Origin of the sequence: Acidithiobacillus ferrivorans, from assembly GCF_016250455.1 — a bacterium.
Lineage (GTDB): Bacteria > Pseudomonadota > Gammaproteobacteria > Acidithiobacillales > Acidithiobacillaceae > Acidithiobacillus > Acidithiobacillus ferrivorans.
Genome location: NZ_CP059488.1, coordinates 1,461,498 through 1,922,870, shown reverse-complemented (window position 1 = coordinate 1,922,870; position 461,373 = coordinate 1,461,498). Strand labels below are relative to the sequence as shown.

Annotated in this window: 447 protein-coding genes, 11 tRNA genes, 1 other RNA gene, 5 pseudogenes, 1 CRISPR repeat array and 1 riboswitch (2 of these 466 running past the window's edge); of the genes and pseudogenes, 266 read left to right on the top strand and 198 right to left on the bottom strand. The window is 56.2% G+C overall.

Annotated elements, in window-relative coordinates:
- The 3 genes in view from dnaE to tilS are tightly spaced (at most 34 nt apart) and all read left to right on the top strand, a layout consistent with a single transcriptional unit that may run on beyond the window.
- On the top strand, nt 1-2,342 hold the 3' portion of the coding sequence (gene dnaE, locus H2515_RS09560) for a DNA polymerase III subunit alpha (protein WP_198659959.1). It extends 1,159 nt beyond the left edge of the window; only the last 2,342 of its 3,501 coding nucleotides appear in the window; its start codon lies off the left edge, out of view; the stop codon is at nt 2,340-2,342.
- 34 nt (nt 2,343-2,376) lie between these two features.
- Nucleotides 2,377-3,327 (top strand): acetyl-CoA carboxylase carboxyltransferase subunit alpha, encoded by a 951-nt coding sequence (locus H2515_RS09555; RefSeq protein ID WP_065414382.1) that lies wholly within the window; start codon nt 2,377-2,379, stop codon nt 3,325-3,327.
- Nucleotides 3,305-4,699 (top strand): tRNA lysidine(34) synthetase TilS, encoded by a 1,395-nt coding sequence (tilS, locus tag H2515_RS09550; RefSeq protein ID WP_065414381.1) that lies wholly within the window; start codon nt 3,305-3,307, stop codon nt 4,697-4,699. The genes H2515_RS09555 and tilS overlap by 23 nt, the downstream gene beginning before the upstream one ends.
- Here the strand turns inward: tilS and H2515_RS09545 are convergent.
- Together H2515_RS09545 and dksA are read right to left on the bottom strand one after the other, a co-directional pair.
- On the bottom strand, nt 4,663-5,994 hold the full coding sequence (locus H2515_RS09545; protein ID WP_198659958.1) for a dihydroorotase: 1,332 nt from the start codon (nt 5,992-5,994) through the stop codon (nt 4,663-4,665). The genes tilS and H2515_RS09545 overlap by 37 nt on opposite strands.
- Before the next feature lie 4 nt (nt 5,995-5,998).
- Nucleotides 5,999-6,463 carry an RNA polymerase-binding protein DksA gene (dksA, locus tag H2515_RS09540; protein ID WP_014028729.1) on the bottom strand — a complete coding sequence of 155 codons (465 nt, stop codon included), beginning with the start codon at nt 6,461-6,463 and terminating at the stop codon, nt 5,999-6,001.
- 169 nt (nt 6,464-6,632) lie between these two features.
- On the opposite strand from dksA, the gene H2515_RS09535 reads away from it, so the two are divergent.
- The gene (locus H2515_RS09535; RefSeq protein WP_198659957.1) at nt 6,633-7,397 is read left to right on the top strand and encodes an HAD-IA family hydrolase; all 765 of its coding nucleotides are present in this window, start codon (nt 6,633-6,635) and stop codon (nt 7,395-7,397) included.
- A 121-nt stretch (nt 7,398-7,518) separates the two neighbouring features.
- On the opposite strand, the gene bcsZ (H2515_RS09530) is transcribed toward H2515_RS09535, so the two are convergent.
- From bcsZ (H2515_RS09530) to galU, 6 genes are read right to left on the bottom strand one after another with little or no spacing between them, the layout of a single operon-like run.
- Nucleotides 7,519-8,760 (bottom strand): cellulose synthase complex periplasmic endoglucanase BcsZ, encoded by a 1,242-nt coding sequence (gene bcsZ, locus H2515_RS09530; RefSeq protein ID WP_198659956.1) that lies wholly within the window; start codon nt 8,758-8,760, stop codon nt 7,519-7,521.
- Between the two features lie 29 nt (nt 8,761-8,789).
- On the bottom strand, nt 8,790-11,396 hold the full coding sequence (locus H2515_RS09525) for a cellulose synthase subunit BcsC-related outer membrane protein (RefSeq protein ID WP_198659955.1): 2,607 nt from the start codon (nt 11,394-11,396) through the stop codon (nt 8,790-8,792).
- Entirely contained in the window at nt 11,354-11,632 is a 279-nt protein-coding gene (locus H2515_RS09520; protein ID WP_198659954.1) for a hypothetical protein, read from the bottom strand. Before H2515_RS09520 ends, H2515_RS09525 begins: the two co-directional genes overlap by 43 nt.
- A complete protein-coding gene (locus H2515_RS09515) occupies nt 11,629-13,716 on the bottom strand; it encodes a cellulose biosynthesis cyclic di-GMP-binding regulatory protein BcsB (protein WP_198659953.1) in 2,088 nt (695 codons plus the stop codon). The genes H2515_RS09520 and H2515_RS09515 overlap by 4 nt, the downstream gene beginning before the upstream one ends.
- Nucleotides 13,717-13,739: 23 nt before the next feature.
- Nucleotides 13,740-16,022: a UDP-forming cellulose synthase catalytic subunit gene (bcsA, locus tag H2515_RS09510; RefSeq protein WP_198659952.1), complete on the bottom strand. Its 2,283-nt coding sequence runs from the start codon at nt 16,020-16,022 to the stop codon at nt 13,740-13,742.
- Between the two features lie 41 nt (nt 16,023-16,063).
- A complete protein-coding gene (gene galU / locus H2515_RS09505) occupies nt 16,064-17,041 on the bottom strand; it encodes a UTP--glucose-1-phosphate uridylyltransferase GalU (RefSeq protein WP_081919211.1) in 978 nt (325 codons plus the stop codon).
- 971 nt (nt 17,042-18,012) lie between these two features.
- On the opposite strand from galU, the gene H2515_RS09500 reads away from it, so the two are divergent.
- From H2515_RS09500 to H2515_RS09480, 5 genes are all read left to right on the top strand, one after another.
- Nucleotides 18,013-18,360: a hypothetical protein gene (locus H2515_RS09500; RefSeq protein ID WP_081919219.1), complete on the top strand. Its 348-nt coding sequence runs from the start codon at nt 18,013-18,015 to the stop codon at nt 18,358-18,360.
- 587 nt (nt 18,361-18,947) lie between these two features.
- A complete protein-coding gene (locus tag H2515_RS09495; protein ID WP_198659951.1) occupies nt 18,948-19,355 on the top strand; it encodes a hypothetical protein in 408 nt (135 codons plus the stop codon).
- The gene (locus H2515_RS09490) at nt 19,345-20,106 is read left to right on the top strand and encodes an RAD55 family ATPase (RefSeq protein WP_232821322.1); all 762 of its coding nucleotides are present in this window, start codon (nt 19,345-19,347) and stop codon (nt 20,104-20,106) included. Before H2515_RS09495 ends, H2515_RS09490 begins: the two co-directional genes overlap by 11 nt.
- Complete coding sequence (locus H2515_RS09485; protein ID WP_198659950.1) at nt 20,103-21,815, top strand: putative bifunctional diguanylate cyclase/phosphodiesterase; 1,713 nt, start codon at nt 20,103-20,105, stop codon at nt 21,813-21,815. Before H2515_RS09490 ends, H2515_RS09485 begins: the two co-directional genes overlap by 4 nt.
- A gap of 244 nt (nt 21,816-22,059) precedes the next feature.
- Nucleotides 22,060-22,674, top strand: a complete 615-nt coding sequence (locus tag H2515_RS09480) for an undecaprenyl diphosphate synthase family protein (protein ID WP_065413297.1) — start codon at nt 22,060-22,062, stop codon at nt 22,672-22,674.
- A gap of 114 nt (nt 22,675-22,788) precedes the next feature.
- Here H2515_RS09480 and H2515_RS09475 read toward each other — a convergent pair whose 3' ends face one another.
- The 3 genes from H2515_RS09475 to H2515_RS09465 form a co-directional block, all read right to left on the bottom strand.
- Complete coding sequence (locus H2515_RS09475) at nt 22,789-24,282, bottom strand: ATPase domain-containing protein (protein WP_065413298.1); 1,494 nt, start codon at nt 24,280-24,282, stop codon at nt 22,789-22,791.
- A gap of 2 nt (nt 24,283-24,284) precedes the next feature.
- Nucleotides 24,285-24,680 carry a hypothetical protein gene (locus tag H2515_RS09470; protein WP_232821320.1) on the bottom strand — a complete coding sequence of 132 codons (396 nt, stop codon included), beginning with the start codon at nt 24,678-24,680 and terminating at the stop codon, nt 24,285-24,287.
- Nucleotides 24,681-24,796: 116 nt separating this feature from the next.
- Nucleotides 24,797-25,519: a Crp/Fnr family transcriptional regulator gene (locus tag H2515_RS09465; protein ID WP_035191141.1), complete on the bottom strand. Its 723-nt coding sequence runs from the start codon at nt 25,517-25,519 to the stop codon at nt 24,797-24,799.
- 717 nt (nt 25,520-26,236) lie between these two features.
- Between H2515_RS09465 and H2515_RS09460 the strand changes: the two genes are divergently transcribed.
- The gene (locus H2515_RS09460) at nt 26,237-30,193 is read left to right on the top strand and encodes an autotransporter outer membrane beta-barrel domain-containing protein (RefSeq protein WP_198659948.1); all 3,957 of its coding nucleotides are present in this window, start codon (nt 26,237-26,239) and stop codon (nt 30,191-30,193) included.
- A 72-nt stretch (nt 30,194-30,265) separates the two neighbouring features.
- Here H2515_RS09460 and H2515_RS09455 read toward each other — a convergent pair whose 3' ends face one another.
- Complete coding sequence (locus tag H2515_RS09455; RefSeq protein ID WP_065413301.1) at nt 30,266-30,577, bottom strand: ArsR/SmtB family transcription factor; 312 nt, start codon at nt 30,575-30,577, stop codon at nt 30,266-30,268.
- A 532-nt stretch (nt 30,578-31,109) separates the two neighbouring features.
- On the opposite strand from H2515_RS09455, the gene H2515_RS09450 reads away from it, so the two are divergent.
- Complete coding sequence (locus H2515_RS09450; protein ID WP_065413302.1) at nt 31,110-31,844, top strand: Crp/Fnr family transcriptional regulator; 735 nt, start codon at nt 31,110-31,112, stop codon at nt 31,842-31,844.
- A gap of 34 nt (nt 31,845-31,878) precedes the next feature.
- Here the strand turns inward: H2515_RS09450 and H2515_RS09445 are convergent, their stop codons facing one another.
- Both H2515_RS09445 and H2515_RS09440 read right to left on the bottom strand, forming a co-directional pair.
- Nucleotides 31,879-33,822 carry a GGDEF/EAL domain-containing response regulator gene (locus H2515_RS09445; protein ID WP_198659947.1) on the bottom strand — a complete coding sequence of 648 codons (1,944 nt, stop codon included), beginning with the start codon at nt 33,820-33,822 and terminating at the stop codon, nt 31,879-31,881.
- Nucleotides 33,823-33,824: 2 nt separating this feature from the next.
- Nucleotides 33,825-35,921, bottom strand: a complete 2,097-nt coding sequence (locus H2515_RS09440) for a hybrid sensor histidine kinase/response regulator (protein ID WP_035191151.1) — start codon at nt 35,919-35,921, stop codon at nt 33,825-33,827.
- Between the two features lie 324 nt (nt 35,922-36,245).
- Here H2515_RS09440 and H2515_RS09435 point away from each other — a divergent pair, with 324 nt between their 5' ends.
- From H2515_RS09435 to H2515_RS09410, 6 genes are all read left to right on the top strand, one after another.
- Entirely contained in the window at nt 36,246-36,887 is a 642-nt protein-coding gene (locus H2515_RS09435) for a class I SAM-dependent methyltransferase (protein WP_198659946.1), read from the top strand.
- A 95-nt stretch (nt 36,888-36,982) separates the two neighbouring features.
- Nucleotides 36,983-37,960 carry a cation diffusion facilitator family transporter gene (locus tag H2515_RS09430; protein WP_198659945.1) on the top strand — a complete coding sequence of 326 codons (978 nt, stop codon included), beginning with the start codon at nt 36,983-36,985 and terminating at the stop codon, nt 37,958-37,960.
- Nucleotides 37,961-38,138: 178 nt separating this feature from the next.
- The gene (locus H2515_RS09425; RefSeq protein WP_065413304.1) at nt 38,139-38,879 is read left to right on the top strand and encodes an MBL fold metallo-hydrolase; all 741 of its coding nucleotides are present in this window, start codon (nt 38,139-38,141) and stop codon (nt 38,877-38,879) included.
- Complete coding sequence (locus H2515_RS09420) at nt 38,876-39,232, top strand: ArsR/SmtB family transcription factor (protein ID WP_065413305.1); 357 nt, start codon at nt 38,876-38,878, stop codon at nt 39,230-39,232. The genes H2515_RS09425 and H2515_RS09420 overlap by 4 nt, the downstream gene beginning before the upstream one ends.
- Nucleotides 39,229-40,503 (top strand): MFS transporter, encoded by a 1,275-nt coding sequence (locus H2515_RS09415; protein WP_198659944.1) that lies wholly within the window; start codon nt 39,229-39,231, stop codon nt 40,501-40,503. Before H2515_RS09420 ends, H2515_RS09415 begins: the two co-directional genes overlap by 4 nt.
- A gap of 132 nt (nt 40,504-40,635) precedes the next feature.
- Nucleotides 40,636-40,863, top strand: a complete 228-nt coding sequence (locus H2515_RS09410; protein WP_198659943.1) for an acetamidase/formamidase family protein — start codon at nt 40,636-40,638, stop codon at nt 40,861-40,863.
- A 70-nt stretch (nt 40,864-40,933) separates the two neighbouring features.
- Here the strand turns inward: H2515_RS09410 and H2515_RS09405 are convergent, their stop codons facing one another.
- The 7 genes from H2515_RS09405 to H2515_RS09375 all read right to left on the bottom strand — a co-directional run bounded on the left by H2515_RS09405 (nt 40,934) and on the right by H2515_RS09375 (nt 45,203).
- A complete protein-coding gene (locus tag H2515_RS09405; RefSeq protein ID WP_198659942.1) occupies nt 40,934-42,742 on the bottom strand; it encodes a cation:proton antiporter in 1,809 nt (602 codons plus the stop codon).
- Nucleotides 42,743-42,761: 19 nt separating this feature from the next.
- A complete protein-coding gene (locus H2515_RS09400; RefSeq protein ID WP_232821319.1) occupies nt 42,762-43,052 on the bottom strand; it encodes a hypothetical protein in 291 nt (96 codons plus the stop codon).
- 27 nt (nt 43,053-43,079) lie between these two features.
- Nucleotides 43,080-43,748, bottom strand: a complete 669-nt coding sequence (locus H2515_RS09395) for an ABC transporter substrate-binding protein (protein WP_198659941.1) — start codon at nt 43,746-43,748, stop codon at nt 43,080-43,082.
- Nucleotides 43,749-43,784: 36 nt separating this feature from the next.
- Nucleotides 43,785-43,946 (bottom strand): DUF1328 domain-containing protein, encoded by a 162-nt coding sequence (locus tag H2515_RS09390; RefSeq protein ID WP_083091479.1) that lies wholly within the window; start codon nt 43,944-43,946, stop codon nt 43,785-43,787.
- Between the two features lie 61 nt (nt 43,947-44,007).
- Nucleotides 44,008-44,178 carry a CsbD family protein gene (locus H2515_RS09385; protein WP_035191171.1) on the bottom strand — a complete coding sequence of 57 codons (171 nt, stop codon included), beginning with the start codon at nt 44,176-44,178 and terminating at the stop codon, nt 44,008-44,010.
- Between the two features lie 489 nt (nt 44,179-44,667).
- Nucleotides 44,668-44,898 carry a hypothetical protein gene (locus H2515_RS09380; RefSeq protein ID WP_065413309.1) on the bottom strand — a complete coding sequence of 77 codons (231 nt, stop codon included), beginning with the start codon at nt 44,896-44,898 and terminating at the stop codon, nt 44,668-44,670.
- Nucleotides 44,899-44,942: 44 nt separating this feature from the next.
- Nucleotides 44,943-45,203 carry an EexN family lipoprotein gene (locus tag H2515_RS09375; RefSeq protein WP_065413310.1) on the bottom strand — a complete coding sequence of 87 codons (261 nt, stop codon included), beginning with the start codon at nt 45,201-45,203 and terminating at the stop codon, nt 44,943-44,945.
- Between the two features lie 554 nt (nt 45,204-45,757).
- Between H2515_RS09375 and H2515_RS09370 the strand changes: the two genes are divergently transcribed.
- The 4 genes from H2515_RS09370 (at nt 45,758) to H2515_RS09360 (ending at nt 47,236) form a co-directional block, all read left to right on the top strand.
- Complete coding sequence (locus H2515_RS09370; RefSeq protein WP_141672355.1) at nt 45,758-46,021, top strand: hypothetical protein; 264 nt, start codon at nt 45,758-45,760, stop codon at nt 46,019-46,021.
- A gap of 18 nt (nt 46,022-46,039) precedes the next feature.
- The gene (locus H2515_RS16625) at nt 46,040-46,183 is read left to right on the top strand and encodes a hypothetical protein (RefSeq protein ID WP_206385638.1); all 144 of its coding nucleotides are present in this window, start codon (nt 46,040-46,042) and stop codon (nt 46,181-46,183) included.
- A 335-nt stretch (nt 46,184-46,518) separates the two neighbouring features.
- Entirely contained in the window at nt 46,519-46,869 is a 351-nt protein-coding gene (locus tag H2515_RS09365; protein WP_065413312.1) for a hypothetical protein, read from the top strand.
- A gap of 4 nt (nt 46,870-46,873) precedes the next feature.
- Entirely contained in the window at nt 46,874-47,236 is a 363-nt protein-coding gene (locus tag H2515_RS09360) for a hypothetical protein (protein WP_035191178.1), read from the top strand.
- A 271-nt stretch (nt 47,237-47,507) separates the two neighbouring features.
- On the opposite strand, the gene H2515_RS09355 is transcribed toward H2515_RS09360, so the two are convergent.
- Nucleotides 47,508-47,584, bottom strand: a tRNA-Arg gene (locus H2515_RS09355).
- A gap of 133 nt (nt 47,585-47,717) precedes the next feature.
- Between H2515_RS09355 and uvrB the strand changes: the two genes are divergently transcribed.
- From uvrB to H2515_RS09325, 6 genes are all read left to right on the top strand, one after another.
- Entirely contained in the window at nt 47,718-49,745 is a 2,028-nt protein-coding gene (uvrB, locus tag H2515_RS09350) for an excinuclease ABC subunit UvrB (protein ID WP_198659940.1), read from the top strand.
- A gap of 107 nt (nt 49,746-49,852) precedes the next feature.
- Nucleotides 49,853-50,902 carry an NAD(P)-dependent alcohol dehydrogenase gene (locus tag H2515_RS09345; RefSeq protein WP_269802040.1) on the top strand — a complete coding sequence of 350 codons (1,050 nt, stop codon included), beginning with the start codon at nt 49,853-49,855 and terminating at the stop codon, nt 50,900-50,902.
- A 217-nt stretch (nt 50,903-51,119) separates the two neighbouring features.
- Nucleotides 51,120-52,760 carry a CTP synthase gene (locus H2515_RS09340; protein ID WP_198659939.1) on the top strand — a complete coding sequence of 547 codons (1,641 nt, stop codon included), beginning with the start codon at nt 51,120-51,122 and terminating at the stop codon, nt 52,758-52,760.
- Nucleotides 52,757-53,602 carry a 3-deoxy-8-phosphooctulonate synthase gene (kdsA, locus tag H2515_RS09335; protein WP_198659938.1) on the top strand — a complete coding sequence of 282 codons (846 nt, stop codon included), beginning with the start codon at nt 52,757-52,759 and terminating at the stop codon, nt 53,600-53,602. Before H2515_RS09340 ends, kdsA begins: the two co-directional genes overlap by 4 nt.
- Nucleotides 53,599-54,879 (top strand): phosphopyruvate hydratase, encoded by a 1,281-nt coding sequence (gene eno, locus H2515_RS09330; RefSeq protein WP_014028767.1) that lies wholly within the window; start codon nt 53,599-53,601, stop codon nt 54,877-54,879. The genes kdsA and eno overlap by 4 nt, the downstream gene beginning before the upstream one ends.
- 54 nt (nt 54,880-54,933) lie before the next feature.
- Nucleotides 54,934-55,299 carry an FtsB family cell division protein gene (locus H2515_RS09325; protein ID WP_198659937.1) on the top strand — a complete coding sequence of 122 codons (366 nt, stop codon included), beginning with the start codon at nt 54,934-54,936 and terminating at the stop codon, nt 55,297-55,299.
- Nucleotides 55,300-55,348: 49 nt separating this feature from the next.
- Here H2515_RS09325 and efp read toward each other — a convergent pair whose 3' ends face one another.
- Nucleotides 55,349-55,909 carry an elongation factor P gene (gene efp, locus H2515_RS09320; RefSeq protein ID WP_014028769.1) on the bottom strand — a complete coding sequence of 187 codons (561 nt, stop codon included), beginning with the start codon at nt 55,907-55,909 and terminating at the stop codon, nt 55,349-55,351.
- Between the two features lie 89 nt (nt 55,910-55,998).
- Here efp and H2515_RS09315 point away from each other — a divergent pair, with 89 nt between their 5' ends.
- From H2515_RS09315 to dusA, 6 genes are all read left to right on the top strand, one after another.
- A complete protein-coding gene (locus tag H2515_RS09315; protein WP_198659936.1) occupies nt 55,999-56,301 on the top strand; it encodes a gamma-butyrobetaine hydroxylase-like domain-containing protein in 303 nt (100 codons plus the stop codon).
- Nucleotides 56,302-56,335: 34 nt separating this feature from the next.
- Nucleotides 56,336-58,207 carry an excinuclease ABC subunit UvrC gene (uvrC, locus tag H2515_RS09310; protein ID WP_065413432.1) on the top strand — a complete coding sequence of 624 codons (1,872 nt, stop codon included), beginning with the start codon at nt 56,336-56,338 and terminating at the stop codon, nt 58,205-58,207.
- Nucleotides 58,208-58,209: 2 nt separating this feature from the next.
- Complete coding sequence (gene pgsA / locus H2515_RS09305) at nt 58,210-58,797, top strand: CDP-diacylglycerol--glycerol-3-phosphate 3-phosphatidyltransferase (RefSeq protein WP_035191197.1); 588 nt, start codon at nt 58,210-58,212, stop codon at nt 58,795-58,797.
- Between the two features lie 22 nt (nt 58,798-58,819).
- Nucleotides 58,820-58,894, top strand: a tRNA-Gly gene (locus H2515_RS09300).
- Nucleotides 58,895-58,934: 40 nt separating this feature from the next.
- Nucleotides 58,935-59,008 (top strand) — tRNA-Cys (locus H2515_RS09295).
- 78 nt (nt 59,009-59,086) lie between these two features.
- Entirely contained in the window at nt 59,087-60,166 is a 1,080-nt protein-coding gene (gene dusA / locus H2515_RS09290) for a tRNA dihydrouridine(20/20a) synthase DusA (RefSeq protein WP_232821318.1), read from the top strand.
- Here dusA and H2515_RS09285 read toward each other — a convergent pair.
- The 3 genes from H2515_RS09285 to gnd form a co-directional block, all read right to left on the bottom strand.
- Nucleotides 60,068-60,361, bottom strand: a complete 294-nt coding sequence (locus H2515_RS09285) for an ArsR/SmtB family transcription factor (RefSeq protein ID WP_064218825.1) — start codon at nt 60,359-60,361, stop codon at nt 60,068-60,070. The genes dusA and H2515_RS09285 overlap by 99 nt on opposite strands.
- Before the next feature lie 269 nt (nt 60,362-60,630).
- Entirely contained in the window at nt 60,631-62,094 is a 1,464-nt protein-coding gene (zwf, locus tag H2515_RS09280) for a glucose-6-phosphate dehydrogenase (protein WP_065413433.1), read from the bottom strand.
- Nucleotides 62,095-63,015 carry a phosphogluconate dehydrogenase (NAD(+)-dependent, decarboxylating) gene (gene gnd, locus H2515_RS09275; protein ID WP_198659935.1) on the bottom strand — a complete coding sequence of 307 codons (921 nt, stop codon included), beginning with the start codon at nt 63,013-63,015 and terminating at the stop codon, nt 62,095-62,097. It abuts the gene before it with no gap.
- Between the two features lie 125 nt (nt 63,016-63,140).
- On the opposite strand from gnd, the gene purT reads away from it, so the two are divergent.
- Complete coding sequence (purT, locus tag H2515_RS09270) at nt 63,141-64,325, top strand: formate-dependent phosphoribosylglycinamide formyltransferase (protein ID WP_035192552.1); 1,185 nt, start codon at nt 63,141-63,143, stop codon at nt 64,323-64,325.
- Nucleotides 64,326-64,370: 45 nt separating this feature from the next.
- Here the strand turns inward: purT and H2515_RS09265 are convergent, their stop codons facing one another.
- Nucleotides 64,371-65,558: a pyridoxal phosphate-dependent aminotransferase gene (locus H2515_RS09265; RefSeq protein WP_241162429.1), complete on the bottom strand. Its 1,188-nt coding sequence runs from the start codon at nt 65,556-65,558 to the stop codon at nt 64,371-64,373.
- 396 nt (nt 65,559-65,954) lie between these two features.
- Between H2515_RS09265 and H2515_RS09260 the strand changes: the two genes are divergently transcribed.
- The 7 genes from H2515_RS09260 to H2515_RS09230 all read left to right on the top strand — a co-directional run bounded on the left by H2515_RS09260 (nt 65,955) and on the right by H2515_RS09230 (nt 71,723).
- On the top strand, nt 65,955-67,796 hold the full coding sequence (locus H2515_RS09260; protein ID WP_065413434.1) for an ABC transporter ATP-binding protein: 1,842 nt from the start codon (nt 65,955-65,957) through the stop codon (nt 67,794-67,796).
- Nucleotides 67,797-67,920: 124 nt separating this feature from the next.
- Nucleotides 67,921-68,301, top strand: a complete 381-nt coding sequence (locus tag H2515_RS09255) for a hypothetical protein (protein WP_065413435.1) — start codon at nt 67,921-67,923, stop codon at nt 68,299-68,301.
- Between the two features lie 15 nt (nt 68,302-68,316).
- Nucleotides 68,317-69,294 (top strand): heavy metal-binding domain-containing protein, encoded by a 978-nt coding sequence (locus tag H2515_RS09250; protein ID WP_014028782.1) that lies wholly within the window; start codon nt 68,317-68,319, stop codon nt 69,292-69,294.
- Nucleotides 69,291-70,115, top strand: a complete 825-nt coding sequence (locus H2515_RS09245; protein WP_014028783.1) for a heavy metal-binding domain-containing protein — start codon at nt 69,291-69,293, stop codon at nt 70,113-70,115. The genes H2515_RS09250 and H2515_RS09245 overlap by 4 nt, the downstream gene beginning before the upstream one ends.
- 39 nt (nt 70,116-70,154) lie before the next feature.
- Nucleotides 70,155-70,889 carry a PspA/IM30 family protein gene (locus H2515_RS09240; protein ID WP_198659934.1) on the top strand — a complete coding sequence of 245 codons (735 nt, stop codon included), beginning with the start codon at nt 70,155-70,157 and terminating at the stop codon, nt 70,887-70,889.
- Nucleotides 70,890-70,957: 68 nt separating this feature from the next.
- Nucleotides 70,958-71,034 (top strand) — tRNA-Arg (locus H2515_RS09235).
- 116 nt (nt 71,035-71,150) lie between these two features.
- A complete protein-coding gene (locus H2515_RS09230) occupies nt 71,151-71,723 on the top strand; it encodes a DUF1643 domain-containing protein (protein WP_014028785.1) in 573 nt (190 codons plus the stop codon).
- 12 nt (nt 71,724-71,735) lie between these two features.
- On the opposite strand, the gene H2515_RS09225 is transcribed toward H2515_RS09230, so the two are convergent.
- The gene (locus H2515_RS09225) at nt 71,736-72,389 is read right to left on the bottom strand and encodes a YidH family protein (protein WP_035192503.1); all 654 of its coding nucleotides are present in this window, start codon (nt 72,387-72,389) and stop codon (nt 71,736-71,738) included.
- Nucleotides 72,390-72,551: 162 nt separating this feature from the next.
- Here H2515_RS09225 and H2515_RS09220 point away from each other — a divergent pair.
- Nucleotides 72,552-72,626: transfer RNA gene (locus H2515_RS09220), tRNA-Val, on the top strand.
- A 19-nt stretch (nt 72,627-72,645) separates the two neighbouring features.
- On the opposite strand, the gene H2515_RS09215 is transcribed toward H2515_RS09220, so the two are convergent.
- From H2515_RS09215 to H2515_RS16535, 4 genes and pseudogenes are all read right to left on the bottom strand, one after another.
- On the bottom strand, nt 72,646-73,641 hold the full coding sequence (locus H2515_RS09215) for a tyrosine-type recombinase/integrase (protein WP_198659933.1): 996 nt from the start codon (nt 73,639-73,641) through the stop codon (nt 72,646-72,648).
- A 144-nt stretch (nt 73,642-73,785) separates the two neighbouring features.
- A complete protein-coding gene (locus H2515_RS09210) occupies nt 73,786-74,040 on the bottom strand; it encodes a hypothetical protein (RefSeq protein WP_198659932.1) in 255 nt (84 codons plus the stop codon).
- 743 nt (nt 74,041-74,783) lie between these two features.
- Entirely contained in the window at nt 74,784-75,308 is a 525-nt protein-coding gene (locus H2515_RS09200; protein ID WP_232821317.1) for a S24 family peptidase, read from the bottom strand.
- Nucleotides 75,309-75,329: 21 nt separating this feature from the next.
- Nucleotides 75,330-75,557 (bottom strand): annotated as a pseudogene (locus tag H2515_RS16535) (helix-turn-helix domain-containing protein); the annotation flags it as partial.
- 80 nt (nt 75,558-75,637) lie between these two features.
- On the opposite strand from H2515_RS16535, the gene H2515_RS09195 reads away from it, so the two are divergent.
- From H2515_RS09195 to dcm, 8 genes are all read left to right on the top strand, one after another.
- Entirely contained in the window at nt 75,638-75,862 is a 225-nt protein-coding gene (locus H2515_RS09195; RefSeq protein WP_198659929.1) for a transcriptional regulator, read from the top strand.
- 114 nt (nt 75,863-75,976) lie between these two features.
- Nucleotides 75,977-76,132 carry a hypothetical protein gene (locus tag H2515_RS09190; RefSeq protein ID WP_198659928.1) on the top strand — a complete coding sequence of 52 codons (156 nt, stop codon included), beginning with the start codon at nt 75,977-75,979 and terminating at the stop codon, nt 76,130-76,132.
- A gap of 131 nt (nt 76,133-76,263) precedes the next feature.
- Nucleotides 76,264-77,166 carry a YdaU family protein gene (locus H2515_RS09185; RefSeq protein WP_232821316.1) on the top strand — a complete coding sequence of 301 codons (903 nt, stop codon included), beginning with the start codon at nt 76,264-76,266 and terminating at the stop codon, nt 77,164-77,166.
- A 10-nt stretch (nt 77,167-77,176) separates the two neighbouring features.
- Nucleotides 77,177-78,037 carry an ATP-binding protein gene (locus H2515_RS09180; RefSeq protein ID WP_198659926.1) on the top strand — a complete coding sequence of 287 codons (861 nt, stop codon included), beginning with the start codon at nt 77,177-77,179 and terminating at the stop codon, nt 78,035-78,037.
- A complete protein-coding gene (locus H2515_RS09175) occupies nt 78,034-79,233 on the top strand; it encodes a hypothetical protein (protein ID WP_198659925.1) in 1,200 nt (399 codons plus the stop codon). The genes H2515_RS09180 and H2515_RS09175 overlap by 4 nt, the downstream gene beginning before the upstream one ends.
- Nucleotides 79,230-80,120 carry a DNA adenine methylase gene (locus tag H2515_RS09170; protein WP_198659924.1) on the top strand — a complete coding sequence of 297 codons (891 nt, stop codon included), beginning with the start codon at nt 79,230-79,232 and terminating at the stop codon, nt 80,118-80,120. Before H2515_RS09175 ends, H2515_RS09170 begins: the two co-directional genes overlap by 4 nt.
- A 61-nt stretch (nt 80,121-80,181) precedes the next feature.
- The gene (locus H2515_RS09165; RefSeq protein WP_198659923.1) at nt 80,182-80,631 is read left to right on the top strand and encodes a single-stranded DNA-binding protein; all 450 of its coding nucleotides are present in this window, start codon (nt 80,182-80,184) and stop codon (nt 80,629-80,631) included.
- A 501-nt stretch (nt 80,632-81,132) separates the two neighbouring features.
- On the top strand, nt 81,133-82,377 hold the full coding sequence (gene dcm, locus H2515_RS09160) for a DNA (cytosine-5-)-methyltransferase (protein WP_198659922.1): 1,245 nt from the start codon (nt 81,133-81,135) through the stop codon (nt 82,375-82,377).
- Here dcm and H2515_RS09155 read toward each other — a convergent pair.
- The 3 genes from H2515_RS09155 to H2515_RS09145 form a co-directional block, all read right to left on the bottom strand.
- Nucleotides 82,281-83,459 (bottom strand): HNH endonuclease, encoded by a 1,179-nt coding sequence (locus H2515_RS09155; RefSeq protein ID WP_232821315.1) that lies wholly within the window; start codon nt 83,457-83,459, stop codon nt 82,281-82,283. The genes dcm and H2515_RS09155 overlap by 97 nt on opposite strands.
- A 442-nt stretch (nt 83,460-83,901) precedes the next feature.
- The gene (locus H2515_RS09150; protein WP_198659920.1) at nt 83,902-84,102 is read right to left on the bottom strand and encodes a type II toxin-antitoxin system YafQ family toxin; all 201 of its coding nucleotides are present in this window, start codon (nt 84,100-84,102) and stop codon (nt 83,902-83,904) included.
- 60 nt (nt 84,103-84,162) lie between these two features.
- Nucleotides 84,163-84,432, bottom strand: coding sequence for a type II toxin-antitoxin system RelB/DinJ family antitoxin (locus tag H2515_RS09145; protein WP_198659919.1), 270 nt, complete (start codon nt 84,430-84,432; stop codon nt 84,163-84,165).
- Between the two features lie 172 nt (nt 84,433-84,604).
- Between H2515_RS09145 and H2515_RS09140 the strand changes: the two genes are divergently transcribed.
- Entirely contained in the window at nt 84,605-85,045 is a 441-nt protein-coding gene (locus H2515_RS09140) for a 1-acyl-sn-glycerol-3-phosphate acyltransferase (protein ID WP_198659918.1), read from the top strand.
- Between the two features lie 72 nt (nt 85,046-85,117).
- On the opposite strand, the gene tnpA is transcribed toward H2515_RS09140, so the two are convergent.
- The 4 genes and pseudogenes from tnpA to H2515_RS16525 all read right to left on the bottom strand — a co-directional run.
- Nucleotides 85,118-85,276, bottom strand: coding sequence for an IS66 family insertion sequence element accessory protein TnpA (gene tnpA / locus H2515_RS16530; RefSeq protein WP_198659917.1), 159 nt, complete (start codon nt 85,274-85,276; stop codon nt 85,118-85,120).
- A gap of 123 nt (nt 85,277-85,399) precedes the next feature.
- A complete protein-coding gene (locus H2515_RS09130; protein WP_198659916.1) occupies nt 85,400-85,972 on the bottom strand; it encodes a PIN domain-containing protein in 573 nt (190 codons plus the stop codon).
- A complete protein-coding gene (locus tag H2515_RS09125; RefSeq protein WP_012535904.1) occupies nt 85,973-86,437 on the bottom strand; it encodes a helix-turn-helix domain-containing protein in 465 nt (154 codons plus the stop codon).
- Nucleotides 86,434-86,724 (bottom strand): annotated as a pseudogene (locus H2515_RS16525) (TIR domain-containing protein); the annotation flags it as partial. The gene H2515_RS09125 and the pseudogene H2515_RS16525, both read right to left, overlap by 4 nt.
- 147 nt (nt 86,725-86,871) lie before the next feature.
- On the opposite strand from H2515_RS16525, the gene H2515_RS09115 reads away from it, so the two are divergent.
- The 10 genes from H2515_RS09115 (at nt 86,872) to H2515_RS09070 (ending at nt 99,097) form a co-directional block, all read left to right on the top strand.
- Nucleotides 86,872-91,740, top strand: a complete 4,869-nt coding sequence (locus H2515_RS09115) for a DUF3560 domain-containing protein (protein WP_198659914.1) — start codon at nt 86,872-86,874, stop codon at nt 91,738-91,740.
- 59 nt (nt 91,741-91,799) lie between these two features.
- On the top strand, nt 91,800-92,993 hold the full coding sequence (locus H2515_RS09110; protein ID WP_198659913.1) for a hypothetical protein: 1,194 nt from the start codon (nt 91,800-91,802) through the stop codon (nt 92,991-92,993).
- A complete protein-coding gene (locus H2515_RS09105; RefSeq protein ID WP_198659912.1) occupies nt 92,990-93,268 on the top strand; it encodes a hypothetical protein in 279 nt (92 codons plus the stop codon). Before H2515_RS09110 ends, H2515_RS09105 begins: the two co-directional genes overlap by 4 nt.
- Nucleotides 93,269-93,277: 9 nt before the next feature.
- Nucleotides 93,278-93,652 (top strand): hypothetical protein, encoded by a 375-nt coding sequence (locus tag H2515_RS09100; RefSeq protein WP_198659911.1) that lies wholly within the window; start codon nt 93,278-93,280, stop codon nt 93,650-93,652.
- A gap of 111 nt (nt 93,653-93,763) precedes the next feature.
- Nucleotides 93,764-94,711: an LPD7 domain-containing protein gene (locus H2515_RS09095; protein WP_198659910.1), complete on the top strand. Its 948-nt coding sequence runs from the start codon at nt 93,764-93,766 to the stop codon at nt 94,709-94,711.
- 64 nt (nt 94,712-94,775) lie between these two features.
- Complete coding sequence (locus tag H2515_RS09090) at nt 94,776-95,648, top strand: hypothetical protein (protein WP_198659909.1); 873 nt, start codon at nt 94,776-94,778, stop codon at nt 95,646-95,648.
- Nucleotides 95,645-97,195 (top strand): DUF3363 domain-containing protein, encoded by a 1,551-nt coding sequence (locus H2515_RS09085; protein ID WP_198659908.1) that lies wholly within the window; start codon nt 95,645-95,647, stop codon nt 97,193-97,195. Before H2515_RS09090 ends, H2515_RS09085 begins: the two co-directional genes overlap by 4 nt.
- Nucleotides 97,196-97,270: 75 nt before the next feature.
- Entirely contained in the window at nt 97,271-97,723 is a 453-nt protein-coding gene (locus H2515_RS09080; RefSeq protein ID WP_198659907.1) for a hypothetical protein, read from the top strand.
- The gene (gene trbB / locus H2515_RS09075; protein WP_198659906.1) at nt 97,720-98,691 is read left to right on the top strand and encodes a P-type conjugative transfer ATPase TrbB; all 972 of its coding nucleotides are present in this window, start codon (nt 97,720-97,722) and stop codon (nt 98,689-98,691) included. Before H2515_RS09080 ends, trbB begins: the two co-directional genes overlap by 4 nt.
- Nucleotides 98,692-98,701: 10 nt before the next feature.
- The gene (locus H2515_RS09070; protein WP_198659905.1) at nt 98,702-99,097 is read left to right on the top strand and encodes a hypothetical protein; all 396 of its coding nucleotides are present in this window, start codon (nt 98,702-98,704) and stop codon (nt 99,095-99,097) included.
- Here the strand turns inward: H2515_RS09070 and H2515_RS09065 are convergent.
- Entirely contained in the window at nt 99,066-100,034 is a 969-nt protein-coding gene (locus tag H2515_RS09065; RefSeq protein ID WP_198659904.1) for a hypothetical protein, read from the bottom strand. The genes H2515_RS09070 and H2515_RS09065 overlap by 32 nt on opposite strands.
- Nucleotides 100,035-100,137: 103 nt before the next feature.
- On the opposite strand from H2515_RS09065, the gene H2515_RS09060 reads away from it, so the two are divergent.
- From H2515_RS09060 to H2515_RS09030, 7 genes are all read left to right on the top strand, one after another.
- Nucleotides 100,138-100,524, top strand: a complete 387-nt coding sequence (locus tag H2515_RS09060) for a TrbC/VirB2 family protein (protein ID WP_198659903.1) — start codon at nt 100,138-100,140, stop codon at nt 100,522-100,524.
- A gap of 3 nt (nt 100,525-100,527) precedes the next feature.
- Nucleotides 100,528-100,905, top strand: coding sequence for a VirB3 family type IV secretion system protein (locus tag H2515_RS09055; RefSeq protein ID WP_198659902.1), 378 nt, complete (start codon nt 100,528-100,530; stop codon nt 100,903-100,905).
- Nucleotides 100,905-103,496 carry a VirB4 family type IV secretion/conjugal transfer ATPase gene (locus H2515_RS09050; RefSeq protein WP_232821314.1) on the top strand — a complete coding sequence of 864 codons (2,592 nt, stop codon included), beginning with the start codon at nt 100,905-100,907 and terminating at the stop codon, nt 103,494-103,496. The genes H2515_RS09055 and H2515_RS09050 overlap by 1 nt, the downstream gene beginning before the upstream one ends.
- Nucleotides 103,493-104,233 carry a P-type conjugative transfer protein TrbJ gene (gene trbJ / locus H2515_RS09045; protein ID WP_198659901.1) on the top strand — a complete coding sequence of 247 codons (741 nt, stop codon included), beginning with the start codon at nt 103,493-103,495 and terminating at the stop codon, nt 104,231-104,233. The genes H2515_RS09050 and trbJ overlap by 4 nt, the downstream gene beginning before the upstream one ends.
- A gap of 18 nt (nt 104,234-104,251) precedes the next feature.
- Nucleotides 104,252-104,512 carry an EexN family lipoprotein gene (locus tag H2515_RS09040; RefSeq protein ID WP_198659900.1) on the top strand — a complete coding sequence of 87 codons (261 nt, stop codon included), beginning with the start codon at nt 104,252-104,254 and terminating at the stop codon, nt 104,510-104,512.
- Between the two features lie 14 nt (nt 104,513-104,526).
- Nucleotides 104,527-106,296 carry a P-type conjugative transfer protein TrbL gene (gene trbL / locus H2515_RS09035; RefSeq protein ID WP_232821313.1) on the top strand — a complete coding sequence of 590 codons (1,770 nt, stop codon included), beginning with the start codon at nt 104,527-104,529 and terminating at the stop codon, nt 106,294-106,296.
- Between the two features lie 85 nt (nt 106,297-106,381).
- Nucleotides 106,382-106,765: a hypothetical protein gene (locus H2515_RS09030; RefSeq protein WP_075324073.1), complete on the top strand. Its 384-nt coding sequence runs from the start codon at nt 106,382-106,384 to the stop codon at nt 106,763-106,765.
- A 53-nt stretch (nt 106,766-106,818) separates the two neighbouring features.
- On the opposite strand, the gene H2515_RS09025 is transcribed toward H2515_RS09030, so the two are convergent.
- Both H2515_RS09025 and H2515_RS09020 read right to left on the bottom strand, forming a co-directional pair.
- Complete coding sequence (locus H2515_RS09025) at nt 106,819-107,136, bottom strand: addiction module antidote protein (protein ID WP_198659899.1); 318 nt, start codon at nt 107,134-107,136, stop codon at nt 106,819-106,821.
- Nucleotides 107,137-107,141: 5 nt separating this feature from the next.
- Nucleotides 107,142-107,351 carry a type II toxin-antitoxin system RelE/ParE family toxin gene (locus tag H2515_RS09020; protein ID WP_232821312.1) on the bottom strand — a complete coding sequence of 70 codons (210 nt, stop codon included), beginning with the start codon at nt 107,349-107,351 and terminating at the stop codon, nt 107,142-107,144.
- Between the two features lie 213 nt (nt 107,352-107,564).
- Here H2515_RS09020 and H2515_RS09015 point away from each other — a divergent pair, with 213 nt between their 5' ends.
- The 7 genes from H2515_RS09015 (at nt 107,565) to H2515_RS08985 (ending at nt 115,094) form a co-directional block, all read left to right on the top strand.
- A complete protein-coding gene (locus H2515_RS09015) occupies nt 107,565-108,233 on the top strand; it encodes a type IV secretion system protein (protein ID WP_198659898.1) in 669 nt (222 codons plus the stop codon).
- Nucleotides 108,234-108,245: 12 nt separating this feature from the next.
- Nucleotides 108,246-109,307 carry a TrbG/VirB9 family P-type conjugative transfer protein gene (locus tag H2515_RS09010; protein ID WP_198659897.1) on the top strand — a complete coding sequence of 354 codons (1,062 nt, stop codon included), beginning with the start codon at nt 108,246-108,248 and terminating at the stop codon, nt 109,305-109,307.
- A 1-nt stretch (nt 109,308) separates the two neighbouring features.
- Complete coding sequence (locus H2515_RS09005; protein ID WP_198659896.1) at nt 109,309-110,325, top strand: TrbG/VirB9 family P-type conjugative transfer protein; 1,017 nt, start codon at nt 109,309-109,311, stop codon at nt 110,323-110,325.
- Between the two features lie 2 nt (nt 110,326-110,327).
- Nucleotides 110,328-111,635, top strand: coding sequence for a TrbI/VirB10 family protein (locus H2515_RS09000; RefSeq protein WP_198659895.1), 1,308 nt, complete (start codon nt 110,328-110,330; stop codon nt 111,633-111,635).
- 11 nt (nt 111,636-111,646) lie between these two features.
- Nucleotides 111,647-111,922, top strand: a complete 276-nt coding sequence (locus H2515_RS08995) for a hypothetical protein (RefSeq protein ID WP_198659894.1) — start codon at nt 111,647-111,649, stop codon at nt 111,920-111,922.
- 147 nt (nt 111,923-112,069) lie between these two features.
- Complete coding sequence (locus tag H2515_RS08990) at nt 112,070-112,687, top strand: lytic transglycosylase domain-containing protein (RefSeq protein ID WP_198659893.1); 618 nt, start codon at nt 112,070-112,072, stop codon at nt 112,685-112,687.
- A gap of 10 nt (nt 112,688-112,697) precedes the next feature.
- Nucleotides 112,698-115,094, top strand: a complete 2,397-nt coding sequence (locus H2515_RS08985; protein WP_198659892.1) for a type IV secretory system conjugative DNA transfer family protein — start codon at nt 112,698-112,700, stop codon at nt 115,092-115,094.
- Nucleotides 115,095-115,901: 807 nt separating this feature from the next.
- Here the strand turns inward: H2515_RS08985 and H2515_RS08975 are convergent.
- From H2515_RS08975 to H2515_RS16070, 3 genes are all read right to left on the bottom strand, one after another.
- Nucleotides 115,902-116,165: a superinfection immunity protein gene (locus H2515_RS08975; RefSeq protein WP_198659890.1), complete on the bottom strand. Its 264-nt coding sequence runs from the start codon at nt 116,163-116,165 to the stop codon at nt 115,902-115,904.
- A 106-nt stretch (nt 116,166-116,271) separates the two neighbouring features.
- Nucleotides 116,272-116,397: a hypothetical protein gene (locus tag H2515_RS16345; protein ID WP_269802039.1), complete on the bottom strand. Its 126-nt coding sequence runs from the start codon at nt 116,395-116,397 to the stop codon at nt 116,272-116,274.
- 1 nt (nt 116,398) lies between these two features.
- A complete protein-coding gene (locus tag H2515_RS16070) occupies nt 116,399-116,542 on the bottom strand; it encodes a DUF167 domain-containing protein (RefSeq protein ID WP_232821311.1) in 144 nt (47 codons plus the stop codon).
- A gap of 139 nt (nt 116,543-116,681) precedes the next feature.
- Between H2515_RS16070 and H2515_RS08965 the strand changes: the two genes are divergently transcribed.
- The 14 genes from H2515_RS08965 to H2515_RS16515 all read left to right on the top strand — a co-directional run bounded on the left by H2515_RS08965 (nt 116,682) and on the right by H2515_RS16515 (nt 132,215).
- Nucleotides 116,682-116,966 carry an integration host factor subunit alpha gene (locus H2515_RS08965; RefSeq protein WP_198659889.1) on the top strand — a complete coding sequence of 95 codons (285 nt, stop codon included), beginning with the start codon at nt 116,682-116,684 and terminating at the stop codon, nt 116,964-116,966.
- Nucleotides 116,926-117,267: a hypothetical protein gene (locus H2515_RS08960; protein ID WP_232821309.1), complete on the top strand. Its 342-nt coding sequence runs from the start codon at nt 116,926-116,928 to the stop codon at nt 117,265-117,267. Before H2515_RS08965 ends, H2515_RS08960 begins: the two co-directional genes overlap by 41 nt.
- Before the next feature lie 15 nt (nt 117,268-117,282).
- Nucleotides 117,283-117,804 carry a hypothetical protein gene (locus H2515_RS08955; protein WP_198659887.1) on the top strand — a complete coding sequence of 174 codons (522 nt, stop codon included), beginning with the start codon at nt 117,283-117,285 and terminating at the stop codon, nt 117,802-117,804.
- Between the two features lie 100 nt (nt 117,805-117,904).
- Nucleotides 117,905-118,867, top strand: a complete 963-nt coding sequence (locus H2515_RS08950; RefSeq protein WP_198659886.1) for a phospholipase D-like domain-containing protein — start codon at nt 117,905-117,907, stop codon at nt 118,865-118,867.
- Nucleotides 118,868-119,071: 204 nt separating this feature from the next.
- Nucleotides 119,072-120,298 (top strand): DUF6361 family protein, encoded by a 1,227-nt coding sequence (locus H2515_RS08945; RefSeq protein WP_198659885.1) that lies wholly within the window; start codon nt 119,072-119,074, stop codon nt 120,296-120,298.
- Nucleotides 120,298-122,151 (top strand): phospholipase D family protein, encoded by a 1,854-nt coding sequence (locus H2515_RS08940; RefSeq protein WP_198659884.1) that lies wholly within the window; start codon nt 120,298-120,300, stop codon nt 122,149-122,151. The genes H2515_RS08945 and H2515_RS08940 overlap by 1 nt, the downstream gene beginning before the upstream one ends.
- Nucleotides 122,148-125,297, top strand: coding sequence for a helicase-related protein (locus H2515_RS08935; RefSeq protein ID WP_198659883.1), 3,150 nt, complete (start codon nt 122,148-122,150; stop codon nt 125,295-125,297). Before H2515_RS08940 ends, H2515_RS08935 begins: the two co-directional genes overlap by 4 nt.
- Before the next feature lie 499 nt (nt 125,298-125,796).
- Nucleotides 125,797-127,059, top strand: coding sequence for an IS256 family transposase (locus H2515_RS08930; RefSeq protein WP_198659882.1), 1,263 nt, complete (start codon nt 125,797-125,799; stop codon nt 127,057-127,059).
- A 57-nt stretch (nt 127,060-127,116) separates the two neighbouring features.
- Complete coding sequence (locus H2515_RS08925) at nt 127,117-127,599, top strand: transposase (protein WP_198659881.1); 483 nt, start codon at nt 127,117-127,119, stop codon at nt 127,597-127,599.
- A gap of 299 nt (nt 127,600-127,898) precedes the next feature.
- Entirely contained in the window at nt 127,899-128,093 is a 195-nt protein-coding gene (gene yhhA, locus H2515_RS16520) for a YhhA family cyclophane-containing RiPP (RefSeq protein ID WP_408626786.1), read from the top strand.
- Nucleotides 128,093-130,243, top strand: a complete 2,151-nt coding sequence (yhhB, locus tag H2515_RS08920) for a cyclophane-forming radical SAM/SPASM peptide maturase YhhB (RefSeq protein ID WP_198659880.1) — start codon at nt 128,093-128,095, stop codon at nt 130,241-130,243. Before yhhA ends, yhhB begins: the two co-directional genes overlap by 1 nt.
- A gap of 3 nt (nt 130,244-130,246) precedes the next feature.
- Nucleotides 130,247-131,224, top strand: a complete 978-nt coding sequence (locus H2515_RS08915) for a hypothetical protein (RefSeq protein ID WP_198659879.1) — start codon at nt 130,247-130,249, stop codon at nt 131,222-131,224.
- Nucleotides 131,221-131,700 carry a GNAT family N-acetyltransferase gene (locus tag H2515_RS08910; RefSeq protein WP_198659878.1) on the top strand — a complete coding sequence of 160 codons (480 nt, stop codon included), beginning with the start codon at nt 131,221-131,223 and terminating at the stop codon, nt 131,698-131,700. Before H2515_RS08915 ends, H2515_RS08910 begins: the two co-directional genes overlap by 4 nt.
- Before the next feature lie 11 nt (nt 131,701-131,711).
- Nucleotides 131,712-132,215, top strand: coding sequence for a glycosyltransferase family 2 protein (locus H2515_RS16515; protein WP_198659877.1), 504 nt, complete (start codon nt 131,712-131,714; stop codon nt 132,213-132,215).
- Nucleotides 132,216-132,697: 482 nt separating this feature from the next.
- Here the strand turns inward: H2515_RS16515 and H2515_RS08900 are convergent, their stop codons facing one another.
- The 8 genes from H2515_RS08900 to H2515_RS08865 all read right to left on the bottom strand — a co-directional run bounded on the left by H2515_RS08900 (nt 132,698) and on the right by H2515_RS08865 (nt 138,854).
- The gene (locus tag H2515_RS08900) at nt 132,698-133,261 is read right to left on the bottom strand and encodes a hypothetical protein (RefSeq protein ID WP_232821645.1); all 564 of its coding nucleotides are present in this window, start codon (nt 133,259-133,261) and stop codon (nt 132,698-132,700) included.
- Nucleotides 133,262-133,609: 348 nt separating this feature from the next.
- A complete protein-coding gene (locus H2515_RS08895) occupies nt 133,610-134,857 on the bottom strand; it encodes a ParB/RepB/Spo0J family partition protein (RefSeq protein WP_198659876.1) in 1,248 nt (415 codons plus the stop codon).
- Nucleotide 134,858: 1 nt separating this feature from the next.
- Entirely contained in the window at nt 134,859-135,629 is a 771-nt protein-coding gene (locus H2515_RS08890; RefSeq protein ID WP_198659875.1) for a ParA family protein, read from the bottom strand.
- Nucleotides 135,630-135,631: 2 nt separating this feature from the next.
- On the bottom strand, nt 135,632-136,027 hold the full coding sequence (locus H2515_RS08885; protein ID WP_198659874.1) for a hypothetical protein: 396 nt from the start codon (nt 136,025-136,027) through the stop codon (nt 135,632-135,634).
- Between the two features lie 80 nt (nt 136,028-136,107).
- Nucleotides 136,108-136,713 (bottom strand): S26 family signal peptidase, encoded by a 606-nt coding sequence (locus H2515_RS08880; RefSeq protein WP_198659873.1) that lies wholly within the window; start codon nt 136,711-136,713, stop codon nt 136,108-136,110.
- Nucleotides 136,685-136,900 carry a hypothetical protein gene (locus H2515_RS08875; protein ID WP_198659872.1) on the bottom strand — a complete coding sequence of 72 codons (216 nt, stop codon included), beginning with the start codon at nt 136,898-136,900 and terminating at the stop codon, nt 136,685-136,687. The genes H2515_RS08880 and H2515_RS08875 overlap by 29 nt, the downstream gene beginning before the upstream one ends.
- Nucleotides 136,900-138,264: a conjugal transfer protein TraB gene (locus tag H2515_RS08870; RefSeq protein ID WP_198659871.1), complete on the bottom strand. Its 1,365-nt coding sequence runs from the start codon at nt 138,262-138,264 to the stop codon at nt 136,900-136,902. The genes H2515_RS08875 and H2515_RS08870 overlap by 1 nt, the downstream gene beginning before the upstream one ends.
- A complete protein-coding gene (locus H2515_RS08865) occupies nt 138,261-138,854 on the bottom strand; it encodes an HAD family hydrolase (RefSeq protein ID WP_198659870.1) in 594 nt (197 codons plus the stop codon). Before H2515_RS08865 ends, H2515_RS08870 begins: the two co-directional genes overlap by 4 nt.
- Nucleotides 138,855-139,012: 158 nt before the next feature.
- Here H2515_RS08865 and H2515_RS08860 point away from each other — a divergent pair, with 158 nt between their 5' ends.
- Nucleotides 139,013-139,330, top strand: coding sequence for a type II toxin-antitoxin system RelE/ParE family toxin (locus tag H2515_RS08860; protein ID WP_232821308.1), 318 nt, complete (start codon nt 139,013-139,015; stop codon nt 139,328-139,330).
- 2 nt (nt 139,331-139,332) lie between these two features.
- Nucleotides 139,333-139,629, top strand: coding sequence for an addiction module antidote protein (locus H2515_RS08855; RefSeq protein ID WP_012535948.1), 297 nt, complete (start codon nt 139,333-139,335; stop codon nt 139,627-139,629).
- Between the two features lie 711 nt (nt 139,630-140,340).
- On the opposite strand, the gene H2515_RS08850 is transcribed toward H2515_RS08855, so the two are convergent.
- Both H2515_RS08850 and H2515_RS08845 read right to left on the bottom strand, forming a co-directional pair.
- Entirely contained in the window at nt 140,341-140,589 is a 249-nt protein-coding gene (locus tag H2515_RS08850; RefSeq protein WP_054608944.1) for a hypothetical protein, read from the bottom strand.
- On the bottom strand, nt 140,586-142,640 hold the full coding sequence (locus H2515_RS08845; RefSeq protein WP_198661446.1) for a DNA topoisomerase 3: 2,055 nt from the start codon (nt 142,638-142,640) through the stop codon (nt 140,586-140,588). Before H2515_RS08845 ends, H2515_RS08850 begins: the two co-directional genes overlap by 4 nt.
- Nucleotides 142,641-143,024: 384 nt before the next feature.
- Nucleotides 143,025-143,121, top strand: a riboswitch (guanidine-I (ykkC/yxkD leader).
- Nucleotides 143,122-143,166: 45 nt separating this feature from the next.
- On the opposite strand from H2515_RS08845, the gene H2515_RS08840 reads away from it, so the two are divergent.
- The 11 genes from H2515_RS08840 (at nt 143,167) to H2515_RS08790 (ending at nt 160,870) form a co-directional block, all read left to right on the top strand.
- Nucleotides 143,167-144,156 carry an ABC transporter substrate-binding protein gene (locus H2515_RS08840; protein WP_198659869.1) on the top strand — a complete coding sequence of 330 codons (990 nt, stop codon included), beginning with the start codon at nt 143,167-143,169 and terminating at the stop codon, nt 144,154-144,156.
- 93 nt (nt 144,157-144,249) lie between these two features.
- Nucleotides 144,250-145,032, top strand: coding sequence for an ABC transporter permease (locus H2515_RS08835; RefSeq protein ID WP_198659868.1), 783 nt, complete (start codon nt 144,250-144,252; stop codon nt 145,030-145,032).
- Complete coding sequence (locus H2515_RS08830) at nt 145,029-145,877, top strand: ABC transporter ATP-binding protein (protein WP_198659867.1); 849 nt, start codon at nt 145,029-145,031, stop codon at nt 145,875-145,877. Before H2515_RS08835 ends, H2515_RS08830 begins: the two co-directional genes overlap by 4 nt.
- A gap of 92 nt (nt 145,878-145,969) precedes the next feature.
- Complete coding sequence (locus H2515_RS08825; RefSeq protein WP_198659866.1) at nt 145,970-146,683, top strand: urea amidolyase associated protein UAAP1; 714 nt, start codon at nt 145,970-145,972, stop codon at nt 146,681-146,683.
- 14 nt (nt 146,684-146,697) lie between these two features.
- On the top strand, nt 146,698-147,333 hold the full coding sequence (locus H2515_RS08820) for an urea amidolyase associated protein UAAP2 (RefSeq protein ID WP_198659865.1): 636 nt from the start codon (nt 146,698-146,700) through the stop codon (nt 147,331-147,333).
- Between the two features lie 69 nt (nt 147,334-147,402).
- A complete protein-coding gene (uca, locus tag H2515_RS08815; protein ID WP_198659864.1) occupies nt 147,403-151,002 on the top strand; it encodes an urea carboxylase in 3,600 nt (1,199 codons plus the stop codon).
- A gap of 472 nt (nt 151,003-151,474) precedes the next feature.
- Nucleotides 151,475-153,286, top strand: a complete 1,812-nt coding sequence (gene atzF, locus H2515_RS08810; RefSeq protein ID WP_198659863.1) for an allophanate hydrolase — start codon at nt 151,475-151,477, stop codon at nt 153,284-153,286.
- Entirely contained in the window at nt 153,279-156,881 is a 3,603-nt protein-coding gene (gene uca, locus H2515_RS08805) for an urea carboxylase (RefSeq protein ID WP_198659862.1), read from the top strand. The genes atzF and uca (H2515_RS08805) overlap by 8 nt, the downstream gene beginning before the upstream one ends.
- 7 nt (nt 156,882-156,888) lie before the next feature.
- Nucleotides 156,889-157,593, top strand: a complete 705-nt coding sequence (locus H2515_RS08800; RefSeq protein ID WP_198659861.1) for a GntR family transcriptional regulator — start codon at nt 156,889-156,891, stop codon at nt 157,591-157,593.
- A 169-nt stretch (nt 157,594-157,762) separates the two neighbouring features.
- Nucleotides 157,763-159,421 carry a purine-cytosine permease family protein gene (locus tag H2515_RS08795; protein WP_198659860.1) on the top strand — a complete coding sequence of 553 codons (1,659 nt, stop codon included), beginning with the start codon at nt 157,763-157,765 and terminating at the stop codon, nt 159,419-159,421.
- Nucleotides 159,422-159,706: 285 nt separating this feature from the next.
- On the top strand, nt 159,707-160,870 hold the full coding sequence (locus tag H2515_RS08790) for an outer membrane beta-barrel protein (RefSeq protein ID WP_198659859.1): 1,164 nt from the start codon (nt 159,707-159,709) through the stop codon (nt 160,868-160,870).
- 398 nt (nt 160,871-161,268) lie between these two features.
- On the opposite strand, the gene H2515_RS08785 is transcribed toward H2515_RS08790, so the two are convergent.
- Entirely contained in the window at nt 161,269-161,574 is a 306-nt protein-coding gene (locus H2515_RS08785; protein WP_198659858.1) for a hypothetical protein, read from the bottom strand.
- 246 nt (nt 161,575-161,820) lie between these two features.
- Here H2515_RS08785 and H2515_RS08780 point away from each other — a divergent pair, with 246 nt between their 5' ends.
- The 7 genes from H2515_RS08780 to H2515_RS08750 all read left to right on the top strand — a co-directional run bounded on the left by H2515_RS08780 (nt 161,821) and on the right by H2515_RS08750 (nt 168,346).
- Entirely contained in the window at nt 161,821-161,991 is a 171-nt protein-coding gene (locus H2515_RS08780; protein ID WP_198659857.1) for a hypothetical protein, read from the top strand.
- On the top strand, nt 161,981-162,508 hold the full coding sequence (locus H2515_RS08775; RefSeq protein ID WP_232821307.1) for a hypothetical protein: 528 nt from the start codon (nt 161,981-161,983) through the stop codon (nt 162,506-162,508). The genes H2515_RS08780 and H2515_RS08775 overlap by 11 nt, the downstream gene beginning before the upstream one ends.
- A gap of 921 nt (nt 162,509-163,429) precedes the next feature.
- Nucleotides 163,430-164,776 (top strand): porin, encoded by a 1,347-nt coding sequence (locus H2515_RS08770; RefSeq protein WP_198659856.1) that lies wholly within the window; start codon nt 163,430-163,432, stop codon nt 164,774-164,776.
- A 47-nt stretch (nt 164,777-164,823) separates the two neighbouring features.
- The gene (locus H2515_RS08765) at nt 164,824-165,321 is read left to right on the top strand and encodes a DsrE family protein (RefSeq protein WP_035192497.1); all 498 of its coding nucleotides are present in this window, start codon (nt 164,824-164,826) and stop codon (nt 165,319-165,321) included.
- An 86-nt stretch (nt 165,322-165,407) separates the two neighbouring features.
- Nucleotides 165,408-165,926, top strand: coding sequence for a DUF302 domain-containing protein (locus tag H2515_RS08760; protein ID WP_198659855.1), 519 nt, complete (start codon nt 165,408-165,410; stop codon nt 165,924-165,926).
- Between the two features lie 307 nt (nt 165,927-166,233).
- Nucleotides 166,234-167,247: a substrate-binding domain-containing protein gene (locus tag H2515_RS08755; protein ID WP_014028790.1), complete on the top strand. Its 1,014-nt coding sequence runs from the start codon at nt 166,234-166,236 to the stop codon at nt 167,245-167,247.
- Nucleotides 167,248-167,257: 10 nt separating this feature from the next.
- Nucleotides 167,258-168,346 carry a TQO small subunit DoxD gene (locus H2515_RS08750; RefSeq protein WP_035192491.1) on the top strand — a complete coding sequence of 363 codons (1,089 nt, stop codon included), beginning with the start codon at nt 167,258-167,260 and terminating at the stop codon, nt 168,344-168,346.
- Between the two features lie 101 nt (nt 168,347-168,447).
- On the opposite strand, the gene H2515_RS08745 is transcribed toward H2515_RS08750, so the two are convergent.
- Nucleotides 168,448-168,523 (bottom strand) — tRNA-Thr (locus tag H2515_RS08745).
- Between the two features lie 58 nt (nt 168,524-168,581).
- Nucleotides 168,582-169,805, bottom strand: a complete 1,224-nt coding sequence (locus H2515_RS08740) for a class I SAM-dependent rRNA methyltransferase (protein WP_198659854.1) — start codon at nt 169,803-169,805, stop codon at nt 168,582-168,584.
- A gap of 154 nt (nt 169,806-169,959) precedes the next feature.
- Here H2515_RS08740 and mtnA point away from each other — a divergent pair, with 154 nt between their 5' ends.
- From mtnA to H2515_RS08630, 22 genes are all read left to right on the top strand, one after another.
- The gene (gene mtnA / locus H2515_RS08735) at nt 169,960-171,012 is read left to right on the top strand and encodes an S-methyl-5-thioribose-1-phosphate isomerase (RefSeq protein WP_014028793.1); all 1,053 of its coding nucleotides are present in this window, start codon (nt 169,960-169,962) and stop codon (nt 171,010-171,012) included.
- Nucleotides 171,013-171,068: 56 nt separating this feature from the next.
- Nucleotides 171,069-173,606 carry a DNA gyrase subunit A gene (gyrA, locus tag H2515_RS08730; protein ID WP_198659853.1) on the top strand — a complete coding sequence of 846 codons (2,538 nt, stop codon included), beginning with the start codon at nt 171,069-171,071 and terminating at the stop codon, nt 173,604-173,606.
- A gap of 6 nt (nt 173,607-173,612) precedes the next feature.
- On the top strand, nt 173,613-174,701 hold the full coding sequence (gene serC, locus H2515_RS08725) for a 3-phosphoserine/phosphohydroxythreonine transaminase (protein WP_065413540.1): 1,089 nt from the start codon (nt 173,613-173,615) through the stop codon (nt 174,699-174,701).
- 16 nt (nt 174,702-174,717) lie between these two features.
- Nucleotides 174,718-175,794 (top strand): prephenate dehydratase, encoded by a 1,077-nt coding sequence (pheA, locus tag H2515_RS08720; RefSeq protein ID WP_014028796.1) that lies wholly within the window; start codon nt 174,718-174,720, stop codon nt 175,792-175,794.
- Nucleotides 175,794-176,891, top strand: coding sequence for a histidinol-phosphate transaminase (hisC, locus tag H2515_RS08715; RefSeq protein WP_065413539.1), 1,098 nt, complete (start codon nt 175,794-175,796; stop codon nt 176,889-176,891). Before pheA ends, hisC begins: the two co-directional genes overlap by 1 nt.
- A 4-nt stretch (nt 176,892-176,895) precedes the next feature.
- Nucleotides 176,896-177,912 carry a 3-deoxy-7-phosphoheptulonate synthase gene (aroF, locus tag H2515_RS08710; RefSeq protein ID WP_014028798.1) on the top strand — a complete coding sequence of 339 codons (1,017 nt, stop codon included), beginning with the start codon at nt 176,896-176,898 and terminating at the stop codon, nt 177,910-177,912.
- A 1-nt stretch (nt 177,913) separates the two neighbouring features.
- Nucleotides 177,914-178,789: a prephenate dehydrogenase gene (locus H2515_RS08705; RefSeq protein ID WP_083091514.1), complete on the top strand. Its 876-nt coding sequence runs from the start codon at nt 177,914-177,916 to the stop codon at nt 178,787-178,789.
- A gap of 3 nt (nt 178,790-178,792) precedes the next feature.
- Nucleotides 178,793-180,094 (top strand): 3-phosphoshikimate 1-carboxyvinyltransferase, encoded by a 1,302-nt coding sequence (gene aroA / locus H2515_RS08700; RefSeq protein WP_065413538.1) that lies wholly within the window; start codon nt 178,793-178,795, stop codon nt 180,092-180,094.
- Nucleotides 180,091-180,771 (top strand): (d)CMP kinase, encoded by a 681-nt coding sequence (cmk, locus tag H2515_RS08695; RefSeq protein WP_065413537.1) that lies wholly within the window; start codon nt 180,091-180,093, stop codon nt 180,769-180,771. The genes aroA and cmk overlap by 4 nt, the downstream gene beginning before the upstream one ends.
- Nucleotides 180,772-180,849: 78 nt before the next feature.
- Complete coding sequence (gene rpsA / locus H2515_RS08690; protein ID WP_014028802.1) at nt 180,850-182,556, top strand: 30S ribosomal protein S1; 1,707 nt, start codon at nt 180,850-180,852, stop codon at nt 182,554-182,556.
- Nucleotides 182,557-182,718: 162 nt separating this feature from the next.
- Nucleotides 182,719-183,024 carry an integration host factor subunit beta gene (locus H2515_RS08685; protein WP_065413536.1) on the top strand — a complete coding sequence of 102 codons (306 nt, stop codon included), beginning with the start codon at nt 182,719-182,721 and terminating at the stop codon, nt 183,022-183,024.
- On the top strand, nt 183,025-184,194 hold the full coding sequence (locus H2515_RS08680; RefSeq protein ID WP_051984776.1) for a tetratricopeptide repeat protein: 1,170 nt from the start codon (nt 183,025-183,027) through the stop codon (nt 184,192-184,194).
- A complete protein-coding gene (gene pyrF / locus H2515_RS08675; RefSeq protein WP_198659852.1) occupies nt 184,191-184,907 on the top strand; it encodes an orotidine-5'-phosphate decarboxylase in 717 nt (238 codons plus the stop codon). Before H2515_RS08680 ends, pyrF begins: the two co-directional genes overlap by 4 nt.
- Nucleotides 184,908-184,972: 65 nt before the next feature.
- Nucleotides 184,973-185,560, top strand: coding sequence for an orotate phosphoribosyltransferase (gene pyrE / locus H2515_RS08670; RefSeq protein ID WP_198659851.1), 588 nt, complete (start codon nt 184,973-184,975; stop codon nt 185,558-185,560).
- Nucleotides 185,561-185,633: 73 nt separating this feature from the next.
- A complete protein-coding gene (gene tig / locus H2515_RS08665) occupies nt 185,634-186,920 on the top strand; it encodes a trigger factor (RefSeq protein ID WP_232821306.1) in 1,287 nt (428 codons plus the stop codon).
- Nucleotides 186,921-186,965: 45 nt separating this feature from the next.
- Complete coding sequence (gene clpP / locus H2515_RS08660) at nt 186,966-187,610, top strand: ATP-dependent Clp endopeptidase proteolytic subunit ClpP (RefSeq protein ID WP_198659849.1); 645 nt, start codon at nt 186,966-186,968, stop codon at nt 187,608-187,610.
- Between the two features lie 18 nt (nt 187,611-187,628).
- Entirely contained in the window at nt 187,629-188,900 is a 1,272-nt protein-coding gene (gene clpX / locus H2515_RS08655; protein ID WP_198659848.1) for an ATP-dependent Clp protease ATP-binding subunit ClpX, read from the top strand.
- A gap of 87 nt (nt 188,901-188,987) precedes the next feature.
- A complete protein-coding gene (gene lon, locus H2515_RS08650; RefSeq protein WP_035192463.1) occupies nt 188,988-191,420 on the top strand; it encodes an endopeptidase La in 2,433 nt (810 codons plus the stop codon).
- 243 nt (nt 191,421-191,663) lie between these two features.
- Nucleotides 191,664-191,936, top strand: a complete 273-nt coding sequence (locus H2515_RS08645; RefSeq protein WP_014028811.1) for an HU family DNA-binding protein — start codon at nt 191,664-191,666, stop codon at nt 191,934-191,936.
- A gap of 12 nt (nt 191,937-191,948) precedes the next feature.
- Nucleotides 191,949-192,024: transfer RNA gene (locus H2515_RS08640), tRNA-Val, on the top strand.
- An 11-nt stretch (nt 192,025-192,035) separates the two neighbouring features.
- A tRNA-Asp gene (locus tag H2515_RS08635) sits at nt 192,036-192,112 on the top strand.
- Between the two features lie 162 nt (nt 192,113-192,274).
- Entirely contained in the window at nt 192,275-193,843 is a 1,569-nt protein-coding gene (locus H2515_RS08630) for a SurA N-terminal domain-containing protein (protein WP_198659847.1), read from the top strand.
- 57 nt (nt 193,844-193,900) lie between these two features.
- Here H2515_RS08630 and H2515_RS08625 read toward each other — a convergent pair whose 3' ends face one another.
- Nucleotides 193,901-194,344, bottom strand: coding sequence for a DUF2147 domain-containing protein (locus H2515_RS08625; RefSeq protein ID WP_035192459.1), 444 nt, complete (start codon nt 194,342-194,344; stop codon nt 193,901-193,903).
- Nucleotides 194,345-194,670: 326 nt separating this feature from the next.
- Here H2515_RS08625 and lexA point away from each other — a divergent pair, with 326 nt between their 5' ends.
- The 4 genes from lexA to H2515_RS08605 all read left to right on the top strand — a co-directional run bounded on the left by lexA (nt 194,671) and on the right by H2515_RS08605 (nt 199,336).
- The gene (lexA, locus tag H2515_RS08620; protein ID WP_035192457.1) at nt 194,671-195,291 is read left to right on the top strand and encodes a transcriptional repressor LexA; all 621 of its coding nucleotides are present in this window, start codon (nt 194,671-194,673) and stop codon (nt 195,289-195,291) included.
- Nucleotides 195,292-195,487: 196 nt separating this feature from the next.
- Entirely contained in the window at nt 195,488-196,339 is an 852-nt protein-coding gene (dsbG, locus tag H2515_RS08615; RefSeq protein WP_198659846.1) for a thiol:disulfide interchange protein DsbG, read from the top strand.
- Between the two features lie 2 nt (nt 196,340-196,341).
- A complete protein-coding gene (gene pepN, locus H2515_RS08610) occupies nt 196,342-198,963 on the top strand; it encodes an aminopeptidase N (protein WP_232821305.1) in 2,622 nt (873 codons plus the stop codon).
- Between the two features lie 31 nt (nt 198,964-198,994).
- On the top strand, nt 198,995-199,336 hold the full coding sequence (locus H2515_RS08605) for a hypothetical protein (RefSeq protein WP_035192455.1): 342 nt from the start codon (nt 198,995-198,997) through the stop codon (nt 199,334-199,336).
- Between the two features lie 12 nt (nt 199,337-199,348).
- Here H2515_RS08605 and H2515_RS08600 read toward each other — a convergent pair whose 3' ends face one another.
- The 7 genes from H2515_RS08600 to H2515_RS08570 all read right to left on the bottom strand — a co-directional run bounded on the left by H2515_RS08600 (nt 199,349) and on the right by H2515_RS08570 (nt 210,391).
- The gene (locus tag H2515_RS08600; protein ID WP_198659845.1) at nt 199,349-200,818 is read right to left on the bottom strand and encodes a CYTH and CHAD domain-containing protein; all 1,470 of its coding nucleotides are present in this window, start codon (nt 200,816-200,818) and stop codon (nt 199,349-199,351) included.
- Complete coding sequence (locus H2515_RS08595) at nt 200,802-201,440, bottom strand: ParA family protein (RefSeq protein WP_065413530.1); 639 nt, start codon at nt 201,438-201,440, stop codon at nt 200,802-200,804. Before H2515_RS08595 ends, H2515_RS08600 begins: the two co-directional genes overlap by 17 nt.
- 12 nt (nt 201,441-201,452) lie before the next feature.
- On the bottom strand, nt 201,453-203,558 hold the full coding sequence (gene ppk1, locus H2515_RS08590; RefSeq protein ID WP_065413529.1) for a polyphosphate kinase 1: 2,106 nt from the start codon (nt 203,556-203,558) through the stop codon (nt 201,453-201,455).
- Nucleotides 203,555-204,418 (bottom strand): bifunctional methylenetetrahydrofolate dehydrogenase/methenyltetrahydrofolate cyclohydrolase FolD, encoded by an 864-nt coding sequence (gene folD, locus H2515_RS08585; RefSeq protein ID WP_065413528.1) that lies wholly within the window; start codon nt 204,416-204,418, stop codon nt 203,555-203,557. The genes ppk1 and folD overlap by 4 nt, the downstream gene beginning before the upstream one ends.
- A 202-nt stretch (nt 204,419-204,620) precedes the next feature.
- Nucleotides 204,621-207,701 (bottom strand): efflux RND transporter permease subunit, encoded by a 3,081-nt coding sequence (locus H2515_RS08580; RefSeq protein ID WP_065413527.1) that lies wholly within the window; start codon nt 207,699-207,701, stop codon nt 204,621-204,623.
- A gap of 10 nt (nt 207,702-207,711) precedes the next feature.
- Complete coding sequence (locus tag H2515_RS08575; RefSeq protein ID WP_198659844.1) at nt 207,712-208,803, bottom strand: efflux RND transporter periplasmic adaptor subunit; 1,092 nt, start codon at nt 208,801-208,803, stop codon at nt 207,712-207,714.
- Between the two features lie 43 nt (nt 208,804-208,846).
- Nucleotides 208,847-210,391 carry an efflux transporter outer membrane subunit gene (locus tag H2515_RS08570; protein WP_065413525.1) on the bottom strand — a complete coding sequence of 515 codons (1,545 nt, stop codon included), beginning with the start codon at nt 210,389-210,391 and terminating at the stop codon, nt 208,847-208,849.
- A 218-nt stretch (nt 210,392-210,609) separates the two neighbouring features.
- Here H2515_RS08570 and H2515_RS08565 point away from each other — a divergent pair, with 218 nt between their 5' ends.
- A complete protein-coding gene (locus H2515_RS08565; protein ID WP_198659843.1) occupies nt 210,610-211,395 on the top strand; it encodes a tetratricopeptide repeat protein in 786 nt (261 codons plus the stop codon).
- A 66-nt stretch (nt 211,396-211,461) separates the two neighbouring features.
- Here the strand turns inward: H2515_RS08565 and H2515_RS08560 are convergent, their stop codons facing one another.
- Nucleotides 211,462-212,040, bottom strand: coding sequence for a Maf family protein (locus H2515_RS08560; RefSeq protein ID WP_232821304.1), 579 nt, complete (start codon nt 212,038-212,040; stop codon nt 211,462-211,464).
- 12 nt (nt 212,041-212,052) lie between these two features.
- Nucleotides 212,053-214,842 carry a phosphoenolpyruvate carboxylase gene (gene ppc, locus H2515_RS08555; protein ID WP_035192435.1) on the bottom strand — a complete coding sequence of 930 codons (2,790 nt, stop codon included), beginning with the start codon at nt 214,840-214,842 and terminating at the stop codon, nt 212,053-212,055.
- A 375-nt stretch (nt 214,843-215,217) separates the two neighbouring features.
- Between ppc and hfq the strand changes: the two genes are divergently transcribed.
- From hfq to iro, 7 genes are all read left to right on the top strand, one after another.
- Nucleotides 215,218-215,484 (top strand): RNA chaperone Hfq, encoded by a 267-nt coding sequence (gene hfq / locus H2515_RS08550; protein WP_014028828.1) that lies wholly within the window; start codon nt 215,218-215,220, stop codon nt 215,482-215,484.
- A gap of 47 nt (nt 215,485-215,531) precedes the next feature.
- Nucleotides 215,532-216,806, top strand: coding sequence for a ribosome rescue GTPase HflX (gene hflX, locus H2515_RS08545; protein WP_231551133.1), 1,275 nt, complete (start codon nt 215,532-215,534; stop codon nt 216,804-216,806).
- Nucleotides 216,807-216,820: 14 nt separating this feature from the next.
- Nucleotides 216,821-218,017, top strand: a complete 1,197-nt coding sequence (gene hflK / locus H2515_RS08540; RefSeq protein ID WP_198659842.1) for an FtsH protease activity modulator HflK — start codon at nt 216,821-216,823, stop codon at nt 218,015-218,017.
- The gene (gene hflC / locus H2515_RS08535; protein WP_198659841.1) at nt 218,014-218,886 is read left to right on the top strand and encodes a protease modulator HflC; all 873 of its coding nucleotides are present in this window, start codon (nt 218,014-218,016) and stop codon (nt 218,884-218,886) included. The genes hflK and hflC overlap by 4 nt, the downstream gene beginning before the upstream one ends.
- Entirely contained in the window at nt 218,883-220,085 is a 1,203-nt protein-coding gene (locus tag H2515_RS08530; RefSeq protein WP_198659840.1) for an ATP phosphoribosyltransferase regulatory subunit, read from the top strand. The genes hflC and H2515_RS08530 overlap by 4 nt, the downstream gene beginning before the upstream one ends.
- Before the next feature lie 43 nt (nt 220,086-220,128).
- Nucleotides 220,129-221,418 carry an adenylosuccinate synthase gene (locus H2515_RS08525; RefSeq protein ID WP_014028833.1) on the top strand — a complete coding sequence of 430 codons (1,290 nt, stop codon included), beginning with the start codon at nt 220,129-220,131 and terminating at the stop codon, nt 221,416-221,418.
- Nucleotides 221,419-221,521: 103 nt separating this feature from the next.
- Nucleotides 221,522-221,794 (top strand): iron oxidase, encoded by a 273-nt coding sequence (iro, locus tag H2515_RS08520; protein ID WP_035192424.1) that lies wholly within the window; start codon nt 221,522-221,524, stop codon nt 221,792-221,794.
- Here iro and H2515_RS08515 read toward each other — a convergent pair.
- Both H2515_RS08515 and H2515_RS08510 read right to left on the bottom strand, forming a co-directional pair.
- Nucleotides 221,781-221,933: a hypothetical protein gene (locus tag H2515_RS08515; RefSeq protein WP_198659839.1), complete on the bottom strand. Its 153-nt coding sequence runs from the start codon at nt 221,931-221,933 to the stop codon at nt 221,781-221,783. The genes iro and H2515_RS08515 overlap by 14 nt on opposite strands.
- A gap of 185 nt (nt 221,934-222,118) precedes the next feature.
- Nucleotides 222,119-222,205 (bottom strand) — tRNA-Leu (locus tag H2515_RS08510).
- A gap of 37 nt (nt 222,206-222,242) precedes the next feature.
- Between H2515_RS08510 and rnr the strand changes: the two genes are divergently transcribed.
- The gene (gene rnr / locus H2515_RS08505) at nt 222,243-224,483 is read left to right on the top strand and encodes a ribonuclease R (RefSeq protein WP_198659838.1); all 2,241 of its coding nucleotides are present in this window, start codon (nt 222,243-222,245) and stop codon (nt 224,481-224,483) included.
- 54 nt (nt 224,484-224,537) lie between these two features.
- Here rnr and ppk2 read toward each other — a convergent pair whose 3' ends face one another.
- The 6 genes from ppk2 to H2515_RS08475 form a co-directional block, all read right to left on the bottom strand.
- Nucleotides 224,538-225,323, bottom strand: coding sequence for a polyphosphate kinase 2 (gene ppk2 / locus H2515_RS08500; protein WP_198661442.1), 786 nt, complete (start codon nt 225,321-225,323; stop codon nt 224,538-224,540).
- Between the two features lie 34 nt (nt 225,324-225,357).
- Nucleotides 225,358-226,746: a dihydrolipoyl dehydrogenase gene (locus tag H2515_RS08495; protein WP_198659837.1), complete on the bottom strand. Its 1,389-nt coding sequence runs from the start codon at nt 226,744-226,746 to the stop codon at nt 225,358-225,360.
- Between the two features lie 102 nt (nt 226,747-226,848).
- Nucleotides 226,849-227,586 (bottom strand): competence/damage-inducible protein A, encoded by a 738-nt coding sequence (locus tag H2515_RS08490; RefSeq protein WP_065414289.1) that lies wholly within the window; start codon nt 227,584-227,586, stop codon nt 226,849-226,851.
- Nucleotides 227,583-228,248 (bottom strand): phosphoribosylglycinamide formyltransferase, encoded by a 666-nt coding sequence (purN, locus tag H2515_RS08485; RefSeq protein ID WP_198659836.1) that lies wholly within the window; start codon nt 228,246-228,248, stop codon nt 227,583-227,585. The genes H2515_RS08490 and purN overlap by 4 nt, the downstream gene beginning before the upstream one ends.
- The gene (gene purM / locus H2515_RS08480; RefSeq protein ID WP_198659835.1) at nt 228,241-229,278 is read right to left on the bottom strand and encodes a phosphoribosylformylglycinamidine cyclo-ligase; all 1,038 of its coding nucleotides are present in this window, start codon (nt 229,276-229,278) and stop codon (nt 228,241-228,243) included. The genes purN and purM overlap by 8 nt, the downstream gene beginning before the upstream one ends.
- 145 nt (nt 229,279-229,423) lie before the next feature.
- On the bottom strand, nt 229,424-230,041 hold the full coding sequence (locus H2515_RS08475; protein WP_035192407.1) for a superoxide dismutase: 618 nt from the start codon (nt 230,039-230,041) through the stop codon (nt 229,424-229,426).
- A gap of 158 nt (nt 230,042-230,199) precedes the next feature.
- On the opposite strand from H2515_RS08475, the gene H2515_RS08470 reads away from it, so the two are divergent.
- From H2515_RS08470 to pstA, 43 genes are all read left to right on the top strand, one after another.
- Nucleotides 230,200-230,748, top strand: coding sequence for a CDP-alcohol phosphatidyltransferase family protein (locus H2515_RS08470; protein WP_065414292.1), 549 nt, complete (start codon nt 230,200-230,202; stop codon nt 230,746-230,748).
- Nucleotides 230,745-231,461 carry a DnaA regulatory inactivator Hda gene (hda, locus tag H2515_RS08465; RefSeq protein WP_035192404.1) on the top strand — a complete coding sequence of 239 codons (717 nt, stop codon included), beginning with the start codon at nt 230,745-230,747 and terminating at the stop codon, nt 231,459-231,461. Before H2515_RS08470 ends, hda begins: the two co-directional genes overlap by 4 nt.
- Nucleotides 231,458-232,339 carry a YihY/virulence factor BrkB family protein gene (locus tag H2515_RS08460; protein ID WP_198659834.1) on the top strand — a complete coding sequence of 294 codons (882 nt, stop codon included), beginning with the start codon at nt 231,458-231,460 and terminating at the stop codon, nt 232,337-232,339. Before hda ends, H2515_RS08460 begins: the two co-directional genes overlap by 4 nt.
- A 96-nt stretch (nt 232,340-232,435) precedes the next feature.
- Nucleotides 232,436-232,897, top strand: a complete 462-nt coding sequence (locus tag H2515_RS08455; RefSeq protein ID WP_035192604.1) for a YceD family protein — start codon at nt 232,436-232,438, stop codon at nt 232,895-232,897.
- A gap of 40 nt (nt 232,898-232,937) precedes the next feature.
- On the top strand, nt 232,938-233,123 hold the full coding sequence (gene rpmF, locus H2515_RS08450) for a 50S ribosomal protein L32 (RefSeq protein ID WP_014028846.1): 186 nt from the start codon (nt 232,938-232,940) through the stop codon (nt 233,121-233,123).
- 37 nt (nt 233,124-233,160) lie between these two features.
- Nucleotides 233,161-234,186 carry a phosphate acyltransferase PlsX gene (plsX, locus tag H2515_RS08445; protein ID WP_198659833.1) on the top strand — a complete coding sequence of 342 codons (1,026 nt, stop codon included), beginning with the start codon at nt 233,161-233,163 and terminating at the stop codon, nt 234,184-234,186.
- Nucleotides 234,183-235,127 (top strand): beta-ketoacyl-ACP synthase III, encoded by a 945-nt coding sequence (locus H2515_RS08440; RefSeq protein WP_269802038.1) that lies wholly within the window; start codon nt 234,183-234,185, stop codon nt 235,125-235,127. Before plsX ends, H2515_RS08440 begins: the two co-directional genes overlap by 4 nt.
- Nucleotides 235,128-235,165: 38 nt before the next feature.
- The gene (gene fabD / locus H2515_RS08435) at nt 235,166-236,101 is read left to right on the top strand and encodes an ACP S-malonyltransferase (protein ID WP_198659832.1); all 936 of its coding nucleotides are present in this window, start codon (nt 235,166-235,168) and stop codon (nt 236,099-236,101) included.
- Nucleotides 236,101-236,850, top strand: a complete 750-nt coding sequence (fabG, locus tag H2515_RS08430; RefSeq protein ID WP_198659831.1) for a 3-oxoacyl-ACP reductase FabG — start codon at nt 236,101-236,103, stop codon at nt 236,848-236,850. Before fabD ends, fabG begins: the two co-directional genes overlap by 1 nt.
- An 85-nt stretch (nt 236,851-236,935) precedes the next feature.
- A complete protein-coding gene (gene acpP, locus H2515_RS08425; protein WP_035192391.1) occupies nt 236,936-237,184 on the top strand; it encodes an acyl carrier protein in 249 nt (82 codons plus the stop codon).
- A gap of 35 nt (nt 237,185-237,219) precedes the next feature.
- On the top strand, nt 237,220-238,461 hold the full coding sequence (fabF, locus tag H2515_RS08420; RefSeq protein WP_198659830.1) for a beta-ketoacyl-ACP synthase II: 1,242 nt from the start codon (nt 237,220-237,222) through the stop codon (nt 238,459-238,461).
- An 8-nt stretch (nt 238,462-238,469) separates the two neighbouring features.
- The gene (pabC, locus tag H2515_RS08415; RefSeq protein ID WP_176712646.1) at nt 238,470-239,324 is read left to right on the top strand and encodes an aminodeoxychorismate lyase; all 855 of its coding nucleotides are present in this window, start codon (nt 238,470-238,472) and stop codon (nt 239,322-239,324) included.
- The gene (mltG, locus tag H2515_RS08410; RefSeq protein WP_065414299.1) at nt 239,321-240,334 is read left to right on the top strand and encodes an endolytic transglycosylase MltG; all 1,014 of its coding nucleotides are present in this window, start codon (nt 239,321-239,323) and stop codon (nt 240,332-240,334) included. The genes pabC and mltG overlap by 4 nt, the downstream gene beginning before the upstream one ends.
- A complete protein-coding gene (gene tmk / locus H2515_RS08405) occupies nt 240,331-240,981 on the top strand; it encodes a dTMP kinase (protein WP_065414300.1) in 651 nt (216 codons plus the stop codon). Before mltG ends, tmk begins: the two co-directional genes overlap by 4 nt.
- Complete coding sequence (locus H2515_RS08400; protein WP_065414301.1) at nt 240,978-241,979, top strand: DNA polymerase III subunit delta' C-terminal domain-containing protein; 1,002 nt, start codon at nt 240,978-240,980, stop codon at nt 241,977-241,979. Before tmk ends, H2515_RS08400 begins: the two co-directional genes overlap by 4 nt.
- Complete coding sequence (locus tag H2515_RS08395; protein ID WP_065414302.1) at nt 241,963-242,319, top strand: PilZ domain-containing protein; 357 nt, start codon at nt 241,963-241,965, stop codon at nt 242,317-242,319. The genes H2515_RS08400 and H2515_RS08395 overlap by 17 nt, the downstream gene beginning before the upstream one ends.
- Nucleotides 242,320-242,395: 76 nt before the next feature.
- Nucleotides 242,396-242,486, top strand: a tRNA-Ser gene (locus H2515_RS08390).
- Nucleotides 242,487-242,533: 47 nt separating this feature from the next.
- Nucleotides 242,534-242,630, top strand: an RNA gene (gene ffs / locus H2515_RS08385) — signal recognition particle sRNA small type.
- A gap of 26 nt (nt 242,631-242,656) precedes the next feature.
- A complete protein-coding gene (gene dnaX / locus H2515_RS08380; RefSeq protein WP_198659829.1) occupies nt 242,657-244,354 on the top strand; it encodes a DNA polymerase III subunit gamma/tau in 1,698 nt (565 codons plus the stop codon).
- Between the two features lie 25 nt (nt 244,355-244,379).
- A complete protein-coding gene (locus H2515_RS08375) occupies nt 244,380-244,703 on the top strand; it encodes a YbaB/EbfC family nucleoid-associated protein (protein ID WP_014028901.1) in 324 nt (107 codons plus the stop codon).
- A 6-nt stretch (nt 244,704-244,709) separates the two neighbouring features.
- Nucleotides 244,710-245,309: a recombination mediator RecR gene (gene recR, locus H2515_RS08370; protein WP_014028902.1), complete on the top strand. Its 600-nt coding sequence runs from the start codon at nt 244,710-244,712 to the stop codon at nt 245,307-245,309.
- Nucleotides 245,310-245,369: 60 nt separating this feature from the next.
- Complete coding sequence (locus tag H2515_RS08365; protein ID WP_198659828.1) at nt 245,370-246,587, top strand: ammonium transporter; 1,218 nt, start codon at nt 245,370-245,372, stop codon at nt 246,585-246,587.
- Nucleotides 246,588-246,589: 2 nt separating this feature from the next.
- Nucleotides 246,590-247,441, top strand: a complete 852-nt coding sequence (locus tag H2515_RS08360; protein WP_198659827.1) for an NAD(P)H-hydrate dehydratase — start codon at nt 246,590-246,592, stop codon at nt 247,439-247,441.
- On the top strand, nt 247,428-248,777 hold the full coding sequence (gene bioA, locus H2515_RS08355; protein ID WP_198659826.1) for an adenosylmethionine--8-amino-7-oxononanoate transaminase: 1,350 nt from the start codon (nt 247,428-247,430) through the stop codon (nt 248,775-248,777). The genes H2515_RS08360 and bioA overlap by 14 nt, the downstream gene beginning before the upstream one ends.
- Nucleotides 248,777-249,232 carry a CBS domain-containing protein gene (locus H2515_RS08350; protein ID WP_198659825.1) on the top strand — a complete coding sequence of 152 codons (456 nt, stop codon included), beginning with the start codon at nt 248,777-248,779 and terminating at the stop codon, nt 249,230-249,232. Before bioA ends, H2515_RS08350 begins: the two co-directional genes overlap by 1 nt.
- Nucleotides 249,233-249,244: 12 nt before the next feature.
- On the top strand, nt 249,245-249,733 hold the full coding sequence (gene tsaE / locus H2515_RS08345; protein WP_198659824.1) for a tRNA (adenosine(37)-N6)-threonylcarbamoyltransferase complex ATPase subunit type 1 TsaE: 489 nt from the start codon (nt 249,245-249,247) through the stop codon (nt 249,731-249,733).
- Nucleotides 249,723-251,516 carry a DNA mismatch repair endonuclease MutL gene (mutL, locus tag H2515_RS08340; protein WP_198659823.1) on the top strand — a complete coding sequence of 598 codons (1,794 nt, stop codon included), beginning with the start codon at nt 249,723-249,725 and terminating at the stop codon, nt 251,514-251,516. Before tsaE ends, mutL begins: the two co-directional genes overlap by 11 nt.
- On the top strand, nt 251,513-252,439 hold the full coding sequence (miaA, locus tag H2515_RS08335) for a tRNA (adenosine(37)-N6)-dimethylallyltransferase MiaA (RefSeq protein WP_065414311.1): 927 nt from the start codon (nt 251,513-251,515) through the stop codon (nt 252,437-252,439). Before mutL ends, miaA begins: the two co-directional genes overlap by 4 nt.
- 123 nt (nt 252,440-252,562) lie before the next feature.
- Nucleotides 252,563-252,988, top strand: a complete 426-nt coding sequence (ndk, locus tag H2515_RS08330) for a nucleoside-diphosphate kinase (protein WP_035192594.1) — start codon at nt 252,563-252,565, stop codon at nt 252,986-252,988.
- Nucleotides 252,989-254,080: a 23S rRNA (adenine(2503)-C(2))-methyltransferase RlmN gene (rlmN, locus tag H2515_RS08325; RefSeq protein ID WP_051984773.1), complete on the top strand. Its 1,092-nt coding sequence runs from the start codon at nt 252,989-252,991 to the stop codon at nt 254,078-254,080.
- Nucleotides 254,077-254,922: a type IV pilus biogenesis/stability protein PilW gene (gene pilW / locus H2515_RS08320; RefSeq protein ID WP_198659822.1), complete on the top strand. Its 846-nt coding sequence runs from the start codon at nt 254,077-254,079 to the stop codon at nt 254,920-254,922. The genes rlmN and pilW overlap by 4 nt, the downstream gene beginning before the upstream one ends.
- 12 nt (nt 254,923-254,934) lie before the next feature.
- Nucleotides 254,935-255,921: a RodZ domain-containing protein gene (locus tag H2515_RS08315; RefSeq protein WP_198659821.1), complete on the top strand. Its 987-nt coding sequence runs from the start codon at nt 254,935-254,937 to the stop codon at nt 255,919-255,921.
- Nucleotides 255,911-257,011 carry a flavodoxin-dependent (E)-4-hydroxy-3-methylbut-2-enyl-diphosphate synthase gene (ispG, locus tag H2515_RS08310; protein WP_035192360.1) on the top strand — a complete coding sequence of 367 codons (1,101 nt, stop codon included), beginning with the start codon at nt 255,911-255,913 and terminating at the stop codon, nt 257,009-257,011. The genes H2515_RS08315 and ispG overlap by 11 nt, the downstream gene beginning before the upstream one ends.
- Nucleotides 257,012-257,043: 32 nt before the next feature.
- Complete coding sequence (hisS, locus tag H2515_RS08305; RefSeq protein ID WP_198659820.1) at nt 257,044-258,363, top strand: histidine--tRNA ligase; 1,320 nt, start codon at nt 257,044-257,046, stop codon at nt 258,361-258,363.
- Nucleotides 258,360-258,971 carry a YfgM family protein gene (locus tag H2515_RS08300; RefSeq protein WP_198659819.1) on the top strand — a complete coding sequence of 204 codons (612 nt, stop codon included), beginning with the start codon at nt 258,360-258,362 and terminating at the stop codon, nt 258,969-258,971. Before hisS ends, H2515_RS08300 begins: the two co-directional genes overlap by 4 nt.
- A complete protein-coding gene (gene bamB, locus H2515_RS08295) occupies nt 258,968-260,155 on the top strand; it encodes an outer membrane protein assembly factor BamB (protein WP_035192354.1) in 1,188 nt (395 codons plus the stop codon). The genes H2515_RS08300 and bamB overlap by 4 nt, the downstream gene beginning before the upstream one ends.
- A gap of 10 nt (nt 260,156-260,165) precedes the next feature.
- Nucleotides 260,166-261,512, top strand: a complete 1,347-nt coding sequence (gene der, locus H2515_RS08290; RefSeq protein ID WP_198659818.1) for a ribosome biogenesis GTPase Der — start codon at nt 260,166-260,168, stop codon at nt 261,510-261,512.
- A gap of 3 nt (nt 261,513-261,515) precedes the next feature.
- On the top strand, nt 261,516-261,929 hold the full coding sequence (locus tag H2515_RS08285; protein ID WP_232821623.1) for a hypothetical protein: 414 nt from the start codon (nt 261,516-261,518) through the stop codon (nt 261,927-261,929).
- On the top strand, nt 261,901-262,410 hold the full coding sequence (locus H2515_RS08280) for a SixA phosphatase family protein (protein ID WP_198659816.1): 510 nt from the start codon (nt 261,901-261,903) through the stop codon (nt 262,408-262,410). The genes H2515_RS08285 and H2515_RS08280 overlap by 29 nt, the downstream gene beginning before the upstream one ends.
- 72 nt (nt 262,411-262,482) lie before the next feature.
- Entirely contained in the window at nt 262,483-262,854 is a 372-nt protein-coding gene (locus H2515_RS08275) for a DsrE family protein (RefSeq protein ID WP_014028921.1), read from the top strand.
- Between the two features lie 266 nt (nt 262,855-263,120).
- The gene (gene pstS / locus H2515_RS08270) at nt 263,121-264,209 is read left to right on the top strand and encodes a phosphate ABC transporter substrate-binding protein PstS (protein ID WP_035192346.1); all 1,089 of its coding nucleotides are present in this window, start codon (nt 263,121-263,123) and stop codon (nt 264,207-264,209) included.
- A gap of 123 nt (nt 264,210-264,332) precedes the next feature.
- Nucleotides 264,333-265,289, top strand: a complete 957-nt coding sequence (gene pstC, locus H2515_RS08265; RefSeq protein ID WP_035192345.1) for a phosphate ABC transporter permease subunit PstC — start codon at nt 264,333-264,335, stop codon at nt 265,287-265,289.
- Nucleotides 265,290-265,369: 80 nt separating this feature from the next.
- Nucleotides 265,370-266,200: a phosphate ABC transporter permease PstA gene (gene pstA, locus H2515_RS08260; protein ID WP_232821303.1), complete on the top strand. Its 831-nt coding sequence runs from the start codon at nt 265,370-265,372 to the stop codon at nt 266,198-266,200.
- 21 nt (nt 266,201-266,221) lie between these two features.
- Here the strand turns inward: pstA and H2515_RS08255 are convergent, their stop codons facing one another.
- The 3 genes from H2515_RS08255 to H2515_RS08245 form a co-directional block, all read right to left on the bottom strand.
- Nucleotides 266,222-266,989 carry a hemerythrin domain-containing protein gene (locus H2515_RS08255; RefSeq protein ID WP_198659815.1) on the bottom strand — a complete coding sequence of 256 codons (768 nt, stop codon included), beginning with the start codon at nt 266,987-266,989 and terminating at the stop codon, nt 266,222-266,224.
- A gap of 197 nt (nt 266,990-267,186) precedes the next feature.
- On the bottom strand, nt 267,187-267,876 hold the full coding sequence (locus H2515_RS08250) for a hypothetical protein (protein WP_198659814.1): 690 nt from the start codon (nt 267,874-267,876) through the stop codon (nt 267,187-267,189).
- Between the two features lie 8 nt (nt 267,877-267,884).
- A complete protein-coding gene (locus H2515_RS08245) occupies nt 267,885-268,601 on the bottom strand; it encodes a cytochrome b/b6 domain-containing protein (protein WP_198659813.1) in 717 nt (238 codons plus the stop codon).
- Nucleotides 268,602-268,867: 266 nt separating this feature from the next.
- On the opposite strand from H2515_RS08245, the gene H2515_RS08240 reads away from it, so the two are divergent.
- Nucleotides 268,868-269,998 (top strand): carbohydrate porin, encoded by a 1,131-nt coding sequence (locus H2515_RS08240; RefSeq protein ID WP_198659812.1) that lies wholly within the window; start codon nt 268,868-268,870, stop codon nt 269,996-269,998.
- A 229-nt stretch (nt 269,999-270,227) separates the two neighbouring features.
- On the top strand, nt 270,228-270,920 hold the full coding sequence (locus H2515_RS08235) for an MIP/aquaporin family protein (RefSeq protein ID WP_198659811.1): 693 nt from the start codon (nt 270,228-270,230) through the stop codon (nt 270,918-270,920).
- A gap of 118 nt (nt 270,921-271,038) precedes the next feature.
- Here H2515_RS08235 and arsA read toward each other — a convergent pair whose 3' ends face one another.
- The 8 genes from arsA to H2515_RS08195 all read right to left on the bottom strand — a co-directional run bounded on the left by arsA (nt 271,039) and on the right by H2515_RS08195 (nt 275,773).
- A complete protein-coding gene (gene arsA, locus H2515_RS08230; protein WP_456298300.1) occupies nt 271,039-272,862 on the bottom strand; it encodes an arsenical pump-driving ATPase in 1,824 nt (607 codons plus the stop codon).
- Nucleotides 272,843-273,205 carry an arsenite efflux transporter metallochaperone ArsD gene (arsD, locus tag H2515_RS08225; RefSeq protein WP_198659810.1) on the bottom strand — a complete coding sequence of 121 codons (363 nt, stop codon included), beginning with the start codon at nt 273,203-273,205 and terminating at the stop codon, nt 272,843-272,845. Before arsD ends, arsA begins: the two co-directional genes overlap by 20 nt.
- 38 nt (nt 273,206-273,243) lie before the next feature.
- A complete protein-coding gene (locus H2515_RS08220; RefSeq protein WP_198659809.1) occupies nt 273,244-273,729 on the bottom strand; it encodes an arsenate reductase ArsC in 486 nt (161 codons plus the stop codon).
- Nucleotides 273,729-274,091, bottom strand: coding sequence for an ArsR/SmtB family transcription factor (locus H2515_RS08215; protein WP_083091626.1), 363 nt, complete (start codon nt 274,089-274,091; stop codon nt 273,729-273,731). The genes H2515_RS08220 and H2515_RS08215 overlap by 1 nt, the downstream gene beginning before the upstream one ends.
- 140 nt (nt 274,092-274,231) lie before the next feature.
- The gene (locus H2515_RS08210; protein WP_198659808.1) at nt 274,232-274,510 is read right to left on the bottom strand and encodes a hypothetical protein; all 279 of its coding nucleotides are present in this window, start codon (nt 274,508-274,510) and stop codon (nt 274,232-274,234) included.
- Between the two features lie 61 nt (nt 274,511-274,571).
- Nucleotides 274,572-274,793 carry a globin family protein gene (locus tag H2515_RS08205; RefSeq protein WP_198659807.1) on the bottom strand — a complete coding sequence of 74 codons (222 nt, stop codon included), beginning with the start codon at nt 274,791-274,793 and terminating at the stop codon, nt 274,572-274,574.
- Nucleotides 274,794-275,157: 364 nt separating this feature from the next.
- Nucleotides 275,158-275,571, bottom strand: coding sequence for a type II toxin-antitoxin system VapC family toxin (gene vapC, locus H2515_RS08200; RefSeq protein WP_198659806.1), 414 nt, complete (start codon nt 275,569-275,571; stop codon nt 275,158-275,160).
- Nucleotides 275,558-275,773 carry a type II toxin-antitoxin system VapB family antitoxin gene (locus H2515_RS08195; RefSeq protein ID WP_014028935.1) on the bottom strand — a complete coding sequence of 72 codons (216 nt, stop codon included), beginning with the start codon at nt 275,771-275,773 and terminating at the stop codon, nt 275,558-275,560. The genes vapC and H2515_RS08195 overlap by 14 nt, the downstream gene beginning before the upstream one ends.
- Before the next feature lie 338 nt (nt 275,774-276,111).
- On the opposite strand from H2515_RS08195, the gene H2515_RS08190 reads away from it, so the two are divergent.
- Genes H2515_RS08190 through H2515_RS16340 form a run of 3 tightly spaced genes read left to right on the top strand, consistent with a single transcriptional unit; the run spans nt 276,112 to nt 276,955 of the window.
- Nucleotides 276,112-276,456: a type II toxin-antitoxin system RelE/ParE family toxin gene (locus tag H2515_RS08190; protein WP_232821301.1), complete on the top strand. Its 345-nt coding sequence runs from the start codon at nt 276,112-276,114 to the stop codon at nt 276,454-276,456.
- Nucleotides 276,437-276,772: a helix-turn-helix domain-containing protein gene (locus H2515_RS08185; RefSeq protein ID WP_198659805.1), complete on the top strand. Its 336-nt coding sequence runs from the start codon at nt 276,437-276,439 to the stop codon at nt 276,770-276,772. The genes H2515_RS08190 and H2515_RS08185 overlap by 20 nt, the downstream gene beginning before the upstream one ends.
- Before the next feature lie 48 nt (nt 276,773-276,820).
- On the top strand, nt 276,821-276,955 hold the full coding sequence (locus H2515_RS16340) for a hypothetical protein (RefSeq protein WP_269802076.1): 135 nt from the start codon (nt 276,821-276,823) through the stop codon (nt 276,953-276,955).
- Nucleotides 276,956-277,107: 152 nt separating this feature from the next.
- Here the strand turns inward: H2515_RS16340 and H2515_RS08180 are convergent, their stop codons facing one another.
- The 15 genes from H2515_RS08180 to H2515_RS16395 all read right to left on the bottom strand — a co-directional run bounded on the left by H2515_RS08180 (nt 277,108) and on the right by H2515_RS16395 (nt 288,795).
- The gene (locus tag H2515_RS08180; protein WP_014028939.1) at nt 277,108-277,434 is read right to left on the bottom strand and encodes a type II toxin-antitoxin system PemK/MazF family toxin; all 327 of its coding nucleotides are present in this window, start codon (nt 277,432-277,434) and stop codon (nt 277,108-277,110) included.
- On the bottom strand, nt 277,431-277,688 hold the full coding sequence (locus H2515_RS08175) for an AbrB/MazE/SpoVT family DNA-binding domain-containing protein (protein WP_014028940.1): 258 nt from the start codon (nt 277,686-277,688) through the stop codon (nt 277,431-277,433). Before H2515_RS08175 ends, H2515_RS08180 begins: the two co-directional genes overlap by 4 nt.
- Before the next feature lie 220 nt (nt 277,689-277,908).
- Nucleotides 277,909-278,172: a type II toxin-antitoxin system RelE family toxin gene (locus tag H2515_RS08170; RefSeq protein WP_198661438.1), complete on the bottom strand. Its 264-nt coding sequence runs from the start codon at nt 278,170-278,172 to the stop codon at nt 277,909-277,911.
- Entirely contained in the window at nt 278,165-278,389 is a 225-nt protein-coding gene (gene relB, locus H2515_RS08165) for a type II toxin-antitoxin system RelB family antitoxin (protein WP_014028942.1), read from the bottom strand. The genes H2515_RS08170 and relB overlap by 8 nt, the downstream gene beginning before the upstream one ends.
- Nucleotides 278,390-278,891: 502 nt before the next feature.
- The gene (locus tag H2515_RS08160) at nt 278,892-279,056 is read right to left on the bottom strand and encodes a DUF2283 domain-containing protein (RefSeq protein WP_198659804.1); all 165 of its coding nucleotides are present in this window, start codon (nt 279,054-279,056) and stop codon (nt 278,892-278,894) included.
- Entirely contained in the window at nt 279,053-279,259 is a 207-nt protein-coding gene (locus H2515_RS08155; RefSeq protein ID WP_198659803.1) for a hypothetical protein, read from the bottom strand. The genes H2515_RS08160 and H2515_RS08155 overlap by 4 nt, the downstream gene beginning before the upstream one ends.
- Before the next feature lie 477 nt (nt 279,260-279,736).
- Nucleotides 279,737-283,174: a pilus assembly protein gene (locus H2515_RS08150; RefSeq protein ID WP_198659802.1), complete on the bottom strand. Its 3,438-nt coding sequence runs from the start codon at nt 283,172-283,174 to the stop codon at nt 279,737-279,739.
- A complete protein-coding gene (locus H2515_RS08145) occupies nt 283,171-283,755 on the bottom strand; it encodes a hypothetical protein (RefSeq protein WP_198659801.1) in 585 nt (194 codons plus the stop codon). Before H2515_RS08145 ends, H2515_RS08150 begins: the two co-directional genes overlap by 4 nt.
- The gene (locus tag H2515_RS08140; protein ID WP_198659800.1) at nt 283,752-284,912 is read right to left on the bottom strand and encodes a PilW family protein; all 1,161 of its coding nucleotides are present in this window, start codon (nt 284,910-284,912) and stop codon (nt 283,752-283,754) included. Before H2515_RS08140 ends, H2515_RS08145 begins: the two co-directional genes overlap by 4 nt.
- A 2-nt stretch (nt 284,913-284,914) precedes the next feature.
- A complete protein-coding gene (locus H2515_RS08135) occupies nt 284,915-285,391 on the bottom strand; it encodes a prepilin-type N-terminal cleavage/methylation domain-containing protein (RefSeq protein WP_198659799.1) in 477 nt (158 codons plus the stop codon).
- A gap of 11 nt (nt 285,392-285,402) precedes the next feature.
- A complete protein-coding gene (locus tag H2515_RS08130; RefSeq protein WP_198659798.1) occupies nt 285,403-285,987 on the bottom strand; it encodes a GspH/FimT family pseudopilin in 585 nt (194 codons plus the stop codon).
- Nucleotides 285,977-287,236 carry a type II secretion system F family protein gene (locus H2515_RS08125; RefSeq protein ID WP_198659797.1) on the bottom strand — a complete coding sequence of 420 codons (1,260 nt, stop codon included), beginning with the start codon at nt 287,234-287,236 and terminating at the stop codon, nt 285,977-285,979. Before H2515_RS08125 ends, H2515_RS08130 begins: the two co-directional genes overlap by 11 nt.
- A gap of 80 nt (nt 287,237-287,316) precedes the next feature.
- Nucleotides 287,317-287,529, bottom strand: a complete 213-nt coding sequence (locus H2515_RS08120) for a hypothetical protein (RefSeq protein WP_035191500.1) — start codon at nt 287,527-287,529, stop codon at nt 287,317-287,319.
- A 20-nt stretch (nt 287,530-287,549) separates the two neighbouring features.
- Nucleotides 287,550-288,041, bottom strand: coding sequence for a hypothetical protein (locus H2515_RS08115; RefSeq protein ID WP_198659796.1), 492 nt, complete (start codon nt 288,039-288,041; stop codon nt 287,550-287,552).
- Nucleotides 288,042-288,264: 223 nt separating this feature from the next.
- A complete protein-coding gene (locus tag H2515_RS16395; RefSeq protein ID WP_198659795.1) occupies nt 288,265-288,795 on the bottom strand; it encodes a prepilin-type N-terminal cleavage/methylation domain-containing protein in 531 nt (176 codons plus the stop codon).
- Between the two features lie 378 nt (nt 288,796-289,173).
- Here H2515_RS16395 and H2515_RS08105 point away from each other — a divergent pair, with 378 nt between their 5' ends.
- Nucleotides 289,174-289,668 (top strand): tetratricopeptide repeat protein, encoded by a 495-nt coding sequence (locus tag H2515_RS08105; RefSeq protein ID WP_198659794.1) that lies wholly within the window; start codon nt 289,174-289,176, stop codon nt 289,666-289,668.
- Here the strand turns inward: H2515_RS08105 and H2515_RS16620 are convergent.
- Nucleotides 289,550-289,921 (bottom strand): type II toxin-antitoxin system YhaV family toxin, encoded by a 372-nt coding sequence (locus H2515_RS16620; protein ID WP_456298299.1) that lies wholly within the window; start codon nt 289,919-289,921, stop codon nt 289,550-289,552. The two genes, H2515_RS08105 and H2515_RS16620, sit on opposite strands and share 119 nt — an antisense overlap.
- A 45-nt stretch (nt 289,922-289,966) precedes the next feature.
- Between H2515_RS16620 and H2515_RS08095 the strand changes: the two genes are divergently transcribed.
- The 3 genes from H2515_RS08095 (at nt 289,967) to H2515_RS08085 (ending at nt 291,022) form a co-directional block, all read left to right on the top strand.
- Nucleotides 289,967-290,248, top strand: a complete 282-nt coding sequence (locus H2515_RS08095) for a ribbon-helix-helix domain-containing protein (RefSeq protein ID WP_198659793.1) — start codon at nt 289,967-289,969, stop codon at nt 290,246-290,248.
- Between the two features lie 124 nt (nt 290,249-290,372).
- The gene (locus H2515_RS08090) at nt 290,373-290,624 is read left to right on the top strand and encodes an AbrB/MazE/SpoVT family DNA-binding domain-containing protein (protein WP_014028964.1); all 252 of its coding nucleotides are present in this window, start codon (nt 290,373-290,375) and stop codon (nt 290,622-290,624) included.
- Nucleotides 290,621-291,022 carry a type II toxin-antitoxin system VapC family toxin gene (locus tag H2515_RS08085; protein WP_198659792.1) on the top strand — a complete coding sequence of 134 codons (402 nt, stop codon included), beginning with the start codon at nt 290,621-290,623 and terminating at the stop codon, nt 291,020-291,022. Before H2515_RS08090 ends, H2515_RS08085 begins: the two co-directional genes overlap by 4 nt.
- A 22-nt stretch (nt 291,023-291,044) precedes the next feature.
- On the opposite strand, the gene H2515_RS08080 is transcribed toward H2515_RS08085, so the two are convergent.
- Nucleotides 291,045-291,371, bottom strand: coding sequence for a type II toxin-antitoxin system PemK/MazF family toxin (locus H2515_RS08080; protein WP_198659791.1), 327 nt, complete (start codon nt 291,369-291,371; stop codon nt 291,045-291,047).
- Nucleotides 291,368-291,625, bottom strand: coding sequence for an AbrB/MazE/SpoVT family DNA-binding domain-containing protein (locus H2515_RS08075; protein WP_035191490.1), 258 nt, complete (start codon nt 291,623-291,625; stop codon nt 291,368-291,370). Before H2515_RS08075 ends, H2515_RS08080 begins: the two co-directional genes overlap by 4 nt.
- A gap of 179 nt (nt 291,626-291,804) precedes the next feature.
- On the opposite strand from H2515_RS08075, the gene htpG reads away from it, so the two are divergent.
- Both htpG and H2515_RS08065 read left to right on the top strand, forming a co-directional pair.
- Nucleotides 291,805-293,694, top strand: a complete 1,890-nt coding sequence (gene htpG / locus H2515_RS08070) for a molecular chaperone HtpG (RefSeq protein ID WP_198659790.1) — start codon at nt 291,805-291,807, stop codon at nt 293,692-293,694.
- Nucleotides 293,695-294,166: 472 nt separating this feature from the next.
- Entirely contained in the window at nt 294,167-294,394 is a 228-nt protein-coding gene (locus tag H2515_RS08065; RefSeq protein WP_198659789.1) for a type II toxin-antitoxin system Phd/YefM family antitoxin, read from the top strand.
- Nucleotides 294,395-294,448: 54 nt separating this feature from the next.
- Here the strand turns inward: H2515_RS08065 and H2515_RS08060 are convergent, their stop codons facing one another.
- Together H2515_RS08060 and H2515_RS08055 are read right to left on the bottom strand one after the other, a co-directional pair.
- Nucleotides 294,449-294,799 (bottom strand): Rieske (2Fe-2S) protein, encoded by a 351-nt coding sequence (locus tag H2515_RS08060; protein ID WP_035191717.1) that lies wholly within the window; start codon nt 294,797-294,799, stop codon nt 294,449-294,451.
- A 37-nt stretch (nt 294,800-294,836) separates the two neighbouring features.
- Complete coding sequence (locus tag H2515_RS08055; RefSeq protein WP_198659788.1) at nt 294,837-295,358, bottom strand: AAA family ATPase; 522 nt, start codon at nt 295,356-295,358, stop codon at nt 294,837-294,839.
- A gap of 891 nt (nt 295,359-296,249) precedes the next feature.
- On the opposite strand from H2515_RS08055, the pseudogene H2515_RS08050 reads away from it, so the two are divergent.
- Nucleotides 296,250-297,287: pseudogene (locus H2515_RS08050) on the top strand (IS5 family transposase).
- Between the two features lie 459 nt (nt 297,288-297,746).
- Nucleotides 297,747-300,536: a bifunctional diguanylate cyclase/phosphodiesterase gene (locus tag H2515_RS08035; protein ID WP_232821299.1), complete on the top strand. Its 2,790-nt coding sequence runs from the start codon at nt 297,747-297,749 to the stop codon at nt 300,534-300,536.
- A gap of 117 nt (nt 300,537-300,653) precedes the next feature.
- On the opposite strand, the pseudogene H2515_RS08025 reads toward H2515_RS08035, so the two are convergent.
- Nucleotides 300,654-301,693 (bottom strand): annotated as a pseudogene (locus tag H2515_RS08025) (IS5 family transposase).
- Nucleotides 301,694-301,926: 233 nt separating this feature from the next.
- Here H2515_RS08025 and H2515_RS08020 point away from each other — a divergent pair.
- The 6 genes from H2515_RS08020 to H2515_RS07995 all read left to right on the top strand — a co-directional run bounded on the left by H2515_RS08020 (nt 301,927) and on the right by H2515_RS07995 (nt 313,897).
- Nucleotides 301,927-303,042 carry a ParA family protein gene (locus H2515_RS08020; protein ID WP_198659784.1) on the top strand — a complete coding sequence of 372 codons (1,116 nt, stop codon included), beginning with the start codon at nt 301,927-301,929 and terminating at the stop codon, nt 303,040-303,042.
- Nucleotides 303,043-303,052: 10 nt separating this feature from the next.
- Complete coding sequence (bcsA, locus tag H2515_RS08015; protein WP_198659783.1) at nt 303,053-307,492, top strand: UDP-forming cellulose synthase catalytic subunit; 4,440 nt, start codon at nt 303,053-303,055, stop codon at nt 307,490-307,492.
- Nucleotides 307,493-307,509: 17 nt separating this feature from the next.
- Nucleotides 307,510-308,667, top strand: a complete 1,158-nt coding sequence (gene bcsZ, locus H2515_RS08010) for a cellulose synthase complex periplasmic endoglucanase BcsZ (protein WP_232821297.1) — start codon at nt 307,510-307,512, stop codon at nt 308,665-308,667.
- Nucleotides 308,646-311,024 (top strand): tetratricopeptide repeat protein, encoded by a 2,379-nt coding sequence (locus H2515_RS08005; protein WP_198659782.1) that lies wholly within the window; start codon nt 308,646-308,648, stop codon nt 311,022-311,024. The genes bcsZ (H2515_RS08010) and H2515_RS08005 overlap by 22 nt, the downstream gene beginning before the upstream one ends.
- A gap of 2 nt (nt 311,025-311,026) precedes the next feature.
- Nucleotides 311,027-312,646, top strand: coding sequence for a cellulose synthase subunit BcsC-related outer membrane protein (locus H2515_RS08000; RefSeq protein WP_198659781.1), 1,620 nt, complete (start codon nt 311,027-311,029; stop codon nt 312,644-312,646).
- Nucleotides 312,647-313,021: 375 nt separating this feature from the next.
- Nucleotides 313,022-313,897 (top strand): crotonase/enoyl-CoA hydratase family protein, encoded by an 876-nt coding sequence (locus H2515_RS07995; RefSeq protein WP_198659780.1) that lies wholly within the window; start codon nt 313,022-313,024, stop codon nt 313,895-313,897.
- A gap of 30 nt (nt 313,898-313,927) precedes the next feature.
- Here the strand turns inward: H2515_RS07995 and H2515_RS07990 are convergent, their stop codons facing one another.
- Both H2515_RS07990 and H2515_RS07985 read right to left on the bottom strand, forming a co-directional pair.
- Nucleotides 313,928-316,504, bottom strand: a complete 2,577-nt coding sequence (locus H2515_RS07990) for an ATP-binding protein (RefSeq protein ID WP_198659779.1) — start codon at nt 316,502-316,504, stop codon at nt 313,928-313,930.
- A gap of 41 nt (nt 316,505-316,545) precedes the next feature.
- Nucleotides 316,546-317,715 carry an HD domain-containing phosphohydrolase gene (locus tag H2515_RS07985; protein WP_198659778.1) on the bottom strand — a complete coding sequence of 390 codons (1,170 nt, stop codon included), beginning with the start codon at nt 317,713-317,715 and terminating at the stop codon, nt 316,546-316,548.
- Between the two features lie 758 nt (nt 317,716-318,473).
- Here H2515_RS07985 and bcsA (H2515_RS07980) point away from each other — a divergent pair.
- The 6 genes from bcsA (H2515_RS07980) to H2515_RS07960 are packed head-to-tail and all read left to right on the top strand — an operon-like array spanning nt 318,474 to nt 328,343.
- Entirely contained in the window at nt 318,474-320,762 is a 2,289-nt protein-coding gene (gene bcsA, locus H2515_RS07980; RefSeq protein ID WP_198659777.1) for a UDP-forming cellulose synthase catalytic subunit, read from the top strand.
- A 21-nt stretch (nt 320,763-320,783) separates the two neighbouring features.
- A complete protein-coding gene (locus H2515_RS07975; protein WP_198659776.1) occupies nt 320,784-322,868 on the top strand; it encodes a cellulose biosynthesis cyclic di-GMP-binding regulatory protein BcsB in 2,085 nt (694 codons plus the stop codon).
- Nucleotides 322,865-325,711 carry a cellulose synthase subunit BcsC-related outer membrane protein gene (locus tag H2515_RS07970; RefSeq protein WP_232821296.1) on the top strand — a complete coding sequence of 949 codons (2,847 nt, stop codon included), beginning with the start codon at nt 322,865-322,867 and terminating at the stop codon, nt 325,709-325,711. The genes H2515_RS07975 and H2515_RS07970 overlap by 4 nt, the downstream gene beginning before the upstream one ends.
- Before the next feature lie 29 nt (nt 325,712-325,740).
- The gene (locus H2515_RS16335; RefSeq protein ID WP_269802037.1) at nt 325,741-326,535 is read left to right on the top strand and encodes a glycosyl hydrolase family 8; all 795 of its coding nucleotides are present in this window, start codon (nt 325,741-325,743) and stop codon (nt 326,533-326,535) included.
- Between the two features lie 26 nt (nt 326,536-326,561).
- Nucleotides 326,562-326,993 carry a glycosyl hydrolase family 8 gene (locus tag H2515_RS16330; RefSeq protein ID WP_269802036.1) on the top strand — a complete coding sequence of 144 codons (432 nt, stop codon included), beginning with the start codon at nt 326,562-326,564 and terminating at the stop codon, nt 326,991-326,993.
- A gap of 45 nt (nt 326,994-327,038) precedes the next feature.
- A complete protein-coding gene (locus H2515_RS07960; protein WP_198659775.1) occupies nt 327,039-328,343 on the top strand; it encodes a GGDEF domain-containing protein in 1,305 nt (434 codons plus the stop codon).
- Between the two features lie 4 nt (nt 328,344-328,347).
- On the opposite strand, the pseudogene H2515_RS07955 reads toward H2515_RS07960, so the two are convergent.
- Both H2515_RS07955 and H2515_RS07950 read right to left on the bottom strand, forming a co-directional pair.
- Nucleotides 328,348-328,506: pseudogene (locus tag H2515_RS07955) on the bottom strand (transposase domain-containing protein); the annotation flags it as partial.
- 187 nt (nt 328,507-328,693) lie between these two features.
- A tRNA-Leu gene (locus H2515_RS07950) sits at nt 328,694-328,778 on the bottom strand.
- A gap of 363 nt (nt 328,779-329,141) precedes the next feature.
- Here H2515_RS07950 and H2515_RS07945 point away from each other — a divergent pair.
- A complete protein-coding gene (locus tag H2515_RS07945; RefSeq protein WP_035192644.1) occupies nt 329,142-329,915 on the top strand; it encodes a DUF481 domain-containing protein in 774 nt (257 codons plus the stop codon).
- 43 nt (nt 329,916-329,958) lie between these two features.
- On the opposite strand, the gene queF is transcribed toward H2515_RS07945, so the two are convergent.
- Nucleotides 329,959-330,384: a preQ(1) synthase gene (queF, locus tag H2515_RS07940; RefSeq protein WP_198659774.1), complete on the bottom strand. Its 426-nt coding sequence runs from the start codon at nt 330,382-330,384 to the stop codon at nt 329,959-329,961.
- A 61-nt stretch (nt 330,385-330,445) separates the two neighbouring features.
- On the opposite strand from queF, the gene smc reads away from it, so the two are divergent.
- Nucleotides 330,446-333,898 (top strand): chromosome segregation protein SMC, encoded by a 3,453-nt coding sequence (gene smc / locus H2515_RS07935; RefSeq protein WP_198659773.1) that lies wholly within the window; start codon nt 330,446-330,448, stop codon nt 333,896-333,898.
- Nucleotides 333,899-333,912: 14 nt separating this feature from the next.
- Here the strand turns inward: smc and H2515_RS07930 are convergent, their stop codons facing one another.
- Nucleotides 333,913-334,605, bottom strand: a complete 693-nt coding sequence (locus H2515_RS07930; RefSeq protein WP_035192650.1) for a histidinol-phosphatase — start codon at nt 334,603-334,605, stop codon at nt 333,913-333,915.
- Between the two features lie 137 nt (nt 334,606-334,742).
- Here H2515_RS07930 and ligA point away from each other — a divergent pair, with 137 nt between their 5' ends.
- Both ligA and atpC read left to right on the top strand, forming a co-directional pair.
- A complete protein-coding gene (gene ligA, locus H2515_RS07925) occupies nt 334,743-336,761 on the top strand; it encodes an NAD-dependent DNA ligase LigA (protein WP_241162223.1) in 2,019 nt (672 codons plus the stop codon).
- Between the two features lie 2 nt (nt 336,762-336,763).
- On the top strand, nt 336,764-337,279 hold the full coding sequence (atpC, locus tag H2515_RS07920; RefSeq protein WP_035192654.1) for an ATP synthase F1 subunit epsilon: 516 nt from the start codon (nt 336,764-336,766) through the stop codon (nt 337,277-337,279).
- A gap of 15 nt (nt 337,280-337,294) precedes the next feature.
- On the opposite strand, the gene H2515_RS07915 is transcribed toward atpC, so the two are convergent.
- The 3 genes from H2515_RS07915 to H2515_RS07905 form a co-directional block, all read right to left on the bottom strand.
- On the bottom strand, nt 337,295-337,660 hold the full coding sequence (locus tag H2515_RS07915) for a DUF202 domain-containing protein (RefSeq protein ID WP_051984785.1): 366 nt from the start codon (nt 337,658-337,660) through the stop codon (nt 337,295-337,297).
- Entirely contained in the window at nt 337,660-337,974 is a 315-nt protein-coding gene (locus H2515_RS07910) for a DUF202 domain-containing protein (RefSeq protein ID WP_198659772.1), read from the bottom strand. Before H2515_RS07910 ends, H2515_RS07915 begins: the two co-directional genes overlap by 1 nt.
- A gap of 132 nt (nt 337,975-338,106) precedes the next feature.
- A complete protein-coding gene (locus H2515_RS07905; protein ID WP_035192658.1) occupies nt 338,107-338,592 on the bottom strand; it encodes a Fur family transcriptional regulator in 486 nt (161 codons plus the stop codon).
- Nucleotides 338,593-338,709: 117 nt separating this feature from the next.
- On the opposite strand from H2515_RS07905, the gene H2515_RS07900 reads away from it, so the two are divergent.
- The 3 genes from H2515_RS07900 to speA all read left to right on the top strand — a co-directional run bounded on the left by H2515_RS07900 (nt 338,710) and on the right by speA (nt 342,572).
- Entirely contained in the window at nt 338,710-339,189 is a 480-nt protein-coding gene (locus H2515_RS07900) for a peroxiredoxin (RefSeq protein WP_014028999.1), read from the top strand.
- Complete coding sequence (locus tag H2515_RS07895; protein WP_035192660.1) at nt 339,186-340,595, top strand: PhoH family protein; 1,410 nt, start codon at nt 339,186-339,188, stop codon at nt 340,593-340,595. Before H2515_RS07900 ends, H2515_RS07895 begins: the two co-directional genes overlap by 4 nt.
- Before the next feature lie 63 nt (nt 340,596-340,658).
- Nucleotides 340,659-342,572 (top strand): biosynthetic arginine decarboxylase, encoded by a 1,914-nt coding sequence (gene speA, locus H2515_RS07890; protein WP_198661371.1) that lies wholly within the window; start codon nt 340,659-340,661, stop codon nt 342,570-342,572.
- On the opposite strand, the gene H2515_RS07885 is transcribed toward speA, so the two are convergent.
- The 10 genes from H2515_RS07885 to H2515_RS07840 all read right to left on the bottom strand — a co-directional run bounded on the left by H2515_RS07885 (nt 342,537) and on the right by H2515_RS07840 (nt 351,201).
- Nucleotides 342,537-342,965 carry a hypothetical protein gene (locus H2515_RS07885; protein ID WP_198661370.1) on the bottom strand — a complete coding sequence of 143 codons (429 nt, stop codon included), beginning with the start codon at nt 342,963-342,965 and terminating at the stop codon, nt 342,537-342,539. The genes speA and H2515_RS07885 overlap by 36 nt on opposite strands.
- Before the next feature lie 35 nt (nt 342,966-343,000).
- Entirely contained in the window at nt 343,001-343,684 is a 684-nt protein-coding gene (locus H2515_RS07880; RefSeq protein ID WP_198661369.1) for a fumarylacetoacetate hydrolase family protein, read from the bottom strand.
- Complete coding sequence (locus H2515_RS07875) at nt 343,681-344,100, bottom strand: ribonuclease HepT family protein (protein WP_226837217.1); 420 nt, start codon at nt 344,098-344,100, stop codon at nt 343,681-343,683. Before H2515_RS07875 ends, H2515_RS07880 begins: the two co-directional genes overlap by 4 nt.
- A gap of 5 nt (nt 344,101-344,105) precedes the next feature.
- Nucleotides 344,106-344,600 (bottom strand): hypothetical protein, encoded by a 495-nt coding sequence (locus tag H2515_RS07870; RefSeq protein WP_198661368.1) that lies wholly within the window; start codon nt 344,598-344,600, stop codon nt 344,106-344,108.
- A gap of 18 nt (nt 344,601-344,618) precedes the next feature.
- Complete coding sequence (locus H2515_RS07865) at nt 344,619-344,906, bottom strand: ferredoxin family protein (protein WP_014029007.1); 288 nt, start codon at nt 344,904-344,906, stop codon at nt 344,619-344,621.
- Nucleotides 344,903-346,201, bottom strand: coding sequence for an FAD-dependent monooxygenase (locus H2515_RS07860; protein ID WP_198661367.1), 1,299 nt, complete (start codon nt 346,199-346,201; stop codon nt 344,903-344,905). Before H2515_RS07860 ends, H2515_RS07865 begins: the two co-directional genes overlap by 4 nt.
- A 16-nt stretch (nt 346,202-346,217) precedes the next feature.
- A complete protein-coding gene (locus tag H2515_RS07855; protein WP_198661366.1) occupies nt 346,218-347,312 on the bottom strand; it encodes an electron transfer flavoprotein subunit alpha/FixB family protein in 1,095 nt (364 codons plus the stop codon).
- Nucleotides 347,313-347,331: 19 nt separating this feature from the next.
- On the bottom strand, nt 347,332-348,174 hold the full coding sequence (locus H2515_RS07850; protein ID WP_014029010.1) for an electron transfer flavoprotein subunit beta/FixA family protein: 843 nt from the start codon (nt 348,172-348,174) through the stop codon (nt 347,332-347,334).
- A gap of 190 nt (nt 348,175-348,364) precedes the next feature.
- On the bottom strand, nt 348,365-349,963 hold the full coding sequence (locus tag H2515_RS07845) for a flavin monoamine oxidase family protein (RefSeq protein WP_198661365.1): 1,599 nt from the start codon (nt 349,961-349,963) through the stop codon (nt 348,365-348,367).
- A gap of 314 nt (nt 349,964-350,277) precedes the next feature.
- Entirely contained in the window at nt 350,278-351,201 is a 924-nt protein-coding gene (locus H2515_RS07840; protein ID WP_198661364.1) for an extracellular solute-binding protein, read from the bottom strand.
- A 208-nt stretch (nt 351,202-351,409) separates the two neighbouring features.
- On the opposite strand from H2515_RS07840, the gene H2515_RS07835 reads away from it, so the two are divergent.
- Genes H2515_RS07835 through H2515_RS07825 form a run of 3 tightly spaced genes read left to right on the top strand, consistent with a single transcriptional unit; the run spans nt 351,410 to nt 353,832 of the window.
- Nucleotides 351,410-353,107, top strand: a complete 1,698-nt coding sequence (locus H2515_RS07835; RefSeq protein ID WP_014029014.1) for an AAA family ATPase — start codon at nt 351,410-351,412, stop codon at nt 353,105-353,107.
- Between the two features lie 37 nt (nt 353,108-353,144).
- Nucleotides 353,145-353,465 (top strand): hypothetical protein, encoded by a 321-nt coding sequence (locus H2515_RS07830; protein WP_143217853.1) that lies wholly within the window; start codon nt 353,145-353,147, stop codon nt 353,463-353,465.
- Between the two features lie 37 nt (nt 353,466-353,502).
- A complete protein-coding gene (locus H2515_RS07825; RefSeq protein ID WP_014029016.1) occupies nt 353,503-353,832 on the top strand; it encodes a Rieske 2Fe-2S domain-containing protein in 330 nt (109 codons plus the stop codon).
- Nucleotides 353,833-353,858: 26 nt separating this feature from the next.
- On the opposite strand, the gene H2515_RS07820 is transcribed toward H2515_RS07825, so the two are convergent.
- The 23 genes from H2515_RS07820 to nifH form a co-directional block, all read right to left on the bottom strand.
- Nucleotides 353,859-354,092, bottom strand: coding sequence for a hypothetical protein (locus tag H2515_RS07820; protein WP_014029017.1), 234 nt, complete (start codon nt 354,090-354,092; stop codon nt 353,859-353,861).
- A gap of 59 nt (nt 354,093-354,151) precedes the next feature.
- Entirely contained in the window at nt 354,152-354,382 is a 231-nt protein-coding gene (locus H2515_RS07815; RefSeq protein WP_014029018.1) for an FmdB family zinc ribbon protein, read from the bottom strand.
- A 68-nt stretch (nt 354,383-354,450) separates the two neighbouring features.
- Nucleotides 354,451-355,233 (bottom strand): ankyrin repeat domain-containing protein, encoded by a 783-nt coding sequence (locus tag H2515_RS07810; RefSeq protein WP_198661363.1) that lies wholly within the window; start codon nt 355,231-355,233, stop codon nt 354,451-354,453.
- Entirely contained in the window at nt 355,205-356,845 is a 1,641-nt protein-coding gene (locus H2515_RS07805; protein WP_198661362.1) for a nitroreductase family protein, read from the bottom strand. The genes H2515_RS07810 and H2515_RS07805 overlap by 29 nt, the downstream gene beginning before the upstream one ends.
- A gap of 64 nt (nt 356,846-356,909) precedes the next feature.
- On the bottom strand, nt 356,910-357,242 hold the full coding sequence (gene nifW / locus H2515_RS07800) for a nitrogenase-stabilizing/protective protein NifW (protein WP_014029021.1): 333 nt from the start codon (nt 357,240-357,242) through the stop codon (nt 356,910-356,912).
- Between the two features lie 4 nt (nt 357,243-357,246).
- Nucleotides 357,247-358,056: a serine O-acetyltransferase gene (cysE, locus tag H2515_RS07795; RefSeq protein ID WP_198661361.1), complete on the bottom strand. Its 810-nt coding sequence runs from the start codon at nt 358,054-358,056 to the stop codon at nt 357,247-357,249.
- Between the two features lie 15 nt (nt 358,057-358,071).
- Complete coding sequence (gene nifV / locus H2515_RS07790; protein ID WP_198661360.1) at nt 358,072-359,232, bottom strand: homocitrate synthase; 1,161 nt, start codon at nt 359,230-359,232, stop codon at nt 358,072-358,074.
- On the bottom strand, nt 359,225-360,433 hold the full coding sequence (nifS, locus tag H2515_RS07785; protein WP_014029024.1) for a cysteine desulfurase NifS: 1,209 nt from the start codon (nt 360,431-360,433) through the stop codon (nt 359,225-359,227). Before nifS ends, nifV begins: the two co-directional genes overlap by 8 nt.
- 2 nt (nt 360,434-360,435) lie before the next feature.
- Entirely contained in the window at nt 360,436-361,311 is an 876-nt protein-coding gene (nifU, locus tag H2515_RS07780) for a Fe-S cluster assembly protein NifU (RefSeq protein WP_198661359.1), read from the bottom strand.
- Nucleotides 361,312-361,315: 4 nt separating this feature from the next.
- Nucleotides 361,316-361,684 carry a HesB/IscA family protein gene (locus H2515_RS07775; protein ID WP_014029026.1) on the bottom strand — a complete coding sequence of 123 codons (369 nt, stop codon included), beginning with the start codon at nt 361,682-361,684 and terminating at the stop codon, nt 361,316-361,318.
- A 257-nt stretch (nt 361,685-361,941) separates the two neighbouring features.
- Nucleotides 361,942-362,535, bottom strand: a complete 594-nt coding sequence (locus H2515_RS07770; protein WP_014029027.1) for a hypothetical protein — start codon at nt 362,533-362,535, stop codon at nt 361,942-361,944.
- Between the two features lie 30 nt (nt 362,536-362,565).
- On the bottom strand, nt 362,566-363,222 hold the full coding sequence (locus H2515_RS07765; protein ID WP_232821614.1) for a nitrogen fixation protein NifQ: 657 nt from the start codon (nt 363,220-363,222) through the stop codon (nt 362,566-362,568).
- A 27-nt stretch (nt 363,223-363,249) separates the two neighbouring features.
- Complete coding sequence (gene fdxB / locus H2515_RS07760) at nt 363,250-363,558, bottom strand: ferredoxin III, nif-specific (RefSeq protein WP_014029029.1); 309 nt, start codon at nt 363,556-363,558, stop codon at nt 363,250-363,252.
- Between the two features lie 4 nt (nt 363,559-363,562).
- Nucleotides 363,563-363,826, bottom strand: coding sequence for a CCE_0567 family metalloprotein (locus tag H2515_RS07755; RefSeq protein ID WP_014029030.1), 264 nt, complete (start codon nt 363,824-363,826; stop codon nt 363,563-363,565).
- Between the two features lie 57 nt (nt 363,827-363,883).
- Nucleotides 363,884-364,348 carry a NifX-associated nitrogen fixation protein gene (locus H2515_RS07750; RefSeq protein WP_014029031.1) on the bottom strand — a complete coding sequence of 155 codons (465 nt, stop codon included), beginning with the start codon at nt 364,346-364,348 and terminating at the stop codon, nt 363,884-363,886.
- A complete protein-coding gene (nifX, locus tag H2515_RS07745) occupies nt 364,341-364,757 on the bottom strand; it encodes a nitrogen fixation protein NifX (protein ID WP_014029032.1) in 417 nt (138 codons plus the stop codon). Before nifX ends, H2515_RS07750 begins: the two co-directional genes overlap by 8 nt.
- A gap of 52 nt (nt 364,758-364,809) precedes the next feature.
- A complete protein-coding gene (nifN, locus tag H2515_RS07740; protein ID WP_198661358.1) occupies nt 364,810-366,171 on the bottom strand; it encodes a nitrogenase iron-molybdenum cofactor biosynthesis protein NifN in 1,362 nt (453 codons plus the stop codon).
- Nucleotides 366,168-367,559: a nitrogenase iron-molybdenum cofactor biosynthesis protein NifE gene (nifE, locus tag H2515_RS07735; RefSeq protein WP_198661357.1), complete on the bottom strand. Its 1,392-nt coding sequence runs from the start codon at nt 367,557-367,559 to the stop codon at nt 366,168-366,170. Before nifE ends, nifN begins: the two co-directional genes overlap by 4 nt.
- 18 nt (nt 367,560-367,577) lie before the next feature.
- Nucleotides 367,578-367,922, bottom strand: a complete 345-nt coding sequence (locus tag H2515_RS07730) for a 2Fe-2S iron-sulfur cluster binding domain-containing protein (RefSeq protein ID WP_198661356.1) — start codon at nt 367,920-367,922, stop codon at nt 367,578-367,580.
- Nucleotides 367,923-367,946: 24 nt separating this feature from the next.
- Nucleotides 367,947-368,291, bottom strand: coding sequence for a 2Fe-2S iron-sulfur cluster-binding protein (locus H2515_RS07725; protein WP_198661355.1), 345 nt, complete (start codon nt 368,289-368,291; stop codon nt 367,947-367,949).
- A gap of 67 nt (nt 368,292-368,358) precedes the next feature.
- Complete coding sequence (nifK, locus tag H2515_RS07720; protein ID WP_014029037.1) at nt 368,359-369,918, bottom strand: nitrogenase molybdenum-iron protein subunit beta; 1,560 nt, start codon at nt 369,916-369,918, stop codon at nt 368,359-368,361.
- Nucleotides 369,919-369,996: 78 nt separating this feature from the next.
- Nucleotides 369,997-371,475, bottom strand: coding sequence for a nitrogenase molybdenum-iron protein alpha chain (gene nifD / locus H2515_RS07715; RefSeq protein ID WP_223306811.1), 1,479 nt, complete (start codon nt 371,473-371,475; stop codon nt 369,997-369,999).
- A gap of 61 nt (nt 371,476-371,536) precedes the next feature.
- Nucleotides 371,537-372,424: a nitrogenase iron protein gene (gene nifH, locus H2515_RS07710; RefSeq protein WP_014029039.1), complete on the bottom strand. Its 888-nt coding sequence runs from the start codon at nt 372,422-372,424 to the stop codon at nt 371,537-371,539.
- Nucleotides 372,425-372,884: 460 nt separating this feature from the next.
- Here nifH and H2515_RS07705 point away from each other — a divergent pair, with 460 nt between their 5' ends.
- The 20 genes from H2515_RS07705 to H2515_RS07610 all read left to right on the top strand — a co-directional run bounded on the left by H2515_RS07705 (nt 372,885) and on the right by H2515_RS07610 (nt 386,435).
- On the top strand, nt 372,885-373,271 hold the full coding sequence (locus tag H2515_RS07705) for a DNA-binding transcriptional response regulator (protein ID WP_014029040.1): 387 nt from the start codon (nt 372,885-372,887) through the stop codon (nt 373,269-373,271).
- Between the two features lie 20 nt (nt 373,272-373,291).
- Nucleotides 373,292-374,116 (top strand): NAD(+)--dinitrogen-reductase ADP-D-ribosyltransferase, encoded by an 825-nt coding sequence (locus H2515_RS07700; protein ID WP_049786845.1) that lies wholly within the window; start codon nt 373,292-373,294, stop codon nt 374,114-374,116.
- 9 nt (nt 374,117-374,125) lie between these two features.
- Entirely contained in the window at nt 374,126-375,514 is a 1,389-nt protein-coding gene (gene draG, locus H2515_RS07695) for an ADP-ribosyl-[dinitrogen reductase] hydrolase (RefSeq protein WP_198661354.1), read from the top strand.
- A 25-nt stretch (nt 375,515-375,539) separates the two neighbouring features.
- Nucleotides 375,540-377,177, top strand: a complete 1,638-nt coding sequence (nifA, locus tag H2515_RS07690) for a nif-specific transcriptional activator NifA (RefSeq protein ID WP_198661353.1) — start codon at nt 375,540-375,542, stop codon at nt 377,175-377,177.
- A gap of 263 nt (nt 377,178-377,440) precedes the next feature.
- Entirely contained in the window at nt 377,441-379,009 is a 1,569-nt protein-coding gene (nifB, locus tag H2515_RS07685; RefSeq protein ID WP_014029044.1) for a nitrogenase cofactor biosynthesis protein NifB, read from the top strand.
- A 50-nt stretch (nt 379,010-379,059) separates the two neighbouring features.
- Nucleotides 379,060-379,278, top strand: coding sequence for a 4Fe-4S binding protein (locus H2515_RS07680; protein ID WP_009563004.1), 219 nt, complete (start codon nt 379,060-379,062; stop codon nt 379,276-379,278).
- Nucleotides 379,279-379,287: 9 nt separating this feature from the next.
- Nucleotides 379,288-379,623, top strand: a complete 336-nt coding sequence (locus H2515_RS07675; RefSeq protein WP_014029045.1) for a HesB/IscA family protein — start codon at nt 379,288-379,290, stop codon at nt 379,621-379,623.
- Nucleotides 379,624-379,663: 40 nt separating this feature from the next.
- Nucleotides 379,664-379,894, top strand: a complete 231-nt coding sequence (locus tag H2515_RS07670; protein ID WP_081919384.1) for a hypothetical protein — start codon at nt 379,664-379,666, stop codon at nt 379,892-379,894.
- Nucleotides 379,891-380,403, top strand: coding sequence for a hypothetical protein (locus tag H2515_RS07665; protein WP_198661352.1), 513 nt, complete (start codon nt 379,891-379,893; stop codon nt 380,401-380,403). The genes H2515_RS07670 and H2515_RS07665 overlap by 4 nt, the downstream gene beginning before the upstream one ends.
- Nucleotides 380,396-381,187, top strand: a complete 792-nt coding sequence (locus H2515_RS07660; RefSeq protein WP_014029048.1) for a 4Fe4S-binding leucine-rich repeat protein — start codon at nt 380,396-380,398, stop codon at nt 381,185-381,187. The genes H2515_RS07665 and H2515_RS07660 overlap by 8 nt, the downstream gene beginning before the upstream one ends.
- Nucleotides 381,175-381,477 (top strand): nitrogen fixation protein NifZ, encoded by a 303-nt coding sequence (locus H2515_RS07655; protein ID WP_014029049.1) that lies wholly within the window; start codon nt 381,175-381,177, stop codon nt 381,475-381,477. Before H2515_RS07660 ends, H2515_RS07655 begins: the two co-directional genes overlap by 13 nt.
- Nucleotides 381,474-381,728, top strand: coding sequence for a nitrogen fixation protein NifZ (locus H2515_RS07650; RefSeq protein WP_014029050.1), 255 nt, complete (start codon nt 381,474-381,476; stop codon nt 381,726-381,728). Before H2515_RS07655 ends, H2515_RS07650 begins: the two co-directional genes overlap by 4 nt.
- Entirely contained in the window at nt 381,725-382,909 is a 1,185-nt protein-coding gene (locus tag H2515_RS07645) for a cysteine desulfurase family protein (protein WP_014029051.1), read from the top strand. The genes H2515_RS07650 and H2515_RS07645 overlap by 4 nt, the downstream gene beginning before the upstream one ends.
- A 12-nt stretch (nt 382,910-382,921) precedes the next feature.
- Entirely contained in the window at nt 382,922-383,131 is a 210-nt protein-coding gene (gene nifT / locus H2515_RS07640) for a putative nitrogen fixation protein NifT (protein WP_198661351.1), read from the top strand.
- A 4-nt stretch (nt 383,132-383,135) separates the two neighbouring features.
- Nucleotides 383,136-383,408, top strand: coding sequence for a hypothetical protein (locus H2515_RS07635; protein WP_198661350.1), 273 nt, complete (start codon nt 383,136-383,138; stop codon nt 383,406-383,408).
- Nucleotides 383,405-384,547 carry a DegT/DnrJ/EryC1/StrS family aminotransferase gene (locus H2515_RS07630; RefSeq protein WP_198661349.1) on the top strand — a complete coding sequence of 381 codons (1,143 nt, stop codon included), beginning with the start codon at nt 383,405-383,407 and terminating at the stop codon, nt 384,545-384,547. The genes H2515_RS07635 and H2515_RS07630 overlap by 4 nt, the downstream gene beginning before the upstream one ends.
- A 41-nt stretch (nt 384,548-384,588) precedes the next feature.
- Nucleotides 384,589-384,894 carry a 2Fe-2S iron-sulfur cluster-binding protein gene (locus H2515_RS07625; protein WP_014029055.1) on the top strand — a complete coding sequence of 102 codons (306 nt, stop codon included), beginning with the start codon at nt 384,589-384,591 and terminating at the stop codon, nt 384,892-384,894.
- A 10-nt stretch (nt 384,895-384,904) separates the two neighbouring features.
- Nucleotides 384,905-385,129 (top strand): hypothetical protein, encoded by a 225-nt coding sequence (locus H2515_RS07620; RefSeq protein WP_198661348.1) that lies wholly within the window; start codon nt 384,905-384,907, stop codon nt 385,127-385,129.
- A gap of 12 nt (nt 385,130-385,141) precedes the next feature.
- Nucleotides 385,142-385,969, top strand: a complete 828-nt coding sequence (locus H2515_RS07615; protein ID WP_014029057.1) for an SIR2 family NAD-dependent protein deacylase — start codon at nt 385,142-385,144, stop codon at nt 385,967-385,969.
- 16 nt (nt 385,970-385,985) lie between these two features.
- Nucleotides 385,986-386,435, top strand: a complete 450-nt coding sequence (locus H2515_RS07610) for an RrF2 family transcriptional regulator (RefSeq protein WP_198661347.1) — start codon at nt 385,986-385,988, stop codon at nt 386,433-386,435.
- Between the two features lie 52 nt (nt 386,436-386,487).
- Here H2515_RS07610 and modD read toward each other — a convergent pair whose 3' ends face one another.
- Together modD and H2515_RS07600 are read right to left on the bottom strand one after the other, a co-directional pair.
- On the bottom strand, nt 386,488-387,342 hold the full coding sequence (gene modD, locus H2515_RS07605; RefSeq protein WP_035192766.1) for a ModD protein: 855 nt from the start codon (nt 387,340-387,342) through the stop codon (nt 386,488-386,490).
- 65 nt (nt 387,343-387,407) lie between these two features.
- Complete coding sequence (locus H2515_RS07600; RefSeq protein WP_198661346.1) at nt 387,408-388,877, bottom strand: NAD-dependent succinate-semialdehyde dehydrogenase; 1,470 nt, start codon at nt 388,875-388,877, stop codon at nt 387,408-387,410.
- A 190-nt stretch (nt 388,878-389,067) separates the two neighbouring features.
- Here H2515_RS07600 and H2515_RS07595 point away from each other — a divergent pair, with 190 nt between their 5' ends.
- The gene (locus H2515_RS07595; RefSeq protein WP_035192769.1) at nt 389,068-389,457 is read left to right on the top strand and encodes a group II truncated hemoglobin; all 390 of its coding nucleotides are present in this window, start codon (nt 389,068-389,070) and stop codon (nt 389,455-389,457) included.
- On the opposite strand, the gene H2515_RS07590 is transcribed toward H2515_RS07595, so the two are convergent.
- Nucleotides 389,454-390,875 (bottom strand): MFS transporter, encoded by a 1,422-nt coding sequence (locus H2515_RS07590; protein WP_035192772.1) that lies wholly within the window; start codon nt 390,873-390,875, stop codon nt 389,454-389,456. The genes H2515_RS07595 and H2515_RS07590 overlap by 4 nt on opposite strands.
- Before the next feature lie 217 nt (nt 390,876-391,092).
- Here H2515_RS07590 and H2515_RS07585 point away from each other — a divergent pair, with 217 nt between their 5' ends.
- The 4 genes from H2515_RS07585 to H2515_RS07570 are packed head-to-tail and all read left to right on the top strand — an operon-like array spanning nt 391,093 to nt 397,081.
- Nucleotides 391,093-391,662: a mechanosensitive ion channel family protein gene (locus H2515_RS07585; RefSeq protein WP_198661345.1), complete on the top strand. Its 570-nt coding sequence runs from the start codon at nt 391,093-391,095 to the stop codon at nt 391,660-391,662.
- Nucleotides 391,659-392,561, top strand: a complete 903-nt coding sequence (locus H2515_RS07580) for a PfkB family carbohydrate kinase (RefSeq protein WP_198661344.1) — start codon at nt 391,659-391,661, stop codon at nt 392,559-392,561. Before H2515_RS07585 ends, H2515_RS07580 begins: the two co-directional genes overlap by 4 nt.
- A gap of 1 nt (nt 392,562) precedes the next feature.
- Nucleotides 392,563-394,695: an HAD-IIB family hydrolase gene (locus H2515_RS07575; protein ID WP_065413784.1), complete on the top strand. Its 2,133-nt coding sequence runs from the start codon at nt 392,563-392,565 to the stop codon at nt 394,693-394,695.
- Between the two features lie 4 nt (nt 394,696-394,699).
- Nucleotides 394,700-397,081 (top strand): sucrose synthase, encoded by a 2,382-nt coding sequence (locus tag H2515_RS07570; protein ID WP_198661343.1) that lies wholly within the window; start codon nt 394,700-394,702, stop codon nt 397,079-397,081.
- Here H2515_RS07570 and H2515_RS07565 read toward each other — a convergent pair.
- Entirely contained in the window at nt 397,076-397,582 is a 507-nt protein-coding gene (locus H2515_RS07565) for an RES family NAD+ phosphorylase (protein ID WP_198661342.1), read from the bottom strand. The genes H2515_RS07570 and H2515_RS07565 overlap by 6 nt on opposite strands.
- Entirely contained in the window at nt 397,546-397,986 is a 441-nt protein-coding gene (parS, locus tag H2515_RS07560) for a type II RES/Xre toxin-antitoxin system antitoxin (protein WP_014029068.1), read from the bottom strand. Before parS ends, H2515_RS07565 begins: the two co-directional genes overlap by 37 nt.
- Nucleotides 397,987-398,148: 162 nt before the next feature.
- On the opposite strand from parS, the gene H2515_RS07555 reads away from it, so the two are divergent.
- Nucleotides 398,149-399,618, top strand: a complete 1,470-nt coding sequence (locus H2515_RS07555; protein ID WP_198661341.1) for an AlkA N-terminal domain-containing protein — start codon at nt 398,149-398,151, stop codon at nt 399,616-399,618.
- Here H2515_RS07555 and H2515_RS07550 read toward each other — a convergent pair.
- Nucleotides 399,615-400,139, bottom strand: a complete 525-nt coding sequence (locus H2515_RS07550; protein WP_198661340.1) for a methylated-DNA--[protein]-cysteine S-methyltransferase — start codon at nt 400,137-400,139, stop codon at nt 399,615-399,617. The genes H2515_RS07555 and H2515_RS07550 overlap by 4 nt on opposite strands.
- Before the next feature lie 268 nt (nt 400,140-400,407).
- Between H2515_RS07550 and H2515_RS07545 the strand changes: the two genes are divergently transcribed.
- Together H2515_RS07545 and H2515_RS07540 are read left to right on the top strand one after the other, a co-directional pair.
- Entirely contained in the window at nt 400,408-400,641 is a 234-nt protein-coding gene (locus tag H2515_RS07545) for a hypothetical protein (RefSeq protein ID WP_035192793.1), read from the top strand.
- A complete protein-coding gene (locus H2515_RS07540) occupies nt 400,641-401,069 on the top strand; it encodes a TA system VapC family ribonuclease toxin (RefSeq protein WP_198661339.1) in 429 nt (142 codons plus the stop codon). The genes H2515_RS07545 and H2515_RS07540 overlap by 1 nt, the downstream gene beginning before the upstream one ends.
- Nucleotides 401,070-401,213: 144 nt before the next feature.
- Here H2515_RS07540 and H2515_RS07535 read toward each other — a convergent pair whose 3' ends face one another.
- The 5 genes from H2515_RS07535 to H2515_RS07515 all read right to left on the bottom strand — a co-directional run bounded on the left by H2515_RS07535 (nt 401,214) and on the right by H2515_RS07515 (nt 406,636).
- Nucleotides 401,214-401,684, bottom strand: a complete 471-nt coding sequence (locus H2515_RS07535) for a VOC family protein (RefSeq protein WP_198661338.1) — start codon at nt 401,682-401,684, stop codon at nt 401,214-401,216.
- Between the two features lie 31 nt (nt 401,685-401,715).
- Nucleotides 401,716-402,594 carry a hypothetical protein gene (locus tag H2515_RS07530; RefSeq protein ID WP_198661337.1) on the bottom strand — a complete coding sequence of 293 codons (879 nt, stop codon included), beginning with the start codon at nt 402,592-402,594 and terminating at the stop codon, nt 401,716-401,718.
- A 60-nt stretch (nt 402,595-402,654) separates the two neighbouring features.
- Nucleotides 402,655-403,299 carry a YceI family protein gene (locus H2515_RS07525; protein WP_198661038.1) on the bottom strand — a complete coding sequence of 215 codons (645 nt, stop codon included), beginning with the start codon at nt 403,297-403,299 and terminating at the stop codon, nt 402,655-402,657.
- 33 nt (nt 403,300-403,332) lie between these two features.
- Complete coding sequence (locus H2515_RS07520) at nt 403,333-403,539, bottom strand: CDGSH iron-sulfur domain-containing protein (RefSeq protein ID WP_198661431.1); 207 nt, start codon at nt 403,537-403,539, stop codon at nt 403,333-403,335.
- A gap of 61 nt (nt 403,540-403,600) precedes the next feature.
- Entirely contained in the window at nt 403,601-406,636 is a 3,036-nt protein-coding gene (locus tag H2515_RS07515) for a Tn3 family transposase (protein WP_198661336.1), read from the bottom strand.
- A gap of 128 nt (nt 406,637-406,764) precedes the next feature.
- Here H2515_RS07515 and H2515_RS07510 point away from each other — a divergent pair, with 128 nt between their 5' ends.
- On the top strand, nt 406,765-407,358 hold the full coding sequence (locus H2515_RS07510; protein ID WP_198661335.1) for a tyrosine-type recombinase/integrase: 594 nt from the start codon (nt 406,765-406,767) through the stop codon (nt 407,356-407,358).
- A gap of 123 nt (nt 407,359-407,481) precedes the next feature.
- On the opposite strand, the gene H2515_RS07505 is transcribed toward H2515_RS07510, so the two are convergent.
- The 19 genes from H2515_RS07505 to H2515_RS07410 form a co-directional block, all read right to left on the bottom strand.
- Complete coding sequence (locus tag H2515_RS07505; protein WP_198661334.1) at nt 407,482-407,940, bottom strand: hypothetical protein; 459 nt, start codon at nt 407,938-407,940, stop codon at nt 407,482-407,484.
- Nucleotides 407,941-408,049: 109 nt separating this feature from the next.
- Nucleotides 408,050-408,682 (bottom strand): 4'-phosphopantetheinyl transferase family protein, encoded by a 633-nt coding sequence (locus tag H2515_RS07500; RefSeq protein WP_198661333.1) that lies wholly within the window; start codon nt 408,680-408,682, stop codon nt 408,050-408,052.
- A gap of 34 nt (nt 408,683-408,716) precedes the next feature.
- Complete coding sequence (locus tag H2515_RS07495) at nt 408,717-409,433, bottom strand: SDR family oxidoreductase (protein WP_198661332.1); 717 nt, start codon at nt 409,431-409,433, stop codon at nt 408,717-408,719.
- Nucleotides 409,430-410,074 (bottom strand): antibiotic biosynthesis monooxygenase family protein, encoded by a 645-nt coding sequence (locus H2515_RS07490; protein WP_198661331.1) that lies wholly within the window; start codon nt 410,072-410,074, stop codon nt 409,430-409,432. The genes H2515_RS07495 and H2515_RS07490 overlap by 4 nt, the downstream gene beginning before the upstream one ends.
- Before the next feature lies 1 nt (nt 410,075).
- Nucleotides 410,076-410,750, bottom strand: a complete 675-nt coding sequence (locus H2515_RS07485; RefSeq protein WP_198661330.1) for an antibiotic biosynthesis monooxygenase — start codon at nt 410,748-410,750, stop codon at nt 410,076-410,078.
- A gap of 15 nt (nt 410,751-410,765) precedes the next feature.
- Entirely contained in the window at nt 410,766-411,398 is a 633-nt protein-coding gene (locus H2515_RS07480) for an antibiotic biosynthesis monooxygenase family protein (protein ID WP_198661329.1), read from the bottom strand.
- Nucleotides 411,398-411,781, bottom strand: coding sequence for an antibiotic biosynthesis monooxygenase family protein (locus H2515_RS07475; protein ID WP_232821613.1), 384 nt, complete (start codon nt 411,779-411,781; stop codon nt 411,398-411,400). Before H2515_RS07475 ends, H2515_RS07480 begins: the two co-directional genes overlap by 1 nt.
- A gap of 329 nt (nt 411,782-412,110) precedes the next feature.
- A complete protein-coding gene (locus H2515_RS07470; protein ID WP_198661327.1) occupies nt 412,111-412,368 on the bottom strand; it encodes an acyl carrier protein in 258 nt (85 codons plus the stop codon).
- A gap of 4 nt (nt 412,369-412,372) precedes the next feature.
- Entirely contained in the window at nt 412,373-413,533 is a 1,161-nt protein-coding gene (locus H2515_RS07465) for a beta-ketoacyl synthase N-terminal-like domain-containing protein (RefSeq protein ID WP_198661326.1), read from the bottom strand.
- Nucleotides 413,530-414,834, bottom strand: a complete 1,305-nt coding sequence (locus H2515_RS07460; protein ID WP_198661325.1) for a beta-ketoacyl-[acyl-carrier-protein] synthase family protein — start codon at nt 414,832-414,834, stop codon at nt 413,530-413,532. Before H2515_RS07460 ends, H2515_RS07465 begins: the two co-directional genes overlap by 4 nt.
- A gap of 14 nt (nt 414,835-414,848) precedes the next feature.
- On the bottom strand, nt 414,849-415,625 hold the full coding sequence (locus H2515_RS07455; RefSeq protein ID WP_198661324.1) for an SDR family NAD(P)-dependent oxidoreductase: 777 nt from the start codon (nt 415,623-415,625) through the stop codon (nt 414,849-414,851).
- On the bottom strand, nt 415,612-416,544 hold the full coding sequence (locus H2515_RS07450; protein ID WP_198661323.1) for an aromatase/cyclase: 933 nt from the start codon (nt 416,542-416,544) through the stop codon (nt 415,612-415,614). Before H2515_RS07450 ends, H2515_RS07455 begins: the two co-directional genes overlap by 14 nt.
- A 266-nt stretch (nt 416,545-416,810) precedes the next feature.
- Complete coding sequence (locus H2515_RS07445) at nt 416,811-417,260, bottom strand: MarR family winged helix-turn-helix transcriptional regulator (RefSeq protein WP_198661322.1); 450 nt, start codon at nt 417,258-417,260, stop codon at nt 416,811-416,813.
- A 564-nt stretch (nt 417,261-417,824) separates the two neighbouring features.
- Nucleotides 417,825-418,313, bottom strand: coding sequence for a MarR family winged helix-turn-helix transcriptional regulator (locus H2515_RS07440; protein WP_198661321.1), 489 nt, complete (start codon nt 418,311-418,313; stop codon nt 417,825-417,827).
- Between the two features lie 331 nt (nt 418,314-418,644).
- Entirely contained in the window at nt 418,645-418,797 is a 153-nt protein-coding gene (locus H2515_RS07430; protein WP_198661319.1) for a hypothetical protein, read from the bottom strand.
- A 16-nt stretch (nt 418,798-418,813) separates the two neighbouring features.
- Nucleotides 418,814-419,152: an MFS transporter gene (locus tag H2515_RS07425; RefSeq protein ID WP_198661318.1), complete on the bottom strand. Its 339-nt coding sequence runs from the start codon at nt 419,150-419,152 to the stop codon at nt 418,814-418,816.
- On the bottom strand, nt 419,152-419,838 hold the full coding sequence (locus H2515_RS07420; RefSeq protein WP_198661317.1) for an MFS transporter: 687 nt from the start codon (nt 419,836-419,838) through the stop codon (nt 419,152-419,154). The genes H2515_RS07425 and H2515_RS07420 overlap by 1 nt, the downstream gene beginning before the upstream one ends.
- Nucleotides 419,835-420,386, bottom strand: a complete 552-nt coding sequence (locus H2515_RS07415; RefSeq protein ID WP_198661316.1) for a MarR family winged helix-turn-helix transcriptional regulator — start codon at nt 420,384-420,386, stop codon at nt 419,835-419,837. The genes H2515_RS07420 and H2515_RS07415 overlap by 4 nt, the downstream gene beginning before the upstream one ends.
- Nucleotides 420,387-420,509: 123 nt before the next feature.
- Nucleotides 420,510-420,989, bottom strand: coding sequence for a carboxymuconolactone decarboxylase family protein (locus H2515_RS07410; protein ID WP_198661315.1), 480 nt, complete (start codon nt 420,987-420,989; stop codon nt 420,510-420,512).
- Nucleotides 420,990-421,056: 67 nt separating this feature from the next.
- Between H2515_RS07410 and H2515_RS07405 the strand changes: the two genes are divergently transcribed.
- Nucleotides 421,057-421,524 (top strand): MarR family winged helix-turn-helix transcriptional regulator, encoded by a 468-nt coding sequence (locus H2515_RS07405; protein WP_198661314.1) that lies wholly within the window; start codon nt 421,057-421,059, stop codon nt 421,522-421,524.
- A 251-nt stretch (nt 421,525-421,775) separates the two neighbouring features.
- On the opposite strand, the gene H2515_RS07400 is transcribed toward H2515_RS07405, so the two are convergent.
- Nucleotides 421,776-422,261: an Lrp/AsnC family transcriptional regulator gene (locus tag H2515_RS07400; protein WP_198661313.1), complete on the bottom strand. Its 486-nt coding sequence runs from the start codon at nt 422,259-422,261 to the stop codon at nt 421,776-421,778.
- 141 nt (nt 422,262-422,402) lie between these two features.
- Here H2515_RS07400 and H2515_RS07395 point away from each other — a divergent pair, with 141 nt between their 5' ends.
- Nucleotides 422,403-424,106 carry a 2-isopropylmalate synthase gene (locus H2515_RS07395; RefSeq protein ID WP_198661312.1) on the top strand — a complete coding sequence of 568 codons (1,704 nt, stop codon included), beginning with the start codon at nt 422,403-422,405 and terminating at the stop codon, nt 424,104-424,106.
- Between the two features lie 3 nt (nt 424,107-424,109).
- Here H2515_RS07395 and H2515_RS07390 read toward each other — a convergent pair whose 3' ends face one another.
- From H2515_RS07390 to H2515_RS07360, 7 genes are all read right to left on the bottom strand, one after another.
- A complete protein-coding gene (locus H2515_RS07390; protein ID WP_198661311.1) occupies nt 424,110-424,931 on the bottom strand; it encodes a hypothetical protein in 822 nt (273 codons plus the stop codon).
- A gap of 227 nt (nt 424,932-425,158) precedes the next feature.
- On the bottom strand, nt 425,159-425,986 hold the full coding sequence (locus H2515_RS07385; RefSeq protein WP_198661310.1) for a hypothetical protein: 828 nt from the start codon (nt 425,984-425,986) through the stop codon (nt 425,159-425,161).
- A 7-nt stretch (nt 425,987-425,993) separates the two neighbouring features.
- A complete protein-coding gene (locus H2515_RS07380) occupies nt 425,994-426,194 on the bottom strand; it encodes a hypothetical protein (protein ID WP_198661309.1) in 201 nt (66 codons plus the stop codon).
- A gap of 70 nt (nt 426,195-426,264) precedes the next feature.
- Nucleotides 426,265-428,748, bottom strand: coding sequence for a cation-translocating P-type ATPase (locus tag H2515_RS07375; RefSeq protein ID WP_198661308.1), 2,484 nt, complete (start codon nt 428,746-428,748; stop codon nt 426,265-426,267).
- Nucleotides 428,749-428,779: 31 nt separating this feature from the next.
- Nucleotides 428,780-429,547 (bottom strand): UDP-2,3-diacylglucosamine diphosphatase, encoded by a 768-nt coding sequence (locus H2515_RS07370; protein ID WP_198661307.1) that lies wholly within the window; start codon nt 429,545-429,547, stop codon nt 428,780-428,782.
- A gap of 10 nt (nt 429,548-429,557) precedes the next feature.
- A complete protein-coding gene (locus H2515_RS07365; RefSeq protein ID WP_198661306.1) occupies nt 429,558-430,070 on the bottom strand; it encodes a peptidylprolyl isomerase in 513 nt (170 codons plus the stop codon).
- A gap of 187 nt (nt 430,071-430,257) precedes the next feature.
- Nucleotides 430,258-431,877: an APC family permease gene (locus H2515_RS07360; RefSeq protein WP_198661305.1), complete on the bottom strand. Its 1,620-nt coding sequence runs from the start codon at nt 431,875-431,877 to the stop codon at nt 430,258-430,260.
- Between the two features lie 701 nt (nt 431,878-432,578).
- Between H2515_RS07360 and H2515_RS07355 the strand changes: the two genes are divergently transcribed.
- Complete coding sequence (locus H2515_RS07355; protein ID WP_035192814.1) at nt 432,579-433,034, top strand: DUF4168 domain-containing protein; 456 nt, start codon at nt 432,579-432,581, stop codon at nt 433,032-433,034.
- A 126-nt stretch (nt 433,035-433,160) separates the two neighbouring features.
- Here H2515_RS07355 and xseA read toward each other — a convergent pair whose 3' ends face one another.
- Complete coding sequence (gene xseA / locus H2515_RS07350) at nt 433,161-434,501, bottom strand: exodeoxyribonuclease VII large subunit (protein WP_198661304.1); 1,341 nt, start codon at nt 434,499-434,501, stop codon at nt 433,161-433,163.
- 157 nt (nt 434,502-434,658) lie between these two features.
- On the opposite strand from xseA, the gene trxA reads away from it, so the two are divergent.
- Nucleotides 434,659-435,033, top strand: a complete 375-nt coding sequence (gene trxA, locus H2515_RS07345; protein WP_035192818.1) for a thioredoxin — start codon at nt 434,659-434,661, stop codon at nt 435,031-435,033.
- Between the two features lie 87 nt (nt 435,034-435,120).
- On the opposite strand, the gene H2515_RS07340 is transcribed toward trxA, so the two are convergent.
- Entirely contained in the window at nt 435,121-435,951 is an 831-nt protein-coding gene (locus H2515_RS07340) for an energy transducer TonB (RefSeq protein WP_198661303.1), read from the bottom strand.
- Nucleotides 435,952-436,065: 114 nt separating this feature from the next.
- The gene (locus H2515_RS07335) at nt 436,066-437,283 is read right to left on the bottom strand and encodes an MFS transporter (protein ID WP_198661302.1); all 1,218 of its coding nucleotides are present in this window, start codon (nt 437,281-437,283) and stop codon (nt 436,066-436,068) included.
- A gap of 130 nt (nt 437,284-437,413) precedes the next feature.
- On the opposite strand from H2515_RS07335, the gene xseB reads away from it, so the two are divergent.
- Genes xseB through clpB form a run of 7 tightly spaced genes read left to right on the top strand, consistent with a single transcriptional unit; the run spans nt 437,414 to nt 446,190 of the window.
- A complete protein-coding gene (xseB, locus tag H2515_RS07330) occupies nt 437,414-437,662 on the top strand; it encodes an exodeoxyribonuclease VII small subunit (protein ID WP_065413568.1) in 249 nt (82 codons plus the stop codon).
- Nucleotides 437,659-438,579: a farnesyl diphosphate synthase gene (locus H2515_RS07325; RefSeq protein WP_014029088.1), complete on the top strand. Its 921-nt coding sequence runs from the start codon at nt 437,659-437,661 to the stop codon at nt 438,577-438,579. Before xseB ends, H2515_RS07325 begins: the two co-directional genes overlap by 4 nt.
- The gene (gene dxs / locus H2515_RS07320) at nt 438,576-440,450 is read left to right on the top strand and encodes a 1-deoxy-D-xylulose-5-phosphate synthase (protein WP_198661301.1); all 1,875 of its coding nucleotides are present in this window, start codon (nt 438,576-438,578) and stop codon (nt 440,448-440,450) included. Before H2515_RS07325 ends, dxs begins: the two co-directional genes overlap by 4 nt.
- Before the next feature lie 3 nt (nt 440,451-440,453).
- The gene (gene folE2, locus H2515_RS07315; protein WP_232821612.1) at nt 440,454-441,287 is read left to right on the top strand and encodes a GTP cyclohydrolase FolE2; all 834 of its coding nucleotides are present in this window, start codon (nt 440,454-440,456) and stop codon (nt 441,285-441,287) included.
- Between the two features lie 3 nt (nt 441,288-441,290).
- Nucleotides 441,291-442,382, top strand: a complete 1,092-nt coding sequence (aroC, locus tag H2515_RS07310) for a chorismate synthase (protein WP_198661300.1) — start codon at nt 441,291-441,293, stop codon at nt 442,380-442,382.
- 3 nt (nt 442,383-442,385) lie between these two features.
- Entirely contained in the window at nt 442,386-443,549 is a 1,164-nt protein-coding gene (locus H2515_RS07305; RefSeq protein WP_065413572.1) for an MFS transporter, read from the top strand.
- 40 nt (nt 443,550-443,589) lie between these two features.
- Nucleotides 443,590-446,190 (top strand): ATP-dependent chaperone ClpB, encoded by a 2,601-nt coding sequence (clpB, locus tag H2515_RS07300; protein ID WP_198661299.1) that lies wholly within the window; start codon nt 443,590-443,592, stop codon nt 446,188-446,190.
- Here the strand turns inward: clpB and H2515_RS07295 are convergent.
- The 3 genes from H2515_RS07295 to H2515_RS07285 all read right to left on the bottom strand — a co-directional run bounded on the left by H2515_RS07295 (nt 446,162) and on the right by H2515_RS07285 (nt 451,546).
- Nucleotides 446,162-447,379 (bottom strand): glycosyltransferase, encoded by a 1,218-nt coding sequence (locus tag H2515_RS07295; RefSeq protein ID WP_065413574.1) that lies wholly within the window; start codon nt 447,377-447,379, stop codon nt 446,162-446,164. The genes clpB and H2515_RS07295 overlap by 29 nt on opposite strands.
- Before the next feature lie 116 nt (nt 447,380-447,495).
- Complete coding sequence (gene acs, locus H2515_RS07290) at nt 447,496-449,463, bottom strand: acetate--CoA ligase (RefSeq protein ID WP_198661298.1); 1,968 nt, start codon at nt 449,461-449,463, stop codon at nt 447,496-447,498.
- A gap of 97 nt (nt 449,464-449,560) precedes the next feature.
- The gene (locus tag H2515_RS07285; RefSeq protein WP_065413576.1) at nt 449,561-451,546 is read right to left on the bottom strand and encodes a cation:proton antiporter domain-containing protein; all 1,986 of its coding nucleotides are present in this window, start codon (nt 451,544-451,546) and stop codon (nt 449,561-449,563) included.
- A 157-nt stretch (nt 451,547-451,703) separates the two neighbouring features.
- Between H2515_RS07285 and rfaD the strand changes: the two genes are divergently transcribed.
- From rfaD to H2515_RS07270, 3 genes are read left to right on the top strand one after another with little or no spacing between them, the layout of a single operon-like run.
- Complete coding sequence (rfaD, locus tag H2515_RS07280; RefSeq protein WP_035192839.1) at nt 451,704-452,693, top strand: ADP-glyceromanno-heptose 6-epimerase; 990 nt, start codon at nt 451,704-451,706, stop codon at nt 452,691-452,693.
- Nucleotides 452,693-453,694 (top strand): NAD-dependent epimerase, encoded by a 1,002-nt coding sequence (locus tag H2515_RS07275; protein WP_198661429.1) that lies wholly within the window; start codon nt 452,693-452,695, stop codon nt 453,692-453,694. Before rfaD ends, H2515_RS07275 begins: the two co-directional genes overlap by 1 nt.
- Nucleotides 453,695-453,710: 16 nt before the next feature.
- A complete protein-coding gene (locus H2515_RS07270) occupies nt 453,711-454,106 on the top strand; it encodes a hypothetical protein (protein ID WP_223306812.1) in 396 nt (131 codons plus the stop codon).
- An 8-nt stretch (nt 454,107-454,114) separates the two neighbouring features.
- Here the strand turns inward: H2515_RS07270 and H2515_RS07265 are convergent, their stop codons facing one another.
- The 3 genes from H2515_RS07265 to H2515_RS07255 form a co-directional block, all read right to left on the bottom strand.
- On the bottom strand, nt 454,115-455,236 hold the full coding sequence (locus H2515_RS07265; protein ID WP_198661297.1) for a fatty acid desaturase: 1,122 nt from the start codon (nt 455,234-455,236) through the stop codon (nt 454,115-454,117).
- Nucleotides 455,237-455,346: 110 nt separating this feature from the next.
- Nucleotides 455,347-456,063, bottom strand: coding sequence for a VIT1/CCC1 transporter family protein (locus tag H2515_RS07260; RefSeq protein ID WP_065413577.1), 717 nt, complete (start codon nt 456,061-456,063; stop codon nt 455,347-455,349).
- Between the two features lie 16 nt (nt 456,064-456,079).
- Nucleotides 456,080-456,700, bottom strand: coding sequence for a thioredoxin fold domain-containing protein (locus H2515_RS07255; RefSeq protein ID WP_035192847.1), 621 nt, complete (start codon nt 456,698-456,700; stop codon nt 456,080-456,082).
- Between the two features lie 458 nt (nt 456,701-457,158).
- Between H2515_RS07255 and H2515_RS07250 the strand changes: the two genes are divergently transcribed.
- Nucleotides 457,159-457,404: a hypothetical protein gene (locus tag H2515_RS07250; protein WP_065413578.1), complete on the top strand. Its 246-nt coding sequence runs from the start codon at nt 457,159-457,161 to the stop codon at nt 457,402-457,404.
- Nucleotides 457,405-457,590: 186 nt separating this feature from the next.
- Here the strand turns inward: H2515_RS07250 and H2515_RS07245 are convergent, their stop codons facing one another.
- Nucleotides 457,591-460,446 (bottom strand): bifunctional diguanylate cyclase/phosphodiesterase, encoded by a 2,856-nt coding sequence (locus H2515_RS07245; RefSeq protein ID WP_198661296.1) that lies wholly within the window; start codon nt 460,444-460,446, stop codon nt 457,591-457,593.
- Between the two features lie 212 nt (nt 460,447-460,658).
- A CRISPR array of direct repeats spans nt 460,659-461,373; the repeat unit is 28 nt; unit sequence CTTCTCAATCGCCTACGCGGCGATAAAC (it continues 1,953 nt past the right edge of the window).

Sequence of the window (461,373 nt, the reverse complement as noted above, 5' to 3'; positions counted from 1 at the left end):
TTCTCAACCCCGAGCGCGTTTCCATGCCCGATTTCGACGTGGATTTCTGCATGGATCAGCGCGACCGCGTGATTCAGTATGTGGCTGACAAATACGGTCGCGATCGGGTCGGTCAGATCATTACCTTCGGAACGATGAAGGCGCGGGCGGTGGTACGTGATGTCGGTCGGGTGCTGGGTTTGCCTTACGGCTTTGTCGACCAGTTGGCTAAACTGGTGCCGAGCGACTTGGGCATGACCTTGGCCAGGGCCCTGGAAGAATCCGAGGAACTGCGCCGCCGCCAGACCGAGGAGGATGACGTCCGCGATCTGCTGGATATCGCTCTGCGTCTGGAGGGCTTGCCACGCCACGCTTCGACCCATGCGGGCGGTGTGGTGATCTCCCCGGAACCGCTGGCCGACCGCATGCCGCTGTTCACCGATGGCTCCGAAGGCGGGGGTAATGTCACCCAACTCGACAAAGATGATGTGGAGAAGATGGGGCTGGTAAAGTTCGATTTCCTCGGGTTGCGTACCCTGACCATCATTGATATGGCGGTCAAACTCATCAATGCCGATGCGGCAGTGGCGGGGCGCGTGCCAGTGAATATTCAGCAGTTGCCGTTAGACGATACAGCGACTTTTGCCTTGCTCAAATCCACCGAGACGGCGGCGGTCTTCCAACTGGAATCGTCGGGCATGCGCGATCTGGTGCGGCGTCTGCAGCCGGACACCTTTGAAGATATTGTTGCCCTCGTCGCCCTATTCCGGCCCGGGCCGCTACAGTCAGGCATGGTCGATGACTTCATTGCCCGTAAACATGGCAAAGCGCAGGTAACTTTTCTGCATCCCGACCTAGCGCCGATTCTCGATGAAACCTATGGGGTGATTGTTTATCAAGAGCAGGTCATGCAATCCGCACAGGTGCTGGCGGGTTATTCCCTCGGCAGCGCTGATTTGCTGCGGCGGGCCATGGGCAAGAAAAAACCGGAGGAAATGGCCAAGCAGCGCGCCATCTTCCTGGAGGGTGCCCATAAAAATGGTCTGGTAGCGGATCAGGCCGGGGCGATCTTCGACCTCATGGAAAAGTTTGCCGAGTACGGTTTCAACAAATCGCACTCGGCAGCCTATGCCCTGGTGTCCTATCAGACCGCTTACCTGAAGGCGCACTATCCACAATTTTTTATGGCGGCCGTGCTGACCGCCGATATGGACCATACCGACAAGGTTGTGGCGATGCTTGCCGAGTGTACCCGTATGGGGCTACGGATTGCTCCGCCGAGCGTTCAGCAGGGGGTGCTGGAGTTCCGGCCGGAGGGGGATGGTGATATCCGCTTTGGCCTGGGAGCCATTAAAGGTTTGGGGCGAGCGGCCATTCAGGCGATTCTCGATGCTCGTAGAGAGGGACCCTTCTTGAATCTTTTCGACCTGCTTTGCCGGGTGGATACCCAGAAAATCAATCGTCGTGCCCTGGAAGCGTTGATTCGCGCTGGCGCTATGGATGACTGGGGTGTGTCGCGGGCCAGCCTGATTGCTTCCGTGGACAGTTGTATTGAAGCAGCGGCGCAGTTTCAGAGCAGTCGGGCAAGTCAGCAGGAATCGTTGTTTAGCGGACAGGAGGCGTTGCCGGTGGCACCACCGCCGGTGCTGGCGGAAGCGTGGAGCCTCACCGAAACCCTGCGTCAGGAACGGGAGACCCTGGGTTTTTATCTCAGCGGTCATCCTATGGCTAGTTTGCGGGATGAGCTGGCGGCACTGGGAACGGTGCCTCTTGGCGATATCCGCAGCGGCACCACGGTGCTGGTGGCTGGCTTGGTGGTAGCACGGCGCAGCACCCGGACCAAGCGCGGCGATCGGATTTATTTTCTGACCCTGGACGACGGTCGGGGGCGGCTGGAGGTCGTCATTTTTGCCGAAGTCTGGGCGCAGGCTGGTAAAGTCGGGGAGGGTGAGGAGCCGGTGCTGGTTCTGGGTGAGGTGGGCGAGGACAGCTATTCTGGTGGCCTGCGGCTCAATGCCCTGCGCGTGCTGGGTATGGCGCGGGCGCGTGAGGAACTGGCTACGCAACTGACCCTGGAGCTGGACATTGCTGCAGAATTGGCTCCCCAAGACCTGCTTGCCGTGCTCCGTAAATACCCCGGCCAAACGGCTTTGCGTCTGCGTTTGCGCGTCGGTGACGATATTGTCGCGCAATTACGGGTGGCGGAGGGCCTGAGCTTCGCGGCGGGTTCCGCTGCTATCGCCGCCTTGACGGCGCTCGCACCCAGCGCGCGCTGGCACTGGGACTATCGGTCGGCGACACTTCTCGTCAATAATGTCATCCCCTTGGAGCGTGCCCGATATGGGGCACGACGCCCGGCCTGAGCGTCGGCCCTGTTCGGAATGGTAAGGAGTGAACATGAAAATCAGTTATCTGGACTTTGAACAGTCGGTAGCGGAGCTGGATGCCAAGGTGGAAGAACTGCGCGCCCTGAATCAGCCGGGTATTGCCGATGACATCAGCCGTCTGGAGGTCAAGGCGCGCAAAGAATTGCAGCGTATTTACAGCAAGCTTGGTGCCTGGCAGACGGTACAGGTGGCCCGGCATCCACAGCGGCCTTACACCCTGGATTATGTGCAGGCACTGTTCACGGAAGTGCAGATATTGGCAGGGGACCGTGCCTTTGCCGATGACCAGGCGATTATTGGCGGCCTGGCCCGCTTCAGTGGGCAGCCTATCGTCTGGATAGGGCATCAGAAGGGGCGCGACACCAAGGAAAAGATTCAGCGCAACTTTGGGATGCCGCGACCGGAAGGTTATCGTAAGGCTTTGCGTCTGCTCCGTCTTGCCGAGCGTTTTTTCTTGCCGGTATTTACTTTCATTGATACGCCGGGTGCCTATCCGGGTATTGGTGCCGAGGAGCGCGGCCAGAGTGAGGCTATCGCCCGCAATCTCGCGGTGATGTCCGACTTGGCAGTGCCTATTATCTGCACCGTGATTGGCGAAGGCGGCTCCGGTGGGGCGCTGGCGATCGGCGTGGGTGATCGGATGCTGATGCTGGAGTACGGGGTGTACTCCGTCATTTCGCCGGAGGGCTGTGCCTCAATCCTCTGGAAGAACGCCGCCATGGCAGCCGAAGCAGCAGAAACACTGGGTATCACTGCACGTCGTCTGCACGGAATGGGTCTGGTCGATGAGGTGCTGGCAGAGCCCCTTGGTGGCGCGCATCGTGATCCGGAAGCGGTCTTTGCACTGACCCGCGAGCGCTTCGCCCATCACCTGCAGGAGCTGCAGGCGATGGATACCAGCAAGTTGCTGACTACCCGTTACGAACGCCTGATGCACTATGGAGTCGTCGGCGCCGCCTGAGCTGGAGCGGCGTCTCCAGACGCGTCTACAGGGGAGTTTGCGCCCCCCGGAAGGGCGTATATTGTATATGGCTTACAGTGGCGGTGGTGATTCTACGGCCCTGCTCGCGGCACTGGTTTCTTTAGGGTACACCGTTCACGCCTTGCATGTGGATCACGGCTGGCATCCGGACAGCGCTCAGTGGGCACAGTCCTGCCAGCAGCAGGCGGCGGCGCTGGGGGTAGCCTTCACCCTGCTGCACCTACCCCCAGACACCCCGGGCGAAGGGCCGGAGGATCAGGCCCGGCGTGCCCGCTATGCCCTCATGGCGGCGCAGTTGGGTCAGGGTGACTGGCTACTCACCGCACAGCATCTGGAGGATCAGGCCGAGACCCTGCTTTTGCAGCTGTTGCGCGGTGCTGGCGTAGCCGGGCTGGCGGCCATGCCCTGGCAGCGCCCACTGGGTGCCGGGCTGCTGATCCGTCCACTACTGGATGTACCCCAACAGGTGCTGCGGGATTATCTGGAACAGTGGCACTTACCTTTTCTGAATGACCCGGCTAATGCCGATATGCGTTATGACCGGGTACGAGTGCGCAATATCCTGCTCCCGCAACTGCGCGATATGGGCTGGCCGCATGCGGCGCCAAATATCGCTCGTGCTGCGGATAATCTCGCCGATATGCGAGAAATTGCGGCGGACTGGTTTACTTTGCGTTGGCAGCAGTATCGGGCAGATTACCCGGAACTCTCTGCAGAGCAGCTTGCCCTGGAGTATTTGCAGTCCCTCTCTGCTGCCGCACAGCGGGTTTTTCTACGCGGATGGCTGCAGCAGCGGCAGATTCCCGTGCCGAGCCGGGAGCGTCTGGAGGCTCTGCGGGACGCGGTAATGCAGAGACGCGGGGGCGCGAGGATTCAGTGGGAAGGGGGACAAGCCTGGCTGCAGGGCGGACTGCTGCGCGCTTGGCCGCAACCGCGCATGATGGCGGAAAAGGAATGGGAAGAAGGCCCCTGGTGTGCTGCTCAGGGAGACCCTCTGCCGATCCCTGGCTGGCAGTATGCTCTCCGGGATACGCCCCCGGAGGGCTTTCATCATGCGCTGGCTGAGCGTTTTGCGGAGACCGTCGTGTACTGGCGCCGCCGCCGCGAGGGGGAGCTCACCCTGACTGGACAGGGCCAACATCGTCCGCTGAAGAAATTGCTGCTGGAGGCGGGTGTCCCACCAGATCGGCGTGCGGGTGTGCCCTTACTCTGGGACGAAGCGGGGCATTTGCTGCTTATTCTGGGTTATTACACGGCACCCTGGGCGTGTGCCTCTTATAAGAGCAGGGTCCTCTGCCTCTGGAATGCCGGTGTTCAGTCTTCTGCCAGCAGCGGCGTTGGCTCCACATAGTGCAATGCCTGTCCGTGCGCATTGGGGAGAATCTCACCTTTGTCGAAGACCACCCGGCCGCCGACAATGGTGGTAATAGGCCAACCCGTCAGGACCCAGCCATTGAAGGGGCTCCAGCCTACCTTGGTGAACATTTCTTCATTGCGAACGGGCTTTTCTTGGACCATGTCGACCAAGGTCAGATCCGCATCCCAACCAATGGCAATGCGCCCTTTGTTCACCACGCCATAGAGGCGCGCCGGGTTGGAGCACATCCAGCGCTGCAACTCGGCCAGACTGCAATGGCCGTCGCGCATGGCAGTAAGCATCAGGGGCAGGCTGGTTTCCACACCGGGCATGCCGGAGGGTGCGCGCGGGCACCCTAAGGCCTTGTCTGTCAGCAGGTGCGGGGCGTGATCTGTAGCAATACAATCGATGACACCGCTGCGCAAACCCTCCCAGAGGGTCTGCCGATCGTGCTCACTGCGGATGGGAGGGTTCATCTGCGCCAGAGAACCCATTTTAGCGTAGGCATCGGTGGTCAGGAAAAGATGGTTGGGAATTGCCTCACAACTGATATAACTTGTTTTTTGCTGCCGTAAAAACTCGACCTCGATGGCCGTGGAGAGATGCAGAACATGCAGACGGCGCTGATATTTTTTCGAGAGTCGAACGGCTCGCTGGGTGGCAATCAGTGCCGATTGTTCATCGCGGATACGGGAATGATCGGCGGGATCACAGCTGCCGACAAACTGGGCGCGTCGTTCACGAATGCGGGCCTCGTCTTCGGCGTGGACCGCTATCAGTTTGCGGCCATGCGCGAAAATGCGATCCAGGTCTTCTTCCTTGTCCACCAGTAAATTGCCGGTACTGGCACCCATGAAAATCTTGATGCCGCAGGCGGCATCGGCGGCCAGCAGATTGTCGAGATTGTCGGGGGTGGCCCCGATAAAAAATCCGTAGTTGACCACGGATTTTTCGGCACCGCGCGCCAGCTTGTCCGCCAGAGCAGCGGGGCTGGTGGTGGACGGATTGGTGTTGGGCATTTCCAGAAAACTGGTGACGCCACCTTTGGCCGCGGCCCGCGAGCCGCTGGAAATGTCTTCCTTCTGCTCATTGCCGGGTTCGCGGAAATGCACCTGCGGGTCCATAACGCCGGGCATCAGCATATGACCTTCGGCGTCAATCACCGTATCGGCGGCGCGGTCTATATCCCGATCGATGGCGACAATGCGACCATCTTCGGCAAAAAGATCCCCATGATACAGTTCACCGGAGGGTAGGGCGATGCGCGCGTTACGGATCAGCAGGCGCATGGTATCAATCCTGCGCCATCTGCTTCTCGCGTTTTTCTTCCAGCGTTTTGCAATCGATACACAGGGTGGCGGTAGGGCGGGCTTCGAGACGGCGCAGGCCGATCTCCACGCCACAACTTTCGCAGTAGCCATACTCGCCGGTCTTGATGCGGTCGAGAGCCTGGGTAATCTTACGGATCAGTTTGCGTTCCCGGTCACGGGCGCGCAGTTCCAGGCCCATGTCCGTCTCCAGACTGGCCCGGTCATTGGGGTCGGAATAGTTGACGTTTTCCATCTGCATGTGTTGTACGGTACGGTCGACTTCCGCCATCAGTTCGCCGCGCCAATCTTCCAGAATTTGCTGGAAATGGGCAATCTGCGCGGGGCTCATGTACTCTTCGCTGGGCGCGGGCGCGTAGGGGGTGAAGGCGGTGAACTGCTGGGCTGCGCCGGGCGTTTTTTTTGCGGGCTGGGGCGTGTTTTTGTCCATGGGGGCTTCCTGTCCTGGTGATAATAATGGGCTTACGTTTAACAGAGAATGGCTGTTTTGGCAATCTAATGCGTGCTGGTTACAATGCCCCAACCAGACCGTTGGGGTGCTGGCGGTTCTGCTGGGCGGTTATGACACTTTTTACCATAAATTCAGGAGATATTGATTCATGTCTTTGCGCGCGCTGATCTTTGATGTGGACGGTACCCTTGCCGATACCGAACGGGATGCCCACCGGGTTGCTTTCAATCAGGCTTTTGCCGAAGCTGGCCTTCCTTTTAGTTGGGATGTAGCGACCTATGGCTACTATCTGAAGGTTACCGGCGGCAAAGAACGCCTCAGGGCTTTCCTGAATGAACATCCAGAGTTGCCGCAACTGAGCGATGCTGATATTGCTTCTATTCACCGTCAAAAGACCGGGTATTATGTGGAGATGATGAATGCCGGACTATTGCCGCTACGCCCCGGTGTGGAGCGTTTGCTGAATGCGGCACGGGATCACGATCTGCTGCTGGCCATTGCCACGACCACCACGCCAGCCAATGTCGAGTCCTTGCTGAAGAGCACCCTGGGTGCGGAGGCGCCGCAGCGCTTTCATGCGATCGGCGCCGGGGATATTGTCTCCCACAAAAAGCCGGCAGCGGACATTTATACCTATGTGCTGGGTCAATTAGGTTTACCTGCGGCAGACTGCCTCGCTATTGAAGACTCGGCGAATGGGCTGCAGTCCGCCCGTGGGGCGGGGCTCGCGACCATCATTACCCAGACGGAATATACCGAAGGACAAGACTTTAGCGCAGCGCTGCGGGTTCTCGATCATTTGGGAGAAACGGCATCCCCTGCGCACATATTGCAGGGCCCGGCCGCTGGGGAACAGGTGGTCGTGGATATTTCCACCCTGCAGGGGTGGTGGGCGGATCTCCGTGAAGTTTGAGTGTTTGGGAACGTTGCCAGCGGGCGTTATAACGACGACATGCCGACGACAATTTCGTGGCCATCTATGTCCACGGGACCAGTTCTCTATGCTTGCCAACTGCATTCTGGTCTGCCCGTAATTAATGCCACGCTGTTTTCAGTTCGCCATTACGGTCAAATTGTATGGTGTGGTATACCCATCCCAAGGCGAAGAGGGCGAGGTTTTGATCATAGTAATGGGCTGTTTTGCCGTAGAGGCCATCTGCACGATCATAGTCGGCATTGAGTCTGAGCCACTGGTTGTGCACCGCCGGATTCATGTTTTTCTGCATCAGGTAGGGAATCAAGGCGGCGGAAAAGCCCGTTGGGCCTGTTCCCGAGGTCGCGCCAGTCTGCCAGTTTTCACTGACCGGTGGCAGCAGATGCGATTGCAGGTAATGCGCCATACCCGAAACGCTGTCCAGAATCCGTTGGGCACCCGGGGTATCGGGATTGCTCATGCCGGCCCAGAGATACACGCGAATGGCGTTATAGCTGCCATCGGCTCCCTGGGGGGCCATGTGGTACCCCTCTTGCGGGGAATAGGCTACCCAGTCTGGCGCGAAGCCATGGGGGCTGACCGCCTTGATGAAGCCGGGCAGATGCGCCGCCATAGCGCGCCAGGGGCCATGTGGCAAGGCGTGCGCCAATCCTTCAACAACCGGCAGAGGCAGATAACTGGGGTTGAAGACGTAGGTATGCGGGGCGATGTGAAATCCCGCATTTCCGGGTATAAGCATCGTTCCGATACCCGGTAGGGTGACAACCTCTTTCTGGGCGATGTGTTTGGCCAGCAGCGTACCCATTGCCGTGTAGCTATTGCGGTCCCACAGGCGCCCTGCCTGAATCAAGGTGTAGGCGATCCACAAGTCCGCGTCCGCTGCCGAGTTGGTATCGAGTACGCCCCAGGTTTTATTGGGACGCTCGCCCCAGCGCCAAGCGGGCAAGTGCGCGGCAAGGCTGCCTTGCGCCAGGTTATCCTGGGTCCAGGTCAGAATGTTCTGGAACAGTTTGGGATTGTTCGCCACCAGTGCAAAAAACAAGGCGTAGGACTGCCCCTCTGACGTGGTGATGCCGCCATCGTTCCAGTCGATGACCCGCCCTTGCGGGTCGATGAATCGGGCCTGATAGCTGGACCAAAATTGGTACCAGGGTGCGGGATTGGGCGCTGAATCGCCGGCGCTTGGCAGCATCGCGCAGCCTTCCACCGCGAACAGCATGGCCAGCGACCCTAATCCCAGCCACCGGGCCCGCGACCGTAACCAACAGCGCAGATTCCGGCGGCGCGTTGCGGAAGAGGACGCACGCCCGGCAGGATCCGATTGCAGGTTCCATTCACGCATGGCGGTGCTCCCTATAGGTGTCGCGACCCTTATTCATAGCGCCCCATCCCCGCCACATACTGCGCGGGTATAAAGGTGCGGGCATGGTTTTCACCAAAGACATAGCGGATATCGAGCCCTGCCTGGGCCTGCTGAAAAGCGGGGTTAGCCTGATAGGAAGCGCCGGCATCGAGATACCAGTGGGTACTGATCCGCTGTGTCAGCACCACATTGACCGATCCCGCGATATTACTGCCACTGGAGGCCGTGTAGGGAGACAGGGACAGGCCCTGTGCGCTCAGTTGCGGGGTTATCTGATGGCGCAGCGGGCTAAAGCCCAGGTACGGCCCGCCGCCCTGATGCAGCCATTGATAACCGATGGCGGCACTCATGTTGATGCCCCCGCCCTGCCACCAATGGCTGGCACTCGCACTGAGGGAGGGTTGTGCCATCATTTGCGGGCTGAAGTAACCACCATAACCGGGAGACGTAAAACTGGCATTCCGGGCGTAGGTTTCCGCATAGAGGGATGGCCCCACGGTGACCCACCAACCGGGACCGGTATAGACGGGGTGCATCACGGCCAGATAGGTGCTGGCGCCATAATTGGTCTGAATGTTCTGGCCGGTAATGGCATTGAGATGCAGGGTGCCGATATAAGACCAGCCGTGTTTGCCGCCACTCAGATAACCGCTGGCACCGACCTGGTTACGCATGGCCGCGCCCCAGGTGTAGGGAATATTCAGGGATTGGCCGTGGTTGGCGGTGGCATGAATGTGCTCTTGCACGCCGTTGTAGGACAAGAGGGTTTGCCGCACGCTGTTACGCAAGAGATGGACACTCCAGTTGCTGCCGCTGTGCGATGGGATGACGGTGTAGCGCAACAAGCCTTGCACCGTCCCGCCCCCGATACCCGAAGGCGAGGTCCAACCCAGTGCGGCGCGCCAGTGATGGTGCGGTTCACGATTGTCGACGCCGAGTAAAAACTGGGGGGTCTGCCAGACGTGTCCGGTAGCACTCCCCGTGGCGCTAGAGGCGACATTAAAGGCCGGAAGCTGCCCGCTGGTCGGCTGGCCACCATACAGGTCAGGCGATGACAACTGGGCAAAAGCCGCCATATGCCAATTGATCCCCCACTGCGCCTGCAGGGAAGGCAGGTATTCGTGCATTTGGGTCATCCCGCTGTTATTGCCACCGCGCTCCTCCCAGGAGCCGCCAAGGCCAGGTAGCTTGCGCGGGCAAGGGGGCACAACCTGATCGGGCGGCATGAAGCGCCAGGGAATCGTGTTGATATCGGCCCGATGGTCGCGCATGGTGGTCATCGGTAAATGCGACGCCAGAGGGCCCTTGGTCGTGGCCGCCAGTTGATAGGTGTGGGCCAGGTTATGGGTTTGCTGATCGGCGATCAATACCCCGACGGCATTGCCCGAAGAAGGATCCTGCCGGTAGAGCGTCGTGAACAAGGCACTGGCGGCTGCATAGTCTTTCGTATGCACCAAAGACCAGGCTTTGATGGTCTCCATGCCCGGAGACAAAGGACCAAACTGTTGCGCGGCCTGCAGGTGTTGCAGGGTGCCCTTATAATCACGGTTTTTGTAATCGCGCAGGGCCGCCATGATGGCATTATGCCGGCGAAAATGCTCCGATGCCGGGGTGCCTGCCGGCAGATGGGCCATCGCCTCGCGCGCGACGGGCACATCATTGTCGGCCATGGCGAGGTTGCCCACCGTCTGCCAGTCGGCGGCTTTGCCCGACCATTGCGCGGCCTTTACCCACCACTGCAAGGCTTCATGCGATTGATGATGGGCACCCAATATAGCGCCCATCAGACGCGCATCAGACGCCCTATGTAACTGGTTAATGGCCTCGGACTCGGGGGCTACCAGGGCGGCTGCTTCGGCGTTTTGATGTGCACTGTGCGCGCGTGCAGCCATCATCAGCACATACTGTAGGTGCTGTGTCTGCAAGGTCTGCCGAGCGTTCGGGAACTGGGCCTGCGCCCGGGTATAGAGCACCTGCATCTCCTGCGGCGGCAAGCGATTGGCGGCCTGATTCAAAATACCCTGCGCCTGTGCCGCATGCTGACTGTGCTGCAGCAGGGAAATATAGACGAGGGTGGCCTGATGCGGATGACCGGTCGCCGCCAGGGCCTCTGCCCAGGCCTGCCGGTTGCCTGCATAAGCGAGGGTGAACACGCTGGGGGTCTGCGCGTGTAGGGCGACAATCTGGGGCCACGCTTTTTGGCGCTCCAGTGTGCCGACGGCGCGACCGGCCAGCCCCTGATGCATCATCGCCAGCATTTTCTGTGGCGGCTGATAACTGGGGTCTTCACTCTGGATTTGCTGTATGGCGGACTGCAAGGCCTGCAGATGACCTTCACCCAGGAGCTGCCAGAGTCGGTTCTCTTCCAGCACATTCCGCATGGAAACGAGAGAGACATGGGTCTTGTCAGCGAGGGCACCCTGTCCGTAACGGGTCTGCAATTGCTGCATATGCATCCGCGCCAGCCCGCCCTGACCCACCCGGATTTCCGCCCAGATCGTTTTTTCCAGGAGCACAAAACCCATGGTCGCTTGCGGTTGCCAGCCGGGATATTGCGTCGTGGTCCGCTGTATCAGCGCCTGCGCCGTACGCAAGTGGTTACGGTTGATGGCCACCCATATTTTTTGTTCAGCCGTGTTGATCGCTGCGAGCGAGTGGTTCTTTGGGTGTAGATGTTGCTGATCACATTGTTGGGCTGGCTTTGCTGAGACTGCAGCACATCGCTGGCACCCCGGGTCTGACCCGCCACCGGTGCAGCATAGGCACTGGCCGCATAGAGGGGGACGCCACCGGCAACCATGAGGGTGACCCAGGAGCGGATACTGGACGTTTTGCGGTTATTTTTTTTCATAGTGCCTCCTCGGCGCGCCATTGCGCTTTTTTACGCAGGGTAAATATCCATACAGCCAAAGTCGCAAACAAGACCGCGGCCAAACCCGCCAGTACCCAAAGCCAGGGCCTGACCGAGAACAGAAAGATCCAGAACCAGCCACTGTGCCGATTGCCGTACATGAAATGCGAACCGACCATGGTGGACTGATAGATCCCCTGACTATTCTGCCGGGCGAAATCCCCCTGTAGTTTGTTCCAGTTGGGCGCGGTTACCAGATTCCAGGCCGCCGCCTGCAGATTCTGGGTGTTGGTTGCGAGAAAAGTGACCGTAACGTGATCCTTATAGGGCGTGTGTGCCTCCACCAGATAGGCGGTGGCTGGCAACTGAGTGGCTCCCATCCATGGCTTTTCCGTGCCATGGCGGTTCGCCAACTGCCACTGGATACCATTCTGCAGCAGGCGCACGGGGCTGGCAGAAAGCCAAGATGCCGGGATAGAGGCTGGCGTCCCGATGGCCAGAACGTTACCCGTAACGGGCCTCGAAAAGGTGGCCTGCGCGCCGGGCAGGGGTGAATGTGCGGACTGGACCAGCCGTCCGAACAAGGTCAGGCCCGCCGACCAGTTCGCCAGGGTTCTTTCGCTATACCATACGGAAAGATGGCGTCCCGCCCCATGGACCACCAGGGGAAAGCCGGTGTGCTGAAAGAGGGCGAGATCAGGCAATACCGTATAACGGTGCGTGGTGGGCAACTGCAGGGTGGAACTTGGGAAGATGGATACCTTCCCACCGGCAATCTGAAAGGTGATGTGATTTTCTCCCCCGACCAGCGCCGAGAACGGGATAGTGGTCTGGTAATTGGCGACCCCCGGGGTGAGTTTCCACTCGGATATCCAGTGGTGATTGGCCATGACGGTGATGATGGGCTGGGTGGCGGGTTGCGTCAGCGGCTCCGTAGCCATGGTTAATTTCATCTTTAAATTGCTCTGCCGCGAGGCAAAGAGGCCACCCGGCATCCAGAAACCAATATCCGCAGTACCGTGGGGCGTGTTTAAGGTGGAGTTGCCGCCGTGAAGATCGTGCAGACTCACTACCTGCCCCGGATACACGGCATTCTGGGGACCAAAATTCATGGCCATCACCTGCGCACTACCGATGACACTCCAGCGATGACCGAGCGGTAGCATGTTACGGTTCACCGCAAAGGCGCGGGCGGCGGCGAGCACCTGGGCATCGTCGGTGCCGGTGAAAATCAGGATAACGCCCGGTGGATTGTCAGGATTGCGTACCAGGAGCACCGTCGGACCCGTAATGGGCGTGTGTGGCTGCATCGCAGCGGGCAAATCGGCAACTGGGGCGAGGAGGGCAGAGATGTCCGGATTGCCGGATACCGTGGGAGAGATCACGCCCGGACCCATCATTTGCGCCTTTACATGAAGGACTGCGGCTGAGCGCAGTGCCAGGCCTGCCACCGCCTCTTGCGCAGCCGTGAGCAGGGTGGGGTTGGGGGTCCCATAAAACTGGATCGGTAAGCGTAAAACGCCTTGTGCCGCAGACTCACTCAATATCATGGGCAAATGCGCAAAGTCTAAATGCTGCCACGGTAAACGTTGAGGCGTGTAGGTAAGTTGTGAGGCACTGTAGTCAATCTGAGTCCATGCCCCCGGCGAGACGGTTTTTGTGTGCGGTGCAGCGGGCCCGGGGATGGCCTGTATTTGCAGTGGGTAGCTGCCCGCAGAAAAAGCCTGATGGCCGAGCAAAACCGTGAAGCTTCCCCGTGGCAGTTTGGGGTTCAGGGAGACTGCACCGATAATTTTATGATCCATGGAGACCACCAGTTGGGACCCCGCCGTAGTATCCGGACTAGTCAGATAGTGTACCTGAAGTGTTGCGTTTTGGGCCGTGTAATGGGGTTGCACCTTCCAGGTCATCTGCGCGGTGTCATGACCGGAACGAAGCACTACCACTTTTTTACCCTGCGTCAGCATTGTTAGTGGGATATTGACAGCCGTGCTGGCGGGCGTTTGTGCCAGTGCGGATTCCACGCCCCATGAGCTCCAGGCAAGGCCTGCCGTTACTATGGCCGCTATGTATTTGTGTTTCATTGTTATTAATCCTTTTGGCTGTATCAGCGGTCAGAACGGCCAGAAAAAACCAATGTCCACCAGTGACGAGTGCGCACTATGAACAGTTTATGGGTATTTTCCATGAGACTGCGTAAACTTTGAACGGCGATAAAACTAACATTGTTTCCGAGGCCGGCAGCTGATTTTCTGGCAATATAAAGATAGGCGGCGAAAAAAGTGATGCGCTTGCGACGCCGTTCAAGACGCGCTTCAAGATGCTGACTGTCGCCGTAAATCAGGTCGACTATCTCCGCCTTCTGCTGCATATCACGGTACTGGAATTGCACGCCTACACGACCGGATTCGATGTTGAGCACCGTTGCGGGAATGCTGACAAGCAGATTCTTATGCAGTGAACTCTTAAACAAAAAGGTGAGCGGTTCTGTGCTCACTAACTGCTCCGTGGAAAACTGTTTATCCATAACTATCAAACGTGCCCCATTGGCTGAAAGATCGATAAACTCAACCATAATCTTTTTTGTACCAGTCATCATGGCAGCAGGTATGGGTTTTACCGGAATGATACGAAATTCTTCCCGCCGCTGTTTGCGCTCTAGCGTTACGCCTACGGCTGCCGCCACAATCATGAAATTTATAATTTCCCATAACATGGTAAATATAAGTTGTGGACGTTGCCCTGGGTGCTCAAACCAGCGCCAGCCACCGGTAATCAATGACACTGAAACAATTAACAGGAGAGTGTATTGTACCCAAACTGTCGGGGTCAAAAAATCCTTATCCATTTGCTCGCCTTTGGGTGTCACACGAAAAGTGGGTTTTCGAGGCCGGAGTAAGGTTGCCGCTAAGGCGGGGGCTGCTAATGGCGTTTGTACCATCTCGTAGACGTCAGAAATAAGTGGCCAGCGAATCTTGCCATATATAAAGTCAGAGAAAATTATACTCGAGAGAAAGTATGGGGCGCCATATATCACATATTGTTCCGTTGTGGCATCGTATACCATGACTCCGAAAAATAGAAACATGGAGGGTGCTAGTATGGTTACTATCCGTGAAAATGGAAAAAACCAATAAGAAAAGCTGGCTAAATATGCGATGCGCTGGGTTAGCTTTAATCCGGGAAGCGTTAGTGGATTTTTAAAGTAAAGTAACTGCAGCGCACCCTGTGCCCAACGCACTCGCTGGGCGATGAAACTCATCACTGTTTCCGGTTGTAAACCGATGCTGAGTGATTCATTCAGGAAAACACTGTGATATCCCTTGGCATGCAGAATCATCGCAGTTTCAGCATCCTCCGTGATGGTGTCACCTTGAATACCCCCTACTTCCAAGAGCATGCTCCGGCGCATGACCGCAGCAGATCCACAAAAGAAAGACGCATTCCAGCCATCGAGGCCGGTTTGAATGACGTTATGAAAAAGCTCTGTTTCAGGTGGTGAATCGTGAAATATGCCCAGATTTTTCTCAATGGGATCAGCATTGATAAAGCTGTGAGGAGTCTGTACCAGAAAGCATTTTTTATCCTGAAGGAAAAATCCTACCGTTTTAGTCAGAAAATCTCTGGTAGGTACATGATCTGCGTCCAGAATAACCATGAGCTCACCACTAAGATTATTAAGGGCGGCATTGATATTGCCTGCTTTCGCATGATCATTATGTACACGGGTGTGATAGGCTATGCCCAATTTAAGGCATAATTCCTGCAATACATGGCGGCGGGCCAGGGACTGTTCAGCAATGAGAGGTTTGTTGCATCTATCATTTGTACCTCCATCATCGAGCAGATGGAGGTGCACTTTGTCCTTAGGATAAGTGATGTTCAATGCGCCAAGCAGTGTGACTTCAAGAAGCTCAGCGGGCTCATTATATGTCGGCACAACAATATCCACAGATGGAAGCAAGGATTCGTCAGCAGGTAATGGCACTGGTGTCCGATGGCGCGGATACACGTTCACAAAATAGCCCAGAAAGGCAAATCCCATTGAGTATACTTCAGCAGCAAAAAGCATCAGACCAGCAATCAGACTGATAAGTCCAAATCCACCAATGGTAAATTCCACACGCCACACCAAATAACGCGCGGTCAGGAAGATGGCGAGAAAGATGCTGACGATGCGCAATGGAGTAACCCAAGGTTCGCGGAACTTCAGCTTACGACCAATAAGCAGTATGCTGATCATGACGGCAAGCATAGAGCCGCCAATGTATGCTTCAGCCATTGTCGAAACGGGGCTGGCTGCCAACAACCACACGATTATTAAAGCAACAGCAATAGTGATTGTTATCATGGAATTTGATAAATTCTTTAAAACGTTATGGGTCGACATGATTTACTCCTTCTTCATCTGTTACGGATAGGGAGAGATTATCACGCCACTCGCGATTTACTTTTGCGTGTCGGGGGCAGAACCTGATCATCAGCAACGTAGGAGCATATTCCATCTGTTGCGAGTTGGTGCAGATACTCCGCAAATGGTTTGCCAACACCTGCATGACGCAAGCCGAACTCGACCGTGGCCTGCAGATATCCGAGTTTGTCACCACAATCAAAGCGGCGACCTTCAAATTCGTAGCCAAGAACCTGACGTTCACGTAACAGGGCGGCAATCCCATCGGTGAGTTGAATCTCGCCGCCACTTCCTGCAGGTAAATCCTCCAGGTATTCGAATATTTTGGCAGGTAAAACATATCTGCCGACTACTCCAAGATCAGAAGGGGCCTCATTAGGGTGGGGTTTTTCTATGATACCTGACACCTGTTGGATTTTATTTTCCCACGGCCAGCACTGAATAATACCGTACTTATTGGTCTCTTCGTGAGGTACCCGTTGAATGGCCAGTATTGCCGCATGATAGCGATCATACTGTGCTATCATTTGCGCAAGGACGGGTTTTTTGGATAATATCAAATCATCCGCAAGCAGTACGGCAAAGGGATGATCACCGACAACATCGCGGGCCATCAGGACCGCATCGCCTAATCCCAATGGGTGTGGTTGTCGAAGAAAAACGGTGCTGACTCCGCGCGGTACAATATTTCTTACTTCGTCGAGAAGTTCCTGTTTCCCGCGACGTTCTAGCTCATGCTCCAGTTCAAAGGCAACATCGAAGTGGTCTGCAATCGCACGTTTGCCGCGGCCACTGATGAAAACCAACCTGTCACATCCAGCCTCTAACGCTTCCTCTACAGCATATTGAATGAGTGGTTTATCTACAATTGGCATCATTTCTTTGGCAGTTGCTTTTGTTGCAGGAAGGAATCTTGTCCCCATTCCTGCAACAGGGAAAACGGCCGTACGAACTGATTCAGGGGTGTTTTTAGACAAATGGCGTGATGCGATTTTCATGGTGTATTCCTAAGTAAAAAGTTTTTAAAAAGCTGCATCATCTTAAAAAGTACCAATACATGGAATCTGATAATTTTTTAATGGTCTAAATTTGGTGTTATATTTTTTAGAATTTCAACTTTCCTCCAAACTACAATGGCTACGTCAGACGTCGATTATTTTGATAGGTCCGATCTATGGTCCATCATAAGATGCTTATGGTGGACCGTCTGTTCGGTAGGGCACATATACTACAGCCGTTGATTCAGAGAAAATCGGAGGTATGGCAACGAAGAGTGCGTGTGGCCAAATGATGTGACAGTCGTTCAGGCCGCCTGACTCGCCGTCTATTGCGCATTGTGGCGCAGCGGATGCCCATTCTGGGTGCTTTGCAGGGCATTGGCTTTGGCCACAGTGCCTTATTCGCCGTTATCTGGGCCACCTTGGCACTGGCTTGTTTGGCACTACCAAAGAAAGTACAGAATGTAGGATGTTAGCAGTTGATCCGGCTAGGCCGATGATACTAAAGAATTTCTGCATATCTGCCACCAAGTCGATAAAAAAACGATGACCTAAGTACAGAATGACATCCTTTTCTCTCGCACGTGTTATGACGCCGCCAGATTTGGTATCATTGCTTCGTAGGCCTGTGGCCTACGCAATACGCTTCCGATCCGCGCTTGGACAGTAAGGCCCAAAGTTTTCCCCGTCTGTTCGTTGGGTCACATATGGGACGCATAATATTTTCAATATGCCGCAAATATGAATCGCTCGACGGCCTGATGTGTTGCATTTTCAGGTGGAGTGTCGTCAGCCAAGGATGCATAGTGGTGTAATTACTGATTTACTTCATCGGCTTAGCGAAAACTTCGATACAGACAACTCTCATCCCCTGAAGCCATCCAGTTGCAAATTATGTGATGCAAAGCACAGAAGACATACCGCGCCTCGTCTAACATTCAGCATGGTTCCTAAGTGAGGTAATTTATATTATGTCCCATATTCAAGATGCACAGCAGTACCCTCAGCTGCTGCCTGATGTTGCTCAGCGCGCTCATGCTCCTGTTCCGTCTTCCGTTACCATGGAGTTCACTACAGCCTCTGGCAAGCCTTTGACGGTTCGAATTCCTCACAGTGTATTTGATCAGTTATGCCTCCACCTTGGAAATGCCCATAAAGCTGGATGTTGGATTACCGTTCGTTGTTGTGAGGTGGAAACATTATCCACAGAGACGATTGCGCGCTATGTGAATATGATGGCAAAAACAAAATTGCACCGTGTGGGAGGCATGCCACAAATGTTACCCATTGCGATTTTCTCATCGATCTTGAGTAACTAGATCGCGCTGTCAAACGCGCTTAATTTTATCTGCGAATGCCCGATTGCTCATTTTACAGGCGGTTTGAACGTGTGCGTGGGTGGAACGGTCGACTGGTAGGGTAACGAAGCCAAGCGGGTCATGTCTGCCCACCAAGGCGACACAGCTTCTGGACAAGGGATTTATAAAACACCGTGCCCCTTTCTGCAGCACATCTTAAAACTTTACCGGGAGATGCATAAGGGCTGATCCGTACATAAAAAAGTCTATAATCTCTACTTCGCCGGGTAGTTTACGTGGAGTCGCTCATGCCTTACGCGTAAAAGCCTCGTCAGCAGTGATGCTTGCGGCACTGCCGTCAGATAGGGGGTGGTTCTTCCCCCAACTGCAATGGATTGCACTCGGGATGGACAGTAGTCTGCGAATCAGGCAGATCCATGCAATATGCCTAGGTCTGCCCCGCATGCGACATTTTTCAGGCCATTGTCACGATTTTTGAGAATCAATGACGAACGCCATGTTACGTTTTTATAGGTTGCATTCATAACACGATAGCGGAGGCTTGTGGTTTCAATATATAAAAATATTACGGAGGGCCTGGAGCCTTGTTGGAACCGCAAAAAATAAAAATATTTCTGGAGATATGTCCAGATGAAAAAACCGCAGAAATAGCCTTTTCTCTGGTGGAGAAGGTGGCCGCAGTTGTTGTTAAGATTATCGGTAAAGATGGCTTCAATGCCCTCTATGCGAGAAGTTTATCCCTCACCGTGCCAACGTTCCCTTGGTTGGCAGTCAGTGTGATGACACTTCAGGATGACGATATGCTCGTACTATTAAAAAACTCGTTTGTAGCACAGCCACCCGCAGCGATCAGGGTGGCAAGCAGCTTATTGCTGATTACTTTTTCAGATATCCTGTGCCAGTTGGTGGGTGATCAGTTAACGGCGCGCATTTTACATGATGCTTTTGGTGGAGAAATTGTGGAAGCCGTGCTGGGAGAGCGCCGTGAATCATAAAATCCGCATACGGAAGCTTCCGAGTGGGGTGCCTGGACTGGATGACCTGCTGGGCGGTGGCCTGCCGACGGGCTACGCCTTACTCGTGGTGGGACCCTCTGGATCTGGAAAAACCATATTGTCCACGGAGATCCTGGCCGAAGGCGTGCGCCGGGGGAAACCCGGCGTCATCGCCGCGTTTGAAAAGCATCCCAGCCAACTCCTCAACAAGGCCCTATATACGCTGGTTACGGCGGATGAGGTGAAGATGATCTACGTGCACTCCTTAAGCTTGTCGATAGATGAAACTTTGCATGAGCTGATCAAAGCGATTGAACGCCTGCAGGCCAAGCGGGTGGTTATTGATTCCTTGTCTGGTTTTGAACTCGTGCTGGCACCGGAATTTCGTGAAGACTTTCGTAGCGCGCTCTATAGAATGGTCGCAGTGCTTACGGGCATGGGTGTCACGGTGTTGATGACCTCCGAACTGGAAGATCGCTATACCGATTTGCGTTTTAGTTCGTTTGGCAGCGCTTTTCTCGCTGATGCTATTATTGTGCAGCGCTACGTCGAAATGGAAGGAAGCTTTAAACGGGTGCTTTCCGTTGCCAAGGTGCGGGGCAGTGGGCACAGCAAGGAAATCAGATTGTTTGAAATCACCGATGACGGTATCGTCATCGGTCAGCCGTTGAAGCACTATTCTGGAATTTTGTCTGGACATCCGGGATTTGACAGCCAAGCCGGGTATTCCGATGTGAGCGAGCAAAGATGACCCGTCATAACCCGGGTGATATTGCGGATGGGATTGCTCCCGCGCAAGCTAATGCATCGGGTCTGGACGGTACATCGACTCATGAAGAAACGGTTATTCAAGGCCGCGAAAACGTGGTCACGGCGCGGGAAGCGACAGTTTACCACCGTGAAGACGTTGCTCAGCGGCGCGAGGAGGTGGTAAGCAAACGCGAGGAGGTGATCCTTGCTCGCGAGCGCTCGGTTACCACGCGCGAACAGGATAGCCGCACCAAAGAATCTCTCAAAACGGCAACGGACGAGCACTTGACGCTCCTGCAGAAAGCCAACGCGCACTTGGTCATCGCCACCCTGGAAGCCCACGAACTGACCGAACAAGTCCAAACCGCACGCGAACAGATGAAATACGCTGCCTATCACGATGGGCTCACCGGGCTGCCCAACCGGATGCTGCTGCAAGATCGGCTTGATCAGGCGATTGAGTCAGCGCGGCGCCAAGCGCGACCGCTCGCCGTAATGTTTTTGGATCTGGATCGATTTAAATACATCAACGACTCCCTCGGGCATGGTGTAGGCGATCAGCTGCTGCAGTCGGTGGCACAACGGTTGCAAAATTCTCTACGGCACTCCGATACCATTAGCCGCCAGGGCGGTGATGAATTCGTGGTGCTGCTTCCCAATGTTGAGCATGCAAAGGACGCCGCGATTTCCGCGGAAAAGATATTGGCAGCGCAGATACTGCCGCATCATATCGGGTCACACAAACTCCACATTAGCGTGAGTATTGGTATCGGCGTTTATCCCGACGACGGTCAGGATGCAGAAACGCTGATCAAATCCGCAGACATCGCCATGTACCATGCCAAGGAAAGGGGCCGTAATAAGTATGAATTCTACAAGCATGAGATGAACAAGCGGGTCGTCGAGCGACAATCCATTGAAGCCGAGCTGCGTCTGGCATTGGAACGGCAGGAATTTGTCCTCTACTACCAGCCCATCATTCACCTTCTCACCGGCAAGATCGTCGGTGTCGAGGCCCTTATTCGCTGGCAACATCCCAAACGTGGGCTCCTGCCACCAGAGCAATTCGTGTCGGTCGCCGAAGACTGTGGCTTGATTCTGCCGATGGGCCGCTGGGTACTGCACGAGGCCTGCAGACAAGCCCAAGCGTGGAACCAAGTGGGCTTGTCACCGGTTACCATCGCCATCAATACCTCCGCACACGAGTTTCGTGCCAAGGATTTCATTGAAAACATCTGTGAAACGCTCGCGGAAACAGGCTTGCCACCGCACTTGCTGGAACTCGAAATGACCGAAACCGTCCTTATGCGTGACACGGAGGATACAAATTCTGTGTTACGTGCACTGGTGGAAATGGGGGTCAAGCTTGCCATCGATGACTTTGGCACTGGCTTTTCCAGCCTCAGTTATCTGAAACAGTATCCCACCGATGCGCTGAAGATTGATCAGTCGTTTGTGAGCCAGATGATCAACAATAAGGACAGTGCTGCCATCGTCAGTGCCGTGATCAGTCTGGGTATAAACCTCAGGAAGCGCACCATTGCGGAGGGTGTCGAGACAGCAGAGCAGCATGCTTTACTGCTGGCACTCCATTGCGATGAAGGGCAAGGCTACTATTTCTCGCACCCGGTGGCGGCCGGTGAGTTTGCCACGTTATTGGCTTCAGGAATCACATCCATGAGTCAGGCGCCTGCAGATATGAATTATTAATGATGATCCACCAAGCAATATGTGCGTCTCTGCACAGACTGCGGGGCCTCAGGTTGGTAGCCCACAAAATGAGGTTACCATTTACTTGTTTTTTGTTCATTATTGTCTCCATTTGTTACTGTTCACAGAGGCGTCGTACCATCGAATGTTTGTATTTCTGAAGGTGACGCGAACAGAGAGCGGCCAATGCTGTGTGGATGATAGTTTTGGATTGAATGTGATACAGATACGTAAGGTGTGCTTTATGACAAAAAGAATTTTTCCAAAACATGTGGGGTTCATACCAGACGGAAACCGCCGCTGGGCGACAAGTCATGGGCTACAGAAAGAATCCGGATATGCGCGCGGCATAAATCCTGGATTATTGCTGTTTGATAAATGTAAGGAGTATGGAATAAACGAGATATCTATCTATGGGTTTACCAAGGACAACACTAAGCGGGCTGCGGTTCAGACGGTAGCTTTTAGGCGGGCTTGTGTTGCATTTGCCTTTGAGGTTGTACAGCGCGGCGCAGCATTACTTGTTGTTGGCGATGAAACTTCGTTGCAATTTCCTGCTGAACTAAAGAAATTCCGGCAACGCCATGGTTCGGGGATGAAAGTGAATCTCCTGGTTAATTATGGTTGGGAATGGGATCTGGCAGGCCTTAGCTGTGCTGCGCTGCGCTCAAGTGATATTTCACGTATGGATTTAATAGTGCGTTGGGGAGGTAGAAGAAGGCTAAGTGGTTTTCTTCCTGTTCAGTCTGTTTATGCAGATTTCTATATTAGAGATGAATATTGGCCTGATTTTGAAATAGAACATTTTGATCATGCGCTTGATTGGTACAAAAAACAGGATAGGACGCTTGGCGGTTAAGCAGTTTTGTTGCTATTGATGCTGTTTGGCATTTTCCTGGTCTGGCTACATAGCAGCGGCTTGGTACATGATCTCAGTGCGTAGCCCTAATCGTATTAATAGTAATTCTGATCTTCATATTCGCCCGTCTTTCCCTGATGTGCAGGGCAAGGCATCGAGCATCGGACGGCCTGACAAAATGCCGGAATACCCCGATAACGGCGCACCGAGAACAATGCCCTCATCGGTAATGTCAAAGAACCTAATCTCTTTGCTGTGCGCGCTGCCGCGCACTTTGGCGACCGACAACACCCGCTTAAAACTGCCCGCAATTTCAATATAACGTTGCACGATAATGGCATCTGCAAGAAAGGCGCTGCCAAACGAACTAAAGCGCAAGTCGGTATAGCGATCCTCCAGTTCGGAGGTCATCAGCACGGTGACCCCCATGCCGGTAAGCACGGCGATCATCCGATATAAGGATTGCCGGAAATTCTCGTGAAACTCGGGTGCCAGAACCAATTCAAAACCAGACAAAGAGTCAATAACGACTCGTTTCGCCTGTAGGCGCTCAATGGCGGTAAGCAGGTTATGTAATGTTTCGTCCATCGACAAGCTGAGAGAACGGGCGTCAATGACCCCAACACCCCCGGCTTTGATGAGCATGTACAGCTTTTTGCTCAACAACTGGCTGGGACTTTTTTCAAATGCCGCAATCACGCCAGGCTCGCCTCTGCGTACGCCTTCGGCGAGAAACTCCATAGCCATTATGGTTTTGCCGGACCCTGTTGGCCCTACCACGAGTAGCGTATGACTCGCTGGCAATCCCCCGCCGAGCATGGCATCCAGTCCGGGTATGCCCATCGTGATACGTTTTATTCTGCTGGATGCTTCTGCCTCTGTTGCAGTAGTATCACTATCGTTGGCTATTGCGCGCGGGAAAATATGCAGCCCATCATTTTGAATGCGGTAAGTATGAAATCCGCTTTGCTGTGCTTGTCCGCGCATTTTTATGACCTGAATCTTGCGCACCATGGTATCGCGATATACATTTTGGGTAAGCCAGATAATCCCATCGGCCACGGTGAATATCGGGCTAGAGTCTGCGGCGGGCACGGTATACTCCCCGATAAGAAAGGTGGTGGCCTGCCAACTCGTCATTTCCATGCCGAGCTGCTGCAAGAATCGCTGCATATCTGACAGCCCATGCGGACCCAGTTTGCCTAATTGCGCCATCGATCGGAATGAATCCACGAACACCAGGCTGGGGGTAAAGGCTTTTACTTCTTTAATAATGCGGGTTAATACCTTGTCAAAGTTTCCTTGCAACAGGTCTTGAGATAAATTGACATAGCGGATGGATGCGTTCACTTTGCTGATGTCAAAAAAGGTGAACTGTTGTTGATAGCGCAGCATCTTTAGTGCCGGTTCACCCAGCACGGTAAAGAATAGTGCCCGACTGGTCGAGTTGGCTAGGCTAAACATGATTTGATGTGCCAACGTTGTTTTCCCGCCGCCAGGCACTCCGGCAATCAGGTTAAAAGAAAATTCCGGCAGCCCGCCACCCAATAAATCATCCAGCCCGGGCACGCCAGTTGGCAACTGGCGTATATTTACTTTATCGATCACATTTAACCCCTAACCTGATTGATCACGGTACCTTCCCATGCTACCTCTAAAATACGAGATGTTAGCTGGTCACCGATCAACGAAGACAAGATATCCGAAAAGGTAGTCAGTAACAAACAATTGATGCTTCTGATTTGTGTTGGTGTCTGCGTTCCATCTGAGTGTTTTAATAATGTAATTATATCGTAGCTCTGCATTTCTTTGGTGTCACTTTCCTGCCATGGAGACTTGGCCTCCGCGAGGATTACACTTCTTTGATAGAGCGCATTAAATCCATCCAGTCCGATGATTGTGACAATTTCTACGGACATTTTTACCCATAATTGCATAGCGACTTCAACGACTTTCTCGTCTGGATATTGCTCCATGTATTTGTTTATTTCTCGATGGTTTATCAAGCTGCTTCATCTCCGTGACGATTTGCCTTCAGATCGCACCTCAAATGACCAGCATCTGAAGGACAGAGCAGATACTGTTGAGACAGATATTATGTACGGAATCCGGCGATATCCTGCTACGGAAGGCATATATCAGAAAGCAGGCGGTCGGTCTCTTTTTTCACCACAGCGTAGCACTCGCAGGCTCGCTCCTCGAGTCCCAGGCGATCGATTACGGTTATGCGGCCCCGCCTGTAGTCGATTAAGCCCGTTTCTTGTAGCTTGCCAGCAACTACGGAGACGCTCTCACGGCGCACTCCGAGCATATTTGCGATCAGTTGCTGAGTCATTACCAAGCGATTAAATGGCAGGCGGTCAAGGCTCAGCAGCAGCCAGCGGCAAAATTGCTGATCCAGGGCATGATGCCGGTTACACACGGCGGTCTGCGCCATCTGCGTGAACAAAGCCTGAGTGTACCGCAGCAGCAGTCGCTGTATTGGACCACCCTGTACAAACTCATCCCTGAGTACTTGTCCGCGTAACCGATAGCCGTAACCAGCGCTGTGCACGACGGCTTGGTTAATCGTGGACTCGCCTCCAAGGAAGAGCGGGATGCCAGTGACCCCTTCGTTGCCAATCACGGCCACTTCCGCCGATCCGCCATCCTCGGTGAGGTAAAGCAGGGAGACGATGGAGGTGGTCGGGAAGTATGCGTGCGTCGGCGGGCGTCCCGGTTCGTGAAGGACCATGCCCAGCGGCATCGGGATTCTTTCCAGTTGGGGAAAAAGCCCTGCCGCGCGCTCATCTGCCGGTAGTGCAGCAAGCAGATAGTTCTGGCGAGGGTCATGCGCGTATGACATTCAGCCCTCCTGTGCCGAAACCTACCCCGAAATTTTGGCGTATTTTTATGGCGATATCAAGCGGCGGCTTCTGTGTTATGGTAACAATTTGATTAAATTATATTTCGCGTTAAAACTAGTGGCCAATTTGCATTGTCTGTCAGGGCACAAGGCCAAGTTGGCCATCACTGCCCATTGAGCGGCGCTGGATGCGCATCATGGCCATCTTTCTCATCCTGTAAGCCAATCCTGTAGATGCCGGGGTTAATGATTCGGTGATTTTTAATGGTTGGTGCTTATTGGCGGTGCGCAACCGTACATGTAAATGCTTATTTAGTGTTCGATACAGAACAGATTTTACCAATTATATTTTTAATATATATCATAAAGATGCTTGTTATTGTGATGTAATATGCTGATGCATGATCCATATGTCAATGCTTTCAGAGGTTGAGGGTGGCCAAAAATAAATCGAAATAATTATTGACTATGCTGTGTATGGTGCATAACATAGCGCATCAATGGCGCGGCTATAGTGCTTATTATATGATTGAATTGTGACATGATGATATCTATTTAAATCAGCATGATGCTGTATTTTATGGCAATCCAAAGCAAGGGCTTTCTAATATGCCATCAACAAACAAATACTTGCCCGACTGCACACCAGGTCGGCCCGTAACATTTAATCTGGCACACGCCATACGGTTAATCGTATGCAGTCAGCTGATACTCCCATTGTTGGATTTTCCATGTGTCGCCACGGCCACGCCACAGTTCATCAGTGGTGGTGGTACGGTCACGGATAGTGCAGGCAACACCACTAATGCGGAGGTCGTGGTCAACGCCTCTACGCTGGATATTGCCGCAGGCTCCGCGCTGGGCAGCGGGTTGCTTGACCTGCAAAATGGCGCGTTGCGCACTTCCAGAAGCTTGACGAGCGATAACAATATTGTACTGGATCAGGGAGCCCCACCAGTAGCTACGCCATCTCTTTGTGGGGGTGCTTACTGCTTTGGGGTTGGTGACAGTATGACCTTGAATACGGTTGGTAATACTTATGTGAGTACACCTTCCATTATGCAACAAGTACATCTCCCAAGTAACAACAAAGCGCTGGGCATGTGGCTTAGCAAAAGTTGGCAGCCCGACTGGCTAGATGGCCTACAAACGTCAATGCAACAGGGCTATGCTCCCGTTATATTTGATTATTACTTGGGTGACCTGGGTTCTATGGGTTCCGGTGCGTGGGGTTATGTGCAGAAAAATGCCCAAGCGTGGCTGGCAAACACCCAACGACTCGCTAATTATCTGGCCACTCTGCACGGTACAGTATCCGTAGTGATTCAGCCTGAGTTCAATGTCCAAGGGGTGGGTAGTCAGGCGCAATTCGGGGCTTGGATGGCCCAAGTTGCACAGATACTTCATAAAGCTCAGCATCCTGGTCTGACTATTCTTACCAGTGCTGGCGTCGGAGACTTCGGTGTCTATAGCGGTACTACCGAAAATGCGTCTCAGTGGTCCAGCTTTCACCCTGCCCTGAGTGTTGCCGCGCCATACCTGAACTTCATCACTTTTCAGGAAATGCGTGGCGCAACTACCGGTGGAACGGTGGTCAGCCCCCAGCAGGAGGGTATGAGCACCATAGCCGGTAGGGTTATCGCCTTCTCTCGTTATCTGCAAACGACCTATAAAAAACCCTTACTTCTTGGCTACATGATGATGAATCCGTACACGCCAGCAGGAGATACCGCAAACTGGTCGGCAATTGCTGCCAAAGCCTACGCCGAAATATTGCAGGTTTCTCCTGAGTTACAACAGCAGGGCGTCTTTGGTAGCCTCGCTATGTCACTCGTCAACGATAACACACATGCAACAAGCAACGGCGTTGATTACTTCGGTGTTTCCTCAGACTATTTCGGATTGGTAAACAGCAATAACACATTAAACACGGCTGCGATTGGCAATGGACCTTATGTGCTCAATGCGAACGGGCAAGCATGGGTCAACGGTACAGCGAACGCCAACACAGTACAAAAGATCAGTAATGGCGGAACCATTGATACAGCAGGACATGCCGATACGTTTAATGGGACGCTTTCGGGTAATGGCGGATTATTCGTGGTAGGAGGCGGTAGTGTGACGCTGACTGGGAACAACACCTATGCCGGAAACACCTATATTGAAGACTCCACCCTATTACAGTTGGGCAATGGTGGAAGCACTGGACGAATTCTTGGCAACGTCCTCAATGACGGCGTTTTGTCATTCAATCAGTCTGGAAATGTCACCTTTCCTGGCCAGATCAGCGGTCTGGGCATCGTATGGCAACAGGGGCCGGGCACTTTGTATTTGACAGGCAGCAACAGCTATACCGCTGGCACCCTGGTTACGGGTGGCACCTTGGGCGTGGGAGCCGAGAGTGCGCTGGGTAGCGGCAATATTACCTTGGATGGTGGCACGTTAGAAATGACTTCGTCATTACAAGATAGTAGGTCATTCTTTATCGGGCCAAATGGTGGCACCTTAAATACGGATGGTCATACGGATACTTTCTCCGGCAACATCATCCCAATGAACAGTACCACAGATGGCGGTGTCACCATCACCGGAGGTGGTACCACCATCCTTTCCGGAAAGAACACGTATTCCGGAGGCACTACGATTAATGGCTATACGAGTCTTCAGATTGGCAACGGGGGTATGGGTGGAAATCTTCCGGGTAATGTCGTCGATAATGGTGCACTGGCGTTTAATAGCGCCGGAAACATTGTGGTGCCAGGTACCATCAGTGGATATGGCATGCTCTGGCAACAGGGGCCGGGCCTGCTTACATTAACTGGCGGTAACAGCTACCAAAGCGGCACCACGATTGCGGGTGGCACCCTCGGTGTCGATAATGTCGATGCCTTGGGTACTGGCGTGCTCACGTTGAATGGCGGCACATTCCTCACCACGCAAGGCTTTAATCTGTCGTTGCCCGTTACGGTGAACAGCAATGGGGGTGTTATAGACACGGACGGCAATGTTGACACGGTAACTAGCCGCTTTTCCGGGGGCGGTCCACTGACGATAGTCGGTGGCGGATCGCTGATCCTGGATAACGCCTTCAATACGGTGGGGCACGCAACGGTCGGTGGTGTGTCTGGGTTTTCCACCGCCACGACACCGACCACACTGGAAGTCGGTGATGCAGCGCACCCTGGGGCTACCCTGAATAGCGCCATAACCGTGACTTCAGGGGGTGTTTTGCGCGGCCATGGCACGGTCGTGGGTAATGTCACCAATGAGGGTACAGTATTCCCTGGTGGCAGCATTGGCACCCTGCATATCAACGGCAACTACATACAGACTGCTAGTGGTACGCTGGCTATTGAGGTCGCCCCTTCGGCGCATGATGTGCTGGCCGTTTCCGGCACCGCAAATCTTGCCGGGAAATTGCTGATACAAGTGGATCCTGGCGCCAGTTATGTGGCCGGGGATCAGTACCAGATACTGACTGCTGGAGGGGGGATAACGGGAGCATTCTCGACAACTGTTTATGATCCATTTCCGGCCTATGTTACCCCCAGTCTGGCGACCAATGAAAACGGGCTCAGCATCCAATTGGCCGCCACTTCTGGGCCAGTGGGCATGAATGATGCTCCGGCGTATCTTGGCGGGCAGATTTATGCAGATATTCCTACCGCATTGATCAACATGACGGCGCAGGCGGATACGCTGGTATTTGCGCATGATAAAGGCTCCGCAGGTGCGGCGATCGCGCGCACCATGCTGGACTCCATGGGGACCGTCATGTCAGGACAATTGGCCAATTTATCCGTCCCAGGCGTGCAGGATCAGAATGCGCAGAATGGCAGGTCACCGTCCGGATTCTGGTTACAGGGATTAGGAGACGTCGGCAATGCCACTGGATCTGCCGGAGTATCTGCGTTCTCCGATCAAAGCGGTGGTGTTTATGGCGGCGTGGATTTCCGGCACCACGGCTTTACGGCAGGGGTGGCGATGGGGTACGTACATACCTTACTGAACCTGCCAACGACAGGCTATGCGGATGGTAGCCAAGCGAACATCGGAAGCATAAGCACGATACTCTATGGCAAATATAAGCACCATCACGTATTTGTGCGGGGACTGGTGGGGTACACCAGTGAATCCATCCAGGGGTTGCGTAACCTTCCGAATACGGGCGCTACAGCCTTAGGCAATTATCACGGGCAGATGATACACGCTGTGCTGCAGGGTGGATATGCTATTCAAACGCCCTGGGTGACGGTGACCCCGAATGCCGGCGTGGCAAGCTATTCGCAGTCACAACCGGGATTCTCGGAGCATGGGGCCACATCACTCCTCGACTTAAGCTATGCCGCCCAGACGGACAATGAAACGGATGCTACAGCGGGTGCCGACTTTAGCCATGTTTATCATATCGGGAAAATGACCGTAACACCTCATATTGATCTCGGGGTCCAGCGTATTTTAACCGGCAACGCGCGTTTTATCACAGAAACATTAGGCCAGTTGGCTCCGGTATCGGAGGTGGGTATAGCTCCGGACAGGACATCGCTTACTACTGATGTGGGCGTTAATCTGCATATTGTCCATAGATTATCTTTGTACACCGAGTATATGGGAAACTATGCTGGCAACATCTCAACCACGGGACTCGCGATGGGCGGAGTCTGGCACTGGTGATTTCATGAATCGCAAAACGGGATAAATTGCCATAAAAAGTTCACACTACTGTTATAATGTGTTTCTATTATATTATTTAATGATATTATTTTTAGAAAAAATATTTTTTATTGTGGATAATATATACAATATGCGTGGATCCGCTATATGGCAATAAACTCGGTTATCAATACGCTTGCTGACTACCAGACCGGCATTTTTTAGTAGTATGAGGTGCTGTGAAGTGTTGCTGCGGCTGCTGTTAACTGCTTTTGTCAAACTCATTAAACTAATGTCTCCGGCGCCGATCAGGCAGATCATCTTGTAGCGTATGGGATGTGATACCGCCATGATAACCTTTGCTACTCTTGGTATGTTGCCAGGTTCTCCATAAATATTATTCATTTTTTATATCCCTGATGTGTTAACTTATGGTTCAGCGCGTACATGAGGAGCGCTCACAAAAAGCCATGTGAGCGCTTGTGTGTATAGTGCATCACTCTCATCCTGGTACAAGTTGCACTAACGTAGTCCAATCGACAGCTGGTGTCTGTTATCCGTGCCACATAGACCGCGGATTTTAATGCCGAGGAATCAGGTGGTACAGGTTTTCGTAATCCTTGGTTCAGGCACTCCTTTTTTGCAGTTGTTGGGGGGTCAGCAAAACGTTGGATTTTGCCGCTCGCAGTGTGCTTGATATGCCGGACCGCAGGCAGTGCTGAAATGCGGTTCGGAAGCGAGCATTCCATATTCGGTGGTGCACGTGTGGCCAAGCTCGTCAAGTATTAGGTATCCCACCGTACAGACCACGCTCCGATGTTGCAGCAGACTGTGCGGGATTCGTCACTAACGAATGCGCTCTACCTGATGCCCGGCATCAGGATAGGGTCTCCACACTTTTCAGCTTACTGGATGCCCAGACATCAGGAGAATTCGCATGCCTCGCGCAGATTCAGCCTTTCCAGCCCCTGTTCTCAATGACATTCTTGAGGCTTTTCCGAGTAAGGAGCGTGAGCGTTTTTTGCTGGGATGTGATCCTGTCGAATTGCGATTTGCTGATATTTTAGCCAAACCTGGCGAGCGTATTCGTCATGTGTACTTTCCCACCGGCAGTATCATCGCTCAGATCACGCCGATCGATCGACGTGTCGGACTGGGCGTGGGGATGGTGGGAAACGAAGGTATGGTCGGGATCCCTCTTATCCTCGGCGCAACCACTTCATCGTTGCCCGCTGTGGTTCAGAACGCGGGCTCTACTCTGCGTATGACTGCGGTGTTGTTTCGCCGCGAACTTCAGGATAGCCCCGTGCTGCAAAGACTGCTAAATCGCTACCTTTACGTTGTGATGACGCAATTGGCACGAACGGCCGCCTGCAGCCATTTTCATGTCGTGGAGGCGCGTCTCGCCCGTTGGCTCTTGATGACCCAGGATCGATCCCACTCGAATCAATTTCATGTCACACACAAGTTCCTGGCTGGCATGCTGGGCGCGCGCCGGGTCGGCGTCACTACCGCTGCGCTTGCACTGCAGAATCGCGGGCTAATCCACTATTGCCGTGGGGATGTGACGGTTCTCGACCGCGCTGGTCTGGAAGATGCTTCCTGCGCCTGTTACGAGGTGGATAGGGCGGACTCTATCTGGATACTCGGTGAGGTTAAGCGCCCGGCCTAGGAGGAGTACATACAACTAATGTAATTAATGATTTTCAGATGGTGCCCCGGTGTCGGTGTTCACTAAGTGGCAGGATGCCCGATTGTAGGAGCGCGGCAAATTCACCGGCCGGTACCGGGGGCGAGAAATAATAACCTTGTCCCTCATCGCAATGGAGTGCCAGAAGCAGCGCATGTTGTTCCGCGGTTTCGATACCCTCTGCAACCGTCCGTTTCTTGAGGTTTATACCCAGGTTGATTACGGCATCGACGATGGAGGTACTGTCCGTGCTGCTGGTCATCTGCCGCACAAACGACTGGTCTATTTTCAGCGCATCGACGGGATACTGGCGTAGATAAGTGAGGCTGGAATAACCGGTGCCAAAATCATCAATGGCAAGCTTTATCCCCATGTCTACCAGCGCATTGAGCACGGAATTGGTGGATGCAGAGTCACTCATCAGGACGGTTTCAGTCATTTCAAGTTCCAGCAAGTGCGGTGCCAGGCCCGTTTCCGCGAGGGTCGCGCGGATGTTCTCAACAAAGTTCTTGCCACGAAACTCGAATGCGGAGGTATTGATAGCGACGGTAAGCGGTGGGATACCTGCCTGTATCCAAGTCTGAGCCTGACTACAGGCTTCACGCAGCACCCAGCGACCCATCGGCAGGATCAGACCACACTCTTCGGCAATGGGTACAAATTCATCAGGTAACAGTATCCCGTGTTCCGGGTGTTGCCAGCGAATAAGTGCCTCGACGCCGACCGTCTTACCGCTGAGTAGATGAATGACCGGCTGGTAGTGCAGCACAAACTCCTGCCGTTCCAGTGCCCGACGCAGCTCTGTTTCGATGGATTGCCGCCGGACGACCCGCGCATTCATCTCAGGTTCAAAGAATTTGTACGCGTTGCGTCCGTTTTCCTTGGCATAGTACATCGCGGCATCCGCGCTCTTGAGCAGTATCTCGGTATCCTGGCCATCGTCTGGATAGATGCTGATACCGATGCTTACGCTGATATGGAATTCATGCTCGCCAATGCGATGTGGTGGCGTAAGCGCCGCGAGTATCTTACCCGCAGAGAGGGCTGCATCTTCAGCGTGCTCAATATTCGGAAGCAGTACGATGAATTCATCCCCACCTTGGCGACTAATGGTGTCCGAGTGCCGTAGACCACTCTTCAGTCGTTGTGCCACCGATTGCAGCAGCTGATCGCCTACCGCGTGCCCCAATGAGTCATTAACGTATTTAAATCGATCCAGATCCAAAAACATTACGGCGAGCGGTCTTTCCTGGCGTCGCGCTACCTCGATAGCCTGACCGAGCCGATCTTGCAGCAGTAGCCGGTTGGGCAAGCCGGTGAGCGCATCGTGTTGCGCTGTATAATCTATCTGGTCTCTGGCCACCTGGATCTGATCAGCCAGTTCGTGGGCTTTAATAGTAGCGACGACCAGGTGTTCGTTCGCTCGCTGCAATTGTAGTACGTGTTCGTCGAGCGCCGCCTTCTCTTTGGATAATGCCGCTTTGGTTGTGCGTAATCCAGACTCTGCTGTGCGCAGTTCCTGCACCGTCTCTTCCAGCCTTCGGCAGTGGTGCTTCGATTCCCGGTGCAACAGGCGGACTTCCAGCATGTTGCGGATGCGCATCAGTACTTCGGGCAGATCGAACGGTTTGCTGATGAAATCTTTTGCACCGGCTTGCAGCGCGCGCAGTTGGTGTTCCGGTTGGGCGGTGATCACCAGCACCGGAAGGTAACCGTCCAGTTCGATCGCCTTCAGGCATTCCATAACTTGGAACCCATCCATGCTAGGCATCTGTAAATCGAGCAGGATCAGATCATAACGGTTTTTTCGATGGAGCTCACAAACCGCATGCGAAACCGTTGTAGAGGCGACGGAAGCATAACCGGCGCCGCGCAGCATACGCTCGAGCAAAAGCACATTGGCCTCCTTATCGTCAACGATCAGGAGGCTGGCGTTAAAAATGTCGGATGCACTGGGCATGATTATTCGTGCTTCTGTATTTGCACTGGTTGATCCCTATGTTTTGCAAACTCCAGCGCCTCGTCCAGCGTGTGCAGGAATTCATTAACCTTGATCGGTTTGGTGAGATAACGGAAGAATCCTGCCTCCAGACCCTTCACGATGTCGTGCGGGATAGCATTGGCACTCAGTGCCACCACAGGAATGTGCGCAGTTAGCGGATCTTTGCGCAATATCTGCATCGCTTCGATACCGCTGATGCCGGGCAGATTGATGTCCATCAGGATTACCTCCGGCAGAAACGCACGCGCAATTTCGACGCCGAGATGTCCATCCTCTGCACTCAACAGGCGCATATCGGGGCGGCGCGCAATCAACTGCTCGACCAACTTTAGGTTGGCCTGGTTATCCTCTACATAGAGTAGCGTGCGTAACGGCGCGTCGTTGTGAACTTGCACTTGAACAACTGGCGTGGATTCGGTGATGCCAGCACCACTTTGTGGTGAGGCAGCCGCAGTCAGCTCGATCCAGAATACGCTCCCTACCCCGATGCTGCTTTCCACGCCGATTTCGCCCCCCATCAGTTCGACTAGTCGCTTGGTCACCACCAAGCCGATACCGGTGCCTTCCTCGGCGCCGGCTTCCTGGCCGAGACGATTGAACGACTGGAACAATTGTGCCAGCTTCTCCGCAGACAAACCCACGCCAGTATCGGTGACGCTGATACGTATGCGCTCCGGGGCGATTGTGGCGCATGCCACGACGACTGTTCCGTCCGTCCGGTTATATTTGATCGCATTGGAGAGCAGATTGATGAGAACCTGCTTAAACCGGGTCCGATCGACCTTGACAAAGTTATCGAAGGCGCGCGGGGGAAATGACATTCGGATGCCTCGTTTTTTCGCCTGCGGTTCGATCATCGCCTGGCATTCAATCATGACTTCGGAGATCGACACCGATTCCAGCGACAATGCCAGTCTACCTGACTCGATCACCGCGAGATCGAGGATTTCGTCAATCAGCTCCAGCAGATACCATCCTCCCTGGAGAATCTGCTTAATGTTTGCCGCCTGCGAGGGGGTTGGCGACGGGGAATCGGACTCCATCAACTGGGCGAAACCAAGAATCGCATTGAGTGGGCTGCGCAGCTCATGGCTCATGCTGGACAGGAAATCCGATTTTGCCCGATTGGCTTTTTCCGCGGCGGACTTGGCATCGATCAGTGCGGATTCAACTTGCCTGTTCTCTGTCTGGTCACGGGTTAATTTGGCAAACCCGCGCAGATTGCCAAATTGATCTCGAATTGTCGTATATATCACATTGGCCCAGAAGCTGGATCCGTCCTTGCGCACCCGCCAGCCCTCATCCTCAAAACGGCCGTTGGCTCTCACCTTCTCCAGATCACTCTGCGCTTTGCCGTTGACGACATCTTCCTCAAGGTAAAAGCGCGAGAAATGTTGGCCGACGATATCTTCTGCCTGATAGCCTTGGATTCGCTCCGCACCGGAGTTCCAGCTTACCACACAACCCTCCGGATCAAGCATGACAATGGCGTAGTCGGTCACGCTCTCGACCATTAAGCGAAAGCTTTCTTCCGCCCACCGTAGTTTATCTTCCACCAGTTTGCGCGCGGTATTATCAGTGCCGGTCAACAGATAGCCGATGATTCCTTCTTGATCGTTGCGCAGCGCCGTAACCGATACCATCGCCGGAAAGCGGCTGTTGTCCTTGCGGATGTAGGTCAACTCGTATATGTCCTCAATCCCACGTGAGGCTTTGAACACCAACGCCTCGAAGCCCGGGGCAATGGCGGTTGCGAATTCGAGTCCTAAGGCGATGGAGCGCGCGATCAGTTCTTGCGGATCGGAAATATCGGCCGGGGTGATCTTATTCACCACTTCGACGGCCAAATACCCAAGCATGCGCTCAGCGCCGACATTGAACAATTGAACAACACCATTCTCGTCAGTGGCAATGTTCGAGAAGTTGGCGCTATTGAATATCGCGTTCTGCAGTGCCCCGGTTTTAATCAGCGACTCCTGGTGCTGGAGTTCGGTGATGCCCTCTGTCGTGGCAACGCGGCCGTCGGAATTCTGCACATCGAGTACTCTTTTAGCCATCGGATTGCCTGATTGTCGGTAGTGTAACTAAAATAGTGGTGTGGTGAGGAATATACTTCCCGCACCCAGAGCAGTCTGGGCCGCCTGAGTGTATCACAACAGGAGACGCTGTAGCCGGACCACCTTTACAGGAATTCGTCCCTCAGTATCACTCTCACCGCAGATCTATTGCCAATTGCAAGGCGCTCGAGATCCTTCCATACTTCCAAAGGTGAACGATTTGCCGGTCCACCTTTATTGCAATGTCAGCACCCCGATAGACCCATTGGGGGCGCGTCTGGATCTCTTCACCATTGGGGCGGAGATCGACGGAGTGGCAGGCTGATGGACGCCGCCACCTATGACGCCTGGTATGCCACCCCTCGGGGGCGCTGGATCGGCACGGTGGAGTTCCGCCTGCTCTCCGGGCTTCTCCAGGCGCGGTCGGGGGATACGCTCCTGGATGTGGGCTGTGGTACCGGGTGGTTTACCCGCCGCTTTGCCGAGCAAGGCCTCCGCGTCATTGGTCTTGATCCCAACCCGGACGGGTTTGCCTTCGCCCACGCCAAGGGCCCCCCCGCGATCCGCTGTGTAGCCGGAGACGCCCGCTCCCTGCCTTTTTCGGACCGCAGTTTCGATCGTGTGGTCTCGGTCGCGGCCCTGTGTTTTGTGGATGGTGAGCGGCAGGCCGTGGCCGAGATCGTGCGGGTGGCGCGTCAGCGTTTCGCCATCGGCTGGCTCAACCGGACCAGCCTACTCTATGCGCAGAAAGGGCAGGGCGTTGGGAGCGGGGCTTACCATGGGGCGCACTGGCATCGTCCCGACGAGTTGCTCGATTTCTTCTCCGGTTTGCCGGTATGCCGACTGGCGATGCATTCCGCCATATTTCTTCCTGCCGGGAACCGGGTGGCACGGACGATGGAGCGACTGCTGCCCCACACGCTGCCCTGGGGCGGCATGGTAGTCATCTCGGGGGAGACGGAATAAACCGCCATGACATATACAGCCTTCCCCCTGGGCGGCGGCCACCAAAAGATTTTTAATGGGCAGACATTCGGATTTTTTCGAGGAAGGATTGATGTATGACACACGACCAACATGACGCTGATGACCATGCCGATCATAACACGGGTCACCAGCAGACCCACGGCCACGCGCATGGGCATAATCATGCCCATGGCCCGGCGGACTACGGCCGCGCCTTCGCCATCGGGGTGGCGCTCAATCTGAGCTTCGTGCTGGTTGAGGCCGTGTTCGGGGTGATTGGACATTCCCTGGCCTTGTTGGCGGATGCCGGCCATAACCTCAGTGACGTGCTGGCCATGTTGATGGCTTGGGGCGCCACTGCCCTGGCCCGCCGCCCACCTTCAGTCCGTTTCACCTACGGGTTGCGCAGTTCGTCTATTCTGGCGGCGCTGGCCAACGCTGTATTTCTGTTGGTGGTGACTGGCGGGATCGCCTGGGAAGCGATTCAGCGTCTGTTGCAGCCAGCTCCGGTAGACAGCGGTATCGTGATCGGTGTGGCGGCTTTCGGGGTGCTGATCAATACCGGGACGGCGCTGCTGTTCATGGCAGGGCGCAAGGGCGACCTGAATATCAGGGCAGCCTTTTTGCACATGGCGAGCGACGCTGTCGTCTCGCTGGGTGTGGTCATCGCTGGGATCGTGATGCTCTTTACGCACTGGTTTTGGCTGGATTCCACGGTGAGTCTGTTCATCAGTGCGGTGATCGTGATCGCCACCTGGGGAATATTGAGGGATTCCACCCAGTTGGCCCTGCATGGCGTGCCAGAAGGGATCGAAACCCAGGCGGTACGCGCCTATCTCGCCGCTCTGCCGAATGTGGCGGCGGTGCATGACCTGCACATCTGGGCCATGAGCACCACGGAAACGGCGCTGACCGCGCATCTGGTTATGCCGAACGGCTATCCGGGGGACGCACTGCTGAATCAGATTGGCGATGAATTGCAGATACGCTTTCATATCGACCATCCCACCTTGCAGGTGGAGACCGGCGATCCGGCCCATCCATGCGCACTGGCGCCTGATCATCGGATTTGAGATTCCCCGCCGGGGAGTACACTAACGACTGAGGGTTCCTCGGGGGGCGTATGCACCGGTGCGCCCCCGTGAGTTACCACTTGGATCACGGTGCCTTGGGGCACATTGACAAATGGCGGGGGCTCGATTAGTTTATTGGTTGCATAGTATGTTAATTAACGAATATGCGAGGTGATTCGTGTTTTTCAAGCAATACAGCAATGCTGATGGTACTCTGTCTTATTTCTACGGATGTGGCAGCAAGGGTTCGGCGGTGGCGGTGGATGTCGTGGCTGGCGATGAGCAGTGGTTTCTGGACGCAGCACAAAAGGCCGCCGTGCGGATCGACTTTGTCGTCGACACCCACGTCCATGCCGACCATCTTTCTGGCGGCAAAAAGCTGGCAGAGTTGGCCGATGGCCTCTACTGTCTGCACGAAAGCAACGTGGGCAAGGTCCATTTTCCAATCCGCGGGCTCAAGGACGGTGAGGTGCTGGCAAGCGGTAATGTGCTGACGAAAGTCCTCCATACCCCCGGTCACACTGCCGACAGCATCTGCCTGCTGGTCAGTGATCTGCGGCGCAGCGCCGACCCCTGGTTCGTGCTGACGGGGGACACCCTGTTCGTCGGTGGCGTTGGTCGGCCCGATTTGGGGGGGGCGCCGGAGGAAATGGCGGGCCAGATCTTCGACAGCATCCACAACAAACTCCTCACCCTGCCCGACGATCTGGAGATATTCCCAGGCCATGCAGCGGGCAGTGTCTGTGGTGCGGGCCTGTCCGGCAAGCCGTCCTCCACTATTGGCTTCGAGAAGCGCTGGGACACCTATCTGTCCATGACCGATCGAGACACCTTCATCCGCGAACTCACCGCCAACATCCCGGAGCGGCCGGCGGAGATGGCGCGTATCGTGGCGGCCAATCTGGGGGCGGCGGTATGAGTGTGGAAACGGTGCGCTTCGCCCTCTTTGCCGAGGTCTTTGCGGCGCTGGCCCATCCCAAGCGTCTGGAGATGATCCACTACCTGGGTGAACGGCAGCACACCGCGGGGGAACTGACGGAGTTGACCGGGCTATCCAAGGCCAATGTCTCGCAACACCTCAACGTGCTCAAGGCGCGCGGTCTGGTGCACTGCGACAAGTGCGGCACCTTCTGCCATTACCGCCTCACCAGCCCCGATGTGCTGGAGACCTGCGAGATCGTGCGGAAGCTGATCCTTGACCAGATGGATATCACCACCGCCTGCCGTCAGCAACTGGCGGAACTTGTACCGCTGCGCAAAGCGCCGTCATGAACCCGGTGCATGCACCGGCTATGACCTATCAGCGCGGAATCGCCCATAACCGTGGCCAGTTTCTGCTGCAGACCATGCAGGTGTTCTTTGTCGGTCTGGTCATTGGCATGGAGCGCACGGTGCTGCCTTCACTCGCCCACGATTTTGGGGTGAGCAAGGGGGCGTTTCTCTTTCTCGCGAGCTTCGTGATTTCCTTTGGCCTGGTCAAAGGGGCACTTAATCTGGTGGCAGGCTCCCTTTCCGATCGCATCGGGCGCAAGCGTGTTCTGTTGTTCGGCTGGCTTGCGGGTATCCCCATCCCCCTGCTGATCTTCTTTGCCCCCAACTGGTGGTGGATCATCACCGCCAATGTCTTTCTCGGCATCAACCAGGCCTTCACCTGGACCATGACGGTGACCAGCCAGATCGATCTGGCTGGCAGCCGACAACGGGGTCTGGCGGTGGGGATCAATGAGGCGGCGGGTTATGTGGGTATGGGGCTGGCGGGTCTTGCCACCGGTTATCTAGCGGTGCTTTATGGCCCGCGCTGGGCTTTGCTGCTTTTCGGACTGGGCGCGATCCTGGTCGCCCTGGCACTGCTGGTACGGGTGCGCGATACCATCGCCTGGGTCCATGCCGAGCATGCTGCCCATCCCGTGTCTGTGCCTCTGGCCACCGCGGGCTGGAGACGCAGCTTTATCGATGTCTCTTTCCGGAATCCACGCTACCGCGCCTTTTGTCAGGCAGGGGTGGCCAACAAGATGGCCGATACCCTCGTCTGGGTGCTCTTTCCGCTTTATTTCCTGCAGCACGCCACGGGGGTGGTGGCCATCGGCTGGATCACCGGTGTCTACGGGGCTGTTTGGGGGTTTTCGCAACTCTGGACCGGTCATCTGGCCGATCGCATCGGGCGTAAGATCCCTATCGTCAGCGGCTTTTTTCTGTTGTCTGTGGGCCTGGTGACCACTGCCCTGGTGCAAGGCTTTGTTTTGTGGGTTCTGGCGGCGTTCATTATGGGTCTGGGCATGGCGCTCCTGTACCCGAATCTGGTCGCCGCCATGTCCGATACGGCCCCGCCGCTGGAGCGCGGGCGCATCCTCGGTATCTATCGGTACTGGCGTGATACCGGTTATGCCATCGGTGGATTGCTGCTGGGGCTGGTGGCGCAATGGAGTAACGAAATTCTCCCCGCCATCTGGGCTACGGCCGGTATTGTCGCCATTTCGGGGCTGTGGATTGCGCTGGTGGTGCGGGAAACCCATCCCCGCCGCTCTCTGGATCAGCGCCGCTGATGAGGTAATGGCTTTCTGGGCGGCAGTATGCGTAATTTCAGCGGCCCTCTGGTTCAGCGGTCATCACCTTGGGATGGCAGGCGTTGCGCCCGATCTGCCGGAACGGGTTAGCACAATTCCTCCTGGTTGCACATGGCGGGAACATTGAGAATTGGCGCAGGGGCAAAAATGGTTTATCCGGTTTTTGTTGATGGCGTTTTATTTTTCATAGGAGATTCTCATATATCGCAAGGGGATGGTGACCTTGATGGTACAGCGATGGAGGCCTCACTGGATGTGGTTATTCGTGTTACAGTTCGCCGATGTTTTTACTTTTCAACGTCACTTTTGATGCATCATAAAGAATGGCTAATACCCTGATTTGATGTTGATCTCAATCTTAATGCTGTCATGCATGATACTGTTGGGTTCTTCGTCAGATTGAAGTGGGTTAAGCCGCTGAGGGGGCGATCAACGCCAGGATATGGTCACCGCTTGCCGGAGCAATGGTCTCGCCCGCATGTATCACGCGCAGAATATGCTCCCCGGTGATCACGAAGAGGGGCAGGAAGCCAGACCTGTGCTTTTCCTGGTAGGCCTCCCAGGAAAAGCTTTCGCTCAAAAGCGTGGTATGGATTTGCCAGCCGTTATCCAAAAGTTGCCAGAGTCGTGCGTAGGTCGCATCTCCACCAAAAAGATAGCGTCCGCGGTAGGGTGCTGCTACCTGCTGTCGATCACGCCCGGCAATGGCGCTCTCGTCGGTCAGGATAAAGACATGGTCCAGGCCAAACTCCGGTTTATAACGCATACTGGCAATGATGTTGAGAGCGTGATCTTCGGCCAGGCCGAGCATGTAGCCAAAGTCGAGCAAGTCGAGATGACGATCTGCCTGCACGGAAACAGGGTGGGCGTAAAAGGTGTCGATGCCAGCTGCGCGCGCCGTGCGGATTTGAGCGAAGTCGTTATCTAACAACAGGCAGGCGAAGCCCGCCTGATCTAGGGCTTTGGCAATGGCTTGTGCGACAGGATTGGCACCGATGATGAGGATGCTCTGTGGCTCTTTCTCGTCCACATGCAGCAGCCTGGCCAGAGGCCTGGCAGTGAGGCTGGGCAGAAGAACGCTGGCGATAATGACCGCGAAGGTCAGGGGAACAAAGAGTGCGGCGTGGGGATAGTGGACCGCCTGCAAGGTTTGTCCGAGCACCGCCGCAGTGGCCGCAGCAACGATGCCACGCGGTGCGATCCAGGCGACGAGGACGCGTTCCCGCCAGTTCAACTCCGATCCCCAGGAGGCGAGAGCAACCTTGATGGGTTGGGAGAGGACCTGAATGACCACGAGCAGACCGAGCCCAGGTCCAAGTACTTCACGAATCTCCGTTAGATTCAAACGCGCTGCCAGAATGATAAAGAGCAGGGAGATCAGCAGGATGGAGAGGCTTTTCTTGAAGTCCAGGATGTTGTCCAAGGGTACGTCGCGCATGTTGGCGAGTACCATCCCGATGAGTGTGACCGCCAGTAGGCCAGAATCTTTGGCCAGGGCATCGGCCAAGGCAAAAATCATGAGCACGCCCGCCAAGACGAGGAGGGGGTGCAGATAGTCCGGTACTACTCGGCGCCGCAGTATCCATCCTAAAGTGAAGCCACCCGCCACCCCCAGGGCAACTCCTACGGCCACAATGCGTAGAAAGCTCAAGCCTGCGGCACCCAGGGACGCGGTAGCGACGCTGTGGGCCACCAGTGCTTCAAATACGATCACACTGAGTAGCACTCCGATGGGATCGATGAGGATGCTCTCCCAGCGCAGTACCTTGGCAATCTTGGCATTGGGGCGGACGCTACGCAGGATGGGTGCGATGACTGTGGGGCCGGAGACGACGGTGACCGCACCAAAGAGAATGGCCATGGGCCAAGGGAAATGTGCAAGCCAGTGGGTGGCGACACTGATGATTGCCCAGGTGCTGAACACGCCCAAGCTCAGTAGGCGCTGGATGACCGTGCCGAGGCCGCGGAGTTCGCTTAAACGCAGCGACAGGGCGCCCTCAAAGAGGATAATGGCCACGCCCAGAGAGATGGTGGGGAAAAGCAGCGGTCCAAAAATCTTGTCTGGCCGCAGCCAGCCGAGGATGGGCCCGAGCAGGATGCCCAGCACCAACAAAAAAAGAATGGCGGGTAGTTTGACCCGCCAGGCGAGCCACTGGCTGAGGAGGCTGAGGAATACCAGGCCAGCAATGAGGAAAACAACGCCAAAGTTGACGCTCATTTCAAATGACTTCCGCGAATTATTGCGACCCGTCAGCCCGATTTATTGTGGCTGAATTTGCCGCTCGCATGGCTTCATTTGCTGTCTTCTGCGCATTATCTGCACGAGTCATAGCATTATAAGCAGTTTGTTGGTTAGCGTTTGCTTTGTTGAGGGCCTGGTTGGCCGTTATCTGCGCCTGTTTAGCCATAGCTTCTGCTGAACTCGCTTCAGCCTTCGTTTTATCATAGCCCGGATTACTTGCACACCCAGCGAGTCCCATAGGAATGATGATTGCAGTCATTACAAAAAATCTATGTATGTTTTTCACGTTATATATTCCTCTTGTCAGCGTCGGTTAGGTATGACTCTGTGCCAGATTTGCTGTATGTGCCTTGAGTTGTTCCATTAAGGCATCAAAGCCTACCTTCTTTAAAGCGCCTGTAAATTCGGATTTTTCAATGGCCATATTGCTTACACCATCGGTGCTTACATTCAGGATCTGCCACTGACCATCAGATTTTCTGAGGATATAGGCAAATTGATTTTTAGCCCCATCATGGGAAATGAGGACGCTGGTGATGATAACATCTCCACCTGCTGCCATTTTAGGTGGCGACAAGCTGAATTTCTGACCGGCATAATGGTCAAAGTGCGAGGCATAATTAGCCGCAGAATACTTTGTTAACACCTGCACAAACTGATTCTGCTGGCTGATGTTGAGGCTATTCCATCCGCTTCCCAAGGTCATCTGACTGATCAAAGGAAAGTTAAACGCTGATCTGATAACCGGATAGAGAATGTGGAAGCGCTGCTCATAAGTGCCAGATGGCCCCGTTCTCATCGACTGAATGAGCGCAGTATTAAGATCTGAAATCACCTGCTCTGGGGTGCTGACCTGATTAGTGGACAGAGCAGACGTTTGTGTGGCCAATCCTGCCGCCCAAGCGCCAGCACTGCCCAGCGAGATGAGGCCGCAGGTGGTGGTGAGAATAATAACTTTGATGTATTGTTCACGAACTATCATGATAACTTTCCTTTTGTGTTGCTTCGGAATTTCATCCTACAACCGCCGTCTTCCCGTAATTAATGCGACAACGAACAACACCAGGAATATGATGAAGAGAATTTTGGCAATCGACGCAGCCATGCCGGCGATGCCAAAAAATCCCAGTACACCAGCCAGCAGAGCAACTATGAAAAATACCACGGCCCAATAAAGCATGAGTATTCCTCCTTTGGAATAAATATATCAGTTCATTATAAAACTTGATCCGGAAGGAATGTTACTTTTTCATTTTTTCTTTCATATAACCATAGGCTGACTGAGCCTTGCCCAGATTTTTTTCAAATCCCCCTTCTATTTCTTGCTGAGAATCACCGAGAATTCTTCCAGCAACTTCTTTAACTGCACCGGTGGAAGTTTTTATGCGCCCTTTTATCTGATCCTTGTTCATGGCTTTCTCCTGTTCCAGGTTATGATTTATATAATATGGTCAGATGTGTATTGGAGTGGTTTTACTGTCTCAGATACACCACGTTGCTGACTTGGTAGTGCTAAAAACTGACGAAATAACGTTTTATTGCCCAGCAGGCCTATGCCCTTGGTAACACTCTTGCCCGATAACGTCAGCGATACACTCACATCCTTACCACTTTCCGTTTTACCTTAGTCCTGACGTCATCGGCTTTAGATTATTATATGGCTCCGATATAGGTAATTTAATGTCTATAAATGCTCGCAAGACCGCGGCCTGGACAATGGTTATCACGACGGGACAATAGGCGTGATAAGCTGATCAATCTCCGCCTTCTACTGTGCCGCCGTGCCCCGCCGGAAATCGGCACTTCTAACGATGCCACACAGCCACCAAGGAGGCAATGTAGAGCTCATACAAGTTGCTGTGAGTAATATACATAAATGCCTTCCTTCTGAATGTTCAGCATTATTGATTACCATTATTCGCGTTTCGTGCAGCCTCGTTCTGAGCATTTTGTGCCGCATTTGCCTTGGCTAAAGCCTGATTTGCAGTCACTTGTGCGGCCTTGGCACTACTTTGAGCGGCCTCCGCCTTGGCGCTGGGGCCTCCACCACCAAAAAAACAACCGGAAAGAGCCAACGGTACCACCATCACCGAAGCCATAATGAGGAATTTTACGGGTCTGAATATATTCATAATAATCTCCTTAGTAGTGAGTTATAAAGATGACATGTTCAGAATCAAGATAACTTCTTACCCAAGCTTTTTATGGTTTTATTTGCGTTGTAGGATAATGCTTCGCCCTCTGCTTTGTTGGCATTTTTGCAGGAATCCAGGTCACTACGGTTAGCATTGTCCTTACACCAGGCAACTTCTTGTGACATTTTGTTCTGATGATGCAAATACCAAGACACATCATGCCCACCTTGCGGACCCTGATCTATCGGGGAGCAGCCCGCTAAGGCAAACAGTGCAATGGGTAATGCCAGCTTCTTAACCATAAGATTCTCCTTTCGATAATTCACTTCCCACCCTCACCACTTACGCCATTCCAGAGAGGCGACAACCACCTTAACACCGGGGACACCATAAGAATTTTCTTTCAAAAAATAACTAATCCCCTTAAACATCTTCTATTATAGTACAAATTTTAAGGGGGCTCTGTGCGTCAGCACACGCTTTCCTCATTGTCGACGCAGGCGTGTGCAGCATGGTGAGGGCTTTTGCCTTCAGGATGCAGTTTTTGCGCAAGCTATCCCGTTGGGGTTATTGGCCACCTGAGCTCGACAGAAAATATTGTAACTAATTGATATAAATAGTATATATTTCAAAGCGCTCCACAAGCGATGTATTCAGATGCGCGGAGGAAGTGCCAGCGCTGCAGAGTGGGGGGCGTTATTGGATGCACTGGCGATAAGCGGCCTGTGCGTTAGCACATTTTGCAAGCAGGCCGCGGTCAGTACGGCGTGTATCTACCGCTGGCGGGTATTGCTGCAAGAGAATGGTGATTCCGGCACTGGTACGGCGGAAGCGGTGGCCGACTGGGTTCCGGCGCGTGTCACACCGCACCGCACGGCAACATTCCTGGATTTTGGTGCGCTGGAAGATGTGGCACCAGCAGCCCGCCGGCATTGTAGCGCCCCTGGAGCTCCGCCTGAAACTGGGTGGTGGCCTGTTTTGCATTTGCTACGCGGCTGATCAGGGGGAAACTCTGAACTTTGAATCGCCGGATGTGTTCCTGGGCCGACTGACCGCACTGCGATGGTTTCTGGTGCGTCTGGTCATGACTCCTGGTGGAAATTGTCTATCCGAGAGCTAGCCCGAGGCAGGCCGAGATGTGCGCCGCGTTAACGATGACGTGCAGGTACTCGCCGATCTTGGACTGGTAGAACGCACGGCCAGCGGTGGGGTGCACTGCCCGTTCGCTGATGTTCAGTGGATATATGTTTGCGACAGGCAGGGTGAGCGCGCGATAGACTGAGTCCTAGCTACTAATGTCTATCGGGGATATGTTTGTGGCCGGGTTGAATTCCGCCGGTCTATCACCCCCCATACCAATATCTTCGTGGCGGCGGCGCGCTTGGAGCGGGAACCTGTTTCTGGGTTTTGTGCGGGTGTGATGTTTGGTCAGGTTTAGTCTCGATTTTCTCGGCTTATACCACTTGCCCGCTGCATTATCTGGCCTTAGAGTATGACATCCCATAAAATAGAGGTCATCATGGATTAAGTCGGAATCATATCCCGGCAAAGTAAAGCCATCAAGTTCAAGCCCGCCAAGGAATTAGCGGATAAAGTAAATTACTGAGGATTATGGTTATGGAAGAAAGTAAGAAAACACGGGTGCGTCGCACAGCGGAACAGCGTCTGGCGGATTTGGAAAAGAAGCATGCAGAGATTGTGGAACGGCAGCGTGCCGCTATCGCCAGAATTGAGGAGCAAAAGAAACGCTTGATGCAGGCGCCTTCCGTCCGCAAGGATAGAGTCGGGCATGAAAAACGCTTTGCCCGTGCAGCTTATGTGCTCGCCCCTGAATGGGATCAGCGTCACTTTATCGCTGCCATTGAACTGGCGTTAGCGGAAGATCCCGAAACCCTGCGTAACCGAGGTGAACAGCTGCTGGCAGAACACGGTAAGGGGAAACGCGGACGTCGTCCTTCCAGAGTCTAGGTCCGTGGAGCTTTCACCGATCATTCCGCTGTTAGCCGGACTTGATCCGAAACAGCGGGAAATCTGCGTATCGGCGGGAGCCATGGTGAAAAGGCAGCAGTCAGCCGAGCGATGGGGTGGAAATTTGGTGGTGGCGACTATGGCCCGCGATCAGGTGCTATTGCTACCCACCATGCCCATTGAGCCGAAATCCATCAAAGCTATGGGCCTTGTTAAAATCATGGCAACCCAACACCCGGACACCTGCGCCATGATCTATGAGGATCAACATGGTGCGGCATGGTGCATCCGGCTGAGTGGTCCCGGATTGCCCGTTATCCAGGATGATCTGTTTCGGAGCACTGCCCGGATGGCTGTGCTGGTTTGAGGGGGAAGTTGTCCGAAGCGATCTAGAGCACCCATGGTGGCCGATGTGTTTGTTTGCGCCATCTGCAGAAATGCTTCGCAGAGCTTAACGGATTCGCTCGATATCATGATTGGTGATTGGCAATAAACCGGATAGGCAAGGTAAGTACTTTCGTCTGTGCATGACTCTAAGATGGTCTTGCATGCCACCATCCAAGCTTTCGACGAATGGGGACGGGGCATTAGCATTGTGGTAAATACATTTAACAAACCATATAACGTGTTGATCTTAATGGTGCGCCTGACAGGAATCGAACCTGTAGCCTACGGCTTAGAAGGCCGTTGCTCTATCCGGTTGAGCTACAGGCGCAAGGGATAACCCGACAATAAACCGTTCGCGCAATTGTAGAGGATCGGCGGCGGTCAGGGAAGCAGGAGCGCGCCCTTTTCGCTGACGGCTGCCAGCGTGTATGGTTGGTGGTATCAGCAGATCGGAGCAGAGCATGGACAAGCGCTTTACCCTGGAGAGCAGTTTCCCACCGCAGGGCGACCAGCCGGAGGCCATCCGCCTGTTGGTGAGTGGCCTTGCCTCTGGTGAGTTTTTCCAGACCCTGTTGGGGGTGACCGGTTCAGGCAAGACCTTCACCATGGCCAACGTCATTGCAAACACCCACCGGCCGGCCATTATCATGGCACCCAACAAGACCCTGGCAGCGCAGCTCTACGCGGAGATGCGCGCATTTTTTCCCCACAATGCCGTGGAGTATTTCGTCAGCTATTACGATTACTACCAGCCCGAGGCCTACGTTCCTTCCTCCGATACGTTTATTGAAAAAGACGCCGCCATCAATGATCACATCGAGCAGATGCGCCTCTCTGCCACCAAGGCCCTGCTGGAACGGCCGGATGTCATCATCGTGGCCACCGTTTCCGCTATCTACGGTCTAGGTGATCCGGCCTCCTACCATGGCATGATCCTGCATCTGCGCGAGTCCGCCACCATGGATCAGCGCGCCATCCTCAAGCGTCTGGCGGAGATGCAATACAGCCGCAATCCTTTGGAAATGAAGCGCGGCACCTTTCGCGTCAACGGCGACGTCATCGATATATGGCCCGCAGAAAGTGAGGACGAAGCCGTTCGGATTGTGCTTTTTGGCGATGAACTGGAGCGCATCTCGCTCTTCGATCCCCTGACTGGCAAGACCATCACCCGTTTGCCGCGCTACACCATCTACCCCAAAAGTCACTACGTCACCCCGCGCGCGACCATTCTCGCGGCGCTGGACGCTATTAAGGACGAACTTCGCTCGCGTCTGGAAGACCTGCGCCGCGCCAACAAGCTGGTCGAGGCGCAACGGCTGGAGCAGCGCACCCGCTTTGATCTGGAGATGATGGCCGAGCTGGGGTATTGCTCGGGGATCGAGAATTACTCCCGCTACCTCTCGGGACGGGTGCCCGGTCAGGCCCCACCGACCCTGATGGACTACCTCCCCAAGGATGCCCTGTTGTTTATGGATGAATCCCATGTGACCGTTCCGCAGTTCGGGGGAATGTACAAGGGCGACCGCTCGCGTAAGGAAACCCTGGTGGAATACGGGTTCCGCCTGCCCTCGGCACTGGACAACCGGCCCTTGATGTTCCCCGAGTTCGAGTCGCTGATGCCGCAGACCGTGTTTATTTCTGCAACGCCCGGTCCCTACGAACTGGAGCACTCCGGGCAGGTGGTGGAGCAGGTGGTACGGCCCACCGGCCTGGTCGATCCGGCTGTGGACATCCGCCCGGCGAAGGGGCAGGTCGATGATCTGATCAGTGAAATCAACATCGTTGTGCGTACCGGTTGGCGTATTCTGGTGACGACGTTGACCAAACGGATGGCCGAAGATTTGGCCGATTATCTCCATGAACTGGGGATCAAATGCCGTTACTTGCACTCTGATATCGAGACGGTGGAGCGGGTGGAGATCATTCGCGATCTGCGCGCCGGGGTATTCGACGTGCTGATCGGGATTAACCTGCTGCGGGAAGGCCTGGATATGCCGGAGGTGGCATTGGTCGCCATTCTGGATGCGGACAAGGAGGGCTTCCTGCGCTCGGAGCGGTCCCTGATCCAGACCATCGGGCGCGCTGCGCGCAACCTGCACGGACGGGCCATTCTCTACGCGGACAGCGTCACCAAATCCATGGCCCGGGCCATAGCCGAAACCGACCGCCGCCGGGGGAAGCAGTTGCAGTTCAACGCGGTGCATGGCATCACCCCGCGCGGCATCATCAAGCCGGTGTCAGACATGATTGAGGGTGTCTACCGGCGTAATGCCCAACCCGCCGCGCGCGCCGCGGAAAAAAGTGCGGATTATCGCGTGCTCAGTGACCCCAAAACGGTTGCTAAAAAAATTAAGGAGTTGGAGGAGGCCATGTACCGTCACGCCCGCAATCTTGAGTTTGAACAGGCGGCGGCGCTGCGGGACGACATCAAAAAACTGGAGGCCCGTCTGCTGGGTACCGATCTGCCGGTATCTCTGGAAGAGAACTGAGGTGCAACTCATAAGGACAAAAGCACGTCCTGCAACTTGACGCGGCGTAGGGCGTTGCCTATCCTGTAAACCAACCGGACGGTATGCAATAACAGGAGAACATGATTATGATGAAGGCTAAAGCCTATGCTGCTCAGACTGCCAGCAGCCCATTGGCGCCCTACGAAGTCCTGCGTCGTGAGCCAGGTCCTGATGATGTCCAGATAGATATACTCTTTTGTGGTGTTTGCCATTCCGATTTGCACACCGCCCGCAATGAGTGGAAAAACACGCTGTATCCCTCTATTCCCGGTCACGAAATTGTGGGTCGCGTCGTTGCGGTCGGTAAAGAGGTCAAACATTTTAAAGTCGGTGATTTCGCCGGTGTTGGCTGTATGGTGGATAGTTGTGGGCACTGTCCGTCCTGTGCCGAGGGTGAGGAGCAGTACTGCGATAACGGATTCACCGGAACCTATAACGGCCCGGTATTCGGCGGCGAAAATACCTACGGCGGCTATTCCCAGAGCGTGGTAGTCAAAGAATCCTTTGTGCTGAAGATTCGGCATGATGAAAAAGATCTGGCGCGCGTGGCGCCGTTGCTCTGCGCCGGTATCACCACGTACTCGCCCTTACGCCACTGGGGTGTCGGACCGGGTAAAAAGGTCGGCATTGTCGGCCTGGGAGGCCTCGGTCATATGGGCGTCAAGTTGGCGCACGCCATGGGTGCCCATGTGGTGCTATTCACCACTTCCCTCGGCAAAGTGGAGGATGGTAAGCGGTTGGGGGCGGATGAGGTCTGCATCTCCAAAGATGACGCGCAAATGGCCAGCCATGCCAACAGCTTTGATTTTATCCTCAATACCGTGGCGGTGTCCCATAATCTGGACACCTTCCTTAACCTGCTCAAGCGGGATGGTACGATGACGCTGGTGGGTGCGCCGGCAGAGCCGCATCCGTCACCAGAAGTCTTCAACCTGATTTTTAAGCGTCGGCAGCTCGCGGGCTCCCTTATTGGTGGTATTCGGGAAACGCAGGAGATGCTGGATTTCTGCGCGCAGCACGGGATTGGTTCGGATGTCGAGATGATCCCCATGGACTACATCAATACCGCCTACGAAAGAATGCTGAAGAGCGACGTGAAGTATCGCTTTGTGATTGACATGGCGACGCTGAAATAATCCTCCAGGGCCGAAGATAATCGGCCCTGATTGCCAGCAGAGTGAAGGGCACACCGGGCTGAAGTGATAAACGACAGCCTGGTGTGTTTTTTGTTTCAGAGCGAAATGTCAAGGCTGCAGGAACTGCGCGCGGGCTACCGCAGAAGGGTGGTTCGCGTTGTGCCCCGCGTCCGAATTGGCTACCATGCGCAGGTTAAATGCGCGCACTGCGAGTCCTATGAGCAAATACATTTTCGTAACAGGTGGGGTGGTTTCTTCTCTGGGCAAGGGTGCTGCTGGCGCAGCTCTTGGTGCGCTGCTGGAGGCGCGTGGGTTGAAGGTCACCATGCTCAAGTTGGATCCTTACATCAATGTCGATCCGGGTACCATGAGCCCCTTTCAGCACGGTGAGGTTTTCGTCACGGCCGACGGTGCAGAAACGGATCTGGATTTGGGCCATTACGAGCGATTCCTCTCGACGCGGATGGACAAGCGCAACAATTTCACCACGGGCCTGGTTTATCAGACCGTTATTGAAAAGGAGCGGCGCGGCGACTATCTGGGGCGTACGGTGCAGGTCATCCCGCATGTCACCGATGAGATCAAGCGGCGCATCCGGCTGGGTGCGGCGAATGCCGATGTGGCGTTGGTAGAAATCGGCGGTACTGTCGGCGACATTGAGTCGCAGCCCTTTCTGGAGGCGATCCGGCAGATGGCGGTGGAGGAAGAACGTGGTGACACCCTCTTCATGCATTTGACGCTGGTACCCTATCTGGCATCTGCCGGGGAGATGAAAACCAAGCCAACTCAGCACTCGGTGCGCGAACTGCGTGCCATCGGTATCCAGCCGGATGTGCTGCTCTGCCGTGCCGATAGGCCTATACCTGCCGATCATCGGGCTAAAATCGGGCTCTTTTCTAATCTGCCGGAAAGGGCGGTCATTTCCGCCATCGACACCGATAGCATCTATCGTATTCCACTGCTTTTCCATGCGCAGGGTCTGGATGATCTGGTGGTGCAGGTTCTCGGCCTGCAGGTGCCAGCCCCCGATCTTGCGGTATGGAATGGCATTATAGATGCCTTGGAACACCCGGAAGGTGAGGTGGTGATTGCCCTCGTGGGCAAATATGTGGGGCTTACCGAGTCTTACAAGTCATTGGCCGAGGCGTTGCTGCACGCGGGATTGCGGGCGCGGCGGAGTGTGCGCTTCCTTTATGTGGATGCGGAAGATATTGAGACGCGAGGGACGGAGATGCTCGCGGAAGCGGACGCTATCCTGGTGCCCGGCGGTTTCGGAGGACGTGGCACCGAAGGCAAAATCACCTCCATTCGCTACGCCCGGGAGCAGAAGGTGCCTTATCTCGGCATCTGCCTCGGCATGCAGTTGGCGGTCGTTGAGTTCGCCCGTCATTGTGCCGGACTGAGGGACGCCAACAGTACAGAACTGGACCCCCAGACTCCGGCGCCGGTCATTACGCTGATGACTGAGTGGTCTGATCCCGAAGGTCATAAGGCGTATCGGGAGGAGGGGGGCAATCTGGGCGGCACCATGCGGCTGGGTGAGCAAGAGTGCCGACTGGAAGCTGGCAGCCTGGCGGCACAAGCTTATGGGCAGGAGCGGATTCACGAGCGGCATCGCCATCGCTTCGAGTTCAACAATCGTTACCGCGATTCATTGGCCACGGCAGGGCTGCACTATACGGGTTTTTCTGCGGATACGGAGTTGGTGGAAGTGGTGGAGTTGCCGGGCCACCCCTGGTTTCTGGGCTGCCAGTTTCACCCGGAGTTCACCAGTAATCCGCGTGAGGGGCATCCATTGTTCGATGCCTTTATGCACGCGGCCATCGCGCAGCGGGAACGACGGGAGGCTACAGCATGAAGCTGTGTGGCTTCGAGGCAGGTCTGCAGCACCCATTCTTTCTGATTGCCGGACCTTGTGCGATCGAAAGTGAATCCCTGGCGTTGCGCACGGCGGAGGCTCTGCGCGATATCTGTGCACGCCTCGGTATCCCCTTTATTTATAAAAGTTCCTACGACAAGGCGAACCGATCTTCGGGACAGAGTTTCCGCGGACCTGGTAGGGACGAAGGTCTGCGCATTCTCGAAAAGGTCCGCCGGGAAACGGGGGTGCCGATCATTACGGATGTTCATGAAAAAGAGGACGTGTCGGTCGTGACGGAGGTGGCCGATGTGCTGCAAACGCCGGCCTTCCTCTGTCGGCAGACCGATTTCATTCAGGCCGTCGCTGCTGCCGGTAAGCCGGTCAACATCAAGAAAGGCCAGTTCCTCGCGCCCTGGGATATGCTGCACGTCGCCAACAAGGCCAAGGCTACCGGCAATGACCAGATTATGGTCTGTGAGCGCGGTGCCTCCTTCGGCTATAACAACCTCGTATCGGATATGCGTTCCCTCGCAGTGATGCGCCAGACCGGATGCCCTGTGGTTTTTGATGCAACCCATTCGGTACAGCTTCCGGGTGGTCAGGGCGATCGCTCTGGGGGCCAGCGCGAATTTATCCCGGTGCTGGCGCGGGCCGCCGTGGCGGCCGGTGTGTCAGGACTCTTTATGGAGACGCATCCTGATCCGGCGCAGGCCTTGTCCGATGGCCCCAACGCTTGGCCGCTGGGACGTATGGAGAGCCTGTTGCGTGTCCTCCAGCAGATTGATCATCTCGTGAAAGAGCAAGATTTCCCTGAAAACCATCCTGAGGAGTTAGCATGAACGCCATCGTCCGTATACAAGCCCGTGAAGTTCTCGATTCGCGTGGTAACCCCACGGTGGAAGCCGAAGTCCATCTGGAAAATGGGGCTATGGGCCGTGCTATTGTTCCCAGTGGTGCCTCTACCGGTGAGCGCGAAGCCGTAGAATTGCGTGACGGGGGCCAGCGCTACGGTGGCAAGGGGGTGCGCAAAGCCGTGGAGCATGTCAACGGTGAGATCCAGGATTTACTCCTCGGCATGGAAGCCGAAGAGCAGGAGCATATTGACGCCGCCCTCTGCGCCCTGGATGGCACCGAAAATAAGGCACGTCTTGGCGCCAACGCGATCCTGAGCGTTTCACTGGCGACTGCCCATGCCGCCGCCCACGCCGCTGGCCAACCCTTGTATCGCTATATTGGCGGCCTTGGTCCTCTGCAATTGCCTGTCCCGATGATGAATGTCATCAACGGCGGTGCCCATGCTGATAATGACGTGGACATGCAGGAATTTATGCTGATCCCGGCGGGTGCGGAGTCTTTCTCTGAGGCGCTGCAGATGGGGGTGGAAGTGTTCCACAGCCTCAAGGCAGTACTGCAATCGCGCGGACTGGCAACGACCGTCGGCGACGAGGGTGGTTTCGCTCCGAATCTGCCTTCCAACGAGGCCGCACTGGAATTGCTCATGGACGCCATCAGTAAGGCGGGTTATCAGCCGGGCAAAGATATCTGGCTGGGCATGGATGTGGCGTCCAGTGAATTTTATCGGGATGGGCGTTATCATCTGGCCGGTGAAAAGCGCGAACTCAATAGTGCGCAATTCGTAGACTACTTGGAGACACTGGCCGCTCGTTATCCGTTGATCAGCATTGAAGATGGCATGGATCAAAATGACTGGGAAGGCTGGATCATGCTGACCGATCGTCTCGGCGATCGTTTGCAGTTGGTTGGCGATGATATTTTCGTGACGAATACGACCATTTTGCGCGAAGGTATTGAGCGTGGTGTCGCCAATAGCATCCTCATTAAACTCAACCAGATCGGCACGTTATCCGAGACCCTGGCGGCCATTGAAATGGCAAAAACCCATAGCTATACAGCTATCGTCTCGCACCGCTCCGGAGAAACCGAGGACACCACGTTGGCCGATGTCGCGGTGGCTACAGGTTGTGGTCAGATTAAAACAGGTTCTTTGTCGCGCACGGATCGGGTTGCAAAATACAACCGTTTGCTGCGTATTGAGGAAGATTTGGGCGACGCGGCCCGTTATCCTGGACTTGCAACTTTTTATAATCTGGACTAAAAGGAATTTAACGAGATATTTTCTGGTCCGTTAAATTTTCGGGGATTCTTCGGTATGGGCTATTGGGCGCGCGTAAAAAATAGCGTAGGCACTGCTAAGGCAGACGTGCGTCTTGTAGATTTTATGCTTCTCACCGTGTTGTGTGCCTTGCAATATCCACTTTGGTTTGCTTCTGGAAGCTGGTGGAATGTTGTGGAGTTGCACCAGAAACTGGAAAGCAAGCAGGTTATTTTAAAGCAGTTAGAAGATCGCAACGATCTTTTAACTGCGCAGGTGACGAGCCTGCAAACGGGGAGCCATGCTGTTGAAGAGCTGGCCCGACGTCATTTGGGGATGGTCAGTAAAGGCGAGGTGTTTGTCTGGGTGATTCCGGCCAAAGGCACTCCCAACCGTGTGAATACAATTACCCAAGTATCCTGAGCTGTGCCGGGCGTTGCGCTGATCCGGTAATATATCCGTTTATGATCGGTCAGGAGCGGTCGATGTAACTGCCGTCTACTGTGTTCACCCGGATTTTTTCACCCGCATTCACAAACTGCGGGACCATAACCGTAATGCCGGTTTCCATACGTGCGGCCTTGTAGGAGCCGGTAGCGGTTTGTCCCTTAATGGCGGGGTCAGCTTCACTCACTTCTAAAACAACCACAGGCGGCAATTCAACGCCAATGGGTCTGTCGTTATGCAGGTTGATCTGGATTTCGGTATTGGGCAAGAGATAGCCGGTTTGTCCTTCGAGCAGATCAGCACTGAGAATGAGCTGTTCAAAGTTCTCGTTGTCCATAAAGACATAGCCAGTGGCATCTGCATATAGATACTGCATGGTACGCGGCTCGACGACGGCCTTCTCTACACTTTCTCCGGAGCGGAAGCGGGTATTGGACTTGGTACCCGTCTCAATATTCTTCATCTCGATCTGCACGAAGGCACCACCTTTGCCGGGCTTCACGAAATCGGTTTTGAGTACACGCCAAAGTCCTTTTTCATGCTCCAGAATATTGCCGAGGCGGATATCAAAGGCGGAAATCTTCATACGCTAGTCCTTCTGGGCATTCCCTTTAGAGGGCGTGAATTGTACCCTAGAGGCTCATTTCTGACCAGCCCGGTCCCTGAGAGGTAATCATGTCTGAGCCCCGTACCCAGCCCCTGGAGATTCGTCCCCTCATGATCAGTCGCATCTTGGAAGTAGATTGGGCCGACGCTCACACCAGCCGCCTGACCTTTGAACACCTGCGGGTGGAATGTCCCTGCGCGGAGTGTAAAGGGCATACACCCGATCAGGCACGGGTGATTACCGGTAAAGCGGACGTGAGCATTGTGGATGTGGTTCCGGTGGGGAACTATGCGGTGCAGCTGCATTTCAGTGATGGCCATAGTACCGGCATTTTCACGTGGGAGTATCTGCGTATGCTGGATAGTGAATGAGTGCTATGGGTGTTCAAAATTTCTGATATCTCTGATGGATCCTGAACCCATAGAACATACTCAGAGAGATATGGAGACGGCAGAAACGCCCTTCGTTCTTGGCGACTTTCTACGCACGTTGACCAGTCAGCCTGGTATTTACCAGATGGTTGGCCCAGGTGGCGGCCTGCTTTACGTGGGCAAGGCTCGCAATCTCAAGCGCCGCGTCAGTTCTTATTTTCAAAAGCAGCGTCACAGCCCAAAAACACTGGCGATGCTGGCGCGGGTAAAACGCGTCGAAGTGGTAGTGACGCACACCGAAACCGAAGCGCTGGTGCTGGAAGCGAATCTCATTAAGCGCCACCATCCGCCGTACAATATCCTGCTGCGGGATGATAAGAGTTACCCCTACCTGTTCATAGAAACCAGTCACGACACGCCGCGCATGAGTCTGCACCGAGGTGCCCAGAAGGGCAAAGGGCACTACTTCGGTCCGTATCCGGCCGTCACTGCACTGCGTGAGAGTATGGTGCTGTTACAGAAAGCCTTCCGCTTGCGGACCTGCGAGGACCATACCTTTCATCACCGCAGCCGGGCTTGTTTGCAATACCAGATTCGCCGTTGCAGTGGTCCCTGTGTTGGGCATATCAGCGGGGCGGACTACGCGCGGGATGTGGCGGACACGATTCGCTTTCTGGAAGGCAAGAGTGACGAAGCAATTCGCAGGCTGAACGCGTGCATGCAGGCTGCGGCGGAGCAGTTCGATTTTGAGGAAGCCGCGCGACGGCGTGACCAGATCGCTGCGTTGTCCAAGATTCAGGAGCGTCAGTATGTAGTGCAGGCAGGTGGGGGAGATTTTGATGTGCTGGCGGCGGCACAAGAGAATGGGCAGTGGGTGGTGTATGTCAGTTTTATCCGCAATGGACGACAACTGGGCGGACGCGCAATTTTCCCACGCCATACGGAAGAAATGCGTGCGCCGGATGTTCTCACTGCCTTCCTCATGCAGTTCTACAGTAATAAAGAGGTGCCGGGGAATCTGCTGGTCAATGTGCTGCCGCGTTCGCCGACTTCACTTGCGGAGGCCCTGAGCAGCGAAGCCGGGCACCGGGTCATGATTGATCAGCCGCAGCGCGGTCCGCGCCGGCGCTGGATGGCGTTGGCGTTCACCAACGCCGTGGGAGCGTTGCGCCAAAGAGCGCAGACCGCCACCGCCGGACGGCGGCGTATGCTCCTGCTGCAGGAGCTTTTTGACCTCGCAGAAACGCCGCAGCGCGTAGAATGCTTTGACATTAGCCATACGCGCGGTGAAGCGGCGGTGGCATCTTGTGTGGTTTTCGGTGAAGATGGGGCGCTGAAGAGTGCGTATCGTCGCTTCAATATCCGGGACATCCAGGGTGGGGACGATTACGCGGCTATAGAGCAGGCGGTGCATCGCCGCTACGCGCGCTTGCAAAAAGAAGGTTTGGCCTTGCCGGAGATCGTTCTTATTGACGGTGGTCCCGGGCAGGTGGCCCGGGCGCAAGCAGCTTTGGACGCATTGGAGATAGCGGGTATTCAGTTGTGTGGGGTAGCGAAAGGGACGACGCGGCGTCCGGGGCTGGAGATGCTGCATATCCCCGGATGGGCCGCCGCGCGACAATTTGACGATGATGACCCAGTATTACTGGTGATTCAGGAAATACGCGATGAAGCCCATCGCTTTGCCATTGCCGGTCATCGGGCGCGGCGCGGCAAGACACGACAGGAGTCTGATCTGGATGGCATCGCCGGGATCGGACCGAAACGGCGAGTCGCGCTGCTGCGCGCATTTGGTGGTTTACGAGGGGTTCGTGACGCCGGTATAGAGGATTTGCAGCGCGTAGAAGGGGTCCATCTGGAACTCGCGCAGCGGATATATGATTTCTTCCACGTAGGACGTGCCTGATTGTGATAAAACGGCTGCCCAATTTCCTGACGGTTCTGCGCATCTTGCTGGTGCCTATTTTTGTGGCGCTCTTTTACTGGGGGAGCGATGTGCGCACTTTTGCCGCCACCGCCGTTTTTGCGGTGGCGGCAATTACGGATTGGGCCGATGGTTATCTGGCCCGGCGCTATCATGGAGTGTCCCCCTTTGGTACCTTCCTGGACCCGGTTGCCGATAAGATCATGGTGATCACTGCACTGGTGCTTATTGCGTCTTCCGGAGAGATACCAAAGATACTGGCGGGTATTCTGATTAGCGTGATTATTGGCCGGGAAATCACCGTGTCGGCGCTGCGTGAATGGATGGCAGAGCTGGGGGAACGCAAGAAGGTGGCAGTCTCCTGGCTGGGCAAGGCGAAGGCGGCTACGCAGATGATTTCGATCCTGCTCCTGGTCTACGAACGCCCTCTGTTTGGCCTGTCGGGACGCAACCTGGGCATCGTCCTCCTGGTCGTAGCGGCGGCGATGACACTCTGGAGTATGGTAGGCTACTTGCGTGCCGCCTGGCCCAGCCTGATGGCCAGCGGCGTCCGTCTTGACAAGGATGGGTGATCCCGGTAGTCTTTGCGCCCATGCGGGAATAGCTCAGTGGTAGAGCACAACCTTGCCAAGGTTGGGGTCGCGAGTTCGAGCCTCGTTTCCCGCTCCACAATCTGGGGAAAGCATTCAGTCTTTCCCTTTTCTTTTAAGGCTGGGTGGCAGAGTGGTCATGCAGCGGCCTGCAAAGCCGCGTACCTCGGTTCGATTCCGGGCCCAGCCTCCAAATAACGTTGAAATGTTTGGCGCAGTGAGCACCCTGCAAAGTTTGATTGCTTCCTGTTTTCCAGGTCGAGGGTAGTGTGTGACAGAGTTAAATAAGCATGCCGCGATGGATAAAATTCTGTCCGTCGCCCCCATGCTCGACTGGACAGACCGCCATTGTCGGTATTTTCTGCGTTTGGTATGCCCTTCCTGTGTGCTTTATACCGAAATGGTCACCACCAGTGCGCTTCTTCTGGGGCGCAATCCCGAGCGATTTCTCGAATTCTCTGCGGCAGAACACCCCCTGATTTTGCAGTTAGGTGGGGATGATCCTGCGGCGATGCGTGCGGCCGCGGCAATGGCGCATGCCTATGGCTATGACGGGATCAATTTGAATGTGGGTTGTCCATCGCCGCGGGTGCAAAAGGGTCGTTTTGGGGCATGTCTGATGACGACGCCTGAGCTGGTCGCCGAATTGGTGGCCGCAATGGGAGAAAGTGGCTTGCCGATTAGCGTGAAACACCGTCTCGGTCTGGATCGGGAAGAGGACTATGCGACGCTGCGTGCTTTCATCGAAACCGTCGCGATGGTGGGATGCCGACACTTCATTATTCATGCACGTAATGCCTGGCTGAAAGGTCTCAGTCCGGCTGAAAACCGTGACGTGCCGCCCTTGCGCTGGGATTGGGTGCATCAGTTGAAAAAAGAGCTGCCACACCTGACCATCGAGATCAATGGAGGCTTTAACGATTTGACGGTGGTGACGGCGCAGTTTTCCGCAGTGGATGGGGTCATGATCGGGCGTTCTGCCTATCATCATCCCCTACTGTTGGCGGAAATTGAACGTGCCATGGGGCGTAGGGAGACCCTGCCAGTGCCCGCAGTAATCTTGTCGGGGTTGATAGAATATGCGGAACAATGGGGAGAGGCGTTGCCTGCACCGCGTTTGAGTCGCCATTTGCATGGGCTGCGCTTTGGGCAAAATGGCGCGGGAGCATGGCGTCGCTTTCTGGGTACCGCTGAAACCGGTGAGAGCGCCGCTGAGTTCCTGCGGCGCGGCATGTCGCTGTTCGATTGGAAGTCAGGCGAAGACGTGGTGGCTCATGGCCAGCAAACGCAGAGTGCGCTGATCCCGGATGCGAAAGTACACACGACTGGCTACCCGTCGCACCAGTACTAGGCCGCTGTCCTGCAGTAGAGCAAGATGCTGTGATGCATTACTGTGGCTGGTATTGATGGCTTTTACGAGGTTTTGCATGCTCATTTCGCCGCGTCCCAGCAGGCAGATAATCTTGTACCGCAAAGGGTGAGACATGGCTTTGATCACCTCGGAAAGCTGCTGAATTTCGCGTTCGGGAATAATGGGATTTTGCATCGTTAAGCTCCTTATATCAGGTTTTGACCTTCGCTTTTAACTGCAAGCATGGATCATGCCATATCGTTTTAGTAGCTTGAAATTGTTATGTAAAGTGAAAAATATCCGGAAAAGTATGGCCCCCGTGCCGGACCTGGCTGTAGACTGCTGGCTACGCTTTTCCGAGGGCCGTCTTAGGGTTGTTGATTTTTATATATATTTTTCTGTTTGCAACAGACGACAGGCGGGGAGATGGCGGAGCACGGGTGGCCTCCGCCAGCCGGTTCGACTTAGAGTTGATTGCGCCAGTACTGATCTTCTTTATCCATGATCCGGGTGGCCTCGTCTGGGCCCCAGGAGCCAGCAGGGTAGGTGAGGATGTAGTCAGTTTCCCGTCCCCAGGACTTGATGATGGGGTCGACGACACGCCAAGCCCATTCGACCTCGTCAAAGCGAATGAACAGGGCTTTGTCGCCTTGCATCACATCCAGCAGCAGGGCCTCATAAGCATCCAGCTCCTGCTCCCCTTCTTTGCGATAGGATGCGTTGAGTTGCACGGGGCGGACGCGCATTTCCAGACCAGGTTCCTTGATCTGGATTTCGATTTTAAGGCTTTCGGGCTCGAGGGAAAGTAGTATCCAGTTGGGTTCAATGCGCTCAATGCTGGTTTCGCGAAAAAGTTGCTGTGGCGTATGGCGAAAGCGGATCGCGACGCTGGAGGATTTGGCGGTGAGGCGCTTGCCAGTACGCAGGTAAAATGGCACGCCGCGCCAGCGCCAGTTATCGATGTAAAACTTGGCGGCGACAAAGGTTTCCGTTACCGAGTTGGGTTCAACCCCCGCTTCGTCCTGATAGCCGGGGACATGTTTGTTGTGGACAACGCCAGGCCCATATTGCGCGCGCATGGCATAGGCGGTGACGGCCGATTTAGGAATAGGGCGGATGGAACGCAGGACTTTGACTTTTTCGTCGCGCAGGCTGTCCGCCTCCAGCGACGGCGGTGGTTCCATGGCAATCAGCGTAAGAACCTGCATCAGGTGATTTTGCAGCATATCGCGCAGGGCACCGGCTTGATCATAATAGCCGGCCCGGTTTTCAATGCCGATATCTTCGGCCACGGTTATCTGGACGTGGTCGATGTAATTGCGGTTCCAGACCGCCTCGATGGGTAAGTTGGCAAAGCGAAAAACCAGCAGATTCTGGACAATTTCTTTGCCAAGATAGTGATCGATACGATAAATCTGATCTTCGCGGAAGTGGCGATGCAGTTGCTCATTGAGTTGCACGGCGCTTTCCAGATCATCACCGAAGGGTTTTTCAATCACGATACGGTAGTCGCCATCCTGGTTAAATCCGGCCTCGGAAAGACGTTGTACCACGGGAATAAAATCGGCGGGGCGAATGGCGAGATAAAAAATGGTGTCCGCCGGTTTTTCGGCCCCCTCCGGAGTCAGCAGACTGCTGAGTTTGGCGTAAGATTCCGGCTCATGGATTTCACCGCGTACATATTCAAAATGTTTGCAAAAATCGGCAAAGTGGTCGGCGTGATAATTACTGGCATAGGTTTCCATCTGCTCCTGAAGAAACTCTTGCCAGGCTTTGTCATCCCAGGGGCGGCGGCCAAAGGCGAGAATACGCAACTCGTCAGGCATTCTGCTTGCACAATGCAGGTGATACAGTGCGGGGAGGAGTTTTTTGCAGGCGAGATCGCCGGTCGCCCCAAAAATAACGAACTGACAATTACAGTTGCTCATTCAGTCCTCCTTTTGCACGGCATGGCCGCCAAACTGGTTGCGCATCATCGCCAGGAGTTTGGCGGCGTAGTCGTCGCGCCCCTGGGAGGCCCAGCGCATCTGCAGAGCGAGGGTGATGACCGGCGCGGGAATGTTCAGGGCGAGGGCTGTCTGCGCGGTCCACAAGCCTTCGCCGGAATCCGCCACTACGGGCGCGATATCGGCGAGCACCTGATCTTTGGCGAGGGTGTCGGCGGTAAGGTCGAGGAGCCAGGAGCGGACGACGCTGCCGTAGCGCCACATTTCGGCCACCTTGGCGAGGTCCAGCCCGAATTCGCTTTTGCCCTGCAGGATGGCGAATCCTTCGGCGAGGGCCTGCATCATGCCGTACTCAATACCATTATGAACCATTTTGACAAAGTGACCGCTACCAACCGGCCCGCAGTGCAGCCAGCCCCTGTCGGCGCCCGGCGCCAGTGCCTCCAGAAAAGGCATTACCTGAGTTATGGCATCCTGGCTACCACCGACCATCAGGGCATATCCCTCTTGCAGACCCCAGACACCGCCAGAAACGCCAGCGTCTATGTAGTGTACCCCCGCCGCCTCCACTTTTTGGGATTGGGCGACGGAATCCTCATAAAAGGCATTGGCACCGTTGATCAATATGTCGCCTCTGCTCAACAATGGAAGAATGGAGTCGATATGACTCTGGGTAGCCTCTCCGGCGGGAAGCATAAGCCAGATGACCCGGGGGCTGGGCAATGCCTGAACGAGCGCTTCCAGACTTTTGGCAGCATGCATGCCTGTTTCTTTAGCCAGATCAGTGGCTTTTTCGGTATGGCGATTGTAAACGGTGACTTCCAGATCCTTGCGGTGCAGACGCCGCGCCATATTGGCACCCATCCGACCTAAACCGACTATCCCGATGCTTTTGTTACTCATTAATTGCTCCCTTGCGTACACGCCTGATCGAAGATGTTATCTTTAAGTATAGGCGCATAAAGTGGGGAGGCATCTTTAATCTACGGCGATTTGCGCGAATATTTTGTTTTTACAAGGGAAACCCAATGATACTTGGTACACCGCTTTCTGCTTCCGCTACCCGTCTACTCATGCTCGGTGCGGGCGAGCTGGGTAAGGAAGTCCTTATTGCTGCACAACGTTTGGGGGTGGAGACTGTTGCGGTGGATCGTTACGCCGATGCCCCGGCCATGCAAGTTGCCCACCGTTCCCATGTGCTGGATATGACCGATCCAGAGGCCATTCTGGCCCTTGTCAAACGCGAGCGTCCACACTTTGTGGTGCCGGAAATTGAGGCTATTGCGACTTCCGCACTGGCGGAAATTGAGGCGCTGGGGTTGGCTACCGTGGTGCCCTCGGCACGCGCAGTGCAGTTGACCATGGATCGCGAGGGCATCCGCCGCCTCGCTGCAGAAGAATTGGGCTTGCCGACATCGCCTTATCGTTTCGCCGGGACACTGGCAGAGTTGGAAGCGGCGGCAGCAATGCTGGGCTTTCCCTGTGTGATCAAGCCAGTCATGTCCTCCAGTGGTAAGGGGCAGTCCGTAGTGCGCGGTGCGGCGGAACTGGCGCTGGCTTGGCAGGAGGCACAGACGGCGGGACGCGTCGGCGGTCAGCGGATTATCGTCGAGGGCTTTGTGGACTTCGACTTCGAGATCACCCTGCTGACCGTGCGCTCTGCCTTTGGGACGACTTTCTGTGCGCCTATCGGGCATCGTCAGGAAGCCGGCGATTATGTGGAATCCTGGCAGCCGCAGCCGATGAGCGAGGCCGCTTTGCAGCAGGCGGAAAAGATGGCGCAATTGGTGACGAGCAATCTGGGCGGATGGGGACTGTACGGAGTGGAGTTTTTTGTGCGTGGTGAAGAGGTCATCTTCAGTGAGCTCTCGCCGCGCCCTCATGATACGGGTCTGGTGACCCTGGCCAGTCAGCGTCAGAGTGAGTTCGACCTGCACCTGCGCGCCATTTTGGGTTTGCCGGTCGATCCGGGCTTCCGGCGTCCGGCGGCGTCTGCGGTGATTCGCGGGAAGGATCTCGGTTGGGGGCCGGTGTATTCGGGGCTGGAGGAGGCGCTGGCGGTGCCGGAAAGCGATCTGCGGTTTTTCGGCAAGCCGACGGTCAGCAAGCTCAGGCGCCTCGGGGTAGGTATTGCATGCGCCGATGACGTGGAGGAAGCCAGGAGGCGCGCCCGCCGGGTTGCTGAGGCGATCAAAATCCGCCCCGCTTCCTGAGCGGGGTTAATCCCGCGGTAACGCGATCCCGGTTCTGGGGGTGGTCTAGGCGTTGATAAAAGCGCTGATGCGGTCCAGGGCCATCTCCAGGTTCTTATCGCTGGTCGCGAAGGACAGGCGGATGTGGCCAGGCGTGCCGAAGGCTGAGCCCGGTACCACTGCCACTCCGGCCTCCAGCAAGGCTTCAGCGAGGGCAAGATCATCACGCAGGCCTTTCGCCGCCATGACTTCGCGAAATCCCGGAAAGCTGTAAAAGGTACCATCGGAGGGCATGGCTGCGACGCCGGGCAGCGCTTGCAGACGGTCGTAGACATATTGGTGGCGCCGCTTGAAGGCATGCACCATTTCGTGGATCGCACTGTCGCCACCTTCCAGCGCCGCCTGAGCGGCCACCTGAGCGATGGAGGTGGGATTGGAGGTGCTCTGGGACTGTACCGTATTCATCGCGGTGATCAGCGCCTTGGGGCCAGCACAGTAGCCGATGCGCCATCCGGTCATGGCATAGGCTTTGGACACGCCATTCATGATGATGCAGCGCGGAGTCAGATCCGGGCAAGCATTGGCGATGTTGACGAAGTCTTCCTCGTAGAAACGGATTTTCTCGTACATGTCATCGCTGGCGATGAGGACATGCGGATGACGGCGGAGTACTTCACCCAGGGCTTCCAGTTCTGGGCGGCTGTAGGCCACGCCGGAGGGGTTGGAGGGGCTGTTGATGACCAGCAGGCGGGTGCTGGGGGTGATCGCCTCTTCCAGTTGCTCCGGGCTGATTTTGAAACGCTGGCTGGCGTCGGTATCGATGATGACGGGCCGTGCTTCAGCCAGCAGCACGATGTCCGGATAAGACACCCAGTAGGGCACGGGAATGATAACTTCGTCGCCGGCATCCAGAAGGGCCTGACAAAGATTGAAGAAGCTTTGCTTGCCGCCGACGGAAACGAGAATTTCGTCGGGATGGTATGACAAATGGTTGTCGTGGGCGAATTTGCCGATGATGGCGGCCTTCAGCTCCGGTGTACCGCCGACGGCGGTGTATTTGGTGAAGCCCCGGTGGATGGCGGCGATGGCTGCTTCCTTGATGTACTCCGGGGTGTCGAAGTCGGGTTCGCCAGCACCCAGACTGACAATGTCCTTCCCTGCGCGGCGCAGTTGCTGGGCACGGGCAGTGACCGCAAGCGTGGGGGAGGGGCGCACCGCATTCACGCGGCGAGAAAGGCGGATATCCACGATCATCAACTCCAGGGGCAATCTTATCGGGCGCGGGAAATGCGCGCAAGAGCGCAAATGATAAGCATCCTTCGACTAAAATCAACTGTTTTACGCAAGGTCGGTATTTGACGGGATGTGGGATGTGAAGGGTTGACGTTTTTGGGCATTTCTATTTGGCTCTGCGGCGGTAGTGATTGCGGCGAATTCTCTTCGGTAGTTATCGGGGAGAACTGGCGAAATGGAGGACTTCCATGGCCAGCAAGCATGGAATCCGCTGGTCGAATAGACGCAAACGGGCAAGTTACTGAATTCAAGGTGGGCGGATCGGGTGCTGCGCGTACTGTCTTGGGTGGCACAAGCTGAGCGCCAGGCGGGTGAATGGGGTATGCTGTGGCATTCTGGGTGCATTGAAGGTGAGTTGTGGCGCAAAACCCTTGGCAACGTCCGGTCAACAAGAATGTCTGGGTGTTGTGGAAGCTGAAGCCATTTTTGCAGACACGCCGTGCATTACTGCTGCTGTATGTGCTGGCCCTGTTGCTCAGCGCTGCGAGTTCGCTGGTACTGCCGCAAGGTGCGCGCTGGATGCTCGATAAGGGGTTTCATAGTTACTCCGCGCTGATATGGATCAGCCTCGCCCTGCTGGGACTGGGGCTGTTCACCGTCGCCATGCGCGCCTTGCGCGATGCTCTGGCCACTTGGATCGGACAAGGGGTGGTGGCGGACTTTCGTACTGCAGTATTTAGCCATGCCTTGCATTTGCCGGCGGTTTTTTATGAGGCTTTTCGCACCGGGGAGGTCATCTCCCGGCTCAGCAGCGATGTGACCATCCTGCGCTTTGGGTTGACGGGGGTGTTGGGGCGCAGTCTGCAAAGCGGTATTACCCTGATCGGGGCGCTGGCACTCATGGCCGCCACCATGCCACAACTGATCATACCCGGTATGGTTGCCTTACCTTTGTTGGTGTTCATCAACCTGAAATCCGGCCGCCTGCAACGTCGCTATAGCCGTAAAGAGCAGGATTGCCTGGCTGATTTGAGCGCACATACGGAAGAGTCGGTTAATGGTATCCGGGTGATTCAGGCACTGACCCTGGAGCCGCAGACGGAAGCACATTATCGGCGCGATATCCAGTTTTTACTGGGGCAAATCTGGTCTCGGGTGATGGTGCAATTGTGGTCCACCTTTTTGACCGGTGGGCTGGTATTCCTGGCGCTCAGTGTGATGCTCTATTGGGGTGGTTTGGCCGTGTTGCACCACGAAGTGGGGATCGGGGTGCTGGCGGCTTTTCTGCTCTATGCGTTGATGGCAGCGACTTCCCTGGCCGCCCTCGGCGAGCTGTGGGGTAGTATGGCACGCTTGGCCGGAGCGACGGAGCGCCTGTTGGCACTGCTGGATGAGACGCCGGAGGCAAGTGCTCCTGTCCCCCTGGTACAGGATTCAGCGTCAATACTTGTGAACAGCGGACTACTGGCGCAGCGGGTAAGACCCGCCAGTCTGTGTCTGGACAATGTATCTTTCAGCTACCCGTCACGCAGCGATTCCAGTGCGATTGCACATATCTCGCTCGACATCGCCGCAGGAGAAACGGTGGCTTTTGTGGGTGCCTCTGGTGCGGGTAAAAGTACGGTATTTTCCCTGCTACTGCGCCATTATCAGCCGAGTCATGGCTGCATTTTGCTGGATGGTGTGGATATCAACACCTTGCCGCTTCGCTCGTTGCGTCGACAACTGGCGGTGGTGCCTCAGCACCCGGTGATATTCTCTATGAGCATTGCGGAAAATATCATGATGGCCCGTCCGGATGCGAGCGAGGCGGATCTTCAGGAGGCGGTGCATGCGGCGCAGGTGGATGAATTTTCAGAGCGCCTGAAAATGCGGCTGCAGACCCATGTGGGGGAGAAGGGCGTTACTTTGTCGGGCGGGCAATGCCAGCGCATCGCCATTGCCCGCGCCATTTTGCGTAATCCGCGCGTACTGATCCTGGATGAAGCGACCAGTGCCCTGGATGCAGAAAACGAACGCATTATTCAGCAGGCGCTGGGTAATCTCACCGCACAACGCACCACCCTTGTTGCGGCGCACCGGTTGGCGACGGTTATTCATGCGTCACGTATTGCGATGCTGGATAAGGGCAGGCTGATTGCCGTGGGTAATCACCGGGAACTTCTGGATGTCTGTCCGCTGTATCGTCAGTTTGCGCAATTGCAGCGTTTGCATGAGAAAGTGGGAGATGGGCCGGAACTCCAAAAAATTCGTGCATGATCGGGCTTAGCGAACTAAAGTTGGGACGCAGAGTCTCATTTCAGGTGCAAGGGGTCTTTCATAAGCATGAGTGAGTTAGCACATATCCGGAATATGAGTGGCAATCTAGGCAGGGAGGCCCTGTATGAGTACGGATTTTGAGCAAAATACCGCCTGGATCAGACGGGCACAAACAGACATGAAGGCCTTTGTGGAAGGGTTAGCGGCGCGCCTTGAGGGTGATGTGCCGGGTTTTGTGGAAGTGGAGCGCAAGAAGGATGGTTTTTTTGCGAAAACCAGCCACATCGAGTCCATTATTATCCACACTAATAATAACGACTATATCCTCAAAAAAGAGGGCGTTCATATCAGCACGGTGCGCGCGAAAACCGTGCGCGGCATAGTGCTCAAACATGAAGATTTATCGTTATCGGTCTGGCTGGAAAGCTTGGTCGCTGATCTGGCTGATCTCTCCGGCGAAATGCAGGGCGCCAGCAATACCTTGCACGACTTTCTTATGGGGTAATTTGAAGGAGGGTTTATGTCCATTTGGGACAAGATCAAACACGGCATCGAGGAAGTTGCACATGATGCCCAGCGTGCCGCAGAAAATATTGGTCAGAATGCCAGCAAAGGTATCCGCTCACAAACCCCCGAAGAAATGCAGCGTTACTCTGAATGGGAGCTGGCGCTGCGCCAACACCGCCTCCCTTCTTTTGTACAAAGCCGAATGTTTCAGACCAGTCAGGGGCAATTGCCCTGGATCAGTACGGCGCGGGCGTCTGAGCTGCTGTTGCAGCGCAGTCACGGCGTACAACCCATTGGTATGGTGACCGGTAACTGCTGGTACCATTTTGGTTATTCCTGGACGCAAGGGCACTATGATGGCTGGCATACGGCAGTGGAACGGATGCGCCTGGAGGCACTCGCCCTGGGTGCGAATGCCGTTGTCGATGTGCGGATGAAAGTGCATCACGGTGAGCACGAAGATATGGATTATGGCGTTACCGGCACCGCTATTCGCATTCGCGGCTTGCCGCCGTCTGCGGAGCCGGTTGTGGCTACTGTTTCGGCACTGGAGTTTGTACGGTTGCTGGAAGATGGAGTGGTGCCTGTGGGCATTGCTATCGGTGCCAATTTTGATTGGTACAGCCCGTGGATGGGCACCTTGGCTGAGCAGGCCGCGCAGTCCTCCCCCTTTGCGGCACGCTACTGGAATATGGAAATCACCGATCTGTCTACATTCCAGGAAAATGTCCGCCGTCGCGCCCTGTACGATTTACGCGAAGACGGGCGACGTATGGCGGCCGCAGTGTTGGCGCATACCAGCACTACCCAGATGTTTCGGGTTGCCGCCGATCAGGATAATCCGGAACGCTTCCTGTGCCGTCATATCAGTATTGGCACGGCCATCAGTTATTTGCCGAAAAACGCCCCTCAGCACGAATTGATCCCGATGATTTCACTCTTTGACCATCCATTGAAAAGTGCCGCCACGACACGAAAGGATCTTATATGACCGATACCACTGAACAACTGGCTCCCCATGCCGTCGAACGTCTGCAAGGGTTGCGTTCGCAGGGCAGTCACGAAGGCATATTTACCTCTGATCTCTCCGTCAATGAATTTGTTATGGTCCGTAAGGCCAATTTTGAGCCTTTAGGACTGGTGGTAGGATCCTGCATTTACCATATGGGTATTCAGTATGGTAACTGGAATCAGAATATGGAGATGGATGTACTGTCCCAAGCCATGTACCAGGCTCGCGAACTGGCGATGAGCCGCATGGAACAGGAGGCTACCTTGCTACAGGCGGACGGTATTGTCGGTGTGCGCCTGGAAGTCAAACGCATGGAATGGGATCAGGATATTCTCGAATTCATGGCGATCGGTACGGCTATCGCGCATCGCAGCGGCGCCTCTGGATTCAAGGGAGTAGGGGGTAAACCTTTTACCAGTGATCTCAGTGGGCAGGATTTCTGGATGTTGCTGCAGGCGGGTTATCGGCCGATGGAAATGGTAATGGGCTCCTGTGTATATCATGTGGCCCACCAGGGTCTTTTGCAATCCATGGGTAATATAGGGCGCAATACAGAAATGGAGCAATTTACGCAGGCCATGTATGACGCGCGTGAACTGGCCATGGAGCGTATGCAGCATGAGGCACAGGAGGCCCAGGCGGATGGAATTACCGGCGTGCAACTGCATGAAGGTAGCCACAACTGGAAGCCGCATATCATTGAATTTTTCGCGATAGGCACCGCAGTGAAAGCCATGGACAACGCGGATGCGCTGGTTGATGCCTTGAGCCCGCAGCTGGTGATCCCGGTTAATGACTGATGCAGTGAAGAGCGCGACGCCGTCGCAAGGAGTGATCTGATGTCGATATTCAAGCATGCCGCAGAGATACTGGAAGGCAAGGTGAATCATTTTCTCGATAACGCGGAAGACCCCGGGGAAAGCCTGGACTTGTCCTATGAAAAAATGATTACGAATTTGCAGGATACCAAAAGACATCTCGCTGATGTGGTGACCGAGCGCGTCTCTTTGGAAAACCAGATGGCGCAGGCGCAGAAGGCCGCCGACAAAGCGGATGCCGATGCGCGAATGGCACTAGGTGCCAACCGGGAAGACCTGGCGCGCGCTGAATTAGCCCAGAAGCAGTCTGAATTGCAGAAGATCGCTTCCCTCAAGGAAGCGCATGATACGGTGGCGGCCCAGGCGCAGAAGCTGATTGATTACGAGAGTAAGCTGCAGGACCATATCGAGCAGTTCCGAACGCAAAAGGAGATCACCAAGAGTGAACTGACGGCAGCGCAGGCGGAAGTCAAAGTCAGTCAGTCGCTCACGGGCATTGGCAAGGGTATGGATGGCGCTGGTGAGGCCATGCGCCGCGCTCAGGATCGTACTCAGCACATGGCGGCCAAGGCAGTGGCGATGGATGGTCTGATGGAGTCTGGTGCGCTGAATGATCCCCTGGATAACCGCAGTCAGACCGAGAAAGAGCTGGACAAGGTGCGTGCGACGAGCGGTGTGGATGATGATCTCGCCAGGCTCAAGGCGGAAATGGCGAAGAATAAGGGCACATCGGAGGGCGGCATCACCGGTAGTTGAGGGCTCCGGTAGTGCTGTGGGCAGAGGATTGACCGACCCCCCGTCTGTAGGTATATTACGCCCTCCACGCGCTCGTAGCTCAGCTGGATAGAGCAACTGGCTACGAACCAGTAGGTCGGCGGTTCGACTCCGTCCGAGCGCACCATGTAAAGTAAGGGCATTGAGGTATTCCTCTCTGCCCTTCAATTTTTTCTTGACCCTCATGTTTATGACCTCGACTACCGCTGCTCCAATCTGACCAGTCTGCGAAGGAGTTAACCGTTGCGCATTGGTAGGACTGTTCAGCATGCCTCCGCCGTAGATACTACTCAGATCACTGCCTTGTTCTCGCCCTGCAGAACTTGGCGATACCGGCTCACCCTCCCATTTTCTGGTCGCAGGGGGGACATGCTTGCGATTTTCCTGAAAAACCCTTCCAGTGCAAGCGAGATGGCCGCTGACAAGACCGTACGCACTGCCTCAGAGTATGTCTGGCGCCATTTCCCGCAAGCGGGTGGGCTCCATATTCTGAATCTTTATGCCTTACGTGGCACTGACAGCAAGGAAGTAGGCGGCACGTTGAGACAACAGGGAGAGGCCTATGTCATTGGTCCGGAAAATGACGCCACCATTCGCGAAACCCTTAGCGCAAGCCCGGCCGTCATTATTGCCTGGGGTGGTCATGCGGGTATTCCGCCTGTCCCCTACGACCGGCGCGTAGAACACTGCCTCGGTATATTGGACGAAAGTAAGTCGGCTATCTGGAGAAATGTGAGAAAGGGATCAGAAAAATATCCATTTCATGCGTGCTACTGGGCTTATGACGACCGTCTGACGCCCGTACAGATGCCTTAGCGACAACCGGTATCAGGGCGACACCCGGATGATCATGACTGCCAGAACAAGCGTGATGCTCAGCAGAATGACACCATAGAGACCGTAGAGAAATTTGTGGACATGATAAGAACCCTCGTCCACTTTTTTGACCGTGCGAATGAAGTTGATGCCTCCGATCACCAGATTGGTGATGCCGAGGAGAATAAAGATGATACCCATCCCGGAGAATCCTTCTCCCATGATGAGCTTGGTGTGCAGCATGGTGGAGAGCTGCTCCAGAAAGAAGTCGAACTTCTCAATGACAAAACCAAAGGCAATCAGGCCGATACCTGTTCGCACCCAAGCCAGGAAGGTGCGTTCGGCGGCCATGTAAATGCGCGGATCAATGATTTCTTTTGCAGCCACAGGAAGTCCTTTTTCGATGTGTTCCAAGTCCGACATAAAACGAAATCCTACCACAAAAACCAGGGCGATGGCGGGCCAGGTCAGCCAGTTGAAAAGTTCGGTAAAGAAATGTGCCAACGTCGCGTAATGCAGTGCCTTAAACAGCACCGCCAGACGCGCGGAAATCAGGCCGGTGCCGATAGCAACAAAGAGGAGTTTGAAATAGCCCAGATAGGTGCGCTCCAGGGCCATGTAGAGCCGGGGTTCTTGAACCGTTGGCAGGTGTCTCAGGAACATCATGGGTAGGGTGACCATCGCTGATAGGGCATCTGAGGCACCATGTGGAGTGATAACGGTTGGCAGTCTAACGTGAAAAAACGGGTGTGAGAAGGTCGAAAAGTGTTTGACCCTGATGCCATTGATTGGTATTTTGTGCCCTCTCCAGATGAGCTTGCTCATTTTGGGCGGTTAGCTCAGTGGTAGAGCACTGCCTTCACACGGCAGGGGCCACAGGTTCGAACCCTGTACCGCCCACCAAATAAATCAAGTAGTTATATCAGTGGCCCAGGGCCGGTTTTTTGTTGAGTCCATTTTTGAGTGCATTTTCCGAAAAAGCACGCTCCAAGGCGATGGATTGCGCGTCGGTTTGCAGGTGCGCGTAACGCTCTGTCATCTTGGTGGATGAGTGACCTAGGATACGGCTGATGGTGTACAGGTCTGCTCCTGATGCTAGCAGGATTGATGCGCAAGAGTGCCGAAGATCGTGAAAGTGCAAGTGCGGCAATCCGGCCTTCTCGCGGGCGCGACGAAATCCAGACTTAAGCCCTTCGGCGTTGATGGGGAGAGGGATGAATGGCAGCCAGAGGCGCATCGGTCCGATGATGGGTATGGTACGCGTTTTAAGCGTTTTAGTGTTCCCAGCGCGGATGGTGATCGTCGTTTCCCCTACGTCCTCGGCCTTGAGTTTCGTGATTTCGCCGCGACGGCAGCCGGTATATAGAGCAATCCAAATCGCGGCAGCGACCGGATCGGATGCGTGGCTGGCGAGTTCGTTGACCTGCTCAAGCGTTAGGTAGATATGCCGCTCGTTGTGTTCCGGCAGGCGCTTGATCCTGGCACCGTAGTTCTCTGGGGTCAGTTCCTGTTCCCAGGCCAGCGTGAGGGCCTTCTTGAGCGCGCCCAGACTGCGGTTGATCGTCGCGGGCGCATAGACTCCGACCATGTCGCGGATAATCATCGCGGCGCATTTTGGGGCCTCTGAGGCGGTGTATTGGGCGAGCCAGGGGGTGATGCGGGCAGCATGGAATCGGGCGGTCTCCGGGCTACGCAGGTGCTCCAGATGCTTGAGGTACAAGGGCATGACAGCGGCAAGCGGTGGATCGCCGGCACGCTCCGGCTGGGGCCTTGCCGATGTCAGTTCGGCTCGAAGTCTGGCTTCGACTTGCTTGGCGTCACGCGCAGACGACCCGGCTGGCAGGATGCGATGTAGGCGTCTGCCGTCAACTTGAACTTGGACATTTCGACGATCTTTGTTGTCGATCCAGATGGACACTGCCTATTCCTTTTTGACCACTCAAGCACTTCTGCCAAATTGTACCTTTTACCACGCTTGCCTACCGGGATAAATGGCATTCCGTCATGCTCCATCCGGCGAATCGTGGACTCACTAGTCTGTAGTTTGGCGCAAAGCTGCTGTCTAGTTAGGTGCATCGAACATCCACCGTCTAGTCCACGCCGTAGCGTTATCCCATGCGTCGATCAGCGCTGGTATAGCATCTTCCAGGGAGTACCCGTAGGCGATGGTGGCACCGATGGTCGTCTCAAGACCCACGTAAACGCTCCTCACGGAAATTTCCCCATTGGGCTGAAGCCCGGTTATGGGCAGCCTGGTGCCATTGAGCCGGATGAGTGTGCCAAGGCGCGAGGCATCCTTCTTTGCTGCCGCGATCATGACGGAACCTCATCCCAGAGTTGAACAGCGCGCCGCCAAGAGGGGGTATCACCACGCGCAGCTATCCCGACGCGGCCCGGCTCCCGAAACAGAAATGACCCTCTCGGCGCACACAAGAGTATCCGGCAAAGCAGCAACTCAGAACGGCTCCGTTGCTTCGGGTCCTTCCTTGTGGCTATGAACAGGAGGGTGCGCTCCATCAGAGCACCACCTTCTGCACTGTGCCGGCGCGGGAGACTATGATTATCAGGTCCACAATGGTTGTGGAGCGATCGAAGAGGAAGGTCAGCACAGAACCGTCAATATACGAGACGGTTACCATCATGTGATTCTGAGAGAATCTGAGAGGGATTAGGTGCTGCGGGACAACCTCGTCTGCATTGGGACATAACCCCTGCCTGATTGGTTCACCATTAAGCATGGTTCTTTGCATGGCTGTTGGTCTCCATGATGCCGCGCCGGATGGGCGGCTTCGATGGAGAAACTTTAGCGCCGCTAAAAACAAAACACAATAGCGGCGCTAAAGTTCATGGATCAATTTTTTTCTTAGCTTCCTGCTGTTGGCTTATGATAGCAAATCTCTACTCAGACTGAATTCATAGTGGTGAATTGCAGGTGGTTGAATACGTTTGCCGATACGACATCGACGCCAAGAAGAACATGGAGGCTCGCCTAAGCAAGCACAGAGAAACTCGACTTTGGTACTTTACGCCTTCTTGACCTTGGTCGACAGTGCCGAACGGTCACAGTGCCCACCCTGATCGATCAACTACCTTGCCAAAAATCTCCAGATGATCTACGGACCCCGCAGGGATGGTGAACTCTTTGTGCTCGTTGGTGTTCAGACTTACCACGTTAAAGCCGCCGTCAGGGAGTCTCTGGAGCATCTTGACCATAATCCCGTCCTCGTAGCGGAAGACGAAGGTGTTGCAGCGGCAGTTTAGCAGCTTGGCCACGGAAGGAGGCACTACGCGAGATCTATCGATAACCACCCAGTCTCCATCGAAAATATAAGGTTCCATGCTGCTTCCACCCACTCGAAAGGCCACAAGATCCGATGTTCGCAAGTGGTGTTTTTGTAGGCTCTCAAGCCCGTAGAAACGAAACTTTACCTCAGGGTTTTCTGTTATGGCGATGCGATGGCCCGCGCCTACCTGCATTTCGATAGCAGGAATCTGGACGAAGCCCGCTGGCACTGGATCCTCTGGATGATAAGCGCGGACAGGGATGGCGCCAGGGATGGCGGGAAGCATGTTTTTGGCCGCCAAGGTTGGGCTAACCTCCTCCGGGCTAACCTTAAGCAATTCGCACAGCGCGAGTACAGCCGACCATGTGAGCGCGGTTTCGCCGTTAAAGAATTGGGAGACTGCACCAGGCGATATATTCAACCTGTCCGCGAGATCTCTTTTCGTTAGATGGCTGGCTCTTTCCTCCCACAGCGTGTTGAGGCGGCACACATCCTCAATCTGCCATGGTTGGCGGTCTTGCTTCCCTTTGCGCCTGCGATTTGTAGTCATACTTTAGCGTGCCTCAATCTATCCCCCCATGCGATGAGCGGCGCTTGCAACAAACATAAAGCGGCGCTAAAGTGTCAGGCATGGATCTCAGAACGTATACCAAAAACCATAGTCAGCGCCTCCTTGCTGAAAAGCTTGGGGTCACACCGGCGCTCGTTTCGCAGTGGCTGTCTGGCGAGACTCGCATCACAGCAGAACGAGCCGTCCAGATCGATCAAACCACCAACGGTGCCGTCAGCCGCTCCGAACTCCGCCCGGATATATTTGGCCCCCTGAACAACGAACAGGACAGGGGGGTCGCATGAACGTACCACCTATCACGACCCTTATGCCAGAAACTGGGGGCATACAGATTGTACCTTAAGCCGCGCGATCACCTCTGGTACCTATTCGCACGGCTGGGAAGGCTGGAGAAGACCATGCCGATTGATGCACAAAAGCTGGATTGTCCAGAGTTTTCTCCCCTACCCATACCAGCAGACATTGATCTGCGTTCCTATTGCCGTATGAAGCAGAACTTGAGCCGACTTCATTCCGGCGACTTCATCCATCTGGCCAGCGACGGTTGGAGGTAAGCATGTGTAAACCACATAAGCCCTTCATAACAGAACCATCCAATATAGCCCCACCCATCCCAGACGATGCCGATCTCCGAAGTGTCCGGTGGTTTAAGTTAGACATCGTAAGCCTTCTAAACTCAGACTTCATGCAACTGGCCAGCCCCGAGGAATTCAAGGCTGCCTTCATGTTGTGGACCAAAAGCATTCACCAGGTGCCGGCAGGAAGCCTGCCCAATGACGAAGCCATCCTGGCGAAGCTGGCTGGAGGATATGACGATTTCCGAAAGCCCTGGCAACGCATCCGCGAAATGGCACTCTACGGATGGGAGCTGTGCTCAGACGGTAAACTCTACCATCATGCTGTAGCCGGTACCGTTCTCGACATTCTGTCTTCGGTTCAAGTCCGTACTTCTTCTCTCGTACCCCAGAATGCCCAAGTGTCAGCAAAAGCCGCCAATAAAGCTCGGCAGCAAAGATTCAGAGACAACCAGCGTGCCAAACGCGCCAAGGAAAACTTTCAAGCTCCAGCCCCCCAAGGCGATGGACCACTACCCACAGATGAAACTACAACAACGACCGTAACGCCACCCGTAACGGTGCTACGCATAACGCCCGTAACGTTACCTATTAAAGAAGAAGATAAAGAGAAAGACGAAGATAACGTTACGGTAACGTCACGCGTAACGCCCGTAACGCCGTTATGCGTAACGCCTGAATCTCCATCTCCTGATGATCAGGATCCTTGTCCTTCAACCCGCGAAGGCACGTTGTGCAAGAAACTACGGGCACTTGGTGTCCGTGCAGCCCCCCACATGGTTGTTGTGCATGAGATGTGCGCCCGTCATTCCGACGAGCACATCCTGGCTGCGGCGGAGATCGCCCTGGAGAAAAAAGGCAGCGGCATTCATGTCGGCTACATCGCCGCGATGCTGAAAGATCCTGGGAGATCTTCAGTGAAAGGAGCAAAGAACAAGCAAACAGATGGTCCGCCCAACCGCTCTCTCCTGCCGCCCGTAGTCGTTACCAAATCTCATTTCATTGCCCTGTAGGAGAGCCGCCATGGCAACACCGAAGAAGTCCGAGAGCAACCATCAGCCATTAGTCCACGCGGGCGATGCCGCCAGGGATCTCCTTGCCCGATGGGGATTCGATCCCAATAACGTGGCGATCCTGCCCGACCGGCATCCTCAGTACCGCGAGTGCGCGCGCCACGGCCGCTATCCGATCTCCATCGTGGATGAGCGGGATGCCATCCGCTACATGTCGCCAGTCTGTCCGGTATGCGCGGCGGAGCAGGCATCCCGTCGGCTCATGGAGAGCGCGGCTATCCCAAAGCGTTACATTGACTGCGGCTTCGATAACTACGTGGTCGATGTCCCGGGTCAGCAGACGGCTCTCGATGTCTGCTGGGACTACGCGGATCATTTCGAGGAGTACGCCCGTAAGGGATCCTGTCTCATCCTCTGCGGGAATCCTGGCACGGGCAAGAACCACCTGGCGTCTGCCATCGCCCACGTGGTGCTGGCCAAAGGGCACAGCGTGCTCCAGGTCACCGCCTACGACATCATCGCCAGAATTCGCCAGACCTGGCAGCGGGGAATTGGCAACAGCACGGAGCTGGAGGTCATCCGCGGGTTTGCGGAAGTGGGCCTGCTCATCATCGACGAGGTCGGGAAAACCTTCGGCAGCGATGGAGAGCGGGTGCATCTCTTCGAGGTAATTGATCACCGATACCGCGACCTGAAGCCGACCCTCATCCTGTCCAACGAGAGTATTGGCGGTGTGGAGAAATACCTGGGTCCGGCCGCCTTCGACCGGCTGTGCCAGAATGGCGGGCTGCTGCTCTTTGACTGGCAGAGCCATCGTCGGGGGAGGGAGTACAAATCCGATACGGCAGCCTGCCTGCGGGGTGAACTATGAACAGAAATCATGAGCAGCAGCGCCTGCTGATAACTCGTCTCTCAGAAAGCCACCCGATACTGAATCCTCATCCTGTCCGGTCTGGCAGCGCCCGAAGCGCGACCGGGAACATGACATCCTACCTGATTGACCTCGGCCCATTCTTTTCAGAGCCAAAGCAGTTCCTGGAAGACCTGCTTGTCACGAATTTTTATCCAAAGGGATACGATTGCAGCACGCAAGTCGCCATCCGCCTGATGCGCTGGTCGCAAAGCATCCAGTTGACCCCTCGCCAAAATCACGTGATGAACCAGATCGTCTGTGAAGCCATTCGGCGCGGAGCCGCGATCATCGAATCCAAAATCAGGACGGCTGAATGGTCTATACCAGATCATCGCGACGATCATCACGATCTTGCCGTCACGGCGGCCACCAAGGCATTGCAACACTTTACGGAGAAGCACGACCTGGCGACGGTGCCGCACCCCAATATTGCGACATTCGTTGACGTGCATACCCGGTTTGCCTCCCGTGATGCCATGGAAGATTTTATTTATCGAAAACGGCTTGATGCGGAATCTGTGTTGCCACACGAACCGACGTTCTCAAAAGCATCGCTGGAAAGAGCCATCCGGCAGCGGCGATCGGAGCTCAAGAATCTCACCGGAGAAAAGCGGCAGAAGAAATTGCGGGAGTTGGAAAGAATGGAAGCCACGCTTCATGGAGCGCGAACAGAGGTTCGTCTGGAATATGCGCTGGAAGAAAGGGGAGACCATGAGGCACGAGGCAGTAGCGAGCGACTTTCGCTGGAGGACCAGGTGTCCATTGCGGTCGGAAGTATTGACCTGGAGGAGGAGGACGACAGCTATGAGATGCCCGACGACCAGCGGGAGTTCCAGGACCTTCTGATTCAGGTGGGCAAGCAGCAAATGCCTGCAAAGCAGCTCATCCCTTATCTGGCCGAGGCAAGGGAATACCGCGCCATTCTCGGCCTGCTGCAAGTGCTTAAGAAACCCGACGACGCCAGCCCTGAAGTGGCATCGTTGCGTGAACTGCTGGGCAACCGGAGGTTGACCGATATTCGCAAACAGGTCCTGCGCGTCGGCAGCACTGACGGATGTGAGGTGGTCTCCCTTTTCGACATATGCAAGGCATACCTTCGTGGGGAGAATGATGAACATGAGGTGATGGCTGCATTGCAGGTGGCCTCCGTATGAGAGTACATCCGCCATTCCCATGGCTGGGCGGCAAGGGAAAACTCGCCGATGAGATTCTTGCCCGACTTCCAGAGCCAGCGCGGGACCTGACTTATGTCGAGCCCTTCTTTGGTGGCGGAGCGGTATTCTTTGCCCGTCGTCCCTCCGGCATTGAGGTCATCAATGATGCAAACGGCGATATCGTGACTTTCTTTCGTGTACTCCGTGACCGTACAGACGAACTGATCCGGTACTTGCAGAATACCCCCTACTCGCGCCAACTGTTTTATGAGTGGCGGGCCATTCCGGACCCGGCAAGCCTGCCAGACCTCGAACGCGCCGCACGGTTTTTCTACATTGCCAGATCCGCATTCGCCGCCGAGTCCACCCGCAAAAATCCAGCGTGGGCCTTTGCCAAGGTTTTTGACAATAAAGCACGGTCCATGGCCGCAGCCATTGATTCGGAATTGCGATTGGTTCGGGATCGGCTGCGGTACGCACTGATTGAGAACGATGATGCCATTGCGGTTGTCCGGAGATTCGATACCCCGTCCGCCGTCATCTACTGTGACCCGCCTTATCTCCAGGCTACCCGCAGAGACGGGCAATATGCCGATGAGATGAGTGACCAGGATCATGAAACTCTGCTTCGGGTACTCTCAGTATGTGATGGCTATATCGCGATCTCTGGCTATCCCAGTGATTTATATTCTGATCATTTAGAATCTGGGCAAGGATGGTCCTATGTGGATTTTGCCCATTCCTGTCACGCGAACCGGTCAGGGAAGGTTGGAGAAGATATTGATCGAGCACGGACAGAAAGGATCTGGATGAATCCACGTCTGACGGATTGGTACGAGCGGTGCGTTCCGCGTCAGTGCTCCCTTCTGGAGCTGTGTGCAGTCTGACCCACTCCCGATCTATACCAAACCTGAAAAGAATGGATCGTCATTTCTCAAGGAGAAAGCCATGGCTGGTGTAAATAAAGTAATTTTGTTGGGCAATGTGGGCCAGCACTCCGAGATGCGTTATATGCCTGCTGGCAAGGCCATCGCGAGCTTCAGTGTTGCCACGTCAGAACGCTATAAGGATAAGGAGGGTAATACACAGGAACGCAAGGAGTGGCACCGTGTAACGCTGTTTGGCCGTCAGGCAGAGATTGCCGGTGAGTATCTTCGCAAAGGGAGTCAGGTCTACATTGAGGGCCGGATACAGACCGAAAAGTATACCGACAAGGAGGGCGTCGATCGCTACGTCACCAATATTATCGGTGATCGCCTCCAGTTGCTGGGCCGTCGCGGTGACGCGGATGGTGGTGCCAGCGAAGACCACGCTGGGAAATCCCAGGGGTCGACTGGCGGGGAAGGTGGAAACCCCGCCCCAATGGATGATTTTGGCGATGATGAAATTCCCGCGTGACCGACGAGTTCCTCTTGCGTCCATCCCTTGGATTTCGTTGGTCGCGGATTCTCTGCCCCAGTTGTCCAAGGTTTTATCAGCACAGCGGAACTTGGATGTCAGCCATACAAGTTGCTGCGCAGGGTTCGTTTCTAGCAGACTGTCGGATTGTTCGCGTAACCCACTGATTCTATTGCACCGGCTATTTTCTTAAAATTGGAAAATATGATTATTAATCAATGTGTTGCGTTTTTGCAAAATCGAAAAACCGACGGGCTGCTAGCAGCCCGTCGGTTTTAGCTTCGGGCCCATCCCGCCCCCATGGTTTGAGGACGGGTTCTTGTACAGGGCACTTATGATCATAAATTAGGCAGTTACCCATGCTGATTTGGCAGGACTCCTTCTGGCGATCGCTTGCACACCCACACATTCAAAAGATAGTAGCTTGTGATAACCGTTTTGTGGCATGATACGGCTTGATACGGGTCTCACCACGGCTCACACCAACCGAGAGCAAGACAAATGAACTTGAACCAAGCCGCACAGGCCATCGGAGTGTCAGCAGTGACACTCAAGCGATGGCTTATTAGCGGAAAAGTGAAAGATGTGGAGCGCGACAGGAACAACTGGCGCGTCTTTACCACTGCCGACATTGAACGAATCAAGCAGTACGCCTTCAAGAATTCCGACAAGTTGGCACCTGACACAAGTTCAGTACTGTTGGGTCGTTCGATCTACTCCGTTGCTTCTTTCTTCACTGGTATCGGTGGTTTTGACATCGGCTTTGAGTCAGGGGGGTTCTCCATCTCAATGCAGTGTGAGATTGAGCCCTTTTGTCAGTCTATTCTCAGAAAGCACTGGCCTGACGTTACCCTACACCATGACATTGCGAGATTGCAAAATGAAGACATCCCAAAATCTGACGTTTGGGTCGGAGGCTTCCCGTGTCAAGACCTCTCTCTTGCTCGAATGGGTAAAAGAGATGGGCTTAGAGGGAGCAAGTCCGGACTGTTTTATGAGTTTGCTAGATTGGTTGGAGCAGGCAAGCCCAGAGTTATTCTTCTCGAAAATGTTGCGGGCCTACTCAGCTCCCACGAAGGAAAAGATTTTGGGATCGTGCTCTCAACGCTGGCCGAGCTCGGGTATTCTGTCGGATGGCGTACTTTTAACAGCAAACACTTCGGAGTCCCCCAGTCACGGCAAAGGGTCTACGTTGTCGGATGTCGTGGAGACGGGCGAGGTCCAGGAGAAATACTTTTTGAGTCCGAATGCAGCAAAGGGCATCATCCGAAGGGCGGATCGCATGGGAAGGAATCTGCGGCCTCATTTCAGGATGTCGTTGGAGATCCTAGCGGCGAAGGCCCCGTAATTCAGGCGCTTGCCTATTGCCTTTACGCGACTTCTGCGCGGCACACTGGAACAGATTGGAGTCGCAACTACGTTTGCTATACCAAGATGGGCAAGGTTCGTCGGCTTATCCCTGCTGAATGCGAGGGAGTCATGGCCTTTCCCAAAGGCTGGACGATACCCTCGCAAACAACGCTCAGTGCTGACGACTTGGACTCAGCTAGGTATCATGCCCTTGGTAATGCCGTTACGCCACCCGTTGCGGAGTGGCTGGCGCTGCGGATCAGGCAGTATCTGGAGTCGCGTGATTTCCCTGAAGCAGATCAGAAATTCAATGCTTCGTTGTACACTTTGAGGAACGAAGGGTTTGGCCAGTTGGCGCTGTCTTTCGGCAATAAAGAGGTTGAAACTACGCCTTGAATATCCTTGAGTCCGTCCAGTTTGAGAAGACCGGCGGACTCAGCAGCCAGCGCTGCTGCTGATAGAGTAATTCCATAGCTTGATGTCGGGGTGTCATAGCGCAACTGCAAGATGCTAGCGTCAAATGCCCAGTGACAGAGCTTGCTTAAGCAAAGACCGTTGCTGATGGCGTTCAAGTTGTACTCTGCCCACGGAAGAATATGGGCAGCATCTACACCAGAACTTCCAGTCGCTGGGGTCTTGGGTAACCGCATTCCTGTGAACAGGCAGGTGTGGTTGTATGCCTGACGAACCTCGGTTCTGAAGTTGGCTCCCGCTGCGCCACGCAGCGCGACCTGCCGCCAACTCTTAATTCTGTTTCTTGCGGCGTCCCTCAACTCTTCAAAATTCTCTTCCCCAAGGGCCATTGCCTCTTCGGTATCAGTGGCGTGAACACCAAGCCACATTAGCTCATCAAGGTAAGGTAGGTTGAGGTCTTTGGTGATATGACGAAGAGGATCATCAGATTCAATATTTGCCAGCCGTATTGGTTCGGCGGCAGCAATCACTGCTTTAACATCGTGGCTGTTAAAAGCATTCTTATGCTGAATGACAGCACTGGCAAGAGCAGAACTCTGCTTAGAAGCAGCATCCCAACAAGCCATGACAATGCGCAGGCGTTCAATTACATCAAGCCGAACAGAATCGAACGTTGAGTTAGAAAGAACCATCTGGGTTGGAGAAACAACTATCTCGGTATTTGATAGTTCCACCACATCAAATGGAATGGACATCACGGAGAAGTTGTCTTTGTATATTTGAAGCTTGCCTCCCGGCGTTGCGCCGATTTCTCGCTTAGGCTTGGGCAGCAAAAGAATTGCCGCCAAGACCAAATAGACATGGGAATCGGCGTACGGATCAAGAAGCCTAATTCGAGGCTTTCCTTGGGTATGGCGAACAAAATTATTGGTTGGAAATCTGAAGCCCGGAAGCAGTTCTAAGACAATCTCACGGTCGAACACGTCATGGACACGTATGGACTCGTGGCTCCCTGCCACTTCGTACTCACCTCTACCACCACTTGTCCTCAGTGCGATTCGCATCCGTCACCACCGTATCAGAAAGATTCGATCTACGATGACCCGGATGGTACGTAGAGGATGGGTCTGCGGCACCCGCTGCTTCGGGGAGATGTAATTGTGTGCATAGCACCTTCGAGCACCGCATCGCTGACAAAATCGAACCACCTGACCGCCTCTAAATCCCGAGACACGTGCGCCCCCGAACTTGCAGGGCAGGTGCCCTGCAAGTAGAGGTGCGTTCAGGTACTCCAAGATCTTTTTGGTTTTTACAGCCGTGGCGATCATGGTTTGTCTCTAAAGGGGACGCTCGCATTGTCAGAGAGTTTCTCATCATAGAAAACGGAACGCAAGATAAAGAAAGGGTAACGTGCAGGCATCGTGCGCGATATCAACGCCTTAGAAACGGCCCGCGCCTGCCGCTACGCTCTGGCACGTCCGTTGCAATCCACCCCGGCGGCTGGCGTCATCCGAAAAGCTCGCTGTGCGAGCCAAGCCGCGCCAATCGCAGTGTGTCGAAGTCGGACTTGCGATAGATCAGCAGCAGGTCGGGCTTGACGTGGCACTCACGGTAGCCCGCCCAATCGCCGGAAAGGTCGTGATCGCGGTAGCATGCATCGAGGGGCTGATCGGTCACCAGTGCGACCAGCACCGGCTTACGCTTCATCAAGAGTGGCGCTGGCCCTTGGCCTCGCGCTTGTAGTCGCGTTTGAACGCGGAGGAGCGGTCAATCGTCCGCATGCAAATCCGCCATCAGATCGTCCACACTGGCGAACTTCTTGCCCTTACCCGCTTCCAGCTCGGCAAGGGCCTTCTTGGTGGTGGCGTTGGGCACCTTCACGTCGAAAGGCAGGCGGTGTTCGTCGGCGATGCGCAGCATCAGCAGACGGATGGCGTCGGAAACCGACAGCCCCATTGCTTCAAGCGCGCTGGCGGCCCGCTCCTTGGTGTTGGTGTCTATGCGGGCGCGGACGTAGGTGTCGGTGGTAGTGCTCATGGTAATTCTCCAGGAAGGTCAGACACCCATATTGTAGTCACAATGCGACTACGCAACAAGGACGGATCAGACAGGAGAGTACAGGCGCATTGCCGAGGTGTCTGGCCCGCACTCCGATACCCGCCCTGTGCATGATCTATACCCTCCCATCAGCACTCACGGGAGTATCGCCATGCCGGGTCACCTGATCCTTGTCCGTCCGCATATGTCGTTGCTCGATGGCCTAGTCGTTGCCCGTTACCTGCATCAGATTGGCGGCCACTGCGGCTACCTCTTCGCCGTCGATCCGGATTACGCCCGCCACCCTTTCTGGCGAAGGGCGCTGACCTGGTATGGCCTGGTCAACGGCCATCAGCGCATGGTCGCCCTTGACCAACGATCACCCATGGCGCTTCGGGTGATTCTGCGCACCCTGGAGGCGGGCCACGGGGTGGTGCTGTTTCCGCAGGGAACGGGCATTTCCAGGCCGGGCAGACCAGATCTGCCCGGAGCGCCCTGGCTAGCCCGAAAAACCCGATGTCTGGTCACGGAGATTCGTCTGGATCACTCCGGATGGATCCCTCAAGTGGCGTATCAAGGGCGTGACCGTCGCGCTACTCATGGGGTAGCCTGAGGTTGGACCCCATGGTTTGGGTAGCCTGAGAAGGGGGGAAGAAGCTCTGGACGGTTGACATGGCAGGTCAGGCTACCTGCCGTTGCATTCCTGCAGGCGCCGACGCCAGAGATAAAAGCATCCTGGGCTGACACCGTGCTCTGCACACCATGCGGATACTGGCTGGCCACTTTGTGCCCATTCCCTGATTTTCCCTTGCGAATACGCCTGCCGCCGCTGATGCCGATCCATCACTTCCTCCCAGGGTGCAAAAACTCAGCGACAAATCTTGGGATAAGTTCATGACTCCGAAAAGGACGTCGTAAACCGGAGACTTACGTTCAATTCCCGAAACCCGAATCGAACCGGAGTCCGTCAGATCGCTACCTTCCACTCCCGCAACTGGCCGACGGTCTGTGTCAGTCCCTGCTTGAGCAGCGTGTCCAGGTACTCGTCAACCGTCTTGGGCGGGTTCTTCAGCGATCGTCGATGGTTGGCCGCTGCCTCGCAAACGCGGGCTGCGTGCAGATCCAGTAGATCGAAGATGAAGTCATCGGGATGCTGGGCGGTCAGATTGTACGGTTTGAGCCGTTCCGGCGGAAAATCCTTCAGGTTGAACGTCACGATCAGACTGGCACCGCCGTGAATAGCGGCAGCCACCACATGCCGGTCATCGGCGTCCGGCAACTCGACGGACGGGATCAGATGCTCGAAGCCGGTGACCAGGCTGTCGCGGACGTGGGCGTTCATCAACGACCGCGTCCGCTCCAGGTCTTCGGCCTTCAGGTCTGGCCGCTGCTTCAGAACGTTACGCGTCCACTCGTCGTGGATCATGTCCGTCCAACGCGCCCGGTACAGATCGGTCAGCGCCAGACGCATCAGCATGTCGCGCAACGGTGCCGGGTAGAGCACGCACGCGTCGTAGATGACGATGAAGTTCGAACTCATTCATTCGTACCCCATCTTGAGCGCCTGGGCTTGCTCGGCCAGTGCATCAAGGGCCTTGCTGCGCTCAGCGTCGATCCGCTCCTTGTACGCGATCACGTCCTGGTAGCGGACACGACGGTGAGTACCGATCTTGTGGAACGGGATCTCGCCGCGCTCCAGCAACTGGACGAGGAACGGTCGCGAGACATTGAGTACGTCCGCTGCGTCTTGCGTTGTCAGTTCGGCGTGGATCGGGATGATACTGACCGCGTTGCCCTCACCGATTTCGGTCAGTACGTCCACGAGAAGGCGCAGCGCCGACACCGGGACGCGGACCGAATGAGACGCGCCCTTGTCGTTGAATATCTCGATCTGCTGGGTTTCCGCTCGGGTCTGAAGGAAGGCGGACAGCGCCCGGCCGCTCTCGCGGGCGATGGCAACTTCTTCGGCCGTCGGCAACGAATGGGTGGGAGAGAGTGTGGTCATGGCAGCCTCCAGGGAGCTTCAAACAGCATTATGGGAGGAAGTATAATCGAAATAAACGAATAGTCGCAACATCCGAAACAGGATGGTCTTGCCGGGCAGGGAACCAAAGGGAGACCCACGCCCTTGCCATGTTTGAGACTCTCGGTGATCTCCCATTCGACCCACTTGCTCTTGGCACTGTCAGGAGTCAGGTGGACCGCTGTCACCGGTGTCCGATTGATGCGCTCGCGGATTTTCTGCTTGATGTAGTTCTCATTCTCGCTGTTGACCGCCTGTTGCAACGAAAAGTCGTCAAAAGCATTATGAGTGGGATTTTAGCAGAGATTATGGCGATGAGGGGCTGTTCTTTACCTTGCATCCCGGCCCGATAAAGCTATACCACGATCGCCCGATCTATACCCTCCAGTCGAAGATTAACTGCGCTGGAGAGTACGATGTCCGTCCCCGTCTCACCCCGTTCTGGGAACAACACCGATAGGAAAGATCCCCGTCTTGAGCTTGCCGACAGACTGATTGAACAGATTGAGGCAGGAACTGCCTCCTGGCAAAGGCCCTGGGCAGCCGGTGAAGTGTTGGCCCCGGTCAATGCGGTCACTGGCAAGGCTTACAGAGGGGTGAATTACCAAAATCTCGCGATGTTCTCTCCAGACCCGTCCGATCCCCGCTGGTGTACCTACAAGCAGGCCCAGGAGCAGGGTTGGCAGGTGCGCAAAGGTGCGCACGGGATTCCTATCGAAAAGTGGTCGCGCTACGCGCACAAGCGCACCGAGGAGGAAGTAGAGAGGCTTCGGGCGCAGGGCGCCCAGGACATCGAACCTGTGGAGGAACGGCTTGGTGTCCGTTACTACACGGTGTTTCACGCATCCCAGATCGATGGTATCCCCCCGATTGAGCGTGCCCCGCAAGCGGAAATGGAAGGCAAGACCGAAGATCGCCTGCCTAAGCTGGCGGAGAATATGGGCATTGAAGTGATACATACCGGCGGCAGGGCCTTTTATCGCCCATCCGAAGACCGGGTATACATGCCGCCGACAGAGCGCTTCGAGCACGCGACGGGGCACGACACCACCCTTCTGCATGAGCTTTCCCATGCGACCGGCCATGGATCACGACTGAAGCGGGAAATCGGGAAGCCTTTTGGCAGTCCAAAATACGCTGTCGAAGAGTTGCGGGCGGAAATGTCCGCCGCCATGACCGCAGCGAGTTTGGGGATTGGCTTTGATCCTGCATCCCAGGATATGGAAGAAGGCCGGGAGACGGGCAATTCTGCAGCCTATCTCGCCTCATGGCTCAAAGCCCTGCCGGAAAAAACGCGCAAGCAGACCCTGATGCAGGCCATCAAGGACGCCCAGGGGATCAGTGACTACCTGATCGAACGGACGCCCGAGTTGGCGGTTGAAGTGGCGCAGGAGCGGGCGGGTCCGACCGTCTCCCGTGGTGATTATGTCCGGTACAGGAATGAAATCGGACAAGAACTGGAAGGTGTGGTGCTTGACGATGCCCATCCCGGTGAAGCAACGCGACTGCGGCACATCACCCGGTGGCCCAACGGCACACCGCTTATGGAGACGGCGGATCATATTATGCCCATGGTGCTGCCAGAAGTTCTGGACGTGCATCTTGTAGCGGCGGTTCGGGATGGTGTTGCGCTGAACGGGGTGGATTCGCGGACGAATGAATATAAGTTGACCCTGGGGAGCGACATGGAGCGTCGCAAAATAGAAAACCGGGTACTGATGGATGTTGAGCGTGCGCGTGGCATTTACCCAACCTTTACTAAGGAGCGGCCCCAGGTTGGGGATCTCGTGCGTTTTGAACCGCACGAGCCTGGCGCAACAAATAATCCCTTCTCGGGTCGCGTTATTGCTGCCCAGGACACAAACACCGGTGATGTGCGTTATCACCTGCGGGCGGAGACGGGGCCAGATCAGAAGGTTGAGGCGCGGGTCTATGGCCGGGACGGACAGTTCCGCGAGATCGCTCTGGATCAGGCCGTGGGATTCGACCGCGCTCTCGCCCCAGAGGTCGAAAAAGCCCCACAGATTCAGGCTGGAGACTTCGTGATAACCCGGAAAAACCAATTCGGGGCAGACTGGGACACCCCCTCCATTGTCACCCGCATTGATGACTCCGAAGTCCGGTTGCAGGACCTCTACCGCTCCGGACAGGAATGGAAAGTCGCCGCAGCCGGGCGAGGGATGTCCCGAAAGGATTTCGACGCGACGCTCACTCAACAGGTCAGCAGTGTGGTCACGCCGGAGATTGCGGGAGAAAAACTGGTTTCCGCCACCAGCAGGGACCGTGCCGCGAGTGCGGTCAATGCCTTTGATGCCGAACACAGTCTCATGTACGGCAAGGCACGGGAACCTTTGACGAAAATCCCCGACGAAGTGCGGCCATTCATTGGAGGCCAACAGGCTTTGGTGACAGACCAGTTGCTTCGCAGCAGCGAAGAAAAAGGTTTTTTCTCGGACAAAATGCAGGAGCTACAGGAGATCATCCGGCAGATGCCGGCGACCTATGAAACCGACGGATTGCCCGATGCGGAGCGCTCAGTCTCCTTGCGCTATTTTGGTTCCAATGGTGCCCAGTGGTTCATCCTTGAGAAGGATCGCGGAGATCCGGCCAATGAGGGGAACAGCTTCCCGAACCAGACGCAAGCCTTTGGTCTGGCGGACTTAGGTCTGGGCCATCCCGAAGTGGGCTACATCAGTATTCCGGAGATCACCCGTGCCGGGGCTGAACTCGATTATCACTTTGCGCCCCGGACCCTTTTGGAGGTGAAGCTGGAGCACTACCCCGACCTGCTTCCGCCAGAGCATCGCCCAGTGGATCTGCGCAAGGAACAGGCGCTTCAGGAGTACCAGGCGTTTTACGCCCAGTTGCCACAGCGGGAAGAGAAGCTGGTGATGGAGGTCCGCGAGCGCTCTGGGCGACTGGACCCGGCAGATTTCCGGGGCTTCTCCGACCTGATGCGGCATTTCAGCAAGGGCGTGGATGATACCTTTGGGATCAACCGGGAGGGCGCTAACAGGGGCTCGTCTATTCCTGAAATTCGTCTGGCACCGGCCTTTTCACAGGAAGAAATTTCCGAGTTACCGGCTGTCAAAGCCGCGCAGGACCAGGTGAGGTTGGCTGGTGATCGCTTCCGCGATTTGGACCGGGAAATCCGGGACACCTTCAAGGCAAATCTCAAGGAACACGGCAAAGCACAGTTGGAATCAGGCACGCTGCGCGAAGCACGGGAGATTGTGCTGGCAACGTACTGGAAGCATGGCATCGAGGTCAGTCCGGACAACCCCATGATCGGGAAACTCACGGATGCGATCCGGGACAAGGACCTCAAGACCATGATGGGGCTCATTGGTCATAACAGTCTGAATCCCGCCTCGGAGGAAGCCTTCTCCAGAGTCACCGGAATCAAGATGGGGAAAACCCAATCGGCGCGGGTTGCACAGTTGCAGGAATGGGCCGGTCCTGAAAAGGTGCAAACCCTGCAGGAAGGCCATGCGCGGGCAGAGCAGGAACGGAAAGATCGGGTCTTGCAGGAAAGTATGGCCAGAGCGTGGGAGGATCTGAAAGGCCTGCGCGTGGGAGTTGGAGGCCAAGTGGTGAATGGACAGGAGTATGTGACTCTGAAAGTCGCCAACGGTCAGGATCGCATGGCTTCTGGCAAGGAGGGCGCGGCAACCACATATCATCTGGTCAATGACCAAGGCGAATATTCCCGTGTCAAGGATATGCGTTTCACGGCTTTTGCCAAGCGGGTCTTGGCGCTGGATGCTGATGGCCGGGTGCATAACGCCTTGGAAAAGGCGGGTATTGCGCTGGGGATTACACCGCAAGGGGTTACCCCAAAACCAGCTACTGATCTTCAGAAAGAGGAAAAGGCAGCAGAAGCGCCCGAGATGAACGCCTATGCGCAAAAAATCGAGGCGCGTAAGGAGCGCTATCGCGCCCTTTCTGAAAAGACGCGGGCGCGGGCGAAAGCGAGCGTCGAGCAGGCCAGACGCATGGCGGACGCCATCCCTTTTGGTCAGCCGATCCTGGTTGGTCACCACAGTGAAGGCCGCGACCGCCGCTATCGTGCGCGCATCCACCAGAACTTTGGCAAAGGCTTCGACCTGCTGAAGAAGGTAGAGTATTACGAACGCCGCGCCAAGGGCGTCAACGACTACGCCATTAGTGCCGACGATCCGGATGCCGTGAAAAAGCTCAAGGAGCGGGTGGAGAATCTGAAGTCTTCCCAGGAGCGCATGAAGGCGGCCAACGCCGCAATTCGCAAGCACCAAAAAGACGGCCCCGAGGCGCAGCAGGCGGCCCTGGAGCACCTGGGTTTCAAGCCGGAGCGGGCACACCAGATCCTGACCCCGGATGTCATGGGGACCGTGGGTTTTGCGTCGTACTCCCTCAGCAACAATAACGCCAACATCCGGCGGTTGGAAGAGCGTATCCAGGTCCTGGAAAAGGCCCAAGCCCTGGAGGACCGTGAGACACCGTATGCCTGGGGCACGATTCGGGAGAACAAGGAGATCAATCGCATCCAGTTCCGCTTCGATGGCAAGCCGGACGAAGGGGTCCGCAATCTCATGAAGTCGAGCGGTTTTCGTTGGGCGCCGTCGGAAAGCGCCTGGCAGCGGCAGTGGACGGGCAATGCCGTCTATGCCGCGCGGGATGTCATCCAAAAGCTGGACGCGCTGATGCCGCCTGAGCAGGCGGTGGCAACACCCGAACCGGCCCAAAGGCTCGACATCGTGCCGGTTCCCCAGAGCCCTGATGTGCGCCCAGGCATCGCCGTCCGCGATCCGAGTGCCGCACTGACTGCGGCCATCAAGGACCGCGACGGCGACTGGTACAACCTTTCCGTGCGGGAAAACGATGGCCGTCTGGTGGGGACCTTGCAGCGGCGCGATGCGAAAACCGGATTGGTGGAGACCATGGCGCCCCAGGATTTTCGGCCTGGTTCTAAAAAAGAGCAGGTGATGGTGGCCCAGTTTGCAAGGGAAGCCGGGGAGATCCTGGCGGTGCGCCTTTCCCGGGGGCCAGCGGGTGGCGTAGAGGTGGTGGCTTTTTCCCAATCCAGAAATGCCACGGTCTTTGCTTGGCAGCGAATTCATGAGTACCCGGGGCATCTGAAGGCTAATGAAGCACTCCAGAAGATTCCGGACCACCAAGAAGGTAAGGCCATTGAACAAGCCCTGGGGGTAGAACCGAAGAGGCTCAATTCGGCACCGGTGCGGGAAGCGCACAAGGCCCCAGCCCGACTGCCCGAGAAACAGAAGCAGCAGGGTGTGGGGATTTAGAAACAGTAGGTATCGGAGTTTTTGTGAGCAATTTTGCGGGTGACTGAAAGGAGAAAGTGATGGCTACACGGATGATGCAACGGAACAACCTCGCGGATGCTTTTGTGCAGGTCAACGATGAACCAACGAATGCCGCCCTGAAAGCGGCCAAGGAGCAAATTGGGGACGCGGAATGGAAGAAGGGGTACTCCCCGGAGAACAAGGCGATCGTCCGCGACGCCCTGAAGGATCACGGGGCACGGTACGAACAGGCGCTAAAGGGCAATCTGGTGGGTGCGGAGGTAGCTGAAACGCAGGCCAATGGGGAGACTTTCAAGAAGCTGCGCGTCACGCTGGAGAACGAAGCCGGCAAGACCATCCTGTCTGCTGACATGAGCTCCGAATTTGCTCAGCGGCTGATCACCAAGCTCGATACGGCAACGCGGGAACATGCTGGAGGCGAAGTCAGCATTGGCGCCTTTGCCAAGCAAACTGAGCGGGATGGGCGGACTTTCGTGGACCACGTTGCGACCATGAAGGATTCGGACGGGCAGGAAATTCCAACCACTCCAGGGCACTTCGAGAAGGCCAGAGACCAGGTGCAGGCGGTGCAAAAGCCGATGGTGGATGCTGGCATGAAGGACAAGAAGATACTGAACCAGATCGCCGCCAGCACTCGGGAGAGCTACTTCGCGGAGGTTGCCGCCGGCCTGTCTGAACGGATGGTGGAGCAAGGGATTGCGCCCAAGGCCGTCGCGAACGAGCGCGGCGAATTCCCGGCCCTGGAGGCGGGCATCAAGGATCGCGACGGCACCTGGCACAATCTGTCCGCCTATGAGAAGGACGGGCACTTGGTGGGAACCTTGCAACGGCGCGGCGGCCAGCCCGGCGAGTACGAGAAGGTGCCACTGGAATTTCACCAGGGACAACTCGGCGGCTTGCAGGCGGAGGCGCAGTTTCCGGATGGTGCCCCACTGCTGGTTTCGCTGTCCCGGTCGGAGCCCTCTGAGACACAATCTTCCAAGGTGGATGTGCGCATCTTCGCCAAGGGCCAGGATCTGGAGGGGAAGGACACCCTGGAGCAGATCCACGAGCACCCAGGGCGTCTGCGGGCCAATGAGGCGCTTCAGAAGATCCCGGATCATCGGGAGGGCAAGGCCATCGAACAGGCTTTGGGCGTGGATCCGAAGATGCTCAACCCGGCACCGGCGCGTGAAGCCCAAAGGGCTCCTGCTAAAGCACAGGAGAAGCAGCACGAGGGGGTGCAGCTATGAGCCTGGCCGAAGAACTACTGGAGTGGGCCGAGGAAGAGATAGAGCGAGGGGATGCCGGGCACAGGGAGCGGGTTGCGCTGATCCTGGCACAACTCCGTGAACTCCCCGACCCCGAATCGCTGCCGGTCGGATCCACCCAACGATTTCTCGCACAACGGCGTGTGGACAAGCTGGCCGAGAAAGCCGAAGGGCTGGGATTCGAGACGCCGGGGAAGAGGTTGAAAAAGGAGATTGGCAAGCAGATCGCCGGTCATGCCTTGGGCATAGAACTGTAAGGAGTCGTCATGTTTGGATTTTTTAAGGCGTTGACGGGAAGCGGTTCCGCTTCTCGCGAACAGGAACCCTGCAATTTGCGGATTGGTGGTCACCCGGAACATCTGCATCCCGTGGATGATCCCCAGGGGCTGGGCGGCTATCAGTTGGCCATTGAGGCGCTGATTCGGGATGAATCCCCAGAGGTCATTTATCTGCGTTCCGACACGAAGAATCTGTCCGTGGTGCGCAAGGCCCTGGAGTACCTGTCCCGTATTGGCGGGCAGGTAGGCGTTGCCGATCAGCTTCCCGATGAGGAAGTGGCGGCGATCTTCGGTGTCGATATCCGGTCTTACCAGTCCGCCGTGGTGAATCCGCAGGGAGATGCGGCGGCCTATGCCGGATGACCGGTTTATCCAGCCCCCATCGGGGAGACTGGTTTTTGGTTGTTTCCCGGAGACGCAACGGATGACCATTTTAAACCAGGCGTGCCAACCAACGCTCAGGAGAAACCAACCATGGCAGCACAACTCGATCACCTTTTGTCCTACGGCCCTATGGATGTCGTGGCCAGCAATGATGAAAAGAACCCCGGACTTCACATCGTCCACAGGGACACGGAAAACCGCGCGTTCATTCCCCAGAATGACCCGCTACATCATGAAATCCGAAACCTCATCGACAAAAACCCGCACAGCAATGGCTTTGTGGCGAACCAGATCCATGCACGGCTTGAGCAGGAAGGGCGCTGGGCCGGACTGGAACAGGATGCCGAGGGTCTGAGTTTCAGGCCATCCCAGGAACAGAAGCAGGAGAAGCCTGGCGAGTCCCTGACCCAGGAGTTGAAGACATTCCAGGCACAGAATGTCGATGAATCTGTGCTGCCAGAGCCTGGGAAGGCAGTAGAGGCGGAACTCGCGGGCGCGCCCGAGAAACAGCTCGACCAGGAACCGCAGCAAAAGACGGGACCGAAAGTTGATCCACTCGCGGATTGGCCCGGGACATCGCAGAAGTCCCCTGAGCCAATCATGCCGCCGGAGAAACCACGCTTTGAGCGCAAGAATCCGCCGGAAGTGCTCTTTGCCAATCCCAAGGGCAAGCCCTATGTGCTGGATCATGGCGACAAGGTGACGGTGACGAACCGCGCCATGCTGGGCCTGGGGCATGAAGCAGCGGAGAAGCGGCAAAAAGCGGTCGAGATTGGCCTGCAGACGGCCGTGGATCGATTTGGGGAGCCAGTACGTTTCCAGGGTAACCGTGCCTTCCTGGAAGAGACGGTGAAGGTTGCCATGGAGCGCGGCATTGCCCTGGAGCCGGGCAGTCCGATGGCTCAGGGCATCTACGAACGGGCGATGAAGGAGCGCGGGAACCAGCTTGGCCCGTCGAAGGGTTGCACCCTGCCAAGGGCCGCCCCGTATCGGGCGCCGGAGAAGAAGCGGGCAGTGGGCAAAGGCATTGGACTCTGAGGCTGGTTATCCCCCTGTGCGCTGATCTATACCCTGTCGATGTTCTTGATGACAGGGGGTGGCCATGGATGAACTGGACGAAATTGCACAACTGGAGGCAGCAGGCCAAAAGCTGATGGCAGAACCTGCCCCCACGCTGCGCAAGCGGGGAGCGGCAGCATCGAATCGGTCACCTCTGGCGGGGAGCAACCCCTTGCAGGGCGCCAACCCCTTGCAGGGCGCTAACCCCAAGCAGGCAGAGCGGCAACCGATTACGGAGGGCAACTCCGCCCAGGTCGAAAGCCTGCTCGCGAAGATCCGTGATCGCCTGGATCTCCTGTTGCAGGCGAATAACCCATCGCAGGGGAGCCTTCCTGAAAACCCGCAGCCCCCCGAAGCGCCGGCGCCGGACCTTACAACCACTGTCGCCGAAGAGTCCGATGAACTTCGAGAAGTATTCCCGCATGAGGATGCAGATACCGGACGGGGGGCCAGTCTCTTGCAGGATGCAAACCCGCCGACAGTAGTAGCCCCGGCCGCCGTGCAGGAAGTGACCCCAGCCAACATCACGGTCTCCGATTTAGACATGAAACGGTTACTGGCTACCATTGGGGACCGGGTGACCCGCCATGCGCTGACCCATCATTCCTCTGTCGTCGTCCTGCTGGGCTGGGCGATGGCTCTTCTGGCAGCGGGTCTGGGTATGGGATATGGCTATATCGTCGCGTCTGGTCGGTATCCATTCTGGGAGCCGACCACCCATAGCGGCGTCCTGCCCAGGATTTCCGCCGCGGTTCTTGGTGCCCCGGTTGGGGTGGTCCTGCTTCCCCTGGCTGGGGCAATCATCTGGGAGGCTAGCAAGGAAACCAGCAGTGAGAAGCATCAAGCGATATTGAGACTGGCGGCTATCGTGATATTTATCGCGGGCATCCTGCTCCCACTCACAACTGTGCTATGAAATCTAAAACACCCCCGAGCCAAACCCGCTCTGGACGGTTTCTGTCCTCTACCGAAACGCTGGATGATCCACTGTCTCCCGACCGATCTCCGCATGGGCATAACCGTCCGGTCGCGTCTCGCGTCAACAACAAGGTGCATCGAGCAAGGGGGAAACACGGATATGGAGCGGCACGCTCCCTGATCAAGAGCCTGCTTCCTCATGTCGGGAGCAATTTCTACAAGGCCCCGTCGTCCCGAGGGCCGGCATTGCAGCAGGCTGGGCGTCGCTGCACAGTCAAGGTGTCCTATGTACGCAGCAAGGGGCCTGATCAGTGGCAAGCCCACGGCAAGTACCTGAGTCGTGAAGGCGCGCAGCAGGACGGCGAGAAAGGCCAGGGCTTTGACCGGGATTCCGAGAGCGTCAACTTGTCGTCGCTTTTGTCTTCCTGGCAGGAAGAAAACGACCCGCACCTGTTCAAGGTCATTCTGGCACCCGAAGATCCACTCCGGCCAGAGGCGTTGCGGGATCTGACGCGCAGCTTCAATGCGCGCATCCAACGACAGATCGGGCGGGATTATGAGTGGGCCGCCATTGACCACCACAACACCAGTCATCCGCATGTACATTTGCTGCTTCGTGGCAAGGGCAAGCTGGAACTGGAGCCGGATCTGATTCGGCGGGGAATGCGTGCCGCAGCCCAGGAGATTCTCACGGAAAGCCTGGGCTACCGCAGCGAACGGGAAATCCAGGCGGCGCGGGAGCGGGAACTGGATCAGCGGCGTTTCACTGCCCTGGATCGGGGAATTCTCGACAAGGCGACACCCGCGCCGCAAGGCGGCCGCCTGCAAGGCTATTCACTGGTCGATGAATCGCCTACCCACTTATTGGATGACAAAGAGCGCGAAAACCGCCGACTCCGGCTCGCCCGCCTGGAAAAGCTCGTGGAAATTGGGGTGGCCGACAAGATCGGGGCGAATCTCTGGCGACTGGAGCCCGGTTGGGACAAGGCCCTCAAGGAACTCCAGGTATTGCAGACTCGAACGAAGATGCTGGCCGAAGCGCGAGCCTTGATGACCGAGCCGCGCTGTCCGCCACAGGTCACCAGGATTCGGCCAGGCGACCGCCTGGTGGGACGTGTACTGGGTACGGGGCTGGATGAGCAATTTGACCGGAGCTTCGTGCTCATCGAGGGCGTCGATAACCGAGCGCATATCGTCTACCAGACGGGATCGATAGAGAAAGCCCGTGGACGGCAGGATCTCGGGCTTCGGCATCTCGTCGCCCTCACTGGCCTCGACCGTGGCGTTACCGTCAAGGACTACGGTATCGAGATCCCGGACCAAGGCTGGAAACGGACGGAGATTCCCGAAGCGGCACTGGATGACCAACTCGCGCATGAACGACGGTATCCGCCCAAGGAAATGATGGACCCGACTAGCGGCTTTGCGGCGGAGTGGCACAGACGGCTTCTGGATCAGCGCAAGCAAAAAGAGAAAGAGCGGGCACGACAGAAAAAACAGGCTTGGGAACAGGCAAAGCCGCAGCGGGGATCGGAGATCGAATAACGTCTTCATGCGCAGTTTGTTTATCGGCGAAGACGCTGATCTATACCCTGATGATAGCAACAGCGGGGTAAATTCATGGCACTGCCCATCACGGTAAAAATTAAACTCACCGGCAGCTACGCAGACAAGGTGCGAATTACGGCTGCATCACGACGCATGTCACTGGCGGCACTGACCGCCGAGTATGCCATGCGTGGGCTCGACGCGGAGGCGGAAGACGGCAGCGAGCTGGCCGGTTTTGAGCGTCGGATTGCTGCAACCATATTGGCGTCCAGAAGTGACCTCGAGGCCGTGCAGGCCGAGCTCGACACGGTGGCCGCGATGCTCGACACCTTCGTCAAGCTCATGCTGGTTCACCTGCCAGAACCGGGCACGGAGAAGGAAGCCACCCAGGCTTCCGCACTGGCCCGGTATGAGCGATTCATCCAGCAGGTCGGCATGGCCTTCGAAGGCGACCGACCGCAGGCCCTCAAAAAAATCGGAGAGCTGATTCAGAAACGGATCGAAACAGCGGAGGAAAATCAGTGAACATCCACGCGCACGATCAGCAGGAACAGCAGGCCCATGCCCGCCGGATCGAGCAGATGCGGCGGATTCTCGGTCCGGAGATCGCCGCCCTCTTCGATGACACGGGTGTCGTCGAGATCATGGCCAACCCCGACGGACGGGTCTTCGTTGAGCGCCTGGGGTCGGGTATATCCCACCTGGGCGAGATCGATGCAAGCCGTGTCCAGTCCCTGTTAGGTCTCATGGCCGACTACCTGCATACCACGGTGAGCCGTGACCGGCCTATCGTCGAGGGCGCCATGCCCATTGAGTTTCTGCGCAGCCGCTTTGCCGGCGCGATTCCGCCCATGGTGGAGGGCGCGTCTTTCAGTATCCGCCTGCCAGCCCGTTCGGTGTACACCCTTGATCAGTACGTTGAGGCGGGCATCATCACGGCGGCGCAGTTGGACACCCTTTCCGATGCCGTGCTCTCCCGCAAGAATATCCTGGTGAGCGGCGGTACAGGGTCCGGCAAAACCACCCTGGCCAACGCCATCATCGACCGGATCTCCAGGCTGTCAGATATCGGTACCCGCATTGTGATTATCGAAGATACCCGGGAGCTTCAATGCACCGCTCCCAATGTGGTCCAGTTCCTGACCGACGATGATGCGGGCATCGACATGACGCGTCTCTTAAAGCTCACACTGCGCTATCGGCCCGACCGCATACTGGTGGGTGAGGTCCGCGACAAGGCGGCCTTGGCGCTGCTCAAAGCTTGGAACACGGGACACCCGGGCGGCATCGCTACCCTGCACGCCAACAACCCCGAAGCGGCCTTATTGCGTCTCGACCAACTCTGCCAGGAAGCGGGCGTTCCCGCACAGCAGACGCTGATCCATGAGGCGGTGGATATCGTTTTGCAGATTGCCCGAGATCGGGAGCACCCTGCTGGACGCCGTATTATTGCGATTTATGAAGTGAAAGAAAACCGTTCCGATTGCCATTGAGGATTGTACGGTGAAAGACGATATTATTCTGACTAATGGTGAATTCATTATTGATCAGGTGGCCAAAGATTGGCTGGATCAGGTATGCAGAACCATTAAAGACGCGGTTGGCGACCACCCAACGATGCGCATGTATCCCTATCGGAAGGACCGATGCAACTATTTGGCCGTGGATTTTGATAAACGCCATACAGATGCGTTCGGACAGCCCCGGAAATGGTTTTCTCTGACTATCGCTATAGCGCCATACGGAAAGATGAGGTTAGATTGTCCTGAGATCGGTTGTAAGGATTTGGTCCCCACAATACGCGACAGCTTTGATGCGATAACAATCGCTGCGCATCTTGCATCAAGGCTAAGAGCAGAGGTCGCTTTTAATCTTCCTCTTCCGATAATGGCACCTTGAATCTTAATGCGAGGTGCCTGAATGATGCCGCCAGAACTGATAATCCATGGTCGTCTCTCTCTATAGTGCCGATCCAGTACACGGTGAGGTAACTGTGGGGGTGATCTTTGGCGGAATCAATAGTTTTTGTAATATGTGTCACCCTGTTGGCATCCTCATTGCTGACATAAAGCGAAAGTGGCATATCCGACGTGCCATCATTTATTTTATCCATAAAATACAATTTAAAACCTTTCCCGTACCTCTTTTTATATAGCTTCGCCCCCCCGTAGAATATATGAAACCCATCAACATTGTTAATTTTCTTAACATGGCAGAATAGGTTTTTGAAAGTGTAATCTCCGAAGTTGTCAACATGTATCCCAATATCCAGGGCTTTTTCTGCCTTGAGTGTTTCGTAGCAAGATACCAGAGTCTCTATGGACCTACTAGAAGAACCGCCGCCAGAATATAGTGCGCGATATGCTGCGATTCTTTGATCCCGGGACTGGATCTTCCTGATCTTGTCAACCTTATCTTCCTCGTCCACCAGGCCCGCTGCGTCGGCAGATGGATCGCTTACCTTAGGAACTGAAAAGCGCGTTATGACGGAAATATCTTTTTCGGTCAGCGAGCGGATTAGGTCATGGTGGTCCCGGTCTCCATGTTCTCGGGCCAGCGATTCAGCCTCTTGAATTTCCACCCAATAGCATGAAGGACTGTGGGCATCCAACTGACGGAAGTGTGGTGTTTTAAATATTTCATCAACGGCGGGGATTTTGTCATAATTCACCCCGGAAACCCGAACGCCAATATCTGGCTTGCTTGTGCGGCATCGCTCGTCGGAGCATAGAAAGGTAAATCGTTTCTGTGGATTTTGCGCGAAGTATGCTTCTCGTGCTTGCTCTATATCCACAATCTTATCCAGTTCAACACAGAACGCCTTCTCAATACGCATAAGGACCCTCGCTCGCTGGTTCTCCCTCATATGGTATACCAAAACCCGCCGATCTATACCCGCGCAAGGACAAATGCGTGTCCGTCCACGAAAGGGGGTTCACATGAAAAAGCGGTTGAAGGCAATGTTTTCTGGAGTTCGCAAGATCAGCGCGGCGGGCCTGATGGCCCTGGCTCCTGGTGTGGCGTTCGCGTCCACGTCGGGTGGTGTGTTTTCTCCCATTGCAGGGCCGCTGAATACGGTCCTGACCGGTATGCAGGATATGGGCGGGCTGGTCGCCGCTGGCGGAGTGGTGTCTACGGGCCTTGCCTGGTGGCATGGCGGCGAGCACAAGAAGGCCATGATGATTGGCCTGGGTGCGACGGTCGGGGGCATTGCCATGGCCAATGCGCAATCGCTCGCCACCAGTATCACCGGCGGCGCCACGATGGGGCATGTGGGCATCCTGGGCCTCGCCACATCGCATGCCCTGCACGTCATGGGGCTCTAAGCCATGGCGGCGGAGCATACCCGCCGTCTCCCGCTCCACCCCTCCCTGACCAAGCCGATGCTCGTTGCGGGGGGTGAGCGGGAGGCCACGTTTGCCCTTTGGTTCGTCTGTCTCTCTATACCGATTCTGGTCTCTCTCTGGTTCATCCCGGTGGGTCTCATCGTCGGTGGAGTAGGGCAGTCGTTTCTGCGAACACTCGCAAAACACGACCCGCAATCCTTTGGCGTTGTGCGTCGCCACTGGAGCCAGCAAGCCGTCTACCTGGGCGGGGCCAGCGCTTATGCGCCGGTCAAATACAAGGCCCCCAAAGAGCAAACGCAAAGTGCTGCGTCTGGCGGCCTACTCAAAGCCCTGTCGAAACTCATGAGGAAGAAGAAATAATGCGCTCCCTGAAACAGTACCGCGATAAAGCCCTGGGCCTTCCCGATCTTTTGAACATCGCTTTTCTGGTGGATGGCTGGCAAACGGATGCCGGGGAAATGGCCATCGCGCTGCAAAAAGACGGGAGCTTTCTGGCGGGGTTCCGCTATGACGGACCTGATCTCGAAAGCCAGTCCACGCAGGATCTGGAGGCGCTCTCGGCCACCTGGAACAATGCCATCGCTCGACTGGGCACGGATTGGGGCGTGCATGTCACGGCGATTCGCGAGCCGGCCGACGGCTATATCGACGAATCGGAGTGCGCCTTTCGCGACCCGGTGTCGCGCCTCATTGAGGCCGAGAGACGAGCGCAGTTTGGATCGGAAAGCAATCACTATGTCAGCCGCTATTACCTCACAGTTGCCTGGCGAACACCCATCGATGCGGAAGTACAGTTGGCACAGTCCATGATCCAAAAGAAAGCCGGCAAACAGCCCGAGCAGCTGGCCGATGCGGCATTCCGGGACACACTGGCCCGCTACCGGCAGGGGATCGAAGTTATCCTGGGCATTTTCAGGCAGGGGTACCGGGTGAAGGCCATGGATGCCGATGCCCTGCTTACCCATATACATGAGTGCCTGACCGGCGCCACGCATCGCGTCAATGCGCCCCGGATTCCGGCGTATCTGGATGCCCTCATCGGGCACCATGATTTTGTGGGCGGGCTGGAGCCGTCCATCGACGGGGAAGAGATTCGCGTCGTAACGGTTCTGGGCTATCCAGGCATGACTTTCCCCGAGATGCTGGAGAACCTGCATAGCCTGCCCTTTCCCCTACGCTATACGCTCCGCTTCCTGCCCTTCGATCAGTCTGATGCGGTGGCGGATATGGCGAAGATCCGGGATCGCTGGTTTGGCTCCCGGGCCAACATGAAGTCCCTGCTTACGGAGAAGATGACGGGCGAGGCCCAGGGACAGTTGTCCGCCGACGATACGGTGGTGAACCTCGCCTATGACGCCAAGCAGGCCGTCAATGAGGCGCGGGAGGGTGCCGTGAAATTTGGCAGCTTCACGCTATCCGTCGTGCTGCGTTCCGCGAATGAAAAAGTGCTTTCCGATCGGATAAAGGCGATCAAGACCTTCTTTGACAATGCGGGCTATGTCGCCCACCTGGAAACGACCAATACGGTAGAAGCGTTCCTGGGAAGCATCCCGGGCCATCTCTATGAGAACATCCGCCGGCCACTGATGCACTCGCTGAATTTTGCGGATTTTGCGCCAAAAACGGAAATCTGGGCGGGCAAGGCGCGTTGCCCGAGCCCACTGATGAAAATGCCAGATGGCCGGAAGGCTCCGCCCTTGCTGTTCGCGGCGACGACGGGGAATACGCCCTATCGGCTAAATCTCCATGTGGGAGATCTAGGGCACAGCCTGATTGCCGGCATGACGGGGGGCGGCAAGAGTACGCTCCTGGCCCTGCTGGCGGCGCAATGGCAACGCTATCCCGGCAGCCGGGTCATTGCCTTTGACAAAGGCATGAGCCTCTACGCCCTCACGGAAGCCATGGGCGGGCAGCATTATGATCTGAACGGCCCGACCTCCGATCTGTTTTTTGCGCCTTTGCAGCGCGTGGATGACCCTTCGGAGGCCGCCTTTGGTGCAGACTGGGTGGAAGCGTTGGCCACCTTGCAGGGCATGACGATCACCTCTACGGAGCGTTCGGCCATTCGTGACGCCGTGCATGGCCTGGCCCGGGAATCCGGACGCTCGCTCACGGCGCTGGTCCAGATGATCCAGAACCGGGAAATCAAGGATGCCTTGCAGTATTACACCCTGACCGGGCAAACGGGGAAGCTGCTCGATGCCGAGAGCGACGGACTGTCGATGGCCGATGCCAGCATGATCACTTTAGAGATGAGCCACCTGATGAATGGCAGCCCGGCGGAGCACCGGGTAACGGTTCCGGTACTGCTGTATCTGTTTCACCGGATCGAGCAGATGCTGGATGGGCGGCCCACCCTCATTTTGCTCGACGAAGCCTGGACCTTCCTGGACAACGACATGTTTCTGGCGAAGTTGCGGCAATGGCTGAAGGAACTGCGGAAGAAAAATGCCGCCGTCGTTTTTGCCACACAGTCCCTGAATGATCTCAAGAACAGCCCCTTGCTTCCGGTCCTGAAGGAGTCCTGCCCGACGAAAATCTTCCTGCCCAACCGGGTAGCCGCCAGTCAGGCCCTCAGACCTCTGTATACCGACATGGGGCTGAATGATCGGCAGATCGAGCTTTTGGCGATGTCCACACCGAAGCAGGACTACTACCTGTCCACACCCGAAGGTCAGCGCCGGATTCAGTTTGGCATGGGTCCGGTCACCCTGGCTTTTTGCGGTGTCTCCGATCCGCGTGAAGGCAGGCGGGTAGCGGAGCTGAAGACTCAGTACGGTGATCGTTGGCCGATTGCTTGGCTGAAAGAGCGGCTGTCACCCAGCATCCGGGATGGTTGGGTGAGCTATGCGGAGTCCCTTTACCAAGAAGAGTCTATCTCGACCCACCCCCGATCTATACCCAAGGCGTTTGATGATTGCGCCGTGACCGGCGCCGGAGATTTTCGATGAGCATCCAAAGCAAAGCGGTCATTTTGAGCGTGATCCTCGTCCTACAGCCAACGTCCGCCTTTGCCGTCAGTGAAGTAGCCGGTGCCACTTTCCCCGAACAGATTGTACAGGAAGCAACGGCGATCGAGCAGTTGGGGAAGCAGGCGCAGGAAGTGACGACACAGATCAGCATGTACGCCAACGATATCGAGCGCTACCAGAACATGGTGACCAACACCCTGAACATGCCGACAGGCGTGTACGCCCAGATCTGGAATCCGCTGGTGGGCTCTATTCAGCAGCTCACGTCCATTTACAGCCAGGCACAGGCCCTGGGATATGCCGGGCAGAATATCGGGGCACAGCTGGCCCAGGAGTACCCGGGGGCGGGCAACTCCTTCCAGAACCTGCCCTCCGTCTATGCCAACTGGAACCAGACGACCAACACCGACATGGAAGACGCGCTGGAGTCCCAGCACCTTGCCGCCCAGAACTTCGCCACCCAGGATTCCTCCATGCAGACGATCCTGAATGAAGCAAAAACCGCTCAAGGGCGGGAACAGGTCGCCGCTGCCGCTGTGGCTGCGGCCAACGTCACCACCAAGTCGATCCAGCAACTGGAGCAGATCACCATGGCTGGAGAGGACGCGCAGATCACGTATCTGAAGCAGAAGAAAGCTCAGGCCAATGCCACCAACCAGTTTGTTGCGGACAGCATGTTCGGTGGTTTCAGCAACAATCCCAGTCTGCTGCCCTGATACGACGAGGAAGCTCCCATGAAACCCATGCGCTATCTGCTTTTCCCTTTGTCCGCCCTGCTGCTGGCCGGCTGTGGCCAGGAACCGCTCTACACTGTCCACTATTACCAGACCCACAAGTCAGCACTTCAGAAGGAATTGAAGCACTGCAAGAAGGCTGAGACCCTAACGGGCAACGCCAAAAAGAACTGTGAGACAGCGAAGCGGGTGGCGGGCGACGGGTTCGTGCAAAAGAGCCTCTTCAGTGGATTGAACAACAATCCCAGCCTGCTGCCCTAAAGGAGACGGGGATCGTGCGCCGATTGAAAAAGATTGCGCCCTGGCTCGCGGGGATCTTACTGGGCGCCGCTCCGGGGCTGGCGTTCGCCGCCGGCGCTGGAACCCTGGGGCAGGTTCAGAACAGCCTCCAGGGATCGATTCTGCCCTGGCAGCACACGATGCAGATGGCAGCGACCGATCTCTTTTATGTTCTGGCCGCCGTCGAATTTTCCGTCCTGTTTCTGAACCATGTTCTGCAAAAGCGCGGGCATGAGGATCTCTTTGCGGGCATCATCAAGAAAGTGGTGACGCTGGGATTCTTTCTGACCCTGCTGGACAATTCCGGGACCTGGATTCCCGACATCATCGATGGCCTTGCTGGTGGTGCGCAGGCACTGGGGGTAACCCAGGTTTCCCCGGGAGCCATTGCCACGGATGCGCTCAAGGTCTTCATGGAGCTGGTGGAGTCCCCATTCAGGGCGGCCAGTCATGCCGCTGGCCATAGCGCCGGCAACGTATTTTCTGACATCTGGAGCCTGAACTTCAGCGGGGCTGTGCAGAGTGCCGCAACGACGCTGGCAGCGGCAAACCCCCTGAAAATCCTGATTGAAGAGTTGATGATGGTCATCATCGGCCTGCTGGCCGGACTGGGTATACTGGTCATGGCCCTGGAGTTCCTGATGGTCCAGATCGAAAGCTATCTGGTCATCGCCCTGGGCGTGGTGATGTTGGCCGGAGGCGGCTTGCGCTGGACATCCAAATATGTGGGCAGCTACTTCGATTACGCCATCAACGTCGGTGTCCGGCTGTTCGTTCTGACGGCACTCGCATTTCTCGTGACCGACAGTATCACGCTGATCATGGAGAAGATTCTCCAGAACATTACCAACCCGCTGCAATCGGGTTTTGAGGCCGTTATCCTGGGCGCTGTCATTGCCCTGTTGCCCCGCAAGGCATCCAGCATTGCCAGTAGCCTCCTGTCCGGCAACTCATCCTTCTCCGGCGGGGAACTGGTCAAGGAAGGCGGGATCATCGCCGGTGGCACGGTAGCGGCTGGAGCGGGAGTAGCAGCCCTGGGCGTTGGTGCGGCTGGTGGCCTCGCCGCTGGTGGACTATCCGCAGCGGCGGGTGCTGGAGGCGCTGGCAGCCTTGCAGGCGGTGGCCTTGCCGGAGCAGCGGGCGCGGGAGAAGCGGGCGCTGCGGCTGGTGTGGCGGCCCCGGAAGCTGGAGCGATGTCCGCAGGTGGTGGTGCGAGTTCCGGCGCGGGCGCGGGGAACGCCGTCCCTGCCCCCAGCGCGGGCGGTTCGGCTGGTGGTGAAGCGGCCCAGGCATCCAGGGCTGTGCAGGCTCCAGCGACCAGCACGCAATCCACTGGCCAGCAGAACCCATCCAAGGGTGTCGAGGCACCGATCCAGGAAGCTGGAAAGGAAGCGGGCCAGGATAAGCAGAACGATCAGGGAATGAGCGCAAGCGAACCCCATCCCGACGCGCCGCCCGTCCCGGTCAATGCCGTCCCCGCTCCTGAGCCCGTCAGTACGCCTTCTGGCGGTGGCGGTGGCGGTCAGGGAAGCAAGGCGGCTCCGGCCCAAGCTGCTCCTGACGCGCCAGGCGGCGGTGGTGCCACCATGGATGATGTGGTCGAGCAATTGAAGCAGATGCAGGGGCAGCCGAAGGGCTTGGCGGATAAGGTCAAAGAAGGTTTTGCCGGTAGATCTCTAAAACATGTGGAGGAAATAGCTACGGCAAAATCAAATCAAGTCCAGAAGAGCGCCATAGATACCAGTCACCCAAGAGATTTTGATTGATGGCCTGCTCTTGACATGGCGGGATATCCGTGACGGTATACCACCAACAACGGGATTAGCAGGGCCACGAGCCAGGATATCTGAAATGACCGCAACGATTTTTCGTTATAAACCTAATGGCGAGCGGGACTATTACCTTGAGCAGATAGAACGCGAGGAGGCGGAACGTCGCGCCCAGCCTGTGGACGGCGAGTTTTGGGCGTATATCTTCAGCCTTCCCATCAAGGCCCTCGCCTTTGTCCTGTTCCTGCCCTTCCGCTACGGCTACGGCAAGCATTTCCTGTTCCTGATTTTTGTGGCTCCTCTGCTGCTGATATTCGGGTGGGTGGCGGTGGAACTCGTACTGAAAATCCACGCGGAGCCCCAGGTGTTCCTGGCCCACTGGCAGGCGCATGTCATCCGGCACCCGGCAGCGGGCCATTGGACCTGGCTGGTTCAGGATCTGACGCGGTGGATACACGCATATTGAGGCGACGCGCCGCCACCTTACTATATGCAGGAACCGATCCGTAGCAACTCTGGTTAAATCCCTGTAGCCGATGGGTGACTGCTTGTGTGTGCTGGTTGGAAGGAAAGCCGCAGGCCGAGTGCCTGGGTTATTTTCAGCACCGTTACCAGGCTTGGGTTCCCTGTTCCGGAAAGGGCCTTGTCCAATCCTTGGCGGCTCATGCCTACGTCGCGGGCAAGCTGGCTGAGGTTGCGGGCGCGGGCAACGTCTCCCAGCGCTGCAAGAATCAACGCGGGGTCGCCATCCTCCATCGCAGCATCGAGATAGTTCGCAATATCGTCCTCAGTCTTGAGGTAATTCACGGTGTCGTAGCGTCTGAATTGTACTTCCATGGTCATTACTCCTTCCATTGCGCTGCAATGGCTTTTGCCAAAGCGATGTCCCGTTCCTGGCTCCCCTTGTCTCCGCCGCACAGAAGCGCCACCACAACTGGTCCGCGCCTCATGAAATAGACGCGATAGCCAGGACCGTAGTCAATCCGCATTTCCGAAATGCCTTCACCTACAGACTTCACTTCTCCAGGGTTCCCAAGGCTCAATCGACGCATCCGCACCTGAATCCTTGCGCGGGCTTGGTGGTCGCGCAGACTTTCGAGCCATTCTCTAGAACACGTTGGTTTCTATGAGTTCAAACATGTGACAACCATAGTTGCCATGTGCTGGCATGTCAACCGCAGTTGACAGATGCTGGTCATGCCCCCCGATTATCTCCCCAACCCTCGATCTATACCCTCTCAGGAATCATCTGAGAGGGTATTTTCATGTCGAGCAATCCCGATTATCTGGCCGCCCGCCAGGAATGGCTTGAGCGCTACGGCTCCTACATCGCGCAAGCGCGAAACTGGCGCATTGCTGCCCTGTCGGCTATCGGCATTGCCGCCCTGTTTGGGGCGGGTATGGTCTACGAGGCAGACCGTGTCCATGTGGTCCCCTACGTCGTCGAAGTGGACAAACTGGGCAAGGCCGTGGAACTGGCGCGGGCCGTGCGGGCCGGTTCTTTCGCCCAGCCGGTGGTGCAGCACATCGTTTCCCGCTTTACCTGGCTCGTTTTTACGCGCAGCCCGGACAAGTATGTGCAGAAGCACTTCATTGATGAGTCCTATCACTATATCGCATCGAGCGCGGAATCTTCGCTGGATGCCTTCTATGCGCAGCACAATCCCTACGCGGCCTATTCCAACAAAACGCAGGGCAACACGGTCACGATCCAGAGCGCTGTTCCTGTTGGTCAGCTCACGGCCAAGGGTGGATCGTACATCGTCGATTTCCTGGTAAAGCACTATGGCCCGCATGGCGGCATCGATGGCGAGCAGAATTGGCAAGGCACGGTCACCTATGCGACGGTCCCGCCATCAAACAACCCCAATGTTCTGAAAGGCAATCCCTTCGGCATCTACATCACGCACTTTGCGTTCAGTCCGCAGGTGTAAGGAGAAGATGGCATGAAAACCAAGACATTGCTTTCTTTTTTGCTCGCCGCATTTCCTGGGTTGGCATTCGCTGGCGTGGATACCAACCTGCCGCCGGTGAAGCCGATTTCTCCGGGACACTCTGCATCCAGTGGCACCACGTTGCCGAGCCAGAAAGTCCCAGCCATCTCCCCGGAGGCTGCTGCGCAGATGGCATCGGCGCATATGTGGCAACAGTCCATTGCCACACCCCCAGAGGGGCCAGAGACCCCTGCGACGGCAACGCTCGCACGTCAGTCACTGGCGGCGTCGCAGGCAATGGACAATACCCTTCCCGTGATCGGCGGCGCGGACGGAACCGTCACCAGCCTTGCAGGCGGCAGCCTTGCCGGACGGCCCGTGCTGGTCTGTTCGCCACTGCATACCTGCATCATCGAACTGCCAGGTGGGGTCAAGCCCGTGACGACCGTCGGCGTCAGCCCATCGGAATGGAATGTGCAGCAGGCCATGGTTGGGAAACAGCCGGAAATCTTCCTGAGCCCGAAATTCAAGGGGCTCCACCAAAACATCGTGGTGGCCGCGACCGACCAGGGCAGGCCCATTAACTATGAAATCCGTCTGGTCAGTGACGCGGTGCGCTATGTTCCCGCGTTGAAGATCGAGGATAGCGGGGGCGAGGTCCGCTCCTGGAAAGCCGCCCCCGCAGATCCAGACAACGCGCTGGCAGGCCACTCAGACACCGACCACAGAGGCAAAACGCTCCGCGTACTGCCTCTGCCCAATATCCGTCTCAACCACATCAATCTGCACTGGTCCATTCATTGCGGTGGCGGCGGATGGTTCAGTTCCAGCGACTGCAAACCGATTCGTCCATTGCGCGTCTATGACGATGGGACCCATACCTTCATCGATATGCCCCATGGGCTGGCGAGCCACGGAGGCTTTCCCATCCTGCAAGCCCGCAATGCCAGTGGACACCTGATCGGAGTCGACACCCAGATCCGGGGCAACACCTATGTCGTCGATTCAGTTCCTGCCGAAATTCTGTTACGGCTGGGTTCTGAGGTGATCACCATCCAGCAGGAGGGGAAATAACATGCGCAACGCAGCGTTGAAAGGGTCAAGCAAAAAACCGGCTGTGTTGATCATGGCCGCCGTGGTCATGGCGGCGGGGGTACCCGCCTCCATCGCATCCACAGTGCAGGTTCCGGAAGTTTCTGGCCAGTCCGCGCCCATTGCGGGGACGGTGAACACCGCCCAGATCTTTCAGCACAGCATGGACATCCGCTACGGCGAGCCCATCCGGGCGGTGGAACAACAATCGGTGCAGTCCTTTACCACAGGTACGCTCTCGCATCTCCCCGTGTTCACCCGCCCGGGCGGGGAAGTCATCGTGCCACTGGGGCAGGTCCTGCCGGTGCTTCAGACCGCCCCGGGCAACTTCTCCGTGGTTATCCTGGGAAAAGGCGTCAAGCCGGTTTCCCTGGCCGGGGCGCCGAGCGCCGAGTGGGTTGTGAAGGAGACCGTCGCCGGCGGGCTTGCAGCTGGCAGGCATCCCATTCTGGAAATCATGCCTCGCTTTGCTGGGCTCAAAGGCAGCATCCAGATCGTAGCTACCAGCCCCCATGGCTATCCGTTGACGTACACCGTGGGTCTGGTCAGCGGTGCCTCCCGGTTCACGCCGGTTCTGTCCTTCTATCGCGTCCCCCACGTTATCCCCCAACCCCGGGAAGTGGTAACACGCGACCAGGAAAAACAGGCCACGGCCCCCATCGCCAATGCTTCGCATGCTGATGATACGCATGCAAATGATGAGCATGTGAATGCCGCGCATGCCGATCTCGCCTGGAAAATGCAGTGTTTTACAGGAGATTGCAAGCCCATTCAGCCGATCAGCGTGGTCAGCAACCAGAAAGTGACCTACATTCACCTGCCAACAGAGAAATCTCCGATGGTTCTGGTGCGAAACAAGGCGGGAAAGTCCTTGCTGGTGAGCTACCGGATGGAAGGGCACATGCTTGTCGTTGGCGCCGTCCCCTACCGGATTGATCTGATCGCGGGAAAGTGGAACAACCTTACCGAGATTCGCCTGACGAATGAGGCGGGAGAGTGACCATGAAAAGCGGCAAAGAACTGGTCTCCGATCTGTTCCGGAAAAAGAAAGGGCAACCGCCCGCCATGGACAGCAGCAACGGCCCGCAGGCCGACAAGTCAGATATCAACGTCAAGCCTGACAAGGACCAGCTGGCGACCCGCATCAAAAAGACGCCACTCTATGTTGCAGCTGCGGTGGTCGGACTGGGCGCCTATGGCGGCTATGAGTATCTGCAAAGCCATTCGATGTTTGGGAACGCCAGGCCGCAGGCACAGGCCAAAACCATTCAGCCAGCGAGCGGGACTGGCGCACCTGCCGCCCCGGCGCACCGGAAGCAGTACCGCAAGCCAACAGATCCTGGGGATGCTGCGGGCGCATCGGCTAGTGCGTCCACGAACAGCGCGGACCAGTCTCACCCGAAGCCAGGCGTACCCAAAAAGAATCCCTACACAACGCAGGACGCCGCCTTCGCGTCCGCCCTGGGTACGGGGAACGCGGGAAGCGGGTCCGGTGATGACCTTGCCTGGAAAACGCCGGAGTCAACGCCGTCCGCGCAGGCCCCGACGGTTCTCCCTATGGCCCTGCCGGGATCATCCCTGCCGGGCGCGGAACTGTCGGCAGCGAAGAAAGCAAAGAAGAAGGCCCAGCCACCCCTGGTGACCCGGGAGACGAGCCCCTACGAAATCCTTTCCGGGTCGGTCATTCCCGCCGTTTTGCAGGTGGGCATCAAGAGCTACCTGCCGGGAAAGATCACGGCGGTAGTCAGTCAGAACGTCTATTCGTCAGTGAACGGGGCAACGCTCCTGATTCCTGCCGGCGCCAGGCTGGTAGGCACCTATGACACGCAGACTGCCCTGGGCATCAACCGCCTTGCCGTTGCCTGGACACGCATCGAGTTTCCGAACGGCACCATCATGAACCTGCCGGGATACGGGGGAGCGGGCGGTTCCGGATACGCCGGCTTCGCCGGGGAGGTCAATGACCACACATGGCTGATCTTCAGGAATGCGTTATTGATGTCGATCGTGGATGCAGGGATGGCGATTGCCTCTCCGTCCACTTCAACCAGTGTGACAGGCCAGATGTCCGGGAATGTGGCTCTTCAGGACAGTGAGCAATCCCTGGCGCAGACCTTTGGGGAAGCCGAATCCCAGCTGCTGGAAAAGTATATCGACATAGCACCCACGATCACCATTCCCCCCGGCTATCTGTTTTCGGTGGTGGTTGCGCATGACATGGTATTCCCCAGCCCTTACGACCCGGAGATGCAGACGGGATCGGCCACCGTCGAACCGGCGCTTGGGCCGAATCTCAATCCCTACGGGTAAGGAGCGAAAACATGCGCGGAAGCATCATCGTCCGGACGGAGCACGATTGCGCTGGGTTTTCACCAGAACACCGAACGGCGATCGTCACGCAAAAGGTGCGTTCCTTGTCCGACGAGGACTTACAAGCTCTGGCTTTGCGTCGGGAGAAACAGCACCCAGGGCGCCGTCTTCGCCCCATGGCGATTACCCTGCCCGCCGACGTGCTGGAACGTCTGCAACGCTTCCAGGGGGCTAGGTGGAGCGTCTCCGCGCTGGTCGACCGCATTCTGGATAGCGCCAAAGCATGAACAAAAAGGCGACAGTCCCAGGTTCTGGATAATCCAGGCCGAACGTGGCACGTCCGGCTGGTAATGGAATGGTGATTCCGCCCTCTGTCTCCGGCATCTCATTGTAACCGATTACACCGCAGCCCATACCGAACGAGGTAACGCCCCATGCTCCCACTCCATCATCTGCTCACGGAATGCGCTCCCACGGTCGCGCCCTCGACGATGGCTGCCATCGTCCGGGTGGAGTCTGGCGGACATTCCCTGGAAATGTGGAACAACAGCACCCGGAGCATGATTGGCCCCGGCAATCGGGCACAGGCCATTCAGTATTTGCGGCAGGCCATCGCCGCGGGTCAGAAGGTGGATGTCGGTCTCGCACAGGTGGATACCGGGAACTTCGCCGCCTTCGGACTCACGCCCCGTACCGCCTTCAATGCCTGCGCCAACCTTCGGGCTGGCAGCGAGATCCTGCGCACGGATTGGCAACAGGCACTGGCCAGCGGTTACCGGGGCCAAAAAGCGCTCTACCACGCCTTTGAAGCGTACAACTCCGGGCGACTCTGGGGGGATGCCCTATACGCCAACCGGATACTGGGTGCCGCTGGAGCATTCGCGTCTGCCGGCTGCAAGCCTGCCGACTACGGCGGACTGCGCACCGTCTCCCAGGGCAACAAGGCACTGCCGACCAATCCCTTTCCTCAATTCCGGTGGCTGGCAACGCCTGCTCAGGCGGTAAAGCCTGCACCATCAGGCGACTCCCGCCCCTGGCCGGTTCTCCCATAAGGACTTCGAGATGGTAAACAGTATCCATGCTCCCAACTCCACCGTCTCCGACTACAAGGTCCAGCGCCTCGCCCGGGGCGGCAGGCTCAAGACGACGCTCGTCGGCGTTGCGGTTGGCGTCCTCGGTTACACGCTAGGCATATCCTATGTGGCCAGGGACGTGTTTCCTGGCTACCAGTGGACCGATGATTTTATCCAGAAGGCGCATGCCTACATCGCGTTGCCTTACGGTTGGCGTCTGTATAATCCCCTACCTTTCCTGCGACCCATGCTCCTGAACATCCATTACCCGGTGATTCACCAGGCATTCTATGATGCCGGTCTGCCAGCGGTGGTGTTGGGTATGCTTACGGCGGGGATACTCGGGAAAAAGCACAAGGACGCGCAAAAAGCCGTCCTGGACAATCCTGTGCATGGGTCAGCCCATTGGGCGGGCAAGAGCGACGCGATCCGCGCGGCGCTCCTGCCTTCTCCCCCGCCAAGGACGGGGATGGATCGTCTACATACCTGGCTTGGGCTCAAGGGAGATTCCGACTTGGCCCGATGGAAAGACCGGCAGGAAAAGCGGAAAAAGGAGGCCGCAGAGTGGCGGAAGAAGAGGGCGGAGAGCGAGAAGAAACGCCTGTCAGAGATCCCGGAGCCGTCAATTTTTGACAGGTTTGACTCTCCGCATGTCTGTTATGTTGGGGCCTTTGTCGAGAACGGGGTGGCCACTCCACTCCAGCACACCGGGGCAGAGCACATCCTGGTCTTTGCCCCGACCCGATCCGGCAAGGGTGTGGGCCTGGTTTTGCCCACTTTGCTGGACGGCTGGATGGACTCGGTTGTCGTGCATGACATCAAGGGGGAAAATTTCAACCTGACGGCGGGATACCGCAAGGCCATGGGCCACCACATCCTGAAGTTTTCACCAGGCTCGGTATCCGAAGAGGGTTGCCACTTCAACCCACTGGATGCGGTGCGTGTCGGAACCCAGTACGAAGTCAAGGACGTGATGAACATTGCCACGATGATTGTGGACCCGGATGGCAAGGGCCTGAACGATCACTGGCAGAAAACAGGCTTTGCCCTGCTCACGTCCATCATCCTGCATGTGCTCTACGCCATGCCGGACAAAACCCTGCGGGGCGTTGCCGCCTATCTCAACGATCCTACCCTGGAAAGCGTAGACGTAGCCTTTGAGCGAATGATGCAGACGGAGCATGACCCGGATGAGCAATATGGCTGGCGGGACGGCAACGGCCAGTTCACCAAAGTGCATCCGGTCATCGCGCAATCCGCGCGGGAGATGCTGAACAAGGCCGAGAATGAAAAATCGGGTGTCATTTCGACCATGATGAGCTTCCTGTCCCTATACCGGGATCCCATCGTCGCGAAGTGGACCGAGTATTCGGACTTTCGCATTGCCGACCTTCAGGACGCCGAACAACCCGTCTCTCTGTACCTGGTCACCAGTCCGGAAGACAAGAACCGGCTCAAGCCCCTCATTCGCCTCGTGCTCAACCAAATTGCCTCTCAGTTCACCGCTGAAGAACGCCTGGAAGCGAAAGACGGGCGAATCGTCGCCAAGGGAAAGCATCGGCTGCTCTTGCTGCTCGACGAGTTCCCGAGCCTGGGCAAACTCGATGTATTCCTGGACAGCATCGCCTTCCTCGCAGGCTACAACGTCAAGCTGTACCTCATCACCCAGGACATTGCTCAGCTGGAAGATGAAGGCCACGGCTACGGCAAGGCCGGGGCCAAGACCATCATTGGCAACTGCCACATCCGGGCGGCCTACGCGCCCAACCAGGTCGAGACGGCCAAGTGGATCTCTGACATGCTGGGCACCCGTACCGTGACCATGGAAAACGACAACCAGAGTTTCGACGGCTCCATGTTCGGCCAGAACAAGGGCTATTCGACGAGCCTCAGCTACCAGTCCCGCCCCCTGCTGACGGCGGATGAGGTCATGACCTTGCGGGGACCGGAAAAGGAAGGCTCCAATATCAGGACCCCGGGCGATATGCTGGTATTCGCGGCGGGCTTCCACCCCATCTATGGACAGCAGTTGCTCTATTTCAAGAACCCGGAATGGCTTGATCGGGCAGCCATTCGGTGGCCGGAGAAGAGCGATTCCATCCCCGGAGCCAGGAAAGACTACAAGGCCATTCTGGGCGAGTCGGGTGGAACGCTACCCATCCCCCATATCGAGAAAAAACCGGAAGAGCAGGCGGCCAAAGGTCAGGATTCTGTCGAGGAAGTGTCAGACGCAGAGAAGGAAGCCTTGGCGGCCACTCAGTCCGAACTCAATGCACTCGCCGGGGAAAAACCTGCTGGCGAGGGGAAATATGACACCCGCGAGCGAGACGCGGAGAGAGGCGTTATCAGAGGGCTGATGGAAGATAACAAGTCAGAGCAGGAGTAAATGGGATGGTTGAACGCATCATGCAGAACTGGTTGGAAACCTGTAGCATAAGAGGACAATAACCTTGATAATCCTCACTGAGCCATTGGTTGGAAGGTGTATGTTGCAGAATCGCACCCTGCCGAAAGGGCGCCGGCGTCGATTTCATGGCCGCATGAAATCGTTGGTGGAACCTGCCAACGAGTTGATGGATAGAATTGCATTTCGGTAAGGGCCTGAATCAACATTCTTGGTGCTTCGCACAGATTCTCGGCGCCTTTGGGAAGCACGCCGCAAAGCCATTATTCGGGTTAGTGTCTGGCGGAAGCCCTTGGCGATCCGGGACGGTTTTGCCGGTTTCTTCGACTCGAATCTGGCGGATTTTGGTGAGGGCACAAAGGCCCAGCCCGCCAGGCGTCGGCCCGAACTCGAAGTGTCGGCAATCCTCGCAAAACGCTTTTCCAGATTTCCGGAGTCTTTCCTTGTTGGATATGGTCATTTCCTAAGCAAATCCTCTATGGCATAAGCAATTTGGCGTTCCGGCCCTTTGGTAAAAAACTGGGTTGCGGTTCTCTGTTGGGATCGGAGATCCATAGGCTTTCTACGATAGGCACGATCATAGGTCCGATGGTTTTCGTATTCGAATGTGACGGTCTTCTCGATCCCACAACCGGATCGGCCATCAGAGCCACCAGGGGCGAGATCACGACAAGCAACGAAAACCAGCACTCTTCTTGGTTACTACGATAGCAGACAGCCTCTGTTATCGACAGATTCACCATCTGAAACAGATCTAATCTAAGAAATCTCAAACCCAGCAGTTGATCATTACATCCACGGTTTCTGCCGGGATGGCCGACCCTCATCAAAACTCCCACCGTTGCCTGTCATGACTGCCCAGATCAGGGTGGCAAGCCATCCCAATACCGTCCAGCCCAATAAAAGGTTCAGCAGCGTGATCGGCATCCGGTAGGGACTGCCCATGCTCCACGCCATCAGTGCGGGCAAGATATACACACCCGTCGCCACCACGAACGCGATGACCAGTAACGCAACAAATCCGGCGCGGCTGTCGGTGATCCAGTGCAGCATACAGATCCCTCCTTTTGCTGATATGCGAATCATATAATCGATTCTTGGGGAAATGATAGCGCCGCCGGGGTATGCCCGTATATTTACCCGCCCTGTTCGCCAACCGTCAGTCCAGCAGGGTAGTCTGCACCTGAAACACCGATGACAGGTGTGCGGGAGCCTTGATTTGTCGCTGTTTGTGGACGTTCAACCGTCCGAATGCCACATCGATGGCCGAAGGGGCGACGCCCAATTCATTCCCCCGCCAGAAACCGGATCATATGACGGGTAGCGCGACTGCGGCGCGGTTCGGCCGTCACCCTGACCCTGAGTTGCGCGCCCTTGGGCTTGCCGATAATATCCCGGCGCACACTGGGTTTAATCAGAAAGTTGACCACCAGCGTGTCTCCTTCCACCAAAAGAACGCTTGATCCGATTTAACCATTCGATTTACCCAGTGAATGTCCTCTCAGGTATCTACCCTGCCAGCCCAAACTGAGATAGATTTCTTCCCTTCGACATCCCTATGAGGTATCCATGACCGTTACCAAGCAAGAACTGACCTACCATCTGGTCGGCACCATGGGGCTAACGGCCAAAGACAGCAAGGCTATGGTGGAAGTGATGTTCGATGCCATACGGGCCACGCTGGCGTCCGGTGAGGAGGTCAAGCTTTCGGGTTTTGGAAATTTCACGCTACGGGAAAAGCGTGCGCGGCCAGGGCGCAATCCCCGGAACGGGGAGCCCTTTGAAATTGGCGCACGCAGGGTGGTGACTTTCCGTGCCGGTATGCGTTTGCGGGCAAAATGCGCAGCGTCGTAACCGCATGAATGCCCCGGATTTCGCCATTACTCGCATGGACTACGATTCAGCCACGGGCTGGTGGGTGCGTCGGTATCGGCCTGGGGAAAGCAAAATGGATGTATCCGGCGGATCTACTGGGAAGCGCGATTTATGCTGGACGGTAAACAGCGCGTCCGGACCTTACGCGGTGCGGAAGGATGGTTATGCCGGAGTGTGGCGACTGGCGGCCATAGAACGCGGCCAGCATGATGGGCAGCTGGTACCCGCGGCCCCCTCCAAAAGCCCCGGACTGGCTCAACGAGATTTCACCGGGTACTGAACAAGGAAGCATCCCATGACACCCGAATTCATCCTCACCAATGACAGTGAACAGCTGGTTGGTCACGACGGCCCCGTAGTGCTTCTGGTGAGTAAGCGTATGGTAAAAAGCCGCAATATCGCTTTTGCCCTGAATGCCCTCATGACGCTGACGGAATCTGCAGAGATGGTGCGGCGCTTTCACGGGAAGTTGCATTTCGTGGTCAGCGGATACGAAAAAGACCACCGGGAGTTACCGCAGATACCGGAGGTACGGCGGTATTTTGCGGCTATCGCCCAGGAGTGGCCACACTGGCTTTGGTTTCTCGCGCGGGAGTGTGAACAGATCGGGCTCTTGCTGATGATGCTCATGGACGTTCAATTGGTGCAGCAAGAGGGTGGCCAGGCGGGTTACTTCATCGATCCCGGGGAAATGAAACGCGTGCTTTTTGACCTGCTCGACCGGGAAAACATCATGCTGGGGGCGTTAGGGATTTCTGAGGCAGAAATCAGCGCCGCCTGCGACAGCGCGATGGCGGATCTGGAAGGGATGCACTGAAAGCGGGATGGGCATCCTCTGCGTTGCACTGCACTGCACTGCACTGCGGCAACCAGCCAAATGAATTTCAACGACAACCACAAGACAAGGAACACCGCACATGCTCTACATTGAACCCCATGCTGGCCCCGCCCCTATCGTTCAGGTGATCACCGATGCGCGGCACACGGTGGATCTCAACGTTTACTACCTGTCGAGCAAGCCCATTTTATCAGCATTACGTCGCGCCCATGCCCGTGGCGTGAATGTCCGGGTGATTCTCGACCAGCATCCCTATGGCATCAAACCATGGATGGTACGCAAAGAGGCGCGGGCCGTCCGGGAAACGGGTGCTACGCTGCGCTGGGCACCTTCACGCTTTGAGGCCGGTGCTGGGCACTACCGTTTCGACCACGCCAAGTACGTGGTGTCCGGTCACGAGGTGGAAATCGGTACCGCCAATTTTGACTGGTCGGCCTTTCATAAGAACCGGGAGTATCTAAATGTGACCGGCAATACGGCCATCGTGAAAGCCGCACAGAGGGTATTCGATGCCGACTGGAATGATCAGAAGGCAGGGCCGTATCCCCATCAGGTGCTCGTGCTTTCTCCCGGGAGTGCCGCACAAATGGTTTCGGTCATTGATCAGCCGGGGCCGGTGGACATCGAAAGCGAGGAGATGGGCGATGACCGGACCATTCTCAGCGCCATTGCCGCAAAAGGTCACGCGGCACGGGTGATTCTTCCCGCCAGCATCAGTGCCGAAGATCAACGCAACGTCGCTGATTTGGAGCAACACGGCGTGCAGGTGCGGCTAATGCCCAAGTCACCCATCTACATGCACGCCAAGGCGGAAATCGCTGGGGACGAGGCTTTCATCGGGTCGGAAAATTACAGCACATCCTCTCTGAACGAAAACCGGGAAATGGGGCTGATCCTGCGTGGTCGTGAGGTCGCGCAGTTGCGGACGCAGTTTGATCAGGACTGGCGTCTGGCCGGTGAGGGTGGGAATGTCGCCACCAGCCGGGAACACGGGCGCCGGTTCACGGATAGGGTCAAAGACTGGTGGCAGCACCACGAATAAGATCTTGATACCCTGAGCCACCAGCCACTCCTGCAGCTTCAACTTTCATATCGCCAGTTTTCAATGTCGGAGGTACGCCCCGACCACCGCAAAACCTTATCGGCATCGGCCAATGGCTCTTTAGGCTGGAAGCGGTCATTGGTTTAGTCTAAAGTCAAGCCAATAATTAAGAACGCTGTCTTAACGAAACGGAACCACCTCTCTATGAAGCAATCGGCAAGAACGTTCCGCACAGGGCGCACCGCACCAATCGAGCCTGTTTTGGGATGGGCCTATTTGTCGCGCGAGGCACTGGCGCACGCCAAGGCGCAGATGGACGAAGAATCCATGGGCGTACGCGATGAGATCGGCTTCCTGACGATCCATCAGCGTTATGCCGATCGCTTCTTCCCCGGCACGTCGGTGCTGCACACCCGGGCCCGCTACGCCGTCTTCGTGCCCTGGTTATTCGAGGATTTGGCTGGTTTTACGGGACCAGCTGCCGTGCGTGCTCTTCACGAACGCGAAAGGGAGCTTGCCGGCAGGCTCAGGGATGCGGGCGAATCTCAGGTGATAGGGGGGCGCGTCTTCCCCAAGCCATCGAGCCAGCCACCGTCTACAGTGTATTGGAATGCGCTGGCTGTCTGGGGAGTTTTGCGCCCGCGTTTGGATGGACGGACTACTTCCCGAGCGCAGGCGCATCGCTTGCTGAAGAGCGTGGGCGCAGCAACTGACGACGATGGCCAACCGCTTCTAAGTTTCGACCCACCGTTCGTTCCGCTTCCCTCTCGCCCGGATAGCTGGCGTGGTGGGGACATCACTCTGAGGCTGACGACCGCGGAAGCAGCGTTTCTGCGTGAGCGGCTTTCCCAATTGCGCCGCAGTGACGGCCATGAGCTTTCCTTGCTCGCAAAGTTGGTGCGGACGCAGGCTGCGCCGCCGCCCGAAATGTGGGCCGACGAGACCCTCGCCGTTGCTGGCTCCGACCAGGCCCCGCTCGCGCGGGCACAATATGCCGCAAGTCTTGCGTGTGTGGGCCGTGCCGTCTACGATGCGCTTTTGGAGCGTATCGTTGTGGTCGATGACAAGCAGGAGACGTCGAACCGACATCGCGATCACCTCGCCAATATTGTCGATGAGCATGGTCCTGTCGCGGCCAAACTCGATATCGATGCGCTTGAGGCGGACATCGGTGCGTTGACGCCCAAATTACGTGCGGTCCTGAAGGTCACGAAGGCCTGGATCGTGTCAAGACTTGGCGATCCTACGCCGCTTTTAGACGTCTATGCCGCAGCCGAGGCCCGCAAGGGACCTCGCGCCCGGCTTGCTCCAACACTCAATGGACGCGCTCGGCGCCTCGAATGGTCGAACGACGAGCATGCTCTCGCTGGTCCGCTCCATTATCGATGGGAGCAGGTAAGCACGCTCATCAACGATCTGGTGAACGTCTAATGAGCGGTGCAACAGATAGTTGGCCGGCGCTCTCGTTCCTCGAGGGTCTGCGTCCCGGTCCCGATGAGCGTGTCGGACTTGCCCTGCTGGCCTCTTATTCGGCGGACCTTGGATCGATCGGTGCGACCTTGCTCGCTCTGGCTGGCAAGGAGACTGATGCTGGCCGTGGCAGTCCGTCCGACTTCGCCGATGCTGTTGAGCAACTGCGGGGGAAGGTGCGGATCATCATCCAGCGCGGGCGCCTCGCGAAAATGCGCCGAACAGCGCGCATCGCTTCGGTGCTGGATCAATTTGTGCGCGAAGTCGATTTCGATGAGGCTACACATAGCTGGCACCCCAAGGCCGCGCTTGTTCTAACGCGCAGCATTAATGGGGAGGACGGCTGGCGGCTCTGGATCGGAAGTAGGAACCTCACCGAGTGCGTTAATCGCGACATCGGTCTCCTACTCATTTCCGGGGGGAAGGGCAGCATTCCAATTCCCGGTGCGGATGACCTTGCGCACGCACTGGCTGACAGGGCCGCACTCAAAGGCCTGCACTCCACCTCCTTTGCGGCGATGATTGCGAGGGTTGCTTGGCGTGCGCCAACGGGCGTGCGCGTTGAGCGGATTCGCTGGGCTGCCGGATCTGGAGACCAGCCCATCCCCGCCCCGCCAGCGGGGACAGATGAAATTGTAATGGTGAGCCCCTTTATCGATAAGAACTTTCTTGCTCGGCAAATGCCAAAGGGGACGAAACCAGCGCGGCGGGTGTTGTTGACGACAAGGCGCGAGATCGAGCGCATCGGCCCGTCGCTGGCGGATTTCGATGATTTGCTTGCGTTGGATGCGCCCGATTACCCTCTCGGCGATCTTGAGCCTGATCCACATGCCTCCGCGTCGCCGACCGATGTCAGTTTGGCTGATGATGAGGAAGAGGAGGTTGGCCGCGGACTTCACGCCAAGCTGCTGTTCATGCGGTCTGGACGTAAGCGGACACTATGGCTGGGAAGCGCGAACGCGACCATGCGTGCATGGTCTGGACGCAACGCCGAGGTAACGGCAGAGTTGCTAGTTACCGAGTCGGTCGAAAGAGGACTGAAGGCGCTTCTCGGTTCGGCCCGGCCTGTTAAGGCACCAAGCATGGAACATGTCCCTGATGCGGCAGCCCTAGAAGAAGAAGCGCTTGAACGGGCCCGCGCTCAGGTGGCGGCGCGATGGGCGGCGAAACTTACTATCGAAGATGACGGACTGCGCCTCAGCCATCGCTCCGATTTACACCCTGGCGGGCCACATCCTGATGATCCTGACATTGCACTAGAAGTTGGTTCACTTCACGGCGAACTCATAGCCTGGCCGGTGCAGCAAGACGTCGTACATCTGGGGCCGGTCGTCCCAGCGGAGCGAAGCGAATTCGTCCGCTTGCGCGTCAGCCGTGGCAGCAAGGGGCTCTCATGGCTACAACGAGCGCCAGCGGAACCGCCTTTCGGGGAGGACCGCGACCGTGCCGCCTTCGTGCGCATTCTCGGCGCCAGAGGGTTCCTCCTTTGGTTGGCCGGGTTACTGGCGGATGATGAGCGTCAAGGCGAAGGTGACTGGACGAATGACGAGCCGCAGGAGCGGACAGACCTGGCGACTAACCCGGCTCTTGATTTGTCGCTACCGACCCTGGAGGAGATATTGGCTTCATGGGCTCGCGACCCAGACAAGTTCCGCGAAATCGAGCGAAGGGTCTCCCAATATTTACCGGCTGTGCTGGACCAGGCCAAACAGGAAGACCCGGAAACTGCGGCAATGCTCAGACGCTTTGATGATCTTTGGAGCAAGCTCAAGAGTGGGCTTGGAGCGGCAGGGAGCAGGGGCAAGCGCTCGTGAGCGCGCCCAAGCCGTTCCAGGAAGCTGCCGTCGATGCGGTGCTCGCGGCCTTCGCCGATCTAGCACATCGTCGACGATTTCTGGTCGCCGATGAAGTCGGTCTGGGAAAGACGGTTGTGGCAAAGGAAGTGGCGCGCCGAATGTCCGACGATGGCAGGCGACCTTTCGTCATCTACTATATCGCCAACGGTCACGCGGTTTCACATCAGAACAAGGGCCGTGTTGTTGGTTTCCTCGACGACTCTCAACGCGAGAAGGCGATCAAAACACCAGACCGGCTTTCGTTGATTGCGGTCGCGCAGCGGCCGGATAATCCCGTTCTCATCTATGCGTTGACCCCAGCGACGTCGTTTCCGGGCGCGCGTGCGCGTCTCACGGGAGGACGCAAGGAAGAGAGGGCGTTCCTGAATGTATTACTCGAGCAGACTTATCCTGCTTTCGCCCGCGATCTTGATCCCGACATATTGAGGCTCAGCGCACAGCAGAGTACGTGGGACTGGGTGGTTCAGGACGCAAGGACAAAATTTGCAGCTTCTCCGCCCCATCTGCGGCAACGGTTTCGCGAAGCACTTGCGGCCGAATTCGGCGAGCCGGTACGTGCGAAGCTCGATCTGGCGGTGCATGGCGACGCGGGCGCAAAGAAAAAACCGCTCAAGCCAGCCACATTCGTTGGCCATCTCCGTCGTGCCCTAGCGCTCACGACGTTGCGCCACCAGCCGCCTGATCTGGTCATTCTCGACGAGTTTCAGCGCTACCGGCAGATTCTAGACGAACTAGACGAGAAGGACGCTGATCCGCTTCTCAAAGCACTTCTGGAACCCGAAGGCTCAACGATCCCGCCAGCGATCTTGCTGTTAAGCGCGACACCTTATCGGCTCCTGACCACGCGGTGGGAGGAGGCGCGCGGTGCGCTAGCTCACGCGGAGCTTCTGAAGCTGATTGAATTCCTTGCCGGTCCCGATATCTGCAAGCAGGCTAAGACGCTTTTTTCCGAATTTGGCGATAAGCTTCGTAACCTCGCAGCGCATCCCGATGCAAGCCATGCTGACTTGAAGGCCGAGATTGGCGAAGCCGCCGGGCTCAGAGATCATCTGCGCGACCTGCTGACACCGGTAATGTCTCGCACAGAGCGAGACAGCGTGGCGGCGTCTGATCCTCTCGCCGGAACGCAATTTCTTGACGCCGACCCATCGTCGGAGGATTTTCAGGTGTATCGGCATCTCGCTGAGAGTTTCGCCGGGCAGATGCGCTACTATGCCTTGCCGTATTGGTCATCGGTCCCACTGCCGGCCCAATCCCTGGGGCCTCGATATGCGGCCTGGAAGAGTGCAAAAATCAAGGCGGCGCCGACGCTCACGCGCATGACACGCGAGCGTCGGAACAAACTTAGTGCGCTGCCTGCGTGGCCAGACGCCAAGCTCCGAGCGCTCAGTGGCGTCGCTCCGCCCAAGCTCCTGGCGCTTCCATGGGTCGCCCCGTCGCTTCCATGGTGGCCGCTTGGCGGAGGCTGGAAGAGCGTGACGGACGACCCCAAACTCTTGATGTTCAGCCGCTTCCGCGCAACGCCGCCTAGTGTCGCCGCGCTTCTCAGTTTTGGTGTCGAAGCGCACTGCCTTTCCCGGAAACATGGCGGGTATGAGAAGGCCTATAGGCGTCGCCGTTTCAAATCGGCGGCTGTTCCCGGACCTGTGATGGCGGCGTTCCATCCGTCGCCATGGTTGATCCTCAACACGGACCCGCTTGCCAAAGCCGGAGAAACGCTTGGCGCGGTTCGCAAAGAGGTTCGAAGGCAGATTCTCGCTGCTTTGCCCCAAGGCATTATTATTGATCGAGACACCGTGAAAGCCCGGCGACGGCACAGGCCGATTGCGCGTATCTTGGCCGCGATCGAATGTATGACAGGTGTCGCAGACCAAGCCGCCGCAGGCTGGAGCTGCGCAATTGGTGATGATCGTGTTGCTCTCTCCGCGATCCGGAAATGGCAACTGACGCCGAAGATCGACCTGCTCTCTCCCCTCGAGCTATCTGACCTCGTGGATTATGCGATTGGGGCGCCAGGCGTTACGCTCGGCCGGGCACTGTGGCGGCATGACAGGAAAATCCTTGAACCGGCACGTTATCCTGAGCTGGTCCAGCTCAGTTGGCAGGGCCTGCGCGCCTATCTCGACAATCCGGTGATCCTGTCATCGCTACCGGGGAAAACCGCAGTCGAGCAAGTCATGAGTGCCGTTGTTGAAGGCGGTTTCGAAAGCGTCCTCGACGAGCATTTCTGGCTTCGTGCCCAAAATCTCCAAGGGGGGGCAGCCGAACTTGCCAAAGACCTAAAATCATCGCTGGGGTTGCGCGTTGGCAGTTTCAGCTTTCATGGGATCGGCGGCGCCTCGCACAAGATCCCAGTACGTTGCCATGTCGCCATGCCGTTCGGCGACGCCGAGACCGAGCCCGTCGTCAGGGTGGAGGGCGGTGTGGCGCCTGCCCGTCCCGATGAAGTGCGCCGGGGCTTCAACACGCCTTTCTGGCCACATGTCCTGGCAACGACGTCCGTTGGCCAAGAAGGCTTGGATTTTCATCCTTGGTGTTCACATGTGGTTCATTGGGATCTCCCGTCGAACCCGCTCGATCTTGAGCAACGCGAGGGCCGCATCCAGCGCTATGCCGGATTGGCCATCAGGCGCAAGTTAGCAGCGGTCTTGCGCAACGAGGTTCTTCGAGACCCGCAAATGGCTGGCAGCTCACCGTGGCAATGTGTCAAGAGTCATGCGGAACTTTTGGTGGATGTGAGCGGTCTTCGCCCCTGGTGGGTATTCGATGGCGCCGAGATCAGCCGTCATGTTTTCGAGCGCCCCTTTGGAAGGGATGTTGCGCATTTCGCCCATCTTAGAGAGCAACGGATGATCTATCGGCTGGCGCTTGGACAGCCCAATCAGGAAGACTTTATCGATGTGTTGTCGCGCAGCAGTGTTGCGACCCGTACTTTGTTGCAGCCGCTTGTTCTTGATCTTTCCGCGATGGGCCTCCGGCAGATACCGAAGAAGATGCATTCAGCACAGGTAGACGGACACGGGCCAATACCTGGTGTTCAGCCTTCGATTGTAGATGTGGGAGATGCAGTCTCGCTGGCAGAGTTCCCCCCGGTATCAGGGTAGATACCGCCTCTCTGAAATGGTATCAGATTGCTTGTCGTTATCCGCCGCACAGGCGGTTTAGAAGGTTACTATCCATGGACGTGTTGGCGCGCATTTAAAGGTGAAAATTGGTGAGGAGCGCGTGCAGAAGGCTTCTGGTAGGAATGAGATTGTGTCCAGTTTGCGGAGCGATGATCTCTGCCCCCCCAACCCGGTCAGATGCCTCCTGTAGAGATTTTGTGCTGAAGGGCCGGTACAGAATTATGTCTTGGCATCAGTCCCCATGGATTGGTACCCTTCGGTTGATCCCCGGAGCGAGGCAGGCAAGATTGTGTACAGACTAAGGACATGATCCGGACTTTCAGATTAATCACCTGCCTCAACTTTGCCATCAGTTCGGACGGTATCCAGAGCTATGATCGAATCTGGTGTACAGGCAGATTACAACTGACTTGAGTAAGGTGGCGTACTGTTGCTACAAAGGGTTTGCAGACCAAGTAAGCAACGTAAGGAGTACGCCGTGGAAAAGAATACCGTATTTGAGGGTGGTATGGGAGAGCTGGGCTTGGGGATAGAGGGCGTGCTGCGGCGTGCGGCACGTTCCCTGATCGAACAGGCCATAGAGACAGAGGTGGCCGTATTGCTGGAAGAGTTTTCTGCGGTACGGATGGTCAATGGTCGTCAGGCGGTCGTTCGTAACGGCCACCTGCCGGAGCGAGAGATCATAACTGCCCTGGGCCCTGTGCCAGTGAAGGTCCCCAAGGTTCGGGATCGCTCGGGTTCGGGGATTAAATTCAATTCGGCACTGGTGCCACCGTATGTGCGTAAATCGCGGACGGTGGCGGCCACGGTCCCCTGGCTGTATCTGCATGGGGTATCTTCTGGCCACATGCAGGAGGCGCTTTCTATCCTCCTGGGCGAAGAGGCCAAGGGACTTTCCCCTGCGGCATTGGGACGCCTCAAGGCGCAGTGGGCGGAAGATCATGCCGCCTGGCAACGCCGTTCCCTGGAAGGTAAACGGTATGCCTACTGGTGGGTGGACGGCGTCTATACCAACCTGCGTGCGGAGGAGGATCCACGCATCTGCCTGCTGGTGATTATTGGCGTGACTGCGGACGGGAAGAAGGAACTGGTCAGTGTCAGCGACGGTCTGCGCGAATCCAAGGCCTCCTGGCTGGAGATTCTGCGCGACCTGCAGGCTCGTGGTCTGGAAGCTGCACCATTACTGGCTATTGGTGATGGCGCCATGGGCTTCTGGGCAGCATTGGATGAAGCGTATCCCGAAACCCGCCAGCAGCGCTGCTGGGTGCACAAGACCGCCAACATCCTCAACGAACTGCCCAAATCCAAGCAGGGTAAGGCGAAGGCGGCACTGCAGGAAATCTGGATGGCCGAGAGTCGGAAGGCCGCGGAGAAAGCCCTGGAAGTCTTTGTGCGCAACTACCAGGCGAAGTATCCCAAGGCCGTGGCCAAGCTGGAAAAGGATCGGGCGGAATTGCTGGCCTTCTATGATTATCCGGCCGAACATTGGCGACACATCCGCACCACCAATGCCATTGAATCGACCTTTGCCACCGTGCGTCACCGGACATCGCGCACAAAAAACTGCGTGTCGCGCAACAGCTTCATTGGATTGGGCTTCAAGATGCTGCAACAGGCAGAGAAACGCTGGATCGGGATTTATGCCCCTGAGAAAGTCCACGATCTTTTTGCAGGGGTGAAATTCATGGATGAATTGCCGGCCAATCAAATCCTGCCGGATGACCAACAGAGCGCCGCCTGAAGCTATGTCAGTAAATTCTTATACACCAGAATTGACTATAGCTCAGCGCGGGAGTCCGTGGAGGCAGTCCTGCAATTTATTGAGCAACAGATAGAGATGGTTCGTCTGCAGATCCAGATCCATATCGATCAACACCCCAGACTCAAGAGCCAAAAGGAGCTGCTATCCAGCATCCCAGGAATTGGTGACAATACCGCCGCCACCTTATTGGCCTTCCTCAGTCCGGTAGAACGGTTTCACTCAGCAAAGCAGGTGGTTGCCTATGCTGGCCTCAATCCCCGTATTCGACAATCTGGCCAGTGGGCGGGAAAGAGCCCCATCGCGAAAACAGGAAATGCTCTGCTGCGCAAGGCCCTGTATTTGCCGGCAGTGGTGGCGAAACACCATAACCCAATCATCGCAGCCTTTTGCGACAGGCTACTGGCCAGAGGTAAGCGTCCTATGCAGGTGGTCGTTGCGGCTATGCGTAGGCTTTTGCATCTGGTTTTCGGTGTCCTCAAGTCTGGGAAGCCATTCGACCCCAAATTTGGGCTTGCATAGTACCGTTCAAGACGGTATCTGCAAGGGGTCATTTGTGCTCGAAGTCAACTATTTTATCCGACCGCACCGGGGGGATTCCGCCAGCAACGTCTCCCGACGAGCCACTATCCAGGCGCTTACGGGTAGCAATCGCTTTTGTGGTGTTGCGAAGCCCGAGAGCAACGGCTCGGTTTCGATGACCAAGTGATCTATAGTTGTTCGCAGTGCTTTCACATCGCGGTACTTTACCAGTTGGATGCTGCACTCTATCATTGATTTCATTATCCCGTTTAACATTTAACTTCACGGAGAGTTGACTTATGACTTCAAGCACGGTGCAACAACCACAAGACAAGAACTTCGACCAGACGAGCGATGTGCGTGACGCAGTCGCTCGTGGGCAGCACGCCAATCCCGCCCTGCAGCGCCTCCAGACACGGATTTTGAAGAGCACGGATGCTAGCGATGTCATCACGAGCTACGATCGGATGCACCACCGACACAACCGTTCATAATGGCTGTTACGGTCGACGAGGTCCAACTTACCTCGTTTCTCGTCAAGGTCGCATCCAGGTGCAATCTGGATTGTGACTACTGCTACGTCTATCATCACGCGGATCAGAGCTGGCGGTCGATGCCTCGACTGCTTTCATCTAAAGATCGTGAGGCATTCGCCTCGCAGCTAGCGTTATACATCCAGCAGGTCGGGATACGACGATGCGTCGTCGTTCTCCACGGTGGTGAGCCTCTGCTAATGGGTAGTGCTGAGCTCGTGGCTTTTGCGGCTCACCTTCGGAAAGCGGTGGGTGCAGACGTGCAGTTGGACATCGGGATGCAAACAAATGGCCTCTTGCTCACGCGAGAAGTGATAGATGAACTATCGAGCGTCGACATCGGCATTTCCTTGAGCTTGGATGGCCCAAAGGAGGCGAACGATCTGCATCGAACATCTCGTCGCGGCCGCTCAAGCTTTGAGCAGTCGTATCGGGCCTTGCAGCTGTTGCAAAGTGCGCCAGACGTATTCGCCGGCGTGATTGCGGTCATCGACCCTCGGACGTCACCGCGCCAGCTGTTGGAGTTCTTCAACGAGCGGAAAGTCCCGCGGCTCGACTTTCTATTACCGGACGCGCATCACCTGCGCCCGCCACCGGGGCGGCTGGAACAACCGGACGCCTATAAGAGATGGCTCATCGATGCCTTTGATCTCTGGTTCGATGAATACTCTGGTCTACAGGTTCGCACCTTTGAAGCACTTCTCGATGCTGTTGTCGGTATGCCTTCACAGACTGATGCGTTTGGCTTCGGCGATGTGAGTCTCATCACTGTCGAAACTGACGGCACCTACCATGACTTGGACGTGTTTAAGGTGGTGTCGCAGGGCGCGACGCGGCTTAACGGCAGCGTGAGGGACACACCCATTTCAGATGTGGCTGCCTCTGCTGCCCTAGCTGCTCATCGCGCATTGCTGAAGAAAGAGGGCTTGTGTGCCAGTTGCCGTAGTTGTGACGTTGTGGATGTGTGCGGTGGCGGTTCCGTCCCGCACCGGTATGGTTTAAACGGGTTCCAGAACCCGACGATCTACTGCAAGGAGATGCGCGCTCTGATTCGTCATGTGCAGACGCGCATCGCCAACTCACTCGAGCTGACGATGCACGCTGCCGCCATAGCCCACTACGGCCGCGACCTGGGTGAGTTCGAGTGCGCTGAGACCTCCACGGAAGCCGTTGCAAGCCTCTGGTCAAATGCGATCTCGGACCAGTCCTCAGAACTGCGACAAGCGCTGCTATGGCTCGAGGCCTCCGGCTGCGGCTCCGGGGAGACTGTAGCAGCTGTAAGGGCTTTGATTGATTCACAATCTGCCATCGACCTCCTCGCACAGAGGCCTGGAGCGATCGCCTGGAGCAATGCCATGCTGGCAATCGCTACCGGTCGCCCAGTGAGTGCCGTCGATGGAAGCGCGCTTGACAGAGACCTGGGATACGCTCATTGGATGCTGGCCCGACTGCAAGGTTCGACTGAGCAGTCGCCTGAGGTCCACGCGATGGATCCTTGGCTGCGCCGTCCCTTTGGCAGCGCGATCCATTTCGAGAACCAGGAAGTTCTGCCGGCGGCAGAGTCGCTGCTGCATGAAGCGCTTGGAATCCTGCATGCGTGGCGTCCGGCCGTTGTGCAAGAGCTTAGAAAGATCTGCCGGGCGATCCAGTTCATCAGAGACCCAGCTGCTGATCCGGACAAGATCGTGTCCTTCAGTGACAACGCAGTGCCTGGCTCCCTTTATGTCTCGGTGATGCAGCGGGCCAGTTTGATAGACGCTTACGACCTTGCGGACTCTCTCCTCCATGAGTACCGCCATCAGAAGCTTTATCTGCTGGAGCGACTCGCGCCTATGGTCAAGCCGACAAACCGCAAGGTGGTCTCTCCTTGGCGTCAAGACCCACGGCCGCCTTCAGGGCTGTTACATGCCGTCTTCGTGTTTGTGGAGCTACGCCGCTTCTGGAAGCACGTTCGCTCGCTAAACCTGGACCGGCTGAATACGCGCGCCGAGAATCAACTGATGGACACCGATGCCCGGTTAAACGAAGCGTTTCTTACGCTCGCCGGATGCCCTCTTACAGCTACGGGTCGTTCGTTGGTAGCTGTGTTGGAAGTCGGGGCACGGGAGTAGCGCATGCGTGTACCCAGAGGTCGACTCCCGCAAGACCCCGCCAGTTGGCACGGCTTCCTGCGGGACTACTTTTGCGACAAGGATGCGGTCGCGATCGAGTCCGTCGGCGACGTCCATCTTCATCTGAGTTGGCCCGACGAGGCAGAGAGGCATGTCGATCCAGCCCTGCAAGTCGGCCTGCGCTGGTGGGGACGAGGAGTCTCGTTGGGTTCCATGTGGTCGGCATGGAGGCGTGACGGCCGCATCATGACCTCGCTCTACGACACGTGGACGCTTCTGAGTTGGTGCGAATGGTTGGCTCGAGTTCCATCCAGCACGTCCGAGCAAGTCGTTATCCTGCACGTGGACGATCACCGTGATCTGGGATCACCACGACTGCACTTGGTCAACGGCGCGCTGGTTGATGCGATCACCAAAGAGGAAGTGCGTTTGACGGATCCATTGACCGTGCGGCAGGCAATCGAAAGCGGCGCCATTGGTATGGGGAGTTTCATGACACCCTTTCTATGGCAGTGCCCGCAAGCGACCGTGCGGCATCTCTGTCAGCCGCCGAAGATGCAGGCCGATGTGCGACAAATGCTCTCGCTCACCATTGCTCCTGACACCCTGCTGGATCCGGATGCTGAGCGGCTTGCTATTGATCTCGTCGAGGGAGCGACCGATACCGAGAGCTATCTGGGGACCAGTGATACGGCGATGTGGTCGCGCAACATCGAGGGTCGTCCAGCGCTTGTTCACATTGACATGGACTACTTCAATAATCGCTACGACGGCGATTCGGCTTGGCTTATGCGCGCCCCAAGATTTGACCCGAACCTGCCGACGATGCTCTCGAAAGTTGATGATCTCATCAATGCTTTGGCGGCATCAAAAGTGATTATCGAGGATGTGTCCATTGCTTACTCTCCTGGGTTCTTCCCGGCAGAATTCTGGCAACCTGTTGACCGGCATTTGCGGACCGGCCTGGCGCGAATCCTATGACACACCATGCCAGTGCACCCAAACGCACGCGACCGGCCAGGGAGACGCCCAAGCCGCGGCCCGTTAAGCTGCGGACGGCGGAGGCGAAGGTCTCCGCCAGTGAAGTGGATCTGATATCGATCGCCGGAACGCCTGGGAAAGGCAAAGGCCCGGGCGGCGGGAAGTGGCGCATTGAAGTCAATGGAGTCCGGGCAGGCGAGGTCTACATCAACGTGATCGATGAGCCGCCGATAGGCCGTCATGCATCATTGCAGATCTATCTGAACATCAAGAGCCAGGGACGAGGTATTGGTCGCGTTGGCTACGCGAAGGCTTGCCAGCTGAGCGTCCACGAGACCGTCTACGCCCATATACGTCGGTCAAATGTCGCTTCGCGGCGCGCTGCAGAGGCGGCTGGATTCGTGGATGCCACTCCGTCGGGATTCATACAGCTCATTCTTCGCTGGGTAAGACCACGGACGGATCTCTCCATCTGAGTAATCCGGCAATGGAGATATTCATCGTCATTCCATGTCTGAACGAAGAGGACTGCATCACGGCGACATGCGCGTCGCTGGGATTTGGGGATGGGCTGGAGCCGCCTGGACGATTGGTTCTCGTGGACAACGGCTCAAGCGACGGAACGGCCAAGTTGATGTTGGCGATCCAGCGAGCGTCGCCGCCTGGGCATGTCTTGATCACCCAGGAACACAGACGCGGCTATGTCGCCGCCAGGCGGGCGGGCATGGCCAAGGTTATTGACGTAGCTCAGCGAGACCAGGTGCCTGAAGAGGACGTGCTCATCCTTCAGGCTGACGCCGACACGATCTATTTGCCTGACTACCTCAGACCATGGTTGACGCTCATTGTGGCGGTCGCGGACACCTTCTGGAAGCGAGTTCCGTCACCAGCCGCGAGTTCAATCTCGAGTTTCCTGTGTTCGGGCAGCTCTGCCGGGAGATCGATAATGGCATGGAGCGTTGGTTGGCGCCGGAAGAGAGGCAAGTCATAGTGGACGACAAGGTTTGCGCATTCTCGCTAGCTGACTATCGTGCGTGGGGTGAGCACCAGGACGAAATCGATGACCAAGGCGAACTGATCTTGGCCGAGACAACGCGGCTCTTCATGCGAGCCAGGAGCAGAGGTAAGGTTTGGCGTGACCGAGTGGAAAGTGCCCAGGCCCTTCCATCACGTCGGCGGCTTAGAACGCAGGCTCCCGGCTATTTCGCCTGCTCAGGCTTTCCCCGACAGACCCAATGGACGGAAGCCTGGGGTGCGTCCGGCGAAGCAGAGCGATTCCTGCGTTCACCTCATAGCTGGCCTGCTTTGGGCCGTCTTGTGCGATCGAGGCAAAGACACCAGATCGCTCTTTTCAGCCTACTGCCTGCCATCTACGACGATGAAGCCAATGTGCTGCCTAGGCTCGCTGCGCTGGCAAAATCGGTTCGCAGGACATCAGGCACCATGTCGTCAGGCCGGTTGCTGGGGCTGATGCTAAAGATGGCCGATGAAGAAGAGGGACCACTTGCCGAAATCCTCCGCAAGGGAGAGTCCAGCGGTCTCCCCGGGTGGGGATCGCAGTGAGTACCCTGCAGTATATAGTGGTCCCCATATTTGAGACAGTGGTTTAAGCTTGTTGTCTGGTAGGGAGAAGGCGATGAGCGCAGGAAAACGGAAAGTGTATGGGGCAGCATTCAAGGGCAAGGTGGGACTGGAGGCGATCCGGGGACTGAAAACCAGTAAATATCCCCCGGCAAAGCCTAGCCGTTGGCGAAAGGTGTGTGCGCATTCGCCGAAAGAAAGGCGATAAAAAACCCGGCGGAGCCGTGCTGAATGTCTAATCTTCAGGTAAATAATATCTTCCAGACTAACCTTGCCTTTGGCTAGTCCCAGCCGCATTGCCGGCGTCTTCTTGTCCTGCCCAGCGAGATAATAGTTATAGAACACCCGGAAGATGCCCAGCATCTTCACGATGGTTTCCGGGTTGTAGGCACTATAGCCGTACCAAGTACGGCTGGCACCACTGGCCGTCGTAATAGGACGCTCAAGGAGCGACAATCGCCTGCGCACCTGCATAAAAAAACTGGCGTAATGAATAGCCGATTGTAGAGCTGCTTTGCCAGTTCTTTAAATCCTGGCAACCCAGCAGGGTAAGAAATGCCAGCGCCGCAGAAAAATACTACGCGATCCTCTTCGTGCGCCTGTAACAGCGTATCCGGGATGTCCGGACCGTGGGTGATGAATTGCATTCCTTCGGTGTCCTAAACGCATAGCCTCAGGCGATGTTCGATAATACTCCTCCTCAGATCGAAGGTGAATGATCGCTTTCGCTGCCCTGCCGCTGTTGGCGGTTTGATCACTGATTGCGGCCGTTCATTGGCGGTGATACATGACATTACCCGACCCTTAATTTAACACCATCTCCAAGACCTCGACGATCTCCACCGTTCCCATCGTCCCGGGTAATTCGCGCCCGGCCTTCTCAAAGGCTCGCTCCAGCAGTGGGCGGGGAAGCGTCACCGTCACCTGCTTCGGCAGGGATGCTCCCGGCAGGCTGCCAACCTTCTGCGCATCATTCGCCGGATCTCCGACAACCACTCCGTTCTCGTCAACGGCGCCCCCATCCTCGATGTCCTCATCGCTATCGACGTTGTGCATATCGATCGTGGACAAGTCCACTTCTTCCCCATTGGCATCAAAAGCCCTCACGGTCCCATCTTCCTGTTGCATACCTACCTCCTGCGGTTTTCCGCTCAAACTTCGTTCGTACCGATCTTCCTCTCTATCCACCAGCACGCGGGAGAGGGTTTCCCCGGCTTGCAGGCTGGCACGGATGGCGTCCAGCACGATGCGCTTGTCCTCATCCTTCATCCATCCTTTCATGCGACTGATGTCCGTTTGTCCGATGGACTCCAGCGGCACGCCCAGATACTCTGCCACAGCCCGCGCATCTTCGCTCCCCAGAGAGAGCATCTGGTGTACCCATGCTTTGGATCGACCCAGCCGCTTGCCCAGATCCGACAGGCTCGGCTTGGTGTCCAGGCTATCCATCAGCTGCTTTACGGCCTTCGCTGTATCCACGGGCGTCATATCCGCTCGCGCCAGGTTTTCGACCAGCTGCATTTCCAGCCGGTCAGCGTCTGTGTCGGGTTCCAGGATCACGGCTGGAATCCGGGACAGGTCATAGCCCTTGCGACGGCAAGGCTGGCCGCTGTCCCGGGCGGCCATGGATGCCCTCCAGCGCCGCTCGCCCGCTATGATCCGATACGTTCCCGACGCGACATGACGTACCGCGATGGGCTGCAATACCCCATGCTGCAAGATGCTTTCCTTCAGCAATTCCAGATCATTGTCGATGGCATCCTGCGCCCCGGATGCCACAAACGTCTTGCGCGGTTGCTCCGGGTCCGGCTCGATCTCCGACAACTCCAGAAAGAGCGCCGATACCTTCCCGCCGCCGACCGTTCCGCCCGCAACGGTATTCTGTTCATCCGCCGGGGCCGCTTCCTGCCCCTTGCCGGGTGCAAACCCCGAATTTCGTCTACCGGGTAGACGATTGGTTTTGGCATCGGTCTCGCCGGAGTCTCCCGCCATTTCGGCCAGCGTGCGCTTCATCTCATCAAAGAGATTCTCTGAAAGATCTACCTTTGCCATCTTATCCCTCCTTCACCGTTTCTTCTGTCGGCACCCGGTCCGTTTCCAAAATCATCTTGCAGGCCATGGCCCATTTCGCCGCTGCCGCGTCTTTCGGATCCAGCTTCCAGACCGGCATCCCTTGTTTCATGGCGTTGGATACAATCTGCCGATTCGTCAGGTGCACCGGAAGCACATACTGACCAAAAGCGGACCCGATGATCGTATCCACGACCATCTGCTGATTCGTGGAGTTCAAAACCCGCTTGTTGATAACCAGGGACAATCCCAGATCGACCTGCGAGGCGATCTCCCGCCATACCTTGAGCAGCGAAGTGAGCCCCTGCAACGCCAACAGGTCGGGCTCCACGGGTGCCACCAACAACCCGCCCAGATAGAGCGGAGCCAGCTGCTGCACGCCGGCGGCTGGTGGGGTGTCGATGACCACCACATCAAAATCGATGTTCAGCAAACGGCTCATCGCCTCCTGTCCGGCCTTCAATCCCTGCTTTTCAACCAGATGTACATGCTGGTGGCCTGGCAGGATTTTCAGATCCCCAAACCGGGTGCCCTGGAAATCCAGGCTGGCGTCCCTGTCCCACAGATCCAATACAGACTTACCTCGGCCATTCGGCTCACCTGTAGTGATAAAGGTGGCGTTGCGTTGGCCGTCCATATCCACGAGCAGGGTCTTTTTCTTCGCCGCCATACTGGCATAAGCTGCTATGTGAACGGCGAGACTGGTCTTGCCTACTCCGCCCTTTTGATTGGTCACGGTAATGATCTGTGTCATGTCTATCTCTCTTCTCGCGCTTTCCGCCGCTCCTGCTCATGCAGTGGCGGGTACAGAACCCAGGAATACCAATACAACATCGTATAGAGCACATCGGGCAGGCCGACTCCGTTCCGGTGGCTGACCTCTACCAGGTTGTCCGCCAGATCGCAGGGAATCCGCACGTTCACTTCCACCCATTCCGGGTCGGCCAAGGCTGGGCGGTGCCCATCCCGCCATCGAAGTCCTTTCTCCCACGCTTTTTCGGCCAGAAACCGGGAAGCGCAGTCCTCATGGACGGCCCGAAGCGTCATCCCCTGAACGAAGGCCAGGGCCTGGATGTACAGGTGCATCTTTAGCGGGATAACCACTGATTCACCCGCATAGGGCTTACCATTGAAGAGCGAGGGCGTCAGCATGCTTTTCCCGGATTGACCATTTTAGGTATGGGTATAGATCGGCGCTGGGTCATGTCGTCTACCGGGTAGACGATTTCCCATCAATCTCCCTTTCCGAGCCAGAACTGGCTCCCGGGGATGGTCCACCAGGGAGCCGCCCGTTGCAGGATGTGGGATTCAGGGATCGGCCCATAATAGCTGGAGTCGAAGGCATAATTCCCCGGGGCGTAGAGCCAGACCTGACCACGCTTCAGGTGATACATGCCAAACGGATAGTGAATAATTCGGTGATGATGGCCTGGCGTCCAGCGATCGACCCGGGAGTTCGGCAGCATGTGCCCATCTACCCGGACCCCTGATCTCGCCAGCTTTACCGTCTGACCAGTAACAGCTGCGATATTTTTGATCCACGGCTGTCCAGCGGGAAACCAGTGGTACTTCAGGCCCTCCGCGACGGCGGCGTGATGGGCAGGGCCGGGAATCTCGACCTCGACGAGTTCCCCGTCGTGGAGCGGATAGGGTGAACCCAGCAGTTTGTAGAAGCCGACGGACTCGCAGGTGGAATCATTGAAGACCAGGTGGTCGTGCTGCATCCATAGACCTACGACAGCATTCAGCACCAGGACACCGATGATCGCCCATGCGCCCCACCAGAGCAGCCTTGCAGGCGGCAGCCGCTTAGCGATGGTGACGGACATGCTTTGCATGGCGGCGCTCCAGAAAAAAACGTGCGGGGCCTGTCAATAGCCGAAAGGGGAAGAAGAATAGCCACTCGATATGGGTGGCCCCCCATAGCATGGCTTCAGCCATATTGCGCGGGCCGGGCCGGGCAAAGAACGCGATCAGTTTTTCGTCCAGCCGCCGGATGCAGAGGTTCACTTTTTTCTGCCTCATCAGTGATTCATCGCAAATAATACTGGCACCCTAAAAAACGCTGCCCAGGCTTTTGCCGAAGCCCTCTGGATGGCCGGGATGTCCGTCCCTCGTGCCCACCAGTCATTGGCCGGAGCCAGCAGGACCTGAATCCCATGCGGGTATAGATCAAGGGCAGGCCACATCAGCAGTTGCTCATAGCAGATGAGATAGCCGACTTTTTTGCCGTCAATCTCCGTGGTTTCCGGTTTCCGGGAAAACGGGGCCATCCGGAAGCTGTTACGGGGGTGCCACGGATGCCACATCGAGAAAGGCACCGGGATGTGATCCGGCAGTACCGTCTGGTGGCCATCCTGGATCTTCACCAGAGCATCCAGATAACCCTTCGCAGGGCGCAAGTCCCGCCCATGGGGCTCGCACCCTGCCAAGGGTTGGCACCTTGCAAGGGGCACATCGGCCCCGAGCAACACGATTTGTTCTGGATGTCGCGCCGTCCAGCGGATGACCGGACGCCAGATGGCCCGGGTGCCAGGCAGCCAGGGCCCGGCCACGGTTTCCGGAAGTAACACCACGTTGTCGCCAGAGCGCAGATCCGCCAAAACCTTGGGAGCCATTTCCATGGACGCATCGACATAGGAAAGATTGGAACGCAGGCGACCCAGGTGGGTATTGATGCCCACCCAGCCAGCGGGCGCTGTGGGCAGCGGGTGACCCATCATGTCATCCAGTGCCGGCACCCGCTCGGCCAGGGCAGGGAAGGCAAAACCCAGAAGCCAGAGATTGAAGACGACGATCCCGGCCATCAGTAAACACACCGGGATATCCTGATTCTTCCGCTCCCAGTAGCCCAGAGCGAAGATCCCCAGAACGGTCAGCAGGATGCCGGTTGGGCCTGCGGCTATGGCGCCGAGCCAGGGGGAAGTCCAGCCGATGATCCCCAGGGGTGGCAGAATCGTCGAGACAGCAGAGGTAATGATAGTGGCCGTGACCGCGCCAAAACCGCCGCCTGCAAGGCTGCAGCCACGGAAATACAGAGCAATGTACGGGTACGCCAGATAGGGCAGGGCAAAGGCCAGGGACGATAGCGACCAAAACCCAATACCGAGAAATAGTCCGGAGTGTGGGAAGAATACCGACGTGCCTTTGATGAGGCCGTAGGTTGTCGCCAGGTGGTAGCCAAACATCAGCGCGAATGGCGCCAACCAGTAACGCTTGTTCAAGGCGGGCAAAAGCAGAAAGGCCAGTGGCGCAAGCCAGATGGCGTGAGGCCAGGCCAGGGTACCAACCATGGCACCCAGGAGTGTAGGGGCGGAGAATCGGAAAAGGGGCGAGGTTCTGCTCCGCGAACCGTCTACCGGGTAGACGGTGGAGCGATGGACCGTCATGCTGAACGAGCCGCTTTGAAGAGGGACTCAATCACCACAGGGAAATCCAGCAGATCATCAATCACGGTCACACCATGAGCGGGCTCTTCCTGCCCCTGGTAGCCACGGTGCAGGAGTACCGGAGCGGCGATGATGCCCACCGCCGCGTTGACGTTGACCGCCTGGTCATCCACAAAAGCCTGGGCACGCAGATCTTCCAGGATTCCCGCCCGATGATGGGCAGAAGCATGCTCGCCTAGGCAGATGATGCGGCCCGAGGGGATCAGGCCCCCTAGCGAGATCGCCCGGGCGTGAACCCACTGGGTATCGACATTGGTGACGGCCCAGATGCTGGCCCCGGCTGCCTCCACGTTGCAGACGGCATCCCATGCAGAATCATGGGACGGTACCCTCTCCCACCAGGTATCCCGATGGAACGCGAACCATACCCGATGACACTCCCTCGCGCTCAGCGCGAAACGCTCTTGAAGGTCATAGGCATCGGAGACTTTCTGGATGGGCCTGCCCAGTTCCCACGAGGCGCACTGCGCCCAGGAAGCGGCAAAGTCCAGCAGCACACCGTCCAGGTCAAACACCACAATCGGATTCATCAGACACCCCCTATCGTCTACCGGGTAGACGATGTATGCCCACCCGTTGGCGGGGTATAGATCGAATGCGGGTCAGCGGCAGGATTCCGACGGACTATCAAAAGTTTGGTACGAAGGTTTGAAAAGCATGGGAACAGAAGCTTGGCCTTTAGTAGTTTATGAACTACAATCCCCGTGCGATGACCGAGCTCAAGCAAACAGAGACCTTCAGAAGGTGGTGGACGAAGCTCAAAGATGAACGAGCTCGCGGTATCGTTGCCGGTCGTCTGGATCGCCTCGCTTATGGGTTGATCGGCGACGCGGAGCCAGTGGGAGAGGGTATAAGTGAGTTACGCATCCACTATGGCCCCGGGTACCGCGTTTATTTTCAGCAACGAGGGAGCATGATCATCGTCTTGCTCTGTGGTGGCAACAAGAACACGCAAGCGAAGGACATCAAGGTGGCGAAGCGCCTGGCTGCTGAATGGAGAGAATGACCATGAGTGAAAAATTGTCTACCTTTGACCCTGCCGAAGGGCTGACATCAGACGCGGCCATCGCAGCCTTTATGGCCGATGCGTTTGAATCTGCAGACGCCGGCTACATTGCGCACGCGCTGGGCGTCGTGGCCCGCGCCAAGGGAATGGCTCAGATCGCTGGAGAAACTGGTCTTTCGCGTGAACAGTTGTACCGCTCATTCAGCGAGCGCGGCAATCCGACGCTCAAGACCACGCTCGCAGTCATGAAGGTCCTGGGGATTGAACTTACGGCAAAACCGGGCCCACAGGGCCGATGATCGCTAATCATATCGGTAAAGCCACCGACTATTAGGTGTAGGCTATGCTCGCCAGTACCGACCGTTTTCTGAGCCGGGATAGCTCCGGTGTGCCATCACCGCACGACAACCAGGACTGCTGCAACAGAGATCGAGCGAAGAGATCTTCCTGACAAACATCGTTCCACGCATTGTGCGCTCCAGTTGTTTTTGGGGGGGCAGGGCAGGGCAGCGGGGCGGGCGATCGTCTACCGGGTAGACGGGCGCAGCGGCCACGTTTTCCCGGAAAACGGCACCGCCTTCCCGAAAAACGCCCACATTACCCCTTCTTTATCTTGCGTTCCGCTTTTCTTTCGGTAGACGCTTTTTTTTGGCGTTTTCGTCTATCCGGTAGACGATTTTTTTGGGCAGCGTTTTTCGGGAAGATAATTTTATTAGCCGATAATAGGGCGACCGTCTACCGGGTAGACGATTACCTTGAAGCGTTACCCCCGAAATCCACGGCCCGAAGCTCAGACAACGAAGCGGGGTCCAAGCGGACCCCCGGCGGCAGGCTGGGTTGTGGTCGGCAAGCCGGGGCGTGGCCCGGCTGGTCCCCTGCAAGGGGAGCCGTCCACAAGGCGGTGGAGCTGCGGGGATAACGCGACCACATACCATTCGGGCGGAAAACCGCGGATCGTCTACCCGGTAGACGATTAGGCGATATCGTTTTTTCGGAAAGACGATTTTATATCAGTAGTCATCATCATCATCGAGAGCGGGTGGTTGAATGTGTGACTTCCGGGAATTTCTGACCGGGCCACCAAAAATATCCCTGAGTCGGATGAAAATGTATTCACGGCCATCCTCGCCGACATATTTCCGACCGGACAACAAATACACCTGTCCGTCGATTTTTGCTTTGCCTGTGAAATCAGGAATACTCTTCCCCTCGATCCTGCTGTGTGTGAGAAATCCAGTCTTCTCTTCTAACGTACTCATTCTTTTCTAGCCCCCCACTTCGTCCCGAGCTTCTTGGCATCCTGCTTGTCAGGCCACCAGCAGGACTGGCAGCCCTCGCACTTGAAAAAGGCATCGCCCTTCTTCGTCTTCAGGGTGATGGTCAGCTTCTTGCAGTCCGGGCAGGCGGGGCCAGCCTTTTGTCCGCCGCCCCGCGTTTTTCCGGTAGACGACTTGCCACGGCCAGCGCCGGAAGTTGGCCGTGCCTGGCCGACAGTAACTGTCGTCGCCTTGGCCGCCTCGATCATACGCACCACGAATTTGCGCTGCGCTTCCTCGAACTGCTGTAGCGTCACGCGGCCTTCGGAAACAGATGACAAGGCATCCTCCCAGCGAGCTGTCAGGACCGGGTCCGTAAGGTCTTTGGGCAGCGCGTGAACCAGCGCCCGCCCAGCCTGGGTGGAGAGAATCTGCTTGCCTTTGCGCTCCAGGAATCCCCGGGTCAGCAGTGTTTCAATGATGCTGGCCCTGGTGGCCTCCGTGCCCAGGCCAGAGGTTTCCTTGAGCTTGGCCTTGGCGGCCGCGTCCTCAACCACCTTGTGGATGTTGCTCATGGCTTCAATGAGCAATCCATCCGTAAATCGTGCCAGCGGCTTGGTCTGCTTTGCCTGCACGTCCGCATCCTGAACCGTCAGGCTCTGTCCCTTTTTGAGCGCCGGGATCGGCTGGGTGGGGGTGTCATCATTATCGTCATCGGTCATCCCATAAACGGCTTTCCAGCCGGCGGAGATCGGAATGTTGGCAGTCGCCTTCCAGTCCTCGCCGGTGCTAGTCAGTAGGGCCTTGATCGCTCGGTACACATAGGGCGGATAGAACTGCGCGAGATAGGAGCGGACGATGATCTCGTAGACTTTGCCCACTGCGGGGCTCATAGAGCCCTGCATGGAGCCGGTCGGAATGATGGCGTGGTGCGCCGTCACTTTGCCCGTATTCCAGATGGCCGACTTCCGGTTGGAATCGGCAGCTTTCACCAGATCCGCAAACCCAGCCTTTGCCAGCCCGGATAGTATCTGTCCGGCATCTCCATGCTGTTCTTCCGGTAGATAGCGGCAATCGGTCCGTGGATAGGTCGCCGCCTTGTGTTCCTCGTACAGCGCCTGGGCCGCATCAAGGACATTTTGTGCCGACATGCCGAGCTTGGCGGAGCAGACCTTTTGTAACTCTGCAAGGGAGAAGCCTAATGGGGCCTGCTGCTGCTTTTCCGCGCTGGTGAAATCCTTCACCGTCGCCTTGCCGTCTGCTTTGGCCCGGGATGCCAGCCGGTCAGCGGCTTTCCGGTCGGTGAGATAGCCTTCGGCATCGACACCCTCGCAATCCTCTCGCAGCTCCCAGACGGTCCAGAATCCGGTGTTTATCCGGGGAACGAAGTAATCCTTGGGTTTGAAGTGCTCGATCTTCTCATCACGGGCCACGACCAGAGCCAAGGTCGGCGTCTGCACCCGACCCACGGAGACGACCCCGGCGCCGCTGTTGCGCAGCGTGAATGCGCGGGTGAGATTCATGCCCATGAGCCAGTCCGCGCGGGCGCGGGCTTCGGCAGAATTGCTGAGATTCTGATAGTCCCGGTTGTCCTTCAGGCTGGCCAGCGCCTTGCGTACGGACTGCTCATCGAGGGCTGCCAGCCAGATGCGTTGCGTAGGCCCTTTCCAGCGGAGCTCTTCCAGTACCTCATCCACCAGCAGTTGACCCTCTCGGTCCGGGTCACCCGCATTGACGACGGACGATGCTTTCCTGAGCAGGTCCCGGATCACCTTGATCTGGGCCTTGGCGTCATCCTTCGCCCGCTTCTTCCATTGGTCCGGAAAGATGGGCAATTCCTCAAAGCGCCATCGCTTCTTTCCCTTTGGTGTGGTGGGGACATCATCAGCCGTGTAGAAGTCCGGCTCTTCCTGCTCGAAGATGTGCCCAAAGCACCAGGTCACGACGGTATCGGATCCGCACTGAATGAACCCGTTACCCTTGTTCTTCGGTCCAGGCAGATACTCGGCTATACCTTTACCCAGGCTGGGTTTCTCGGCAATATATACTTTCATCACGTACCCCCAATCGTCTACCGGGTAGACGCTCTGCGTCACCCCAACGTGAGGGTATAGATCGTTGTTGGGTCGGTCACTGTCACTGACCGGCAGGCGTACATCTGAACGACCGAGATGCAGCGTAACCGGACGTACAGAATGTGCTAGCGGAATCTCGTTCTTGAATAAGGAGGGCTGGAAGGAGAGCAGTGACTCCACCCAAGGGCACACGGCATACGGGAGGCTTTCCGATAAATGATCGCACTATTTTGGTGCACTAGTGCAATCTATGCACTATTATAGCACAATGTGAAGCCGGGAAAAATTCCACACTAGACATCAACCCATTTAACATCAGCAAGTTGCAAATTCCTTGATGATGGCATGGATAATGCATAATTTGCAGTAGGATTCTAGGGTTCCAGCCTGTAAAGGTGTTCGGACCGAGAGTTTCCACCCTGGCGCACAGGGTACACGGAGGGATAAAAACCCGGGAGATAACAGCTATAGCTGCTATCTCCCATTTTTTTTTGGAGAAACGATCATGAAAAAGTTGAAAACATTATTGTTGACAGGAACTCTTTTGTTGGCCCCTTTTATACTGACAGCAAATGCCGAAGCTGCACCTATAACACTAGGTTTAAGCAACTGGCCAGGTTGGGTGGCATGGTATGTAGCAGAACATAACGGATATTTAAAAAAATACCATGCAAATTTTAAGCTGGTATGGTTTACCAGTTACATGACCTCCGTGGAAGCGCTGTCAGCTGGTAAAATAGATGCAAATTGCCAAGCCTTAATTGATACCTTGGCTCCGGTAGACAAAGGCGTTCCCATAAAGGTTGTTTTGGTGACCGATAATTCACATGGAAATGATGCGTTGATGGTAAGCAACTCCATTACTACCTTCAAGCAATTAGAAGGCAAGACGATTGCAGTTAGAATGGATTCAATTGAACAGTATCTTGATGAATATGCACTAACGAAAAATAATATCCCCACAACCTCTATACACTTTGTAAACATGTCTACTGGCAATGCCGCTGCTGCATTAATGGCAGGACGGGTAGAGGCTGCGGGAGTGTGGAATCCATGGATACAACGAATTGAAAATAAAAAACTCGGACACGCACTGTTTTCAAGCGCCAGTGCGCCTGGTGTTATACCGGACGTAGTGGCTGCGCGTGAAAGTGTCCTAAAAGCATATCCACAGCAATTCGTAAACCTATCAAAGGCATGGTTTGCTACAGTAAAATTTATCAAGGAACACCCAAAACAGGCAGCAGCTATTATGGCACCCCACGTCGAATTATCTCCAGCTGTGTATTTGACTGCATTATCCGGGACGCGATTGTTTGGGCCAAAACTGAATATGGAAGCAATGGATCCTGCAGAGAAAGAAAAGAGCACCTCTCTCTATAAAAGCACGAAGGATACGTCTGTATTTTTAAAAAAAGTTGGCGCGATTTCTGCCGAGCCTAACCCAAGTAATTTTCTTGATCCTGAATTCATTAAAAAGGCTGAAGGAAAGTAACAGAATAGTTACCCATCGGCCAGATGAAGTTGTGAGCGTTTAGTTCGGAATTTCACGCTCACAGCTCCACTTCCATAATAGTGAGATCAGTCTATGATGGCATTAACTAATATAAGAGATACGATCCCGCGTTGGGTTTATGTGATACTCTCAGTAGCAGGATTCGTGATTCCGCTAGCTTTCTGGCAAATATTATCTGGCACTCATATTTTCAGTGCACTTTTTTTGCCTTCACCAGAGCGCGTATTTAAATCTTTTGAGCGATGGGCAGTCAGCAATCTCTGGGAAGATACCTATGTAAGTGTTTATCAGGTTGTTTCAGGTTTTCTTCTGGCAGCGGTAGTCGGCGTTCCAATTGGAATATATATCGGTACGTTTAAAATTGTTGAAGCGTTACTACAGCCTATAAATGATTTTGTTCGTTATATGCCTGCGTCAGCCTTTATTCCATTGGTCTTACTTTGGATTGGAATTGGTGAATCCGCAAAAGTATCAATTATTTTCATTGGTGTATTTTTTCAGATCATTGTTATGGTAGCGGATGCTGTAAGGAATGTTCCTCAAAAATATCTTGAGGCTGCCTATACTATGGGTGCCAAGAAAGGAGAAATTTTGAGCTATGTCATATTTAGGGGTGCGGCGCCTGATATATTTAATATTTTGCGGGTAAACATGGGTTGGGCATGGACTTACTTGGTGATTGCAGAAATGGTGGCAGCAGATAGGGGACTGGGCTTTGCCATTATGCAGGCACAGCGTTTCATGGACACGCCAAAAATATTTGTTGGAATAATAATAATAGGGTTTCTAGGTCTGTTATTTGATTTATCATTCAGAATAATGCATCGCATATTTTTTGCGTGGAGCTACAAATGATAAGTACTGGTAGAGTAGAAATCAAAGGAATATGTAAGTCCTTCAGGATTAGAAAAGACAAAAAAATATCTACCTGGCCAGCCCTGGATAATATTAATTTAAATATCAATCCCGGGGAAAAGGTGATGATTGTTGGTGCATCTGGCTGTGGCAAATCCACCCTGTTACGCCTAATTTCTGGACTAGACCAGCCAACTGCAGGTTCAATAACAGTTGACCGAGATTTGGTAAAGGGACCAGGGGCTGATAGAGGTGTCGTTTTCCAGCAGTCGACTTTATTTCCATGGATGACTGTGTGGGACAATATAATTTTTTCTAGAAGATTGCGTATTAGCCTGAATGCGCGAGATGAACAAGTTTCCCGCGCAGTATACAGAAGCAACGCGTTAGTCACGTTAATGGGATTGGATCAATCAGTAGAATTGTATCCAAACCAACTGAGTGGCGGCATGCAGCAACGCGCCAATATAGCAAGAGCTCTGGTTTCCAGCCCGAAAGTTCTGCTGATGGATGAGCCGTTTGGCGCGCTAGATGCGCAAACACGAGAAACCATGCACAAGGTAGTTAACCACCTTTTTAAGGTAGAAAAAACAACAGTAATATTTGTAACGCATGATGTTGAAGAGGCCATTGTTCTGGGTGATCGTATAATTGTTTTGAGTGCGAATCCCGGACGTGTCGATACCACGTTTACGACTGAATCAGTAAATCGCGACGAAGCTGGAATGGTCAAGAAAAATGACGTCTCATTTTTTGAATTTAAAGAGCAAATACTATCACGAATCAGAGCTACTACTACGATGAGAGCAACTGATGATCTGTTGCAAAAGGTAGCTAAGGATTAGTTATTATTGAAGGCAATTAAAATAAAATATTTTAATATTTATTGCTTTATTGGTAAGTTATTTTAGGCGTTTACATGGTCAAGGAGAAAATTATGTCCGTAAAAGTTTTATGGGAGGATTCTATCCCTGGTGGATCACATGGTTCATTCATTATGAAACGTGATACAATCCTCAAGGTTACCGACATTGTTGGCAATGGAAATCTTGTCGCTCTTTTCTATAATATGGATAATAAATTAGAGCGGTATAATATGGCCGACACACTGAAAGCTCAGCATACATTTTTTCTGTCTAAGGGAAACGTTTGCTACTCCGACATGGGGAGGATTCTTTGCTCTATTGTAGACAGCTCCTGCACTTGGCATGATACCATATCTGGCATGAGTAACACCGACACAATCGCCACCAAGTATGGTGCGCTCAACTATCAAAAAGCACATAATAATATGTACAGAAATGCTCAGGATAGTGTGCTTATTGAATTATCAAAATGGGGACTCGACAGGCGAGATTTGGTCGCAAATGTCAATTTTTTTAGCAAGGTCACTGCAAATGAGCAGGGTGTTCTCTCGTTTGTGTCGGATAACAGTAAGCCAGGAGACTTTGTTGAGCTTAGATTTGAAATGAACGTGCTGGTAGTTCTCGCATCCTCACAGCATGTCCTTGATCCATCACCGCGCTATTCACCTAATCCATTTGCACTTACTTCGCTGAAATGTTCGTCGGCTGGACCTTATGATTTATGCCGTAATTTATGCCCTGAGAATGGAAGAGGTTTTTATAATACTGAATTGATTTTTAGATAGGGGTGGTTAATAATATGAGTAAAAATACTGTTGAACTAGAGAGTTGTAATGTGTTGTTCGACTTTGTTCTCGATGCGGGGGAATCATGGATACATGATGTCCGTGCCGGACAAACCTTACGTATTGTAGATTTGGAAGGTAACCAATCAGCAGATACCCTCATCTACAACGCCAACGATCCTGCTGATCGCTACAGTGCAACGGACACTATTATTGCCCAGCGCAACATATATCTAACCACCGGCAGTCGCTTACTTTCCATTGAAGGTAATTTACTCATGACTATTGTTGATGACACTTGTGGTCGTCATGATACCATTGGTGGCGCCTGTTCTGCAGAAAGTAACACGGTAAGATATTCTTTGGATAAAAAATTCATGCATAGCTGTCGTGATAGTTTTTTGCATGCTGTAGTTAATTGTAACTGCCATCTAGGGAAACGCGATCTCACAAGTAATATAAACTTCTTCATGAATGTGCCCGTGTCTGAAAATGGCGACCTGAATTTTGCTGACGGACTCTCAGGTCCTGGTAAATATGTCGATTTGCGAGCTGATATGGACGTAAAAGTGTTAATTTCTAATTGCCCACAGCTCAATAATCCTTGCAATGATTACAATCCTACACCGTTACGGTTGATGATTTGGTGATTCACGGGGCGTGGCTGAGACGCCTCAGTCACCTTTTCTGCTTGCAGGACGGCCTGCCGAGATAACTATATGTTCAATAAAGTCCTTATTGCGAATCGTGGAGCTATCGCGGTCCGAATTATTCGAACCCTCAGGAAGATGGGTATCCACTCTGTTGCGGTTTATTCGGATGCAGATCGCCTCAGTCCGCATGTGCTCATGGCTGACGAGTCAGCACATATAGGACCATCCCCCGCAAGCCAGAGCTATCTTCGAGAAGATGCAATTTTACGTGCAGGCATTGCTCATCATGTTGACGCCATCCATCCTGGATATGGCTTTTTATCAGAAAATCCTGATTTTGCTGCGGCAGTCGAAAATGCCGGTATGGTGTTTATCGGACCATCGCCTGAGCACATGCGTTCTTTTGGTTTAAAGCACACGGCAAGAGAAATCGCATACAAAACGGGCGTGCCTCTTCTGCCAGGTTCTGGGTTATTGTCCGATGTCGACCATGCCATGGTCGAGGCCAAGCGCATTGGCTTCCCTGTCATGCTTAAGAGTACCGCTGGTGGCGGTGGCATCGGCATGCAACTTATTTGGGACGCAGACACTCTGCAAGACGCCTATGCCCGTGTAGCTCGTCTTGCACGCGCCAACTTCAAAGAGGCTGGCATTTATTTGGAAAAATATGTCCAGGCTGCACGCCACATCGAAGTGCAAATCTTCGGTGACGGAGATGGACAGGTAGTCCATCTGGGAGAGCGAGATTGCTCGGTTCAGCGACGTAATCAGAAGGTAATCGAGGAAACCCCAGCGCCTAATTTGCCGACATCTGTGCGGCTCGCGCTTTGTGATACGGCGGTACGCTTGATGCAGTCGGTTTGCTATCGTAACGCAGGAACGGTCGAGTTTGTTCTTGACGCGGACTCGGGCGACTTCTACTTCCTAGAGGTTAATACCCGCTTACAGGTCGAACATGGGGTGAGTGAAGAGGTCAGCGGCGTCGACTTGGTAGAGTGGATGGTGCGGCAGGCTGCAGGCGAATCCCCTATTTCAAACTATGTTCATTCTCCACGTGGCCACAGCATTCAGGTACGGCTTTATGCCGAGGATCCAGGGAAAGACTTTCAACCTGCCGCCGGCATGTTGAGTGAAGTAATCTTTCCCCAGAATGCTCGAGTAGATACCTGGGTTGAGGCGGGTAGTGAAGTCACCGCTTATTATGATCCCATGCTGGCCAAGATTATCGTTCTTGGCAATGATCGAGATGATGCTCTTTCTCTTATGGGATCAGCCTTAGAGAGCACCAAAATTTATGGATTTGAGACCAACCTCGCTTATTTGCGACAGATTGTTGCCGATGAGGTTTTTGAGGCAGGGCGTCAGACCACCCAATATCTCACTCGGCTAGGCTACCATGCACCTACTGTCTATGTGATTGAACCAGGCGTACAGACTAGCCTGCAGGACTGGCCAGGACGGTTAGGGTATTGGGATGTTGGTGTGCCTCCCTCGGGGCCTATGGATTCTCTAGCCCATCGGGTGGCCAATCGCCTGCTCAACAACGCTCCTGACGCAGCAACTTTGGAAATCACGCTGAGTGGTCCTATCCTTAAATTTAATGATAACTGCATTATTGCCGTCACCGGTGCAGAGCTACCACTGACCCTTGACGGACAGCCATTGGATTTGTGGCGCAGTCATTCGGTGTGTGCTGGCAGTGTTCTCGAGTTTGGCAAACTAAGTGATATCGGTTGTCGGTCTTACCTGGCAGTATCTGGTGGTTTTGACGCACCGTTGTACTTGGGTAGCCGGGCAACGTTTAGTCTCGGACAATTTGGCGGTCATGTCGGTCGTATGTTGCGTACTGGTGATGTGCTGCACATTGGTTCCAATCCCCGGGCGTGCCCTGACGTGTATGTAGATAAGGCAGTACGTCCGACTTACAACAAGCACTGGGAGATCGCTGTACACTATGGGCCACATGGTGCGCCTGATTTTTTTACAGCAGATGATGTAGAAATGTTATTTGCCACAGACTGGGAGGTGCACTACAACTCTAATCGGACCGGCGTCCGACTCATCGGTCCACGGCCCCAATGGGCTCGCAGCGATGGGGGGGAGGCTGGATTACATCCATCCAATATCCATGACAATGCCTATGCTATAGGCGCGATGGATTTCACCGGTGATATGCCGATTCTCCTTGGTCCAGATGGTCCGAGCTTGGGCGGTTTCGTCTGCCCAGCAGTGATTGTTGCCGCAGATCTTTGGAAGATGGGCCAATTGCGGCCTGGTGATACAGTACGTTTCCTATCCATAAGTTTAGAAGAAGCTACCCGCTTGGAGTTAACCCAAGACACGGCAATTGAGAGCCTTACGACCCCTCTGGACCCGCCAACTACCGCATCACCAGTCCTGGAAGCACCTATCGTTGTCCCATCAAACGCTCAGGAAAATGAAATAAGCGTGGTATATCGTGTAGCGGGTGACAAGTATCTACTCGTTGAATATGGGCTGCCGATCTTGGATCTGGAGCTGCGTTTCCGTGTTCACGCGTTGATAGAAAACCTGCGATTGCGTTGCCCGGCCGGCATTGTTGATCTGACACCGGGCATCAGATCCCTACAAATTCATTATGATAACCGTGTATTATCTCTGGCCGGGCTCCTTGAAATGCTACGCAGCGCAGAAGAGGAATTGCCTGCGGTGGATCTCATGGAAGTACCCACACGTATCGTATATTTACCACTCTCCTGGGACGATCCTGCCACCCAACTGGCCATCGACAAATATATGGCTGGAGTACGTAAAGACGCCCCCTGGTGTCCGTCCAACATCGAGTTTATCCGCCGTATCAATGGGCTGGACAGCATTGAAGAAGTGCGCAAAATCGTGTTTGACGCTAGCTACTTGGTACTAGGCCTAGGCGACGTGTATCTCGGAGCACCAGTTGCTACCCCCTTGGACCCTCGGCATCGACTGGTTACTACAAAATACAATCCAGCACGTACCTGGACACCGGAAAATGCTGTGGGTATCGGAGGGGCCTATATGTGTGTTTATGGTATGGAGGGCCCTGGCGGTTATCAATTCGTCGGTCGCACACTGCAAATGTGGAACCGCTGGCGGCAGACTGCGCAATTTACGGACGGTAAACCATGGCTCCTGCGTTTTTTTGATCAGATCCGCTTTTTTCCTGTTAGTACGGCAGAACTGGAAACCATCCGTACCGACTTCCTGCATGGGCGCTACGTTCTGGATATCCGTGAAGACACTTTTCGGATTGCAGATTATCGTCATTTCCTGGCCAAAGAGGCTGATGATATTGCCCTTTTCCGCGACCAACAACGTCAGGCTTTTGCCGAAGAACGTGAGCGCTGGATCCAGTCTGGCCAAGCCAATTGGATCAATGACGTAACGGTAGCTGAGGACACCAGTGACATTGATTTGAATCTTGCCGCAGGTGCGCGATCGTTGGCTAGCCCTCTTGCGGGTAGCATATGGAAGATACTGGTTAAAGCAGGGGATCACGTTCAGGCCAACGACACGTTAATAATTTTAGAATCGATGAAAATGGAGATGACCATTGAGGCACCTTTCTCAGGGGTGGTTGATCGTCTGCTCTGTCGCGAGGGCGAAGCAGTGAGTACAGGACAGAACATGCTGATACTAACGGAAACTTGAGTGAATTTGGTTAAACTCACACGAGGCTGAAAATTCGACGCCATTCCAAATCCAACAAGACCACCACGAGAAAAGTTCTTTTTAGATTTCCACGTTGTGACAGTCGTTGGATCTGTATAATCACGAATGGCACCAATCAATCTGGTTCCGCCGAGCAGAATCCGCTGGAGGTCTAGCAGCATTCAGCAGATTCCGGGTCTGAGATAAATTCGTCAATAAGTGTAACCGTGCATACATCGTAGTGGTGCATACCTCACCAAAATAGTGCATTAGCCACTCCGAAGGTGGATTGCAGAATTGCAGTCTCCTCACCAGAAGCCACCCCAGCAAGTAGCTATTTGTGAATTATTGGCTTTTATTATCAGTATATTGAGTGACCAATAGGCACGATGGCTGCACTGTTGAAATGCGATTATCTGCTCTGGCATGCGCCTTGCTTGCATTCCTTCTTGTATACCAGAAGGAACACTAGATGCCTAACCATACCAAAACCTGCCTGACTCTAACGGACTGGCGTGAAACCTTCGATAGGGACTTTAATGAGGGTGCCACACAGCTCCGGCGGCATGTTGCTGGACTAAATCCTTCGGATCCAGTTTGGATCAGCCTGATCAGTAGCGAAATGCTGGATATGGAAATCACCCGCGTTCGTGCCTTGCCGATTGATGCGCCGTTGCGTGGCGTGCCGTTCGCCGTCAAGGACAACATTGATGTGGGCGGCTGGCCTACCACCGCCGCTTGCCGTGAATTTGCGTACGAGGCGGACGCAGATGCGGGCGTGGTCGAACAGCTACGGGCTGCCGGAGCTATCATGATTGGCAAGACCAATCTGGACCAGTTCGCGACAGGGCTGGTAGGCACCCGATCGCCTTGGGGCGCGGTGCCAAACGCCTTTGACCAGAGGTACGTATCGGGCGGTTCGAGTTCAGGCTCGGCTGTTGCTGTCGCCAGAGGTTGGGTGCCTTTTGCCCTTGGCACGGATACGGCCGGGTCAGGTCGGGTTCCGGCGGGTTTCAATAATATCATTGGGGTGAAACCCACACGTGGACGCATTAGTACGAGAGGCATCGTGCCGGCGTGTGCATCCCTGGATTGCGTAGGCATCCTGGCCCTGACCGTTGATGATGCCCATCATGTTTTAAATCTTGTCACCGGGCACGATCTGCGCGATATCTGGTCACGGCCAACGCCTTCTATCCCAGTTTTGAGCCCGACCGTTCTTGGTATCCCGGACGGCACCGAATGGTATGGCGATCAACTTCAGGCCGAGGCATGGTCCCAGGCCATCGCACAGGCCCAAGCGGCTGGCCTGAAGCTCGTTCCAGTAGATTTCAGCCCTCTTTATGAGCTGGCCTCCCTGCTGTACTCCGGTCCATGGGTGGCGGAACGCACTGCCGCAGTTGGAGATTTTCTTGCGCAGCACACAGGAGTAGCAAATCCTGTCGTGGAAGGAATCATTCGTGACGGTGAGCGATTCACGGCGGTCGATACTTTTCGGGCACAGTATCAACGCCAAGCCCTGTTGCCACAGATTGAAGCCATTTTCTCACAGGTGGACGCACTGTTGGTGCCTACAGCGCCGACTTTACCAACCATTGCCGAAGTTGAGGCCGATCCGGTTGGAAAGAATGCGCAGTTGGGGCGTTATACCAATTTCGTCAATCTCGCCGATCTCTGCGCACTCGCTCTACCTGCCGGTCTGCGCGCCGATGGCTTGCCCTTTGGTGTCACCGTCATCGCGCCCGCCTTTCGGGACGCGGCGTTGCTGGCCTTTGCTACCCATTGGCAGTTAATCATGCCCTGGAAGCTGGGGATATGCGACCACATGGCGCCGGCGCCCCATATTCATGATCCTCAGCCCACAGGCATTATGGTGGCAGTGGTCGGCGCCCACCTGCGCGGTCAACCCCTCAATCACCAGCTCACCAGCCGCAGGGCCAGCTATCTGGAGACCACCCGTACCGCATCGCACTATCGGCTCTTGGCACTCGCCGATACCGTGCCGCCAAAACCGGGATTGATCCGCACCGACATGGACGTTTGCGACGAGGGTATCGAGGTCGAACTGTGGTCTATGAGCGAGATGGCGCTGGGTGGATTGATGCGCGAGGTTCATGCTCCGCTGGGCATCGGCACGGTGATTCTCCGTGATGGTCGTGCGGTGAAAGGCTTTATCTGCGAGGGGCTGGCTGAAAAGGGCGCCCGCGACATCACCCGTCTAGGCGGCTGGCGTGCCTATCTGGCTAGCCTTGCCAGCGATCCAAAGGAAAAGGACCATGGCTGATACCTTTCGCAAGGTCTTGATCGCCAATAGGGGCGAGATCGCAGTGCGCATTCAGCGCAGTTTGCGCCGATTGGGTATCGCGAGCGTCGCCATCTATTCAGAACCTGATCGTCACGCGCGGCATGTGTTGGATGCTGACGAATCGGTAGGACTGGGTGGCCACAGCGCTGCGGAAAGCTATCTCCAGGCAGAACGGATTCTCGAGATCGCCGTACAGACCGGTGTCGATGCGGTTATCCCCGGCTACGGGTTTCTGAGCGAAAACGCGGACTTCGCGGAAAACTGCGAACAGGCCGGTATCGCCTTCGTCGGCCCGACTCCTGAACAGATTCGTCAGTTTGGCCTCAAGCATACGGCCCGCGCGCTTGCCATCGAAGCCGGCGTTCCGCTCGCACCGGGAACCGGGCTATTGATCGATGTGGATCAGGCTTGCGCCGAAGCTGCGCGTATTGGGTATCCGGTCATGCTCAAGAGTACGGCTGGTGGTGGGGGTATCGGCCTGACCCGCTGCAATGACGAAGCGGAACTGCGTCAGGCCTTCGCTTCGGTGCAACGGCTGGGGCAAAGCTTCTTTGCCAACTCCGGGGTATTTCTGGAGCGTTTCGTCGCCCGTGCGCGGCATGTGGAGGTGCAAATCTTCGGTGACGGCCAGGGCCGAGTGCTGGCCTTGGGCGAGCGCGACTGCTCCCTGCAAAGGCGCAACCAGAAGGTGATCGAGGAAACTCCGGCACCGAATATGCCTCCGGCAACGCGGGAAGCGTTGTTCACTGCGGCCGAACGTCTGGGGAGGACAGTATCCTACCGTAATGCCGGAACGGTTGAATTCATGTACGAAGCGGAGCGTGACGCTTTCTATTTCCTGGAGGTAAACACCCGACTACAGGTCGAGCATCCGATCACCGAGATGGTCACTGGTATCGATCTGGTAGAATGGATGTTGCGCACAGCGGCAGGCAACCCGCCAGAACTCTCCCGGCGTCCGGAATCGCGGGGAGTAGCCATTGAGGCCCGTATCTATGCGGAGGACCCCCTCAAGGACTTCCAGCCATCGCCCGGTTTGCTCACAGAGGTCCATTTCCCCGAAGAGGTGCGAGTCGATAGCTATGTCGAAGGGGGCACTGAGGTCTCCAGCTTCTACGATCCGATGATCGCCAAGCTCATCGTGCATGGCGAGGACCGTGCGCAGGCATTGGGAAAATTGCAACGCGCCCTGGATCAGACCCGCATCGGCGGAATCGTCAGCAACCTCGGCTACTTGCGCCAGATCTCCCGCGCATCATTGTTTGTCGATGCCCGGTTATCCACAACTGCATTGAGCGACTTCCAGTATCACCCCCGGGTGGCCGAGGTGTTGGAGGGTGGCACCTACAGCACCATCCAGGACAATCCCGGCAGGGTCGGCTATTGGCATATCGGTGTGCCACCTTCCGGACCCATGGATGACTACGCCTTTGATCTTGCCAATCGTCTGGTCGGCAACCCAAAGGGCGCGGCAGGACTCGAATGTACCCTTGTCGGCGTGAGGATCCGTTTTCACGTTGAGGCCCACATCGCTCTGACCGGTGCTCCACTCAAGGCCACCCTGGATGGTCAGCCCGTAGAGGGCTGGCGCACCATCTTGGTGCGCGCCGGACAGCTGCTCGACATGGGGCGGGTGGAGGCGGGTTGCCGTGCTTATCTGGCCGTTGCCGGTGGTTTTGATGTGCCGGTTTATCTCGGTAGCCGCAGCACCTTTGCCCTCGGACAGTTTGGCGGACACGGCGGGCGGCCGATCCGCACCGGCGACATGCTGGCACTGGGAACGGCTGTATCTGCAGTCGCAATGCTTGAAGTGCCTGTACCGATGATTCCCCAATACGCGCAATACTGGACCATCGGTGTGCTCTATGGTCCCCATGGCGCGCCCGATTTCTTTTCTCCCGAATTCATCAACCGGTTTTTCTCCACCGACTGGGAGGTACATTACAACTCCAATCGTCTCGGTATCCGTCTGATGGGTCCCCGTCCGGTATGGGCCAGGTCGGATGGCGGCGAAGCGGGGTTGCACCCATCCAATATCCACGATACCGAGTATGCCATCGGCGCCATCAACTTCACCGGCGATATGCCGGTGATTCTGGGTAAGGACGGCCCCAGTCTCGGTGGTTTTGTCTGTCCCGCCACCATTGCCAAGGCTGAACTGTGGAAAATGGGACAAGTCAAGCCAGGCGACTGGGTGCGCTTTGTGCCCCTGGATTTCGCCACCGCCCGTCAGTTGGAAGTGCTTCGGGACGGCGCCATCCGAACCTTGACGCCGCTGCCTGGTCTTTGCCTGAATCAGCCTCCGGCCTGTCTACAGGGGGAACCGGTACTGGATTTGCGTCCTGCCCAGTCGGGATTGCCCGGGGTCACCTATCGTCAGGCTGGGGACAGTTATGTCTTGCTCGAATATGGGGATAACGTTCTGGATCTGCGCGCGCGTTTTCGTGTGCATGCATTGATGGAGGCTCTGAAAGCGCGCGCCGAACCGGGCATTGAGGAGCTCTCGCCCGGCGTGCGTTCGTTGCAGGTGCGTTATGACAGCCGGACCATTGATCAAGCGCGCCTGCTCGCCGTGTTACGAGAGATCGAGGACGGGCTTCCACCAATCCAGCGTATGCAAGTGCCGGGACGCATCGTTCATCTTCCCCTCACCTTCGAGGATAGCGCGACTCTGGACGCGGTCAGTCGCTACCGCCAGTCGGTGCGCGATACCGCACCCTGGCTGCCGCGCAATGCCGAGTTCATTCGCCGTATCAATGGGCTGGAGTCGGTTCAGGAAGTGATCGACACCATCTACGACGCTTCCTATCTGGTGCTAGGTCTGGGAGACGTCTACCTAGGAGCGCCCTGCGCGGTACCGGTCGATCCGCGTCATCGTTTGCGCACCTCCAAATACAACCCCGCGCGCACTTTTACCGCCGAGGGCACTGTCGGTATCGGCGGGGTGTATATGTGTATCTACGGTATGGACTCTCCCGGCGGATACCAACTCGTCGGTCGTACCCTACCCATCTGGAACACTTACCTGCGCAACCCGCAATTCATGAATGGCAAGCCCTGGTTGTTGCGCTTCTTTGATCAGGTTCGCTTCTATCCGGTCAGCGAGGAAACCCTGACACAACTTCGGGATGCGTTTCGCTACGGTCGCCATGAGATCCGCATGGAGGAGACGGTCTTCGACCTGGGTGAGTATGAACGATTCCTGGAAGAAAACGCAGAGGCCATCGCCGCCTTCCAGTCACGTCAGGACGATGCCTTCGCACAGGAAATCACTCTGTGGTCGGAGGAAGAACGTAGCCCAGAGGCAGCGGTGCTGGCGTCTATGGAACAAGACATGGGCCTCCAAGAACATGAAATCACGGTTTGTGCGGATATGACCAGTAGTGTCTGGAAATTTCTGGTAGAGCCAGGGCAATCGATTCAGTCTGGCGAACCGCTGGTAATTCTGGAAGCCATGAAGATGGAATTCACTATCAGTGCACCTTGTGCCGGAAAGATTACCCGTCTGCAGTACAAGACGGGAGATCTGGTGAGCCATGGTATGCCACTGCTGGTTATCGATACTGAGGAGTAATGACGCTATGCATAACTACGCCACAGAAAGCGACGCACTGGTCCCGCTGAACCGTGCGGAGGACACCTACCGACGGTTAAAAGAGGATCTGTTCAATTTCCGCCTGCTGCCGGGCGATCATTTCAGCGAAAACGAGATTGCCGCACGCATGGAGGTGAGCCGCACTCCGGTACGTGAAGCGCTCTTCCGGCTACAGCGTGAAGGATACGTAAGCGTCTTGCCCCGAATGGGTTGGCAGGTACGACCACTGGACTTCGAGAAATTCGATCAAATCTACGAAGTGCGAATCCTTCTGGAAGAATCTTCCCTACAGCGTCTGTCGCGTAAGGACAAGGTGTCAAGTATCGGAGCTTTAATGCAGACCTGGTGTTGTCCGCCGGATTTACGGGAAAGCAATGCGAAGACCGTCTGGATGCTGGATGAGGATTTCCATGCCGGGTTGGTGGCGGCAGGGGGGAATCCAGAAATATGGCGTATTCATCACGACGTCATGGAACGGTTGCGCATTATTCGCCGACTGGACTTCACCAAGCCACAAAGAGTCTCCGCGACCTATGAAGAACATGCCGCGATTCTCGAACAAATCCATCGCGGCCGCATTGGTGAAGCGCAGCGACTCCTGAGATCGCACATCGATGCTAGTCGCCTTGAAGTGCGCAAGATCACCCTGAGCATGCTTTACGAAGCCCGCCTCGAAAAAAGTAACACCTGATGGACGCGAACAATAGGTAAAAATGCGGGATATAAATCACATTTTTACACCTGCGAAAAATCAAGGAACTGAGATGAAACATAATACATAAATTTCAATGAGCCGATATACCAGTCTTGTGGCTAGTCGTCGTCAACCGGATGAACAGCGACATTTAAGGAGAAACATCATGGTTACAGAAGTAAGAAGGGGCGCTGAAAAAAGGACCAAGCGACTATTTAGCGGGTTTGTAAATAACCCGGTTCTTGAAGATTATTCGTTACGTTACGCACCTTCTGGATTTCGCAAATGGTCAGAATACGGAGTCGCGATGGCGGCGCTGGGTAGTATTGCCTATATGGCAGATCTTGCCATTGGTGGTTCGCTGGCCATCCAGTATGGCTTTACCAATGCTTTTTTGGGCATTTTGACGGCTGCGATTATTATATTTCTAACAGGCATTCCAATAGCCTACTATTCATCAAAATATAATGTGGATGTTGACCTTCTGACGCGCGGTGCAGGCTTCGGGTATCTTGGGTCAACGATAACATCCGTGATATATGCCTCGTTTACTTTTATATTCTTCGCGCTTGAGGGATCCGTGATGTCTCAGGCGTTTACGCTTTTCTTTGGTATACCCATCGCCATATCCTATATTATTTCCTCACTGATTATTATACCTTTGGTGGTATTCGGCATGACGGCGCTGTCAGTAGTTCAAAAATGGACTAATCCGATTTGGATCAGTCTATTCATTATCCCTATCGCAGCAATACTGATCAAAGATCCTCAGACTGTCGCTACGTGGATTCATTTCGGTGGCAAGTCTCCTAGCGGCGCAGGGTTCGACCCATTGCTTTGGGGAAGCGCCGCCGGAATTGCCCTTTCACTTATCGCGCAAATCGGCGAGCAAGCAGATTATCTTCGTTTTATGCCGAAGATTAAACCAGCAAAGAAGTGGAAGTGGTGGTTTGCCGTCCTAGCCGCTGGTCCTGGTTGGGTCGTTCTTGGTGCCACGAAGCAGCTTATGGGCTCTTTTTTGTCATCAATTGCCGCAACACACGGAACCCCCCTTGCCAATGCTAATGAACCAATTCATATGTATATTACAGGTTTTGGATATGCATTCCCGGCAGCAGCACTGATTCTCGCCGCTATTTTTATCTTTATGTCACAAATCAAAATAAATGTGACTAACGCTTACTCCGGATCACTTTCGTGGTCTAACTTTTTCTCGCGCCTGACCCATCGCCATCCTGGGAGGGTGATCTACATTTTCCTCAACGTAGGTATAGCCCTCGCCTTGATGGAAGGCAATATGTTCTCGGTTCTGGGTACCATCCTCGGATTTTATTCAAATGTTGCTGTCGCCTGGATTGGAGCCATCGTTGCAGACTTGGTAATTAACAAACCTCTTCTTAAGTTGAGCCCATCTTATATTGAGTTCAAGAGAGCTCATCTCTACAACTTTAATCCTGTAGGTTTCGGTGCGATGGTCATTGCCTCTATTGTGTCGGTGGCTGCCTTTTTTGGGGCATTCGGTCCCTGGGGTGAGTCATTCAGTGCTTTTATCGCCTTGTTTATTGCGTTTACGCTTTCGCCAATAATAGCCATCATGACGAAGGGAAAATACTACATTGCGAGAGATCCGCACTATCACGCGGGCACGCACCACGATGTACTCAATTGCGTGAGATGTGGTTTCGAATATGAAAAAGAAGATATGGCATGCTGTCCTGCACATGACGGTCCAATATGTTCCCTATGTTGCTCCTTGGATAAGGAATGTCATGATATGTGTAAAGAGGTTGTAATATTAAAAAATATTCCTGTGAAGTGTGCTTGATATTACCTCTATTAAATGGGTGTACTGCGGCATTTATTCCCGTTGATAAATTGCCACTATGAGATTTTATAAGGAGGATAAAGTACATAAATAAGGTCACATAATTGTCATACAAAGCCTCACATTGTTCATGAAGCTGAAAAACCAGGACCATCCGAATAGATAGCGGTCATCGGCACACCATAAATGCTTACTGATAGCGTAATATCTGGCCTTTCTGCCGGTGATTTTTATATTGAATCGAAAAGTTACACTTTGTCTGAAATTAAATATAGGAGCCTTAACATGTCAAAAAGAACAAAATCTATTGCTTTCGTATTTGGCTTGCTATCCGGGCTTTCCGGGTTAGCATATGCAGATGGTTTCTCCATTCCACCACCGCTCAAATTTAATGCCGGTCCTCTAGGAGAGCTTGACGTCCAGGGTGTTGCCTCTGCTATGGGCTTTGCACAGACCAACCCTGCTGGCACAGGCCTTAACGGTAAAAATTTTGGTGCCGGGATAACCAACGGTTTGATATCCATCAGTAAGCCTACCGGCCTTATACAGTTTTATCTGACTGCCGGCGCCTACAATTTTCCGAACCTTGGGCAACCCTTCCATTCCGCAAGCACTGCCTTACAAGACTTTACCGCACTCCCGTCTGCCTATCTGACCATTGCGCCATTGAGTAATTTTTCTGTTAGCATCGGACAGCTTCCCACACTGATTGGTTATACTGGAACACTTGATTATAACCGCATGAATATAGAGGGAGGATTTCCGTGGACTATTCAACCATCATTTAGTCGCGGCATCCAGATCAACTATTCCTATGGGCCGGTATCTGCATCGGTTTCTTGGAATGACGGATATTTTTCCAATCGTTATAACGTAATATCTGGCTTGCTGACCTATACGATCAACCCGGAAAACTCAGTTTCCCTCTACGCAGATGGAAATACAGGGCATACAGGCACGGTCAATGATGTGAGCACTTTACGCTTCTCCAAGAATGGTTATGTAGATAGCTCACTGGTATACGACAATAGTAATATTTATGGTCTTTACTACACTTACAGCGGTTCGAATTTTACCATAACTCCGGAAGTGCAGTACATGTACACTCCGATCAATCGGGCTTTTGGTACGACTCAAAGTTCCAACGATATCAGCGCCATGATCCACGCAGACTATTATCTCACCAAGAACTGGTCTATCGCAGCTGGTGTCGACTATGAACGCGCAAATTCAACCGGTGAGGGTACAGCGGCGACGGGCGGATATTTTGGTTATGGTGCAGGCTCCAGCGCTTTCGGAGTGATGATCACACCAACTTATGCAGATAACGGGTATTTTATTCGTGATGAACTCTCTTATGTTCACCTTACCAACTATTCCTCTGGTTTCGGCACTGGTAATAGGCCTGATCAGTTAAGAGATATTCTAGAAACCGGGTTTTGGTTCTGATCGGAGACGAGTAATATAAGTAGCTGACCCCAGAATAGCGGGGTTGGCTTTGGTTTAAGCGCGTTCAGCACCGGAACGCAATACCTGCAGATTCACCTGCACAAATGTTGCGTTCTGCAATAATTTAGGGGCCATGTTCCCCGCGCACTATTTGAGGTCGATATGGCGAGTTTGCCCAAAGGGTCTTTCACCTGCTATCACTGGATGTCCGCTACCAGTCTTGAACCGCCGTTCAGGATGGCCCCGAATACCAGCAATCTTGCCGCTTATCATAGAGTAGCCCGTTTCAACGACGGCACTAAGTCATGGTGTGCACATCCTTCTTCAAGGCATTGCGGTCGTCAGATATCTTCCTTTCTTCTGGGTTCCGCATCACTCAGATTCTGGAGCACGCCCTGTCACAGCCAGAACACCACAACCTTCTGTGGCTTGTCCCCTTTCCTACGGATGCGTTGCTCGATGTGCCCAGTGATATCTCCGCCGACGTCCAGCTTTTGCAGGACGGCATCACGGTTGCTGTCTTTGCGATAGAGCCAACCGATGGGCGTTTTCGGGTGCCCCCCAAGCCAGATCCCCACCGCATCCAGATCATAAGGATTAGCCGCATCCCGAGCAATCCTAACCTGGTTATCTACAGGGATACCAGACAGGCCAGAGGCTTCAGGGAACTCCTGGTTAAATGCAAGATTTGAAATTCGTCGCATGGTTACCAGCTATAGCTTGCGGTACCGGCCACCGGAGCAATGGCTACGATCCCGTTGCAGCATAATGTTGCCATGCAAGTGTTGGCCGACTGCAGAGCAGTTACAAAAGCACCTTTGAACATTGGGCATTCCTCCATATCAGAACCCGCTTGGGTATAGATCGAAGGAGATGGAGATACCTGAAGGGGCGGACCCGCGTCCGATCTATACCTGGCCTGGAATCAGACTAAGGGGGAGGGGAGGGGGATGAACTACAAAGAAATTGAAGTTCCAGACGAGCTGCTTTGTGACTCAGTATTTATCGAGGACAGGGCGCCAGACTTGCTCATCGCTGCGGCCTGGGCCATAAACGGGTATCGTTGCCCCGCTGAACATTTGCAGCAAGCAGAGCCAGAGGAAGATGTTGATGTGGAGTGAATCAACGGTTGACACGATCCCGCAAGACCTGCGTAAAGAGCTTTCCTTGCTTGCCGACTTGCTTCCGGAGCAAAGCCCTTTGCCATATACAAAGGCCAGACTCCTGGTGCTGTCGTGGAGCAAGCTTGGCGAGGACGCCCTGGCCTGGGCCGGAGCAAACCTGGTCATAAAGATTGATCCAGGCCATTACGAATCCGGAGATCCGGCATATGGCCCCACGCCCATGCAGGCAGTGAACCGATCGGTTGACCTTTGGCAGCCGTTCACACCTGAGCACTGGCGGGAGCATGTGCGAGAAATGGGCCTTTTCGACCTGGCGGTTTACCTGAAATTGAAGGTGGGAACGTGGGGAACGACGCCGATAGCCCGCCGGCGGCATGTCACAAAAGATCGGCTTGATGGTCTTGGACTTGGGTGTCAGATTCACCCTGCCAACTCGACTACCTCGCTCTTCATATGTGGCGAGCGATCGCTGCTTGAGATTGTTGAATTAGACCTTGCGGACCAGATCAAGTGATGTTTTGCGCACTACTTTGGAGCTGGCTGGCCATGTCGGATTTGTACCGCGCGGAGGGACATTGGTGGTGTGGGCCGGAGCGCAGATCTGCTTAGTAGTGACGGCAGAGGTTGAGTGCATTCTGAGTGCAATTTGTTGCACTCTACTGGCTGTCAACGCCTTCCAGTTCCTTTTTAAATAAGTATCCACAATCATGCAAATGCCTTCACACGGCAGGGGCCAGTGGTTCGAACCCACTACCGCCCACCATAAAACAAGCGCTTAGATGACATGTCTAGGTGCTTTTCTTATTCCTGGACACCAAGACTGTGGACGGCATGCGTTCGTGGCGTAGAATCCAACCGTCCAAGTGGGAAAGGTGATGCTGTTGCATTACTAGTGTCTACCATGATGGCTGATGTGCCGGGTCAGAGCAGTATCTCAATGGTCAGCAACCTGGGGACTGCGCTATTACGGTCATTGATCAATTATTCTAATCCTATAATGACAAAATATATTCCAGGGCAAAATAGTAGCTGTTCTTTAAGTTGCAGACCTGTCATTAAGTGTCTAGCAATATTGTCAATCATTAATATACTTGGCCCATATGCGCCAGACCGTGGGTGATTGAGGCTGGAATGGAACAGTTCGGTGAGCTTCTCAAAAAAGCAAAATGAACGACCTATCAATAAATGTGATTGATTGTGTCAATATGCTTTCCGGTATCCATGGATATCTGAATGTAACTATCTGTTTGCTAGTCAAAATACCCGGTGGCATTGAGTTTATACCATCTGCGGACATCATGAATGCTGATAAAGCGTCAAGAGCATCATTGTGGCACCGATATTGCTCATGTGAGTTCGAGCTATGGCTCAGGGTAATTTAGTTTATAATCAACACCTAATGAAAACATCGCCTAAGATTGTTAAGGAGGAACCCATGAGAAAGCTACGTGCGGCGGTTTGCTGCACCCTCGGTATTACGGTAATGACGCTGGCACAATCGGCATCCGCAGCGAACTGGTTTGAGTTGCAAGGCATTTCGCCTGCACTGGCGCCGTTGGTGTCGGTATCAGGATATTTTCAACCTACTTACACCTATATGCCAGGCACCGCGGTCACCAACAATTTAGGATCGCAGGTCCCCCACTTGAATCAAATTGCTCCGAACTTCACATCCAGCAATTCTTTCAATATCAATCGCGCACGATTGATGATTCGTGGTAATATTAATCGGGATATCTCGTATTTCCTGGCAGGCGAGTTTGGGAATAACGGGTTTACCCACATCGGCGGAAATTATACTCCTGCCATCATGGATGGGCACGCCACCTTCAGCCATTATATCCCTGGGGTGCGGATAGAAGCGGGTATTATTCGGGCCCCCGGACCGGAGCAGGCCATGCAGGGATACATGGCCTACAACTTCACATCGTTTGCCAACGTGACAACCCAGATGATGCTCCAGCCCTTTTATAACCCGAACGCGCCGCGCACCAATCCAAATCCTCAGGGAGGGGTTGCAGTGCCCGGTCAATACGGGGAAGGGGTCAATGCGTTCCGCTACACAGGACTCGAAGCCATGGACTGGTTTCGGAACGGGCCCTGGGAGTTTGCCTATGGGGCCATGGTCGGAAACTTTGGTCCGCTGACCGCCACCAACTACTCGAATAGCCCTCTGGTCGCTGCACGGCTGCAAGAATCTTATATTTTTGGGGGACACGGGCCATTTCAGAGTAGTTTGACGGGGTTCATCTGGTATCAGCATGCAACGCCCAACTTCAATGGTCACGCTTATTCGATGACTCGGGATGGTATTGGTATAGCCTATATGCAGGGTTATATGCACCAGTGGGGCCGCTGGGCAAAAGTCGAATACATGCGTGGTTCGGGTATGATTTCCGCGGGCTCCGTTTTTTCATCGCCCGTTACCGTAGCACCACCTGCACAGCAAGCGGCACTGGGTGAGGCACAAGTCTACCCGGGCAGTCAAAATACTGCCCGCGGTTATTATATCAGCGGGGGCTTGTTTATGACGCGGCGCATGGAGGTGGATTTGCGCTATGATTATTATAATCGCTTGCCCAATATTGCCGCTCAGAATCGCACCTTCAGCACTTGGGCAGTCGGTTTGCAATACCACTTCACGCCGTTGACCCGGGTAATACTCGACTATTATGTGCGTGATGTCGGTATTCCCCATCCTGGCGCCGTCACACCATTGGCTAAAAGTATTGCTAACAGCGCGGATAACGCGCTTGACCTACAGGCCGTGATTGCCTTTTGATTCCATCCCCTTTTAGGGGCAACCACACGAATTTACGGAGGTAACCGATGAAGCGAAGCATACGCGTGGCGATAATGGGTGCCGTAACGGCGTTATCCCTCCTGGGGGGGATAGGTGCAGCCGATGCCGGTATTACGGTGCTCAAAGATTCTAACTTTGCGAGCCCCACTTTCACGCATTCACACCCCTTTGCTAAGGCACACATAGTCTTGCAGGTTAGTCAGGACAGCCCTGCCCGCTGGGGGTTGGTGCTCAGTAACGCACAGAACCTCATGAATTATTTTGGCCAGGAGGAAGTGCAAATTGTCATTGTCGCTTTTGGGCCTGGGTTGAAAATGTATTTGGCGAACAGCCCGGTGGCTGAAAAGATCGCCTCGCTGGATGCAGAGGGTGTCGAATTTGACGCCTGTGATAACACTTATAAGGCAATGACCAAGGAACTGGGGCATCCCCCTAAATTGGTAAGTCAGGCCGTCATAGTTCCCGGCGGTATCGTTCGTATCATGCAACTCGAACAGCATGGTTTTGATTATGTAAAGCCATAAATAGTAACATCGGTCTCTCCCCTCGTGGTTGTTATGAGCGGTTGCAGATATATGCACAACCGCTCCTTTTTAAGGAGTGAAGTAGGATGCAAAATAAATCAACACCGGTGAAGTGGACGATTTTGAAACCCAGTTTGGCCGTATTCGGCCTGTGTTCCTTTTTTGGGATCGGCATCGCCGCTGCTGGACCGATGTACGTGGAAAGTGTCGCTGCACCGATCTCCAAGGTTATGCCAGAACTGCAAAAAGCGTTAGGTCAACACCACTTCAAGGTCGTGTTGCATCTGGATATTTTGAAGATGATTAAGGCAAAACAGCACATATTACATATTCCCAACCTGAATAAGCCAGGGTTCAGTGATGTGCAGTCTGTTGTTTTCTGCAATCCGTTTTTCTTTAACCAGCTATTAAATGCCCATTGGGAATCATCTGCGGCATGCCCACTTACGTTAACCGTATATGGCCGAGGTGGAAAAAGTTATATTGTTTATCCAAAACGTGTTGCTTTAACCGGGAACACCCCTGCCTTAAACGTTGCGAAGAAGATTGATAAAGCGGTAATCGGCGCGTTGACCAGTGTGCCCGGAGCACAGCCTGTGCGATAGTATCGGTGCATTGTCAAAACACGGAAACCAGCCACAAAAAACACCATGCGTGGTTTTGAGTTCTGTAAAGGCCAATATCCTCATCTAGGGGATTATCGGTGTCCATACGAATCCCGTCGGCTCCAATGATCCGACGGCGTTTTTTCGCCACAAGACAACGGCATCGTTATACTGCGGAAACGGGGTGCTGTCTTCCTGGCCTCTCGCCAGAGATTTTGGATTTGGCTCACCGTTCGGTTTTGTTGGTACCTTGCCGGAGTTTGAACCGGCTGGGTTTCGGTAGCGAAATAACGCCAAGGAGTCTGAAATGAAGAAAACAACGATCGCTCGCATGACCCTCTTAGCAGCATGTACGTCTATGGGTCTCTGGGGAATGACGGCGCATGCGGCGGATATGGGTTGGCACGGAAAGGCGGAGGTACCACGTTACCAGGAACAAGTTTTTCCGCCCTGGCAGCATGGCGCCAACAATCCGACGGTGAAGAAAGGATTGAACTTCACGGTCCCTGAGGTGGATGATCTGGCGGATTTCCACGGGAGTATCGATCATCCGCAGCTGGTGATCTTTGTCGGCGGCAATTACTTTTTTGCCATGGCCCCTTTGGTGGCTGCCTTCGAGAAGGAGTATCCGGAGATCAAAGGCAAAATTTATTATGAAACCTTGCCGCCCGGCATTTTAATTCGGCAGATGCAGCAGGGTAATACCATCACCGTGGGCAATATGACGTGGACCATCCAGCCGGATGTTTATGCTGCTGGCCTCAAAAAAGTAAATTATTTGATTCACCAGGGGCTCCTGCAGGGCCCGGCCGTGCCCTACGTGACCAACGACCTGACGATCATGATCGCGAAAGGAAACCCCGCGCATATCGAAACGCTACGGGATCTGGGCAAGCCGGGGATTCGGCTGTCCATGCCCGATCCCCGGTGGGAAGGGGTCGCGCGACAGATCCAGATTTCGCTGCACAAGGCCGGTGGTCCGGCTCTGGAACGCATGGTCTATGATACCAAGGTGAAAAATGGGGAGACCATTCTGACCCATGTCCATCACCGGCAAACGCCCCTCTTTTTGATGCAGGGTTTGGCTGATGCCGGCGTGACCTGGAAATCAGAGGCGATCTTTCAGGAGCAGTCGGGGCATCCGATCAGCAATATACCCATTCCCGCCAAAGACAACACCACGGCTATCTATGCGTCCGCGGTGGCCAAGGGGGCGCTGCATCCGAAGTGGGCGAAGGATTGGGTCAATTTTCTCCGGTCTCCGGTCGCACTGCACATCTTTGAGCGCTACGGTTTTAAAGCATACCATGATGCAAAATAGGGAGGTTTTCATGACCACGACCACTTTGCCCACCGGTAACGCCCCCGCCACAGGGGCTGATCATGGCTGGCGTGTCGCCGCCATTGGACTGTTGGCGGTGCGTTTTGTACAGGGCTGGATTTACTGGGGTGGCGCCACACGGCGCTTTATTTACGGGCCGCAAAAACTCAACCCCCATGATCACTGGATGGCCTATAAATTTCAGACGGCCATGCCCGGGGCTCTTTTGGGTACAGATCATATCGTTGCTTACCTGCTGCAGCACTTCTATCTCTTATATGCAGGCCTCTTGATTTTCAGCGCGATAGAGCTCGTTGGTGGCTTCATGCTGTTGGTCGGCCTTTATACGCGTCTCGCAGCGCTGGCGACCATTGGACTCTCTACGGTGTTGATGCTGCTTTTTGGTTGGCAGGGGGCCACCTGTATCGATGAATGGACTATGGCTTCCTCCAATTTTGCGATGGGCGTCACTCTGCTATTGGTCGGTAGCGGTGCCTTTTCGGTGGATAACTGGATGCTGTCACGCCGCCCTGGATTAGCGCAGAAAACGTGGTTTCGATGGATCGGTGGGAGTCTTCCACTACCACTTTCCGATGCTGCCTTCAAAAAATTTGCGCTGACGCTGTTAGGGATTTCGGTTGTTTTCATTCTGTCAACCTATAACTATTATCGTGGGTCTATAGTGACGCCATTTCATGGTGGTCCGGTAAGTCCTGGCAAACATCATATTGCTCTAGACCACGGAGTTCTCAGCGCCGATGGTTCTGTATATTTTCATGCTTATGTTGATGCAGGTACCCCCGCAACACCTTCGCATGTCATGCGTGCAGTGCTGATGAACAGCAAGACCGGGCAGGTGATTGAAACCTGGGGAACTTCGGTACTGGCGGCGATGCCGGAGAGCAATTTTCAGAATGATTTTGCCTACCAGCAATTCAAGGCAGGAAAGTTTGGACTTTTTGGAGGGGTGGGCGCTATGGCTACCATTCATCTTCCATCCATGACAGCGGGCGGGCTGCTGCCTCCTGGACAATACGTGCTCTCTTTAACCTCTGTAAATGAGCATGTATGGAAACTCCCGATGGATTTGGAGAAATAAATTGCGCACGTACCACGATAGGCAATCGGTACCTGAGTAGGTCTCGAAAACGATTGGACACAAAAAAGCACCCAGCTGATTGGCTGGGTGCTTTTTTAATGTGGTGCCGGCGAGGGGAGTCGAACCTCTGACCTACCGATTACGAATCGGTTGCTCTACCAACTGAGCTACGCCGGCGTGAGCGCGATTGTACCTGCCACTGGGCATGGCGACAAGAATCAACCGCGCTTGGTGATCAGGCGGTCTCTTCTGCTTCTTCGGGCAACTCTTCCCGACGGTGGATGAAGAAGCCCTTGAGGTAGTTGCTTTCTGGCACCGCCGGGTGGACGGGATGATCCATATCCTGACTGCCTTCGCCAATGATCTGATAGTCGCCACGCTGGGCGGCAAAAGCGATCTGGCTGAGCAGCGTTTCCCGGTTCAAGTGATGGGAGCAGGACGCCGAGAACAGGACGCCACCGGGGCTCAGCAGGCGCATCGCCATATCGTTGAAACGGCGATAGGCGATACTGCCCTCCTTGAAGTCCTTCTTTGATTTGATCAGTGCCGGAGGGTCAAGGACGATGAGGTCGAATTGCTCACCGCGGTCGCGCAGGTTGTGCAGCGTTTCCATGGCATCGCCGTGGATGCTGCGCAAGTTTGCCACCTCGTTGCGTTGGGCGTTTTCTTCCAGAATCACCAAGGCCGGTGCCGAACTGTCCACGGCGGTGACGGCGCTTGCCCCGGCCTTGGCCAAAGGGATGGCAAAGCCACCGACATAGGCGAAACAGTCCAGTACCCGGCGCCCCTGGGCGCAATCCCGCAAGCGGCGACGATTAGCACGGTGGTCATAAAACCAGCCGGTTTTCTGCCCCCCGCGCGGGTCAACCTGAAACAGGCAGTCGTTTTCCCAGACCTCCAGTCGCTCCGGAATATGCCCAAAGAGAACCTCGACGCGATCTGCCAATCCTTCCAGTCGCCGCGCTGCGCCGCTAGCCTTCAGCAAAATGCCCGCTGGGCGCAGCAGGCTTTGTAAAGCCGCCGTGATCATGGGCAGATCGCGATCCATGCCGAGGCTACCCGCTTGCAGCACCAGATAATCCTCATAACGGTCGATAATCAGACCGGGAAAACCATCGCCTTCGCCATGCACCAGGCGGTAAAAGGGTGCACTGAACAGACGCTCGCGCATCAGCAACGCCTGCTGTAACCGGGTGCGATAAAAGTCTTCATCAATGCTGACATGGGGATCGCGGCTCAATAAGCGCGCGCAGAGCAGGGTATGGGGATTGACATGGGCGAGGCCGAGGGCCTTACCCTGTGCGTCTTCCATCCGGCAAACGCTGCCGGGGGTGATGGCGCTGAGAGGGGTTTTCTGGACGTCGATTTCGTTGCTGTAAATCCAGAGGTGACCGGCGCGCAGGCGGCGATCTTCCTTGGGACGCAAGCGAAGAATGGGGTATGGACTGGCAGAAGGCATAAGTTGACCTGATGGTAAAAGCGGGAGTGCCCCAGAAGCATGGGGTATGGACATTCCGGCGCATTTTACAGACTTTTCAACTGCTCGTATATTGAGCACGCCATACGGCGGTGTTCCGCTTCCGATTGATCTGGTATTTTACCGAGGAGGATATGTGCCCAGTGCCGACCAAATTCGTGCCATCCGTTGGGAGGAGGGCCAGCTCTGCCTTCTCGATCAAAGATTGTTGCCACAGCAGGAAACCTGGTTAAAGCTCAGTGATTATCGCGCGGTGGCGGTAGCGATTCGGCAGATGGTAGTGCGTGGTGCCCCGGCGATCGGTATCACCGCCGCTTATGCCATGGCGCTGGCCGTCAGTGAGGCGAGCACGCATGCGAACTGGCAGGCATGCCTGCTGAGTGCCGCCGACGAGATCAAGGCGGCGCGACCGACGGCGGTGAATCTCGCCTGGGCGACGGACCGGCAGCTGGCCCTGGCGCGATCGGCATCTACTGCAGAACAGGCTGGTGCCGCGCTCTTACAGGCCGCCCACGACTTGCTCCGCGACGACATTGCCGATAACCAGCGTATGGGTCGTTACGGCGCGGAGCTCTTGCCGGCGGAGGGGGGTATCCTCACCCACTGCAATACGGGCAGTCTCGCTACCGGCGGATACGGCACGGCACTGGGTGTGATTCGCGCCGGAGTTTCTGCTGGTAAGCAACTCCATGTTTATGTGGATGAAACCAGGCCATGGCTGCAGGGCGCGCGGCTCACTGCCTGGGAGTTGCAGCAGGACGGCATTCCCTTTCATCTGAATGTGGACAGCGCGGCGGCCTATCTGATGCAACAGGGCCTGATCCATGCGGTGATCGTCGGGGCCGACCGCATTGCCGCCAATGGCGACGCGGCGAACAAGATTGGCACCTACAGCCTCGCTGTACTGGCGCAATATCATCAGATTCCTTTTTATGTCGCGGCGCCTTTGAGTACGGTGGATTTCGCCATGCCCGATGGCGGCGGCATTGCCATCGAAGAACGTCCTGCCGCCGAGGTGCAGCAGTGTGCGGGCCATGCGCTGGCGCCAGAAGGTGTCGAAGTGCGCAATCCGGCTTTTGATGTCACCCCCGCCAGCCTGATTACCGCGATCATCACCGAGCGTGGCGTGGCGCGCCCCGGGTTTCAGGCGGCGCTCCAGGCGCTGGCCGCTGGCCACATGCAGGCTTAGCCCTGCTGTGGCATAATGCCGCGTTGAAGAAATAATCAGGGGTACTCAGTCTCCACATGATCGCATTCGCTAAAGAAACTATTCCTGTCAGTCTCGAAAAGGAGATGCGCCAGTCCTACCTCGATTACGCCATGAGCGTGATCGTCGGCCGCGCCCTTCCCGACGCCCGCGATGGCCTCAAGCCAGTGCATCGTCGTGTGCTCTTCGCCATGCACGAAATGAACAACGACTGGAATAAGCCCTATAAGAAGTCGGCGCGTGTCGTCGGTGATGTCATCGGTAAATACCATCCCCATGGCGATACCGCGGTTTATGACACGATGGTGCGGATGGCGCAGGACTTTTCCATGCGCTACCCGCTCATCGACGGGCAGGGTAACTTTGGTTCGGTGGATGGCGACAGTCCCGCCGCCATGCGTTACACCGAAGTGCGTATGTCCCGAATCGCTCACGAAATGCTGGCGGATCTGGAGAAGGAAACCGTCGATTTTGGTCCCAACTACGATGAAAAGGAGTGGGAGCCGCTGGTCATGCCGGCACGTATTCCCAACCTGCTGATCAATGGTTCGGCGGGCATCGCTGTGGGTATGGCCACCAATATTCCACCCCACAATCTGACGGAAGTGATCAGTGCCTGTCTGGCGCTGGTGGATGATCCCGAGACTTCGGATGAAGATTTGTTCACCCTGGTCCCGGCGCCGGATTTCCCGACGGCAGGCTTTATTCATGGCCGCGCCGGCAGTATCGAAGCCTACCGCACCGGGCGGGGCCGGGTGGTCATGCGTGCGCGCTGCGAGTTCGAGACGGACAAGAAAACCAACCGGCAAAGCGTCATTGTCTCCGAGCTGCCCTATCAGGTAAACAAGGCCAGACTCATTGAGCGCATCGCCGAGATGGTCAAGGAAAAGCGTCTGGAAGGCATCAGTGATCTGCGCGACGAGTCCGATAAATCGGGCATGCGTATCGCCATTGAACTCAAACGCGATGCCAATGCCGATGTGGTGCTGAATAATCTCTACCAGCACACGGTTATGCAGAGCGTGTTCAATATCAACATGGTCGCGCTGCTGGACGGAGCACCGAGAACCCTTGGTCTGCGCGATCTGCTGCAAGCCTTCATCCAGCATCGCCGCGAAGTGGTTACCCGGCGTACCGTCTTTGAACTGAAGAAGGCACGCGATCGTGCCCATATCCTCGAAGGTCTGGCAGTGGCGCTGGTCAATCTGGATCCGCTCATTAGCCTGATTCGGGCAGCCGCCAACCCGGCGGAAGCCAAGGCGCAGATGCTGGCGAAATCCTGGGAGCCGGGCATGGTCGCGGCGTTGTTGGTCGAGCGTGCTGAGCCTTCTGAGGGTATGCAGGCCGATGGCTATCATCTGTCCGAGACCCAGGCCCAGGCTATTCTCGATCTGCGTTTGCACCGTCTGACCGGGCTGGAGCAGGACAAAATCCGCGATGAATACCTGGCCTTGTTGGATCGCATCCGTGAGTTGCTGGAGATTCTCGGCTCAAAGACCCGGCTGATGGAGGTCATCCGCGAAGAGTTGGTGGCTATCCGCGATCAGTACGGAGATGCCCGGCGCAGTGAGATTGTGGCGGACACCGGTGATATTTCGACGGAAGATCTGATTACCGAAGAGGAAATGGTGGTGACCTTCACCCACGCCGGTTATATCAAGGCGCAGCCAGTGACGGTCTTCAATGCCCAGAGACGGGGCGGCAAAGGCAAGATGGCCACCACCACCAAAGAAGAAGACTTTGTCGAACGCATGTTCTGCGCTTCGACCCATGCCTATTGTCTATTCTTCAGCAATCTCGGTAAGGTTTTCTGGCAGAAGGTATATCAGTTACCGCAGGCGGGTCGCGGTGCCAAGGGCAAGCCCATCGTCAACATGTTGTCCCTGGCACCCACGGAGCGTATCACCGCCGTGTTGCCGGTTCGAGACTTTACCGAGGGGCAGTTTGTTTGCATGGTGACCTCCCACGGTGTCGTCAAAAAGACGCCGGTCATGGAGTATTCCCGCCCGCGCAGTCAGGGTATCAATGCCATCAACCTCGACCCCGGCGATCGTCTGGTCGCCGTGGGCCTTTCCGACGGGCAGCGCGAGTTCATGCTCTTTACCCGGCATGGTATGGCGGTGCGTTTCCCCGAGGCGAAAGCCCGGGCCATGGGGCGTAATGCCCGGGGCGTGCGCGGCATCAGTCTGGAAGAGAATGATCGGGTGATCTCGGCACAGTGGGTGGACTCCAGTCAGGTGATCCTCACCACTACGGCCAATGGTTACGGTAAATTGACGGAAGTGGATGAATACCGCCGTACCAACCGGGGTGGAAAAGGTGTTATTGCCATCCAGACCAACGCGCGCAATGGTGATGTGGTCGGCGCGCTGGCGGTAACGGAGCGGGACGAACTGATGCTGGTCTCCGATCACGGCACCCTGATTCGTATTGCCATCAACAGCATCCGTCGTACCGGCCGGAATGCGCAGGGGGTGCGCCTGATTAACCTGGGCGAGGGTGAGCAACTGGCGGGACTGGCGTTGATTGCCGATACGGAAGAAGAGGAGGGGGAGCAGACTGATCTGCCCCAGTAACACATCATGAAATATCCCGTTTATAATTTTGGTGCGGGTCCGGCGATGCTTCCCCATGTGGTGCTGGAGCAGGTGCAGGCGGAGTTGCTCGATTGGCATGGCCGCGGTATTTCGGTCATGGAAATGAGCCATCGCGGTGCAGATTACATGCAGATTATCGCCGAGGCCGAGCAGGACCTCCGTGACCTCCTGCAGGTTCCCGCTCATTATAAGGTGCTGTTTTTACAGGGCGGTGCGACCCTGCAGTTTGCCATGGTTCCCATCAACTTGCTGCGCGGTCATGCGCGGGCGAGCTATGTGCAGACCGGTATCTGGTCTGCAAAAGCCATAGCAGAGGCCAGGCGTTTTGCGACCGTGGAAGTGGCGGCCAGCAATGCGGATCGTCAGGCCCGTGTGGTGCCTCTGCAATCGGAGTGGCAGGTTAGCGCCGATACGGCCTATGTGCACATTGCCGGCAATGAAACCATCGGTGGTCTGGAGTTCGATTTTGTCCCGGAACTGGGCGATATCCCGCTGGTCAGTGATGCTTCTTCCCATATCCTCTCAAAGCCGGTGGATGTCAGCCGTTTTGGCCTTATTTATGCCGGTGCCCAGAAGAACATCGGGCCGGCCGGTCTGACCCTGGTCATCGTCCGCGACGACCTCATCGGTCATGCGCCGACCGGTACTGCAACTATGCTGGACTACGCCGTGCACGCTAAAGAGGGCTCCATGCACAATACGCCCCCGACCTTTGCCATTTACGTGGCTGCATTGGTGTTCAAATGGTTGCAGCAGTTGGGCGGATTGGGCGCTATGGCGGAGATCAATGCGCGTAAGGCCGCGTTGCTGTATGCGGCGATTGATAACTCTGGCGGCTTCTATAACAACGCCATAGAGCACCGTAATCGCTCGCAGATGAATGTGCCCTTTACCCTGCACGATGCGGTATTAGACGCGATATTCCTGAAAGAGGCGGATGCGCAGGGACTCCTCCAACTCAAGGGGCACCGTCTGCTGGGTGGTATGCGCGCTTCTATCTACAACGCCATGCCGGAGGCTGGGGTGCTGGCGCTGGTTGACTTCATGCGGGATTTCGCCCGTCGCCAGGGTTAGGGAGGCAGCTTATCTCATGAGTGTACGAACGCTTCCCGAATTGCGCGGGGTCATTGATCAGGTGGATGCACAAATCCTCCAGTTACTGGCGGAGCGGGGCCGCCTGGCTGCTGAAGTCGGTGCAGTGAAGCGCGCCGCTGACGAGACGAATTTTTATTATCCCGACCGGGAGTCGGAGATTCTTCGCCGGGTGATGGCGGAGAATCCGGGGCCTTTTTCTGCGGAGCAAATTGCCACTATCTTCCGCGAAATCATTTCTGCTGGTCTGGCCCTGGAAGAGCCGTTACAGGTGGCTTACCTCGGTCCGGCAGGCACCTTCTCGCAAATGGCGGCGCAAAAGCATTTCGGGCGGGCTGCGGTATTTCAGCCGACGGCAGGTATTGCCGAGATTTTCCGCCTGGTAGATAGTGACCAGGTCCGCTTCGGCGTGGTACCGGTGGAAAATAGCACTGAGGGCTCCGTCAATCTCAGCCTCGATCTGCTGCTGGATTATCCGCTGCATATATGCGGCGAGGTGCAGTTACGTATCGTCCATAATCTGGTGGGCAAAGGTTCGCTGGATGCTATTCGGCGGGTCTATGTGCACTACCAGACCCGGGCTCAGTGTCGCCAGTGGCTTGCGGCCCACTTGCCGCAGGTGCAATTGGTGGATGTCTCCAGCAATGCCGTGGCGGCTGAACGTGCAGCGGCGGATGCCGAAGGTGGTGCAATTTCCACTGCGGTGGCTGCGGAAGCCTATGGCCTCGATATTCTGGCTGCCGGTATTGAAGACAATCCCGAGAACACCACGCGCTTTTGGGTGATCGGTAAGATCAGTACCCGCTCCACAGGGAACGACAAGACCAGTCTGGTGGTGGCTGCGGCCAATCGCCCCGGGAGCCTGCATGCGCTGCTGTCGCCATTGGCCGGTGCCGGGATCAGCCTCACGCGCATTGAGTCGCGACCGGCACGCTCCGCTATTTGGGAGTACATCTTTTATCTCGATCTGCTCGGTCATTGTCAGGATGCCGCCATTGCACCGGTGTTGGATGCCCTCGCGCAACAGGCGTCTTTCTATCGCTGTCTCGGCAGTTATCCCAGGGCGGTATTTTAATGTGCAATAAATATCTGGAATATGCGGCAGCGGGGGTGTCTGACTTGCGTCCTTATCAGCCGGGTAAGCCCTTGGCGGAACTGGAACGGGAACAGGGTATCCGTGATGCCATCAAGCTGGCCTCCAATGAAAATCCGCTGGGACCGAGCCCTATGGCGCTGACGGCTATCCGTGCTGCGCTGCCTACCCTGGCTCTATATCCCGAGGGATCAGCGCCAGAGTTGCGCGCGTTGCTGGCGCGTCAGTTAGATCTGGACCCCAGGCAATTTATCTTCGGCAACGGTTCTGATCAGGTGGTGGAGTTTGCCGTACGCGCCTTTGCTGGGCCGGGGACCGAGGTGATTGTTTCACAATATGCCTTTGCTGCTTATGCGATTGCTGCGCAAGCGAGTGGAGCGACCGTGCGGATTGCCCCGGCACGGGACTACGGTCATGACCTGGAGGCTATGGCCGGTCTGCTCAACGCACAAACCCGGCTGGTTTTTATCGCCAACCCCAATAATCCCACGGGTACGTACCTTACAGCGGCGGCGCTGGAGACCTTTATCGACAGTGTGCCTGCGCATGCCCTGGTGGTGCTGGATGAGGCTTATCTGGAACTGATGGATACTGCAGATTATCCTGACGGTAAGCTGTGGCTGCGGCGCTTCAGTAATCTGCTGCTTACCCGGACCTTTTCCAAGGCCTATGGGTTGGCAGGCCTGCGTTGCGGTTACGGCATTGGCCACCCTGACTTGATAGCAGTGCTGGAGCGGGTTCGTCAGCCATTCAATGTCAATACGTTGGCGCAGGTGGCAGCGCACGCTGCGCTCACGGACCGCGCCCATCTACGGGCTACCTTGGCCAACAATCACCAGGGAATCGTGACCCTCCGCGACGGATTACGTAATCTTGGATTGACAATCCTGCCGCCTGCAGGCAACTTTACCGCTTTTGCCGTACCAGGGGGTGGACCGCGCGTCTACGACGCGCTGTTGCAGCGGGGCGTGATCATCCGGCCGCTTACCCCTTACGGCATGCCGGATCATCTGCGGGTCAGTGTTGGCCTGCCGGTGGAAAATCAACGCTTTCTAAAAATGCTGGGCGAGGTCCTGTAATCCCATGATCGTCATTGTTAAACCACAAGCTACCGCAGAGCAGATGGAGCACCTGCTGGAGCGTATCCGCCAGTTTGGCCTGCAGCCCATGGTCAGTACCGGTTCCGAGCGCACCGTGGTCGGTCTGTTAGGAGATGAGCGCTTGTTGCCTGAGGGGGCACTGGAATCCTTGCCTGCCGTGGAACAGGTAATGCCTATTCTAAAGCCCTACAAGCTCGTGAGCCGCGAGTTCAAATCCACCGATACGGTGATCGAGGTGCGTGGTATTCCCATCGGGGGCAAGCAGATTCAAGTGATCGCTGGCCCCTGTTCGGTCGAAACACCGGAGCAGATGCGCAGCTCTGCAGAGGCCGTCAAGGCGGCGGGCTGCCGTCTGATGCGCGGTGGAGCTTTCAAACCCCGCACCAGCCCCTACACCTTCCAAGGCGTGGGCGACGAAGGTCTGGATTATTTCCGGACCGCCGCCGATGCCGTCGGTCTGCCCATCGTTACCGAACTGATGGATGTCCGCAAGATTGATCTTTTCCTCGAAAAAGGGGTGGATATCATTCAGATCGGCACGCGCAACATGCAGAACTTCGATCTTCTCAAAGAAGTCGGGCGTCTGGATGTGCCGGTCATACTCAAGCGCGGCCTGAGTGCCACCATTAAGGAATGGCTCATGGCGGCCGAATATATCGCTGCTCACGGTAACCACCGAATTATCTTCGCCGAGCGTGGTATTCGCACCTTTGAGACGGCCTATCGTAATGTCCTTGACGTCACCGCTATTCCGGTCCTCAAGCGGGAGACGCATCTGCCGGTTATCGTCGATCCCAGTCACGCTGGCGGTAAGGCTTGGCTCGTGCCGCAATTGTCCAAGGCCGCCATTGCGGCCGGTGCAGATGGTTTGCTGGTGGAGTCGCATCCCTGTCCCGAAGAAGCCTGGTGCGATGCCGATCAGGCCCTGAGTCCGCAGCAACTCATGACGCTGATGGGTGATCTGCGTAAAATCGCCGAGGCCATCGGTCGCGAACTCTAGCATGTCAGGCATTCCTTTCCAGCGAGTCACTATTATCGGCCTTGGCCTCATGGGCGGGAGTGTCGCTAAAGCCTTGCGCAACAGGGGCTTCGCCGGATCGCTGGTGGGTGTGCTTGCAGATGCGGCGGCGGTTCAGCGCATGGGGTCTGCGGTGCAGCAATGGCGGATCAGCCTGACCCATGAGTTGGAATCGGCGCTGCGAGATGCCGACCTGGTCCTGCTGGCTACCCCTCCGCAAATCATCTTGCAGCAGTTGCCGGAATGGGCGCGTCATATATCCTCAGAGACCTTGGTCAGCGACGTCGCCAGCATCAAAGCGCCGATAGCGCAATTGGGTCGTCAATTGCTGGGAGATCGCTTCATCGCTGGGCATCCCGTGGTTGGTGGAGAAAAAACCGGATTTGCAGCGGCGCAGGAGAGTCTTTATCAAGGGACGCGTGTCATCCTGACGCCGCTGCCGGGACAGGCGCTTAATGCAGTAAACGCTTTAGGCGACTTTTGGCAGAACCTCGGTGCGACTGTCTCGCAAATGACGCCGGAGGCCCATGATCAAGCACTTGCTGCGACCAGCCATTTGCCCCATTTACTCGCCTTTGCCTACATGGCAGGCCTGGATGATCAGGCCCCTGTGCTGCGTGATCTCGCTGGCGGAGGGCTCCGTGACTTTACCCGAATAGCGGCCTCTGACCCCGATCTCTGGGCAGCTATCCTCTGGGAGAATCGTGCAATTGTCGGGCAGCATCTGCAGGCTTTGCAAAAAACCCTCGGCAATGTCGAGCAGATACTCGCAGGGAATGACAGGAGCGCCCTGCGAACCTTGCTGGAGCGTGGTCGCGACTGTCGTCAACAATTTCAATTTCCTCCGGTACATCCCTGAATCATGACCCAATATCTCGTCCATCCTGGCAGTCAGCTCAAAGGTCGTTTTCCGGTCCCCGGCGATAAATCTATTTCCCATCGCGCTGTTATTCTTGGTGCGCTTGCTGAAGGTGTGACGGAAGTAGAGGGACTGCTGGAAGGTGCCGATGTACTCGCTACTATCGCCGCCTTTCGCACCATGGGCGTAGAGATGCAAGGACCGGATCATGGGCGCTTGCGTATACAGGGTGTCGGTCTGTATGGATTACGGGCACCTGGTGTACCGTTGGACTGCGGGAACTCCGGTACGGCAATGCGTCTCTTGGCAGGTGTGTTGGCCGGTCAGACTTTCCCGAGTACGCTGATAGGCGATGCCAGTCTGCGGCAGCGGCCTATGGGCCGGGTGTTGAGGCCATTGACTGCCATGGGCGCGGAAATTGCTGCCCAGGACGATAAGGCGCCCTTGCAGATTCATGGGCGGCCCCTGCACGGTATCGACTATGCCCTGCCGATGGCCAGTGCCCAAGTCAAATCCGCCATCTTGCTGGCGGGGTTGTATGCCGAAGGTCAGACCTGCGTGACGGAGCCCGCGCCTACCCGTGATCACAGCGAGCGGATGCTGCGGGGTTTTGGTTACCCGGTCGAGCGCCAAGGCGCTCGGGCTTGTCTGCGCCAAGGTGGGCACCTGCATGGGCAGTCGCTGCAGGTGCCCGGCGATATTTCTTCCGCAGCTTTCTTCCTGCTCGGCGCCACCATCGCGCCGGGTTCCGATCTCACCCTGGAAGGTGTAGGCATCAATCCGACGCGCACCGGCATCATTGAAATCCTCACCCGCATGGGCGCCCGGATTGATCTCACCGCGCTGCGCGTAGTGGGCGGTGAACCGGTCGCAGATATCCGCGTTCGCTATGCGCCGTTGCAAGGCATTGCCATTCCTCCCCATCTGGTACCTCTGGCTATTGATGAATTTCCTGCGCTGTTCATCGCCGCGGCGTGTGCGAAGGGTCAGACCGTGGTTACCGGTGCCGAAGAGCTCCGGGTGAAGGAAAGTGATCGCATTGCGGTGATGGCTAGTGGCCTGCGTGCAGTGGGTGTTACTGTAGAGGAGCGCGCGGATGGGGCCATTATCAATGGATCGCCTCTACTGGGTGGTCGTATAAACAGTCATGGGGATCATCGTATCGCGATGGCCTTCGCTATGGCGGCACTGGTGGCGCAAGGTGATATCGAAATCCTCGACTGTGCCAATGTGGTTACGTCTTTTCCAAGTTTCCCCGCTCTGGCGCGTCAGGTCGGGCTGCTGCTGGAGGTGGTGGGCGCATGAATAGCATTCCCGTCATCACATTGGATGGTCCCGGCGGGGTTGGTAAGGGCACGCTGGGCCGTCTTTTGGCCCGTGATCTGGGTTGGCATCTTTTGGACAGTGGTGCTATTTATCGGGCGTTGGCGCTGGCGGCACAGCGTGCCGCGTTGCCTGCGGACAACGCCGTGGCCTTATCCGAACTGGCGCGCACGTTGCCCCTGAGCTTTCGGGGCGGCGCCGACGAAACACATGTTCTGCTCGCGGGAGATCTGGTCGATGCGGAAATCCGCAGCTCCGAAATCAGTGCGTTGACCTCTCAGATTGCCGCAATTCCTGCGGTGCGTGCGGCCTTATTGCAGCGCCAGCGGGATTTTCGCCAGGCGCCGGGATTGGTAGCCGATGGTCGAGATATGGGGACCGTGGTTTTCCCGGATGCACCGCTCAAGGTATTTCTGACCGCCAGGACCGAAGAACGGGGCAAACGGCGTCTGAATCAGTTGATGGAACAGGGTATTAGTGCTAGTCTCGCCACAGTTGTGGCGGAAATTGCGGAACGCGATGCCCGGGATCAGCAGCGCAGCGTGGCACCGCTCCGGCCCGCGTCCGATGCGCGCCTCCTGGATACCAGCGAACAAAGCGTTTCCGACACATACAGGGTCCTGCAAAGCTGGGTTCAATCGGCTTTTCAGGAAAATTGAAACCGCCATTTATGGCATCGAGCAGTGATTCAAGGGGCGCCCATGGCGTACCCGGTATAATGAGGCCTACTGAAATTTATGACCACCCCTAACGCTGAAATGCTTGTTGAACCCAGTTTTGCCGAGATGTTTGAAGAAAGCCAGAGCACCCAGGGCCTCAAACCCGGCGAGTTGCTTACCGGCATCGTGACCCGCGTCGATAACGACTTTGTCATCGTCGATGTGGGACTCAAGTCTGAAGGACCGATCCCCGCCGAGCAGTTCCGCAATGCGGAAGGCGAGATAGAGGTGAAGGTCGGCGACTCTGTAGAGGTCTGTCTGGAGCTGGTGGAAGACGGCATGGGCGAAACCCGTCTCTCCCGTGAAAAAGCCCGCCGCGCCAAGACTTGGGTCGATCTGGAGAAATCCTTCAACGACAACGCAGTGGTGCATGGCTTCCTTACCGGCAAGGTAAAAGGTGGTTTTACGGTCAGCATCGACGGTGTGCGTGCCTTCCTGCCTGGCTCCCTGGTTGACGTGCGTCCGGTACGGGATGTCGCCTATCTCGAAGGCAAAGATCTGGAGATGAAGATCATCAAGCTGGACCGCAAGCGCAACAACGTGGTGGTTTCCCGCCGCGCGGTGGTCGAGCAGGAACAAAGTGTGGAACGTGGCGCACTGTTGGAAAGTATTCAGGAAGGTGCCATCCTGGAGGGCGTGGTCAAAAATCTTACTGATTACGGTGCGTTCATCGACCTCGGTGGTATCGACGGCCTGCTGCATATCACCGATATGGGCTGGCGTCGGGTCAAGCATCCCAGTGAGGTGGTCACCGTGGGCGGCGAAGTGCGTGTCCTGGTCCTCAAGTTCGACCGCGAGCGCGGCCGTATCTCTCTTGGTATGAAGCAGCTGGGTGAAGATCCTTGGCGCGATATCGCCCGCCGTTATCCGGAGGCCACCCGTATTTTCGGTAAGGTCACCAACGTTACGGATTACGGCGCGTTCGTCGAAATCGAAGAAGGTGTCGAAGGCCTGGTGCATGTTTCCGAAATTGACTGGACCAACAAAAACATCAATCCAGCCAAAGCATTGCATGTAGGTCAGGAAGTTGAAGTGATGATCCTCGATATCGACGAAGAGCGTCGCCGTATTTCGTTGGGTATCAAGCAGTGCTTGCCTAACCCCTGGGACGACTTTGCGCAGAACTTCCAGAAGGGCGATCGTGTTTCCGGTCAGATCAAGAGCATTACTGATTTTGGCGTGTTCGTTGGTTTGGATGGCGGTATCGACGGGCTGATCCACTTGTCCGATCTGGCCTGGGATCGTACCGGCGAAGAAGCCGTACGGGACTTCAAAAAGGGAGACACGCTGGATGCGGTTGTCCTGAGCATCGATCCGGAGCGGGAGCGTATCAGCCTTGGTATCAAGCAGATGGAAACCGATCCGTTCATTCAGTTTGTGGTGGCCAATGAAAAGGGCGCCCTGGTCGAAGGTGAAGTCATCTCGGTGGATGGCCGCGGCGCCGAGATCCGCCTTGGTGAAGGCGTCGAAGGATTCCTCCCCCAGCGCGAGTTGGGCCGTGGTCAGACTTTGGCCGCAGGGGATAAAATCGAAGTCGCCATTGCGATGGTCGATCGTAAGAATCGCACCTTGACCCTCAGTACCAAGGCGCATGAAGCGGCTGTTTCTCAGGAAGATCAGGCGGCTGCGGTGCAGCAATATGCGCGTAGTGCAGCGACAGGCACCACCAGTCTGGGTGATCTGATTAAAGAACAGCTCAAGCGTAAGCAGGAAGAAGATAGTTAAGTGCAGTGACCCTCTCCCCCCTCCTGATCAATATCATGACCGAGAGGGGGAATGAGGTGGCGTCAGGTGAAGGCGTTTTTTGGAGCGTCAACCTGCCGCTTACTAGTTTAATTTTGCGATGCCCTGTCAGTTCACCATTCTTTGTTAAGAAGCTAATAAACTATGACTAAATCAGAATTGATCAAAAACATCAGTGCACAATATCCGCATCTGAGTGTGCGTGATATTGAAATGGCTACCCGCCAGATGCTCGATTATCTGAGCGATGCATTGGCTGAGGGTGAACGCATTGAAATTCGTGGTTTTGGAAGTTTTTCCATGCACGTGCGTCCTGCCAAGCAGGGGCGTAATCCGAAAACGGGAGAGCCGGTGCTGGTGCCCGAAAAACGGGTTCCGCATTTCAAACCGGGTAAGGAACTCCGTGAGCAGGTTGATTATCCTGAAGTGGTTGCGGGTGGCAAGGTCTAATTGACGGCTTCTGGCGTGGATATGGTTGTTATCCTCGTTTTGCTTGTGGCGATTGCTCTGGGCGTATGGGTTGGTCGGATTACCGCTTACAGAAAATCTGCGCTGGGTGCTCCTGACACGATTCCCGAAATTTATATTCAGGGACTCAACCATCTCCTCAGTGAGCGCAATGATGAAGCGGTAGAGGTTTTTCTGGATGCATTACGGCAACATCCGGAGAGTGTTGACATTTTGCTCGCCCTAGGGCGTCTCTTTCGGCGCCGCGGAGAACTGGAACGTGCCTTGCGGGTGCATCAGCATCTTCTTGAGCAGCCAGCACTGGCGCCTGACTTGCGGCAAAGTGTACTTTTCGAGATCGCCCAGGATTACCTCAAGGCTGGAATCCTTGATCGAGCGGAATCCATCCTTAAAGAGTTGCTGGATCGTCAACCTGATCATCTAGAGGGCCTTGCTACGCTTGCCGAGCTGTACGAACTGGGCAGTGAGTGGATGCAGTCTATCGCGGTTCGTCAGCGCTTATATAAAACAGGTGCGCGTGGTCAGCGTCCCGTGATTGCCATGCTCTATGGTGAACTGGCCGAGCAATCGCTGCTCGCAGGAGAGGCGGGGCAGGCAAAGGTCTTTTTGGAGTTGGCCCACAAGGAAGATCCAGAAAATCCGCGGGCTTTGATGATTGGCGGACGCATCGCCTTCGATCGGCAGGACTGGGGTGCGGCGCTAAGCCTTTGGGAAAAACTCCTTGATTCCCCAGTAGAGTCTGTGGTTCTGCTTATTTTGCAACCGTTTCTGAGTGTTTTACGATATGCTGCGAACGACACGGATGTGCAAGTAACGCGAGAACGCTTGTTGAAGATGTGTAATTCGCCATTGGCCGTAAAGCTTTTGGCGCATGCCTTGCAGGTGGTTGAAGGAACTGCTGCGGCGACGGCATATTTAAGACATGTTCTGTTGCGGCAGCCAGATATGCGGGTGATGCAGGTTTTGCTGGAATTGGATCCCGAGGCGCCAGAGCCTGCGTTGTACCCCGTTATGGCGGTAGCGGTGCGAAGGCTGGCGGTGGAGGCGGCGGTTTTTTATTGTCAGTCCTGTGGTTATCAAAGTCCTCAGTACTATTGGCGCTGCCCTGGCTGCCGTCAGTGGGGAACCTTTTCTGGAGGGTGTAGTTTGTGATTTCACCGCTCATTGTTGCGCTGGATTATGCGAACGAACGCGACGCCTTGGTATTGGTGGATCAGCTTGATCCTGCCGCGTGTCGGGTCAAGGTAGGTAAGGAACTCTTTACTGCCTACGGCCCCGCCATTGTGGAGTGCCTGCAGGAGCGAGGATTTGACGTATTTCTTGACCTCAAATTTCACGATATTCCGCAGACCGTCGCCAAAGCGTGCAGGACGGCAGCGCGTCTCGGCGTATGGATGCTCAACGTACATGCGAGTGGTGGTAGTACCATGCTGCGCGCTGCACGCGAAGCAGTGAACGATGCCGCTGATGGGACACAGCGGACTCTCCTGGTTGCGGTGACGGTGCTCACGAGCATGAACGACGCCACTTTACGCGAAGTTGGCGTCAACAGTTCGGTGCAGGATCAAGTTGAGCGTTTGGCAACACTTGCGGCAGAATGTGCCTTGGATGGTGTCGTCTGTTCTGCGTTGGAGGCAGGTCGTCTACGGGCGGTACTACCTGAACTCCTGCGTGTGACCCCTGGGATTCGTCCCGCGCAGGATGCGGGGGACGACCAGAGACGTATTATGGCGCCTGCGGCGGCACTGGCGGCGGGCGCGGACTTCATCGTGGTGGGCAGGCCTATCACGGCTGCCGAAGATCCGGCCCGGGCCCTGAGCCAGATATTGAGTGGGTTGGCAGGGGATCCCGTCGATCCTGAGTAACATGCTGAATGAAAAAGGTGTAAAGGCTGTGCTCGCATAACGTTGATCATGGAGAAGAAATCACTGTGAATGCAGACGAAGTGGTGGCATTGTACAAAGAAGATGGGGCCCTGCTCCAGGGACACTTCCTGCTATCCTCCGGGCTGCATAGTGATACCTACCTGCAGTCGGCCAAGGTACTGCAACATTCTGGGCACTCAGCGCGGCTGTGTGCGGCGATGGTGGCTGGTATTCCTGCGGATTTGCAGCAGCGTATTTCCTGTGTCGTAGGGCCGGCCATGGGTGCGGTTCTGGTGTCCTATGAATGTGCCCGCGCGCTGGGGGTCCGCAGCCTGTTTACCGAGCGGGAAGCCGGACAGATGGTACTGCGCCGGGGCTTTGCATTGGCGCCGGGCGAAGGCGTGTTGGTGGTTGAAGATATTACGACGACGGGTGGCTCGACGCGGGAATGCATGGCAGCCATTCGCGCAGCAGGTGGGCAAGTGTTGGCGGCATCGGCAATCATTGACCGCAGTTCAGGATTCAGCGATTTTGCCGGTGTACCATTTTTTCCGCTATTACGGCTCCCGGTACACACCTGGGAAGCAGCTGATTGTCCCCTCTGCGCCGCTGGCGGGACGCCCGTTAAACCAGGGAGCCGCGGTCTGCGCTGACCTTGAGGGGCAGGTGGCTTGTGTTTATCATTAATGTTTAGGCTTAGACAAAATGCAAAAGAAGGATCAGTTCATGCAAATCTTGACACCAGAGGCCGCGCCTTTGGAAAGACACATCCGTGTGACCATTCCCGCCAGTGAGGTGGAGAGTGGGGTATCTCAGCGTCTGCGTAATAAGGCGCGCTCTGCGCGTCTCCCCGGATTCCGGCCCGGTAAGGCGCCCATAGCCCTTATCGAACGCCATTATGGTTCGGATGCCCTCATGGAGACCTTTGATCATCTCATCAATGAACGCTATTCCCAGGCGGTGCGTGATGAGTCTTTGCGTCCTGTCGGCAGACCAGACGTACGGGTCGAGCAGGGGGGACGCGGTGAGGATCTCGTGTTTACGGCTGTGGTGGAGGTGTATCCCGAGTTTGACCCGCAGGTCCCGGACGCTACGGTGATCCGCAAGACGGCTGAAGTGACGGACGCCGACGTGGATGCCACCATAGATATCATGCGTCAGCAGCGGCGTTTTTATGTGCCTGCGGAGCGTGCCGCCCAGAACGAGGACCGGGTCACCGTAGGTTTTCAGGGGACCATCGATGGTGTCCCCATGCCGGGCGGTGATGTAACCGACTACCCCGTGGTGCTGGGCTCCGGTCGCCTGCTGCCAGACATTGAGCAGGGATTGCTGGGCATGTCTGCGGGAGAAGAGCGAACCATCGCGGTACAGTTTCCGGCAGAATATCATGTTCCGGAATTCGCCGGTCAGGCCGCCCAATTTCATCTTCAGGTCAAGGAAGTTGCGGCACCCCAATTGCCCGAAGTGGACGCGGCTTTTGCCCTGGCACTAGGTATCGAGGATGGGGATGTTGCCGAATTACGGCAGGAAGTACGGGAAAATCTGGAACGTGAAGCGCAGCGGATGAGCCGAAGTCAGGTGAAATCGCAAATTCTGGAACTGATTGCTGAGAGCAATCATCCCGATTTGCCCAAGCAAATGGTCGGACAGGAATTGGAGCGTTTGCAAAAAGACGCCAATGCGGTGGCCGGCGGCGATGACCTGGACGCGTTGGCTAAGCGGCGTGTCATACTCGGCTTGGTTTTGTCGGAAATCGTCCGGCGCGAAAAGCTGCGGGCATCCACGACGGAAATCACCCAGCTTATTCGGGATATGTCTGAGCAGTATGAGGATGCTGAGCAGTTCATGAGCTGGTATCGCAGTAAACCCGAGCAGATGGAGCAGGCCGAAGCTATGGTGCTGGAAGACAAAGTTGTGGCATGGCTTCTCGAGCGTGTTAAAGTGGCAGACGAGTCGGTCAGCTTTAACCAGCTTATCGGTCGGACGTCGGCAGCCGAAGCACACACAGAATAACCGATGTCCGTTGCTGGACAATGTCAACAGACAGGAGCATGGATTATGTGGAAACAGACAGGAGACCGGCTGGCTCCCGCCGTACAGGGCCTGGGGTATGTGCCCATCGTGGTCGAGCAGACCGGACGCGGCGAACGATCCTATGATATTTACTCGCGGCTGCTCAAAGAGCGGGTGATTTTCATGGTGGGGCAGGTAGAAGATATGATGGCCAACCTGGTCGTCGCTCAGTTACTTTTTCTGACAGCAGAAAATCCGGATAAAGACATCGAGCTTTACATCAACAGCCCGGGTGGCTCTGTCACTGCGGGCATGGCGATTTACGACACGATGCAATTCATCCGTCCGAAGGTCAGCACGCTCTGTATCGGTCAGGCGGCAAGCATGGGCGCGGTATTACTGGCCGCTGGTGCCGAAGGCAAGCGTTACGCGCTGCCTAACGCACGGATCATGTTGCATCAGCCCTCTGGTGGTTTTCAGGGGCAGGCGCATGATATCGAGATTCATACGAAAGAAATCCTGCGTATTCGTGAGCGGCTCAATGATATTCTGGTCCATCATACCGGACAGAGCCGTGAACGCATTGAGCAGGATCTCGACAGAGACTTTTTCATGTCGGCCGAAGAGGCCAAAACCTACCATCTTGTGGATGCCGTGATTGCCCGTCACGGTGAAAACGAGACCGCCTGAACAGGCAGGAGAACAGCTATGGCTGGAAAGCATGAGGGGAGTGGTGAAAAGACGCTCTATTGTTCATTCTGTGGCAAAAGCCAGCATGAAGTCCGCAAGCTGATTGCCGGTCCTTCGGTATTTATCTGTGATGAATGCATTGAGTTGTGCAATGACATCGTCAAGGACGAGATACTGGACGACCACAGCGAGGGTCAGGACAAACTGCCCAAGCCCATGGAAATCCGCAAAACGCTGGACGATTACGTCATCGGTCAGGACGTTGCCAAAAAGGTTTTGTCCGTGGCGGTTTACAATCATTACAAGCGTCTGGAACATGGTGGCAAGGCCAATGAGGTAGAACTGGACAAGAGTAATATTCTGCTCATCGGCCCCACCGGTTCGGGTAAGACCTTGCTGGCGCAGACTCTGGCGCGCCTCCTGAATGTGCCCTTTGCCATGGCCGATGCTACGACGCTGACGGAAGCGGGTTATGTGGGTGAGGATGTCGAAAACATCATCCAGAAATTGTTGCAGAAATGCGATTACGATGTAGAAAAGGCGCAGACCGGCATCGTCTACATTGATGAGATCGACAAAATCACTCGTAAGTCCGAGAACCCCTCTATCACCCGCGATGTTTCTGGTGAAGGTGTGCAACAGGCGTTACTCAAGCTGATTGAAGGGACGGTGGCCTCGGTTCCGCCACAAGGCGGCCGCAAGCACCCGCAGCAGGAGTTCTTGCAGGTGGACACGCGGCATATCCTCTTCATCTGTGGTGGTGCTTTTGCGGGTTTGGAGAAGTCCGTCTCTGCGCGTCTGGAGAAGGGTGGTATGGGCTTCAATGCGCCCCTCAAGCGCCGCGATAAAGAAGCGACCGCCGCATTACTGATGCAGAATCTGGAGCCCGAAGATCTGGTGCGCTACGGGTTGATTCCCGAGTTTGTCGGGCGTTTACCTATTCTGGCGCTGCTGGAGGAACTGGATGAAGAAGCACTGGTTTCCATCCTCACCGAGCCGAAGAATGCTTTGGTGAAGCAGTACCAGAAGCTCTTCGCTCTGGAGGGCGTGACCCTGGAGTTCCGCACTGAGGCGGTGCGGGCCATTGCCAAAAAGGCACTGACCCGCAAGACCGGAGCACGCGGTTTGCGCTCCATTCTTGAACAGATTCTGCTGGATACCATGTACGAATTGCCCTCTATGAGTGGCGTGAAGAAAGTGGTAGTGGATGCCGCCGTGGTGGAAAGCGGCACCAAGCCGCTACTGGTTTACGATGATGCTGCCAAGGTGGATATATCTCATCCGGCCTGAAGTAGAGGAAGGTTGTCATTGAAAAGCGCTATTGACGACCCCATCTGCATCGTTATTGGTAGTAATCACCTACTGTTGGAGTAGACCGTGACCCAAATCGATAAAAGTCTCCTCGTGGAAGATGAAGCACAGATGGTACCGGTGTTGCCTCTGCGCGATGTTGTGGTATTTCCGTTTATGGTTATCCCTCTTTTTGTGGGGCGGACGAAGTCGATTCGCGCCCTGGAAGAGGCGATGTCCGGCGAAAAACAGATTCTGCTGGTATCACAAAAAAATGCCGCGGACGATGATCCTCAGCCGGAAAATATTTATCGGATCGGCACGCTGGCGACGATTCTACAGTTACTCAAACTTCCCGATGGTACGGTTAAGGTGCTGGTCGAAGGTACGGACCGGGCTAAAATTGTTTCCTTCCTGCCGGCTGAAGAATTCTTGCGCGCTCAGGTGCAGATCGTTGCCAGTGGTGCGGCAAACGATCGTGAGCTGGAAGCGCTTATGCGTTCGGTCAGCGCTCAGTTTGAGTCCTACGTCAAGCTGAACAAGAAAATTCCCCCGGAGATTTTGTCTACATTGGCGAGCATGGATGATCCGGCACGGCTGGCAGATACTGTAGCGGCGCATCTCGGTCTCAAACTCGAAGAAAAGCAAGAAATTCTGGAGAAGGCGGATACGCGCGCCCGGTTGGAGCATCTGCTGGGCATGATGGAGTCTGAAATTGACCTGCTGCAGGTAGAAAAGCGCATCCGCGGCCGCGTCAAGCGGCAGATGGAGAAGAGTCAGCGCGAGTATTATCTGAATGAGCAGATGAAGGCTATTCAGAAAGAGCTGGGTGATCTGTCGGAAGAGGGTGGTGGTGAGCTAGATGAGCTGACGCGTAAAATCGACAAGGCAGGAATGCCTAAAGATGTGAGGGCCAAGGCCGATGGCGAGCTGAAAAAGCTGCGGATGATGAGTCCTATGTCCGCAGAGGCGACGGTGGTACGTAACTACATCGACTGGCTGGTGGGGGTGCCGTGGCGCAAGCGCAGCAAAATCACCAAGGACCTTAAACGCGCCAAGGCCATTCTCGACGCCGATCATTATGGCCTGGAAGACGTCAAGGAACGTATTCTCGAATATCTTGCCGTACAGGAACGGGTCGGCAACAGCCGTGGTCCGATCTTGTGTTTGGTAGGCCCGCCTGGCGTGGGGAAGACCAGTTTGGGGCGCTCTATCGCGGCGGCGACCGGACGTAAATTCGTGCGGATGTCCTTGGGTGGCGTGCGCGATGAAGCGGAAATTCGCGGGCATCGGCGTACCTATATTGGCGCTCTGCCGGGTAAGATTGTCCAGAGTCTGGCCAAAATTGGTACGCGCAATCCACTGATGCTGCTGGATGAAGTGGATAAGATGGCGATGGATTTCCGGGGTGACCCGGCTTCCGCTCTCCTGGAAGTGCTGGATCCCGAGCAGAATGCAACTTTCAACGACCATTACCTGGAAGTGGATTTCAACCTTTCTGAGGTGATGTTCGTCACGACGGCGAACACGCTCAATATTCCGGCAGCGTTGATGGATCGTATGGAGGTGATTCGGATTTCCGGATATACAGAAGACGAAAAGACCCACATCGCCACCAAGTATCTCCTGCCCAAGCAGATAGAAAAGGCCGGGCTTCTGGATGGGGAGATGCAGCTTTCACAAACAGTCATCCGGGATATCATTCGTTATTACACCCGGGAAGCCGGTGTGCGTAATCTGGAGCGGGAACTCGCTCGTATCTGTCGTAAGGTAGTGAAAGAACTTCTGCTCGACAAAAAGCGCACGCGGGTGCAGGTCTCGGATCGTAATTTGGAGAAATATCTCGGGGTACGTCGCTTCGACTTCGGCAAGGCGGAGAAGGAAAACCGTATTGGTGAGGTCACTGGTCTGGCTTGGACAGAGGTTGGTGGTGAGTTGCTCAGTATTGAGGCGGTAGTCGTGCCTGGCCGCGGCAAGTTGCTCATTACCGGAAAACTGGGTGATGTGATGCAAGAATCTATCCAGGCCGCCATGAGCGTGGTGCGTGCCCGGTCGCGGGCTCTGGGTATTCCCGCAGACTTTTACCAGAACCGTGACGTGCATATCCATGTGCCGGAAGGTGCCACGCCTAAAGACGGGCCAAGTGCCGGTATTGGCATGGCCACTGCCTTGGTATCGGCACTGACTAATATTCCGGTGCATGCCACGGTCGCCATGACCGGGGAAATTACCCTGCGCGGTGAGGTTTTGCCCATCGGTGGATTAAAGGAGAAGTTGCTGGCAGCGCATCGCGGCGGTATCAGCACGGTCCTGATTCCGGCAGAGAATGAAAAAGATCTGCAGGAAATTCCCAAAAATGTGCGTGATGCACTGACCATTAAACCGGTTCGGTGGATTGATGAGGTTCTGGCCATTGCGCTGGAGTCTTCGCCGACACCGCTGCCACCCGACAATGGGGAGCCGTTGGTTGGCGTAGTGGCTGTTCAAGAGTCTCCAGAGGACAAGGCAATGGCACATTAAGGATGTGACGTGAAAGCCGCCTCAAAAAAGTTTAGTTACCTGGAGAGACGTGAAATAGGGCGGTATTTATGTCGTGCATTCTCGACAAGGATGTTTCATTGGTGAAGGCCGGTCTTGATCTGCGATTCCGGCCATTTTATGCACTTTCTTGACAAGCCTTTTTTTACCCTGCTATAACGTTTTCTGGATAGAGTTGATGCGCAGTTATACCTAGTAACCGAGTCCATAACAGGAGAAAGAAATATGAATAAGTCGGAGTTGATCGAGAAGATTGCAGAAGAAGCCGGCGTGACTCGTGCTGCCGCTGGCCACACGCTGGATGCGGCAGTCAAGGTAATTACAGAGGCGCTGAAGGCGGGTGATCAGGTGACTCTGGTTGGTTTCGGTTCCTTCCTTGTTTCCAGCCGTGAGGCACGCAAAGGTCGTAATCCCGCCACTGGTGCAGAAATCATGATTGCCGCAAGTCGCACGCCTAAATTTAAGGCTGGTAAAGCACTGCGTGATGCAGTAAACTAGCGCGTCTGGTTTGGGCGGTTAGCTCAGTTGGTAGAGCGTCGGCTTTACACGCCGAATGTCGGGGGTTCGAGCCCCTCACCGCCCACCACAAATTTTATTGGGGTGGTAGTTCAGTTGGTTAGAATGCCGGCCTGTCACGCCGGAGGTCGCGGGTTCGAGCCCCGTCCGCCCCGCCAATGCGAGTAAGGCGACCCTTGTGGGGCGCCTTTTTTTGTGCCTGTTTTTTGTATAATGCGGCACTGGGGTGGCCATTATGGATTTTAGAAACATTCCTTGCTGGTAGAGCGCTAAATACAGGCAGCTTTACCTTGGTACTATAGCTTTGTGGAGATGTGCTTATGATGGATGCATTTCGGAATTTCGGTCAATCTTGGGTAGCCAAAATACTCATGATCTTAATCGCATTATCTTTCGTGCTCTGGGGTGTAAGTGGTTATTTATTCTCGGGGAGTTCAAGTTCATCGACCGTAGCGACGGTGGACGGCCAGAAGATCAGCGATACCGTATTTCAGAAGCGTATGAAGGATGCTCAGGCACGTTATAGTCATGTTTTTGGTGCAGCAACCGCAGCGAAGATGGCGGAGGATAAAAGCTTTGGGCTGGATGTGCTTAATGGATTGATTGACAACATGCTTATAGGTGCGGAGGCGCGGCGCCTGGGGTTGCGGGTGCCCAATACAGAGTTGGCAAAAAAAGTTGAATCCATTCCGGCCTTTCAAGAGAAGGGTGTTTTTTCTAAAAGTCATTATCAGAAATTGCTGGCAGCTAACGGAATGACACCAGCACAGTTTGAAGGCATGCTGCGCGAAAGTATGCGTCTGGAGCAGTTGCAAGTGATTCCCCAGGCCATTGCTACGGCCTCGAATGCTGAGGCAACCCAGGTTTGGGCCTGGTCTCAGGAGTACCGCGATGTCAGTGCGGTAGATATCCAGGATGCTGACTTCGCGGCTGCAGCCAAGCCCACCAGTGCCGAAGTGGCCGATTACTATCATGCCAACGTCGATCAATTCCAGTTACCCGCGCAGCTGCAAGTACAATATGTCGTGCTGGGGCCGAAGGATTTTGTCGGCAAGCGGTTGTCGTCGACGAACCCAGTCAGCAATGTTTCCGCGGTAGCGGCCGGGCAGAGCGCGGCACCTTTTAATAGGCAGGCGGAAAATGCCTTCCAGGCTCAGGTGGAAAACTTTAAGGATCGCCTGTTTAGTAGCCCTGACGGTTTGGCTGCGGTCGCCAAAGCCTATAATCTGAAGATTCAAGAGAGTGGTATGCTCACAGCGGGAAAGGTACCCACTCAGGGGCCTTTTGCCGACGCCAGGGCACTCGACCTTGCCTTCAGTAAGGCGGTGCTTGCCGGTAAAAATAGCACAGCGCTCAGGTTGGCGAATGGTGATTTACTGGCTGTGCATTTGCTCCATTATACGCCGGGAAGCGCGCAACCCTTGAGTGCTGTTGCTGGAACCATTACTGCAAAGTTAACCTCGGAGAGGGCGCAAGAACTTGCTAAAAACAAGGCACAAGCGCTGCTGGCGGCGGCACGGCAAGCAAAAGATATGAATGTGCTGACCGATAGCGGTGCCTATCCGCTGCACGCATATCTCGATATAACCCGGCGTAATGGACAGGGGCTGGATAATGCGGCGTTAGCGGCTGCTTTCACAATACCCGCACCCGTGGACGGAATCCCCTCCATGGATATGGTGAAGACGTCGTCAGGCTACCAGATTTTTGCGATCACCCGTGTGACCGCACCCTCGGCAGCGGCGATAAACCCCAAAGTGGCGGCGCAAATTCGCGCATCTCTGGAGGAACAAAGAGGCCGTTTGCTGTCGACAGCTTACCTGAAGGACTTGTGGGAGCATGCTAAAGTGAAGATCAATGACGCGCAGTTGGCCCAGATCTCTCATTGATCAATGCGCTTTGGTACGGATGCCCGGTTGTCTAAACAACGGCTGCCTGGAAATTTTCTATAAGTGTGAATCTCCATGTTGATGCTTCAATTTGCTCGGAACCCGGGTCCAGATAGTGTTACCACCGAGCCATGAAAAGCCGATATAGCCGTATACTTTAAGTTCATGGGGATCTAAGGCCGTCAGCGTGCCATGAAAATAAGTGTTGTTGTTTGGGTCGTAAATGCGACCCTGTGACCATTCCCCCGGACGCTTTGGTACGAAGTTGGCCAGAATTTGTGGCTGGCCCTTGGCACGGGCCTGCTGCACAGTGTCTTGCAAGTGCCCGACGCTTTGCCCGAATAGTGCGCCATTTTTCTCATAAATACGGATATAACCGTTGCCACCTGCGGTTTGCCACAGGCCAACAATACCGCCACTGCGCGTACTTGCGAAAGCAATGCCGGTACTCCCCAGAAACAGCCCGATAAGGATGCAGGAAGCAGTTAAAAGAGGTTTCATTTGGTTAACCTTTCAGCCTTGTATATCTTGCTGTAGATAGTTGTTGCAAAATTTTAACAAAGTAGAAGTTGTTAATCAAACGGGCTGGATGATACTATATAACTAGTTGATATAACTTGTTATAATAATAAATTCTGCCCGATTCATAAAACGTGTTCAGTCCACCTTTTTGGGTGATGGATATGGACGCGCTTGGCTGCCAAGCTACAGACAGAATTGAGGAGCGGCACTCTCCTGAATCACCCTGCTTGCATTCCGTAGCGAAACTGTATAAAAATACAGTCGTTGCTAAATGGTAGTAACCCGCTGGCCCTCAGGAGATGCGCATGGACGAACTCACCCTCCGACAGGCCGAGATTCTCGCCTGGATTCGTGCCCGCATGGCAGAAGACAGTCTGCCGCCCACCCGTGCTGAGTTGATGCGCGCTTTTGCCTTCCGTTCGCCCAATGCTGCCGAGAGTCATCTGCGGGTGCTGGCGCGCAAGGGCTATATTTTGCTGCAAAGTGGTACCGCCAGGGGTATCCGTCTCTGTGCGAGCGCGGCAGAGGAAATCGGCCTGCCACTGATCGGGCGGGTGGCGGCCGGACAACCCATGCTGGCTGATGAGTTCCGGGAGGGGTCGTTGCCCGTCGATCCCCGGCTATTTTCGCCAGGGGCTGATTATCTGTTGCGGGTGCAGGGGATGAGTATGCGTGACGCCGGTGTTCTTGATGGCGATATTCTCGCCGTTCGTCACGAGGCGGCGCTTACGCTTCAGAATGGCCAGATGGTGGTCGCCCGGGTCAACGGTGAGGTGACGGTCAAACGCTGGAAGCGGGATGGTGATCAGGTCTGGCTGCTGCCGGAAAACCCCGATTTCTTGCCCATTTCGGTAGATTTGCGGCGTGATAACCTGATGATCGAGGGTATTGTGGTCGGACTTTTGCGCATCGGAGCCAAGCTATGAATTCATCCGCGCATGGAGCCGGCAAGCGTGCTTTGGTGGTAGTTTTCTGGCGGGAATCGATGCCTGGATATGGGGCCTCTACTGATTCAGGGCGGCTTTGATTGATGGGGTCGTCTGGCTTTTACTACGGACACCGGTTTAGAATCCCAGCATATCGTCATTACCTCTCACCAAGACATAAGGACAGTATCCATTCATGGAAAAAAAATCCATCGCGTTGGCCGTGGCCCTTTTTATCATCGGCGGCCTCACCGGCGCCGTCGTGGACCGTTTTGCGGTAGTGCCCCACACGGGAACGGAAGTCAGCCTTAGCGCTGCGGAAAGCTTGCTGGAATCCGTGACCCATGGGCGGGCCAAGGCTGAGAAGGTGTTCCCCGGTCCCGGTGGGTTAACCGGGATCGAAGTGACTCTGGAAGGACATCCGACCATTGCCTTTGCCACTGCGGATGGCAAATATCTGGTTGCCGGCCCAGTCCTGAATACGCAAGGCACGGACGAAGCGCACGCGGCGATGCTGAAGCTTGGTTTGATTCCCAAGCCGACAAGTCCTGCGACCATGGCCGCGAAGGCGGCGCATACCGACAGCTTTGTGCTGGGCACCAGCGGGCCTGAGATGATCGCTTTTATTGATCCTGATTGCATTTTCTGCCACAAGTTTTATGAACAGGCTAAGCCACTGATTGACGCTGGCAAGCTCAGGGTGCGTTATGTGGTGGTGGCGTTCCTCAAAAAGAGCAGTGGCCCCAAAGCCGCTGCCATTCTCGCTGCCAAGGACCCTGCTATGGCTCTGATGGAAAACGAAAATAGCTTTAATGTGGGAACGGAAGAGGGGGGTATTCAGCCTGCTCAAAATCCTGGCACAGCCACCATTAGCGCAGTAAAAAATAATACCAAGCTGCTCGCTGAGAGCGGTGAAATGGCTACCCCCACCCTGATCTACTGCGATCAAAAAGGTGCGGCCACCCTGGTACATGGTTTGAAAAAAGAAAGCCTCAAAGATTTGGTTGCACACCTCGGTAACCTGCAAAATGGAGCATGCCAGAAGTGACTATGTCCGGGACAAACGCAGTCGTGATTCAGCGTGGTGACTACAAAGTACCTGGTTATCAGGTCTCTGAAATCGCTCTTGATCTGCGTTTGGACCCGGAAAATACTGAGGTGTCTGCCCGCCTCCATTTTCAATGCACGGCTCCAGCGCCGGTTAGCGAATTGCATCTGGACGGCGAGTCCCTGGAGCTATTGAGCCTCCAGCGGGATGGCCGGACACTGGCAGAGCATGAATATCGACTGACTGACGCGGGGTTGGTGCTACTGAATCCCCCGGAATCTTTCGTTCTGGAGAGCAGAGTACGTATACATCCTGCGGCCAACTCCACGCTTTCCGGCCTCTATCATGCGGGCGGGCAATTCTTGACCCAATGTGAAGCGGAGGGTTTCCGGCGCATTACCTACACCCTGGATCGTCCTGATTGCCTCGCCCGCTTCACGGTCACTCTGCACGCCCCACAAAAAAATTGCCCGGTGCTGCTCGCCAACGGCAATTGTATGGCCACGGGTGACGAGGAGGACGGCTGGCACTGGGCCCGCTGGGAAGACCCCTATCCCAAACCGGCATACCTCTTCGCCATGGTTGCTGGTGATCTGGCGGTGATCCGCGATCAATACCGTACCGCTTCCGGCCGGGACGTGATGCTGGAAATCTATGTGGCCGAACGTGACACCGGCGCTTGCGCCCAGGCCATGGACAGCCTCAAGCGCGCCATGCGCTGGGATGAGACGGTCTACGGTCGGGAATACGATCTGGACCGCTACATGATTGTTGCTACCGACAGCTTCAATATGGGCGCGATGGAAAATAAAGGCCTCAACATTTTTAATGCTAAATATGTGCTCGCCAGCCCGGAAACCGCTACGGACAACGACTATCAGGGTATTGAGTCAGTCATTGCCCATGAATATTTCCACAACTGGACCGGCAATCGGGTGACTTTGCGTGACTGGTTTCAGTTGAGTCTCAAGGAAGGCCTGACGGTGTTTCGTGATCAGGAGTTCAGTGCCGATCAGAATTCCCGCGGTGTTCAGCGCATCGGCGATGTGCGCCGTTTGCGCGCTGCCCAGTTCCCGGAGGATGCCGGTCCCCTTGCGCATCCGGTGCGGCCCGATGCCTATTCCGAAATCAATAATTTCTACACGGCGACGGTCTACGAAAAAGGCGCCGAACTGGTGCGGATGATCCACACGCTGTTGGGTAAAGCACAGTTTCGCCAGGGCATGGATCTCTATTTTCAGCGACACGATGGTCATGCGGTTACCATTGAAGACTTTATCGCCGCCATGGAGGATGCCAACCAGCGCGATCTCTCCGGTTTTCGTCGCTGGTATAGCCAGGCGGGAACACCGATCCTGCGCGCGACCGGTAGCTATGATCCGGCCCGGCACAGCTATAACCTCACTCTGCATCAGGAAACCCCGGCAACACCCGGGCAGCCCGTTAAAGAGCCGGTGCCGATCCCCGTGCGTATGGCGCTGTTCAACACCCAGGGGCAACGGGTCCTTCTGGGCGGAGCTGACCGTGAACGGATACTTTTAATGGAGCAGACTGAACAGTCGTGGACTTTTGACAACCTGCCTGATCCAGTGACCCCCTCCCTTTTGCGTGGCTTCTCGGCACCGGTTCGCCTCGAAAGTCCGTTGGATGACGATGCCCGTAGTTTTTTGGCCGGCCACGATGATGATCCCTTCAATCGTTGGGAGAGTATCCAGGATCTTGCGGTAAAAGCCTTGCTCGCCGCCGTGGCTGATGCCTCGGTTGCCTCGCTGCCAGGCGCTCTGCGGCATGCTGTCGCGGCGACTTTAGGGGATGCGCAGATAGACCCGGCCTTCCGTGCCGAATTGCTTTCTCTCCCCAGCGAGGAATATATCGGCGAGCAGATGCCAGTGATCGCCGTCGAGGCGATTCATCACGCGCGCGATAGCTTGATGTGCAGCATCGGCACGCAGTTCGTGCCTGAGTGGGTCGGGTTGTATCATGATCTTGCCGCGGCTTATCAGCGCGACGCTTTGTCTATCGGTCGCCGGCGTCTGCGTAACCTGGCCCTGAGTTATCTGATTGCCAGCGACCATGACGGTCACGAGGAGATGACCCTGCATGCCCGTCAGCAATATGCTCAGGCCGATAACATGACGGACCGCTTGGCCGCTTTTCAGTTGCTGGTACAACATCGCCACCATGATGCCGAGGATATCCTGCTCGACTTTTACCGAAAGTGGCATGCATATCCGCTGGTAATCGACAAATGGTTTGCGATACAGGCAGCCGCACCACGCCCGGAAACCCTGCGTCAGGTAGAGCATTTGCTCGTGCATCCTGCCTTTGATTGGCGGGTACCTAACCGGGTACGTGCAGTGCTCGGTGGTTTTGCCGCTAATCCCACGGTTTTCCATGCAGCGGATGGTTCGGGGTATGCCTTTTACGCGGAGCAACTCTGTCGTCTTGACGATCTTAATCCACAGACAGCGGCGCGTCTGGCAACACCCCTGAGCCGTTGGCAGCGTTATGATGCTCCACGCCAGCAGGCTATGGGCGAAGCCTTGAAAATGCTGGCGGGTAAGCCTAAGCTTTCCCGCGACCTAGCAGAAGTCATACAGCGCTCTTATCCCACTAAATATTGAATATATTAAAAAACACAAGGAGACTGAAAGGATGGCTATAGATCGTCAACGCGCCCTCGCTAGAGCGCTCATGCTGAAAAACGAAGAAAGCCTGGATGCAGCGACAATCGCCGTTGCGGAACAGTTAAGTGGCAAGACCAATCTCACGCTTGGCGAGGCGGTCAGCGTTCTGGGTAATGATCAGATTGCCGCGGTGGCGGGTTTCTTGAGTGAGAACCTGAACTGCCAGCAACTGGAGCAGGTCTGCGACACGGACACCTATGATCTGGAGCAGGCGCGCGAGTGGGAGGTGACGGAAGCGCAGTATTGCCTAGCCCACGAAATTGCCTTGATTGCGCATATGACCGAACGCAAGCGCGAGGGTTTGGATTAAGTGCTGATGGAATCAGCCCCACGGCCGTGGGGCGTTCTCCAGGCGCTCCCAATACCGGGAGAATTTTTTGCGTTGTCGACTCTCCCGGGCATGGAGATAGCCCATCAGCATTCCCGCACTGAAAGCGAGTCCGTGCTTGCGGCTGGTGGCTAGTCCCGCCAGATGCTGTCCTGCCATCTCGGCGTCATGGACAGCACCAGAGATTTCCTGGAGGGCGGACAGCAGTTTGAGCAGTGTTTTACTATCTTTGCTGGGCCAGATATCGCCCAGCGCGAGAATCACATAGCGCCAGTTCTTGATGCGTATGCGCAAGACATGAAAACTGGCGGCGGTCTTGGCTGCGTCTCCCGCCGCCATTAATTGGCGATCCTGACGCCGCAAATGCATTTCTGCGTAGTGCTGTAGATCCTGATCACTGTATAGCGTTGCACGCAGCAGCCGTGCCCAAAGCTTCAGAATCGCGGCGGCGCACTGGCCGAGATGGGCAGGTGTTGCTTCGGCTTGCACTATCAGCCAACTACGCAGCGGAATCACTTCGGTGCCCGTATCCGTGGCCAACGCTTCCCAATACATGGCGAGTACTTCATGATCACGGCGTATATTTTGCTGATGAAACCAGTCAGCCAATTCCTGACGGGCATTACCGAGACGGTTGTCAGCATCCAGAGCCCGGCAGAAGCGCAGCAGCGCGCGCAGGCTGCGGACGGTTTTGCGCAACTGATGTAAGGTCTGCGTGCTATTATCGGTCGAATGCTGCCTGGCTTCGCTAATCGCTTGTTGACTTTGTTGGATCAGCAGGCGGCTGAATGCTTTTCCGGCATTTTCGTGGCGGCGTAGCGGTGGTGTTTGGTAGCGCATCACACCGGCATCGGTCGGTATCAGCCCGGCTAGACGCAAGCCCCGAAACATCTTGCTTTCCCCATCGGGCAACAGCGGCAGAGCGAGGCACAGTTCTGCGCCCATCTCCAATACCGCGGCAGCCTCTCCTGTTGCCAATTCCAGCTCTACTTCGAGAATAGGTTCACGTAAGCCGTTGGCAACGATTTCTCCGCGATCCAGTGCGACCAGAATCTGGCTGCCGTCCACGCGATCCACCCGACTCTCCAGCCGTTCAAAACGGGTTTCGAGAATGATTTGCAAGGCCAAATCCAAAAAGGGTGCCAGTAATGCTACAGCATCCGAGTCAGTAAACACCCGGAGATCAGCTTCGGAGGAGAAGACGGTGACGTTCCATTCGGGGCGCTGATGCAGTCCGCCAGCGGATTGGCCTTCGGCCTTGAGAGTGGCCACCCACTCTTTTCCTTCTCGACGTACACGGTAGGCTAGCCGGGCGCGCTGCAAGGCGCCATCACGGCTATCATAATAGAGAGCGTGAAGCTGCAAAGGGGAGATCGTACCCAGTGCGAGCAGAGGATGTTGGCTGATTTTTTCCCAGGCGGCAGGGGACGGATCGAGTATCTGCAGTTTAAGCTCTTGTTCCACGTTTCCCCTCCGTTACAAAGCGCAGGATCTGCGCCCATTGCGGCAATTCAGCGCGGGTTTCTGCCATCCGCAAATCCGCTATGCCCGCGCCCAGTTGCGCGGCCCGCACATAGAGTTGGTTATCGCGCAGGGTGGCCACCACCGGCAACTGCAAATCTGCCAGAAATAGTTGCAGATGCTGTCCGCCCTTGGTACGCGCATTCACGCGGTTGGCAATAACGCCCATGCGCACCTTACCCTTGCGAAAGCGTTTAATCTCATCCAGTTTTTCCAGGAAAAGACGGCTGGCGTCCATATCGAAAGAGGAGGGACCGATGGGTACCAACAGCACCTCCACCTCATCCAGCATGTCTTCCAGGCGCCCTTTTTTCAGGCCAGCAGGGGCATCAAAGACGACGAAATCGCTCGTTGGATAATCACGGAAATCCCGATCAGCATCGACAATGATGGACAGCTTTGGCAGGTGCTCCGACCGCCGCTCGGCCCAGGAGCTGGACGAGTGCTGTGGATCCAGGTCAGCGAGCAGTACCGAACCGCGTAGTGCCAGAAAACTGGCGAGGTTGGTGGCAACTGTCGTCTTTCCGGCACCTCCTTTGCTGTTGAGCACCAGCACCCGGATCACGACGAAACCTTGTCACGCATGGTGGCTACTCCTATTGTAGTGTTCCAATAAACGGTCCTGAGCCGATTTGCAGGCGGCATCTGGGGTTTTACGCAGAAAATCATAAGTACCATCGGCACGCATGGCCCAAGCGTTACAGTCATCTTCCAGGTACAGCTGAAGGGTTTCTTTGAGTATGCGTGCGCGCAAGTCGGGATCGAGAATGGGTACCGCGACTTCCAGGCGGCGAAAGAGATTGCGTCCCATCCAGTCGGCACTCGACATCCAAAGCTTGGGATGCCCGTCATTCCCGAAGTAGTAGACACGGCTGTGTTCGAGAAAACGACCGACAATGGAACGCACCCGGATACATTCAGAGACACCGGGTATGCCGGGACGTAAGGCACAGGCGCCGCGTACCACCAGGTCGATTTCCACCCCGGCCTGGGAGGCCCGGTACAGGGCGCGAATCAGGTCTGGTTCGACCAGCGCATTCACCCGTGCGATGATGCGGCCTTTCACGCCGAGCCGGGTCTCTGCCTCAATGGCATCACGTATCCCGCTGAACATGGTAAAGGGACTTTGCAGCAGGCAACGCAGTTGCGGTGCCTTACCCATGCCGGTGATATGCATGAACAGATCGTTCATGTCGGCCGTGACGTCAGGATGTGTGGTGAGCAGGCTAAGATCGGTATAAATCCGCGCATTACGGGGATGATAATTGCCAGTACCCAGATGCCCGTAGAGGCGAATCCCGTCCTCCTCACGGCGTAGGACCAGGATCATCTTGGCATGTACCTTGTGGTTGACCACGCCGTATACCACCTGTACACCCACCTCTTCCAGGCGCTCCGCCATCCGGATGTTATTGGCTTCGTCAAAGCGGGCCTTGAGTTCGACCACGGCAGTGACCTGTTTGCCCGCCATCGCTGCTTCTATCAGCGCATCGATGATGGGAGAGTCTGGGGTAGTGCGATATAACGTCTGTTTGATACCAATGACTTGCGGATCACTGGCCGCTTGGCGGAGAAAATCCAGCACCGGATTGAAGCTCTGGTAAGGGTGATGGAGGAGAATGGGTGCCTCGCGGAGTTGGGCAAATATATTCTCCGGTCGCGTACAGACTGAGGGTAGGCCGGGTACAAAGGGCGGGAAGAGCAGATCGTGGCGAGGAACCATGTCGATGATGGCGGCCAGCCGTGACAGATTCACGGGACCCAGCAGCGAGTACAGATTATCCTCACCAAGCTCAAAATGCTTCAAGAGGTAGTCGATCACCTCGCGCGGACAGTTGCTGGCGACTTCCAGCCGTACCGCCTCACCAAAAGGGCGCATCGGTAGTTCATCAGCGAGCGCATCGAGGAGGTTGTCCACCTCTTCTTCGTCCACGAAGAGTTCACTATTACGGGTTACCCGGAATTGATAAAAACCCTGTATCGTCAGGCCCGGAAAGAGGGTTTGCACATGCTCGTGAATGATAGAAGAAAGAAACACGAAATCATGCGGACCGGCCAGGTGCGTTGGAATCTGGATGATACGTGACAGTATCCGCGGTGCCTGCACGATGGCGATGGGACTATGTCGCCCATAAGCATCCTGGCCCTCCAGGGCGATGGCAAAATTCAGTCCTTTGTTCTGTACCTTGGGAAAGGGGTGGGCTGGGTCAAGGCTCAAGGGGGTGAGCAGGGGTAGGACTTCACTCTGAAAATAGCTGCTGATCCAGCGTCTTTGCGCGGCCTGCCATTCGCGCCGACGCAACAGACGGATACCCTCTTTGGCCAGTGCCGGTAGCAGTCGTTGGTTCAGGCAGCGATATTGCGCAGAGATAATTTCGTGGGCCATTTTGGCTACGGCTTCAATTTCGAGATTGGGTCCGAGCATATCCGGCCCCGAAGGACCGGCACCAAATTTGCGCCGTTGCAGAAGCCCTGCCATGCGTACTTCAAAAAATTCGTCCAGATTGTTGGAAACGATGGTCAGAAAACGTAAACGCTCCAGCAGGGGTACATGTGGATCATCTGCCAACGCGAGTACCCGCCGGTTAAATTCGAGAATGCTGAGGTCGCGGTTGAAATAGAGATCGGGATTGTCCAGAGAGGGCGCCGCATCAGCTTTTTGCGGGGCAGGTGCCTCATTCATGTGCGTATCCCCATGCGTTGTTCTGCCGCAATCAGGGTATTCTGTAAGAGTGTGGCTACCGTCATGGGGCCGACCCCGCCAGGGACTGGCGTGATCCACGCCGCACGTTGCTCCGCACCAGCAAAGTCTACATCACCGGTCAGCCGCCCATCCGGAAGACGATTAATGCCTACATCAATGACCACGGCTCCTTCACGAACCCACTCCCCAGGTATCAGTCCCGGTTTGCCGGCCGCCGCGACGAGCAGTTCGGCGCGCCCCACATGGGCCGCAAGATCGCGGGTGAAGCGGTGGCAGACGGTCACCGTCGCCCCGGCCAGGAGGAGTTCCAGCGCCATGGGCCGTCCGACAATATTGGATGCGCCGACAATCACCGCTTCTTTCCCCCTGACCTCTATACCGGTTTCCTGAAGCAATGTCATGATACCGGCTGGCGTACAGGAGCGCAGCAGCGGCGCGCGCAGCGCAAGGCGGCCGACATTGTAGGGGTGAAAGCCATCGACATCCTTGTCGACAGCAATGGCCTCAATGATTTCTTCAGGATCAAAATGTGGGGGCAGGGGCAACTGCACCAGGATGCCATCCACAGCATTATTGGCGTTTAATTCGGCAATGTGAGCCAGGAGATGCTGTGGCGTGCTGTCTGCAGGAAGATTGGCAGAAAAAGAACTGATACCTACGGAAGCACAGGCATCGCGTTTTTTTTGCACATAGACTTGCGACGCCGGATCGGCCCCGACCAGCACTACCGCAAGGCCAGGGGAGCGTCCATGACGCTGGAGAAAAGCTTGACTGCGATGGGTGACCTCCGCCTGTATTTTTTTGGCTATGGATTTGCCATCAATGCGTTGCGCAGTCACCAGGACCTCTTTGCTAAGGTCTCAATGCTCAGGAAGAATTTATGACCCATGAAAAAATTTACCTGTGTGCGAATAGCGAACCAGTCAACCTGGCAGTATTTGCCAGTATTCTTCTGGCCACTCTCCGTCTTGTCAAGCGAAAAAAGCCGGGATCCCAATCAGCATCCCAGCCAGATCCATTGCGCCAAAGAGCCTACTTCCGTCAGGCTTCCTGGGTGTTCCGGGGCGCGCGTAAATCCTTGGCGACGAGCATATACATGGCCGGCACCACGAAGAGCGAGAAGAAAGCGCCGATACCCAAGCCGGTAAAGATCACCAGGCCCATCTGGAAGCGACTGACCGAGCCGGGTCCGCCCGCCAGCAGCAAGGGCAGAACGCCCAGCACCATCGCCCCCGTAGTCATGAGGATGGGACGCAAACGAATGCTGGAGGCCTTCTGCACGGCTGCTCGCTTGTTGAGTCCTTCTTTCTTCTGAATCTCGTTGGCGAACTGCACAATAAGGATACCTTGCTTCGCGATCAGACCAATCAGTGTAATCAGCCCTAATTCCGTATAGATGTTGATGGAGGCCAGCCCCAGGCTGATGAAAATCAACGCACCACTGATGGACATGGGTACCGTGATCAGCACGATCAGCGGGTCGCGGAAACTCTCGAACTGTGCGGCCAGCAACAAATAAATCAGGATAATGGCCAGTGCAAAGGTGGTCAGCAATGCCCCCGACTCTTGCATGTATTCACGGGATTGGCTCGCATAGTTCAGAGAAAAATCCTTGGGCATGATTTTTTCTGCCGCAGCCTTGAAGAACCGTAAAGACTCGCCCAGGGTAACGCCAGGCTTGGGTACCGCCTGGATGGTCGTCGAGTTGAGTTGCTGGAACTGTGGCAAGTATTGCGGCTCGACCTTGGTTTCAATAGAAACTACGGCAGATAAGGGCACCATCTGACCGCTGCCGGTGGCGATGTAATATCGCTTCAAGGCGGCTGGATCGAGGCGGAAATGATCCGGGACCTGGGGAATGACCTTGTAGCTACGGCCTTCCATATCGAAACGGTTAACATAGTTGCCGCCCAAGAGGGGCTGCAGATCCTGGGCGATGTTCGCCATGGTCAGCCCAAGGGTGGCGGCCATATTCCGATTGATCTTCAACACGATCTCAGGATTGTCGATACGCAAGTCCTTGGTGACATAGAAAAACAAACCGCTTTTGTAAGCTTCTGCGATCAGCTGGCCAGCCACCTGATCGATTTTGCCGTAGCTGCCCGGGCTCTGCAGCACAAATTGCACCGGCAGACCGCCTGCCGAACCGGGCAGGGACGGCGGTAAAAAGGAGGCCACTTGGAGACCCGGGACACTTTGCAGGGCGCGCTGGGTTTGTGGTTGCAACTGCATCGCCGTCGTGGAACGTTTGTCCCAATTCGTCAGGTTCATGCCAGCGAACAGGCTGTTGGAGCCGCCGCCGCTGCCTACCGATATGCCGGTGACCATGAAGGTTGCCCTGGTTTCAGGATATTTATTCAACACCTTTAGAACCTGTTGTCCATCATTGGCCAGCCGATCCGGCGTAATGGTTGGGCCGCCCGTGCCAGCATTAAAAATGATGCCCTGATCTTCCGCTGGCGCCAATTCGGATTTTGAGGTGCTAAACAAAAAGTAGATACTCCCGAACACTACCACGGCAAAGAGCATGGTGACCGGCACATAATTCAGTGTGCTACCTAAGATACGGTCGTAGAAATCGCGCAGACCAGTGAAGCGTTGCTCGATAAAGTATTCAAAGCCATGTTCCCTGGTCGGGCGTAATATCTTGCTGGAGAGCATCGGCGATAACGTGAGCGCTACGATCATGGACACTAAAACCGTAGCCACCAGCGTAAACGCGAATTCACCAAACAAACTGCCCGTCAGCCCCCCCATAAAGCCGATGGGGGCGAATACGGCGATGAGCGTGGTGGACATGACGATGATCGGCCCTCCCAGCTCCCGTCCGGTCATTAAAGCTGCTTCAAAAGGCGTTTTCCCTTCATCAATATGCCGGTGTACGTTCTCTACGATGATAATGGCGTCGTCCACCACCAGTCCGATGGCCAAAACCACTGCCAATAGGGTCAGCAGGTTGATGGTGAAGCCCATGAACCAGGTGATCAGGCCGGCGCCCACTATAGACAGGGGGATGGCGATCGCGGGTATGAGTACCGCACGGAAAGAACCCAGGAAGAGGAAAATGACCAGCACCACCACGGCAAGGGTAATTCCAATGGTCATGACGACTTCATCGATAGAAGCCTTGATGAAAGTGCTGGCGTCATAAGGAATGGCCATATGCACTCCGGGTGGCAGACTTTTGGTCAGTTGTGCCAACGATGCTTTTACCCCGGAAGCCACATTCAGAGAGTTGGCCGAAGGCGCCTCCTGAATACCGATGAATGCCGCTGGTTTGCCATCAAAAAAGGCCTGCGAGGTGTAATCCTGTGCACCGAGTTCGACTTTGGCTACATCTTTGAGACGGATCAGGGTGTTGCCAGACTGGCGCAGCACCAGATTGCGGAATTCACCCACATTATGCAGATTGGTGGTCGCGACGATGGTGTTTTGTACCGTCTTTCCCCGCGTTTGTCCGACAGCGGAAATGAAATCGTTCGCGGCTAATGCTTGTGAAACCTGCGCGGCGGTAATGCCCAAGGCCGCCATTTTCTGCGGATTCAACCACACCCGCATCGCGTAGGTATTCCCGTTGCCGGCGCCTGGTGGCAGTATCTGCGCTTCGCCTACTCCCGGTACCGAGGCCAGTCGCGGTTGCGCCACACGCAGCAGATAGTCGGTAATTTGCTGCTGACTGAGTTCTTGGCTGTAGAAGGCGACGTACAGCAGATCTGTCAGGTGGCCGTTCGTGACGCTGATGACGGGTAGTTGACTGCCCGCCGGTAACTGATCCGTTACCTGCTGCACTTTCGATTGGATGTTGGCGAGCGCCGCATTGGGGCTGTAATTCAACTTCATGTACACGGTGATGGTTGAAGAACCGTCCGAACTGTTGGCGGTCATGTAGTCTATATCCGGTGCGCTGGCGATCACTTTTTCCAGGCGCGCGGTGATGAAGCCTTGTACGGTATTTGGGCTGGCGCCGGGATACGCGGTTTTTATGGAAATGACCGTGTTCACCAAGGCTGGATATTCACGGACCGGCATCATCGAATAGGCATGCAGACCCAGCAGGAAAATGACGAGGCTTAGGGCGGTGGCCAGAACCGGGCGGCGCACAAAAATATCGGTGAAAGTCATGTTTTACGCCTCATGCATCTTTCTCGGTGCTGATCTTGACGAGACTGCCATCCACCAGTTTTACCTGCCCTGCAGTGATGACCATATCACCGGCTTTAAGGCCCGAGACGATACTCACCTGTCCATTACGCTCCTTGCCGGGCTTGATGACTTGTTGATGGGCGACTTCCACGGTCTTGCCATCCTGCGTCGCCTTTTTAATCACATAGACATAGTCGCCGAAGGTGTTATAAGAAAGAGCGGAGACGGGCACCGTCAACACCTTTTCTTCGATATTGCGGATTACCGTGAGCTCGCCAAAAAGTCCGGGGCGCAATACACTTTGCGGATTGGCAATGGTGGCCTGCACCTCAATTTGCCGTGTCGCGCTGTTCACCGAAGCCCCCAATGCGGTCACTTTTCCGGCGAAAATCTGACCCGGGCGTGCATTAGTCTCGACTTGCACCAGCGTGCCCACATGAATGTCCTGTAGCTCACTTTGCGGTAAAGTGAAATTCGCATGGAGCGGATCCCAGGATTGCAGGTCGACGATCTTGGTGCCGGGTGTGAGATATTGCCCAATATTCACCTGGCGGATGCCCAGATAACCGCTGAAGGGCGCGCGGATGGCCAACTTGTTCAGCGTTGCACGAATGTTTTTAAGCGTAGCCGCGCTGCTTTGATAGGTAGCCACAGCGGAATCCAGTTGTGATTGACTGGCGGCTTTGGTGGCAATCAGTTCGTGGGTGCGGTGTAGATTGATCTGTGCCAGACGAAGTTGTGCTTCATCGCTCGCCAGTTGTGCCCGCTGGTTGCTGTCGTCAATTTGCACCAACACCGCGCCTGCCTGGACATAATGACCAGAATGGAAGTGAATGGCGGTCACATTGCCAGCTATCTGCGGGGTGATCTCCACCCCTTGCACGGCCGCCAGAGAAGCTATGGCCTGCAGGCGAGGATGCCAAAGTTCTGTTTTGGCCGCGGTAGCGCTGACGGTCATGACGGGTTTGGGCATGTGCGCCATGGCCGCGGAAATCTTCTCGTTAACGAAGATCTTGAAGCCAAAAATACCTCCAAAAACAATGAGCAGGACGATAATTACAATAATAAATGCTTTTTTCATGACCAGTCTCCACGGCGGATGGCTGTGCTGAATGCATGATTGCTCATGGGTTAGCCTGCGCTGCCGGTAATGTACCGGCATCTGAATGGGAATTTTGTGGGGCGCTGGCGGGGGCTCGGGGCCCCGTTTTGTTCCACCAGCCACCACCCAGAGCGACGAGCAGCGCCGCGGTATCCTGATAGCGCTGCGACTCAGCCTTGATTTCAGCAATCCGGGCATGGTCATACTGTACTTCGGAGGTCAGCAGGGTGAGATAATCAGAGGCCCCCGCCCGATAACTCGCCTGGGCCAGCTGCAACGCCTGCGCGGCTGCCTGGAACGCCTCTCGCTGCGCCGCGAGCGTCTGTGCATCATGCTCCACCGCGCGCAAGGCATTCGCTACCTGAGCAAAGGCACTGAGCACCGTACTTCTGTAAGCGGCATACACCACGTCATAAGCGGCGTGTGCTTCGGCTTTCTGCGCCTCCAATTTGCCGCCCTCAAAGATCGGTTGCGACAGGGCGCCCACCAGGCTCCAGATGCTGCTCACCGGGTTGAAAAACAGCCCCGGGTGCGTCGCTGTGGCGCCGAACGCGGCGCTGAGTTGGACGGTAGGATAAAACTGCGCACGCGCCTCTCCGATCATCGCATTCGCCGCTCGCATCTGCGCGAGTGCAGCGCGGATATCCGGACGCTGCTTCAACAACTGCGAGGGGAGGCTTACCGGCAGTTTCTCCGGCAGTTGCAGCTCTTCGAGGGTAAAGGTTTGACGGCTGGCGTTCGCAGGAAAGTTTCCCACCAAAATGGCGAGCTCATGACGATAGACGGCAAGTTGCTGCTCCAGTGGCGGCAGAGTCGCCATTTCGGTGGCTAGCTGACTGCGCTGATTCACCACGTTGACATAGTCGATGGCTCCCGCGCGATACTGGTTCTCGGTCAGTTGCAGAAGCTTTTTTTCCTGAGCAATGATGGCCGTGGTGGCGCGAACCTGACCTGCCGTCGCCGCCTCATTGATGGCGGTGGTGACAATGTTGCCGGTCAGAGTCAGTCGTGCCGCTTCCAGTTCCCACTGTTGATACTTCACCAAGGCTTCACTATTGCGATAGACCAGGCGGTTAACGCCGAAAATATCCGGGTAGTAGGTGACGCCGACGCTGCCGGTGATCAGGGAGTAGTAAAAGCCGCCACTCCTGCCAAAGGCTGCGGCGCTGGCCTTGCTACGATTCGCCTGGAGATTGCCGGTGATCTGCGGGTAAAAAATGCTGTTATTCACTTTCGCGGTGGCTTGCGCTTCGCGCAGTTGCGCCTGTGCCTGGGCGATGGTCGGGCTGTTTTTCAGCCCTGCGGTGATCAGTTCGTCCAGTGCTTTGGCGTGAAAGAGCTTCCACCATTCTTCGTGGAGTTCTTTGCCATATTCCATCTCCTGAGCCTGGCCAGCAGGGCCACCGGGTACTACCGTTTGTTTGATGCGCGCAGCAGCGGTATAGGGTGTTTTATCCAGTGGCGCCTGGGGAACACGCAGGGGCGGCTCGAAGCTACAGGCCGCCAGACTCCCTGCCAGCACGGTCGCCAGCGCCGCGGCAATGGGTCTTGGCAATGCTTTTTGCACAACAACACCTCTCACGAGCCTATACCGACCGGTCAGTATAATGGCGATAATTCCACCTGCTGTCAAATACGCCCGGCACTTTTTTCGTAGTAAATGCAGGGAACCCGTCGCTGGGCAACGCGGTCGAAAATGCCTACTGAGCCCGCGCGCGTGAGGCTCTTGATTTAGGCAGAGTTTCACCGCATATTCAAGTCACAACATTTTAGTTGGAGGAGCGTATGCAATTAAAAATTTTTGGACTCATTGCCGTTGCTTTGATGCTGGTCGCACCGGCAGCGTGGGCTGAGCCGAGTGTAGCGCAAGTCACGCAGGCTGTGCAGGCGGGTCGTTTGGACCAGGCGCAGAGCATGATGCAGAAAGTATTGGTTGCGCATCCGCAATCTGCAGAAGCGCAGTATCTGGAAGCGCGTATTTTGGCGCGTCAGGGTAGCTGGGCCGGGGCGGCAGCGGCCTTGCAGAAATCCGAGCAACTTGCACCCGGTATGCCCTTTGTGAAACCGCAGGTGCTGACCTCTTTTAAGAAATCATTGCAGAGTCATGTGAATAAACCGGTCGGTAAAATCAGCAAAGAAAGTCACTGGGGTACAGTGCTGGCGTTTTTCCTGGGTCTCGTCGCGTTCATTGCGCTGATATCCATGTTCTTGCGCCGCCACCGCCAGCAGGCGAGCATGATGTACCGTGGGCAGCCTTCCGGGCCTTTCGGGGGCATGAACGGTTATGGTCCCATGAATCCCGGCGGAGCCATGGGCGGCATGCCGCAGCAGGGGGGTGGGCTGGGGTCCAGTCTGGCCTCCGGGATTGCCACTGGTGTTGGTGTGGGCGCCGGACTGGCAGCCGGCCAGGCACTGGCCGGAAGTCTGTTTGGGCATGGCAATGAATCGGGTAATGCCGCCAGTGATAGCAGCAACAATGATCTGGGTTTGACAGACGACTCCTGGGGCAATGACCAGTTGGCGTCCAATGACGACTTCGGACTGGATGACGGCGGCGACAGCTGGGGCTAATCCCGTTGCTTTGCGCAATCGGAGGGGCATCACTGCGATGCCCCTTTTTAATACCCTTTCAGGGGGTTATGGTAGCGGGTAACCGAGTTTGCGCAACACCCGGCAGAGGGCAATCAGCGGCAAGCCCAGCAATGCGTGCGGGTCTTCTCCTTCCATGCACTTCACCAGACTGATGCCCAGCCCCTCGGAGCGGAAACTTCCGGCGCAATCCAGTGGCTGGTCTCGCGCCACATAGCGCTCAATCTCCATGCTCGTTAGAGCGCGTAGGACGATCCGATAGGGCACCAGGAATATTTCTGTGCCGGATGCGGCGACAATGGCAATGCCGTTGAGAAATTCGACGGCCTGACCCTGCATCCAGCCCAGTTGTTCCACGGCCCGTTCGGCATTCCCCGGTTTGCCGAGAATGCGGGTACCGCAGACCGCCATCTGGTCGGCGCCGATGACCACTGCCTGGGGATTGCGGCGTGCCACGGCCTGCGCCTTGGCTTCTGCCAGCCGACAGACGAGGGCCTCTGGCGCCTCGTCCGGTAACGGGGTTTCATCGACCGTTGAAGCCTCCACGCGGAACGGAATTTGTAAACGTTGCAACAATTCCTGGCGGTAAGGACTGGTGGACGCGAGGATTAATTCTGGCAGAGACACACACCTTCCTCCTTACCCGGTGTTGCGCTGTCCGGCAGAAATAGCATTGATGGTGCGCAATAGGGGGTCCAGCCATATCTCGCGGAACTCGGGCGCTGCGTCATCGTTGCGATAACGACGCAGCAAGGCGAGCTGAATATGGTTGAGTGGCTCCATGTAGACATTGCGTCGTTGCAGGGAAAATGCCAAGGCCGGATTGTCGGCGAGTAGTTGCGTTGATCCGGTCATGGCGAGCACCTCGGCCAAGCTGCGCTCGAATTCGGCACGAATTTTCTGATATATTCCGGCAGCAACCTCCTGATCTCTGGGTAAACCGGCATATTCGCCAGCGATAGCCATATCCGTTTTGGCCATGGCCATGATGATATTGCTCATGAGTGCCCGAAAGAATGGCCACTGTTGGTACATATCCTGTAAAGCCTGCAAGCGCTCCGGCTTGTCCTCCCGCCACTGGGCGAGTGCCGAACCCAGTCCATACCAGGCTGGCAGAATATGCCGCGATTGGGCCCAGGCGAAAATCCATGGGATAGCCCGGATAGAAGACATGGAACGGTCCCCCCGCTGGCGATGGGAGGGACGCGACCCGATGTTCATGTGGGCAATTTCGTTAAGCGGGGTGGCCTCGTAGAAATAATCCATAAAGCCCGGCGTGTTTTCAGTCAGATCACGGTAAACCGCCTCCCCGGTGCGGGTTAGCTCCGCCATAATCCGCAGGTGGTCCGGGTTATCACTAGGTACGGACCGGACCAGACCAATACTCGCCTTGATGAGACCAGCCGTGCCCACGGTCAGTTCATAAAGCGCCGTTTCCAGATTGGCATATTTGAAGGAGAGCACCTCTCCCTGTTCGGTGATTTTGATTTGTCCGCGTACGGTATCCGGCGGCTGGGCCAGAATGGCTTCGTAGGTGGGGCCGCCGCCACGCCCCACGCTGCCGCCGCGGCCGTGGAAGACGCGCACCTGAATCCGGCGTTTGTCCGCCAGGGCAGCCAGCCGCATTTGCGCCTGATACAGGGTCCAACTGGAAGAGAGGATGCCACCATCCTTGCAGGAGTCGGAATAGCCCAGCATGACTTCCTGAGTATCGTCCTGACTGCGGAGAATTTCAGTATAAACCGGGTTGTCCAGTAAGGTGGACATCACCGTGTCCATGCGTTCGAGATCGTGAATGGTCTCAAAGAGTGGCGTGACGGCAATCTCACTGTAGAGCCCTTGCCGTGACCAGCCGGCCAGGCCGAACTCTTTGGCGAGTACCAGCACTTCCATGATGTGGCTGGCCTCGTGTGTCATGGAGATCACATAATTGCCGAAACCGGATGCACTCACTTCACGACGCAACTGGGCGATGCAGCGGAACATGGCGCAGGTCTCGGTCGCCATTGGCGACAGATCGGGCTGCTTTTCTACCAGCGGACCGGGTCGGCGCAGTGCTTCCGAGAGCACCAGCAGGCGGGTCTCTTCCGGCAGTTCCAGGTAATTGACGAAGCTGGGCACATCTGCGAAAAGCTCAGCGATGGTACGGGAATGTATGGTGGATTCCTGACGAATATCCAGATTGGCCAGATGAAAGCCGAAGGTCTGAACCAGCCAGATAATGTCCTGCACCTCGTGATCGGCGATGTAGTCATCGTTGTGGCCCCGCAAGGAGTCACGCACCAGCAGCAGATCGTCGAGGAAATCTTCCGCGGCCGCATAAGCTGGACCAGAGGACTCGTTGAGGACCTGACCGTTTTCCAGTTGCCGGAGTCGCAGATCAAGGCGCGTCATCATATAGCGCAGTTTGCGCCGATAAGGCTCGCTGGGAAAACGTTGATCCACCCATTCGGCGAGTTCCGGGAAGTCATCGGCATCACGTTCCAGGGAGGCCAGCAGGATGGGAGAAATGGCGCAGAAACGGCTGGAATGCCCGAGCAGCTGGTAGAGATCGTTTAAGCGTCGCTGATATTCACGCAACACTTCGATGCTCTGGGTACGTAAGGCCCAACCGGTAATGGCCGCCGTCACATTGGGATTGCCATCGCGGTCACCACCGATCCAGGAGCCGAAGCGGATGAAAGCCGGGATATCGATATCGTCATTGCCAAAGACCCGTCGCGCTGCACGCCGCGCCGCCTGATAGGTGCGCGGTACCGCTTCAAAGAGACTGTCGCGGAAGTAGAAAAGGCCATTTTCGACCTCATCCTGTACCTGTGGTCGGTTGGCACGCACTTCTTCGGTTTCCCAGAGAATCTGGATTTGCGCCTTTAAATTGTCGAGAACATCTTGTTCTTCTTCATCATTGAGAGATGGATCGTCGAGCATTTTGCTGGCCACAAAGATGCGACGTAAACCATGAAGTACCGTCCGCCGCTTGGATTCGGTGGGATGTGCCGTGAATACCGGCAGGTAGCACGTCTGATCCAAGAGAAATTGTATTTGCCCGGAGTTGATGCCCTGATTTTGCAGTTCGCGGAAGGTTTCCTCGAAAGAACCGACCCACAGCCCATCCTTCTTTTGGAGCAAGCGGCGGCGATGCAGATGCTGGAACTCTTCTTCCGCAATGTTGACTAAGCTAAAGTAGGTATTGAATGCGCGTATCACCAGCACGAGATCATCTTGGGGCAGCGCATCAATGAAGCGCGCGAGACGATCACGCAGGCGGCGGTCCTCTTTTTTGTGCAACCGGATATATCCCTGGCGAAGCTGTTCTACGGCATTGAATACCCGGGCTCCGGCCTGCTCGCGCAGGACTTCGCCCAGCAAATTGCCGAGCAGTTTAACGCGAGCGCGGAGCGCTTTGTCATTGATGGTCGTTTTTTCCAAGGTTCCGTCTCCTATTTGTTGCCACATCAGGGGCGATGACCACCGGGTCGTCCACTGAAACCAGGGGTGCCTGGGGGCTGTCTGGGAAAAGTCCCGGTCGCGGTCTTCTGCTGCAGACTGAGGCAGCGGAATGGCGCGACCGGGACTTTTGCCGACTGGCTTTGCATCTAACGTAATGGGAAGCGTGCGACAGGTCAATTCATAACAAAAGCGGATTGCCGCTACGCCCCGAGCAGATGTGCTACATCGCGGCTGCGCAAGCATGGCATTCGCTTTGTTTTTGAGTTAGTCTAACTGCCTTGCAGTGCAAGGAGTCCCACAGGCTTTTTCACTACCCTAGAAGTGCCATGAAGCTACAGTTCAAGGAGATAAAAAATGGCCGGACAACAAAAAGGACAGGTCCTTCAGGATCCTTTTCTCAACCTGTTGCGTAAAGAGCACGTTCCTGTCGCCGTCTATCTGGTGAATGGTATCAAGCTGCAAGGCTTTGTGGAGTCTTTTGACCAGTTCGTTGTATTGCTGCGCAACAATGTGAGTCAGATGATTTACAAACACGCCATTTCTACGGTGGTTCCCGGTCGCGATGTGCGTTTGCCCTTGCCAGAAGGTGAAGGCGAGAGCAGTACGGAAGAAGAGGCCTGATTCTGGCGAATACCGCAGTTGCTGTAGCCGCGCCCCGGGAGAGGATTTTGCTTGTCCATGTGGTATTGCATGGTGAGACTGATCCCGACGATGGGGCAGAATTTTCTCATCTGGCCACAGATAGTGGCGCGGAGGTATTGGCATTCCTTTCCGTGCAGCGCGATCGTCCCGATCCGGCGACTTTTCTGGGGCGTGGTAAGGTAACCGAACTGGCGGGGCAGGTTTCCGACTTGTCTGTAGATCTCGTGCTCTTCGATCGGGTCCTGAGCCCGGTGCAGGAGCGCAATCTGGAGCGCGCCCTCCAGTGCCGGGTCGTCGACCGAGTGGGCCTTATCCTCGATATTTTCGCGCGACGAGCGCATACCCATGAAGGCAAATTGCAAGTGGAGCTGGCGCAGTTGACACGCTTGCGGACACGCCTCATCCGCGGTTGGACCCATCTGGAACGCCAGCGCGGCGGCATCGGATTGCGGGGGCCGGGTGAAACTCAGTTGGAAACAGATCGCCGTCTCATCGGCGAGCGTATTCGCTCCCTGCGCGGACGTCTGGTCAAAGTGGCGGCGCATCGGGCAACCCAGCGGCGGGCGCGGCAGCGGGCACCACTACCAACGGTCGCCTTGGTCGGCTATACGAATGCCGGTAAGTCTTCCCTCTTTAATACCCTCACGGAAAGTTCCAGTTACGCCGCTGATCGTTTGTTTGCGACCCTCGATCCTGCCATACGGCGTTTGCAAGTGGTGGGGCACGAAGCCATTCTCCTGGCGGATACCGTCGGTTTTCTGCGTGATTTGCCGACGGATTTGATCGCCGCCTTTCGTGCGACTTTGGAAGAGGTGAACCAAGCGCAGTTACTCCTCCATGTGGTCGACGGGAGCGCTCCCGACCGTGATGCCCAGATTGCTGCGGTAGATGCGGTTTTGACAGAAATCGGCGCCGATGAGATCCCCCGCCTGTTGGTGCTCAACAAGGTAGATTTGACAGGAGACGCACCTGGAAATGTATATGAAGGCTCTGGCAAGCTGATGGCGGTGCGGGTCAGCGCTCGCTCTGGTACCGGTATACCCGAGTTGCTGCAGGCGATGACGCAGCGTGTAGGACGATCCATGCTACGTGCAGAACTGACGTTGACGCCTGAAGAGGGTGCCCTGCGTGCCCGCTTACACCGCGTGGCCAGTATTGTTGAGGAAAGCTTTGATGATCAGGGTATGGCACATCTGATTTTTGATATTGATGATCTCACCTGGCGGCGCATGCGTGCGCAAATGCGCAGTAGCGGTTGTCAGGCGATGGATGCGCCCCCTACAATACCGGCCGATGGCTGAGGAAGGAGAGTGGTATGCCGTGGAGTGATCCGGGCGGAAACGGAAACAAAAACGATAATAACCCTTGGGGACGTCGTCCCAATGCGCAAAAGCCGGTTTTTGATATCCAGAAAATCACCCAGGAGCTGAAAAAACTGGGTGGTATTTTTGGCTCCGGTGGTGGCCGTGGCGGTGGCTCGAAGATGAATCACAAGTGGCTGCAATTACTACCTTTTTTGGCGCTTTCGGTGCTGATCCTGTTCTGGATCGCCTCGGGCATTTACGTCGTGGGACCCGATGAAGAGGGTGTGGTACTACGTTTTGGCAAAGAGGTTGGCATCAGCCAGCCCGGTTTACACTATCGGCTCCCTTTCCCTTTTGAGCGTGTGTATCTGCCCAAAGTAGCGCAGAGCCATCGTCTGGTTTTGGGCTATGGTGGTGCCGCCGATTCACTGAATCCCGGCATGATGCTGACTGCAGATGGAAACGTGGTCGATGTCCGTTTTGCCGTGCAATATCGAATTACCAATGCCAGTCATTATCTGTTTGCCACCACGAATCCGGATCAATTGATTTCATATGGTGCGGAGTCCGCCATGCGCGAGCTGGTGGGGCGTAGCAATATTGATGATTTGCTGACCTCCAGTAGAGGCGCGATTGAACAGCAGGCCCAGCAGATCACCCAAAACCTGCTGAATCGCTACCATGCAGGGGTTACCATTAACTCTGTTCAATTGCTGCAGGTGGCCCCCCCCAAGGCGGTCCAGGCAGCGTTTACGGAGGTGACGACCGCACGTGAGGATATGGAGCGGGTGCGTAACGAGGCGCAAGCTTATGCGAGTTCGGTGATTCCCAAGGCCCAGGGAGAAGCCGGCGCCATGGTGACGAATGCCGAGGGCTATAAGCAGCAGGTAGTGGATCGTGCCAAGGGGGATAGCGCACGTTTCACGGACATCCTCCAGGCCTATCAGAAAAATCCAAAGGTGGTGAGTGAGCGGATGTACTTACACACCATGCAGGATATTTTGAGTCATACCCAGAAAGTGATTATTGAGAGCAAGGGGCAGCCCGTGATTTATCTCCACATGCCCGCCAGAACTCCCAGCATGGCGGTCAAGAGTCCGACGAACTCTGTAGCAGCCACGGCGCCAGCCGTATCCATACCTTCGCCGGTAGCACTAACGAGCAGTCCGGCGCCTTTGCAGATCCCAATCTCGGGAGCCGGCTCATGAAGAACTGGGCCTGGAGTTTGCTTGCTGTGGTGCTCGCCTTGTTGTTACTGGCCTCCGCGAGTTTTTACTCGGTGCGCATGACCCAGACCGCGGTGGTATTGCAGTTTGGTAAAGTGGTACGGGTGGCGGAAACTCCTGGGCTCCATATGAAATGGCCTCTGGTGCAAAATGTGGAGTTCATCGATAACCGTTTATCAAGCTACAGTACGCAGCCAGAATCATTTTTGACGGTCGAAAAAAAGCCGGTGCTCATCGACTTTTTTGCCGAATGGCAAATAGTCAATCCACTGGTCTTTTACACCCGCCTGCATAATGATGCGAGCGCACAGAGCCGGATCGGTGACATTGTGCGCTCTTCTTTGCGGGGTGAGATCGCTACAATGACCTTGGCGTCGGTGATACAGGGTAACCCTAAGAAGATGATGGAGCCGGTGCTGGTGGCGGCCAATCAGCGCCTTCAATCCCTTGGCGTGCATCTGGTCGATGTGCGCGTTATGCAGGTGGGTTTGCCCCCGGCGGTGCTGCAGGCCGTCTACAAACGGATGGAGGCTGAGCGTACGCAGGAGGCCAATGCCTACCGCTCGCGGGGGGCCGCAGATGCCGCCGAAATTCACGCCAACGCGGACAAGGAAAAGACCCAGATTATAGCGGATGCCTATCGGCAACAGGAAGAGTTAAAGGGGCAGGGGGATGCTGAAGCGGCTTCTATCTACGGTGCGGCATATGGTAAAGATCCGGCATTCTTCTCTTTTTATCGCAGCCTGGAAACATATCGTCACAGTCTGGGGGACAAGGATATTCTCGTGCTGAGCCCGGATTCGCCATTTTTTAAATATTTTCGCCATTCGCTGGAGCCGACAGGCAAATGACGCGTCCTGAATCTCACCCAGCCTGGTTGCTGCCGAGTGGTTTTGAAGACGTTCTCCCTGCCCGTACGGAGGCACTGGAGCACTGTCGCCGAACTTTGCTTGATCTCTACGCACAGTGGGGCTATCGCCAGGTTATTCCACCCCTGGTGGAGCATCTGGAGAGTTTACTGACCGGAAGTGCCGCAGATCTCGACTTGCAGACCTGGAAACTGTTGGATCAGGACAGTGGTCGGCTGGTGGGTCTGCGTTCGGATATGACGCCGCAGATGGCCCGTATAGACGCCCAGACCTCCTCTGCGACGGAGCTTCGACGTCTGGCGTATGCGGGCACAGTGCTGCGCGCCCGGCCCGATTTGCTCGGTGGGAGCCGTGCCCCGTTTCAGATGGGTGCCGAGCTCTTCGGGGTGGATGGGCCGGCGGGGGATCTGGAGGTCCTTTCTCTGATGGTGGAGAGCCTCATCCACTGTGCAGTACCGAATCTGTTGCTGGATATCGGGCATGTGGGTATTTCCCAAGCGCTGGCGGACGCGGCAGGTCTGGAAGGTGCGCTACGTGCGGACTTGTTGCAGCATGTCGAGCGCAAGGCTTGGCCGGATGTGCGGGCATGGTTGCGGGAGCACCATTGCGGTACGGAGCTCAGCGCAGATTTTGATGTCCTGTCGCGCTTACAGGGTGAATTCGACGTTTTGGAGCAGGCCCGCCAGCGTCTCGGGCATCACCCGGCTGTTTGCACAGCCCTGGATGATCTGCATTTTGTCTGGGGGGCCTTGCGTGTGCGTTATCCTGATCTCGCGATTCAATGTGACTTCTCGGAGATCCACGGGCATCGGTATCATACCGGCTTGCTGTTTTCGCTGTTTGGTCCGCAGCGTGGTGAGGCGCTGGCCAGTGGCGGTCGCTATGATGATATTGGTGTCGCGTTTGGCCGACGACGGGCGGCGACGGGCTTCAGTTTAGATCTCAAGCCGCTGCTGCGTGAATTCCCGGCAGCGGAGAGAGCGCGGCAGATTTGGGCTCCAGCTGGTACTGATGATCTTTTGTGGCGGTCGATACAGGAACACCGTCGGGCTGGTTATGCTGTTTTACAGGACTTGGTGAATCAGGAAGTGCCTGACCAGCAGACGTTGCGGGCACGGGGCTTTGATGCTGCTCTGCTCAGAGAGCAGGCGGGCTGGAAGATGCGGCAGCTTGATTCGTGAATTTTAATTTTCCAATGACCCATTTGCGGAGTCGTTCGTGGCTATGAATCAAAATGTGGTGATCATCGGTACCCAGTGGGGCGATGAGGGTAAGGGTAAAATTGTCGACTGGCTGACAGAACGCTGCCAGGCGGTGGTACGCTTTCAGGGCGGACATAATGCTGGCCATACATTGGTGATTGGCGCACGGAAAACGGTTCTGCATCTGATTCCCTCGGGTATTCTTCGTGCTGGCGTGTCCTGCTTTATTGGTAACGGTGTGGTGCTGGATCCGCTGGCCCTGTTTTCCGAGCTGGATGAGTTGCAGCCAGTGGTGCCCGATGCCCATGAGCGCTTGTTCATTTCCGACGCCTGCCCGTTGATTCTGCCCTACCACAAGAGTCTCGACCGGGCGCGGGAGCAGGCGATGGGTGCGGCAAAAATCGGCACCACCGGTCGGGGCATCGGGCCCGCTTATGAGGATAAGGTAGCGCGGCGCGCTTTGCGTGTTGCCGACTTGTTCCACCGTGAGCGTTTTGCCGCCAAGCTTGGCGAGGCGCTGGATTACCATAACTTTGTGCTCCAACATTATTTTAAGCAGGAACCGGAAAACTTCCACGCCATTCTGGAGCAGTATCTGGGGCTTGCGGAGCGCCTGGCACCCATGGTGGTAGATGTTTCGGTGCGACTGGCGCGTTTGCAGGCGGAAGGGGCGCGGATTCTCTTCGAGGGTGCCCAGGGTACCCTGCTGGATGTGGATCACGGCACGTACCCCTTTGTGACGTCCTCTAATACGGTGGCGGGTAGCGCTTCCGCCGGAAGCGGGGTAGGGCCAGCGGACCTGGGCTATGTACTGGGTATTACCAAGGCCTACACCACGCGTGTCGGGGCCGGACCATTCCCTACGGAGCTCTTTGATGAGACGGGGGTCTTCCTCGCTGAGCGTGGTGCGGAGGTGGGTGCAACCACCGGACGAGCGCGGCGTTGCGGTTGGTTTGATGCGGTGGCTTTGCGGGCCGCCTGCCGGGTAAATGGGGTGACGGGCCTATGCATCACTAAGCTGGATGTACTGGATGGCCTCGCGGAGATTCGCGTTGCTGTCGGCTACCGGGTAAACGGGGTGGTTCAGGAGGAACTGCCCGGTGGGGCGGAGGCCTTGGCGGCCTGTGAACCCATCTACGAAAGCTTCCCGGGTTGGTCTGAGTCGACGGCAGGGGTGCGGCACTGGGACGATCTTCCCCAGGCGGCGCGTTGCTATCTGGAGGCCATTGCAGAGCGCGCCGAACGGCCCTTGGCGATTATCTCCACGGGGCCGGATCGGGATGACACTATTTTACGTACGGAGATCCTCTGACCGGCGAATCGGGCCGGGCAAGTCTCGGCGGGTTTCATCGCTGGCTATAGCGATGAGAAGCGGTACAATGCCAAGCTTGGTTGCACATCCTCAGGAGAAGGCCATGAGTGAAAAAGACAAGATGATTACCCGTCGCGATGCGCTGAAAAACATTGCGGTTGTTGTCGGAGCGGTGGCTACGACGACGGTGATGGGAGCCGGTGTGGCAGACGCCGGAACCATGCCAAAGGCAGCAATGCAATATCAGGATACACCTAAAGGCAAGGCTCAGTGTTCAATCTGTGCACAGTTTATTGCCCCACATAGTTGTAAGGTAGTGGCGGGTAACATCAGCCCCAATGGCTGGTGTATAGCCTTTGCTCCTAAGTCAGCATGAGATAGCGCCCCATCTTCTCCACGGCCACTGCGCTGCATCCGGAAGGAAGATCGGATTGAAGGTAACGATTGAGCAGATCGGCAAAGGTTTTGCTGGGGAGGACCTGTCCCGGACGGGGCACCGGTTGCTGGGACTCCATGGTCCAATATCCAGTGATCGCTGTGCTATCTTGGAATATGGCCTGGGGCACAGGCGGGGCAGTGCTGCGCTGAAACGTGGGTTGCAAAGAAATAACCGGGGTTTCATGATCTCCATGAAACCCCGAATAAAGGTTTGTTTTGGTTTATTTTAGTAGCCCTTTTGGGCTACTGGGATACTCTGATGTGGTACCGGGGACTGGATTCGAACCAGCACAAGCTTTCGCTCACTAGGACCTGAACCTAGCGCGTCTACCAATTCCGCCACCTCGGCGTGGACGGAATAATCATTTATTGAGGAGCATTTGTCAATGCCGGAAACACAAGAACCTGCATCGCTTAATGAGCGTGATCCTATGTTCGAGCGGGAAAAAGAAAAATATGAACGGCCGATCGTCAGTCGGGAGTACATTCTCAGCTATCTGGAGGGTGCAGGTCGGCCACTCACCTTGGAAGACATTATCGCTGAACTGGAAGTCGCCGAAGATGACCAGGAAGCCTTAAGGCGTCGTCTGCGGGCTATGGAACGGGATGGTCAGCTGGTGCGTAACCGACGTGGTGCCTACGGCATCGTAGAGGCCATGGAACTGGTGCGCGGCACAGTGAGCGCCCATCCCGACGGCTTTGGTTTCCTGATTCCCGAGGAGGGCGGCAAGGATCTTTTCCTCTCCCCGCGGGAAATGCGCAAGGTGTTCCACGGTGATACCATCCTGGGACGGGCGGTAGGAGAGGATCGGCGTGGACGCATCGAAGGTGCGGTCGTGCGCATTTTGGAGCGGGCACTCAAGCACATCGTAGGCCGTTATTACGCCGATAACGGCGTGCATTACGTGGTGCCGGAGGACCGTCGTATTCCCCAGGAGTTCGCCGTGGTGGAAGGGGGGGGGCTGACACCGGTCCATGGCCAGATTGTGACCCTGGAAATTACCCAATATCCCGATGGCCGTAATATGCCCCAAGGACGCGTCGTGGAGATTCTCGGTGAGCACATGGCTCCGGGTATGGAAGTCGAGATCGCCGTCCGTAACTATGGTTTGCCCCATCAGTGGTCAGAAGAAGTGCTTGCTGAAATCAAGCATTTCTCGGAGACAGTACCGGAGACGATGAAGGCAGGTCGCCGCGATCTGCGTGACCTGCCGCTGGTCACCATTGATGGTGCTGACGCCAAGGATTTTGACGACGCGGTCTACGCCGAGGCAATCGAAAATGGTTTTCGCCTGATTGTCGCCATCGCTGACGTGGCCACTTATGTGTGCCCGGACTCTGCACTGGATAAAGAGGCGGTGACCCGCGGCAATTCTGTCTATTTCCCGCGGCGGGTGATTCCAATGCTGCCCGAGATACTGTCCAACGGACTCTGCTCCCTCAACCCTCACGTGGACCGCCTCTGCATGTTCTGTGAGATGGAGATGGATGCTGCGGGCGAAGTACAGCGTTTCCGTTTTGACCGGGGCATCATGCGCTCACAACGCCGCTTTACCTATGATGAAGTGGCTGCCCTATTGGCGGGGGACGAGGAATTAAGGGCGCAGGACGCGGCCATGGTCCCGCACCTGGAGGCCCTGCACCGCCTCTATGAGAGCTTTGCCAAGGCCCGTGAGCGGCGGGGCACCATTGAATTTGACTCGCAGGAAAGCCGCATCATCTACAATGATCAGTTGCGCATTGAAAAAATCGTGGCGGTTACCCGCAATGTCGCGCATCGGATCATCGAAGAATGCATGCTCGCGGCCAATGTGTGTGCCGCGCAATTCTTCAGAATTCACGAATTGCCCATGCTTTATCGGGTCCATCCAGAGCCCACGAGTGACAAGCTCGAAGACTTGCGCCGTTTCCTGGGTGAGCTTGGCGTGCCGGTGCATTTGCCGGCCCATCCGCGCAGTGCCGATCTGGCGAAAATCATCGAAGATACCCGTGAGCGCAGTGATTCCAGTCTGGTTCAGACCGTTATTCTGCGCAGTCTTTCACAGGCGTACTATACCGTGGATACCGGCATGCATTTCGGTCTGGCCTTCCCGGCTTATACCCACTTTACCTCGCCCATTCGCCGCTATCCGGATCTCGTGGTGCATCGCGGTATTCAGGCCTTGCTGGATGCGGCTGGTGCGGAGCCCAAGTGGTTCCCCAAAAAGGCACTGCAGGAACTGGGCCAGCATTGTTCCATGACCGAGCGTCGCGCCGATGAAGCCAGTCGTGAAGCGGTAAATTGGCTCAAGTGCGAATTTATGATGGATAAGGTAGGGGAGACCTATACGGGCATCATTACCGGTGTTACAGGCTTTGGTCTCTTTGTGGCACTGCGGGAAATTTATGTGGAGGGTCTGATCCATATCAGCACCCTCGGTGAAGACTACTTTCACTTTGATGCACAGCATTACCGGATTATTGGCGATCGCAGCAAGGAAACCTTCCAGCTCGGCGATGAAATCGAAATTAAGGTGATGAACGTCAATCTGGACGAGCGCAAGATGGATTTCGAGCGGGTGCTACCAGAGGGGCAGGGCGGTGGCGCCGCAAAGAGCCGACGAAGCCGACGCGGCAAGAAAGACTGATAAGCAGCAACGGGTGGCGTCGCCGCGTAGTCGGGCGGCGCCAGGGCCCCGTGGTTATGCTTTGATCATGTTATTTTCCAGATACAGCGGATCATAGTCGAAGATAATGGTCTGGTCGGGTAAGGTCAGGTTGGTATCTTTATTGGCGTAATCCAGGCGACTTAACAGCCCTTTGATCAATTGAATGCGTGCCACTTTTTTATCGTTTGCATCGACAATGGTCCACGGTGTAAAACTGGTATGGGTACGTGCGAACATGGCATTGCGTGCGGTACTGTAATCCTTCCAATGGGTTATGGCCTGCTCATCAATAGGGCTGGTTTTCCACTGTTTAAGGGGATCATCTTGGCGCGCCTCCAGGCGATTTTTTTGCTCGCTTTTGGAGATGTCGAGATACATCTTAATGAAATGGATGCCCGAGCGCACCAGCATGCTCTCAAAATCTGTTACCTCAGTAAAGAATTCTTCATATTGTGCATCGGTGCAAAAACCCATCACTTTTTCCACGCCAGCACGGTTGTACCAACTCCGGTTAAAGAAAACGATTTCTGCGGCGGCGGGCAGGTAATGGACATAGCGCTGGAAATACCACTGGCTTTCTTCGCGGTCCGAGGGCTTGCCTAAAGCCACGACCCGCGTTTCGCGGGGGCTGAGGTGCTGGGTGATACGTTTGATGCTGCCGTCCTTGCCTGCGGCATCACGGCCCTCCAGAATGACCAGAATTTTATCATTCTTGCGGATAATGTGGCGTTGTAATTTGACCAGTTCAATCTGGAGCCGGCGTAACTCGGCTTTGTAATGTTGTTTTTCTAACCTCTTCTGTTCTTTATGTTTGGTCATATGATGGATCCTTTTATGATGGCTCATACAGCGCTTAAAACAGGCTGCGTGCCGCCTTGCTGATGCCTTCGGCGCTCATGGGGTGCTGATCCGCAAAACGGGCCAGATCGTAGGCGGTAAGGCCATGGGCAGCGGCGGTGCCGATCTGGCCGATAAGCTGGCCAGCATCAATGCCTAGCACCCAAGCGCCCAGTAAACCCAGGCTGTCTGCGGCGAAGAACAGTTGAATGCCACCGTCCATGCGTTCCAGGATCTGCGCCCGGGAGTCTTCGGCGAAGTCGTAACGACCGGTCAGGAGCTTTATACCCTGCGCTTCTGCCAAGGCCGGAGTAAGACCTACGTAGGCGGCGGCAGGCAGGGTAAAGATGGTGGTAGGGACGTGATTGAAATCAGCATAATCCAGGGGAATATTGCCGCCGAGAATATTGTGTGCCGCCACCATCGACTGCCGCACGGCGGCGTGGAATAACGGCACGCGGCCATTGACATCACCACAGGCATAAATATGCGGATGAACCGTTTGCAAACTCGGCCCCACATCTATACCTTTTTTCGTCACGGCAATGCCAATCTCTGTGGTACCTACGGGAATAATGGGGCGTCTGCCCACGGCCATCAGAACAACGTCGCCATCCAGCGTGTCGGCGTCTTCCGCGTGGGTGTAATGTACGCGCCGTCCGCCTTCAGGGGGTGCTGTCACTGCCGTCACGTCTACACCGGTGCGGATGCGAATAGCCGGATCCAGCAACGGCGTTAGCAGTGCCACCATACCCGGATCCATGCCGTTGAGGAGTTGTTCACCTTTCTGGAGTAGGGTGACCCTGGTACCAAAGGCAGCGAAGAAGGTGGCGGTTTCCAGACCGATATAACCGCCACCGATGACAATCATCCGCTCCGGGAGGGTTTTGAGGGTGGGGTCCGGTTTATACAGATCATGGCTGGTAAGGCAGAGTTCGGCTCCGGGAATCGGGGGAATGAATACATCAGAGCCGCTGGCAATAATAATCTGCGCACAATGGAACCGTTGCTCGCCGCCAGACGTGCTGACAGCCACTTCGTGGGGACTGAGCAGTCGCGCAGTTCCCTGAATGAGTTTAACATTTCGTGCGGCGGCCAGTTCGGCGGCGTGTTGTTCATAGCGGCGTGCCTGGATGGCATCTTTGTGTATCGTGATTTTCGTGAAATCGATATTGATGGTGCCTGGCAGACCGCGCCCGGCAAAGCGCTGTTGGGACTGGTAGATTTCGGCAGTTTCCCGAATGGCTTTAGAGGGTACGCAACCCTCATAAAGGCAGTTTCCGCTCATCACCCCTTTGGGGTCCACCATGACCACAGAACGTCCCGCTTTAGCCAGTCGAAAAGCGGCGGGATACGCGCCCCCGCCAGCGCCGATGGTCAACAAGTCAATGTGTTGGATGGCCATTGCACACCTCCGTATGGGCAAGTCTAGTTTGTTATGACGGCAGATATTCCCGGCTTGCAGTGACTTGCCGGGTAAACTTGCCTGATTAAGATTCGGGCAGGATCACAGATCCTGAACTTCGAGCCCCATCAGGTTCAGGCGGGTCTTCAGGTCGCGGATGGCGATCTGAACGGGCGCCGCTTGCCCCGCCACTCCCAACTCGATTTGCGGACCAGTCGCCGTGAAGCTGGGCAGGCTGGAAAAGCGTATGTCCGGATGGGCGGCACAAAAGCTTTCCATGAGCGGGACCAGGTTGCCCTCCCGCGCACTGGGCAAAAGAACCCGTGCCTCTATGTCCGCCACCAAGGGAGGAAAATACTGCTCCAGCACCCAGTCACTCATGGGCTCCGCCATTTGCGGAAATCCCGGGAAGAAGTGGCCATTAGCTACGGAAAATCCCGGCACATTGTTGACTGGGTTAGGGATCAGTCTTGCCCCGGCGGGCAGATCGGCCATCCGTACCCGCACCGGTTCCGCCTCGGCGCCGAATTGTTGGCGAATCAACGCCTCCGCTTCAGCGTGCCGGGACAAGGTGACGCCAGCGGCCGCTGCGGCGCCATCGCGGGTCAGGTCGTCGGGGGTTGCGCCTAGACCGCCAAAGGAGAAAAACGGCACAGATTGCGCCATGGCCCAGCGCAACTGGGTCAGCAGAATATCCCGGGTATCGGGCACGATCAGGCACCAGGCGACGCCATAACCGCGTCGCGCCAGTTGCTGGCGGCTGCGGAGCAAGTGGCGGTCTTCCCGTTTACCGGAGAGTATCTCGGTGCCGATGATCACCAAGCCAACCTCTTTGCTCATGGGGAACTCTCCAGAGAAGGGGCAATGGCCGTGCGTGTCGCCGTCTGTGGCGGATCTCGCCACTGAGTGCGCCCTGCGGCGTAAGTCACCCGGCCACTCACCAGCCACGCCAGCGCCTGCGGATAAATACGATGTTCTGCGTCGAGCACGCGTGTGGCAAGCGACTGTTCATCATCTGTGGGCAGGACTGCCACGGCTGCCTGGATGATAATAGGGCCGGCATCCAACTCCGCCGTAACAAAATGGACGCTGGCACCATGCCAGCACACACCCTGCTGCAGCGCCTGGGCATGGGTATGCAAGCCGGGAAAGGCGGGAAGCAGAGAGGGGTGGACATTCAGCAGTTTGCCCTCATAGCGCTGCACAAAAGCGGGCGTAAGTTGACGCATGAACCCGGCCAGCGCCACGATATCCGGGGCGTATTCGTCAATCTGCTGTTGCAGGGCGGCATCGAAGTCTGTCCTGCTCCCATAATCCCGATGATCGACAGTAAGGGCAGGAATGCCTGCTGCCATCGCCAGTTCCAATGCTCTGGCGGCTGGACGGTTACTGACGACCGCAACGACTTGCGTGTCCGGTATCTGCCCGCTACGGCAAGCTGCAAGGATGCTTTGCAGGTTGCTGCCCCGGCCGGAAACCAGAACCACCAGCCTTTTAGTCAAGAAAGCGTACTCCCTCACCATCCTGACGTGGCACCAACTGCCCGATAACGAAGGCTTGCTCTCCGTGCTCTCTGATAGATTGCACGGCGGCCTGCCGGGATTCCCAGGGAACGATGGCGACCATGCCGATACCCATATTGAAAACCCGCCGCATTTCCTCCATGGAGACCTGTCCATGCTCCTGTAACCATTGAAAAATAGCCGGCATTTGCCAGCTTTTGGGATCAATGCGTGCCGCAAGTGCTGTGGGCAGTGAGCGGGGCAGATTTTCCACCAGGCCGCCGCCGGTAATGTGAGAGAGGGCGTGTACCGTAACCGTCTTGCGCAGGCCCTGAATGGCGTTCACATAAATCCGGGTCGGCTGCAGCAGCAGATCCACCAGTGGCTCACCGTTGATCTGGACATGGGCGTGGGCACCACCGCGTACGAGAATTTCCCGAATCAGAGAGTAACCGTTACTGTGCGGCCCGGACGCGGCAATGCCAATCACCGCATCGCCCTCCCGGCAGGCCGCACCCGTCAGGATGGCGGACTTCTCGACAATGCCCACCGCGAAGCCCGCAAGATCATAATGCCCAGCCGGGTACATGCCGGGCATTTCTGCAGTTTCTCCGCCCAGCAAAGCGCAGCCAGCCTGCCGGCAGCCATCGGCCACCCCGGTAATAACCGCCTCGGCCACGTCATTATCCAACTGCCCGCAGGCATAGTAGTCGAGGAACCAGAGGGGTTCGGCGCCGGAGACGAGAATGTCGTTGACACACATAGCGACCAGATCAATGCCGATGCGGTCATGTTGATTGGCTTCCTGGGCGAGTAACAGCTTGGTGCCCACCCCATCGGTACCTGATACCAGCACCGGTTCGCGATAACCGCCGGGTAGGGCGAACAGTCCACCGAAACCGCCAATACCGCCAAGCACGCCGGGGCGGTGAGTACTTTGGGCAAGAGGTTTGATACGGTCCACCAGCGTATTGCCAGCGTCGATGTTCACCCCGGCGCTGCGATAGGTCAAAGGTTTTGGGGTGTCCACGGCGATTTCCTCAAAGGGGTTTTGGTCATGGTATGGGGGCGTATGGCGCCTGTCAAAGGGGCAACCAGTGGAGTCGTGCAGCGAACTGCGTCCAATAAAAAAGAGCGGCGAACCGCTCTGTTATGAATTAAATCCCTACAGGTGATCAGAACCGCTTGAAAATCTGACCACTTTTGGCGGCCTGGAAGCGCGCTTCTACCACACCCCAGTTCATGTTCTTGTGAATGGCAGCCAGATAATCGGCGCGACCGAGGGCCTTCCAATCCACCATGTAGGCATGCTCGAAGACATCAACGATGACCAGCGGCACAAAACCGCCGACATTCCCGTCTTCATGAAGCTGGACAAAGTGGTTGTTAATCTGACCGGTGGTACCATCGTAGTAGGCGATAGCCCAACCCACGCTCCGGCTCTTGGCGGCAGACATCAGATCTTCATGCCATGCTTCAGTACTGCCAAACTGCTCAGTGACCGCAGCTTTAAAGCCGGGTGCCTGATCGATGCTGCTGCCGGGCTTCAACTGGGCAAAATAGTACTCATGTAAAACCATGCCGTTATATTCGAAGCCAAAGCGTCGCCGACGATCTGCATAAGTCAGTGATCCAGTTTTACCGGCGGCACGCATTTCCGCAAGTTCCTTGCGCAACGCATTGCTTTGATTTACATAACCAGCATAGAGTCCCCAGTGATCATTGATTTGGGCATCCGAGATGCCATCCAGCCCGCTGGGCTTTAATTCTTCGCGCACGCTATATTCGGACATTCAATATTCTCCTGATTTCAAGTTTAAGAACTGAACCAATGCCCTTTGGATTGTAATCAGTGGCAGAGCCATCTGCAAACGACCTCCCGGTCGCCTGAGCCTTTGCCGCCCCATAATTCTTCTTGACAGTCGCCGTACCCTTGCCTAGCTTCACTGCCATGAACCTGCCGAATCTGTTGACCTTGTTGCGACTCTTTCTGGTGCCCGTGATTTTCTACGCGCTGGCGAAGGAGCTTTTCGTCGCGGCTCTGCTCATTTTCTTGGCGGCGGCGATTACCGACGCACTGGATGGTTGGATAGCCCGTCATTATCATCTGCAAACCCGTTTGGGGGCTATCCTCGACCCGATGGCGGATAAATTACTGGTAGTGACGACGGTCATCACGCTGACCTGGTTGCAGCGTATTCCTTTGTGGGTGACGGTTGCCATTATTTCCCGGGACCTGCTGATCGTCGGTGGCAGCCTGCTCTACTTGCTGCTGATCGGAAAATTTAGTATCCGCCCGACGCTGTTATCGAAATGGAACACCGCACTCCAATTCGTCGTTATTGTGCTGGTGCTGTTGTTGGCGGCAGGCCATTGGCATGTACCACTGCTGCCCATCTTCGCGCTCGTGTTCCTGATGGCCGTTGTGTCCGGGGGGCAGTATGTCTGGGTCTGGAGCCGCAAGGCGATTGCTCAGGAGGGAGGCTCCAGCGAATCATGAGCGATACACGACAACGGATTCTCCCCTTGGGCGTGGAGTCACAAGCAAGCCTGGAAGACTTTTATCCCCATCCGAATGCCGAAGCGCTGCGTGCGGTGCTTAACTTGCTAACTGAACGACAGAGCCTTTGTCTTTACCTTTATGGGCCGGGCGGAGTGGGTAAAAGTCATTTATTGCTGGGGGCCGCATCCGCTGTTGCTGGATGGACGCCTTATATAGACTGCGGCGATATCACCAATCCGTTCAATACGATCATGGATCCCGCGATGTTCTCCAGTCTGGCAGGGGCGCCTCTGTTGTGCCTGGATAATGTCGAAAGCTGGGCCGGTCAGCGTGATAAGGAAACATTTTTCTTTGATCTCTATAATGAGCGCATGGGCTGTGGGCAGCCGATGCTCCTTGCCAGTCGACAAGCACCTCAGCTCACGGACTGGGTGCTCCCGGACTGGGCAAGCCGGGTGAGTGCGGGTTTGCAATACGCTCTGCGTTTTCCCAGCGATGCGGAGAAGCGTGTTATTTTGCAGGAAATGGCGCAGCGCCGAGGTCTGCAGATGGGTGTCGACGCAGCGCTCTATCTGTTACGGCATTATCCGCGCGATCTCGGGGCACTGGATCGCATGCTGAGCGTTCTGGACAGCCGGAGTTGGGAGCAGCAACGGGAGGTGACCATCCCATTCATACGCCTTTGTCTGGCTGCGGAGAACTGGCGATGACGGAAAAAACACCGCCGCGCCAATGCTTTCGCCAGAAGGACAAGACACTAATACCCGTTCCCAGGGAGAAGGCCAATCATTGGCAGTGCTTGGCCCACCGGATGTACCGTGCGTGGCATGGCTTTTGGCTTGACGAATGTATCGACCGTGCGGGGTTGCTCGCTTATACCACCCTCTTTGGTTTGATACCGGCAGTGGTGCTGGTCTTCAGCCTATGGAATCTGGTGGGGTTCAGCATGCTCCACCGTGCCCAGGTTGATCATCTGATTTTACGCAGTTTTGTCCCACAGATGGGGGATGCGATTCTGCGTCAGATAAACGGCCTCGCAGCGCGCGGTACCCAATTGGATTTGTTTGGCGTACTTGGGTTGAGCGGCACCGCGATTTTTCTGCTGCGTGAGGTAGAGCGGCATTTTAATGCCATCTGGGGTGTTACTCCGACTTGCCTGTGGTGCCGAGTTCTACGCTACGTGGTCGTGCTGGTGTGCGGCCCATTCAGCTTTGTACTCATCCTGCCGTTGCTTGGTCCCCTGCAACCTCTGCTGGCGTACCTGGCACGTATCCCGGTCGTGCCCCCCCTGCTCAGTCATGTGCTTACTCTTCTGGTGGTCACAGTGATGATGGCAGTACTCTACAAAACACTGCCCTCGGCAATGACGCACTGGCGGGATGTTTTTCTTGGCGGGGTATCCGCCGCCATCCTGTTTGAAACCGCCAAGATTGCGCTGGCCGGTTATCTGCGACTTTCAAGTTTCGAAACCATATATGGTGCTTTGGGTGCCTTTCCTGTTTTTCTCCTCTGGCTGTATATGGCCTGGGCGATTGTTTTGTTCGGTGCGGAGATAGCAGCGGCAGCGATTATCCGCGATAATCATTAGGCATATTTCCCTCGGCGGATGAATATGCCGAATGGAGAGGAAAGTCGCTGACAAACTCTTTACTTGCAGCGCCGTGATCGCTACTATGCCGCGCTTATGTTTTCCGCTAAATCATCGAGCTTGTCGATTGCCCGGGTGTCTGTCCATGGTGACATGCTGGAGGGTATTATTGATCCATGCGGCTGGTTGCGCTTGGGCGAGGCACTGGTCAGTGTGCAGGCAGTGAGTGTAAGCCTTGACCTGATCCGCAGGGGGCAGGTGATTGCCGCCGATGGCCAGATAAGGGTGCTGGGTGAGGTTCGTTGCGAACGCTGTACGGGTGTTATGCCGTTAGCACTTTCCGTAACCGTGCACAGCGGATTGGCAGAACAGGAGTCGGCAGTGCTCGCTATGGATTCTACTTTAGAGGTGGTTATTGCTGAAAATGGCGTGGTCGCTCAGCAAGTCTGGCTGGAAGATGAAGTACTACTGGCCTTGCCGATGATTCCCCGCTGTGCGGAGTGGAAGTCAGGCATTTGCCCGGTTTCCGGGCTTGCGCCGTTAACCGTTGTTAAATGAACTGCAGTATATTTTGATACAAATCGGGAGAAATTGAGTCATGGCCGTTCCACAAAGTAAAACTTCCCATTCTCGTCGTAACATGCGGCGAGCCCACGATTTTCTGGTGACCGTGAACCGTTCCGTATGTGCCAATTGTGGGGCGGCAAAGCTGCCTCATCATGTGTGCCCGGAATGTGGCTTCTATAAGGGTCGCGAGATGGTGAAAAAGGCGGTAGAGGCCTGATAACGCCAGCCTGTCAGAGCGTTTTTAGGGTTTCGCGATGCCGCACATTGCGGTAGATGCCATGAGTGGTGATTCAGGCCCGTCGGTGGTGGTTCTTGCCATCCGCGATCTGGTCAAAGGTCACCCCGATGTCGTTTTTCATGTTGTGGGGGACAGTAGTATCCTCCAGGCGGGATTGGCGCGGGCCCGCCTCCAAGGTTCACCACAAATTGTGGTACACCACGCCAGTCAGGTGGTAGCCATGGATGAGGCACCGTCTCAGGCCCTCCGCGGTAAGCGGGATTCTTCCATGCATGTCGCCATCGGTTTGTTGCGCGATGGGCATGTGGATGCAGTGGTCAGCGCGGGTAACACCGGTGCGTTGATGGCGCTCGGTAAAGTGTTTCTACGTACCATTCCCGGTATAGACCGTCCCGCAATTGCTGCCTTTCTGCCGACCACCACAGGACGACTTCTGGCGCTGGATTTGGGTGCCAACGTGGATTGTCATCCGGAACATCTCCTACAGTTCGCAGTAATGGGCTCGATACTCGTCGAGCGCGTCATGGGTCTTGCCCAGCCGCGGGTCGGCTTGCTCAATATCGGCTCTGAAGACATCAAGGGCAATGAGCAGGTCAAAGAAGCCGCGCTGCTCCTGCGCGCTGCCAAGTTGAATTTTATTGGTAATGTGGAAGGTTCCGATATTTATCGAGGTGTCGCTGATGTGCTGGTGTGTGACGGTTTCGTGGGTAATGTAGCGCTGAAGACGTCTGAAGGGCTGGCGTGGATGATCAGTCAGGAACTGCGAGCCAGCTATACCCACGGCTGGTATGGGCGCATGGCGTATCTGGTCAACCGTCCCATCTTGCAGCGTCTGCGGCGTCGCCTCGATTCTCGCCAGTACAATGGCGCAACCCTGTTGGGGCTGAATGGTATCGTCATCAAAAGTCACGGCAACGCTGACCGCTTTGCCTTTGCCTGCGCCGTGGAGGTGGCTATCACCGAAGCCAAGCATCGCCTGACCTTGTGTATTGCCGAAGTGATTCAGAAAAGCCTTGATCCGGCGGTGCGAAACAGCGCGTGAAGCCTATTTTTAGCCGTATCGTGGCCACTGGTGGCTATTTGCCGGAACGTGTTCTCAGCAACCATGAACTGGAGCAGATGGTGGAGACCAGCGATGCCTGGATCTTCGCGCGCACGGGGATCCGCTCCCGCCATATCGCCGCTCCCGACGAAAAAACCGTAGATATGGCGGCAGCGGCAGCGCGCCAGGCACTGGCGGATGCCGGTCTTCGGGCAGAGGATTTGGATCTCATTATTGTCGCGACGACGACTGCGGACCAGCTATTCCCCAGTACCGCTTGTCTGTTGCAGGCCCGTTTGGGGAACCATGGTGCGCCGGCCTTTGATATTCAGGCGGTTTGCACCGGTTTTATCTATGCGCTGGCGACCGCCGATCGCTTCATCCGCAGCGGCGGGGCGAGGCATGCGCTGGTCGTCGGGGTAGAGAGTATGTCCCGCATTGTCGACTGGACAGATCGTGGCACCTGTATCCTTTTTGGTGATGGGGCCGGTGCCGTAATCCTCAGTGCCAGTGACGAGCCCGGCATCATCTCCACGCACATCCATGCGGATGGTGCCTATGCCGACTTGCTGCAGGTGCCTGGTGGCGAGACCCGGATGACCATGCAGGGTAATGCGGTGTTCCGCATGGCTGTGCGTACCCTGGGTGAGATTGTGCAGGAAACGCTCGCAGCAAATGCCCTGACGGCAGAGGACATCGACTGGCTGGTGCCACATCAGGCCAATATCCGTATTATTCAGGCGACGGCCGATAAGTTGGGCCTGCCTATGGAGCGCGTGGTGACGACGGTGGAGCATCATGGTAATACTTCCGCAGCTTCGGTACCTTTGGCGTTGGATGATGCGGCCCGACGTCGTTGTTTTCAGCCGGGGCAGTGTCTCCTGCTGGAGGCGTTCGGGGGTGGGTTCACTTGGGGATCGGCGCTCCTGCGTTGGGGCTGAAAGCTCTGCATACCAATTTGTACTGAGAGGAGGTTCGCTTGCACGGCTCTATCGCCTTTGTTTTTCCCGGTCAGGGTTCGCAGTCTTTGAATATGCTATCTGATCTTGCTGGCAGTCATCCGCTGGTCAAGGAGATTTTCGCAGAAGCTTCTGCCCAGCTGGGCGAGGACCTGTGGTCCCTTACTCAGGATGGACCTGTCGAAAAACTCAATCAGACGTGCTGGACGCAGCCGGTGATGCTGGCTGCCGGGTACGCCGTTTATCGGGTCTGGGAAGAGGAGGGCGGCGCCTTTCCCGACTTTATCGCCGGTCACTCTTTGGGTGAATACACGGCCCTGGTGGTTGCCGATGCGGTGGATTTTCCGGATGCCGTACGTCTGGTCGCAGAACGTGGTCGTCTGATGCAGCACGCGGTGCCCGAAGGTGTGGGTGCCATGGCGGCCATTATTGGTCTCGGCGATGATGAGGTGAAACAACTTTGCGCCCAGGAAGCACGTGGTGAAGTGCTGGCGGCGGCCAATTTTAATGCGCCCGGACAAGTGGTGGTCGCCGGTCATCAGACAGCCATTGCGCGTCTGGTAGAGTCAGCGCGTGCCGCCGGTGCGAAGCGCGTTGTAGTGCTTCCGGTCAGCGTGCCCAGTCATTGCAGCCTGATGATGTCGGCTGCCGAACGTTTTCAGACTACCTTGGAATCTGTGCAATTCCGCAGCCCCAAGGCGATGGTGGTGCATAATGCCGATGTGCAAAGCCACAATACGCCTGATTCCATTCGTGCCGCCCTTGCCAAGCAGTTGTATTCGCCCGTACGCTGGACCGATACGATTCGTCATCTCGCCCGACAGGGGGCTATGACCTTCGTGGAAATGGGGCCGGGTCGCGTGCTGTCGGGATTGGGGAAGCGCATTGAGCCTAGCCTGACCATGCTCCATATCGAAGACGGTAAAAGCCTCAAGGCCACCCTGGAGATGATCTGATGGCGGGATCTTTAGAGGGTCAGTTAGCCCTGATCACCGGCGGTAGTCGCGGCATCGGACAGGAGATCGCCCGCGTACTGGGCAGGCAGGGTGCGCGGGTCGTCGCTACGGCAACCACGCCTGCTGGTGCGGAGCGCATTAGTGCAGATCTGGCAGCGTACGGTATTCGCGGTACCGGGGTGGCGCTGGATGTGACCGATGATGCGGCCATGTCCGCTGTGCTCGCGCAAATACAGGCATCTCATGGTGCGCCGACTATTCTGGTGAACAATGCGGGGATCACCCGTGATCAATTGCTGTTGCGGATGAAGGATGATGACTGGGATGATGTCATGGCGACCAACTTGCGCGCGGTATATCGCTTGAGCAAGCTATGCGTGCGCGATATGCTCAAAACCCGTTTTGGCCGTATTATTAACATTACGTCGGTGGTCGGGGTGATGGGCAATGCCGGACAGACCAATTATGCGGCCGCCAAGGCGGGGGTGGCCGGTTTTACCCGGGCTATGGCGAGGGAAGTGGCGGCGCGGCAGGTAACCGTCAATTGTGTGGCGCCTGGCTTTATCAGCACGGATATGACCGAAGGGCTGAATGAAGCGCAGCGCGGCATGCTCCTGCAGCAGATTCCGGCAGGAAGACTGGGTGTGGTGGCCGATGTGGCTGCTGCAGTCGCTTATTTAGCGGGTCCGGATGCGGGTTACGTAACCGGACAGATTCTCCATGTCAATGGGGGCATGTGGATGGGGTAATGCATTCGTGGCTTTACAGGACTGTACGCCCTGTGGTCCAATCTCGCCGACAATAATTTTTTTACCAACAGAGGAGCTTCTCCTAATGGATAATGTGGCAGAACGTGTAAAGAAGGTCGTAGTAGAGCAGTTGGGTGTCAACGAAGATGAAGTAACCAATGAAGCCTCTTTTGTCGATGACCTGGGTGCTGATTCGCTGGATACCGTGGAACTGGTGATGGCGCTAGAAGAAGAATTTGATTGCGAAATCCCCGACGAAGAAGCGGAGAAGATTGCGACCGTGCAACAGGCCATTGACTATGTGTCTGCGCATATGCCAGCCAAGGATGCCTGAGTATTCCCCAACTGGGTGATGAGGAGAACAGGCGGTTGAAAAGGCGTGTAGTGATTACCGGGCTGGGAATTGTGTCACCCGTCGGTGTGGGTCTTCCGGCGGCGTGGGATTCCATAATCCAGGGACGTAGTGGTATTGGCCGGGTAACCCGCATTGACCCTGCCCTATATAGCTCCCAGATTGCGGGAGAGGTACGTGGCTTTGATATTGGTCAGTACATTCCGGCCAAGGAAGCCCGCAAGATGGATTTATTCATCCATTATGGCCTTGTTGCGGCGATGGAAGCGATTGCGGATTCCGGATTGCAGATCAGTGCAGACATTGCGGAGCGGGTGGGAGTATCCATTGGCAGTGGCATTGGCGGCTTGCCGGGAATTGAATCCGAGCATCAGGTTTTCACCGAGAGCGGCCCGCGCCGGATCTCGCCCTTTTTTATTCCGCGTTGCATCGTCAACATGGTGTCTGGTCATGTTTCCATCATGTATGGCGCCAAAGGACCGAGCATTGCCATGGCGACGGCCTGTTCTACGGGGACGCACTCCATCGGTGATGCGACGCGACTCATCGAATATGGTGACGCCGATGTCATGATCGCCGGTGGTGCCGAGGCGGCTATCAGTCCTTTGGGGCTGGGTGGATTCTGCGCGGCGCGGGCGCTTTCAACGCGTAATGCGGATCCTGAGAGGGCCAGTCGTCCCTGGGATAAAGACCGGGATGGTTTCGTGTTGGGCGAAGGTGCGGGTGTTCTCGTGCTGGAGGAATATGAATTTGCGCGGCGTCGTGGCGCCCGTATCTATGCGGAATTGTCCGGTTATGGCATGAGCTCTGATGCTTACCATATGACACAGCCGGCGCCGGCAGGGGAGGGTGCCGCCCGCTGTATGCAAGCTGCGTTGCGTAACGCTGCGGTGACTCCGGAAATGGTGGGGTACATCAACGCGCATGGGACGTCGACCCCGCTTGGAGACCGTTCAGAAACCGACGCCGTGCATGTGGTTTTTGGTGACCATGCACGACGCTTGGCGATGAGCTCCACCAAGTCCATGACGGGCCATCTTCTGGGTGCCGCAGGGGGGATCGAAGCAATTTTTACGGCGCTGGCGCTCTATCATGGCATCCTGCCACCCACCATCAATCTGGATCAGGCTGATGCGGGCTGCGATCTGGATTATGTACCCCTTAAGGCGCGAAACGCCGTTGTAGAAGTGGCGTTAAGCAATTCCTTCGGATTTGGCGGTACCAACAGTTCTCTGGTTTTCCGCCGCGTTAGCGACTGATTCACTCCGTGGGCGTGATTGCCGCCACGGTGGATGGAAATCACTTCGTGGCAGGGGCGTGCGGCGCTGCCTTAGACCGTGCTTTACATTACGGGGATGGGCTTTTTGAAACCATCGCGGTCATAAAGGGCGTCCCCCTGTTTTGGGATGCCCATCTGGCGCGTCTCAAGCGCGGCGCGGCCATTCTGAATATCCCGATGCCTCCCCCCAGCCTCTGGTATGACGATTTACAGCAAGTATTGCATGGCGTCCAGGCAGATTCCCGCCTCTTCGTCAAGCTACTCCTCAGCCGTGGCGCTGGATGGGGGTTCGGCAGTTCCGGTGCCGGTCCCGCGCGCCGCTATCTGTGCTTATCCCAATGGCCGGAGCGTGATGCTCGCTATTGGGCGCCTGGTATCTCGGCCACGATCTGTCCGGTCGCCTTGTTAACCGGCGCGCCTTATCTCGGCGTTAAATCGCTCAATCGCTTGAATCAGGTCATGGCTCGAGATGCTCTGGCGTCGGAATATGCAGAGGGGATCATGTTGGACCAGTCAGGGGTGCTGCGCGAAGGAATCATGTCCAATCTGTTTTGGGTGACAGCGGGTATTGCCTACACCCCCGATCTGGAAGATGGGGGTATTGCCGGCATTCAGCGGGGCGCCATCCTGGAGTGGCTGCGCGCGCGTGGCGTGCCGACCATGCTGGGTCGCTATCCGGCCGCGGTACTTCAGGAGGCGGATGAAATATTCTTCAGCAATAGCCTGATCGGCATCTGGCCAGTGCGCCACTTTGTGCAACGCGCGTTGCCAGGACATGACGGACCAATAGCATCCGCTGTGCTCGCCTGGTGCAGGGATTTGGGGTTGGGGCCACAATCATGAGCCGCCAACGCCGTGCCGCCTGGTTATTTCTTTTGCTGCTGTCATGCTCTTTTGGATTTTACGGCATCCGCATGTATTGGCCGGAAACTTTGCCGGCGAAAGGCGTGACGGTCCCCATTCCGCTGGGTGCCAGTAACGCGCAGACTATCGCTACTCTGGCGCGGTCCGGGGTATTGCCGCATCCACGAATAGTTCATCTGGCTTGGGCTTTGGCCGGGTATCCGCCCATGCAGGCCGGGCTGTATGAGTTTCAGGGACGTATTAGCCAGGCGCAGGTACTCCACCGGTTAATTGCCGGGCAATCCACACCACTTAACCTGCTGATTGTGCCCGGCTGGCGTTTGCAGGATATCTATCAGGAAATACACGATAAGGCGCCTTATCTGGACCAGCAGAACCTGCCACAGGGTGCGGCCGCGGCACGGGGCCTTGCACAGCAGGGGGTCGGCGCGCAAGGCAGTGCGGAGGGCTGGCTTTTCCCCGATAGTTACCGTTATGTTCCGGGTACCACCGCGCTGAGTGTGCTGCGGCGTGCCTATGTGCGCATGCAACGGGAATTACAGTCCTTGTGGGCCGGGCGTGCTCCTGGCTTGCCGCTGACTGATCCCTACCAGGCCCTGATTCTGGCTTCTATCGTACAAAAGGAGGGCGCGCCAGCCGCAGAGCAGGCACATATAGCCGCCGTATTTCTCAATCGCTTGCGGCAGGGGATGCCTTTGCAGTCGGATCCCACCGTGATTTACGCCTTGGGCGAGCGCTATACTGGGCTTTTGACGGCGCCAGAGATGCATGTGGAGAGCCCCTATAACACCTACTTGCACACCGGATTGCCGCCTACCCCCATTGCGATGCCGGGACTCGGCAGTCTGATGGCGGTGCTGCATCCTGCGGACAGTGCCGACCTCTATTTTATCGCTCAAGGCGATGAATATTATTATTCAAAGAGTTACACGCAACATCTTAAGCAGATACAGCGTTATCTCCAGCATGGCGGAGGAGCCGCTTTGTGAATGCGAAGGCAGCATCACTGAAGAATGGATTTTTCCTCACCTTAGAGGGTATCGAGGGCGCAGGAAAGAGTTCGGCGGTGCCGGTGTTAGCGGAATATTGTCGTCAGCAGGGCTACGCGGTGGAAGTTACCCGGGAACCGGGCGGCGGGCCGCTTGGTGAGGCTTTGCGTACGATTTTTCTGGATGACCGCCTGCACCTGGATGCGGATGAGGAATTGCTCCTGCTGTATGCAGGGCGTCGGGATCATTGGCTGACGCGTATTGCTCCCGCGCTGGCTGCCGGGAAAGTGGTCATCAGTGACCGCTATGAGGATTCCACCTATGCCTATCAGAGTGGCGGACGCGGGGTCAGCTGTGAACACATCGCGGAGTTGGCGCGCTGGGCGGGGATTACCCGTCTTCCCGATCTGACCTTATGGTTTGATGTGCCGCCGGAATTGGGCGCGATACGCATTCGCGCACGCCGACCGGATCGGCTGGAGCGAGAAGATCAAGCCTTCTTTAGCCGGGCGCGTGCGGTTTTTGCGGAACGCTGTGCGGCTGAACCAGAAAGAATCTTGCGCGTGGATGCGACCCAGACTTTGCCGGTGGTGCATGATACTTTGCGGGTACAGTTGGCGCTGCGCCTGGCGGCCCACGGTTCATGAGTGCGCACCGTCTGCCGCCCGCCGAATGGCAGCCGCTACAAAGTCTGCTGCAAGCGGGATTACCCCAGGCGATGCTCGCGGTCGGCGAGTCGGGGTCGCTGGTCGGACAGTACTGCGATGAGTTACAGCAGGCGGCCTTGTGTTTCGCGCCATCGGCGCCGGGACTGTCCTGTGGAACCTGTCGTGCCTGTCGTTTGTTGGCAGAAGGTAATCATCCGGATCTGCTCGTTATTACCGCAGAAACGGGGAAGCGTATTGCGATTGACTCGGTGCGCCATGCCAATGAGTTCCTCGCCTACACCCCGCAGGTCAGCGCGCGTCGCTGGTTGCGCCTGGAACCGGCCGAAGCGCTGACCACGGCAGCCGCTAATGCCCTTCTCAAAACCCTGGAAGAGCCTGCCGCGCGTGCGCACATTCTTTTGCTCAGTGAGCGTCCATCGCAGCTTCTGGCTACCATCCGGTCACGCTTGCAGCGGTTGCCTTTTCCCGCGCCGCGACCGGGGCAGTGCGTGCTTTGGCTGGAAGGACTCGGTATACCGCCGGCGGCGGCGCTATGGTTAAGCCGACAGTTTGCGAATCGGCCGTTGCGTGCCTGGCAGCTCTGGGAATCCGGCTGGGTAACACTCTGCCCAACCTGGATCGATGCGTTGTTGGGCCTCCCTCAGCAGGGTCCGGTCGCTGCCTTGCGGTTGGCGGATAACTGGGCTAAAGAGATTGACTTGCTGCTGTTGCGCGAGTTGATGTTAAGCTTGTTGGCGGATTTGCTGCGACTCCGTAATCATCGCCTGGACAGTATCGTACATGTAGACTATCTGCAGTCACTAGAGGCCATGGCGCAGTCAGCGCAGGCGATATTCCTCTGGGAGGCGCTGGAGGGCTGGCTCCGACTGCCTGAGTTTCTCATGCAGAATCGCAATGTGGGCATGCTGTTGGAAACGTTACTGTTGAGCTGGGTAAGTATTTGGTCCGGGGAGAAGGCGCATGGAATTACAAGCTGAGACTGGAAGTGCGGCAAAAGCGCTGTCCGTAGTACTGCGGGACGCTACTGCGGTGCAGCGCTACTATATGCCAAACATTAAAGGCGGTGGTGTGCTGGTGGAGACACCGAATCTCCTGCCCATAGGCACGGAGGTGCTGCTCATGATCAGTCTTCCCGACAGCCAGCCGCGGGTGCCTATTGTGGGGAAGGTGGTGTGGGTGACGCCACCGGATAATCGCGATGGCCGACCGCCAGCTATTGGCGTTCAGTTCGTCAATGATCGCTCTGGTGTCCTGATACGTATTCAAAACGCGCTGTCGGGCCTGCCGGGGAACTCTGGCGAGGTGCTGAGTTTTTAAAATGCGTCGTTTTGTGCTGCTTCCATATAAGGTCATTGCTCTGTCGCTGGCGTCTGGGGTACACTTCGTCCCCTCAGGAGAGGTGACCGAGCGGCCGAAGGTGCAGCACTGGAAATGCTGTGTACTCCAAAAGGGTACCGTGGGTTCGAATCCCACCCTCTCCGCCAATCACCGTCCATCAGCGGACAGTCTCAGGTTTTTCTATGGCGACAAAGATCGGTCCCCTCGCAGTGGTAGCTGGTGAACTCCGTCAGGCCCGGAAGGGAGCAGCGGCAACCGGTGATCCAGGTGCCGGGGTGCGGCTGATTGGCGTCGCCACCCTATATTTCAGGCCCGCATGAGCGCCTACCTCGCGCTTGCCCGCCGCTGGCGGCCACAACACTTTGACGATTTTGTAGGGCAAGAGGCTGTGGTCGCTGCCTTGCGCCACGCCCTGGATTCCGGTCGCATTCATCATGCTTTTCTGTTCACCGGGACGCGGGGAGTCGGCAAAACGACGCTGGCGCGGCTGCTGGCCAAATGCCTGAACTGTGAGCGTGGCGTGAGCAGCAATCCTTGCGGAGCGTGTAGTGCCTGTCGTGGCATTGCCGCGGGAAATTTTGTTGATCTGCAGGAGGTGGACGCGGCGAGCCGCACCCGGGTGGATGAAACCCGCGACCTGATGGACAACGTGCAGTACGCGCCGACGGTGGGCCGCTACAAAGTGTACCTTATCGACGAGGTACACATGTTGTCCACGCACAGCTTCAATGCACTGCTGAAGACCCTCGAAGAACCGCCGGAGCATGTCAAGTTTCTGCTGGCGACTACGGATCCGCAGAAACTGCCGGTAACCGTACTCTCCCGCTGTCTGCAGTTTAATTTGCGGCGGCTGGATATTCCACAAATTCAGGGACGATTGCAGCAGATCATGGCGGCCGAACAGATACCCGCCGAGGATGCCGCACTGCAGATATTGTCACGCGCTGCCGATGGGAGCCTGCGCGACGCCCTGAGTTTGCTGGATCAAGCTATTGTTCATGGGGGTGGCGCGGTCCAGCGTGAGGGTGTGCTCGCGATGCTTGGGCGCAGCAGTGACGATGCCGTGTTGGGTTTGGTCGAAGCGTTAGTGGATCGGGATGCTACGCAGGTATTTGCCATACTGGATGATCATTTGGCGCGGGGTATGGATGGCGCCGGCCTGCTCGATTTGGTCATAGAGGGCGTGCATCGTCTCAGCCTGGCACAATTTCTTCCGGTGGATTCGGCGCGCGATGATGCACCTGTGATCGCGCGCCTGCGTGGGCGCATCAGCCCGCTTACCTTGCAGTCCTGGTATTTTTTGCTCCTCTCGGCACGCCGTGATTTTGCGCTTTATCCGGACAGTCGCATGGCACTGGAAATGGCGATGCTGCGGGTGTTGGGCTTTTCCGGGGCGGTATCGCCAGACTCGCCGCCTGCTGTGCTTCCGGGGCCGGGCACTGCGCATTTTGTTGGGTCATCAGCGCCGGCAGCGGAGGTGACTTCACCGGCATCGCACCTCTCTGCACCATCGCTTTCCTACCATTCACGGGACGCCGTTCGGGAAGCACCGCCGCTAGCGACGTCCGACCTGCCGGATAGGGTCGCTGAGACGGCGCCCTCGACGGACTGGCGTTGTGTGGTGGAGGCGCTGGCGGTTTCGCCCATGCTTGCCGAGTACCTGCGCCATGGACAGGCCTTGCGCTGCGATTCAGAAGCGGTGGAATTGGCCGTGGAGCCCAATTATTTGCCATTCCTCGTCAAGGCCGAGGCCCGCCGGACGTTACATCAGGCGCTTACTGCGTATTTTGGCCGGGAGCCGCTTCTGAGCATCGTACCCCTTACCAAGGCGGCCGGGGTGGGGAGCCTGGTGCAGGAAGAGAAAGCGCGTGCGGCATCCCGGCAGGCCGAGGCCGCGGCACGCGTCACCGCGGATCCGCGCATCGGCGCATTCCTGGAAGTCTTGGAGGCCCATGTGGAATCCATTGAAATTATGGTACCCGCTGCGAACGGCGGTGCCGTCAGTTCACAGTGAAGAGTAAACAGAGAGGGAATGAAAGATGAAGGGTGGACTGGGAAATATCATGAAGCAGGCGCAGCAGCTCCAGGAGCGCTTGCAAAAGACGCAGGAAGAACTTGCACAGGTAGAGGTGCGCGGCTATGCGGGCGGCAATCTGGTAGAAGTCACTATGACCTGCCGGCACGACGTACGCCGGGTGCGTATTGATCCCTCCCTGCTGGCCGATGGCGATCAGGAAATGCTCGAGGATCTCTTGGCTGCGGCCATGAATGACGCCGTGCGCAATGCCGAGAAGGTCAGCGCGGAGCGGATGTCGGACGTGACGGGTGGCATGAATATTCCGGGCATGAACCTGCCGTTCTAGGCATTTATGGCAGAGGTTCCGAGTATGGATGCCCTGGCGGCACTGCTCCGCCGCCTACCGGGTATTGGCCCGCGTTCGGCGCAACGGATCAGCTATGAGTTGCTGGTGCGCAAGCGCGATCTCATGCCGCAACTGGCCGCCGCCTTGCAGCAGGCCCACGCCACGGTCCGTTTTTGTCAGCGCTGCAACAATCTGAGCGAAGCACCATTGTGCGCCGTCTGTCGCTCTGAACATCGGGACCGTTCCATCTTGTGCGTCGTGGAATCTCCTGCTGATCTGCGTGCTATCGAAGATACGGGGGTGTTCGTCGGCGAGTTCTTTGTGTTGATGGGGCATTTGTCGCCCTTGGACGGCATCGGTCCCGAAGCCCTGCACATTGATCGCTTCAGCGCGCGTTTGGGTGAAGCAGACTTGCGGGAAGTAATTTTTGCGACCAATCCCACTCTGGAAGGGGAAGCCACGGCACAGTTCCTCGCCGGGCTGGTTCCCGATGGGATGACCATCAGCCGTATCGCCCGCGGGGTGCCGGTGGGCGGCGAGTTGGAATACGTCGATCGTAGCACCCTCGGGCGCGCATTGCATGGTCGCCGCTTGCTCGATGAATAAGGCCCTACCCATTATTTCGTAAACATAAAAACCATTAAATTTTGAGAGGAAGCAGCGATCATGACAGCCACAGGCGCCACGCCTCCGGGTGGGAATGTGTTTTTTTTGCTGATGGGTGCCATTCTGGTATTTGCCATGCACGGCGGATTCGCCTTTCTGGAGCTGGGTACGGTAAGGCGCCGCAGTCAGGTCAACGCATTGGTCAAAATTCTCAGCGATTTTGGTATTTCCACCATGGTTTATTTTTTTGTAGGCTACCACATCGCCTACGGCATCAGCTTTTTCGGTGATGTGAAAACCCTGACTGCGGGTAATCACGGCTTCGAGATGGTGCGCTTTTTCTTCCTGCTCACCTTCGCCGCCGCGGTGCCGGCTATTATTTCCGGTGGTATCGCCGAACGGGCGCGTTTTTATCCTCAATTGCTGGCGACGGCCTTCCTGGTGGGGCTGGTTTATCCCTTTTATGAAGGCATCGTCTGGAATAACCATTACGGCATTCAGGCCTGGTTTGCCAGCGCTTTTGGGGCGCCTTTTCACGATTTCGCGGGCTCGGTGGTGGTCCATGCCATGGGTGGGTGGATGGCGCTGATGGCGGTCTGGCTGCTGGGTCCGCGCAAGGGGCGTTACGGGAAAGGTGGTGTGGTGCATGCCATGCCACCCTCCAATATTCCCTTTCTGGCGCTGGGTTCCTGGATTCTGATTATCGGCTGGTTTGGTTTTAATGTGATGAGTGCGCAGCAATTGGTGGCGGTGCAGGGTCTGGTAGCGCTCAATTCGCTTATGGCGCTGGTGGGCGGTATGCTGGCGGCACTGGCCGTAGGGAAAGGCGACCCGGGCTTCGTACACAATGGCGCTCTGGCGGGTCTGGTCGCGATCTGCGCCGGTTCCGATGTGGTGCAACCCATTGGTGCTTTGGCCATTGGCGCTATTGCCGGTATTATTTTTGTCTACCTCTTCACTTTTGTGCAGCATCGCCTGCGCCTGGATGACGTTCTTGGCGTATGGCCGATGCACGGCGTCTGCGGTGTGTGGGGTGGATTGGCCGTCGGCATTTTTGGACATCAGTTCCTCGGCGGCGCCGGTGGGGTCAGTTTCTGGTCCCAGTTGCTGGGCACCGCGCTGGGCGTGCTGGTTGCCCTGGCGGGCAGCGGCATCGTCTACGGCAGCATCAAGTACTTCATCGGGATTCGTCTGGATCCCGAGGCGGAGTATGCAGGTGCTGATTTGAGCCTGCACCATGTCAGTGCATATCCGGAAGAGGATATCGAGAGGGCGTGACCATGAATGAAGCCTTTGTTGCCCTGAACTGGCCGACAGTCCCGACCCTGCCGGCGCGTAGCCCGCAGGCGCACAAAGGGAGCTTCGGGCACGTTTTCGCGGTAGGCGGAGGGCCGGGCATGGGGGGGGCACTGGCGCTGGCCTGTGCGGCTGCCTACCGGGTGGGTGCCGGACTGGTGACGGCCGTCGGCCATCCCTCGGCCATCCCTTATCTGGCGGCATATCTGCCCGAGGCTACCTGGTGGGATTGGCCTGCGCGTTTCGGAGATTTGCCGGAGCAAGCGGTCCTGGCCGTTGGCCCGGGACTGGGTCAGGGTCTGGCCGCCCATGATCTTTTGCTGGAGATCGGTACGCTTTCCCATCCCCAGGTTTGGGATGCCGACGCCTTGAACATTCTCGCGCGTTTTGGTCCGGAACTGTTGGCCGCCGATGCGCTGCGTCTGTTTACCCCCCATCCTGGGGAGGCGGCGCGCCTGTTAGGGGTGACGGTCGCCGCCGTTCAGGCCGATCGTGCCGCGGCCATCTGCCGATTGCAGGCCCGCTATGGCGGGTATTGGGTGCTCAAGGGTCACCATAGCTTGTTACTGGGTGGTGCCGGTCGTTGGCTTTGTCCGCTGGGCAATCCCGGTATGGCGACGGGCGGCAGCGGGGATGTCCTCACCGGTATACTCGCGGGTCTGCTCGCCCAGGATTTGGAAGCAGACAAGGCCTTGTCCCTCGGCGTATGTCTGCACGCCCGCGCGGGTGACCTCGCTGCCTCGCAGATGGGCGAGGCCAGCCTGCTGGCCAGGGATATCCTGGCAGCACTACCCCTCGCACTACAGGAGTTAGCGCAAAATCATGACGGAAACTGAAGTGTTGCGGGAATGGGATCGCCGTTATTTCTGGCATCCCTTCACTCAGATGCAGTGTTATGGAGACGATGATCCATGGATCATTGCGCGGGCTGAAGGCAATTACGTGTACGACACGGAAGGCCATCGCTGCCTGGATGCCATTGCCAGCCTGTGGTGCAATATCCATGGCCATCGCCATCCCCGACTGGATGCCGCTCTGCTCGCGCAGATCGGTAAAGTCGCGCACAGCACGGCGCTGGGCGCGAGCAATCCTCCGGCTATTCGCCTCGCCAAGGCACTGGTGGAAATGACACCGGCCTCCCTGCAACGTTGTTTCTTTTCGGAGGACGGCTCGGAAGCGGTCGAGGTGGCCATCAAAATGGCGGCTCAATACTGGTGTAATCTGGGTCGCCCCGAAAAACATCTCTTCCTGACCCTGGACAATGCCTATCATGGTGACACCGTGGGCGCCGTTTCGGTGGGCGGTTTCCCCTTGTTTCATGCGGTATACGGCCATCTCCTGTTCCCGACTTTGCGCTTGCCGAGCCCCTATGTATTGCAATGGGAAGACTGCGAGGGAGATCCGGTGCAGGCAACAGCCGCATGGCTGGCGGCGCTGGAATCGACGCTCCAGGATCAGAGCGGCGAGATTGCGGCCCTGATCCTGGAGGGCGGGGTGCAGGGCGCCGCCGGCATATTGCCTTTCCCTCCCGGCATACTGGCGGGTGCGCAACGTCTGTGCCGGGCCCATGAGGTTTTGTTGATCATTGATGAGGTCGCCACCGGCTTTGGCCGCAGCGGCAAGCTTTTTTCCTGTGAGTGGGAGTCGGTCGAACCAGACTTGCTGGCCTTGGGTAAGGGGCTGAGCGGTGGTTACTTGCCGGTGGCTGCAACCCTCGCTGCAGAACATGTTTATGCCGCTTTTCTTGCGCCTTTCGGGGAAGCCCGGCAGTTTTACTACGGGCATACCTACACCGCCAATCCTCTGGCCTGTGCGGTAGCGCTGGAGAACCTGGCCCTTTTTGCGGAAGGCAGTGTGCTGGCTGCTTTGCCCGGGAAAATTGCCCAGTTGCGCGCCGGGCTGCAGCGTTTTCACGGCCAGTCGTGGACAGGAGAGGTCCGCCAGTTCGGTTTGATGGCCGCCATCGCCTTGCGCGACCCCAGGACGAATGCACCATATCCCTACGCCGATCGCGTCGAATACGCGGTGTGCCGACGGGCCCGCGAAATGGGCGTTTACAGCCGCCCTCTCGGCGATCTCCTCACCATAGTTCCGCCGCTGTCGGTGACAGCAGCGGAAATAGACACTATCCTCAACGTATTATATGACGCCATGGCGGAAGGACGATCCTGATGAAAACGGCCCAAGATATTATGACGCGCGCGGCCATTACCGTGCTGGCGGATGATTCGGTGCAGAAGGTGGGTGAGGTGTTCCTGAGTTCCGGGCATCACAGCCTCCCGGTGGTCGATGGCGAGGGTCATCTGGTCGGGATGATCGGTGAACGGGATCTGATTGATGCCCACCGCAAGGTGCATCTGCCCACCATGCTCACGATTTTCGACGGACTGATTCCGCTCGGTGGCATGCATGAATATGAAGAAGAATTGCGTAAGGTAACGGCGGTGACCGCCGGTCAGTTGGCCACGGCCCGCGTCATCAGCGTCGCCCCCGAGGAAGATGTGGATGCGGTTGCCGAAAAATTACTGCGGAAGGACGTGCATGCCGTACCGGTAGTCGACAGCAGCGGCCTCCTGTTGGGCATTATCAGTCGTTCGGACATTCTCCAGCATCTGCTGAAGCCCTGAATCGGGTATCTGATGTACTGGGATTTCGCCGATGCTGAAGCCTGCCGGGACTGGGGACAGCGATTGGCCCTGCGCATCGATATCCCGGCGGTCATTTATCTTGCGGGCGATCTCGGGGTCGGTAAGACGACTTTGACCCAGGCCGTGTTGCGAGCGCTGGGCGTCACCCAGTCCATTAAGAGCCCCACCTATACTTTAATGGAAGCATATCAGACCCGCATCGGACCCGCGCTGCATCTGGATTTATACCGCTTGCTAGAGCCTGAAGAGCTGGAATTCATTGGTATTCGGGATTATCTGGCCGAGCCCGCCCTGTGGCTGGTGGAATGGCCGGAGCGGGGCACAGGATTCCTTCCCTCTGCGGATCTGTCGCTCAACCTCAGCATTCTGGACAGTGGCAGTCACCGTCTTGAATGGCGGGGGCATCAGCCGCGTGTTCAGGACTGGACCGAGTTTTTGCCACCCCCATCCGGCGGGAGTAGTAATCGTGATGTCGGCTGATCAAACACCCCGCGTGCATCGCCTGAATAGTACCCTGGCCAATCAGATAGCCGCGGGTGAGGTGGTTGAACGTCCCGCCTCTATCCTCAAAGAGCTACTGGAAAATAGCCTGGATGCCGGAGCTACGCGCATCACGATTCATCTGGAGGGGGGTGGGGTCGACCTCCTCAGTGTTGAGGATGACGGTGTTGGGATATTCCCCGCCGACCTGGCCTTGGCCCTGGAACGCCACGCGACCAGTAAAGTGGCGACCTGGGAGGATCTTCAGGCGATTCATACCATGGGCTTCCGCGGCGAGGCCTTGCCCGCCATTGCTTCGGTTTCGCGCCTGGAAATAGTGTCACGGGCACATGGCCAGAAGCAGGCTACCCGTCTGCAAGTGACCGGTGGTGCTACAGGCGCGCCGGAGCCATCAGCCCGGGCACCGGGCACCACGGTCCGGGTGGCGGACTTATTCTTTAATGTGCCCGCGCGGCGCAAGTTTTTGCGCAGTGCGTCCGCTGAACTGTCGCGGAATCAAAAAGTACTGCGCCAGATCGCTCTGGCCAATTTCCCGGTAGCCTTTCAGCTTTTCCAGAACGGCCGCGCGCTCGTACAGCTTCCTGCGGCACTGGATGCCGACAGCCGGGCACAACGCGTGGCCAGTATCATGGGGGAAGGTTTTCTCGCCAATGCGTTATATATCGAGCAGGAAGATCAAGGCCTATCCCTCAGCGGCTGGCTGGGCCTACCCACTTACAACCGTGCCCGCGGGGATGAACAGTATTTTTACGTCAACAGTCGTTCGGTGCGTGACCCGGTGATTACCCACGCCCTGCGTGCGTCCTATAATGACGTGCTGTTTCAGGATCGCCACCCGCTTTATGTGCTCTACCTGAAACTGCCGCCCGAGCGGGTAGATGTTAATGTGCATCCCGCCAAGGCCGAGGTGCGCTTTCGTGATAGTCGTGAGATACACGATTTTCTCTTCCATACCCTGCGGCGGGTGATTGCGGAACAAGGGGGAGCGCATCCGCAAGTGACGGTGCCGGTCCAGCCCCTATCACCAGCGCCTGCGGTGCAAAGTTCGGGGTCCCGGGCTTATCAACACCCGACCCAGCGACCGCTGAGCGCGGTGCAGGATGGATCCGGAGCCTATTGGGAACGACTGGTAGCGCCCGCGATGACTTTTGTGTCGACCCCTGACATGCCTGCGGCACCCCCTCAGGAACTGGCCCCGGACTACCCTCTTGGTCAGGCCCTGGCGCAAGTTCACGCGCGCTTTATACTCGCCCAGAACAGGGCAGGCATGATCCTCATCGACCAGCATGCCGCCCACGAGCGCATCCTCTACGAGAAGATGAAGGTAGCGGTGCAACAAAATGATAAACAAGTATTTATTATTCCAGAATACCTGCATGTAACAGCGACACAGATGGCCTGCTTCGAAGCAAAGCAGAATGCTTTGCAAGCTGCCGGACTGGAAATCAGTGTGGCCGGTCCCGGTACCTTGGCGATTCATGCCGCCCCCAAGGCCATTGCTGCCGCCACCTATGGGCAGATTGTCGCCGACCTCCTGGCCGAGGAGCCGACCTGGACCGAGAAGGACAGTGATGCCGCTCTCGCCGATATGGCTTGTCGTGCCGCCATTAAAACCAGTCGTCGCCTCAGCCTGGAAGAAATGAACAGCCTCCTGCGCCAACTGGAAGCCACTCCGCGTTTCGGACAGTGCAATCACGGCCGACCCACGGTCGTGCAATTTTCTCTGCCCGATCTGGATCGTCTCTTTCTGCGCGGACGATGATTCCCACCATTTTTCTGATGGGTCCGACGGCCAGTGGCAAGACCAATCTGGCCTTGCGTCTGGCCGATATGTTGCCGGTAGAGATTATCAGTGTCGATTCGTTGCTGGTGTATCGCCATTTTGATATCGGCAGCGCTAAACCCAGCCCGGCTCTGCGCCAGCAATATCCGCACGCACTGGTCGATATCCGGGAGCCCGATGCGCCTTATTCAGCGGGTCTGTTTCGGGAAGATGCCCTGCGCTGTATTGCGCTGGCGCGGGAACGCGGTCGCATCCCGCTGCTGGTGGGTGGCACGGGTCTGTATTTTCGCGCGCTGGAGCGCGGTATTGATGCGTTACCTCCCGCCGATCCCGCCTTGCGCGAGAGTCTGATGGCGGCAGCAGAGACGGCAGGGTGGCCCGCACTACACCAGCGCCTCGCGACTCTGGATCCGGAAACCGCTGCCGGTATCGCCCCCCATGATCGGCAACGCATTCAACGCGCGCTGGAAATGATTCTGAGCTCTGGCGCCCCGATCAGCGCTCATCGCCATTGGCAGGGAGCGTTCCCCGGTCCGCTCCATAAGATCATCCTGCGGCCGCCCCGGACCTGGTTACATCAGCGTATCGCCCAGCGCCTTGATGCCATGCTGGCAGAGGGTTTTCTGGAAGAGCTGGAATCCCTGCGCCAACGTCACTACGCGCCGGAATTGCCCGCCATGCGCGCCGTCGGTTACCGCCAATACTTCGCCTGGCATGACGGCCTCTACAGTGCCGCAGCGGCCTATCAGGCGGCACTGGCGGCGACCCGCCAACTGGCCAAGCGCCAGGATACCTGGTTTAAGAGGGAATCAGCGCACTGTTACCTTGACCCCGCACAGGGGGATGCGGCGTCGCAGTTGTTACAATCTTTCGCCGATTTTCAGCAGAAAAACGCGCGTTAGGGATTGCGCTCGCAATACCGAATATTTTGCGCCCGGCGTGATAATGATTGTGCCCCGGATTGCCAGAGAAACCGCAGAATGCTAGCCTATGGCGACTTTAATTCTACCCCCATTGAGGAATTTATGGCTGTTGAGCGTACTCTTTCTATCATCAAACCCGACGCCGTTCAGAAAAATGCCATCGGTGCCATTCTTGGCCGTTTCGAACAGGCGGGCCTGCATGTCGCTGCCACCAAGATGATGCACCTCAGCCGTGATGAGGCGGGAGGGTTTTATGCAGTACACAAAGCCCGTCCGTTTTACGGCGAGCTGTGCGATTTCATGAGCAGTGGTCCGGTAGTGGTTACGGTGCTGGAGGGCGAGGGCGCCATCGCCAAAAACCGTGATCTGATGGGCGCTACCAACCCCAAAGATGCCGCTGCGGGGACGATTCGTGCAGACTTTGCCGACAGCATCGATGCCAATGCCGTGCACGGCTCAGACAGTGCTGAGACCGCAGCATGGGAAATTGGCTACTTTTTTGGCCAACGGGAGATTTTTTCGCGCTGAATGATAGGCGATGCTTCTGTAGTTACCAAGGCCGCATGGCCACACCTGCTGGGACTGGATCGCCAGTCCCTCGCCGGATTGTTGCGCACCTGGGGAGAGTCTCCCTTTCGTGCTAACCAAATTTTGCAATGGCTGCATACCCGTCAGGTGACGGATTTCGCGGCCATGAGTAACATCAGTAAAACCCTCCGCACCCGGCTCGCCGCTGAAACCATTCTGGATGAACCAGAAATTATCGCTGACCAACTGGCGGCAGATGGCACCCGCAAATGGCTGTTGGGGCTTCCTGATGGCAATGCGATTGAAACGGTTTTTATTCCGGAAGAGGACCGTGGCACACTGTGCATCTCTTCCCAGGTGGGCTGTTCGTTGGCATGCAGCTTCTGCGCCACCGGCGCGCAAGGGCTGAGCCGCAACCTGGAAACCCACGAAATAATCGCCCAGGTGCGCGTGGCGCGCCGCTTGCTGGGTCTGAATGCCATCACCAATGTGGTGTTCATGGGTATGGGTGAGCCGTTACTCAATTTGCGTCATGTATTACCGGCGCTGGATTTGCTGCGCGACGATTATGCCTACGGTTTGGGCGCGCGGCGTATTACCGTCAGCACCGCGGGTGTGGTGCCGGGCATGGATCGGCTGGGTACGGAAAGTCCGGTCAACCTCGCGATCAGTTTGCATGCCAGCCGTGATGATATCCGCGACATTCTCGTGCCTGTAAACCGCCACTATCCGCTGGCGGAATTGCTCGCCGCCTGTCGCCGCTACCCCTTGCCGCCCCGACGCCGTATCACCTTCGAATATGTGATGCTGGATGGTCTCAACGATGCCGACACCCATGCCCGGGAACTCCTCCGTTTACTGCGGGGTATCCCTGCCATGGTAAATTTAATCCCCTTTAATCCCTTTCCTGGTTCAAATTATAAAAGGTCGCCACAGGTGCGCATCGATGCTTTCCGCGACATTATCCTGCATGGTGACGTGATGACGGTTACGCGCCGACCGCGTGGCGATGACATCGCCGCCGCCTGCGGCCAGTTGGCCGGGCAGGTGCGTGATGGCCGGCGCAGCATCCCCCTGGCGGTGCATTCGTGAAAAGGCTTGCGGGATTGGGTGTGGGCGTACTTCTCCTGAGTGGGTGTGGGCTCTTTGGCGGCAATGCGGCGACCTTAACGCCTGAGCAGCAAATGGCCGCGTTTATCGCCCATGAACACAAGGCCAACGCCGCCTCTTCAGGCTTCAAGCCGACACCTGACAACACCGATAAAGCCAAGGCAGGCATCTATACCTCTCTCGGCAGCGCTTATTTGCAGGATGGTCATCCCCGGCAGGCGATCCGTGAATTGCAGTTGGCGATCGCCGATAACAGCAACTACGCTGACGCTTATAATATCATGGGCTTGGCGTATGAGCAGTTGCAGCAGAATGCGCTGGCACGTAATGCCTTTCGCCGGGCACTCTCCATGGATGCTAAAAACCCCGAGTATCTCAATAACTATGGTGCTTTTCTCGTCAATTCGGGTAGCTATGCAGAAGCTCTTGTCGAGTTGAAGCGGGCCACGGCCGATCCTTTGTATAGTACGCCACAGTTCGCCTGGACCAACCTTGCACAAGCCTACGCCGGGCTTAAAGACTTGTCGGCAGCGCGCGATGCCCTGAACCGGGCGCTCTATCTGGTACCCAACTATCCGCCCGCCCTGCAAATGCTTGCCGAGCTGGATTTTAAGGCTGGTAAAGCAGACGCCGCCTTCGATCACTTGCGGGTGGTCTTGGCGCAGGAACCCAATAATGCCAATGCGCTCTTGCTGGCGGGGCGGATCGCCGCCCAACAAGGGCGAACCACGCAGGCGCAGTCTTTTTGGCAGCGTTGCGTGACGGCCTCGCCCTATTCGGCGGCGGGCAAGCAGGCGCAGCAATTATTATTGCAAGATGGTTGAGGCGGCGGAACCATGGATCCGATAACCGGTAGCGAGATTTCTCAGGACTTGCGGACAGCGCGGGAAGCCCATGGCTGGAGCCTGCACCAGGTTGCCGAGCGATTGCATATTACCGAGGTACAGGTAAAGGGTTTGGAAGAAGGTAATTACGCCGCCCTGCCCGGTGCGGCTTTCGCGCGTGGTTTTCTGAAGAATTATGCGCGTCTGCTGGAATTGAATCCGGAACCTCTTCTGAAGACGTATGATGCTTCCAACGAGGGATCGGGGCTGCACCCATCGGAAAACGTGTTGCCCAACTGTGAAGGCCCGCTGCTGGATTATAGTCGACGCATGTTGGTTTTCTCCGGGCTGACCATGATAGCCGTTATTGTGGCAGTCTGGTGGTTCTGGAGTCAGCAGCGGGCGCAGGGCTTGCCTGCCACGGCGGCTTCGCCGACGACGGCGGTTAAACATCCGGCGGCTTTTGCGCCGGTGGTCAGTGCCGCACCGCGCATATCACCGGCCATTCTGGCGCCGCGCGCCGTGACGCAGGCTTCGGTAGTAGTGGCGGTCGGTCAATCTGCTGTTCCGGTTGCGGTAACCCAATTTGCGACCGCAGCGGTTGGTCCTGGGCTGGTATTTCAGTTCAGCGCGGACTGTTGGGTGCAGGTCAAAGACGCCTCCGGAAAAACCCTGCTCGCCGTCCTGGGACAGCGCGGCAAGGTCTTGCGCGTCGATTCCGGTACTCCGCCCTATCACGTCCTGGTAGGCAAGGCCAGTGCTGTTGTCATCCGCTATAATGGTAAGCTAGCACCTCTGCCCGCCAACGCTCTGGGGGTAGCTAGATTGCAGATTGGTACCGCACCGACCATCAGCACCCCTGTCAGTGGCGCCCATGTTATGGCTGCCACCCACAGTCAGGTGCCATCCTCCGCACTGCCGATAGCGAGTGTGGTTTCATCACCAGCTGCGGTACCCAGCACCGCAGCCGTTTCCAGCGAGGCCTCCCATGCACCATGAATCTCCTATAAAGCGGCGTAAGACCCGGCAAATTCACGTTGGCAACGTAGCCATTGGCGGCGATGCCCCCATTAGCGTACAAAGCATGACCAATACGGAAACCCGGGACGTCGCTGCCACGGTCGCGCAAATCCGGCGCCTGGAAGCGGTTGGTGCCGATATCGTCCGGGTGTCCGTACCCAGCATGGATGCTGCGGAAGCCTTTAAGGCGATCCGCGCACAGGTGGAAACCCCACTGGTCGCCGATATCCACTTCGATCACCGCATTGCTTTGCAGGTGATGACAGATGGTGTCGATGGTCTGCGCATCAATCCCGGAAATATCGGTTCTCTGGATAAAACGCGGCTGGTGGTGGAAATGGCCAAGGACAAGGGCATCCCCATCCGTATCGGGGTTAATGCCGGGTCTTTGGAAAAAGATATCCAGGAAAAATACGGGGAGCCGACGGCGGAAGCCTTGGTTGAGTCTGCCTTGCGCCATGTGAGCATTCTCGACGAATTGAATTTTCATGATGTGAAAATCAGTGTCAAGGCCTCCGATATTTATCTTGCCGTGAGCGCTTACCGGCTGCTCTCGGCAAAGGTGGATTACCCGCTGCACCTGGGTATCACCGAAGCTGGCGGTCTGCGCTCGGGCACCGTCAAATCCGCCATCGGGCTTGGCCTGCTCCTGCGCGATGGCATCGGCGATACGATCCGGATTTCCCTCGCAGCGGATCCTGTCGAGGAAATTCGCGTCGGCTTCGATATTTTGAAGAGCCTGCACTTGCGTCAGAAAGGCATTAATCTCATCGCCTGTCCGTCCTGTTCCCGCCAGGAGTTTGACGTCATTACCACCATCAATGCCTTGGAGGCGCGTCTGGAAGATATCCTCGAACCCATGGATGTTTCGGTGATCGGCTGCGTGGTGAATGGTATTGGCGAAGCGAAGGAAGCGGATATCGGCCTGGCGGGTGGGGATAAACGCAGCATTCTCTACTATCGCGGCAAGCAGGTCGAGCGAGTAGAGAATATCGACATCGTCGATGTGCTGGAAAAGCGGATTCGGGCGGAAATCGCCGAGCGGCAGGCAGCGCGGCATGACGCCTGAGCCTCTTCCGGTGCTGCAAAGCGGAAATATGCATGGCGGGTAAAGTGTTGCAGGCCGTACGTGGGATGAATGACATTTTTCCGGAAGAGAGTGCGGGTTGGCAGGCGTTGGAAGGTGACCTGCGGACATTGCTGGCGCTCTACGACTACGGTGAAGTGCGTTTGCCGCTCCTGGAATCGACGGAACTGTTTGCCCGCGCTATTGGCGATGTGACCGATATCGTCCAGAAGGAGATGTATACCTTTGCCGACCGCAATGGGGACAGTCTCACCCTGCGGCCGGAGGGGACGGCGGGGTGCGTGCGTGCCGCCATCCAAACACAGAGCATGCGCGGTCAGACCCCGCGTTATTATTATATGGGGCCGATGTTTCGCCATGAGCGTCCACAGAAAGGACGTTACCGGCAGTTTCACCAACTGGGTGTGGAGGTCTTCGGGCTGCCTGCGGCGAGCACCGATGCAGAGGTGATTGCCCTATCGGCGCGAATTTTGCGGACAGCGGGCGTTACCGCCTCGTTGCAGATCAACTCTCTGGGAAGCCCGGCGGCGCGTGCCCACTACAGAACCTTGCTCCTGGACTATCTGCGCCCGCGCCGGGCGGAGCTCTGTGCCGACTGTCAGGAGCGTATGGAGCGCAACCCGCTCCGTGTGCTTGACTGCAAAGTACCCACTTGTCAGGACATCGCACACCTGGCCCCTCATCTGGCGGACCATCTGGATGCAGACTCGGCAGCGCATTTCACCCTGTTGCAGTCGCTGCTGACAGCGCTTGATATCCCTTACCAGGTCAATCATAGCCTCGTCCGCGGTCTGGATTACTACAACCGCACGGTCTTCGAATGGGTGACGGATGCGCTTGGCGCGCAAGGCACGGTACTGGCCGGTGGTCGTTATGACGGTTTGGTCGCACAGTTGGGTGGCGCTGAGACGGCGGCGATCGGGTTTGCAGTAGGGCTCGAAAGATTGCTCGCTTTGCAGGCGCTGCAGGGGAGGGCGGTAGAAGCACCTGCGCCTTTGCTGTTTATGGGTGCCCTGGAGGCGGCTGCGGTTGCTCGTGCGTGGCAAATCGCCGAGCAGTTGCGAGATGGGGGCATCTCCGTGGTCACCAGTGGCCCCGCCACTTTCAAGACGCTCATGAAGCAGGCAGAGCGTTCCCGTGCCAGATTTCAGATCATTATCGGCGCGGGGCAGCTCGCCGGTGAGGCGCTGATCCTTAAGGAACAGGCGGGGGAGGGCCGTTGGCAGGGCGATCTTGACGCCGTGCATGAAGGACTGCGTAGGCTTGGCGTTGATTTCCCGCAGCCTGCACCCCATACTGTGCGCAATTTTGCTACAGCCAGAACCTTATCGTGACCGGTCCAGAACTCTCCGAATTCCTTCATCGCCACCGGATCTCTCTTATTGCGGGCACTGTTATTATCTTGCTCGCGGCAATGGGGTTTTTTGGCTACGAAAAATACCAGCGTCACCAAGTGCAGCGTGCTGCCATACTGTATAATGAACTGGTGGATAGCAGTGTCGCCGGGCAGCTCAGTACGGCACGCGCCAGTGCGGATACCTTGGTGCATCAATATGGGCACACGCCCTATGCCGCTTTCGCCCACTTTTTTCTGGCGCGCATGGATAGTGAAAGCCAGCAGATTCCTGCGGCGGAAACAGAGCTGAAAACCATCATCCACAGCGGCAGCACCCCAAGGGGCCTGAAGAGCATGGCGAGGCTCAGTCTGGCCCGGCTTTATCTGGAGCAGAAACAGGCACAAAAGGCACTCGATTTACTGAAGGCGCCGGATGTGGCCTTCGCGCCCCTGCAGGATGAAATCCAGGGGGATGCCTATGTGGCGCTCCATCAAGACGGTAAAGCTATGCAGGCTTATCAGTCGGCTATTGCCGCGCTTCCCGCCGCTGATCCTTACCGCAGCTACCTGCAGATGAAGATGGCTAATATTGGAGTGGCACCATGACCTTGCGAATTTTTCTTTCGTCCTTCCGCCGCCTGGTGGCGCTGGGTTTCCTGGCGATCTTGCTGAACGGCTGTGGCATCATGTCCTGGTTCCATTCCACCCCATCCCCCAAGGCCCCTCCGCCCCTCCCCAAGGGGCAGGATAAGGTGTCTTTTTCCACCGAATGGCAGTCTCGTCTGTATGGTATATGGCAGGTTGATCCGTATCAGGGAACGCTGATCGCGCATGGCCAGGGGCAAGTGGTAGTCGCCGATGCTTCTGGTCACCTGGTCAGCATGACGGATAGTGGTCACCAGATGTGGATGCGTAGCCTGGATGGCGGAACCGCGCGTGGTCCGACGCTGGCAGGCGGTGTGGTTTATGCGGGTACCGATGCGGGAAAAGTGTATGCGTTGACCGCCAAAGACGGACACAAGCTCTGGGCTATACAGCTCAGTTCTGAGGTGCTCACACCAGTAGTCGCCGTGGATGGGCACCTTTTGGTGCAGACGGTAGATGGTCATCTTTGGGCGCTCGACCCTAAAGATGGCAAGGTGCAATGGACATTCTCCATGAATGAGCCGTCCCTCATCCTGCGCACCGTGGCTACGCCTACGGTGCATGATGGCGTGGTGTATGCCGGCTTTGCCGATGGAACGGTGGTGGCGCTGAGCTTGTCGTCCGGTGCGGAACTCTGGCGGAAGCAGGTCGCCATACCGCATGGCAGTAATGAATTGGCACGCATGGTAGATGTGGCCGCGCGCCCGGTGATCGCAAAGGATCAGGTCATCGCCGCCGCCTATCAGGGGAGTCTGGCCGCTTATGCGTTACAAGGCGGTACCCAGAACTGGAGTGTACCGATGTCCGTCTACCAGACCCCCGTGCTGGACGATGGCCATCTTTTTGTCGCCGATGCCGATGGGCGGATATCCTCGGTAGACCTCAGCTCGGGCAATGTGCTTTGGCGCAATGACCGTTTGAGCGGGCACTACATAACCGGTTTTGGCCGGTGTGGCAGTGACTTGCTGGCGACGGACAACGCGGGGTATCTCTATGTCGTCGATCCGCAGACGGGACACCGGATCGGCCAGACGCGACTGTCCGATAGCGGTATTCAGAGTACGCCTGTCTGTCTGGGAAATGGCCAGATTCTTGCCTTCAGCGATGCGGGCACATTGTATCGAATCAAGCTGGCAAAGCGCTAAGGCTCCATTCATGACCGCAATTATCGCCCTGGTAGGGCGGCCCAACGTGGGTAAATCCACCTTTTTCAATCGTCTGACGCGCACCCGTGAGGCGTTGGTGGCGGATTTTCCAGGGCTCACCCGGGATCGCCATTATGGTACGGCGCAGTTTGATGGGCACCAGTATCTGGTGGTGGATACCGGCGGTTTTGAGCCGGAAGAACGGGAAGGCCTGGTGGCGGCTATGGCGGTACAGACTCGCCTCGCTATCACAGAGGCCGATGCGGTTTGCTTTCTGGTGGATGCCAAAGAAGGGCTTTCTGCCCAAGATGCAGAAATTGCCGAGGAACTGCGTCGCGGTGGCAAACCCATCTATCTGGTAGTGAACAAGATGGATGCGAAAGGCGCGGTGAGTGAGTTGCCTGAATTTCATCGGCTTGGCTTGGGTATGCCCTACACCATCTCCGCAGCCCATGGGCACGGCGTTGAACCGCTGCTGGAGGCGATTTTTTCGGACTTGCCCAACCCCGAGGATGAGGCCGCCGCAGCGGCGGGGAAGGGGCCGCGCATAGCCATGCTCGGTCGGCCCAATGTGGGCAAATCGACACTGGTCAACGCGATGCTGGGTGAAAAACGTGTCCTCGTTTTTGACGAGCCTGGGACCACCCGGGATAGTATCCGCATTCCTTACGAGCGCCAGGGCAAACCCTACGTCATGATTGATACCGCGGGTATGCGGCGCCGTGCCCGGGTGGGCGAGGGGCTCGAAAAGCTCAGCGTGTTGAAGACGCTGAGTGCTCTGCGGGAAGCGGACGTGGTCCTGCTGGTGCTCGATGCGCGTTTGGGTATTGCCGAGCAGGACTCCCACCTGGTAGGGGTGGCGGTCGAGTTGGGGCGTCCCATCGTCGTGGTAGTCAACAAATGGGACGGGATGAATCCCGAACAGCGCAAGGCGGTAAAGCAAGAACTGGAAAGGCGGCTGAACTTCATCAAATACGCACCGATCTACACCATTTCCGCGCTGCATGGCACGGGTGTGGGTGACCTCTATAAGAGCATTGATCAGCTATGGATTGATTCCCGTCGTCATTTCTCCACAGGCGAGCTCAATCGTGCTCTGGCCGATGTGATCGAGACGCATCAACCACCCATGGTAGGCGGGCGACGTATCAAACTGCGTTATTGTCATCAGGGCGGAGAAAACCCCATCACCCTGGTGTTTCACGGTAACCAGGTGGCGCGTTTGCCCGGCACCTACAAGCGTTATTTGGAGAGCGCCTTCCGGCGTGCGCTCCATTTGGAAGCCGTGCCGCTGCGTCTGATCTTCCGTCAGGGAGAAAATCCCTATGACCCGCAGCCGAAAAAAGGGAAACACTGAGTGATGGAGCGCATCCCGGGCTGGTGGCACTGGGCGCTCGTAACGGTGTGCATTTATATCGCGACCTTGGTAAGTAATCGCTACTTACCGGATAATCCGCAGATGGTCTGGGTGTATGCTGGCGAGTATGCGCTGTGGGCCGCCACAGCGCTGGGGGCCATTGCCCGCTTCATGCCGGCACTGACGCCTTATGGTTGGCGGCCGGTCACCATTTTCCTCGGCGCGCTACTCGCCGGGCTGGAAATCTTTATTGGGATCGGGCCTGCCACGAAGGTGCGGGTGGACGAATGGATGACGGCGCTTATCGGCATTGCCATGGTCACCATTCTGGCCCGTTTTGTACCCGCCGCCAGCACGCGTTTCTGGTTTGGTCAGGAGGTGATTCGTCGTGGACCTATTGCTCGTCCGCCACGCTGAGGCAGAAAATGCAGGTGATGGTAGATCTGATTTTGAACGTCGGTTGACTGCGCACGGCCATGCGAGTGCGGCAGAAATGGCAGCGGGACTAGCGCTTTGTGTCCGTAATCAGGTTGCCTTGTGGAGTAGCCCGCTGCTGCGGACCAGGGAAACGGCGGCACATCTTGCGCAGGCTTTGGGGGTGGCCGTGTCGCGCTATGCTGACGCCATACCCGCAGGCGACCTCAGTCAGCTTCGCCATGACTGGCAAAGCCTTTCCCCGCAGATCAACACCCTGATTATAGTGGGTCATCAACCGCATCTCGGGGTCTGGGGTGCCCAGTTGATGGGTATCTCTCTCCCGGTCAAAAAAGCCAGCGTCATAGCCATCGCCTTGGATTCTGCTGGTATGGGCGGGCAATTGCTTTGGTATGCACAGTCAGTGGCTCTGGCGCGGTTGGGGGGGGGACAGATTCGGCATCAGGGGTGGCCTGCGCTATAATGTGCAGAGTTCCGGGCAACGCGTTCCGGCGCCTGCCCGCTTATCCGTTCACCGTTCATCAGGAGGTGTAAAATGTCTGAGGCAGCTGATCTCGTTATTATCCTTATCACCGGTCCAGAGAATCCCAAGCGTTTGCCTTCCGCCTTTTTTCTCGCCGCCACGGCTGCTGCAGCGGAGCAAAAAGTGGTGATGTATTTCACCGGCCCGGCCACGGAATTGCTGGCTAAGGGTAAGGCCGAGACCATATTTCCGATGGCTGGCGGCAAGAATATCGCTGACTTCATGAAATTGGCTGAAGACAACGGCGTGCAGATCATCGGTTGCCTGCAATCTCTGGAACTCAACGGCATGACCAAAGATGACCTGGCTAAACCCATTCCCATGATAAATCCGAGCGCTGCTTTACCGTCTCTGGCTGCTGCAGGACGGATTCTGACTTGGTAGCCGGAATGGATCGTTACGGTTAAGCACCTTAGAGCCCGATCTGTTGACGGGCTTTGCTTATATCCATCGCCTATCGAGCGCGGTCTTATGCCGTCGGCATCCGCATTGTCACAAAAATGTCACAAATACTTCATTAAAGTGTCATATTGCTGTGTTAGATTGCTTTTCGAGTTTTGCTGACGATAGCGTTCTTGTGCTATCTGGATGCGGGATATTCAATGGGTAAGCCGTAACTCAACGTATTTGCCATCTTTGGAGGCCTTATCATGCTGTATCGCTTGAAGAAAGAAGTGTCGCGTAGTGTCAAAGGCGCTGTCGTCCTGTCCGCGTTGGGCCTTTCTGCCCTGTATGCCCTGCCTGCTTCGGCGGCTCCGACCATCTCGCTGCTGGAAACCGGCTCCACTCTGCTGTATCCGCTCTTCAATCTGTGGGTCCCTGTGTACACCAAGATGAACCCCGGTGTGCAGATTACCACCCAGGGCACAGGCAGTGGCACCGGTATCGCTGAAGCGATCTCTGGCGTGGCCCAGATCGGCGCCTCTGACGCCTACATGAGCGATGCGCAGATCAAGCAGCACCCCAATATCCTGAACATCCCGCTGGCCATCTCCATTCAGATGATCAACTATAATGTTCCCGGCCTGAACAATGTGCATCTGAAGCTGTCCGGTCCGGTGCTCGCCGGCATCTACTCCGGCAAGATCACCAACTGGGATGACGCGGCTATTGCCAAGCTGAATCCTGGCGTGAAGCTGCCCAAGCACAAGATTATTCCCGTGCATCGTACCGATGGTTCCGGTGATACCTTCATTTTCACCACCTATCTGTCCGACACCACGCCGGAATGGAGCAAGAACATCGGTTACAGCACGACGGTAAGCTGGCCGGCAGTTCCTGGTGGCATCGGTGCGGAAGGCAACCCCGGCATGGTACAGGCCCTGAAGACGACACCTTACGGCATCGCCTATATTGGCATCAGTTGGAAGAAGCCGGTGGAAGAGGCCCATCTGGGGATGGCCATGTTGGAAAACCGCGCCGGTAGGTTCGTGCTGCCGACCGTGGCGAATGCCAAGGTTGCGGCGGGTGAAATGGTCAGCAAGACTCCGGCTGACGAGCGTATCAGTCTGGTCTATGCGCCGGGCGCCAACTCCTACCCCATCATCAACTACGAATATGCCATCGTCAGCAAGACGCAGCCCAACGCGGCAGTCGCTGCATCCCTGCGCAAGTTCCTGAGTTGGGCCCTTGATCCGAAGGGCGGTAATGCGCCACACTTCATCGACGCGGTGAACTTTGTACCGTTGCCTGATAGTGCGGTGAAACTGTCCCGCAAGCAGATTGCGGAAATCAAGTAATAGTTGTGCCGAGCCGGGGACTAGCCCCCGGCTCTTCCATATCCCATGCCAGACTTGCCCATATATTTTTATGATTATTGATGCTGACCATTCAGATACTCTAAGTGCTGGGAGATTCGTTGGATGAAAATTCCTGTGTTCAGAGTTAGTCTGATCGCTACTGCTAGCTTTTTGCCGCTTTCCTTAATTTCATTGATTGTATTTTTGGCCATTTATTCCTGGCCTGCTATTCAGTTTAATCAATTCCATTTTTTATGGACTAATGACTGGAACCTGGGGAATCTTTATGGTAACCCGGTTACGGTACATGGCACGCAGATCATGCCAGGAGCGAAGTACGGAATCTGGTTCCTGGTCGTCGGTACCATTGTCAGCTCTGCGCTCGCCATGTTGATCGCGATGCCTATCGCCATTGGTGCGGCATACTTTTTGAGTGAAGGCGTGCGTCAATCCTGGGCTGGGCCCTTGTCTCTTTTCGTCGATTTACTGGCGGCCATTCCCAGTGTCGTTTATGGATTGTGGGGATACGCGCTGATCGTACCACTTTTTGGCCAGACAATTTTCCCCTTCATGGCCAAGACGTTTTCTTTTATTCCTTTCCTGAACGGTGACCCAGGTAGCGGTTATGGGCTGCTCACCTCGGCTTTTGTGCTGGCAGTGATGATTATCCCTTTGATTTCTGCCACCTTGCGCGAATCCATCCGGATGACCGAGTCTGAATTGAAAGAAGCAGGCCTGAGCCTGGGGTTAAATCGCCTGGAGGTTTTCTGGCATATCACCCTGCCCAAACTGAAGACGGTGTTAATCGGCGTGGGTATTCTCGCCTTGGGCCGGGCTCTGGGAGAAACTATGGCTGTTCTCATGGTCAGTGGCAACGCACTGAATTATCTGCCTAATAATATTTACGCGCCGATCTCCACCATGGCCGCATTTATTGCCTCGCAGTTGGACAGCGCGTTGCAGGATCCGACGAATATGGCCGTGGAGGCCCTTTCTGAAGTTGCCCTCGTGCTGCTACTCATTACCGTGGTGGTGAATTTCGCGGCGCGTTTATTGTTATGGATGGCGAGGGTGCGCTGATGGCAAGCAAGGCGATTGCGCGCAACTTCGTTGTCAGATCCAGCGCGAGAGGCTTCAAAGTATCTTTATCACGGCGCGTGATGACGGCATTCGCCTGGATATTCGTCGTATTTTCCTTTCTTTTTGTGGCGGCGATGTTCGTTTCCATTATCGGGGACGTACTTATCCATGCATGGCCCGCGTTGACGCCAAAACTGCTAACGGACATTACCAGTGGAATTGGTGGTGGTCTTAAAAACGCCATTGAAGGAACCATGGTCATGTCTGTCGGGGCGTTGCTCCTGGCGGCACCGATTGGTATTTCGGCGGGAATCTACCTGAGTGAGCATGGACGGGGTGGCGCCGGAAAGGTGCTGCGCTTTCTCTCGGACGTGCTGGTGGGGATACCGTCCATCGTACTGGGTTATGTCGGCTATATCACCATGGTCATTTACCTGGGTTGGCAGTTCTCTGTGGCTGCGGGCATCATCACCCTGACCGTTATGCTGCTGCCCTACATTGCCCGCTCTACGGAGCTGGCGCTGGCCAATATTCCTCTGGCGGTACGCGAAGCCGGTTATGGGTTAGGTGCCGGGGAGGGGCGCGTCGTCCTGAGTATTCTGTTGCCCGGCGCGGCGCCGGCGATTATGACGGGGCTTTTCTATGCCGTCGCCCTGTCCATGGGTGAGACTGCTCCTCTGCTATATACAGCGGGTTGGTCTAATTACATGTGGAATGGCCAGTTTACCAAAGAACCTATTGGCTATCTGACTTACGTCGTCTGGACCTTCATCAACGAACCTTTTGCTGAATCCCATAGAATCGCATTTGCTGCGGCTTTCCTGATTACCGCAGGCGTGTTAATTCTGATCCTGGTTGGTCGCTGGTTACTGGTCCGTGGACAGCGCCGCATGGGTGCTTATCAGAGCTAAACTCCCCACTCGGCGGCTGTATTAGTCTGGCCTGAGGCTGGGAAACTCCTTGTCGATTTGCTGGTCTTCTGCCCCCGCCAGCAACTCTTTAGCGCGGGCCAGGAACTCGGTGGCGCGGCCCCGATCGCTGTTGTCGGTGCTTTGCCAAATGGGGAAGAGGGTGGTTTCCTCGCGGTTTTCGTGCTTGGCGAGTGAGCCGGAAAGTACCGCGCAGATGGCGGGCAACATGTCGTAGTCCTTTTCCAGCAGCGTTTCTTCCACCAATCGAGATTGCACGATGATGCTGTCGTGCTCAAAGAGCATGTCCGCAAGCGGACCTTTTTCCTCGCCACCACCCAAGGTCGGACCGAGGACATTGTTTTCTAGGTGGACATGGCGGCGGAGGCCGATCCAGTAGTCGTTGAAGATGCTTTCGGCATCCGCGATGCGCTTTTCGTTGGCAGCGGCCAAGATGTCCGCAAACTGGCGATCCAGACGGTAGTGGTCCCAGGTCAGCAGATCCACCACGTCCTTGGCTTCTGCTTCGGCACGGGGTTGTATGTTTATCTGCCAGATGTTGCCGTCGGTTTCAAAACGCCAGGAGATGGCATTACGCAACTGAAAGGCCACCGCCCGCATCATGGCACCGGGGTCGGTATCCGCCAACACCTGCACACGCTGACCGATCGCCAGCCGGATTGTGGCGGCGTAGACCAACGGTTGGGCCACCGCATTGGACATGCCACGCACGTCGATGAGGTTCTGGGTAGGGTTGGTGTGTGCGGGAGATATGCTTTGCTGTGTTGCCATGCGATGGAGTCCTTGATTGACGCCGGTCTCCAGACTGGGAACGGAGAGCCAAAGAATCAAATATGAGTGCCCTTTAATGTCAACGGAGTATGCCACACACAGGCGGTCTCGCAAATAAGCGCCCGTCAGGGCAAACAGATCACGGCGTTGGCGATGTGTATCTATTTGGCTTTACCGACCCGGATATGTTAGGTGCCTTATTGCTGCCGCCCGCCGTCATGCTTTTTGCGGTACGTCTCTGACGTATAAAAAGCGATTAATGATATCAACACTATTCCAAGCATGGGCGACCACAAAAGAAGAGGTATCCGGTGACTCACTTCCGCTGAACAATGTGAATAGTTTATCGAGCCTATAACATAAAAATACCCTAGCACAATGAGCGCGCATGAAACTGCCACCGCTAGAATTCTTGCGCTGTGCAGAATAAAAATCATGCTTCGGTTTTTTGTGTGACGTTTGCGTGACATCGTCAGCAGCGCACCGGTAGCTGCAAAAAAAACGACGAAACACAATAGAATCAGCCCATTATATTCTAACAATCGATATCCAGCTTTATTGTACTCGGAAATGGTTTGCAGGCTAGAGTGAATCGTTTTCCCTTCCCACGCGCCCAGGTGGGCATCTGAGTACCCATCGAGAGCGGCAGCGGCATTTACAGATTTTTCTATAGTGACCGCACTTGCATCACTTGAAACTTTCGTGTTGCCAATTATCTGTGCCACCCCTGGCGTCAATCCGGTGATTGACCATCCGCCCACCTGTACCGTGGTCGCAAGAGCAACTCCTGAAAATAGGGATATTATCAGGATAGGAGCCAACATCTGGAGCTGGCGTTTAATAAAATGATATACATTGTCTGGTATATGTGAATAAGTGATAAACATTTTATATTTCAACCGTTATCAGCGTGTGCATGAGATATGTCGCCTGCCGTAAATGTCGGATTGTTATTTTCATCCGGATTCAATATAAGCGCTTTATATTCCGCTTCTGTAAACTCCTTGTATCCATGAATCATGGCTGACGTTATGTTATGCTTGCCATTTATTTCGCGCGCAACAACGGCTGCCAGGTGAGCCACAACAAAAGCTATCAATGCAAAGAATAAATATTCATGAACCGTCATCCATGGAGAGTTCATCTGCGTTGTGCCGCCGGGCATAAACGATAAAAAAATACCTATGGCGACCTGTGCTAGCGCAATGATAAAGAAAACAATATAGACGGGTCCAGCAAAAGCGTTGTGCCCAAGGCTTGGCGGGCATGGACGGCGAAACAGGGTTATATAGTAGAGGAAGGTTTCCTGCCAGTCGCGCCGTTGATTTGGGGTAAGCGGCAGCATATCTCGCCAGCGTAACGTCTGTGGCCCCACAAAAAGCAGGGCGATTCGCAGCGCCAGACCAGTGGCAAACGCGTATCCTATATAAAAATGAGGTACATTTACACCAAACATCATGGCCGTGGATAATTCGTCACCCCAAATAAAAAAAATTGCCCCGGTGGCGAATTGAGCCATCAGGGTAATGACCAGCCACCAATGTAGGATACGCGAAAACAAGCCCCATGTTTTTACTGATACAACCTCTTTATTGCATGTTACATTTGCCATTCAGCTTACCTCCCATACCCACGCCCACGCCCAACCAGTGTCCATTGCCAGCACAGGACCATGCAATCGATAGCATTCATCAAGGCTCCACCATACCAAAAGCTACTTAAACAGACACTGCGGCAAATTGTCGCACCCGCACCGGGTGCGACAATTTGCCGCATTCACAATTTTACAGGTCCTCAGCATAATCGCCTGTCTTATGAGTTTGTTTATCATCTTTTCACTATGCCATGGCCTTTTGGCCGTTGACCTAAGGTAAAAATATGTACACAGATCGACATATTACAATGTGTCGTACGCATCGTCCCGTCTGGTTGCTTTGCCTGGGGATATGCGCCTTAACCTGTCAGACCGTATCCACAGCGGATGCCGCCAGTCTCAGCAATGCGTTTTCCTGGAATCTGCACCTCAGCGTGGATGGCGCGGACAACTTCTCTGGGGGCGCGGCACCGGGAGCGGTGGGCAACGCTACCGGCAAAGCGGGTTTTGCATTTAATACCGCGCGCGCCGGATGGTGGTCCGGCGGCCGGTTGGTCACCGAGTTTTTGGCGATCAAAAATAGCAGCCCGGAGAAATATGTGGGCGATATTCAAGGCGTCAACAACCTGACCGGCCTCAACAGGGGCGCACTCTATAAACTGTATTACCGCCAAAATATGGGCAATGCCACGTTGCGGGCAGGACTCATCAGTGCCAATGATTATTTCGATGCGAGCGGGGTGGCGAGCCGGTTCTTGAATGTTTCCTTTGGATTCACACCGACTATTGGTGTCAATGTGCCTGCCGCGTCTTCCTATCCGTTCTCCAGTCTGGGCGTGATGGGAAGTTACAGCGCACACGGTTGGACCGCCATGAGTGGCGTATTTGAAGGCGATGCCATCCACCCTTTACGGAACCCCTATCATCGCGGCGACATGATTTTGCTGGAGGCCGATCGGAGTGAGTCTGTGGACGGCGGCCACTATACGGTGAAGGTCGGCGCCTGGCAAAACAGTCAAATCCCTCAATACCAATCTGCCTTGGGTAACGATACCAGTGGTCTGTATTCCATAGAAGAATATCGGTGGAAACAGGATGGGATGGCTTGGGGGGGATTCCTGGAGTTATGCGCCGCGCCCAATCCGGTCAATACCCTGCCATGGTATCTGGGTGCCGGGTTACGGCTTCGTCATTTCTGGTTGGCCCGTCCTGGCGACAGCCTGGGAATCGGCATGGCGCGGGCATGGTTGCGGGGTACGCCGCACAGGGCGGAAACCGACGTTGAATGCTACTACTCCGCCAAAATCATATCCCATCTCTATCTCCAGCCTGACGTGCAATATGTCATCCATCCAAGCGGAAGCTATCCCAACGCCTTGGTGGGACTGCTCAGGCTTCGCATGCGATTCTCATGATTTAACTTGGCACTATCTCTATTTTTTCGGAAATACCTGGGAACCATCTAAAACAATCGATGTCATAGACATGTTCTATGTATTGAACGACTAGATATCGATAGTTATTCCGTAACTAGGCAATTGTAACAATAATATCGCTTCTCATTTCCGATGGACACCTTGTGTCCTGAATGAGGAACGCTCCCGGCTCTATGAATCAGCATCTTATATCTATGGAGAATTATCTATGCACCAGATAACACGAAAAATGATGGCAGAGTTCATCGGTACTTTTGGACTTATCTTCTTTGGCGGTGGCGCTGCGGCTATGGGTAAGCCGCTTATAGATATTGCTCTGGCCAATGGTCTGGCCATCATGATTGCGGCCTACGTGTTCGGGGATATGAGCGGCGGCATTGTGAATCCTGCTGTTACTCTGGGAGGCGCTATAGCAGGAAAAATCAGTTGGCGTGATGCGGGAATGTATATGATCGCTCAAATCCTTGGCGGAATAGCTGCCGGGTTTGCCCTTCTTGCCGTACTGCACGGGCCAATGGGCCATTTGGGTGCCACAACCATAAACACCAGCCTCATCTCTGTCCCCGATGGGTTCATGCTGGAGGCGTTGGGGACGTTCTTTTTAACGACGACCGCCCTGTATACCGCCATGAGCGATCGTGCGGGTAATGCAGCACCACTGGCGATAGGCTTTACCTTGGTCATGATCGTCACATTCATGGGTCCATTAACCGGTGCCAGTGTCAACCCAGCGCGGACGTTAGGACCTGCCGTAGCCGGTGATTATTACCCGCATATATGGGTTTATCTCATTGCGACGCCTTTAGGAGGATTAGTCGCAGGTTTTCTTTATAAATTTATGCAGGAAGGCAAGGCTGACATGCATTTTAGAGAAGCACTTGAACAAGGCGACGTGAAATAGTTTCAAGCTTAAAAAACCAACGTTTCTGAACCGCTCGTTTGATGCTGCTGTATAGCTTACGCTGCCGCTTTAGCGACAGCGTAAGCTCTCAATAATTCTGGCACACGCCAGGCACTGGTTACGACGCCGGATTCAGCAGCGCTCGCAAGTGATCTATGCCCACCGGTTCCTCTGTCTGCATGGGTACCAGGGCGACGCGTTTGGCGTAGCGGGTGCGGACCGCCTCGATCTGAGCCACCTCCAGCGCGGCGCGCTGCTTCAGCAGGGGTGATGCCGTTGGCGCCGCCGCCAGGCTGTTGTTGATGACCCAGGCCCACGGCTCGATGCCTGCACGACGCAGGTCTTCCTGCAACTGCGCGGCCTCCAGGACCGGCGTGGGTTCCGGCAGGGTCATGATCAACACCTGCGTCCGTGCCGGGTCCTGCAACTGCATCATCGGCGTCGTGTTATGCACCTGCGGATCGACGAGGTGGCGGGTCACTTCACGATGATAGGCCCCGGTGGCATCCAGCAGCAGCAGGGTATGCCCGGTCGGTGCGGTGTCCATCACCACGAATTGCTTGCCGGCCTCACGGATGACGCGCGAGAATGCCTGGAACACCGCGATTTCTTCCGTGCAGGGCGAGCGCAAGTCTTCTTCCAGCATGGCACGGCCTTCGGCATCCAGGTCTTGGCCTTTGGTGTCCAGCACATGCTGGCGATAACGCTCGGTCTCGAGCTCCGGGTCAATGCGGCTGACTTCCAGATTGCCCAGCGAACCGGCCAGCGTGTCGGACAGATGTGCGGCGGGGTCGGAAGTGGTCAGGTGAACGGGCAGGCCACGTTCGGCCAGCGCCACCGCCACCGCAGCCGCCAGAGTGGTTTTGCCGACCCCGCCCTTGCCCATCATCATGATCAGGCCGTGCCCCGTTCCAGCGATCGCTTCAACCAGGGTCAATAACTGCGGAAGTTCAATGCGTTCAGTGGGCGCAGCACTACCGGCGGGGGCGCTCTCGTCTTGATCAGAGAGCAGGCTGCACAGCGCCTCGACGCCGACCATGTTGAAGGCCTTGAGCGGCAATTGATCGACCGGCAGGTCGCGCAGCGCGGCGGGCATGCTGGCTATGGCCGCCTGTTCGCGCTGACGTATGGCAGCGGCCAGCGCGTCGTGAACGGCTTCCTCTGCTGGCAGCACACCGTTGATGACCAGATTCTGCCGGGTCAGGCCGGTGGCAGCCAGTTCCTGGTGGGTGCGTGCGACCTCGTCCAGCGTGGTTTTTTGCGCGCGGGCGACCAGTATCAGGCGCGTGCGCGCGGGATCGGACAGCGCCTTGACCGCTTCGGCATAACGCTGGCGTTGCTTTTCCAGGCCCGCCAGTGGACCAAGGCACGACGCGCCTTCCGGGTTTTTCTCAATAAAGCCGCTCCACGCGCCGGACAATTGCAACAGGCGGATGGTATGGCCAGTCGGCGCCGTATCGAAGAGGATGTGATCGTAGGCAGCCGTCAGTGTCGCGTCGGTCAGCAAAGCGGTGAATTCGTCGAAGGCCGCGATTTCGGTGGTGCAGGCTCCGGAGAGCTGTTCTTCTATGCCTTTGACTACGGCGTCCGGTAGCGCGCCGCGCACCGGGCCCACGATGCGCTCCCGATACTCTTGTGCCGCCTGTTGCGGATCGATTTCCAGGGCGAATAGCCCAGGTACCGCAGAAATGGCGGTGATTTTGTTGCCGATGGCCTGACTGAATACCTGACCGACGTTGGACGCTGGGTCGGTGCTCACCAGCAAGACCTTCTTGCCCAAGCGCACCAGATGGATGGCCGTGGCACAGGACAGCGACGTTTTGCCAACGCCCCCCTTGCCAGTGAAAAACAGAAAAGTGGGCGGGGTTTGCAGGAAAAGCATGCCGAAGTCCTCGTTGAAGCCGACGCCAATGAAGAACCGTTCAGCAGGTGCCGCTGCCACCGCAACAGCCGCCAGAAGGGCTTTCCATGACGGGCGCCGCCGCCAACCCGGCCCAGCGGACCAGTTCCTCACGGGTCGGATAACGCCCGGCCAGGGCGATTTCCCCTTCCACCAAGATCAGCGGCAATGCTTCGGCGCCAGAACGATCCAAAAACTGTTTCACCACGGGATTGTTGACAAAGGCCATGGGTTCCTGACTGAGGTTGTAGCGGACCAGATCGATTTCCTGGCCTTTCGCCCAGTCCGCGTCAGCAGAGAAGCGTACCAGCGCAGGATCTATGGTCGGACCGCATACGCCCGTACTGCAGCACATGGCGGGATCAAACACACGGATTTTGGTCATGATAAAGTCTCCTGAATGGATGGATGCCGTCTGAAAAGTTACTGTTCACCGATGCGCGCCAGTTCGGCTTGCAGGGCCACGCCGCCACTGGCTTCCCACTGGGTCCAGGGCAGGTCCAGAAAGGCTTCGATCCGACGACGCAGGATCTGGTAGGCGCTTGCAAATGCCGCCTCGATCTCCGCCTCGCTACCCGTTGCCTTGGCGGGATCTTCCACGCCCCAATGGGCGCGGATCACCGGGCCGAGATAGGCGGGACAGGTCTCACCGGCGGCGCTGGCGCAGACGGTGATGACGATATCCGGCGTTATTTTGAGATCGTCCCAGGACTTGCTGTACAGACCTTCGGTGCTAAACCCTTCACGTTGCAGCAGGGCCAGGGCACGCGGATGCACATACCCGGTCGGATGACTGCCGGCACTGATGGCGTGCATGGCCGGTCCGGCCAAGGCATTGAAGGTGACTTCGGCGAGAATGGAACGGCAGGAATTGCCAGTGCACAAAAACAGGATATTCAGGGTTTTCATTAAGTCCTCGACGCTGCGCAGGAAAGGGAAGGTTTTACGTCAGTGGTCACACACGGAGCGCATAGTTCTGGCCGATGTCCGCAACAGTTGTCCGTGAGATAGGCAATGAGCTCCTCTGCGGCCTTCAAACAGGCCCGGTAGCGTTGGTAACGGCCCTCCCGATGGCCGCTTACCAAGCCGGCATATTGCAGGGTCTTGAGATGAAAAGAGATGCCGTTGCCGGGAATGTCGAGCCGTGCAGCGATGTCCCCGGCAACGAGACCGTCGGGTTCGTGCTCCACCAGCAGGCGATAAATATCCAGTCGGACGGGCGACGCCAATGCTTCGAGCAGACGGATGACGTGATCTTGCCGTATTTCCATTGTCCAACTCCTGTATATTTTTTGTAGTATTGAGGTATTTCAGAGGATCGTCAAGACCAGGACGGAACCACCCAGGCAGAATTCCCAAGCGAATGAGCCCGTCAAGAAATTTCCACGGGAAACGGCGGGTTGGCCTTGGATCAGGCGGGCTTCGCCTGCCTGTTGTTGGGTAACGATAATAACGTCTCCAGGCGATCGCCCAAGTATTGTTCGAGAGACAGCCAAAAGCTCTGCTGCCAAGGCGAATGAAAATACCCCGGCCATGGACTGTATAAGGCCATGAGGATTTGTGGATCTCCAGTAGCGCTCAGGATAGGATGTATTGCCATGGAGCGTAGGCCGATGGCTTGGGCTTTGGTCCACTCCTCAGGCGCCAACTCCTTCTGAATACTATTGATATGCAATGGTTTTTTGTCCATCCAAGCCTGCAATAATAAATTCTTTGGGTTGGCCGTACAGCACGTATGGCCGAAACCCAATTCACAATGCAGGTCGTAGCGAAAGAACCTGCGTCAGGTAACGCACCTGGCAGGACTTGAGATGGGCCATTTCGGCATCGGAAAGGAGACTCAGGATCTGCGCCGAAGCCTCAGCACGCATCAGAGTATCGTAAAAGTTCGCAACCACCGCCTCGCTGTAGAAACCCAGCAGGTCCTGCACGGCGTTGAGCCAGACATCAACATGATCGTAAGGGTCCATCATCTTGGGTCGCCTGCGGGTGCTTCCAACCGGTTTCCCCACCCTCCAGCCAGCACCAGCAGCGATGTGCTGACCCCGATATCTCTCCCAGTCACCATGAACTGTACTCCCTGCGCGCCACCTCTAGTATCGTATTGTAGTGGAAAATAGCGCCGTCGTCGGAGTTTTTCCTAAAGGTCATTTCAAGCAAAGCAGGGCATCGGCCAAGGACAGAGCCATCGCCCGATTGACAGCGACCATGATCCCGCTTTATCAGGTTACATGAAACACTGTAGACGGCGATAGCGTTACATGCAATAGCAGCATGAAAGAACGGCGCTTTTCGTGGAATGCCAAGTGTGTCAACTCACCCATAACGGAACGGTGGTTATTTCAGAATATGCGTGCGTACCAGTAACAGACGCGAGTCTATTTGGGCAATTTGCTCGAAATCGCGATCGTCGTGCAAGAGTGGTACACCGTGCTCAATGGCTGTCTGTGCGATCAGGCAGTCGTGTGGGCTGCGCGGCGTGATTCCATTCCAGCGACAACGGGCATAGAGGGCGCCGGCGGCGAGATGCGTGGCCACTGCATCTTTTGATATCAGGATCGGCAGGCGCAAAAAGTGCGCACGCAGCTTTTCCATCTGCTCTGGCGAAGCGGCCCCCTGCAACAATTCCTGGAGGATTACCGGCGACACCAGCGCCTCACCATCCAACAAGAGCTGGCGTAATTGCTCGACTTGGGCGTTGGCGTGGCCGCGTAGCAACGCAATCCAGATGGTCGTATCAACCAGAACCACGGTTCATCCTTGCGCGCACAGTGCGGACATCGTATTCAGGATCCAGCAGAGGTTCACCGACCAGATCCAGAATCTGGCGCTGGCGGCGTCTGGCCACAAACTCGCGCAACGCCCGGTCCACTATCTCTTTTTTCGTTTTTACCCCGGCCAGATGCATCGCTTCGTCGACGATCTGGTCGTCCATAACGATATTGGTTCTCATGGCATACACCTCCTGATGTGTATGCTAATCCACAACAAAACCATAAACAAGAGCAACTCGGCTGGAGTCGGGTTTTTCCACCCAACTCCAGCCCCGCCACGAGCGCATCCAGGTCGATCATCTTGCCGTCGCTCTGGAAGGTGTAATGCCCGTTCGTAACGCGTGGCGACAGAGTTCTCCGCACAATTTTGAGGCCACCAGGAGGTTGGTGCATAGGACTGTTGCAGACATGTCGTAAAACAAGTGTTTTACGACATGTATCTTGGGTCTATTGCGCTTGCGCTCTTACCTGAACAGGTATAAACTGCCGTCATGGTCGATAAAGAAAAACCGCTCGAATGGATCGCGAGCAGCTACAAGGATCTGATGGCGTTGCCGTGCGCCGGCGTTTCGGTTATGCGCTGTCGCTGGCCCAGATGGGCGACCAGGACGACGCGGCGAAGGTGCTCAAGGGCTTCGGCGGCGCCGGCGTGCTGGAGGTCGTCGAAGACGATACCGGCGGCACGTACCGGGCGGTCTACACGGTGAAGTTCGCGGAAGCGGTGTTCGTCCTGCACTGCTTCCAGAAGAAGAGCAAGAGCGGGATCGCCACGCCAAAGGTGGACATGGACATCATCCGCACTCGGCTGAAGGTGGCCGAGGCAATGGCACAGGAGTTACGAAATGCAAAAACAAATCATTGAAGGCGTCGAGGTTCAACGCAGTTCGGGCAACGTCTTCGCCGACCTGGAATTGCCCGACGCCGAGAAACTGAAGATCAAGACCGGCCTGGTGGTCGAGATCAGGAAGGCAATGCGTGCCCTCGGCTTGACGCAACAAGCGGCAGCCAAACGCATGGGCATCCCGCAACCGAAGGTATCGGGCATGATGCACGGCGACTTCACCAACCTGTCCGAGCGCAAGCTGATGGACTGTCTGAATCGCCTCGGCTACGACATCGAAATCAAGGTGCGGCCGGCGGCCGAGCCAGTCGGGCATCTGACGCTCGCCACCGCCTGACCGGGGGCACCACCGGTTGATTCGCCAAAGAGCACAGGAGCGGCGGAAATGAGCATGTCGAGCATTGAGGCGCTGGCCTGCGCATGGGCGCAGATTGCCGAGGAAGTAGAATTTCCGGCCGACTACGGAACACCATCTTATCGACAAGACGGAAGACCAGCAGGTTTTCGTGCCTTGGGATGACGTGGAAATTCACCTGTCCTTGAGTGCGGTAGCATAAACATAAATAAATCAGTTCGTTGGTGTCGAATCGTCCGCATAAGCGTGTCTGTAGCCGTTCATTGGTGTGGAAGACTTGCGGGTTGCCTCTTCCACGATACGCCTGGTAGCCGCGCTCACTCGAAGAGCGTGGCGACCTTCGCCAGCACTTCGTCCATGATCGAGGCCGGCAGAGTGTCCACTTTGCGGGCATGTCGGGCGGCCAAGTCAATCACGCGTGGCTGATCGCAACGCACGACGCCGGTGGTTTTGATGCCGGTCACTGGCACTGCGAAGCCAAGGCGGCGGGCGAAATCACCGCCGTTGGTGATCGGCAAGATCACCGGCAGCCTAGTGGCTTCGTTGAACTCGGCGGGCGACACGATCAGGACGGGACGGCTACCGCTTTGCTCGTGTCCCGCAGTTGGGTCGAGCGACACCAGGAAAATATCGCCGCGCCTCATAGCAGCTCGCCACCTACGGCGGGCGCATCGACCCATTCACGTTCCTCGGCTGGTTGCGGCTGCGAATAGTCGGACGCGGCCAGCAACTCCGCGAGCGTGTAGCGCGGCCGTGGGTTGGGGTTAACCACCAGACAGCCATGATCGACGACCAAGCCGACCGTCGCACCGGCTTGCAGGTGCAATTGTTCAAGGAACGCGGGCGGGACGGCTAACATGATCGAGCCGCCGACCTTGCGCAGATTGGTTGTATGCACGATGCACCTCCAATGCGTTAAGTTATATCAAAGTATAACTTCTATTGATCTGGGCGGCAATCTGTAAGTGTCGCCAGGCCACGCAATCAGTCCAGCAAGCCCTGGAGTTGGCTGCGAATATCACTTAATCTCTTCCATAATGCTGTTTTAAATCAACATTTATATAGAGAGCATGTTTGAACTTGTCGGCGGTTTCCAGCCGCAGCGTAGCTGTAGTCGTTCATTGACGGTAAACCTCCTTGCGATTGCCGATGCGAATAACGAGGATACGCAAAGCACTGTCCTCGATGCTGGCAATGATTCGATAGTCGCCAACGCGGTACTTCCAGAAGGCTCCCAGCTTGGAACCTTTGAGGGCTTCGCCAATGCTGCGCGGGTCGTCGAGCTGGGCAATACGCTCGCGCAGAAACGTCGTGATGCGCTTGACAATGGCCTTGTCCAGCGCGGCCAAGTCCTTCTTAACCTTGTCGTCAATCTCAATCATCCAAGCCAAGATCGCGCTCCACTTCGTCCAGCGTGTACGTTCGGCTGCGTCCTGCTCGAATGTCGATCAGGCGTTGCTCTGCAAGGTACAAATCTTCGAGGTCGTCCAAGTGCTCAAGGATGGCTTCGCGGGCATAGAAGGTCTTGGTGCGCCCGGTAGCCTGCGCCAGTGCTTCAAGGCGGGTTTCCACTTCGGCGGGTAGTCGGATGGCAAGCATGTTATGGCCCCTGTTCTGATAAAGATATACAAGTATATCAGGGCAGCCGAAGAATGCTAGCAACTCATGCCGAGTGAGCCGTCGCGCCCAACCTTCTGCGCCTTGGGTCTGGACTGCAAGCTGTAAGTGTAGACCCGGTTCACCCTGCCACGCCCAGAATCACCGCCCACGATGGCGCAATTTGACGGCTGCGAGGAAAGCCAATTTTATCACATTCACTCTGGTCAAAATTAGACGTTTGACAATCGCCCTTCACCGCAAGCGGGCGGCGGCAAAATGGCCGATGCATCATCCATGATTGAACACGGCTTTATGATAGCATCGAGGATGGCCGGGTTCTTCTGAGCAAAGCGACTCAAGAAGCTGAGGAAGACCCTTTCGTGCTGTTTGCCGAACGGGACAGTGAGGCAGACCGGCGGGCCTATGGGCAGTTGTGAAGTTTGGGATGCCGTAAGGCTACCGTCTATACCAACCGACCTGTTCAAACGAAAAATGTGGCACATCAATCAGCGCGGGCGCTGGCGTGTTCGATGGTGAGAGCGCAGATTTCTCCATGCTCATCCACATCGATCAAGGTGTTTTCGTCAAAGTCTCTGGTTTCGCCCACGTCGCACGCCCGCAGCTCGATATACAGTGTGTCGGTGTCCTGAAAATACTGGATTTTCATGGCTGGAATCCTCTATCAATGCCCGCCCTGTCCGGGCGCAGCCGCATTGTTTGAAAATACTGGGTAGTCTTCACCTTTAACATCTTCGCCAAGTCCTCAGCCCGTAAGTGAGTATAGCGTTTCAGCATCTGCAATGTCTTGTGGCCGGTAACGGCCGCCACCTGCATGGGGTTCAAGACCATTTTCGATGAGACGGGACGCATGGACTCACCTCGTCTGACAGCCTTATGCCACCATGGCGGTTCTGTAGAAACCCAGCAGGTCCTGCACGGCGTTGAGCCAGACATCAACATGATCGTAAGGGTCCATCATCTTGGGTCGCCTGCGGGTGCTTCCAACCGGTTTCCCCACCTTCCAGCCAGCACCAGCAGCGATGTGCTGACCCCGATATCTCTCCCAGTCACCATGAACTGTACTCCTTGCGCGCCACCCCTAGTATCGTATTGTAGTGGAAAATAGCGCCATCGTCGGAATGCTTCCTAAAGGCCCATTCATCGTCAACCCACGGAAAAACCTGACGGGCTGAGTTGTGATTGAAGGCGTTGTGCTCGGGAATGTCTGGAAAAGCGCCACCGGCTTGGGAGCGAGCCCAGCAAAATTAGGCTATCCGTCCAGTCGGAGTCAGCGTCCACCAGAGTAAAATGTAACCTGCTTTGCCGCTGTTCTTTGCCTCCAGGGACTCAATTAATGAACTTCCATCCTGCAGGGCCACCTAAAGGCAGTCCAGCACCAAAGCTCGTGGGGAAGGTTCCCGACGAGCCGGTATTGTTAGCCGCACCCTGCAACATGGCGCGGCCATTGAAACTGGTGATGGTCGGCGTGAAGGCGGTTCCGTAACCCACGAAGACTGCACCGGTAATGGCCTTCCCGGTACTGTCGGTGAAAGTACCGCTGGGGAACACCCCATTGTCGAGCGCATAGAGGTAGTAGTAAGCATCGTTATCTCCACAGGCGCCCGCAGATGGCGGCACGGTAACGGGAAGAATGACGGCACCGCTGTTAATCAACGCGGGTGCGGAGATGACGGCTCCCGCTGGTAAAGCCGTGATGGGCGGATTGACACCCGTGCTTGGCGTACTAAAAGTACCGCTGCTCCAATTGCCTGCACCACCGGCGTATGCGGTCCAAACCGGTGACCAGGCGCCATTTAGCTGAGAAAAAATAGTGATGCCATTGGGTCCCTGTACGCGCAGATAGTTTTTCCCCTGATAGTAACTGCCGCCTATGTACTGCACTTGGCCCGGATTGGTGCCACTCATACCGTTCGACCATTGCGACGAATAGTTGCCAATGGCCGCTTTAGTCACAAAATCCTTGGCCAGCGTGAGCGTCTTGTTGCCGGGTGCCAGCAGGGTTGGCAATGTGGTGGAGGATATTTCGTACAGGTTACCGGTGCTGTCACCCAGATAGAGATTCCCGCCGGCATCGATGTAGGGGGTGGCGGTGTCATCGAAAGGGAGGGTATCCTGAAAACTCTGCCCGGTGCCGACGTTGACCCCTATCAGGTAACTGGTCGTGGTTCCGCTGACGGTGCTGTTGTCGGCCCACAGCGCCCAGGTCTGGCCGAAGTTGGAACCTCCCTCGGCCTGAAACTGATAGAATACCGGATTGCTGGGCAGCGGCTGGCTGTAATTACCGCCCAGATCATCCTCCCATACGGTTTGTTTCAGATTGGGGGTGGTGGTCCCGGTCAACTGGAGGTCGTAGAGGATACCGCCGTTGGCCGCACTGCCGACCACATAAGTATGCCACTGCGCCGGATTTGCGCCATTTGTGGCATCGATCGTCTGGAAACCGCCCTGCATATTCGTGCCCTGCCAGAAGGTGTTGTAATTCTGGAGTTGGGGTAGCAGTGCCTGGGGCATCCATCCCCAGAGCAGGGTAGGGCTGCCGGTATTGTTGTAGCCCATGGCGTACAGGAAGCCGTCATTATCGCTGAAGAGTACCGCATTCTGGCGGTTGGCATGGTTGCTGGCGAAAGTCAGGTAACTGTTGGTGGTCCCGCCTGCGCCGAGCAATTGCCCGTTGTTGGGGGCCGGGAGCACTTGCGGCGGGGTGGAGGTGGGCAGACCCATGTACCAGCCACTGTAACGCCCGCCGAGATAGGCACCGCTGCTGTAAGACGGGTCGATGGTGTAGCTGGCAATGGTGCTGGCCGTCAGGTTCGTGGGCAGGGTGCCGAAGGCGCCGGGTGTCTTCGAGGCCACGCTGGGCAGCAAGCTTTCCGCCCCCGCGCCATTGGCGCCACCGGGCGTGGTGGTGTACAGGGCGCCACTGCGATTGCCGGCGCTCATGTTACTGTTGGCATCCCAGGATGCGCTGGAGCTTGGCGTACCATTGCTCTGTAGCGCATAGGCGTAGAGGTCGCCCTGTCCGGTGATCGGGTTGACATTCTTGAGCAAAAACTCCAAAGACCCCACGGTTGTGGACGGTGGTGCGCCGTAAGACGCGGATACGCTTTTGCCGAGAATATTGGCGACGATGCTGTTCATGGCGGATTGCACGGCGGAGGCGGACGTTGCGGCATAGAAGCTGTTGGTGCCACCCGCCTGAGCCATGGCGGTGAGCACGGCCTGCCCCTGCAGGGCTACGGCCTGATCGGCGGCGGTTGCACCTGGCACATTGGGATTGACGGCGGAACCCACGCCCAGCACATAGGTTTTGATGCCTTTTTGGGCGAGTTTTTGGATTTCCTTAATGGCTTCTACCACCGCGTTGTTGTTGGTTGAACTCCAGGTGCTGGCGGTGATGGAGGTGACACCGAACATCTGTGCGGAGGCGCTGCCCAAGGGCGGATACACATACCCGTTATTCATGCCTTGGGTGGGCTGTCCATCGGTGATGAGGATGACATATTTCTTCTGGCACGGGGTTGATTGCGGCGGCTTCGCATCGAGCATTTCCTGAAAATTATTCAATGCAGTATTGAAGGCCCCTGCCATGGGGGAATAACCCGCGGAGGCGGTTATCGGGCCTTTGGTGGCATAATTGATGGATTTGTCGGTTCGGAACACTTCCGGGAGAATGGCGTTGGCGATATTGGCCGCATTGGTGCTATTCGTTGCGGATATGGGGCTGACAATATTGCCCTGATTGTAGGCGGTGCTGGCATTGAAGGCGTAACCGCGCTGAGACTCCCAGATCTGCTGCGAGAGTGGGAAATAACCAGCGCTGGTGGGGGTCATTCCGCTGCCGAGTGGGTTGCTGGCATTCTGATAACTGACGCCAGATTGTTGCCGTTCATAATGGTACAGGCTCAAGTTGTACGGATTTGGGCCGCCGGAGGCGATATTGGTGGCACCCGGCTGGAATTGTGCCGCATAGGCGTATAGCACGTCATTGATGACCGGGGCATCGCTGCTGGCGTTGACGTAAAGATATTTGTCTTTATAGAGTCCGGATACAGATAGGTTATTATAACCAAGACCATAAATGCTGGCGCATGAGTTGCTAACCGATCCGTAACACGGATTGTTGACCGCGATGTCTCCGGACGGCGCCCCCGTCGCGCTGGTGCCGAAGGAGAATCCATTTTTGTCGCTCATGTAATATGCCCAGGTATTATAGAGCGATATCCCTTTGTCCTTGATATTTTTTCCAACATAATCCATCAGGCCAAACTGGATGTTGTCGCTGTATTCCGGGGTGTTGATGATGGTGCCGATGGCCTGTTCCGCCACGTTGAGCATGGACTGCGAATTGTCGATATAGGCACTGGAGGACCCGGAGGCGACCACGGAAGCGCAGGCGCTTTGGGCGGCGGCGGTAATGCCGGAGGTATTGCAGGGCACGGAGTAGGGCACGCTGCTCCCGGAGGCCCCCAGCGCCGGAGGCGTGAAGCCGCTGGCCGTATAATTGGCGGGCGAGGAAGAGTTGGCGTCTTCGGGTACGGTGCCGGAGCCGGTCATAATGGCCCCGGAGAGTCCGGTGGGGCCTTGCAGGACGCCCGCCATGCCTTGGGAGTTGTCCAGCAGGATCATGATCTGCGGCTGATTGGCAGCGGGGATATTGATGGAATTGTTGGCCTGCGCGACACTGCTCCAACCGGCTAGGGGCGCTGCGGCCATGGACAGGCAGAGCGCACTGATAATGAACTTTTGACGTGCGTTCTTTTTCATTGCACTTTCCTTAAAATAGCCTGCACGGTGACGCCGAGGCCACCGCCGTTGGTTCTGGATGTATGCACATAGACGACGTAATAACGTATGCTTTGCACGCCGGGGCCGGTGCCGGTCTGGTTTTGTTCATTGCCGCCCACCTGGGTGGCGAGGGCGCCGGCGGGGTACATCGTATATTGCACGTTGAAATCGAAGCTGCCGTACTTCACCGGAATGGAGGCGCACTTGGTCCCGCAACTGGACCAAAAACTGGCCGGAGGGACGGTGGGGCGCGTAATGGTGCCGCCGATGACCGGTAGCGGCTGGTACCAGGTGCCCGGAGAAGTGATTTCCGGCCAGTTTGGCAGGATCTGCAAGCTCGTATTCGCCGCGCTGAATCCCTGATCCGCCGCTTCCTGCGCGGCGCTTTGCACCGCCATGTTGGAAGAGATGAGGACATTGTTGCGGGTCAGGTACACGAGCGCGAGAACCGCGAGGGTGATCACCAGCACGAGGACGAGGGTGATCACCAGTATCGCGCCGCGCTCGTCGTTGCGTGCCGGTTTTTGCGCGGAGAGCGCCTGCTGCGTGTGCTGGATCATGGTCCACTCCAGATACTATTCCGAACCGGCACCACGCTCTCGAAGAGGTGGTAGGCATAATGGCGGCAATCACCCTGCAGGCAGCCGGGACCGTTGTTTTGGGGCACGCTGTAGCTTTGTGGGCTTTGTCCGGTGGGGGTGGGCATGGCGAAGGAGGCCGGGCTGGTTTCATTGGGCATGTAACGGGTGCTGCGGACCAGCATGGCGATCCGCACGGCGAGGATTTGCTGCGTGACGGAAGCGGTATAGTTTTTCGGCAATACCCATTGCGTTATGGCCCCATTACTGCCCAGGCCGTACTCCAGTTGCAGGTCCACCACACCGCGCGCCAAAGCCTGACGACCAGGGGCGGTACCCGCGCTCTGGTTGGTGGTGTATTGGGTCAGGTAAAGGGTGGGCGTTGCCGTGCCGCCGTTGTCGCCGATGGTGAATTGATTGATGGTGAAGTTATTGCTGCCCAGATCGAGAAAATTGGCATTGGTAAAATCGATGCCATTAATATTATAAATGGTTCCAGCTATTCCACTGAATCCTCCTGGTGAATTAAATGGAGATGTTCCAGAACTAAAGTTTATATTATTGCCGACTATTCCTTGTCCTTTTGAGTTGACTTTGGTCACTTGGCCCATTAAACAGGCTTGTCCGGGAAGTTCTACGACAAACATATCATGAATTTTAATAAGGTTAACGTTATTCAAAAATAGTGTGGCACTCTGGTTACTTGGGGTTTTAGTGATCTGCGCTACCGGGGCATTGCCAAAAGAAGCCCCTCCCGTCACGGTCATCAAGGAGTACGTGTCGATCTGACTGAGGGTCGTGGGATCGTAGGCGCTGCCGCTTTGCACGGAGGCGGTGATGGCCGTCATGGAAAATGGGGAGGTGGTGGACTGATTGGCGATATAAGCCGCAATGCCGTTGGGACAGTTAGAAGCCTGCGGCAAGCCGAATCCCGCCGACTCCACGGCCTGACGCATCAGGGCCAGCGCGTTGCGTCCGCGTTGCCACATGTCGGTTGTCGTGCTTTGGTTGGTGATGATCTGGCTGCTGTTCAAAAAGAAGGCAAAGACGGCGGTCGCCAGCAAGGTGCCGATGACCAACGCCACCAGCAGTTCGGTGAGGGTAAAGCCGTGTTCAGAAGGGTGGACGGTGCGGCGCATTTTCAGTACCCCACGATGGTTTGCACGGTGTAGGCTTCCGGGGTGCCATTGGACGACACCCAGCCGACGGAAATCGTCGCGGTACAGGGGCACATCCCGCCGCCTTGCAGGGAAACAATCGCGATATTGCCGTTGGCGGAGGGGAGGGCGGGGGGCAGGGCGGCTGGATGCAACATGTTTTTCCAGCTCACGATCGCTTGCGCAACCACGGTGTTGGCGCTACCGGGAATGGTGACGCTGCCTGTTTTGGAGACGGCCGCGCCGTCGAATTGCAGCGCGTTGCTGCCGTTGGCGCGGATCATGCCGATGGCGTTTTGGGCCATCTCATAACCGCTCGTGAGGTTGTTGCCCTCGGCGTTGATGCTGAATCCGTTCATAAGGATAGTTAGGATACCCAACGAGCCAATGGCAAAAATCGCCAGGGCGATCATGGTCTCGATGAGGGTGAAGCCTTGCTCCGATGGCTGTGGCGCGTGCATGACGAGGACCCTCATTGGAGGTTGCACTGAGTGCTTTTGGCGGAAGCGGTGGCGCAGGATCGCACATCCCCGGCGCCACCCACCTCTACCTGCCAATAGCCATAGGTAGCCGGTTGCGAACTGGTCGCTTGAAAGGCGATGGCCGCGCTGGTGACGGCCCCGCTGGCGTCGTACACCATTCCAGTGGGGGTCACACTGAATGCCGTGGCCGTGGGGGGGCTGGTGCCGACCACGACGGTACACGGGGTGTTCCGGTATTGATTGGCGTATTGCGGGGCGGACATTTGCGGAACATTTTGCAATGTCGTGCTGAACGTCTGCGGGCTGATGGTCCAGGCGCAGGCGTTGCTGCTCCCCTGAATGCTGATGCTCACCGGATAACCGCTGCGAATGGCGTAACCCTTGGCCCAGAGAATGTCTTGCTGAAGTCTTCCGGCGGCGGATTGTATGCGCGCGCGCACCATCCAGATTTCAACATTGGGGATGGCAATGGCGAGGATAATGGCGAGTACCGCAATAGTGATCATCAACTCAATCAGGGTGAATCCCCGCATGCGTCCGCGACGGGGTTGCACCGACTCAGTATCACCCCCCATGCGTCACCACGGCGCCCATCTTGAAGATCGGCAAATACATGGCGACCACCAGGGTCCCGACGATGATGCCGAGCACCACCATGATCATCGGCTCCATGAGGGTGGAGAGGCGGTCTACCGATTCTTCCACATCCGCTTCGTAAAAATCGGCGACCTTGCCGGACATGGTTTCGATGGCACCGGTTTCCTCACCGATGGCCAGCATCTGCGTGGCCATGATGGGGAAGACGCCGTCGGCTTTGAGCCGGGTGGTGATGCGACCACCACCGGCGACGTCGTCACGGGCCGCCAGGACGCTGCGCTCGATGATGATATTGCCCGAGACCTTGGAGAGCGTTCCCAGGGCTTCCATAATGGGCACCCCCGCCGCCTGCATGGTGGACAGGGTGCGCATAAAGCGCGCCACCGCGCCTTTAAGCAAGATGTCGCCCAGTACCGGGATTTTCAGGGAGAAACGGTCTACCACGGTCTTGAAAGACAGATTGTGCTTGTAGGTATAGACAAAGAGCCATACCGCGGCGATGGGCACGAGCACGACAATATACCAGTGACCTTTCATCCAGTTGGAAATGTTGACGACAACCTGCGTCAATAGCGGCAATGTGGCTCCGAAACTGCTGAATAACTGTGAAAATACCGGGATGACGAAAATCATCAGGATAACCACGACGACGACCATGACGGTGATGATGGCCGCCGGATAGAACATGGCCGACTTCACTTTTTTATTCAGTGCCAGGGTCTTTTCGCGGTATTCGGCCAGACGCAACAAAATGGTGTCGAGGATACCGCCCTGCTCACCGGCGGCGATCAGGGACACAAAGAGGCGGTCGAAGTATTTGGGAAAGTGGGCCATGGCTTGCGACAGGGATTCGCCTTCCCGGAGATGTTGGAGAATGCCTTTGAGCAATTTCTTCATGCCCACGCCGGAAGTGGCGGAGATGAGCAGCTCAAAGGACTGCACGATGGGCACGCCGGCGTTGATCATGGTGGAGAGCTGACGGACCATCACCACCAACTGCCCCTCTTTGACGCCTTTTTCCCCGAACAGGGGTTGCGGCACTTTGCGCACAATGGTGGGCATCAGTCCCGTGTGGCGCAGATTGGAGCGCACGATATTGGCGGAGACGGCGTTCATTTCGCCTTTTTTCTTTTCTCTCCCGTCGGGAGTGGTCGCCTCCCAGGTAAAGTCGTAGGTCTTTGCCGCGCGGATTGCGGGTTTCTTGTCTTTATTCAGGATTGATGCCATTTCGCCCTCCCCATCTCTATGGGCTAATTAGTGTAAACCCAAAAAAATGCAAGGCGGCGAAGGTCTACCGAAGGGAATGCTCAAACGAGCTGCGGCATAGTGGCCTTGGGGGCAAAGGAATGCTGCGGCGGCTTCCGTCCGGTTTCATAGAGCGCCTGCAACTCGCTGCGCACGACATTGAGTTCCATATCGATGGTGGCGATGGATGCGCCCCGCCTGTCGCGTTGCTGAAGCAAGGCATGGCGATGGTTATGGAGTTGACTGATGCGGGTTTGACGATCGCTTTCGTTCATGATGCTGCTCCTGTGGTTTTTTATCGGGTACGTCTGTCTCTATCCTTGGGGTAAGCATCCTCTTCGATGTTCACCCTTCTACTAAAATACCCGCGTCTGCGCATGAATATTCCGAATTTATTCAGCCCGGCCGCCGCTATCAGGGCTTCCAGCGGCAGGAGAAAAGTCCCGCCCCGAAACCCTGCGCCACCGACCCCGAAGAGCCAGCCATTGTGCCAGTCTGCCGCGATACCCGCGCCGTAAAGGTCCGGGATCAGGGTGCCGATAAAGGTCAGAGGATAGGCCAACGGCCAGGGGAAACGGTTCCCCAGCAGCAAGACCAGAACCGGCCAGATCACGACGCCCCCGATAAACAGATGCAAGCCGGTGATGCCCCAATACTGCGTAAACATGCCCGTGGTCACGGCAAAAAGCAGGAAACCAAGAATGATTTGCTGGTCTTTGACTTGACGCCAATATTTCAGGAGAAGCCCGGTGCTTATAAGGGCGGCAAGAAGAGTGGGCTCAAACATGTCTGCGTTCCATTGAACTACTCATGACGCTGTACCACCGTTTGTCACTTGCATAACGCTATTAAGGATCATCAGATCAATTAGGGTGAAGCCGTCCTGTCCCGCCAAGGGGCTATGATGCGCAATCATGGGGAAACCTTTCCGAAAGGGTTCTGGAGCGGTAAAGCCGAGGTCAGATCACTGTCCGAAAGGTGCACCCCCCGAGGGGGTGCGGTTGACTTAATTAGGAGAACGTAATACCGCCGTTTGAATTAATCGTGACAGTACAGCTCGTACCCCCATTACAACCAGTAATATTGGACGTACTTGTTGAGCTTCCAGCACTACCGGAGCCTTGCAAATTCATGGAAGAAAGTGCTGCACCGACGGCGGCTTGCAAGCCAGCAGAAGCAGCACCTGTTGGAACGAATGTGATTCCAAAGGTACTGTTAGTGGGTGAGATCGGCAACTTTGTATTAAGGGTAATGTTATAATCGTCTATCAATCCTGGTCCCGTATTGACAGCCGATGCTCCCGGCAATGAAATGGACGTGGTTTGACCCGCCGTAGCTGCTGCAACAGCCGCCGTGCCTTGGGTCACCAACTGATGAAAATCCTGAGCGACTGTCGTCGCCTTGGCGGTAACGATATACTGCTCATACTGCGGAATAGCGATAGCCGCCAAAATACCGATAATCGCAATGACGATCATCAGTTCGATAAGGGTGAAACCGGCTTCGGCGCTGGCCTGCGCCTTTTCTACGAATTTGCTCATGAGTAAATCTCCCTGGTGGAGTGAATAGCTACCCAGGCAACGTGCGTGGGCTGTCATCCAGTCAGCATAATTCGTGCCAATAAAATATGGTACGATGTGTCACAGTTTGTAACCTCTCTGAACTACTGGGTAATTATATTTCCCATGCACGCCGCAGGACATGATTGGTAGAGGAACGTGGAGCCGAAAACATACACGCCTCAAAAAACTTGTAGAATTTCCACGTTAATGCGTAGAAATCGTCTCCGTTGCTTGAAGCCGCTTCCACATGGTTATGTGGAAATACAGAAAAACATCATAATTTCCATGTGGGTGCGTGGAAATGCTAGACTTCTTTCCACTCAAGCCCGTAGAAACTCAGAAAAAAAGGAGATACTAATGGACCCATCTAAAAATTCATCCGCATACATCAGCACCCAAACGGCGGCTCTGCTGGCAGGCAAATCCGTGCGAACGGTCAACAACTGGCTGGAGTCCGGGTCGATAAGCGGCGAGCGGGTTCATGCCGAGCGTGGTCCCGGTGGATTGATGTGGAAAATAGACCTCTCCAGCTTGGCCCCGTACATACCCATGAAAATGGCGGACGCCTGCGTCCAGGAGATCCTGCAGGCGGAGGTAGGGGATGCCGCCAGTATGAACCATGTCGGCACCTATTTTTATGCGGCTAATGCCTACAAAATCGCCACTGATTGGTTTGACGCCGCGGCGAAAAAGGGGCATGCAGACGCCATGGAGTGGCTCTCAATCTGCTACCTCAACGGGATTGGCGTCGAGAAAAACCATGCGCTCGGCATCCAGTGGCTTGGGAAGGCGGCGACCCTTGGCCATAGCGTCGCCAAGCCGAAACTGCGAGCCTTGGGGTTTGAGTTATGAGATTTCGTGGTGCCGATGGCATTAATACAGCGTAGGGATCGGACTTGCTGCCGGCGGAGCGCATGGTCTGTCCGTCATTGACCCACGCATAGACAATAATCTGCGTTCTGGAGTCATAGCGAAAGAACAGCCGGAACCTCCGGCCAATTTTGGCTCGGCGCCAGTGACGGTAATCCTGGCCCATTGTATTGCCCTGTCGGTAGTTCAGGTTGCGCAGAACGGTGAGTTTCGAGAAAGCTGGACTACTGATCACCCAAAAGAGTAGGATTTAATCCCATTATTATGAAAGGAATCAGTCATGCGAACCACTCAGCAAATGAGCATTACCCTGCCCAACGACATGGCAGACGTGGTGAAGACCAAGGTGCGCTCTGGCGAGTACGCCAGTGAAAGTGAAGTGATCAGGGACGGACTGCGGGCGCTGATGGCGCGGGATCGCGCCGTGGAAAGCTGGCTATACAACCAAGCCGGTCCCGCTTATGACGCCTTAAAGGCTGATCCATCCCGCGCCGTCAGCGTTGACCAAGTGCGTGCCCGCTTGGCCGCCGAAAATCACCAAACAACCCTATTGAGACACTAAAACTGTCTCAGGATGGCGTCCCAATTGGGTTTACCCATGCGGTCCACATGCGCTGCATCGAAAGTAAGGCGATTGTGCATTACACTGCAATGTATCCACATCAAGAGACTCCGAGGGCATCACCATGACCACATTGACAGTTACCGCACGGGGGCAAGTGACGTTTAGGAAAGAGGTACTACAACACCTCGGCATTAGGCCCGGTGAGAAAATCGAATTGGATTTATTGCCAGATGGCCGGGGCGTACTCAAAGCAGCGCGGCCAACTGGCACGGTTAATGGCTTCATCGGATTGCTCGCGGGGCGGACAAAGAAAGTCGCTACCATTGAAGAAATCAACGCGGCGACCGCGCAAGGTTGGGCAGGTAAAGAATGAGGGTCGCTGTTGATACCAACGTACTTGTTCGTGCTGCTGTGCGTGACGACCCCGCACAAGCGGGCATCGCCGCCAAGGTTTTGATCGATGCCGAATTGATTGCGGTCGCACTTCCGTGCCTGTGCGAATTTGTATGGGTTCTGCTCAGGGTCTACAGCCTCCAACCCACAGATGCAGCCGCCGCGATCCGCGCTCTACTTGCAGCCGCCAATGTGGAAGTGAATAGGCCGGCCGTAGAGGCTGGCCTGTCGGTGCTCGAAGCTGGCGGGGATTTTGCCGATGGCGTCATTGCCTACGAGGGCAACTGGCTTGGCGGGGAAACCTTCGTTTCCTTCGACAAAAAAGCGGCGTCACTTTTTTTGGCGCAAGGTCAATCAGCGCTTCTACTGCCTGGATAATGGTTTCCACCTCGTTGACTAATCACTCGAAAATCGGAGCAAGTTTCGCTAACACTTCTTCCAGGATTGATGTTGGCAAGGTGTCCACCTTGCGGGCGTTGCGGGCACCAAGATCAAGCACACGTGGTTGATCGCAGCGCACGACGCCGGTTGTCTTGATGCCGGTCACGGGAACGGCGAACCCGATGCGGCGGGCGAAGTCGCCGCCGTTCGTGATCGGGCAAATCACTGGCAACTTGGTCGCCTCGTTGAACTCGGCAGGCGACACGACAAGCACGGGACGGCTGCCGCGCTGCTCGCGCCCTTCGGTCGGATCAAGTGAGACCAGGTAAATGTCACCACGCCTCATATCAACTCACCACCCACGGCGGGCGCATCGACCCATTCGCGTTCTTCAGGCGGTTGTGGTTGTGAATAGTCCGACGCGGCCAGCAGCTCCGCGAGCGTGTAACGCGGCCTGGGCTTGGGATCGATCACTAGGCGGCCTTCAGTAACAACGACGCCTACCGTAGCCCCAGCTTGTAGGTGCAGTTGATCGAGGAACGCCGGCGGGACGACCAACATGACCGAGCCGCCGACCTTGCGCAGATTGGTTGTGTACATGAGGACTCAATCTGGAAGTCGAACGAGATCGTCACGATGTGGGGCGCGACGTCAGCCTGTGAGATACCTCCTGGATACCTGCGTGCGGCCTTGATTTTTCCTTTGGCAGACACCATTTTCAACCTGCTTACATTCAACCGTTCGCTCTCTGCGCGAACCCAGTTAATTCAGGAGAGATAATGACCGCCAGCAAGGAAACCATGCAATTTCAAACCGAGATCAATCAGCTATTGCAGTTGATGATCCATTCGCTTTACTCCAACAAAGAGATCTTTCTGCGCGAATTGGTCTCCAATGCCTCTGACGCCTGCGACAAGCTGCGTTTCGAGGCATTGGCCGACCCCGCCCTCTTAACCGGTGACAGCGAACTCAGGGTGGAGGTGGACTTCGATCCCGAGGCCGGCACCATTACCGTGCGAGACAACGGTATTGGCATGAACCGCGACGAGGTGATTGCCAATATCGGCACTATCGCCAAATCCGGGACGCGCGAGTTCTTTGAACGCCTCAGCGGCGATCAGACCAAAGACGCCAAACTGATCGGCCAGTTCGGAGTAGGTTTTTATTCGGCATTCATCGTTGCAGATCGCGTCATCCTGAACACGCGCCGCGCCGGCATGGAAGCCGAGCATGGTATTCGCTGGGAGTCGGACGGTACCGGAACCTACACCCTGGAAACCCTGAATCTGCCCGCGCACGGTACCGAAATCGTCTTGCACTTGCGCGAGGAAGAGCGCCAGGACCTGCTCAGCGCCTGGCGCTTACGCAGCATCATTAACAAGTATTCGGATCATATACCCCTGTCGATCCGTATGCGCAAAATGGGCGAAGATGGCAAGCCTGGTGACGAATGGGAAACGGTCAATAAGGCCTCGGCTCTCTGGCAACGATCCAAGTCCGAGATCAGCGACGACGAGTACAAGGAGTTTTATCGCTACGTCAGCCACGACTATGGCGACCCTCTGACCTGGAGCCACAACCATGTTGAAGGACGACTGGAATACACCTCCTTACTCTTCATTCCGGCCAAAGCACCCTTTGATCTCTGGGATCACAACCATTCCCACGGTATCAAGCTCTATGTGCAGCGCGTCTTCATCATGGACGATGCCGAGCAGCTTCTTCCCCGCTACCTGCGCTTTGTGCGCGGTGTGATCGATTCCTGCGATTTGCCTCTTAACGTCTCCCGCGAGATTCTGCAGGGTAACCGAGTCATTGATCAGATGCGCTCCGGTTCGGTGAAACGAATACTGAGTCTCCTGGAGGACATGGCCGAGAAAGAGCCCGAAAAGTATCAGACGTTTTGGAATGAATTCGGACGGGCACTCAAGGAAGGTCCGGGTGAGGATTACAGCAACCGCGAACAGATCGCCAAGCTGCTACGCTTCGCCAGTTCGCACACGGACACGGACACGCAAAATGTATCGCTGGCCGATTACCTCGCGCGTATGGCCGAGGGTCAGGACAAAATTTACTACATCACTGCGGACTCCTTCCTTGCCGCCAAAAACAGCCCGCAGTTGGAGTTGCTGCGCAAAAAAGGCATCGAAGTATTGCTACTCAGTGATCGCGTAGATGAATGGCTGACCAGCCATCTGCCCGAATTTGAGGGTAAGGCACTGGCATCCGTCGCCAAAGGTACCCTTGACCTGGGCACCATCGAAACCGAAGAAGAACGCAAATCGCAGGAAGAAACCGAAAAGGGTGCTGAGGGTTTGGTAGAACGCATCAAAAACGCCTTGGGCGAGCGGGTGGAGGCTGTGCGCGTCTCCCACCGTCTGACCAGCTCTCCGGCCTGTATCGTCCTGGGCGAGCGGGATATGGCCCTGTACATGCAGCAATTGCTCAAGCAGGCCGGCCACGAAGTATCCAGCACCAAACCTGTCCTGGAGATCAACCCCACCCATCCCATGCTGGTACGCATAGAAGGCGAAAAAGACGATACTCGCTTCGCCGAATGGTCAGCACTGCTGCTGGATCAGGCGATTCTGGCTGAAGGGGGACAATTGGAAGATCCTGCCGGTTTCGTCGCTCGCATCAATCAGTTGATGCTTGCGCTGGCAGGCTGAGCTTGTTTAAGCAAAAACTGGAATCCCCCGGCTCTGCCGGGGTGACCGTAGATGTTTGACATGTGGTGGAGTCCAGCGGAGAACCGACGTCTGCTCAGCCCCACTTCTGGATCACTTCGTAAACGGCTGTTCGGGGGCGCCAGGTCCAGAGCAGTACCATGGCATCTGCTACAGTTCGTGTATCGGCATCAAGAGAATGGAGATCTTTCGGGATCAAGGCCAACGGTAGGGTATCCTTGGAAATCAATATGGCTGAAGCATACCAAAATCTGCTGTATATGGCTGACGCGTTTATAATGCCTTCATGGGCAACAGTGCCGGAAGCAGCGCATTAGGACGGAACAATAGCCCAGCATGGTATGGTAAAAAAACGTTTGATCAAAAGGTTGAATGAGTTTCTGCTGTTAGCAAGCGTAAAAATTGCTTATACTAAACTGGCTAGTCACGCCAGAAGTCTGGAAGGGGGTCTGCCATGAATACTCAGTGGCCTTTACAGGAGGCGCGCAATCATTTGAGCGATGTCGTGAAGCGTGCCCGCAACGATGGTCCGCAAACCATCACCTTACATGGTGAGCCCGCGGTTGTAGTGCTCTCCGTAGAACAGTTTCGGACGTTGACACGGCCGAATCAGACGTTATCCGAATTCTTCGCGGACTCTCCACTGCGAGGGCTCGATTTGGAAGCTGCAGTCGTGAGCTAAGACCGACAGGCTGCTAGCGTCGCCAAGGCGAAACTGCGGGCCTTGGGGTTTGAGTTATGAGATTTCGACGTAGAGTGTGCCATCTTCCACGCTCACCGGAAATGTTTTGAGCGCTTTTCTGGGGCATATAAAATTCAGCAACTGAATACCTGGGGGGAAGTTAGCCCAGTCCACGACCTCGCCGGAGCGGATATCAAAACGCGCGTGGTGCCGATGGCATTGGATGAGCTGGTCATCAATGATTTTGCCGTCCGTTAATGACGCCTTCAGGTGCGTGCATCTAGCCTGGGTGGCATAATAACCGTCGCTCAGTGCATAGACGGCAAGATCATAGCCCGCAACCTGACAGGCCTTGGTTTGGCCCCTGGGGAAATCGTCTTGCGCCCCAATTTTGCTTTTAGCCATGATAAACGTTCTCCTGTGTTTGAAAACCCTTGTAAATTTACTGGTTTGTGCGTTTCAATTCAACCGCCCGCCAGTAATGCTCCTCCGGCTGTAACCGCTGAAGCTGCTCACGCAACACCGTACCGCCGACTGCATTGACCCGTCCCTGGTCTCGACGAATGAGGTCTATCAGCGGTATGGATGAAAAATACTGGATGATCATTTCCAGATGGCTTCCTGTCGTCTGCAGCGACCGCATCCATTCCGCATAGGGAGCCAGGCGCTCTGGATCAAGATGCGTGTCTGCGATAATCAATACGTCTGCTTCCGTTATTGCCTGGCAAATGGCTTCTTCCCAGAGCGATTGCACATGATCTTCCTGCGCTTTGTCCCAGGTCTGCCAAGAGAACGGCTGCCCAGACGCCTTATGCAAGGTTGCTCGAATGGCATCCCGCTCGATGACGTGAATATTCAAGCTGGAGTATTGGGTCTGCATAGCGCGCGCCCAAGTGCTTTTGCCACTGGCGGACGTGCCGACGGTGAAGATGATCAACGGTGAAGGTTTTTCTTTCAATAACATGGTTACCTGGCGTGCATCGTTTGTGAGTATGGCGGCACAATCCGCCTGATCGCAACTCAGAATATGGTACTGCTTTTGCAGGCAGCCATAAGGCAAGGAAGGTGCCGCTTGCCGCCACGTCAGCGGCGGAGATAATTGACACAATCCAGCGGTTGAAAGTTGCTACACCGGGCCGAAAAAATCGGCTATTTGAGGTGCCGGGGCAGCATAATAGCCGATGACCGGCAAGGACGCCATGCCTATGCGCAACCTCAAGGCAGTGGCATGAAAATGGCGATCTCCACTGAAGTGTCCTAATCTTACCCTCAAGGCATTTTATGGGCCAATGCGATGATGGATCGTTTGTGACCCCAGCGCAGCCTTGTATTGTGATTGGAGGTGATATGATAAGTCGTGACGAAAAATCGGCACCATCAGAGTTATATGATCTCCTAATGGATGGTGGCTGGATGGACGTCCTCCAGCAACACCCCACACCGCAGGTCATCACGAAGAACCGGAAAATCATTTTCATTAACTCCGCAGCTGTTAATTTATTCGATGGCATCAATATTGAGTCATTCATGGGTAAGGACATCATAGAGTTGATCCATCCATTAGATCAGGAGCGAATTTTCCTCAGAATTAATGCACTCACGAAGCAGAACAGTCAGAACGCACCCACTAAGATTCGTATCAACACGGTTACCAATAAAATAAAATACATTATTTCCTCTAGTGCGCTTGTACAGATCAGGGAGGAAAGCATCGTGATTGCCACTGGAGTTGATGTTACAAAACTTCATAAAATGGAAAAATCTCTCAAGGAGTCTGAGGATAGCTTTAAGGGCGGTTCGAAAAACTCCCCACTTCCAGTAAAATATAGGGAGCCGATTGGAAGGGAGAGCAACCATGGCAGGACTGGTAGGGCAAACAGGATTTTTCCCCGGAGACCGCCGGTTGCGGGAACTGGATTTGCTGGGCGACGGCCTGCCGCTGCTCAACCGGCTCATTCCCTGGGAGCGCTTCCGCCCAATTCTGGAGAGTGTGCCGAAGGCCAAACCCAAAGGGCCGGGAGGGAGGAAGCCCTACGACCGGATGCTGCTCTTCAAGATGATGGTGTTACAGCAACTGCACAATCTCAGCGACGAACAAACCGAATACCAGGTTCGGGATCGCCTCAGTTTTCAGCGTTTCCTGGGGCTTGGGTTGGAGGAAGCCGTACCCGATAACACGACCTTATGGCTATTCCGTGAATCACTGGCCCAGGCCAAACTGACGGAGCGACTGTTCACGGCCTTCCATGCTTTTCTGCGGGAAGCCGGCTACGCCGCACGGGCCGGGCAAATCATCGACGCGAGTTTTGTGACGGTTCCACGGCAACGGATGCACCGGAAGGAGCGGAACAGGTCAATCAGGGCGAAACGCCCCAGACGTGGCAGGATCAGCCCGCCAAGCGCCGCCAGAAAGACACCGATGCCCGCTGGACCAAAAGAATGGCCGCAGTTTCTTCGGATACAAGAACCATATCAACGTGGACAAGCGCCACAAGCTGATTCATCAGTACATGGTCACGGATGCCGCTGTGCATGACAGTCAGTGCCTGGAAGCGCTTCTGGACCCGGAGAATCAGGGCGTACAGGTTTTTGCGGACAGCGCCTATCGTTCAACGGAAGCGGAGCAAATGCTATGTCAAAAAGGTTACCGCAGCCGAATCCACGAGAAGGCGCAACGCAACCGCCCTTGACCAAGGCCCAGGAGTTGGCCAACACGCGCCGGTCACACCACCGCGCACGGGTTGAGCATGCCTTTGGCGCCATGGTACAGCAGGGTGGTAAGTTTCTGCGCACCATTGGTATGGCTCGCGCTGAAGTCAAAATCGGCATGATGAATCTGGTCTATAACATGCGGCGATTTACCTGCTTAATGCAGCAATCGGTGGCCAGGTAGGGATCAATCCGTCCAAAGCCCACGAAAAAGGCTAAAAATACTGGAAATACGCAGATAAAGTAGGGATAATGCGTAAAAATCGCCTGAAAGTGGCGAGGAAAGGGGGATATTCCATTCTCAAGTCGTGAAATTTTTGTTATTCGAAGTGCCCTTAAAAGATTGTTTGAGAATATGCATGATGTATTCTATCGTACCATATGCCCAGCAAGGAAAAGGTGTCTCTGTCCGTGAGCTTGGGAGTCACTCCCCTGACGGCAGAAGATAATCCATTCGTACAAGCATTGGCTCGGGCAGACCGTGCCCTTTATTTGGCGAAGACCAAAGGGAGAGGCTGCTTTGCGGTTTCTCTGCTGGATGGTGGGGAACCGTTTTTACCGTTACATTCCGAGTCGGAGTAGTTATAACAACCGGCATACATCTGGTTTTCCGACCAGAGATCACTGTTACCAACGGAATCCATTGAATTTGAAAATCATCCCGAAAATTCCCGCATTTCTCACCCGTCCCATCACTATGCCTCCCTATCGGCGGACCATATTTCTGGTCTTTTGGGGGACGTTGGTAGGGGTATTGGCTTTTTCCGGATGGTATGCCTGGTTCTCCTGGCATCGCTATGAGCAGAACAGTCAGTATCGTCTGACGCTGGAATCCGATATGGTCGCGACCGTCACGCAGAAGCTGCTGGACGGCCACGCCTCCGGGCTCCGGTTTTTGGGGGTGCAGTTACAGCGCGCAGATGCACTCCATCATCTGCGCCGCGCCCGGACGCTCCTGCTCGATTATCAGAAGGCCACTTCAAATATCGTCAGCGCGAATCTGATCGCCCCGAGTGGGCAGGTGATCGCTTCCACGACCGCACCGGTCGGCGCGCCGCTCCCGAATTTTCGCAACAATCCGGCCATCTGGCCGGCTTTCCAGAAAGGCATACAGACACCTGGCATGGGGATCTACCACCCGCTCCGCGGGCCATTGGTGGGTCATTGGGTCATCCCCCTGAGATATACGATATTTTCCTCGGCGGGAAAGCCCTTGTTTGTTGTAACCACGCCGCTGCGTTTTCGTGGTATTGGCGGCTTCCTGAGCCATCTGCCCTTGCGCACGGGAACGGCTGTCGGTCTGCTCCGGAGTGACTTTTATATTGAAGGGCGCTGGCCCGTACCCCAGAACAACCTTTCCAAGATGCTTGCCCATCCCGTGTCTGCAGGAGGAGCCTTGCGGCAAGCCTTGCAGCGTGCTCCCCATGCACATCATGGAACGTATGCGGGCGTCGTCGCGGTGGGGGAGCCGATCTATCGCTTTGGCGCTTTTACCCGTTTGAGCCATTATCCATTGACCGCTTTCGTTTCCGTCCCCAGGGATCAATGGCTGGCCGCCTGGTGGCAACGACAAATTCAATACCCTCTGGTCTTTCTGCTCATCGCTTTGGGACTCAGCTTGACGGCCTATCGCCGCATCCTCTTCCTGGATCGCCGATGGGAGCTGCAACGCCAGACCTTTGAGCGGGCCCTGACCACGCAGGCGACCCACGATGTCCTGACCGGCCTGCCCAACCGCGATGGTCTGCGGCTGGTGTTTGATCAGGCCTTAGCCCGCACGGAACGGCAGGAGCGGCTCCTGGCGGTGGGGTTTCTCGATCTCGACGCCTTCAAACCGGTCAATGACATCTACGGCCATGCCGCCGGTGACGACCTGCTGAAAGAAATAGCCCGCCGCCTGCAAGACGCGGTGCGGCGGACGGATACCGTAGCGCGCATGGGCGGCGATGAGTTTGTGCTGCTGCTGGAAGGCTTGCGCGATATGAATGAACTGGATCAGGTCCTGGCCCGCCTCCAGGCCGCGATTGCGCAGCCCTTCCACATCAAGGGGAAGATAGTCAGTATTCAGGCGAGTCTGGGGTTGACCCTCTATCCTTTTGACGAGGGGGACGCCGACCTGCTTCTGCGCCACGCCGATCAGGCCATGTATGCCGCCAAGGTGCGCACCAGCCCAACCAAGGCGGATTGGGTGCAGCTCTATCACCCCGATCTCGGCACCCTCACCGTGGGCGATGAAACGTTGCGCCAGGATTTCCTGCGGGCCTTGGCCAGCGGAGCGGTGACCCTCCGCTATCAGCCTCTGGTGGCTCTGGCAACAGGTCGGGTGGCGGGCCTTGAGGCCCTGACCCGCTGGCACCGGGAGGATCAGGAGGTCTCCCCCGATCGGTTCCTTCCTTCCCTTGGCGTACGGGAGCGTCAGGCACTGGGACGCTTCGTGCTGCAAACGGCGCTGCAGCAACTGACGCAATGGCGGGACATGGGTCTCGACCTCTTTCTCAGCGTCAACGTCACCCCGGAAGAACTCGATCAACCCGGATTTGCCGATACGGTCTTTGGCATCCTGGCGGCGTATCCGAGTGTCCCTCCGAAATCCCTGGTGCTGGAGGTGCTGGAAATCGGGGAAATCCTCGAACAGGAGGCCGCCCTGGAGCATCTGCAACGGCTGCGCGGCGCGGACATCAAAATCGCCCTGGATGACGTGGGGAGTGCTTACGCCTCTCTCCTGCGACTCAAAAATCTGCCCATTGACGAGATCAAGATCGATCAGAGTTTCATCCGCGAGTTGTCGAACAAGCCCCAGGACCTGATTTTCGTCGAAAGTCTCGTCAATCTGGGCTTGGCGATGGGCGTCCTCATCACCGTGGAAGGAGTGGAAACCGAAGCGCACATCGCTTTCCTGCGCGAGATGAAAATCAACTATCTCCAGGGGTACGCCATTGCCAGGCCGCTGGAGGCGAAAGCGGTCGCGGATTTTGTGCGCAGCTTTGTCCTCGGCGTCGGGGATGCGGACACGCCGATGCTGGCCCTGTACCAGCATCTGGGCTGGGTGCGGGCGGCAGCAGAGTCGGTGATGAAACATGAGGATTACGAGCATACGGAACTGGCCGACTGCCCGATCACGACCTGGCTGCATGCCCATGCATCGGAACTACCCGAGGTGGAGACCTTGCTGGCCGAGCACGAAACAGTGCATATCCTGGGCCGGGAAATCCTTCAGGTACGGCAAAGCGGAACGCGCGAGGAACTCCATCTCCTGCTCGGCCAGTTGCATGGGCACAGTCACCGCTTTCAGGAAGGCCTGGGGCAGGCGGTGAAGGCCATGCGGGATAACGCGGCGGCCACAGCATCTGAGCGATGTGATCGGGATGTTGGTATTCAAGAAAGTGGCAAAAAGTTACAGGGCACTTCGAATAACAAAAATTTCACGACTTGAGAATGGAATATCCCCCTTTCCTCGCCACTTTCAGGCGATTTTTACGCATTATCCCTACTTTATCTGCGTATTTCCAGTATTTTTAGCCTTTTTCGTGGGCTTTGGACGGATTGATCCCTACCTGGCCACCGATTGCTGCATTAAGCAGGTAAATCGCCGCATGTTATAGACCAGATTCATCATGCCGATTTTGACTTCAGCGCGAGCCATACCAATGGTGCGCAGAAACTTACCACCCTGCTGTACCATGGCGCCAAAGGCATGCTCAACCCGTGCGCGGTGGTGTGACCGGCGCGTGTTGGCCAACTCCTGGGCCTTGGTCAAGGGCGGTTGCGTTGCGCCTTCTCGTGGATTCGGCTGCGGTAACCTTTTTGACATAGCATTTGCTCCGCTTCCGTTGAACGATAGGCGCTGTCCGCAAAAACCTGTACGCCCTGATTCTCCGGGTCCAGAAGCGCTTCCAGGCACTGACTGTCATGCACAGCGGCATCCGTGACCATGTACTGATGAATCAGCTTGTGGCGCTTGTCCACGTTGATATGGTTCTTGTATCCGAAGAAACTGCGGCCATTCTTTTTGGTCCAGCGGGCATCGGTGTCTTTCTGGCGGCGCTTGGCGGGCTGATCCTGCCACGTCTGGGGCGTTTCGCCCTGATTGACCTGTTCCCGCTCCTTCCGGTGCATCCGTTGCCGTGGAACCGTCACAAAACTCGCGTCGATGATTTGCCCGGCCCGTGCGGCGTAGCCGGCTTCCCGCAGAAAAGCATGGAAGGCCGTGAACAGTCGCTCCGTCAGTTTGGCCTGGGCCAGTGATTCACGGAATAGCCATAAGGTCGTGTTATCGGGTACGGCTTCCTCCAACCCAAGCCCCAGGAAACGCTGAAAACTGAGGCGATCCCGAACCTGGTATTCGGTTTGTTCGTCGCTGAGATTGTGCAGTTGCTGTAACACCATCATCTTGAAGAGCAGCATCCGGTCGTAGGGCTTCCTCCCTCCCGGCCCTTTGGGTTTGGCCTTCGGCACACTCTCCAGAATTGGGCGGAAGCGCTCCCAGGGAATGAGCCGGTTGAGCAGCGGCAGGCCGTCGCCCAGCAAATCCAGTTCCCGCAACCGGCGGTCTCCGGGGAAAAATCCTGTTTGCCCTACCAGTCCTGCCATGGTTGCTCTCCCTTCCAATCGGCTCCCTATATTTTACTGGAAGTGGGGAGTTTTTCGAACCGCCCTACAGATAGACTAATTACGGCTCTTGAATTATGACTCTTGTAAATGGCAAAATTTAGAGTTGATGCAGTCCGGGCACGTTCGGCGTGAGTGCGCGCCTCACCTTGAGGGAGGGAGGGCGATGGCTTGGATTCGCGCGTACTTAAGGTGGGCGTTTTGGGAGGTGAGTTATGCTGAAGGTGCGATCGGATATTACTAGATTGTTTGGTGCCATGGGCACGGATAGTGGTGCGAGCTATCAAGAGTTTCCTCGTAATATTGCTAGCCGTCTGGAAGTCGCCTCGGCTTCCAGTAGTAGCGCTCAGGTTGAAAAGCTAACGGAGGAGGACACTTTTCGGGCAGAGGAAAAGCTAAGTAGTGGCAGCGAGGCCGCCGCTATCCCTATTGCCCGCCAACACCCCGAGGAGGAGGAAATAGCCAGCAATCCTCCTGATGCCAGCGGGTTTTCCATGCTGCATTTTCTATCCACTAAAACGCCAACGTCAGAGACAACGCCCAAACATGGCCGGCGCATACCCCGTGTCGCCATATTCTCGCCTTTAGGTGGGGCAGGGTGCAGCACTATCGCCGCTGGTCTTGCTTGGTTGTTGGCCAATAACGACCAGTCATCCTTGATGGTTGATCTTGGTGGCGCAGGGATGATGGCGCGTCTCTTTTTTGGAATGCAAGGCGAGGAGTTGGAGGGGGATGCGTCATGGAATGTGACTGTTGGGAACCTCTCTGGAGGCGCTCGTCTTTCAGGATTGGTGAGTGCCGGTCGGCGTGAAGCCGCGGCGATGGTCGACACCGTGCTGCCGTGGGTCGATGGGGGCGCGTCTCCCAAAGAAGCAGCCTCTCTCGTGGATCGTCTGGGGAGGCCGGGTTGGGTGATTTTTGATGTGGCTTCCGCCCGTTTCGATCTGTTGGATATCCTCATCAGTCAGGTAGATCTGCTCGTGATTCCCTTGCGGGTGGGTTTGGAGACCGTTCTGGCCATTGAAGAAATGCAGAAAGAGGTAAAAGCTGCCAAACTGACCAAAAATGATGGCTCACTGCAATGTCTTTATATCCTCAACCAGTTTGAAGCAGAAAACCCGCTGCATCTGGAGATTGCGAGGATGATTCATCAGGATTTCGGCGCATTGGTCGCCACCCAGCCTATACCGAGAGATCCGGGGTTAAGCCAAGCGCTCGCCGATAGTAAACCGTTCAGCAGTTCGTTATTTGTCGATCATTCCGGGGGGCTTTTGAGCCTGCTGCTGCGCTGGTCGCTTACCACATCGTCACTCTCCGCAATAAACATCTAGAAGGGCTATTATGACAAGGTCGAATCTTCTTTTCTCTCTTCCGTGGCCTTGGAAGGGGCGCGGTGGAAAGGGCGTGCTGGCGGCGCTGTCCGTGGTCATGTTTTTGGCGTTGGTGGCAATCATGATTCGGGTGCCTCTTGATTGGCAGGGGCAGACGGTGCTGGCCGGCTGCCTTTTCCTTTTTGCGCTCGCGTTGAGCTGGCGTTCGAAGGCCCAGTGGGTCACCCTCAGTCTGGTAGGGATCTCTGTTTTCTTGACTTCTCGCTATATTTGGTGGCGGGTTACCGAGACATTAGGTATCGGTGATCCAAACTATCATTGGTATGACTTTATTCCGACCTTTATCCTGTTGGCAGCCGAGTGTTACGCATGGATCACCCTGTTCCTCGGTTACATTCAGACCGCGTGGCCTTTGCAGCGCAAACCGATCCCGCTGACCCCCGACTCCAAACTCTGGCCAGACGTGGACATTTATATCCCCACCTACAATGAACCATTGAGTGTCGTCAGATCTACCGTGATTGCCTCCCTCACCATCGACTGGCCGGAGGATAAGCTGCATGTCTACCTTCTCGATGACGGCACGCGGGATGAATTTCGAGACTTTGCCACGCGAATCGGCGCCAGCTACATTACGAGAACTGAGCATAGCCATGCAAAGGCTGGCAATCTCAACCATGCCATGACCCAGACGAATGGCGAATATATCGCTATTTTTGATTGCGACCATATCCCTGCCCGCTCTTTCCTGCAGATCACCATGGGCTGGATGGAGCGCGACCCACGCATCGCGCTCCTCCAGACACCGCATCACTTCTATTCACCCGATCCTTTCGAGCGCAACCTGGAGCTCTTTCGCCTGGTTCCCAATGAAGGGGAGCTCTTTTACGGTTTGATCCAGGATGGTAATGATCTCTGGGATGCGACATTTTTCTGCGGATCTTGTGCGGTGTTACGCCGCGATGCGCTGCAGGAGATTGGCGGTATTGCTGTGGAGACGGTGACGGAGGATGCGCACACAGCGCTGAAGCTGCAACGACGCGGTTGGAAGACCGCGTATCTGAATATTCCCCAAGCTGCCGGCCTGGCCACAGAAAACCTTGCCAGTCATGTGGGACAGCGCATTCGTTGGGCGCGGGGCATGGCACAAATATTCCGGGTGGACAATCCGTTACTCGGCAAAGGCTTGAACGGATGGCAGCGGCTCTGCTATCTGAATGCCATGGCGCATTTTTTCTTTGCCCTGCCGCGTCTCGTATTTCTCACTGCGCCACTCGCTTATCTATTGTTTGGCCTGCGGGTGCTGGATGCCTACGCGATAACCTTTGCCGCTTATTCCCTGCCGCACCTTTTTCTTGCCAATTTGACGAACTCGCGCATTCAGGGGCGTCACCGATACTCATTCTGGAACGAGGTCTATGAAACCGCGCTGGCGCCGTACATCCTCCTACCGGTCTTGCTGGCGGTGCTGAATCCCCGGCTCGGCAAGTTCAACGTCACCGCAAAAGGCGGAATCAATGCGCAAACCCATTTCGATACGCATATTGCCAGGCCCTATATGATTCTCTGGTTGGTGAACCTTGTTGGCCTGCTGGCGGCCGGACTTCGTCTTACCGTGGAGTCGGCGCCTGATGTATCCACCATTGTCATGACCAGTATATGGACGCTATACAATATCATTATCATCAGCGCGGCGATGGCGGTAGCCCGCGAAGCGCGTCAGGTCCGCAACCACGTGCGCGTTCCGGTTCGCTTGCCAGCCGAGATTATGACCAGTGCAGGGCCGATCAAGGCGATTACCCAGAACGTCTCCGACGGTGGACTTCGATTGGAGGCCCAGAACATGCCCACCTTGGCGCCAGGAACTCTTTTCACCGTCCGTCTGTACTGGGATGCTGATTGCTACGCTTTCCCGACCAAAGTCGTTGCACAGGGACCGAATTTCCTGAGTCTGGCTTTTGGCGATCTCCATCTGCATGAACAGGCGCAATTGGTCAGCCTCCTCTATACCCGAGCTGATGCGTGGCTGGGCTGGGGCGAAGGACGGGCCGATGACCGGCCATTAAAAAGCCTGTTGTTGGTGGGCAAGGTGGCTCTCATGGGCAGTGGAATCATGATACGAAGCCTTTTGCCATGGAGCCGGAAAGTGGTATCGGCTGCCACTGCCGGCCTTGCGTTAACCGCCATACTAGTGGCGCTATCTGGTCCGCAGGCACGGGCAGCTGGATCTGGCGTAACATCACCGATAGCGGTCGAGTCCGCAACTACCGCTTCAGCTACTCCGGCCATGCCACAAAACGCCATAGGTACTTTCAGTAAATCCTGGACGCTCACTGAGCTTGGCCTTCCGCAAGGCTTGCACCTTACCGGCATCAGTGGTCTGCAAACGGTATATTTGAATATTCCTGGCAATGAACTGGTTCAGTCTGCCAGCGTGACGGTTCAATTTCGCTATTCCCCTGGCCTTTTGTCCCGAATCAGCCAGATCAATCTGGTCCTGAACGGTAGCGTCATCGCTTCCTGGCCCGTTCCACAGAACGGCCTGCCGGGCTCTATTCAGACCTTCACCGTCCCGGTCAATCCTTTCCTCATCCAAACGTACAACCACATTGGTTTTCAGTTGATTGGTCACTACACCATGCAATGTGAAGACCCCGCCAACTCCACCTTGTGGGCTGACATCCTTCCCCAAACCCATATTCAGGTCGCGGGCACCCTGCTGAATCTTCCTGATCAGCTTTCATTGCTTCCCGCCCCATTTTATTACCGTGCTGGCCAAGGCTCGGTCAACGTACCCTTTTTTGTGGTGTATGGAACCGCTTCGTCGCACACCTTGGAAGCGGCTGGGGTGGTCGCCTCCTGGTTCGGCGCACTGGCGGATTATCGTCCCGTCCACTTTCCCGCATCCATGAATAATCTGCCGAAAGGCAATGCCGTAGTTTTCATCGACACCAGCAATGGTATTCCCGCGTCTTTACAGAATATGGACTTACCCGTGGCCAACGGTCCAACCATCGCCGTGCGCAGCAATCCTGTCGATCCCTCCGCCAAGTTGTTGTTGATCATGGGAAAGAATGGCAAGCAACTGCTCATGGCAGCGCAGGCCCTGGTGCTCGGGCATTATGCCACTGGGGGGTCTACCGCTGAAATTGAGCACTTCGCGTTGCCAGAGCCGAGAAAGGCAGATGACGCGCCTCGATGGCTCAGCACAAAGCACGCTACCAAGCTCGGTGGGATAGCCGCCAAGAACTCCTTGCAGGTGGAATATGCGGGGGACGTGACTATCCCCTTTCGCGTGGCTCCTGATCTCTTCTTCTGGGGCATCAAGGACGTTCCGCTGCATCTGCGTTATACCTACAATCCAGGACCTATCGGGAATCAATCCTCCTTGGTCCTGAATATGAACAATCAGTTTACCGGGGCTGTCGGCCTACCGGGAGGCAAAGGAAAAGCCTCCGGAATCCTGCAACACGACTTCGCTATCCCGGCCACCCGGATACAGCCTCTGGACAACACCCTGAACTTCTTTTTTGGATTTCAGGTCGCCAAAAAGGGGCCGTGTCAAGATACGATGCCCGACACCTTGCGCGGCGCAGTACTCCCGGATTCGTATCTGGATCTGTCTGGCGTGCCGCACTTCACGCGCTTGCCAAACCTCGCCTTGCTGGCGAATGGCGGCTATCCCTTTACCCGCTATGCGGACCTATCCCACACCGCCGTGGTGATGCCAAAAACGGTCGATGACGCTGCCGTGGCAACGTACCTCGATCTGTTGGGCCAATTTGGTGCGCAAACGGGTTATCCCGCGCTCCGGATCACCGTCGTCAGTCCGGATATGGTGACCAGTGCCAAGAATAAGAATCTGATTGTAATGGGGACGCCATCCGATCAGCCACTGATACACAACTGGAGTGGGAATCTACCGCTGGTGGTTACGGGCACTGGGGTACATATTCAAAACCTGCAGGGACCGTTTTCTCGCCTGACGAATGATTTGCCATGGTGGGATCAATCACCAGGAAGTAGAACCTATGGTGCCGGAGCGCTCGGTCAGTTTCTTGCCCAGGAAACAACCCCGGCAGCCCTCATGGAAGAGATCATATCCCCTTTGCAGGCGAACCGGGTGGCACTCTTCATGATGGCCAAGAACAATCAGGATTGGCATCTCATGTCGAGTACGCTGCTGGATGCTACGCTCCGCTCCAGGATATTTGGCAACCTTTCTCTTTTTTCGACAAACGACAGCAGCAGCAGCCCTCGTTCCTTTATCCTGCCCGCACCCTATATAGATACAGGCCACTTGCCTTTCTGGACCTGGTTATTCTGGCGGCTCAACCATGCCCCGTGGTTGATTGCTGGGATCATCGCTGCGGGTACTGCAGTGCTTGGAGTGATCCTGACCGTATGGTTGCGGCGCCGGTCCAATCGTCGACTGCGTGGCGATACGTGATCCCACCAGGTGGGCAAATGCTTCGATTTCTGATGTGCATTTCCATGTGCTTCATGGTGATGACCTGTGCCGCTTGTTCTGCTGCTGCTCCATTATCCGTGGCACCATCCCCGTGGCCGATCTTTTGGCAACACTATACGGCGCGTTTCATCAGTCCCCAAGGCCGGGTGATTGATTACGAAGCGGGCGGTGTTACCACATCGGAGGCGCAATCCTACGCACTGTTTTTTGCCTTGGTCGCGAACGATAAAACGCTGTTTTCGCAACTGCTGGACTGGACACAAGACAATCTTGCGCAGGGTAGCCTGGCGGAACACTTACCCGCTTGGCAGTGGGGAAAAAGCAAAAATGGCAACTGGGGGGTTTTGGAGAAAAATTCGGCGTCTGATGCGGATTTATGGATGGCGTACACCTTGATTCAGGCCGGTCGGTTGTGGCAGGAACCCCGGTACACTGCGCTTGGGGATCTGCTGGCCAGGCGCATAGCCATGCGGGAAGTGGTGACCGTTCCAGGTGTCGGGGTTATGCTCCTGCCGGGGAAGGAAGGATTTCATAAAAACCCAGATATCTATATTTTCAATCTCAGCTACCTTCCTCTTCCGGTAGTGGATGCGCTGGGCAAGGAGCTGCCGGAGGGTCCCTGGCAGCAGATAGCCAGGAATCTGCCCACCTTGATGAAGGACGTCGCTCCCAAAGGCTTTGCACCGGACTGGGTGAGCTATACCGTCGGCAAGGGATTTGGTGCCGCACCAGAGGGTACGGCAGGTGGTTATAACGCGATTCGCGTCTATCTTTGGGCCGGTATGACCAACCCAGCATCCCCCGGTTCTGCTGGCATCATAGGTGCCCTTTGGGGTATGCGGGATTATCTCTCCACGCATCTCCTGCCGCCGCTCACGGCAGATGCCGCCAGTGGCAACGTCAGTGGCGTTGGGCCGGTTGGTTTTTCTGCGGCGGTAATTCCCTACCTGGAACGTCTTGGAATGAAAACCCAGGTAGCGAATCAAACGCTGCGCCTCACGGCGGATCTGGATCCAAAAACAGGCCTCTATGGCAATCCGCCCCGTTATTACGATCAAAACCTGATACTCTTTGTCATTGGCTGGAAAGACGGGGCCTTCCGTTTCGCCTCCGATGGAGACTTGGAACCGAGATGGCAGAAAGCCAAAAACTGACACATGGAAAACTGGCCGTCCTGGTCTTGCTGAGCTTGTTGTCAAGTGGAGCATGGGCTGGCAGCGATATCCAATTTTTGCAGCAAAAAGCGATTTATTGGCAGAATCACGGGCGATCTGATCTGGCAGCCAATACGTGGGAGCAATTGCTTCTCGTAGACCCAAGCAACCCGGACGCGCTGGCCGCCTTGGCCATGATTGCCGATCAATCCGGGCAGAAGCAAAAGGCTATCGACTATCTTGATCGCCTCAAATCTGTGGCGCCGCAATCTCCTGATATTGCCCGCATTGCGGCTGCCATGAGCGTGGGCCCACAGCGCGGGCGCTTGCTGCAACAAGCAGCAGCCCTCCTGGCAAGGAACGCGTATGCCGCGGCCGTCAGTGCCTATGACCAGGCGCTGCAAGGGAAGCCAGTGCCCCCCGATCTTGCCGCTGGCTATTTCAACGCCCTGGCCAATGTTCCTGGCGGACGTCCCCGAGCGATCTTCATGTTGCAGGAATTGGTGAAAACACAGCATCAAGACCCGCAATATGCTTTAGTGCTGGGCCAACTCCTCACCTACGCCCCTGATAGCCGTACCCAAGGTATCGACCTGCTCGCCCACCTTGCAGAAGGGCACGGGGCAATGCGTGAATCAGCACGTCAATCCTGGCGTCAAGCGCTGGTCTGGGAAGGCGCTGCACCTGCCGCCATTCCTTTGCTTCGTGCTTACCTTCAACGATATCCCGATGCCATACTGGCGGCACAACTGCAAAAGGCGGAGGCCGCCGCTATGGCGGTCCGTCGGGGGGCCATACAACGTGCCATCGGCGCGCAGCAGGCCAGCCTATTGATCCGGGAGCGGGCGGGCTACGCAGCGCTGCATGTCGGCCGGCTGAAGGAATCGGAACAAATTTTTACAAAGCTCCTTCGCGCTCACCCGCAAAATTGGCATTATCTGGAAGCCCTTGCCGATATCCACCTGGCCGCGCATCAATTTCCTGATGCCATAAATGCTTATCAACAGGAAGAAGCCATTGCACCCGTAGACCAACGTCCAGCCATTGCTAAAAAAATTCAGCTAGCGCGGAGCTATGCCACCTTACATCTGGCCAGTAATGCCGCTCATAGCGGAGAATATGACATGGCTATTCATTACTACCGCCGTGTCCTCAATGGATCACCAAATAACAGCGTGGCATTAGAGGGGCTGGCCGGAGCCTATGTCGCGCAACAAAAGTATCCTGAGGCCATCGCTCTTTATCGGAAAGCCGTCATATCCGAGCCCAACAAGGCCTCTCTCTGGATCAGTTTGATCGGAGTGCTTCATAGCGCAGGACAAGATGATGCCGCCTTGGAAGCAGCGCGCAGGATCCCCACGGTGGTCCGCAGCGCCGCCGAAAAAGAGGCTGGCTACTGGGCCGTCATTGGTGGTGCCTATGCCGGACTCAAGGATTATGTCCAAGCACGGGCGGCATTCCAAAAGGCCACGCGCATCGGTGTGGGAGCCTCTCCGGCCTTGCGGTTACAATTGGCGTGGGTGCTTTATAATAGTGGAGCTTATGATGCATTGCAGCATATTCTTGACCAGATCAATGGTCAGCCTCTGACTCCAGATCAGCAAGAGCAATTAAAAAAACTCATGGTTCTCAGTGCCAAACAAAAGGCCAATGCTGCGGTAAAGAGCAACGATTATCGTCGTGCCCGCGCTATCCTCCAAACGCTGAGCGCCAAATATCCGGGGGATCCTGTCATCCGGCGCGCCATTACGAATATCCGCTTGCTAGAAGCATGGCAACTTTATAGGGACAAGAATGACCAGCAGCTATATGCTTTGCTGATGCGCCTGCGTATTACAGCAAATCTGACCGCCAGTCAGCAGCAACAACTGCAGGAGATTTTTCGCTACGGAGCGGACCGGGAGGCCGGTGCGTTTGTTTCGGGAAAACATTACCGCGCGGCGGCGGCCATTTATCATAATATGATCCAATTATTCCCGGAGATGCCGCATTACACCCGGCAGCTAGCCAATGTGTATCTGTCCGCCGGACAATCCAGGGATGCGTACCGGCTTTTCCGACACGTTGGTCCTGGCAATACGCCTGGTGGCTACGCCGAAGCTGTGAGTGCCGCCTTTGCTGCCCATGCTCTGGACCAAGCTTGGCAATGGGCACAAAAGGGCTTGTCTTTTTGGCCCGATAATCCAGCCCTGCTCGAACTCGCCGCGCAACTCGCCGACGCAAGAGGGAATCCGGTGAGCGCACTTGCCTACTATCAAGAGCTGCTGCATCAGATGCCTAGTGGCACGAGGAGACCTGCCGCGATCTCCCCGGCAATCACGGTAGCGGAGCCTATGCCACCTTTTGCTGGAGATTAATCATGCCTGATCTGCGTCGTTCCATCTTGATCGCAGTATCAATGGTCGCCCTGGCACCGGCTGGGGCGCCAGCCGCAATGGCTGATAACGCAAGCGGTGCTCTGGATGTCCGCATGAAGGCGGAGTTGTCCCGTCTACAGTCAGAGCAACATCATTTAGAGGGGCAATTGGCGATGGCCCACGAAATCGCTAAATTACAGTCTCATATCAATCAGATGCGGCAGGAGCTGCTGCAGAGTCTGCAACATTCGAACGGCTATTCACGACACCTGTCATCACGAACTCCCAATCCCTCGCTGTCAAGAACCACTGAACCAGTACCTCCGGTTTACGCCCAGGTTCAGCCGCAGCCAGAAGCTATGGCCAACAGAACCACTAACGAGCCGCTTTCTCCAATCAACGCTGAGGCGCCAAGGTCCTCTTCTGGGGAAACGGAGATTCAGAGTGGGCACGTGGCTGATGCGCGCGCGCATATCGAGCAACAGATCGAAAAGCTTCGCGCACAACTGAGTACCTGGGTTGGCGGGGGGGTGGGCTCCCGGGCGAGAACGGGAACAACGGGGCTGAGCAGACTGAATGAAACCAACGTTAACGCTGCGGCCAGCACAACCCTGGGTAACCTGGGTCGGTTAACCGTTTCGGCAAGCAACGTCCATTTGTCTGCAGGCGGTCAGCCGGACGCTGCCGACGCCCATCTGGTTGGGAGTGCACCGGCCTTCGGTTTCGTTCCCAATGTCACCGATCGGGCGACCGGTACAGGCTTCTCTTTGTTGTTTGCCAGACCCGACTTGCAAATGGACATTGGTTCCACCCCAACGGGTTTTCTTGAACATGGACTGACGGGTGGGATTGCCTGGCAACCGGGTGGCGGCCCGCTTTCTCTCCAGGCTGACCGCAGACCTGTTGTTGACAGTTTGCTTTCCTATGCCGGCATGTACGATCCATACACGGGCAGCAACTGGGGCGGGGTGTTTGCCAATACCGTGCAAATCGCTGCCGGCGCAGGTCAGGACCCAGCGCGCTACGGTTCGCTTTCTTATGCGGTTCTGCAGGGCTCACATGTGGCTGCCAACCATCGCTGGAGTGTGGACGGCGGCTTGCGGTGGCCCGTTGCTACCGGCATCCCCGATGAGCAGGTACATGTGGGTATTAACATGTTGTTCATGAGTTACGCAAAAAATCTTTCTTTTTTCACCTTGGGGCAGGGCGGCTATTTCAGCCCGCAAACATTCTACCGGCCTAGTGCGACAGTAGACTGGGAGGGCTATATGGGCGCGCATGCTGTTTGGAAGCTTTCTGGCCGCTTAGGCTGGCAAACTTTCCAGCAGTCGTCCAGCCCGTATTTTCCCATGGATCCAGCCTTACAAGCTCAAGCAAGCGCAGTCAATCACCAATACCCGTATTATCCTGCTCAAAATGTCAGCAGTATTGCTTATGCCGTTACCGGTCAACTGGCTTATCTTTTCGCACCCCAATGGTTGGGTACGGGATGGTTGCGCATGGACAACTCAAGAAACTACCAGGATACCGTTGCGGGAGTATCCCTCCAATACTATTTCAGCCCCTTGTCCACACCACCCGCTCCGGACAGCCTAATCAAACCCTGGATGACGCCGCAGTAGCCATGACGGATGATCGGCCTGGCGCTAAAAAACGCTCAGGCGGAGGCAGCCAATGGGTAAATCTGGATCATTAACGCAATCTTTCTTGCCGCTGCCATTGTCGTGTCTTCAGCTTTGCGCCATGTTGGGTTATGCCTGCCGCGAACCACAAGAAGATAAAAGGCAAATAACGCAGTTGTGACTCTTCGGTTTCTGTACCTCATCGGCTATCGCCTTATTCTTCCTGGCGATCAGTCCAGCGGGTGCCGAGCTTGTGGATTTTTGGGGAGGCCAACGCTCTTGATTACTGGCCTCATTTTAGCGAAATTGATTGGGTGCGACTTCGCACTTCCTTGCCCCATCTCAATGCCATCCAAAATTTCCTAGGAGAACCTCATGAACAGCATGCTTCAACCTTCTGCGCAGTTGCCCGAATCCAATCACTCCTCTTACAGCCAACTGGGCACTTTTTATGATGAAAAGTATCAATTAATGTGGTACTTCATGCACGCCTCGCCGCGCCCCTGCTTTACTCCGGTATTGCTGGACGAGATCAGCCATTTTCACGGAACAGTAGTTTCTCAAAGTACGTCCTCGAAAGGTCGTAAAATATGCTATATTGCATTGGCCTCCGATGTTCCCGGCGTTTTTAATTTGGGGGGAGACCTGAATTTATTCAGAACGCTCATTCAATCAAAAGATCGAGACGGGCTCCTGCGCTATACCACTTCCTGCATAAAGGCTTTGCATGCCAATATTTGCCATCTCGATCAGGATATAACCACCATCTCGCTGGTCCAGGGGGACGCGTTAGGAGGCGGGTTCGAGGGTGCCCTATCTAGCAATGTTCTGATCGCTGAACGCAGCGCCAAAATGGGTATGCCCGAGATCCTCTTCAATCTATTCCCCGGCATGGGTGCATATAGTCTTCTGTCCCGCAAGGTCGGCATTGCCAATGCCGAGCGCATGATCCTGAGCGGAAAGATTTATACCGCCGAAGAACTGCATGATATGGGGGTGGTCGATATCCTCGCTGAGGATAACCATGGTGAACGCGCCGTGTATGACTATATTCAGAAAGAAAATCGGGCTAAAAACGGGTATCGCGCCTTGCGCAAGGTGAAGGACCTGTGTAGCCCGATCACTTACGAAGAGTTGATAAAAGTCGGGGAAATCTGGGTCGATGCCGCATTGCGCCTGGAAGCGAGAGATCTACGGATGATGGAGAGGCTTGTTGCCAGACAGTCGGCAAGGCACCAAGGCGCGGCATAGCAGGGCTCAGGCAATCCCTGTTTAGACACATTAGGTTACTGCATCGCGCTGGCTATCAAGGTAAGTGGTCAGCGCGATGCAGCTGCTATCAAATGAATCGCTGATCTTTACTGCCAGGGCTTCCGCCTTCGCTGAGCCAAGATCATAAGGCTTCAACCTCTCCGCCTCGCTGCAAGCCAGCACCAGGAGCGTACATCCGAGTTGTCCGGCGCTACCCTTGAGGGCGTGTACCATATCCTGAAAATGCGGATAATCTCGTTGCGCTGCTGATTCCTGGATTTCGGCCACGAGATGATGACTGTCCTGGATAAAACCCCTCGTTACGTCATCGACGAAATCATTCCCTCCCAACTGCCTGAGGGCATATAAGGCCTGCTCGTCTACCATACCCCGGGCGATTCCCTGTGCATCCAGGGAGTGCACCACAGCGTTTTTGCTTGTTTCCTGGCGTTTTTCCGCAAGTTGCGCGATGGTGTCGAGCAAACGCCTGGCGTCGATTGGCTTGGTGAGATAGGCGGTTGCGCCAGCCAGCCGGCAGGACTCCATGGATTCGCGGGTCGCGTCGGCTGTCAGCATGATGACTGGGGCGGGTGTTGCAGTTTCCATGAACCGGACGGTCTTCAAGACATCCAGTCCGCTGATTCCAGGCATGCTCATGTCCAGAATGAGCATGTCAAAAGAAGGGCCTTCCCGTGCCAGGATATCTAGGACCTCCTCGCCATCGGTCGCCAGACGTACAGCGTGCCCGGCGTGCTTGAGTATCCCCTGGATTACTTTCTGGTTCACCAGACCGTCCTCTGCAACGAGGAGGTTCAGGGGTCGGGCGCTGCTACGCTGCTGGTAGTACTCCAGCAGCGGGACCACGTTCTCGGGCATGTCATGCTCGGCTTTGGCGGCATGCAGTGCATTAAAGAGCAGCGTTCTGTCAAGGGGGGCATGTAGAACCGATGAATATCCGGCGCGCAGGAAGCGTTCGTCCTCTTGCCTTGATCCCTCCTCGACCAGCACCAGGGATATCTGCTGCAGGAGAGACTCCGCCCGCATCGCGACTGCAAATTGATCAGCCGCCAACTCCAGTTGGCGGCGCTCCACCAGGGCTACCCGGTAGGGCATGCCATGCTCGTTGGCCTCAACAAGCCGCGAGAAGGCCCGTGCGGAGCTACCCACAAGGTCGCTCTTCATGTTCCATGTCGTCAGGGCATCCTGGAGGTTCCCGGCTAGCGCGCCACCAGCGACGATCAGCACACGGGTATCGGGCAGGGAACAGGTGTCGGTGGCATCCCGAAACCGGGCTGTATCGCGGATTACGAAAGGCAACTCGAACCAGAAGGTGGAACCTGAGCCAGCAAGACTATGGAAGCCGATGCGGCCCCCCATCTTCTCGACCAGTTCCTTAGCGATGGCGGTGCCCAGACCGGTGCCGCCATAATGGCGCTGGATGGATGCATCCGCCTGAACAAAAGGCTCGAAGATACCCGCCTGAGCCTCCTCTGGAATGCCGGGGCCGGTATCGCTGATATCAAAGCGGAGCCAGGCCTTGCCGGGCGTGGCGGAAAGGGGGCGGACACTTAGCTCCACACGACCTCTATCCGTAAACTTGACGGCGTTACCGGTGAGATTGATCAACACCTGGCGCAGATGGCGGGGATCCCCGCGCAGCAGGAAAGGCGTCTCTGGGACAATGTGGTTGATCAGATGCAGCCCCTTTTTGCTGGCTGCGGTCGTTAGTGTCTTGAGTGTTTGATTCACCAGGGCATGCAAATCAAAGTCGGTCTGCTCAATGACGAGACGACCCGCCTCGATCTTGGAAATATCCAGGATATTCTCGATCAATTCCAGCAGGGTATGCGCCGATGCCTGAATGATGCGGGCGAGCCCAATTTGTTCCTCGTTCAGGCCGGTCTCCAAGAGGAGATCACTCATTCCGATGACGCCATTCAATGGGGTGCGCAGCTCGTGGCTCATCTTGGCCAGAAACCGAGATTTGGCCCTGTTGGCCTCGTTTGCGCGGTCGATGGCGGCATTTAGTTTGGCCAGCAGGGCAGCCATATACGTGGGGAGGGCAGCCAACATGATTAACCCGCCCACCCAGAATGTGAAATGAGAAGACCAGAAATTGCTGGTGAACAGCACGGCAGTGAAGCCGGCAACACTCATAATGGTAGCAAGAAACAAATAGTTGAGACCATATCGGAAGCCATTCCCCATGGTGACCCAAAGATAGATTCCGAGCAGCGGAACCCCCGACTGGTAGGCGCTCTGAGAGATCAGGAAAGATACAATGCCGAGATCACCACTCATGCCCAAGATACGCCGCAAGGGGGATTCGCCCGGCCAGACGATGATGGAAATAAACAAAATTATTGAAAAGGCTATAAAAATAGTGGCCGAAATCTGCAGAGTGAAAAGAGGCCTGGGGTCTTTAAAAAAACTGACATACGCGGAGGAGAATAGATAGATATAAACCAGAAGGCCGATCACCATTCGCACAATCGCCTGCTCATGCTCACTATCGGTTCGCCGGGATAGTCGGCCTGAGAGGGCCCGGAAGAGGCCCACCTGACGGGTGGCTAGATCATGTGCTTCGGGCATCTGAGTATCGGACATCGATGGATCCACAGTGGCGGCCAGGGTGGGCTGCGCCAGTTTTACACGCCCACATCGTCAGGCAATGAGTCGACATTTCCCTGCGGTGAGGGATCGCATAACTGCCTCCCGATTGCAAGGATTTCGTCAATCTGGTCGAGAAATGCCTGCACGCAGAGGGGATCAAAGTGATGACCTGCCTGATCTCTCATATAAGCAACGGCCTCATCGAACGGCCAAGCCGCCTTGTACGGGCGCGCCGAAGTCAGGGCGTCATACACGTCTGCCACCGCGACAATGCGCGCCGCCAGCGGGATTTGCTCCCCCCGCAGCCGCTTGGGATAGCCGCTACCGTCAAATTTTTCATGATGACCCAAAGCAATCACTGCCCCAATCTGGATAAAACGGGATTGGCTGCCGCTCAATATTTCGTGGCCGATGAGAGGGTGCGCCTGCATTATCTGGAACTCATCCTCTGTGAGCTTGCCGGGCTTCAGGAGGATGGAGTCAGGTATACCTATTTTGCCAATGTCATGCAGCGGCGCGGCCAACTCAATTTCTTCACAGTCCATTTTGGTGAAGCCAAGCTTCTCGGCCATCACGCGGGCATACTTGGCCATGCGCATGACATGGTTGCCGGTATCATGATCGCGGTACTCACCGGCCCGCGCTAAAATAAGAAGCGTTTCCCGCTCCCTTCCGCGGATCTGCCCGGTCGCCAGCGCTACCTGATCCTCCAGCCACTTCGCCCGGTCTTTGACGATCTGCTGCTGCTTGCGCAGGGCGAGCAGATTACGACAACGTGCTTGGCACTCGTATTGGTCCACCGGTCGAGTGAGAAAATCCGTGGCTCCGATCGCCAGGGCTTTGTAGCGGACCTGGATATCCTGGACTATGGTGACGATCACCAGCGGCACATCACCACAGGCAGGAATGGCGCGGACGCGCTTCGTGAACTCCAACCCATCCATGATCGGCATTTTGTAGTCTACAAGGATGAGATCCGGCGTCTGGTCGTGTATCCGCTCCAGGGCCTTGTGGGGGTCGGTGAAGCTCTCCACCAGTAGTTCCGGTGTAATGCCGAGCACCAGCTTCTCCAGGATCTTGCGACCGGTTGACTGGTCGTCCACGATAATGACGAACGGTTTCAGGCACGAATGATTCGTCTTGCCCCCGGACAGCAGCGCATCCGAGTTATCCTGGAGGTACAAATGTTGGTTCGCTGATCGCATAAGGTTCTCCGGATCCACGCGACGGCATCTTAGCCTGGTTTTCTGAGGTTGCACATACCTCCAACTGTAGACCAACGCATAAGATATATCCACCCTAACCACCTAACTGGAGGAAAGAAATTATTAATGTGTTCAAGTGATGCTTAGAGTATTACGGATGGTGACTCTATTAGCACGTTGCAAAATGGCTACCATCATATCTGTCTGTTTTTACAAAATAAAACCTTATTGTCTAAGTATGTCATATGCTTTTGTAGCTAGTTGTCTACAGAAAAAGTGTCCAGAAAAAGGTGTTTTAAGTCTCTGGCATGTTCTAATACGCTGTAAACCATAGATAAAACTTATGTGGCATGGGTCTTGCTATGTAGTTGATGTAATGTCCAGAACGATTCCCTCTGGAGGCGTTGTGTTCACCTGATTAGCACATTTATTCTGTTGCACGGAGCCATCGCTCCGAACGCGGTCCGATACTGACGGCGGCTCTGGGCAAGCTTGCAGGGAGAAACGGCGGGAACCTTGGTTTTCCGATCTGCGACCGGCCTTGCCGTGTGGGGTATTCGCTGCCCATGGTGATTTAATCCTGACGCAAGAAACCCGTGCTGAGGCAAAGGATGGAGAGCTGCAACGGCTGGGATATGTTCTTAATGTCACCGATGAGCAACCACCCCACTCCTCTCCGGGTCCCAGAAAAAAACATGCGATGCATGAGGCTAAATTAATATATTACTGTAGAGACAACGAATTGAACGAGGTTATTTATGTCAATCAGAACAACGATAAGCTCTCTCGTAACCGCGACAATTGTGCTCAGTATTCTGGTAGGGCTGTGTGGCGTGTGGTTATTGGCAGCCAGCCCCGTTTCAACCCAGGCAGAAGGCTACATTGGCGGTGTCATGCTTTTAGCGATGATCGTCATTTTGTCCTTGGGGCGTAAGCTCCATTTTCAGGGACCATGGATCGCCCCGTTGCGCATCCTTAGTATCTTTCTCGCCATTTTTTTGACTGCGCGTTATTTGGTTTGGCGTATGGAGTTTACAATTGGTGGTTATGGAATCATCAGCCTGATTGCGGGCCTCACCCTTTTCGCTGCCGAAGTATACTCATCAGGGTTTGCACTATTAGGCTACTTCGTCAATGTAAATCCGCGCCGTCGTACCCCAATCCCATTACCTTCGGACGAATCGCTATTTCCGACCGTCGATATTGTCGTCCCGAGTTACAACGAATCCGCCGATTTGCTCGAGGTGACTTTACTTGGTGCATTAAACATCCATTATCCATCAGATAGATTTCAGGTTCATTTGTTGGATGATGGGGGTACTGATGATCGGTGTAATAAACCAAAAATTGCTGAACAATCGCGCGCACGCCGTCGCACACTTCAGCAGCTTTGCCTGAAATTAGGTGTCATCTATCATACCAGAGTGCACAATGATCATGCCAAAGCGGGCAACATCAATGCTGCCTTGGATTCCCTCAACGGTACATTAATGGTGATTCTTGATGCGGATCATGTGCCTACCAGCGATTTTTTAACAAAGACCGTTGGTTTTTTTATTCATGATGAAAAATGCTTTCTCGTACAGACTCCACATAGTTTTATTAATCCTGATCCCATTGAGAAAAATCTGGGCATCTTTCATGATTCACCGCCGGAGACCGAGCTGTTTCATAACGTCATTCAAGCGGGTTTGGATGGCTGGAATGCCTCTTTTTTTTGCGGATCTGCCGCCGTTATGCGCCGGAGCATGCTACTGGAAGTGGGTGGCATTCAGGGCGACACCATTACGGAAGACGCTGAAACTGCGATGATTCTGCACGCCAAGGGATATCATAGTGTGTTTCTGAATGAATCCCTGAGCATCGGTCTGCAACCCGAAACAATGATGAGTTTCATTGCGCAACGCGTACGTTGGGCACAGGGTGCGTTGCAATTGCTGCATTTTAAAAATCCCCTGACCCTCCCTGGGTTGAAGCCGATGCAACGCCTTGCTTATTTGTCGAGTTTTTCCTACTGGTTTTTCCCATTCTCACGCATTATCACGATTCTGGCGCCGTCCATATTTCTCCTGTTCGGAATCATGGTTTATAATGCTACCACAGAGCAGTATGCGATATATGGTGTACCCTATTTCCTGTCCACCATGATTTTTTCCGATTTTATCTTTGGAAAAATACGTTGGCCGCTGATTTCTGACGTGTACGAAATGGTACAAACACCTCTGGCGGCACCGGCGCTTGTCGCGACCATTCTTCGGCCCAGAAAACTGTCCTTTAAGGTGACCCCCAAAGGTGAACAACTGGACCGGGATTCCATAGCTCCTACAGCGTGGGTACAGTATCTATTGCTGTTGATTGTTTTAGTATCATTGACTGTAGGTGGCTGGCGTTGGCTGGACCATCCCGGGGAGCGTCCGCAGCTTATTTTTACGATGTTGTGGGAAGTCATTAACTTCATGATCGTGGCTGCAGCAGTCAGTGTGACCCTAGAGCGTAAACAGCGTCGCGAACAATTCCGCATTATGCCGTTGCACCCTATTCCTGCAGTTCTTCACGCCGCGAATGATCGCCGTATAGCTGTACGCATCACCGATCTGTCCACCGGAGGGGCCTCTCTCCGAATATCCAGTCCAGAAGGTGTTCAAGAAACATTCAAACCACAGGAAAATCTCATTCTTTGGTTAGAAAGCGCGCGCGAGAAAGGGCGTGTCATTCATGTGCCAGCAAAAGTAAAGAGCGATATTTCTGGGCAGCTTGGGGTGCAATTCCAATACCAAAACACCCAGCAAAAAGCCGAGATAGTAGATTTGATCTACGGCGACAGCCAGCAACTGGAGGAGCGCCTGGAGCGACGGCGTAAAAGAGTTTCTTTTTTCGCTGCCTATTTGTACATTGCCAAAAAATCTACTGCGGGTCTCGGTAACTCCGTGCAGTTCATCCTGAACCAAGGGCTACAGGGTGTGATGCGTGGTGCCCATCGGCTGTTTGTGGTACGTGCGCGCTCCTTATGGACGGTGGCGTTTTATAACCGTTCTGATCGCGGATAAAACCATAAAGGACTCATAACGATGAAGCGCAAATACGCAACAGCTGTATGCTCTGCAGGCCTTGCCTGCATGCTGCTTGGCATCGTACCAGCGAACGCGCTAACGGCGGGCGATCTGGTGACACTGCCTCTTTCAGCGCTGACGCAGGGTAAAAAAGTGGCGGTGCTTCGTTCCGGTCATGACACCGCGCAGATGACCTGGAAGGTGCAACCCCATTACACGGCCCAAAACGCAACACTTCAGGTACACTATCTGACTAGTCCGGATACTACGGCGGGGTCCCAACTGGTGGTCTCCATGGATCATAAAATTATCGGTGCAGTCTCCCTGAACCCCAAACTGCCACGGGGAAGCTTCACGGTTTTGCTCGGCCATCAGGCTTTTTCTGCGGGCAGCTACCCACTGCAAATACAGGCCATCCCCGGGCCCGCTGCACCGCACACAAAAACCGTCTCGCCGGGGGCATGGACTCAGATTGACTACAGTGCCTCACAACTTACCTACACGCCTCAGCGTTTACCGTGGCAGCATTTAGACTTTGCGCATTTGCCCATGATATTGAGTGAGTCTGCGGCACAAGGCGTTTTACGCTTACCGATCCAGTTTTATGGGACCCCCAACCCCACCCTGCTCACGGCTGCGCAAGAGGCGGTGGCAGGCCTGGCACTGCGCTCAGCCGCAGTCCTTCATGTAAAGGCGCAAATGATGGGTCCGGGCGTGATCTCTCCCACGGTATCCGGCAATCCGGACATCTCTGCCCTCCTCGCCCCAGTTGCCGATTTGCCCGCTGCGATGCAGCCACACACGCCCATTACGGGTCCGACGGTGCTCCTGGTACGCAATCCTGACAATCCACCGGGCGTTATCCTGATTTTCACCGGCACCGACGATGCCCAGGTGCTCGCCGCCGCCCGCGCCTTTGCGGTGAACCGTAACATGCTACCGCTCGGTCATCGCTGGAGTGTCATCGGTAGTGCGCAGGTGATGGCCATGAATTTTGGTCCCCAGAATGCCGTGTATCCGGGGCAGGTAGTGAGTCTGCACGATCTTCACGGCGGCAACTCCACCTTAAACACGCCCCACGGTACTGCGGATATTGGTTTCTGGATGCCGGGTGGCCTCTTTGCCTCGCGGCAGAGCAATTTAAAGATGAAATTAACCATGGCTACGGAGCCGCTGACGCAACCCGCCACCCAGCCCATCATCACCGTCATGGCCAATCACCACTGGATATCCGAGTGGAAACTCACCCCGGGGGTCGCCAATTACCAGACCACTATCCCGTTCTCGGCGCTGGTCGGGGGAGAAAATCACATCACCTTTCAGATTGCCGGTGGGAAGGTATCCATCTTCCCAAGTTCCACCCTGCAGTTGCCCACCACGCACCGTTATACGGTATTGCCTGATCTCGCCCTCTTTCAGCACACCGGCTTTCCCCTGGTGGTCCATGGGGCGGGACGCCATCTTTCCGTATGGTATAGCGAAAGAACCCTGGCGAACTGGTCGGCGGGCCTGACCTTGTTCGGACGGCTGGTCCAGTCCGCACATTCACCCCTGCCCGGCGCGCAGGCCACCTTTTCGAGGCCCGTTACGGGTAACGTTCTGGCCATCGGGACGCCAGCCTCTATCCCGGCATCTTGGCTTTCTGCCAGCCCCGTGCGCCTGCTGCAGAATGGTATCCAGTGGCAGTTGGCGAACCGCCATGGCACGGAAAAGCCATGGATGGGAGCCACTCAGTTGCCAGCCACCGCCTATCTGGTGGAGGCACACACGCCCTATAAGGATCACGTTACGGTCACTTTTCTCGCAACCAACACCCAGAATCTGCAGGCGGCGGCCTGGAATCTGGTAACCGCGCCCAACTGGAACAAACTACAGGGGGATTTCGCCCGGCAGAATAGTCAGGGGATCTATCAGTCCACCATGGTCGGTTCGCATTTCATGTACGGCAATCGGCACAGTGGCTGGTTCTGGATCTTTCTGTTCTCGGTCAGGCCCTGGCTTTGGGTACTGGCGGGTTTGGCCGCGGTCTTGTTTGCGACTTTGGCTGTATGGATATTTACCCTGCGTAAAAAAGCGCAATGGCGCGCCGAGGAGGCACTATGAAAAAAAATAACCGCAAAACGTCCAGTATCCGCTCCTGGGTCACCCTCATGGTTGCCGGTGGCGTCCCCCTCTATGCGGCCAGTGCCTATGCTGCACCGGTGGCGGGTCAGACCCGGGGTGCCAGCGATGTGCTGCAGTCTCAGCAAAGCCAGCCCAACAATGTGATCAGCAACATCTACACCCAAAAGAACCACTCGCTCGCAGCGATCAACACGGCTGAACAAAAAATATGGGTGGCCATCAACCGTAACCACTTGCGTACGGCGCAGGCGCTGATACAGCGGACCACGACGCAATATCCCGGCTGGCAACCGCAAGCGACCATGGGTTTTGTGCTCCTGGAAAAAACGATCTGGGCGGAAATCCGGGTGGGTCAGGGCGGGCTGGCGCGGATGCATATGCAGCAATTGCAGACCCGTTACGGACAGGGTGCCCTCGCTGACAAGACCCATGTCTCTCTCGTTTCCATGCGGAATGTGCTGGAAGAGAACCGACTCTGGCAGCTCCTGGGTGAAGGTCATCTGCAGGCCTTGCAGTCCGCCATACAGCAAATCCAGAGTGAAGACCCCAGTTATCAGCCGCCACAGAAAATGCTGGCGATGATGCATCAGGGGCTGGCCGGTCGCGCCGTCGGCACACTGGAGCGCCAAAAAGCGTGGCCCCAGATTGTCGCCCTACACGCGCAGACCCCCAGCGTGTTCACCCTCGCTTATGCAGGCAACCGGCAGGCCTGGGCAGAGGCCCTGGCGGCGACCGGTCATCCGCATCAGGCCACCCTCGTCTATATTTCCCTGCTGCAGCACAGTCAGCATGCGGCACAGGCGCAGGGTATTTTGAATCAGGCCGCCAATCGCTTGCCGCCGCAGGAGATGCAGGTGCTCTATACCCGGGCGCAGGCCCAGTTCCCGAACGCTCGGCAGACCTTGCAGACACAGCACCTACAGTATGTGCTGATGATGGCTGCACGCGCGCACAGTGCACATCAAAACGCCGAAGCAGCCGCCCTGGTAGCCCCCGAGTCCGAGGCCATTAACCAGTTACATAGGGCGTCTGATGCGCGTCTGATGGGCGCTATATTGGGTGCCCATCATCAATCGCATGAAGCCTTGCAGTGGTGGGTAAAGGCCGCGCAATGGTCGGGCAAAGCCGCCGACTGGCAGACGGTGGGCAACCTCGCCATGGCCGACAATGATGTGCCCGTCGCGCGCGAGGCGATGGCCCATCTGCCGGCAGGCACCCCGGCATCGGAGCATTTTCGCCGGCATAATGCCATCATGGCGGCCCTGCGCGATTACAAAAACCGTGATTATAAGGGCACCCTGCAACACCTGCAGGCCGCGCAACAGTTTGGTCCTTTGTCTCCGGGCATGGAGACCATCAAAGCCTGGTCTTTGGTGCATACGAAAGACTATGCAGCCGCCAGTGCCTTGTTCACGACGCTCTACCGGCAGGATCCTTCTTCGGGCAATGCCGTCGGGGTATTGATCGCCGATCAGCAAACCCATAACCTGGCCCACACCTATCAACTGGCGGCCACGACCAAGGGCCCTCTGGCGTCGCATTTACCGATGACCACCATGCGCGACCATCGGGCCGATATCAACACGATTCCCTGGCGCTTCATGCCGCCCGATCAGGTTGTGCCCCCCCTTGCCCGCGCAAGCTACCTGGCCTTGGGCGGCTCCTGGGAGGAGCGCGGTGGCAATAACAGCGGGATGACCCAAATGCACGAATACCTGCCTTCCCTGCAGGCGCAGTGGGGGATCAATTGGCATATGGCGGCTTTTGCCCAGTTGTCATCGCCTGACCTGTATGGTGGCCAGCCGACCAGCGGGCAGCTTCCGGCCTTTAATGTCGCCTCTAGCGCCACGGGGAGTGCTACCGGACACGTCTGGCAGACCCCCCAGTTTTTACTCGGCGTCGACAATCGTGAACCGCACCATCACTGGCGCGCCGCACTGGGTTGGACCTCGCCTTCGGGTATCGGGGGCGGGACGGTGCAAGGCTTGTTGCGCTACACCGTCATCCCATCGCACAGCGGCAGCAACTGGAGTGTCCATCTCTTGCGTAACAGCGTGCGGCAAACCCTCTTGTCCTACAACGGCGTGCAAGAGCACATTCATGCCACCGCCAACCACGGCCAATCCCTGAATATTCCCTACACCTGGGGCGCGGCCATGCGTAACCAGGTCGGTGCCAGCGGTTATCTGAGTGGCGGCAAACACGGCTGGTCTTATATCGGCACCCTGCATCTCAATGCCATTACCGGCCAGAACATTCAGACCAATTATGGCGCCAGCACCTATCTGGCCGTGATGCACCCCGTCTATACCGGTCCCGGTTGGTGGGTCACCGTGGGGCCATCCCTCTATGCGGAAACCTACGCCCGGAATGCCAGTTTTACGTCTCCCGGTTATGGTGGTTACTTCAGCCCGCAAATGATGGCACAACCCTCCCTCAGTGCGAGTGCCAGCCATTGGTGGCAGGGCGGGGGCATCAACATGAGTGCCGCCATCGGTTATCAATGGCTGCATCAGGGCGGCGGGCCGTACCTGGGCTTTAGCCCGCTGCGCCATCAGATAACCCCGCAACTGAGCGCACAGGGCCTGTCCCTGTCTCCCTACACGGCCTCCAGTGGCAGTAATATCGCGGGATCGGTCAATGTGGTGCTGACACAGCGGATCAGTACCCACTGGTATCTCGATGCCGGCGCTTCCTATCAGGCTAACCCCGCTTTTCAGCAGGCCCAGGCAGGGCTCGATATCCGCTATGTCTTTGGTGAAAACCATGCCCGCACCTTTATACCCGCGCAGTATGTGGCGGGGATGGGGCGCTATGAATAAGGGTCGCGACACCTATAGGGAGCACCGCCATGCGTGAATGGAACCTGCAATCGGATCCTGCCGGGCGTGCGTCCTCTTCCGCAACGCGCCGCCGGAATCTGCGCTGTTGGTTACGGTCGCGGGCCCGGTGGCTGGGATTAGGGTCGCTGGCCATGCTGTTCGCGGTGGAAGGCTGCGCGATGCTGCCAAGCGCCGGCGATTCAGCGCCCAATCCCGCACCCTGGTACCAATTTTGGTCCAGCTATCAGGCCCGATTCATCGACCCGCAAGGGCGGGTCATCGACTGGAACGATGGCGGCATCACCACGTCAGAGGGGCAGTCCTACGCCTTGTTTTTTGCACTGGTGGCGAACAATCCCAAACTGTTCCAGAACATTCTGACCTGGACCCAGGATAACCTGGCGCAAGGCAGCCTTGCCGCGCACTTGCCCGCTTGGCGCTGGGGCGAGCGTCCCAATAAAACCTGGGGCGTACTCGATACCAACTCGGCAGCGGACGCGGACTTGTGGATCGCCTACACCTTGATTCAGGCAGGGCGCCTGTGGGACCGCAATAGCTACACGGCAATGGGTACGCTGCTGGCCAAACACATCGCCCAGAAAGAGGTTGTCACCCTACCGGGTATCGGAACGATGCTTATACCCGGAAATGCGGGATTTCACATCGCCCCGCATACCTACGTCTTCAACCCCAGTTATCTGCCTCTGCCGGTTGTTGAAGGATTGGCGCACGCCTTGCCACATGGCCCCTGGCGCGCTATGGCGGCGCATCTGCCCGGCTTCATCAAGGCGGTCAGCCCCATGGCTTCGCGCCAGACTGGGTAGCCTATTCCCCGCAAGAGGGGTACCACATGGCCCCCCAGGGAGCCGATGGCAGCTATAACGCCATTCGCGTGTATCTCTGGGCCGGCATGAGCAATCCCGATACCCCGGGTGCCCAACGGATTCTGGACAGCGTTTCGGGTATGGCGCATTACCTGCAATCGCATCTGCTGCCACCGGTCAGTGAAAACTGGCAGACTGGCGCGACCTCGGGAACAGGCCCAACGGGCTTTTCCGCCGCCTTGATTCCCTACCTGATGCAGAAAAACATGAATCCGGCGGTGCACAACCAGTGGCTCAGACTCAATGCCGACTATGATCGTGCAGATGGCCTCTACGGCAAAACAGCCCATTACTATGATCAAAACCTCGCCCTCTTCGCCTTGGGATGGGTATACCACACCATACGATTTGACCGTAACGGCGAACTGAAGCCGTCCTGGTCAAATAGGAAACAGTAAAAAGACGCTACGTTGTATGGCATGAAATCCATGGAGGTATTATTTATGGCTACTACCAGACCCCCGACAAACAGCCAGGTAAAAAAGCAGCGTGTTCACGAAGGTGTGGGTTATTCAACGGATGTGCGTACGTTGAATAACCCATTACATTGGATGGCGGCCTCAAATTATTATCGACTTCAGGAAACAGATAGTGAAGCGTGTATGACCACGATCCCAGACGCAACAAGATTTTGCAAAAAAAGACATATAGAAATAAACGCATCATGGGAAGAGTCGATAGCAGAACACGGCATGAAAACCATTCCTCGGTCATTCACTAGGAATAAGCGATCTATAGACGGGGAGGATTATCATCAATTCTACGATCTCATAGGAGATGCATTTCGAACGGGTGCTCACCTGGACGCAAATGCCGAGCAGCTGTTTAATGACTTTTGTAGAAGGTTGTTGAGTTCGATCGGCCCCATGAAATGGTCCAGCCTGGTCGGGTTAACGGATGTCCATGAACCATCGCGTATGGTTCATCGCACTATTAATTCGATCAGCGATGCCCCAAAAAAGCAACAGATCACTTCAGTGATTGGCGAAAAATTGCCAGAAAAATCCAGGATATATGATCTATCAAAACTGGAAACACCCGCCATTTTGCGCATGCTTCGAGGTCAGGTCTGCGAGACGGCGGTGCTACCCGTTCGTCTGGATCATCAGAATGCACTGTGGATACTTGGAAGTGACCAGCCTGGATACCTGGATCGCATAGGTCTGAAGCATCTGCTCATGGCACCCAGCATGCTGGAATTAATGGTCACAGCTAAAGAGCAGGCGCAGCGTGATCCACTGACGGGATTACCTAATCGTGCCTACCTAACACCACGACTGGCCGAAGCTAGAGCCCGCAGTGTTCGCCAAAAAAACCTATTCGCTCTAGGGGTGCTTGATCTGGACGGTTTCAAGGCTGTGAACGATACGCTCGGCCATAAAGCTGGAGACTGGATATTACAGGAGGTGTCGGCGCGATGGAAAAATGTATTGCGGGCCTCAGACGCCCTAATTCGTCTTGGGGGTGATGAATTTGTCATTCTTGTTGAGAATCTCGAAAATTATGATGTTCTTGGCCAAATATTGGACCGCATCAAAGAGGTGACAGATAAACCTTACATTTATGATGATCACAAAATACAAATTGGTGTGAGCTTAGGCTTAACCATATTTCCTTTTGATGATGCCTCTGATGAAGCATTAATACACCATGCGGATCAGGCGCTTTATGTGGCAAAGGCCACCAAGGCAACGCGGAGACAATTTTTCACCCTATACAGTGAAACATATGGGAAGTCAGCTTCATGAAAACTCAGCGTTGCTTCCTGCGGCGCTGCGTCAATTCAGACGATGTGGGGCTGGGGTGCTGGCCGACCCGCTGCAGGACATCGACCAGGTAATCGTAAGGGTTGATATCGTGGAGTCGGCAGGTGGGGAGCAGACTCTGCACGATGCCGACCTGTTTGGCGCCCCCAACTGGGGTTAAGTAAAAGTGGGGGAGGGCGGGTACTGTGCAAACGACACACTGCTTTGGAAGCCGGTGGATTGTAAACATTGGCGAATGGGGAGAGTCAGTGGTTGATACCTGGTTGATGCTGGCGGCAGTCAGCAAAAGTTATGTTTAGCACATTTACACCATAACTTACTGATTTTTAAGGTGGTGCCCAGGGCCGGACTCGAACCGGCACGGCATAAGCCGAGGGATTTTAAGTCCCTTGCGTCTACCGATTTCGCCACCTGGGCGGAAGAAAATCCGGGGGTCCGTTTACGCATCTACCCAGATAACCTGTAGCCTATCATAGACCGGGCGGCTTTGGCAGGGGTGTCATTGCATCTTTGGGCTGGCGCCGCCTCTAAAGTTCGGGGGTTGTTGGTCGACGATCAGAATGGTTTACGTATTTTCCTTATATTGTTAGGGTGTTGTTTGTCGTGGTCGACAACTACCGCCTTGATAAAATGAATAATTATCGGTATTCTGCTGCGGTAGCATTAATTAATCCAGTAGATTTTATGTAAATAATTTTTGAGATAATCGGATAAACGTAGTCCATATCACGCCGAATTTTGTGAATTAAAATATCCCAGCCATAATGAACAGGAGAGTATATGCGATTGCCTGAAACATCCCAAATTTCATTCCATAATAAATATGGAAAGCGCATAATATTTGTTTTAATGTTCATATTTCCCGCATGGATGACATCCATTACAGGCGCTATGGCCAAAACTTCGAAACTCTGGTCGGGTAGTGCCGCATTTGGGCTTTCCAGTGCCACTGGAACATTTCCCTCTTTAAATCTCAATAGTCATGATTGGGTGCGTTGGCAAAAGCATCATTGGCAAAATCGGGCGCACGTGAGTTATAATTACACTGCCGCATCGTCGGCTATCTATGCCAACCGTCTCGTGTTGGGAAACCAGACTCGATATTACTTTAAACCAAAGATTCGCTATGTTTTCGCTAATATTCGTTATGATCGCAATCAGTTTAACGGCTACTTTTACCATCTGACAGAAATTATAGGCGAAGGTAATGTCATACATTTAAATAAGACGATGTCCTTGGATTACCAAGGAGGTATCGGTGCTCAGGAAGATCAACCCATAGGTCAGAAACGTCAAACTAGCCCAGCCGCCCGGCTGGCGGTTAATTATCGATGGCACTTGACCCATCACGCAACTTTCAAGGAAGCTGTAACTACACTACTGTCAACAGCCAACAATAATACTTATGAATCGATTACCAGCCTTGAATCCCGACTGTATGGGAATTTTAATTTGCAATTATCTTATACCGCCACATATAATGAGTTTCCGGTGATTAGCTATTATAAGAAATTCAATACCATTACTACGGCGGATTTGATGTACCACTTTTAGTAGCTCAGAGCGCCTCATGGGTGGTTAATTTGTGTTGTGCCGGTTAATAGCCTGGCTGGTGTTGCGCCCAATGCACGGGCGGCAATTGGTTGAGTAGGTGCGGATTTTGCCACCCTGGTTGGCGGTGCTCGATGAGTATATCGGTGGTGATGCCGCCGCGCACATACCAGCGTCCCAGTAGGCGCAGATAGCGTGGGTTGATCAGATGGATCAGATGGTCAGCGATGCGGTTGGTCATGGCCTCGTGAAAGGCGCCTTCGTCGCGAAAGCTCCAGAGATAAAGTTTGAGGGATTTCAGCTCGACATTGTACTGATCCGGGATGAAGTCCAGTATAAAGTGTGCAAAGTCGGGTTGCCCAGTCAGCGGGCAGAGGCAGGTAAATTCGGGCAGATCCATGTGCACGACATAGTCGCGCTCGGGGTGAGGATTAGAAAAACGCTCTAAGGTTTTGCTGGGTTGACTGGGCATCTGGAACTCCTCATTATCTGTGCTTCACCGATTCGGCATACTATAGCAAAAATATCCCTTCATGCGCCTCTCGGCCATTATCCTCCAAGGCTTTAAATCCTTCCGCGAAAACACGCGCATTCAGTTCGACGCCAATCCGGTGGTGATCGTCGGGCCTAATGGTTGCGGCAAATCCAATACGGTCGATGCCCTGCGCTGGGTACTCGGTGAATCCTCGGCGCGCCAGCTGCGTAGCGGCGTCCTGAGCGATGTGATTTCCAATGGTGGCGACAGTCGCCCGGCCGCCCCCATGGCGATGGTCGAGTTGCGCTTTGATAACAGTGATGGGGCGGCCCCCGGCGCTTTTGCTGACGTGGCCGAAATCAGCGTCAAGCGCAGCCTGGATCGCAAGGGCGACGGCCATTACCGGATTAACGGTGCCCGCTGTCGGCGGCGCGATGTGGGCGACTTGTTTCTCGGCACCGGACTCGGCGGCAATGCTTATGCCATCGTTGAGCAGGGAACCATCGGGCGCATTATTGAAGCACGCCCGGACGATCTGCGCGCCATTCTCGAAGAGGCGGGCGGCATCAGCCGTTACAAGGAGCGCCGCCGGGAAACCACACAACGCATTGCTGAAACGCGTGAGCATCTGCAGCGCTTGCGTGATATTCACGGCGAGATGGATGGTCAGTGGCAACGCTTGCAGCGGCAGGCCCAGGCGGCGCAAAAGCTGCGCGCCCTACGGGTAGAGGAGCGTCAATGGCAGTGGTGGGGTGCGACCCTTCGCGTGGAGCTTCTCGAAACGGAGCAGCAACAGACCGCGGTGCGGCGCGCCGCACTGCAAGCAAGCTATCAGCAGGAAGAACGCCATCTTATTGCTGCAGCGCAGTCGCTGGATCAACTGCGTGTGGAAGAACGCCATGGCCACGACGCCATCGCCGTCGCCCAAGGCGAACTGTATGAGGTGCAGGCCCGGCAAAGCGATGTGATGCATCGGCTTCGGGAACAACAGACGGCGATCCAACGTTGTCAGAGTGGGGTGGACCAGCAGCGGGCACAGCTACAGAAAATCCAATTTGAACAAGCACGTCAGACGGAGAGTGAAAGTCAGCGGCAGCAGCGTTTGCAGAAGTTAGCCGCAGATCAGCACGCCCTGACCGAAGAAGAAGAGCGTGCCCGACGCGGACGGCAGGAAGCGGAGCGCGCGCTTGAAAAACAGGATCAGGAACGTCAGCAACAGCAGCAGGCTTTGGCAGAACTGCGTCGTAAAAGGGACGTAACGACGGCGCAAATCCGTGAGCTGGAGCCGCGTCTGCGGGATATTGAACGACGCTTGCAACAGCAGATTGCGGAAGCACCTTCAGACCGCCCCGCTTTGGCAGCTCTGGAAGCGCGTTGTGAATCCGGGGAAATGTCGTTAAAAGAGGCCGCAACAGCACTTCTGGGGCAACGCGATGCCCTGGAAGCAGCCCAGGCACAGGCCACTGCTTTGCGCGAACCGCGCGATACCGCGCAGGCCAGGGTGCAAGAGTGCGAAGCCCGGCAAAAGGCACTGGAAAGTCTGTTGCAACGGCTGCAAAAACCGGCAGCGAACAATGACACGGCAAACACCCGACTGGTGGACCAGATACGGGTGTTACCCGGCTGGGAGCGGGCAGTGGAGGGGGTGTTGCGTGGTCGCCTGCACGCCGCGGTGATGGAAGGCGACAGCGCGGTCACGCAGGACACAGTCTTATGGAAGAGCGCGGCGTTACCACCCGACTTGCCGCAAGATGCACTGGTGCAGGCCCTGGAAAGACCAGAGACTTTGGACTTGGGGCTAAGTGACTGGCTGTGGGGACTGCGCATGGCTCCGGATCTGGCCTGCGCCCTCGGTCAGCGGCAGCAATTGCAGGCGGGAGAGGCATGGATTACGCCACAGGGTGTATTGGTGCATCGTTCGGGAATGGAATATCCCGAGAACGAAAATGGCGCCAGTCTGCTGCAATGTCGCCGCGAACTGGCGGAAAATAGCGAGAGTTTTCGTCAGGCACAGGCAGCGTTGACTGTGGCACACATGGCATTGACGGCGGCGGAACAACAAGTACAGGCCCTCCAGGAGCAGGTCAAAGCCGCAGACAGCCGTTGCCAGGCTCTAAGCCGACAATATGCCCAGGATCGGGAATCACTGGCCGGTCTGCGCAGTCGGGTGGAGGCCGAAGAGCGACAGCGGACAGAACGCGTTGCTGAGTCCGGGCGACTCGGCAACGAACGGGCCATATTAGAGTCACGCATGCAAGGACTGCATCAGGATTTGGCTGTCGATGAACGCGGCTGGCAGGATTTGGAGCAGTCGGTACAAAACGCGCAGCGGATGACCGATGGACTGCGGCGTCGGGCAGGTGAATTGCGTGCAGCTTATGGTCGCTTGCGGGACGAACGCCAGTCGTTGGAAGTCCAGCAACAGCGGTTGCAGGCTGAGTCAGAGGCCGCCGTTGCCCGTGCCGTAGATCTGCAACAGCAAAGGGATCACTTTGCCATGACGGCGACTCAGGGCGACGAGGAGCTTGCCCGCCTGCAAACAGAGCTGCCGGAAATGGAGGCGGCACGGGAGGCCGTAGCGGGTTTGCGGGCGGAGCGTAATGCCCAGTTGTTGGCCTTGCAGAGCGCGGCACAGAGCGCAGAGCAGCAGATTCGTCAGCAAGAAAGCCAGCGCCACCGGCTGGAGGAACGGCTGCGCGTCCTGCAACAGTCCGGGGCCGCCGCCGATCAGCAACTGGCGGGCCTGCAGGCGCGCCTGGAAGAATACCAGCAACGCGCCGCGCTACTCGCACAGGATTTGGGTGGAGACCCCGGGCCTTGCCCAGATGGGTCTCTCTGCGAAGAAAATATCGCGCGGATCAGTACGGCTATCGCCCGTCTTGGCAATGTGAATCTTGCTGCCGAGGAAGAGTTGCAGGAGCTGGAAGGGCACCGCGGTAATCTGCTGAGCCAGGTCGAAGATGTGGAATCCGCCCTGCAAAGTCTGGAAGAGGCGATGGCGGCCATGGATCAGGAAACGACTGCCCGTTTTCGTGACACCCTCGATAAGGTCAACCAAGCCTTACAGGAACTTTTTGCCACTCTTTTTGGTGGCGGGCAGGCGCAACTGAGCCTGGTGGGCGAGGACCTGCTGGATGCGGGACTGGTCCTGCGTGCGCAACCGCCGGGCAAACGCAACGCCAGTCTGCAGCAACTCTCCGGCGGCGAGAAGGCACTCACCGCCATTGCGTTGGTATTTGCCTTGTTCCGCTTGAATCCCGCGCCCTTTTGTGTGCTGGATGAAGTAGATGCACCGCTGGACGATGCCAACGTCGGACGTTTCTGTCATCTGGTACAGAAAATGGCGGCACAGACCCAGTTTTTGATCGTGACCCATCGCAGTCTGACCATGCAGGTCGCCGAGCAACTGGTGGGTGTTACCATGACCGAGCCGGGTATCTCCCGTATTGTACGGGTTGAGGTAGCCGATACGCTTGCGCAGGCGGCGCGCCGCGAGGAAGCGGCGCCTTAATGCGAATTCCGGATTCAGGCGTGTTGTTCGACAGGCGCCAGGTGCAGCGAAAGAATAGGCCACCCCCGGGCTTCGGCGAGGGCGCGCAGGCGCGGATCGGGGTCAACCGCGACGGGGTGGGTGACGGTTTCCAGTAAAGGCAGATCATTGTGGGAGTCACTATAGAAAGTGCTATCTTGCAAAGCGCTCTCCCAGTCCAGTCCCTGTATCTGCAACCAGTCCCGTAAGCGTTGCACTTTGCCCGCCTGAAAACAGGGGATACCAACCGTCTGGCCGGTAAATTCCCCTGTCGCTGTCTCTTCGGGCTCCGTCGCGAGCAGGTGCGCAATCCCCAGTTCTTCCGCAATGGGTGCCGTCACAAAACGATTCGTGGCGGTGATGATGACCAGCAGATCGCCTTGCCGGCGATGATCCTCGATCAGGGCGCGGGCGCGCTCCGAAATCATCGGTAGCACCCATTCCTGCAGATATTCCCGGTGCCAGGCATTGAGCTGAGCACGCGGGTGTGCAGCCAGAGGGGTGAGCTGAAAATTCAGGAAAGCCTGAATATCCAGGGTGCCCGCCATATAGTCCGCATAAAACTGGTCATTGCGACGATTGAAGCACTCGGCGTCCACAATGCCGCGGCTGCCGAGAAATTTCATCCAGGCATGATCAGAGTCGCCAGACAGCAGCGTGTTGTCCAGATCAAAAAGAGTGAGGGCCATAGGTTCTCCGTCCAGTGAGTTGGGCAATGGCAAATGCCGCGCCAGCATATCGCAAATGTGCTTTCTGGTATAATTTGCCAGGGACTGGGCGCGCAACAGGTGCATGCGCAGGGTATATTCTCGAAAGCAAGGAGCGGATGGTGGTGCAGGGCAATCCTACGGACTTTAAGCGTATCCAGCAGTTGCGGGCCGAATTGGTGGCCGCCAATAAAGCGTATTATCAGCAAGATGCACCGACTCTGAGTGATGCGGAATATGATGCACGTCTGCGCGAACTCCGCCGTCTGGAGGACCGCAATCCGCAATGGCAAAGTGCCGATTCGCCGACCCAGAGAGTAGGGGCAGCGCCCCTGGACGCCTTTACCGAAGTTCACTATAGCGTAGCGATGACCTCCCTGGATAACGTATTTGATCAGGATGGATTTCGTGATTGGCTGGGGCGTGTGCAAAAAGGGCTGCACCTTGAAGAGGTTGCGCTGAGTGCCGAACCCAAGTTTGATGGTCTTTCGGTCAACATCCGTTATGTGGATGGCAAGCTGATGCAGGCCGGGACCCGCGGCGATGGTCAAAGTGGCGAGGATGTCACCGCCAATGTCCGCACCATCCGCAATATTCCTCTGCAACTGGCCGGCAAGGGCTGGCCGGATCTGTTGGAGATACGCGGGGAGGTGGTGATTCCTGTGGCGGCTTTCCAGCGATTGAATGAAGAGCGCCTGCATGAGGGAGAAAATCCCTTTGCCAATCCACGCAATGCGGCAGCGGGCAGTCTGCGGCAACTGGATTCTAAAATAACAGCGAAACGCCCCCTGGCGTTCTTTCCCTGGGGATGGGGAGAAAACAGTGCGCCGCTGGGGGGATCGCACAGCGCGGTGATGCACAGCCTTTCTGTCTGGGGTTTTGAGGTGACATCTTACTTGCGCAATGTTCGCCATCTTATGGAATGCGAAAGCTATTTCAATGAAATGCAGAAATCACGCGAAAGCATGCCTTTTGAAATCGACGGTCTCGTATTCAAGGTCGATGATTTGACGGCCAGGGAGCGCTTAGGCTTTACCGCTCGCGCACCGCGTTGGGCCATTGCCTATAAATTTCCGGCGCACGAAGAGCGTACCGTGGTCGAAGATATCCTGGCTTCCGTGGGGCGCACCGGTGTAATTACTCCGGTGGCTGTCTTGCAGCCGGTGCAAGTGGGTGGCGTGACCGTGAGTCGCGCCAGTTTGCATAATCAGGATGAGGTGGATCGTAAAGATATACGCGTGGGCGACACGGTACTGGTGCGCCGTGCCGGGGATGTGATTCCGGAAGTGGTCATGGTGCTCAAGGAGGAACGTCTACCAGCGGCACAACCTTGGCAAATGCCGTTGCGTTGTCCGGTTTGTGACTCGGAAGTCCTGCGGCTGGCCAACGAATCGGCGCACCGCTGCATGGGTGGGCTGTACTGCCCGGCACAACGGATGGGCGCTGTCGAGCACTTCGCCGCGCGCAAGGCCATGGATATCCGGGGCTTGGGCGAGAAGCTCGTCCAGCAACTGGTCGAACGAGGTCTGGTGCATTCCGTAGCCGATATTTATCATCTGGATGAGGCCGCACTTTGCGGATTGGAGCGCATGGCCAGTCGCTCCGCCCAAAAACTGCTGGCGGAAATAGAGCAGTCCCGTCATACCAGTCTCTCGCGCTTCCTCTACGCCCTGGGTATCCGTCAGGTGGGAGAAAGCACGGCTAAATCTTTGGCAGCCTATTTTGGCGACCTGGAACCGTTACTGGCGGCGACGCCGGAAGTCTTGCAGAATATTCCCGACGTGGGGCCCGTAGTGGCAGAATCCATCGTACATTTTTTTGCCCAGCCCCATAACCTGGACGTGATCGCGGCATTACGGACTGGTGGTTTGGATTGGGATGTCGTCGAACCGCAAAAAGGCGGGTGTTTTCGGGGGATGACCCTGGTACTCACTGGCTCTTTGGACAGTATGACCCGGGAAGATGCCAAAGTCGCCATAGAAAATAGGGGCGGAAAAGTCAGCAGCGCCGTTTCCGCTAAAACAAGCTACGTGATTGTCGGTAAAGAGGCGGGCAGCAAGGCGGAAAAAGCCGCAAAGCTGGGCCTGAAACAGCTCACTGAAGCACAATTTTTGGCAATGCTTTCAAAAAAGGAATAAGCATGCAGCAGAGTAGAACATTCCGTATCAATGTGGTCGATGTTCATGGCGAAGTGTACAGCGGTATGGCACGTTTTGCGGCAGTGCCGGCGGAGCTGGGTGAGATCGGAATTCTGCCAGGGCATGCGCCCTTGCTGTCAGGGCTGCGCGCCGGAGAGCTGCGTATTACCAAAGCCGATGGTCAGACACAGATTCTTTTTCTGGAAGGCGGATTGTTAGAGATTCAGCCCGATATCGTGACGATACTCGCCAATGCAAGTCTGCGGATCATGGATATTGACCTCCATGATACACAGAGCCGCATTAAAGATGCCCAGGCCACATTGGCGAAAGATGCTGTACCTCCCATGGATTTTGCCCGCGCCGAACTGGAATTACAGAGAGAACAGGCGAAAGTAAGCGCCTATCAGCGCTATCAGGCGTGCGAACAACGGGGTGGCAAAACGAGTAATTACGACTGGGAACGTCCGCCTTTGCAGAGCGTGCCAAAAGTGAACGCGCAAGAGCTGGAAGACTAAGAACCCTGGGCCAGATTAGGAATGGTGGTCTTTGCGCGCCAGAATAGGTGGAAAGTGCGCTCCAGAATCTCGCAAAAACTTATGGTAGTGACTCTGAACCCGTAAAAATCGGAAGTAGCTAAAGCCCCCGACAACCATTGATAATAAAATAAATAGCACACCGAGAACGATAACGGAGTGATAGTTAAAGAAGTGAATCAGTACCAAACCAGCTATGGCCAAGTCCAGCGTGGTGCGCAAAAAAGCATATAAAGTCCGCCGGTTGGCTGCTGCTGTGCGATCCAGTGCGAGCCAGTCACGGAGCACCAATTTACTTTTCGGATAGGTATGAAAATAATCGCGATGCGCATCCAGGTGGTTGAATAAGAATCGGGGTTTCATTATAGATCATCTTCTATCTTTTCGTAGGCTTCCATTCGTTGTAAATTTTTATAGTGTGTTTTAATTTTCAGATAGAGAGAAATACCTGCGGCCAGGATAATCAATGCGAGAACAAAACCCAGATAAAACAGATGGTCCTCAAGATAGCCATTGAATACACGAATAAAAATAAGCGTGGCAATGATCAGAGTCAAGGTCACACGAATATAACCTAGAAAAGTGCGGGTACCCGCAAATACCGTTCTGTCCATGGCAAGAAAGTCACGCAGAACCATCTCTTTCTTGTTGTAATCATCATAGGGCAGATGGCGCATGGTACTCTCTAAGTTCCTTATCATAAGGGTGGCGGGCGAGGGCGGAGACTGTATTATAAGACAAGGCGAAAAGATGGGAAAGCATTCGTCAGGCAATGATTTTTTATCGCGGAAAATAAAATTCTGATGGGCTCAGTGCTGACTGTTTTTTTGGGGCGGTTCCTTCCCGCATTGGGCACAGACCCCGTTGACCACCAATTCCATTTCAATCATGGAATAGTCGGCTGGCAGTGGGGGCGTCGGTACACTACTTTCGGGTAGGCAAAATACCTGGCGACAAGCGACACAATGGAAATGCGGGTGTTGGGTGGCCGTTTCATCACGGTGGGCGCTAAAGCGCCAGATCCGGTCGTCTGCCGTGATCCGGTGGGCGAGTCCGGTCTGTACCAACCATTCCAGATTACGGTAGAGGCTGACACGGTCAACCGCCCCTGTCTCCGACGCCTCCAGACGCTGCTGCAGCTCGGGATGACTGAGTGGTTGCTCGGCTGCCAGCAGTGTTTTGAAGACCGCTACCCGTAAACGCGTGATGCGCTGCCCGATGGCGCGGAGACGCTGCGCTGCCTCGGCATCGGAAACTTCCGCCGTGAGGGTGGGATGGAGTGATGAATGCGCCATAAAGTCATGCTAGAGCAGAAGGCCGGGAGGGCGCAAGCAATGGCCCTGCATTACTTCCCTGGACAGCGCCCTATCTGCCGCGCTAGATTTTCAGTCAGGCCCATTCAGGAGTTCCTCATGTCCCCAGAAGTCATCACCATCGGTCAACCTGTACCTCAGTTTCATGCCGCAGCCTATGGTAAGGCATCCTCCATCAGCATCGATGACCTGCGCGGAACGGTCGTAGTGATCTATTTTTACCCCAAGGATGACACGCCGGGTTGTACGACAGAGGGGCAGGAGTTCACGGCACTCTACCCGGAATTCCAGGCTGCTGGCGCGGAAATTCTCGGTGTTTCCCGGGATACGCTGGCCAGCCATGAAAAGTTTTCCTGCAAGTTCAACTTCCCTTTTCCGCTCCTGGCCGACACGGATGAAGCACTCTGCAAGGCCTTTGATGTACTCAAGGAGAAGAACAATTACGGCAAGGTGAGCATGGGCGTTGAACGCAGCACTTTCGTGATCGACCGGGAAGGCAAAATCGCCTACGTCGAGCGCAAAGTGAAGGCCGCCGGACATGCAGCCGCCATCTTAGACATCGTCAAGCAATTACCATGAGTCGCCAGGAAGCGGGGGTTTCAAGCCCGGTGAGGGCGCGTCTCTACATTCTGGATACCAACGTGCTGATGCACGATCCCTCAGCGCTATTCCGCTTCCAGGAACACGACATCCTGCTGCCGATGGTCGTTCTGGAGGAGCTGGATCAGCACAAAAAAGGCCTGAGTGAGCAAGCGCGTAATGTGCGTCAGGTCAGCCGTTATCTGGACGAGATGCTGACGGATACCGCTGATCTGGATCGTGGTTTGGTGCTGCCTTATGCGCAGGGACGACTTTATTTCCAGACTGCCGCACATCAGCAGGCGCTGCCTGAAGATCTGGCCGCTGGCAAGGCGGACAATGAAATCCTCGCCGTGACTCTGGCCTTGCAGAATAGTCATCCCGAAAAAGACGTGATTCTCGTCAGTAAAGATATCAATTTGCGCATCAAGGGACGCACCCTCGGGATTCGGGTGGAGGATTACCAGAACGATCGTGCTCTGGACGATGTGGACCTGCTCTACACCGGTACAGAGACGCTGAGTGCCGATTTCTGGGATCTGCATAGTCGCGATCTGGACGCTTGGCAGGAAAGCGGACGGAGTTATTACAAAATCAGCGGCCCTGCCATTCAGCGCTGGCATCCCAATCAGTTTATCGCGATTGATACACTGGCGGGGGTGGCCGAAGACTTTGCGGCGATTGTCCGCGAAGTGCATCCGGAACACGCCATTATCGAACGCATAACCGACTATCGAAGCGAGCGGCATGCAGTCTGGGGTATTTTGGCGCGCAATCCGGAGCAGAATTTTGCCCTGAATCTACTGATGGATCCGGACATCGATTTTGTCACCTTGCTTGGGCACGCGGGTACCGGTAAGACGCTGCTGACGCTGGCGGCGGCGCTGCATCAGATTTTTGAGCAGAAGCGCTACTCGGAAGTGATCATCACCCGTGCGACCGTGCCGGTGGGCGATGAGATTGGCTTCCTGCCCGGCACGGAGGAAGAGAAAATGCTGCCGTGGATGGGGGCGCTGGAGGATAATCTGGAAATTCTGGCGCGCGGCAGTGATGATGGTGGCAGTTGGGGACGCAGTGCGACGCAGGATCTGATCAATAAGCGGATTCGCGTCAAATCCATGAGCTTTATGCGCGGGCGTACCTTTCTGGAGAAGTTCGTCATCATCGACGAGGCACAGAATTTGACTTCCAAGGAAATGAAAACCCTGATCACCCGTGCCGGTCCGGGGACCAAAATTGTCTGCCTGGGCAATATTGCGCAGATCGACACGCCCTACCTGACGGAAACCACCTCAGGATTGACCTATGTGGTGGATCGCTTCAAGGACTGGGCCTACAGCGGACATGTCACCCTGCGTCGCGGTGAGCGTTCGCGTTTGGCGGATTTTGCCAATGATGCCTTGTGATCCCCTTGTCTACTGACCTGCTGAGCCCTTAGACTGCGCGCAGGGCATCAGGGGAGTGAACGCATGACATGGTCGGTCGCGGATAGTCGCCATCTGTATAACTTGCCGCATTGGGGCGAGGGGTATTTCGATGTCGGTGCGGACGGACAGATCATCGTCCGTCCCGACGCCAACCCGCAGGGTGCCGCTATTGGGCTGGCCGATGTCGCGGCGGCACTGGGTGAGCATTCCCTCGCTTTACCCTGCCTCCTGCGTTTTCCGCAGATTCTGGGCGATCGAGTCGCGCGCCTGCACAGCGCGTTTGCTGAGGCCATCCGCGCCCTCGACTATGGCGGTAGCTACACGCCCGTTTATCCGATCAAGGTCAATCAGCAGCGGCGCGTCGTCGAAGAAATTTTGCGTGCCGGTGCGGGTAGCGTCGGTCTGGAGGCGGGTAGCAAACCGGAGCTGCTGGCGGTCATCGGACTGATGCCGGTGGGCGGCACCATCATCTGCAATGGTTACAAAGACAACGAGTATATTCGCCTGGCCCTGACGGGTGAGAAATTGGGCATGCAGGTCTACCTGGTGGTGGAAAAACCCTCGGAACTGCCTCTGATCCTGAATGAGGCCCGCAAGCTCGGCGTTAAACCCCGGATCGGGGTGCGCGCGCGGCTGGCATCCGCCGGTTCCGGCAAGTGGCAGAATACCGGTGGCGAAAAATCTAAATTCGGCCTGTCTACGGCGGACATCCTGGAACTCGTCCACCGCCTGCGGACAGAAAATGCGCTCGATAGCCTGCAATTGCTGCACTTCCATCTCGGTTCCCAGATTCCCAATATTCAGTTCATCAAAGGCGGCATGCGCGAGTGTGCCCGTCTGTATGCGGAACTGCGACGCCTGGGCGCGGCCCTGGAGGTGGTGGATGTGGGCGGTGGGTTGGGTGTGGACTATGAAGGAACGCACTCCCGCGCGTACTGCTCCACGAACTATCATGTCTCCGACTATGCCCATGCCATCGTCGCCACACTGGCTGATGTGGCGCGCCAGGAGGGGCTGCCGGAGCCGCGTATCATCTCTGAATCGGGCCGGGCGCTGACGGCGCATCACGCCATTTTGCTGGCTAATGTCACCGATGTGGAGATGGCGGCCGGAGAGCATCCGTCGTCAGCACCTTCGGTCGACCTGATGGAGGGTGAATGGGGCCGTCTGCTCACCCGCCTGGACCAGGGTAACGCCGCCGCGGCGCTGGAAGTTTATCAGGAGGCCCTTTATCTGCTGGCGGAGCTTCACCAGCAATTCAAGCTCGGCATCATTCACATTGAGGCGCGCGCCGAAGCCGAAGGCATTTATGCCCAACTGCTCTGGCGGGTGCGCGGCTTTCTCGACCCGCACAATCGCGCGCACCGCGACATTCTTGATGAACTCGACGAAAAGCTGGTGGACAAATATTTCGTTAACTTCTCTTTGTTTCAGTCGCTGCCCGATGTCTGGGCCATTGATCAGATTTTCCCGATATTGCCCATCCAACGACTGAATGAAGAGCCGACCCGGCGAGCTCGTCTCGAAGACATCACTTGCGACTCCGACGGCAGGATTGATGCGTACGTGACGGCCGAAGGCCTGACACCGGCACTGCCGGTACATCTGCTACAGGCAGATACGCCTTATCTCCTCGGTATTTTTCTGGTAGGTGCTTACCAGGAAATTCTCGGGGATATGCATAATCTGTTCGGCGACACCGACTCGGTTAATGTGCTCTGTGATGCCTCGGGCGCCATGCGTCTGGAGCAGCCGCTGGCAGGGGATACGGTGGAGGCCGTCCTGCAATACGTACAGTTTTCCGCCAGCGACCTACTGGCCCGCTACCAGAAGAAAGTGGAAGCCTGCAGTCATCTCGGCGACGTGGAGCGGCACGAGTTTCTGCAGCAGTTTGCGGATGGCCTGCATGGTTATACCTATTTAACCGCCCATGATCTGATTGAAGACCTGACGTAGCAGCGTCAACTCCATCATCGGCAGGCGGCGCAGCTCACTGATGGGCTTGAAATCGCCATCATGAGAGGCGATTGCCGCGTGGGGGGCTTCAAATGTCGTGAAGCGGGCGAGGTGAATCTGAATTGGACCAGTGTCGGTAGACAGCCAAACCTCGAAACCGTCGTCCAGCTCTATCTGGCTGGGATTTATGTTCAGTTTCTCCAATACTGCATGCAGTACGTCAGTGGGCGTGTCGCCGGTTTCCGTGGGTGCTGCAAGCATACTGGTGTTCTCCGGCAGTGGCGCGGGCAACATCACACTGTCGTTGATGCGTACGAAGCGCAGGGCGGTACTGTAACTATCGAAGTGACAGAAGATCAGGCGATTGCGTTCGAGGAGGTCGGCTGTGGGCATTGGGTTATTCCTGTTTCGATTGGGGGGTGATCAGGTTAGCCGATGGTGATGGTCAGCGGTTCCAGCCCGGCAACAGCGGCCTCGATCACATCGCCCTTTACCACGGGGCCCACGCCGGCGGGGGTGCCGGTGAAGATGAGGTCTCCGGGAAAGAGCTCGACCTGATTCGACAGAAAATGGACGATCTGCGGGATTTTCCAGAGCATGTCACCGACATCGGCGCTCTGGCGGATTTGACCATTCACCTTGAGGTCGATCTTGCCGCGGGCGATATTCCCTGAATAAAACTCGGGCGTGATGGCCGTGCAGGGCGCCGAATGGTCGAATGCTTTGGCCATGTCCCAGGGTTGTCCTTTTTCGCGGGCGGCGCGTTGCAGGTCGCGACGGGTCATGTCCAGACCCACGGCATAGCCGAACACGTAGTCGTAATCGACCTTGTCCATGGGGATGTTTTTGCCGCCCTTGTGCAGCGCCACCACCAGCTCCACCTCGGGTTGCAGGTCGGTAGTGCCGGGCGGGTAGGGCAGCACCGAATTATTCTGCAGAACGGCGCTGGCCGGTTTCATGAAAAATAAGGGTTCGGCATCGGGCGTGGCGCCCATTTCCCGGACGTGATCGGCGTAGTTTTGCCCGACGCAAAAAATGCGGCGCACCGGGAAAGGGTTGCTGGACATGGCGTCCAGAGTCACGATAGGGGCGGGTGGGAAGGCGTAGTTCATGGACAGGCTCCTGTGCCGGGCGAAATGGCGGGATAACAGACATCTGCTTTCATTGCGTCCTCTTTAAACCATTCCGGCTGGTTTTTGCGGTACACCCGCAGCCACATCAGGGTATCTGGTGCCAGCGCGCACACCGCGAGCCAAAGCAGGATGTCCGCTGCTTGATCACTGGTCGCGAGGCGCTGGTCGAGGGTGCGCCAGCCATCCCAGTCAATTTCCACCATCAGGGCGTGGATCTCTGCCGACAGGAGCAGGGCGGCCGCGCTCATGAGGCGAAGCTGGCGTCGAGTTTCCGCACGGGTGAGGCGCGACGCGAGAAACTCTTCCTTCTCCAGCCCCTCAGTCAGCGTGAGTACGGCGGTCCCCGCCGCTTCGATCACGTTAAAGGGCGAGATGCTCGTTGTATGATACATCATCAGACTCAATGCGCCGTCAGGCCATCGGCATAAGCGCGGATGACGGAGGCCCCTACCAGATCGTGGGGGTCCAGTTCGCCGATTTTTTCCAGAATTTCCCGGCATTCGTCCAGTCGCTTGCGGCGCAACAGGATGAAACTCAGGGCCTTCAGGGTGAAGAGATAAAAATGGGCAGGACTGTAAATCATGGACCAGTCTGCCGTGCCTGGGGCGAGTTGCTGCCAGTTGGGGGGAAATCCGCCCAGTCGTGCCCCGCTGGTCAGGGCGCTGCGTGCTATCTCTTCGGCCTCCGCCAGCCGGGACTGGCGGAACAGCAGCTTGTACATGGCAAAATAGGCGGGCAGGTAATTCGGATCGGTCAGCAGATGCTGCCTCAGCAGTTTTTCCACCTCGGTCGGGTGTGTGCTGTTGGCCAGTGCGGCCTCCAGCAGCGAAGCGGTCTGCCCGGTCGGATCGGCAAAGGGCAGGGTGATCTCTCGGAGGGCACCGTCAGGGCTCATTGGACCAAGCCTCCCGGCTTAACCGAACTTGAAGAGAATGCCGTGACCGCCCCGTGGATAGGACCAATCCACGTTGCGATATTCCGAACAGATGACCCGGCAGGTGCCACACTCCAGGCAGCCGTCCGTGGTCAGGACCACTCCACCAGCCTCGTCTTTGGCGTAACAGGCGGCCGGACAGGCGAAGGTGCAGGACTGTGTTTTGCAATCATCCGCGCAGACCTGAGGATCGCTGATCTGAATATGCGGCCGACCCTCATCAACCCGGTAGCGGTTTTGAAACAGTTTCTCTTCGATCTTGATCATCGTGTTGCCCTCCACATGCGGTAGGCATCTCCTACCAAACCCCATAACGAGCGTTGCTGTACAAAGCTGCCACGAATGGTCTTTTCCTTGCTGTGTTTATCCTGACCATCGACCATCAGCATGGTATGCGCGGCGCGGTTGAGGAGTTGCGGATACACTGAAAAGAAATGCGGATTGCTGTGCAGGATCTCTGGTAATTCCTTGTACTTGCGCAAATCTTTCATGACGAAACTGTCGTCCAGCGCGGCTTTGTAACGGGCAAGATGGGGTGCCGTACAGGGAAGCTTCATCTCTTTCAGGGCGATAACCGTTTCTGCGGCCAAGCGGCCACTGGTCATCGCCAGGTTGGAGCCTTCGCGGTGGACCGCATTTACCAGTCCGGCGCTGTCCCCCGCGATCATCCAGCCGTCGCCGTAGAGGGTCGGAACGGCCTTGTAGCCCCCTTCGGGAATCAGGTGGGCGGCATACTCCTTCATTTCGCCCCCCGCAATCAACGGTGCAATGGCCGGATGCGCCTTGAGTTCTTCGAGGAGGGTATAGGGCGCGATGCCCGCTTTCTTGAAGTCGGACAAGAGACAACCGATGCCCAGGGTAATGGATTCCTTGTTGGTATAGAGGAAGGCGGTGCCGACCATGCCGTGGGTGACGGCACCGGCAATCTCAATGACCACCCCTTCGTTGCCCTTGATGTTGAAACGGCTCTGGACGACCTCTTCGGGCAGAAAGTGAATTTCCTTGACCGCGAGCGCGACATTTTTGGCTTCGAGTTCGCCATGGAACCCGGCTTTTTTGGCCAGCAGCGAATTGACGCCGTCCGCCAGAATCACCACATCGGCATAAATATCGCCGCCCGCACGATCGGTGCGAATACCGATAACTTTTTTGCCTTCCTGGATGAGTTCGGTGACGGTCGTCTCGCAGATGACCAGGCCACCTGCGGCCTTGACCTTCCCGGAGAACCACTTGTCGAAAGGCGCCCGGAGGATGGTATAACGATTGGGCTGGTCGCTGTTGAATGCATCGGAGCGGTAATTGGTCCCGATGAAGGATTTTTCATCCAGCACCCACATGCGCTGTTCGATCACGTGGCGCTCCAACGGGGCGTCGTCGCGGAAATCGGGAATGATGCGCTCCAGCGCGTCGGCATAGAGAATGGCCCCCTGGACGTTTTTGGTGCCGGGGGTTTCACCCCGTTCCAGTTGCAATACGCTCAGACCCGCCTTGGCCATGGTATACGCGGCTGCATTACCGGCGGGGCCGGCACCTACCACTATGGCATCAAATTTTTCGGCCATGTCATGACTCCTGTAATTAACCGGCCCGGCGGTTCACAGCCAGACGGCTGCGCAAGGCGTCGGTGAGGACGGGAAGGATTTGCACGGCGTCGCCGACAATGCCATAAGTAGCAAAGTCGAAGATGGGCGCATTGGGATCGTTGTTGATGGCGATGATCACGTCGGAGGCTTCCATGCCGACGCGATGCTGAATCGCCCCGGAGATACCCGCGGCAATATAGAGTTTGGGGCGCACGGTCTTGCCCGATTGTCCGATCTGACGGTCGGCGGGTAGCCAGCCGGCATGGGTCACCGGACGCGATCCGCCCACTTCGGCACCGAGTACGGCAGCCAGATCCCAGATCAGGCGAAAGTTTTCGGCTTTGCCCATGCCCCGGCCGCCCGCCACGATAATGTCGGCATAGGCGAGCTGCGCCTGCTCCTGGGCGTCGTCGGGGATGAACTCCAGGACCTTGGCGATAATGTTGTCCTCCTGCATCTGCAGGTTTTCGGAAACAATACGGCCGCGGCACTCCGGCGTAGCTTCGGGCATGGCCATGACCCGGGGGCGGATGGTGGCCATCTGCGGGCGGTAGTTGAGGGTCTGGATGGTGCAGAGCAGGCTGCCGCCAAAGGTCGGACGGGTGGCGAGCAGTCCGCGATTGTCCGGATCAATGGCGAGCTCCGTGCAGTCTGCGGTCAAACCCGTGAGCAGAGTGGTGGCCACACTACCGGCGAGATCGCGGCCCAGGGTGGTGGCGCCGAGCAAGAGAATCTCCGGTTGGTACTTGTTGACCAGGTCAGTCATGGCCTTGGTGTAGGGCTCGTTGCGATAGTCCGTAAGAATGGGATCGGCCACGATATAGGCCACATCGGCGCCATAGGTGAAAGCGCTGCGGGCAGCAGCACCCAGTTCATCGCTGCTGCCGCCGAGGATGACGGCGCCCAGTTCTACATTGAGAATATCGGCCAGCTTGCGCCCTTCGCCGAGCAATTCCCAGGACACCTGATGTACTTGGCCCCGTTCCATTTCGACAAACACCCAGATCCCTTTGTAGGCCGCCAGGCGGGGATCCAGTTCCAGGCGCTTTTTGCCTTTGGGCTTTGCGGGTGCGGCAGTGTTCTCGCTCATGCGAATGCTCCTTGTGCGTTTATGGGGTGATCAGGCCGAGTTCCTGCGCCAGGCGCGGGTGCTGGCTGCTGAGGATATCCAGGAAGGCGTTGGCGGTGCCGCTGGCGTCCAGATCGGCGCCGATCATCTGTGCCTTCACAGCCCTGGGCTTGGGAGTGAATATCTTGCTGACCACCGTGGGCGAGCCCTTGAGGCCGATTTTGCTGACATCTTCAATCCCGGCACGGTCTTTATTCCATTGCGGCACGGTAAGACGAGCCGAGCGGAACATGTCATCCATGCTCGCGAAACGGATCTGGTTGCTACCCTCCAGCATGGTGATCAGGGCAGGCAGGCGGGTCCGGATCACCTGCACACCGCCTTCCGAGCGGCGTTGTACAGTAATGGTACGTTCCTGAAGGTCCAATGCGTCGATAGCCGATACGTAGGTGAGGAGTTGCAGGCCCAGGCGTTTGGCAATGCCCGGTCCGACCTGCGCGGTATCGCCGTCAATGGTCTGCTTGCCAGTGAACACCAGATCTACGGGATGCTCCTCACCAATTTTGCGGATGGTCTGTGCCAGGGCGAAGGAAGTCGCCAGGGTATCGGCGCCGGCGAAGGCGCGGTCGGTCAGGAGTATCACGTCGTCGGCACCATAGGCGATCGCCTTGCGCAGTGCGTCTTCTGCCTGGGGCGGCCCCATGGTCAGCACGGTGACTCGCCCACCGAAACGGTCCTTGAGGCGCAAGGCCTCTTCGATAGCGAAAACATCGAAGGGATTGATGATGGCGGGTACGCCCTGCCGCATGATGGTATTGGTGACCGGATGCACCCGGATCTGGGCGCTGTCGGGAACCTGTTTAATACAGACGACAATATGCATGGCGTACTCCTGTTACCGATCTGTCGGTGATCTGAAGATGCTGTTGCACTGATCTAAGCAATCTTCATTCCAGATACGAGTATCTTGTTAATTTCAAGATAAACAGTCTTTTGGCTAAAATGCACCAGAAAAACAACGTAGGCAGCCGATGTATGTTTTGCGACAAAATGCATGCTTTATCACGGTAAACTCAATGCGTCCGCTGGCTCTCGCTGACGGTGGCGGCTTTGGCGAGGAGCACGGCATTGCTGCTGAGGGCAAATTCACGCCAGGCGGCAGCGAGGTCGCGGGCGATAGTGGACAGATATTCCTTGCCGGGTGCGTGCTCTTCGGGAAAATTGGAGAGCGCACAGGAACTGCGGTTAAAGGCGAGGGCCTCCCTGATCAGGGTCTGATGAACGGTTGCGAAAGGTGCATGCACTTCCAGCGTTAAATCAGAACGCCCCTTATGGATACCCGTGCTGCTGGTGTCAAAAGGCAATTCGCTCAGTTGGCGCAATGCCTCGCTATAGAACTGCTCGATGGTGTCGAGCAGGGCGCGCTGGGTCAACTGTTCCTTGTGCTGGCGGGCCAGGTATTGATTCAGGTGACGGCGATAGGTTGCCAGCAAATCCGGCTGTTGCGCGGTCACCCATGTACCGAATAGGGCGATGCAGGCGGTGTTGTCGGCAGGGCCGGTTAGTGCTTCCGGGCTAAGCGATACGGGGTCAGGGGCGAGTATCCGCTGTAGGCGGGCGGCGGATTCCAGGGCGCCTTCCAGATAGCCGCCGCCATAGCCCGCAGTTTCGGAGCCACCGAAAAACAGCTTGTTTTCCCACAGCGGCAGGCGCAGCTTCGGGTTGCCGTATTCAGGATGCATACTGGGAGGCGTGCGGTCCAGGGTGCTACAGGTGTAGGCTTCCTGAGCCCAGTCATGGACATGTTGTTCTCCGTCTTCTGCTGGCAGATCAAAGACCTGCACCAGTTGGCTGGAGATCAGCAAGGCCATGGTGGCGGGCGGAATGGTGGCGCGAAATGCCGGTGGGAGGGAAAAAAATGCGCCGAGTGCGGCCTGCTCGCCGGTGGCATCACAGGCGTCGAAAATTTCGGGGAGCACCACCTGTTCGTGGGTGACGAAGGCGTTCCCGGACCGGCCCGATTTCCGCCAGAACGCCTGATCGTAAGCAACGACCACCTTGGCCTGATCGGCCATCCAGGTGTGCGTCGCGCGCATGGCCTCGCGCAGGGACGCGTTCAGGGGAGGATCGAAACGGACGTGCTCTTCCAGCAGGCGGGGAGGGACGGCGAGAATCGCATGCCGCGCACTGACCTGCACAATCTTTCCGTTGTGGCGGAAACTGAGCATAACGTGATCGTCATCTTCCTCCACGGATAGCAACGTATGGCCCAGATGCAACCGGTCCACCGGGAGTTGCGCGGTGATGGCGGTCACGAGATGCTCCATCCCACCTATCACGCGCCGGGCCCCACCGTGTATATCCGTCAACGCCATAACCTCCGGTTTCTCATCCACTGTATTCAGACGCAGGATGTCACCCTGGTCATGTTGGGCAAAAGTATCGAGTCCGAGGTCAGAGATTAGCCGGGTGACGCGCGGTTGGGTATCCGGCCAGAACCAGGTAGGCCCCAGATCCACCGCCAGATTGTTGCGCTGGCAGCGTTCGGAAAATATACGCCCGCCCAGACGCTCACGCGCTTCATAGAGCGTGAAATCTAGCCCGCGCTCCTGCAGGCTTCGGGCCAATGCAAGCCCGCATAAGCCACCACCAACAATGATTATATCTGGCACGGTTCCGCTCCTCCTGGCTGCCTATTCGCGTATCCAGCAATATTTATACCGGGATCCGGAGCATGGGGTGCGGCACCGGCACGCGACACTATATTATTCATATAAACAATTGGGTTCGTACTATCTGCGCAGTTTTTGCGGATCTGCGTGTGGTCGGACAGGGCCGTCGTTAACGTAGCTTTTGTAGAGTCTGGTCAGCTTTACGACAAAATTTGTCTGGCGGTGAGCGTGGGCCATCTCATGAAGCAGACCCTCTCTTGAGCGATCGGCGGGCAGTTTACGCAGGGCGCCGATCGCTCCGACGCGGAGCTACTTTATTTCAGTATGGCCCCCTTGGGTGGGTTATAGCCGGTCTCTTTGAACATGGCCTGACCTTGGGGGCTGGTCATGAACTGGATAAAGGCCATGCCCAGTTTGGGGTCGGGCGCATCGACGGGTACCGCGGCATAGAAGACCAGGGGCTGGGTGTGAACGGTCTTGGGTTTTCCGTCCACATTCAGGGTGAAGTGGACTTTGCTGTACCAGTCTTTGACCATAGCCGGATTGCTGAGATTGATTTGATCGGGCAGGGTGATATACGGCAGATGCTGGGATTTTACTGCACTAAGATACCCCGAGGCGGCAGCCATCTGGCCACTCTTGAGGCGAGAAAGTAATGACGCCTCCGTGAATATCTGCTGTGGGTTCTCGACCGGGCCGAGGACTTTGTTCGCCAGATCCGGCTCGTGGTAATACTTTTCGGCCAGCATGAAGGTGAAGACGATATTTTGCCCTTGGGGATCGGTTTTGGGATCCGTGCGACCAAAGACTACCCCTGGTTTCTGCAGAATTTTATACCAGGGCACTTTGCCTTCCGCGGCTTCTTTAAAGTCTTTGGCGTAGGGGCTGTCGGAACTGTAAGCGATGCACATGGCGGTACTGGCGACCGGGTAGGCCGCCCTGACCAGACCGGCCTTTATCAGCACCTCGATAGGGCCGGGGGTGATGGAGACAAAAACGTCGGTGCGCAGTTTGTGGGCGGCGATGAGGTGAGCGAGAGCGTAAGCGCCCTGGCCTTCCCCCTGATATTGCACGTTATGGGCTTTGGCGAAAGTCGGTCCGAGATACCGGTCCATGACCGCACCCATGGAACCTGCGTAAGCGACACGCAGGTCTTTGGCCATGACCTGGGGCGACAAAGTCAGCAGGCTGGCGGCGACGATCAGTGTAAGGGAATTTTGATAATGACGGTGTTTCACGGGTTCTACTCCTGCGGCCTGCGAAATATACGATGGAATATACCGGCAAATATTTTTCGCTGTCAACATACTTTTCAAGCTTTTTATGCTTTGGTATGCCATGAATTTGGCATCTTTTTTGCTGCATCTTTCACACGGCCCTATAGCCCACTTATTTGTTCGCTTTCTGACAATAATGTGTACTTATTGACGTCTAAGGAGAGACTTTTTGAAACTGCGGATACGGCGGGCGCATGTCGAGGCGATGGTGCAGAAGTTCCCGCATCTGGAGAGCTTGCGGGAGCAGCTTCGTTTCGGGGAGGTAGTTGAATTGCCTTTTCAGCAATTGGCGCAATATGAGCTGGGTTTCCTCGCCACGCTGTATCAGGCAGCGGGACCGGAGTTGCAGGCACAGTCCGCCATATTGTTTGCTCTGCAAAAAGCCAGGCAGGCTAATGATCTGCGTTTCGGACCTGAGGATGATCTCGAACGGTTATTACCAGCGCTGGCCGGCCTGCTGATTGAAGATGCTATCCGGGGCTGGCTGTTCAGTATCAATGTGGATGGTAAAGCCCTGGCTTATGTCGTCACCAGACTGGATTATGTGGCGCCGGGAAATGACGAAACCGGCAAGATCGTCATAGAACTAAAAGCGAACGCCAAGGGCGTCGTTGCAAGCCTGGCCATTCGTATTTCTGCGGGTGATATGGCAAATCGTTCAGTAAGGGAAATTCTCACTACAAAGGGATTTCTGAAAGAAACTCCGGAGCTGATTGCTGCCTACGATGAAGAAGTCTCCCGTTATTTCGACTGGCGGGGGCATTATGGCGCACAGTATTCGGCGCTCGGGGTCGGCTTCTATGCCGAAGATCCCAGCGCGACACATCGGGATACCGACTGGTCACGAAAAGACGTGATCATTTTGTCGGCGGGAGAGGGCAGGGCGCGTCTGGTCAATGATGAAGGCATTCTGACCAGCAGAGTCACAACACTGGAAGTGACCGGGGATATTCTCGGCCCCTATTTGCGCAAAGCGGCAAAAAGCAATCGCTATGGCGCCGAAGAAGAGATGGGGCAATTCCAGTCTGTTATCGAAAATGATTTGTTCACGAAAATCCCCGTGCATCCCTATTTATTCATGTTTCATCTGGAGCTTCATCATTATCTCTGGGTGCATGCCAGCGATCTTGCGCCTTACGCTTACCAGCCCACATTGAAGCAAAAGCTGATTTTACCCGCTGAACAGATGGATCTGATTGACATTTTGACCGCCGAGATGGACGTGCTGATGGATGATGTCATCACCGGAAAATCCGGTGGTACCACGGTGCTCTGCGCCGGACCCGCCGGGGTGGGGAAAACCCTGACTGCCGAGGTGTATTCGGAAATCATTCAGCGACCGTTGTATCGGGTGCATTCAGGTCAGCTGGGATTGAATGTGGCCAGTATGGAGACCGCGCTGAAAGAGATACTGACCCGCGCTCAACGCTGGGGCGCCGTGATGCTGATTGATGAAGCGGATGTCTATATCAAGCGCCGGGACGACAATATGACGATGAATGCGGTGGTGGGCGTCTTTCTGCGGGTGCTGGAGTATTTTAATGGTTTGTTATTCTTGACCACGAATCGGGTGGATGACATAGATGAAGCCATTGTCTCCCGTTGTATTGCCTTGATTAAATACAATCCCCCCGATGCCAATGGACGCCGGCAAATCTGGCAGGTGATGTGCAATCAGTTTTGTCTCGATATCTCCACATCGGCCATTGACGAATTGGTGAATATTTTTCCGGCGGCCACCGGCAGGGATATTAAAGGACTGGCCAAACTGGTAGCTAAATTCTGTAAACAAAAACAGGTGCTGCCGACCGTCGAGGTCTTTAAACGTTGTTCGGTATTTCGCGGGCTGGAACCAGCTGCCGCGTGACCTTTGTGATATAAGTTTTTTAATGCAATAGGGAGAAATGAATATGCGTACAGTCATTACCCTGGCAGGTCAGGATGTGGGCTTGGTGAGTGCAAATGATATGGCCCTGGCGATACAGGCAGCTGAGGAAGTTTTCGCGCAACACGGGGTTGATCCTATGACTTGTGAAGTGGCTAATCAGAAGCAGTATAGTGATGCGGAAATTACCATGGATGAAGCATTATTGTGCACTATATGGGAAGAAGCCAATTATGCCGCCTGGCACAAAGCCACCATTGGCTGGATGAGTCGGGATATTGATCTTTACATGCTGGTACGAAGCGCTGCGGCGGATGACATGGATGTCCTATCAGCATAATATTTTATGATTTTCCGGATTAAAAAGGAGTTTCACCATGTTTGGTAAAGCCTGTGATTTTAACGAGCTGCGACAAGGAAAATATGAAGTGGCGGTGGTTAACCGGATACTGCTCATGATTGTGTGGCCCAGCCGGGGAGACCCCCGGGCTTTTCACGGAATGTGTCCCCACGCCAATGAACCACTGGCTGATGCCCGCTTCGATGGAGAGACTCTGACTTGTGCCCATCATGACTGGGCATTCAGCGGTGAAACCGGCGCGTGCATCAAGGGCCAGCCCTGCACCCTCAGGGAGTTTCCGCTGAAGATTGAAAATAACGAAGTATTAGTGGATACCGGTGATTTTGCACCTCATGGACCCCGCTAAAGTCATTGGCAAATATGGATCCGCACTTAAAACCCGTCTCTCTTGCTTCCCCAGGGATGAGAGCCGGGAACCACTTCCGCTTTGATTCCGGCTTTTTCAACATCGGTGAGGGTTTTATAGAGGGTCGCTTCATGGGCTAATATGCTGCCCTGCATTACAGCGACATAACGTGCCGGCAGATCGACATCACAAATGTAACCGCCTCCTGGGTCCTCAACGCTGCGTAAATTGCCATCCCAATCCATGAAAAAGCCACTCATGATCCATCCTCGCTGGTGTTGTTCAAAAAGTCGGTGGGGGTGAAACGATGCCTGTCGAGTCAGCGCAATTTGCGCTCGGCGGGCGAAAAATTGCTCAAGTGCCCCTCTTTCGCCGCTTGCGCACGACCACGCGCCATCAGTCCAGCACTGCGACCAGGTGCGGCCACCCGCGAAAGCTGTTTTTCCAGGTGTTGGCTGCCGCATTGCGGGCAGTTTGGGATATTTGAGCCCATGACCAGTAATTCAAAGTCGGCGTCGCAATCGCAACAATGGTAATCGAAGATAGGCATTATTGTTCCTTTGTCAGGTTATGGCCAAAACGGCATCTGTTATCCGGTGCAGCAATAATGATGCCTGTTCAGGTGGCGGCTTTTATCCGCCTCGGTGTTTCGCGCAACATATTCAGACATTCCAGATTGGCGACCATATCCAGTGCAGTGAAATCATCGAGCGAAAGGAGGCTCCGGTCCGCACCGAATGCCAGCAAACGCTCCACTACCGCCGTCTTGCCAGCGGATGCGGCATACATCAGGCAAGTGGCGCCGTTGTCATTCTGGTGGTTGAGGTGGGCGCCAACCGCCACCAGCAGGTCCAGGGTGTCCAGATTCTCACTGACACAAGCGAACCAGAGGGCCTGATTGCCATCGTTGTTGCGCTGGTGCGGGTCGGCACCGGCGGCGAGCAGTTCAGCCACCCGTTCAGGATCGCCTTCGCCGGCAGCGCGCATCAAGGGCGTCACGCCGTCGCGGGTACGCGCGTGGATGTCTGCGGCGGGAAACCCCTGCGCCGTCAGCCAGCATTGCAGAGCCTCGGTGAGCTGCCGATTTGCGGGCGCATGCACCTGACGCCAGGCTTCGTAACCACCATCCAGACTGTACACCTCTGCAAAACCAAAATCGGCAAAGAACTGGGCACGCATCTGGCTGGCGTTGCCATGGTAGCAATAGATCAGCACCGGACGATCTTTGGCCACGTTCAGTACATAGTCATCGGCGTTGTAATCGCCCAGGAGAGAAGCTCCGACAATATGGCCGGCCTGAAAGTCACTGGGGTGACGACAATCCAGCAGCACGGTGTCCTGCTTGTACAGGAGTTCGCGGGCCTTATGCACATCAATACGCTGAAAGGAGCGGGTGTTCATGCGTTTTCTCCGGTGTGAGTACGAGTTCCCGGTGGGCATAGGGCGGGAGGGTGCTAATCCGTGTATCCGTCAGGGCATGACCCACGGTGAAATGGTAGAGGGATTGCAGGGTGTGGTCCCTGATCCCCAATGTTTCATGCACGGCGTCATCAAAAAAACAGCCGATACCGGTGCCGTTCAGGCCCAGTACCTCCGCCTCCAGATACAATATCTGGCCTAATAATCCGGCTTCCTGATAGAGCAAACGGTAATGCCAGGCGCCGCTCTGCAGGGGGTCGGCATACTCCGCGAGAAAGACCACGGCAAAGCAGCTATCGGCGGCAATGGCCTGATGACAGGAGAGGGTCCGGGCAATGCTGCGCACGTCGCCGTCATAGAGCCGTCGCAGAGGCAGATGGGCGGGCGCCCCGGCCACTGTTTGCCAGGAGAAATCCGGATTAAGGGCCGTGCGTAGCACTGTTTCACCCCCTGTTGTGCGGGGCAGGGCATAGAGGCCACTGCTCAGACCTTCGACGCGATGCACGAACAGTATCGGATGGATGCGCGGGGTGAAGGGCCAGACATCCCAGGGCAGGGCGGAACGGGGCAGCAACGCATCCAGGAGGGTAAAGAAATCGTCAGTCGCCATGACCATCTTCGGGTCGAAGCGCTGGGCGCTGCGCCGACGGCGGATCAGGGTGCTGGCAGCGGTATGCCCCGATTTTTTGCGGGCTGGCCATGGATCAGGCGGAAGCGGGTCGGGAGTGCGTAGCGGCATCCTGCTGGCGCTGGTCGTTTCGGCGATGACCGGCCACTGATACAGGGGGTGGGGATCCAGGCAGTTGGCCTGACCCCGCCATTGCCCCGGCAGCACAGCGGGACTAGTGCTGGCGGAAAACATGGTATCGGCTGGGAGGATTTCGAGCAGCAGCTCCGCATCCTCGCCTTCGGCATGCGCGAAATCGCTGGAACGATCCAGGCCGAGGAGGCTGCGCAGTCGGGCATCGTCCACATCCCCGCGCAAGCGAAGGTGCCAGCCCAGGGTGCCCGCAGCATAGCGCAGGGCACCCAGCGCATGGCCAATATCCAGTTGGCAATATCGTAGTGCCCGTTCGCCGTATTTCCAGGCTTCGCGCCACGCTATGGAAGTCAGCGCGATATACACCCCTGAGCCGTACTGTTCGGCATCGGGATACCAGCGCTGTTCTAACAAATGATCCCGACTCAAATAGTGGTAGAGTCCATCACTGATGCCCTGCACCCCGAAGGCGAGAAGATAGGCCTCGGTGGGATGCAGGTTGCCGCTGGACGGGTTGCAGCGCAACGCCCAGCGATCCGGGCCGTATTCCTTCCAGGCTGCCAGCCCGAGGGAAAGCTCCAGAAACTGAGCGACCGCCTGGAGAGTGACGGGTTGGGGCGTGGCGGCGGACAGCCCGGCGAAGGTGACGGCAGTTTCGTCCGTCAGCAACGGCAAGATGCGCTGCGGGCTTCCGGTGAACGCGCGGAAGGGGTTGGGTTGTGCATCCCAGTCCAGCGCTTCCGGCCCGGCGGCATAGCGATTCAGGTGATGCTTGGAGCGTTCATGGTAGGCCATCACCACTTGCAGCGCTTCGCTGTTATTGCTTGTCGTCATGATCTGCGCCGTTCCGTTAGTCAGCCTTGCTCGTGGCATTGTATTGCGGCGCGGCAAGCACCTGTCAACATTCTTTCGGCGCGCTGACCGCCACCTTTTCCAGAGAGACATGACTGACACCCATGGCCTGATGAAAGACTTTGAACACCTTTTCGGAGACTGCGTCAGATACCACAAAATCCTGATACGACTGGCTGAGTAATTTCACATAAAGCGCGTGCAACGCCTGATCATCCAGGGCATCGGTATTCCCCTCTCTTTTCAGGTAGTCATGAAAACGTTTGAGGATATGGAGACGATTAATATGGACCACCGTCTCATCATAGTCGATGTTCAGAAACTTCAGGAAATCCTCAGCGGAGGACAAACTCGCCAGTGTTTTACGTAGATCACTCATAGTGTCATCCTTGGAATTCGTCAGAGGGGAGAGGAGCTAAAGCTGCTGGATTGCTGTTTGGCCCACACAGGCTGGAATCGGAATCCGGACAGTTATTGCAGTCTTTTTCCGTCAGTTGCACGGCACGGCCGCTGGACTGGGCCTGCGATTCCAGTTGAGAAATCCGTTCCATCAGGCACTGAATGGCTTTGCCCACCGGGTCCGGCATGAGATGGTGATCCAGATCAATACCGTGGGTGGCGATACGGCGCCGTTCTGCTGGCAGCACGACGCGGCCAGGGATGCCAACCACGGTCATGCCCGCCGCCACATCGTTAATGACCACTGCATTGGCACCCACCTGACTGTCATGACCGATGGTGACGGGCCCGAGGATTTTCGCGCCCGCCCCCACCATGACCCGATCCTGCAATGTCGGGTGGCGTTTGCCCGGATTCCAGCTTGTGCCCCCCAGAGTCACCCCGTGGTACAGGGTACAATCGTCACCAATTTCTGCCGTTTCGCCAATCACCACACCCATGCCGTGGTCGATAAAGAAGCGCCGCCCGATCTGTGCCCCCGGATGGATATCGATGCCGGTCGAGAAGCGCGCCGTGGCGCTCAACACGCGGGCCGGATATCGCCAACCCCACTGCCACCAGCGATGTGCGAGGCGATATGCCAGCAACGCATGTACCCCAGGGTAGGTGGTGAGGATTTCCAACGTATGGCGAGCAGCCGGATCGCGTTCGAAAACACAGTGAATATCGTCGCGCAGGTTGCGCCACAGACCGGACTTGCGGGGTTGTTCTTTGTCGAGCAGGGTAGCAGCCACGGGCGTGTCCTCCATTCAGGAATGAGCGCGCAGGGACTCCACGCTCTCCAGAAGAAAGCGATGCAGGTCCTCTACGGGCGGTGGTGCCTTGTGCTGAAGCACATAGACGCGAATCTGTTTGAGGATGCTTTGCGCCTGTAATTCGGTGATGACGCTACCCAGTTCGGCATAAGCCCGCACGATGGACCTGGTTCCGGAATGCTTGCCCAGCACCATATGGTGCTGGCGTCCTAGTTCCTCGGGGTCGAAGCTCTGGTAGTTGCGGGGATTTTTGAGTAATCCATCGACGTGAATACCCGACTCGTGATGGAAAATGGCATCACCGACGATGCTTTTTCCGGCGGGTACCGGTCGCGCGGAGGCCTGCGCCACCAGTTGCGAAATCGCCTTGAACTGGCGCACTTCAATACCGGTCTCGAAGCCGTGCAAATGGTGCAGACACATCACCACTTCCTCCAGCGCGGCGTTGCCAGCGCGCTCGCCCAGACCATTCACTGTCGTGTTCACATGGGTGGCACCAAAACGCAGGGCAGCGATGGAATTGGCAGTGGCCAGGCCCAGATCATTGTGGGCATGGATTTCAATTTCCATGTCCGTGGCCGCACGTAGGCGCCGCATGATATGCGCGGTGTTAAAGGGTTCCAGAATACCCAGGGTGTCGGCATAACGAAAACGGCGTGCCCCCGCGCGTTCTGCAACCTCCATGACCCGCAATACAAAGTCCAGGTGGGTCCGGGAGGCATCCTCGCCGCCCACCGCGACGTCCATGCCGCTGTCCAGCACCTGCTTCACCCGGCGGTCCACCTGCTGCAAGACCCACCGGCGGTCTTTGCCCAGCTTGCTGCGTATCTGGATGTCCGAAACCGGAACCGAGGCATTGACCATATCCACAGCACAACGCTTTGCCGCAGCGAGGTCCGAATCGTGCATCCGGCACCAGACCACCAGGCGGGCGGTGAGGCCCATCCGAGTAATGCTGCGGATGGTTTCTTCCTCTTCGCTCCCCATGGCGGGGATGCCGATCTCCAGTTCCGGAATCCCGGCATTGGCCAGACTCTCGGCGATAGCCAGTTTTTCATCGGGGCGGAAGGCCACCCCTGCGGTCTGTTCACCATCACGCAGGGTGGTGTCGTGAATTACCGCGATGCTGCGGGAGAGTGGATTAAGTTCATGCATACACGGGTGCAAAGGCATTATCGGTGAGAATGGGGCCATTGGCACCCCAGTAGGGAGATAGACGTCGCAATTGCTCGATGATGGGCGGTGTCTGTGCAATCACCCAGTCCACTTCGGCCTCCGTGGTTTCCCTGGATAGAGAAAAACGGATGGTGCCGTGCGCTGCCGTGTAAGGGATATTCATCGCGCGCAGCACATGGGACGGCTCCAGCGACCCGGAGGTACAGGCGGAACCTGAGGAGGCAGCGATGCCGACCCGACTCAGGAGCATCAGGATGGCCTCGCCCTCAATATATTCAAACGAGATGCTGGCGGTATTGGGCAAACGGTGTTCCGGATCGCCATTGGCGAAGGCATAGGGCACCTGTGCCAGTATGCCAGTCTCCAGACGGTCCCTTAAAGCGCGCACCACGGTGTTTTCATACTCCATATGCTCCAGGGCCATGTCTGCCGCCAGCCCCAGGGCGATAATGCCAGTGGTGTTTTCTGTTCCGGCCCGGCGCCCGCGTTCCTGATGGCCGCCGCGCAGTAGCGGCCGATAGCGGGTGCCCCGGCGCACATAGAGCGCACCGACGCCTTTCGGGGCATGTAGCTTATGGCCCGAGAGGGAGAGCATATCGATAGCCGATTCCTGCATGTTCAGGGCAATTTTGCCCACCGCTTGCACGGCGTCCGTATGAAAGAGTGCACCTTTTTCCTTGGCCATCCGTGCCATGGTTTCGACGGGGAAGATCGTTCCCGTCTCATTGTTGGCATACATCATGGAGACGACGGCCACCTGCTCGCTGAGTGCTGCGGCATACGCCTCCATGGAGATGCGCCCAAGCCGGTCCACGGGAATGTAGTGGACTTTATAGCCTTCATGACGTTCGAGATGATCACAGAGCGCCAGAATGGCCGGGTGTTCCACCACGCTGGTGATGATTTCCCGGCGGCTGGGTTGTATGGCCAGGGCCGAGAGGATGGCGGTGTTATCGGACTCCGTACCGCAAGAGGTAAAAATGATTTCCGAGTCGTGTTCTACCCCCAGCAGGGCCTGTACGGAGGCGCGCGCTTCTTCCAGACGTTTGCCCACATCGCCACCGAAGCTGTGCATGGAGGAGGGGTTGCCGTAATACTCGCTGAAGTAGGGAAGAATAGTCTCCAGCACCCGGGGATCTACCCGGGTAGTGGCATTGTTGTCCATATAGGCGCTGCTCATGGCTACACCCCCACGGCTTGCGGCATGCTGGCCGGAACGACCCGTACCGGACGGCCGAGAGTCAGCATCAGGCGTTCCTGAATGCCGGAAATGGTGATCCCGGAAGACTGGCAGTTCATGCACGAGCCACTCATGGCTACCATGACCGTATCACCATCCACATCGACCAGTTCGATATTGCCGCCATCCATCTGGAATTGCGGGCGCATTTCATCGATCACGGCGGATATCTTCTGGATTTTCTGGACCATGGTCATGGGGGCCGGGGTGATTTTGGCGGCGGGCTTCGCCGCTACCACCGGCAGCGGCGTGCTGCCGTTTACTGCCGCGAGGATATCCTCGATCTGCTCATGGCAACTCTGGCAACCGCCGCCCGCCTTGGTATAGAAAGTGATCTCTTCGACCGTCGACAAATGGTTTTCTCTGGCTACCTTCTCAATGAGCGCCGAGTCGATAGCGAAGCATTTACATACCAGCGCGCCTTCTTCGTGATCATCTGCCCATTCTTCGCCACGGTAATTGGCGATGGCGGCGTGCAAGGCCTCGGCACCCATAACGGAACAATGCATTTTCTCCGGAGGCAACCCGCCCAAATATTCAGCGATGTCCTGATTGGTGATTTTGAGCGCTTCATCCAGCGTCTTGCCCTTGATCAGTTCAGTCAACGCCGATGACGAGGCGATGGCGGAGCCGCAGCCAAAAGTCTGGAAGCGGGCATCCAGAATGACATCCGTATCCGGGTCGACCTTGAGCATCAGGCGCAGGGCGTCTCCGCAACTGATGGAGCCAACCTCGCCGACCGCGTTGGCCTCTTCGAGGACCCCGGTATTCTTGGGGTTGAAGAATAAATCTTTGACTTTATCGGTATAGTCCCACATGGCGTCAGCTCCGATGTCCGCAGGCGGAGGCTGAGGCAGCGGCGGCCTCGTCTCCCGTGGTGAATGACGACCCGCAACCGCAGGTTCCCGTAGCATTGGGGTTTTCGAAACGGAAGCCACTGCCGCTGAGTTCGTCCACGTAGTCGATGACGACCCCGCTGAGCAGCGTAGCGCTGGCGTTGTCCACGTAAACCGGCACACCCTCTATCGCCACCACGGTGTCCTCGGTGCCGGCTTCGGCCTCCAGCCCCATTCCATATTGATAACCGGAACAACCGCCCCCGGTTACCGCAACCCGTAATCCGCTCGCTTCAGGATTCTCGGCAAGCAGATTCTTTACGACATCAATGGCTTTTTCCGTCAATATCAGCATGACATACTCCTTACGCGACAGGGGTTCCTGTATGCTTCTGTGCAAGACTTGGGCCAGCTTTTAGATTTGTTATCAACTTATTGTTATTATGATGATTAACAACGGATGTTGAGGTGTCATTAGTGCGTTTTGTTGGTTTCTCTACATCTTCCAGGATGCTTTTGCAGGAAAACGAACATCACGGAACAGTGCCGAGATGTCGAAAACCCGGAGACCGCTGGGTGTCCGGGTTTTCGCTAACACAGTGGCAAAAGCGCTTATACGGGCCGGTTTTCACCGGGATCACGTACTGGACCCATGCCCGCCAGGCAGTCTGCATAGCTGATCTCGGGGAATACGCTACTGTATTGCAGGGCACTCTCGGCGATGCGGTTGATCTTGCCCGCCGTGTCGAGCTTTTTGAGGTCGTTGCGTTCCAGTCCGAACAAGTCCAGCAGTTCATTGTAGACCGTCGCTTCATCCAGCGGCAGGATATAAAATGGAATACCTTTGTATTCCAGATGGTAGCGCTTGCTGAAGTCGATATTGTTGCAGTAAATAAAATATTTACCGGTCGGATCCAGGCTGTCAGCCAGTACCTCTACCAAGCTTTCCAGATAGCCAAAGGACAGGAGATAGCAAGAAAAAAAACCGATTTTCGGTGCCCCCGGCTCTGCCACGCTGATGATCTGCTGGGCAAGAAGTTCTGGGGGGCGCGCCTCGTCGGCTAGCGCAACGGCGAACTTGATGGCGAGCTCCCCGCGAAAACCAAAGCGTCCCTGCGTGTTAATCTCGCCTTTGAAAACCGGGTTCAGCAGCCGCTTCTGGCGGTCTAAATCAGCAAATGCGCTGTGTTCAATGGTGGTGGACATAAATACTCCGTAGTGGTGGTGATAAGTACATTACCCATGTGCAGAGAGCAGATTCCAGCCGCTGGCATTTTCCGGCCCGAAACACCGGGCATAATCGTCGCATACACTGCAATTCGGAGCCTGGCAGAGCCGGATTGCCGCCTGGTCGCAAAGTTGCTTATAAAGGAACTTTTTCCATTTCATGTTGCCGCTGTTTTTCAGGTGAAGAAGGGGAAAATGGCGTTTTATCACCGCACTGAGGTCCTCGCGCTCGGTCAATCCCAAGTCCTGCCAGAGGTGGTCATCCCCGAAGCAGGCGGTTGCGATGATCGCGGCCGACCACTCTTCTGCCGCACTCAGGCCCGCACGGTGATCCAGTAGAAGCTTCTGCAGATCGCTGTTTTCCTCGCTGCGCAATAGTGCTTCACCGTCACCACCGTGACACTGGCAGAGAAAGATTCCACCTACGGCAGTATGGAGGCGGACCTTCATGCACTGCGTTGCCATCCGGGCATCCATCAGCTCAGGAAAGTAGCGGGTGAGCAGTGCCGATAGCTGCTCGGGCGCCAGCCCCAGCGTGCTGCTGATAGGGCTTTTTACGTCGGTAGCGCGGTGGCTGACACAAAGGGCGAAGAAATGGGCATCGGCCAATGTTTCGCTCTCTCGACGCAAGGACATCAGGTATGTATATATGGCCGCTCTCATCATTCCCTCCCTGAATATCCGGGCACCCTTTTACGCAGACCGTCTCATGGCTGCATCTACGGGGGCGTGGGTATAACAATCCTTGGGGCAAACCCGGGAGCAGGCCTCGCAGCCAATGCATTTTTCTGGATGCGCAATCGTCATGAATTTGCGTTCCGCCTCGTCATCGTCAGCCGCCACCAGCTCGCCCTCTTCAGTGATACCAATAAGATTCAGCACATCCCGACCGCAGGCGCGGAAACAGCGCCCGCAGCCAATGCACTTTTCCTCGTTGATATGGTCAACGAACTGGGGCGTCCAGCCGAGCCCACCCTTGGTGGTACCGGTTATGTCGGACATGGCATTATCCTCCGGGAAATGACGCGAGCCGCGCCCTGGCCGCGGTCAGATCGCGGTAGGCGGCGTAGGTACGATTCGCAAGCTCCAGAATGTTCTCCCAGCCGATGGGCAAATCTTCGGCCAGATCGTGAAGATCCATTTTTGCCTGAGTAGCCTGGGCATTGAGCCGTTTGATTTCTGCCTTCAATGTATCTTTTTCATCCACAATCAACTCCCAGTGATTGGTCTGTTCCTCTGTTACCGGTAACATCTCCATTAATACGGACATGGCGTCATACTCCTCTGCGCTGATGAACCATAAGCGTGAGTTACGCTGGTTCAAGGGTCAAAAGCGGGCCACCTCCGGAAATTTCTCGATCATTTCCAAGGCACCTGCTACCAGTTTGTCACCTTCTTCGGCCAGTTTTTCCATGCTGGGGAAGCCAAAACGATGCACATCGCGCAACTGTTTGTTGACGACGATCAGCCGTCCGGCAATCAGCACCATGCGGCCAAAGCCTTCATGACTCATTTTCATCATGGGAGATACCATGACTCCGGAAACACGCTCCGTAGCCAACCCCACGGCGTTATAAAAAAGTTCTACCCGCCAAAGCATTTCGGGATCAGGATCGCCAATAATGGGTATCGCCCGGCGCTGCTCCTTATCCAGCACGTAGGGTGCCAGCAGCTCCAGGTCGGACTTTTTTTCCCAGGCACCATAGCTATCCTGTGCCCGCCACTGCTTGACCAGTTCGCGAAAAAACAGGGACTCTTCCGGCACGATGGCCACGGTAGCATTCTCAGGCATGGTTCAACTCCTCTTCGTCATCAAAATTAAACGCTTTTTCTGCACCCTTGTTCATGACTTTGCGCAGCCAGGGGGGCGGGTTTCCCTGTAACACGACCTGTAGTTTGTCGAGTATTTCGTTGATAAGCTCCGGTTCATTCACCTTGATGGGATGAATTTTCATGGCGACTACGCGCGCCGCACCAGAGCCGCCAATAGCGGCCACATATAAAATGGCACAATCCTTGATAGCCTCCAGCTTGGGGGCCAGTTTATCTTCGTTGCCATCTTCGGCAAGTTCACCATCAAATTGTACGGCTTCCAGAAAATGGTGGCCTTCTGGGCTGAGTTCATAAATAGCGATGTTTTTCGCCCAGCCGAAATGGGCATCGACTCTCTGCATATCCTGAGTTGAAAATGCGACTTTCATGGTGCCTCCTCGGCTTTGGCCAGATAAAAAATGACTACTGCGTTCCGCGTCCTTAACCAAACGCAAACGGCGCATGTGCATCGTGATCCTCCATGGGTAATGGCCAACTATCTGGACGATTTTCCTCTTCCTGTGCCATTAACAGGTTGCCGATCTCGAAGGTCAGATCGCGGGCACCGCGATAGCCAAGAGACAGACGATGGGCGGCGCCGAGCTGGTCAAAAATAGGCAGTCCCATGCGCAGGAAAGCGATCTCCAGGCGCGCCGCCGCCTGCCGTCCATGGGAGTGGGTGATGAGCAAGTCACATCCAGCACTCCGCGCCTCCAGGTCTTCCAGATCACCGATGAGCACTTCTTCACAAGGCATCTGTTCCAGTAGCGGCGAGTGGGTGGTGGTCACTGCAGCCGTGATGATCGCCCCCATTTCGTTGAACCACGATCCGATATTCCAGAGCAGGTCAGGCTCGGCGCCGATGGCGATTTTTTTGCCGCCGAAGAAAAAATGACTGTCGAGCATGGCGTCGATCAACTGACTGCGTTGCCGACGATATTTGCCGGGCACCGGTTGTCCGCTCAACTGACTCAGGCAATCCAACAGCTGATCCGTCGCTTCGATGCCGGTAATGCGATCGAAGAGCACATAAGGTTGGCCGGTCTTGCTCATCAGGGCTTCTGCCCCAGGACGCATTTGTTCGCCCAGGGCAATAGTCAGTTCTGCCTCGCCCATGCGCCGGATGGCATCCACTGGCGTGCCGCCCAGGGTATTGGGCGTGAAGTCGTCTGGAATGTGGCCATCCATTGACCCAGAAATATCAGGCAGGATGGTCGTTTCCAGCCCAAAGGATTCACTGATCTCCCGGAGTTCCTCGATGTCCGCAGCGGTGAGATGGGACCCCACGAGGAAATTGACGGAACCTTCCCGGCGCGCGCTGCTGGGTTCGGCCAAGTCCTTCACCATGCTCTCCACAGCCTTGGCCCAGCCGTCCTGAAAAGCATCCTTAAAATCTGGGGTCGAGACGTAAACCAGGGCTAGCTGGTCCAGTTCGGGATGGCTGGCGCGAAAGTTTTTGAGATAACCATCCACATCATCGCCTTTGGTCTCGGTGACGCCGGTGGAACAGATGCCGATGATGGCCGGTTTGGTGCGCTGCTGAATGCTGAGAATAGCGATACCGATATTATCCAACCCGCCCATGACCGTCGCCACTTCACTCATGGCGGTGGTCTGCATGGGTATACCCTCGTTAAAATGGCGCTGAAAAAGCACCAGACCAAAGGCGGTACAGCCCTGAGAACCATGCAGCATAGGCATGCAATCGGCGATGCCCATGAAGGCCAGGGCGCCGCCGATGGGCTGACTCATTTTGAGGGGGTTGACCGTACAGGCTTTGCGGTTCTGAATGACGGTGCTCATGCCCGTGCCTCCCGCATATCCCAGGGTGCGGGTTTGCGCAGTAAGGTCCACATGGGGTTGTAGAGGGCCAAATCGATCTGTTTCACCAGATTGACCATCCCTTCGTAACCGTTATAGGCGTGATGGCGTTCCTGGTTAATGTCCACCCAGGGCATTTTGTTTTTGAGGGCGGCAAACTGGGAGCGGCCACCCGACAGCAACACATCCGCACGCGCCTCCTGAAACATCTTGTACATTTCCCGCGGCGTCATGTCATCAATCATGTGCGCGTCCTGACCCATGAGTTCCTTGATTTTTTCTTTGTCTTCCTTGGTGGATTTCTTGACACTGGTCCCCACCACTTCCATCCCGCCTTCCTGCAATGCGGACACCACCGACCAGGATTTAACGCCTCCGGTAAAGAGCAGCACGCGTTTGCCGCGCAGACGATGGGTATATTCGGCGATACGCTGCCAGGCCCTGGCCTCTTCCCGGACAATCAGCGCCTCGGTGCGGTCCCGGAGTTCTTCGGGAGCACCCTGCTGGATCAATAGGCGTGTAATTTCCCGAAGCGATTCTGTGGTATCAGATATTCCATAAAATGACCCTTCAAAGAACGGAATCTGATAACGCTCTTCCATTTTGCGCGCAATATTGATCATGGATTTAGAGCAGACCATCATATTGGCCCGAGCGCGATGGGATTGCGCCACGTCGTGATATTTGGCGTCACCGCTGATACAGCAGGTTACCCGGATTCCCAAATGATCGAGGAGCGGCTTGACCTGCCAGAGTTCACCGGAAAGGTTGTATTCGCCGATGATGTTAATGTCATAGGGTGTGCTATATTCCGGTTCTTCCGTGCCGATGACATAATCGAGCAGGGCCTCTCCGGCCAGCTTGTTGCCGAGATTCTTGGCGCCGACAAAGCCCGGAGAATTGACGGGAATGATGGGCTTTGCAAATTTCTGACTGGCCGCTTTGCAAACGGCTTCGATATCATCCCCGATCATCGCCGGTACGCAGGTCTGATAGACAAACACCGCTGGTGGATCGTATTTATCGATGATCTCTTTGATGGATTTGAAGAGGTGTTTTTCACCACCATAGACGACATCCAGTTCGTTGATGTCGGTCGTAAAGCCGGTACGATACAGTTGCGATCCAGAGGATTTTGAACCGCGATTATCCCAGGAGTTGCCCTCACAGGCGATGGGGCCGTGAACCAGGTGGGCGACGTCGGTGATGGGCTGCAAGGCAATTTTTGCGCCATCGAAAGCGCAACCGCCAGCCGCACCACCGGGTTGCAGCGCCTTGGTGCAGCCCTTTTTGCGTTCTTTGTCAGACTTGCTCTGGTTCTTGCTGCATCCCGGCTCATTAAAAACCTCCTGGATTTTGTTCTGCAACATAAAGCACCTCCTGGTAAGTCAGAATGCGACAAAGAATTGATCACCGGGTCCCACTATGCACTGGCAGGCCAGCCGCCAATAGGGACCTACCCACGGTTTCTTGCCTTCACCGGCCAGCACGGCGGGGAGCTTGCCCAGGGCGTGCAATGTTTCCTTTTCAAAAGTCGTCAGAGACAACTGCTGTTGCTTCCCCTGTGGCACCACCTTCACGGTGCAGGCCCTGCAAGCCCCTTTCCCGCAACTGACAGGTAACGGCACATTCCACAGCCGAGCCATCTTCAGGAGAGAGATGGGATGATGGTTGTGACAGGAAATAGACCAGTCACCTCCGATACGCGGTGAAATAAATTGCACCTCTCCCATCGCTCTATCCTCACGAAATAAAATTCAGAGCCTTACCAGAATATCCTCATCGCGCACGATGTACTGGCATGCCAGGCGCCATGGTGGAGGCATATCCCTCACCTCCGCGTCTTCAATTTGTTCTTTGCTGATTTTTCCAGAAAACCGGAGAACTGTTTTTTCCTTTTCAGTGAGGTGAATAGCCATGGGTGTATCTGCCATCACCACCACCTGTATTGAGCAGGACCCACATTCACCATTTTCGCATTCAAATTCAATCGGCACCTTATGCGCCTTGGCTACGGATAATAGGGTGTGACAATCACCCGCTGTGGCATAAACCGTAAGGTCTTTAGCCATTTTTGGGGAGGTGAAAGTGACATCTGCCATGTTACTGCTCCTTAGAGTGGCGGCGTAGTCACGCCGCCGAATAGCTAAAACTTCGTCGGTTCAACGATTAACGAATAATGTCGAAACTGTAGTCGCTTTGGCTCGGTACATTGCTGTTATTGTCGATCTCATCAAAAATCTTATCCAATATGCGCACCAGCATATTGAGACCGCCCTGATAGCCCCAGATGGGGTAACGGTGATGATGATGGCGATCGAAAATCGGGAAGCCATAACGGATAAGGGGCGTGCCGGTATCGCGTTCCAGATATTTTCCGTAGGTATTGCCGAAGAGGAAATCCACCGGCTCGGTGAACAGCAGGCTGCGCATATGCCAGAGATCCTTGCCGGCATAGACATGACAATCCTTGCCGAAGGGAGAACTATCGAACAGCGCCTGCACTTTTTCCGCCCAGTGCTTGGTTCCATTGGTAGCCAGCACATGGGTGGGTTCACCGCCCAGTTCCATCAGGAAGGCCGCCAGACCGAGACACTGATCCGGATCACCATAGAGGGCGAATTTTTTGCCATGGATATGTGCCGTGGAATCCGCAATAGCGTCTACCAGGCGTCCGCGTTCTTTTTTCAGTTCATCGGGAATCGCTTTGCCGCTGACGCGGGCTAATTCCATAATGAATTTGTCCGTACCCGATACACCGATGGGGCAATTCAGAGCAACGACTTCCTGACCATGCTCCGCAATGAAAGGCAAAGTCTTTTCCGTGCAATATTCCTGCATGGAGAAAGTGGCTTTGGCATTCAAGGCTGCGGCCGTGTCTTCCAAAGTGGTACCGCCGTCATACATGCGGAATTTCCCGTCGCTCGGCGTATCAAAAACATCGCTGGTGTCGGCCAGAATCGTATATTCCAGATTCATGAGGTCCAGGATGCGCTTCACTTCACGGGTGTTACCGACGGTATAACCATCAAAGCCGCCAATGAAGTTGATCTTCTCGTTGGCTTCGCGCACGAGTGCCGGTACGGTACCCGCCTTGCCGTCCCAAAAATGGGCCAGTATACCCTTCAAAGCATTGTCATAGCCGGTGATATGGCTGCCGACGAAGGCCGGAGTATGGGCGAAAGGCACGTCATACGCTTCTGGTACGCTGCCTTTTTCCTTGGAGGTTTTGATGAAGGCGTTCAGGTCGTCACCGATCACTTCCGCCATACAGGTGGTGGAAACGGCAATCATCTTGGGCTTGTACATGGCGTAGGTATTGGCGAGGCCGTCAATCATGTTGTTGAGGCCGCCGAATACTGCGGCATCCTCGGTCATGGAAGAGGACACACAGGAAGTCGGTTCCTTAAAATGCCGACTCAGATGGCTGCGATAATAAGCGACGCAACCCTGCGATCCATGCACAAAAGGCATGGTGCTCTCAAAGCCCACCGCCGCAAACACGGCACCCAGGGGTTGGCAGGCCTTGGCCGGATTTACCGTCAAGGCTTCACGGGCAAAATTCTTTTCCCGATATTCCCACGTCTTTGTCCACTCACGGACCTGCACGAGCTTGTCGGCAGGCTCGGGATTCTCAAATTGTTCCTTCTTGTTCTTGAGCATCTCCTGGTATTCCGGTTCACGGAACAGGTTGAAGTGATCAAGCACCTTTTCAGCGTTCTGACTCATGGCGTTATTCCTCATTCGATCGTTGGGGCGGTCCGTTATCCGCCGATAAGCGGGCGGCAGGTGCCGCCCCCACGGGGCTTACTCCCAGGGCGTTTTGGTCAAACTCCACACGGGGTTGTTGATGGCCATATCCATATCCCGGGCGAAGATGGCGAAGCCGTCATAGCCGTGATAAGGACCGGAATAGTCCCAGGAGTGCATCTGCCGGAAAGGTACGCCCATTTTCTGGAAGACATACTTTTCCTTGATGCCGGAACCCACGAGATCAGGTTGGATGGCTTCCACCATCTTTTCAAACTCGTAGCCGGTCACATCGTCATAAATCAGCGTGCCGTCTTTCACATAATGGGTGGTCCGCTGGTAGTCGTCGTTATGCCCGAATTCATAACCGGTTCCGACCACATTCATGCCGAGATCCTCATAGGCGCCGATCACATGCCGAGGACGCAAGCCACCGACAAAAAGCATGACCGTTCTTCCATCCAGACGTGGCCGGTATTTGGCGATCACTTCCTCGGTGAGGCGGTTATACTTCTCAATGACTCGTTCCGCGCCTTCCTTGATGTGATCATCAAAATAACCGGCGATCGTCCGCAGGGACTCGGCAATTTTGGAAGGTCCGAAGAAGTTGTACTCGACCCACGGCACGCCATGTTTTTCTTCCATATAGCGGGAGATGTAGTTCATGGAACGATAGCAGTGCAGGACATTCAATTTGGCCATGGGGGTGTTCTCCAATTCAGCCAAAGAACCGTCACCAGACCACTGGGCAATCACCCGCAGACCCATCTCTTCCAGAAGGATACGCGAACTCCAGGCATCACCACCGATGTTATAGTCACCAATAATGGCGACATCATAAGGGGTCTTTTCGAAAGCCTTGGGTTCTGCGCCCTGCTTTTCGAAGACATAGTCGCGGATACTGTCGTTGGCGATATGGTGGCCGAGCGATTGGGATACCCCCCGGAAGCCCTCACAACGCACCGGAACAATGGTTTTGCCACCGTATTCCTTCGACTTCTTTTTGGATACCGCTTCGATGTCGTCTCCGATCAGGCCGATGGGGCATTCCGATTGCACGGTAATACCGTGGTTCAAAGGGAAGAGATCCTCGATTTCATCCATGATCTTTTCGAGTTTCTTATCACCGCCGAAAACGATGTCTTTTTCCTGGAAATCGGAAGTGAACTGCATCGTGACAAAGGTATCCACACCCGTAGTACCGATATAATAGTTACGGCGTGAGGCCCAGGAATACTGACCGCAGCCGACGGGTCCGTGGGAAATATGAATCATGTCCTTGATCGGGCCCCAGACCACGCCCTTGGAGCCGGCATAGGCACAACCACGAATGGTCATAACGCCGGGCACCGACTTGATATTCGATTTAACCCCGCAATCCGATTTTCCCTCCTCATACACACCTAAATGTTTGGCGCGTCTTTTGGCGGTTTTCTCCGGATAGACCTTCAGTACTTCATCAATCAGGGCACGATTCCGCGTTTTGGTTTCCGCGACCATCTGCTCCCTGGTTTCTTCAGCGGTAATGCTCATCATATCTCTCCTTATAGCTAGGAAAAGTGAGGGCAGCCCCATACGGTCGGGTGCCCTCGGGTACTCAGACTGCTGCAGCCAGCTCGGCGGCTGATTTGCCGATCAGGCTGGCATCTTCCTTCTGCATGATGCCGAACTCCATGAGCATGTCTTCCAACTCGTCCATGGTGATCGGGGTTGGGATCGTGCCGTTACCGGCATTGGCATGGATTTTCTGCGCCAACTGACGATATTCCTCGGCCTGCTTGGATTCCGGTGCATATTCCAGCACCGTCATCCGCCGCAGTTCCGCATGCTGCACAATGTTATCGCGGGGTATGAAGTGAATGAGCCTGGTGCCCAGTTTGCCGGCCAGCGCATCCGCCAGTTCCAGTTCCTTGTCGGTCTGACGCTCGTTACAGATCAGCCCACCCAAGCGCACGCCGCCCGAATTGGCATACTTGAGCACGCCCTTGGAGATGTTGTTAGCGGCATACATGGCCATCATTTCGCCGGACATGACGATATAGATTTCCTGCGCCTTGTTTTCGCGGATAGGCATCGCGAAGCCACCACACACCACGTCGCCCAATACGTCGTAGGAGACATAGTCGGCACCGTCATAGGCCCCATTCTCTTCCAGGAAGTTAATGGAGGTGATCACGCCACGACCCGCGCAACCAACACCCGGCTCAGGACCACCGGACTCTACGCAGCGGATGTCGCGGTACCCGACTTTCATGACATCTTCCAGTTCCAGGTCTTCCACACTGCCAGCTTCCGCGGCGAGGCTCAGTACGGTGTCCTGTGCCTTGGAATGCAGAATCAAACGGGTGGAGTCAGCCTTCGGATCGCAGCCAACGATGAGAATCTTTTGGCCCATTTCCGATAGAGCCGCCAAAGTGTTTTGGGAGGTGGTGGACTTACCAATGCCTCCCTTACCATAAAAGGCGATTTGCCTTAATTTACTCATTGTCATGTCTCCTGTTTCAAAAATGACCTAAATTTGTCAGGTGGAAGCCCCCAAAAGCTGGGAAGAGTCGCTTTCCATCCAGACCGTTGCAAGTGCCGTGCCAGGCCTGAAAGCATCTACATAACACATTATTTTATATGTAAAATAATGCTTTCTGTGGGGTCTCATGCGGGCTGTTTGAAAACCTACAAAACGCACCTTCTATGTCAGGAAGCACACAGCGTTGACGCGCTTGCGTCATGCCTAGTACTGCTATTGGATCGTCGGGGCAGCCTCCATAAGCTTTAACAAATTCACTTTTGTTTGAATGGCTTAGTGCCTTATCTGGAAGATGATCATATTTTTTGGCTCTGCCAGGCGGATATTCGGGTGCTGAAGGCGTAAGTGGAAATATATGGCATAAATACTGCTTTAATTCTCCATTCAAGCAAAAAGGCTTGCTCAATTTTGGGAGGACGATATGCAGATCGGTGTGGATTGTGATCTCGCGGTGGGTAATCGGCGCATTTTTGTGCTGGATACGGATGAGATTGGGCGTATGGCGGTGCAATTCATGCTTCATGATGAATATGAAACCCACGAAATCGCCAGTCTCCAAGCTGCTCTCGCCAAAGCTCAGGATTGGCCGCCGGACCTGATCATTCTTGGCGAGGCGCTGCTGGGTGAAGGCCAGCTGAATGTGGAAACGGTGAGTGAACAATTTCCCAAGGCACGACTGATGCTCGTGGTCGGGGAAGCGCGGTCGGCCCTAAGCCAACCCGCCATCAGTAAGGGATTCGTGTTGCTACATAAGCCGCTGCGGCTTGAGGATGTCCGCGCCAAGGTGGCTGCCGTGTTGCAGAATTAGCCGGATCAAGGACGTCTTTGTTGGTAGAGAACTCCCTGGGGGAGCAGCGCCCCGCCCGTTCACCGGCCGCTAATCCCGGCAGCAATCTGACCGGGATTCCGTCCGGGCTGTTGATCAGTGCTGAATTTCATGCGTTCCCGATGCCGCTACATATCGCCGGGGTGCGCGATGGGCACCCCGCGCTTTTCCAGAAATTGTCTCTGGTGCAAGAACAGTGCGAGGCGGGACAGGTCTTCCAGGCGTACATGGAAGAGATTTTTGCTGGCGGGCATGACCGGACAAAGGGCCGACGCTTCAGAGCCAGCTACTTACGCCTGCTCAAAGGTTGGGGATATGACAGCAATTCGCCGGAAGGTGCGGTTATGAAGGGCTGGGTGGAGAGCCGGTTCGGGATCGCGCCGAATTTTCACCGGCAGGTGATCGGCCGTGTGGGTGACGCCGCCTGGATTCAGTACATGACCGACAAAATGTCAGGGCGATTTGATAATAATGCGATCTGGTTGCAGCTTGACCTGTTGTTTGAATTCGCACAATGGTCGGCGCGGCGTTTTCTGGCATCGGGCCAACGGCATTTGCGCTTGTTCCGGGGAACCAATGATTTTGCGGAACATCCTATTCTCTGGAAAGCCGGGGCGCGGCAGGGGGTGATCCGGCTGAACAACCTGGTGTCCTTCAGCAGCGACCGGGACGTGGCCAGCGCATTCGGCGATTGCATACTGGAGGTGGAAGTACCTTTGGTAAAGCTGCTGTTTTTCAAGGGCCTGCTGCCCTGTCGCGCACTTCAGGCGGAGAGTGAGTATCTGGTGATCGGCGGTGAATACACGGCACACATGTATTATTACTGAGGACGAGAAATGGGCTACGACTTGCGGGAGAGGGCGTTAGGTGCCTATCTGGGATTGGCTGTCGGGGATGCCCTGGGCGCGACAGTGGAGTTCATGAGTCCCATGGAAATTCGGGAGGAATATGGCGTCCACCGCAATATGATCGGTGGCGGCTGGCTGCATTTGCAGCCCGGACAGGTGACCGACGATACCCAGATGTGTTTGGTGTTGGGGCGGAGCATTCTGGCCGATGAACAATGGTCCATTACCCGCTTTGGCGAGGGGATGGTGCAGTGGTTGCGCGGCCATCCCGTGGATGTGGGCAATACCTGCCGCCGGGGAATCCGGCGCTTTATGCTCAACGGCACTACCGCCGCCGAACCGGCGGAATGGGATGCCGGTAATGGTGCGTGCGTACGCAATCTCCCCGTGGTGCTGGCCACCCTGAACGCCCCCGCGTCCTTCCGGCAAATCAGTGTAGAACAGGCGCATCTGACCCACCATCACCCGCTGTCGGATATCGCCACCCTGACGCTGGGGGAGATGTTGCGCTGCGCGCTACGCGGTGATGGCGTTTCATCCGTGCGGCGCCTGGCGGATGCACTGGTTGCACGGTACCCGGAATTCGATTTCAAAGAAATTCCCCAGGCACCTACGCCCTATATTGTGGATACGGTGCGCGCCGTCCTGCATACGCTGTTCCATACCGATAATTATAAAGACTGCCTGATTACGGTGGTAAATCAGGGTGGGGATGCGGACACCACGGGCGCCCTTGCGGGAATGCTGGCGGGAGCCCTGTACGGGACTTGCGGGCTTCCCGGCGCCTGGTTGCAGCGTCTGGATCCCGCGCTTCAGAAAGAAATCGCGGCGCAGGTGGATCAGCTTCTGGCTTGGGATGAGCGGGCGGATCACGCGCAGTTGTCGGTCAGCATACCGCTGCGTGTCTTATTTTACGAAAAACCAGGCTGTGCCAATAATGCGCGGCAGAAAGCACTGTTGACGGCCGCCGGCTGTGTGCTGGAAGTGCATGACTTATTGAAGACCGCCTGGACGGCGGCAACCCTGCGCCCCTATTTTGCGGATCGACCCGTGGCAGAGTGGTTCAACCCGGCGTCGCCGCGGATAAAGTCGGGAGAGATCGTTCCGGAGGCGTTTACGGAAGCCGGGGCACTCGCCGCGATGCTGTCCGACCCACTCCTCATTCGGCGCCCGCTCATGGAAGCGGCGGGCGCCAAAACCGCCGGTTTTTCTGAGGATCAATTGCGCCTGTGGACGTCCACATCTCTTGACGTGTATGCTGAAGCCGCTGGCGTTGGTACCGACCATTGTCGGCGTTCCGTGCCTTGCCCAAGCGTCAGGCAGGCGCACAGGCTCAGCAAAACCCCAGCCGCCTCATCCCACCCCAACGCCTCCTGAGCGCTGTAGAGAAGAGGGCCTTATCATGAAAGATCACGTAACCCCCAACCATTTTCAGGAGCTGACGACCATCTACGAGGTGAGTAAGGTGCTCAGCTCCTCCATGGATCTCGAACACACCCTGAACGATGTTCTGAAGACCCTGGAAAGTCATCTGCATATCTCACCGTCCATGATTGTATTGCGCATGAATGAGGAAATAGTGGGGGTAATCGCTGCCACAGGATTGTCCGTTGCGGAAATAGAACGGGGGCGTTATCGGTTAGGGGAAGGGATGATAGGCAAGATTATGCGTGCCGGCATGCCGATAGTGATTCCTGATGTCTCTCAGGAACCGGCTTTTCTGCACCGCGCCTTTGAACCGGAGATCAGTCAGCGCTTGCATGCCTTTGTAGGGGTGCCGATTAAGGTGGGGTATGAGTGTATCGGCGTGCTCGCCATCTATCGCAGTGAGCGACACAAGGGCGTAAGTTTCCGTTCGGATGTGCGCTTGTTGCAGATGATCGCCAATCTGGTAGGACAGACCGTTAACCTGCATCAGGGTATATCGGCGGAACGAAACCGCCTTTTGCAGGAAAAGCATCGCTTGCAGAAGGAGTTACAGAAACGTTACAGCATCAAAAATGTCATCGGTAACAGCCGGGCCATGCAGGCGGTGTTTTCTGACGTGCACCAGGCGGCGCCAGGCAAGGCGACCGTGTTGCTGCGCGGTGAGTCGGGTACCGGCAAGGAAGTCATCGCCCGCGCCATTCACTATCTCAGCCCCCGCCGCGACAAAGCCTTTGTTTCGCTCAATTGCGCGGCGCTCCCCGAAAGTATTCTCGAATCTGAACTCTTCGGACATGAGCGCGGTGCGTTTACCGGCGCCACCCAGGAGCGCAAAGGGCGCTTTGAACTGGCGGACGGCGGCACCCTGTTTCTCGACGAGATCGGGGATATCTCTCCGGCTTTCCAGGCCAAGCTCTTACGGGTGTTGCAGGAGCGCGAATTCGAGCGGGTGGGCGGCAGCCAGACCCGGCGCGTCAATGTACGCATTATCACTGCCACCAATCGCAATCTCGAAGAGGCGGTGAGCAAGGGCGAATTCCGCGCCGATCTCTATTACCGGATCAATGTCGTCAGTATCTTCCTGCCCCCACTGCGGGAACGTCGTGAGGATATCCCCGCCCTGATCGAACATTTCCTCGCCCGTCACAACGCCGACAACCAACGCAAGCTGACCCTCACCCCGGAAGCCTTGCAAACCATGGTGTCCTGCTATTGGCCAGGCAATGTGCGGGAACTGGAAAACTGCGTCGAACGCACCGCCACCATGATGCGCGGTGATATCATCCGCAATCTCGACGTGCCCTGTCAGCGCAATCAGTGCCTCTCCATGGCCTTGCGACCGCTGGAAGGGAGCCATCCCATCATCACCATGAAGGTGTCAGGCAGTAGTAATACATCGCCTCCCGTCGTGCCCGAGCCTGCGCGGCACGTGGTGGCTGCGTTGATCGCTAACGATGAGGAGAGTGCGGCACCTTTGTCAGAAAGGGATCGCCTGATCCAGGCCATGGACCGCTGTGGCTGGGTACAAGCCAAAGCCGCCCGTTTGTTGGGGACGACCACCCGTAAACTCGGTTATGCCCTCAATAAACATGGCGTGGAAGTTAAAAAACTCTAACTTCGCGCCTGCCGTATTATTTTTACCCCTTCCCGTTTGTCCGGTTTTCGACAATTTTCGCCGCAGTGCTGGAAACACACGTAATATTACCGACAAAGCACCGGATGAATTATCATAACATATTGAAAAATAAACATTCTATACGTTGGCATTACTTTTGCTATAGGTAATGCAAGCGTCAGCTTCTTAGGAGCAAGCCGATACATCCATGAGGCGCGCGGTTTTCCATCGTTCACTGAAGATCCGTATGGAGGATTACGCCCATGGCATCCCAAATAATTTCTCTTTCCAGTATTAGCACACCCAATAACGGGGTGGATCTGGATGAGATCATGCAGCAAAAGGCAGAACACCAAGGTTGTGGTACGAGCGGCAGTTCCGGCAAGGCCAGTTGTGGCACCGGAGCGGGGCAGGGAGATCTGGCACCGGAGATATGGGAAAAGGTCAAGAATCACCCCTGTTATAGCGAAGAAGCGCATCATCATTACGCCCGTATGCATGTCGCGGTGGCGCCCGCCTGCAATATCCAGTGCAATTACTGTAACCGCAAATATGACTGCGCCAACGAAAGTCGTCCGGGCGTGGTCAGTGAAAAACTGACGCCGGAGCAAGCGGCCAAAAAGGTGCTGGCCGTGGCCTCCACCATTCCGCAAATGACCGTGTTGGGCGTTGCCGGTCCGGGTGATCCCCTGGCCAACCCCGAGAAAACTTTCAAGACCTTTGAACTGATCTCGAAAACAGCGCCGGATATAAAGCTTTGCCTGTCCACCAATGGCCTGGCACTCCCTGACCATGTAGACACTATTGCCGGTTTCAATGTGGATCACGTCACCATCACCATCAATATGGTGGATGCGGAAGTGGGCGCGCTGATCTATCCCTGGATTTTTTACAAAAACAAGCGTTACAAGGGGCGTGAAGCGGCGCAGATACTCACCGATCGGCAAATGCAGGGACTGGAAATGCTGACCGAGCGCGGCATTCTCTGTAAGGTGAATTCGGTCATGATCCCCGGCATCAATGATCACCATCTGGTGGAAGTCAACCGGGCAGTCAAGAGCCGCGGGGCCTTCCTCCACAACATCATGCCTCTGATTTCTGCGCCTGAACATGGCACGGTTTTCGGTTTGAACGGCCAGCGTGGCCCGACCGCTCAGGAACTCAAAGCCCTGCAGGACAGTTGCGAAGGCGAAATGAACATGATGCGCCACTGTCGGCAATGCCGGGCGGACGCGGTGGGTCTGCTGGGCGAAGACCGTTCGGCAGAATTCACGACCGAAGCCGTAATGGCGATGGATGTGGAATACGACCTCGAATCGCGCAAGGCCTATCAGTCGCTGGTCGAGCAGGAGCGTCAGGCAACGGCGGACGCCAAACGTGCTGAATTGGAAACCCTGGCTGGCGAACAATCCGATGTCAAAATTTTGATCGCGGTGGCAACCAAAGGCAGCGGGCGGGTCAATGAACACTTCGGGCATGCCACCGAGTTCCAGATTTATGAAGCGAGTGCGTCCGGCGCGAAGTTTGTCGGCCACCGTCGCGTAGACCTCTATTGCCAGGGCGGTTATGGCGAAGAGGAAGCTCTGGAAAGCACCATCATCCGCGCGATCAACGATTGTACGGCAGTTTTTGTGGCCAAGATCGGTGGCTGTCCGAAAGCCTCGCTGGAAGCGGCGGGAATCGATGCGGTGGATCGTTACGCCTTTGAATATATCGAGCAGTCAGTCATTGCCTACTATCGGGATTATCTCGATAACATCCGTAGTGGGGCCATTGTTCATGGCCAGCGCGGAGACGCGGAGATCCGGCAGGGGGCGTATGTAGCTGCGTAAGGTTGTCGGGGGAGATATCCTCCCCCGTTTTTGTCAAAAGGAGAAACATCATGGCTTTCAAAATCGTCAGTTCCCAATGCACCAGTTGTTCGGCCTGTGAACCGGAATGCCCGAATATGGCCATTTCCGAAAAAAATGGCACCTTCGTGATCGATCCGGCCAAGTGTACGGAATGCATAAATTATTTCGATGAACCGCAGTGTGTGGCGGTATGTCCGGTGGATGACACCTGCATTATTGACAACAACTATCCCCGTTACGTCGCTTAGGAGCCGGTCATGGAACTCACCTTTACGCCGAAAGCGGAACGTTTTATCCAGCGGATGATCACCTTTGGCGGTGGCAATGCTGCCAGTGCTTTCCGCCTTGCAGTAAAGCCGGGCGGATGCTCTGGCCTGTCTTACGATTTTCGTATTGTCGAAGTGCCGGAACCAGGCGATGTGGCCATCACCAGTAATGGCATTCCGGTGCTGCTGGAACAGAAAAGTGTCCCTTTTCTCAATGGCGTCGTCGTCGATTGCGAGGATAGCCTGATGAATACCGGGCTGGTCTTTACCAATCCGAATGCGGCGGCCAGTTGCGGTTGCGGAACTTCATTTACACCCAAGGAATAATGCCCCGTAGGGATATGGCAGAGATTGGAGGGAGGAAAACATGGAAACCTGGATCGTTCATCATACGAACACGACTATCCATCGTTGCGCAGTGAATACGGCAGCACTTCCCTCGCATCTGGATGCTATCGATTTACGTCATGCGGAGATATTTACCCGTATACCAGCCAGAGAGCAGCGTCATCTCGCACGTGCTTACAGCAGTTATGTCTGCTGTGAGGAGTGTGAAGCGGCTCTGCTCAACCCCGTGAAGCAGAGGGGTGCAGCATGAGCAATATCTGGGACGATGAATGGTTGAACCGCCGTTACTATGAAGGCCTCCTGCCGGAGGCGGCGGAACACCATCTGCATCTCGCGGCGCGCTCCTATGCGGACGATGTGCGCGCCGAGGATCACCTGATGGATGCCATCGCCATCGCCCCCGAGCACATGTTTGTTTACCTGGGTTTGTACAAATTTTATTTCTATAAAGGCCGACTGAACGAGGCATTGGCAACGGCCCGTATCTGTCTGCAGCGCAGCGCCGCAGAATTGGGTATTGATCCGGACTGGCGCAAGGTAAGGGAGCGGCAGGCGGACTTTGGCAGTTTTGATGCACCGCGGGCACGCTTTTATATGTTCGTGCTGAAAGCCTATGGTTACCTGCATTTGCGTCTGGGTCACCTAGCTACGGGCAGCAAAATCATGGACAAACTCATCGAACTGGACCCGACGGACAAAATACAGGCGCGGGTGCTGCTGGAAGTCCTGCAAAAAAAAGAGGAGGACGACGATGAGTGATCCGGATGAGGCCATTGACTGGCAGGGTGGTGCCGTCTCCTGTGAAGCCTGCCCGGAGCGCGGGATCCCGGAGGTGAAGTGCGAAGCACTGCATGCCTGTATGCATGATCGTTACGCCAAAAGGGTGGATCGCTTTTTTCGCTGGAATCCACAGATCGCCAAGGATTATCTGCAACACGGCTACTTTGAGGTGCGGGCTTGCGCCGCACGTTATGCGGATATTTTTCATTTGCCCGCACTGATGGACGATCCTGACGAAACCGTGCGCTGGGCGGTAGCGCAAAGGCTCCCGCAACGCTATCTGCTGCGGATGATCCACGATCCGCATCGGGAAGTGCGTATCCGGGTGGCCGCGCGACTGGATGACCGTAACCTGCCGGCCATGATGCACGATGCGGATTATTACGTACGTCTGGAGGTGGCGCGGCGTCTGCCCAAGGGCCTGTTACCGCTCATGATGCATGATTCCGATGTGGAGGTCCGGCGGGTTGTGGCCAAACGCATCGGCGTGGATGCCCTGGTCAAAATGTTGCAGGACGACGATCCCGGGGTCCGTCTGGATGCCATTGAACGGGTACCGGTGTCGATTCTTTCCACGCTGGTTGACGATGCGGATTGGCGTATCCGCTACGAGGTGGCCGCGCGCGGGAGCCGGGAAGCGGTAATCCGCCTGTTGGCGGACGCGGATTATGAGGTGCGTCGTTGTGCTGCGGAACGCCTGGGGAAAGGCGAAGCGCTTTCCAGACAACGATTGCCGGGGGAGGGCGAGATATGGCCGGAATGAGCAGAGACAGTGCAACGGTGGAGTTGGGCGCAGAACCCGAGTTCAATTATGGAGATAAAGTCCGTTCCCGCAAGCATGTGAAAAATGACGGGACATTCACCGGCGCCGAAATTGGCGAGGTGATTGTTACAAAAGGCGATGTCGGTTTTATCATCAGTATCGGCACCTATTTGCAACAATTTTATATTTATGGCGTGGATTTTTATGAACGTGGTCATCTGGTCGGTATGAAGGGCCGCGAACTGGAACTGATCGAATACAATCCGAGTCAGGAGGAGAAAATCTCATGATGGATTTGCGCCCCCCCCGATTTGATTGGGGCCTCAAGGTATTGGCTGGCGATGATATTTTTAATGACGGGACTTATCCGGGGGAGGCCGAAGGGGCCTTGCTGGTAGCCAAGGACAGTCCGGGAGAAATCGTGCGGGTAGGACATCATGAGGAGAGCAACACGCCCCTCTACCTCGTGGAGTTCGCCAACGGCATGGTGGTGGGTTGCCTGGAAGAGGAAATATTGCCCATCGGAGAGCCAAAATCATGAATATAACGCGCAGCATTTATCTCGATAACAATGCGACAACGGCCTTGGCACCGGCGGCACTGGACGCCATGTTGCCCTATTTGTCCACGGAATATGCCAATCCTTCCAGCGCCTCCGAAGCGGGTGCAAGCGTCAAGAAGGTTTTGGGTGAGGCGCGGGTTGCCGTGGGCAGGTTGCTGGGTGCTTCACCCGCGGAACTGATTTTCACCAGTGGCGCGACCGAGGGCAATCATACGGCGATCCTGGGTGCGCTCTCCATGATCAAGGGCAGACGCCACCTGATCACCAGCCAGGTAGAGCACCCCTCGGTGCTGTTGATGTGTCAGCATCTGGAGCGCCTCGGGATAGAAGTGAGTTACCTGCCAGTGGATGCAGAGGGGCGGCTGGACCTCGCAGACCTGCGTGCCGCCTTGCGTCCGGATACCGCCCTGGTTTCTCTCATGTGGGCGAACAATGAAACGGGTGTGCTCTTTCCAATCGTTGAAGCGGCGGCCATGGCTCATGACGCGGGGGCTTTTTTCCATACGGATGCGACCCAGGCCCTCGGCAAGCTGCCGGTGAATGCCGCCGCATCCGGCGTGGATTTCCTATCCTGCTCTGCACACAAGATTCATGGGCCAAAGGGGGTGGGGGCGCTCTTTGTCCGCAAAGGCATTGCCTTACCACCACTATTTCATGGTCATCAGGAACGGGGACGCCGGGGTGGTACTGAGAATGTTCCAGGTATTATTGGCTTTGCGGCGGCTGCTCGCCTGCTCACCAATATCGAACACGAGGCTCGCTACCTGCAGGGATTGCGCGATCATTTTGAACAAGGCCTGTTGGCCTTCATGCCCTGCGCGCGCATCCACGGGCAGGATGCCGAGCGTTTGCCCAATACCAGTAATATTGGATTCATCGCTCTGGATAGTGAAGAGCTGCTCTATCGCCTGGAGCAGGAGGGCATTACTGCGGCCGCCGGTGCCGCCTGTGCTGCTGGCGGTCAGGAACCTTCCCATGTGCTGACGGCTATGGGCTTTTCTAAAACGGCGGTGCTGTCCTCGCTGCGTTTCTCCTTTGGACGCCTGAACCGGTCGGAGGATGTGGAACGGGTGCTCCGCGTATTACCAGGCATTCTGTTGGGCATGATGGACATGCCACCGATGACGGCGGCTGGTGCCGCAATTTCTTGTGCACACTGAAAGGAATACCCCATGAAGGTGATGATTCGTAAAAATGCTGCCGGTGAGCTGACGGCGTATGTGCCCAAGAAGGATCTTGAAGAACCTATTACCGAGTGTCAGAAGCCGGAACTGTGGGGCGGGGTGGTGACGTTGGCTAACGGCTGGCGCCTGGAATTACCGGAGATGCCCAGTGATACCCGTCTGCCTATCACCGTAGAAGCTCGGCGTCTGGAGGGCTGAGATCATGAAATTGACTGACGAGGACATCGCGGTGCTATTTGATCTGGGCCAGACGGTCTGCCGGTCTGGCGAAGGTGTTCTGCCCGTTCTGCGCACTCAGTTCCCCGGACTGCCCATTACCCAATGCCCCGCCAGCGATGTCAGCGACGTGCCTTTCCGTGCCGGTGAATATTTTGACCTGCATCTGCTCGATACCCGTGACCACTGCTGGAAGGTCACGGCAAATTCCCTGGCGGCAACGGGCCTGCTGCTGGCCATGCATGGGAACGTGCCATGAGCGCACCAGAAATACCGCTGTCGGACCCGGACATCAGCTCCAGCGAACTGGCGGCGGTGGAAGCGATATTGCGTTCCACCCACATCAGCGCCGGGGAACAGGTGGAGGCATTTGAGTCGGTTTTTGCGGCCTATCACGGGCGGCGCTACGCTGTCGCCGTTGCCAGCCCGACGCTCGCCCTGATGCTCTGTCTGCGTGCCTATGAGCTCAGGGCAGGCGATGAAGTCATCCTCTCACCCTATAGCTGGTGGCAGATCGGCCACGCCTTGGCCTGGTACGGAGCTCAGCCGGTGTTTGCCGATATCGACTACTACTCCGGCACGATCTCCCCCAAAGGGACTGAGACCCTGATCACGGAGAAAACCCGGGCGATTCTCGCCGGCAATACCAAGGGGCATCCCGCCTTCTGGCAGGAGCTGCGCAGGATGGCCAACGAAAACGGCCTGCTGCTGCTGGAGGATTCGACGGAGGCCATCGGCTCCCGTTATCAGGACAAACTGGTAGGCAGCTTCGGGGACAGCGCTATTTTTGCCTTTGCCCAGCCCTCTGCCCTGGTCTGTGGTGAAGGTGCCATGATCGTCACGGACGATACCGAAACGGTCAGCCGTCTGCGCCAATACCGCGCGCGCGGCATCAGTGAGCGGGGCTCGGTGGTGGCGCCTACCCGTCCACCCCTGCAAGCAGAAATGAGCGATATTCAGGCCACCATCGGGCTGGTCCAGCTCGCCCGTCTGGACGGTATTTTGCAACGCCGGCAGCAGGTGGAAGCACTGTACTTTGAGTACATGAAGTCCTTTGAAGGGATCAAGGATCCCTACCATGGGCCGGATGCCACCGCGGTGCACTGGTTTGTGTACGAAGTACATCTCGGCACCCGATTCAGCCGCAGCAGTCGGGATGCCATCGTCACCGATCTCCGCGCCCAGGGTATCGAGGCGGCCTCTTACTGCCTGCCCATGCATACGCAATCCTATTATCGCGAGCGCGGCGGCGGTCATTGCCCGACCGCCGTGCGGGTATCCGATCGCACCCTGATCCTGCCTTTTCACCCACGTCTGGAAGAAGAGGAAATCGCCTTTATCATCGAAACCCTGAAGGATGCATCCGTTAATGTCGGTGCCGGTGCCGCTATTTATTAGTGTATTGTTTTTATGTTCATTTTAATAGAGGAGAAGATTGAATGCCCATTATCACCATCAAACCCAGTGGTAAAACCGTCGAGATGCCCGTGGGGGCCAGTCTCGCTGCCGCAGTGATTGCCGCTGGTGAGTCTATGGTTCTGAAGTGCGAAGGCAAAGGTGAATGCGATAGCTGCCATATTTTCGTCCAGGAAGGTCGAAAGAGCGTGTCTAAAATCCAGCGTCTGGAAAATGAGCGACTGGATGCCATCGTTGGCGTCGGCAGCAAATCCCGTCTGGCTTGTCAGGCCATGATCGGCGAAGAAGATGTTGTCATCGAGCTTTTGGGATTTTCTTCAGGCTTATGAGGAGACCATTATGGAACAAACACTCGTCGTGATTCATGTGCGCTTTGCCAATGATGGCAGTGTGCGGGAAATTGGCGAGTGTCCCAGCGGGACCAGTCCCCAGGACTGGTTCAATGCGCTGAGCAGACACTCGTCCAATAGTTATGAATCGCTCTCCGGCGGAAGGGGTGCTTTTCGCCTCGAACCAGCGGTCATCGAACAGATCAAGGCCGCAGTTCTTTCCCCCGTTACATAAGGAAGTATAACTATGGACAAGGATCTTTCGGAAATCTTCAGCGGCCTTGCGGAAGGGCGCATCATTCCTTATCTCGGTCCTGGTCTGTTGCCAGAGGCCGGTGCCACGCTGCCCAGCGAGTTGCCGGCATTGGCGGAGCTGCTCAGCAGCCAGGTGACGGTACCCCACAAGGTCCGTCGCAACCTCACCGGAGCCGCGCAATATATCGAGAACTTCAAGCATCGCAAGACCCTCGTGGGCATGATGGACAAGGCCTTTGCCGGGGATCCGCCGCTCCATCCTTTGCAGCGCGAACTGGCTGCCCGAAAACTCCCGTTGATCGTCCACCTCTGGTACGACAATGGTATGGCCAAGGCCTTGGCCGAACAGGGTACACGCTGGGGACGTATCCAGGGACTCAGCCAGACCGAGCATTTCGGCCACTGGACGGGATATATGAATGCCGCCGGTCAACCAGTTGACGCCGCCGTCGCCGCCCAGTGGGACACGATACTGTATGAGCCTTGGGGCTCGCAAAGTCCGGCCAACAATTACCTCGTTTCCGATACGGATTTTGTCGAAGTGCTGACGGAAATTGACATTCAGACGCCTATCCCGGAGATCGTCCAACAAATTCGCATCGGGCGTCATTTTCTTTTTGTCGGATGCCGTTTCAACGATCAGTTGCAGCGCAATTTTGCCCGTCAGATCATGAAGCGTTCAACGGATCGTCATTGGGCCCTGATGGAAGCGCCGCTGACCCGGAACGAAGCACGTTTTGTCCGTGAGCAGGGAATACAGGTGCTCCAGATACCCTCCAGCGTGTTGCTGGACGGGGCCGCCGTGGCCAAGGCGGGATAAAGCAGGGGACAAGGCCATGTTGTGGAGCAAAACCTGCGACTACGCGCTTCAGGCTTTGGTGTACGTGGCAGCGCAGCCGGAGGATCTCTGTGTGCGCGGTCAGGATGTGGCGGCCTATCTCTATGACGTGCCCTCTCCCTACCTGGCGAAGATTCTCAGGGGATTGGCGGGGAAGGGTATACTTCAGTCGTTCAAGGGGCGCGGCGGCGGTTTTCTGCTGGCGCCGGGAATCCGGGAATCGGGACTTCTGGAGATGGTGAAGCGTATTGCCGGTGAACCTTTTGGCGAAGGATGCGTTTTGGGCCTCGCCAAGTGCACAGATGCGACCGCCTGTCCTGCGCACCACGCATGGTCACCAATTAAAAACAAGGTGTTGGAATTGCTTCGCCAGAAAACGATAGGGCAGATGGCGGCGGCCGTGCGCGATGGCCGCTATGATTTACGGCTATTGCGCAAGGCGGGATAGCGGGTGCGCCCCATGCTGATCAAAATCCCCTGATACGCGGGAGTCACAGGTCTTATGCGGGGCGGATTTCCACACCGATATCTGCCGGTGCGGCGTGATAAACGGCGCTGGTCACGAGGGTGTCCATACCGGTTGCTGCATAGGACTGAATATTCGCAAGGGTGATTCCGCCCGCTGCAAACAACGTAACTTCAGGTGCTACGACGCGCAGCTGCGCGGCAATTTCTGCCAGGAGTCCGGGGGGCAATTTGTCAAACTGGATGCCAGCGACCCCGGCCTGAGCCAGTGCCAGCGCGTCCGTCAGGGTGTGATCCGTCTTTTGCACTTCCACCACGATCTTGCTGGAGGGAACCTGTCTCCGGTATTGCGCCAACTGTTGCAAGAAAGGCGACAAACCACCTAAAAAGGCCAGGTGTTGGTCAAATACCAGAACACTTTCCGAGAGGCCCAGCCGATGCGGCATGACGCCCCCCGCGAGAGCAGCCATGACGGCAAAGCGCCGTATTCCAGGAATATTCTTACGCGTCGCAACCACGGATATTCGGGGATTGATCTGGCGCGCCTGCTGTACCAATTGCGCGGAGTAGGTCGCGATGCCACACGCGTACTCCAACACATTTTGCGCCACTTTCCAGGCAGAGTGGGCAGCACTTGCGGAACCTTCTGCAGCCAGCAGAGCGCTTCCTGTTGCGGCCAATGCGCCCGACGGCTGACTTTCGGTCATGCTAAGGCCGCAGGCGTCCAGTATCTGTGCGGCCAGTTCGGTCCCGGCGACCGTGATGTCCTGACGACAGCGAAAACGCATGACCGCGGCCTTGCCGCCAATACCCAGCATGTGGGTGGTGAGATCCAGGAAAGGCTGATCTTCCTGGATGAGTGCAGCAATTTCCTGCGGAGAGAAATACATGATATAGCCCCTAACAGCGAACGATTATGCACCTGATGTTGGCGAGTGAGTATATCCCTAAACAACTAAAGGTAAGAAAGAGTGGATTCCATATCTCCGGTCGCTGGCGCGGGTGGCAATTGGAAAGAGACATAGCGCAACTGCAAATATTCCTCCAACCCCCATTTGCCACCCTCGACGCCCAGTCCAGAAAGCTTGTTGCCGCCGAAAGGCGCTTGCGGGGTGGCGGGAGACCCGTCATTGACGCCGACGATGCCGCATTGCAGCGCCTCCGCGACGCGGTATGCGCGTCCGAGATCGCGGGTCCAGAGATAAGCGGCCAGGCCATAGGGGGTGTCATTGGCGAGGGCAATGGCTTCCGCTTCGCTGCGAAACCCCTGTATGGGCAGCAGGGGGCTGAAGCTTTCTTCGTGGAATATACGACTCTGCGGATCGAGATCGGCGAGGAGGGTCGGGGAGCACCACAGGCCTTGTGCATCCCCTCCGCACAGCAGTCTCGCACCGCGGTCCAGGGCATCCTGCAATTGCGCTTTGAACTTCTGGACAGCGGCTGCGGAAACCAGCGGCCCGATGTCAGTGTCCTCTGCAAAGGGGTCTCCGATCTTGAGATGACTTACCGCGTCGAGGTAGCGTGCGGCAAACTCCGGCAGGATCGCATCATCCACATACAAGCGGTTGGCGGCGACACAGGATTGGCCAGCATAGCGGAATTTAGCATGGATGGTCATGGCCACCGCCGCAGCGATGTCCGCATCGGCAAAAATAAGCACCGGAGCGTGGCCGCCCAGTTCCAGAGAAAGCCGTTTAATGGTCAGCGATCCCTGCGCATAAAGCTTCTGCCCGACCGCTGTGGAACCGGTAAAACTCAACTTGGCTATGCGCGGGTCAGCCATCAGTCGTTCCGCCAGGGGGGCAGGAGCAGAGCTGGGGAGAACCTGCAGAGTGCCCGCGGGGCCTTCCGCCTCGGCCCAGAGTTCGGCAAGTTTTAGGGCGGAGAGCGGCGTTTGCTCATCGGGCTTGAGGATGACCGTACAACCGGCTGCCAGTGCCGGAGCTATCTTGCGAACAACCATGGAGACCGGGCTGTTCCACGGTGTAATGGCGAATACTGGACCAACCGGCACCTTCCAGATCTGTAAGCGCTTGTCTGGAAACTGGGAGGGGATACTTTCGCCGGTGATGCGCTTGCATTCTTCGGCATACCAGCGCGCCAAAGTGACCGCGGTTTTGATTTCGGCACGACTCTGACGTATGGGTTTACCCATCTCCCAGGTAATGAGATGGGCGAGGTCTTCTGCGTGAATCTGGATGAGGTCCGCCCAACGGCTGAGAGTGGCCGCGCGCTGGTAGACGGCGGTTTGACGCCAGATTGTAAAAGCGACCACTGCCGCCTGCACCGCCGCTTCGGCCTCCCGAGTTCCGCAATCGGACACTTCGGCGAGCATCTGTTGATTGACCGGGCTCCGCACCACAAAGTGTATGCCGAGGTCTGTCCAGCATCCATTGATGAATGCGGCTGTCGGTGCAAGAGGCATGAATTTTCCTGTGGGCAATGGACGGAGGCGGGACGTTGCCGAATAACCTCCAAAGAGGGTACGCTTGCGGCTCAGGTTGTATCCGATTGACTGTAGCGTAGACATTAATAAAGTGCAAAAAGGCCATGTCCGCGCAGTAAGCATCATAAACACAGTGGCCTCTATACACCCATCTGGAGCAAACCTATTGATGCCTGAACCTGAAAGTACGCCCTACGCCCGCCTTGGTGGTGAAGAGGCCGTTCGCAAGCTGGTCAACCGGTTTTATGACCTGATGGATAGCGAGACGCTGTGGCAGACTCCGTTGCGGGATATTCACCCGAAAGATCTTTCCGCGTCCAGAGAGAAGCTCTTTTTGTTTCTGTCCGGCTGGCTGGGCGGGCCTGACCTGTATGTGCAGCGTTTCGGGCATCCCCGCTTACGGGCTCGGCATGGCTCTTTCCCGGTGGATGATCAGGCGCGGGATCAGTGGATGGCCTGCATGCTTCGGGCCATGCACGACGTAGAGATAGAGCCGGAACTCTATGCCCACCTGCAGGGTGCCTTTCAGCGCACGGCTGATTTCATGCGGAATCGCTAGGACTGTTGTGTTTTCTGCGCCGTTAAATCATCGGGGTGGGCTGGCGCGGCACTTGGGGCTTGTAATCCATGCCCCATCAGCCAGCCGATCAGAATCCCGAGCAAGGCCATGGCCGACAGGGACGGATAGCCGATAAACTGTACCAGCGGGCCACCTAGAAAGGTGCCAACTACTGTGGCCACTGCGCCGCTGGCATTAAAAAGACCCATTGCCGCGCCTTGGCTGACGGGCGTTAACCGGGCTGTCAGGGTAGTTCCGGAGATACTCTGCAGTGGCCAGGCGATGACAATCAGGACAAAACCAGCCAGGGCGGTCAGCGTTTTGGGTACGGGCAGGAAAAACACCAGAAGTAGTAGCCCAAATCCCAAAAAGCGGAGTATCAAAGACCAGCGATATACCCTTCCGGCGCCGAAACGTCCGGATAACTGCCCACCCACCGAATACAGCACCAAGGCAATGGCGGCGGCCATGGCGTAGACGCTGGAGGTCAGTGCCGGGGCTACGCTGTAAGCTTTCTGCATGGCCACCGGAAAGTAGGCGAAGAACGCGGCGACCCCAAAGGCTACGGCAAACCAGGAAAGGAGAAAGCGACCAAAGCGAGTATGCAGGACGTCGCCCAATCGGCGCGCACCGCGCAGGGAAAGATGATGCGAAAAGCGTAGCAGGCCACCTCCCAGCAGTTCCGGGCGCCCGAAATTGGCGAGGAAGCGCCAGTCCAGATCGCGCCGCATGTGATCGCCCACATCCGCCGCCCAACCGTAATGTTTGGCAGCGGTAGGCAAGCCTTTGGCCCCTAACCAGATAGCGGGAATCAACGCCAGGGCCGAACAGATCAGGCCCGCTTTGAAATTGCTGACGAAGATGCCCGCGAGCAAGAGCCCGCCGACCTGCCCGCCGCCGTTGAAAGTCTGCAGCCAGCCCAGTCGGGGTTCCCACTCATTTTGCGGGTCAAACTCGACGATGAACAGGCTGGCCATAGTGGCCACGGCCGAGGTCCCTGCACCAGCGAGCAGAGAGAGTCCGCTCCAGGTGAATATACCCGGCAGAAAAGGCATGACTGCCAGTGCCAGTGACAGCACCAGAAAGCCCCCGAAAAAAATGGGACGATGCAGTTGTTTGCGGTCGGCCAGGATTCCCCACAGGGGTGAGGTCAGCAATCCGAGGTTGAAGCCGCCCATGACATAGGCGACCCAACTGAGATGATTGGTGAGAGCGACGATCATCAGGGGCAAGAGAATAGGCAGCAGCCCGGACGAGACAGCGCCCAACAGTGCATAGGCCAAAAACCAGACAGATACCCAGCGTTCGGGCTCCTTCAAGATGGCGCGCCAGCGATCCAGGTGTTCACGTGTCTGTTGAATGCGGGCGGCGATAGCCTTATCGCCCATGATGGTGCCGGAATTCCTGGTGTCTGCCATGCTCCCTCCTGGTGTCGTTTGTTGGGCCGCTATTTACGATATCGTGCGAGGTATATAATTATCTGATAGGCCTTTGCTCTGTTGGTTCCCTGACAAAGGAGATGCCTTGGGATTTCGCAAGCATGAAGTACCGTGGGCATGACGCCAGTCGGGCGCGGATTTGCCCGTCTGCGTTCGCTACGTTATGGTAAAAAACAACAGCAGAGGGGAGTGATGTATGGGCATGATTTTCCACGGGCTGACGACGAACCCCGAATGGTTATTACACCGGTTGATATATACCCTGCTGATTGTGGCGGGTAGCTTTCTGATATTACGCTGGTATGGTAATGTAATTGTTCATCTTATGGGCTTTCTTGGCAGGCGACGGGCCATGTCACGCGGGTATGGCGTGATGCTCCAGAGAATCACTACCTGGTTTCTCTGGCTCATTGTCTGGGTTGTCGTGCTGCGGGTCTGGGGTGTCGATGTCACCGCCGTCTGGACCACTTTTGTCAGCTTACTGGCGGTGATCGGCGTCGGTATGCTGGCGGTATGGGCCATGGTCAGCAACATTACGGCACGCTTTTTTATCTGGTTCTGGCAGCCATTACAGTTGGGGCAACATATCGAGATATTCCCGGAATCACTGACCGGCGAGGTCATTGAAGAAAATCTCATGTTTACTGAATTACGTCAGGATGATGGAAAAATTGTGGTTATTCCTAACAATCTCTTTTTCCAGCGCATTATTCGTCGTTTGCCCGATGTCGGAAAAGCCAATGCTGACGAGAAAATTGCGCCATGAACACCAACGGGTCTCCCGGTATTATTTTCGGCGAATGTCTGATCGATGATTTTGGCGACGTGCAACGACTTGGCGGCGCGCCCTTCAATGTCGCGCAACACCTCCATGCGCTGGGGGTGGCGTCCGTCTTTGTCAGCAGGGTAGGGCGGGATGCCCCGGGGCAACGCATTTTGCAGCACATGCGGGATTGGGGGATGGCCATGGACGAAGTGACAGAAGATACGTTGCTTCCCACTGGCCGGGTACGGGTGACGGTGGACGTCGGGCAGGGGCACCGCTTTGAAATTCTGCCGCATCAGGCCTACGACGCCATTTGTGCGCCCGCCAGCGTGATCGCCCCCATTCCCTGGCTCTATCACGGTAGCCTCGCCTTGCGGGAAGACGGGCCATCGCGGGCAACCTGGCGCCAGTTACGTGCCCGTGCCCAGTGGCGCTTTGTCGACGTCAATCTGCGCGATCCCTGGTGGAATCCGGAATTGCTGGCCGAACTCATACAGGGTTCATCTATACTGAAATGTAATGTGGAGGAACTGGAGCAGATCATTCATACTTGCGAATTGCCCTCTGCCTCGACCCTGCGGGAAGCGATGCAGACGGTAGCCCGGCATTTTCATGTGCAAGCCGTCTTGCTGACGCGTGGTGCTGCGGGTGCCGCTTATGGGGATGGGACCAATTTTTACGAGACGGAAGCGGTCTCCACCGTTATCCAGGATACCGTCGGTGCGGGAGACGCCTTTGCCGCAGGCTGGCTCTGGAGCCTGTTTCGTGGCGACGCCATCGCTCGGCGATTGCAGAGGGCAGGGGAACTGGCAGCGGCCGTTTGTGCGTTATCCGGTGCCATACCGGATCAACCTGGGTTTTACCAGGCCATAATGGCGCGCTGGGTCAAGGAGGAATAACTTGTCAGACCACCAGGGTCTTTACATTCTGATGCTGAGTATCCACGGCCGCATTTGCGGAACGCCGGAACTCGGGGTCGATGCAGATACCGGCGGCCAGGTTGGCTATGTACTCGACGAAATGCAGGCGCTGGCACGGGACCCGCGCGTCACCCGGATCGACCTCCTCACGCGGCGCTTTAGCGATCCCGGCACGAATCCCATTTATGGAGAAGCGCGCGAACTATTGGCGTCCGGCGCGCAGATTATCCGTCTGCCTGCCGGTCCAGAGCATAAATATCTGCAAAAAGAGCGGCTCTGGGATTACCTGGATACCTTTGTGGACGGCGCCCTGCAGTTTATCCGTAGTGAAAACTGTATTCCCGATATCATCCACAGCCACTATGCCGATGCGGGTTATGTAGGGGTACGTCTCTCCCGTTTGTTGGGTATTCCGCTTGTTCACACCGGCCATTCCCTGGGGCGAGATAAACGGGAAAGACTGATCGCTGCTGGCCGTAAGGCGGAAAGTATCGACCGCCAATTTCATTTTCCACGACGTATTGCCGCCGAAGAATCCGTACTCAGTGAAGCATCCGTGGTCATGGCCAGCACCCGTCAGGAAGTGGACGAGCAGTATGGCCTGTACGAGAATGCCGCGCGGACGCATTTCAGGATCCTGCCGCCAGGTGTGGACTTGCGACGATTTTCCCGGCCGGGTCGGCAGCGTTCATCGCCGCTGCTGTCCGGCTTACGCCGCTTTTTGGAAGCGCCGCGCAAGCCCCCCATTCTGGCCATTGCCCGGCCCGATGAGCGTAAAAATTTTCAGCGTCTGGTTGAGGCCTATGCCACTGATCCGGTTTTGCGGGAGCAGGCCAATCTGGTTCTGGTTATGGGCCAGCGTGACCGCTTTGGGCAACTCTCGTACGGGGCGAAAAGAGTGATCCAGCGCGTACTGGATACCATTGACGATTACGACCTTTACGGGCAAATCGCCCTCCCCAAACATCACGAACCGGAAGACATTCCCGAATATTACCGCTATGCGGCCATCTATAAGGGCGTTTTCGTCAATCCGGCACTGACTGAACCCTTTGGCCTGACCCTGCTGGAAGCGGCGGCCTCGGGTTTGCCGGTCGTCGCCACCCGGCATGGTGGCCCGCAGGACATCATCCGCAACTGCCGCAATGGCATTCTGGTGGATCCGCTGAATATCGGGGAGATGCAAGACGCCCTCCGGCAAATGCTTTTTGATCGCCAACGCTGGCAGCGCGCCAGCCGGGCAGGCTTGCTGGGGGTGCGCCGGGTCTATAGCTGGGATGCTCATGCGCGCCGTTATCTGGCAGAAGTGGAACGTATTCTCCGACGTCAGCGCAAACAGTTGCGGCGTGAATCCGCCGCCCGCCAAGGGGTACGCCGCGCCTTACCGACGGCGGATCATCTGCTCATATCCGACATCGACAACACCCTGATTGGCGACCCGGCGGGGCTCGCCAGGCTGATGGAATGGCTGAGAGAGCATCCCCGGGTAGCCTTTGGTGTGGCCACCGGCCGGAATCTCAAACAGACCATGGAGATACTGGCGGCACACCAGATTCCCCGCCCGGACATCTGCATCACCGATGTGGGTACGCGTATCGTCTATGGCAACAAGCTGCGCGAGGATCAGGACTGGGCCGCTCATCTGCACTATCGCTGGTGGCGTGAAGGGGTATTACAGGCACTGGCCGGGGTACCCGGCCTGCGCCTGCAGGAAAAGCTCACCCAGAGCGCATTCAAGGTAAGCTACTATGTGGATCCCAAACGCCCGCCGACGGCGAAGGATCTACAGCAGCGCCTGCGTGGGCAGCAGATCGCCGCCCATGTGGTGCTTTCCCATACCCACTATCTGGATGTACTACCCATTCGTGCGTCCAAGGGCCATGCCATCCGTTTTCTGGCCTTTCGCTGGGGGTTGCCCTTGCATGCGGTACTTACTGCGGGAGACTCCGGCAATGACGCCGACATGCTGGGTGGCGAAATTTGCGGCGTTGTTGTCGGCAACCACAGCCCGGAATTGCATGGGCTAAGAGATAAACATCACATCTATTTCGCTAGTGCTTACCATGCCTGGGGTATTCTCGAAGGCATCCAGCACTACCACTTCCCAGGATAAACTCATGTCTGATGACCTGCTTCGCTGTATCAACCAGAATGCCCACTGTGTTTCCGGGCTGTTGCGCCATCTGTTCAATCTGCAACGTCCTTTTTTGCTCTATACCGATTTGCAAAAGGCCATCAGCGACTTTGCCGCAGATTATGGCAGTGATGCAGACCTTGTGATGTTGCAGGAGTTTTTCTCCAGACTACAAGAGGCAGTACTCGCAGAACCGTGGATTTATCTGGCCTGGCGTCCCAGCCCAGGCCGCTGGACTTATCTGCGCCTGCATCGGGAACAGCTCAATCTGGAGACGCTGACGGCGGGGGACTACTTGGCCTTTAAGGAAAGGCAGGTGCTCCCCGCGAATGATCAGGAGCCGGTACTCACCGTAGATTTTGAGGATTTTCGCGCGGTCTCCTATCGCCTGCACGATGAGGCCACCATCGGACAGGGGCTCATGTATATGAATCGCCGCCTGGCCGGACAACTGTTCGGCGACATCAAGGCAGGACGCCAGAGCATTCTCGACTTTTTGGCGGTGCATAAACTCAATGGGCAATCCTTGATGGTGCACGATCAGCCACCAGATTTTGAAGCACTACGCCGGACGGTGCAGTATCTGGCGACGCTCCCCAAGACCCAAGCGTGGACGGAGATTGCCGCGGAAATGACCCATCGCGGCTTCGCCCCCGGCTGGGGGGACACCGTCGGGCGGGTGCGCGAGACCATGCGTCTGCTGATGGACCTGTTGGACGCCCCCTCGGCAGAGGGTCTGCAGGCCTTCATCGATCGCATCCCCATGATCTCCAAAATACTGATCGTGTCTATTCATGGCTGGTTTGCGCAGGACAAGGTGCTCGGACGTCCGGATACCGGCGGGCAGGTCGTCTACATTCTCGATCAGGCGCGGGCCCTGGAACAGGAAATGCGCCAGCGCCTGGCCCGCCAGGGGGTGGACATCGTACCCCGTATTCTGATCGCCACCCGCCTGATTCCCAATGCCGATGGCACCACCTGCGACCAGCGTCTGGAAACGGTCCATGGCGTCGATAATGTGCAGATTCTCCGCGTACCCTTCCGCTATCCCAATGGCGAAATACTGCCGCAGTGGATCTCCCGCTTCAATGTCTGGCCCTGGCTGGAACGCTATGCCGATGACCTCGAACGGGAAACCCTGGCGGAATTTGGCCGTCGTCCCGACCTGATTATCGGCAATTACTCCGATGGCAATCTGGTGGCTTCCATGCTCAGTGAGCGGCTGAATGTCACCCAATGCAACATTGCCCATGCGCTGGAGAAGAGTAAATATCTCTATAGCGACCTCTACTGGCGCGATCACGATGCCAGCCATCATTTCGCCTGTCAGTTCACCGCGGACCTCATCGCCATGAATTCCGCCGACATTATCGTCACCAGCACTTATCAGGAAATCGCCGGGAATGACCACGAGGTGGGCCAGTACGAAGGGCATCAGAATTACAGCCTCCCCGGACTGTATCGGGTGGAAAACGGGATTGACGTCTTCGATACCAAATTCAATATCGTCTCTCCGGGGGCTGACGCCCACTATTATTTTCCTTATTCCGCCAGCGCAGCACGTTTGCGCTTTCTACACGACGATATTGATGCGTTGCTCTTTGGCGAGGAGCCTGCCGCAGACCGGCGCGGCGTACTAAAGGATCGGGATAAACCCATCATTTTCAGTATGGCGCGCATGGATCACATCAAAAACCTCAGCGGACTGGCTGAGCTTTTTGGTGCCTCGGAGCGCCTGCGTAAACTGGCCAACCTGGTTATCATCGGCGGTCATGTCGACCCGCAAGATTCTCAGGACGAGGAAGAGCGGGCGCAAATCCACCGGATGCACGGTATTATGGATGCGCATCAACTCGACGGGCAGATGCGCTGGATAGGCACTTTACTCGACAAAAATGTGGCAGGGGAACTCTACCGAGTTATTGGCGATACCCATGGATGCTTCGTCCAGCCCGCGCTCTTTGAAGCCTTCGGGCTGACGGTGATCGAAGCCATGAGCTCCGGTCTGCCGGTTTTTGCCACCCGCTTCGGCGGCCCCCTGGAAATCATCGAAGACGGTGTTTCCGGCTTTCATATCGACCCCAATAACCAGCAGGAGACGGCGGAAAAGCTGGCGGATTTTCTGGCAGCGGCGGTTGCCGATATCCGTGTCTGGGAGACAATTTCCGATGGCGCATTGGCGCGGGTCAGCGCGCACTATACCTGGGGCAATTACGCCACGCAGATGATGACTTTGGCGCGGATTTTCGGCTTCTGGCGCTTCATGCTCAAAACCGATCATCACGCCGCCCGCCGCTATTTGCAGATGTTTCAGCATTTGCAGTGGCGGCCTCTGGCCCATGCGGTGCCGTTGGGAGAGTCATGAGGGACAGCCGGGCCTCTGCGACAAACGCGTGTCCAAAGGATAACGATAGGTGGCAGAAATGGCGCAGCGCGTTGCCGCCGGATGCCGAGGGTTCAGAAGCACGTTCCAGGTCTCGGGCACCAGCACGCTCGGCACGCGCAACAGCGGTGCTGTCCCGTCGGCGAGCCAGCGGTCCCCATAGACCTGCGTGAGATGCGGATGTTGACTCCAATCCTGCGGAAGATGCTTGATATCCGTACGGTCTAACGCGATATCTCCCGGCACGGAAATGCGCAACCATTGGAGCGCGTCCGGGAGGTCTTCCGCATCGATTTCGAGATGGACCAGCGTTTCCAGAAGTGCCGTGGACGGATCCGGCGCGCAATAGACTACCGGGTGGCCGCGACTGGACCAACGTCCGGAAGCGCGCATGCCACCCAGACCATCCAGCATCGCATGATTACTGATCCGCCAGAGAACCACCGTCAGGCGGCCATCCCCTGATCGATCCGGACCAGCCATTCTTCCACCAGACGGGCGCCCATTTCGGTTTCCAGCGCCGTGAGCGGCGTGCGGCCGTTCAGTCCGGTTTTCGGTTTGCGCAACCAGCGCAGGGCCTTTTCCGGGTCGCCGAAGGTCTGTCGCGCCTGCAGCAGACAGCGCAACACGCGCAGGAACCGGTCGGACTCCTCCCGATTCAGGCGACCGGTACCCGCTTTGCGATGCGACATGGTCCGCGCCGGGATGATCAGTACCTGAATTTCGGTCTTCGTCAACCCGAGCTCTGTCAGCAGCGCCAACTGGGCAAGAGGAACCCCCGTTTCCGTTAGTTCAAGCAGGGCGGTGTCCTCTTCCGGGAGAAGCCCAAGCAGCCGCAGAATCCCTTGCGATGCGGGCGTTCCTGGTTCGATCAGTGCTATCGCCATAACGGTCTCCTCCGGTCTTGGCCACATGCCACCATTATAGCGGCAATATGCGTAAATGGGCCAGACCTAACGGGTGCGCATCCCCGAAAAACGGCATCAGGCCACAATATCGACGTCCGAAAATGACGAGACACCCGCGGCCACCTAGCTTATAAAGAGACTATGAATACATCGGACCTGAATCGCGAAGTGTGCTACCGCGCCGTCCTGGCAAGGGACGCACGGTTTGACGGCAAGTTCTACACGGCGGTGTTATCCACGGGCATCTATTGCCGTCCGGTATGTCCCGCACGCCCCCCCAAGCTGGAAAATTGCCTCTTTGTGCCCAGCACTGCGGTAGCCCGGCAGTTGGGCTTCCGAGCCTGTTTGCGTTGTCGCCCCGAGTTGGTAGGGGCCGAACCTTTCGCAGAGGCCAGCGCCCTGATGGTTTCTCGAGCTTTGCAGCAGATGAATGATGACGGCGCCTTGAATGGCACCAATTTGGATGAGGTGGCTGTGCAATTAGGTGTTAGCGGACGACATTTGCGGCGACTGTTTGTGCGCGTGCTCGGCAGCCCGCCGACGGCTCTGGCGCAGATGCAGCGCATTCTGCTGGCCAAAAAACTGATTGCAGAAACCGGACTTTCCATGACCGATGTCGCACTTGCTGCAGGATTTGGCAGCGTCCGCCGTTTCAATGCGGTCATGCAGCGCCATTGTGGGTGTGCACCCGGCGTACTGCGCCATACTTCTGCTTCGAAGAGCGATATGGCTGCGGGCATCACCATGAAGCTGCCTTATACCCCGCCTTATGACTGGGCGGCACTGCTGGAATTTCTGGCGGGCCGCGCCATCCCGGGAGTGGAGGCCGTACAGTCTGGGCAGTATTGGCGTTCCTTTCAGTTAGAGGGGACACAGGGCCTGGTCGAAGTCCATCCTGATCCGGCAAACGATCAACTTCTGGCAACCATACACGCAACGAAAACTCCTCCCATAGGCATCATCGTGGCGCGATTGCGCCGCCTGTTTGATCTAGATACGGAGATCATCAGGATCGACCAGCATCTTTCCACAGACCCGCTTATGGCTTCACGCGTCAGAGCGCGGCCTGGATTGCGTGTCCCAGGCGCATGGGATTTGTTCGAACTCACGGTGCGCGCGATATTGGGCCAGCAAATTAGCGTGGCTGCGGCGACCACGCTATCGGGTCGGCTTGTTGCCGCTCTTGGGGGATCGCTCACGGAAGAAATGGCGCTACTGTCAGACGGCACGGGAATCTCCAGGATATTCCCGACACCCGCCGCCGTCATGGCCGCCGATCTGGGCTCTATCGGCCTAACCCGGGCCAGAGAAAAGGCGCTGCAGACTCTGGCTGTGGCCATGCAAGAGAGTCGCCTGGCTTTTTCGGCGCAGACCCTCGACAGCATCATCGAAAACCTCTGCGAGCTACCAGGTATCGGCCCATGGACGGCGCACTACATCGCCATGCGTGGCTATCGTGACCCGGATGCCTTCCCCCATTCAGACTTGGGATTACTGCGTGCGCTGGAAACAGAGAACGGGCGCCCCAGCCCCGCAGCAATGCTGATGATCGCCGAAGCCTGGCGGCCCTGGCGGGCCTATGCGGCCATGCGTTTGTGGGCGCAACCCTAGAAATCGCCGCCCTCATGGCGTAACAGCCAGCGTTTGCGCTCTATTCCGCCCGCGTACCCGGTCAAGGTACCGTTGGCGCCGATGACGCGATGGCAGGGAATGACGATACCAATAGGGTTCGCGCCATTGGCACGTCCCACGGCGCGAACCGCCGATGCCCGGTCCATGCCCTTCGCCTGTTCCTGATAGCTGCGGGTGGCTCCGGCGGGAATGCTGCGCAACCAGGCCCAGGCCGCCTGCTGAAACTCGGTGCCTGCGGTTTCTACGGGAATGGCGAAGACGGCGTTGAGATCACCCGCCCAGTAGGCTTCCAGACCGTTGCGAACCGGCTGCGGAGCAGTCCCCGAGTTCAGCGTTACCCCATCGGAGCCGTAGAGCAGGCGGAGTCGATCCAGCATGCGGGCCTCGCTGTCCGCCCAGTCCAGTGCACGTAGGGTGTTTTGCGCGTCGGTAACCAGCAGCATGACACCCAACGGTGTAGTGACATGATCTATACGCCATCGAAGCGGTTCGTTCAGCATGAAAATCTCCCCAATATGGACTCTGAAATGATGCTATACCCGGACACGGACAAATGCTCGCCACTTTTGGACGGCAAAGTCGCCCCCTCAGTCGCTATATCGTATGAAACTCAATAAATTGCCAGGAAATAAAGGCACCCCGTAACAGCGCAAAGGAAATCGCTCTCAGCCGGTCTCGGGCAGAACAGTCACCACGCTCCTTGATAGTCAGACTAATGATTTTGGTGTATGATGCTAGATGTCTGATGACTTATGAGGTGAACGACCTATGCGCACCACACTGGCGATTGATGATGACGTACTAGCGGCGGCGAAAGGGTTAGCGGATCGACAGCATAAGCCTGTAGGTGCCGTTGTTTCAGCACTTTTGCGGCAGGCTCTGCAACCGCAAAACACCTCTGGTGGCCATTCACGTAATGGCATTCCCTTGCTGCCGGTGCGTCCGGATGCACTCCCGGCGACTCTGGAAATAGTGAATCAGTTGCGCGACGAATTGCCATAATGACCTTCTTGCTCGATGTAAACGTGCTGATTGCGCTCATCGACCCCATGCATGTTCAGCATGATATGGCCCATGAATGGTTTGCAGCCCATGGGCAACCCGCATGGGCTACCTGTCCCTTAACAGAGAATGGTGTACTGCGCATCGTGGGCCATCCGCGTTATCCAAATTCACCAGGCACGCCAGCGGCCGTGGCACCGCTGATCCAGGGATTGCGCGCGTCGCCTGGCCATGTTTTTTGGCCAGACGACATCAGCCTGCTGGATGTCGACCATATCGACGCATCGCGCCTGTTCACTTCTGGTCAGATTACCGATAGCTACCTCTTGGCGCTGGCCTGCGCCCATGAGGGCCAACTGGTAACCTTCGATCATCGCTTAGTGATCAATGCCGTGCGCAACGGTTTGCAATGCATCAACAAAATTTAAGTAAATAACCCCCGACTTTGCCGGGAGATATTTACTGCGCCCATGGGAGGTTGCGAATCCTGACTTGCTTCATACGATGAGATGATCTCATTTATATGCGCGCGTTTGACTACTGCCGCATGACATCCGCGTGTTTGATTCTATTTATTTTCCCATGCGAGCTGACCCGAATGATTTCCGCCCATCAGCGAGCGACAGGAGCCTTGGATACGCCACATCCCGTCCAAAGGGATTCGGCCATGGTCCCCACTCGGATTGGGGGACATCCACCCCCAGTTCCACAATATGGCCATCCGGATCGACAAGGTGAAAAGCCCGCATGACTGTATGGTCCACGGGCTCTAATATCCGCGCCCCGGCGGCCCGGCAGCAGGCATAAATCGCGGCCAGACTTTGTTCGTCCTCCACGTCGAGGCAAAAATGCGAGAAACCGGAGACCGGGAATAGCGCCCCAGTTTCCATCAAGGCCAAATCGTGGTGGTGCAAGCCCGCAGTGTAGAATTTCATGCCGGGCCGCTCGCCGACGGCGCGTAACCCCAGGATTCCGCGATAAAAGCGGTCAGAGACATCCAGATTGCGGACCGGCAGGGCTATGTGGTTGATGCCATGTAACATTACTTCACCTCGTTTTCCTGAAAACTATCCACTAATAACCGCCGCCACTCACCAAATAGGTCTGTAGAGCCATCCATCCAGCTACGGCCATGGGCAGGGAGCTGATCAATCCTGGCGTGAGCACTGCCCATCGACTGGAACTGCCTCGGTGTTGAAGGATGCTGGCAACACCCGCTCCTGCGGCAAGCGACACGACTAGCCATACCATGACGACCGCTGAAGCACCCGCGTAGAAGCGCAAATCCACCATTAGGGCGCCCAGGATCAGCACCCCCACATCGGCACTCGGCGAATCCCAACGCGAACCGCGGATCAGATAAGAGAAAACAAGGGCCACGGCCAGCACTACGGCCAGTGCTGATCCAAACTGAGCCAGCAGGATACTGCCCGACAATGGCGCGACGAGCGCTAGCCCGACAGCTCCGACAAACAGCGTGGGCCCTGTGGATTTTTGATCCCGCTTGTCAGGAATAAGAGCAAGCCACAGAACGGACCACAGCCCCGCCACGGTGAGCCAAGCCAAGAAGGCGGCGAGCACGCTTTCTTGGCGCACGATTGGCCACAGCAGAATCCAAGCCGAGACGCTCGCGGTCATTCCCCTCGCCCCATAGCGCCACCCTGAATGTTTACGGCGATCGGCTATAGCCACCACGATTCCGCCCACGAGGGCCAGCCAGGGCAACCAGGACAACACTGTGCGTGGCGGGAAGGAAAAATCGCGATAGGTCAGCGCATAGCCACCCCCAAAACCCCCTAATATTGCAGCCCCCCAGATGATGTTTCGCCAACTGGGATATTTGCGGGTTTTGTAATACGCGGTGACCACCATGAGCATGGTGACCACAGCGGGTAGCAGGGCGCTATCCAAAATCAAGGACCGAACGAAACCGGATTGCCAGATATTCCACATAAGATTACCTCCAATGGGAACGAGGCGTCGGCCTTACTGGTCGGCACCCCAAAAAGCCGCTCAGCCAGCCGTGCGAACACCCTCGATGTTCACATGCAGATGCACCGTGTTGGCGATCATGCCCGCATAGGCATCCATGCCGAAGTCGCTGCGCTGGATGGTGGTGGTGGCCTCATAGCCGGAGAGATACCCACCCCATGGCTTGGGCAACGCCAGAACCGGCCCGGCACCGATTTCCTGTACATGGAAGGTTACTGGCCGAGTCACGCCATGAATGGTCAGTTTCCCATACAGTTGTCCGCCCTCTTTACCCGTGGGTTGATAGCGTGTACTGACGAATGTGATGTTCGGGAACTCCCGGACATTGAAAAAGTCCGGACCCCGCAAGTCGTGATCCCTTAGAGCGAAGTTGGTATTGATGCTGGCTGCGAGAATGCGGATATCCACTTTGTCCCCCGCAGGACTCGTGGGATTGAAGGTATAGCTGCCGGATAGTTTGTCGAAACGGCCCACCACCACCGCCACCCCGGCATGGCCGATGGTGAACCACGCCAGAGAATGATCCGGATCAATCCGGTACGAGCCAGCCGGACTGGCGTCCAATCGATGATATGTCGCTGCGTCAGCGAGTGACACCAGTGACGCGGACAATGCGGCGGAAAGAATGGTGGTCCTCAGTGCAATGGAAATTTTGTTCGGTAACATGGCAATGCTCCTCTATCAATTCGGGAAAAATGGTCACTCAGCCGTCAGGCTTTTATGAGTACCGTCGCAGAAAGGGCGGTTGGTGGATTGGTGACAGGCACAAATGGCTACCGTTTTCGGCTCGGCGATATCCACGGTGAAGGGCTCCACGCCGCTACCCTGGTGCGTCCCATCGCAGAAAGGCAAGTTTGCGGAGCGCCCGCAAGCGCAGAAATAGTAGCTGCCTGGTTCCAGGCTCATCACGTAAGGGGGATGTAAGCCCAAACCCGCGGAATTTTTGGAATACAGTTAAATCATGCAGTTATGATAGCGTGACGGCGGCAAGTAGGGCATCCATATCGAATGGTTCATGTTTTTCGCGGAAGGCATAGTGCCCCAAAAAATGAATGTGCTGCCAAGCGGCCGGCGAAATTCGCTTCAGCAAGTCTAGGGCCTTCTGGTTGTCATCTGCCTGGTAGCGGGTTAGCAATCCCGAGAGCAGCATGGAGTTGTAGGCAATTACGATGTTGGCGACCAGGCGTCCACACTGATTGCTGATGGCGACATCCAGATCAGTGTGCCCGATCAGCTCTTTTTTGCCGCCAACCTGAGCAAGCACGGAGCGTAATTGGTGGTAGGCCTCAATACGATTTTGGGATCGGTGAACATCCCGCTGTAGCTGCGGATCGCGTAAATAGCGAAGCGTATAGAGGCTGCGGATCAGCTTGTCGAACTCGAAGATGGCCTTGCGTGTCCGGTGATGCCCGGACAAGGTGCTGAGTTTGCGTACCAGAATACTTTGGCTCATTTCTTTGAGCCCAAGGGTGGCCACGATACGGTCGATATTATCTTTTTCTGAGACGATCAGTTCGCGGTCTATGTGCCCGGCTGGCGGGATCAGAAAGTGGGCGTAATCTTCCGGCTCACCCCCACAGTACAGGTGTTTCAGCTGAGCCTGCAAATTGGCAAAACGCGGCGCAAGCTTCATGCCAAACCAGTGCAGGATGGCGAAGTTCGCCCTGTTAATACTGTGCATGTCGCCGGTGATGGTGGTGGGGACAATGTCCGAGGTGTTGTTGTAACAGATGTCGAAGACCCAATGGCTCTCGTGCTGGTTCGCGCCCAGGAGTTCAGTCTGTAGCGCCACATGATTCGCCAGCATTGAGAAGGCAACGATGCCCCGGTCCTTGCCGAAGTATTTGCGCGAGAATCGTGCTTTAATCGTCGGGTTTGCTGCTCCAAACTTTTGTCCATCGACACTGCCGTAGAGCACCTCCATATCGAACGAGTAGTGCGGAAAGATGGGCAGTTGGGCAATGAAATTACTGATGCGGTCGTTGGCGGCCTTCAGCGTTGCCAGTCGCAGATATTGCTGATGGGTGGCGTCGAGCACGTGGTAGGGGATATCGCTGGTCTCTGCCATGCTGAGGTTGCCGTGATTCATGGCCTGCGCGATAATTACAGCCATCAGGCTGGTTTCATTGGCGACCTTTTTCGCATAACGCGGTTGCAGGGGCGTCATTACTGCTAAAAAACGGCTTTGCTCATTCACAAAACGGAAGATGTCGACAATATCGCGCGCTGGGACCTTGGCATAGAAGCCATTTTGCAGGGCTTCTCCGGGATCAGCTTTAGGGCGGTGCCACGTCAGGACTTTCTTGGCGGGATCAAATTCGAGATGCTTGAGTTTTCCTTGGTGCAGTTCTCGACCAAAGGATCGCCAGAGACTATCCAGTTCGCTGAATAATGTGTCAAGTGTGGCATCGATCGGTTGGCGTAGCCAAGGGATATCCAGATCCTTCAGCACCTCTGGCGTGCGCTCTGGTGCGATCAGCTCATCGGCAAAACGTCGATGCTGCGTGCTGTCGTCGATGAATATGTCACCGGAGTCTAGGTGTTTGCGCAGCTGCCGATACACCCAGAATTCGTAGCGGTCGCCCTGCAGTCCGGTGGGATTGCCTGCGGAGTCAAAATTCAGCAGGTGAGCGCGCAGCCGTTTCGGAACCGTGTTCTCTGGAACATCTTCGATGGCCCGTTGCGCGATCCGCTGTTGTCGGCTAAAAACATCCTTCATCCAACGCATGGCCGCAAGCCATGGGCTGTTTACGGTACTGCTGCCGAAATCGAGCGCCATAGCGAGCGGGCGCAGGTTTTTGGTGCATCGACCGGACTGTTTGTCCACCGCCTGCCAATGCAACTCCATGGCGCTGATCGGCTTCTCGCACAGACGCTTGCCGGTCAAGAGCAGCGTTTCCTTGGGCATAATGCGGAAAGCCTGGTGCCGTATCGATCCGAAGAGCATGGTGTCGTCAAGCGTATCGTCCACATACAGCAAAAGCAGTCGGCCGACCTGTGGCGTCTCCTGTTGCCGTTCAGCCTGCATCTGGAATAACTGCTTGTGGACGCGTTCCTTGGCGTCCTCGTCAAGCCGCTTCATGTGGTAGCCCAAGGCATCGGCCAGGTTATCGGAGATCTGGCGATAACGTTGCCAGGCGTAACACAGAAGATACAGATAGGTCTGGCCGGATTTCATCCGGCGCAAGTCGTAAATCGTGTAATAGTGGGCCAAGCTGGCGTAATAGAGGATGTTCATCTGTGAAATATCGAGGTGGGGCAGCAGCCCTTTCGCCATCACGTATAAGGGAGCCAGTGTGCAGCGTTTCTGGCGTTCCAGGGTCATCATGCGATAGCCAAAGTGCTTCGCATCTTGTTTGATGGCCGCCAGTTCGGAAAGAGTGCCCTCGCGCACGAGGAGATTTTGCAGAGTGGCGCGGCCCGTAGCGTCCAAAGCCGCGTCGATGTGTTGCTCCAGACGTTGTCGTTCTACGGCAAGTGCATCACCAATGAGCGTCTGTAGGGTGGTATAGCCCGGTCGGACGATGCGCTGGCTGTTCAAAAGGGCCAACAGCTCCGCCAAGAGAAAGGTGGCCGTTATATCCCTTCTGGTCAGCCGTGCCACTTTCTCCTGCAGTTTGGGTAGATCGTCGTCAGACCAGAGGCGATATCCGAATAAGGCCACGATTTCTTTGCGTTGCGCATAATATTCGCTGTCACGCAGTTGCGGTATAGACGGTGTTTTACCTGGAAAATAGCGTTGCAACAAGAAAGCGACATCCTCCTGTGGTACGTCTGTCAGGGCAAAGCGGAAAAAGGCCTGTTTGGCTTTGAAATAGCCGATCTGTAGCAGGCAGTGGATTTGCTCCGTAAGGCCTTTGCGCTGGAACGCCAAGGATCGCTCTGCATCGGTCATGGCCAAAAACTCGGCGCGCTGAAAATCGTCAAAATCGGGCAGGCCGTAGAGTGCGAGCTTTTCTGCCTCCGAAAGGACGGTCAGCCGTTTGTTCCGGTCACCGCGCATAGGCTGCCTCCTACCCAGTCAGCCCGGGTCGTGAAATCCGTCAAACTTTCCATATAATGGTTAATATACGGAAAGTTCGCATTTTGTCATTGAGTAAATACTGGGGTTACACAGCCAAGGAGTCGATCATGCCAAGCATCGAAAACCGGAAAGTTCCCGTTCGCCGCCGGAATTCCGACTATCGCAGCCGTGAATATCTCTCGGAGCAGGAAGTTACTGACATAATGGCGGCGGCGCGAAGCCAGGGCCGCCATGGGTCGCGCGATGCGGCGCTGATCCTGATGGCCTATCGCCACGGCTTGCGTGTTTCCGAACTCGTCAGCCTGCGCTGGGACCAAATCGACCTAAAACAGGGTTTGGTGCATGTGGTGCGACGCAAGAATGGTGTCCCATCGGTACACCCGCTACGCGGAGCGGAGTTGCGCGTCTTGCGCCATCTGCAGAGGGAGTACCCCGACACGGCTTATGTGTTTGTCAGCGAACGCAAAGCACCGCTGACAGCCGATGGAGTGCGTAAGATCGTTGTCCGCGCCGGCCAGCAAGCCGGATTAGCGTTCTCCATCCACCCACATATGTTGCGCCACGCTACCGGCTACAAGCTCGCCAATGACGGACAAGATACACGGGCCATTCAGCATTATCTGGGACACCGCAACATTCAACACACGACGCGCTACACAGAACTGGCTGCGGACCGATTCAAAAACTTCTGGCAGGATTGAGGATGCGGCATAGATGACTCCAGCCCCAGAATGGTTCACTCTCCCAGAACCATTGAAAATATCCCCTTGTCCCCCCAGAAGCCCTGCCATGACCTCGCCTCTGCATCCTCCAGATTGGGCCTGTCATCCCGGAAGGGTGGTAGGAATTTTCGAACCGCCCACCAGCCGCAACCCATCCCGCATATTGAGCCCCATAAGTGTTAAATTGGTCGCTCCTGCCAATAACTCAAGGGCTTGTACGATGATGAACTTCGTGTCAAATGAACCGGCGGACGCCCATTGGTCAAGAAATATTGCGGCAGGCACAAGAATGAGCAAACCGTTGGCAGCTATGAAGCGCATGCGTTTCATTTTTACCTCTACCAAGCGCCCATTTCGGCCCTTGGAGAGAAAAAAACCAGAGCTACCAGTTGCAACTAGGGCAGGAATAAGTACGAATAAACCAGGTATAACAATGAGGCTTTTCACCACCGCAATCGCGTGATGTGAACCGAACATCTCAACAAGGATTGTTGACGTGAAGAAGGTCGCAATCGTCAATGTTGCGAGGATAGCGGCAACAAAATGGAATTTTTTAAGCATACGATAATCTCCGTTAGTGCTCGTCAGTGTGATATAAGCGTTACCCGTGTCCCCACATTAAAGTGCTGTCTATATATATCGGCACCGTACCTTTTGGGCAGCGATGGTTTCAGGCGTTCTGCACCTCCGGCAGGGGGCTGGTAAGGAGAAACGGCAGTACCACCTCCAAGTCCGTTAACGCGATGCTCGCGATCATGCTCTTCCAGCTGGGGAGGAGACGCAGGTAAAAGCGGCGCTCATCTACCCAAACGGGGTGCCAGGCGCCCGAGGCCGAGGGGGGCACGGAGACTCGTTGCACGCCATAGTCGAAGCCGCCTGGCAGCATCTTGAGGATGGACTCTTTCGCGGTCCAACAGGCGAGGAACTCCTGTTCCGTCGGAGTGGGCCAGCGGTCTTCTGGACAGTTGATCCATCGGTAGAGGTCTGGCCATGTGGCGGGGTTGCGAATGTAATCAATATCCACACCCACCTCCGCTGTCGCCAAGGCTATCATCAGGCACGGTCCGCTGTGGCTGATGCTGACGTTGAGCCTGGAGCCGGGCAGAAAAGGACGACCATGGCTGTCCTTTTGCACCCGCAGACCGACGTTTCCGGTCAGACGCTGGGCCAAGTACTCGGCCACTGCACGGCTATAGGACCGCAGAAATCCAGGGCGCTTATCCTCCATGAGAAAAACGAACGCCGCACCCTCCGGTGGTCCAAGTCGGGCGAGGCCCGTCAGCGAAAGCCGCCGCCATTTCATTTCGGCTGCATATCCCGGGAAGCAGAGCAGAAGATCACTTCCGGACGTCCATGATCTCTTCCATGGTCCGGCACTTGATCGTGATCTGGTCCACGACGGCCGCCGGGGAAAGAGACATGACAAAGTCGATGGCACGCGTGATGTCCTCCCGAGCAATCATCTTCTCCGGCGGCAGGCCTGAGGATGCGGCCATGTCGGTATTGACCACGTCTGGGCAGAGCGTTGTTACCTTGACCCCATACTCCAAAAACTCTTTTCCCAGAGACTGGCTGTAGCCCACCAGCGCGAACTTGCTGGCGGCATAGCCGCCCACCGGCGCGAAGCCCTCCAGTCCGACGATGGAGGAGATATTGAATACGTGCCCAGCGGACGTTTTCAGCGCTTCTGCACAGACGGTACATAGGTTGTGGACGGCCTTAACGTTGGTTTCTAAAAGATCATCCAGATCTTCCATGGACAGAACGCTGGTTCCGTAGCGGAAGATGCCGGCGGCATTGACCAGCACATCTAGGCGCCTCGCCTCGTGCACCGCAGTCGCCACGGCATCACGCACGCTGGCGTGGTCGCGGATGTCCAGCGGCAAGGTGATGACCTCCACATTGAAGGCCGAGCGCAGGTCGGCCGCGACGTCTTCTAGCGTCTCGGCTGTGCGGGCCAGTAGGATGAGGGAATAGCCCGCAGCCGCGAAGTACTGGGCAATCTCGCGGCCGATGCCCCGGCTGGCGCCGGTGATGAGTGCAATACCTATCATGGTCCTACTCTCTCGGCCCGACTTGCGAGGCTGCGGGGGTGTGCGGGAACATCGGTCGTAAATACAGCAGCGACGCGCGAACACAGCGACGGATGTAGGCTGTAGTTCATGGACCGCTCGCGGTGGCGGACATATGCCTTATCGTCCAAGGCTGCCATGAAGAATTCGGCAGACCGCCAATGGGCAACATTGATGAGACCGTAGCGCGCTGTCTCTGACCGTGCGCGGAACAAGCGGGCGTTTATAAAGCCTTCCTTGGCCACCATATGGTCCTTGGCCTTGTCCCACATGTCCAGGACCTCGGGAATCTGCGCGTTGGTGATCTCGAACGGGTTGACCATCCAGGAATGACCGTCACAGTGGTCCGATGTACCGTCGAGGCGGATTTCCAGCCTACACAGGGTGCGTTCCACAGTATGCAGGGCAGGTTCCGCGATGGGTGCATCGGACTCGCAGACGGTGGCGTCCCCCTCAATAACGCCCACGAAGTCGTAATGGGCGTTTCGGATGTCGCGCTTCATCTCGAACAGCTCGGCGGTGACGAAGCCCGGACAGTGGGCGAGGTCCTCCATGGCGTGACACCACGCGGACACCAGATTCGCGCGATCACTGGTGGTGATAACGTCGATGGCGTAGGGCATGTCACATCGCCTCTGCCATCATGTGCTCCGCTGTCGGCTTGATTGTCTTGGCGATCTTGCTTAAGTAGAGGGAAAAGTCGTTCTTGAAGTCCTTAATGATCTCGAGGAACTCCGGCGTGTCGATGGATGAGAAGAAGATTTCCTTCGATTCCCACTCGGCGAGGTTGATGTACTTTATTTTGTTGCTATCCTTCTCAGCGTTGGTCGTGACGTGCAGGCAGGCGCCGATGTAACCGGGCTTATTGGACATGTAGAGGTTGGCGCTATGCCACATCTCGGCATAGGCTTTCATCCGGCCCTCAGTCAGGTAAATCACGTCCACCAGCACCATCTGATCGCCGTGATCAGCGCCACCATCCTTGGCCGGATTGTACTCGCTGCCTTGGTCGATATTCCCCTTAAAGGCTGAGAACTTGCCGGCCAGCTTAGGCAGAACGTTAGTTAGGCCAGCGTCGTTTTTGGCGGCTTGCCGGGCAGCCTGCCAAGCATTGTCCGTCTCCCAGCAACAGACACTGGTCAGTTTATAGTCCTCTTTAGGGTGCAGCGTCTGGATGGTTTCCAGAAGTCGGCCCGAGACAAACCCCGGTTGGCGGGAGAAAAAGCGGCAGACCTCTTCCCAGTTACGCGCCGTCTCCGGGACATTAACGGCCTTGATCAGATCCATGACGAAAATCATGATACGCTCCTACGGTTAGTGATTTGGAGTCCACAGGTTGTCCTTCGTGATGCGCGCATGAAGGCGCGATAGGCTAATGGAGAATATCCCTTCGAAGGGAGCAATGATCTTACGGAAGTCGGCGCCATCAAATTGGTTCATGAAACGCTGCTCGGATTGCCACTCCGCTCGGCTAACGAAGTGAAAATCCTCGCTTTCCCGGACCGCTTGGTAAAGCTGCGCGCTGACGAAACCGTCCTTTTTCTCCATGTGCCGCGCGGACTCGTTCCACATGTCGGAGTATTTCCCAGCCTCGGTGACCGGGATGCGGTATGGGTTAATGACGGTCACATGGTCGGGCGAGAAGCTGTTGTCTCGGTGCTGTGCCGAATTGATGAGGGTATAGGTGTTCGCCACGGGATCGGCTGGCAGGACGTCGAGGAACACATAGCAGTCTGTCTTGCCGATTGATCGGGCATAGGCCTCCGCTTCCGTCCACTCGATGATGCTAAGGAAGTAGTAGGACGTCTTGTTAATCAAGCGGTAGACGCCATGCAGCTTGGCCTCTAGGAAACCTGGCTGGGCAGCTTGTACCCGCGCGGCGGCGACCCAGCGTTCGGCGATTTGGTCAGGGTGACCCTGCGAGATGATATCGGCACGAATGATCATTAGAAGATACTCCCTAGGGCTGTGGCCCTGCGCGCGACGATGATTTGGCTGCTATAGTCGAAACCACCCTTGATGAGCTTCTTGAACTCCGGACTGGAGAATGCCGTGACAAAATCCTTCATGCTCTGCCAAGCGGCTACGTTGATGAACCGAAAAGCAGCATCCGGATGGTGGTTCTCGAAAAGGTGGTGGCGGATGAAGCCCGGCTGGTGCCGGATATATTCCCGCGCGGTGACGAATTGTGTGAGAAAGTTCGGCGCGTCATGCTCTGTAATCTTGCACGTGGTTATGAGGTAGAAGTCATTGCTCCCCACACGCGGCGTAACCTCTCCGCGAGCATGCATCAGTAGTCTGCCGTCGCAGAGAATATCGTTTGGACCCACATTCGTGTCCACATATGGTCGAGCCGATGGTGTCCTGTGTGGACAAAAGGTGATTCTCACGTATGTGAAAGAATGGGAGCCGTAATTGCCGCGCGCGAAATCACCATTGGTCTCACATTCAAGCCAAAGTGCCAACCTGGGCCCGGGGTGATCCTCTCCGAGGGAATCAGCGCATCGGGGAGCTGCCGTCCATGGTCCTTGTGTCTGTCTGGCCGTAAGGAAATGAAAGCGTGCGAACACAACGTCCTCCATACACCATAGAAAGGGAGCGAGGCCGACCTTTCGCGACCCAGAGCCAGCGGTGCGTGGTCGGTGAGCTCGGACGGGGCTCATGCCAGCAGTTCCGGCATCCGAGCGGCAACGACTTCGATCAGTCCGTTAACTGTCTTTAGATCAGCGAACTTCACTCCGGTTAAGCTAATTTTGAGCTTCTTTTCCAAGTCGACGAAGATGTCGACTATATCGGTAGAGTCCAACTGCAGATCTTCTTCTAGGTTGGACTCAGGCTTGATGGCTGCCGGATTGCCACCCAAGAAGTTGGCGACCGAGGTCAGGACGGTGGTGCGCAAGTCTTCTGGTATGCTCATGTGATTAGTCTCCCTTGCTAAGGTATAGGCTGCTGATGGCTCCCCCTAATGAGCGACCATTGATGAGGATGGTCCGCACGGGGCCCTCGGCTGGCTCTAGGGCCCCAGGCGCGGTGCGAAGCTTGTACGACGCAGGCACCGTCTTGCCCTTGCGGAACATCAAGCAGGCGTAGGCCACATCCAGCGCACCTTCGGCGCCGAAGGTATGACCGTACTTCATCTTTGGGATCATGGTGACGCTCTGCGGGCAGACCTCCCGTAGGGCCACCACCTCGGCGGCGTCGACCTCCGCCAAGCCGCAAGCGTCGGGCAGAACCAGGTCGGGCTGCGTACCGCCTAAAACAGCCCGCATAACGCGAATCACGGACGTCGGCTCGGTGCTGTAGCAGTCAGGCTCGCATGGGGCGTTGCATGTGGCGAAGCCCCTTACCTCGGCATAAACGGACGCGTTGCGGGCAGCGGCACGGTCCCGTTCCTCGAGGATCAAGAAGACGGCACCCTCAGAGACTAGGAACCCGTAGGCTTCCGGAGGGATGGAGGCCGGCCAAGGCGAGCCCGCCTCGTAAGAGGCGAGGGGCGCCAGTGCCGCCTTGATGAAGTCAGTGTTAGTGCTTTCCGTACCGCCCGCGATGGCGACGTCCAGCCTGCCTTGGCGGATCATGTTGGCGGCCGAAGCTACGCTGATTAGGCTACTAGCCCGATCGGCCATGTAGGTCTTACTGAACCCCTTAATCTGGTGGAGAATCGTGATCTGACCCTGCGGCGCGGCAGGGAACCAGCTCGTCGCTTGGAAGGGGCTGACCATGCGGGGCCCTTCGCAGTGCAGGTGACGCAGTTCCACCTCTGTGAATTTCCATCCGCCGAAAGTGTTGCCGACGAAAACGCCGCAGCGTTCTTTGTCGACCACCGCCATGTCTAGGGCTGCGTCACCCATAGCGCGCTGGGCGGCGATCAAGGCGTAGCGGGTGAAGGAGTCGAGCTTCTTCCACATGCGAGGTGACAAATTCCCTTCCAGGAGGCTCTCGTTGACGACCGTGCCATTCAGATACTCGGAGGTGGGGGTAATAAGCGAGCGATTGGCCTCCTGATAGCCCCACAAATCATCAAGGGTATCGGTGTTCGGCAGCACGACGCCGATGCCGGTGATTACGACGCTGCGAGTCATTGGCTCAGATCCTCCAATTGAGTGGTAGGATACTTCGACAGGACGATAGCGCTGTGAACGCCGGAAAATCCGCTCGCGTCCTTTAAAACATGGTTTATCTCAAGCTTGCGCGCCCCTTTTGGAGTGTAATCCAGGTCACATTCCGGATCTGGCGTGACGTAGTTGATGGTCGGTGGCACCTCCTGATGCATAATCGAAAGGACCGCCGCCACAGCTTCCACCACATTGGCCGCGCCCAGTGAGTGACCGACGATGGACTTCACCGAACACATTACGACCTTGTAGGCATGTGCCCCAAAGGTCTTCTTGACAGCGTTGGTCTCATTGACATCGTTCTGCGGAGTGGAGCTGCCATGGGCATTGACGTGCTCGATCTCGACCGGCGCCATGCCAGCATCTGCCAGGGCTAGCTTCATCGCCCGGTGCAGGTCGTAGCCTTCCGGCGCTAGGTTGGTCATGTGGTAAGCGTTGCAGGTCGATCCCATGCCCGATAGTTCCGCCAGGATGGTGGCGCCGCGTGCCAGCGTAAGATCCAGGCGCTCTAGCACAAAAATGCCACAACCTTCGCCCAGCACGAAGCCAGCACGGCCCTTATCATAGGGCCGTGAAGCACGCTCCGGTTCATGATTGCGGTCGCTGGCGAGCGCACCAATGATGTCGAAGGCGGCTACGGCGATTGGGGTGATCGGCGCTTCAGTCGCGCCGGCGATGACCACGTCCACCTGGCCGGAGCGGATCATCTCTAAGGCTTCGCCTAGTGCGTCCAGACCCGCAGTGCAACCGGTAGCGAGCGTGTATACCGGGCCGCGAGCATCGTACTTGCGGGCCACTTCCGACGACGCCGAATGAAAGCCAGCGTTAGCCGTGAGCACCCGGTCAAGCACCCCACCATCGAAGGCATCCTTGCCACCATTGGTGCGGCGCAGAAACTCTTGCTCCATGTACTTGGTGCCGGCGATGGCTGTGCCGATGCACACGCCCAGGCGGTCACGGTCGATGGCGGTGGTGTCTAGGCCCGCTTGGGAGACAGCCTGTTCGGCCGCGGCCAGGGCAAACAAGGCATAGCGGTCCAGAGTCGAGCACTGACGCTCCGAGATGTTGTAGCAGGCCGGATCGAAGTCAGGGACGATCCCGGCGACTTGGGATGTAAATTTTGTTGTGTCAAAGTCGCTGATGCGCGCCACGCCGCTCTTGCCAGCACGGCAGTTCGCCCAGAAGGTGTCGATATTAGTCCCGTTCGGCGCAATGACACCCATGCCAGTGATGGCGATGCGGTGGCTGATATTTTTGTGTCCTTTCATGAGATCAACTCCCTCTAATAGTTGCCCAAGCCGCCACATACGTTCATGGCTTGAGCCGTGATGCCCCGCGCACGGTCAGACGCAAGGAAGGAGACCATTGCGGCAACCTCTTCGGGTTCGATATAGCGACCGATGGGAATGCGTGCCTCGATGCGTTTTTTTACTTCCTCTGGAGAAACCCCCCAAATTTTTCCGTAATTCGCGCGCACCTGATCTGCCATTTCAGTCTCTACGAAGCCGGGGCAAACCGCGTTGACAGTAATATCAGCGCGGTTGGTGGCCAGTTCCAGGCCGAGTGCCTTCGTGAAACCAACAACACCATGCTTTGACGCGCTGTAGGGGGCGCCGTGGACGACGCCCTGCTTGCCGCCGGTGCTGGCGATGTTGATGATGCTGCCGCCATTGCGCACGGCGCCAGACTTCAGCGCAGTGCGCGTCACAAAGAAGACGGAGTTGAGATTGGTGTTAATGACATCAAGCCACAGTTCATTAGTGAGGTCTTTGGTGGAACCTCCGCCGGCGCGCCCAGCACAGTTAACAAGTACATCGATACCGCCCAGAGTTTCGATCACGTCGGAGAACAGCCTCTCCACTTGCACAGGATCGGTCACGTCACAGTTCTTGCCGACGACGGTGACGCCGTCAGCGGACAAATCGGCAACAGTTTTCGCCAGCGCCTCGATGCTGCGGCTAACCAAAATGCAGATGAAACCGTCGTCAATGAGCTGACGGGCGATCGCCTTGCCGATACCGCGACTGGCACCAGTGATAAGAGCGTTACGCGCGGGCATTTTGTGTCCCCTTCAGTTTGTTCATGATGGCCTGCATGGTGCCTAGGCTGTTCTTGTTGATGGCCATCTCGACCCTTAGCTTGGCCTCATCAATAGGAATTTCTTTCCAAAACAGGTGGTCGAGTACGACGGAGTGCCACGAGACGACCTCCACACCGCCGTCCGTCTCGGTGACTGTCCAGTGGCCCCGATGTTCTTTCAGTGCGGGTGGCGGGACAGGTTGGAAGTAATCGATGCGGTCTTCGCTCAAGATGCGAATACTGCGGATATTCTCTGTCACCTCGCCGACCAGTACCTCCATGCGGAACTCCTGGTACCAGCGATCCTCGTAAATCATGTCGATCTTTTTGCAGTGGGGAAGGAGCCACGGCCATAGAGCAAGGTTTCGCAGAAGCTGGTAGATGGCGCGCTTGGAATGAGGGATGATGATCTGCTCACTGAATTCGTGCCGCCAACGGTCACGCTCCAACTCGGCCTTGATAGCATTAAGTTCCTTCGCGCTGTTCTCCTCAACGGTGCGCAGCATGAAGGACACAGCGCCCTCATGGTCAGTCACGCCATCGACCAAACCGGCCACATCATCGCGCATGCTGAACTCATGGGTCAGTGTAATTACACAGCCGTCATCCTTCGTCGTGATACTCCACAGGCCAGCCATGTACCTGACCAGAGGCGACGGTTTTGATTGGGAGAAAGCGATCGTCCGATCGACGCGGTCGATGCGCCGCTTAGACTCCCAACTAAATACCTGATCATTTGCCTTGGCGATAAGGCCGATGGTCTGGCTGGCATCGGTCTCTTCCAAGACCTTGGCGTCGAGGCACGGGGGGAAAACTTCAGGCCACCAATTAACATTAAGGCATGCGTGGAACGCAGCATCGGCGCTACACTCAACCTCAACTGCATGAGCCGTCTTCATGGATGTACACTCCTCAATGTCGCAACCTTTGAGCAATCCAGATCCTTAACGGTTGCGTTGACCTTCCAAGCGGTAGCCGCCACATGGCCCTTCTAGTTACGTCCAACTGTCGGCCAGCAACGCTCAGATTGTGGGCGCCATCTCGTTGGCCAGCACCACGATCGGTCGCCTTCAGCGACCGACACACCAGCAGTTTGGCCAGCGAGGGCTCAAGTTGTTTCTTGTGGATGATCACCAAAGTGTGTCCTGGTAATAAACTAGGCCGCCTATTCAGCATCAATGGCATGTTTTTCATAAAGGGTCGCCAGTACGCGCTGGGCGGCGAGAATGTCGTCCAGATTTAAATCTGCGCAAAGCTCTTCGGCATGGGCGTTCCAACTATGCTCGATGGCAGCGTAGATCTCCGTGCCCTTTGGCGTAAGTTGGCATAAAGGAGAACGCTGATGATGCGGATTGGAGTGCTTGGCTACTAGACCGTCCATTATGAGTGTGCTGAGCTGTTTTTGCGCCCCCTGGCGAGAGACGCCCATACTCGCGGCCACTTGTGGCGCTGTGAGTGGCTGATGGGACAGGGCCAGTGCTCCCAGCATCTTCCAGCGGGCACTAGTCAGGCCGAAAGGGGCAACAAAGCGGTCCCCCCAATCAATGAGGCGACCATAGGTGCGAAATACAGCAAGCACTGTTTCTGTGACATATTCAGGTTTGGAAAGTCTCATCAGCGCCCTAGATATCGCATATAATGACAACCAGTTTACGTATTGGTAACCGGTTGTCAATACTCCAAATCCCACTGAGCCTCACATGCCTGGTGCGCGACTGGCAGAAGATTCAGCGTGACGCCAATATCGCTATTACCGTCTGATGCTCCAGCAAAACCTCTTGGGAGAATGGGAACTGGTACGCAGCTCAGCTGGGGCGGATCGGTCAGCGCCAGACGCGGATGGTCCTTCAAGCTGTCATCTCACCAGATATTGCCGAGATGGTGGCTGCTGACGTGGATAGACTGCGGTGTCGGCAGGGCATGTGCCTCTGAACACAGAACTGGCTGCGGACCAGTTCAACAACTTCTGGCAGGATTTAGGATGCAGAGGTTTCTATTGTATCTAGATGATTTTGCTAATGTATAAAAATTCCGCGGTTTTGGGCTTACAGCCCCGTAAGGTGTCGGGTTCATCATGACCTCCATAAAATTAAGCTTCTCATCTGATACGCATCCATATAGTTACAATGCGTACTATATAGATAGCACAACAAATGTTCGTATGCAAACTATATGGGATTTACTCCTGAAATCGGCTTCGCAGTGCGCGTAGGGTACGGCGCACCTGTTCCAAATCACCCGCATCCACATTCGCGAAGACCCGACTGAGATAGGCGATATGGGCTGGGAATACTCGAGAAAAAATGACTTCGCCTTCGGGGGTCAGAACGGCACGGAAACTGCGTCGATCACCCACCGGGACCTCCCTACGAACCAAGCCTTTTTCATCGAGGCGATCGATGATACCAGTCAGGGTTCCCTTGGTGATTAAGGTTTTTTGGGCAAGCTGGGTGAGGGGCATTCCCTGGGTGTTGCCTAATGTTGCGATGACGTCAAACTGCGCTGGCGTGAGGCCCAGTTGCCGGACGTGGGCGGCGGAGTAGGCGGAAAAGGCATGGTAGGCTTGGGCAAGCTCTCGCAGGACGGCGAGAAAAGGCTCCTGGGTTGTGGCCTCCTGCAGGTCCGTAGAGGACTGTATTGTCGTCTCCCGAAGTATTTCCTCACGCATCTATTCCCCCAACTGTTCGTAAGCAAATAGTCCTATATAGAACTATTCTGGGCGGCCGTCAACAGGATAGGTGGCGTAAAATATCCCCGCAACACGCCAAAGAGGCATTGTGCGCATGACCGTGGCGGTGAGCAGCGCGGTACTGAGCCAGAAACGGCGCAGCACAAGGGTGCGATCGTTTTCGGCGTTGCTATGGCAGGCCGATGGTGTAGGAGTTGGTGAGGACATGACGGCAGTCTATCTGCCGGATGGACTGTGATGGTTCACCGTGTGGTGAAGTATCTTTGCACAGGCTAGTCTTTTTCGGTGTTGCCGCTCTCGCGGCGAGACTTCAGGAAAGGGCTGTCATGCGGGGATTGTTCAAGAGCTGCAGTGCCAAAACTTCGATGCCCAGCAGGCACCCAAATATCGCCGCGATCTGAAACCCGGAGTCGATCCGCACAAGGCTTGCCAGTCCCGAGGAGATCGACCCGATCACCAACATCAGGAAGCCTTGCAAACTAGCGGCAACGCTGGCCCGATGGGCGAATATACCCATAGATCGTGCCATCGCATTGGGAAAAGATAAAGCCTTGTGCAAAGGCGACTAAAATAACGCCCGCCATGATGAGATAAATTTGCACTCCAGAACCGCTGACTATCATGCAAACGACGCCGAGGAAGAATAGGAGAATACCGGACTTCATGATGGGCATACTTTTGAAACGAGGAGCTACCACCCTGTTGATCAAGGTTCCCAGCAGGTAGCTTGTCCCGCAGATAAGCGCGGTGGTACCGAAAAAGGAGGCGCTATGGCCGAGTTTTACCTGGATGAGATAAGGACCAAGGATATTCCACATCAGAAACGCCGAAAAACTCCCGCCAAGTAGGATGACGGACAGGAGGAACTCCCTGCTGGAGAGAATTTCTCCATATCCCAGGAGCGCATATCTGGGCTTTGCCGTTTGCTGACGTCGAGAGATTCGCGCATACCGAACAGCACAAATAACAGCACGGTAAACCCGTAGACGCAGTAAATGGCGAAGTTCCAACGCCAGCCTACAGAATCTTCGACCAGTCCACCAATATACGGCGCAATGACAGGGCCCAACCCAAAAGCCAGGCTGAGGTAAATAATAGCCACGCGAAAACGATCGCCCTTGAAGTTGTCCACCAACATGGCGCGGGCGACCACCTGACAAGAACCGATCGCGAAGCCTTGAAGTGCCCTGGCAATCATCAAGGTCTCAATACGGTGCGCCTGGGTAGCGAGCACGCTGCCCACGATAAAGGCGAACAGGCCCGTCAGCACTGCGGGTTTACGTCCTTTGGTGTCGGAAAACAAGCCAAAGAACAATTGACCTAGCGCATAGGCGACGAGGAACACGGTAATCGTGCTCAGCATGACCGCTTGGGAGGTGTGCAGTGCGCGTCCTATGGCCGGAATACTCGGCGCATAGAGGTCGATGCCAATGCCGCCAAGGCTGTTGATAAAAGCTGCCAGAAATATGGTAAAGTTTTCAGATCGTTTTGACGTGCCGATCATGGTGACTCCGGTTCACGGGCTGCGATTTCCAAATCGGAAATGGCCTCGCCCGGCAGGCTGAGCAGGACCGCCTTCAGAAGACGGGCCAAATGTTGCCTGTCTCCGTCGCTGAGGCCACCAAGTACCATCTCCTGCGTCGCGACATGGATGGCAATGGCTGCCTCTGTGAGCGCCAGGCCGTTCGCGCTCAGGTGAACCGAGAGCCCCCGGCCATCGGCTGGGTTGACAACTCGCTCGATCCATCCGGCCGACTCCAGGCGTGTAAGGCGATTGGTGATGGCCCCGGATGTGAGCATCAATGACCGATAAAGCTGCGTTGGCGACAGCGTATAGGGCAAACCGGAGCGACGCAGTGTCGCCAGCACATCAAACTCTCCCTCATTGAAGCCGAAAGGAGAGAGGGCTTCGCTCCGCGCTTTTTCCAGGTGCTTGAGTAGCCGTCCCATGCGTCCGAAAACGCCCATGGAACTGACGTCCAGATCAGGCCGCACCCTGGCCCACTGGTCGAGAAAGAGGTCTACATGGTCCTTGGGTATTGGGGGTTTCATCGGGGCGGCCATCCTTGGTGGAACTATCTTAATATTAAGATAGTTCTGTGGTGGACCGTTGGCAAGTGGTGCTGGCGGCTGGGTTTTTCTTCGTACTAATTTGTACAGTATTCTCCGCTGGAATCATACGTGACTCCCCGTGCGAGGGGGCGGCGGCGAAAATCGCAGACCAACACCCAGTCGATTCCAGTGATTGATGGCGCCAATGGCCACCGTCAGGAACGTCACTTCTGTTTCCGTGAACTGAGACCGCAGTGTCTCATAGACGGCGTCGGGCGCCCCCTGGGTCGCGAGCGCCGTCAGGCATTCCGCCCATGCCAAAGCGGCCTGCTCCCGTGCAGAAAAAATACCGGCATCCCTCCAGCCCGCGACCAGATCCAGCTTGACCGGTTCCACACCGATTTGACGGGCGACATTCAGATGATACTGAATGCAGAACGCACAGCCGTTGACTTGCGATACCCGCACCTTGATAAGTTCCGTCAGGTTTTTTTCGAGGCCGGAATCATCGACCGCTTTCCCCATCGCCAGGAGTGCGGCGTACACTTCGGGCGCGGTCTTGGTGAAGGAGAGGTAGGCAATACGGGCATGCTCTGTGGACATGGCTTGTTCCTTATGAGGTGACTCGGGTAGAATCAGGACTCTAACAATATATCAGGGTGCTTACAATATGGACGACGCAGCGCCAAGACCCCTCATCCCTCAAGTGGGAGAGGGCAAACGCGGGGAAAATGGTTATCTGGGTTACCTGCTGCGGCAGGCTGCGGGGGCATACCGGCATCGGGTGGAACGGGTGCTCGCCGACCTGCGTGTAACGCCTCCACAATTTTCCGTGCTCACCATGCTGGCCGCCTATCCCGGCATTTCCAATGCCGATCTGGCGCGGCTGGCTCTCCTCACCCCGCAAACGGTCAGCACCATTGTCGCCAACCTGGAACGCGCCGGGGCCATCGTGCGCCAGCCGCATCATTACCATGGCCGTATCCAGCGGATTGATCTCAGCGAGACAGGCAAGTCTTTATTGGCGACCTGCCGTGAGCGGGTGCATGGTATTGAGCAAAAGCTGGCCGATGGGCTTTCCCGAGAAGAGGAATCGGCACTCCGAAAATGGCTGGTTCGCGTCGCCACGTCAGCATGAAATTTTCTGTGAATGATTTGAACGTCCGCTCCACGATATTTGCCTAACCCGCTTGCGCACCGCCAGTCAGCGGAGTCATCGCATAATAAGCAGCATGGCCAAAGGGGACGGTATTATCCGTTTCGCAGCCAGCACGATCTACCTGTCATCACCATGGAGGATGTGGTGGCGTTGCGACTGCAAAAAGGCGACGCTGCCAGCTTGGTAAGAGATGGAGGCACTGCAGGGCTATTGATGTCCTGCAGCGGTGATCAATACACCGGCAACTCCGTCGTATCCACGACCTTACGCAGCACAAAGCTGGAATGCACGCCGGTCACCCCCTCAATGCGCGTCAGGCGATGGAGTAAAAATTCCTGAAAATGCGCCATATCGCGCACGGCGACCTTGATCTGGTAATCCGCGTCATGGCCGGTGATGAGGTAACACTCCAGCACCTCCGGCGAGCGACTGATTTCCGCCTCAAAATGCTCAAAGCGCTCGGGAGTATGGCGGTCCATACTGATGTGCATCAGCACCATCAACGCCAAGCCCAGACGCTGCGGGTCCAGCAGGGCCACACGTTTGCGGATGATCCCGGCTTCTTCCAGCGCTTGCACCCGGCGCAGGCAGGGGGAGGGGGACAAACCAATGCGCTCGGCGAGACGCTGATTGCTGAGTCCGCCGTCGCGCTGTAGCTCCTCCAGAATGCGGCGGTCGTAGCGATCTAATTCGCTGGTAGGGGCTTTCGACTTCATAACACAATATTACTCCGTTAATGGGTGTTAGTGCGCAATAATCATGCGACATAGTCGCTTTTATGGCCCAAATTCGCAAGCACCTGCCGCAACTTCTTCCCTATACTGCGTCCATCGTCACTTGCCGCAGGAGATTGGACCATGGGGACTTTCAACCACCGCCGTTACCGCGCCTTCGCGCCCGTCCACAAACCGGATCGGCGCTGGCCCAACCGGCGTATGCACCACGCGCCGGTCTGGACCAGCGTCGATCTGCGCGATGGCAACCAGGCGCTGGTTTCTCCCATGAGCGTCGAGCAAAAGCTTCGGATGTTCGATTTGCTCGTGCGTATGGGCTTTCGGGAGATCGAGGTGGGTTTTCCCGCCGCCTCCCAACCCGATTTCGACTTTGTCCGGCGCATCATTGAAGAAGGGCGTATCCCCGAGCAGGTGACCATCCAGGTGCTCACCCAGGCGCGGGAAGCCCTGATTGACCGCACCTACGAGGCCTTGAAAGGGGTGCGGCGGGCGATTGTCCATGTCTACAACTCCACCAACCCGGCCCAGCGCGAGCAGGTGTTTGGCCTGGATCGGGAGGGCATCCAGGCCATTGCCGTGCGTGGCGCGGAGTGGGTGAAGGCCGGAGCCGCACGCTATCCAGAGACAGAATGGGTCTTTCAGTATTCGTCGGAGAGTTTCAGCACCACCGAGCCGGATTATGCGGTGGATATCTGCGAGGCGGTCAACGAGGTCTGGCGGCCTGATCAGGGGCAGGCGGTGATCCTCAACCTGCCCGCCACCGTCGAGTCGTCCATGCCCAACGTCTTCGCGGATCAGATTGAATGGTTCTGCGACCATTTGCGCGGGCGGGAACATGTGCAGATCAGTGTTCACAACCACAACGACCGCGGCTGCGCGGTGGCGGCGGCGGAACTGGCGGTGTTGGCGGGTGCCGACCGGGTGGAGGGCACCCTCTTCGGCAACGGCGAGCGCACCGGCAACATGGACATTCTCACCATGGCCATGAATCTCTACTCTCAGGGCATTGATCCGCAACTGGATATGTCCATGGGCACGGAAATCGCGGACATCTATACCGCGTGTACGGGTATGATCGTGCCGCCGCGCCATCCCTGGTTTGGCGAACTGGTCTATACGGCGTTTTCCGGCAGTCATCAGGACGCCATTCGCAAAGGCATGCACCATCGACGAGGACGGGCAGATGTTGCCTGGGAGGTGCCTTATCTGCCTATCGATCCAGCCGATTTGGGGCGCAAGTACGAGGAGGTGGTGCGCATCAACAGCCAGTCCGGGAAGGGCGGTGTCGCCCATGTGCTGGAGCGCGACCACGGTATTTCCTTGCCGCGCTGGTTGGCGCAGGACTTTAGCACCGTAGTGCAGGCGGCTTCCGAGCAGGAGGCCGGTGAAGTCAGCTCAGCGCAGATTTTCGCCCTGTTCGAGAGCCATTACTGCCATCCCGCGGAGGACTGGCACCTGCGCCGCTATCGTCTCAGCCGGGAAGGGGAGCAGGTCGCAGCGACCGTGGTGCTTGGTCCGGAGGCACGGCCGCATATTTTACAGGGCAAGGGGAGCGGTGCCGTAGCTGCTTTGGTCGATGCGCTGATCCAGAGTTGGGGCGTGCGTGCCGAGGTGGAACAGTTCGACCAGCATGCCCTCGGTAGCGGTACCGGCGCCCGGGCCATGGCTTGCGCCCGGGTCAGTGTGGACCATGGGCATGCGGCATCCGCAGTGGCTTTTGGTGAGGATACCACCGAGGCCGCTTTGCAGGCGGTGCTCAGTGCTATTGGTCGGTCCGTTGTAAAAAACAACGCATGGAGCACATCAATAGAACAGCAATTACGTTGATTGTCAGAACAGAAAACCCATCCCTGCCCCGAAGTAGTGTGTAAATCCACCCAAGTTTCCACTCAGGCGCACCCCTTCTTCGAGGTCCACCTCGCAGTAGGGGGAGAGCAGATATTGCACACCGCCATCCGCATCAAAACCAGACCCCTGGCCCGGTCCAGTACGGCTCTGTCCGTAGGCTTCACCGTAGAACTGCAAATTCCACAAAGGCAACCAAGTAAAGGTGATATCCGGATTAATGCTGGTGAAACGGCCACCTCCGGCAAGTGCGGGGTTAGTCTGAGATGAGATGCCCAATTGCAAGGATATTCCTGTGTCGTTGCTGGGAGCGTAGGAAACGATGCCGTTAACCGCCACTCCCAGCCCCGGGCTGCCAAATGCAGGGCTCCCGGAGGGCAGGGTAAACAAGCTTTCCACAGATCCCAACCAGTGTTTGCTATAGCCCAACTCGTGCTTGATACCGACCGTGGTGGCCGAGAACCCCTGGAGATAGGGCCTGCCGGGGACCTGCTGGAGATTATCGTTGGGCGGCAGCAGGACGAATTCGTTGTTGCCCGGTAGGCCGAAGTGGAATTCCGCCTCGGGAAAATTATTGCTATAACCCCCGGTCCCCGTAAGGTTGGCATGCTGGTAACCCAATTCCAGCACGGCTTGGCCGTATTGCACCACGCAGGCACTATCAGACACTGTGGGTCGATCGAGGAGGGCAAGTAATGCGGACGGTCCGGTGCAGGGATTTTGGGTGGCAGCCTCGGCACTTACGGCTTGGATGTTCATAATAAGCATTGCCAGCAAGGCGGTAATCGGCAAAAAATTTATTTGCATGATAAATTCCGTCGGATTGGGCGTATCACCTTCTTGTAAGGGTTCGTCACAAGTTGTTCAAAATGTCTTGCCGTTGCCATGGTTATGCCTCCTGATAACATGCAGCCACATAAAAATCATAGTTCAATTCTGGCATCCAGAGGCCATCACTATCGCAAATGACGTCAGGCTCCCCCCGGTATCTGACCGATATCCGGATGCTGGTGCAAAGGACTAACAACCACGCCTTACGCCCTTGTGGACCGCCACACCGCAACCACCACGCGCTTAGCCATCTGCGCGCCGGGCAACCCGAAGGCTTCACGCACAAAACACCAGCCGTACAGTCCCACCAGTAAGAGCAGAGCAACACCTAGAATAGACACCAGCAAGGCGGCCCCAAAAGTGTGCAAACGCGCCGACAAAAAAGTGATGCCGCCCTGTAATAACAGGCTGGCCAGCAAAAAAACCAGCCAGACCCGCACATTCACCAGTACCGCCTGAATACCGGCGAGCAGGGCCAGATAAGCTCGGGTGGTAATTCCGGCCACGATGACCCCCACGGAAAGCAGCAGAAAAGCATTACTCAACATCGTTTGTGCCGTACCCAACCCGTTAGTGATCAGGGACCGCAACCATTCGGGAAGGTTTTGCCATTCCGGCGAGCGCACATTATGCAGGGTGGCGGCAGAGGAAATATGATCATGACTCAGTATGCCCGCCAGATAATGCCGAAAGAGCAGCATCAGCATAAGCAGTGCCATTACCAGCAGCGCAATCTCTAAAATCAGACGGGACAGAGGCCACCACGGCACGTCGCGGATACTGCGCCCCACATCAATGAGCTGTGTCCTGCCCTGGTGTACCGCCATGGCTACCGCGAAAATAATGGCCATGACCCCGCAGGCAATAGGAATGCTCAGAATCAACGGCTGCCAGGCGACGTTCAACAACAGTAGCACCAGATACAGCATAACGAATGAAGCGGGAGCACCACGCAGTAAAAGTAAAGAGTCGTGCCACCAGCGCGTCATCCATCCCGCCTCGATGGACTGTGGTTTCAGAGAAGTAGCCATAGCGGGATTAAATCCGCGCGGTAGCGAAAATCCCCATGCCCTGATGATGTGATATCGTCACGGCGTGGGGATCTCCCTCCTGACCTGCCTGGCCACGATATTTGACCTTGCGGCTGTACAGGGTGCGGTCTCTTTCTACCCGCGTTGGCTGCACGCCCATACGCGCTTTGAAGCGCTTAGGGACAATGCGAATGGTCTCCTTTTTCATTTCTATAACTCCTCATAGACGCTGATTACAGCGGACTATTCTAGCATGAATATCAGCGTATTGATGTGTTTCAGAGCATCTGCGGAGGCGCCACCAGCTTGCCGACCAGCCACGCCAACGCCGTGCAGACGGCAATGATCCCCATATCCGCACCCCCCATGGCCGTTGTCGCGAATACCCGCTGAAAAAATGGCAGCCAGGAGAAAAGCCCCTGGGCAATCAGAGCAGCCAACATCGCCACCGCCAGGACGATATCCCCCCGGTCACCACGCCAGCGCCCATACATGGCCAGCAGTATTCCGGCCTCCATGCCTACCAGGGCGTTCACCGCCAGAGTATGCGCATGGCTGGCGCTGTGCAGAGTCGCATCGCCAAAAAACACCACAAAGACGGCTACCACCAGAAAGGCACTCAACCCGACGATGCGCCACCATAAAGTCCCTGGAATGAGGGCCTCTCGGACCGGACGCGGTTGGCGCTCCATCACGCCTTTATCCGCCCCCATGAATGCAAAAGCCAGAGTCAGCGTACTGGCGGTAATAGTGTTCACCCAGAGTATTTGCAGTGGAGTAATAGGTAGGGTCATTCCCGATAGCACCGCGAAAAAAATCACCAGCCCTTCCGCAAAATTAGTCGGCAGCATAAAGAAAGTCGTGCGCCGGATATTGTCATAGATGTGACGCCCCTCCGCTACGGCGGTGGCGATATGGGCAAAGTTGTCGTCACTCAGCACCATGGCCGCCGCCTCACGAGCCACGTCGCTCCCCGATTGCCCCATGGCCACGCCAATCTGCGCTTGGCGCAGGGCGGGTGCATCGTTGACACCATCACCGGTCATGGCGACCACCTCGCCGCTGGCCTGCAGGGTCTGCACCAGTTCCAGCTTGTCGGCGGGTTGCACTCTGGCGAAGACCACGGCGTCGCGGGCCAGAGCCTGCCGTTCCTCGGTATCCGCGCCGGCCCACTGGGCATGATCAACCACCGCCGCCGGACCATCCTCCAGAATACCGACCTGACGGGCGATAGTGGCCGCCGTCAGCGGATGATCGCCGGTGACCATAATCACCCGGATGCCCGCACTGCGGCAGGCGGCAATGGCGGCCGGTACGGCGGCACGCGGGGGATCCAGCAGGGCGACAACGCCCAACCAGGTCCAGCCACCATCGTCCAGAGTCTCCCATTGCCCATCCACCGCGCTGGCCAGGGCAATGGTACGCATGCCGGCAGTCGCCATGTCCGCAATAGCTTTGTGCCAATAGGCCGGAACGACTTCCGCCACCCCGCTGGCGGTCGCCATCTGCTGACAGCGCTGCAGGACCCATTCCGGGGCACCTTTAATGGCGATGCCGTCGCTGTGGCGCGTCGCCATGAAGGGCTGCTCGTGGCTGAAAGGCCGGGCATCCACCCGCGGAGATTCCATCCGCGACACGTCGACGTCCGCACCATACGTGCCCGCATAGCGGAGCAGAGCCTGTTCCAGAGGGTCACCAATACCGCTCTTATCGTTGCGTAGTTGGGCGTCATTACACAAAATCATGACCTGCAGGGCACGTTGCAGCAGGGCAGGGGAATCATCGGCGAGGACCAGGTCCTGCACGGTCATACGATTTTCCGTCAGGGTGCCCGTTTTATCGGTGCAAATGACGGTAACCGTGCCCAGGGTTTCCACCGCCGGTAAGCGACGGACGATGGCGCCCCGTTGCGCCATGCGCTGCACACCCAGCGCCAGGGTCACACTAATTATCGCTGGTAACCCTTCGGGAATAATGGCTACCGCCAGACTGATGGCGGCGAGCAGGGCGAATTCCAGCGTCTCGCCGCGCCACCAGGCGATACCCGCGGCGATGGCCGCCAGAAGAACGACGGTGAAGGCGAGAGTCCGGGATAAGCGGCTGATGCGCTCCAGCAGAGGCGAGCGCATGGTCAGGGTGGTTCCCATGAGCTGATGGATACGGCCTATTTCGGTGGCACTGCCGGTGGCGGTCACCTGGCCAACACCATCGCCCCCGGTCACCAGCGTTCCGGCCCGCAGCAGTAACTCGCCCGCGTCGCCAGAAGTGGTTTTATCCACCGGGACGGACTCCCCCGTCAGCAGGGATTCGTCCACCCGCAGGACATGCGCCTCCAGCAAGCGCATGTCCGCGCTGATACGTGCACCATTTTCTACCCGCACCCAGTCACCCGGCACCAGTGCTTCCGCAGGCAGATCTTGCCAGGTACCATCGCGACGGACCAACACCTGCGGGGCGAGAAAAGATTGCAATGCCTGCACGGCTTTCTCCGCGCGGCTCTCCTGAACAAAGCCAAGCATGGTGTTGATCAGGATCACCGCACCGATGACCGCGCCGTCCACCAGATGTCCGAGTACCAGCGATAAGAGTGCAGCGGCCAGCAGAATCGCGATGAGGGTGTTGCGAAACTGCGCCAGTAGTTGTTGCCACCAGCGCGGCGCAGGCGCCATGGGCAGACGATTGAGCCCGTACTGTTGCTGCAACGCCAAGGCAGCAGCGCTGCTCAGACCGCATGCCATTGGATCATGCTCCGTGGCGTTCATGTTGCTTCCTCCGGTCGCGCAAAAGCTGAAATTACGGTGGACTAAGTAGCTGCAAGGACCATTGGCCGTCCTCCCAGCGCCCGATTTGCGCGCCATCGGCGCCCCAGGCACCCAGCACCATGCGCCGTCCCGCCGGACCCTGCTCCCAAACGGGACGATGGGTGTGACCGTGAATCAAAACCTCATAAGGGGCACCATCCAGCGCGAAAGCACCCTCCCCGTGCAGAGCGGCGACGATGGTCTGCGGATTGGCATCGGTTATGGCTGACGCCTTGGCCCGCACTTCCCGGCTGCTGCCGCGCCGCAATCCGCGGGCGACACGCTGGAGCCAGGCATAAGGCAGGCGTCCCAGCGTCAGGCGAGTCAGCGGATGGCGAATCACCCGGCGAAAACGCTGGTAACGATGATCGTCGCTACACAGCAAGTCACCATGGGTCAGGAGGATACGTTGATCGCCCAGTTGCAGCAGCGCCGGGTCGGGCAGAGCGACAACCCCGAACTGGGCCAGAAAGTCGGCTTCCAGGGCAAAGTCCCGGTTCCCGACCATGAGGTACACCGTGGTGCCCTGCTTCTGCATATCATGGAGCAGGGCAAGGATTTCCGCATAAGGCGCTTCCGCCGCCTGATCCCGATGCACCCAGTAGTCAAACAGATCACCCAGAATAAAAACAGCCCGCGCAGTCCGGCCCTCGTGTGCGCAAAAATGGCGGAAGAGGGCGGTCAGTGCGGGCTGTGCGGAGCTCAGATGCAGGTCAGAGATGAACAGCACGGGGCCGTTATCAAAGTCTGCACCGTGCATCGTTATGGACTCAGGCCGCAGGCAGACGCTCGCCCTTGTCGATGGAGATGGTGTCCTTGGGAACGTCCTGGTACATCCCCTTGTTACCGGTCGGGGTCTTGGCGATGTCATCTACCACATCCATCCCACTGACGACTTTGCCAAATACGGCATAACCCCAGCCTGATCCAGAGGCAGTCTTGAAGTTGAGGAAATCGTTATCACTCAAATTGATGAAAAACTGCGCGGTGGCGGAGTGGGGATCATTGGTCCGCGCCATAGCAAGGGTGCCCCGCGCATTTTGCAGACCGTTTTCGGCCTCATTGGCGATAGCGGCATGGACCTTTTTTTGCTGCATGTCCGCCGTAAAACCGCCGCCCTGAATCATGAAACCGGGTATCACGCGATGAAAGATGGTGCCGTCAAAAAAACCTTCATCAACATACTTCAGAAAGTTCTCAACGGTTTTGGGCGCTTTTTCGGCGTCCAACTCAATGACGATATCACCCTTGTTGCTGTGCAGCACTACTTGCGGATTTGCCATGAACACTCCTCAGAATTCAGGGCATCAGCGCCCCGATGGAAAAATTCACCACTCAGGCCAGCGGCGACGAAGGCCAAGAGTAAAGCGACAGAGCGGGCCTTGTCGATACCCGGCCCTACTCAGGGTAGAGCGCCGTCGTTGAGATAAAGCTAATCCCGCATCTGCAGCAAGCACAAAAAAGCCTTGTTCACGGTCCACTGGAACCCCGTTTGCTAAAGTGATGCATGTAGGCTCTCATGGTACTGTCCGCCACCGCCTGATGAATTGCCACATAAAATATCAGCAGGCTCAAAATGGCTACCGCCGCCATGCCGGAAAAAAATCCAAGCACCCCCGTTCCGCCCAGAATTGCCGGGCTCAGCCAGCTGATGCCCCACAAACCCAGAAAATAGGGAATAATCCACCACATATACTGCCATCCCATTGCGGACCATCGTCCTTTCCGCCAGATACCGGTGAGCGCATAAAGGATTAGCAGGGCGAACAAAGTGCCGAAAATAAAGTTCAGGGTGTTCAGACCCGCCCAGAATACGATCCAGCTTGCCACGACGAAGGTGAGAGGTGCGATAACTGGTGCTGCCCACAAGCGAAAGGGGCGTTCCAGGTCAGGCATCGCCCGACGTAACTGAATCAGCGCGATGGGGCCGATGATATAGGACAGTACCGTCATAGAAGCGATGTAACCCACCATTTTCTGCCAGGAGGGAAACGGAAAAAAGAAGATCGCACCGACAACGTACAGTAAAATCAGGCTGGCCCAGGGGACACCATGTCGATTGATGTGCGCTACCCACTTGGGCAACGCCCCGGTATCGGCGGTCGCCAGGGTAACCCGGGCTGCCGTGGTGGTATAAATCAATGCGGTCCCGCCCGGCGATACAAACGCATCGACGTACAGCAGCACAGCCAGCCAACCAGCTCCCACCGCAGCGGCAAGGGCGGCAAAAGGACCATTAATTCCCGAAAATTGGAGGTGCTGCCAGCCCCCTGCCGCCAAATCGGCAGGCTGTATCGCGCCGATAAAAGCCACCTGTAAGGCGATATAAATTCCCGAAGCAATCAACACCGATGCAATAACGGCAATCGGTACATCCCGTTTCGGGTTTTTACTTTCTCCCGCCAGGTCGATAGCATGACGAAAACCCAGCAGGCTGAAAATCACACCGCCGGTGGCCACGGCAATGAACATCCCGTGAACATCTGCCGTTGCATTCCGTGCATGCACTACGAAATTTCCTGAGTGCCACGATGTGGCGAGCAATACCCCAACCGTCAGTACAGGAATCGAAATTTTCCACCAGGTGGCGCCATTGTTGATTTTCAACACCCAGCGTACCACCAGAAAATTGATGGCAACAAAGAAGGCTAGAAATACCAGCGCGACGGCGAAACCTTTGCTGCTGAGCAGGTCAGAATGCTGCAGCAATAATCCCGGCAGGTAATTATTAGCGTAAGTCAGTATGGCTGTAACTTCGATGGGCGCGATGGTGGCGTAAGAAAGAAAGAGAATCCAGCTCCACATATGGCCGATGATCGGGCCATTGCCCACGTGGGCCAGATGAACCACTGCACCCGCCCGGGGAATCAGCGGACCAAGTTCTGCAAAAACCAGCGCCAGCAAAAGGATAGCGAAGGCGCCGATCAGCCATGAACCGACCGCATAGGGGCCTGCCTGCTGTGCCGTATATAGTGGCCCAAACAACCATCCAGAACCAATTGAAGCACCCACACAGGCCAGTATAAGGCCGTGCAGAGAACCTTCTCGCCGCAGTTTTCCTTTTATGGTCCGATGTTTTACGGATGCCATTATTTCTCCTGGAATGAGATGCGTGTCACGCTGCGAAATGGCCAGAAAATGCGCGTTATAGAAACCATCAACTTTTCAATACATTTGTACTGATATTTATAACCAGATGAACCATCGGCGAATTTTTTAACCTGCTCGACAGCACAACGACTCCGGTCAGGAGTCGTTAGGTGATCGTTTTCAATGCGCAAAACAACGCACCACGCGTCATCGTAACGGCTCCACCCTATCAGGAGAGTTTTGCTTATGTCAACCGGTGATTTATTGTGATGCTTCGTTGAAGATGACGGTTGTCATGGATGTTGCATAGCCGCCACACCAACATGGGAAGCAATAATATTGAAACCCAGGTCATTCCGACCAGATATATATATTTTATGATAAGCAGAGAATAAATCATCTTGGCATCGCATTGCAATGTGCCATTAAACAAGATTAGAAACAATCACCAACATAGTTAGTTTTATAAATTATTCATGATATATTATGAATTAGTATCACAGCGTGGCAATGTAGCAACGAAAAAATTATCATAAGCACAACTATTTATCCATAGGTGCACATGGTTGGCATCAGAAAAAAAACATGTTACGGTACATTCCATGTGAATGGCTGGCGTGGACACATATCACGCCGTTATATTTACTGCTATTAACGGTATTCTGTTAATAGCTATTTACAAACCTAAGAGAGGAGTACCTATGAAAAAGTATTTGACGCTGCGCATTTTGTTGGGAATAGGTATTTTTGGTTGTGGCAGTACCTTGGCCCTCGCCAGTATGGGTAGTCCAATGGCCACACAGCAACAATCTTCGAGTTCGGCTATGCCGTCGAGTCAGGGCGCCCATGCGCCCAACCAGATGTCGGCGCAGCCCTCTTCAGGACCTAAGGTGGGCCCCGGAGAGTTACATCATTTTGCTGCGGCGATCATAGCGGTCCGCCCGATCAATCAAAAGGTCCGTCGTGATCTCGCTACGCAAAAATTGACGCAGACCCAGCATCAACAATTGATTCAGACATATACCCAGAAGGTTAAGACAGTACTGACGAAGAATCATCTCTCACCAGTTGCCTACGAGACGTTAATGAAAAAGGCGCAAACGAATCCGGCATTCGCGCAGCGTGTCGAAACCGTAATAAAGGCGCATAGCGGATAGAGAGTTTCCTTGCTGCCTGAGAGGCTTCGTCAGTAGCGATAGCCTCGCGGGCATTCTCTTTGCGGAATATATCCACCAACGATTGTACCGCACCAATGTCAATGGTGCGGTACATGGCATATCGCGCTAATCACTTTTATCGACGACTTCGCACACTAAGGTGCCCTGCGCCAGGGTTGCGCTGATTTGCGCATGCACCGCGACGGACTCGCTGCCAAAAATAACCTTGCCGGACCCGTCGCGAAGGACAGCAAAACCCCGCTGCAGTACGGCCAAGGGGTCCAGCAGGTGTAAGGCCGCCACCAGTCGCTGCTGCTGCGCCTCGGCGCTGGCCAATCGCTTATCTATCGCCAGAACCAGCGCGGTGCGCCGGGTTTTCAGCATCTCATTCAGGCTTTGCAAGCGCTGGCGCGGGTCTTGCCGCAAACGCCGCGCCTGAAGGACCAGCAGTTGTCCGCCGCATTCGGCCTGGCGACGCCACATGGCCTGCCGCAAGGCCTCATGTGCCATGCACAAACGGCGCTCCGCATCCTGCACCCGTTCACCGGGGTGACGAAGGCGCAGTCGCAAATAATCGAGACGCTGGGCCGCGTCCCGCAGCATGCGCTGCATGGACTGCTCCAGTTGTCGGCGTTGTGCCTGCACCTGCGGCAACCACTCAGCACGGTCGGGGCTAACCGCTGCCGCCGCTGCGGTGGGGGTCGCTGCCCGCAGGTCACCGGCGAAATCGGCAATGGTGAAATCAATTTCATGACCAATGCCGGTCACCACCGGTACCGGGCAGGCACGGATCGCCCGCGCCACGTTTTCTTCATTAAAACACCACAGATCTTCTGCACTGCCGCCGCCACGCGCCAAGATCACCACGTCTTCCCGCCGTCGACTGGCGATGCGACCTAGCGCCGTGCAAATCTGTGCCGCCGCCTGATCGCCCTGCACCAGCACCGGATAAACCATTACCGCGAGCATGGGCCAGCGCCGCGCCAGCGTCACCCGGATGTCATGCAGTGCCGCTCCGCTCGCGGAAGTGACCACGGCAATCCGCTGCGGCCAGCGGGGAAGGGGTCGCTTCAACTCCGGCGCAAAAAGCCCTTCGGCCGCGAGCTTGTTCTTCAGTGCCGCAAAGCGCGCCTGTAAATCACCCTCACCGGCATCCAGCAATTGCTCGACAATCAACTGAAACTCGCCGCGTCCTTCATACAGGCTCGGCTGAGCCAGTACCTGCACCTGCATGCCATTGTGCGGCTGTATCTGCGTATAGGCATTACGCTGGCGGAACATCGCACAGCGCACCTGCGCCCGCGCATCCTTCAACGAAAAATACCAGTGTCCCGATCCGGGGCTGCTGAAGTTGGAAAGCTCGCCCTCTACCCTCAATAGCGGGAAGTTCCCCTCGATAATTTCGCGGACAGCACCGTTCAGTGCACTGACGGTAAGTATTGGGATCGGCGCATTACTCATGGTCATAGCATACTCTCATGGCTGATGGGACGAAGATCAGGAACTCTTGACCCTGTCCCCTTCCGCGTTTTAAGGTCAGCATCATACACTTTTCTGTCATTCGGGATGGTCCCGCATGCTTGGCGCATTCCCGCGCGAACACCCCACTTAAAAGGGAGTTATTATGGCCGTAATAGAGCTCACGCACGCCAATTTTGAAGCCGTTGTCACCGAAAATGATATGGTAATCATCGATTTCTGGGCCTCCTGGTGCGCGCCCTGCAAGGCTTTTGCCCCCACCTTTGAGGCGGCTGCCGAAAAATATCCAGGTATCATCTTCGGCAAGGTCAATACCGATGCGGAACAGGAGTTGGCTGGCTCTTTCCAGATTCGCTCTATTCCTACGCTGACGGTTTTCCGTCAGCAGATCGGAATTTTTTCGCAGGCCGGTTCACTGCCTGCCAGCGCGCTGGACGAAGTCATTCAGCAGGCGCTGGCACTGGATATGGACAAAGTCCGCGCCGAAATTGCCGATCAGCCGGCCGTGACGTCGCACTGAGCACCTCTCTTGCGCTGATCCAGGAGCCTGCGAATCTAAAGCAGAGAACCGACCGGGCAAAGCGATGACCGCTGATAACCTATGAGATTATCCCCCTCCGGCCGACACATGCCGCACGCCCAGAAAATGCATATTCAGCGGAATTTCTATTTTACGGGTTTGCTCCGCGAGCTGCTTTGAGAATGGCATATATGGGAAGGAGAGCCGAATAATCCGTTCCGCTGCCGCATCCAGGGCTTTATTCCCCGACGACTGCACCATAATGATGCGCTTAAGGTCCCCCTGCGGATTCAGTACTACTTTGACCTTGAGTTGCCCGACCATGTCTCCCGGGTAATTAAGATCGCCGATCCGCTCCAGTTTCTGTATCCATCCGGCGATATAAAAATCCGCCACTGGACCCTTCGGATTCTTAAACTTCGGTAATGGCGGGCTGGCCGTTGCGGCACGGGCCACCTGATCCATCTGTTGCTCCAGCCTGCCGATGCTGAGATGCGGCAAAGGTTGCGGTTGCGCACTGGGAGATGCCGGTGTCCTCTCTGGTGACACCCGCTGCGGCAGCGGATGTGTCCGCGCCGGGACGCGGCGGGGTTGCGGTACCGGTCGCGGTCTGGGCTGCGGATGTGCGGCGGGGACGACCCGATGTGGCACTACTACCGGCCTGCTGAGCGGTGCGACCCGAGGCTTGGTTGGACTGGGTGCCTGGGACCGAATAGGTTTCGGCATGATGTGGAAGGTTTTGTGGACCGTTGTGTGATTCGGCAACGACTGCCTTTTCGGCTTCTGAATATGGACAAAGAAAATAATACCCGCCGCCATGAGCAGGGCGGAGAGCAGCAGCCAAGGCAGCAGGCTCTCACTCCAGTGGGGCTTTTCCTCAGGAACCAGAAAATAAAACTTGTTTTCAGCGATGGCCAATCGTCCTAACCTCGCGGCAACGCCGCCCCACGCAATTCAACCCGCCCACGCTCCGCAGGCACTGGGCGTAAGCTTGAATCATCGACCGCCCTGAGTAAAGGCGGCGCACCGTACTCAGGCCGCCTGCTTCCGCACGCTGGGGATATGCGGCAGAAATGCGGCCAACACACCGAGCAAAGGCAGGAAAGCACATATTTGATATACCATCTGGATACTCCAGATGTCTGCCAGTTCCCCCAGCAATGCGGCACCCACCCCGCCCAGACCAAAAGCCAGCCCGAAAAACAGACCGGAAATGGTCCCGACCTTGCCGGGCACCAATTCTTGCGCGTACACCACAATGGCTGGGAAGGCCGAAGCCAGCAAAAAACCGATAATCATTGTCAAAATGGCACTCAGGGTCAGGCCCACGTAGGGCAAAACGAGGGTGAAGGGCGCGATCCCCAGCAAAGAAACCCAAATCACCTTCTTACGGCCAATCCGGTCACCAATCGGCCCCCCCATCAATGTCCCCGCTGCCACCGCCGCGAGAAAAATGAAAAGATGCATCTGCGCTTCCTGCGTCGCAATATGAAAGCGCTGCATCAAGTAGAAAATCAGATAGCTGCTGATGCTGGTCAAATACAAAAACTTGGAGAACATCAGCGCGACCAGAATGAGAATGCTGCGGCGCACCAGTTTGGGCGGCAGCAAGGGCTCCACGATCTTTGCCGTTAGCCTTTTGGGCTGCCGTTGCTGACGCTGATACCAGCGCCCCACGAAAGAAAGAATCACGATGGCGAGTAACGCCGCCAGTGAAAACCACGACAGGCTGTGCTGACCGTTGGGCATGATGATAAACGCGGCCAGCAATGGGCCCACCGCCGCGCCCACATTACCACCCACCTGAAAGATGGATTGCGCCAGCCCGTGGCGCCCGCCGGAGGCCATCCGCGCCACCCGCGAGGACTCAGGATGAAATACCGATGAACCCAGGCCTACCAATGCCGCCGCCAATAAGAGCGCTTCATAATTCGGAGCCACGGATAGCAACAGTAACCCGCCAAAGGTAAACAGCATGCCGAAGGGCAATGAATAAGGCATGGGGTGGCGATCGGTAAAACGCCCAAGCAACGGTTGAATGATGGATGCGGTCAACTGATAGGCCAGGGTAATCAACCCGATCTGCGCAAAGCTCAAGTCAAAATTACTTTTGAACAGCGGATACACCGCCAGCATCAGCGACTGAATACTATCATTGAGAAAATGTGACACGCTGATAGCGCCGAGCACCTCGAAGCGGGTGACATCGCCGACTGCGCTCGGCGCACTCCCGACCTTTTGCAGAAACATGGCTGAAGCCCTTAAGATATGGACGGCACGAATTTTAGGGTCTGGCGAACGTACCGTCCAGTCTGAATCTTCGTTATCCCTTGCCCCGAGGACTGGGCCTAGTGTTTAATTGGCGAACATGGAAAAGCACATGAACGATGAATCGTCCCCCGTGGAAGCCCCCGCAGACTTCGCAAGTACCTTGGATGCCTTGGAAGAGACCGTTCGCCGCCTGGAAGGGGGGCAGTTGGGTCTGGAAGATGCTGTCGCCCTTTTTCAGCGCGGCATGGAGCTGTCCCGGCACGCTGAGGCGCAGTTACTACATGCCCGGCAGACTGTGGAAATATTACTCGGAGAGGACGCGGCTCCCACTCCGCTTACTCAGGAAGAAGACGTATGACCTTGGATGCCGTTGTGAACAATGAAACTTTTGCGCAGTTCCGGAAGCGCTCGGTACAGCGCACCGAAAGCGTTCTGGGAACACTGCTGCCTTCGGCGCACATCCTGCCCGCGCGTCTGCATGACGCCATGCGTTACAGTACGCTGGGTGGCGGTAAGCGTATTCGTCCCTTGCTGGTGTACGCGACGGGTGCCTGCCTGGGGGTGCCGCTGGAGCATCTGGACCGTCCCGCGGTGGCACTGGAAATGATTCACGCCTATTCGCTTGTCCATGACGATCTCCCGGCTATGGATAATGATGATCTGCGCCGTGGTCAGCCTACCTGTCATCGCGCTTATGACGAGGCCACCGCCATTCTCGTGGGCGATGCCCTGCAGGCGCAAGCCTTTCAGGTGCTGGCTGAGCCGGGTTGGGGAGTGCCTGCCGAATGGCAGGTGCAGATGCTGGCAACCCTTGCCCAGGCCTCTGGCTCGCGGGGTATGGTAGGCGGGCAGGCCATTGACTTGGCCGCCGTGGGTCATGAATTGGCCTTACCCGCACTGGAGCAGATGCACCTGCACAAGACGGGCATGCTCATTCGCTGCGCCGTACAGTTGGCGCTCTGCGCCGCCGGTATTGGTGAGAAGGAATCGAAAGGCGCGGTACTGCTGCGTTACGCCGACCGCGTCGGGCTCGCCTTTCAGGTACAGGACGATATCCTCGACGAGATTGGCGATTTGCAACAGACTGGAAAAGCGCAGCAAGGCGCGGATCGCAGCCGTAACAAGCCCAGTTTTGTTACCTTGCTCGGCCTTGTCGAAGCGCAAAATTATGCCCGGCGTCTGCTCGACGAGGCTTTGGAGGCTTTGCAGTCCTGGCAGACAGAAGCCGATCACCTCCGCGCCCTGGCGCGCCTCATTGTAGAGCGCAATAAATGAGCGATTTGTTGAAGGACATTCCCATGCCTGCCGAGTTGCGGCAGATGTCGCGTAGCGAGCAAAAAGGCGTGGCCAAAAGGGTACGTCAGTTTCTCCTGGAAACGGTCAGCCAGACAGGTGGACATCTCTCCTCCTGTCTGGGGGCCGTGGAACTGACTGTGGCGCTGCATGCGGTATTCAACACACCAGAGGATCGCCTGATCTGGGACGTCGGCCATCAGGCATATCCCCACAAAATCCTGACCGGGCGCGGCCCGCTTTTCCCCCGGTTGCGCATCAAGGACGGTCTCTCCGGTTTCCTCAAGCGGGACGAAAGCCCCTATGACAGCTTTGGCGCTGGTCACTCCAGCACTTCTATCAGTGCTGCTTTGGGGATGGCCGTGGCTGCCAAGCTGGGGCATAAATCACGGGAAGTGGTGGCGATCATCGGCGATGGTGCCATGACGGCAGGCCTCGCCTATGAGGCTTTGAATAACGGTGGCGTCCTGGATGCCAACTTGCTGGTCATCCTCAATGATAATGAGATGTCTATCTCACCCAATGTGGGTGCGGTATCCCAATACCTGACGCGTATCCTCTCAGGGCGCCTCTATAACACGGTGCGCGAAGGTGCGGGGCAGGCCCTGAGCTTTGTACCACCCTTGCGTGAACTGGCAAAAAAGGCGGAAGAAGGGGTTAAGGGGCTGGTGGCGCCGGGGACGCTGTTTGAGGAAATGGGATTTCATTATTTCGGTCCCATTGATGGCCACGATCTGGATACGTTGATCCAGACGCTTGAAAACCTAAAAAAAATCAAAGGGCCACGCTTGCTCCATGTCATCACTAAAAAAGGTAAGGGCTACGGTCCCGCCGAGCAGGACCCGTGTGGCTATCACGGTGTGACCCCGTTTAACCAGACGGATGGCAAAATGGCCAAGAAATCCGCCGGTGCGGCCAGTTATACGCAAGTGTTCGGCGATTGGCTCTGTGATAAGGGTGCGGCAGAAAAGCAGCTGGTCGCTATCACGCCGGCCATGCGCGAGGGCTCCGGGCTGGTGCGCTTTGCGCAACTGTTTCCCGAGCGCTATTTTGATGTGGGTATTGCTGAGCAGCATGCAGTGACTTTTGCTGCGGGCCTGGCCTGTGACGGCATTCACCCGGTGGTCGCCATCTACTCCACCTTTCTGCAGCGGGCCTATGATCAGCTCCTGCATGACGTGGCCATCCAGAATCTGCCGGTGCTTTTTGCCATTGACCGCGCGGGATTGGTGGGCGCCGACGGTGCCACTCATCAGGGTGCTTTTGACATGGCCTATGCCCGCTGCATTCCCAATCTGGTTATTATGGCACCAAAAGATGAGCAGGAAATGCGCGACATGCTCAACACGGGCTTTGCCTATCAGGGGCCAGCGCTGGTGCGTTATCCGCGCGGTAACGGCCGGGGCTTGGCGCTGGACAAGGATTTGTCACGGCAGATCCCCATCGGTAGGGCGGAGGTGCTGCGGGAAGGTAAGGAACTGGCGATTCTCGCCTTTGGTACGCGGACTGCGGCAGCGATGGTGGCCGGTGCGGCGCTCGACGCTACCGTCGTCAATATGCGTTTCGTCAAACCGCTGGACACGGAATTACTGACCAGTCTGGCGCAAAGTCATCGGGCATTCCTGACTGTGGAGGAAGGCTCACGCATGGGGGGGGCCGGTAGTGCCGTCGCGGAGTTCCTGCTCAATGAGGGTGTCGTGCGGCCTCTGCGTTTGCTCGGTTTTCCCGACACCTTTATCGAACAGGGCGATGCCAGCCAATGGCTTGCCGATCTGGGTCTGGATGCTGCAGGGATCGAGAAATCCGGCGGGGAATTGCTCGCATTGCTTGCCCGGTCACCGTCCGGGGCGTAGTATATGACCAATTCAGTCCATTATTCCCAAGAGGGGTCCGCGGTGAGAGATTGCGCGGTTGAAGTCCTGGAAGACGTACAAGGTCGTGCCGACCCGCGGGCTATTGCTATCCAGCAGGTGGGTATCCGCGCCGTGCGCCATCCCATGCAGTTTCAGGATCGTGATGGAGCGGTGCAGCCCACCATCGCTCAATGCAATATGTATGTGAGTTTGCCTGCGCACTTGAAAGGCACCCACATGTCACGCTTCATCGAGGTCCTCAACGCGCATGAGAGCCCCTTCAGCGTGGAAAGCTTTGGCGCAGCAGTAGAACAAATGCGGCAGCGTCTGGAAGCGGATTCGGCGCGGTTGGAGATGCGCTTGCCGTTCTTTGTGCAGAAGGCAGCCCCCGTATCCGGTGTCAAGAGCATGCTGGATTATGAGGTAGAACTGATAGGTGAGATTACCCCGGCAGGTTATCTCCTGACCATAGGTGTCATGGTGCCCGTAACCAGTCTTTGCCCTTGCTCTAAAAGCATTTCGGAATATGGCGCCCACAACCAGCGTGCGCATGTCTGGGTCCATGTGCGTGCCCACGAAACGATCTGGATTAAGGACATTATTGATCTGATCGAAGCGGAGGCATCCTGTCAGCTTTACGGGGTGCTGAAGCGCCCCGATGAAAAATATGTCACGGAATATGCTTATGACCATCCCAAGTTCGTGGAAGATATGGTGCGGGATGTCGCCCTACGGCTACGGGAAGATCCGCGCGTGCGGTGGTTTTCGGTTTCTTCTGAAAACTTCGAGTCGATTCACAATCATTCGGCTTATGCCATGATTGAAATGGAAAAATAACTCATGGCGGGAAGCAGCATCGGCGAGTGTTTCCGGGTCAGCACCTTTGGTGAGAGTCATGGCCCGGCCATCGGCTGCATTGTCGATGGCTGCCCGCCAGGCATGCCGCTCAACGAAGCCGATATCCAGATCGAGTTGGATCGTCGCCGCCCCGGTCAATCACGCCATACTACCCAGCGTCAGGAATCCGACCAGATCGAGATACTTTCCGGTGTCTTCGAGGGCCTGACCACCGGTACGCCCATCGGGCTGCTGATTCGTAATACCGATCAACGTTCGCAGGATTATAGCAAAATCAAAGACCTGTTTCGCCCTGGTCATGCCGATTATACCTATTTGCAGAAATACGGTCGACGCGACTATAGGGGGGGCGGTCGCTCCTCGGCGCGGGAAACAGCGACCCGGGTCGCTGCCGGGGCCGTCGCCCGCAAGTTTCTGCGCGAGCATCTCGGCGTAAACATACAGGCCTGGATGGCGCAGATGGGTTCCCTTCATGCCGAGACTTTTGATGCGGCAGAAATCTCCCGCAATGACTTCTTTTGTCCTGATGCCCAGGCTGCGCTTCGTATGGCCGACTTTCTCGATGCCTTGCGCAAAGAAGGGGACTCCATCGGCGCGCGGGTAGATGCGCGTGTAACCGGTATGCCGGTCGGACTCGGTGAGCCAGTATTTGATCGTTTGGAGGCGGATATTGCCAAGGCGATGATGAGCATCAACGCGGTCAAGGGCGTAGCCATCGGCGATGGTTTCGCCGTGGTAGAGCAGCGGGGCAGCCATAATGGGGACGCGATAACCCCCACGGGATTTCAAAGTAATCATGCGGGCGGTGTTTTGGGCGGCATTTCTTCCGGACAGGACCTCACGCTGTCCGTGGCCATCAAACCGACCTCCAGTATTCGCATCCCGCGACAAAGCATCGATGTGCATGGTCAACCCGCCGAAGTGATCACCACCGGTCGCCATGATCCCTGCGTCGGCATCCGCGCAATCCCTATTGTCGAGGCTATGCTGGCGCTGGTGATCATGGACCACTGGATGCGTCACCGCGCCCAGAACGCCGACGTGCAGGCACCCCTGCCTCCCATTCCCGCCTAAGGTATGCAGGCAGACCGGGAAGGGGGCTGGCTCGCCACCTTCTATTTCCTGTACTTTTGCGCCCTGGGGGCGTTCATGCCCTACTGGGGTCCGTGGCTGCATGCCCAGGGCCAGGATCCCCTGGCCATCGGAATTCTCACTGCGGCGGTGCAGTTCAGCAAGGTGCTGGCGCCCAACCTCTGGGGCTGGCTGGCACACTTCTGGGGAAGTCGGCGGATCGTCCCCTGGGCGGCGCTAATTGCCGCAGCGGGTTTTCTTACCTTGTGGCTGGCCCACGGTGACTTTCTGGCCCTGCTGCTTATTACGCTGACTTTTTCCTTCTTCTGGGCGGCGACACTGCCGCTGGTGGACGCCACCACCATGGACTGGGCACAACGTCGTGGCACTGCCTATGGGCGCATTCGACTCTGGGGCTCCCTCGGATTTATCGCCCTGTCATTGGGCATGGGCGGGTTGATCGCCCGCTGGGGGATGGCCGCGTTTTTGCCTGGCATCACCATTTTTCTGGTGGGTGCATGGTGGGCCAGTCGCTATTTGCCCTATAGCGCGCTGCCCGTCGCCGATACCCCACGCCCTCGCCTCAGCGCTGCGCTCCGCCATGTGAGCCTCTGGTTTTTCCTGCTGGCGGGTTTGCTGGAACAGGCCAGTCATGGCGCCTATTACGCGTTTTATTCTATCTATGTGGAACAGCACGGTCTGGGAAGCGCCGCTGTCGGGATGCTGTGGGGATTTGCAGTGCTCTGCGAAGTCGCCTTTTTCTGGTGGGGGGATCGTTTTATCCGGCGCTGGGGCGTGCCACTGGTATTCACCGGCGCCTTTATTCTGACCGCCCTGCGCTGGGGGGTGATCGCCTGGTGGCCGGGACTGATATGGATCATTCTGGTGCAAACCCTGCACGCGGCCAGCTATGGCGCCTTTCACCTAGCGGCCGTACATTGGTTAGCGGACCGCTTTCCCGGTGTGCTGCGCGGGCGTGGTATGGCCCTCTATGCGAGTATCGTTTATGGTTTGGGAGGCGGCCTGGGAGCGCTCGGAGCCGGCTGGACATGGGCGCATTGGGGCGGACGCGGCACTTTTGCCGCAGCAGCGCTGCTGGCACTGTTAGGTGCATTTTTCCTGATATGGGCACTACAACCCGCACCGGCTCTTGAAAAAAAGGCCGAATGATCCCATTTCCTGAGCAACACCAATCTATGGGAGTCACTCCATGCGTACCGATAAACTGACCACCAAATTTCAACAGGCGTTCCAGGATGCCCAGAGTCTCGCTCTAGGCCAGGATCATCAGCAGATGGACCCCATCCATCTGCTGATTGCTTTTCTTGATCAAGAAGGTGGCATCGCCCGGCCGCTCCTGTCAAAGGCCGGCGTACGGGTCGATGCCCTGCGCAATCAGTTGAACCGCGTGCTGGAGTCGCTGCCGAAGGTACAAGGGCATCCGGGAGAGGTGCAGGTGGGCCGCGATCTCACCAACATGCTCAACCTGGCCGACAAGATGGGCCAGAAACGCGGTGACACGTACATCTCCACCGAACACTTCCTGCTGGCCTTGCTGGATGACAAGGGTGAGGCCGGGCGCCTCCTGAAAGAGGCGGGCGCCACCATCAAAGATCTGGAACAGGCCGTCCACGACCTGCACGGCGGGGAGAAAATCAATGATGTCAATGCCGAAGAGCAACGTCAGGCACTGGAGAAATACACCGTTGATTACACAGAGCGGGCCAGTCAGGGCAAACTGGACCCGGTGATTGGCCGTGACGACGAAATTCGCCGGACCATTCAGGTCTTGCTGCGGCGCAGCAAGAATAATCCGGTCTTGATCGGCGAGCCGGGGGTGGGCAAGACGGCTATCGTCGAAGGATTGGCCCTGCGCTTGATCAATGGCGAAGTGCCAGAATCCTTGCGCGATAAACGCCTGTTGGGTTTGGACTTGGGGGCGCTGATTGCGGGTGCCAAGTTCCGCGGCGAATTCGAGGAACGCCTGAAGTCCCTGCTCAATGACTTGGAGAAGAGTGAAGGCAAAATCATTCTTTTCATTGATGAGATTCATATGCTGGTTGGGGCAGGAAAGGCTGAGGGCTCCATGGATGCGGGCAACATGCTCAAGCCAGCGCTGGCGCGCGGTGAATTGCATTGCATCGGTGCCACCACCTTGGATGAATACCGCAAATACATCGAAAAGGATGCGGCTCTGGAGCGCCGTTTCCAACGGGTGCTGGTGGACGAGCCCAGTGTGGAAGATACCATCGCTATTTTGCGTGGCCTGAAAGAACGCTATGAAGCCCATCATGGCGTACGCATTACCGATCCGGCACTGGTCGCCGCAGCACAGCTTTCACATCGCTATATCACCGACCGTAACCTGCCCGACAAAGCCATAGATCTGATGGATGAAGCCGCCTCCCGCATTAAGATGGAGATCGATTCCAAACCTCAGGAACTGGATGAGCTGGAGCGCCGCATCATTCAGTTGAATATTGAGCGGGTGGCACTAGAGAAGGAAAAGGATGAAGCCAGCCGTAAGCGTCTGGGTATTCTGCAAACTCAAATCAGTGAGTTAGACCGCAAATATCAGGAGTTGGAAGAAGTCTGGAAGGGCGAAAAGCTGGCGATTGAAGGTACCTCACAAATCCAAAAAGAATTGGACCGCAAGCGTGTCGAGCTGGATACGGCACGCCGTGCCAACGACTTAGAACGTATGGCGGAACTGCAATACAGCTCTATTCCGGCATTGGAAGCGCAACTGCGCAATGCCGAAATCCATGCAGAATCTGCTGGTTCAGGTACCAAACCCACCCTGCTGCGCACGGAAGTCGGCGAAGAGGAAATCGCCGAAGTGGTCGCCCGCTGGACCGGTATTCCTGTCTCGAAAATGCTGGAGGGCGAGAAGGAAAAACTCCTGAAAATGGAAGAGCGTTTACAGGCGCGGGTGGTGGGCCAGAGCGAAGCCGTCGCGGCGGTATCCAACGCCATTCGCCGCTCCCGGGCAGGGCTGTCAGATCCCAGGCGTCCCAATGGTTCTTTCCTTTTCCTCGGCCCCACGGGGGTTGGTAAAACGGAGTTGAGCAAGGCCTTGGCCGAGTTCCTTTTCGACAGTGAAGATCATCTGGTGCGGGTCGACATGAGTGAGTTCATGGAGAAACATTCGGTGGCGCGCCTCATTGGAGCGCCACCCGGATATGTGGGCTACGAAGAAGGCGGGTACCTTACCGAGGCGGTGCGGCGCAAACCGTATTCCGTCATCTTGCTGGATGAGGTGGAGAAGGCCCACCCGGATGTCTTCAACATCCTTCTGCAGGTGCTCGATGATGGCCGCCTTACCGATGGCCAGGGGCGCACCGTGGATTTCCGCAACACGGTGATTGTCATGACCTCCAACCTGGGTTCCGACCGGATTCAGGAATTCGGTCGGAAGGGGGACTATGACGGCATGCGCGTTGCGGTAATGGATGTGGTGCAGGATCATTTCCGCCCGGAGTTTCTCAATCGCATTGATGAGTTGGTCATCTTCCATCCGCTCACCGCAGTGCAGCTCCGCGAGATTACTGAGATTCAAATGGGTTTCCTACGGGCACGACTGCGCGAACGGGATATGGGACTGGTGCTCAGTGATGGCGCACTGGATCGTTTGGCCGAGGTCGGCTATGACCCCGCCTATGGCGCGCGTCCCCTCAAAAGGGTGATTCAGCGGGAAATCGAAAACCCCCTCGCACAGCAATTGCTGCGGGGCGATTTCGGACCCGGTGAGATTGTTGAAGTGCTTCTTGAAGGCGATAGCTTTACCTTTGCCGGACGGCGCCCGCACTGAGTGCGGGTGACGAAACAAGGGCAGCCCGAGCGGTGATCTCGGCGTAGAACTGTGACAAGTTCTGCGCCATCCGATCTTCCGACCATTCTGCGGCGAGTTGGCGGGCTTCTGCTGCCAATTGTGCGCGCTGGCCATTATCTCGCAGCAAGGTAATACAATGACCAGCAAAGTCCATGGGGTCATTGCGGGCACTGCGAGTGCCCTTACCGAAGCCAAGCAGGTCCACGCTGCCCAGCGCGGGTACACCCACCACCGGCAATCCCGCCGCCAACGCCTCAATCAAAACCATCCCCTGCGTTTCCGTCTGAGAAGGAAACACGAAAAGGTCAGCAGCTGCATAAGCGTCTTTCAATGCCTCTTTGCGCTCCAGATAACCGAGAAAGCATATCGAACCCGCTAAAGCTCGCGACTGTGCGAGGGTTTCCAACACGGAGCGCGCCGGGCCATCACCGGCCAGCATCAATAATACATCCGGCATTTGCTCCAGAATATGCGGCAGTGCATTGAACAGCAGTGGAATATTTTTTTCTGGCGCAATCCGGCCTGCATAAAGCAGGACGGGACGTTGCTCGCTAATACGGTGCTGCTTGCGGAATTCCGCGCCGTTTCCCCCCGAAAAATGTTCGGGCCTCACCCCCGTCGGAATGACCCGTACGGGCTGATTGATGCCGTAACTCCAGAGAATTTCCGCCATGGCGCGCGACGGCACGACAACACCATCGACTCCGTGGCATTGCTGCCACGATAAACGCCGTACTGAGTCACGGCGCAGGCGACCGGGAATTTTTGGATAATAATGATCCACATAGCCCTCAAAGTACGTGTGATAAGAGAGCACAGCAGGTATGTGCCAGCGGCGCGCCAGGCGCACCCCGTGATAATGGGCAACAAATGGGGTCTGAATATGGATCAGGTCGTAAGCGGTTTTGCTCAGGTTGTGGTGCACGGAGCGCAAGGCACGAAACTTCATGAAGCGCTCTTCGGAGTACAGGGGAATCCGCCAGGAAGGTATACGCCACAAAGCCCGCTCATCGTCATCTGGCGTATATTTTTTGCGACCGTCATAGGCAGGGAGCAGGATATCCACTTCATGCCCCTGACCAATCAATCCTGCACGAAAGCTTTCGATAGAACTGGCCACCCCGCTGATTCGGGGAAAATAGGTATCCGTAATCATCAGTATGCGCAAGATACGACTCCGGCAAGTAAAGGGGGTTCCCAGCCTGCATGCCGGAATCCCCTTAGTCTGCCAGAGCAAGATGACAGTTTCATGACGCTGCCGTGCTATGTGGCGCGCAGAAGCCCCTATTTTTTAGGGGTGGCCAGGTGCTGCAAAGTGCCCTCATCTTCCAGTGTGCTGGTATCCTGGGTGATCTCTTCGCCACGGGCAAGAGAACGCAGCAGACGGCGCATAATTTTACCGGAACGGGTTTTCGGCAAGGCGTCAGTGAAGCGAATGTCGTCAGGACGGGCTATCGCCCCGATCAGTTCGGTCACCTGCGCCCGCAGTGCCGCACCCAGTTCATCACGATCAACGCCCTGATATTGATGTTTCAGTATAACAAAGGCACAAATAGCCTCACCCTTGATTTCATGAGGAATACCAACCACCGCCGCTTCCGCGACCGCAGGATGCGCCACCAGCGCCGATTCCACCTCCGCCGTGCCCAAACGATGTCCGGAGACATTGAGCACGTCATCAATGCGTCCCATCACCCAGAAATAACCGTCTGCGTCGCGGCGCGCGCTGTCCCCGGCAATATAGTAGCGATTACCAAACTTGGCCCAGTAGCTCTCTACATAGCGCTCCGGATTACCCCAGATGCCCCGCAACATGCCTGGCCACGGCCGATCAATGACCAGGTAGCCACCGGCATCAGGAGCGGTGATCGGGTCGCCCTGGTCATTGACAATGCGCGCGCCGATGCCGGGGAGGGGGAGGGCGCAAGAACCTGGCTTGTTGGCTGCCACACCGGGCAACGGCGCGATCATGTGCCCCCCGGTTTCTGTCTGCCACCAAGTGTCGGCTATCGGGCAGCGCCCACCGCCAATCTGTTCGTGGTACCACATCCAGGCCTCCGGATTCATGGGTTCGCCCACCGAACCCAGGAGCCGCAGGCTGGAAAGATCATGGCGCTGCGGCCATTCGTCGCCCATTTTCATAAAAGCGCGCACCGCCGTCGGTGCCGTGTAGAGAATGCTGATGCCATGCCGCGCAATCATTTCCCAGAAGCGGTCCGGCTGCGGATACATGGGTGCCCCTTCATAGAGGAAGATGGTGGCGCCATTCGCCAGCGGACCATAGACCACATAGCTATGGCCGGTGATCCAGCCGATATCGGCGGTACACCAGTAGACATCCTCAGGCTTGACATCAAAAACCCAGCGGGTGGTGAGCATGGTCCAGAGCAAATAGCCTGCACTGCTGTGGAAAACCCCTTTAGGTTTACCGGTACTGCCCGAGGTGTACAGAATGAAAAGCGGGTCCTCTGCTTGCATAGGTAGGGCAGGGCAATCGGCGCTCATACCGGCGATAACATCCTCCCACCAGACATCACGACCTTCCTGCATATCGATGTCGACGCCGGTTCGACGCAGGACAATAACCCGCCGCACGGAGTGTTCATGCTCCCGCAGCAGCGCCTGATCCGCATGGCGTTTGAGTGGCACGACCTTGCCCGCACGCCAGGCGCCGTCGGCGGTGATCAGTATCTTGGCATCCGTATCCTCCAGACGGTCCTTGAGGGCTTCCGCTGAGAATCCGCCAAACACCACCGTGTGGATCGCCCCGATCCGCGCACAGGCGAGCATGGCGATGACCGCCTCTGGCACCATGGGCATGTAGATCGCGACCCGGTCCCCCTTTTGCACCCCCTGATGTTTGAGAGCATTGGCAAAAAGGCACATTTTGCGGTGTAACTGCGCGTAGGTCAGGGTTTGGACGCTGCCATCCTCGCCCTCCCAAATCAAGGCCGCCTTGTGCCGAGTTGCGCCTTGCAGATGGCGATCCACGCAGTTGTGCGCGACATTGAGCTGGCCATCGCTGAACCAGCGATAGAACGGGGCACGATCGGTCTCCAGCACCTGTTGAAATGGAATATCCCAATCTAGGTATTCGCGCGCCAAATCTCCCCAGAAGCGATGAGGATCTTCGCTCGCCTGACGATTCAAACGAGCAAAGGTTTCTGCATTCATATTGGCCTGCCGGGCAAAATCAGCAGGGACGGCAAAGGAGCGGGTTTCGGCTAAGGTAGAGTCAATGGATGGCGGCATGGATTACTCGGCGAAGGTGTCATCAGGGATGAAGAGGCAGCCTTTCAACATAGCACTGCACAAACTTTGTGGCCACTCATACTGGTGGCCAGTGGGCTCACGCGGTTGCTGCCTCCGGTATCATATTGCCTTCCAGCACATAGGTCTCAGCTTTGGTGAGCGCCGCAGGTGTCCCGAACAACACCAGCACATCCCCGGGCTTGAGTACCGTATCAGGAGAAGGTTCGCGCCCGCGAATCCCATGGCGGCGCACCGCTACGACTGCCACCCCGAAACTGGTCAGATTCAGTTCGCGCAGACTGAGGTGGATGGCAAAAGCCGTTTCGCCCAGAGCGATAGACGCCAGTCGCGCCGAATCCTGATCTTCGCCCGGCTCCGAACTCCCCCAGAAGGCCCCCCGAAAAAACTGGTAACGCTCCTGCCGGAAACGCCGCACCCGACGTAGCACCGTACTGATCGGGAAACCAATCAACAACAAGGCCTGCGCGGCCAGCATCAGAGCCCCTTCAGTCACTTCCGGCACCACTTCATCGGCACCGGCGGCCTCCAATTTCTCCAGCTGACTGTCGTCATGGGCACGGACGACTACCGGCAGATCGGGGCGCAATTCCTTGATAATGGATAGCACGCGCTGGCTCGACGTAACATTCGCATAGGTGATCACTACAGCCCGGGCCGAAAAAATCCCTGCTGCTTGCAACACATCGCGGCGACTGGCATCCCCATAAAAGATGGATTCACCCGCAGACTGCGCCTGGCGTACGCGTACCGGGTCCAGATCAAGGGCAACAAAAGGAATCCCTTCCTCTTCCAAGACCCGCCCCACGCTTTGTCCCACCCGGCCGTAGCCACAGAGCACGACATGGGCCTGCAAATTTGCCGAGCGGATGTCAGCCAGTTGCTGATCGCGATGGCCGCGATAGCTGCCCACCAATTGGCGCGCCAACCAGCCATTGCGCTCCACCAGGATGGGTGCCAGCATCATCGACATGAGCATGCCGCCGAGGACCGGTTGCAGCACGTGGGCAGGCAACAGTTGGTACTGATTGGCTAACGCCAGCAGCACAAAGCCAAACTCCCCTGCCTGTGCCAGCACAATGGCTGAGCGCAATGCCACGCCCGGCTCGTAGCCGAAAAGACGGGCCAGCCCCCAGACCAGCGCGCCCTTCAGCAGCAGAAGCATGGCCAGCACGATTAAAACCCAGGCCAGATTCGCCCACCACGCCGGAAGATCCACGAGCATACCGATGGTGACGAAAAAGAGTCCCAGCAAAATGTCGCGGAAAGGCGCAATGTCCGCTTCCACCTGATAACGGTAGGCCGTCTCAGAAATCAGCATCCCCGCCACAAAGGCCCCCAAGGCCAGCGACAACCCTGCCTGTTCGGTGACCCAAGCCAGACCCAGGGTCACCAGTAACACGTTGAGCATAAACAGCTCAGTGGATTTGCGATTGGCCACGAACTGAAACCAGGGCCGCATCACCGGCCGCCCGATCACTAACAAGACCAACAGCACCAGCACCGCCTTGAGTCCGGCCATAGCCAAATCATGGGGCAGATTGGTGGTCGAACCAGCAAGGGCCGGGATCAGAATCAGTAGCGGCACCACGGCCAGGTCCTGAAAAAGCAGCACACTCACCGCAATACGCCCATGCCGGGTCTGCATTTCCATTTTTTCGGCCAGTGCGCGCACGACCATGGCGGTGGACGACATGGCCAGAATTCCACCGAGGATCACCCCAGTCTTCCAGGAAAGCGGGATGAGTAAAGCGATGCCGACGAAGACCAGACTGGTCAGGACCACCTGCGCCAGCCCCATTCCGAAGACCAGGCGACGCATGCTCAAAAACTGCGCCAGACTGAATTCCAGCCCGATGCTAAACATCAGGAAAACCACGCCGAAAGCGGCAAGTTGTCGGGTGCTGGCAAGATCCGGCACTACAGCCAGGGCATGTGGACCGAGAATGATGCCGGTCAGCAGATAAGCAAACACTGCCGGCAGACGCAGGTAGCGCAGAAAGCCAACCAGCAACACCCCGGTGGCCAGGAGCAGGATAATCGTCAACAGACCGTGGTCTTGCATGTTCCTCCTCGAATATGGCGACACCCTCTCTGGAGCGCCATTTATTGTTTGCAGCAGGAAATAGAAAGGTCTGAGCCCGGACAAAAGGGCAGGGCTATGGCGCCTTATAGGAAGACGACGGCTTTCTGCTATGATAACGGGAAAAGGAGGATCACGCATGTACATCGTTACTGGCGGTGCCGGTTTTATTGGTGCCAATCTCGTGCAAGCCCTCAATCAGCGGGGCATTACGGATATCCTCGTCGTGGACCACCTGACCCGCGCCGACAAGTTTCTTAATCTCACCGATCTGGAAATTACCGACTACATGGAGGCAGAAACTTTTCTCCGCCTGGTAGAAAACGGACACCTGAAGGGCATCGAGGCTATTTTCCACGAAGGGGCCTGCTCCGACACCATGGCCACCGACGGCCGTTACGTCATGGAAAACAACTTCACCTTTAGCAAAACGCTATTACATTGGTGTCAGCGTCATAATGTCCCCTTTCTCTACGCCTCCAGCGCCTCCGTCTATGGTATGACCGGCGCCTTCGTCGAGGAGCGTGCCGCGGAATCCCCGCTCAACATCTACGGATTCAGCAAATTTCAGTTCGATCAGTATCTCCGACGGATGTGGGCAGATTTGCGCGCCCCGGTGCATGGCTTTCGCTATTTCAACGTCTACGGTCCACGCGAGTTCCATAAAAATCGCATGGCCTCAGTGGCGCTGCATTTTTTCAACCAATACCGGCAGGATAATCATGTTCGCTTGTTTGCGGGTACGGACGGCTATGCCGATGGCGAGCAACGGCGTGATTTCATTCACATAGACGATGTGGTTGCCGTCAACATGCACTTTTTGGATCACCCGCACAGCGGAATCTACAATGTGGGCACCGGGCAGGCGCAGAGTTTCAACGAAGTGGCGGTCGCCGTCATCAATAATCTGGAGCGCCGCGCAGACCACCCGGCACAAAACCTGTCTGCACTGCAGAGAGCGCAGGCTATACGCTACGTCAGTATGCCCGAGGCCCTGAACGGCAAATATCAGAGCTTCACCCAGGCAGAAGTGAGTAAGTTGCGTAGCGCGGGATATGCCAAACCCTTCCTGACGGTGGAGCAGGGGGTGGATCGCTACGTGCGATGGCTGGCGGAGCGGCCGACTTGATGGACGGGCGGGTACTCGTTACCGGTGCTGCGGGATTCATCGGTTTTCATATGGTCCGTCGCTTACTGGCAGATGGCTGGATTGTCAGCGGCATAGACAATCTCAATGACTACTATGATCCCGGCCTGAAAAGAGATCGCCTGGCGCAACTGGAGGGACATCCCGCTTTTCAGTTTCAGCCCCTGGATCTGGCCAATCGCGAGGCTATGCAGACACTCTTTGCGGGTCCGCACTTTGACGTTGTCATCAATCTGGCTGCCCAGGCGGGAGTGCGGCATTCCCTGGAAGCACCGCATAGCTATGTGGACAGCAATGTCGTGGGCTTTCTGAACGTGCTGGAGGGCTGCCGTGCGCAGGGGGTAAGCCACCTGCTCTTCGCTTCCTCTAGTTCTGTATACGGTGCCAATAATCGCCTGCCCTACAGCGTCCATGATCCGGTAGATCATCCGCTCAGCCTCTATGCGGCCACCAAGCGGGCGGGCGAGCTCATGGCACACAGCTACGCCCACCTGTATGGCATCCCCAGTACAGGATTACGGTTTTTTACCGTCTACGGGCCTTGGGGGCGTCCCGATATGGCGTATTTCAGCTTCACGCAGAAGATTCTGGCCGGACAACCCATCCCCGTATTCAACCACGGCCAAATGCAGCGCGACTTCACCTATATTGATGACATCATCGAAGGGGTGACGCGCCTCATTCCGCATGCACCGGGAGCGCAAAATACCTGGCCGGAAGACCCGGCAAGCAGTGCGGCACCATTCTGCATCCACAACATTGGCAACCACACGCCCATTGCACTCACGGACTTCATCCATACTCTGGAGGGATGCCTCGGCAAATCCGCGCAGATTGAATGGCTCCCCATGCAGGATGGCGATGTGGTGGCTACCTATGCCGACGTTTCGCCATTACAGCAGAGCGTAGGTTTTGCCCCAGACACCCCCTTGCACAAGGGACTGCAACACTTTGTGAACTGGTACCGCCAGTATTATGGCTGAGAGAAGCTCCCTGAATATGATGCCTACCCACCAACCGTTAACCCTTCGCAGCCGCACGGAATTCCTGTGGCGCCAGTTGCGTTACACCGGGGCAGGTCTGGGTTTCATGCTGCTGTCTCTCGGCATGGGCGTATTGGGCTATCATTTTCTGGCGCATATCGACTGGATCGACAGCCTGCTGAATGCCAGCATGATTCTTAGTGGCATGGGGCCGGTTTCCGGCCTACACGGCACGGTCGCCAAATTGTTTGCCAGTGCTTATGCGCTTTACTCTGGCGTTGTCTATCTGGCTGTTTCTGCGGTACTTTTGTATCCTCTGGTCGAGCGCCTTCTGAAGATTTTGCACCTTCGGGCGCTCAATACGCCCTCTCCAGCACAGAGAAACCAACACCCGGAACTCTCAGAAGACTGACTCATTACTCAGTGTGCCGTTTTGCCTGGGTACACGGACGAGGCAGCGGATGCGGCGATGTCAGCGGCCTTTTCCTCAATCCAGCTGCGGCCAGAACGGAAGCTCATCCAACATTTCCCCTCATAATCATATAGCTTACATTCTTTGAAGATGCGTCGAACCTCAAAAAAGCTGAAGCGCGTTTCATGAATATACTGGCCGTATTCCGCGCGCAAATCTTCGTAGGCCCCCTTCAGATGGTAGAAGGGAATCCGCGGATCCACATGATGCGGTGTGTGCATCAAAATATTGTGGATCAGGTACTCGCTGATCTTTGAGCAACGCACAATAGTGCTGCAATACAGTTGGCCAATGCCCTGGCTCCACTCCTCTTTCTCTGCGAAGAAGGGCACTTTAGGATGCGTATGGTGGAGAAAGACAAACAAAGCGATGTAGTAGTTGAATAACAGGAAGGGCAGGATCACCGCAGCAATGACGCCCATCATGCCTGCAATCCAATACGCCAGCGCGGAAAAGCTGAGAAAAAACACCAACGTCACTATTTTGCTATAGAAAAATGCCCGCCGATCCTTGCTTTTGGCATCCGCCTTGAAACGCACCATGCCCGGCCACCAGATTCGCAACAGATAGTGCAGAGCGCAGGTGTAAGGACTGCGCTCCAAGCGGTAGATTATTTTCTGCCAAACCGTCTTGCTGCGATACTCTTGGGGTGTCCATGGACGCCATACCCAGTCGACTGTGGTCAGGCTGGTAAAGCCATGGTGGACGCGGTTGTGCCCGAAGGCCCAGAGGCGATACATGTTCAACGAGGGCAGCATGAAAATTGTGCCCATGATTTCGGCAGTGCGCTTGCTCTGGAAAAGGGCGCCGTGCGCCGCATCGTGCGCCCAGACGAACATGAAAGCGACTGCCGACCCGGCAAGGAGCCCGAACAACAGCTTGAGCCACCAGGTTTCGACGAGCAGCGCACCGACGATAGCAGACAGATAAAGAAGCGCATCGAAACCATACCAAGCTATGGCAGTAGCTGCTGAACGCTGATAACGCTCCGGCCGGATAGCCTCGCGGATGGTTTGCAGCTTGATGGGGTGCAATGCCTTGTAGTCAGCACCGGAAGAAGTAAGTGGCATGGCAAAACGTGCTCCCTAGCAAGTCCATTTCGTGATATATAATATACCCACGTGTCTTATTATGCAACGAAAGACAAGACAAGCACGGGGTAAACGCGTTCTAAGGCTCATCAGATTCCTGCATGTCCAAGCAGGTAGCCGATCAGCGTGGTGGTGATCATTGAGAGGGCTCCCCAGAAGAGAACGCGGAGAGCGCCCTTTATCATGGATGCACCCCCAGCCTTGGCAGCAACCGCACCGAGGATCACCAGCAGCAGAATGGTGGTCGTAAACAGGACCGGTAGCACCTCGCTGTGAAGCACGAAAGCGGCGATCAGCACTGGGAATAAGGCGCCACATGCAAAAGATGCGGCTGAGGCTAAAGCAGCTTCGCCAGGCCGAGCCGTGGCCATTTCCGTCAGACCTAGTTCATCGCGCGCATGCGCGGCGAGGGCGTCACGTTGCATAAGCTGTGCAGCGACTTGCTGGGCCAGTGCTTCGTCAAGGCCGCGCGCCATATAAATATCGCGGAGTTCAAGGAGTTCTTTATCGGGATTCTTCTTCAGTTCCCGTCTTTCAATCTCAAGATCGGCCATTTGGGTATCGGCCTGTGAACTCACGGATACATATTCACCGGCCGCCATGGCAAAGGCGCCAGCGACCAGCGCTGCGGCACCAGCAAGTAAAATTTGTTCATGGTTCGCTCGCCCGGCCGCCACACCAGTAAGCAGGCTCGCTGTCGAAAGCAGACCATCGTTAGCGCCGAGCACACTGGCTCGTAACCAGCCGATATTCTTATGGCGATGGTATTCTTGGTGGTGCTTGAAGGGGGGTATGGTTCGTGTCATTTTTACGTCTACCCAGTCAGGGGGCGAGCTTTGGCAAAAGCCGCTTGAGTTGAGCTTCGGAAACAGACCCTGGAATACGACCCAGCTGACCCGATTTCACGCGGAAAACGATTGCTGGTGTACCCTGAAAGCCAAGCGAGCCCAGCAGTTTCATATTCTCTCGCAGATCGGCCCGGGTATCTTCGGTCGGCGCGGCCTTCGGCAGGTCTTTCGTGCCGCCATTCTGGAAACCCGACCCAATGATACTCTCGAAATGCTGCAAAGCCTGCCTTGGTTGCGGTGCCTGCAACCAAGCAGCAGCTTCCGGCAGGCTGTCGGGCGAGATAAAGGCCACCGGCACGTAGCGCACAGTCAGCAGGCCAGCGCGGATCAACGGCGCCTCAGCTTTATAGAGGACGTGGCAATAAGGACAGTTGGGATCCTGGAAATCGTAAATGATGGGCCCCTTGTTCCCATCCTGGATATAGGTGGCCTGTCGTGCAAGGACCTGGTTCCAGACGAACTGCGCGGTCATTTTCTTGGGATAGGTAAGATGCACGGGGGGTGCGACAACGGCACCCGCCCAGGTCAGACTGGACGCTGTTGTGGAAGCCATTGCCAGCGCGCTGATCAGAGCCGATTTGAATGAAATTTGCATGTAATCAGATTCCTTGGGGGAGAGTAAGACCGTATTCCGAGGTTGAGCAGTATAGCATTATACTGAGGCGGTTTTCTCAGTGTTCCTTTGCTCCGTGGCCGGAAAGTCCTATGAGCGGCGCATTTGCGGAATGAACATTATCGCCACGTTCAATTGGACGGAAACCAGCCACCAAAAAAATACAATTAGATATAAAAATATTTATTTTGTTCTCCGCGATTATTTCATATAAAAACATTTTGTTAGATTAAGTCGTAAACTGTAGGATGCATATTACCATTAAAAATTAGCCAGTTATAAACAATTCGCAGGCCACTTAGTTTGCCATGTTGGACGCATGGTTTCACTATATTGCTTTCCTCATTTGTGGTAGCCTAGATCGGCAGTAGGTAATGTTAATGATGCACCGGTGACGCGGTCCATCATTCCTGAATCACAAGCCCTATAAGGAGTTAGCCATGAAGCAGAATTTTGTTTGGTCTGTCACGCTCGGTTCCGCCTTCGCTGTCACTCTCGGCGCCTTGCCTTTAACCGCTATAGCAGCGGATGCGGCAGCGCCGCAGATATTAATGACGGTGCAACCGGCGGCCATGCCTGTCTCTGCCAAAAGTGAAGGGCATTGCGTGAGTGCCGCAATGATCAAGGCCCATGATGGCAAATGTGGCAAAGCATATATGATGAAGCATAAGAAGATGCCCATGTAACTGGATTTCCGCTGTTTTTAGTGTAGCGTTGCATTCTGTTTACCGCCTAAATAGCCGTCAGCGCGGCAGAGCGCACGGCGCCGTCGTAAATATTCTCGCCGACCTTGGGCCCCACCACCTGCACGAATCAGGGGGTGGGGCGTTCCGACCATCACATCTTTGACGATTAATCCTAGAAAAAGCAGTTCAGTTAGGGTCGGCAATGACCGGTAAATACCCCGTCGGCAATCCAAGGCCTGGCTTTGGATGCCGACTTTTTAATTCCACCAAGATGGCTTCCATGAACCCGGCATATGCGGTCTCCATGGCATCCCATTCAGGACCATTGAGGGAGAAAGATTCCGTGCTATGATTCACCACCTTCCCCAAGGCCCAATGATAGGCGCCGTGCAGATCCACCAACCTGCTCCTGTCGTCATAACCCAGACGGTGCAGGATGCCATGCCTACGACAAAGCCGCGCATCAGGGAGTATTTCGCGATTCAGTTCCGCAGGATTGATCAGGAGCATTTTTTTAATGGCGCTGTGGAAAATCAGGGTACCCGCGTAAAAGCCGAAGAGGCCCGTCGACAGTTCTTGGTCGCCCGACTCGTGGTCCGAGAGAAACCGCTGTAGGTCGGCAAAGGCAAGGGGTCGGGAAATGGCGTATCCCTGCAGATAAGGCACACCCATAGTGCGCATGGCATCCAGAATATCCGCGCTCTCCACCCCCTCCGCCACCAGATCCACTTCCAGTTCCGCAGCCAGATCCTGAATGACCCGTACAAAATGTAGATCCTGGGGCCGTTCTTCCAGTGTGCGGACGAATCCCTGATCCAACTTGATTTCGTCTATGGGCAATTCCTTGAGACGTAGGAGGGAGGCATAGGCGCTGCCAATGTCATCCAGTGCCAGGCGCATACCCATCTTTTTGATGTCATGCATCACTGACAATGCCACATCGCGCTCCAAAAAGTCGCTGCTCTCCAGAATCTCGACGGTGATCCGGGATGGGTCGATACCGCTGGTGGCCATGATTCCTTGCAGGTAAGAAATGCAATGATTATGAAAAGACTCGGGTGCAACGTTGAACGAGATCCAGAGTGACCAACCTTGGGCATCCAGGCGGGCCAGATCCGCCAGCGCCTGGCTGAAGACCTGCCTGCTCAGATCCATGTTGTCCTCTGTGGTGAGGTGGGGCAGGAACTCCGCCGGATTGAACAGGCTTCCATCGGCCCCCCGCAACCGGGCCAACGCCTCGATCCCCACGATCCGGCCGCTGCGGTTGTCCAGAATGGGCTGGTAGAGGACATCCACTTCCCCTTGGGCCAGAAGGGCCTGATGGAGGTGGCGGCACTGGGGCATCACTTCGCCGTAAAGACTCCAATAGCGGCTGCGTTTTTCTTTGTGCGCCTTGCTGTGATACAGGGCATGGTCGGCACAACGCAACAGCGCCTCGGAGCCGGTCCCATCTGCCAAAGGATAGAGACTGACTCCCATGCTCAAGCCTACAGTCACATCAGTTTCCTGCTTGGGAAGGAAGATGGGGGACTGCACAGCGTTTTCGATCTTGGCGAAAACCACCTCCAGTTCATCCATGCCGACAAAACCCTCCAGGATGAGCACGAACTCATCGCCGCCGAAGCGGGCCACAAAATCGGTTTTGCGTACAGCCTCCCGTAGGCGATGGGCGACGGTACGCAGCACGTCGTCTCCCGTTTCATGGCCGAAGGTATCGTTGACAGATTTGAAACCGTCCAGATCCAGTATAGCCACGGCCAGCAGGCGTTTATGACGAAGCGCCCGCGCCATGGCCTTTTCCATCTCCTCATCCAGGGCGCGCCGATTGGGCAGGCCAGTTAGGGCATCGTGGATGGCTTGGTACGCCAGTTCTTGAGCCAGCCCGCGCTGATCCGTCACGTTGATGACGGTCCAGGTGAGTACAGCCTGTTTTCGTTTCTCCTCCCGCAAAATTCCGACGGAGACATCCAGATAGACGGTAATACCATCCGCGCGTTTATAAGCCAAACCCCGTGCTTCAGCGTGGCCTTTGGTGCAGGTCAGTACATACAAATCCTTAATGGATTCGTATGTTGCCCCAGAAAAAAGGATATTGCGTGTCGGGCTGCCTATCAAGTCGCTTTCCCGGGAGTAACCAAGAATCTCCAACAGGGCGCGGTTGACTTGGATGAAGACTCCTTCGGGGTAGCGTACCAAGGCTATGCCCGCCGTGGTGCTGGACAGTAGGGATTTATTGAGGCCTGTGGCGTAACGTTCCTGATGTCTCAGATCGATGCGCTCCAAGCCATAGCCGATGACTTTGGCCAACTCTTCCATGATGGCCTGGAGGTCGCCATCAAAAATCACCTCTTCCTCGTGATATACCGCCAGTACCGCCCACAGGGTTTTGTAGCGGTAAACTGGGAAGGCGGCGCTGGAGCCTAGTTCGAATCGTCGGGCCTGCTCTATCGCGGGCTGCATAACCGGGTTCCTTTCGAAGGAAGCGTTGTAAAAAGGTTTTTCGTCCCGCCAAGTACGCCCTGCTGCACCTTGGCCTTCGGGAATATCTGGGCGAACGGAAAGGCACATCTCCTCCAAGTATCCCGTCACTCCGGCTGCCGCCAGAACGTGTATTGTCCCCTCAGAATCCGGCCGACCGACCCAGGTGAGTTTGAAATGGGCGTATCGGATGGCCAGATCACATAGGGTCTGTAGCAGGGCAGTCTCGTTTTCTGCCTGGGCAATGGTTTGATGCACCTGGGCGAGGAGGGCATTGAAATCCGTCAATCGGGCTTGGCTGCACACTTCGTTCTGGCGAAAGACAAGAATCCGCCAGATCACCAGAAATAAGGCAGTAAGCACTATAAGCGAAACCGCAAAAATCGCCGTCTCCGCTGGTATACCTTGGTGGAGATCGGTATAGGAGAGTCCAGTCTGCTCAATTCCTGCAAAAATCGCTACCAGCAGAACCCAGCCGGAAAGCGGAGCGAGCCATGCCATCCGTTCAGAAGAGAGCCACTGGCGCAACCGCTGCTGGAGAGGAGCTAGGGTGGAAGGAGTCATGGCAGGTTTCTCTTTCGCTGTTTAAGGTGGATGTGGGTGTGTGGGATGGGATGAGCAAAAATGGGCGCGTGTGGTGTGCGTTTGACCTTTCATGTAAACGGGCAATGATATCCATGCTCGATTGTAGGCCAGCAAAGTGATCGAATCCAAACTGGATCACCCGCCTACGCGGCGATAAACGACGCCAGACGGTGACGCCTTCTCCTAATTCACTTCTCAATCGCCTACGCGGCGATAAACTAGTATATCTCCTAAAAAGGGGAGCCGGGGAACTTCTCAATCGCCTACGCGGTGATAAACGCATGGTGTTGTTTTTGCTGTTGTTTATTTAGCTTCTCAATCGCCTACGCGGCGATAAACCACCTCTGTGCCGGTGGATGGGCCTTCCGCATCTTCTCAATCGCCTACGCGGCGATAAACATCATGTCGCCGGAAGAAAAGGCGGTGGTGTGCTTCTCAATCGCCTACGCGGCGATAAACTAGCAGCGGCCACATCCATCGCACTGGTAATCCTTCTCAATCGCCTACGCGGCGATAAACACATTGGCGGTGCGAGGACGCATGATTCGCCTCTTCTCAATCGCCTACGCGGCGATAAACGCGACCGGCGGGGAGCCTGGCCGGTGATTACCCTTCTCAATCGCCTACGCGGCGATAAACTCTTTCCGCCAAGATGTCCCTCGCTTCAGAAACTTCTCAATCGCCTACGCGGCGATAAACGGTGGGAATCCCATATATATGTGCAACTGAAGCTTCTCAATCGCCTACGCGGCGATAAACCTGTCGCTTGATGCGGGCGCCATAGTTCTCCGCTTCTCAATCGCCTACGCGGCGATAAACGGATGCAGCGCGAACAAGTGATCAAGTTGCCACTTCTCAATCGCCTACGCGGCGATAAACAGGCGCGGATCTGGCATTCATACCGTG

Coding starts and splice junctions, on each gene's coding strand:
- recR (WP_014028902.1), top strand. CDS start 244,710: ATGGCAGAGGTTCCGAGTATGGATGCCCTGGCGGCACTGCTCCGCCGC.
- H2515_RS08210 (WP_198659808.1), bottom strand. CDS start 274,510: ATGGACAAAAAACCATTGCATATCAATAGTATTCAGAAGGAGTTGGCG.
- H2515_RS07665 (WP_198661352.1), top strand. CDS start 379,891: ATGAGCAATATCTGGGACGATGAATGGTTGAACCGCCGTTACTATGAA.
- pstC (WP_035192345.1), top strand. CDS start 264,333: ATGAAAATTCCTGTGTTCAGAGTTAGTCTGATCGCTACTGCTAGCTTT.
- H2515_RS07570 (WP_198661343.1), top strand. CDS start 394,700: ATGTCTGATGACCTGCTTCGCTGTATCAACCAGAATGCCCACTGTGTT.
- H2515_RS07335 (WP_198661302.1), bottom strand. CDS start 437,283: ATGTTTCTGCAAAAGGTCGGGAGTGCGCCGAGCGCAGTCGGCGATGTC.
- H2515_RS09060 (WP_198659903.1), top strand. CDS start 100,138: ATGAAAAAGCGGTTGAAGGCAATGTTTTCTGGAGTTCGCAAGATCAGC.
- H2515_RS08835 (WP_198659868.1), top strand. CDS start 144,250: ATGATGGCATTAACTAATATAAGAGATACGATCCCGCGTTGGGTTTAT.
- H2515_RS07505 (WP_198661334.1), bottom strand. CDS start 407,940: ATGCTTAAAAAATTCCATTTTGTTGCCGCTATCCTCGCAACATTGACG.
- H2515_RS09165 (WP_198659923.1), top strand. CDS start 80,182: ATGGCTGGTGTAAATAAAGTAATTTTGTTGGGCAATGTGGGCCAGCAC.
- H2515_RS07395 (WP_198661312.1), top strand. CDS start 422,403: ATGGGGACTTTCAACCACCGCCGTTACCGCGCCTTCGCGCCCGTCCAC.
- H2515_RS09010 (WP_198659897.1), top strand. CDS start 108,246: ATGAAAACCAAGACATTGCTTTCTTTTTTGCTCGCCGCATTTCCTGGG.
- H2515_RS07485 (WP_198661330.1), bottom strand. CDS start 410,750: ATGATTTTCGTCATGGATCTGATCAAGGCCGTTAATGTCCCGGAGACG.
- H2515_RS09015 (WP_198659898.1), top strand. CDS start 107,565: ATGTCGAGCAATCCCGATTATCTGGCCGCCCGCCAGGAATGGCTTGAG.
- H2515_RS08395 (WP_065414302.1), top strand. CDS start 241,963: ATGGAATTACAAGCTGAGACTGGAAGTGCGGCAAAAGCGCTGTCCGTA.
- H2515_RS07385 (WP_198661310.1), bottom strand. CDS start 425,986: ATGGCTACTTCTCTGAAACCACAGTCCATCGAGGCGGGATGGATGACG.
- H2515_RS08205 (WP_198659807.1), bottom strand. CDS start 274,793: ATGATGGACCCTTACGATCATGTTGATGTCTGGCTCAACGCCGTGCAG.
- nifN (WP_198661358.1), bottom strand. CDS start 366,171: ATGAGCACCGTCATTCAGAACCGCAAAGCCTGTACGGTCAACCCCCTC.
- H2515_RS07930 (WP_035192650.1), bottom strand. CDS start 334,605: ATGGCCCTCACTCTTTTTGATCTGGACAACACGCTGCTGTCTGGCGAC.
- H2515_RS07585 (WP_198661345.1), top strand. CDS start 391,093: ATGGGCATGATTTTCCACGGGCTGACGACGAACCCCGAATGGTTATTA.
- H2515_RS08950 (WP_198659886.1), top strand. CDS start 117,905: ATGCTCTACATTGAACCCCATGCTGGCCCCGCCCCTATCGTTCAGGTG.
- H2515_RS09315 (WP_198659936.1), top strand. CDS start 55,999: ATGTCTGAGCCCCGTACCCAGCCCCTGGAGATTCGTCCCCTCATGATC.
- nifT (WP_198661351.1), top strand. CDS start 382,922: ATGAAGGTGATGATTCGTAAAAATGCTGCCGGTGAGCTGACGGCGTAT.
- H2515_RS07860 (WP_198661367.1), bottom strand. CDS start 346,201: ATGGCCGAAAAATTTGATGCCATAGTGGTAGGTGCCGGCCCCGCCGGT.
- H2515_RS08075 (WP_035191490.1), bottom strand. CDS start 291,625: ATGTACACAACCAATCTGCGCAAGGTCGGCGGCTCGGTCATGTTGGTC.
- H2515_RS07610 (WP_198661347.1), top strand. CDS start 385,986: ATGTTGTGGAGCAAAACCTGCGACTACGCGCTTCAGGCTTTGGTGTAC.
- H2515_RS07525 (WP_198661038.1), bottom strand. CDS start 403,299: ATGTTACCGAACAAAATTTCCATTGCACTGAGGACCACCATTCTTTCC.
- H2515_RS08135 (WP_198659799.1), bottom strand. CDS start 285,391: ATGCACGCGCCACAGCCATCGGAGCAAGGCTTCACCCTCATCGAGACC.
- H2515_RS07510 (WP_198661335.1), top strand. CDS start 406,765: ATGCCAAGCATCGAAAACCGGAAAGTTCCCGTTCGCCGCCGGAATTCC.
- H2515_RS08525 (WP_014028833.1), top strand. CDS start 220,129: ATGAATCAAAATGTGGTGATCATCGGTACCCAGTGGGGCGATGAGGGT.
- H2515_RS07360 (WP_198661305.1), bottom strand. CDS start 431,877: ATGGCATCCGTAAAACATCGGACCATAAAAGGAAAACTGCGGCGAGAA.
- H2515_RS07245 (WP_198661296.1), bottom strand. CDS start 460,446: ATGACTCCTTCCACCCTAGCTCCTCTCCAGCAGCGGTTGCGCCAGTGG.
- zwf (WP_065413433.1), bottom strand. CDS start 62,094: ATGAGCAACTGTAATTGTCAGTTCGTTATTTTTGGGGCGACCGGCGAT.
- H2515_RS07455 (WP_198661324.1), bottom strand. CDS start 415,625: ATGCCCGCGCGTAACGCTCTTATCACTGGTGCCAGTCGCGGTATCGGC.
- H2515_RS08785 (WP_198659858.1), bottom strand. CDS start 161,574: ATGCGACGAATTTCAAATCTTGCATTTAACCAGGAGTTCCCTGAAGCC.
- H2515_RS08155 (WP_198659803.1), bottom strand. CDS start 279,259: ATGCGTCCCGTCTCATCGAAAATGGTCTTGAACCCCATGCAGGTGGCG.
- H2515_RS08080 (WP_198659791.1), bottom strand. CDS start 291,371: ATGAGGCGTGGTGACATTTACCTGGTCTCACTTGATCCGACCGAAGGG.
- tilS (WP_065414381.1), top strand. CDS start 3,305: ATGGAGTCGTCGGCGCCGCCTGAGCTGGAGCGGCGTCTCCAGACGCGT.
- H2515_RS07945 (WP_035192644.1), top strand. CDS start 329,142: ATGCGATTGCCTGAAACATCCCAAATTTCATTCCATAATAAATATGGA.
- H2515_RS08795 (WP_198659860.1), top strand. CDS start 157,763: ATGGTTACAGAAGTAAGAAGGGGCGCTGAAAAAAGGACCAAGCGACTA.
- bcsA (WP_198659783.1), top strand. CDS start 303,053: ATGACAAGGTCGAATCTTCTTTTCTCTCTTCCGTGGCCTTGGAAGGGG.
- nifK (WP_014029037.1), bottom strand. CDS start 369,918: ATGAGTCAGAACGCTGAAAAGGTGCTTGATCACTTCAACCTGTTCCGT.
- H2515_RS09265 (WP_241162429.1), bottom strand. CDS start 65,558: ATGATCGTGGATATCCGCCTTTCTCGCCGCGTGAATGCGGTGCGCCCC.
- ndk (WP_035192594.1), top strand. CDS start 252,563: ATGGCTGTTGAGCGTACTCTTTCTATCATCAAACCCGACGCCGTTCAG.
- H2515_RS08895 (WP_198659876.1), bottom strand. CDS start 134,857: ATGGCAAAGGTAGATCTTTCAGAGAATCTCTTTGATGAGATGAAGCGC.
- H2515_RS08140 (WP_198659800.1), bottom strand. CDS start 284,912: ATGCGCCGCACCGTCCACCCTTCTGAACACGGCTTTACCCTCACCGAA.
- cmk (WP_065413537.1), top strand. CDS start 180,091: ATGAATAGCATTCCCGTCATCACATTGGATGGTCCCGGCGGGGTTGGT.
- H2515_RS08235 (WP_198659811.1), top strand. CDS start 270,228: ATGCACCAGATAACACGAAAAATGATGGCAGAGTTCATCGGTACTTTT.
- H2515_RS07565 (WP_198661342.1), bottom strand. CDS start 397,582: ATGGCTGGTCCGGATCGATCAGGGGATGGCCGCCTGACGGTGGTTCTC.
- H2515_RS07380 (WP_198661309.1), bottom strand. CDS start 426,194: ATGAAAAAGGAGACCATTCGCATTGTCCCTAAGCGCTTCAAAGCGCGT.
- H2515_RS07765 (WP_232821614.1), bottom strand. CDS start 363,222: ATGATGAGAGCGGCCATATATACATACCTGATGTCCTTGCGTCGAGAG.
- H2515_RS07255 (WP_035192847.1), bottom strand. CDS start 456,700: ATGCAAATTTCATTCAAATCGGCTCTGATCAGCGCGCTGGCAATGGCT.
- H2515_RS07500 (WP_198661333.1), bottom strand. CDS start 408,682: ATGAAATGGCGGCGGCTTTCGCTGACGGGCCTCGCCCGACTTGGACCA.
- smc (WP_198659773.1), top strand. CDS start 330,446: ATGCGCCTCTCGGCCATTATCCTCCAAGGCTTTAAATCCTTCCGCGAA.
- H2515_RS08985 (WP_198659892.1), top strand. CDS start 112,698: ATGGTAAACAGTATCCATGCTCCCAACTCCACCGTCTCCGACTACAAG.
- H2515_RS09125 (WP_012535904.1), bottom strand. CDS start 86,437: ATGACCACACTCTCTCCCACCCATTCGTTGCCGACGGCCGAAGAAGTT.
- H2515_RS07810 (WP_198661363.1), bottom strand. CDS start 355,233: ATGAACACCCGCTCCTTTCAGCGTATTGATGTGCATAAGGCCCGCGAA.
- eno (WP_014028767.1), top strand. CDS start 53,599: ATGAACGCCATCGTCCGTATACAAGCCCGTGAAGTTCTCGATTCGCGT.
- H2515_RS08850 (WP_054608944.1), bottom strand. CDS start 140,589: ATGAGTACGTTAGAAGAGAAGACTGGATTTCTCACACACAGCAGGATC.
- dcm (WP_198659922.1), top strand. CDS start 81,133: ATGAACTTGAACCAAGCCGCACAGGCCATCGGAGTGTCAGCAGTGACA.
- H2515_RS08125 (WP_198659797.1), bottom strand. CDS start 287,236: ATGGCATCAATCCTGAATAAAGACAAGAAACCCGCAATCCGCGCGGCA.
- H2515_RS07375 (WP_198661308.1), bottom strand. CDS start 428,748: ATGAACGCCACGGAGCATGATCCAATGGCATGCGGTCTGAGCAGCGCT.
- H2515_RS09545 (WP_198659958.1), bottom strand. CDS start 5,994: ATGCGCCTGCTGATCCGTAACGCGCGCATCGCCCTACCCTCCGGTGAA.
- H2515_RS08955 (WP_198659887.1), top strand. CDS start 117,283: ATGACACCCGAATTCATCCTCACCAATGACAGTGAACAGCTGGTTGGT.
- H2515_RS08055 (WP_198659788.1), bottom strand. CDS start 295,358: ATGTTATTGAAAGAAAAACCTTCACCGTTGATCATCTTCACCGTCGGC.
- bcsZ (WP_232821297.1), top strand. CDS start 307,510: ATGCTTCGATTTCTGATGTGCATTTCCATGTGCTTCATGGTGATGACC.
- H2515_RS08375 (WP_014028901.1), top strand. CDS start 244,380: ATGAAGGGTGGACTGGGAAATATCATGAAGCAGGCGCAGCAGCTCCAG.
- H2515_RS09145 (WP_198659919.1), bottom strand. CDS start 84,432: ATGAGCACTACCACCGACACCTACGTCCGCGCCCGCATAGACACCAAC.
- H2515_RS09085 (WP_198659908.1), top strand. CDS start 95,645: ATGAAATCTAAAACACCCCCGAGCCAAACCCGCTCTGGACGGTTTCTG.
- aroF (WP_014028798.1), top strand. CDS start 176,896: ATGATCGTCATTGTTAAACCACAAGCTACCGCAGAGCAGATGGAGCAC.
- H2515_RS07430 (WP_198661319.1), bottom strand. CDS start 418,797: ATGTTGGTGATCGGGTCGATCTCCTCGGGACTGGCAAGCCTTGTGCGG.
- H2515_RS07755 (WP_014029030.1), bottom strand. CDS start 363,826: ATGTCCGTATTAATGGAGATGTTACCGGTAACAGAGGAACAGACCAAT.
- H2515_RS08515 (WP_198659839.1), bottom strand. CDS start 221,933: ATGGAGTCCCAGCAACCGGTGCCCCGTCCGGGACAGGTCCTCCCCAGC.
- H2515_RS09395 (WP_198659941.1), bottom strand. CDS start 43,748: ATGATAGTTCGTGAACAATACATCAAAGTTATTATTCTCACCACCACC.
- uca (WP_198659864.1), top strand. CDS start 147,403: ATGTTCAATAAAGTCCTTATTGCGAATCGTGGAGCTATCGCGGTCCGA.
- efp (WP_014028769.1), bottom strand. CDS start 55,909: ATGAAGATTTCCGCCTTTGATATCCGCCTCGGCAATATTCTGGAGCAT.
- H2515_RS07545 (WP_035192793.1), top strand. CDS start 400,408: ATGCGCACCACACTGGCGATTGATGATGACGTACTAGCGGCGGCGAAA.
- H2515_RS08195 (WP_014028935.1), bottom strand. CDS start 275,773: ATGAGAACCAATATCGTTATGGACGACCAGATCGTCGACGAAGCGATG.
- H2515_RS07465 (WP_198661326.1), bottom strand. CDS start 413,533: ATGACTCGCAGCGTCGTAATCACCGGCATCGGCGTCGTGCTGCCGAAC.
- H2515_RS09110 (WP_198659913.1), top strand. CDS start 91,800: ATGGCTACACGGATGATGCAACGGAACAACCTCGCGGATGCTTTTGTG.
- H2515_RS08470 (WP_065414292.1), top strand. CDS start 230,200: ATGAACCTGCCGAATCTGTTGACCTTGTTGCGACTCTTTCTGGTGCCC.
- H2515_RS08490 (WP_065414289.1), bottom strand. CDS start 227,586: ATGAGCAAAGAGGTTGGCTTGGTGATCATCGGCACCGAGATACTCTCC.
- pheA (WP_014028796.1), top strand. CDS start 174,718: ATGAGTGTACGAACGCTTCCCGAATTGCGCGGGGTCATTGATCAGGTG.
- rpsA (WP_014028802.1), top strand. CDS start 180,850: ATGACCACCCCTAACGCTGAAATGCTTGTTGAACCCAGTTTTGCCGAG.
- H2515_RS08365 (WP_198659828.1), top strand. CDS start 245,370: ATGACAGCCACAGGCGCCACGCCTCCGGGTGGGAATGTGTTTTTTTTG.
- dxs (WP_198661301.1), top strand. CDS start 438,576: ATGAGCGATTTGTTGAAGGACATTCCCATGCCTGCCGAGTTGCGGCAG.
- H2515_RS07915 (WP_051984785.1), bottom strand. CDS start 337,660: ATGAAACCCCGATTCTTATTCAACCACCTGGATGCGCATCGCGATTAT.
- H2515_RS09140 (WP_198659918.1), top strand. CDS start 84,605: ATGCCGGGTCACCTGATCCTTGTCCGTCCGCATATGTCGTTGCTCGAT.
- H2515_RS08020 (WP_198659784.1), top strand. CDS start 301,927: ATGCTGAAGGTGCGATCGGATATTACTAGATTGTTTGGTGCCATGGGC.
- clpX (WP_198659848.1), top strand. CDS start 187,629: ATGGCTGGAAAGCATGAGGGGAGTGGTGAAAAGACGCTCTATTGTTCA.
- H2515_RS07910 (WP_198659772.1), bottom strand. CDS start 337,974: ATGCGCCATCTGCCCTATGATGATTACAACAAGAAAGAGATGGTTCTG.
- H2515_RS07770 (WP_014029027.1), bottom strand. CDS start 362,535: ATGTCCACCACCATTGAACACAGCGCATTTGCTGATTTAGACCGCCAG.
- H2515_RS09430 (WP_198659945.1), top strand. CDS start 36,983: ATGACACACGACCAACATGACGCTGATGACCATGCCGATCATAACACG.
- H2515_RS07285 (WP_065413576.1), bottom strand. CDS start 451,546: ATGCAAGACCACGGTCTGTTGACGATTATCCTGCTCCTGGCCACCGGG.
- H2515_RS07355 (WP_035192814.1), top strand. CDS start 432,579: ATGAAAAAGTATTTGACGCTGCGCATTTTGTTGGGAATAGGTATTTTT.
- bcsA (WP_198659777.1), top strand. CDS start 318,474: ATGTCAATCAGAACAACGATAAGCTCTCTCGTAACCGCGACAATTGTG.
- H2515_RS08880 (WP_198659873.1), bottom strand. CDS start 136,713: ATGCAAAGCATGTCCGTCACCATCGCTAAGCGGCTGCCGCCTGCAAGG.
- H2515_RS09240 (WP_198659934.1), top strand. CDS start 70,155: ATGTCGATATTCAAGCATGCCGCAGAGATACTGGAAGGCAAGGTGAAT.
- H2515_RS07730 (WP_198661356.1), bottom strand. CDS start 367,922: ATGGGAGAGGTGCAATTTATTTCACCGCGTATCGGAGGTGACTGGTCT.
- H2515_RS07725 (WP_198661355.1), bottom strand. CDS start 368,291: ATGGCAGATGTCACTTTCACCTCCCCAAAAATGGCTAAAGACCTTACG.
- H2515_RS09195 (WP_198659929.1), top strand. CDS start 75,638: ATGGATCTCAGAACGTATACCAAAAACCATAGTCAGCGCCTCCTTGCT.
- H2515_RS07535 (WP_198661338.1), bottom strand. CDS start 401,684: ATGTTACATGGCATCAACCACATAGCCCTGCCGGTCCGCAATCTGGAT.
- H2515_RS08625 (WP_035192459.1), bottom strand. CDS start 194,344: ATGAAACCTCTTTTAACTGCTTCCTGCATCCTTATCGGGCTGTTTCTG.
- H2515_RS09485 (WP_198659950.1), top strand. CDS start 20,103: ATGACCCGTCATAACCCGGGTGATATTGCGGATGGGATTGCTCCCGCG.
- H2515_RS08940 (WP_198659884.1), top strand. CDS start 120,298: ATGAGCGGTGCAACAGATAGTTGGCCGGCGCTCTCGTTCCTCGAGGGT.
- H2515_RS07495 (WP_198661332.1), bottom strand. CDS start 409,433: ATGATAGGTATTGCACTCATCACCGGCGCCAGCCGGGGCATCGGCCGC.
- H2515_RS08065 (WP_198659789.1), top strand. CDS start 294,167: ATGAATACTCAGTGGCCTTTACAGGAGGCGCGCAATCATTTGAGCGAT.
- H2515_RS09435 (WP_198659946.1), top strand. CDS start 36,246: ATGGACGCCGCCACCTATGACGCCTGGTATGCCACCCCTCGGGGGCGC.
- H2515_RS08115 (WP_198659796.1), bottom strand. CDS start 288,041: ATGTTTGAGCCCACTCTTCTTGCCGCCCTTATAAGCACCGGGCTTCTC.
- H2515_RS09005 (WP_198659896.1), top strand. CDS start 109,309: ATGCGCAACGCAGCGTTGAAAGGGTCAAGCAAAAAACCGGCTGTGTTG.
- H2515_RS08890 (WP_198659875.1), bottom strand. CDS start 135,629: ATGACACAGATCATTACCGTGACCAATCAAAAGGGCGGAGTAGGCAAG.
- H2515_RS07855 (WP_198661366.1), bottom strand. CDS start 347,312: ATGAGCGAGAACACTGCCGCACCCGCAAAGCCCAAAGGCAAAAAGCGC.
- ppk2 (WP_198661442.1), bottom strand. CDS start 225,323: ATGACCAAACATAAAGAACAGAAGAGGTTAGAAAAACAACATTACAAA.
- H2515_RS07410 (WP_198661315.1), bottom strand. CDS start 420,989: ATGTCCACAGAGCATGCCCGTATTGCCTACCTCTCCTTCACCAAGACC.
- trxA (WP_035192818.1), top strand. CDS start 434,659: ATGGCCGTAATAGAGCTCACGCACGCCAATTTTGAAGCCGTTGTCACC.
- modD (WP_035192766.1), bottom strand. CDS start 387,342: ATGTATTTCTCTCCGCAGGAAATTGCTGCACTCATCCAGGAAGATCAG.
- H2515_RS09405 (WP_198659942.1), bottom strand. CDS start 42,742: ATGAGCGTCAACTTTGGCGTTGTTTTCCTCATTGCTGGCCTGGTATTC.
- H2515_RS16330 (WP_269802036.1), top strand. CDS start 326,562: ATGGCCCCCCAGGGAGCCGATGGCAGCTATAACGCCATTCGCGTGTAT.
- hfq (WP_014028828.1), top strand. CDS start 215,218: ATGGCCGGACAACAAAAAGGACAGGTCCTTCAGGATCCTTTTCTCAAC.
- H2515_RS07480 (WP_198661329.1), bottom strand. CDS start 411,398: ATGATCATTCGTGCCGATATCATCTCGCAGGGTCACCCTGACCAAATC.
- xseB (WP_065413568.1), top strand. CDS start 437,414: ATGAACGATGAATCGTCCCCCGTGGAAGCCCCCGCAGACTTCGCAAGT.
- tig (WP_232821306.1), top strand. CDS start 185,634: ATGCAAATCTTGACACCAGAGGCCGCGCCTTTGGAAAGACACATCCGT.
- H2515_RS08575 (WP_198659844.1), bottom strand. CDS start 208,803: ATGAAAAAAGCATTTATTATTGTAATTATCGTCCTGCTCATTGTTTTT.
- dksA (WP_014028729.1), bottom strand. CDS start 6,463: ATGGACAAAAACACGCCCCAGCCCGCAAAAAAAACGCCCGGCGCAGCC.
- H2515_RS08105 (WP_198659794.1), top strand. CDS start 289,174: ATGGACCCATCTAAAAATTCATCCGCATACATCAGCACCCAAACGGCG.
- H2515_RS09250 (WP_014028782.1), top strand. CDS start 68,317: ATGTCCATTTGGGACAAGATCAAACACGGCATCGAGGAAGTTGCACAT.
- H2515_RS07880 (WP_198661369.1), bottom strand. CDS start 343,684: ATGAACTACGCCTTCCCACCCGCCCCTATCGTGACTCTGGACGCCATG.
- H2515_RS07625 (WP_014029055.1), top strand. CDS start 384,589: ATGCCCATTATCACCATCAAACCCAGTGGTAAAACCGTCGAGATGCCC.
- H2515_RS07520 (WP_198661431.1), bottom strand. CDS start 403,539: ATGAGCCTGGAACCAGGCAGCTACTATTTCTGCGCTTGCGGGCGCTCC.
- H2515_RS08170 (WP_198661438.1), bottom strand. CDS start 278,172: ATGATTGAGATTGACGACAAGGTTAAGAAGGACTTGGCCGCGCTGGAC.
- queF (WP_198659774.1), bottom strand. CDS start 330,384: ATGCCCAGTCAACCCAGCAAAACCTTAGAGCGTTTTTCTAATCCTCAC.
- H2515_RS08645 (WP_014028811.1), top strand. CDS start 191,664: ATGAATAAGTCGGAGTTGATCGAGAAGATTGCAGAAGAAGCCGGCGTG.
- H2515_RS07885 (WP_198661370.1), bottom strand. CDS start 342,965: ATGCCCACAGCCGACCTCCTCGAACGCAATCGCCTGATCTTCTGTCAC.
- H2515_RS08130 (WP_198659798.1), bottom strand. CDS start 285,987: ATGGGGGGTGATACTGAGTCGGTGCAACCCCGTCGCGGACGCATGCGG.
- speA (WP_198661371.1), top strand. CDS start 340,659: ATGACATGGTCGGTCGCGGATAGTCGCCATCTGTATAACTTGCCGCAT.
- H2515_RS08220 (WP_198659809.1), bottom strand. CDS start 273,729: ATGAAAACCCTGAATATCCTGTTTTTGTGCACTGGCAATTCCTGCCGT.
- H2515_RS08350 (WP_198659825.1), top strand. CDS start 248,777: ATGAAAACGGCCCAAGATATTATGACGCGCGCGGCCATTACCGTGCTG.
- H2515_RS07630 (WP_198661349.1), top strand. CDS start 383,405: ATGAGCGCACCAGAAATACCGCTGTCGGACCCGGACATCAGCTCCAGC.
- H2515_RS07960 (WP_198659775.1), top strand. CDS start 327,039: ATGGCTACTACCAGACCCCCGACAAACAGCCAGGTAAAAAAGCAGCGT.
- H2515_RS07440 (WP_198661321.1), bottom strand. CDS start 418,313: ATGCGTGAGGAAATACTTCGGGAGACGACAATACAGTCCTCTACGGAC.
- H2515_RS08865 (WP_198659870.1), bottom strand. CDS start 138,854: ATGAATCCGATTGTGGTGTTTGACCTGGACGGTGTGCTGCTGGACTTT.
- H2515_RS08090 (WP_014028964.1), top strand. CDS start 290,373: ATGACCACATTGACAGTTACCGCACGGGGGCAAGTGACGTTTAGGAAA.
- nifA (WP_198661353.1), top strand. CDS start 375,540: ATGAAAGATCACGTAACCCCCAACCATTTTCAGGAGCTGACGACCATC.
- H2515_RS09130 (WP_198659916.1), bottom strand. CDS start 85,972: ATGAGTTCGAACTTCATCGTCATCTACGACGCGTGCGTGCTCTACCCG.
- H2515_RS08565 (WP_198659843.1), top strand. CDS start 210,610: ATGCAATTAAAAATTTTTGGACTCATTGCCGTTGCTTTGATGCTGGTC.
- H2515_RS09555 (WP_065414382.1), top strand. CDS start 2,377: ATGAAAATCAGTTATCTGGACTTTGAACAGTCGGTAGCGGAGCTGGAT.
- H2515_RS07875 (WP_226837217.1), bottom strand. CDS start 344,100: ATGATGTATCATACAACGAGCATCTCGCCCTTTAACGTGATCGAAGCG.
- H2515_RS07325 (WP_014029088.1), top strand. CDS start 437,659: ATGACCTTGGATGCCGTTGTGAACAATGAAACTTTTGCGCAGTTCCGG.
- H2515_RS08915 (WP_198659879.1), top strand. CDS start 130,247: ATGCGTGTACCCAGAGGTCGACTCCCGCAAGACCCCGCCAGTTGGCAC.
- xseA (WP_198661304.1), bottom strand. CDS start 434,501: ATGACCATGAGTAATGCGCCGATCCCAATACTTACCGTCAGTGCACTG.
- H2515_RS07265 (WP_198661297.1), bottom strand. CDS start 455,236: ATGCCACTTACTTCTTCCGGTGCTGACTACAAGGCATTGCACCCCATC.
- H2515_RS07895 (WP_035192660.1), top strand. CDS start 339,186: ATGAGTCGCCAGGAAGCGGGGGTTTCAAGCCCGGTGAGGGCGCGTCTC.
- rfaD (WP_035192839.1), top strand. CDS start 451,704: ATGTACATCGTTACTGGCGGTGCCGGTTTTATTGGTGCCAATCTCGTG.
- H2515_RS08975 (WP_198659890.1), bottom strand. CDS start 116,165: ATGCTGCACTGGATCACCGACAGCCGCGCCGGATTTGTTGCGTTACTG.
- H2515_RS09180 (WP_198659926.1), top strand. CDS start 77,177: ATGGCAACACCGAAGAAGTCCGAGAGCAACCATCAGCCATTAGTCCAC.
- H2515_RS07850 (WP_014029010.1), bottom strand. CDS start 348,174: ATGCATATTGTCGTCTGTATTAAACAGGTTCCCGACAGCGCCCAGATC.
- gnd (WP_198659935.1), bottom strand. CDS start 63,015: ATGAGTAACAAAAGCATCGGGATAGTCGGTTTAGGTCGGATGGGTGCC.
- H2515_RS07635 (WP_198661350.1), top strand. CDS start 383,136: ATGAAATTGACTGACGAGGACATCGCGGTGCTATTTGATCTGGGCCAG.
- yhhA (WP_408626786.1), top strand. CDS start 127,899: ATGACTTCAAGCACGGTGCAACAACCACAAGACAAGAACTTCGACCAG.
- rnr (WP_198659838.1), top strand. CDS start 222,243: ATGCCGGAAACACAAGAACCTGCATCGCTTAATGAGCGTGATCCTATG.
- H2515_RS09515 (WP_198659953.1), bottom strand. CDS start 13,716: ATGAAACACAAATACATAGCGGCCATAGTAACGGCAGGCCTTGCCTGG.
- H2515_RS07995 (WP_198659780.1), top strand. CDS start 313,022: ATGAACAGCATGCTTCAACCTTCTGCGCAGTTGCCCGAATCCAATCAC.
- iro (WP_035192424.1), top strand. CDS start 221,522: ATGAGTGAAAAAGACAAGATGATTACCCGTCGCGATGCGCTGAAAAAC.
- H2515_RS07390 (WP_198661311.1), bottom strand. CDS start 424,931: ATGCAAATAAATTTTTTGCCGATTACCGCCTTGCTGGCAATGCTTATT.
- H2515_RS07600 (WP_198661346.1), bottom strand. CDS start 388,877: ATGCCTCTTGCACCGACAGCCGCATTCATCAATGGATGCTGGACAGAC.
- H2515_RS07400 (WP_198661313.1), bottom strand. CDS start 422,261: ATGAAGTCGAAAGCCCCTACCAGCGAATTAGATCGCTACGACCGCCGC.
- H2515_RS08400 (WP_065414301.1), top strand. CDS start 240,978: ATGAGTGCGCACCGTCTGCCGCCCGCCGAATGGCAGCCGCTACAAAGT.
- H2515_RS09245 (WP_014028783.1), top strand. CDS start 69,291: ATGACCGATACCACTGAACAACTGGCTCCCCATGCCGTCGAACGTCTG.
- pepN (WP_232821305.1), top strand. CDS start 196,342: ATGTCCGGGACAAACGCAGTCGTGATTCAGCGTGGTGACTACAAAGTA.
- H2515_RS09050 (WP_232821314.1), top strand. CDS start 100,905: ATGCGCTCCCTGAAACAGTACCGCGATAAAGCCCTGGGCCTTCCCGAT.
- H2515_RS08775 (WP_232821307.1), top strand. CDS start 161,981: ATGTGGAGTGAATCAACGGTTGACACGATCCCGCAAGACCTGCGTAAA.
- H2515_RS09380 (WP_065413309.1), bottom strand. CDS start 44,898: ATGAATATATTCAGACCCGTAAAATTCCTCATTATGGCTTCGGTGATG.
- H2515_RS07370 (WP_198661307.1), bottom strand. CDS start 429,547: ATGCACGGTGCAGACTTTGATAACGGCCCCGTGCTGTTCATCTCTGAC.
- htpG (WP_198659790.1), top strand. CDS start 291,805: ATGACCGCCAGCAAGGAAACCATGCAATTTCAAACCGAGATCAATCAG.
- H2515_RS09535 (WP_198659957.1), top strand. CDS start 6,633: ATGTCTTTGCGCGCGCTGATCTTTGATGTGGACGGTACCCTTGCCGAT.
- H2515_RS08495 (WP_198659837.1), bottom strand. CDS start 226,746: ATGGCCATCCAACACATTGACTTGTTGACCATCGGCGCTGGCGGGGGC.
- H2515_RS08315 (WP_198659821.1), top strand. CDS start 254,935: ATGGATCCGATAACCGGTAGCGAGATTTCTCAGGACTTGCGGACAGCG.
- H2515_RS07705 (WP_014029040.1), top strand. CDS start 372,885: ATGCAGATCGGTGTGGATTGTGATCTCGCGGTGGGTAATCGGCGCATT.
- H2515_RS08855 (WP_012535948.1), top strand. CDS start 139,333: ATGAGTGAAAAATTGTCTACCTTTGACCCTGCCGAAGGGCTGACATCA.
- H2515_RS09030 (WP_075324073.1), top strand. CDS start 106,382: ATGACCGCAACGATTTTTCGTTATAAACCTAATGGCGAGCGGGACTAT.
- H2515_RS07675 (WP_014029045.1), top strand. CDS start 379,288: ATGGAACTCACCTTTACGCCGAAAGCGGAACGTTTTATCCAGCGGATG.
- gyrA (WP_198659853.1), top strand. CDS start 171,069: ATGATCGCATTCGCTAAAGAAACTATTCCTGTCAGTCTCGAAAAGGAG.
- nifS (WP_014029024.1), bottom strand. CDS start 360,433: ATGAGCAGCGCCTATATGGACAACAATGCCACTACCCGGGTAGATCCC.
- H2515_RS07260 (WP_065413577.1), bottom strand. CDS start 456,063: ATGACACGAACCATACCCCCCTTCAAGCACCACCAAGAATACCATCGC.
- H2515_RS07450 (WP_198661323.1), bottom strand. CDS start 416,544: ATGAAGACGGCTCATGCAGTTGAGGTTGAGTGTAGCGCCGATGCTGCG.
- bamB (WP_035192354.1), top strand. CDS start 258,968: ATGACCTTGCGAATTTTTCTTTCGTCCTTCCGCCGCCTGGTGGCGCTG.
- H2515_RS08190 (WP_232821301.1), top strand. CDS start 276,112: ATGGATCGCGAGCAGCTACAAGGATCTGATGGCGTTGCCGTGCGCCGG.
- H2515_RS07645 (WP_014029051.1), top strand. CDS start 381,725: ATGAATATAACGCGCAGCATTTATCTCGATAACAATGCGACAACGGCC.
- H2515_RS09175 (WP_198659925.1), top strand. CDS start 78,034: ATGAACAGAAATCATGAGCAGCAGCGCCTGCTGATAACTCGTCTCTCA.
- atpC (WP_035192654.1), top strand. CDS start 336,764: ATGCAGCAGAGTAGAACATTCCGTATCAATGTGGTCGATGTTCATGGC.
- H2515_RS08275 (WP_014028921.1), top strand. CDS start 262,483: ATGTCTGAGGCAGCTGATCTCGTTATTATCCTTATCACCGGTCCAGAG.
- lexA (WP_035192457.1), top strand. CDS start 194,671: ATGGACGAACTCACCCTCCGACAGGCCGAGATTCTCGCCTGGATTCGT.
- H2515_RS09185 (WP_232821316.1), top strand. CDS start 76,264: ATGCAACTGGCCAGCCCCGAGGAATTCAAGGCTGCCTTCATGTTGTGG.
- H2515_RS09210 (WP_198659932.1), bottom strand. CDS start 74,040: ATGATCGCGGCAGCAAAGAAGGATGCCTCGCGCCTTGGCACACTCATC.
- H2515_RS08245 (WP_198659813.1), bottom strand. CDS start 268,601: ATGGCAAATGTAACATGCAATAAAGAGGTTGTATCAGTAAAAACATGG.
- nifU (WP_198661359.1), bottom strand. CDS start 361,311: ATGTGGGACTATACCGATAAAGTCAAAGATTTATTCTTCAACCCCAAG.
- H2515_RS08605 (WP_035192455.1), top strand. CDS start 198,995: ATGGCTATAGATCGTCAACGCGCCCTCGCTAGAGCGCTCATGCTGAAA.
- H2515_RS08770 (WP_198659856.1), top strand. CDS start 163,430: ATGAGAAAGCTACGTGCGGCGGTTTGCTGCACCCTCGGTATTACGGTA.
- H2515_RS08000 (WP_198659781.1), top strand. CDS start 311,027: ATGCCTGATCTGCGTCGTTCCATCTTGATCGCAGTATCAATGGTCGCC.
- H2515_RS08150 (WP_198659802.1), bottom strand. CDS start 283,174: ATGAAAAAGAACGCACGTCAAAAGTTCATTATCAGTGCGCTCTGCCTG.
- H2515_RS08755 (WP_014028790.1), top strand. CDS start 166,234: ATGAAGAAAACAACGATCGCTCGCATGACCCTCTTAGCAGCATGTACG.
- H2515_RS08630 (WP_198659847.1), top strand. CDS start 192,275: ATGATGGATGCATTTCGGAATTTCGGTCAATCTTGGGTAGCCAAAATA.
- H2515_RS08845 (WP_198661446.1), bottom strand. CDS start 142,640: ATGAAAGTATATATTGCCGAGAAACCCAGCCTGGGTAAAGGTATAGCC.
- H2515_RS09455 (WP_065413301.1), bottom strand. CDS start 30,577: ATGAATAATATTTATGGAGAACCTGGCAACATACCAAGAGTAGCAAAG.
- H2515_RS09410 (WP_198659943.1), top strand. CDS start 40,636: ATGGCGGGAACATTGAGAATTGGCGCAGGGGCAAAAATGGTTTATCCG.
- H2515_RS09080 (WP_198659907.1), top strand. CDS start 97,271: ATGGCACTGCCCATCACGGTAAAAATTAAACTCACCGGCAGCTACGCA.
- H2515_RS07905 (WP_035192658.1), bottom strand. CDS start 338,592: ATGGCGCATTCATCACTCCATCCCACCCTCACGGCGGAAGTTTCCGAT.
- H2515_RS07900 (WP_014028999.1), top strand. CDS start 338,710: ATGTCCCCAGAAGTCATCACCATCGGTCAACCTGTACCTCAGTTTCAT.
- mutL (WP_198659823.1), top strand. CDS start 249,723: ATGTCGGCTGATCAAACACCCCGCGTGCATCGCCTGAATAGTACCCTG.
- H2515_RS07550 (WP_198661340.1), bottom strand. CDS start 400,139: ATGCTGAACGAACCGCTTCGATGGCGTATAGATCATGTCACTACACCG.
- H2515_RS08285 (WP_232821623.1), top strand. CDS start 261,516: ATGGAGCGCATCCCGGGCTGGTGGCACTGGGCGCTCGTAACGGTGTGC.
- H2515_RS07970 (WP_232821296.1), top strand. CDS start 322,865: ATGAAAAAAAATAACCGCAAAACGTCCAGTATCCGCTCCTGGGTCACC.
- H2515_RS07250 (WP_065413578.1), top strand. CDS start 457,159: ATGAAGCAGAATTTTGTTTGGTCTGTCACGCTCGGTTCCGCCTTCGCT.
- draG (WP_198661354.1), top strand. CDS start 374,126: ATGGGCTACGACTTGCGGGAGAGGGCGTTAGGTGCCTATCTGGGATTG.
- H2515_RS07825 (WP_014029016.1), top strand. CDS start 353,503: ATGTTTGGTAAAGCCTGTGATTTTAACGAGCTGCGACAAGGAAAATAT.
- H2515_RS07530 (WP_198661337.1), bottom strand. CDS start 402,594: ATGTGGAATATCTGGCAATCCGGTTTCGTTCGGTCCTTGATTTTGGAT.
- fabG (WP_198659831.1), top strand. CDS start 236,101: ATGGCGGGATCTTTAGAGGGTCAGTTAGCCCTGATCACCGGCGGTAGT.
- dsbG (WP_198659846.1), top strand. CDS start 195,488: ATGGAAAAAAAATCCATCGCGTTGGCCGTGGCCCTTTTTATCATCGGC.
- hflK (WP_198659842.1), top strand. CDS start 216,821: ATGCCGTGGAGTGATCCGGGCGGAAACGGAAACAAAAACGATAATAAC.
- trbJ (WP_198659901.1), top strand. CDS start 103,493: ATGAGCATCCAAAGCAAAGCGGTCATTTTGAGCGTGATCCTCGTCCTA.
- H2515_RS08085 (WP_198659792.1), top strand. CDS start 290,621: ATGAGGGTCGCTGTTGATACCAACGTACTTGTTCGTGCTGCTGTGCGT.
- nifX (WP_014029032.1), bottom strand. CDS start 364,757: ATGAAAGTCGCATTTTCAACTCAGGATATGCAGAGAGTCGATGCCCAT.
- H2515_RS07305 (WP_065413572.1), top strand. CDS start 442,386: ATGCAGGCAGACCGGGAAGGGGGCTGGCTCGCCACCTTCTATTTCCTG.
- H2515_RS09225 (WP_035192503.1), bottom strand. CDS start 72,389: ATGATGTTCCTGAGACACCTGCCAACGGTTCAAGAACCCCGGCTCTAC.
- clpP (WP_198659849.1), top strand. CDS start 186,966: ATGTGGAAACAGACAGGAGACCGGCTGGCTCCCGCCGTACAGGGCCTG.
- H2515_RS07830 (WP_143217853.1), top strand. CDS start 353,145: ATGAATATGCGTACAGTCATTACCCTGGCAGGTCAGGATGTGGGCTTG.
- H2515_RS09465 (WP_035191141.1), bottom strand. CDS start 25,519: ATGTCATACGCGCATGACCCTCGCCAGAACTATCTGCTTGCTGCACTA.
- H2515_RS08060 (WP_035191717.1), bottom strand. CDS start 294,799: ATGGCTAAAAGCAAAATTGGGGCGCAAGACGATTTCCCCAGGGGCCAA.
- parS (WP_014029068.1), bottom strand. CDS start 397,986: ATGGCGATAGCACTGATCGAACCAGGAACGCCCGCATCGCAAGGGATT.
- H2515_RS08580 (WP_065413527.1), bottom strand. CDS start 207,701: ATGACTTTCACCGATATTTTTGTGCGCCGCCCGGTTCTGGCCACCGCC.
- H2515_RS09115 (WP_198659914.1), top strand. CDS start 86,872: ATGTCCGTCCCCGTCTCACCCCGTTCTGGGAACAACACCGATAGGAAA.
- H2515_RS08250 (WP_198659814.1), bottom strand. CDS start 267,876: ATGTTTATCACTTATTCACATATACCAGACAATGTATATCATTTTATT.
- H2515_RS08095 (WP_198659793.1), top strand. CDS start 289,967: ATGCGAACCACTCAGCAAATGAGCATTACCCTGCCCAACGACATGGCA.
- hda (WP_035192404.1), top strand. CDS start 230,745: ATGAGCGATACACGACAACGGATTCTCCCCTTGGGCGTGGAGTCACAA.
- arsD (WP_198659810.1), bottom strand. CDS start 273,205: ATGACCAAAATCCGTGTGTTTGATCCCGCCATGTGCTGCAGTACGGGC.
- H2515_RS07805 (WP_198661362.1), bottom strand. CDS start 356,845: ATGACGACAAGCAATAACAGCGAAGCGCTGCAAGTGGTGATGGCCTAC.
- bioA (WP_198659826.1), top strand. CDS start 247,428: ATGACGGAAACTGAAGTGTTGCGGGAATGGGATCGCCGTTATTTCTGG.
- H2515_RS08360 (WP_198659827.1), top strand. CDS start 246,590: ATGAATGAAGCCTTTGTTGCCCTGAACTGGCCGACAGTCCCGACCCTG.
- folE2 (WP_232821612.1), top strand. CDS start 440,454: ATGACCAATTCAGTCCATTATTCCCAAGAGGGGTCCGCGGTGAGAGAT.
- pstA (WP_232821303.1), top strand. CDS start 265,370: ATGACGGCATTCGCCTGGATATTCGTCGTATTTTCCTTTCTTTTTGTG.
- H2515_RS09520 (WP_198659954.1), bottom strand. CDS start 11,632: ATGAAAAAAAATAACCGCAAAACGTCCAGTATCCGCTCCTGGGTCACC.
- H2515_RS09065 (WP_198659904.1), bottom strand. CDS start 100,034: ATGCGTATTGAGAAGGCGTTCTGTGTTGAACTGGATAAGATTGTGGAT.
- acpP (WP_035192391.1), top strand. CDS start 236,936: ATGGATAATGTGGCAGAACGTGTAAAGAAGGTCGTAGTAGAGCAGTTG.
- H2515_RS07555 (WP_198661341.1), top strand. CDS start 398,149: ATGAATACATCGGACCTGAATCGCGAAGTGTGCTACCGCGCCGTCCTG.
- H2515_RS09365 (WP_065413312.1), top strand. CDS start 46,519: ATGGAAGAAAGTAAGAAAACACGGGTGCGTCGCACAGCGGAACAGCGT.
- H2515_RS08885 (WP_198659874.1), bottom strand. CDS start 136,027: ATGCTGACGCCCTCGCTCTTCAATGGTAAGCCCTATGCGGGTGAATCA.
- H2515_RS09090 (WP_198659909.1), top strand. CDS start 94,776: ATGGATGAACTGGACGAAATTGCACAACTGGAGGCAGCAGGCCAAAAG.
- galU (WP_081919211.1), bottom strand. CDS start 17,041: ATGAAAATCGCATCACGCCATTTGTCTAAAAACACCCCTGAATCAGTT.
- H2515_RS07460 (WP_198661325.1), bottom strand. CDS start 414,834: ATGAAAGGACACAAAAATATCAGCCACCGCATCGCCATCACTGGCATG.
- H2515_RS07470 (WP_198661327.1), bottom strand. CDS start 412,368: ATGAGCATACCAGAAGACTTGCGCACCACCGTCCTGACCTCGGTCGCC.
- H2515_RS09040 (WP_198659900.1), top strand. CDS start 104,252: ATGAAACCCATGCGCTATCTGCTTTTCCCTTTGTCCGCCCTGCTGCTG.
- H2515_RS07420 (WP_198661317.1), bottom strand. CDS start 419,838: ATGATCGGCACGTCAAAACGATCTGAAAACTTTACCATATTTCTGGCA.
- H2515_RS08870 (WP_198659871.1), bottom strand. CDS start 138,264: ATGACGGTCCATCGCTCCACCGTCTACCCGGTAGACGGTTCGCGGAGC.
- H2515_RS07990 (WP_198659779.1), bottom strand. CDS start 316,504: ATGTCCGATACTCAGATGCCCGAAGCACATGATCTAGCCACCCGTCAG.
- dnaX (WP_198659829.1), top strand. CDS start 242,657: ATGAGCGCCTACCTCGCGCTTGCCCGCCGCTGGCGGCCACAACACTTT.
- uca (WP_198659862.1), top strand. CDS start 153,279: ATGGCTGATACCTTTCGCAAGGTCTTGATCGCCAATAGGGGCGAGATC.
- H2515_RS07620 (WP_198661348.1), top strand. CDS start 384,905: ATGGAACAAACACTCGTCGTGATTCATGTGCGCTTTGCCAATGATGGC.
- mltG (WP_065414299.1), top strand. CDS start 239,321: ATGAGCCGCCAACGCCGTGCCGCCTGGTTATTTCTTTTGCTGCTGTCA.
- H2515_RS08005 (WP_198659782.1), top strand. CDS start 308,646: ATGGCAGAAAGCCAAAAACTGACACATGGAAAACTGGCCGTCCTGGTC.
- rpmF (WP_014028846.1), top strand. CDS start 232,938: ATGGCCGTTCCACAAAGTAAAACTTCCCATTCTCGTCGTAACATGCGG.
- H2515_RS09150 (WP_198659920.1), bottom strand. CDS start 84,102: ATGAAGCGTAAGCCGGTGCTGGTCGCACTGGTGACCGATCAGCCCCTC.
- H2515_RS09375 (WP_065413310.1), bottom strand. CDS start 45,203: ATGGTTAAGAAGCTGGCATTACCCATTGCACTGTTTGCCTTAGCGGGC.
- H2515_RS08945 (WP_198659885.1), top strand. CDS start 119,072: ATGAAGCAATCGGCAAGAACGTTCCGCACAGGGCGCACCGCACCAATC.
- H2515_RS09020 (WP_232821312.1), bottom strand. CDS start 107,351: ATGCGTCGATTGAGCCTTGGGAACCCTGGAGAAGTGAAGTCTGTAGGT.
- aroC (WP_198661300.1), top strand. CDS start 441,291: ATGGCGGGAAGCAGCATCGGCGAGTGTTTCCGGGTCAGCACCTTTGGT.
- H2515_RS08705 (WP_083091514.1), top strand. CDS start 177,914: ATGTCAGGCATTCCTTTCCAGCGAGTCACTATTATCGGCCTTGGCCTC.
- H2515_RS07365 (WP_198661306.1), bottom strand. CDS start 430,070: ATGGCAAATCCGCAAGTAGTGCTGCACAGCAACAAGGGTGATATCGTC.
- der (WP_198659818.1), top strand. CDS start 260,166: ATGACCGCAATTATCGCCCTGGTAGGGCGGCCCAACGTGGGTAAATCC.
- acs (WP_198661298.1), bottom strand. CDS start 449,463: ATGCCGCCATCCATTGACTCTACCTTAGCCGAAACCCGCTCCTTTGCC.
- H2515_RS08965 (WP_198659889.1), top strand. CDS start 116,682: ATGACCGTTACCAAGCAAGAACTGACCTACCATCTGGTCGGCACCATG.
- H2515_RS16515 (WP_198659877.1), top strand. CDS start 131,712: ATGGAGATATTCATCGTCATTCCATGTCTGAACGAAGAGGACTGCATC.
- H2515_RS07590 (WP_035192772.1), bottom strand. CDS start 390,875: ATGGCAGACACCAGGAATTCCGGCACCATCATGGGCGATAAGGCTATC.
- H2515_RS08875 (WP_198659872.1), bottom strand. CDS start 136,900: ATGAGGCAGAAAAAAGTGAACCTCTGCATCCGGCGGCTGGACGAAAAA.
- H2515_RS16335 (WP_269802037.1), top strand. CDS start 325,741: ATGCGTGAATGGAACCTGCAATCGGATCCTGCCGGGCGTGCGTCCTCT.
- H2515_RS09500 (WP_081919219.1), top strand. CDS start 18,013: ATGTCCCATATTCAAGATGCACAGCAGTACCCTCAGCTGCTGCCTGAT.
- tsaE (WP_198659824.1), top strand. CDS start 249,245: ATGTACTGGGATTTCGCCGATGCTGAAGCCTGCCGGGACTGGGGACAG.
- H2515_RS08185 (WP_198659805.1), top strand. CDS start 276,437: ATGCAAAAACAAATCATTGAAGGCGTCGAGGTTCAACGCAGTTCGGGC.
- H2515_RS16340 (WP_269802076.1), top strand. CDS start 276,821: ATGAGCATGTCGAGCATTGAGGCGCTGGCCTGCGCATGGGCGCAGATT.
- H2515_RS08765 (WP_035192497.1), top strand. CDS start 164,824: ATGAAGCGAAGCATACGCGTGGCGATAATGGGTGCCGTAACGGCGTTA.
- H2515_RS08255 (WP_198659815.1), bottom strand. CDS start 266,989: ATGGCAACACAGCAAAGCATATCTCCCGCACACACCAACCCTACCCAG.
- ispG (WP_035192360.1), top strand. CDS start 255,911: ATGCACCATGAATCTCCTATAAAGCGGCGTAAGACCCGGCAAATTCAC.
- H2515_RS07815 (WP_014029018.1), bottom strand. CDS start 354,382: ATGCCTATCTTCGATTACCATTGTTGCGATTGCGACGCCGACTTTGAA.
- ppk1 (WP_065413529.1), bottom strand. CDS start 203,558: ATGAATGAGGCACCTGCCCCGCAAAAAGCTGATGCGGCGCCCTCTCTG.
- H2515_RS08860 (WP_232821308.1), top strand. CDS start 139,013: ATGAACTACAATCCCCGTGCGATGACCGAGCTCAAGCAAACAGAGACC.
- H2515_RS08830 (WP_198659867.1), top strand. CDS start 145,029: ATGATAAGTACTGGTAGAGTAGAAATCAAAGGAATATGTAAGTCCTTC.
- H2515_RS07445 (WP_198661322.1), bottom strand. CDS start 417,260: ATGAGACTTTCCAAACCTGAATATGTCACAGAAACAGTGCTTGCTGTA.
- nifB (WP_014029044.1), top strand. CDS start 377,441: ATGGCATCCCAAATAATTTCTCTTTCCAGTATTAGCACACCCAATAAC.
- hisC (WP_065413539.1), top strand. CDS start 175,794: ATGTGCAATAAATATCTGGAATATGCGGCAGCGGGGGTGTCTGACTTG.
- H2515_RS08750 (WP_035192491.1), top strand. CDS start 167,258: ATGACCACGACCACTTTGCCCACCGGTAACGCCCCCGCCACAGGGGCT.
- H2515_RS07655 (WP_014029049.1), top strand. CDS start 381,175: ATGGCCGGAATGAGCAGAGACAGTGCAACGGTGGAGTTGGGCGCAGAA.
- H2515_RS08180 (WP_014028939.1), bottom strand. CDS start 277,434: ATGAGGCGCGGCGATATTTTCCTGGTGTCGCTCGACCCAACTGCGGGA.
- atzF (WP_198659863.1), top strand. CDS start 151,475: ATGCCTAACCATACCAAAACCTGCCTGACTCTAACGGACTGGCGTGAA.
- H2515_RS07425 (WP_198661318.1), bottom strand. CDS start 419,152: ATGTGGAATATCCTTGGTCCTTATCTCATCCAGGTAAAACTCGGCCAT.
- H2515_RS09340 (WP_198659939.1), top strand. CDS start 51,120: ATGAGCAAATACATTTTCGTAACAGGTGGGGTGGTTTCTTCTCTGGGC.
- H2515_RS07595 (WP_035192769.1), top strand. CDS start 389,068: ATGCCTGAACCTGAAAGTACGCCCTACGCCCGCCTTGGTGGTGAAGAG.
- H2515_RS08455 (WP_035192604.1), top strand. CDS start 232,436: ATGTTTTCCGCTAAATCATCGAGCTTGTCGATTGCCCGGGTGTCTGTC.
- rlmN (WP_051984773.1), top strand. CDS start 252,989: ATGATAGGCGATGCTTCTGTAGTTACCAAGGCCGCATGGCCACACCTG.
- H2515_RS07275 (WP_198661429.1), top strand. CDS start 452,693: ATGGACGGGCGGGTACTCGTTACCGGTGCTGCGGGATTCATCGGTTTT.
- H2515_RS08215 (WP_083091626.1), bottom strand. CDS start 274,091: ATGGAAATACGGCAAGATCACGTCATCCGTCTGCTCGAAGCATTGGCG.
- H2515_RS09100 (WP_198659911.1), top strand. CDS start 93,278: ATGTTTGGATTTTTTAAGGCGTTGACGGGAAGCGGTTCCGCTTCTCGC.
- kdsA (WP_198659938.1), top strand. CDS start 52,757: ATGAAGCTGTGTGGCTTCGAGGCAGGTCTGCAGCACCCATTCTTTCTG.
- H2515_RS08530 (WP_198659840.1), top strand. CDS start 218,883: ATGACGCGTCCTGAATCTCACCCAGCCTGGTTGCTGCCGAGTGGTTTT.
- H2515_RS07975 (WP_198659776.1), top strand. CDS start 320,784: ATGAAGCGCAAATACGCAACAGCTGTATGCTCTGCAGGCCTTGCCTGC.
- H2515_RS08910 (WP_198659878.1), top strand. CDS start 131,221: ATGACACACCATGCCAGTGCACCCAAACGCACGCGACCGGCCAGGGAG.
- H2515_RS09025 (WP_198659899.1), bottom strand. CDS start 107,136: ATGGAAGTACAATTCAGACGCTACGACACCGTGAATTACCTCAAGACT.
- H2515_RS08120 (WP_035191500.1), bottom strand. CDS start 287,529: ATGAACGAAAGCGATCGTCAAACCCGCATCAGTCAACTCCATAACCAT.
- H2515_RS09055 (WP_198659902.1), top strand. CDS start 100,528: ATGGCGGCGGAGCATACCCGCCGTCTCCCGCTCCACCCCTCCCTGACC.
- ligA (WP_241162223.1), top strand. CDS start 334,743: ATGGTGGTGCAGGGCAATCCTACGGACTTTAAGCGTATCCAGCAGTTG.
- H2515_RS07270 (WP_223306812.1), top strand. CDS start 453,711: ATGATGCCTACCCACCAACCGTTAACCCTTCGCAGCCGCACGGAATTC.
- H2515_RS08740 (WP_198659854.1), bottom strand. CDS start 169,805: ATGCCTTCTGCCAGTCCATACCCCATTCTTCGCTTGCGTCCCAAGGAA.
- clpB (WP_198661299.1), top strand. CDS start 443,590: ATGCGTACCGATAAACTGACCACCAAATTTCAACAGGCGTTCCAGGAT.
- H2515_RS09190 (WP_198659928.1), top strand. CDS start 75,977: ATGCCGATTGATGCACAAAAGCTGGATTGTCCAGAGTTTTCTCCCCTA.
- H2515_RS09480 (WP_065413297.1), top strand. CDS start 22,060: ATGACAAAAAGAATTTTTCCAAAACATGTGGGGTTCATACCAGACGGA.
- aroA (WP_065413538.1), top strand. CDS start 178,793: ATGACCCAATATCTCGTCCATCCTGGCAGTCAGCTCAAAGGTCGTTTT.
- H2515_RS07540 (WP_198661339.1), top strand. CDS start 400,641: ATGACCTTCTTGCTCGATGTAAACGTGCTGATTGCGCTCATCGACCCC.
- H2515_RS08760 (WP_198659855.1), top strand. CDS start 165,408: ATGCAAAATAAATCAACACCGGTGAAGTGGACGATTTTGAAACCCAGT.
- H2515_RS09415 (WP_198659944.1), top strand. CDS start 39,229: ATGAACCCGGTGCATGCACCGGCTATGACCTATCAGCGCGGAATCGCC.
- H2515_RS07660 (WP_014029048.1), top strand. CDS start 380,396: ATGAGTGATCCGGATGAGGCCATTGACTGGCAGGGTGGTGCCGTCTCC.
- H2515_RS08825 (WP_198659866.1), top strand. CDS start 145,970: ATGTCCGTAAAAGTTTTATGGGAGGATTCTATCCCTGGTGGATCACAT.
- H2515_RS09385 (WP_035191171.1), bottom strand. CDS start 44,178: ATGAACAAGGATCAGATAAAAGGGCGCATAAAAACTTCCACCGGTGCA.
- bcsZ (WP_198659956.1), bottom strand. CDS start 8,760: ATGCGTGAATGGAACCTGCAATCGGATCCTGCCGGGCGTGCGTCCTCT.
- H2515_RS08160 (WP_198659804.1), bottom strand. CDS start 279,056: ATGAAAATCCAGTATTTTCAGGACACCGACACACTGTATATCGAGCTG.
- H2515_RS07985 (WP_198659778.1), bottom strand. CDS start 317,715: ATGCGATCAGCGAACCAACATTTGTACCTCCAGGATAACTCGGATGCG.
- H2515_RS08460 (WP_198659834.1), top strand. CDS start 231,458: ATGACGGAAAAAACACCGCCGCGCCAATGCTTTCGCCAGAAGGACAAG.
- H2515_RS07650 (WP_014029050.1), top strand. CDS start 381,474: ATGATGGATTTGCGCCCCCCCCGATTTGATTGGGGCCTCAAGGTATTG.
- H2515_RS07775 (WP_014029026.1), bottom strand. CDS start 361,684: ATGCTGATATTGACGGAAAAAGCCATTGATGTCGTAAAGAATCTGCTT.
- H2515_RS09170 (WP_198659924.1), top strand. CDS start 79,230: ATGAGAGTACATCCGCCATTCCCATGGCTGGGCGGCAAGGGAAAACTC.
- H2515_RS09445 (WP_198659947.1), bottom strand. CDS start 33,822: ATGCCCAGTGCATCCGACATTTTTAACGCCAGCCTCCTGATCGTTGAC.
- nifD (WP_223306811.1), bottom strand. CDS start 371,475: ATGATGAGCATTACCGCTGAAGAAACCAGGGAGCAGATGGTCGCGGAA.
- H2515_RS08820 (WP_198659865.1), top strand. CDS start 146,698: ATGAGTAAAAATACTGTTGAACTAGAGAGTTGTAATGTGTTGTTCGAC.
- uvrC (WP_065413432.1), top strand. CDS start 56,336: ATGGATCCTGAACCCATAGAACATACTCAGAGAGATATGGAGACGGCA.
- uvrB (WP_198659940.1), top strand. CDS start 47,718: ATGGACAAGCGCTTTACCCTGGAGAGCAGTTTCCCACCGCAGGGCGAC.
- H2515_RS09155 (WP_232821315.1), bottom strand. CDS start 83,459: ATGCGAATCGCACTGAGGACAAGTGGTGGTAGAGGTGAGTACGAAGTG.
- H2515_RS09325 (WP_198659937.1), top strand. CDS start 54,934: ATGGGCTATTGGGCGCGCGTAAAAAATAGCGTAGGCACTGCTAAGGCA.
- H2515_RS07750 (WP_014029031.1), bottom strand. CDS start 364,348: ATGCCTGAGAATGCTACCGTGGCCATCGTGCCGGAAGAGTCCCTGTTT.
- H2515_RS07670 (WP_081919384.1), top strand. CDS start 379,664: ATGGAAACCTGGATCGTTCATCATACGAACACGACTATCCATCGTTGC.
- tnpA (WP_198659917.1), bottom strand. CDS start 85,276: ATGGATCGGCATCAGCGGCGGCAGGCGTATTCGCAAGGGAAAATCAGG.
- purT (WP_035192552.1), top strand. CDS start 63,141: ATGATACTTGGTACACCGCTTTCTGCTTCCGCTACCCGTCTACTCATG.
- H2515_RS08990 (WP_198659893.1), top strand. CDS start 112,070: ATGCTCCCACTCCATCATCTGCTCACGGAATGCGCTCCCACGGTCGCG.
- H2515_RS09000 (WP_198659895.1), top strand. CDS start 110,328: ATGAAAAGCGGCAAAGAACTGGTCTCCGATCTGTTCCGGAAAAAGAAA.
- H2515_RS09285 (WP_064218825.1), bottom strand. CDS start 60,361: ATGCAAAATCCCATTATTCCCGAACGCGAAATTCAGCAGCTTTCCGAG.
- hflC (WP_198659841.1), top strand. CDS start 218,014: ATGAAGAACTGGGCCTGGAGTTTGCTTGCTGTGGTGCTCGCCTTGTTG.
- H2515_RS07870 (WP_198661368.1), bottom strand. CDS start 344,600: ATGAGCCCTGACGGTGCCCTCCGAGAGATCACCCTGCCCTTTGCCGAT.
- H2515_RS07415 (WP_198661316.1), bottom strand. CDS start 420,386: ATGAAACCCCCAATACCCAAGGACCATGTAGACCTCTTTCTCGACCAG.
- H2515_RS16395 (WP_198659795.1), bottom strand. CDS start 288,795: ATGAGCAAATTCGTAGAAAAGGCGCAGGCCAGCGCCGAAGCCGGTTTC.
- yhhB (WP_198659880.1), top strand. CDS start 128,093: ATGGCTGTTACGGTCGACGAGGTCCAACTTACCTCGTTTCTCGTCAAG.
- fdxB (WP_014029029.1), bottom strand. CDS start 363,558: ATGTCCGACATAACCGGTACCACCAAGGGTGGGCTCGGCTGGACGCCC.
- H2515_RS07820 (WP_014029017.1), bottom strand. CDS start 354,092: ATGAGTGGCTTTTTCATGGATTGGGATGGCAATTTACGCAGCGTTGAG.
- bcsA (WP_198659952.1), bottom strand. CDS start 16,022: ATGTCGACCCATAACGTTTTAAAGAATTTATCAAATTCCATGATAACA.
- H2515_RS08800 (WP_198659861.1), top strand. CDS start 156,889: ATGCATAACTACGCCACAGAAAGCGACGCACTGGTCCCGCTGAACCGT.
- H2515_RS09440 (WP_035191151.1), bottom strand. CDS start 35,921: ATGGCTAAAAGAGTACTCGATGTGCAGAATTCCGACGGCCGCGTTGCC.
- H2515_RS08685 (WP_065413536.1), top strand. CDS start 182,719: ATGACTAAATCAGAATTGATCAAAAACATCAGTGCACAATATCCGCAT.
- H2515_RS09420 (WP_065413305.1), top strand. CDS start 38,876: ATGAGTGTGGAAACGGTGCGCTTCGCCCTCTTTGCCGAGGTCTTTGCG.
- H2515_RS09450 (WP_065413302.1), top strand. CDS start 31,110: ATGCCTCGCGCAGATTCAGCCTTTCCAGCCCCTGTTCTCAATGACATT.
- H2515_RS08145 (WP_198659801.1), bottom strand. CDS start 283,755: ATGATCCAGCACACGCAGCAGGCGCTCTCCGCGCAAAAACCGGCACGC.
- H2515_RS08240 (WP_198659812.1), top strand. CDS start 268,868: ATGTACACAGATCGACATATTACAATGTGTCGTACGCATCGTCCCGTC.
- miaA (WP_065414311.1), top strand. CDS start 251,513: ATGATTCCCACCATTTTTCTGATGGGTCCGACGGCCAGTGGCAAGACC.
- H2515_RS09390 (WP_083091479.1), bottom strand. CDS start 43,946: ATGCTTTATTGGGCCGTGGTATTTTTCATAGTTGCTCTGCTGGCTGGT.
- serC (WP_065413540.1), top strand. CDS start 173,613: ATGAAATATCCCGTTTATAATTTTGGTGCGGGTCCGGCGATGCTTCCC.
- H2515_RS08475 (WP_035192407.1), bottom strand. CDS start 230,041: ATGTCCGAATATAGCGTGCGCGAAGAATTAAAGCCCAGCGGGCTGGAT.
- H2515_RS07615 (WP_014029057.1), top strand. CDS start 385,142: ATGGACAAGGATCTTTCGGAAATCTTCAGCGGCCTTGCGGAAGGGCGC.
- nifH (WP_014029039.1), bottom strand. CDS start 372,424: ATGAGTAAATTAAGGCAAATCGCCTTTTATGGTAAGGGAGGCATTGGT.
- relB (WP_014028942.1), bottom strand. CDS start 278,389: ATGCTTGCCATCCGACTACCCGCCGAAGTGGAAACCCGCCTTGAAGCA.
- H2515_RS09095 (WP_198659910.1), top strand. CDS start 93,764: ATGGCAGCACAACTCGATCACCTTTTGTCCTACGGCCCTATGGATGTC.
- nifV (WP_198661360.1), bottom strand. CDS start 359,232: ATGCATGAACTTAATCCACTCTCCCGCAGCATCGCGGTAATTCACGAC.
- H2515_RS09255 (WP_065413435.1), top strand. CDS start 67,921: ATGAGTACGGATTTTGAGCAAAATACCGCCTGGATCAGACGGGCACAA.
- nifE (WP_198661357.1), bottom strand. CDS start 367,559: ATGTTGCAGAACAAAATCCAGGAGGTTTTTAATGAGCCGGGATGCAGC.
- H2515_RS07515 (WP_198661336.1), bottom strand. CDS start 406,636: ATGCGCGGTGACCGGAACAAACGGCTGACCGTCCTTTCGGAGGCAGAA.
- nifW (WP_014029021.1), bottom strand. CDS start 357,242: ATGAGTGATCTACGTAAAACACTGGCGAGTTTGTCCTCCGCTGAGGAT.
- H2515_RS08790 (WP_198659859.1), top strand. CDS start 159,707: ATGTCAAAAAGAACAAAATCTATTGCTTTCGTATTTGGCTTGCTATCC.
- H2515_RS07490 (WP_198661331.1), bottom strand. CDS start 410,074: ATGCCCTACGCCATCGACGTTATCACCACCAGTGATCGCGCGAATCTG.
- hisS (WP_198659820.1), top strand. CDS start 257,044: ATGGCGGGTAAAGTGTTGCAGGCCGTACGTGGGATGAATGACATTTTT.
- H2515_RS08840 (WP_198659869.1), top strand. CDS start 143,167: ATGAAAAAGTTGAAAACATTATTGTTGACAGGAACTCTTTTGTTGGCC.
- H2515_RS09105 (WP_198659912.1), top strand. CDS start 92,990: ATGAGCCTGGCCGAAGAACTACTGGAGTGGGCCGAGGAAGAGATAGAG.
- H2515_RS07865 (WP_014029007.1), bottom strand. CDS start 344,906: ATGATCAAGATCGAAGAGAAACTGTTTCAAAACCGCTACCGGGTTGAT.
- H2515_RS07580 (WP_198661344.1), top strand. CDS start 391,659: ATGAACACCAACGGGTCTCCCGGTATTATTTTCGGCGAATGTCTGATC.
- H2515_RS07405 (WP_198661314.1), top strand. CDS start 421,057: ATGGACGACGCAGCGCCAAGACCCCTCATCCCTCAAGTGGGAGAGGGC.
- plsX (WP_198659833.1), top strand. CDS start 233,161: ATGCCGCACATTGCGGTAGATGCCATGAGTGGTGATTCAGGCCCGTCG.
- H2515_RS08995 (WP_198659894.1), top strand. CDS start 111,647: ATGCGCGGAAGCATCATCGTCCGGACGGAGCACGATTGCGCTGGGTTT.
- H2515_RS08780 (WP_198659857.1), top strand. CDS start 161,821: ATGAACTACAAAGAAATTGAAGTTCCAGACGAGCTGCTTTGTGACTCA.
- H2515_RS09345 (WP_269802040.1), top strand. CDS start 49,853: ATGATGAAGGCTAAAGCCTATGCTGCTCAGACTGCCAGCAGCCCATTG.
- pstS (WP_035192346.1), top strand. CDS start 263,121: ATGCTGTATCGCTTGAAGAAAGAAGTGTCGCGTAGTGTCAAAGGCGCT.
- H2515_RS07680 (WP_009563004.1), top strand. CDS start 379,060: ATGGCTTTCAAAATCGTCAGTTCCCAATGCACCAGTTGTTCGGCCTGT.